This window comes from Rhizobium rhizoryzae (genome assembly GCF_011046895.1).
Taxonomy (GTDB): domain Bacteria; phylum Pseudomonadota; class Alphaproteobacteria; order Rhizobiales; family Rhizobiaceae; genus Neorhizobium; species Neorhizobium rhizoryzae.
Genome location: NZ_CP049249.1, coordinates 287,480 through 748,852 on the forward strand (window position 1 = coordinate 287,480; position 461,373 = coordinate 748,852).

Here is a 461,373-nt window from a genome sequence, read left to right on the forward strand (position 1 = left end):
GTCGGCTGATGGAGGTTGGCCCGACGGAAGAGATGTTCTCCAAACCCCTGCATCCCTATACCGAGGCGCTTTTGGCCGCAGTGCCGCAGCCGGACCCGCGCGGCAATCGCGAGCGCAAGCGTGTGGCATTGAAAGGCGAAATTGCCGATGCGATGAACATTCCAACGGGCTGCCCCTTCCACCCGCGTTGTCCCTATGCGGATGCCAAATGCAAGGCAGAGGTTCCGGCCCTGCGGTCGGTTGCCGGAGGAAGACAGGTTCGTTGTCACTATGCCGAAAGCCTCGATCTGACGGGGGTTGCTGCACAGTGAACGGGCGCGTTGCCACATTGGGTGATCTGGGAAGTCTCCGTGCTGAAGGTGCGGAGACGGAACTCGCCCATGCGCATCGTCCGCTGTTGCGCCTGGATGATGCCGAGCCCTTTCCGCCCTTAGCGGCCGGGTTTGCGATTTATCGCGAGACCGCTCAATCCGTTTCGTCCAAATTCCAGATCGAGCCGGTTGCAGACTGCGTCATCGAATATGCAATCTGGTATGACTGGGATATCCAGCACCTCTACGATCTGGAGCATGTCTGGCTGCATCTCGATGCATACGGCCAAGTCGTGCAGGTAGAGGCGTCGCGCCATGGTTCGCGGCTCGTCATGCAACGACCTGATGGAGTCCTGCCGGTTGAAGCGGGCAGGCCGGTTCTCTTCCTCGAACCTGGTAAGCATGCGCATTGGGCAGATGGTGAGACCATGCGTTTGGAGGCTGGCGAGCGCATAGACGAGATGTGCGGGGCTCTGGCGGGTCAGCGCGGAATTCATTTGTCCAATCGCTTTTCAGATGCGGGTCTTTTTCACGCGACGGAAGAGCAAGACCAGCTCGCGCGCACACAACTTCAGAACTGGCGGTTCGCGCCGAGCTGGAGCTTTACGCGCACCAGTGATGACATTGGTGACTACAGGCTCGTACCGTGGCCTGCACTGGAGGCGTGGGTGCCAACGCGCGTCAAACACCTCATTTCTGAACTTTCGAAACACGGCATAGACAGCCTTTCTTTCCAGCAAAGTCAGGCGGAGACATGAGCATGAACATCAACTCGACCCGCAAACATCAAACGCCGCAAATCGGATTCACCGTCGGGCAGGGTGGCGCAATAACCGCCTGGGCCATGTCATCCATTCGCGCCACCTACTATCCGGGCGAGGTCGCCCTTGCGGAAGATCGGGTGAACTACCGCTTCATCAACGGCTTCGTTGATGTCGGTGATCTACCCTGTCGTATTGCCCTGTGGAAGGAAATCAAGTCTCGCACCGTTGCTTTGCCCGATGTCATCCCGGTCGATGATCTCTACCTTCCCGGCTTCAATCGTCGTGTCGAATTTTCCGGTTTCTGGCATCGTCCCACCAAACTGGAGCGTTGGCTGAAGACGCACATATCGGTTTCCAAGGATGGACCGGCTTCCTTCCGTCTTGCTACCTGCGGCGGCATTCGGATCTGGGTCGACGGTGCGGAAGTCGTGGTCTTCGAGCCCTTCAAACGCAACAAGGAGAGCCAGACGGAGATCACCCTGCCGCTGAAGGCCAGAGGAAGCGAGGTCGTGGTTCTGTGCGAGGAACTGGCAGAGCGCGATGCGCTTTGGTACTTCGAACTCACCTCACTTGGCACGGAGCCTCTGCACGTTGAACTTCCGGTCGATGCCTCCGATGCAACGATTTCCCTGCTGAAGGATCTGGCGACCGAGGTCCGTCCTACTCCCTTTCATTCGAAAGATGGCAAGGTCTCTCTCGTCTTTTCGCATGCGCCGTCGGTTGATGTGCGGGTGCGGGCGCGCATCCTGCCAAGCGTTCACATGCGCGACAAGCCACCGATCCTTGATGTGACCGCGGATCTGAAGGCGGGCGACAGAACGCTCGCTCTCTCGGGCATCGACAAACTGCCGGATGGCTATCATCCGCTGGATCTTACATTTTCGGTCGGGAACGTGTCCGTTTCCCGCCATATCGCCTTTGCGACGATGCGGGACGCTGCACGAGATATGCGGGATCAGTCTCTGGCGGAGTGCAAGCGGGCGGCCCTCACCTTTGCGGCGGACCATGGCGAGCAGCGCGCCGGCAAAGCCATCGCCTATCTCGCTCTCGGTCGCGAGGTCGATGAAACCTTTCGCGAGATCATCGCCAATACACTCGCGGCCATTGACGAGCGGAGGGATTGCTCCGATTTCGTGCTGGTGCCGCTCCTCTGGCTCGCAGGGGCTTATCGGAACCAGATTCCGGCAGTTCTCTGGGAGCAGATCGAAGCCTCCATTCTGAATTATCGCTACTGGGTCGATGAGCCCGGCAATGATGTGATGTGGTTCTGGAGCGAAAACCACGTTCTTTGCTTCCATGTCTCGCAATATCTGGCAGGGCGCCTTTTCACCGAAAAGCGCTTTGCCTGCTCGGGCCGAACCGGCGATCAGCAGGCGGCGCTCGGGGAAGAGCGGCTACTCAAATGGTTCGATTCTGTCGAAACGCATGGGCTCGCAGAATGGAATTCCGCCGCCTATTACCCCATCGATTTCATTGGTCTGCTGGCGCTTGAGCATTTCGGGGACGGAGAAATCAAGCGCCGGTCCAAGCTTTTGCTGGACCGCCTCTTTACCATGATCGCTTTGCACACCTCCGGTGGCGTTCCCGCCGGAAGCATGGGGCGTGCCTATGACAAGGAGTTGCGCGGCGGTCCTTTGACCGAACTTGCTCCCTTTGCGACGGTCGCATTCGGTCAAGGCTTCCTGAACGATGGCGTGGCTGCACTCACCATGTTCTGTGCTGGCACCTACGAGCCGCCTGCACATGTCTTGGATTACGTCGAGCCGAAGCCCGGGGTCGCCGTTCTCGCCCACTACGTCCAGGGTCATGATGAGGCTGCGCGCCTTGCGCTCTACAAGACCGCGCACGTTCAGCTCTCCTCGATGGTGGATGGCAAACCGGGTGGTCGCGGTCACCAGCAGCATGTGATGGACCTTCGCTTTGCTGCTGATCCTTTCGCGCGCGCCTGGGTCAACCACCCTGGAGAAGACGATCCATGGGGGAGCCAGCGTCCCTCCTTCTGGGCCGGAAATGGATCTCTGCCGCGTGCCGCTCAATTGGAAAATGCGAGCCTGATGCTCTACGATCTGGGAGAAAGCCCCCGGATTGGCTTCACGCATGCCTATGTGGAAGCTGCCGCATTCGATCAGGTGGAGTTGGTCGACAACTGGCTTATCCTGACGAGCGGTGGGGGCATTGCAGCACTCACCGCAACGGGCACCATCACACCAGTCACTACCGGTCCGGGTGATGGCATCGAATATCGCGTCGCGGGGAACCGCTGCGGATGGCTCACCATCGTGGCCGACGCGGCAGACGAGGGAGCGCGTAAAGCCTTTGTCTCTCAACTGTCGGACATCCGGATGTCACTCGGCGGCAGCGATCTGACGCTGGCGGTTTCGCTTCCCGGCAAACCTGACCTCGCCCTGTCGTGGCACGATGGGCTGCAGGTGGCTGGCAAGGCCTACGCCTTTCCTAATCGAACAATCGACCCTCTCGTGCGGACCGAAGCCGCATTCTCCTTTTGATCCTTCGCATGCAGGAATCTGATCAATGCTGATGCAGCCCCATATTCTCTCCGAAACCCTTTCGCGCGTGGCCGTCGGTCTGGCGCGCCTCAAGGGTATGAACGATGCCGCCGCAGCGCCGGAAAATGGCTATGAACTCCAGTTCGATGAGTGGGACTGGGAAGTCGGCGTCGGGATCTACGGTCTCATTCGTCATGCTGAAGCCGTCGGCGACAAATCCCTGATGGAGGCGATCGCCCGCTGGTACGACTGGCAGATCGGGCGTGGGCTGCCGCCCCGGCAGGTCAACTCCTCGTCTCCCATGCTTCCCCTGGCCGTACTGATCGACCATGTGGACCGGCCTGATTTCGAGGCACTCGTCAAGGACTGGGCCGATTGGCTGATGACAAAACTTGCGCGCACAGAGGATGGCGGCTTCCAGCATGTTGTCAAGGAGCGCATGAACGATGGCGAGTTGTGGGACGATACGCTGTTCATGACGTGCCTTTTCCTTGCCCGGGCGGGCCAGCGGTTTGGCCGTCAGGACTGGATCGAGGAAGCCTTCTACCAGTTCATGGTTCACGAGCGCTATCTGGCCGATCCCGTGACGGGACTGTGGTATCATGGCTGGACGTTTAATGGACGGCACAACTTTGCCAATGCCTTCTGGGCACGTGGCAATTCCTGGATAACGGTCGCCATTCCCGAACTCTTCAGTCTTGTTAAACAGGTGCCGGAGCATCTGAAGCGTCATTTGACCTATGTCTTGAGCGCGCAGGTTCGCACACTTGCCCAGCATCAGCGACCCAACGGTATGTTCTGCACTCTGGTCTGCGATCCGAATTCGCCGGAAGAGACAAGCGCCACCGCCGGCATCGCCTACGGAATCCTGCGCGGTATCGATCTTGGTATTCTGGACGAAGACCTGAAGCCCGTGGCACGCAGGGCGCTCGCAGCAGTTCTCGAACGGATCGACGAAACAGGCATTGTGCTGGAGGTTTCGGACGGGACGCCGATGGGCCACACGCTGGACTTCTACCGCCAGATCCCCAATGTTCCGGCTCCATACGGTCAGGCGCTCGTCATGCTTCTGCTCGTGCGGGTCATGGCCGAAAAAGACGGGCTGGAAGGGTAAAATGAGGAAGAGCGGTCAAAGCTCCCGGCTCATCACCGTATAGGCGACGCCGCTCTTTTCAAAAACGCCGCCTTGGGCGGCAAACCCGTGCCGAGCGTAAAAGGGCAGGGCGCTGACACGGGCATCGCACCAGATGCGGCGCTCGCCCTTCTTCCGCGACCATTGAATGGCATGGGTCAGGAGCTGCGTTCCAACTCCCTTGTCCTGCCATTCAGGCAGTGTCGCGAATTTGCGGAACCGGATGCCTTCCGGTGTTTCGAACAAGGAGATGACAGCGACAAGCGCGCCGTTGATCGACGCACCGAAATGCGTACCATCGGCATCCTCCGGCAGGACAACATCCGGCTTAGCCTTCTCGGGCCAGAGAACCACATGGCGGATATCAACGGTCTGATCGGCCGATATACGTTCTATTTCCAACAGGCCTTGCTTGGTCATTGTCCTCGTGTTCAAGCTGCGTAGCGGGACGCCGCGAGATCCTTGGTCTCGATCTCAGGTGTACGGCCACTGACGATGTCGGCCAGAACTTTCGCAGAGCCGCAGCTCATGGTCCAGCCCAGCGTGCCATGGCCCGTGTTGAGATAGAGGTTACGCACCTTGGTCGCACCAATGACTGGCGTACCATCGGGTGTCATCGGGCGCAGACCTGACCAGAAGCTCGCCTTCGAAACGTCGCCGCCAGGGAACAGATCCGTCACCGAATGTTCCAGCGTGCGACGACGGGCATGGCCGAGATCATTCGTATAGCCTGAGATTTCCGCCATGCCGCCGACGCGGATGCGGTCGCCAAGCCGAGTGATGGCGATCTTGTAGGTTTCGTCCATCACGGTCGATTCCGGTGCACGACTTTCATTCACGATCGGGATCGTCAAGGAATAGCCCTTTACCGGATAAACGGGCAGGCGAATGCCATGCGGGTTTACCAGCAGTGGCGAATAGCTGCCGAGCGCGACCACAACGGCATCGGAGGATACTAGGCCGCGATCCGTCATCACGCCTTTGACTTCGCCGCCCTGCACGTCAAGCGCCTTGATGTTCACGCCCCATTCGAAGCGGACGCCCATGGATGTGGCCTTGTCCGATAGGATGTTGGTGAATTTGAAGCAGTCGCCCGTCTCATCCTTTGGTGTCAGCAGACCGCCAACAATCTTTTCGCGCACATGGGCAAGTGCAGGCTCGACGCGGATGCAGCCTGCCGGATCCAGAACCTCGAACGGAATGCCATCCGCTGCCAGCGCCTTCACATCCTTGGCGGAGGCATCGAGTTGGGCTTGCGTGCGGAAAAGCTGCAGCGTGCCCTGCATGCGCTGGTCGTAATCGACATTGGTTTCAGCACGAACTTCTGCGAGCGCCAGCCGCGCATAATCAGCAAGGCGCAGCATGCGGCTCTTGTTCAGCGCATAGCGTTCCGAGGTGCAGTTGCGCAGCATCTGCAGCATCCACGAAAGCATCGCCATATCGAGCTTGGGGCGAAGGATGAGCGGCGCATGCTCCATGAAAATCCACTTCAGCGCCTTCTGCGGAATGCCGGGTGCAGCCCAGGGAGAGCAATAGCCGAAGGATACTTCGCCGGCATTTGCAAAGCTGGTTTCCAGCGCCGGACCGGGTTGACGGTCGAGCACGGTAACTTCATGACCGGCTTTGGCGAGATAATAGGCCGATGTGACGCCGATGACGCCCGCGCCAAGAATGGTGACCTTCATGATATTCCCCGTCTGCTGGTCTTTGAATTAGATATATTGTCTGTAGTAGCGGTTGCCGATGGAGGTCAAAATCTCCCAGGAGATTGTGCCTGCCTGCTCGGCAACGTCTTCGAGTGTCTGACTGTCGCCGATGAACTCCACCCGGCTGCCCAGCCTGAGCGCGCCTTCAGGTAGATCCGAAACGTCTATGATCGTGCTGTCCATGGAAACGCGCCCGACCATCGGAAGCCGCACGCCCTGATAGACGAATGCGCCCTTGCTGCTGAGCGAGCGCAGGATACCATCGGCATAGCCGAGCGAAACCGTTGCAAGGCGACGCTCCTCTTGTGCAATGTAGGTTGCGGAATACCCAACTGCTGTTCCTGCCGGAATAGTCCGTGTCTGGACCACGGCACCCTCGATCCTCACAACCGGCTCCATCGGCTGCTCCAGCATATCCGTGGGGCGTCCACCATAAAGCGCGATACCGGGTCGAACCATCGCGCCACGAAACTTCTCGCCCAGGAATGAGCCGCCGGAATTGCCGAAGGAAACCGGTATGCCGGGGAAAATGTCGGCGATACGCCCCATTTGCTCTGCCTGCAGACCATTATGAACATCGTCCGCCTCGTCGGCGCAAGCCAGATGGCTCATGATGTAGCGCACGTCGATGTTTTCCAGAAGCTGCGCATCTGCCGCCAATGCTTCGGCTTCTTCAACGGACATGCCAAGGCGCGACATGCCGGTGTCAAACTGCAACAATGCGGGAAGTCTGCGGCCGCTCAGCGTCGCGGCGGCGCGCCAGCGGGCGACCTGTTCCAGCGAATTCAGCACCGGGATGATGCCGCGAAGAGCGCAGTCCGTTTCGGAGCCCGGCTGAAGCCCGTTCAGCACATAAATTGCGGCATCCTTGGACAGAACAGGGCGAAGCGCCACTGCCTCACCATATTGCGCAACGAAGAAGTCGCGGCAGCCTTCCTGATAGAGCGCGCTCGAAACTTTCTCTGCACCGAGGCCGTAGGCGTCAGCTTTCACCACAGCCGCAGCACGCGCAGGCGAAACAGTGGAAACGATCCGTCTGTAATTTCTCTTCAGCGCCGACAGATCGACCGAGAGATAGCCGGGAGCGCCGGTTTTTTGCCATTCCGTGGATGAGACCATGTCCATCGCTTCTGCGCTCCTCCTGATCTAATGCACCAGATGATAATGCTTCGATCGTGCATGTTGCGCGCGATTATTGCTTGCTTCTTGCGTTTGTGATCAAATCAATCACGAAATCAGCGCTTTTATAGTGGATTCATGAATGAGCCAGTCACTCGATGTCATTGATCGCAATATCATACGTCTGCTGCGGCTGGATGCTCGCATGAGCAGCGCCAAAATGGCGGAGTCTGTTGGGCTCTCGCCCTCTGCCTGTCTGCGCCGGATCAAGCTTCTTGAGGAGAACGGAATCATCCGGGGTTATACGGCGCTGATCGGTTCCGGCGAGGAAGGCAGCACCATCGCGGTCATGATCAACATCACGCTGGATCGCCAGACGGAAGACTTTTTGAACCGCTTTGAGGATGCCGTTCGCAAGCATCCCGAGATCCGTGAATGCTATCTGATGACGGGCGATTGGGATTACTTCCTGCGTGTGGAGGTGGAAAGTCCGCGCGAGTTCGAGACCATTCACACGGATATTCTCTCGAAGCTGCCGGGCGTCACGCGCATCCATTCGAGCTTCTCCATCCGCAACGCCTTAACTGCGCGCGGGCGACGGCGCTAGCCCGAATCAACTGGAAGCCAAGCGTGCTTCTACCTGCGAATAGAGGATCTGCTTCAGCTGACGAACGGTCGAGGCGTCTGTTCTCAGCATTTCGCGTGAAGCGAAACTCAGCTCAACCAGTTGCGCGTCGCCTTCGGTGAACCGAACGGAGCAGGAGGCGTGCAGCTCCGTGGCCCGCAGGCGCTTCAGAAGCTCGGCAGCATTCTGAGGCCGCACACCGGAGCCGGGCATGATGATGATGCGATCTTGAGCCTGATTGATGAGCTGCTCCAGCATCTCCATTCCTTCGTGCGCAGTTGGCTTTCCGCCGGATGTCAGGATTCGCGAGAAGCCGAGGTCGATTGCATCCTCCAGCGCTGCCGCCTTGTCATTCACCATGTCGAATGCACGATGGAGGGTCAGGTCCAGGCCTTTTGCATCGCTACAGAGCCATTTCAGGGTCTCGATATCCAGCGTCCCGTCGGGCCGGTTTGCCCCCAGAACGACGCCTTTGAGATTGGCGGCCCGGGCTGCATCAATGTCGGCCCGCATGATATCGACCTCTTCGTTCGAGAACACGAAGCTGCCTGCGCGCGGCCGGATCATGGCCGTCACCGGCACGGTCTGCTTACCCGCAAGTTCCATAAGTCCGAAGGAGGGCGTCAACCCGCCAACGGACAGGGCGGAACAGAGTTCGATGCGGTCGGCACCACCTTCGATGGCAGCAAAGAGCCCTTCTGCATTGTCGACGCAGATTTCCAGAACGGGCTTTGATGGCTGGATGCCGATCATGATGTCTTCCTTGTTTTGCCGCTTTCCAGAACAAAAAGGAGGATGATGCCGAAGCTGCCGACAATAGCCCCGAGGATGGAGGCGAATGAGTAGTCCCCGATCCGCGTGCCAATTGCGAAGATCCCCGCACTGAGACCGGCGCTGAGGAATATGTTCACCGCAATCAGCGAGCTTCCGAGGCCAGGTCTATCGCTAATCAGATCCTGCAAATAGGTGATGGGAAGGCTGATGATCGCCGCTGCAGCGATTCCGCTGATCACGGTCTGGGCATAAACGTGCCATCGCTCGGTCGCAAGTCCCTGAAGCACGAGATAGAGCGCATAAAGACCGGCTCCCAGCGCAAGTGCCCGTACCGGTTTCATCCAGGTTTCGGCCTTGCCCCAGAAGAGGATGAAGACGATTTCCAGAGCGGCAACGATGCCGACGATGATGCCAAGATCGGCGACCGTGCCGCCTGCCTTGCCCGTGACGATAAGCGGACGGACGGCATCGTTGATATGAAGCATCGAACAGATCAGCGCGATTGCCAGAACCCGCATGGCGACACGAGGATCCAGCACCTCTCCCACTGAGGCCAGAAATCGCGAGCGGGCCTCACCGCCTTCTATTTCAATCTTGGGAGCCGGAGGAAGGAAGAAGGCGCCGAGGATGAAGCAGCAGATCGCCGCCAGTGTCGCAATGAGATAGGCCGGAAGCATGGAACTGGCGCCTGCCAGCATGACCCCGACAACCCCCGGCATCAGAACCCAGGAGAGCGATATCGTCGCCCTGATTGTAGAGTTAACGCCGATCAGCTGGCTGCTCGATAGCCGGGCGGAGTTGGCGCGAACATTGGCGAAAATCAGCGAGTTCAATGCCCCGAAGATCGGCAGAAGCAGGAGCTTTGAAACGACAAAGGCCGGAACATTGGCAAAAGCATAGACGATGCCGAAGCCAAGGACGCCGAAGAGCGACACGTAGAGAATGGAGGTCCGATAATCGCCCATCCGGTCAGCGAGGATACCCATCATGACGCTTGCGGAAACGTTGATGATGGCTGCCGCAAACATCAGCGCCGCATAACCGCTATCGCTCAGACCCAGTTCCTGAATGCCGATCAAGGATTGATAGGGGGATGTTGCCGCGCCGGTCGTTCCGAAGAAGAAGATGGCAAGGGCAGAGGTCCTGAGGCTTTTGTCTGCCCATGTCGTTTTCAGCGCATTGCTCACGGTCGATCAATCCACCGGCTTGAATATCTCGCTTCGGCTGCGAACTCGAAATCCTTCTGGAAGGGATAGCACGGCCTCTGGCGACGCTTGTTGGATATGCGCTCGATGTCCTGATTGATCACGCCATCGGTCAGCGCCATGAGGTTGGGGTTCGCGATAGGGGCAAGCTCGGGAGAGAGATAGCCGGATTTGACGACCAATAGACGCACCGTTGCCGGATCGATGCCGTGACGCGTAAAGTCCGCGATATTGTGATAGGGGCGGCGGCGAGCGGCCAGGATCACGGTAACTTCCGCTATCTTCACCACGGCCTGACGCTCGGGTTCGGAGCCGGGATCGTCGAGGCTTACCACCTGAGCGTCCACTTCGACGCTGGGGCTTGCGGGATCGAGCGAGCCCCCGATCGTGAGCCTCAAAGTAGACCCTGCGCCCGCCTTGAAACAGGCTTCTACTGCGGGCCGATCCGTGATGCCGCCGATGACCGCACCTTCGAAGTTTCTGGCAAGGAGCGCTTTCAGAACATCTGCGCGGTCACCGACGCCGCCACCGGTCGGATTATCACCGGAATCGGCCAGAATAACCGGTTTCGTTTCTGCTTTTTCCGCCAGTTCAAGCACCTCTTCCAGAGGCGCCGTGAAAGGGCCGAACTGAAAATCCTGCCGTGCTTGCCAATAGGATTGCGCGATGCTTTCGGCAGCTGCCTTGGCGGCTGCCTTGTCTGTGGCGGTCACCACCGCGCAGGCTGTCCCGCGCGGTTCGTCGGCCCATACATAGCCGACCATAAGATTGGCATCCCAGATGCCCTCAGCGGCGTCATGATCAGGTAGCTTGGCGTAGAGGCTCTTGGCCGGTTCATCTTCCGTTGATGTCCGCTCGCCGGGCAGCAAAACTGGAACGGGTGCCCAGGCAATACCCGGTTTTTCTCCTGTGGTCAGAGTGCGGATCAGCATCGACCAGGCGCGGACCATTGTCTCCCGAACGTCGATATGCGGTGCTGTCCTGTAACCGGCAAAGATATCGAGCTGATCGATGATCTTCTGGGTCACGTTGCCGTGCAGGTCGTAGCTGGCAGCAATCGGCATGTCCGGCCCAACCACGGCGCGTGCTGCTGAAATCCAGTCGCCTTCTGCATCATCCATTCCATCCACATTCATGGCTCCATGCATGGCCAGATAGAGACCATCCAGCGGAAGGCTGGCTTTCAGTAATTCAAGAAACTCCGCCTTGAATGCCTCATAGGTATGGCGAGCCACCGGGCCGCCGGGCACTGCGCGAGCATGCAGAAGCGGCAGGTGATCGACATCATCCGCATTAAGAAAATTGAAATAGTCTGCGTTCAGAAGCTCCCTGCCACGCAGCACGCGAAAATCCTCCGGCTGCATGAAGACGGGTGAGGAGGTGGAGCATTCGGTATGAATGCCGCCGACGGCAATACGAAGGGTCATCTCGTTTACGTCCTCACAGCTTCGGCATGAGCGGGCTTATCGCAGCAAAGCGAAGCCAGTTCTTGCTGTCTTTCGGCGTCCAGGCCGCTTCCGCGATTGCCCCGAGGCGTGGGAAAACCAGATGGTTGAAGTAGTCGCGATTGAGGAAATGCTCCGACCAGATGCAGGCCTGTACGCCGCGCATGCGAGACGATAGTTCTGCCGGAAACTCGCCAACCGCTTCATAGGTGTAGGTGTGTTTTGGAGGCACGGTGCCTGCCCAGCTTGCCCCTGGTTCCTGGAAGGCTTCGTCCTGCACCATATCGAGGTAATAGGCCTGCCCGGGTGTCATCACCACGTCATAACCCTGACGGGCCAGTTCGACGCCGACCTCCGGCTTCTGCCACGCCATAAGCAGCGTACCCTCCGGGTCAACACCGCCACCGTGGGATACCTCATCCCATCCGGCGAGTCGCCTGCCGCGCTCGGACAGCATGCCCTGAATGCGTTTCATGAAATGGCTCTGGAGCCCGAAGGTGCCTTCAATGCCTTGTTCATTCATCAGCTTTCTGGCGAGCGGTGACGCCATCCAGGTATTGGCCGCCACTTCATCCCCACCGATGTGAATGAGCTTGGAGGGGAATAGCTCCACCATCTCATCGAAGACCTTGCCGAGAAAATCGTAAGTCAGTTCGATTGCCGGATTGAGCGCATTGTTCGGATAGCCCTGCACTGAACGATAACTGTCGGGGGCTTCCTGTCCGTCAACCAGTTCCGGCAAGGCCACAAGCGTCGCGGTACTATGGCCGGGAATATCGATTTCCGGCACAACCTCGACATTAAGACTTGCGGCATGAGCGACAATCGCTTTCACGTCGGCCTGGGAATAGAAGCCACCCACCGGCTCTGCACCATTGCCCAGCTGCGGCAGCATCGGCTCGTCCGGTCCGCGCAATACGCCAAGTGTTGTCAGTTGCGGATAGGCCTTGATCTCCAGCCGCCATGCTTCGTCATCCGTCAGGTGCCAATGGAAGATGTTGAGGCGCATCCAGGCCAGTATGTCGATCAACCGGGTCACATCGGCAACCGGGTAGAACTGGCGGGACACATCCAGATGGCAGCCGCGCCAGCCATAGCGCGGCGCATCCTCGATGATGCCGGATCCCGGGAAGCGGAAGGTTTCCGGCTCGGTCCGCGCGCCATGTAGCAGATGGGCGAGGGCGGTCAGACCATATTGGCATCCGCTATCGGCAGAAAATGCCAAGGTGATCTCATCATCGAAGCTGAGGCGATAGGCTTCCGGCGCAAGGTTCGTGTCTTCTTCGAAATGAATGGCCTTGCCTTCATGGACAGGCGTCAAAGCGAAGGGCTGATGTCCCACCTGAAACAGTCGACGGTATAGTGACCCCAGGCGTAGCATTGCCTGTTTATGGGCCACCGCTGTGCCCTCCGCCGGATAGAGCGCGACTGGCACCACGGACGCTGCGGACAGTTCACAGAACGCTGGCCACGGCAGCATCGAGAATGGCTGGGTAACTTCGCCTTTCGGCATGAGAACAGGTGCAGGCTCGGGCGGACGACCTGCCAGCAGGGTATCGTCAACGCTGACCGGTAGATGCGTTCCGTCGCTCAAGGTCAAATAGGCAGACTTTGCCCCGTCGGTTCGATGGCGGGCCGGCCGCCAAAGTGGCGCGACCGTGAATTGCCAGCTCTCACCCGGCTGCAGCACCAGACCTTCAGTCGGCGCAAACTGATGAAAGTTGGCATTGCGCCGCAGAAAGACCGCGTTGTCGCACCGTGGCACTTCCGAATCCTTGATACGGGTGAGCGACGTATAGGCCAGCTTGAAGCCGCTGAGTGGTGCTTCCGATAGGTTGACGAGATTGAAGACGAAACGACCGCAGGCGTCGCCGTCCACGGGCTCCCAGCTGTTTTCGAGGCGAAAGAGCGGAATGTTCATGATGGTTCCCTTTCCGGATCGCGTCCGGTTCCGGCTCTTGGCTGGCCGGTTTCTGTGTGCGTGGTGGATCAGTAGTGTTCGGATTGAGAAAAGGTGCGCGCCAATTCGGCCTGCCCGGCAGTCAGTCCACAATCGACAGGCAGGCATACTCCCGTGATTGCCGCCGCCTGTTCGCTGGAAAGAAAATACACGGCATTGGCGACATCCTGCGCGGTAGCGATGCGACGCAAGGCGTACCAGCGTTTGGCTTCTTCGAACACTTGCGGATTTGCAGCGGCCCGCGCCTCCCAGGCCTGCGTACGTACGGTTCCCGGCGCAACAGCATTCGATCGGATGCCGAATTTGCCGTATTCGACCGCGACAAGCTTGGTGAAGTGGATGAGCCCAGCCTTTGCCGCGCTGTAGGCCGGATGACCGAAGACCGCCATGCCATTGACCGAGGCGATGTTGACGACCGACCCGCTGGTAGACTTCAGCGCATCTTCGAACGCACGGAACGTGAGAAACGCCGCCTCAAGATTCAGGCTCGCATCCTGCCGCCAGATGTCTGCAGTCGTATCCTGAAGAGATACGGCGCGTGCGGCGCCAGCATTGTTTATCAGCGTCTTGGTTGATCCTAGATCGCCGACCCGTTTTGCCAAAAGAGCGACGTCTGCTTCGTTGGTAATATCACAGACAATCGGTACGAAGTTTTCAGAGCCCTCAAGCGTTTCTTGAGCCACTTCCAGGGCTGCAGCATCAATATCCACAAGAGCGACGAGATCGTGCGCATCCGCCAGTCGATGGGCAATGGCGCGGCCGATATCGCCAGCGGCGCCTGTCACAACTGCGACGGAGCGGGGCATGGCTAATCTCCCAGTATCTGCCGGTCGTCGCCGCCATCGCGGTGCTCGACCAATTGTTGTTTGATGTGGCGCAGCGTGACTGTGGAAAGCTTGCGGTTTCGGTAGGCCACAAGGCTCGCCAGAATGTCGACGACTGCAAGGAAGGCGAAACGCGTTGAGGTCGGTCGATAGATGTTATCGCCCTCGGGCAGGTCTATGCCGATGACCACTTCGGCAGCGTCAGCAACCGGGCTGTCGCTCTGCGTCAGAGCCACCGTGCTGATGCCATTGTCCTGAGCAAGCTTGAAGCAACGCACCAGCTCCTGATTTCGACCGGAGAAAGAAGAGCCGATCAGGACATCATTGCTGTGCGCGGCAGCCGTGAACATCAATTGCATGTTGTGGTCGCTGCTCGCAGTCACGCGTGAGCCCAGGCGGAACAGGCGGTTCTGGATTTCGCTGGCAATCAGCGATGAATTGCCTCCAGATCCGAATGCATAAACCATGTCCGCGCGCGAAAGCCGGTCAGCGGCCTTTTCCAGCATGACAGGATCCAACGTGCGATGGATGAGAAACAGCGCATTTTGCGCCTTGGTGATCACGTCCTCCGCCACATCGGCGGGCTCCGTGCTTTTGGCTTCCGGGTTCAGATAGCGAATGCCGACAAAGGCAGACTTTGCCAGTCTCACCTTGAAATCCGCAAAGCTCTGGCAGCCCAGGCGACGGCAGAAACGCGTGACGGTCGGGGGAGATACTTCCGCTTTTTCAGCAAGCTCGATGATCGAGGCGTTGACCGCGAAATCGAAATCACCCAGCAAGATGTCGGCGATCCGCTGTTCGGAGGCCGAAAACTGGCTGCGTTCTTCCTGAAGAGTAGCGAAAATATCCATTGATTCCATAGCCTCAAACTTTTGGTTTGTAGGCTATGCAGTCGATTTCCACCTTGCAATCAACCATCATGCTGGCCTGTACACAGGCGCGTGCCGGTGGATGCTCGCCGAAATAGCTCTGGTAGATCCGGTTGAAGGTCCAGAAGTCGCGCGGATCGTCCAGCCATACACCACAACGGACAACGTGTTCGACGCTGTAGCCCGCTTCGTGCAGGATGGCGATGACGTTTTCGATCGTCTTGTGTGTCTGCTCCACAATGCCGCCATGGATGATTTCGCCATCCACCATGGCAACCTGACCGGACACGTGAAGCCAGCCGTCTGCTTCTACTGCGCGAGCGAAGGGAAGCCGTTGCCCGCCGGCGCCCGCCTTTTCGGCTCCATAACGTTTGATCGACATGACACTCCATGGAAATTATTTTCTTGGATCGTTGACACTGGACCATATTCGCGGGATTTTGACCAGAGCTTTTCAAGCATTGTGAAAATAATTTAGACGAGAGCACTCTATGCGCGATCCATACCGCAATCCCTTCCCGCAAACGGATACTGCACGCTATTCAATCTGGGAGATGCTGGTCACGCGTGACATAGACGCATTCCTTGCGGCGGACTGGTCCATGGTCGCGGACGATTTCGTGGAGGAAGGCTTCCTTGGAATTTCCGGTAACCGGGATCCGAATCCGGATAACTGGCGTCTGGCATTCCCCAGCCTCTCGGCCTATCGCGACGAGTGGCTGCGGCAAGCGCAGGATTTCGCTCGTCATGAATATGGGGAAGATCCACGCCACGCGATCTTCTCCACGACGCGTCTTGAGGAGATCGAGATCGAAGGTGAGACCGCACTGGTTCGCAAGAAATTCGATGGTGGCATCAAGAAAGCAGATGGTACGCTCGACGTCATGAAATGGCAGACATTGTACTACTGCCGTCTGCATGAAGGGCGCTGGAAAATTTCCGGTTTTACCGGCTACTTGCCTAACCCGATGGGTTGAACCTTTTACCGATCGATTGATGAACGAGAGCAGAGACCACTGTGCGCATCTTTACCGCCGCTCTGGCAACGGAAACCAATACATTCGCCCCGATCTGCATCGATCGACGTGCCTTCGAGGAATCCTTGTATGCGCCTCCGGGGCAGCATCCGGTTACGCCCACGCTCTGCACGGCACCGATTACCGTTGGCCGCAAGGTTTGCGCGCAGAAAGGTTGGACGCTGATCGAGGGAACCGCCGCCTGGGCAGATCCGGCAGGTCTTATCAATCGGCGTGCCTTTGAAAGTCTGCGCGATGAAATCCTGGATCAATTGCGTGATGCAATGCCGGTAGACGCGGTGGTACTCGGCCTGCACGGCGCCATGGTCGCTGATGGCTATCTCGATCCGGAAGGAGACCTGCTTTCACGCATCCGGCAGATGGTCGGGCCGGACGTTCTCCTTTGTGCCGAACTTGATCCGCATAGTCACCTGACGGAAAAGCGCTGTGCGGCGGCCAATTTTTTCGTCGTCTTCAAGGAGTTTCCCCACACGGATTTCGTCGAGCGTGCCGAAGACCTCTGGCGGATAGCCGTCGATACGCTTGAGGGGCGCGTCAGTCCGGTCATGTCCGTGTTCGATTGCCGGATGATCGACGTATTCCCCACCTCACGCGAGCCGATGCGGTCCTTCGTCGACAGGTTGACGGAGATAGAGCAAAGCGATGTAGACGTGCTTTCACTCTCGGTCATTCACGGCTTCATGGCGGGCGATGTGCCGGAAATGGGGACGAAGATGATAGCAGTCACCAACGGCAAGCGGGAAAAGGGCGAGGCGCTGGCACACAAGCTGGGCCTTGAGCTGTTTTCCAGGCGCGGAACGTTCATGATGCCTTGGATCGATGAGAAGGAGGCGGTTGCAAAAGCGCGGGCTAGCGCGGTTGGTCCCGTGGTGATTGCCGATATGTGGGATAATCCGGGCGGCGGCACGGCAGGCGACGCGACCGTTGTTCTGGCCGAACTTCTTTCACAAGGTGTCACGAACGTGGCCGTGGGCATGATCTGGGATCCGATCGCGGTCCAGATCTGCATGGCGGCAGGTGAGGGGGCTGAGATCCCGCTTCGGTTCGGTGCGAAGTCTGCTCCGGGCACCGGCAATCCGATTGACGGATTGGTCACGGTGGTCAAACTTCAGCCGAATGCCGAAATGAGGTTTGGGGATAGCATAGCGCCCTTCGGAGATGCGGCGCATATCCGGCTGAACGGAATTGACATCATCCTGAGTTCGGTTCGTGTGCAGAGCTATGACCCGTCTCTTTTCACGGCGCTCGGCGTGGATCCGTTAACGAAGCATATACTGGTTATCAAATCGACGAACCATTTCTATGCGGCTTTCTCAAAGATTGCCTCCGAGATTCTTTACTGCTCTGCCGGGACGCCCTATCCGAACAATCCCGCGACGAATCCCTATCGCCGCGCGCGACGCGATATCTGGCCGATCATGGCCAATCCGCATTCAATAGAGGCTGCCTGACATGGATTTCGCAAAGCATTCGTCCGCTCAACCTCCAAGGCCGGGCGATCTGCTCTCAACGCTCTCTACCCCGCTGCCGGTCATTGATGAGGATGTACTGGCATCGAATATCGAGCGTGTTCAATCCTACATGGATTCACATGGTCTTGCCTTTCGACCCCATATCAAGACCCACAAGATTCCGAGTCTTGCGCGCCAGCAGGTGGAGGCAGGCGCCAGAGGCATCAACTGTCAGAAGATTACGGAGGCAGAAGTTTTCGCCGATGCAGGTTTTGAAGATATCCTGATTACCTTCAATATTCTGGGCGAACAAAAACTGGCGCGGCTTGCGGCGCTGAATGAACGCATCGCGGATTTGAAGGTCGTTGCGGACAGTATCGTTACCGTTACCGGTCTTGCCGCTTATTTCACGGCACGTAAGCCGCTGACCGTACTGGTCGAATGCGATACCGGCGGTGGGCGCTGCGGCGTCCAGACCCCGGATGAAGCCGCTGCTCTGGCGCGGGGGATCGTTGCGAGCCGCAGCCTGAAGTTCGGCGGACTGATGACCTATCCGAAGGCGAACACGGAAGCTGCGGTCGAGCACTTCTTCATCGCAACCATGGCTTACCTTGCGGTCGACGGGATAGATTGCGCGATCCGTTCGAATGGCGGTACGCCCAGCCTTTTCAACGCCCATCTGGTTCCCACAGCAACCGAACACCGCGCCGGGACCTACATCTATAATGACCGATCCATGGTTCGGGCGGGGCATTGCGCTTTGGAAGATTGTGCGATGCATATTCTCGCGACGGTCGTTTCTCGACCAACGCCGGAGAGGGCCATACTCGATGCAGGGTCGAAGGCGCTGACATCTGATCTGCTGGGCTTTGGCGATTACGGGCTTATTCTGGAATATCCGGATGCCAGGATCGTTGGCTTGTCAGAAGAGCATGCGACGGTCGATCTGTCTCGCGTCGACGGAATTCGCCCGGATATCGGCGAGCGCATAAGGATTGTGCCCAATCACACCTGTGTCGTCTCGAACCTGTTCGACACGATGACATTTCATCGAGAGGGTGTTGTTACACGCGTTGAGGCCGTCGCAGCGCGCGGGCTCGTCTGGTAAAGGAACAGGCCGTCGAAAGACGGCCACTGCTCGTCAGACTTGGGTGCTCATCACAGAAATGGCAGCAACGCCCAGCACAAATGCCATCCAGGCAAAGTTGATTACAGAAATCTTCCAGTTTGATTTCTCGACGCGAAAAGCGGCCATCTTGTCCTCATCTCACCGCGCTCCGACGTTGCTGGGGCGGTTTTCTGTTGTCTGATTTTAGGGAACGTCACGAATACCGGTCCAAAACAGAATATGTATCGGATCGGTTCCGCATCGATCGAATTGCAAGCTGAAATTACGTGAGCGGACGGTTTCGCTTTAGCGATTGAATCCTGAACGGCACATGAATATTTCGGAACAGGAACGTTTTCTTCGCGTTTGGAACATGTGTAAGCGTGAGGTAAATGCGCCATGTTCCTGTCTTCCTCTCTGTCGGTTCCTTCTTTCTTTTCAACTTCCTGCTGGAAGCTACATTCTCTGGCGGCGGAATTGCGCTATTCCCTGTCAGGTCAGTTCGAAGAGGTGGAAATTGCGCAGGATGGCCAACATATCGTTTTGACCGGCTACGTGGCTTCCGAAGACCTTCGCAGGGAGGTTTGCCATATGGCGCATGAACTCGCCGCAGGCGTTCCGGTTCTGTGCATGCTTGCGGTGCTGACTGAAACCAACATGATCCTGGCATAATGATAAGCGGCGCCCGCGAGGGAGGCGGGCGCCGGTGCCTGACGCAGCGTCAACGGTTGGGGGAAGACGCGAACGCGTGTATCAGGCAGCAGTAACTTCCGGCATTTCAAGCTTTTGCCAATCAACATGACGCTCGAACGCAATGCCGTTTGCGTCGAACAGATGGCAATCGGCGGCGCGAATACCAGCTGGCATGGGTTCATCCACCCTGATCGGGGCCGAGCCCGGCAGAAGCGAACAGAAGCCTTCACCGCTGGACAATGATGCGTAGGCCACCGTGTTGACGCCAAGCCTTTCAATCACAGATGGGGTGACCGTAATGCGCAGATCCCCGGAGATGAGGCTGATATGCTCGGGGCGGATGCCGAGGGTCAGCGTCTTGCCAACAATACCGTCACGCGGGGTTACGGGCACCGCAATACGTTGACCTTCGAACGATACGGTAATCCCGCCAGCGTCAACCGCTTCGCAGGTAACAGGCAGGAAGTTCATCTTCGGATTGCCGATGAAGCCCGCCACGAACAGATTTTGCGGCTTGTGATAAAGCTCCAGCGGTGCGCCGACCTGAGCGATATCCCCGGCATTGAGAACAACGATCCGGTCAGCCATTGTCATGGCTTCCACCTGATCATGCGTCACGTAGATCATGGTCGCCTTGAGGTCGCGATGCAGTTTCGAAAGCTCGATGCGCATGTCTGCACGCAGGGCCGCATCAAGGTTTGAAAGCGGCTCATCGAACAGGAAGATCTTTGGCTCGCGAACGATCGCTCGCCCGATTGCGACGCGCTGGCGCTGGCCGCCGGAAAGCATGCCCGGCTTTTGCTGCAGCCGCTTGTCGAGTTGAAGGATCTTCGCGACCGCTCCCACTTTCTCGCGAATCTTTTCCTCCGGCAGTTTTTCGACGCGCAGAGGAAATGCGATGTTTTCAAAAACGGTCATATGCGGATAGAGCGCGTAGGACTGGAAAACCATGGCAATTCCGCGCTGGACCGGCGGCTTGTCATTAACGCGCACGCCATCGATGACGATGTCGCCCGCGCTGGTGGAATCCAGACCAGCAATCATGCGAAGCAGCGTGGACTTTCCACAGCCGGACGGCCCGACGAAGACGACGAATTCGCCATCCTTCACCTCAAGGCCAATGCTTTTCAGTACTTCGAAGTCTCCGTAGAACTTCTGTACTTTGTCGAGATAGAGCTGTCCCAAAACATATTCTCCGTTCGCCGGAACGAGCGGCTTTAGCGGAAAGAGGAAGGGTGGCTGGGCGCGGCGAAAAAGTTGACCGCGCCCTGAACCCGGTTGTTACTTGTACTGCTCCATGTCGGCAGCCGCCTTTTTCAGAGCTGCGGCAGGCTCAGCCTTGCCGGTGACCACCGACTGCACCATCTCGATCACAACGTTCTGGAAGCCCTTGTAATCCTTGAAGAGTGGCTCCGGGCCGCCGTAATTGATGCCCTCGATGAGTGGCTTCCAGAAGGGGTCCTTCTGAACGAATTCATCCACTTTCGGGGAAGGACGAAGTGGCGTCAGACCGGCATCGCCCTGAAGTTCGTACTCACCCTGCGGGCCGGGGGAGGTGATGAATTTGGCAAATTCGGTCGCCTTTTCTTCGACGCCGGTGCCCTTGAAGATGGCAAGGCTATCGGTGATCAGGAGCGTGCCTGGACCCTTGGCGGATGGGCCGGATGGAAGAGTTGAAATGCCCCAGTTGATGCTGGTCTTCTTGAGACGCGATGCGGCGCCCGAACCGGCCTGTATCATGCCGACCTTGCCATCGAGGAAGATGGCGCGAATTTCGTTCTGCTCGTAAGCGGTTGCACCTTCAACGGAGTAGGGCGTGATGTCCTTATAGGCCTGCAGGGCGGCCAGAACTTCCGGGCTGTTGGCCACGACCTTGTCGCCATCGAGCATTTTGCCGTTGTTGGTATAAACCCAGTGCATGAACTGGTGCATCGTGTTGTCGAAGGTCTTGGCTGGCAGGCCGTAACCGGCAATGCCTGTCTTTTCCTTGATCTGCTTGGCGAAAGCGATCTCTTCAGCCCAGGTCTTCGGCGGCGTTTCAGGGTCAAGGCCAGCCTTTTTGAACAGGTCCTTGTTCCAGTAAAGCGCCTTGGTCGAGAAGGCGATCGGTACGCCCCACTGGTTGTTGTCGAAGGTAACGGTGTCAACGATGTTGGGGTAATAGCTCTTCTTTTCGGCGTCCGTCATCGGAACCGGAACGATGAGGTCGTTCTCGGCGAATTCCTTCAGAGTGCGCGAACCGACATAGGCCATGCCAACCGGCGTGCCGGCTGCTGCAAGCGTGGTGGCCTTGTCCTGGCACTGCGCCCAGCCGACGACTTCAGCCTTGATCTTCCAGCCTGCGTTCTTGCCTTCCCATTCCTTGATGTATTTTTCATGGATCGGGTCGATCTTGTCGCCGCAATAGATCCAGGAAATTTCCTTGTCGGCGGCCTGTGCGGCAAGCGTGCCAAGCGCTGTAGACGCGGCCAGCGCCATTGCGTAAAGCCCAGTCTTTACTGTTATGCTCACGGTTAGTCTCCCATTCTCTGGTGGTTGTTTTATTGTTTCACCGCGCCTGCGGTCAGGCCGCTGACGAGATAGCGTTGCAGGAAGAAGATCACGATCATGGCAGGCGCGATGCCGACGAAGCTCGCGGCCATCAACTCGTTCCAGATGACTTCCTGACGGCCGAAATAGGCGTAAAGCCCGACCGGAAGAGGCATGTATTCGCTCTTGGCGTTGAACGTCAGGGCGAAGATGAACTGCTGCGCATAGGAGCCGATGAAGGTGGTGATCGCGACGACCGTGATGCCGGGCATGGCAATCGGCAGGATTACACGGCGCAGCGTGTAGAAATGGCTCGCACCATCAACATAGGCGGCTTCATCCAACTCTTTGGGAATGCGCATCATATAGGTTCGCAGAAGCCAGATCGCCGAGGGGATCAGAAAGGCAACGCCCGGAACGATCATGGCGAAATAGGTGTTCAGAACCCCGAGCGTGCGCATCAGGCGAAACAGTGGAATGAGAAGCACCGCGCCGGAGAACATATTGACGGCGAGGAAGGCGCCCAGAAGCGTGCCGCGCCCCTTGAACTCGAACCGTGCGAAGGCATAGGCCGCGGGCACGACCATGCAAAGCACGACCGCGGTAACGATTGTGGAGATGAAGAACGAGTTGAAGATGTAGCGGCCAAAGCCGGGCACGCTCTCCCACATGGTGACATAGGCGCGGAAGGAGCCGTTCTCCGGAATGAAGCGGTAAGGCGAGGAGAACAACTGGCTCAAGGGCTTCAACGAGACAAGGAACCCCTCGACGAAGGGAGCGAGCACGAAGGTGAGAAACACACCGATGCCGCAATAGATGCCAATGATCTCATACCAGCGATAGCGGTTGATAAGCTGAGGAGGCTCTCTCATTGCTTCTCTCCTGATGCGAGACGGCTGGTGACGCGGAAGTAGCAAAGGCAGAAGATCGACAGGAAGATGCAGATCAGAACCGCGCGTGCAGCGCCTTCGCCATATTTCTTGGAGCCGATTGCGGTCCGGTAGGTGTCGATGATCATGGTCGTCGTTTCGCCGTTCGGCCCACCCTGGGTCAGGATCCAGATGATATCGAACGAGTTGAACGTGGCGATCAGGGAAAGCATCGACATGGTAATCATCGATGGCACCAGGAGCGGCAGGGTGATGCGGCGGAAGCGGTAGAAACGTCCCGCGCCATCGGTCCATGCTGCTTCGTAAAGATCCTGCGGGATCGCCTGCATGGCGGCCAGCATATAGAGGGTGACCATCGGCACACCGATCCACACGTCGGTAATGATCGTTGCCCAGAAGGCTGTCGAACCCTGCGCCAGGAAGGCGATGGGGCCATCCGTCAAGCCGGCACGCTGCAGCATGCCGGAAATCATGCCGAACTGGCCGTTATACATCCAGCCCCACATGAAAATGCCGATTGCCATCGGCACGATCCAAGGCGGCATGGTCAAAACGCGAAACAGCGCGCGGCCGGGCACGGCAGCGTTCAGCATTGTTGCGCCGAAGGTGCCGATGATCATCTTGATCGCGACAGAGAAGAAGGTCCAGACGAAGGTGCGGATGATGACTTCAGCGAAACTCGCGTTGAAAATCTTCTCATAATTCGCCCAGCCAACCCATTCGGTCGTCCGCTTTAGCGATGCATCCGTGAAGGACAGGATGAACGTGTCTACGAGCGGATAGGCGACGATGGTCAGGACGTAGAGCAGTGCCGGAGCGAGCAGCAGCCAGGCAAAGATGACGGCGCTTTTGCGGGCATCCATGGCGACCCCCATCACGCAGACTTTGCCTGGGCTGATCCTGAGCCATGCAGGCAAGCGTCATACTGACGCCATACGGGTGCAAGGTCCACGACCTTGCGTCCGTTGCGCGCTTCATCCATGGCCAGCGCAAGAATGCCCGCCTCGATCGCATCCAGAGCTGAAACGGGAAGCGGCGTGCCTTTGGTGATATGCGCGAACACATCGGCCGCCATCTGCTCATCCGCGCCGTAGTGATGGGAGGTCAGCGAGGGCGCCTGGTAGCGGTTCGCAACACGCTTCTCGCTCGAATGCGCGTCATGCACATCCATGAAGCCGCGAACGAAATCACCTTCGGCCATGCCCTTCGAGCCGATCACGCAGAAACGGCGGAATTCATCCGGCACGTTGAGATTCGTATGGAACGTCATCGAAGCGCCGTTCTCGTATTCGACGATCGCGGTCTGGTAATCGATGATATCGCCGTCGCTGTCGAAGACCTTGTCGGAACCCAGCCAGCCGCTCGGCTTGCGGTGATAGACATGCAAATCGTTGACGCCGGTGTTTTCTGGAGCATTCTCCGGCGTAAAGCTCTTGCGGCCGCCGAAGCTTGCCACGAAACGAGGCCGCGCGCCAACGACGCCGTTGTACAGATCGAGGTCATGGCAGCACTTTTCGAGCATGAAGCTGCCGGCGTAACGGCTGTAGCGTCGCCAGTCGCGCATGAAGAAGGCACCGTGATAGGGCGCAATGTGCTCGGACGCCTCGATGGACACAACATCGCCCAGCAGACCGTCCGCCTGCGCCTGCCTCAGATCCTTATAGAGCGGCGAGTATCGCAGAACGAGACCAACCAGCAGGCGGTCGTGGCCGTGCTTTTGCAGAAGCGCGGCCAAAGCATAGCTCTCTTCGATCGAAACGACGATCGGCTTTTCGGTAAAGACCGTAAGGCCTGCTTCGAGTCCGATGCGGATATGTTCGAGGTGCAAATGGTTTGGAGAACCGATCATCAGGAGATCGAAAGTTTCGCTCTCAATCAATTGCTGCGGCGTTTCATAGGACCGACCAGGCGAAATACCAGCTTCGTTAAGACGTTCCATGCCGGCAGGCGCCGGATCCACATAGCCGACGATTTCGAAATCCGGGTCCATCTGCTTGAAAACCTGGCCAAGATATCCGAGGCGGAAGCCCAGCCCGATGATTGCGACCTTCATGATGGTCAATTCCCCACTGCGTAATTATTTTTCACAGATTGTTTTACGGAAGCGATTTCGTCAACCGAAAATCCGAGAAATATCGTTTTCATGAAATTCATTTTCAGAACTCACCTGTTGCGATATTTCTTGAGGATCGTCCGCCCGGTTCTCCGACAACTGTTCCGCTCATCCAACTTTTTGTTAACATTTAATACCAAAAACAGTCCAATCGTCTAGATGAATCTTTGCTGTTTAAGAATTTTTGCATTTGCTGTAGAAAAAATCATTTAAAAAGAGGGTGATAGGATCGCGACTCCAGTTTCTCTCTTTGCTGCAGATAGAACCAATTGCCTATTTGGAATTTTATTGGTATTGTCCACCCGATTTTCGTGGCGCATCTAACGCGGTCGCAGGCTCTCGCTCTTGCGCGCCGCACCAGGAGGGGTTTTTGAACGAGGTGGCTTTGCCTCTTGAGCAATTGCAGGCAGCAAGCGGCGGGCCGCTCTACGTCAAGCTCAAGAATATGATCGAACAGGCCATGAAGGATGGTCGTTTGAAGCATGGCGATGCCTTGCCGGCCGAGCGTGATATCGCGGATGCAGCGGCGATTTCACGTGTCACTGTGCGCAAGGCCATCGACGATCTCGTTGATCAGGGGCTTCTCGTGCGCAGACGTGGCTCTGGCACCTTCGTCAGCAAGCCGGTTCCTCGCATGCAGCAATCGCTGACGCGACTGACGTCATTCTCGGAAGACATGCGCAGGCGAGGCATGACAGCGGGTTCGCGCTGGCTGGATCGAGGTCTGTTTCATCCGACTCCGGAGGAGACCATGACGCTCGGACTAAGTGGTAACGCCCGTGTTGCGCGCCTGGTGCGCCTGCGTACGGCCAACGACATGCCGATTGCTCTGGAGCGCACAAGTCTTCCGGACGACATTCTCCCGGATCCAGATGCTGTCGAAAACTCGCTATACCAGGCACTGTCCGGGCGCCGCATCCAGCCGGTTCGGGCAAACCAGCGTATTTCGGCGGTACTTCTGAAGGAAGAGGAAACGGAATTGCTGGGCGTACCTACCGGTTCGGCTGCCCTCAGCGTTCAGCGTATCGCTTATCTTGACTCAGGTCGGGTGATGGAAGTCTCGACCGCCCTTTATCGCAGCGACGCTTACGATCTCGTCGCAGAACTTACGATCGGCGCCTGAAGGCGCGCAGGAATTGAAAGGCCAATCATGACATCGATTATGCGACAGGAGATCGATCAGATCCCGGCGGTAGCCGCACGGCTGCTGAGTGAACAGGCTGCCGTTCTGGCAGATGCTGGTAAAGCACTGAGGGTGCGCGATCCTGCGGTGGTTGTCACCATTGCCCGCGGTTCGTCCGACCATGCAGCCCACTTTCTGAAATATGCGATCGAGTTGGAACTCGGTATCCCGGTTGCCTCCGTTGGCCCATCACTGGCCTCCATTTACCAGTCACCTTTGAAGCTGTCGCGTGGCGCCGCAATTGCCGTGTCACAGTCGGGCGCAAGTCCGGATATCGTGGCCTTGACGAAGACGGCGGTTGAAGGGGGCGCATTGACGATTGCCTTGGCCAATACGGTGCCATCCCCACTCAGCCAGGCGGCGACGGTCGCTGTCGATATCGCGGCGGGGCCGGAGCTTGCCGTGGCCGCGACGAAGTCCTTCGTCAACTCCATCGTGGCCGGTCTTGCAATCATCGCCCACTGGAAGAACGATGCCGCACTTATCGACGCGGTGACGGCTCTTCCAGCGCATTTCGAGGCTGCGTTGAAACTGGATTGGAGCGCGATTCTCGATCCTCTCGCATCGGCTGAGTCCCTCTATATGCTGGGTCGCGGCCCCTCGCTTGCCATCGCCTCTGAAGCGGCGTTGAAATGCAAGGAAACGTGCGAATTGCATGCAGAAGCCTATTCGTCTGCGGAAGTTCTGCACGGACCGGTGTCGCTGGTCGCGCCTGCATTTCCCGTGATCGCTTTTGCCGCGCGCGACGCTGCCGAAGCATCGATTGCGGAAACGGCGTCCAAGCTGGTTGCCAAGAATGCGAAGACCTTCGTTACCACACGTCTTGCAAGCGGTGCGGCGCAATTGCCTTTCGTAACCACGGGTAATCACCTGACGGATGCCTTGTGCCTTATTATCCCGTATTACGGCATGGTTGAGCAGCTATCCCGCCAGCGCGGCTTCAACCCGGATAAGCCCGCGGCCCTTCAGAAGGTGACGGAAACCCGATGAAACAGTCGCTTGCCGTCGCCTGCCAGCGTATTTTCGATGGTGAAGCTCTCTTTCACGATCATGCCTTGCTGATCGAGGGCGGAACCGTGACTGACATCGTGCCGCAATCGGATGTGCCGGATGGCTTCGTTTTGCGTCAGGCGGGAGATCGCCTGCTGGCACCGGGATTTGTCGATCTTCAGGTCAATGGCGGCGGCGGCGTGCTTTTCAACAATCAACCGGACGTGGCCGGTATCGAGACCATCTGCAAGGCTCACGCCGCCTATGGCACAACCTCCGTCATGGTCACCCTGATTACCGATACGCCTGAAGTTCGCGATCAGGCTTTGACGGCTGGAAAGGCTGCGTTCGAACAGCAGGTGCCGGGTTATCTCGGCCTTCATCTTGAAGGGCCACATCTCTCACACGCCAGAAAGGGCACCCATGATCCGGCGCTGATCCGCCCCATGCAGCCGGATGATCTGTCCGTACTGGTCGAAGCCCGTGGCGCTTTCGGGCAGGCGATCACAACCATTGCGCCCGAGAGCGTCACCAGCGACCAGGTCCGCTCATTGGTGCAGGCCGGCTACATCGTCAGCCTGGGCCACACAGATGCACAGGCGCATGCGATTGCCCCTTATGTCGAGGCCGGGGCGTCGATGGTTACCCACCTGTTCAACGCCATGAGCCAGATGGGAAATCGTGAGCCAGGACTTGTCGGTATCGCTCTGGACGATGGGCGTTTGTCCTGTGGCCTGATTGCCGACGGATTTCATGTCGACCCGGTCTCGATGCGGGTCGCTATTCGCGGCAAGGGCGGGCCGTCTCACATCTTTCTCGTCACCGATTCCATGTCGACCATCGGCACCGATGATGATGGATTTGAACTCAATGGGCGCCGGATCTATCGCAATGGTGGACGCCTGACACTGGCGGATGGCACGCTGGCAGGAGCGGATATCGATATGCTTTCCTGTGTCCGTTATACGCATCTCACGCTTGGCCTGCCGCTTGTTGAGGCATTGCGCATGGCGGCCCGTTATCCGGCAGAAGCCTTGGGGCTCATCAACAAGGGACAGCTGCGGCCGGGTTTTGACGCGGATTTTGTCATTCTGGATCGTGACCTGGGTTGGCACTCGACGTGGATCGACGGGTCTCTCGTCTCTGGCGGCGCGAATGCAATCGAAGTGGTGGCTCCATGATTGTCTGTTTCGATATCGGAGGGACGGCAATCAAGGGCGCGCTTGCCTTCTCTGCGGAGGATATTCGGCCCGTGCCAAGGCAGGCGACGCCCATCCATGATTTTGATGCCTTCGTAGCCGTTCTCAAGTCCGTCATCGCCCTCAGCGACGAACAGCCTGAGTGCGTTGCGCTCTCCATTGCGGGCATCATTGACCCGGAAACTGGGCGAGCAGTGGTTGCCAACGTGCCTTGTATTCACGGACGCCGCCTGGGACAGGATCTGGAAGCCGCACTCGGCTTGCCGGTTCTTGTTGCCAATGATGCGGATTGTTTCGTGCTGGCGGAAGCGGGCATTGGAGCCGGCAAGGGTCACCGCGTGGTTTTTGGCGTCATTCTCGGCACCGGCGTGGGTGGTGGGCTGGTTGTTGATGGACAGCTGATCAACCGCGAAGGTGGCTTTGCTGGCGAATGGGGCCACGGACCTGTGGCGGCAACGGACGCAGGCAACCCTCCCGTTCATCTGCCCCGATTTGCCTGCGGTTGTGGGCTCAGCGGCTGTATCGATGCGATTTGCAGTGCGCGCGGCATGGAAAAACTGCACAGGCATCTGCATGATGAAGACCTGTCCAGCGAGAGCATTGTCGCGAACTGGCAAGCGCAGCAGGTGCGCGCCTCCCGCACAATCGATGTTTACCTCGATGTGCTGGCAGGGCCGCTGGCGCTTGTCGCCAATGTCACCGGCACGACAATCATCCCGGTAGGCGGCGGTCTGTCGAATTCGATCGCCTTGATCGAAGCTATTGATCGCGCCGTCCGCGCCCGCATCTTGCGAAAGTTTCAGCGTCCGCTTGTCGTTCCCGCACAATGTAAGATCGAACCGGGCCTGATTGGTGCAGCAATTCTTGGCTTGAATTCTGTCAGGGCGCTGGCAACATAGGCGTTACGGCCAATCGTGATATTCCAGACTGGCTGCGGCTGATTGCATGCGGTCGGCGGCCCTCGCTGCATCTCTGAAGGCTGATGGCGACTGGCCGCAACTGTTTTTAAAGAACCTGCTGAAATGCGCAGGATCCTTGAAGTTCAGCGTCGCGGAAATGCTTTGCACCGAGGCGTTTGATCGTTCCAGCCTGATGCGTGCCTCCTGAAACAGTCGTTCATGGATCAAGGCCAGCGGGGAGCGGCGGAGCTCACGTGTGCAGATCGCGTGCAGCCTGTCCGGCGATACACCCAATTGGCCAGCATAGAAACTGACTGGCCTCTGGTGACGGAACTCCTGTTCGACAAGATTTCGAAATCGCTGAAGCAATGCCACAACGCCGGTCTGCTGGATCCCGTTCAGGTCGCCGCCGACTTCGCGCCAGATGGTAACGACGATCAGTTGTAGAAGCGCAGAGATCATGAGCCACGATCCTCCCATCTCCCTGCCCAGTTCCTGCGAGAGTTCCTGGCAGCGACGCGACAGGTTTTCAGCGGCCTGTGTCGAGAGGGAAAGTTGCATCGACTTTTCGAGGCAGGCTCGACAGGCGAGCCCTTCCGGATCAGTCGGAAAAATGTCAACGGCCAGCGACGACGGAATTTTCAGAACGAAGGCGCGGCTTCCGGCGACCAGAGCCAGGCGCGCTCCACGGCCTGCAGAATATATCCAAAGAGCAGGCGCAACAATTTCCTCGTCTTCATCCAGCTCCTGTCTTCTGACGGAGCCGGTTTGAAGCAGCACTAAAGCCACCTGATCTGACCGGTCCTGGCGGTTCACAATCACGACGCGGTTGGAAAGTGCCGGCATCAGAACATCGACCGTGACCTGACCCATATCCATTTTTTCTCCCGGGAGATGCGTATTCGCCAGAAATATACAAGAACTGACCGGAAATTGGTATTCAGTCACCGAATATTCCCCGTAATGTGATGTGAGCCTTTGGGAGGAGGCGGCAATGGCCGAGTATCAGAGCACTGTCGGGGAGCCGCAAAACGCTGCTGAGGCGGTTCGTTTCGTCGCGCCGCTGCTGATTGGTGGCAAGTCGCCGCAGATATCTCCTGATGCCTGTTTCCTTCGCTCGGGTCCGTTATCTGCCGCCCCCGTCACTGCCGCGGCGTCTGCCACGCCTGACGATGTCGAAGCGGCGGCAGTTGCTGCGGCAAGAGCCTTCGGGGATTGGTCCCGGACCGCGTCATCACAACGACGCGACATTCTGCTGGCCGCAGCCGAGCGACTTGTGAGATCGACGGATCCGCTGGCGCAGGTCATGATGGCGGAGACAGGTGCCACCCGCCAGTGGTGCGCATTCAATGTCGAGCTTGCTACCAGAGTTCTTCATGAGGCTGCGGAACTGGCCGGAGAGGTTGATCCTGATCTTCAGCTTCTCTCCCGAGGCGCTGAGACGTCCTTCAGTATCCGGCAGCCGGCTGGCGTTTGCCTCGCGATGGCAGCGTGGAATGCCCCGATCCTGCTGGCAGTGCGTTCTTTTGCCTATGCGCTGGCATGGGGTAACACTGTTATCTTCAAAAGTTCAGAACTTTGCCCGGCGACGCAGCGCATGCTGGGCAGCATCATGCAGGACGCGGGTCTGCCGGATGGCGTTCTCAACATTCTGTCGAATTCACCTGACGAGGCAGCCCGCGTCGTGGAAAGCCTGATTGCGCATCCTGTCGTCCGCCGTATCAATTTCACGGGCTCCACACGCGTGGGGCGGACGATCGCGCAGATCGCGGCCAGATACTTGAAGCGCTGCCTGTTGGAACTGGGTGGCAAGGCTCCCTTGATCGTCCTTGCGGATGCGGACCTGGAAGAAGCTGCGAAGGCAGCAAGCTTTGGCGCCTTCTTTAACCAAGGACAGATCTGCATGTCGACCGAGCGGATCATTGTCGAGGATACGGTCGCGGATGAGCTTGTTGAACGTCTGACGGAGCGTGCAGAACGCTTGCGGGCTGGTGATCCCGTGATGGATCACATGGCATTGGGCTCTCTGATTTCAGCCGAAGCGGGGGTTCGATTGAACGCCCTTGTTGAAGATGCCCGCGCACGGGGAGCAAAGATCCGATGCGGCGGCTTGGCTTACGGCTCCCTGATGGACGCGACGGTAATTGACCACGTCGACAGTTCGATGCGGCTTTACCGAGAAGAAAGCTTCGGTCCGCTTGTCTCGATCATCCGCGTTGCAGACGCTGACGAGGCCGTAAGTGTCGCCAATGATTGCGAATACGGATTGTCGGGTTCCGTGTTCAGTCGCGACATCAAGCGCGCCATGCGGGTCGCAATGCAAGTGGAAACCGGAATTCTGCACATCAACTCGGCTACTGTTGCCGATGATCCTGCAATGCCTTTCGGCGGCATGCGCGGCTCGGGCTATGGCCGCATCGGCGGGAAAAGTGCCGTTGATGAATTCACGGAACTCCGCTGGATCACCGTCAATCAGACGCCGGCACACTATCCCCTTTGAGAAACAGTCATCGGGCGAAAGCCCAAACGCAGGAGGAAAGATCATGCACGCAATTCAACAGATTATCGGCGGCAAGAAGGTAGGAGCGATATCCGGGAAGAGTTTCGACCGTATTGACCCCTTCACCGGACAAGTAGCGAGCAGCGCTCCGGCATCCGGTCTGGATGATGTAAAGGCCGCCATCGCTGCCGCGCAGGCTGCTTTCCCGGCGTGGTCGCGCACGGGCCCGGGCGAGCGCCGCGCGCTTCTTCTGAAGGCTGCCGATATCATGGAAAGCAATGCGCCCCGTTTTATTGAACTGATGATTACGGAAACTGGCGGCACTGCGGGCTGGGGCGGCTTCAACACCATGCTTGCGGCTGGCATCCTGCGGGAAGCTGCCAGCATGACCACACAGATCCAGGGCGAGGTCATTCCCTCCAACAAGCCCGGCACCATATCTATGGCCCTGCGTCAGGCGGCAGGCGTTTGCGTGGGCATCGCGCCCTGGAATGCGCCGGTCATTCTGGGAACCCGTGCCGTCGCCATGGCCATCGCCTGCGGCAACACTGTTATTCTGAAGGCCTCAGAAGCCTGCCCCGGCATGCATGTCTTGATCGGCGAGGTCTTGGTCGAAGCAGGTCTTCCTGATGGTGTTATCAACGTCATTACCAACGCACCGGAAGATGCGGCTCAGGTCGTCGAGGCGTTGATTTCGGCACCGGAGGTCCGTCGCGTCAACTTCACGGGCTCGACCAAGGTTGGGCGGATTATTGGCGAGCTTTGCGGCCGTCATCTAAAGCCAGCACTGCTGGAGCTTGGCGGCAAAGCGCCGATGATCGTTCTGGAAGACGCGGATATCGATGCAGCCGTCAACGCCGCCGTATTTGGCTGCTATATGAATATGGGCCAGATCTGCATGTCGACCGAGCGGCTGATCGTACATGAAAAGGTGGCGGATGAATTCGTCGCCAAGCTTTCCGCCCGCGCATCGCAGCTTCCAGCGGGTGATCCGCGCGGTCATGTTGTGCTGGGGTCGCTGGTCAACCCGGATGCTGCCAAAAAGATGCAAGCCTTCATCGATGACGCTGTCGAAAAGGGTGCAACACTCGCGGCAGGCGGCAAGATCGAGGGCAGCGTGGTTTCCGCAACACTGCTGGACCATGTGAAAGACGGCATGCGCTCCTTCGATGAAGAGAGCTTCGGCCCGGTGAAGCCCGTGATTCGCGTGAGCAGCGAAGAGGAAGCCATCCGTATCGCCAACGAAACGGAATACGGGCTCTCCTCGGCCATCTTCAGCCGCGACATCAAGCGGGCGATGGAACTGGCCTCTCGCCTGGAAGCGGGTATCTGCCATATCAACGGTCCAACGGTGGCAGACGAAGCCCAGATGCCATTCGGCGGCGTGAAAAGCTCCGGCTATGGACGTTTCGGTGGCAAGGCTGCCATTGCCGAGTTCACAGACTTGCGCTGGGTGACCATTGAGGATCCGAACCAGCACTACCCATTCTAATCAAAAATCACACTAAATTACCGATCGGTGGAAAATCGCACCGATCGGTCTTTGGCGTACCGCTGAGGCGTTTCTCAGACTAGTCAGCGGTGCTGGTGACGTGTACGCCTATCTCTCGACCGGAATTTACGGTCGGTTAAAGTCTGCGTGGGGATTGATAGCAGACGCACTTATCCAGGCATGATTATGCCGGATACCTGGGAGCGGGATATAGAGATGAAAATCGGTTCTCCGAAAGAAATTTTTCCGGGCGAAGCCAGGGTCGCAATGACACCTGACAGCGCCCTTCAGCTTCAAAAGCTGGGATATGAATGCCTCATCGAGACGGGCGCGGGTAAAGCCGCCGGCTTTTCCGACGAAGCCTATACGAAGGCAGGGGTGACAGTATTGGAGAGCGCCGCCGCTCTCTATGGCTCGGCGGATTTCATTGCCAAGGTGCGTCCGCCGGAGCAATCCGAAGTGGAGCTTCTGGGGCCTGGCAAAACGCTGATCTCGTTCTTCTATCCCGCCCAGAACAAGGAGCTTCTCGAGGCTGCCAATGCCAAGGGCGCGAACGTCATCGCCATGGACATGGTGCCGCGCATTTCCCGCGCACAGAAGATGGATGCCCTGTCCTCCATGGCAAACATTGCCGGTTACCGCGCGGTGATCGAGGCTGGTAACAATTTCGGCCGCTTCTTCACTGGTCAGGTTACGGCGGCAGGCAAGATCCCGCCCGCCAAGGTGCTGGTGATCGGTGCGGGCGTTGCAGGTCTTGCTGCTGTTGGCACCTCGGTTTCGCTTGGCGCGATCACCTATGCCTTTGACGTTCGTCCGGAAGTGGCCGAGCAGATCGAATCCATGGGCGCAAATTTCGTCTTCCTCGATTTCGCCGGTCCTGCCCAGGATGGCGCCGCAACGGGCGGCTATGCCGCACCGTCCTCGCCAGAATTTCGCGAGGCGCAGCTCAAGAAGTTCCGCGAACTCGCGCCCGACATCGATATCGTCATTACGACCGCCCTCATTCCTGGCCGCGATGCACCAAAGCTTTGGCTGGAGGACATGGTCGCGGCCATGAAGCCGGGCTCGGTGATCGTGGACCTAGCCGCAGAGCGCGGCGGCAACTGCGATCTGACTGTGGCTGACCAGAAGATCGTGTCTTCAAATGGCGTGACCGTCATCGGCTACACGGATTTCCCCAGCCGCATGGCAACGCAGGCTTCTACGCTGTATGCGACGAACATCCGCCACATGATGACGGATCTGACGCCCGCGAAGGATGGTGTGCCCGTCCACAACATGGACGATGACGTGATCCGCGGTGCAACGGTGACGAAGGAGGGTGCCATCACCTATCCGCCACCGCCGCCGAAGATCCAGGCGATTGCCGCGGCCAAGCCGAAGGAAAAGGTGAAAGAACTGACGCCTGAGGAAAAGCGTGCGGCGGAAGCTGCAGCTTTCAAGGCCCAGACCCGTAACCAGTTCACCCTGCTTGCCGTCAGCGGTGCGCTCATTTTGCTGGCCGGGCTCTATGCGCCTGCCAGCTTCATGAGCCACTTCATCGTTTTTGTGCTGTCCTGCTATGTCGGCTTCCAGGTCATCTGGAATGTGTCGCATTCCCTGCATACCCCGCTCATGGCGGTCACGAACGCGATTTCATCGATCATCATCCTGGGCGCACTGATGCAGATCGGTTCGGGCAGCATTCTGGTGATTATCCTGGCCGCACTCTCCGTCTTCATGGCGGGGATCAACATCTTCGGTGGCTTCATGGTCACCCGGCGCATGCTCGCCATGTTCCAGAAGTCTTGAGGGCAGGGGGAGCCACATGGAATACGGATTTACAACAGCCGCCTATGTCGTTGCGGCGGTTCTCTTCATTCAGTCCCTGGGCGGGTTATCCGGCCAGGAAAGCGCCAAGCGCGCGGTCTGGTATGGCATTGTCGGCATGGGGCTTGCCGTTCTGGCCACGCTTTATGGCCCAGGCGCTGGCAACTGGTTCCTTTCGCTGGTCATGATTGCCGCGGGCGGCGCCATTGGCTGGGGCGTGGCGCAACGCGTACAGATGACGGAAATGCCGCAGCTTGTCGCGGCCATGCACTCGCTGGTCGGTCTTGCGGCTGTGTTCATCGGCTTCAATGCGCATATCGAACTTGGCCGTGTTCTGGCCATGGACGAGACGGCGCGCCATTCGCTGGAAGGCTTTGCCGCAATTCTTGCCCATAAAACGCATGTCGAGCAGGTCATCCTGAAGGTCGAAGTCTTCCTCGGCGTGTTTATCGGTGCGGTCACTTTCACTGGTTCGGTCATCGCCTTCGGCAAGCTGGCGGGCAAAGTGGATGGCAAGGCGACCAAGCTTCCCGGCGGTCACCTGCTCAATGCAAGCGCTGCAATCCTGTCTGTCATCCTGCTGTTTCTCTATGTCGGCGGGGCGGGCATCTGGACACTGCTTCTGATGACGCTTCTGGCCTTTTTCATCGGCTATCATCTCATCATGGGAATTGGCGGCGCCGATATGCCGGTTGTCGTATCCATGCTCAACAGCTATTCCGGCTGGGCGGCAGCGGCCATCGGCTTCTCGCTTTCCAACGACCTTCTGATCGTTGTCGGCGCGCTCGTCGGTTCATCTGGTGCCATCCTCTCCTACATCATGTGCAAGGCCATGAACCGTTCGTTCGTATCGGTCATCCTTGGTGGTTTCGGCGGAACGACTGGCCCTGCCATGGAAATCAGCGGCGAGCAGATTGCCATTGATGCGGAAGGCGTGGCCAACGCGCTGAACGATGCCGATAGCGTCATCATTGTTCCGGGTTATGGCATGGCGGTTGCCCAAGCACAGGGTGCGGTTTCCGAATTGACCCGCAAGCTGCGTGCGGCAGGCAAGGAAGTACGCTTCGCAATCCATCCTGTTGCAGGCCGTCTGCCGGGGCATATGAACGTGCTGCTGGCTGAAGCAAAGGTGCCTTATGATATCGTGCTGGAAATGGACGAGATCAACGACGATTTCCCGAACACAGATGTCGTCATCGTCATTGGTTCGAACGACATCGTCAATCCTGCGGCCCAGGAAGATCCGAATTCGCCCATCGCCGGCATGCCGGTTCTGGAAGTTTGGAAAGCCAAGCAGGTCTTCGTATCCAAGCGCGGTCAGGGCACCGGCTATTCCGGCATCGAGAACCCGCTGTTCTTCAAGGAGAACACCCGCATGTTCTACGGTGATGCGAAGAAGTCCGTGAATGAACTGCTGCCGATGATCAAATAAGATCCATCCACCAGGCGCAAATTGGGAGGCGGAGCTGGCAACGGCTCCGCCTCTTTCGCTTGACTTGTGATAAATCTTCGCTTTCCATCTAGATGAAACAAAGGAAAGCGAAGCGAAAATGCTGCTCACCCCCCGTCAGGAAGAGATCGTGGCATTGGCCAAGACGGCAGGCCGTGTTTCCGTGGAGGATCTCGCAGCGCGTTTCTCGGTCACGCCTCAAACCATTCGCAAGGATCTGAACGATCTCTGCGATGCTCGCGCGCTCACACGGGTCCACGGCGGCGCCATTTTTCCGAGCGGCAACGAAAACGTCGAATACGAAGCCCGAAGGGCAATCGCGTCAGGAGCAAAGCAGGATATCGGACGCGCTGCCGCCGCGCTCATTCCGGACAATTCGTCCCTGTTCATCAATATCGGCACTACCACCGAGGCGGTGGGCGAGGCGCTCACCGAACGCAACGGCCTCATGGTCATTACGAATAACATCAATGTCGCCAATCGCTTGCGGATTTTTCCGCAGATCGAGGTAGTCATTGCAGGCGGCGTCGTTCGCGGCTCTGACGGCGGCATTGTGGGCGAGGCCGCGGTTGACTTCATTCGCCAATTCAAGGTCGATTTCGCCGTCATCGGCGTGTCTGCAATCGATGAAGATGGCGCACTTCTCGATTTCGATTTTCGCGAAGTGAAAGTTGCTCAGGCCATCATTGCCAATGCACGTCATGTGATCCTGGTATCGGATGCAACGAAGTTCGAGCGGACAGCGCCGGTGCGCATAGGGCATCTATCCCAGGTTCACACGTTCATAACGGATCAATGTCCGTTGGAGAGAATCCGTACAATCTGCCTGGAGAACGACGTTCGGCTCATTGAAACCACAGGATAAGCAACTTTCGGAACTAGTTCGCTTAATCTTCGTTTGACATTCGTTTTGGATGCGATTTTAATATTGATGTTTTCGCATGTGCGAACAACAAATCTTGGAGACGGGTTGTGAGCGAAGTTCTGGATCTTTTCGTCATCGGTGGTGGCATCAACGGCTGCGGCATTGCACGCGACGCGGCCGGACGCGGCTATTCCGTTGGACTTGCCGAGATGAACGACTTCGCGTCCGGAACTTCCTCTGGCGCAACCAAGCTCATTCACGGCGGTCTGCGTTACCTCGAACATTATGAATTTCGTCTGGTGCGCGAAGCGCTGATGGAGCGGGAAGTCTTGTGGGCCATGGCGCCGCACGTCATCTGGCCCTTGCGTTTCGTGCTGCCCTATCAGAAGGGCGGCGTGCGTCCGGCCTGGCTCATCCGGCTCGGTCTTTTCCTGTATGATCACCTTGGTGGTCGAAAGCTCCTGCCTGCAACGAAGACGCTGGACCTGAAGAAGGATGAGGCCGGCAAGGCGCTGAAGCCGATTTTTGGACGCGCTTTCGAGTATTCCGATGGCTGGGTCGATGATGCCCGGATGGTGGTGCTGAACGCACGCGACGCCGCCAATCGTGGCGCCCGCATCTTCAACCGTGCGAAGGTGGTTTCGGCGCGCCGCGACGGCGGCATCTGGAATGTTACGCTGCGACATGCCGAAACCGGCGAGACCTCATCCATCCAGGCGCGCATGTTGGTCAACGCTGCGGGGCCTTGGGTCGATCAGGTTCTGAACGGTGTAATGGGCAAGAACAATGCGCACAATGTTCGCCTTGTGCAGGGCTCCCACATCATCGTCCGCAAGAAATTCAACCATTCTCGCGCCTACTTCTTCCAGAATCCGGATAATCGCATCTTCTTCGCGATCCCTTACGAGGGCGAGTTCACGCTGATCGGGACGACAGATCGCGACTACAAGGAAGATCCGAAGGACGTTCGTATTAGTGCGGAAGAAATCACGTATCTGTGCAACGCGGCCAGTGAGTATTTCGCCGAGCCGGTCCGTCCATCGGATATCGTCTGGAGCTATTCTGCTGTTCGCCCGCTGTTCGACGATGGCGCATCGAAGGCGCAGGAGGCAACACGCGATTACGTGCTGAAAATCGAGGGCGAAGGTACAGATGCTCCGCTGCTTAACGTCTTCGGCGGCAAGCTAACGACCTATCGACGTCTGGCAGAACATGCACTTGAAAAGATCGGCGAGAAGATCGGACTGAAGGGCCCGGCCTGGACCGCGGGCAGCAGGCTTCCCGGCGCTGATTTTCCGGTCGATGGATACGAAGCGCAGGTTCGGCAGCTTCGCTCCCGCTTTCCGTTCCTGGAGAAGATCCATGCGGAACGTCTGGTTCGATGCTACGGCACCGATGCAGGTAACATTGTTGGTCTTGCCGGTGTGCCGGCTGACCTTGGTCGCCATTTCGGCGGTTCGCTCTATGAATGCGAAGTACGTTGGCTCATCGAAAAGGAATGGGCGCGAACCGCGGAAGACGTTCTGTGGCGGCGCACGAAGCAGGGCCTTTTCCTGACGCCGGAACAGGTTGCGGACCTTGAGACCTACATGATCGAAAAATGCGGCAGACTTCAATAAGGCCGCCGTCTCCGCATTGGGCGGCGCATATCAATCAGCATGCTTGAGTCCTTCATGATTGGTCGCTAAACCGATCCTCCAAACGGGAGACGATCATGAAGGCCATGTATTTCGAAAAGTTCGGGCAAACACCGGAAATCCGTAATGTGCCGGACCCGGAGCCGACATTCGGAGGCGTGGTCTTGCAGGTCGCGGCAACCGGTCTGTGCCGCAGCGACTGGCATGGGTGGAAGGGCCATGACTCCGATATTAACCTGCCGCATGTTCCGGGCCACGAACTGGCGGGTAAGGTCGTGGCGACCGGCAAGGGCGTCATGCGCTTCAAGGTGGGTGACCGCGTGACAGTGCCATTCGTCTCAGGCTGTGGCCATTGCGCGGAATGCCATTCCGGCAATCAGCAGGTTTGCCCAAGCCAGTTCCAGCCCGGTTTTACGCATTGGGGTTCCTTCGCTGAGCTCGTCGGAATCGACTACGCCGATACCAATCTCGTACACCTGCCTGAAGAAGTCGATGATGCAACGGCGGCGAGCCTCGGCTGCCGCTTTGCCACGTCTTTTCGTGCCGTTGTGGATCAGGCCCGCACCGGACCCGGGGACTGGGTTGCCGTCCACGGCTGCGGCGGTGTTGGATTGTCTGCCATCATGATAGCAGCGGCTCTGGGTGCCAACCCGATCGCTATCGATCTCTCGGAAGAAAAGCTGGAAGCAGCGCGCCAGTGCGGCGCTGTTGCCTGCATCAATGCCGCAAATGTACCGGATGTTGTCGAAGCGGTGCGTGAGATCACCAAGGGTGGCGCACATGTGTCCATCGACGCCTTGGGCCATCCAACCACCTGCTTCAATTCCATCAAGAACCTCCGCCGTCGAGGCCGCCACGTTCAGGTTGGTCTCATGGTGGATGATTATGCGACGCCGAAGATCCCCATGGCGCAGGTGATCGGCCACGAGTTGGAGATCTACGGCAGCCATGGCATGCAGGCCTGGCGCTACGATGCGATGATGGCCATGATCCTGTCAGGCAAGGTCAAGCCGCAGCAGATGATTTCGAGACGGATCAGCCTCGAAGAGGCCATTCCGGAACTGATCACGCTCGATCAGGCCAAGGGCACCGGTATCAGTGTCATTACGCGGTTTTGACTGATCTCAGGTTCAACCGCTGAACCAGTTTGAGAAATGCGTCGACAGCCGCCTCCAGATCGCGGCTGTTGTCGATATCGTGAACCGGCAGATGACAGGGGACGCAGAGATCTGAGCCTCGTTTCAAGCGCTGTGCAATCTGCTCGGCATCCTCTCGTCCGCGAGATGCGAGCCGTTGAGCGATCACATCCGGGTCGGCTGTGATGTTGACCACGATTGTATTGGTAAAGCATCCGGCAAATAGAGGCAGGGCGGCGCGAGAACCGTTGACGATAACCGTCTGACCCGCATTGTAGGCTTCCGCGGCGGAGCGCAGAATTCCGTAGGACAGGCCGTGTGCTTGCCAATGGACGGCAAATGCGTCTGCGGCTGAGAGCCTTTCGAACTCGGAAACGGTTACGGCCTCATGGTCTTCACCGCCCGTATCCGCCGGTCTTGTGATCACGCGTCGTACGAAATGAACGCGTGCGTCCGCATGCAAGCGGTCTCGAAGAGCATTGATCAGGCTATCCTTGCCAACGCCACTTGGACCAACGACTGCCAGCAAAGCGCCGGCCGTGTTCGCGCCACTCAAAACCATCAGGCTACCCGCTTTCCTTCACGCCATACAGACCGCACCACCGGTACGCCTTCGTGTCTGCGAACCCGCACGAGGTCTGAACGCAACCCTTCGGCAATTCGACCGCGATCATCAAGCCCAACCGTGCGTGCTGGCGTAGATGTTACCATGGCAAGCGCCTGCGGCAGAGAAATCGTTTCAATTTCATCGGCCAGAATGAACGGGGCGTGAAGCAGGCTGAGCGGTACGTAATCGGAAGACAGAACGTCCAGTACGCCAAGATGCGCCAATTCCTTGGCTGCAATATTGCCGGAATGGGATTTGCCGCGCACGATGTTCGGTGCCCCCATCAACACGCTCATGCCAGCCTTGTGCGATGCTTCGGCTGCCTCAAGGCTGGTCGGAAACTCCGCAAGGCGTACGCCGTGTTCAATTGCCTCGTCCACATGGTCCAGCGTCGTATCGTCGTGGCTCGCAATGGTTATGCCGCGTTCACGGCACTGTTCGACGAGTGCCAGGCGATGCGGCGCTGCGTAACGCTCTGACAGAGCAACCCGTCGCGCCACAAACTCCGCAAACTCCGCATCGGTCAGACCGCGCTTTGATTTGTAATAGAGGATGTATTGATCCATTGACTGGAACTGGCGCTGTCCGGGCGCGTGATCCATCAGCGAGACGAGGCGCACGAAATCGTCTTCTGCAAAATCTGCGAAGTGCTCCAGAACATTGTTGGAGGATACCTCGCAACGCAGGTGAAACAGATGGTCGGCGCGCAGGCGCTCATCTTTCTGGGCCTGCTGAATGGCTGTTGCGAGTTCGCGCATTTCGCCCTGCTCGAAGCCGCCGTCTTCATCGGAGCCCATGCGCAGGCAGTCGAACACGGTCGTAATTCCGGATGTCACCACTTGTGCATCATGCGCCTGAATGGCTGACGTCGTATGCCAGCGAACGCCGGGACGGGGCGAATAATGCGTTTCAAGATGGTCCGTGTGCAGCTCCACTAGGCCGGGGATCAGATAGTCACCTTCCAGATCTTCCCCGATCTGGCTTGGCTGGTCGTCGATTTCAAGGATTTTCCCATCCCGGACGCGAAGAGAGCCGTTCAGGACGCGATCTTCGAGAACGATACGGGCGTTGGTGAAAACGGTTTCAGACATGAATTTGACCTTGCATGGGCTGCTTGCGCAGGGTGATTGCGTGTGGCTCGCTTAATGGCGTGCCGTGCCGATGAGCCGGGATCGCAGCGCGTTCGAGATGCCATCGAAGATGAAAACGACGAGGAGGATGAGAAGCACCATGTAGCAAACGTTCTCCCAGTTGGAGTTCGTGCGCATGGCCTCCCAGAGTTTCAAACCGATCCCGCCTGCGCCGACAGCGCCGATGATGGTGGCCGAGCGTGTGTTCGACTCCCAGAAATACAGCGCTTGCGATGCAAAGATCGGCAGAACCTGCGGCACGACACCATAACGCTGGATGGCGAGCGGTGAGGCACCAACCGACTTCACGCCCTCGCGCTGCTTGTCATCCAGGTTCTCCAGCGCCTCGGCATAGAGTTTCCCGAGCGTGCCCGTATCGGTGAAGAAAATGGCCGAGATACCGGCCAGAGGTCCGGGACCGAAGGCGCGGGTGAAGAACAGCGCCCAGATCAGCATGTCCACCGACCTCAGGAAGTCGAACAGCCGCTTGGTGAACTGGTTCAACGGTCGGTTGCGGGTAATATTTCGGGCCGCGATGAAGGCAAGCGGGAAGGAAAGCAGCGTGGCCAGCACCGTGCCGACAAAAGCCATGACCAGCGTTTGCAGCAGCTTGCTCCACACGTCCAGATGCTGCCAGGACGGGTTATAGAGAATATCGTTCCAGGCGAGCGAAAGGTTGCTTTGGCTCGCATCAATGCGCGGGCCGCTTGTCACAAGGGTAAGGATCTCACCGGGAGACTTGCCGAAGAAGGCGGAGTTGATGTCGAAGAAAAAGTTGGCCCAGCCAAAGAAGCGGTTGTGAATGCGCACACGGTCTGCAGACACTTCCGCCCAGCCGACGAAGCCGAAATAGGCATAGGCGCGACCACCGGCCATCCGCTGCTCCACCCACGTGGGCAGCGGCGCCTGTGCTGTCACTGTGCCGGCGGCATTATCCAGCTTCAGTTCCACGGTTTCGCTGCCGTGCGTCAGAACGACGGTCTGATGATCCACCACGATCTTGGCACTGCGACCAAGGTCGATGCTGGACTTGACGATGGCTGTTTCCGTGACCGGAGCTTTCGCGATGGTCGTGGTGCTGGTTGCTGCTTCGGCCTTTGGCGCGTTTGCCATGAAGTTGAAGGCAGGTACCGCAGGTGCAGGTGCAGGTGCAGGTGCGGGGGCTGATGCGGAAGGAGCCTCCGGCTGCGCACTCGCAACGGGCTGTCGGGTCACGGTTGCCGTTTCGGATTTGATCCAGTCCGGGTTCGGGTTCGGCCCGATGGGATCGAACCGCGAATAGGAGATGGTGATGGCACCATCACGATCTATGTTGAGCTCCGGGCGGATTTCGTAGGAAACCCAGTCCGCGAGATAATTGCCCGCAATGCTGTAGTTGGCACTTCCCAGAACCTTGCCGATGGAGAAAAACCACCAGCAGAACATGAAGTAGACAATCAGGCCCGTGGCAAGCAGCGGCGCACGATAGGTCTTCCAGGTGCTCTGCGTCAGAAGGTGCTCGTGGCGGGCCGCCAGACGTTCGTATTCGGGTGTCGAAAGCAGGGTCATGGCGGTCACGCACTCATCTGGAAAGATTGCTCGCCCACCAGCTTCTTGCGCAGCCAGGCGGAAAACTGGTCCACAGCAATCACGGTGAGGAGAAGAAGAATGATCATGGCGATGGTTTTCGCCGCATCGCCCCGGCTGATCGAAAGTCGCAGAGCCTCACCGATACCACCGCCGCCGACAGCGCCGATGATGGTGGAGGCGCGCACGTTGATCTCGAGGCGAAGAAGAATGTAGCTGGAAAAGTTCGGCATCACCTGCGGAACCATGCCAAACCACAGCCGCTCAAGCCAGCTGCCGCCGACGGCACGCAGACCCTCATCCGGCTTCATGTCAGCGTTTTCGACGACTTCGAAGAACAGCTTGCCCAGGGCACCGATCGTGTGGACGGAGATGGCGACGATGCCCGGAATGGGGCCGATGGAGAAGATCGCCAGAATGAAACCGGCAATAACGACTTCCGGAAATGCACGCAGAACCTCCATGAAACGGCGTACCGGCCAACGCAGCCAGCGGCTTGGCGTCATGTTGCGTGCAGCCAGAAAGCAGAGGCAGAAGCCGCCCAGTGCGCCGATGATGGTGGAGAAGATGGCAATGTTGACCGTCTCCAGCATGCGGTAGAAATATTCCGGAATATAAAAGCTGTCGGTCAGGTAGTGACGGCCATCGGGATAGTCGTATTTCAGGCTTCCGTCATCGTAAGGGGAGGGCAGGTCGAACATGGCGCGGAAGATTTCCATACCGTCGCGAGGAACGAAGACCTGCAGAAAATCGAACAGATGCGGAAGACGATCAAAGAATTTGCCGGAATTGGCATCGTTGGCATACCAGAGCGAACCCGAAAGAGCGAGCAACAGGGCAAGGCTGCCGAGTACCGTATAGGTCCGGCGGCGGCCGTTCAGCTCGCGCCAATGCTGCTCGACGAGCTGACCGCTTTGGGAAAGCACAGGACCGGACATTTTGCTGCTGTTCATGATCTGGCTCATCTTGCGCGAAAAGGGAACGGCGGCCTCGACCAGTGAGGCCGCCGCCTGGTTGGCTGGCTGATCAGCCGCCGATGGTGGCTTTGCGGGCGTCGATGATCGGCTTGTAGAAGTCGACGTTTACTTCGGCATAGCCCTTGAACGCCCCGCCCTGGATGGCGGAGAAGCAGGCTGCGTCCTTCTTCGGCAGGTCCATCATGAAGGCAGTGATCTTCTTCTTCATGTCCGGCGTGATCGAGCTGCGAACAACGATCGGGCCATTCGGGATCAGCGGCGACTTCCAGAGCTCGACGAGGTCATCCATGTTCAGGATGCCCTTTTCCACCATTTTGCGCAGGTTGCCGGAAGTGTAGCCGTCCTTGAAATTGCCAACGCCAGAACCAAAGGTCGTGCCGGCATCGAAATTGCCTTTCAGCACTTCGAGAACTAGGTTTTCATGACCGCCGCCAAAGCCGGTGGAACCCACATACTGCTTCACGGGGACGTTGCCGATGGCAGCAGGCAGTGTGACGGTCGGGATCAGGTAGCCGGAGGTGGAGTCCGGATCGGCAAAGCCCAGCTTCTTGCCCTTGATGTCGGTGACCTTGGTCATGCCGCTATCCTTGCGAGCAACCATGATCGAGTAATAGCCCATCGCACCATCGGTCTGAACCGTCGTGAAGATTGGCTCCACGGCCTTCGGATCTGCGAGATAGGCCTTGGCATAGCCAGCAGCACCAAGCTCTGCATAGTCCAGCGTACCGCCAAGCAGGCCCTGGATGACGCCGTCATAGTCCGCTGCCGGGAAGAGCGAGACCTTCTCGAAACCGAATTCCTTCTTCAGGTGATCGACAAGGCACTGGTTGTTGCGCAGGCGGTCTGCTTCATTCTCGCCGCCGATGAGGCCAATGCGGAATTCCTTCATGTCTGCGGCAGATGCACCACCCACCAGCGAAAGAAGCGCTGCGGCGGCAAGGAGGGTTTTCTTCAACATGGTTCGATCCCCTGTAACGGATGGATTGGTGGGATGTGAAAGCACTTGCCCTTGACGCGGGCCGTCGATCGTTGCGGATTACGCAGTGCCCGTGGCCCAGCGTATCTGCCCCGCAGATGTCTTCGTGCTGCTGCTTGCAGCACCGGGAAGAGAGATGGAGCTCGAGGTCATGGCCTCGTCGATGCCGCCCTGTTCGGAGCCATAGATGCGGCGTACGGCATCGGCATCCAGTTCGTTCGGTGTGCCGTCAAACACGACCTTGCCCTTTGCCATGCCAATGATGCGTTCGCAGTAGTTGCGCGCCGTATCCAGCGTGTGGAGGTTGGTAATGACAGTAATGCCTTCGCGTTCGTTGATTTCGCGCAGGGCATCCATCACGATCTTGGCATTCAGCGGATCGAGTGAGGCGATCGGCTCATCGGCCAGAACCATTTTCGGTGCCTGCATCAGGGCGCGGGCAATGGCAACGCGTTGCTGCTGGCCGCCGGAAAGAGTGCCTGCCGGCTGCAGTGCGGTCTGTTCTATCCCCAACCGCTCAAGCGCCGCAATTGCCATCAATCGCTCTTCACGGGTAAAAAGGCCAAGCACGCTGAGCGCGGTGGAGCGATGGTTCAGTCGACCCAGCAACACATTCGTCAGAACATCCAGACGCGGCACCAGATTGAACTGCTGGAAGATCATGGCGCAGTCGCGATGCCAGCGCCGTAGTGCTGGACCTGTCAACGTGGATACTTCCATTTCGCCGAAGCGGATGCTGCCCTCGGAAGGATCGACCAATCGGTTGATCATGCGCAGCAAGGTGGATTTGCCAGCCCCCGAACGCCCGATGATGCCGACCATCTGGCCCGATGGGATATCCAGGCTAACCCTGTCCACGGCGGTATTGGTGCCGAATTTTCGTGTCAGGTTTTCCAGCTGAAAGCGCATGGTTTGTCCTTCGTCCTTCATTGACGCCAGAGTAACGGATCGAAAAGCGGGAACCGGTTTTCGGGGAATTCGAGCCGTTGCCTCGCTCATTCCCCTGCTCAGCTCGCACCATCCGGTGATCTCGAGCCAAGCCATACTGCGCTAATGTAAAGTGCCGATGTCCGTTTTGTGTAAGAAATGTAAAATCTGCTAACGCGCAGATTTTACTTGCTTTCATGCGTATTTTTGCAGGAATGCGTCAGCTTCCAGACTGCGGAAATCGTCCAAAGCTTCGAACAAGCGGTCATGGCTCCAGTCCCACCAGGCAAGGCGCTCCATCCGCTCCGCTACGTCAGCCGGAAAGCGCTCGCGGATCAGCTTTGCGGGCACGCCGCCGACCACGGTATAGGGGGCCACGTCTTTCGAAATGACCGCGCCTGCGCCAACCACGGCACCATTGCCAATTTTCACGCCAGCCAGCAGCGTTGCACCGTGACCGATCCAGGTGTCGTGGCCAATCACCACCCGGTTAGCGCGGCGCGCAGCGAAGAAATCTTCTTCATCCTCAGCCTGTCCCGGCCAGTAGTTGCCGGCGCGATAGGTGAAGTGGTGGAGTGTAGCCCGCTCCATGGGGTGATGCGTGGCATTCATGCGTACGAAGGCGGCGATATTGGAGAACTTGCCGATCTCCACATTCCAGAGATGGCCGTGCTCCATGATGTAGGAATAATCGCCAATCGCGCAGTCGCGAATGCGGCAGAACTCGGCTACTTCTGTATAGCGACCGAAAGTCGTGTTTTCGACTTTCGCCGTCTCATGAATGCTTGGCGCTTCGCTCAATACGCGGCTCATGCGGCGACCTTTCGGGGCGAAAATTGTGAGACATCCAGAATGCGGTCTGCGACGGCTTCACGCACTTCCTCATCATGGAAGATGCCGAGCAGCGCGACACCCTGATCCTTCTTGGCGCGGATCATATCCACCACGATGGCGCGATTGGCGGCATCCAGCGAAGCCGTCGGCTCATCCAGAAGCAGAACCCGATGATCTGTAATGAAGCCGCGGGCTATGTTGACACGCTGCTGCTCCCCGCCGGAAAAGGTGGCAGGTGGCAGCTGCCAAAGATCCTTTGGCAGGTTCAGGCGAGCGAGCAAAGCTTCCGCCCGTTCGCGGGCTTCCGACACAGATGTGCCACACGCAACCAGCGGTTCAGCCACCACATCAAGAGCGGAGACACGGGGAACCGTGCGCAGAAACTGGCTGACATAGCCCAGTACATCCCGGCGGGTTTGCAGCACCACACGCGGTTCGGCAGAGGCCAGATCGATGATCTGCTCCCCGTTGCGAACGAGGATCTGGCCTGTATCGACCGCATAGTTGCCGTAGAGCATTTTGAGGATTGAGCTTTTGCCGATACCGGACGGGCCGCCCAGCACGACGCATTCACCTGCCGCCAGCGAGAAACTGACATTGGAAACGACCGGCAGGCGCAAGCCGCCACGCAGATGCATGGTGAAGCTTTTCGAAACGTCGGAGACGATGAGGGGAGTGGTCACGACAAAGCTCCTAAACCTGAAGGATCGAAGATACGAGAAGCTGGGTGTAGGGTTCGCGCGGGTCATCCAGCACACGGTCCGTCAGGCCCTGCTCGATCACTCGTCCACCCTTCATCACCATCATGCGATGGGACAGAAGACGGGCTACGGCCAGATCATGCGTCACGACAATGACGGCTAGACCAAGATCGCTGACCAGCCCCCGCACCAGATCGAGCAAACGCGCCTGCACCGATACGTCCAGACCGCCGGTCGGCTCATCCATGAAGACGAGACGTGGCGAGGTCACGAGGTTGCGGGCGATCTGCAACCGCTGGCGCATGCCGCCGGAAAAGGCACGCGGCTGGTCGTCTATGCGGTCTTGTGCGATTTCAACCCGTTCCAGCCAGTCGGTCGCCGTACTGCGGATATTGCCGTAATGACGATTGCCGACAGCCATCAGCCGTTCGCCCACATTGGCACCGGCGGACACCGTCATCCGCAGACCATCTGCCGGGTTCTGGTGTACGAAGCCCCAGTCCGTTCGCATCAGAAAGCGGCGCTCGGCATCGCTCATCTGGTAGAGATCGCGCAGATTGCCGTCCCGCATGCGATACTGCACGCAGCCGGTCGTCGGCATCAATCGCGTTGCGAGGCAATTCAGCAGTGTTGTCTTGCCGGAACCGGATTCTCCGACAATGGCGAGCACTTCGCCGGGCCAGAGATCGAAGCTCACATCCGTGCAGCCGATGCGGCTTCCGTAGAATTTGGAAACGCCACGCACATTCAGAAGAGGTTGATCGCTCATTCCGCTGCCTCCTTCATTTCGGCCAGCATCTCGCCGCGATGGCCCTCTTCCCGGCGGGTTTCGCAAAAATCGGTGTCGGAGCAGACGAACATGCGGCCGCCCCTGTCATCCAGAACCACCTCATCGAGATAGACGTGGCGCGCACCGCAGAGCGCACAGGGCTTTTCGAAGGTTTGCACTTCGAAGGGGTGATCCTCGAAATCGAGGCTCACGACATCGGTATAGGGCGGTACGGCATAGATGCGCTTTTCGCGTCCGGCACCGAACAACTGAAGGGCTGCCGACTGGTTCATCTTCGGATTATCGAATTTCGGCGTCGGCGAGGGGTCCATGACATAGCGTCCGGCAACCTTCACCGGATAAGCATAGGTCGTGGCGATCCGTCCATGGCGGGCGATATCTTCATACAGCTTGACGTGCATCAGGCCGTATTCTTCCAGCGCATGCATCTGCCGTGTTTCGGTTTCGCGCGGCTCGAGAAATCGCAAGGGTTCGGGGATCGGCACCTGATAGACCAGCACCTGGCTCTCGCCGAGGGTTTCCTCCGGAATGCGGTGGCGGGTCTGGATGATCGTTGCTTCCGACGTTTTCGTGGTCACCGCAACATTGGCGACCTTCTGGAAGAAGGCGCGAATGGAGACGGCGTTCGTGGTGTCGTCAGCGCCCTGATCGATGACTTTGAGCACATCATGCGGCCCCAGAATGGCGGCGGTCACCTGCACGCCGCCGGTTCCCCAGCCGTAGGGCATGGGCATTTCGCGGCTTGCGAACGGCACCTGATAGCCGGGAATGGCAATGGCCTTCAGGATGGCCCGACGGATCATCCGCTTGGTCTGCTCATCCAGATAGGCAAAGTTATAGTCTGCCAGCGCAGTCATTCGGCGGCCTCCTGATGATGCTGAGATTGGGCGTGCTTGGTGCGCATACGGCGCACAAGATCCAGTTCGGCCTGGAAATCCACGTAATGCGGCAGTTTCAGGTGCTCCACGAAGCCGGTTGCCTGCACGTTGTCGCAGTGGGAAATGACAAATTCCTCGTCCTGCGCCGGGGCAATAACATCTTCGCCAAACTCTTGCGTTCTGAGCGCCCGGTCCACCAGCGACATGGACATGGCCTTGCGTTCGCTCTGGCCGAAGACGAGGCCATAGCCGCGGGTGAACTGCGGCGGTGCCTTGGCGGAACCCTTGAACTGGTTCACCATCTGGCATTCCGTCACGCGGATTGCACCGAGAGAAACGGCAAAGCCCAGTTCCGGCACATCCAGTTCAACCTCCACCAGACCGATGCGGATTTCCCCGACGAAGGGATGCGTGCGGCCATAACCGCGCTGTGTGGAATAACCCAGAGCCAGCAGAAAGCCCTCGTCACCGCGTGCCAGTGCCTGAAGGCGCAAGTCGCGCGGCATCGGAAATTCCATCGGCTCGCGGGTCAGGTCACCGGCGATGTGCTCTGATGGAAGCTCGCCATCCGCTTCGATCAGACCTTCGCCCGCCAGAATTTCACTGACACGCATGACCGGCTCATCCGCGTCGGACCTGCCAACGGGCGCTTCAACGGGCGTATCGTGAAGCAGATCAGGGTCCAGCAGACGGTGCGTATAGTCAAAAGTTGGCCCCAAAAGCTGGCCGCCCGGCAGATCCTTGTAGGTGGCGGAAACGCGCCGCTCGATCTGCATCCTGGCGGTATTGATCGGCTCTGATGTACCGAAGCGCGGCAGCGTGGTGCGATAGGCCCGCAGCAGAAAGATTGCCTCGATCAGGTCGCCTCGGGATTGCTTCACAGCCAATGCTGCAAGTGAACGGTCATAGAGCGATGCTTCCGCCATGACGCGATCGACCGAGAGCGCCAGCTGCTCGGCAATCTGCTCGATGGTGATGGCTGGAAGATCGCGATTGCCCCGGCGGCGGTCGGCCAGAAGTTGATGGGCGTTGGCGATGGCGGTTTCCCCACCTTTGACGGCAACATACATGGTTCAGACCTCCAGAGCCTTGATCGTGACCGTACGTGGCAGGCCGATCAGACGGTTGCCGCAGGTCAGGATCAGGTCAATGCCGCGTGGAAACAGCGCGCGGTTGGCGCGCCATTGATCGAGAAAAGTGGCAGGCAGTCCGACCGACGAAATCTCGTTCGCGCCCTTGATGCCGGGGCCGGAGAGCGAAAGCCGTGCGCCGCCCTCGAGGCTGGCAACTTCGAGAACAATCGTCGTAGAGCGGTCGGGATAATCCTGCGTGCCCTGAGAAAACTGGCTGAACGCAGGCAGGGGGCTGCTCTTGTCGAAGAAGGCGAAGGCGGAGGTGGATTTGTCACTCGTGACCTTGGCTCCGGCATGAAAGCCGAGCCAGCCGGGAACGGCACCTTGAGCCAGTGCTGCAGACAGATAGACCGGCGTATCATAATCACAGAGCGTCAGCATCAGGGCTGCAGACGCGGCGCTGAGGCCTTTCGGCGGGGTCAGCGGGCAGCCTATTTGCTGGACGGTACTGGGACGCGCCAGTGCATCCATGGCTGCGCGAAAACTGCTTTGGGCGTCGAAAACCGGATCTGCAAATCCGGGAAGAAGAGTTGCTGTTGCGACCATCAGTCTTCGCCTCTCACCATTGTAAAGAATTCGACCTTCGTGGCCGCCGTTTGCTGGCTGCGGGTGCGGGCTTCCGCTTCAGCACGCTGTTCGATCGGGCTCAGAAGCGTGCTCTCGATATGCTGGCGGTACTCGTCGCTTTGCCAAAGAGCGTGCAGAACAGCACCCAGCTCAGCGGCAGCTTTGTCCGTGCCCAGGCGATAGCTATGGCCAACCACGCCTGCAGCCGTCTCGATTGAGGCACGGCAAACGCCTGCCTCGCCCAGATTGAACGGGTCGCCGCCACCGCCGATACGACCCTTGACCATGACGAGGCCAACTTCTGGTCCACGGATTTTTCGGAATTGCGGCTTGGCCGAAAGGCCGTCCCAGACTTGCTTCAAAGTCTGATGGTCGGCGCGGGCCAGCAGCGCCAGAGCGCGCTTGGCATCCAACTGACCGGAGGAATGAGTTTCTGCGGTTTCGATCACAGCGCTTGACTCCACTTGTCTAGTTATCTAGACATCTAGACAACTGATGAGAGTTTTAGAACCTGTGCGTGACACGCATATGACAGGGGTGGGCATGTTGCAGCGTCAGAAGGGGGTCGCCATCTGGCGGCAGATCGCGGATCGTATTCGCACAAACGTCTCTGCAGGCCTTTACGACCAGGCGGGCACTTTGCCGTCTGAAATGCAATTGGCGACGGAATTTGGCGTCAACCGCCACACCGTCCGCGCAGCGATTGCGGCGCTATCAGACGAGGGCTTGTTGCTGGTGGAAAAGGGGAAGGGCACCCGCATTGCCCGCAAAGACCGCTTCGATTTTCCCATTAGTCCGCGCACGCGCTTCACGGCAGGTCTGGCGGATCAGGCACAGCAATTCAGCGGCGAACTCCTGCGGGAATGCATGGAACAAGCGGATGCCGAAGTGGCGACCTATCTCGGCTTATCGGTCGGTGCGGATGTCTGCCGGCTGGAAACGCGTCGTAGCGCTGACGGCCAGGCGGTGGGCCGCGCCATCACGTGGCTTCCAGGTCAGCGTTTCGCTGGCTTTGCTGAAGCTTTCAGGCGCAAACAGTCGATAACCAAAGCATTTTTGGATTTTGGCGTGACAGATTATCTACGCAAATCGACCGAGGTTTCCGCCGTCCATGCCGATCAGGAGGATCTCGATATTCTGGGGCTTACGCCGGGCGCCATCATGCTGGTGACCCGATCCCTGAACACGGATCTCGCCGATCAGCCGATCCAGTATTCCATCACCCGTTTTCCGGCGGATCGTGTTCAGTTCAGCATCCGATTCTGAAAGTCTAGAAACCGGTTACTTCCATTCGTAGATACGCTTGCCGTTATAGGGACGGTCAGCGATCAGCATTTCCGGCGCATCGATGGACTTTGCATAGGCCAGTGCATCAGCTTCGTCGTTGAAGCCGATGAATACCATGACCATGGATTGAGCCTTGGGACTGCCCTTCTTGCGATAGGAAATTCTGACAGCGCAGTGCGGAAACTCGTCACTGAGTCGAAGTGTATCCGAGGCTTTGTCCGTCAGCGCCAGAAACTGGCCAAGCGAGAAAAAGCGGCTCACTGCATTGAAGGCCGTTTCCTTCGAAATCTTCTGGTTCGAAGCGCTGCCCTTGGGGCGACCGTAAAACAGGCTGTCCGTCAAACCTTTGCGCCGCTTGCTTTCATAAACGATCAGGCTTCCAGCAGCCGCCAGTTCGATGTGCACATCAAATGTCTGCAAATCATCCGCTGAAACATCGACTTGCCCCAGCAAAGATTGAAGGTCTGCGATGTAATCGGCGTAGAAGGCAGGTGTCATAGTCCAAGCGGCCCGTTTTGTTCTAGAAGCGAGCCGCTCCTATCATGGCATCCTTCAGCAGGATACGTGAAAATCACATCATGCGCCGTGGCTGCGGTCATAACCGTTGACGGCCGGACTCTTCCATCCGGCTGGTGCCTCGCGTGGGCGGTAGATTTCAACGATCATCGGGTAGCAGGCGGCAGTATCCGACGAATGCTCAGACGAGCAATCGCCTCCGGGACAGGCTGACATGCATCCGAGAAGATCGATCTCTGCAAAAAATTCCAGATAGTCTCCCGGACGAACCGGGCTCGCCTTCATGAAATACTGGCCCGTATCGCGGGTGAAGCCGGTGCACATGAAAACGTTCAGAACGTCATGGACGTGGGGTTCCGCCTCCGGCAGGGTAAGGCCGGTTTTCTGCGCCAGAGCACGCGTCAGGTTGGAATGGCAGCAGTGGTGATACTGCCCGCCGTGGCTGAGCAGATTATGTGTATAAGGGTCGCAACGCGTTCCGATCACATCATGCACGGAACCGCCGAATTCATCGAAGCCATACCAGTCCAGCGTATCGTAGGTAATGGTTGCGATCGGCCGCAGATAGGGGAAGCTTGAGAAAAGCTGATCGCCGACGCCGACATGCGTGCCGTTCAGAGCGCGTGTCTTCCCGCTATAGAATCGCTCGGAAAGATCATGCAGATTGAAAAGGTTGAGATCGCCAACCTGCGGCCCTTCCGTGCATAGCATGCGGCAGAAATGACCGGCCGGAACTTCCCACGTCCGGGCCTCACGCGGGGGGATGACAACCGTTTCAATGAGTTCGAGGTCACCGCGGAGTGCCTGGTAGGCGCTTATATTCGGGCGGGGAAGCGTATCTGTCGGATAGCAGACGACCGGTTTGACCGATTTGCGCTGGAGTGCGTCGGTTGGCGCTGGGTGGGCTGCCTTTGGCTTCACGAATGTCTTCCTCTTGGTCATGGGGATGCGCGGTCGTACGGCGCAGCACGGACGTTTGAGGATACATTAGGCAGCTATCACATCTTCCTGCAAGGCAACTTCTCGTCCATCCTCGATCTGCACACCGTCCAGGTTAGAGACAATGTCCTGGGCGACCTTTGCGCCGATTTCTGCCGAAGACACAATGCCTTGAACGAAAGGCCGGTCATGCATCAAGTAGGGAAGGGCTGCCAGATAGACGCGCTTTCGCAGTGACGACGGCGAGATCAGAGCAAACCGGTCATCGACCTCCGGAATGTCCTGATCATCTTCGACCAGGATTTTTCGCAGGCTTGGAAACTTGAAGTCCTCCGTCCGCAACGCTTTCTGTCCTCGTGCGTCGATAAAGACATTGAACACATGAGAGTCTTCGCCAGAACGAATTGTTGTCGTCGTCTGCGATCGGATCAACTCGTAATCATCATCCAAAGTCACAACATCAAGAATATTCGCTTCCCTCAGGGCAAGCAGGCGCCGGATCGAGGTCGCAGGAACCGCGGCATAATTGTCGCTGAAGACGCGTTTCAAGCCGCGTTCAAAACGTGAGAGATCGCTATCTGGGAAAAACGGCACCAGTTTTTCAACTTGCTCATGCATGCGCAGGATGGCGTATCGCCATTCTATCGTCCGCTTTGCGGCCTTGTTTCGCTCTACCTCTGCCAGATTTTTCCTCGCATAGGCAAATGCGTCTCCTCCCATGCGTTCCGCGAAATAGGCTTCAGGGAAGCTGTCTGCATCGAGATCGGTCAGATTGACCCGCGCTGCATAGGCCGGATCGGCGAGAGTGATCTCCTTGGCGAACAGATCAAAAATGGCATCCAGTACGTTCGGCTTCGACGTACAGGCCATGAGCGAGCATTCTGTCATGATTGTCGTCGAAACATACGGAATTGGACAGTAGAAGTCGGCTTCGGGGAGGATGCCGTTGCGCGACATGAAGCTTACCTTCAGATCTTGTTCGTCGGTACGATAGGTCAATTCTCCCTGATCGCCTTCAACGAACTCTCCGTGCTGTGCAACCACTGCCAGGCAGGCGTCGATTGCGCTGAGCGAGGTGCCCATGATGCCGATACGAGCGGCGGGAACATCTGCCGAAAGCAGGCCGCACCAGGGGTTTGGATAATAGGATGAGCTTGCCTTGTCTTCCCCGAAATCATGCCCGGTCGCCACGATCACCCGGTCGAAACCCTCATCCACGCCACCGTCAGATCTTTCGATCCGGAGGCGACCAGCCTTTTCCGCTATGTCGACGATGGTCGTCTTCTCGTTAAGCCTCACCACATAACCACGCTGTTCTGCCTGCTGCTGCAAGGTCAGGAGTTGGTCGTGATAGTAGCAACCGATGAGCAGGCGCGGCGTGAACAGTCTCTCGTTCAGATCCTCCTGCTCGATTCCGAAATCGGAGAGAATTCGGGGCGGACAGGATTTCAGCCAGTCGAGATAGCTGACCCCATTAAGAACCGGGATCTCGATACTGGCGATGTTTGCCAGCATGAGACGGCTGGCGCCCTGACGCGAATAGGGTGTGCCAGCGCCCGCCCATTCACCTTCGTCATAGATGGTGATGTCCATGGGAGTGTCGGCGTGAACAAGTTCGGAGAATGTGTAAAGTCCAGTCGGTCCAAGGCCAACAATCGCAATTTTCACGGTACACGTCCTGAGCAAGCTGGTTTGTTGCTCAAGAATGCGTTGAAGAGGAAGAAGTTCCGGTGAGGTCAGATCGGGTTGCGCTCGAGTTCGGCTGCAATCGCATCGTCTACGGGTGTTTCATAAGTCATGAGAATGCCGCCCAGCACGATGTAGAAGCCGACTGTCGCAATCAGATCGAAAACCGCCTCCTGACCTATTGTATGCGCCAGTTCGCGCTCGAGTTCAGGAGGGATGTAATGCTGGTCGAATATTGCATCGACCGCGCGCACGATCAGTCCATCCTCTCCGTCGGGCATGGCGGCGATTGCGCGAATCCGCTCATTGGTGAATCCAAGCTGGCGTGCACGGCTGACGTGATGGGCCCATTCATAGTGGGAACCGAGGCGGTGACCCGTGCGAAGAATGACCACTTCTGAACGCTGAGGCCCCAGCGCACTGTCCTTTACCAGATGTTGGCGCAGAGGTGCCCAGGCCCGCAGAAGGGCGGGATTGTGTGCCATGGTTCTGTAGACGTTCAATTGTCCGGCAAAGCCTGAACGCAAGTCTTCAATCGGCTCGGGCCACTGGTCATCGCCAAGTGGTGGACATGGTGAAAGCGTCATCCGTTCCCTCCTCCTTCCTGTGCCAGCCTGCTCAAACGGGCGGCAAAGCGAAGCGTTTCCCTGGGCAATTGCGCCGACGGGAAGCAGCCCCAAAAATCGCAACATCAGCAACTCAAAATGGACTTTACAAATGATATAAAGTGATAACAATAGGGATTAATGAAAAGCCGATCCGTTGGGGATAAGCCCGAATGGGCAATGATGCGGACGGCGCATGAAATGCAGGAGGCCCAAATGGAATTGTCGTCGCTCACCGCTCGTCAACTGTATGAGCAGGCCAAGGCCAACCCTACGCGCAAGCGGTTCGGATTTGGAAAAAAGCCGATGCTGATCAACATAGATCTGCAATGCGCCTATACCAGCCTCGGCGAATTCGTAACGGCCTATGAGACTGATCCCAAGCAGCTGGACTATGTGAATACACTTTCCGGTCTGGCGCGGGAAAAGGGTTTGCCTGTCACCTGGACTTATGTGGCCTATATGGAATCCGGTGAGGATTGCGGCGTGTGGGGCACCCGGACAAATACGCCGGACTCTCTGCAGAACATCAAGGTTGGCTCGCGTCGCGCAGAGTTCGATCCGCGTCTGAAGATCGACCATGTGAAAGACATCATCATCAATAAGCGCATGGCCTCGCCCTTCCATGAAACCAATCTGCAATCGCTGATGGTTTGGCACCAGTGTGACACGGTGGTGCTGACGGGTGGCTCAACATCTGGCTGCGTGCGTGCTTGCGTGGTGGATTCCATTTCCCGTGGCTATCGCGTTATCGTTCCGGAAGAATGCGTGGCCGACAAGCATGAAAGCCCGCACTTCGCCAACCTTTATGATATCGCGATCAAATACGGCGACGTGATCCCGGTAGCGGATGCCATTGCCTGGTACGAGGCCTATCAGCCGGAGGCGCGCTGATATGTCTGCCGAACCGATGAAATCCGATCTTGGCCTCTACGATTATCTTCCGTGGCCAAACCGCCCGAAGATCGTCTGGCCTGGTAACAAAAAGATCGCGGTGTGGATCGCCCCGAACATCGAATTCTACGAGTATAACCCTCCGAACAATCCGACCCGCACGCCGTGGGCGCGACCAAACCCGGATGTGTTGCAGTATTCGCACCGCGACTATGGCAACCGTGCGGGCTGGCAGCGGATGATGGCAGCGATGGATCGCGCTGGTTTCCGCGGGTCCGTTTCTCTGAACGTTGCGCTCTGCGATCACCATCCGGAGATTATCAAGGCCTGCGCCGATCGCGGCTGGGAGTTTTTCTCCCACGGCATCTACAACACCCGCTATGTCTACAATCTCGATATTGAGCAAGAGCGGGAAATCATCCGCGATGCTTTCGATACGGTGCGCAAGCATACGGGGCAGGAACTGGCGGGCTGGCTTTCGCCGGCGCTTTCCAACAATTTCTGGACCATGGATATCCTGTCAGAGGCGGGCATTCAGTACACCTGCGACATGTTCCACGATGACCAGCCGATGCCGGTCAAGGTGAAGTCTGGCAAGTTGATCTCAATGCCCTATTCGCTCGAGATGAATGACGTGATCGTCTATAATACGCAAAAGGTCACGCCGCGCCACTATGGCGAAATCATCAAACGGCAGTTCGACCAGCTTTACAAGGAAGGTGATGAGAGCGGCACCGTCATGTGCATTCCGTTGCATCCTTATCTCGTTGGTCAGCCGCATCGTATCGACGCCTTTGCCGAAGCTATTGAATATATCGCAGGTCACGACGGTGTCTGGCAGACGACGGGTCGCGAGATTGCAGCCGCCTATCACTCCACCGGGGCCTATGACGCGATGAGCGCGGCGATTGCTGCGCATAATAACGGGAAGGAGACACGCTGATGTCGATGCCCGAGGATTATCTGAAATATCCTGAGCGCCACTATGGCATGGATCACGACCGCTACGACTGGAGCGACCTGTTTCAGCGTGCTCCGATCGTTTGGCCAAACGGCGCGCGCATTGCGCTTTCCATCGTCACGCATGTGCAGCACTTTCCACTCGATATGCCCTCGAAGCCGTTCAAGGCTCCGGGCGCACTTTCGATGCCCTATCCGGATTTTCGCTATTACACCAACCGCGATTATGGCAATCGCGTCGGCATCTTCCGCATTCTGAGGCTGCTGGGCGAGAAGGGATTGAAGGCAAGCTTTGCCGTCAATGGCATTATCGCCAATCGCTATCCGGCGCTGCTGGACGCAGTGGTTGAAGGCGGGCACGAGGTGGTCGCCCACGGACTCGATATGGGCAAGGTGCACCATTCCGGTCTGTCCGAAGAGGACGAAAACGCCATCATCGCCGAAGCGCTTGGCCTGTTGCGGCAAGCCAGCGGCCAGAAGGTTGAAGGCTGGCTTTCTCCGGGCCGCGCGCAAGGGTTCAATACGCCGGATCTCCTGGCGAAGAACGGCGTGACCTATGGCCTCGATTGGGCGAACGACGATCTGCCTTACGAGATGCGTACGAAGAACGGCGTGCTGATTGCCATGCCCATGGCCTATGAGACCGACGACCGGGTGGTCGCGGATGAATACTTCCAGTCCGAAGCGGATTGGGTTCAGCAGGTCAAGGATCGCTTTGATGTGCTCTATCGCGAAAGCGCTGATTATGGCGGTCGCGTGATGAGCCTGCCGATCCACAGTTGGGTTTCCGGCATGCCATACCGCGTCGAATATCTGCGGGAAGTGCTTGATTACATTCTTTCGCACGAGGGCGTGTGGAACGCGCCGGCTGGCGAAATCTGTGCCGCTTTCATGAAGGCTGGTCAGCCAGCCTGACCGCTCAGGCGCGGGTGGCAACGCCCAGTCTGGAGCTACGATAAAGAACCGAAAGATCTGAACATGGCGCATATGAATGCACCACGAACAATGCTGGCCAAAATCTGGGATGAGCATGAGATATTGCGTCATCCTTCCGGCCCCTCATTGCTCTATATCGACCGGGACATGATCCATGAAGGCAGCTTTCATGCGTTTGCCGACCTGAAGCGGCGTGGATTGAAGCCGCGCCGACCCAAGCAGATTTTCGGCGTGGCGGATCACTATGTCCCGACGCTTGGCCGCACCTCCAAGGATGCTGCCAGCCCGGCCATTGCGCGTATGATCGATACGTTCGACGAGAACATGGAATGGGGCGGTGTTCGCCATTTCGGTCTCTCCAGCCGGTCCCAGGGTATCGTGCATGTGGTTGCGCCGGAACAGGGCATTACGCTTCCCGGCCTGACCATAGTCTGCTCCGACAGCCATACGTCGACGCAAGGGGCACTGGGTGCGATTGCCTTCGGCATCGGCCAGTCTGAAAACGCGCATGTACTTGCCACACAGGCCATCTGGCAGTTGCGCCCGAAAACCATGCGAGTCACGATCAATGGCACGCTGGGGCAGGGCGTTACCGCAAAGGACGTGATGCTGGCGCTGATTGCCAAGATTGGTGCTGCCGGTGCTGGTGGTCATGCCATAGAATTCGCAGGACAGGTCGTCCGGGACATGTCCATTGAAGGGCGGCTGACGCTCTGCAACATGTCCATCGAGGCGGCAGCCCGCTTCGGCATGGTGGCACCGGATGAGACGACGTTCGCCTATGTGCGGGGCCGAAACTTTGCGCCGAACGAGCAGGAGTGGGACGCAGCAGTCAACCACTGGCGTCAGCTGGTGAGCGATGATGATGCGGTGTTCGATCGGGAAGTGGTGCTCGAAGGCGCTGATATTCCGCCGATGGTGACCTGGGGCACGAGCCCGGAAGATGCGGTTTCCATCGAGGGCCGCGTGCCGGATCCATCCACCTTCGACAATGCGGACAAACGCAAGGCCGCGATCAAGTCTTTGGAATATATGGAGCTTGCGCCGGGAACAGAGCTTTCCGGCCTGAAGCTCGACAAGGTGTTTATCGGCTCCTGCACCAACAGCCGGATCGAGGACCTGCGTGCGGCAGCTGCCATCCTCAAGGGGCGCAAGGCAAAGATTCAGGCGATCGTTGTTCCTGGTTCAACCCAGGTGAAGGAACAGGCTGAGGCAGAGGGCATCGCAGCGATTTTCCGCGAGGCAGGTTTTGAATGGCGCGATTCCGGCTGTTCCATGTGCGCTGCCATGAATGGCGATGTGGTTGGCCCCGGCGAGCGTTGTGCTTCCACCTCTAACCGCAACTTCGTGGGTCGACAGGGACCGGGTGCACGAACGCATCTGGTTAGCCCTGCCATGGCCGCTGCCGCTGCCATTACAGGCTGTCTGACAGACGTTCGGCGGGTGTGAGGAGATGGTGATGAAGGCTTTTGTCAAGGAAACCTCCACCGTTGTCGCCGTCCCCGGCGTGAATTGCGATACGGACCAGATCATCCCCGGCCGTTTTCTGAAAGCAGACCGTGCGCAGGGTTACGGCCAGTTTCTGTTTCACGACATCCGCCGGAATGAGGCAGGTGAGCTTGATCCTGCTTTCCCTTTGAACAGGGAAGGTGCCGAGCGTTCGACCATCCTTCTGGTCGAGGATAATTTCGGCTGCGGATCGTCGAGAGAGGGTGCGGTCTATGCGCTGGTGGACCACGGCATTCGTGCGGTGATTGGACCGAGCTTTGGTGACATCTTCTTCAATAACGCGCTGAAGAACGGGCTTGTGCCGGTTCGCTTGCCCGCGGAACACTGCGATGAACTTGCGGATTATCTCGCGCGCTTTCCTGATGCCGAAGTGACGGTTGATCTTGAGAATTCCGAACTCGTTCTGCCGGGAAATCTGGGCCGTTATCCCATCGTCATCGACGCCTTTGCAAGGGAATGCATTTTGCAGGGTCTCGACGAGATCGAGATGACCTTCACCTACATGGAAAAAATCAAGGCGTTCGAAACAGAACGAATGGCTTCGCATGCCTGGCTGGCCCGTTGACGGGCGGATCAGCAGGTAACTTTCGCCGTCATAAAAAAACTGGGAGCATAAAAAGATGAGCTACAAGATTGATCGCCGCGACCTGTTGAAGGTATCCGGCGCACTGGTTGCAGGCCTTGCCGCACCTTCCATCCTGCGTGCACAAACATCCACCATCAAGGTTGGCGTGATCGAGCCGCTGACGGGTAACCTTGCCTATAACGGCACCCAGAGTGCTGCCGGCGCAAAGTTTGCCGCAGAAGCAATCAACGCTGCCGGCGGTATCAAGAGCATGGGTGGCCGCAAGATCGAATTGGTTGTCGTGGATGCACAGAGCCGTCCGGAAGCCGCAGCCTCCGGCGTCGATACCCTCGTTCAGGCAGGCGCCTGCGCTTTCACCGGTGCAACCGCTTCGGCTCTCGGTCTTGCCTCATCCCAGGCTGCTGCGAAATACAATCTTGCTCAGGTCTTCTCGATCGGTACGGCTGAAACCGTCGTATCTCGCGGCCTACCAAACGTCTTCCGCTTCACGCCGGGTGTGAACAAGTGCACAAGTGTGGCGCTTGAAAACCTGAAGCTGCTCAACCAGGGCGCAGGCAATCCGGTAAAGACTGCAGCCATCGTTCACGAAGATGGACCTTTCGGTTCGAACATGGCGAAGATTCTGGCCGAACAGCTTCCGAAGCAGGGTATCCAGGTTGTCGAAACCATTTCGCACCCAACCCCACAGCGCGATTTCTCCAACATCGCGCTGCGCGTGAAGGCGTCGAAGGCCGATATTCTGATCCCGTCCAACTACTTGAACGAATACACTTTGATGGCGCGTGCGCTGAACCAGCAGCGTGTCGAGCTGAAGGCAATCTATTCGATCCTCGGTGGCGCGGCATCCAACATCAAGTTTGTTCGCGAGAATAATGAAGTCGCCCAATACGTGATGGACTGCAATCACTGGTACGATCCTACTAAGGATGAGTCCAAGGCACTGGCTGCCAAGGTGGCAGAGGCCAAGCTCGACCTGACCTATGACGTCATGGTGTCCTACGCCACCATCCAGGTCATTGCCGATGCACTCGAGCGCGCCGCGACGGATGATCGCCAGAAGATGATCGAAGCACTCGCTGCCTCGACATTCGACAAGTCGATCATGCCTTATGGCCCGACGAAGTTCGTCAACGGCGATAACGTGAACTCGCAGCCGGTCAACACGCAGATCCGCGGCGAGAAGATCGAGCTCGTCTTCCCGAAGCAGTATGCAAGCGCAGAAGCCGTCTTCCCGATCCCGGCGAAGAAGTGATGTGATCCCGCCTCCGGTCAACAGCATTGGCCGGAGGCGTTCTTCCTGAGACGGAGAGGCGAGCCCTGATGTCGAGTCTGATCTTTCCCGCTGTGTTGAGCGGCCTGATGATGGGAGCAGTCTATGCGCTGGTGGCGCTGGGCCTGACCCTCATTTACGGCGTGCTCCACATCATCAATTTTGCGCATGGAAGCCTGCTGATGCTGGCACTCTATGCGGTTTATTTTCTTTGGTATCATCTGGGCATCGATCCCTATTTGGCGATACCGATCGTACTGCCAGCCTTCTTCGCACTGGGCTATGCGCTACAACGTGGATTGATTGCGCCGATGAGCAGCGGCTCCGAGCAGAATGTTCTGCTGATTACGCTCGCCGTTTCGATGATCATCGACAACCTCGCGCTTTACTTCTGGACTTCGAATACGCGTACCGCCGATATCGCCTATGCCTATGACACAGTTGAGATCCTCGGCGCCTTTCTGCCGCTCGGTCGTGTGATCGCTTTCTGTGCAGCGATTGCCGTTGCTCCGCTTCTGTGGTGCTTCATGGCCTACACGAAAACCGGTTCTGCCATTCGCGCGGTTGCCATCGAAAAGCGCGGCGCCGAGCTCGTCGGCATTGATGTGAACCACACCTATGCCATCTGCTTCGGCATTGGCACTGCCTGCGTGGCGCTGGCTGCCTGCCTTCTGCTGCCGACCTTCTACATCACCCCTCAGGTTGGCTATACCTTCGTACTCGTTGCCTTCACCACAGTTGTTCTGGGTGGCATGGGCAGTCTGCCAGGAGCGCTGATTGCAGGTCTGTTGCTGGGTGTTATCGAATCCCTTTGCGGCCTGTTCCTGGGTGAGAGCCTTGGCCAGATCGGCATCTTCCTCGCCTTCATCCTCATCCTTCTGTTCAAACCGTCAGGTCTTCTGGGGAGGGCGCGTTGATGAAATCGCAATCCATCGGCCAGCTGGCGCTTGCCGCCGCCGCTGTCGCCTATCTCATTGGTGTCTATTTTGCCTCATCTCCGGTCTGGATGGGCTTCACCATCAATGCCTTGATCATCGCCGTCGTGGCCATGTCATGGAACATTACCGGCGGTTTCGGAGGTCTTTCCTCCTTCGGTCATGCCGCGCTCTACGGCACGGGTGCCTATGCCTCGGCAATCCTTCAGGTGAAGTATGGCGTGAATGCCTGGGTCGGCTTTGCCGCTGGCATTCTGGCTGGTGCCGCCATGGGTGCCTTCATTGGGGCGCTGGCGTTCCGCTATGGTCTCCGCGGCTCCTATTTCGCACTCGTCACCCTGGCATTCGCTGAAGTGTTGCGTATCTGCGCGTCATCCTTCGAATTTTCCGGCGGTGGCAGTGGCCTTCAGCTGAAGCTCGCCCCCGGTCTTGCCAACCTGCAATTTGCAGATCGCACTGTCGTATACACCGCCTTGCTGGTGGTCGTCGCCGTGGTGATGATATTGACCGCACTCATCAAATATTCCCGCTTTGGCGCCTATCTGATCGCGGTGCGCGAGAATGAAGATGCAGCGCGCGCTCTGGGGATCGATACCTACCGCATCAAGGTTCAGGCCATGGCCATCTCGGGTGCCTTCGGTGGTCTGGCGGGCGTCCTTTACCTTCAGCTCTGGCTCTTCATCGACAGCACCGTTGTCTATGGCAGCGCGGTTTCCGTGGAAGCGCTGATTGGCCCGATCATCGGCGGCGCTGGTACCGTCTGGGGTCCGCTGCTGGGAACGCTTGGTCTGCATCTGCTGGGCGAAGGTGCAAAGCACCTGTTGCCAAACGCACCGGGTCTGAACTTCGTGCTCTATGCTGTGGTGCTGATCTGTGCTTTGCGCTTCCTGCCGCAGGGTCTGGTCGGACTTGCAGGAAAATTTGGTGCCTTCACGAAGAAAAAGGAGGCAGACGATGCTTGAGGTTCGCAATCTCTCGAAGAGCTTCGGCGGCCTGAAGGCCGTCACCGATGCCTCGCTGGATGTTCCGGAAGGTTCGATCGTCGGCCTGCTGGGACCGAACGGTGCTGGCAAGACGACCTGCTTCACCATGATAGCTGGCTTCACCAAGGCCGATGAAGGCACGGTGCGCTTCAAGGGCCAGGATATCACCGGCCTGCCGCCGCACCGCATCTGTGCACTCGGCATGATCCGCACATTCCAGATCGTGCAGCCCTTTGCCGGTTTGACGGTGCAGGAGAACATTGCGGTCGGAGCCTATCTCCACCACCACAATCGCAACGAAGCCATGTCTGTGGCACGCGATGTGGGCAAACGTCTGGGCATGGGCGCGATGCTGGATCGGCCCGCGTCCTCGCTGACCATAGCAGGCCGCAAGCGTCTGGAACTGGCACGCGCGCTGGCGACAGGGTCGAAGCTTCTGCTTCTGGACGAGGTCATGGCAGGGCTCATTCCCTCTGAGATCACCGAGATCGTCGGCATCATCCGTCAGATCCGCGACGAGGGGCATACGTTCCTGATGATTGAACACGTAATGCAGGCAGTGATGAGCCTTGCGGAAACGGCTTACGTGCTGAACCAGGGCAAGATGATTGCCCACGGTCCGCCACGTGAACTGGTGCGAGATCCATCCGTCGTGGAAGCCTATCTCGGCCATGGTGCCGCCGCACGCCTGCAGGAGGAAAATCATGCTTGAGATTTCCGGCATCAAGGCGGGTTATGGCTCGATGTCCGTTCTTCAGGGCATCGACATGCGGGTGGAAGCGGGCGAGATCGTCGCGCTCCTCGGTTCCAACGGTGTCGGCAAGACGACGTTGAACAATGTCATTTCCGGCTTCATTCGCCCGACGGCGGGCAGCGTTTCCTTCAAGGGCGTGACGCTGACCGGCAAGAAACCGCGCGACGTGGTTTCCATGGGCATTGCCCATGTACCGGAAGGCCGCAAGATTTTTCCGAACCTCTCGGTCGCAGAGAACCTGAAGCTCGGTGCATTCCGTCGAGCTTCCGGCAATGTGAAGAAGAATTTCGAGCATATCTGCGCGATCTTCCCACGCCTCAAAGAGCGCCTGGATCAGTTGGCAGGCACGCTTTCCGGTGGTGAGCAGCAGATGCTGGCTATCGGTCGCGGCATGATGTCCGAGCCGGAACTGATCATCCTGGACGAACCGTCACTCGGGCTGTCCCCGCTGATGGTCGAGGAAATGTTCGGGCTGATTACCAAGATCAATGCCGAAGGCGTTGCGGTTTTGCTGGTCGAGCAGAACGTCATGCAATCGCTGACGGTCGCAAAACGTGCCTATGTGATCGAGCAAGGCCGGTTCGTGATGCAGGGGGAGGCCGCCAAACTACTGGCCGATCCGCAACTGCGTCAGGCCTATCTCGGAATGTGAACGGGGTCCCGGCCTCTTAAAGCTTGGCCGGAACCTTCTGATTTTACGGAGAAACGGAGAATACGATGTCTCTTACCCGGACCCAACGCCTGCGACAGGCTCTCGCAGGCGAACGAGCCCTCATGGCTCCTGGCGTGGTCGATGCAATGTATGCACGCCTTGTTGCTGAGGCTGGCTTTCAGGCCATGTATATGACTGGCGCTGGCACGTCTGCCACGCGGCTCGGTTATCCTGATGTCGGTCTGCTGACCATGACCGAAATGGTGGATAACGCTACGCGGATCGCCGATGCTTCAGATGTTCCACTGATTGCCGATGCTGACAACGGTTTTGGCGGTCCCCTGAATGTGCGTCGCGCCATCCAGCTTTACGAGCGTGGCGGCGTGGCAGCCGTACATCTGGAAGATCAGGTGCTGCCGAAACGTTGTGGCCATCTGGCGGGCAAGCAATTGATCTCTGCGGAAGACATGGTCGCCAAGGTGAAGGCTGCCGTCGATGCACGTATTGACGAGAATTTCGTCGTGATTGCCCGCACGGATGCGCTGGCACTTCATGGACGAAACGCCGCCTTTGACCGCGCGGAGATGTACCGCGAGGCCGGAGCCGACGTGATCTTCGTTGAAAGCCCCGGCCCGGAAGATCTTCCGCACATCGCGCCACGCTTCCCAGGTATTCCGCTGCTCTACAACATGGCGACCTCGGGCAAGACGCCGTTCCTGACCCGCTCTGAAATCGAAGCGCTTGGGTTCAAGCTGATCATCTATCCGAACTGGCTTTTGCTTTCGGCCTGCGAAGCGGCCCGCAAGACGCTGGAAGTTCTAAAGACCGAGGAAACGATCGCTTCGATCGCACCTAACGTCATGAACTTCAAGGAGTTCTTTGACATGGCCCGCATGCCGGAAATTCAGGAGCTGGAAGCGCGGTACGGCACACCGGAAGCAAACCGCACGACCTACTGACCAGATGAGCGGAGGAGAATGATCATGGCCGTACTTTCCGCTCAAGGCGTTGAGTTCGCTTTCGAAGTTCCAGTCGTCGTCGTCGGGGCAGGGGCTTGCGGGCTGGTGGCGGCCCTTGCCGCTCATGATGAGGGGCAGGAGGTTCTGGTTCTGGAGCGGGATGAGAACCCGACCGGCTCCACCTCGCTTTCCGCAGGTCTCATTCCGGCACCCTGCACCAGGCTGCAGAAAGAGGCCGGTATCGAGGACAGTCCGGAACTCTTCGCACAGGATCTCGTCGCCAAGACGCATGATCACACGCCTTACGATCAAGCACTGGCGGCAGCCAAGGCGGCGGGGCCGATGATCGACTGGCTGATGGAGAAGCATCAGGTCGAGTTCGAGCTGGTGACAGGCTTTCTCTATCCCGGCCATTCGCGCCTACGCATGCACGGGCCGAAAAGCCGTACAGGTGCGGATCTTGAGCAGAACCTGCTTTCTGCAGTTTCCAATGCGGGCATCGATCTTATCACCGGGGCGTCGGTCGAGGACCTGTATGTGGACGCCGCTGGCCGCGTGGCCGGCGTTCGTTTCCGCAGACCTGACGGCGCGCAGGAAATGCTGGGCTGCAAGGCGCTGGTTCTGGCCTGCTGCGGCTTTGCAGGCGATGCTGAAATGGTTCGCCGATACATTCCAGAGATTGCGGATGCGGAATGCTGCGGTCACCTTTCCAACACCGGGGATGCCGTGAAATGGGGCGAAGCACTCGGTGCGGGACTGGCCGATATGGGCGCCTATCAGGGACACGGCTCTGTGGCGCATCCGCATGGTCTGCCGCTGACCTGGGCTGTCATCACCAAAGGCGGAATCCTGCTCAATCTGGAAGGTCGCCGCTTCTCGAACGAAATGCGCGGCTATTCAGAACATGCGGCGGAAGTGGCATCCCAGCCGGGGAATGTGGCTTGGGATATATACGGTTCCGGCGGCGAGGAGGCCGCCATGGGCTTCCACGACTATCGGGAATTGCGCAAGCTGGGCGTGGTCAAGACCGCCAACAGCCTAGAAGAGCTGGCCACAGTGACGGGCCTTCCCGTCGAGGCGGTCGCGGCTGAGCTGGAGGCGGTTGAACGCGCCGCGCAGACGGGTGAGCCGGATCGCTTCGGGCGGAAATTTTCGCAGGAGCAACTGCTCCAGCCACCTTATTTCGCTGTCAAGGTGAATGGTGCCTTGTTCCACACGCAGGGCGGTCTGGTGATTGATGCCGAGGCCAGAGTGCTGCGCGCGGACGGCACGCCGCTTCCGAACCTGATGGCGGGTGGCGGTGCGGCCCGTGGTGTCTCTGGCGATTCCAACTACGGTTATCTGTCCGGCAACGGCCTGTTGAGTGCGACGGCCTTTGGCCGGCTGGCGGGCATCAGTGCAGCGAGGATTGCAGCAGCAACCGCGTGATCAGTCAAAAAGAACATGAAGTGGAGGAACAGCATATGAAGAAGGTCATGGTCATCGTACCATTCCCGATGGGCGAGGAGGATCTTGCCCGCAGGCAGGCGCAGATGCAGGCGGTGGATCTTGGACCGGGCATCGAATTCCACTACCGTCCGGTTCGTGTTGGCCCGAAAAACTATTCCAGCCAGCACGATATGGCACTGGCCGACTTCTCCATTCTGGATGCCGGGCTGGATGCTGAAAGCCAGGGCTTCGACGCCGTCTGCATCGACACCATGTCCGACAGCGGTATGTCAATGCTGCGCTCGGTGCTGAAAATTCCGGTCATTGCGCCGGGGCGCCACTCCATGCTGGTCGCGCAGATGCTGGGCGACAAGTTCTCCATCCTGATGATGTGGGACCGCTGGAAGATGCTTTACACCAAGACGCTGGGCGAACTCGGCATGGAGCACAAATGCGCCTCCATGCGCTCCATCGGGGTGACACCGGATAACAAGAGCCTGCTATCCGGCAAGGAAGACCAGGTGTTTCCGCTTCTGCTGGATGCAGCGCGCAAATGTGTGGAAGAGGATGGCGCGCAGGTGCTGATCCTCGGCTCAACGACAATGCATGAAGCGCATTCCTGGCTTTCGGAACGCATTGGCGTGCCGGTCATCAATCCGGGACCGCTGACCTACAAGCTGGCTTCCATCGCACTCGATCTGAAGCTGACGCACAGCAAGGCCACATGGCCTGCACCGCTTTCACCAAAGCACGACATGATCCGCGCCATCGGTGCGGCTGGAGCCGACTATCTGGAGGCAAACCCATGACCCGCATTCTGATCATCGTCCCATTCGCGCTCGACGAAGAGGGCGTGAAGAACCGTCAGGCTCAATCGCGCTATGTACCGCTGCCGGCAGACTGGGAATTGACCTATCGCCCCGTCACCTGCGGGCCGACATCCTTCATGTCGCCGCATGACTGGGGTTTGATGGATCTCGCAATTTTCGAAGCAGGGTGTCGCGCGGAAGCGGAAGGCTTCGATGCGGTCTGCATCGATACTATGTCTGATAGCGGCATGGTGATGTTGCGTTCCGTTCTCTCGATCCCCGTGATTGGGGCGGGCAAAGCCTCGATGCTCTACGCCCTGACGCTCGGCGGAAAGTTTTCCGTACTCGCCCAGTGGGAACCGGCATTGCCACGCTATCGCAAGGCCATTCGTGAATATGGTTTCGATCGTCAGTGTGCATCGGTCCGCAGCTTTGATCAGCCGCCGGATTTCGCCAATCTGCTGGATGGCAAGGAAGACAAGGTATTTCCACGCATGCGCGACGTGGCGATGCGCTGCATCGAAGAAGATGGCGCGGAGGTTATCTGCCTCGGTTCAACGACCATGCATCAGGCAGGCGAATATCTGGCGGCGAACCTGCCGGTTCCGGTCGTCAATCCTGGCCCACTGACCTACAAGCTGGTGGAAACCTTCCTTGCGCTGGGTCTGAAACATGGCCGCGATGTGTATCCGGCACCTGTCGAGCCACGGCTTGATATGCTGCATGCCATGATGAAGGCAGGCGCGGCGGTCGAGCAAGCAACGAAGGGTTGAGGATATGGACGACGCTGCCACAGCTCTCGCTTCTGCTGCGGCAGCGACCCGCTTCAAATCTCTGCCGCTGGAGGTCCGTGCGACCTATCGCGACTACGTTCTCGATACTTTGGCGGTCATGGCTGCGGGTGCAGCACACCCGGAACTGATGCGAACGCGCCGTGCATTTTCAGCGAGCGATGGGCAGGGCAAAGCCTCTGTTGTCGGGATGCCGGAAACGGTTCCGGCGGCTGTCGCAGGCTTTCTGAATGGCGCTGCGATGACCGTTCTGCAGCTTCAGGATGGGCATCGCAGAGCGCGCGGTCATCCCATGAGCCATGTGTTGCCAGCGGCACTGGCGATTGCAGAAGAAACCGGAGCCAGCGGGCAAGCGATGTTTGACGCTGTGGTTGCTGGCTACGAGGTTTGCGCCAGAATAGGCGCCTCGCTAGGCGGAATGCAGCCCCTGCTGCATGACACGGGTACATTTGGCTGCATCGGCGCAGCTGTTGCGGCAGCGTGTCTTCTCACGCAGGGCGAAGACGAGAGCGTCCGTGTCGATGTCCTCGAAGCTGCGATAGGCAACGCCGCTGCCGTTGCGCTGTTTCCCTTCCGCGATACGTGCATGGAAGGCGCGACCGGCCATCATCTCTTCGTTGGACTGGGCGTTCAAAACGGCATCGTTGCTGCTCGAAGCAGTTTGGCAGGCCTGAAGCCATCGGAGCGAACCCTCGAACGGTTCTTTGGACCGCGTGCTGGCGAGTGTTTCGATCTCCATCTTCTCACGTCCGGAATCGGCAGGGATGGACAATGGTCGACTTACGAGATTGAGCAAGCCTATCTCAAGTGGCATCCTGTCTGTGCTCATCTCGGGCCGATGCTGGACTGTTTCGAAGCGCTTCGAGCAAAGGTGGAAAGTCGCCCGCTCGCAGATATTACCGATGTGCGGATAGACGTCTATTCGACTGCGCTGCAGTACGATTCATCAGCTCCGAGCAATGATCTGGCGGCGCGGTTCAGCTTCCGTCACGCGGCCGCCATCGCTCTCACATGTGGAGTGGTCCGGCATGATGCGTTTGGGACAAGCGTTTTGAGCGATCCGGACATCCAATCTATGGCGAAGAAGATCCGCATTGAAGCCGACCCAGGTTTCGATGCCCTATATCCGCAAAACCGCCCCTCACGCGTTACGATTTGGTGGAATGATGGCACCCAGGCGAGCGAACAGGTGCTCGTGCCAAGGGGCGATGGCGCGCGCCGACTGAGCAGGGTAGAGGTAGACCAGAAGGCCCTGCGACTGATCGAAGCCGTCTGGCCGCAGGATGCCTTCGATGAGCTTCGCGACCTTGTGGACCAGGTTGTAACCGAAGTACCTGATGCCTTGGCGACACGTTTGGGCGCACTGATGCGTCGCCCTTTCCGCCTCTAATTCCCTAACGAAAAATCCTTGCCGTCCTCTCTTTTGAGAGACACGCGATACTCATACCGGTCTGCGCAATAGAAGATTTCGGCGACGTAGAACGGTTTCAGATCTGCATTGAAGAACAACCGGTTGACGAGCATCAACGGTGCGCCGACAGGAATTTCCAGATGCTTGGCAGCGTAATCGTCGGCAAGGGTCGCAGTCAATGTCTGCTCGACCTGCTCGACTGTCGCGCCCGCCTCTTGCACGAGATCGATCATGTTGGTGGTCGCCAGATCTTGACGCTTCAGCGTCTGGCCGATTTCGGGCAGAAGATAGGCGATGGACAGGGAATAGGGTCGCTTGTCGAGGAAGCGGACACGCACCGCTCGAACCAGCGGGGTTGTTGGCGAAACACCCATTTGCGCGCAGATCCGCGGCGGGGCCTCGCCCAGATCAAGGCTGATAACCTTCAGCCGCGTGCTCTGGCCGACCGCATTGAGATAGCTGAACAGACCATTGATGTTCGACACCACGGCACGGTTGAGCTTGTTTTCTTTCGTGCGGTCGTTGACGAAGGTGCCGCGTCCGCGCGTGCGCGTGACCAGCCCTTCAGCCGTCAACATTTCCATCGCCTTGCGGATTGTGATGCGACTGACCGAAAAACTCTCGGAGAGTTCCGCCTCGCTCGGGACTGCAACATCACTGGGATAATAGCCCTTGATGATCCGCTCACGCATGACGGCATAGATGCGATGGTAGAGCGGCGTTGGCGAATGGATTTCAGCCATCTAGAAAGCGGTCCAGTAAGAATAGAGTTTGAGTATTGGAGCGAGAATTTCGGTCTTCGTAAAGAATGCACTCACAGCCGCTTGCCTTGCAAGGCGCGTTGTACGGAGATAAGCGCCTCGTCTCTTTGCACTTCAAGATCAGCAATTGATCTGCCACGTGCCTCCAGTTCAATTCCATTCACCAATTTTTGCCGCGTTGCCGTGTCGAGACTGGGTGAGCCGAGGTCCTGCCAGCGCTTTTCCTGGCTGGGGCCGAGATGCGCGAGATAGTGTGTTATTCCGCCCGGGCCGCCGCCCAGATGATAGGCCATATGCGCACCGATGACGGACCATCTGAGCCCTGGGCCATAGACAAGTGCCTCATCGATATCTGAAACGTCGGCAATGCCTTTTGATACCATGTTGACAGCCTCGCGCCACAGAGCGGAGGAGAGGCGATTGGCGATGTGCCCGACAGCTTCCCGCTTCATCCTGACGGGATGGCGACCGACGGAGCGATAAAAGTCGGCGGCCGCGTCCAGTCGTTCACTGTCGATGCCAAACAATTCTACGAGTGGCATCAGATGTGGTGGATTGAACGGATGTGCGGTAATGAGCCTTGAAGGATTGGCCATCTCGGCACTCAGATCCGACCAGACGAGGGATGACGTGCTGGATGCGATGGTGACATCCCGGGGAGCGGTCGCTTCAATGTCTGCATAAAGCTTGCGTTTCAGCGGAACCTTCTCCGGCGCGTTCTCCTGGATCCAAACGCAGCCTTCCAGCGCCTCAGCGAGAGTCTGTGTGCATGTCAAAGAACCAGAGTCGACAAGGTCCGGAGACAAGGCCGTGACCTGCTTTCTCAGTTCATCCACGCGCGAGGGAATAGAACCCCGTGCATCTGCCATTGGCTCAAACAGAAGCACATTCCAACCGTAGGCCACGAACAGAGCCGACCAGCTGATGCCAATTAGCCCGCCTCCAATTACCGCTACTGAATCTTTCACAGACCGAGCCATCCCAATGCTTTGCCGAGCGCAAGTTTGATTGGCGGACTGTGTCACAACGGAGCGGAATACGTCAATCCAAAGATTATAACGTTATGTCTTTTATACCTTTAAAACGCGCGGAGGAGCCTCGCCAGGCGGGTCGCGCGAAAATCAGGAACCAGCCAAAAGGTTGCTTCACATTAGTTTGAGCAGAGCTGGTCTAACCGTTGTCGACGGCGGTTCCAAATGAGCCACGTATCTGGCGGGTCCTGTGTCTGGATCCGCGAAATCGGCAATGGGAGACCCACATGCCAGGAAAGGTTCATCTTGAAGTTTCGAGACGCGACCTACTTAAAACATCGGCCGCAACAATCGCGGCGACCGGAGTCGCCGGTGTTGGGGCGGCACAGCCTGCGGAAACCAAAATGAAATCATCTACCACCGTTTCTTTCACCGTTAACGGAAAAGCCGAGAAGCTGGAACTCGACAACCGTACCACGCTGCTGGATGCTCTGCGCGAGCACCTGCATTTAACGGGTACGAAGAAGGGCTGCGATCACGGCCAGTGCGGTGCGTGCACTGTTCTGGTCGATGGACAGCGTATCAATTCCTGTCTCTCGCTCGCCGTGATGCATGAGGGTGACGAGATCACCACAATCGAAGGTCTTGGCCAGCCAGGCGCTCTGCACCCCATGCAGACTGCTTTCGTGAAGCATGACGGCTTCCAGTGCGGTTATTGCACACCGGGGCAGATCTGTTCCTCGGTGGCGGTTCTTGAAGAGATCAAGGCTAACATCCCAAGCCATGTCACCAAGGATATGCAAGCCAAGGTGACTGCGACGCCAGAAGAGATCCGGGAGCGAATGAGCGGCAATATCTGTCGATGCGGCGCCTATTCGAACATCGTTGAAGCGATCACAGACGTCGCAGGGAGCCGCGCATGAAAGCCTTTACTTACGAGCGGGCGACTTCGGTGGAACAGGCTGCGTCGATGGCCGCTTCGAACCCGGACGCGCGGTTCATCGCAGGTGGCACGAACCTCCTCGATCTGATGAAACTTCAGATCGAAACGCCCCTGCATCTCATCGACATTAACCACGTCGGCCTCGACAAGATCGAACCGACGGATGACGGCGGTTTGCGCGTCGGCGCAATGGTGCGCAATACGGCACTCGCAGCCGATGAGCGCGTCAGGCGTGATTACTCGGTTCTAAGCCGAGCGCTTGTCGCAGGTGCTTCCGGTCAATTGCGCAACAAGGCAACGACGGCCGGCAACCTTCTCCAACGCACACGCTGTCCTTACTTTTACGATACGAACCAGCCGTGCAACAAGCGGCAACCAGGTAGTGGCTGTTCCGCCATTGGCGGCTTCTCACGGCAGCATGCAGTCGTTGGGACGAGTGAGGCCTGTATTGCAACGCATCCGAGCGACATGGCAATAGCGATGCGGGCGTTGGATGCAAAGGTTGAAACAGTTAAAGGTGACGGCACCCGCAGGTCGATACCGATTGCCGATTTTCATCGGCTACCGGGTGACACGCCGCACATCGAAACAAATCTCGAGCGCGGTGAATTCATAACAGCGGTTACCTTGCCCGCGCCGATTGGTGGAAAACACGTCTATCGTAAAGTTCGCGATCGCGCGTCCTACGCCTTTGCGCTGGTATCGGTCGCGGCGGTCGTCCAGCCGGATGGAACAGGCCGCTTTGCGATTGGCGGCGTGGCGCACAAGCCATGGCGTGTCGATGAGGCTGATGCACGGCTGAAAGCAGGTGCCAGAGAGGCGGCCAGAGCGGCATTGGCCGATGCGCGACCAACCGAGCAGAACCGTTACAAGCTCGACCTTGTCGAACGTACGCTGGGCGCAGCCCTGGCTGAAGCAAAGGGCTGAACAGATGAAATTCGAGAAACCAGCCGAAATGAACCCGATCGACCGGATGAAGGTCGTTGGTCAGCCGATCCGCCGTATTGACGGTGAGCTGAAGGTCAGTGGTCAGGCGAAGTATGCCTATGAATGGCATGACCCTGCCGGACTATATGCCTACGGGTACCCTGTCGGATCCGCCATCGCCAAGGGGCATATCCTTGCCATCGATAGTGAGGCGGCTCAGCGGGCGCCGGGCGTTCTCAAAGTGGTGACGAGCCTTGATGTCGGTGATCGCGAAAAGGGAAAATTCAATACGGCCAAACTGTTCGGCGGCAGCGAAATCCAGCACTACCATCAGGCGGTCGCAGTGGTGGTGGCGGAAACATTCGAACAGGCCAGAGACGCAGCCGCGCTGTTGAAGATCGAATATGCTGAAGAAGCCGGATGTTTCTCGCTCAAAGAGGCCAAGCCATCAGCCGTGAAGCCGAAAGATGCGGGTGGTTCCGAACCGGATACATCCGTTGGTGATTTCGCCGGTGCCTTCCGTTCGGCGGAAGTAACGCTTGACGAAGAGTATTCGACGCCCGACCAGTCCCACTCGATGATGGAGCCGCACGCTTCGCTTGCTGCCTGGGACGGCGACGAGTTGACGCTCTGGACCTCCAGCCAGATGATCGACTGGTGGCGCGGTGATCTGGCTACAACACTTGGCATAGACAAGGAAAAGATCACGCTCATGTCGCCTTTCATCGGCGGCGGTTTCGGTGGCAAACTTTTCTTGCGCGCTGATGCAGTTCTTGCAGCCTTCGCGGCCAAGGCAATCGGACGTCCGGTCAAGGTGGCGTTGCCGCGTCCCTTGATGGCCAACAATACCACGCATCGTCCGGCCACCATACAGCGCATCCGCATCGGGGCGTCCAAAGACGGCAAGATTTCCGCCATCGGTCATGAAAGCTGGTCAGGCGACCTCGCTGGTGGTCAGCCGGAAGCAGCAGTTATGCAGACACGTCTGCTTTACGCTGGCGAAAACAGAATGACGGCCATGCGGCTTGCCACCCTGAACCTGGCGGAAGGCAATGCCATGCGTGCGCCTGGTGAAGCGCCGGGATTGATGGCCCTTGAGATCGCAATGGATGAAATGGCCGAAAAGCTCGGCATGGATCCCGTTGCTTTCCGAAAGCTGAACGACACCCAGGTGGACCCGGAAAATCGAGAGCGTCCGTTCACGCAGCGCAATCTCAATGGATGTCTCGATCTCGGCGCTGAGCGCTTCGGTTGGCAAAATCGCGGCAAGCCTGGGTCTCGCACGGAGGGCAACGTGCTGATCGGCATGGGTGTTGCTGCCGCCTTCAGGAACAACCTGCTGCTTCCATCTGCTGCACGTGTTCGGCTCGATCAGAGTGGTATCCTGACGGTCGAGACAGACATGACGGACATCGGCACGGGCAGCTATACGATCATAGCGCAAACCGCAGCGGAAATGCTCGGGCTTCCGATCAACCGCGTGGCTGTGCATCTGGGCGACAGCCGTTTCCCGGTATCTGCTGGTTCAGGTGGGCAGTTCGGTGCGAACTGTTCGACCTCCGGCGTTTATGCCGCTTGCGTGAAGTTGCGCGAAGCAATCGCTGCCAAGCTCGGCTTCAATTCGGCAGATGCCGTGTTCGAGGATGGCCAGGTGCGACTCGGAAACCGCGCTGTGCCTTTGGCTGATGCGGTTGGTCCCGAGGGTCTGAACGGCGAGGACGGGGTTGAATGGGGCGATCTCTCGGAGACCCATCAGCAATCGACCTTCGGTGCGCACTTTGTCGAAGTCGGCGTCGACAGGTTTACCGGTGAAACCCGCATTCGCCGCATGCTGGCCGTCTGTGCGGCTGGCCGCATTCTCAATCCGGTCACTGCCCGGAGCCAGGTTATTGGTGCCATGACGATGGGTGTGGGTGGCGCGCTGACGGAAGAGCTTGCTGTCGACGAGCGTCGCGGCTTCTTCGTCAACCACGATCTGGCAGGCTACGAGGTGCCGGTTCACGCCGATATTCCGCATCAGGAAGTCATCTTCATGGAGGAGGCCGATCCCTATTCGTCACCCATGAAGGCGAAGGGTGTGGGCGAGCTCGGTCTTTGCGGCGTGTCTGCAGCGATTGCAAACGCCATCTATAATGCGACAGGCGTACGGTTGCGCCATTATCCGCTGACGCTCGACAAGATGTTGCACCAATTGCCTGAGGTGGCATGACTTAGAGACAATGGCCCGGCCTATCTTGGGACCGGGCCATTGTCTGTGCTGATCTTTCACGATCTCGGGTGTCCACCCGACACAACTGTCAGCTTCGTTTTTGCTCGAACAGGGCTTCAAATTTTTTGAGTTGTGGTTCCCGCAATTCACGCGCCTCATCGCGTGGCACGAACACTTTGAACATGGCGCGCCCCTGGTCGTTCATGAACCAGACGGAACACGAACGACGCCCATGGAAAGGTCGATCCACCAAAGCGATGCCGGAGCAGTTGGCCTTGCGGATATGTCCACCAATCGGGCTATCGCCGTGAATGTTGAACCAGCCATGGCTTTCGCTACCTTGTGGCAAGGGACCGTCAACTTCCAGAACGATATCGGACGTGTGGACGATGAAAAGAACATCGCCCCAAGAGGCAAGGTCTGACCAGACAGCGCCGAACTCTGCTGCCGGTAGCCGGATCACCGAACCAGCGGGAAGGACTGCGAGGACATCTGCAGGGCTGACGCCTGCCTGATCGGCCAGCGCTTCAATAACACCATCCGGTTTCTCGGCAAGCGCGGCACGTGCCCGCGCTAACCTTTCCTCATCAACAAGAGTATTGGCGCTCATGCAGCCTCCGCGCTTTTGCCGCTGCGGTCCTCATGAATAATAACCTCAAAGCCCTCGAAGTGCGGACCGGACAGATATTCCACCTTGCCTCGGTTCTGACCCGCACGCGCATGGGCCGCCCTGAATTGCTCGGATTTGGTCCAGGCAGTGAAATGCTCCGCAGTTTCCCAAACCGTATGGGACACATAGAGCGTGTGATCTTCTTGGCTGGCGCCCTTCAGCATATGAAATTCCATATAGCCGGGCATGGTTGAGAGATGCCGTTCACGCGTGCGCCAGATCTCTTCGAAGGCTTCTTCAAAGCCGGTCACGACACGGAAACGGTTCATGGCGATATACATTCTCGGTCCCTTTTAAGTGGTGTATTGCAGTCAAGATATATGTTGCCACGACGCCTGGGAAGTCCTAATAGTGGATTTTAACAGTCATGTTTAAGCGTGACTCTAAGTAGCAATCCGCACCCGGAGGATGATCGTGCTTCACCCGCGCATCAGCAGATTATTGTTGGCTCTCTTTGCAGTCCTGGCCAGCTTGAATATGACCGCTGCAGGCGCGCAAGAGAAAAAATCATTTCCGGAGGCAAAGCGGATCGTTTCCGTTGGAGGCACGGTCACGGAAATCCTTTATGCGCTGAATGCGCAGGAGCGGATCATCGCCGTTGATGCCACCAGCATCCATCCGCCGCAAGCGAGAGAAAAGGCGGATGTGGGCTATATGCGGGCCCTGTCTCCGGAAGGAATTATCGGGCAGAACCCGGACCTTATCCTGTTGCAGGAGGGTTCAGGCCCGCCGGATGCCATTTCCGTTCTCCGCGCAAGCGGCCTTCCAGTCGTTACAATCGCGTCAAAGCCGAACGCGCAGTCGGTTTCGCAGAAGATCCGAGATGTTGGTGCCGCGGTCGGCTTAGACACTCAGGCATCCGCCATCGCTGACAGGGTAGGCTCGCAGTTATATGCTGCGATTGCCGAAAACGCCAATCGCACCGCTGCAAAAAAGCGTGTCCTGTTCGTACTGTCGCTCGCGAACGGACGTGTGATGGTGGGCGGTAAAGATACGGAGCCCGCCGAACTCATCCGCATGGCAGGCGGCATCAATGCCGCCGAGCAGGTTTCGGGCTACAAGCCGATGACAGATGAGGCGATCATTGCCGCCAAGCCTGACTTCGTGTTGGTCATGGAGACCGGAAATCATCGTTTCACCCCCGAACAAGTATTTGAATTGCCTGCCTTCAAGTCGACGCCCGCCGGAGAGGCACGTGCTCTTCTTGGCATGGACGGGTTATTGTTGACGGGGTTTGGTCCACGCACACCCGATGCGGTTCGCCTGCTGGCCGCGAAACTGTATGGTGGGAGCCAGTAAAGTGGTTGAAGCGGCGCTGCGGCTTCTGAAGCTTCAGGAGACAGGCGATCGGTCTCGCCTTGGCTTCTTTACGCTGGTCGGCCTGACGATCCTGCTGCTTGCAGCCATAGCACTTTCGCTCGCAGTCGGCGCCACGGGTGTCAATCTCTGGCATGTCTGGCAATATGTGAACGGGCAGGGTTCTTCTCTTGCATTGCAGGAGCGCGTCGTGCTGGAAGCCGTCCGTCTGCCGCGAACCGCCCTTGCGATGCTGGTTGGCGCAGGTCTTGCCGTATCCGGCGCCATGATGCAGGGCTTGTTCCGCAATCCTCTTGCGGATCCCGGCGTCGTCGGGGTTACGTCGGGTGCAGCTCTCTTTGCCGTGATGGGTATCGTACTCGGAGGAGGGCCGCTGCTTGCGATATCAAGCGCTCTCGGCAGCCATTTTCTACCGTTCATGGCATTCCTCGGCGGGTTGCTGAACACCTGGCTGCTCTATCGGATCGCCACCAGCGGCGGCCAGACCCAGACGGCGACACTCATTCTTTCCGGGATAGCTGTCGGCGCCATTAGCGCCGCGCTCATGGGGGTGCTGATTTTCGTCGCAGACGATCGACAACTGCGCGACATAACGTTCTGGTCCCTCGGCTCGCTCAGTGGAGCGTCATGGGCGCGCGTTCTCTCTGTTCTGCCCTTTGTCTTCATGGTCGTCGCCATCACGCCGTCAGTTGCGCGCGGGCTCGATGCGCTGGTTCTGGGGGATGCAGCCGCGTTTCACATGGGGATCCGTGTGCAAAGGCTGAAGCGACTTATCGTTCTAGCCGTTGCCGCTGCCTGTGGTGCGACGGTTGCGGTGGCCGGTTCCATCGGCTTCGTGGGGATCATTGTCCCGCATCTTCTGCGAATGATCATCGGGCCGTCGCACCGCTTTCTTCTGCCAGCATCCGCGCTTGGTGGCGCTGTCCTTCTTCTGGTTGCCGATAGCGTTGCCCGTACTGTCGTCGCACCCGCGGAATTACCGCTTGGCATCATCACGGCTCTGTTCGGAGCTCCTGTCTTCCTTATGCTGTTGCTGGCGCGACGCGGCTCGGGGTCTGTCCTATGATCACGGTTCAAGCTTTGTCTGTCGAGCGCGCTTCGCGCTGTCTTCTGCACGACATCACACTGGATCTTCCGCATGGAAGCTTCACCGCTGTCATTGGTCCCAACGGTGCAGGCAAATCCACTCTCCTGAAGGCGATTACGGGCGAAATACCCGTCTCCAGAGGCGCGATCCGATACGGGACCGAAGACCTTGCAAAGCTGGATCCTCGGGCTCTGGCGCAGCGAAGGGCCGTGTTGCCGCAATCCCTCGATATTTCATTTCCATTCACGGTGCTGGAAATCGTCCGGATGGGCGCAGTCGCCTGTGGAGCCATGGAGCCTGATCGCGAAGCGGAAAAGGCCTTGATGAAGGTTGGTCTCGCAGGTTTCCAGCATCGTCTCTACCCGACACTTTCCGGTGGCGAACAGCAGCGCGTGCAGTTTGCGCGCACTCTGGCCCAACTTCCCTCAACCATCTGGCAGGGTGAGCCCAGAGCACTGTTTCTGGATGAACCGACCTCCAGCCTTGATCTGCGCCATCAGATCAGCGTGCTGGAAATCGCCCGTCGTTTTGCCCATGACGGTGGCATCGTAATGGCCATCCTGCACGATCTCAATCTCGTGGCTGAGTTCGCCGATCAAGTCGCTGTCCTGGATAGGGGAAGGCTTGTTTCGCTTGGCGATCGTTCGGCCACATTGACGGATGAGGTTATTGCGCCGGTCTATGGGATGTCGGGGGTTGTTGGGCGACTGCCAAGTGCCGACGTGCCATTTATTCTGCCCCAGGCGCGATATCGCTGAACCGGTGAACAACTGTCTTTTCGGGCATTCGGAGACATTACGAAAGAGCAGGGCGCGGCTCCCTTTCGAGCCGCGCCCCACTTGCTGTTTAGAAGCGCTGCGTCAGCGATATCTTGAAGCTGCGACCGGGTTCTGAATAGAATTCGCGGGCCTGCGTGTTGGCATTGCTGCGCACCGATGCGTAGTCGTAATAGGTCTTGTCGAACACATTGTAGACACCGGCATTGATGCGCAGTCCCTTTGTCTGTTCCGGCTCCCACCAGGCTGTCAGATCTACAAGGCCATAGCCATTCGTCGGGAAGTAGGTTCCGCCCTTACCATCGTCATCGCGGGATGCGCCAACGCCAATCAGGTCGACACCGACGCCCCATGTGGTGGTGTCGTAACCCAAGCTTGCCACCGCCTTCATAGGGGCCACGGAGCGGATGAACGTGTTGTTGTCCAGATCCTTGCTTCCCAAAGCAGCCAGGCTTGCACCAATGCGGAAGCCATTGTCGAATTTCTTCTGGCCGGACATTTCGAGGCCGTAGATTTCCGCGTCCGAGATGTTGCGGTACTGGGTGATTCCGCCTTGGCGATAGTCGGACAGGGAATAGCCAAGCACGGAAGCCTCTGCAGCCGTGAGACTCCGGCTATCGATGAAGTTCTGGTAGCGGTTGTAGAAGAGGCTCAGCCGCCCGCCGAGCCGGTCATCGCCCAGGTTCGCCCCGAGTTCGAAGCCCTGGCTGGTTTCGGATTCCAGTGAGGCATTACCAAGACGAAGATAGGTGCCTGATGCGCCGAAGCGGCTGTAAAGCTCACCGGCGGTCGGCGCCCGGAACCCCATGGCCCATTGCGCATAGAGTTCTGTGGCAGGCGCCAGATCGTAGGAGAGCCTGAGTTTCGGGGAGATGGCCGTGTCATCGAAGGAGCCGGGGAGGGACGGCTTGGACGCATTGCGAGCAAAGGCTGCCGTCATCTGCGGTTCGTAGCTCACCCAATCGAAGCGTACACCCGGTGTCAGGCGGAAACCGGATTGCCCCAGCACGATTTCATCGTCGATGTAAAAGCCGATACGATGACCGTCCACCTTGGGAGTATCAGCCTGGTTGGTGTGCAGGTTGTTGCAGGCGGTGGCAGCGCCCGTATAGACGCCACTGGCTGGCTTTGCCGGGCATGCGTCATAACCTGCCGAATATTGTTCGCTTGTCAGGCGAGCCAGATCGAAGCCGAATGTGAAGCGGTGCTCAAAGCCACCCAGATCGAGGCTCTTTTGAGCGGCCCCGATCAGGCCAAACTCTTTCTGATCCGTCGTATTCTCGCGCCCAATGGCACCAATGATGCTGGTGGAGCGATAGCCCCTATACCCATCCATGATGCCTAGCTTCTGATAGTAGAGCGATGCCCAAGCTGTGTCGACGAAGCTGTCATCGCTTTCGCTCTCGAACTTGTAGTCGATTGAAGCGCGGTCGCGATCATTGTCTTTCTGCGCATCATAGTTGCCGGGGCGGTAATTACCGTTCACCGCCTGCAAAGTGCGCATGTCGGTGTCGCGGTCCTTACGGTAGCGCTCCAGGGTCAATCCAATCGTATGTCCATCGGACATTTCCTGACGCAGTTTGAAGAGGAGGTTGTTTTCACTGAAATCAGACGGATTGGCCTGCGTCCGCGTGGCACCATAGTCATCTACATTGCCCGTCGTTTTCGTTTCATTCCCCTTGCGGTAGCTTCCCTGAAACAGGGCAGAGGTGCCGCCCATGCGGCCTGCGATGGCCGCTGCACCCTGCCAACTCTTGTCCGAACTGTCGTAGGTTGTCTTGGCAAGCCCACCCCAATTGCGACCTTCACCAATCAGATCTTCCGGTTCAAGCGTGCGATAGGCGAGAACGCCACCAAGCGCACCACCTCCGGCACGGCTGGAATCCGCTCCCTTCATGACATCGACCGCAGACAGAGCGCTGAAATTCACAGTGTCACTCCCGCCACTTGCGCCGCCACCAGTCAGGCCACGCGTGACATCGCTCAGGTAAGGCAGTGGAATGCCGTCGATTGTGGTCAGTACCCGACTTCCTTCCAGGCCACGAATGTTTACAGCGCCCGTCGTACGATTGAAATTGACACCGGGTTCGGCGACACGCCCCAGATCGGAAAGGCTGGTGATCTGCCTGGCGTCGAGCGCATCACGCTTCACCTCGCTGGTCAGCGGCGTATCGGTGGCGCTGCCTTTCGGAACTGCCCGCCGATCGCCCTTCACACTGACGCGGTCCAGCACCGTTTCCGCGGCAGGAATGTCCTGGGCGAACGCAGCCGTCATGAGGCTCACGGTGATAACGCTGGTGCACGCGAGCAGGTGGTGGGCGGAGCGGGTAAGCATCATAAACCTCTTCACAGCAATAGGGAGCGCGCACGCAAAAGCGGCCGCGCGAATGGCACGTCGATGTCGAGAAATTCGGGCAGCTATCCGCCGCCTTATTCTCGTCGAATAAAAAACATGAATATGATTGTCAAGTTATTTGTCTCTCGGAGAAGGTTCATCACCGAAGCATGACGATTGCTGCAAACGGTTTCCGGGTGACGGCGTCGATCTCGTGTGAGCGACGCTCCCGACTGGCCCAGGGTTGGGTGCATCAGCGGGATCAACAGAAATCTGTATGACATATCGAAATAACCTATTTGACAAGTTGCGCGATATTCCGCTAAATCTTGCATGACAACGATGGAGAAGCTCTCCACTCACTGCAGGTAGCTTATGATTATCACCGAAGTCTCCGCGCAGGTGTTCCGCACCACGACGCGCCGCCACTCAGATAGCGCCGGTCATGCGCATCCCGGTCCGCCGCATCAAGTCGAGCAGGCGATTTTGACCATACGAACTGAAGACGGGCAGGAGGGTCATTCCTTCACTGCGCCGGAAATCGTTCGTCCGCATGTCATCGACAAGTTCGTCAAGAAGGTTCTGATCGGACAGGATTACAGGGATCGAGAAAAGCTGTGGCAGGAACTGGCCCACTGGCAACGTGGTTCTGCCGCGCAGCTCACGGATCGGACGCTGGCTGTCGTCGATTGTGCACTTTGGGATCTCGCAGGCCGCGCGCTGAACACACCTGTATACAAGTTGATCGGCGCCTATCGTGACAAGGTCCTCGCCTACGGATCGATCATGTGCGGCGATGAACTGGAAGGTGGTCTTGCGACGCCGGAAGACTACGGACGTTTCGCGGAAACCCTCGTCAAGCGCGGTTACAAGGGCATCAAGCTGCATACATGGATGCCTCCGGTCAGTTGGGCTCCGGATGTCAAGATGGACCTCAAGGCCTGCGCCGCTGTGCGTGAAGCTGTCGGTCCGGATATCCGGTTGATGATCGATGCCTTCCACTGGTATTCGCGAACAGACGCCCTCGAACTTGGTCGCGGCCTGGAAAAGCTTGGTTTCGACTGGATCGAGGAGCCTATGGATGAGCAGTCGCTCTCCTCCTACAAATGGCTTGCGGACAATCTGGATATTCCCGTTGTCGGGCCCGAGAGTGCGGCCGGAAAGCATTGGCATCGTGCCGAATGGGTGAAAGCTGGCGCCTGCGATATCCTGCGGACCGGCGTCAACGATGTCGGCGGAATTACACCTGCATTGAAAACGATGCGTATGGCAGAGTGCTTCGGTATGGAATGCGAGGTGCATGGAAATACTGCCATGAACCTGCATGTCGTTGCGGCATCCAAGAACTGCCGCTGGTATGAGCGCGGTCTGCTGCATCCCTTCCTCGAATATGATGACGGGCACGATTACCTGAAATCACTCTCTGACCCGATGGACAGCGACGGCTTCGTTCACGTTCCCGATCGTCCGGGCCTGGGTGAGGACATCGATTTCGATTTTATCGCCAACAATCGCGTTCGCTGAGGTTGGCCATGAAAACAATCCTGGCCTTTGGTGATAGCCTGACCTGGGGTGCAGATCCCGTCAGTGGTTTGCGCCATCCCCCGGAATTCCGCTGGCCGAACGTGCTGCAATCCAAGCTCGGCGCCGGAGTTGAGGTCGTCACCGAAGGACTTGGCGGACGCACTACCTGCTACGATGACCACGCGGGTCCAGCCTGCCGCAATGGCGCCAAGGCGCTTCAAGTGGCACTTGCCAGCCATATGCCGCTGGATCTGGTGATCATCATGCTGGGTACCAACGACATCAAGCCAGCTCATGGAGGGCGGGCAGAAGCAGCCTATTCGGGACTGCGCAGGCTGGTGGAGATCGTCGAGACGTTTCCTTACAAGCCGCGCACGGCAAAGCCGAAGGTGCTGATCGTTTCACCGCCGCCCTGTGTTGCGGGGCCGGGTGGGGTCCCCGCCGGTGGCAGAAGCATCGCAGAGTCCGAGCGCCTGATGCCCCTGCTCCAGCAGGTGGCACGGGAAACCGGGGCGAGCTTCTTTGATGCGGGTTCAGTGATTTCAGCATCCGCTGCAGACGGGGTTCATCTGGATGGCCCGTCTACCGCATGTCTGGGAGCGGCGCTGGCGGATGTCGTCCAGCCACTTTTGTAACTGCTGTCTTTCCCGTGGAGGAACGGGTGGACGGATCGTTTTGACATGGCCCGCAGCGCATGCGGACAATTGGGAGGTAACATGAAACATTTCCTGGCAACTGCGGCGCTTGGTGCGCTTCTGCTCGGTGCGGCTCCGATTGCGGTTCTGGCGGAAACGCCCAAGGACCAATTGGTGGTCGCCACCACCATGAGCAATATTCTGACGCTTGATCCGGCGGCGATCACAGGCCGCGAAACGGTTCAGGTCCTGAACAACGTCTATGACACGCTCGTCATACTGTCGCCCGATGACCGTAGCGTAAAGCCACGGCTTGCAGAGCGCTGGGAGATTGCCGCAGATGGGCGCTCCATCCGGTTTCATCTGCGCAAGGACGCCAAGTTTGCATCCGGCAATCCGGTTACTGCTGCCGATGTTGCCTGGAGCCTCAAGCGTCTTCTCCAACGTAATCTTGCGCAGTCCTCGTTCCTGAAAACGCGCGGTTTCAAGCTGGATCAGGCAGACAAGCTTTTCGTCGTCGAGAACGATCAGACCTTCGTCTTGAACCTGCCGCAGGCGGACGACCCTGAACTGCTGCTGATGATTCTGGCTCAGAACGGCCCTGGCTCCATCATCGACAGCAAGACGGCGTTGAAAAACGAGAAGGACGGGGATCTGGGCGGCGCATGGTTGACGCTGAACTCCGCGGGCTCTGGCCCCTTTACCCTGACGCAGTGGAAGTCGAACGAGTACATTATTCTGACCCGCAACGACGCCTATTGGGGCCAGAAGGCTGCAATGCGCCGCGTTCTCATGCGCCATCTGCCAGAATCGCAGTCCCAGCGTCTGATGCTGGAAAAGGGTGATATCGACGTCGCCTATTCGCTTCAGGCGCCGGATCTTGCGGCACTGGACAAGGACAAGAACATCGTTATCCAGTCCACGCCCGGCTCCGGCTTCTACTACCTTGCCGTATCGATGAAAGATGAGCGGTTCGCCAACCGCAAAGTCCGGGAAGCGCTGCGCTATGTCATCGACTACAAGGGCATCAATGATGCGATCATGCCCTATTACGGTACGCTACATCAGCGCTCCTTGAGCACGGGTGTCATGGGTTCGCTGCCGGATCAGGGTTACACGCTGGACATTCCGAAGGCGAAAGCGCTTCTGGCTGAAGCTGGCTACCCCAACGGCTTCCAGACAACCCTGCGTGTGCTGTCTGAGGACCCGTTCCTGAAGGCCGCAACGGCTATCCAAAACACGCTGGGTCAGGCAGGAATCAAGGCTGATATCATCAGCGGATCCGGTGACCAGATCTACGGCGCCATGCGCGACCGCAAGTTTGAACTGCTGGTCGGTCGTGGCGGTGGTGGCCAACAGCCGCACCCGGACAACAACCTCCGATCCATGGCCTATAACCCCAATAATTCCGACGAAGCCAAGCTGACGAACTATCAAAGCTGGCGCACAAGCTTCTTCGATGAAAAGCTGAACAAGATGATCGAGGGGGCGCTTGTCGAACGGGACAAGGCAAAGCAGGCCAAGCTTTATGAAGAGCTTCAGGTCTATATGGACGAGCTCGTGATGCCGATCCAGCCATTCTCCGAAGTCATCGATACGTCCGCCTATCGCGCTGACGTGAAGGGAATGATTGTCAGCCCCTGGCTCTCGCGCTTCGAGGGTGTCACCAAAGCGAGATAACCCGCCTGTAACCTCCTCCCGGGCGGACATCGAGGGAGCACGTGGTGACACGTGCTCCCTTTCGCGTTCAATATGACCTTCTCTTGCTATAGTCTGTGGCGACCGGAATGGAGACCAGAACCGCATGCCGCATATCCCGATGATCGATTACGCCACTGCACCGGACCACATTCGGGAAGCGCATGATGAGGAAATCAGGCTTCGCGGGCGCATGACCAACATGAAGCGAACGCTTCTCCATTCACCACAGGCACACCGGATTTATGCAGAATGGTTCACCTTGCGGGAGGAGCTTCTGCCAGCGGTGGATGATCGCGCGATACAGGTGTTCTGCAAGGCCATTTCCGAAGAAGTCGGCTCAAAAATAGCCGTCACTTTCTTCCGGCGCGCGCTCATCCAGTCGGGTGCCGATCCCGATGCGCTGGAATTGCGCGAAGAGGATCGCTTACTCAATGACTTCGGGCGGGCAATCGTGCGTAACTCGAAGGACATTCCGCCGGATATCTGGGCCGCTCTCAAGATCCGATACCAGAACAAGACGCTAGTCGACCTTGTTGCGCTGGCTGGCATCATGCTGGCGACGGCTGTCTTCAATAATGTCGTGGAAGTTCCGTTCGATGCCGAACTGGAACCCTTTGCAGCGCCGGATTGAAACGAAATCAGAAGGGCAGGGGCTTAGGCCCGCCCCTCATAGGCAAGGGAGGCCCCAACCAGTTCGCGAGCATAGGGATGGGTTGCGCGATTTTCCGCAATCGCGTCCCGCGGCAGGATTTCCGTCACCTCACCCTTCAGCATGACTGCAAAGCGGTCACACATATGGTCGACGACGGCCAGATCATGCGTGACCATGATGTAGGTAAAGCCGCGTTCCTTCTGCAGACGCTGCAGCAGATTGAGGATTTCTGCCTGCACGGAAACATCCAGCGCCGAGGTCGGCTCATCCAGCAGCAGCAGGGAGGGTTCAAGGATCAGGGCACGCGCAATGGCAACACGTTGCCGCTGGCCGCCCGAGAGTTGATGGGGGAAACGGTCGAGGAACGCGATCGGCAAACCGACATCCGTGATTGCCTTGCGCATGCGCTCTTCACGGTCACCAAGCTTGTGAATGACGAGCGGTTCGTGCAGCACGGTGCGGACCGATTGGCGCGGATGGAGCGACCCGTAGGGATCCTGAAACACCATCTGCAACATGCGGCATCGCTGGATAAGCGGGATATCTCTGACCGATCGACCGTCGATCAGAATCTCACCTTTCCAGAAATCGGTGAGCATGCTGATGCAGCGGAGAACGGTGGATTTTCCAGACCCGGATTCGCCCACAAGGCCGAAACATTCGCCCGGGTTTACGCTGAACGAGACATCCGGCAGAACCTTGACGGCAGCAGGACCATCGCCGAACGAGATCGAAAGATTTTTGACGTCGACAGTAACGGACATCAGGCCTTTTCCTCCAGCCATTCCGGTTTGCGATCAAGCACGGCCAGGGGCTTGCGCGGGCCGCCTATGCGCGGCTGCGCCGCAAGAAGGCCTTGAGTGTAGGGATGTTGCGCGTGCTCAAGTTCACTTGCCTTCAGGCTTTCCACGACACGTCCCGCATACATGATGAGGACGCGATCACAGAAGTTGCGTACGAGATTGAGATCGTGGCTGATCATGATCAGGCCGATGCCTCGGTCGCGTACCAGGCCGTCCAGAATATCGAGAACCTGAAGCCGGACGGTCACGTCCAATGCCGATGTAGGCTCATCGGCAATGACCAGATCAGGATCCGCCAACAACATCATGGCAATCATGACGCGTTGGCCCATGCCGCCGGAAATTTCATGCGGATATTGTTGGAAGACGCGTTCGGCATCCCGGATCTTGACTGCCTCCAGCATCGCGATTGCCTTGTCCCGTGCCTCGCTGCGAGTACACCGAAAATGTCTGAGATAGGTTTCAGCCACCTGATCGCCGACGCGACGGATAGGATTGAGCGAGAACTTCGGATCCTGCAGGATCATCGACATGCGCCGCCCGCGAACCTTGAGCATTTCCTTCTCCGAAAGCTGCAAGAGATCCAGTTCCTCGAAGCGTAAACGGTCGGCCGTGATTGTTGCGCCGGGCAGAAGCCTGAGCAGCGCCCGGCCGACCGTCGATTTGCCCGAGCCGGATTCGCCGACAATGCCAAGCCGCTCTCGTCCGAGCGTGAAGGAAACACCACGTACCGCTTCGGTTTCCGCGCCTGCATAGCGGATCCGCAGATTTTCCACGTCCAATACGGTGTTCATGGATCTATCTCCGGTTCATCTGCTTGGGATCCAGCGCATCGCGCAGCCCATCGCCCAGAAGGTTGAAGGCAAGGCTGACACACAAGATGGCGAGGCCCGGGAAGGTGACGAGCCACCAGTTATCCAGCATGTAGCGACGGCCTGTTGCGATCATGGCGCCCCATTCTGGCATCGGCGGTTGGGCGCCGAGCCCCAGAAAGCCCAGGCCTGCAGCCGTCAGAATGACAGTCGCCATGTTCAGCGTCAGTCGAATAAGCACCGATGGCAGACACATGGGCATGATGGATTTCACGATGATCCTCATAGGCGAGGCACCCTGAAGCCGCGCAGCCGCAATGTAGTCCGCCTTTCGGAAGGTCATCGCTTCAGCGCGGGCAAGACGCGCAATCGGCGGCCATGAGGTCAAGGCAATTGCGATAATGGCATTATTCAAACTTGGGCCAAGCGCTGCGACGAAAGCGAGCGACAGGATAAGGCTCGGGAAAGACAAGAAGATGTCGGTGATCCGCATCATCACGGTGTCGAACTTTCCGCCGAGATAGCCGGAAGCTGCGCCGATAAGCAGGCCGATGGGGCCGACGATGATCGAAACAAGGAAGATGATGGTGAGCGTTATCCGTGCGCCAAAGATGAGGCGGCTGAAGATATCGCGTCCCAGTTCGTCCGTGCCGAACAGATGGCCGTTGCCGGGTGCCTTGAGCGTATTCGCCAGGTTCTGGACATAAGGGTCATGCGTGGCAATGATCGGTGCAAACACCGCGGCTAGGATGAGCACAGATATGACAAACAGACCAAAGGCCGAGGTGGGACTGCGCACCAGGAAGCGCAATATATTTCTGAGCGCATTCAGCCATTCAGGCATACGAAGCGATTGTGTGGAGGCACTCATCAGCGGGTTCTCGGATCAAAGACGCGGTATAGGATATCGGCGAGCAGATTGAGGCCGATGAAGATGACACCGACAATCAGAACGCAGGTCATTACAGCGTTCATGTCGCCAATGATCAGGTTGCTGGTCAGGTATTGGCCGAAGCCCGGCCAGGCGAAGACAGTTTCGATCAGCACAGCGCCTTCCAGTAGCGAACCATAGGCCAGGGCAATGATTGTGACCAATTGAACCCGAATATTCCCGAAGGCATGCAGCCAGATCGTTTGCGCTTGCGAAAGGCCTTTGACGCGCGCCGTAGTGACGTATTCCTGTCCAAGCTGATCCAGCATGAAACTTCGAGTCATGCGGGTGATGTAGGCTGCCGACGAATAACCAAGCAGCGACGCTGGCAGGATGAGATGGTTCAAGGCGGACCAGAAGACATCCATTTCACCGGCAAGCAGACTGTCAATCAGCAGGAAGCCCGTGCGATCCTCGACAAGACCGATGTAGAACTGGTCCATACGACCGCTACCACCGACGAGGCCCAGGTGAGCGTAGAAGATGATCAGCGCAATCATGCCGGTCCAGAAGATGGGCATTGAATGCCCCATCAGGCTCACGACGCGGATTGCATGGTCCGGCCAGCGATCTTTTTTGACTGCCGCGAGAACTCCCATCGGTACACCCAGCGCCGCGCCGATGATGATGGCGAAGGTCGCAAGCTCGATGGTGGCGGGCATCACATGAATGATGTCCTGAATGACCGGCTGACCTGTTCGGATGGAGGTGCCGAAATTGCCGGAAAAGATATCTCTCAGATAATAGATGAACTGCTCCCAAAGCGGCCGGTCAAAACCGAGCGACCGATAGACCTGCTCGTAGGTCTCCCGGGTGGCATCTTCACCGACAATGGCGCGGACTGGATCAGCCGGCATGAGCCGGCCGATGAAAAAGGTCAGCATCAACAGGCCAAGCAGGGTGACTGCAATGCTGCCGATCTGACCCGCAGCGCCGGTAAGGCGCGGGCGATTGAATGACATTCTTCCTCCAGACGGCCTCCGCGCTCCGTCGGGGGCCATATCCTGTCAGACAGGTTTGATTGAACCTGTCACAGGAGGGGCATCATGTCAAGCGAGCCTTAGAGGTCTCGCAAATGTCAGACAGACAGAAAATCGTCGCGCCGCGGGGTGAAGCAATCGATGAGTTCACCTTGCTCAAGACACTGGCATCCGTGTTCAACATTGCCGGGGATGACAAGACTGTCACCCGGATTGAGGAGAATGGCTTCACCGTCACGGAAGAAGCGGAATTTTCCGCTCGCGACATAGGTGGACTGGACATGTGGATGACTGTGCAACTTGCCTTCAGCGCCCTGGTCAAAACGGAACGAGACCACCATCAGTTCAGCGTTTTCGGACAGCACGCGACGCGTGACGCCGGGATCGGGATAGGCAGCTGGAAATACGGGCAGGGACATGGATACCTCAATCAAGTTATGGTCAACTTACCATACATGCCCGTTATCCTGTGTGACAAGCTCTATTGCCGAACCTCGGCGTGCGCACTTGTCTGCGAACGCAGCAGAGCCCGGTATCGTTCAAGACTGCCCTTGAGGTGAGCGCGCATATGAGCCCGCGCTGCTTCAGGGTCGCCCTCGATGATTGCATCGACGATCATTGCATGCTCCTGCTGGAGATGCTGATTGTAATCCTTTGGCCTTGCTCCAGGAGGAGAACCCTGCAAATCGCCACGGGGTATGATTCCCGTACGGATCAATTGAAGGAATTCCGGGAAACGCCTGTTCTGGGTTGCCTGTGCAATCGCCATATGGAAGTTGAAATCGGCATCACGGGTCGGGGCGCCGGAACCCAGGCACTCACCGACAATGCGATGCACCTCCACAATGTCTTCAATCTGCGTAGCGGAGCGTCTGGACGCAGCAAGCGCCGCGGCCTCGACCTCGAAGACTGTGCGCAATTCCAGAAGTTCGATCACCGATGAAATCCGCTCAGTGGTCAGATCGTGGAAGGGTTGTTCAACAACAGGAGCAGCGGCAAGGGCGAAAACTCCGGCACCTTTGCGTGCCTCCACCAAACCATCGGCGCGCAAGATCGCGATAGCTTCGCGTACAACGGTTCGGCTGACAGAATACTCCCGCGTGAGCGTGCTCTCACTTGGGAGACGGTCCCCTGCGCGAAACACGCCGTTCACGAGATCGCGGCGCAGCGCTGAACTGATCCGGAACGCCAGAGATTTGTTCTGCGCTTCCGCAGGCATTGCTTCCAGATCCATCGGCTTCCCCTTCCGGCGCGTACTTGTCAGGCATGTTTACGCGAGGAGGGCACGGCTGCCAAGATGCAGGGCCGGATAAGATGTACGGAGGCGAGGCTTCAGATCGCCGCAAGCTCGCGAAGATGCTCAGCGGTCGTCGTCGGAAAGCCGAAGAATTCGAGATAGGCAGGGATCTGCTCAAACAGCATATCGACCCCGACCTGGAAATCGCAGCCGCGTGCTCGAACGGCGGCCAAGAACGGCGTGATCTCCTGTTTCAGTACAACTTCCCCGACGAAGGCGTCAGGAGAAATTCGCTCGACCTCAAAGGGCAGGGGATCACCATCCTTCATTCCAAGCGGCGTCGCATTCACGACGATATCAAAGCCTGTTGGGTCGTTTGAACCGGTCAAGACTTTCAGTTCTGGATAATGGTGGCGGAGGCGCTCAGCAAGTTCGCGCATCATGGCGGCATGAGTATCGAATATGCAAATCTCTGCCACGCCAGCATGGGCAAGTGAGGCGGCAATAGCGCTGCCGACGCCGCCCGCCCCGGTGATGATGGCGCGTTTTCCTAGGATTTGCCGACCATGGCGCAGAACGCCGCGCACGAAGCCCTCGCCGTCGAACATATCACCAATCAGGCGCCCATCTTCGGCAATCCTGACGGCATTGCAGGCACCGGCCACTTCGACGTTCTTGGACACCTCATCAAGGAGCCCAACCGTCGTGATCTTGTGCGGCATGGTGATGAGCGCGCCGTGGATGTTGGAAAGCCGGAAGACGAGTTTGAGGAACTCAGGATAGTCTTCCGGTCGACATCCCATCGGCACAACAGCAGCGTCGATGCCGCTTGCCTCAAAATAGGGGTTGTAGATCAGCGGCGCCTTGAAGGTATGGGTCGGATAGCCGAGATGCGCGATGAGTTTCGTATTGCCGTTGATCATCGGCGTTCACCTTGAATTCTTGATGTTCAGGTCCTGTGTGATCCTGATCGAGGGTCGAGTTGCATCGCGCCGGAAAACTGGTCCCGACGTCAGTGACTGAGTGGAATGATGGTCCAGATCGTGTCGGTCAGTGACCGAGAATTTCGCCGAGGAATTTCCGCGTTCGCTCGTGTTTTGGATTCGAGAAGAATTCGGCGGGCGGCGCCTCTTCAACGATCGCTCCGCTGGCCATAAAGATGACGCGGTCCGCGACCTGACGGGCAAAGCCCATTTCGTGCGTGACGCAGATCATCGTCATCCCTTCATCAGCGAGCGCAATCATCGTATCCAGAACCTCCTTTACCATCTCGGGGTCGAGGGCGGAGGTCGGCTCATCGAACAGCATCACCTTCGGGCGCATGCAAAGTGCGCGGGCTATGGCCACACGCTGCTGCTGGCCGCCCGAAAGCTGCGCCGGATATTTATCTGCCTGCTCGGCGATCTGAACCCGCGCCAGCAATTGCCGAGCGCGGCTTTCTGCCTCGGATCTGCTGACTTTCAAGGCGCGCATGGGTGCCAGCATGCAGTTTTCCATCACGGTGAGATGCGGAAAAAGATTGAACTGCTGGAAAACCATGCCGACTTCACGGCGCACCGCATCGATACTTTTGGCCTCATGGCCAAGCACCATGCCGCCGACCTTGATCTGGCCTTCCTGATAGGATTCCAGGTGATTGATGCAGCGAATGAGCGTCGACTTTCCACTGCCAGAAGGGCCGCAAAGAACTATCTTCTCCCCCTTGTTGACCGTGATGTTCACGTCCTTCAAGGCCTGGAAAGCGCCATACCATTTCGCAACGCCCGTCATGCTGATCATGGGCACTGTGCCGGTCGTATCGATCAAAGTGTCACTCATGCTGAACTCCGAGAATAGTGAGGCCGCATCACGGCGTGTGTCATCAACGTGCCGAAGCTGCGAACTTGCGTTCCAGATAGGCGCCGTAGATCGTCAACGGACAACACATGATGAAATACAGAATGCCGACGATTCCAAAGACGGTCAGCGGCTGGAAGATCTGGTTGGAGATGATGTTTCCGGCTCGTGTGAGTTCGGTGAAACCCACGATTGATGCCAGCGACGTTCCTTTGATCAACTGAACGAGAAAGCCGATCGTTGCGGGAAGCGAGATGCGCAATGCCTGTGGCAGGATGACATCCTTCATGCGCGAAACATAACCCAATGCGAGCGCTTTGGAGGCCTCGGTCTGGCCGCGTGGAACAGCCTCGATGGCGCCTCGCCAGATTTCTCCAAGATAGGCACTCGCGTGCAGAGTAAGCCCGGCTGCCACCGCCGCCCAGGCATCAATCTTGATGCCAATCAGTGCCAAACCGTAATACACCACGAACAACTGCATCAGCAGTGGCGTGCCCTGAAAGACCGCAATGTAGCCAGCGACTGCCGTTTCCACCAGTCGAATACCACAGGTTCGAGCCAGGGCAATGATGAGCCCGGCCACGCAACCGCACACGAAACCAACCACGGAAAGTGCAAGCGTCCACTTCAGGCCGATCAGCAGAAAGACGAATTCATCGTGACCCATGGTCTTCTCCTTACTTGACCGGATAGGCGAAGTAACGCGCCGAGAAGAATGCGAAGAGCCGCATCATGAGCCACGAGATCACCAGATAGAAAATCGTCACGGTGAAATAGACCTCGAAGCTGCGGAAACTATCGGATTCGATCCGCTGCGATACGGATGTCAGTTCGTAGGCGGAAATTGCCGACGCAATACTCGTGGTGAGTGTCAGGAGAACGAACTGGCTGGTCAGCGACGGAAAGATTGCCCTCAGAGCCGGTTTCAGAATGATGAGCCGAAAGACTTGCGCCTTATGCAGCCCCAGAGCGAGCCCGGCTTCCATCTGTCCCTTGGGGATGGATTGCACTCCGCCACGAATGATTTCAATCGCGTAGGCTCCGCCGTTGATACCCAGCGCGATGATGGCTGTCGGCGTCGGATCGAGACGGATCCCCGCGAGAGGAAGCGCAAAATAGATGAAGAAGATCTGCACCAGAAACGGCGTGTTACGGATGAGTTCGACAAAGCCGATGACAAGCCATCGCACTGGTGCAAACGGTGACTGGCGAAGCGCCACACCACCAATGCCAATAATGGTGGCGAGCAGCATTCCGCAGATGGCGAGCGTGAAGGTGCCAAGACATGCCATCAGCAGATTGGGGAGGCCTTCAATGACCGGTGTGAAATCCAGCGTGTAGTTCATGGGCGATCCTAGGAGGCCTTGCCGATCGCGGCAGGCGCCTGCACCATGCCCGCCATTGCCTCGATTGCGAGTTCATAACCTCTGGCACCAAAACCGATCATGATGCCGGTCGCAACGCGCGATATGAGAGAATTGTGATAAACGCTCTCGCGCGCATGCACATTGGATATATGTAGCTCGATTTTCGGTCCGGCATACATCTTCAGCGCGTCCAGAAGGGCGACCGAGGTGAACGTGTATCCTGCCGGATTGATGATGATCCCGCAGGCCTCCCGTCTGGCGGCGTGGACCGCCTCGATCAGTTCGCCCTCGAAGTTCGTCTGCCGGAAATCGATCTCGAAACCCAAGGGCGCAGCGCGTTCGATACAGGCGCGATGGATATCGGCAAGGGTTGTTGTCCCGTAGATTGCCGGCTCCCGCTCTCCCAGAAGGTTCAGGTTAGGGCCGTTCAGCACGAAAATTGTATTGCTCATAATATGCTCCGCAGGAGACGACAGCGAGCGCGCATCGAAAATCAAGGCAGCGGGCTGCAATTGTCGGCATCGTTCACGGATGCCGACAATGGTGTTTCCAATCGAGGTTCAGGGGCGTTATTTTGCCGCGAACGGAATGCCTTCGATGCTTTCCGGGAACTGCGGAACCGGGACCTTCATCCACTTGTCGTAGATTTTCTGAAGCTCGCCATTAGCCTTGATCTTGTCGATAAAGGTATTCAGCGCTGCATTCAGTTCCTTCTCGCCCAAACGCGTGCATGCACCGTTGTACAGCTTCTGGAACTCAAGCTTGTTTTCAAATTTGCCCGGCGCAGCCTTCTCGACGCGATCCAGGTAGAAGATGTTGCCACCCAGAGCTTCAGCCTGACCGGACACGAGTGCCTGAATGCTTGCCGCATCGCCATCGTAGCGGCGGATGGTGGCAGAAGCCGGCGCGTTCTTCGTAACCTGCGTATCCTGAGCCGCGCCCTTGGCGACCGATATCGTCATGTTCGCCATGTCTTCATTCGTCTTGATAGACTTGTCCTTGGGACCGATCAGAACAATGGCATTGGCATTATAGGGCTTGGAAAACTGAACGGCCTTCGCGCGGTCGGGCAGCATTGCCATGGTCGCGAAAAGAACGTCTACGCGACCCGATGTCAGAGCCGGGATGCGGTTGTTGACTTCAAGCGGTACGAACTCGACCTGAACGCCCAATTCCTTGGCAAACAGAGTCGCCATATCGGCATCGAAGCCATCCTGCTTGCCACCGCTGGTAACGAAGCCCCACGGAGGATTGTCGCCCTGGATGCCAACAACGAGCTTGCCCTTTGCCTTGATCTCCTCGGGCGTGATGGCCGCAGCGGTGCCCGCAAAAGACATGGCGGCCAACAGACCCGCCGCACCCAACAGCGCGCTCCGGCGCTTCAACTTCATCTCAAACATCTTGCTCCTCCTAAGCTGTGCAGGCAGCACTCCCTTGCTGACGGGTAAGGATTGGCATGAGTCACACATCAAATCAACATAGTTTTTTCAAAATCTATGATGAAACATGCTTTCACATTGACATCGAAACGCTAAATATGGATTTCATAAACTCATATCTTGTCCATTCTCGAATTGACGAGCTTGGCTGCAAGCGGGAGGATGCCTTGAAAACCTCGATTGCTACCGTCTCCATAAGCGGAGAACTGCCCGAAAAGCTGGAGGCAATCGCCGCAGCCGGCTTCAACGGTGTTGAAATCTTTGAAAACGACTTCCTTGCATTCGACGGCAGTCCGGCGGAGGTGGGACGCATGGCGCGTGATCTTGGTCTCGAGATCACCCTTTTCCAGCCCTTTCGCGACTTCGAAGGCATGCCGGAATCGCACCGGCAGCGAACTTTCGACCGAGCCGAACGCAAGTTCGACATCATGCAGGAACTCGGAACCGATCTGGTTCTGGTCTGCTCCAATGTGTCACCGGTGTCGCTCGGTGGGATTGATCGGGCTGCTGCTGACTTCTACGAATTGGGCGAAAGAGCCGCGAAGCGTGGTCTAAGGGTCGGCTATGAGGCTCTTGCATGGGGGCGTCACATCAACGACCACCGCGATGCATGGGAAATCGTCCGCCGAGCAGATCACCCGTCCGTTGGGCTCATCCTGGATAGTTTTCACAGTCTGTCGCGGAAGATCGACATCAATTCGATCCGATCCATACCGAAGGAAAAGATATTTATCGTACAGTTGGCGGATGCCCCGCTCATCGATATGGACCTGCTTTACTGGTCGAGGCATTTCAGGAACATGCCGGGTGAGGGCGATCTTCCCGTTACCGCTTTCACGGCAGCCATAGCCGACACTGGCTATGATGGCTATTTCTCCCTCGAAATCTTCAACGATCAGTTCCGAGGTGGGGCAACGAGGCCAATCGCGGCAGACGGTCATCGATCTCTGATATACCTCGGTGACCAGGTGCGGCGCCTGCAACGAAACCAGACCCTCACGACACCGGTCATGCCGGAACGGTCAGATGTTGAAGGTGTCGCCTTTGTCGAGTTTTCTGCCGACGCGCGCGACGCTGCCAACCTCACTCAGATTCTGAAGACAATGGGATTTCGCAAGACCCGGGTTCACCGCAGCAAGCAGGTTTCGCTTTACGAACAAGGTGGGATTCGGCTGCTTGTGAATACAGAAGAGGAGGGTTTTGCCAGCACATCATTCGCTGTTCATGGCACCTCCGCCTATGCGATGGCGTTGTCGGTGAAGAACGCTCAGGATACCTTGCAGCGTGCATTGGCGCTGGGTGCCGAGCAATTCGTACAGCCGGTATCGGCCGGTGAGGTGTCCATTCCCGCGATCCGAGGTGTCGGTGGCGGACTTATCTATCTCATTGACGGACAGAGTGAACTCGGTCGCTTTGCCGAGATCGATTTCATTGCGGTGGAGGAAGAGACCAATGTGCCGGTTACGCCTGCCAATCTGCTGAAGGTCGATCACGTCGCGCAGACCGTCGCTTATGACGAAATGCTGACATGGCTCCTGTTCTACACCTCGATCTTCGACCTTCACAAAACGCCGATGGTCGACATCATAGACCCGGCGGGTGTTGTTCGGAGCCAGGCACTCGAAAATGCGAACGGAAATCTGCGCATCACCCTGAATGGGGCTGAAAATCGCCGGACGCTTGCCGGACACTTCATCGCCGAAAAATTCGGCTCTGGAGTTCAGCATCTGGCTTTCAGCACCAGCGACATCTTTCAGACAGCAGCCGCGTTGCGCCAGAACGGGTTCGAGACCCTCTCCATTTCACCCAATTATTACGGTGATGTCGAGGCGCGGTTCGGACTGGATCCTGACCTCACGGAACGCTTGAAAGCCGAAAACATCCTGTATGATCGCGATGAGCATGGCGAATATTTCCAGATCTACAGTCGGACATTCGGGGAGGGGTTCTTCTTCGAGATCGTGGAGCGTCGGAACTATTGTGGCTACGGCGCACCGAATGCGATTTTTAGAATTGCCGCCTTGAAGCGCCAGATGAGACCTGAAGGCGTCCCGAGAACCTGATGTGGGATTTGGTGCCCTTCAATGAAGCACGCTTGAGAAGCCGCAGTTTTGTGTTATGTAGGATGATCATCAAAATACCAGAGATCTCCCTTGCTTCAGAAAGCCAACCCTGACTCCGTTGCCGAGAGCGGTTACAAGCGTATCCGCACCGATATCATTTTTGGTCGCCTTGCGCCGGCCCAGAAACTGAAGCTTGAGAGCCTGAAAGAGATCTACGGCACAAGTGTCAGCACGTTGCGTGAAATCCTCAACCGATTGACTTCGGAGGGGCTTGTTCTTGCCGAGGGACAGAAAGGCTTTGAGGTCGCGCCTATTTCGGAAGCAGATCTCAGAGAGATTGCAGCACTTCGGCTACTTCTTGAGACACATGCCCTTGAACAATCCTTCGAACACGGTGGTGTGGACTGGGAGGCCAGACTGGTATCTGCTCATTACAAGCTTTCCCGCATGGAAGGGATCATGGCCGCTGGCGATACCACACAGGCAGAAGACTGGAAGCGCTATGACTGGGAGTTCCATCAGGCGTTGATATCTGCTTGCGGATCCAAGTTACTGATGGATACGCACGCTTCTGTCTTCGACAAATATTTGCGCTACCAGATGGTTGCGCTATCCTATCGTGGCGAAATTGCAGCGCTTGAGCATCGAGACCTTCTCAATGCCGCGCTCAAGCGTGACAAAGATACCGCGAAAGCCATCCTGGTGACCCATATCCAGGGCGGCGTCGAGCACGCTCTTGCTCGAAACCGGTTGGAGCGCTGACGATTTCCATTTCTCCACTCCAAGGAAGCGCTCATGCAAAATGCTGACGGCGAGACAATCGATACCATCAGTGACGTGGTTCTGCGCAAAGTTCGTGCCGATATCATTTCAGGAGTGCTGAAACCAGGATCGAAGATCAAGCTGGAGCAGGCGAAAGAGCGCTATTCGATCAGCGTATCGTCGATGCGCGAGATTCTTTGCCGCCTCGCTGCGGAAAACCTCGTGCGAGCCGAAGGTCAGAAAGGTTTCGAGGTCAGTCCTACATCACGTCGCGAGTTGCGCGAGCTGGCCGATTTGCGGATCGTGCTGGAAACCCATGCCATGCAAACCTCACTTCCAGCGGGTGATCTGGAGTGGGAGGGACGCATTGTGGAGGCCTATCACAAGCTTTCTGCCGCAGAAAGGATCCTGCTGTCAGGTGATGTGTCCCGGACTATCGAGTGGGTGCGATATGATTGGGAATTTCATCGCTCAATAGTGTCTGCCTGTGGATCCATCACCCTGATGGCAAACTTGTCATCTGTCTTTGATCGATTCCTTCGATATCATCTTCTGGCAAGAAGCTTTCGCGGAGAAGCGGTGGCGCTGGATCACAAGCAGTTGTTCGACGCTGCCCTTGCCAAGGACGTGGGAGCCGCACGAAAAATCATCTCTCAGCATGTTCTGAACGGCATGCAATCCATCGAACATCTGTTTTGATCATAGCTTGGAAAGGCAAGCTTTCCTATCTCAAGTCCGTGGAACATAATCGAGTCGGTCCACTTTGCAGCCTGATTCGACGTGCAGCCACTCGATCCTGACGATAAACTTCTGAACCTGAGCCAGCTCATGCAGCATGCGGGCATCACGAAGCTCGTTATTCACGCCTGGGAGCGGCGCTATGGTCTCACCCCAGAATGCCGGACAGAATCAAAACGGCGTCTTTACACGTTCGAGCAGGCAGAGCGTTTCCGCCTGTTGAAGAAAGGCAGTGATGCAGGCTACCGCATCGGTAATCTGGTCGGGTACTCGCTGGATGAACTCTATCGCCTCGAGCGGAAAATCAATGCCGAAGCCGGATTGGGCGAAGGCCTCGACCTGCTGATCTCCCGTAGGCTTGGAGAGTTCGAAGCCTGGTTGATCCCGCTTGCCGAACAGCAGAGCGTCGAAAATTTCCTTCTCCACACGGTTCCATACCTCATGCAGGAGGTTGGAAAACTTTGGGCCGGGAAAAAGGTTTCGATTGCCGATGAGCATTTCGTGACAGCGTGCGTCAAACGCATCCTTTTGGGCAAACTTGATTTGCTGTCCCCAGCGGCCGGAGCAGCGCCATGGATCTTGGCGACAACGCCGGAAGGTGAAAGTCATGAACTTGGCGCCCTTTGCTCCGCGATCCTGGCCAGACGAAATGGCTGGAACGTGCTTTACCTTGGACCAGACTTACCTGCCGGGGAGGTTGCCCGTCTAAGCATTCGTTACGCGGCGCGCTACATATGCCTGAGTACAAGCAGCTACTCCCCGACGCGTCTGAACAGTTATCTAAACAAACTGGAGGAATGCATCTGTCCTGACACGGTGATTATCGTCGGTGGGGCGCCAACGCAGACACTCGTAAGTTCACGACGCCGCATTATCCTAAATGCCTTAGAAGATCTGATCGAATATCTTGTTTTTGATTAAACAACCATCTTTCGATAGCTGAGTATAACTTCTTATCCATTAGTTTTCTGGTAAATTTCATGCGTAAACATATACGTTGGGGCGATTGGTTAGTGTATTTTCAATTTTTGTATACTCTAATCCACTCACATAAAGCATCTGTGCTTGAAAATGAGGGGGTAGAAATGGGCGTTGCGTCAGTTTTCAAACTGAAATCAGCAGTCAAGGATTTTGCGCTCGACGCGTTACAGGCTAACGTGATGATTGCCGATGCGGGCTTCAATATTGTCTACATGAATCCTTCAGTCATCGAACTGCTTAAGAAAGCGGAGAGCGATCTGAAGAAGGATCTACCCCGCTTCAGTGTCGATAAACTGATTGGCAGCAACATAGACGTCTTTCACAAGAACCCGTCTCATCAACGGAATATGTTGAACAGTCTCCGTAATCGGCACAGCGCGACCATCCGGGTTGGCGGGCTCATCTTCGATCTTGTCGTTACGCCCTTGATGAACCGGGAGAAGCTGGCGGGCTTTGTGGTCGAGTGGGCCGATGCAAAGGCACGGCTTCTGAATGTCGATTATGCTGCCCAGATCGCAGCCATCAGCCGATCGCAGGCTATCATCGAATTCGATGTCGATGGCAACATCATGGGAGCCAATGAGAACTTTCTCAAACTCATGGGGTACTCCACGGCGGAACTCATTGGCAAAAACCACAGCATTTTCGTCGCGCAGGGCTTTTCTGCCACGGAGGAATACAAGCATTTCTGGAAAGAACTGCGCGAGGGACGCTATCAGGCTGCTGAGTTCAAACGCTGGACCAAAAGCGGGCAGGAAGTGACAATTTCCGCCTCGTACAATCCTATTCTCGATATCCATGGCAAGGTCGTGAAGGTCGTAAAGTTTGCGACCGACGTGACAGCGCGCGTCCAGACCGTGGGTCAACTCGGGGAAGCCTTGAAACGTCTTTGCTCTGGAGATTTCGCCTTCAAGCTCTCCCAGCCTTTCGCTCCGGAATTCGAATTTTTACGGCATGATCTGAACCAGTCGGTGAGCCAGCTGTGCGAGACCTTCCAGAAGATTTCGAGCAGTATCGAGATCATCACCCAGGGCACGCGCGAGATCTCGGAAGGTGTCTCGGCTCTCTCAAGTCGTACCGAAGGGCAGGCGGCGAGCCTGGAAGAAACAGCTGCGGCGCTTGAGGAGATTACATCCAACGTTGGTGCATCGGCTCAACGTGCGCAGGAAGCACGCGACGTTGCAGGGACTGCGAAAACAAGCGCGCAACAATCTGGCGAGGTCGTCGCCAAGGCGGTCGATGCCATGAGCAAGATCGAAGAGTCCTCGTCTAAGATCTCGAGTATAATCGGTGTCATTGATGAAATCGCGTTCCAGACAAACCTGCTGGCATTGAACGCGGGTGTCGAAGCGGCAAGGGCGGGCGAAGCAGGCAGAGGCTTTGCTGTCGTTGCACAGGAAGTGCGTGAGTTGGCGCAGCGCTCGGCCAAGGCTGCACGGGAGATCAAGGACCTTATCCAGAACTCGACCGGCGAAGTCGCCACAGGTGTGAAGCTTGTGCGTGATACGGGCGGAGCGTTGCAGACAATCAGCGATCTCATTGTTCAGATCAACGATCATGTGGTGGCCATCTCCACCGCCGCCAGGGAGCAATCAACGGGACTTTCAGAGGTGAATGGTGCGGTGAACAGTATGGATCAGGCAACTCAACAGAATGCTGCCATGGTTGAAGAAAGCAGCGCCGCTGCAGCCACACTGGAGCATGAGACGCAAACACTCCGCTCAATGATGGCGTCCTTCGATCTCGGCCAGACCACGCGCAACAATGTCAGAACAGGATATCATCGCGCCGCCTAGAGGCGGCATAAGTTCAGTTCGCCTTCATTCCCTGATATCGCGCAGACTGCCTGTGCTGCAGATCGAGACGAGTTTAGATAGGACGTGTCCGATTGCGGCTTTCACACCTTTGCGCTTCCTCGGCCGCGGAGTCGCACTGTTGCCAGTCGAATGGCGGCCTTGAGCGCAGGAGAGGCAAAGCTCCATCAAGTCCTTGCCACTCTGTCAGCGTCGATCAGGTCCATAGTCGCCGACGCACCGTGTCCGGCACATGTGGACCCGATGACCGGAAAAACCTTGAGTGCGAAGCCTGGAATCGAAATCACCCGGCATGCCGTGGTCCGGATCCGTAAGACGCTTTTCCGGACCCCTGAGATGATGGGCAACAAACTTCAGCAGGAATGCTTCCGGCGCGATACAGGAGTGTTGCTTGACGAGGCTATTGTCAACTTTGGCATTATCGCGACCCTCCACGTCGATAAGATTGATCGGAAAATTCCAGAAAGCCCGTATATTCCGGAACAAAGAAGATCTGCAATGACGTCGATTGTGACAGCCGCTGCGGTTTCGAAGAATTTTGGCACCTACCAGGACGCCGCAGTCCGTGAGCCGGTGATCACTACTAAGAACGGCCGGCCGCGCACGGGCCTGATGGACTTCTAAGATTACCTTCGTCTCGTCAAGCGAGATCGGCGGATCGATCTGGCGGCAGCTATCAGTGACGACGAGCTCGCCACGATCGAAGCTTCGACAATGGTGCCTAGCTTGCCGAAGTTGCCCATCCCAAGCCTGCTGCGGGCTTCGACGACATCGTTCGAAAATTCGACCTGCGGGTGCATCAGTTCCTTAGGGCATTTGCCTTCGCCATCAGCTTTGCGATCGCGATGCCGTTGGTAGGTGCCTTGTCGGTGTTGATGATGGTTGGCTTCTCCCGATTCTTGAGGCCATTTAGGGCCTTAGCGAGAAATCGTTTTGCTGCCTTTCTCTGGCGCATAGTTTTGAACGCATTCATAGATCGTCGAATGGCTAACAGGTGCGCCTTTTTCACCCATCGTATGCTCAAGATCGCGGTATCACCCCATAGCGGCAATACCAGCGAACCGCCCATGAAATAATCTCGCCTTAAATAGCGCCACTTAAAATCGCTTCCTAAAACTCTCGCAGAAAACTGTCAGCGCTCTTTCGCCCTTCAATCGAGTTTTTGCAACAGAGCCCGCTGGCGTCTACATCATCAAAGCCACCGTAGATCAGACACCGGCATCCTCCACGGCCAGTTCATCGGGCAGTATGGCCCTGCAGCTTGAATACAGAAGGCGTCATGCCGTACTGGCGCAGGAAGAGTTGGGAAAAGCGGCTCGGGTTGGCGTAGCCAACGGCCAACGCGACCTCTGTGACCGTGCTGTCCTTCTGCGCCAGTATTGCTCGAGCCTCTTCCATCCGCGACTTCTGGAGGAAGCTGTAGACAGGCAAGCCGAACTGCTGGCGGAAGCCTTCCTTCAGACGTTTTTCACTAAGCCCGACCTGTCGGGCAAGATCATGAATCGTCCATGCCTTATCCAGATTGTGCAAGAGAATGGTTTTTGCCTTCAGCAAGGCATTGGTGTCTCGCAGGAATTTCGTTTTCTGGCAGAACAACGGTTCGCGCATGACGGATATGGAGGCTGTCAGCAGGTCAAGACTACGTGCCTCCATTGATAGATCGTCGCGCTTTTGTCCAAGGCCTGATGTCATTAAATGCGAGACGAGAGCCTCGATCGTGGACGTAATCGGGAAGCGGCCGATCCAGATGGCTTTGTTCGTGGCCAGGGTGAGGGGATGACTGTCTCGCGCATTTCGGAATGTCTCGATCACATCGAGCCGTCGAAGAAACGCGTCGGTGGCGCGAATTTCCACGCCGCTAAAGCGTGTGTTCGCCGGAACGTCGTATTGTCCCCCAAGGTCCCGATCAGAGTAGATCATGATCGCGGTGCGCGCGTCATAGTCCAGCCGGATTTCGGCAGCGTTGCCCGCGCAAGGTCTGATCAGGCTTGCTCCAGCCGCGTTCGTGAGGAAAACCATTGTCAGGCCGGCATCGGAAACGACCTTGCGCCTGAAAGGCGCGTTGAGAACCAGATCGTAAATCGAGACTTCCAGACCATCGCGTATACCCAGACGACGGAAATCACCGTCGATCTCCACGTCAGCCAGTTCAGCCTGACTTGCGCGCCGTACCGGCAGCAGGGTTTCAAGCTGGGCTTGCTTTAGCAGGCGCTCCTCGAAGTTTAGCGTCATCTGCCATTTCCTTTCGAGAATTCAAATAACAACTGTCTTGAGGCCGTTGAGGCACCCACGAGAAAATTGACCCGATCAGGACAACAAGCGCCCCGATCATGGTGGCGTTCCGCTCACCGGTCTGTATTTCTTGAGTGAAAATGTCAAGGTTTTAAAGTGTGGTCCGCGCCCCTGCCAGGGCTTGCACTGCATGTTCGTTGGAGTTCGCCCATGTCATCTGTTCATAGCTCTCAAATCCCGACAATTGTCTCCAGCATAGAGTATTGGGCACGGCTGCGCGGGCAGGATATTGCGCTCGATTACCGTGCTGTTGCTGGTGCCGCACCGCAAACCATGAGCTATACACAGCTTTCCGCGACCGCTCGCGGTCTTGCGGCCCGTCTGCTGCAAATCGCCTCACCGCGTGACCGCACACTGATATTGCTGCCGTCGGGGCTGGACTACATGGTTGCCCTTCTCGGTGGCATGTATGCTGGCATGGTCGGTGTGCCTGTAAACCTGCCCGGAACGGCCCGTGTGGCACGCGTCATAGAAAAAATCCGGCTGATTGCCGCCGATTGCCGCCCATCGGTCATCATCACGTCGGCTGAAGTCCTTCGCGATTCAGAAGCTGCCATTTTGACGTTTGGCGAGGAGATCGGTGCCAAGCTCGTTGTCCTTGATCCGCCGCAGGCAGAATGCAACTGGCGGGGAAACATGCCGGACGGGGATGACACCGCCTTCCTGCAATACACATCCGGCTCCACTGGTGATCCGAAGGGAGTCGTCAACGGGCACGCGCCGCTGATGCGTAATCTCGATTTCATCAAAGGCCTGCTTGCGCCGAGAGAACGCCCGGTCGTCGCGAGTTGGTTGCCGCTTTTTCATGACATGGGCCTGATCATGGGTGTTCTGGCTCCGCTTGCTGCGGGCGGACGGGCCATCATGATGTCGCCTGGCTCCTTCGTGGTGGATCCGCTCAACTGGCTGGAGGTTGCCGCACAGGAAAGAGCGGGCATGCTGCCTGGGCCTGCCTTTGCCATGGATGCCTGCGTTGAAAAATACGATGCCGTGCGTTGCCGCGATCTCGATCTCAGCGCGCTGGAAAGCTTCGTTCCGGCGGCGGAACCCGTGCTGCCCCGGCAGATCAAGGCCTTCTATGAAACATTTGCCCCTCACGGGCTGCGCTGGGAGGCAATTCGACCAGCCTATGGCCTGGCGGAAGCAACGCTTCTGGTTACGACCTCTTTCGATATGTCCGGGCCTCGTTTCCAGGCCGTGGATTGCAATGCCCTGGAAGGCGGCAAAGCTGTGGAGGTGCTGGAGAATGCAGCTTCAAGCCGGACCTATGTGTCCAACGGAGCGGAGCGAGACGGGCAGGACGTCAGAATCATAGATCCGCAGAGTCTGGAGCCCCTCAATGAAGGAGAGGTTGGCGAAATCTGGGTGGCGGGGGATCATGTTGCGTGGGGCTACTGGAACAAGGCGCAAGCAACGGCAGAAACCTTCAAGGCAAGGCCAGCGCAACCGGATCAGGCAGACGGCGGATACCTCAGAACCGGCGATCTCGGTTTCGTCCTTGACGGTCATCTTTATGTGACCGGCCGTCTGAAAGACATAATGATCATCCGGGGGCAGTGCCATTATCCGAACGATCTTGAGGCAAGCCTTGCCGGTGCGCATCCCAATATTGTCGGTGGCTCTGCCGCAGCCTTCTCCATCATTGGCGAAGACGTCGCGGAAAAGGTCGTCATCGTACAGGAAGTTCGACGCAACGACACATTCGACGCGGTTGACATCACCGCCGTCATTCGGGATGTCATCGCGCGCGAGCATGGCATTGCTTTGCACGACGTGGTGCTGATCCGCAAGGGCACCTTGAAGCGCACGACCAGCGGGAAAGTTCGCCGTGCGGATATGCGCCGGGCCTATCAGGAGCGCTCGCTGGTTCTGGCTGAAGCAATCGGGCAGGGGGGCAAGGCGGAAGCAGGGGCAAAAACGGCCCTGGATCACCGCGCTCTGTTTCAGGCCGAAGTTCTGCTGATTGTACGCAAGGTTCTCGGACCGGCAGCAGCGCAGTCAATCGATTCGAAGGCGAGCCTTTTCTCACTCGGCTTTGATTCACTGGCAGCTCTGCAGGCGATTGCCGAGCTTGAGCGGCGCTTCGACGTGCGCCTGCCCGAAGGTCTTCTGTTCGAACACCCAAATGTCGACGCTCTGGTCGATTGGTTGATGCGCCGGGACGATGCGTCGCCAACACCAAACATTCGCGATGCGCCTTCCAGAACGCCTGCCGCGGAGCCGCTTGCGATCATTGGGCTTTCCTGCCTGTTTCCCGGCGGCGACGAAGATTTCGCCGATCCGCAACTTTTCTGGAAATGGCTGCTGAAAGGGGGCGACGCCGTTCGGCCCCTGAAAGCAGACCGCTTCGCGCCTGAGCAGGAAATTCCGGGCTTTGGTGCTTGCCTGCAACGCGTGGATGGCTTCGATGCAGCCTTCTTCGGCATCGGCGCGCGTGAGGCGATCAATACTGATCCGCAACAACGCTTGTTGATGGAAGCTACCTGGCATGCGCTGGAGGATGCAGGCATTGTTGCCTCGAACATTCGTGGCACCGATACCGGCGTCTTCATTGGCATCGGGACAGGAGATTACGGTCACATACCCTTTGCGACGGGTGATCGTTCACATCTCGATCCCTATTATGGAACGGGCACCGCGTTTGCTGCCGCGGCCGGAAGGCTCTCCTTCTTCTTCGACTGGCATGGCCCCAGCATGGCCGTCGATACTGCCTGCTCCGCATCGCATGCTGCGGTTCATTATGCATGCCAGTCCCTGCGACTGAACGAGTGCGGCATGGCGATAGCCGGTGGCGTCAAGCTCCAGATGCTACCGGAGATCGATCTGGTTCTGTCGCGCGCAAGCATGTTGGCGCAGGACGGCAAATGCAAAACTTTCGATGCGTCCGCCGATGGATATGTGCGAGGAGAGGGTATCGGCGTTGTGGTGATCAAACGTCTGTCCGATGCCCTGCGGGATGGAGACCCCATCCGAGCGGTCATCAGGGAAAGTGTTCTTGCACAGGATGGAGCGAGTGCGGGCCTTTCTGCTCCCAATGCGCAAGCGCAGCGGCGCATGCTGGAGCGTGCGCTGGATCGCGCTGGCTGGAGTAATCTGGATGTCGATTACATCGAACTTCACGGCACGGGCACACGGCTGGGTGATCCCATCGAGTATCAGGCGCTGCGAGATGTCTTTGCGGGCAGGGCTGACAACGATCCGCTCTATCTCGGATCGGTCAAGACCAATATCGGCCATCTGGAAGCAGGAGCCGGAATAGCCGGTCTGATCAAGACAGTACTGGCGCTTCAGGTGAGTTATCTGCCGCCACACCTGCATCTGAAAGAGGTCAATCCGCAGATCGATCTCAGTCAGATCCCCGCCGTTCTCTCAACCTCCGGCACGGCCTGGCCCAAACGAGGCGAGCGGCGTCGTGCCGGTGTGACATCCTTCGGCTTTGCCGGAACGATCGGCCATATTCTGCTGGAGCAGGCACCGGATCTTTTGCCCGCGGCACAGCCTTCATCTCTTATGCCCGCGCCTCTGCTTGCTTTCTCGGCGCGAAGCCGCGATGCGATCGAGACCTTGCGAGATGACTATATCGCACGGCTTTCGGTCCCCGCTGCCGACGCCAACGCCCTTGCGAACGGTGCGGCATTCCATCGTGAACATTTCCATGAGCACCGGATTGCCGTTGTCGGTGAAGATGCAAACGCATTATGCGCAGAGTTGACACGAGCCGTGGCATCAAACGGCACGCCCTCAACGAAGCGGGTGGCGTTTCTGTTTACAGGGCAGGGCTCACAATTCCCTGGCATGTGCCGTAGCCTTTACGAATGCGAACCTGTATTCCGCGAGGCGTTCGATGCCGCCGACAAGGCGATATCCATCCACCTTGGCCGCTCTCTTGCCCAAGTCGTCTTCCATGGTGACGATGCTCTGCTGCGGAATACCGAATTTGCACAGCCTGCTATCTTTGCGGTCGAGTACGCCCTTGCCAGGTTGTGGCGCAGCTTCGGCATAGAACCGGACGCGATGATCGGCCACTCGATAGGCGAGTTTGCCGCCTTCGTTCACGGCGGCGCGCTTTCGCTGGAAGATGCCGCCCGGATCGTGGTTCTGCGGGGAAAGCTGATGCAGCGGCTGCCGGAACCCGGCGCCATGCTCGCTGTGCGCCTCCCGGAACAGGAGGCCCAGCGTTACGCAGACAGTCACGGCATTTCGCTCGCTGCCGTGAACGGTTCCACAGATGTGGTGCTGGCCGGTTCTGCTGATGCCATCGAAAGGGCAGAGGCGGCTTTCAACTCCAGCGGCGTCAGCGCGCGACGGCTGCATGTATCGCACGCATTTCATAGCAAGCTGATGACCCCGATGCTTGATGCTTTCGAGGTGCTTGCAGGCAGTGCAAACGCGCAGAGGTCGCGCATCGACGTTATTTCCACCGTTGAAGGGCAGGTGCTCGATCGGGGGCCAGACGCGCTTTACTGGCGGCAACATGCAGAACGCCCGGTTCGCTACGCGGATGCCTTGCAGGTGGCCATAGCGAGGGGGTGCGATACGTTCATCGAAATCGGGCCACGTCCGGTTCTGACGATGCTGACCCAACGGGAGGCCCAAAACCTCGGGCTGACGGAGGGTCTTTTCCTGGCAAGTACCGGTCCGGAAGACCGGCTTGGCCTGGCTGTGCGCCGAAACCTGTCCGCGCTTTACCGACAGGGGATGTCCTTTAATACCGAGGCCGTTTTCCGGGGCGAACGAGCGCTTCCGGCAGATCTTCCGCTCTATCCTTTCGCTCATAAGTCCTACTGGCTCGACTATGCTTCAGGAAAATCGGTGAACAGAAGCCTTCCGGCTCCGAACCGCGATAGCGACCAGCCGCTCCCGCTCTACCGAGTCTCATGGGATGCGGTCACCTTGCCAGAAGCAGGAGCGGAGCGCCCGCCGCTGATTTTCATTGGCGGCGCCGATGATACGGTTTCTCTGCTTTCGAAAACGGCGCAACAGGCCGGTTTCGATACTGCCCATATATCGCCTGATCTGAATCCGGGGGGGACGGCGGATCAACAGCAGGCTGTTTGCGTCTGGCTTGATGCGCTCGCCTGCGGCGGTATTCCGGATGACGCGGCCCTCTGGTCTCTGGTTTCCTACTGCAAGGATTGCCAGCAGGCGCAGCGTCGCTCGCGCCTGCTGATTCTGACACAGGGAGCGCAAGGGGAAGAAGCGACTGTGCATCCCCTGCAATCCGCCTTCTGGGGAGCTGTTCGATCGCTGGCTACAGAATGCCCGGACATCAGTCTGCTGCTTGTCGACATCGCTCCCGACGTGCAACCACCCGAAGCATTGGCCGAATTGCTGCCCTGCCTCGATACGCTGTTTGCAGCGCAGGATATGTTACGCAGGGACAAGACCGGCTGGCAATCACCCCGAATCCAGCCCGCCGTTGCACAAGCCGCAACGGAAATGCCGGACGGCTTCACCAGCGATGGGGTTCATCTCGTTTGCGGCGGAACGGGCGCAATCGGTGGCTATCTCATGGACTGGCTCGTTGCCTCCGGGGTGCGCCATCTGGTTGTGACCGGTCGAGGAGAGCCTGGCGCATTGGCTCGCTCAACATTCGAGCGCTACCGCCTCGCTGGTGTCGATCTTCGTTACGAGCGTGTCGATCTTTCCGATATCGCCGCCATGCGGGCGGTCTTCGAAAGGATAGACCAGAGCGGCCTGCCGCTGCGCAGCGTATTTCATTGCGCAGGCGTTGGCTTGTTCGATACGCTGGAAACCATCACGGCCGAAGCGTTCAGCGCCGTCGTACAATCGAAGATCCATGGCGCATGGGTTCTGCACGAACTGACGCGTGAGCGCCCTGATCTCGCGACGTTTGCCCTGTTTTCGTCGATTTCAGGGATCTGGGGGTCGCGCCTGCAGATCCATTATGGTGCCGCCAATGCCTATCAGGATGCGCTGGTGCGCATGCGCCGCGCTCAGGGGCTTCCCGGTCTTGCCATCGCCTGGGGGCCTTGGGGCGGGAAGGGCGGTCTTTCCGATCTGGAGGACGATCTCCTCGATCTGCTGCGCCGTGCGCGCATCAACAAGTTCGAGCCGTCGCGCGGCGTTGCAACGCTGGAACGGCTGCTCAAGACGTCCGCAGGAAACTGGGTGGCGGTCGATGTTGACTGGTCGGCATTCGCGCCGCTTTACCGGGCGTTTGGCCGCAGCAATCTGCTGGAGCATGTCGCCCCCAGCGTCCAGACACAGGAGACAGGGGCTCGCCCTGACTGGAAACGGCTCTCTGCACAGGAACGCGCAGAGATCATCGACCGCTTCGTGACCGAACGGCTGCAACATGTGCTGAAAGTGGATGTATCCTCGCTTTCCGATGCGGTCGACTTGATCGGATTGGGACTCGATTCCATTCTGGTTATGGATTTCGCTCGCATCGTATCACGCGATCTTGGTGTTACCTGCCCGCTCAGGGGCGTTTTTGAAAACGCCACGCCGGGGAAGCTCTCGACCTATTTGTGCAGACTGGTGGGTGAGACGACCGAATTGCTGAATTCGGAACCGGAAGTACAACTTATCGCAGACGTACAAAACCGGCATCTGCCTTTCCCGCTGACAGACCTGCAATACGCCTACTGGATTGGCCGCGATCCCGAACATGTGCTCGGAAACATTGCATGCCACGCCTATCTGGAAACGGAAACCGAATTCCCACTGGATCTGGAGCGGCTTGAAACTGCCTGGAACCTTCTGGTGAAGCGTCACGATGCGCTGAGGCTCATTGTCGATGATACCGGTCATCAGCGCATTCTGCCTGACGTGCCGCCCTATCATTTTGCGACCCAGGACCTGACCGGGGCCGATGAAGACGCGATTGCTTACCATCTGCTTGAGACGCGGGACGAACTGTCTCATCAGGTACTTGACCCCGGCATATGGCCTATGTTCGACATCCGAATTTCCCGTCTGCCCGGCGGGCGCGACCGGCTGCACATTTCAATAGACATGCTGATCAACGATGCCATGAGCAGCCAGATCATCTGGCAGGAATGGCAAAGGCTTTACACATCGGGAAGTCCGCAAGCCGCGGGACTGCAGCCTTTCGAAATCAGCTTCCGCGATTGCGTCATGTCGACGGCTGCACCATCCGAGGCCGCCCGCGCGCAACGGGAGCGAGATCGCGCCTACTGGATGGATCGCATGGCCGATCTTCCGCCAGCGCCGCAGTTGCCTCTTGCGGTGGCACCGGAACGTATCAAGAATCCGCGCTTTGTCCGGCATCAGGCGGGGCTGGAAGCGGCTCGGTGGCAAAGATTGCGCGAGCGTGCGCAAGCGGTGGGAGTAACACCGGCAGGCCTGCTGATCGGTGTGTTTGGCGAAGTGCTTTCCGCCTGGAGCGACCAGGCGCGCTTCTCGCTCAATCTCACGATCTTTGACCGGCTGGCATCGCATGCCGATGTTCCTCGCCTTGTTGGCGACTTTACCTGCCTGACCTTGCTTGCGCTTGATTGCGCGGGGGCCGACCCGCTGCGGGAACGTTTGCGCGATGTGCAGAGCCGTATGTTCGAATCGCTTGAACATCGCTCCTACAGTGCTGTGGATGTGATCCGCGACATCAATCGCGGGCGAACCGATGGCGGCCAGTTGACGGCACCGGTGGTGTTTACAAGCCAGCTCGGCCTGCAAGACCCTACCAAGGGAACCTCCGAAAACGAGGTTTTCGGACGCCACGTCTATGGAATCACCCAGACGCCACAGGTGTGGCTCGATCATCAGGCCGCCGAACAGGATGGCGCCCTGGTGTTCAACTGGGATGTGGTCCAGGGCCTGTTCCCCGCAGGTATGATCGAGGACATGTTCCAGGCCTACCAGACGCTTCTTGAACGACTTGCCGATGAAACGGCACTCTGGGAACAGCCGGTTGGCGATCTGCGCCCCGCAGCACAGAAGGCCGTGCGACTTCAGGTGAATGCTACCGATAGCGATTTGCCGCTCCGCCTGCTCGATCAGCTTTTCTTTGATACGGCAGAACGGTTGCCAGATGCGACCGCACTGATCACGGCCAAGGGCCGTTGGACCTATGCAGCGCTGAAGGATTGGTCCCTGCGTCTGGCGTCCAGACTGAAGGGAGCAGGACTGGAGCGCGGCGAACGCGTATTCATTGCCATGGAAAAGGGGCCAGAGCAGGCGGCAGCCTGCCTTGCGATCCTCTCCCAGGGCGGTGTCTATGTGCCGATTGATCCCGCCATGCCTTCGCCGCGCTTTGCACGAATTGCGGCCGCAAGCAATGCCCGCCTCATGCTGACGCAAGCGCGGCTTGCCGGTCGTCTGCCGGAATTCTCCGGCAAGATCCTGTTCGCGGATGAGGGCGAGCAGGCGGGTGGCGGGGCGGCATTGCCCCTGCCGGACCGCTCGCCGACCGATCATGCCTATGTCATCTATACGTCGGGCTCCACGGGCCAGCCAAAGGGCGTGCTGATCGATCATCGCGGCGCTTGCAATACGGTGCTCGATATCAATCGTCGCTTTGAGGTGACGCAGCAGGATCGTATATTCGGCTTCTCCGCGCTTGGCTTCGACCTCTCCGTCTACGATCTCTTCGGCAGCTTTGCCGCAGGTGCCGCCCTCGTGCTGCCGGATGCGGAGGGTACGCACGATCCGCAGCATTGGGCTGAACTCGTGGCAGAGCACGGGGTCACCGTCTGGAACTCGGTACCGGCGGTCTGCGATCTGCTGCTGGGTGAGGCGTCGCGCAAGCTTTCGAGCCTGCGGCTGGTGCTGCTTTCGGGCGACTGGATACCGCTCAAGCTTCCCGAAAATCTTCGCCAGGCTGTGCCACAGGCGCGTCTGATTGCCATGGGAGGCGCAACGGAGGCATCGATCTGGTCAAACTGGTTCGACGTGAAGGCTGTCGATCCTGCCTGGCGCTCCATTCCCTACGGCTATCCGCTTTCGAACCAGTCCTATCGCGTTCTGGACGGTCGGTTGCGGGATCGGCCGGACTGGGTGATCGGTGATCTTTATATTGGGGGAATGGGTCTTGCGGTCGGCTATGAAAGCGATCCCGAAAGAACGGATGCCGCCTTTATTCACCATCCAGACGGAGAGCGGCTTTACCGGACGGGCGACTTGGCCCGCTATTGGCCTGACGGCACAATCGAATTTCTCGGTAGACGCGATACGCAGGTCAAGATTGCCGGCCATCGCATTGAACTCGGCGAAATCGAGGCTGCTCTGACCGCTCATCCAGCTGTGCGGGAGGCCGTTGTCGGGGTTATCGGTTCAGATGACACCGGTCGCAGGCTGATGGGCTGGCTGCTTCTGGAGGAGGGTGACGCGGCATTTCACAGCATTGAAGTTGCCGTTCCCGAAGAGGCTGAGAGAATTGCAGCCACATTGAGCGAAACCGCCGACCGGTTCATTGCGCCGATCGTCCCAAGCGCTTCTGTGAGCGATTTCGCTGAATGGCAGAAGGATGTTGCAGCCGCTTGCGTTACGGCATTCTTCCATGCGGCGGGGCTGTTCGACGAAGGCGATGCCAGCCTTTCTCGACCTGAGATTGTCGAACAGATTGCCCTTCATTCAGATTATCATGGGCTTTTGCTACGTTGGCTGGCTTTGCTGGAGCAGAGCGGCAAGATCCGCCATGAAAACGGTCGCTGGATCGGTCTCCTAGAGCCAGCCTCCTGGCAGGCTTTGCAGGCACGCGGCCTGTCGCTTGGCATATCCGAAGCCCTTGTAGTCAAGCTGGAGGAAATTGCGCCTCGATTGCTCGAGGTGATACGCGGCGAGACCGATCCGCTGGAGGTCTTCTATGACCGCCAGGGCCTTCTCAGCCCTGAGAAACTGGCGCGCCAGCACCCCTGTGCCATTGCCACACACACGGCCATTGGCAGTGTGATCCAGACCATGGCGGATGCCGCCGGACGTAAGCTGAACATCCTGGAGATCGGGGCGCGTAGCGGCGCTGCCACCCGCGATTGGTTGGCGATGGTTGATGCCGAAGTGGCAAATGTCACCATCTCGGATCCTTCGCCGCTGCTGCTGGATGAGGCGCGCGCCGATGGGCTTGATGATCCCCGCATCGATTGGCAGGTGCTTGACCCGTCGACAGAGCCGCCATCAGCCCTTGAATACCGGTTCGACGTCATTGTCGCCTTCAACTCTCTGCATCGCGGCCAGAATATTGATCACCTGCTCTCAAATTGCCGACACCTGCTGGTGCCCGGCGGCCATCTGATCGCCGTTGAACTGACCACCAACGGTCCGATGATCGATGTCACTGCTGCATTGATCGAACGCGGCTTCGGTGCGCTTGCCGATCTTAGAAGCGATCGTCGCCAGCCGCTGTTAAGTGGCGCGGAATGGTGCGTACATTTGGAGGCTGCCGGCTTTGCGGCTGCCCGCGCAGTCGATCCGGGCATGAACGGCGACCTCCAGGTCCTGATTGCACGCAACAGTGCGTCAGTGGCCAGATTTCAGCCGGAGCGGGTGTCGCGATATCTCGAAGGCATGGTGCCGGGCTATATGGTGCCGCGTCAGTTCATGCCGCTCAAGAGCCTGCCGCTTTCTGCCAATGGCAAGGTGGACCGCAAGCGTCTACCGATGCCGAATGACGACAGGAAAGTGGAAATGGGCCTTGCTGCCCTTGCCACACAGACCGAGCGGGATCTGGCCTCGATATGGTCGGAGCTGCTGGGTCGCAAGGATATCGGCCGTGATGCGAACTTCTTCGCCGCCGGTGGTGATAGTCTGATTGCGGTTCGCATGGCGGAGCGTATCCGTTCGGTGCTTGGCCGCAAGGTGGCGCTGCGCGACATCTTCTCCTTACAGGAGCTAAAGGCGCTGGCCGCCCACATCGATATGATGACAGACAGGAGCGTTAGGGCTGAAACTCCCGCACTGACGGTAAATCTGCACGATCAGTTCAAGCCCTTCCCGATGACTGATGTACAGCAGGCCTATTTCATCGGCCGCCAGCCGCTGTTTCCCCTGGGAGGTGTCTCTACGCATCTGTTTGCGGAAATCGACGTGACGGAGCATTCCCTCGAGGCGTTGAACTGGGCCTGGAACAAGCTGGTTCAACGCCACGGCATGCTGCGCGCAGTGATCGAGGGTGATGGTGCACAACGCATTCTTCCAAGTGTTCCGGTGTTTTCCTTCATGACCTGCGATATCCCGGATGGCGATGAACAGGCACTGGATATGTGGCTGAGACGCCAGCGCCGCGACATGAGCCATCGCGTCTACGATACAGCGCAATGGCCGCTCTTCGACATCAGAGCGGCACAGCTTCCCGGTAGCGTCCGCTTGCTGATCAGCCTGGACAACCTGATCTGCGACGGCCGCAGCATGGTGATGCTGCTCTCGGAATGGGCAGCGCTTGCGCGCAACCGAAATGCGGTGCTGCCCGCGCTGGAACTGTCCTTCCGCGATGTCGTGCTGCATCGGCAGAAGCAGGAGAACACGCCAGCCTTTGCCACCAGCCTCGAATACTGGGTCGAGCGGCTGGCTGACCTTCCCGCCGGTCCGAGCCTGCCATTGGTCCGCTCACCTGAAACGCTAACTCCGCCGCGCTTTTGCCGGTTGGAGGCAAGGCTGGAGGTTGATCGATGGGAGCGCTTCAGGGCGCGGGCTGCCCATAACGGACTATCGGCAAATGCCGCGCTGCTGGCAGCCTATGCCGCAAGTCTGCGGCAGGCAGGCGGCGGAAACTTCTTCAGCCTCAATCTGACGCTTTTCCGGCGCGAAGACATTCATCCGCAGATCGATCTTCTGGTCGGCGATTTCACCTCTCTTTTGCTGGTGCCCTTCGATGCGCGCACAGGCGGCAGCTTCAAGGACGTGGCACAGGCGCTTCAGCACCGGTTGATGTCGGATCTTGAGCATGCGCAGGTCTCTGCCGTGCGGGTGATGCGCGAGGCGGCGCGGCGCGGCGGCAATGCACAGGCTCTGGCCGTGCCGGTCGTGTTCACCAGCGGGGTCGGCGTCGATAACACTGCCTCTGATGGCACGACGACGGATTGGCTGGGTCGCTTTACCGGCGGCATTACCCAGACACCGCAGGTCTGGATCGACCATCAGGTCGTCGAGCGTAATGGCGAGCTGGTGTTCAACTGGGATTATGTTGAGGAATTGTTCGACGCTCAATGGATCGGCGGCGTCTTTTCGCTTTACTGCGAAATGCTGGAACGCCTTTCAGCCGACGACACAACTTGGCAGGAACTGCTGCCGCCGGTCAGCGGCAGGCAACCTGTGCCGGCTGCCGTTGCCCCGCAGGTCAGCGCTGACGCACCCGTCATGACAGAGGGCGCACCCGTCATGACAGAGCAGGAAGCCGATCTTGCTCTGGAGCAGTTCATCACGCAGCTGCTGGGTGCCGAACCAGGACTTGGCACCCTGGACCCGGAACGCAATTTTTTCGAGCTTGGCGCGACGTCGCTGACCTTGATCAGGTTGCACCAAAAGTTGCGGCAGGCGCTGGAACGAGATTTCCCGGTGGTGGCACTGTTCTCCCACGCCAGCATTCGCGCATTGGCAGGATATCTCTCTCCCAACGCGTCTCCAAAACCGGATGAGGGCGACCTGACAATGCGGCATCGCCGAGCCGCACGCCAATTGAATGCGCAGCGCCGTCGCCCGGACGCTCGATAAATTCCACGCTCTTGACTGAATTGGACAGGACGATGCGTTCTTTCGACAATGGTCTGTTTTCTGAAATTTACGGCGATGTGCAGCCCGTCGCCATCATCGGAGCCGGTTGCCGCTTCATGGGAGCGAAGGATCCCTTCACTTTCTGGCGGCGGATTGCCGATGGCGAGCTCCTTTCCCGGCGGGTGACACGGGACGATCTGATCCGTGAGGGACTTGATCCGGCGCTGCTGCAGCGCCCCGATTTCGTGCCAGTAGCCAGCATCGTCGATGGTGCCGAGCATTTCGATGCGGATTGGTTCGGCTATTCTCCAGCCGAAGCCGCGACAATTGACCCCCAGCAGCGGCTGTTTCTGACCTGTGCCTGGGAAGCGCTGGAAATGGCCGGCCCTGCGGGCATCCATTCGGGGCAGCGAGTGGGCGTGTTCGGTGCTGCGCGCATGAGCACGCATTATCTCGCCAGTCGCGACACTGTCTTGCAGGCGGGCCTTTCACGAACATTCCAGCGTCTGATCGGCAATGACAAGGATTATCTTGCAACGCGCGTTGCCTACAAGATGGGGCTGACAGGACCGGCATTGACGGTACAGACCGCTTGCTCCAGCTCGCTTGTGGCGGTGCACATGGCGTGTGAACAGTTGCGCAGCGGCGAATGCGACATGGCGCTTGCTGGCGGTGCTGCCCTGACCTTCCCCATGGCTGCCGGCTATTTTCACCAGCCTGGCATGATCTTTTCACCTGATGGACGTTGCCGCCCCTTTGATGCCGACGCCTCCGGCACCTTCATTGGAAACGGTGTTGCAGTTGTTCTGCTGAAGCCGTTGCGGCGTGCGCTGGAGGATGGAGACGGTGTGCTTGCCGTCATTCGTGGCTCGGCTGTCAATAATGACGGTACCGGCAAGGCCGGTTTCACTGCGCCCTCCTTTGCTGGCCAGAAGGCCGTCATCGAGGAAGCCATGGCGCTTTCGGACGTCTGCGCAGAAAGGATCGGCTTTATCGAGGCGCATGGGACGGCAACCCCGCTTGGCGATCCCATTGAGGTGCAGGCGCTGGCCGAGGCTTTCCGCGCATCCGGCAACGAACGGACGCAGCCCTGCGCGCTTGGTTCGCTCAAGGCAAATACCGGCCATCTTGATACGGCAGCCGGCGTTGCCAGTCTTTTGAAGGCAGCTTTCGCGGTCAAGACCGGGCTAATTCCACCTTGCGTGAATTTCCAGTCCCCCAATCCGGCGCTGGAACTGGCTTCGACGCCGTTCACCGTGCCGCAGTCCTTGAGCCGCTGGGAAAGTGACGAACGTGTTGCCGGTGTCAGTTCCTTCGGTATCGGTGGCACCAATTGCCACGTCATCGTCGAGGCCTTGCCGCCAAGGCTGCGGGCACCTGTCCCGGACAGACAGGGACCGGTCCGGATGAGTATGTCGGCTCGCGATCCTGCTTCTTTGCGCGCGCTGGCGCTTGTGCATGCCGAAGCGCTGCTCGATGGTCAGTTTGATGGTGAACTCGAAGCCTATGCGGCCACGCTCGACCACCATCGAACCCTGATGCCTCACCGTATCGATGTCGTGGGCAATGATGCAGCGGCACTGGCACGCCAACTTCACGATTTCGTGGATCAGGGCAGATCAGCCATCGAGGATCGCCCCTTTCCGGACACGAACCCGCCAAGACGGCGAGCCTTTGCGCCGGTGTGCACCCTGCAGGGTGAACGGCAGGCGAAAGACAAGCCGCCCACCAATAGCTGGGACTTGCTGAACCACCACATGCAGAAGGCGACAGTCGAACGCGCCGCGGAGCATGACTGGTCTGCACTCGAGACAGAAGCCTCCGCCTCTGCGGCGCTGCATGCCATTTACACGGCCCATGCCATGCACAGTCTGGGGCTTTTCGCGGATTCCGCGCCACTTTCGCTTGAACAGGTCATGGAGCTCGGCGGCATACTGCCCGCTTACCGCCAGCTGACGCAAAGGCTGCTTCGCGACCTCGTGAAAGAAGGAGCGTTGATGCAGGAGGGCGAGACCTTCGCTCGATTGATTGTGAGGCCTCTGGAAGACACGCATCCCATTCTGTCGGATATGGCAGCGCGCGGATATCAACGGCTGACGAATATGGCAGCGCGCGTGGGACCGAGACTGGCCGACATGCTGAAAGGTGAGGCCGATCCGGTCTCGATCGTCTTTCCCTCTGCCGAAACAGACGATGCGGAGGAGATGTACGAACGCCAGCGCGATTCAATTTTCCTCAATAGCCTGGCGCGTGATGCCGTTCAGGCCTTTGTCGATGGCCTTCCTGCGGATCGTCCGATCCGCGTTTTCGAGATTGGCGCGGGAACCGGCGGAACCACCAGTTCCGTTCTGCCTATCCTTCCGGCTCATCGCACGACCTATATGTTTACCGATCTTGGGCCGCTTTTCCTCAGCCGTGCGAAGGTGAAGTTTTCAAACTATTCTTTCCTGCGCTATGCGACCTTTGACATAGAGCGCGACCCCGCCGATCAAGGGCATTCTGAAGGCGGATACGACCTCGTGATTGCCGCCAACGTGCTGCATAACGGGCGCGATCTGACGCAGGTTCTCGCGCGTGCGCGCCAGCTGCTTGCACCTGGTGGTCTGCTTGTGCTGCGTGAAATTTCGACGCCCAAGCCGGTATTCGATTTCATCTTCGGGCCGCTGGTGCCAGTTCTCTCCGATATAAGGGAGCGAGGGGGCGAACTCTTTCCTCCGCTGGCGATCTGGGGCGATTTTCTGACGCAAAGCGGCTTTTCGGACTGGACCGCTTACCCCACCGCAGATCAGGCACCGGCAAGGATTGGCGAAAACATCATCCTCGCGCTCAATGGAGAGGCGCGGGAGCCAAAGACAGATGCACCATCCGTGACGGGCCAACGCTTCGAGACGGCTACGCTTGCAGGTCTTGTCGAAGCCTTGGCTTCCCGCTCTGGTCGCGGCTTCTGGCGGCATGAGGGAGTAACCTTCCGCCCGCGAGCCCTGTCTGGTGCCAGCAATTGGGCGCTGGAGCAGGGTGAGCTTGTTCTTCGCGAAGATGTCGCGTCCGCGCCACCACTGATCAGTATAGCTCAAACGGCACAGCGCATGCGGCCAATGCCACTTCTTCCCGAACAGGGCGAGATTGCAGAGGTCTCAGGCCTCAGCGATCTGCTGCATCAGGTACTGGGAGCGCGAACCCAGGCACCCCGGTTTGTCGCATCCGCCATCAGTGGCACGCAAGACCTGCAGTTCCGGGGAAGATGGACTGCGCGAGAAAATGAGGGTGGCGGCTACGATATCACTGTCGTAGACTCGGAAGGCTGGCCTTGCCTCTGGATCGAGAACCTGCGGTCCGTCGATGCGGAAAAGCCGCGACCGCTTCTCTATCGCTGGGAATGGGAGCCTGCCACAGGTCCGTATCAGAGACGACGTATCACGCATTTGATTGCGCCGAAGGGAAAGCTCAATCCGGTTGCGTCCGCAGGTTCCACCACCGCGGATGCGAGGTCAGAGGATTGGGAAATTCCAACCGCGATCGGCTCCGGCGATGTGCTGGCGCTGGATTTGCGCTCTACGCAAAGCCAAGACCCGGTGCGCCTGTATGCGCGTGTGCTACAGACCCTTCAGGCCATGCAGAAAATCGATGCGGCGCTTGTAATCCTGACGCAGGGCGCTCTCGCCGCCACTCCGTGGGACCGGCCATCATCCGGTTTCTTGGGCGGCTTGCGCGGCCTAGTTCGCGTTGCAAAGCGGGAGCTTTCCCAGTTTGATCTGAGATGGCTCGATATTGATCACGCGCAACCGATCGAGCACTTGCCGCTTGCTGGAGCGGATGAGGATATCCTTGCGATGCGCCGTGGCCGCCTTTTCGTGCCGCGTCTTCAGCCGATGGAAACAGGAGTGTCACCGGTTGTAAAATCCGCGCATGGCTTGAGCATCCTGACGGGCGGTCTTTCTCCGTTGGCGCTGACGACAGCGGAATGGCTTGCTCGCGAAGGCATCAAAGACATCTGGCTCGTTGCACGGCGAAAACCAACACCCGCCGAGCGGGTTCGGCTTGCCGGACTGGAAGCTTGCGGGGTGCAGGTAACACTGTGGGACGACGTGGATCTTGGCGACCGCTCATCACTGGAACGGGTTCTGCAGGCGGCGGTGAATGAGGGGCGGGCCATTTCGTCGATCTTCCATTTTGCCGGGCATCTGGAAGACGCGCCACTGGTGCAGACGGATGCGGCTTTGTTGCAGCGCGTGTTTGCGCCCAAGGTTCCGGCTGCACAAACCCTGCTGGATTGGCTGGAACGCCTAAAGCCTGGCAGTCTGGTCTTCGCGTCTTCCGCAGCAACCGTGTTCGGGCAACACGGGCAAACGGCCCATGCGACAGCCAACGCAATTCTGGAGGGACTGGCTGACCAAGCACGCTCCGCCGGTTGGCCGGTTCAGGCGCTGGCCTTGGGATATTGGGACGACGGTCGCGCAGAGCGCAATGATCTCGCCCGCCTCTTTGCCGATCAGGGCATGCTGGGCCTTGATGAGGATGAAGGCCTTGCGCTGCTGCGGCAGGCCCTGTTCCAGTCAGACGCGGTCCTGATGCCGGCGAAAATCGATTGGCCCAAACTGTCTGCTGCGGGCGAGAAAATTCCGCCATCGCTTGCGGTCTGCGCGCCGGAACTCCCTGCCCCCCTCCTGCCAGGCAGGGAAGAAGGCGATGAAGAAGTCTGGCTGCGTCGGATGCTCGCACAACTTCTGGCGCTTGAAGAGGGGGCCATCGCGGCGGATGCGGACCTGCTGCAACTGGGCCTGGACTCGCTGATGATGCTGGAACTGACCCAGTCCATCAAAACACAGTTCGCAATCGACATCCCCGCCGACACCCTGCGGCAGAACGGAACTCTGCAAAAGCTTGCCGCCTATCTCGTGGATGCGAGAGAGGATCGCCGTGGTGCCGGTGTTGATGCAGCGACGATTGTCCGGGCTCATCTGTCCGAACTGTTGTCCATTGCGCCAGAGCAGATATTGCCGGACCGCAAGCTGCTGGAACTCGGTCTGGACTCTCTGCTTTTCCTCGACCTACGTGAGCGCATCGCTTCAAATTTCGGTATCCGCCTTTCCGGTGAAACGGCCGTTTCATTCGATACGGTCGGTGCCTTGATCACAGTAATTGATGCGCAGCTTGGTCACGAAGAAGCGCAGATAAACCCTGTTCGCCGTGTTCTGGCAGAAGCGGCTGGCCAGCAATCCGGTCTCCTGCTGGAGAATGGTGACCTGCGTCCTCGTGCTATGGCCGCCGGTGAAACAGTAGCTTTGTCGTCCCTGCAACGCAGCTGGTGGCGGGGGCGTGACAAGGATCGGCCTCTGGGGGGAACCGCCCGCCATCTGTATGTCGAGTATGACAAGACTCTGGGAGACTTTGATCTCGATGCCTTTGAAAGGGCATGGAACGAGTTCGTGAAACGTCATGCGGCGCTGCGCATGACTGTAGGTGGTGATGGTCGCGCGCGGGTACATTCCCGTGTTCCGGAAAGCGGCATTGCCCGGGACGATTATCGCGCGGGTGGTCCCGCGGACGTGGACCGTCAGCTTCTGGCCACACGTGAGCGCATGAGCCATCAGATGTTCGACCTGTCCCGCTGGCCACATTTCGAATGGCGTGCCTCGCTTCTGCCGGAAGGGCGTCTGCGCCTGCATTTCGACATCGATACCACCCTCATCGACATCGAAAGCTTCCAGGTGATGCTGCGCGAGATCGGTCGCCGGATGCTCCAGTCAGAGCGGGCTCTGCCGGAACTTTCATTTTCGGGCGCGGATTACATGCGCGCCGTTGACATCATGGACGCAACCGGCGCTGCGGAGATTGACCGTGCCAAATGGCGTGAAGAGGGACGCAAGCTGCCGGGCCCGCCGGATCTGCCGCTGCTGCAAAGTCCCGAAAGCCTGCCGCAGCTTCGCTTCGCGATTACCCGCCAGGCCCTGAGCCGCGATGTATGGCTGAAGGCGCGCGATCTTGCTGCGCGGGATGACTTCTCCGGCACGGTGCTTGCGATTTCGGCCTTTGCCGTCGCGCTGGTCCCTTATCTCGGCGGCAGATCCCGGTTCACGTTGCAGCTGGCCTATAGCGACCGTAAGCCGGTTCATGCCGAGGTCATCAACATTGTGTGCGAGGCAACTGCAATCATGCCCGTTTCCTTCGATTTCTCGGATGATCCAAGTTTCATGCAGGTCATGGTGCGCACGGCATCGGCGATCCGAGAGGGGTTGTCGCTTGAGCTTGCAAACAGCATTTGGGCGATGTCCGAGCGGCTTGACGGCGAATACGCGGATATTCCCAATCTGGCGCTGCCAGTCGTCTTCACATCGCTGCTGGGTGTCCGCCAGAGCTATGCGTTGCCGGAAAGCGCCGATCCGGTTCTGGGCATGCCGACCTATGAATATGCTGCCCAACCACAGACCGCGCTGCATTTTCAAGTGCTCGAAGAAGAGCGGGAGCTACTGTTCAATCTCGACGAGATAGAGGGTCTGTTCCCGGCCGGACTCGGTGCTTCGATCCTTGCGACTTTCTCGGAAGTCCTGCGGGGCGGAGCCGACGACTGGGCTCGACCAATCTCCGGCTGGTCACTCACACCGGAATTGGAGGGCGCCGCGATCGGACTTCGCCAGTGGCTGGAGACGCTTCATGGCTGAGCGAAACCTGAATGTCGTGGTTGTCGGCACCTGCTTTGGCGAGCATTACCTCGCGGCCCTTGCCAAGGCTTCGAACGCCTACCGCCTGCGCGGCATCGTGGCGCGCGGCAGCCAGCGCTCCAGCGCGCTCGCTGCGCATCTTGGCGTGCCACTTTACCACCGCGTGGAGGATCTGCCGGAGGGAGAGATCGACCTGGCCTGCGTCGTGGTGCGGACCACGCTTTTCGGAGGGGAGGGAACAAGGCTGGCTACGGCGCTGATCAAGCGTGGCATTCATGTCTTGCAGGAGCATCCGGTTCATCCGGGCGAAGTCGTATCCGTGCGCCGTCTCGCAGCAGAGCGGGGACTGCGCTATCACGTGAATTCCTTCTACCCCCATTTGCCCGCCGTGCGGCACGCGATCGACTATGCGGCTGCGGCCAGACATAGCGAACCTGCAGCCTTTGCAGAAATGACGACAAGTCCCCAGCTTCTCTACTCCACGCTGGATATTCTGGGACGTGCCATCGGCGGCCTTGAGGCTTTTCGCTGCGAGAAATCCTTTGCAGAGAACGGGATGCCCTTCCAGAGTTTTCAGGGCAGTGCGGCAGAAGTCCCCTTCAATCTCCTGCTGCAATCCTACCTCGATCCTTCCGACCCGGATCATCATTCCCTTGTCATGCACCGCATGGCCATTGGTTGGCCGGAAGGCGTCATCAATCTGGTGAACAGTTTCGGTCCGGCGATCTGGACCCATTCTCTTTATGCGCCGGATTACCGCAAGGATGGCGTGGGAAGTTCCTATCTCTTGGCCCCGGATGGCTTTGTGAAAAGCCATTATTTTACCCAGCCAAGTGCGCAGATTTTTGGATCTCCACGCGGGGCACCGTTCTGGGAGGTGGTGCATGAGCAGTTTCCCGCAGCCATTCTGAGGGCCTTGGACGAACTTCGGCAAGCCATAGCGGTTCCAGACAGCGTGCCTTGGCAGACCGATGGCTATCTCGCTGCACTGGGGCAGGCTTGGGTCAGCATCCTGCGGCTGGCGGGAAATGCCAGGGAAAAGTCCTTGCCTCCCCCACCGCCGCCCCGACCGAACCCCATTAAATTTGCAGAAGAAAGAAGAAATACCGATGAATGCGTCGATTGAACGCAACCGTAGCGCCTATCTAACGCTCGCGGATGCCTTTTCCAGGGTTGGCATAGACCGGCAGGCAGCGTTCCTGAACTGGGGGTATGCGCCTGTCGAGGGTCTGCCAGATGAGGTGCCAGGTCCGGAGCCTGCCGCAGGCTCCAATGCACCCTTCGAGCGGCTGGTGTCAGAACTGATCGGTCCATCGCTGCTCGACGGGCTGAGGTTTGCCGATATCGGATGCGGTCGTGGCGGTGCGCTCGCGTTCATTTCCCGTCGTCATAGGCCGCTCTCCCTCACAGGCATTGACCTTAGCGCAGATAACATTGCCGCCGCGCGGGAGCTCCTTGATGGCAGGCGCGTGCGATTGCAGGTGGGCGATGCCTGCGATTTGCCGTTTCCGGACAACAGCCAGGATGTAATCTTCAATCTGGAATCCTCTGGGGCCTATCCCGATATGGCGGCCTTTCTCGGCCATGTCCATCGCGCCCTCGCTCCCGACGGCATATTCCTGCATGGCGATCTTTGGCCAAGGCACATGGTAGCTAACTTCCGGCAGACCATGGAGGACATGGGCTTCACATGCGAGAGCTTCCGAGATGTGACGGCACAGGTCTGCCGCGCGCGTGAACTCATGCCCTCCAGTCTACTCGATCGTCTGGCAACACAGCCGGACATGAAAGAGTTGAGAGATTATTTCGCGGCCCCTGGCTCTGCCATGTGGAACTGCCTCGATCGGGGTGAAATCGTTTATCTGCTGACGCGATGGCAAAAAACCGGCGAGCGGGCGCACGTGATGGACCGCGCTCGATTGAACACGCGCAGCCACGATATCGAAGTCCTCATCGCTGAAGGTCGCGATCTGGCGGAAAAACGCTCGAAATGGTTTCCCTTCGGCGCACCCAGGCGCACCGCCAAAGTGAACATCCTCGCTTTTCCCCATGCAGTTGCCGGTGCTTCCGCATTCAAGGGCTGGCGTCATGTTTTCGCGCCGGACTGGCAGTTTTCTCCCGTACAATTGCCCGGTCGGGAAAGTCGTATCGGTGAACCGCCCTTCACGTCTCTTGCCGAGGCGGTGGAAGACATCCTGCCACTCGTCACGCCTTATCTGGATCGTCCACTGGTGCTTGCCGGTTGGAGCTTGGGTAGCAAGGTTGCGTTCGAACTTGCCCGTCGCATTGAAGAGAAGGGCTACAGAATACCGCAGCTTGTGGTGACGGGCGTGTGCCCCGGTCCTCACGAAAAGCTGCCGGATATCGCCAGCTTCTTCGGCGGCAACGATATTGAAACGAGGCTACGGATTCTGGGCGGAACGCCGCAATCCGTTCTTACCAACGTTGAAATGCTCGGCACCCTCAAATCCGCAATGGAAGGCGATATTGCCATGGCCGCAGGGTATTGGAGCGAGGCGGTTATCCGCGCTCCCATTCTTGCAATTTCGGCCAGCGAGGACGAACTCGTTTCGCGCGAGGTCGTTGAATCCTGGAGAGGGCGTACCTCTGCTGCCTTTGACCATGTGAGGCTTGAAGGCGGACATTTTCTGGCACGTGACGAAGGCGAGAAGGTTGCTCTCGTCATCCGCAAGGCTGTTGAGGCACAGCTTGATGCCATGGGTTTCAAGGAAGGCTTGTGATGCAACATTCATCCTTGTCTTCGCCATGGTTGCCCTATGGTGTGGCAAATCACGCCCGTGCTCAAACCTGCATGGTGCTTTTTCATCATGCGGGGGGAGGGGCAAACTTCTTTCGCAGCTGGCCTGACCACGACGCGCTGAGGGGCATTGATGTCTACAGGATGGAGATGCCCGGTCGTGGCAGCCGCTTTCGTGACCCACCTCAATCAAACGTCGAGGATCTGCTGGCCGGGTTTGCACCAGTTCTGACAAAACTGGCAGATCTCTATGCGAATGTCGTACTGTTCGGGCACAGCCTAGGCTCGCTGCTGGCGTTCGAGGCAGCGCGTCATCTTCAGACAATCAATCGCCAGCCGCAGGCCCTGATCGTTTCGGCGCGCCGCGCGCCTCATCTGCCGACTCCTCAACCCTGGCGTCACCAGATGAACGATCGCGCACTGACGGAGGAACTGCGAGGTCTGGGAGGCACGCAGGAAGAAGTGCTTGCGAATGAGGAATTGCTGCAACTCTTCCTTCCCATGATACGTGCCGATTTTCAGCTGACGGAAACCTATCGTTACGCCCGCGACATGAAGATTCTCAGTCCGGTGTTTGCCCTGCGTGGAAGCGCCGATCGCGAAGTGTCCGACGCGGACATACTGGCTTGGGGAGAAATCGCGGCCGGGCTTTTCGAATCCAAAACCTACGCCGGCGACCATTTCTATCTCAATGAGCCCGCCAATCTGCGTCAGTTGCTGGGCGACATAGTCCGCTTTCTGCCGCGTGCTGCTCCGTCGCTCCCGGTGGGTGGCACAATATGAAAATTGGCCCGGATCGGGGTGGTTGCGGTCCCGATCAAGGTGGCGGCGGGCGAACGGGACCGTTAGGCCCGGATGCGACGCAGGATTGATAAAAATGAACCCAAAGCAAAAGTCGCAGCATGCTTCAAACTTCAAAATGGCCAGTCTCTTTGCCGGTCTCTACGCCGCCCAGGCCATTACTGGCAGTCTGGTGCAGACCGGCTTGCCGACTGTTCTTCGAGAAAGCGGCACGGCGCTGGACAAGCTTGGGCTACTTTCGCTGATTTTCCTCCCGTGGGCCTGCAAATTTCTGTGGGCACCGGTCGTTGATCGCTATGGCGTAACCAGACTTGGGCACCGCCGCTCCTGGCTGCTTGCCTGCCAGGCGCTGATTGCCATCAGTTTCCTCGCCATGGCATGGTTTACTCCGCAGGATCATTTCGAGGCCCTGCTGGCTGTGCTGCTGGCCATCGCCTTTTTTGCGGCCACGCAGGACATCGCAACTGATGCCCTGGCTGTCGAGGCGGTCAACGAGGAGCGTCGAGGGCTGGTGAGTGCTGCCAGCGTCTTTGGCGGCTATTTCGGTTTTCTGCTGGGCGTGGGTGCTTGGTTGCCTGTTTATGCCGCCTTTGGCTGGTCTGCTTCCATGATTTTCATGGCGGCTCTTGTTGTCATCATGACCTTACCGGCAATTGTCGCTGGCCCGACCGAAAGGCTCCTCCAGAAGGATCAGTCTCAGTTGCGCCCGGGATTGCGGGCAGCTTTCGCCAGCGCCAGCCTGCTCCACGGCCTTCTTTTCCTGCTTGTTTATCAGGCGGGGTTGCGTCTGGGCATGAGCCTGATCGGCCCCTATCTCATCGATGCCGGTCTGGATCTGGCGCAGATTGGCTGGTTGAAAGGTGTCGGTGGCGCCCTGGCTGGCCTCGGTGCCGCCGTGCTGGCAAGTGTTTTCCTGCGGCGCCTCGGGGGGCGCGCGCTTGTCGCGGCAGCCCTTCTGAACGGGAGTGTTTTTACCGCTCTGGGGGTTTGTGCCACCTTTGGCTCGGCCTCCAGCCCGGTCATCGGGGCGCTTGTTCTTTTGCAGGCGGCGGCTGCGGCCTTCAGCATGATGGCACTTTACGCCAGCATGATTGGCTGGTGCTCTCCCAATCAGGCCGGAACCGATTTCGCGCTGCTCCAAAGTGTAGACGCCATCCTTGCTATCAGTTTCTCTATCGCCGCCGGCTTCATCAGTCAGGCTGCTGGCCATCATGTGAATTTCGCAATTGCTGCTGCCCTGCTTGGCATTGCAGCCGTGTCGAGCCCGCGTCTTCTGCGCGACATCCTTCTGGCGAACCCTCGTCGCCTCATCCTCAGCAACTAGGATCAACCATGTCCAAAACAAGCCTTTTGAGCGCGACCGCATTTGCGACAATCGCCGCCCTCTCTTCCTCCAGCGCCATCGCACAGGAAAAAGCAAACGACGAGGGTATTACGCTTGAACGTGTGGTGATTACCGCCACGAAGCGTCTGCAGGATGCCTTTAGTACAGCGGGCGAGGTGGCAACGGTGGAGGCGGACGAGCTGGAGCGCCGCGGCTTCACCAGCGTTGACCAACTGGATCGGGTCTTTACCGATATCCATATCCGCCAGCGCTCAAGCCGCGCCTACAGCAACATCACTCTGCGCGGTCAGTCGTCGGTCGACTTCTACAACCCCTCCACTCAGCTCTATGTCGATGGCCTTCCGCAGGATCAAGCGCTGTTCAGCCAGATGCTGCCGGAAACGCTGGAGCGTATTGAAGTGCTCTATGGTCCTCAAGGGACGTTGTATGGCCGTGGTGCCATCGGCGGGGTGGTGAATGTTGTCACGCGCAAACCGGACGACGAATTGCGCGCAGAGGTCAATGGCACATTGACCAATCTGGGCCCCAAGGCCGGATTATATGTAAACACGCCTCTGATTGAAGATACACTCTATGGGGATCTTTCCTTCAGCGCCCTCAACGAGGAGGGCGAGATGGAGGATATGGTTACACGGGCGGAAGTCGGTGAAAGCAAGGATCGCTGGGGCCAGGTCCGCTTGCGCTATGCGCCGACAGACAGCCCGCTGGACGTGATGATCTCGGCCGGACGAACCACCAGATCGTCTGGTGAAGAGCGCTTCGTGATGGAATCCATGCTGGATGACAGAACAGCGCTACCGGTTCCTTCCCATTACAGGTTGACCAGCAACAATTTCGGGCTCACCGCTTCCTATGATCTTGGCGAAGCCACGGTGACATCCCAGACCGGTTATCAAAATCGCAGCTTGGATCGCACCATTTTCGGCAGCTATACGCCGGAATGGCAAAAGACGTTCAGTCAGGAGCTTCGCCTTGCCTCCAATCCCGATGCCGGCAATGCAATAGACTATGTTGTCGGTCTCTACTATCAGGACCTCGATTTCAAGCGGAACGTACCGGCGTCCTTTTTGACCTCGCATCAGGACATTCGTTCTTCTGCTGCCTTTGGCGAAGCCACCTGGCATGCCACGGACAGGCTGGATCTGCTGGCGGGTGTCCGGTTCGATTATGAAGAGGTGAAGGCCGATACAGCGCTGGCTGGAAATGCGCGCAGCAATTCCGACAATTTCTCGGCAGTCTCGCCAAAGGCGGGCGTGAGCTACAAGATTACCGATGAACTTCTGGCCTATGGCCTTTTCAGCACCGGCTTCAAGGCGGGTGGTTTTACGCGCGCCGTCACGCCCGGCAATATCGGCTTCTCCTACGATCCGCAGCATACCTACAATTATGAAGCCGGTTTGAAGGCCTCACTCTTCGACGGAGTTCTCGAGCTCGCCTCGTCCGTCTACTTCACGAGGACGGATGATTACCAGCTTTCGGTCGGTCCTGTGCAGGGTCAATATTTGCAAAACGTGGGTGAGGTGGAAAGCAAGGGTGCCAACCTGACGGCACGCTGGCAGGCAACCGACGCTCTGCAGATCAAGAGCGGCATTGCCTATAACGATACCTATTTCAGTGCGTACCGAAATCCGTCCAATCCCGGCGTAAACCTGACCGGAAACCAGGTCCCGTATGCGCCGCGCGTAACCGCCAATCTCGGAGCCGAATATACATTCGATCTTCCTGACGATCATGGCGAGCTGATTGCGAGGGCCGGTATGACCTACATCGGCAAGACCTATTTCACTGAGGCCAATACGCTGGGGCAGAAAGAATATGCCCTCTTCGATGCCGGGCTGACATGGAAAAAGAACGAGGCGGTCGCTGCCGAATTCTTCATCGACAACATCGCTGACGAAACTTACTCGGTGTACGGCTTCAATGCCGGACCATCCTTCGGAAATGTCTATCAGCTTGGCAAGGGGCGAACCTTCGGTGGTCGCCTGAGCATCCAGTTTTGAACCTGGCGGGGCAGAGCATGCGTGTGCTGATTTCAGGTGCCGGTCCTGCCGGCTTGACGTTGGCCGCGTGCCTGCTGCGCCAGGGAATAACGCCGGTCGTGGTCGAGAAGGCCGAAGCTGTCCGTGAGGCGGGCTACGCGGTCGGCATTCACGTCAACGGCTGGAACGTGGCAGAACGGTTGGGGATCATTGAAAGCCTTCGTGCAAATGCTCTGGATCTAGGCCGGTCAGAGTATCGCAATCTCCATGATACCCCGCTTTTCCGCTATGATTACAAGCATTTTTCCGCTGCAGCCGATGGCAAGATGCTGGCCATCATGCGTGATGCATTGGTGCGGGTTCTGCATGAGCATCTTGATGGACGGCTTGGCGTCCGTTTCGCAACGCAGATCGACGCCATGACCGAGGCGGACAACTGCCTTTCCGTGCGCTTTTCCAATGGTGAGGTCGAGGATTTCGATCTGGTTGTGGCTGCGGATGGCTATCGCAGCCGGGTAAGGCATCTCTGGTTCGGCCCGCATGAGATGTTTTTGCGCCCGCTTGGCTATCGCGCCGCCGCATGGCGGTTGCCGGAGGGCCCAGCCATGGATTCGAGCTTCGTCGGGTTCATGGATGTCGATCGGCAGGCGGGGCTTTACCGCGTCGGTGACGGTACGGCTGCTACCCTTTTCTGCTGGCGCGATGAAGAGACAGGTCGTGTCGCCGCTGAAGATCGCCAGCGCAATCTTCAAGATATATTTGGAAGCTGGCCCAGTATGATTTCCGCGACTCTTGATCAGGAGATCGAGTGGAACAACTGCTTTTTCGATACGATTGCGCAGGTCGAGGTTCCAGACTGGTCGCGAGGCCGTGTCGTGCTTCTGGGTGACGCGGCTCATTGCATGACATTTCTGTCGGGTCAGGGAACGTCGACTGCCATGGCCGGTGCCTATATTCTCGCACAGGAGCTAGCAGCAAAGCCGGTTTCCGAAGCACTTGCCAGTTACGAAGCGCGTCTCAAACCGCTGACACTTGCACTTCAGGCACAATCCAAGAAGATTGGTGGGCACTATGTACCGCGCAGCCGCCTTGGAATTCTTGTCCAGTCATGGCTTATTCCGATCATGATGCGTCCGCCTTTTGTGCGGCTAGCCGTCAAGAAAATGCTGGCCAAGGCGTTGCCGCTGGATGACACGGCTTCATAAGGTTGGGTTTCCGTAATCCAGAACCTTGGTGCAAGGATCATTCATAAGCACTGACGTAATAGGCGCAGGTGGAGATAAGTTGGTTGGCTGAGCATGCCATTCATCGTATCGCCAAACTCGTCTGCTGTCTCGGTTCCGGCCCAATGAATGGGTCCCAATTATGAGGAAATAACTTGCATCTGAATCTCAAGTTATCGGTTGCGTGGTCGCGGGTGCCGATCTAGAAAGGGCACAACGACGGCGACTAACGGATGTTTTGAGTGCCAAATGCCCCTGATGCATTTCCAATGGCGAAAGGTGCTTCATCGAGTAGATGATCTTGCCCTCCCGACAGCTTTGCAACACTCGTGGGGGAGGCAGATGGCTTGCCTACCTTTTTGAACGCGATTTTTACCGCCCACCGGCGCTCCCTTCTCTGGACCGTCATGCGTATAGTGCGCGACCCGCAGACGGCGGAAGACCTGGCGCAGGAGACTTATTTGCGCGCTCACAAGGCGGTTGAAAGCGGACGTGTCGAGCATATCGAAGGCTTTCTCCACCAGACGGCCCGCAATCTGGCGCTGGACCATCTGCGGCGCCGTAGGACACGGGCGGGCGCTGAAGTGCAGGGGCTGGACGCGCATTTGCTTGCTGGGATCTCGGCTGATATCCCCTCTATAGAACAGGCTTTGATCGAGAAGCAGACGTTCGGCGTGTTTCAGACGGCGCTTGCAGCGCTGCCGGAGCGCGCTCAGGCGGTGTTGGTGCTCAGCCGCATCGAAGAGTGGTCAAATGTCCGTATTGCCGAACATCTCGGCATTTCGGAACGCACGGTTTTCAACGACCTGAAACTTGCCATGGCCCATTGCCGGGACGCGATGGCGCGTCTCGACCGGAAATAAGGAACACAATGGCGCGTTTCTTGATCCTCCGACTCCGTCCGGTTGCCGCGACAACGGCTCTGCTTTGCTATCTTCAAGAGAATTTTTCCGGGTTTGTCGTACTCGTGCGTCAAGGTAACAGGACCCTGCAAACACGTTTCGATCGGATTGCCTGAGTGGGACACCAGAACGCACACGACACGGATGGGACGAGCAGCGGATTTACCTCCGCAGATCCGGTAGCGGAACAGGCGCTCGACTGGTTTGTCCGGCTACGAAACAGCGAGCCGGATGCTGCGACGCACGCGGCGTTCCAGGCATGGCTGGCAGAGGATCCCCGGCATGACGCAGAGTTCCGCAGTCTCGAGACCCTGTGGAACTCCAGGTCTTTCAGCGATGCGGTGAAAACGCTGCCGGTCGATCGGCGCGCGCTGTTGCGGCCGAAGACACGTCGCTGGCCGCTGCACGCCGCAGCGCTTGCAGCCTCGGTTCTGATTGCCGTCGGCGTCTGGCAATATCCGGCGCTCACGATTGCCATTCAGGCAGACTTTGAGACTGCAACCGGCCGCCAGACCACGGTTCGTCTGCCGGACGGCTCGATGATGATGCTGAACACCGACACGGCCGTAGCGACAGACTTTGAGGGCGGCCGACGTCACATCCGCCTGCTGCGAGGCGAAGCCTTCTTCGATGTCGTGCATGATCCTGCCCGTCCCTTTACCGTCAGCGGTCATTATGGTGAGGTGCAGGTTCTGGGTACGGCCTTCTCCGTCAGAACCGGTGATGACGAAGATCAGGTGGTGCTGGAGCGCGGCCGTGTTCAGGTTCTCTGTCTGTGTGATGGCAAGGGCATGGGTAAGGCCGAGCTTGTCCCAGGTGAAGCGGTTAGCATCACGGCATCCGCCGTTTCGCCCGTGCGTGCGACCGACCCATCGGCTACACTTGCCTGGCGGGAGGGACGCATCATCTTTGAAAACGCCAGCCTCGGCGCCGTTCTTGAAGAATTGCGCCGCTACCACCGCGGACCCATCGTGGTGGCAGATGAGCGGGTGAATAGACTAGTGGTCACGGGCAATTACCGTCTCGACAATGTCGAGGGCGCGCTGCGGACGCTTGCCGATGCGGCCGGTGTCGGTTTCTACCGGATTCCCGGCGGCATCATAATCCTTCGCTAAATATTCAACTTTTTTTGCCGGTTTACAAACCGTGCTGCGTCCTTGCTGACAGAAGGGCTGGCGCATGACGCGCATCTGTCCTGGGGTCTTGTTGAGAGGGTTTGGACGAGCATGGTTTCGGGGAAAAATTCACGCGTCTACATGGTTGCCTACGAGCGCCGCCGTCAAAGGACAAATGTGCTTCTGGCGTCCAGCATTCTCGCCTGCATCGCGGGACTTCTTCCGGCTGCCGCCCATGCGCAGGCGCGGGTTGTCGCAAGCGCCGCGGAAACCGGCAGCTTCCAGATTCCCGCCCAGCCGCTTTCTGCTGCCATTAACACCTTCATCCGTCAGAGCGGCTGGCAGATCAGCTACTCCTCGGCGCTCGCCGTTGGCAAGACCTCGACCGCCGTCTCCGGCAGCCTCACGCCATCGGCAGCGTTGCAGCGGCTCGTGCAGGGAACCGGCCTCACGGTGCGGATCAGCGGACCGGGCTCGGCCGCTCTCGTCAATCTGCAGGCGGCGGATGCGGGTGGTATTGCGGCTGGCGGAACGACCGTGCTCGATCCGATTCTGGTTACAGGGGAGAGTAACGGCGTGGATACATTCGTCCCCTCCCATTCGATTGGTGCGCTTAAGACCAGCGCTCAGCTGATTGAAGTTCCACAATCGGTATCGGTCGTGGGTCGCAAACAACTTGACGCGCAAAATGCGCAGAGTGTTTCTGAGGCGCTTCGTTATGTTCCGGGTGTCGCCATCGAAACCTACGGACCCGATCCCAAGGGCTATGACTGGATCATGATGCGTGGCTTCAATGCCCAGGCCACGAGTTCCTATCTTGATGGCTTGCGGCAGGTGTCCAGCAGCTACAGCTTTTTCCGGACCGATCCATACGCGCTGGATAGTGTGGAGGTGTTGCGCGGCCCATCCTCGGCGCTTTACGGCCAAAGTGATGCCGGCGGCATCGTCAACAAGACCTCCAAGAAGCCGACGGAGAACAATGTGCGGCAGATCGAGCTTCAGTACGGAAGCCATGACCGCAAGCAGGTAGCCTTCGATATCGGCGGCACGGTCAATGAGGACAAGAGCATTCTTTACCGCGTGATCGGTGTCGCCAGGAACGCCAACACCCAGTTCGAGTATTCCAACGGTGCTGACATCGTCGACGACCGGCTAATGATTCAGCCGGCCGTAACCTGGAAGCCCGACGAGGACACCACGCTGACGGTGACCGGTCAGGCGCTGAAGGATAAGAGCGGCGGCACGATCATGCTCTTCACGCCGACGAACATTCTCCTAGGCGACCCCAATTTCAACCAGAGTACCCAGGAGCAACAGAGCATCGGTTATGAGTTCGAACATCGCTTTGATGAGACCTGGACCTTCCGCCAGAACGCGCGCTACGGACATGTTGACTTCACACTCGACAACCTTTTTTTGTCCGGCCTTGGAGCATCGGGCCTCAGCCGTATAGCGCGACATTTTGACGAAAGCTTCGATACCTTCACGATAGACAATCAGGCCTTGGCCGAATTCGACACGGGAGCGCTCTCACATCAGGCGCTGTTCGGCATCGACTATAGTTGGTCTGATGCTGACGTTCGGCGTTTTCAGGGATCCGCTCCATCGCTGAACCCCTATGCACCGGTCTATGGTGTCACCGTTCCGGCGCCTACAGCACCGATGATCAGCTATACGGAGCGCTACAGCCAGACAGGCATCTACGCCCAGGATCAGATCAAGTTTGGCAATGGCTTCGTCGCAACTCTGGGGGGGCGGTATGACTGGCTTGATCTGGACACCCACAATCGCCTGACAGGTGCAGATACCAAGATTGATGTCGGCCGCTTTTCCGGTCGCGCTGGCCTCAGTTACGTCTCCTCGATTGGTGTCGCCCCCTATGTCAGCTATTCCCAATCCTTCGTGCCGAACAGCGGGGTTGATGAAAAGGGAAATACCTTCGATCCATCCAACGGTCGGCAGTGGGAAGTCGGCGTGAAATATCAGCCTAGCGGCTTCGAGGGGCTCTTCACGATCGCATATTTCGATATCGAGAAGACGAATGTCCTCAACTATCTCTCGAATGGCTTTGCCGTGGCAACGGGCGAGATCGCGTCGCGCGGTCTGGAACTGGAAGGCAAGGTCAGCCTCGGCGGCGGCTGGGATTTTGTCGGTTCCTACACATACACCGATGCGGAGATCACGCGCGATGCGACCGGCAATGTCGGGAAACGCCCGATGCTCGTGCCTGAACAGCAGGCCTCGGCCTGGTTGAACTACACGTTCGAGACGGGGCTTCTGGAAGGCGCATCGATTGGGGCCGGGGTTCGTTATGTCGGCAAGGTCTACGGCAACAATGCTAATACTTTTTCAGTGCCCAGCAGGACGCTGGTAGACCTTGGCGCAAGTTACCGGATCAACGAGCATGCTAAGGTCTCCCTGAATGCGACAAACCTGTTCGACAAGAAGTACTTTTCGACCTGCGAGGCGAGCTACTCCTGCTACCAGGGCGATCGGCGTGCCGTTATCGGCAAGCTGACCGTCGAATTTTGAGATTGAGGAAGGCGCGGCCAAAAGGTCGCGCCTCCACGAATGTCATGATGAACAGACGCGTTTTCATCACCGGCAGCCTTGCCGCTCTTCTGCCTCCTATGCCGGTTCTGGCCGAGGTCGAAAGGCGCATTGCCGCCGTCGATTGGGCTGCCGCCGAGTCTCTTCTTGCCTTGGGGGTCACGCCGCTCGCCGTTGCTGATACAGGCTACTACAACCAACGCATGCCGCAAGTCCTGCCCGGCGCGACCGTCGACATCGGGCCCTTCTGGGAAGTCAACCTGGAACTGCTGGACAGGCTCCGCCCGGACCTCATTCTCATTGGCGTTGCAAGCCTGTTCATGACGCCGCGCCTGAACGAGATCGCGCCTGTCGAGGTCGTCGAAGATATGAGGGGCGAAATTGCCTATGGGCGGGCGGCAGCCATTCTCCGCCAGTGCGGACGTGCTGCGGGCCTTCCGTCCAGTCACGTCGAGGCCATCCTGTCCAACATAGAGCAGCGAATGCAGAGCCTTGCCGCCAGCGTTCAGCGAGTGCGCCCGGTTTGCATTTTGTTGCCGGATCAAAGCGGTAGCCGCGCCATGGTCTACGGCAATGGCAGCATGCCCGGGTCCGTGGTCACCCGTCTGGGTTTACGAAATGCGTGGCAGGGACCAACCAATGCCAATGGTTTCATTCAGGTCGGGCTCGATCAGCTGATGCCGCTGAAAGATTGTGTCTTCATGCAGATCGAGATCCCGTCACTTGCTCCGCAGACGAACAGGGCGCTAAGCGACAGCCAGCTCTGGCATCGGCTTCCCGCGGTTCGTGAAGGACGTGTGGTGCGCATGCAGCAATTCTATCCGTTCGGGGGATGTCTTTCGACGCTTCATCTTGCCGAGGCGCTGGCGCGCGCGCTTCAAGTCCCCTTCGGAGCAGGTACACCATGAGCATCACCCTTGCCGGACGGGGTCCAACGCGTGGCTTCGTCCTGATCTGCCTCCTGGCTTTGTCGGCTCTTGCTCTTGCCGTGCTGGCCATCATCCAGGTCAAAGAACCGGCCATACTCTTCTACGCGACGTTGCCGCGCATTGTTGCCGCGCTGGTTTCCGGCTGCCTCCTGGGGTTGGCAGGCGGCGTGTTCCAGAGAACCTTCGACAATCCGCTTGCCGAACCGTTCCTCCTCGGCATTTCCGGAGGAGCGGCGCTCTTCCTCGCCGCATCGCTGGTCTTCGCCCCGGCTTTATGGTCGCACGGATATCAGATCGTGGCACTCGCCGGAGCGCTGACTGCTGTTGCGATTGCTTTCGCTGTTGCCTGGGGGCCGTACCTTTCGTCCCAGACACTGGTGCTGGCCGGGGTGATGATCAATCTCTTCTGCAACGCTGCCTATGCCGGCCTTGTTCTTTTCAATCATGATTTTCTCAGCAATCTCCTGACTTGGCAGGCCGGTTCGCTGCAGCATGGTGGCTGGGGGCCGTCGCTTCGTCTGGCGGTGCTTGCAGTTCTTTCTCTCGGTCCGCTTCTTCTGCTGGAGCGACCGCTACGGTTGCTTTCCCTCGGTGATGGTGCGGCAGCGAGCCTCGGTCTTTCCGTGCGCACGGTGAAGCTGATCCTGCTTCTCATCGCTTCGCTGCTGGCCGCGTCCGTCACAGCAGAGTTCGGCCAGATCGGTCTCGTGGGGCTGGCCGCCCCGGCGCTTGCGCGCGCGATCTGGCGCGAGGCCCAGGCGGGACTGGTCCGCTGCGGGGTTACGGGAGCCCTTCTTCTGCTGCTGACCGACCAGGTTATGCGTTTGCTCTCCAGTTGGCTGGGCGATCTGCCGGTCGGGGCGGCTGCAGGGCTCCTGGCGGGACCATTGCTAATTTTTCTCGCGCGAAGGGCGCCGCTCAACGCCTCGAAGCCGTTCACGTTCGCATTTGCGGCACGCGGCCATGGGAACGTTAAGCAGCTCATGATCCTGGCCATGCTTCTACTGGCTGCATTTGCGCTCGCGTCATTCCTGGGGCGCGGACCGGAAGGATGGTCACTGGCGGGTCGGGACGATCTGGCTCTGGTCTGGCGTTGGCGTCTTCCGCCGCTCCTGGCCGCAAGCGGCGCCGGCCTATGCCTCGCTGTGGCGGGTTTCATCTTGCAGCGCTTGCTGCGCAATCCCCTTGCCAGCCCCGATCTTCTTGGCATCAGCCACGGCGCAGGCCTTGCTCTTGCCGTCGCCTTCGTCATTCTGCCGACGCTCGGGGTTGCAACGAAACTGGCGATCACCTCTCTAGGCGCCATTGCCGCCCTGTTGGTCGTGACACTGCTCGGGCTTCGAGCGCGCTTTGAACCCACGCGCATGCTGCTGCTCGGCGTCGGCCTCGCAAGTATGGCGAACGCAATGCTCGTGATCGCGCTTGCCGGCGGCGGACAAAGAGGTGCAGCACTCCTCGGATGGTTTTCCGGCATGACCGCAGGCGTGCATCTTGGCACGTCAGTCGCTGCAGGCCTGATGGGCTTTGCGGGGCTTCTCGCATGTCTTTCGCTCCATCGGCAGATAGACCTGATAACGCTGGGTGATGCAGCAGCCACGGGCTTCGGTCTGAGTGTGGCCGTGGTGCGTGCGGCCGGCATCGCTCTAGCCGCGATTCTGACGGCTGCCGGTACCATGGTTGTCGGTCCAATCAGCTTTATCGGCCTGATGGTGCCTCATGCAGCCGCGGCCATGGGTTTTCGGAAGGCAGCAGGGGCAAGCCTTGCCAGCGGTCTCATCGGCGCATTGCTGATGACGCTCGCGGAGTGGCTGAGCCGTAATCTCGTCTGGCCCTGGGCGCTTTCGCCGAGCCTGTTGGCCGCGCTCGTCGCCGGACCCTGGTTCCTCTGGCAACTGCGCCGTCAGCAGAGACACTGAGCAAACAGCCATTGTCGGTGCAAACCATTCCATTCCAGCGATAGCAGGAGACATATTCCCATGCCGCTTCCAGACCCAGTCCCCGCACAGATGGCGCCGAAGTTCTCCTTGCAGGGAGTTTCCTTCAGCGTTACCGGCCGCACGATCCTGCAGCCGCTGGATCTGGACCTTGCGGCGGGCAAAACGATCGGTCTCATCGGACACAACGGGTCAGGCAAATCCACTCTGGTCCGACTGCTGGCCCGGCAGATCAGGCCCAGCACCGGACACATTCTGTTTGATGGACGCCGGCTGGAAACCTGGTCGAACCGCGAATTCGCCAGGCACCTTGCTTACCTCCCACAACAGACGCCGGTGCCCGCGGGAACCAGCGTCCGCGAGCTCGTCAAGTTCGGACGTTATCCCTGGCATGGTCCTCTTGGCGCTTTTGGCAGGCTGGATGAAGAAAAGGTGGAGGAAGCACTCGACCTCACGCAAACGACGACGCTTGCGGAGCGTTCCGTCGAAACGCTGTCCGGGGGCGAACAGCAACGCGCCTGGATCGCCGCACTCATCGCACAGGATACGAAATGTCTCCTGCTCGACGAACCCATTTCGGCACTCGACATTGCGCACCAGATCGCGGTGCTCGATCTCGTCCAGACACTCACCAGGGTGAGGGGGCTCTCCATCGTCATGGTTCTCCACGATATCAACATGGCGAGCCGCTACTGTGATGAGATCATTGCGCTCCGGGAGGGTAGCCTCATCGCCAGAGGATCGCCACGTGAGGTTATGACGCCCGATAACCTCAAGCGCATTTACGGGGTGAATTTCACCATCCACCACCCAACTGAAGGCGGTCGACCGTCAGCACTGCTTTGTTGAACAGTTGGGGGTGCGCGTTCGTAATCGGACATTTATTGCAATAAGCGCACGCTGAATCAGGACGCAGGTGCGGCACTTGTTCGTTCGAATGGCATCGAATTTATCCTTCGTAGGTGGATCCACGGTCTGAGCCATACCGGCCCGCTTCTTGGGACTATACAACCTCACATACGGTCGCCGCTCTTTTGCAGGCCGTTCAGATGATTATCAGGGTGGTCAGTCCGGGCTATGTTCTGTCGGGCTTGATGTCGACCGGCAGTTTCGTCGGTATCCTACTTCTGGTCGGCGTCTTCTTCCGGCCGCTCGACAAGATCACCGCTGTCGTCGAGCCCTATATGCGCGGCAGCGCCGGCTTCCTCCGCCATCTCGAGCAGCTGGCGACCGAATCGGAGATCACCGACAGCCCGGATGCCCGCACCGTCTCGACCTTGCGTAACGAGATCCGTCCCAACGATCTCACCTTTGCCTTCACGCCCGGTCGTCCCCGTGCAGCACGATATCTCCCCGCATGTGCAGCTTTTGTTGGCGAATCCGGTTTCGGCGAATTGACGCTGCTCTCGCTCTAGCCGCGTTTCTACGTGCCGAAACCCGGCACGATCCGCAATACGGACTGGATGGTCGTTATGCAGCAGGGCCGCATGGTCGAGGTCGGAACGCATGCCGAACTGCTGGAGCGTGAAGGCCCTTACGCAAAGCTCGCGGCTTGATGGACCAGGGCAGGCCATCACAGCCGCGAGCTCTACTTCAACTCCAATAGGCCGCCACCATGAATTGACTCTTTGCCAACCTGAGACCAGTCAGATGGCTGCGAGCCTCGCGCGCCCGTTCGGCATCAGCTGCGAACCAGACATAGCCATCTTCCGGTACTGACGCGGATTTGAGCGCCTGAACGAGATCATCGGTTCGGAAGACCCTGCTATCGTTAGCCAACGCGCCGAGATCTTCATCACTGCTCGCCAGGACCGCAGAGACCTTGCCTTCTGCAAGCGCCAGCATGCGGGCGATGGCCGGCTGAGCCGTCTCGTCCCCGTATAGCAGCAGCACTGGCGCTGACGGGCACCAGCCACCCCCTGGACCCATGACGCCGACCGTCTCGCCGACGGGGTTCCTATCCATCCAGTGGCAGGTGGGGCTGCCGTCATGATGGAAGATGTCGAAGTCCAGCCAGTCCTCCTCCTGTGCCGCGACGGTGTAGACAGGCCTGTGGATCTTCTCTTCTGGCCAGATTATGCGGCCTGTGCGGGAGATTCGCGGCCATTCTGGCGTTCTAGGATCACTAGGCAGAAGCAGCCGGAAATGAAGGCTGCCGGTGGCAAACCGAGATGCCTCCTCGCCGGTCAGCCGCACCCGAGTAAAGCCGGGAGAGCGGCGCGTCACGGAATGTACATGCATCAACGAAAGCCCCGGTGCCAATGCGCCTTCGTTGATTTCATCCCAGGTGATGGTAAGGCCATTGTCCTCAAAGATCTCAGCAAGATTGCTCTGTAGCGTCAGCAAGAAGCGTCGATCCGAGCTCTCCAGCTCGACCGTACAATTCTCATTGAGACGACGGAACACTGCGGTGCTGCTCCAGATCGAGAAACGCTTCTCGGTATCATCACCCGCGATTGTAATGCCGAGTCTTTTTGAATGCTGGTCAAGGAGCGCGAAGGCTGGTGTTGTTTGGCCCTTGATCGAGCCGGTCAAACGATGTGTCATGGATATTCCAGATTATAATGCCCTCCAATTCCAATGAAGATGATAATCATAGTCAAGTATAATCGCTCTTCGTGCCTAGCTCCGGCCTTATTTTCCCATCGCGATGAGTCATTGCCGCTGCGAGATCCCCAGTCCACTTGTCATCAATCCCATAAAGCGTCTCAGCTACCGTTGTGCGCCCTGAAGTGAACCGCGCCGGGTTTGCCGGAGGCTCCAACTTCTGAGAGAATGGAGCCGATATGAGCGCCCAGCGAACGAGCGAGTTCAGCTGCGTTGAGAAGACCAGACTGGTGATGTGCCAGTATGGTCCAGAAACGCCTCAGCGTCTCGGCAGGAATCCGTGGCCCGAGAAGCGGAAAATCTCGTTCGAGATAGGTGCGAGTGAAATCTTGTCGCCAGCGCATACCTCCACGGTCGCTGGAAGCGAGGAAACTATTGGGAAAACCACCCCGTAGCCAAAGTCTCTCGAGTGCATCTGCCGGCACTTCCAATCCGTCGACAGGTTGCATTTCAAGATAGGCAATGCGGCCAGCGAGCGTTTCTCCAGATTGTTTGAGGAGATCGATCGAAGCTGAGCCAAGTAGCAGGAACTGGCCGGCGCGCCGTCCGGCGCGGCGGTTGCGATCGATCAAGCCCCGCAGGATCTCGAATACGTTTGGCAGGCGATGCACTTCGTCAAGGATCACCAGCTTGTCTTCATGGCTTGCAAGATAAAGCTCCGGTTCCGACAGTTTGGCCCGATCTGCTTCCGATTCGAGGTCGAGATAAATGGACGGTCGGGTTTCGCCAATGTCGGGTTTCGCCAATATTGAGTGCTAACGTCGTTTTACCGACCTGACGAAAGCCCAATAGCGCAACCGCAGGGTTTTCGTTGACCAAGTTCAAGGGTTCGGCTTCAATTCTTCGCCCAATCCATCCTTTCAATTGTGAAGTAAGGTTCCGGAATTGCAAGGATGATTTTAGCTATGTAATGAGGCTGCTCTGATCCCCAAAAACTGGACCGTTCATAATTGGAGTTTTCCGCTGTAATTTCCCGGCTGGGAAAAGGAGCGGAAGCATGAAGGCATCGAAGTTCTCGGATGCCCAGAAGGCGTTCATTTTGAAGCAGGGCGACGACGGCGTGCCGGTGGCAGAGATTTGCCGGAAGGCGGGGATCAGCCAGGCGACCTATTTCAATTGGCGCAAGAAGTATGCGGGTCTGCTGCCCGACGAGATGCGCCGATTGAAGGCTCTGGAAGATGAGAACTCCAGGCTCAAGAAGATCGTTGCCGCTCTGACGCTGGACCGCGAGATGCTGCAGGACGTGATCCGCCGAAATGTATGGTCCGCCCTGTCATTGCAAGGATCTTTAGCTGCTGACGAATGCAGTTTGCGTAAATGTATCCGGCCTCTCGCGAGTGGACTGCGGTTGCAGTCAGGCCCTGATGAGATCCGCACATCCTGTTTCCAAATAGCTTCTTCGGGCACGAAGCCCTCTTTCAGCCAGGACTTACAGAATGCCGATCAACTGTCTCGTCATCACCTTCGAACCTCGCAATCTGTCTGGCCTTCAGGAGCCAGAATGGCGATGGGCTATGCAGCTGGCTGGCGCATGTAAGTGGCGCCGGGCTTCGTGAGTATCACCCAAACGATACGCGCCAGCTTAGCAGCCAAAGCCACGGTCACCTTGTTCACGTGCATTCTGAGTCGCAATTCATCGATCCAATGGCCAAGCCGATCCTTGTCTCGGTTGAGGTGCATCAAACAGGAGCGGGCACCATGGATGAGCAATCGTCGAATATAATTGTTGCCCCGCTTGCTGATGCCGAGGAGCGTTTGCTTTCCGCCGGTCGAGTACTGACGAGGGACCAGGCCTAACCAGGCTGCAACGTCTCGCGCCTTGGCAAACCGTGAGGGATTGCCGACGGCTGACAGAATAGCTGTAGCTCCAAGTGGGCCGATGCCTGGAATTGTCATGAGGCGCCTCGCGCGCTCGTCGCTGTCTGCAATCTTCTCAATGTCGTCCGATACTTGCCGGATACGTGCCTCCAGCCTGCGGAGATCGTCATGTAGATCGCGAAGAACAGAACGGGCCATTGGCGTCAGATCATTGTCCAGATCTTCAATAACTCGGCAAATATCGAGTTTGAATACGCCAGCCCCTTGTCGCATCGCGACACCATGCTCAAGGCAGTAGGCACGCATCTGACAGATGAGGTTTGTCCGGGCTGACACCAACCGACTCCGAACGCGGTGCATCATCTGCAAATCAACTTGGTCCGGCTGTTTAATACCCACAAACCGCATTGTCGGCCTCGTTGCTGCTTCGGCGATAGCTGCGGCATCAATGGTGTCGTTCTTGTTCGACTTCACATAAGGCTTCACAAACTGCGCGGGAATAATCCGGACTTCGTGTCCCATTGTCTGCAGCTTGCGCGCCAGCCACTGAGACCCGGGACAGGCTTCCATTCCCACGAGCGTACGCGCCGCACGCTCGAAGAATTGCAGCAATGTCTCTCGTCGGAACTTAACTCGCTGAACAATCGCACCTGAACCATCCAGGCCGACGACGTGGAACACGTTCTTCCCAATATCTACTCCAAAAACAGTGCAGTCACGCGGTTGATTGCGATCCATCACTGAGGCCCTCCTTTTTGCCTGCTTCCATTATGCTCTCGGGAGACAGGGCGGACCATCCCATTAGCTCTGAGGCCTGTCCGGAAACGCAAGCTGATCGACGGGATGCTGGTGGACTGGAGCATATCGATTCGACGGGCCTGCAAGGTCCTGAAGTTCGATACATCGACCTACCACTACAAATCCCGCCGTACCGGACAGGCCCCACTCGAACGACGCATCAAGGAGATTTGCGAGACACGTGTGCGGTATGGCTACCGCCGCGTCCATGTGCATTTGCGCCGCGACGGCTGGAAGATCAATATGAAGAAGACACGCAGAATTTACAGCGAGTTAGGGCTTCAGCTGCGCAACAAGCATCCCAAGCGGCGTGTGAAGGCAAAGCTCCGAGATGATCGTCAGGAAGCTGTCGGGCCGAACGATGTCTGGGCGATGGACTTCGTTCATGACCAGCTCGCAACCGGCAAGAAGCTGCGTATCCTGACCGTGGTCGACACGCACTCGCGCTACTGCCCGGCCGCCGACGCTCGCTTCACCTATCGCGGCGAGGATGTCGTCCAGACCCTCGAAGGCATCTGCCGAAAGACCGGCTATCCGAAAACGATCAGGGTGGATAATGGCAGCGAGTTCATCTCCCGTGATCTTGACCTCTGGGCCTATGCCAACAACGTCACCCTGGACTTCTCACGCCCGGGCAAACCGACTGATAACGGCTTCATCGAGGCCTTCAACAGCAAGCTGCGATCGGAATGCCTGAATGCTCATTGGTTCCTGACCCTTGCAGATTCCCGCGAAAAGTTGGAGACTTGGCGTCGATATTACAACGAGGAACGTCCTCACTCGGCGATCGGTTATAACGTCCCGATCGCACTGCATAATCCCGGTGGCGCTACCAGCCAGCCATCGTGATCGAGCCGGAAACTCTAATTCCCGGCGGTCCAAGGTTTGGTCCCAGAGCATGTCAATCGAACCCTTGGCCAAAACATATCGCAGGTCGTCAACGGTTACCGGATCGGCGAAGCGCAGCATTTGCTATCGGAAACTGATCGCTCGATCACGGCTATAATGTTCGATTCCGGATTCTACACAAAATCCAACTTCAATCGGGAGTTTACAAGAATAACGGGCATGACGCCGAGCGACTATCGCCGCTCGGCGGGTCGATCGAATGCCTGACTATCTGCCTAGAATGGCTTCAGTCAAAAATCCGCTCACGCGGTAAGCCACCTCGCGATGAATTGCCTCGCGATTTCGCACTCCGCCGTCCTTGCAAGCCACGCCGTTGCCGGGCTCCTCCTTTTCGATAAGCGCGGCGGCATCCCGCTTACATAAACCCATGAAGCTGAAGTGCATGGCATCTGGAATTTCAACATAGCTGGAAGACGTGTCCGGCATATGATCCGCCAGATATCCGGTTTCAAGCCTCGACGGCAAACCGCCGACGTCTATGCCAGCCGCGATCACGAGAGCTGGTACCTGTAGCACCGCCAAGCTTTCTGGAGTAAATCCTCTCGCAAGTCCGAGATCGAGGGACACAAACGCTCGCACGCGCGGGTCCCTCATATCCTTCTCAAGTTCAGGCCGGCTTAGCCCAAGCTCATTTTTAAGAGCGCAGGCGTGAGGGCTGGTGTTAGATTGGCAGTCCTTTTCGAAGCGCTTCGTATCAAACCGGGCGCCGGCCAGTGCCGTGACGGTCCATCCACCCAAAGAATGTCCTATGGCTGCAATCCGCCCGGCATCGATCTTGCCAGCAAGGGTGGAATCGCCCTCCAGGAGGTCGATCACACGGCTAAGATCATGTGGGCGCTCCCAGAGGCTCTCCGACTGTACAGGGTCCATGTTGAATGTCGTTGTGCCAGGATGGTCAGGGGCTGCAACAATGTAGCCCTGCCTGGCGAGTTCAATGGCCAGCCAGTTCAGGTTTCTCCATGAACCGCTATAACCGTGCGACAGCACGACGAGTGGTCGCTTCATGGACGCTGGTTTGGCATCCCGAATAGCCGGGACTCCCAAAAATGCACGGTTTTCACCGACGACTTCTGTTTTGTCATCGTCGTCGGTCGGATACCACATGCTGATGTGAAGTGGCCGCGTTCCCCCTTGGTCGATTTCGGTTTCGCGAAAGCCAATGGCGTCGGCGGAATGAGCGGCGAGGGCGGTGATCAGCAAGAACCCCGGCGCGAACAACATAGATTTGAACATGGAAGCCTCTCGTTAGAATGAGAACGGCTTCATGCGCCAAAATCAGAGCCCAAAAGACCTAGAACGCGATTGAGTACGCCAAAAACGCAGTCGTGTTTATGGTCTGTTCGACCTTAACGTACGATTTTGCACTTCTCTTGTTCTGACCCCTACTACGTCATCTGCTGGAGCCTGACTCAGGTTGCCAATGTCATCGAGCGACGGATCACCCGCCGCCGCGCCGGAGTATCTCGTGCGGCAGCTGCGACCCTGGCGCCATCCAAAATCCTATCGGAGCAGCCATGACCACGCCCGCATCCACATCTCAACAGGCCCCGGCCATCCGCTTGTCCAGCGTCTACAAAAGCTATGGTGATCACCCTGTTCTGAAAAACATTAATGCCACGGTTGCACGCGGCGAGGTGGTGGTAATCTGCGGCCCGTCCGGTTCGGGAAAATCGACCCTGATCCGCACGATCAACCGTCTTGAAGAGATCAATAGCGGTTCGATCGTCTTCGACGGTCAGGATATTCACGCAGCGATGCCAGCGAAAAAGCTCAATCTTTTGCGCAGCAGCATCGGCTTCGTTTTCCAGAGCTTCAACCTGTTCCCGCATCTCTCGGTCATCGAGAACGTGTCGATATCGCCCATTCGCGTGAAAGGCGTCGCACCGGATCTGGCCCGCGCCAAGGCACTGAAACTGCTTGATCGGGTCGGACTTGCCGAAAAGGCGAACGCCTATCCCGGACAGCTCTCCGGTGGCCAGCAGCAGCGCGTGGCAATTGCCCGGGCACTCGCCATGGAACCGCCGATCATGCTGTTTGACGAGCCGACCAGTGCGCTTGATCCAGAGATGGTCGGAGAGGTTCTTGCGGTGATGAAAAGCCTGGCTGCCGAAGGCATGACCATGTTGTGCGTTACGCATGAAATGGGTTTTGCCCGAGACGTTGCCGACCGCATCTGGTTCATCGACGCGGGCGAAATTCTCGAGACGGCTCCACCGGAGGAGTTCTTCAAGACGCCTCGCCATCCCCGTGCGCAGCGCTTCCTCGCTGACCTGCGCCATTGAAATCCAAAACAAATAAACAAAGGAGAGCAGCAATGAACTGGAAATGCATCACCCTGGCGGCGGCACTTGCCGGTACCGCAGCCATCTCGCCGGCCAAGGCAGACCAACTCGACACCATCATGTCGTCGAAGACGCTGCGTTGCGCAACCTTTGCCGACGTACCTCCCTTCGCCTCGCCGGATCCGAAGACCCGTGAAATGGCAGGCTTCGACGTCGATCTCTGCAATGCGATTGGCAAGGCGCTGGGGGTCAAGGTCGAAATCAAGCCTGTTTCCGTCGAGGCGCGCGTTCCCGAGGTCAAACTCGGTCGCGTCGATATCACTGTTGCGAACCTCGCCTATACGCTGAGCCGCGCCGAGCAGATCCAGTTCAGCGACCCTTATTACCTCGGCAAGGAAATGCTGATCGTTCCGGCAGATGACCCCGGCAAAAGCAAAGGCGATTTCGAAGGCCAGCGCCTGGCATCGACCAAAGGCTCTACATCGGAAATGTCGATAAAGCTCAACAAATCCGATCCGCTGACCTTCCAGGACACAGCTTCAGCCTATCTCGCTGCCCAGCAGGGCAAGGCGCGCGGCATGGTTGCCAATACGATGACCACGACAAAGCTGGTTATGGAATCGAAGACCAAGGGCAAGGAAATGCGGATGATCCCTGAGCCGATGCTCTATCAGCCGATCGGCATCGGCATGGCCAAGGATAATCCGGCTCTTACGGCCAAGATCAACGAGGTCCTGCGCAAGCTCGATACCTCCGGTGAACTGAACCAGATCTGGGACAAGTGGCTTGGCCCGAACACCGATTACAAGATGACGCGGACCGACAAGGTGGTGCCGCTTGCCGAACTGAAATTCGACCCGATCCCATAAGCCGTCCGGCCGGGACCCAACTCAACCAAAAAATCTAAATGCTCATGGCGGTGGAGATGGTTCTGCCGCCAAAGGGTATTTGTGCGAGGAAATCCAAGTGATACACATCAAAGACATCGCAGAACGCCCGTCCAAGGCCGATATCGAGGCGCTTGCAAAGTTCTCTCCTGCAACGATACATGAAGCGCAGGGTCGTCGTGGCGCATTATCGTCGCGATTGAAGCCGGTGGATTATCGCATGAAGCTGTGCGGCCCGGCCTTCACGGTCAAATCCTCGCCGCGTGACAACATCATGCTGCAGCTTGCCATCAATTATGCCAAGCCGGGCGACATCATCGTCGTTTCAGCCGGTGAATACGAAGAGGCCGGATCCTTTGGCGACGTGCTGGCCAATGCCTGCCTCGCCAAAGGCATCGGCGGTCTTGTCACAGATACCGGCGTGCGCGATACGCTGCAGCTTCGCGAACTCGGATTGCCGGTCTTCTCGCTCAGCACCTGCATCAAGGGCACCGTCAAGGAGACCCTCGGCACGACCAACGATTCCATCATCGACGGCGGTGAGATCATCCATCCGGGCGATGTCATTGTCGGAGATGCAGACGGTCTGGTCGTGGTACGCCGCGACGAGGTGGCGGACGTCGCAAAGCTTTCGCAGGCCCGCGAGGATGCCGAAGCAGGCTATATCGCTGCCTACAAGGCTGGAAAGTCAGTCGTGGAAGTCTCCAACCTGGAAGCCGTGCTGAAGGCAAAAGGTCTGGTCGTCGATATCTGATCGGCGGCCACACCGGTCGGCAACCACGGCGCTTTTCCCATGGTGAAAGGTCTGGATGACCTTCGCCCGTTCGCCCTTTCCGGGCAACGCACCTGTGACCGGTTCCTCGCACGCAGACTACCGTGACAGCCTGTCTTCGTCATCGATCAGGACGAGGCGGCTCGGCGTTGCGCTGCCCCACGCCCAAAGAACGAGATTGAGATCATCATCCGTTGCCGCAGGTGCGAAACTCTTCACGAGCAGTCCGCAAAAGCCGAGGGCAGCGAGGTGACGTGCGAATGTTTGTGTGCGCGCTTCGCCCGAAACCCTCATCTGGTCACGCCAGGTAGGATCGCTCAGTGCTGCCGCATCCATTCCCTGCGCCCGAACGGCCGCATCATCACGGCAGTCAAAAACAGGGTCGATATCGGCATCGTAGGAAACCAGCGTCGTCGGTTGGAGAGTGCCGACCTGGTTGGCCTCCTTGAGGGCTGTCATGATTGTCAGAGATGTGTAAAGGGCTGGTACGCCTTTCGGATTGAAGCGTCCGCCGTAGAATTCCGCGCCACGTCCCGACAAAGGCTCACGGGCATAGTCCGGATTCAGCGCCCGATAGAGCTTCCCCTGATAATGCATCGACGAGACTATGCGTGGACGCCGGCGTCGACCGCGTCGATATAGTCAAGCACCTCGTCGGCACGACCGTCGCGGACCAGTTGCATCGCAGTCTGGCCGGAGAAGCCGGAGAGAGGCTCGGAGCGATACCAGGCGTAGGCCATCAATGCCGAGCCAAAACGCCGTTCGACCTTGTTGACGATCTCGACCATCTCGCGCAGCCGTCGCTGCGTCTTGTCCGAGCGAACACGGTCCTTGCGCTGGACTGCGTCCTTTCCGAGTCCCGCCGTACGCGCGATCTCTTCACTGGTCGTGCGAAATGCATCCGCGATCTTGCGGGGTGCAAGCAAGCCATCATCTGCATACTGGGTGAGGCCCATGGTCCACTCCCTCTAGGTAATGCCGCCGAGATAGACGCAAGATAGCGTCAATATCAGCGGCATTCAATGCCTATCAGGATCTAGTTGGATGGAAGCGACAGCGGCGCAAGTTCCGACAGGGATCGTCTGCGCGGGTCGTTTGCCGGAATGCGCTCCTTTGCGAAGACCAGTGCATCGCGCATGACGTGGACGGCACCGTCGTAATCGAGACCTAGAAGCTTGCCATCCCTTGCGATGCACTGACCATCGACGTAGACGGCCTGAACCGCCCGTTCCGCCGCACAATGCAGGAGATTGCGCAGGGGATCGTAGACCGGCTGCATAGCGGAGTGGTTGAGATCGATCAGCGAGAAGTCCGCTTTCGCGCCGACGGCGATGCGGCCGATATCTGTCCGACCGAGTGCCTTTGCGCCCCCCAAAGTGGCCATTTCGAAGATATCGGCAGTTTTTATGTCATGGACGCTTTTGCCAGCAATGCGCGAGCAGATCAGGGCGCGGCGCATCTCCTCCAGCATGTTGTAAGGATAGGTATCGGTTCCGATCCCGACATTGATGCCGTTTCGCCGGTATTTGCCGATCGATTCGAGGATCATCCCGCTTCGGGAGAACGTGACCGGGCAATGGGCAACCGTCGTGCCGCCCCTGGCCAGAAGCTGCATGTCGATCTCTGTCCGCTGCCGCGTCCAGGAATGGCTGTCGAGGAAGATGCAGTGACCGAGGATGAGGCGCTCGTTCAGAATGCCGAGCCTGTCGAGGTATTGCACGGCGGTCAGTCCTGTCCGGCGCAGCAATTCCTCATGCTCCGCCATCGTCTGGGCCGCATGGAGAGTGATTGGAATGTTGCGGCTTCTGGCAGCTGCCATCGCTTCGGTCAGGAGTTCGGGCGAGCAGGTCTCCACCTGCGATGGCGCCAGAATGCCGCCGAGGCGCGTTGACGGATGTGCCTCTGCCTCGTCCACGCAGGCTAGCGCTCGTGCAAAGGCTTCGCGTCCTTTGGCACTGTCCCAATGGTAATCAAGGCGGCGGCTGTCTTCCACATGCCAGCGCGCTTCACGAAAGCCCGGTGCGGCATAGGCTCTAGCACCACTTTTTACGAGCGTCGGAAGCCATTTGTCGTGCGGACCGGCAATATCGACAAGCGTTGTCACGCCGCTACGGATCAGGTCGCCCAGCATGATCGTGAGGGACGCCTCGCGCGCTTCCTCGCTGATCTCGACCAGCGTGGAATATTCATACATCGCCTGACCCCACAGGGCAGGGGTACCCATGTCGTCGAAAATGCCTTTCGACAGCGGTTCCTCGTCCGAATGGCAATGGATGTTGACGAGACCGGGCAGCAGCATTTTGTCCTTGCCATGCTCTTCACGTTCGAACGGTCCGTCGTAATGACCTCCGACATGCAGGATGCTGGCCTCGTCGAAGGCAATATCACCATCTGAGAGATAGGCGTGGCCGCCGGTCTGCGGATCAAAAGCGACGATAGTCTCGATGTTTCGGATGACGTGTATGGGCTTGGTCATTTGTTCAGTCATGAGTTGTCCTGAAATAACGTTCGAGGAAGCGGCTATAGGCTCCCATCAGGGCGCTGAAGGCGAAGTAGACCGCGGCGGCAAAGACATATCCTTCAAGCACGGCGATGCCCTGCCAGACAGGATCACGCATGGCAGAGCGGACGGTATCGAGGAAATCGAGGAGACCGACGATCGTGACCAGCGTCGTGTCCTGGAAAAAGCCGATGAAAAGCGAGACGAGGGGAGGGATGACCTTCTTGATCGCCTGCGGCAGCACGATCTTGAACATGATCGGCCAGTAGCCGAGACCCAGAGAGGCGCCTGCCTCGATCTGTCCCTTTGGAACATCCTGCAAGCCGCCACGCACGATTTCTGCAATATAGGCGGCTGCAAAGATGATGATGGCGACCTGGGCACGCAAAAGTTTGTCGACGGTGACTCCCTCCGGCATGAACAGCGGCAGCATGACGGTTGCCATAAAGAGAATGCTGATCAGCGGTACGCCGCGGACGATTTCGATGAAGCTGGTGGCCAGAACCCGGATGACCGGGAGTTCTGACGCGCGCGACAAGGCAAGCAGGATGCCGAGCGGCAGCGCACAGGCAAGTCCGACGAAGGACAGCATGAAGGAAAGCGGCAAGCCGCCCCACTGGGTTTTCGGCACGGATGGCAGGCCGAACACGCCGCCTGCCATCAGGATATAGAGGACCGGCAGGATGCCGACGAGCCAGACAAGCAAGAGCCGCATGCTCCACAGCCGCGGCACCATGGAGACGATGGCGGCACAGAAGAACCCGAGAAGCGCCAGCATGGGTCGCCACTGTTCTTCATAGGGATAGAAGCCGAATGCCATGTAGCGAAGTTTGGACGTGAGGAATGGCCAACAGGCTCCAGTGGCGACCTTGCAGTCTTCCGGCCTGCCGGAAAAGGTTGCTTCCAGAAACAGCCAACGGATCGCGAACCATCCGATCGCCATGATGGCGACGGCACTGAGCACCGTGACCAGGGCATTGCCGGGCGTACCGAAAAGATCGCGCCAGAGAGCGTGCCGCCGCGGAGGGGGCAAACGGCTGGGCGTGGACGCGCCAAGGACGAGCTGGATTTCCGTCACGATCAACGCTCCTTCAGGGCAACCCGGGTGTTGTACCAGTTCATGAAAAGCGAGATCGCGATGGACAGGCCGAGATAGGCGCCCATGAAGATCGCAATGGTTTCCATGGCCTGCCCGGTCTGGTTCATGACCGTATTCGACACCATCACAAGGTCCGGATAGCCGATGGCGATGGCCAGCGAACTGTTCTTGAAAACGGTGAGATAGGTATTGGTCAAAGGCGGAATGATGAGCCTCAATGCCTGCGGCAGGATGACGAGGCGCATGGTCCGGCGTCTTGGCAGGCCGAGCGCGGTTGCTGCCTCCCATTGGCCCCTGTCGACGGCTTGGATGCCGGCACGCACGATCTCTGCCACGGTGGCCGATACGCTAAGCGTGAGCCCGAACAGCAGGGCAACGAATTCCGGCTTGACCTGCATGCCGCCTGTCAGGCGAAAGCGGCCTTGTTCCGGCAGGTCGAACTTCAGCGAAATCCCGTCCAGAACAATCAGCAGTACGATCGGTGCCGCGATTGCAAGGAGGGCAAGAAGCGTTCCGTGGTTCGGTTTTCCGGTCGTCAGCCGACGGTGCAGTGACAGGCGCCGGATGAGGAATGCGCCAACCAGGCCAATTGCAAGGGCAGCGACAGTCGGCGCAAGACCCCGCACGAATTCGACCGAAGGAATGGCAAGGCCGCTGTTTGACAGGTAGACATGCGGCAGGACAGGCAGTGCCGCACGGACCGGGGGCAGGACATTGATGATGACCGCATACCAGAACAACAGGTACAGCAGCAGCGGCACGTTTCTCAGCGCCTCGACGTAAAGCAGCATCAGCCGTTGCAGAAGCGGATTGCGCGACATGCGGCCAATGCCGACGAGGAGCCCCAGCACTGTTCCGAAAAAGGCCGCGAGGACGGAGACCTTGATGGTATTGGCAAGGCCAACCAAAAGAGCGCGTGAAACAGAATCGGTCGGCTGGTAGGCAATGGTGGTTTCGCTGATGACGAAGCCTGCCTGTCGCGACAGGTAGGAAAACCCGGTCGCAATATCCTGTCTTTCCAGGTTGTGGCTGGCGGTGGCAAACATGGACCACGCGATCAGACCGATGATGCAGATTGTCAGCCCTTGATAGAAGAGCGCGCGGTAGCGCGCATCATGCAGCAGAGCCATTCAAAGCCCTCCGTCCGGAAAACTGCCAGGGATGGCTGCGCCCGCCAGGCGGGCGCCAACCGGTCTCAACGGAAAGGAGGTGCGTAGAGCAGGCCGCCAGCATTCCACGGGGTATTGGGGCCGCGGGTCATGCCAAGGCTGGTCTTTTCGCCCAGTGCGCGATCGAAGACTTCGCCGTAGTTGCCGACCGACTTGATGATGTTGTAGCCCCACTTCTTGTCGAGCTTCAGCATCTCGCCGAGATTGTCAGACGCGCCGAGCATGCGAAGCACTTCCGGGTCCTCGCTCTTCAGCTTCTCATCGACATTGGCCTTGGTGATACCCTTTTCCTCGGCGGCCATCAGCATCCAGACGGACCAGGATACGATATCGCGCCAGTTGGAATCGTTCTGGCGAACGCCAGGCGCCAGGGGTTCCTTCGAGATGGTTTCAGGCAGAACGACATAATCGTCCGGCTTGTTGGAAACGGCACGGATCGAGGCAAGGTCCGAGCGGTCGGACGAAATTGCATCGCAACGGCCGCTGAAGAATGCGGCGCGGTTTTCATCCGGGCTCTCGAACACGACGATCTCGAACTTGGCGCCGAGCTTGCTGAAGAAATCCGTGAGGTTCTGTGCCGTCGTTGTGCCAGGCAGGGTGCAGATCGCGGCGTCCTTCAGTTCGGCAGCACTTTTGACGCCGAGCGACTTGGAAACCATCAAGCCTTGACCGTCATAGAAAACCACGGGTCCGAAATCGATGCCGAGCGACGCTTCACGCGTGAAGGTCACGGTCGTCTGGCGGGACAGGATGTCGATTTCACCCGATTGCAGCGCCTGAAAGCGCGTATTGATATTGGTGGGGATGTATTCGACCTTTTCGCCGTCTCCAAAAACGGCAGCCGCGACGGCACGGCAGATATCGGCGTCGAAGCCTTCCATGCGGCCCTTGTCGTTCGGTGCCGCAAAACCGGGCGATGCGAGCGAGACGCCGCACACCAACTTGCCACGCTTCTTGACGGTATCGAGCGTATCCGCATGCGCGAAACTTGCCCCCATGAAACCGAGAACAGCGGCCACGCAGCCAACCAAAGTCTGTTTTTTCATTCTTTCCTCCCAAAAAGATTGTCTACATTCCCCTTGGCAGCTCCTCCCTGCCAGGCCCATGGCAATGCATACACAATTGTCTACAATGACTCTCTTGTGTTGGCAACGGTTACCCGAAGCCATAGGACATTTATAATATACTTCGTGATATCTCACTACTGCAAGCCCGAGTTGATGGCTTTAGATGACATTCTTCTGATCAAGAATATCGACAAGATGGCCGCCTAACGTGGCGTTCCCGGGGGTGAAGGCGCCCATAGCCTTGGGCATGAAGAGTTGCGGACATTGTCCAGAACCTCCTCGGACAGGATCGCCGCGAGGGGAGAGACTGGTCGCAGGGCACAATGGCAAGGTTCGTTCGCACCGCCTTTTGATAGAGCATGGTGACGCGGAAGCGGCGCCGCTGTTCGCGCAGCGAGCGTCTCTAAAATTCTTTGTCGACCGATATGAGCCAACTTTGACTGCAATAATTGTCAACAATATAATTGACAATGTAAGCCTGTGAAACAATACTCGCGCTGCCTGGGGTTCATGGCCGCGCAGGCTCATACACGACAAACAAAAAGGGGAACCCATGTCCCGTGTGAAAAGCTTTATCCTCGCAGCAATGGCTGCGGCTGCCATCGCCGTCCCAGCCAGCGCAGAAACACTTCGCTGGGGCGGACGTGCCGATCTGTTTTCGCTGGACCCCTATTCGGTTCCGTCCACGTCGAACCTCGCCTTCCTCAATCACGTCTATGAAGGTCTCGTTCGCTATGGGCCCGACTTCAAGATCGAGCCGGCGCTGGCCACCGAGTGGAAGCTGATCGATGGCAAGGCATGGCGTTTCACGCTGCGCAAGGACGTGAAGTTCCACGATGGTGCAGAGTTCACAGCCGATGACGTGGTGGCCTCTTTCAAGCGTGCCTCCGATGCCACATCGCCGCTTCGCGGCAATATTCCGCTCTTTGCAGGCGTGACCAAGGTTGATGACTACACAGTCGACATCGCCGTCTCCGCGCCAACCTCGCTCTTCCTCAACGACATCACCAACATCTTCATCTTCGACGCGGGTTGGCTGAAGGCCAACAACAGCGAGAAGCCGACGGATGTTGCCACGAAGACGGAAGGCTATACCACCATGCACACGAACGGCACGGGTCCGTTCAAGCTGGAAAGCCGCGTGCCGGACAGTAAGACAGTGCTCGTCGTCAACCCTGCCTGGTGGGACCAGAAGAAGCATAATCTCGACCGGATCGAATTCGTCCCCATTGCTTCGGCGGCCACCCGCGTTGCAGCCCTTCTGTCCGGCGAGATCGACCTGATCGACAGCGCCCCGATCCAGGATCTTCCACGACTGGAATCGTCGAACGGCATTACGGTGAAGAAGCGCACCGAACTGCGCACCGTCTTCCTCAACTTCAACCGCAAGGAAAAGCTTGAGGACGGCCGCCCCAACCCGTTCAACGATATCCGCGTCCGTCAGGCCGTGGAAGCGACGATCGACCGCGACCTGATCAACAAGAAGGTCATGCGTGGCCTTGCCCGTCCATCCGGCTCACTGATCGCTCCGGAAATTGCAGGCTATGACAAATCACTCGACACCTTCGCCCCGTCCAATCCGGAGCTTGCCAAGAAGCTTCTGGCGGAAGCTGGTCAGACAAACCTTGCCTTCACCTATACCTGCATGAACGACGAGAGCATCAACGAGGAAGATATCTGCTCGGGCATTGCCAACATGATGAAGCGCGGCGGCTTCAACCCGACAATCGATATCGCGCCACGCGCAGTCCAGACGCCGAAGCGCAGCGCCGGCAAGGCCGACATGTTCAACCTGAGCTGGGCGAACGAGCCGACGCTGGATGCCTATTCGATGCTGGCGCAAATCCTGTCCACCAAGCAGGGCGCCATGGGCGTGTCCAACTATGGCAACTGGTCGTATCCTGAACTGGACAAGCTGGTGGCGGCTGCCGCGCAGGAGCCGGACAATGCCAAGCGGCTGGCGCTTGAAGGCAAGGCGCTGAAGATCGCCAAGGATGAGGTTATTCTCATTCCGCTTCATCAGCAGCCGATAGCCTGGGCCATGCTGGGTTCGGTCAAGAGTGTCGACTTCCGTGCCGACAACAAGCCGCGTCACTGGCTGACGCAGATGGGCAAGTAAGAGGTTGGGCAATGAATGAGGCGCGTGGTTCAGACGCGCCTCGATCATTCACAGGCAGGTCGCAGATGGCCTGCCTCCCCTCGATATGACCGATCAGGCCCTCCGGTCCTTCTCCGAGGGTGGCCGTTTAAGAGGTTCCCATGCTGGTATTTATCATCAAGCGCCTGGGGAATGCGATCCTGGTGATGCTTGCCGTTGCCATGCTTGCCTTTCTGATCTTCCAACTCGCGGGCGATCCTGTCGAACTGATGGTGGGCGAGCAGACATCGCAGGCGGACAAGGATGCGCTGCGCAAGCGTCTTGGCCTGAACGACAGTATGCTGACGCAATATGTCCGTTTCGTTGGCGATGCGGTTCAGGGCAATTTCGGCGTCTCCTACCGGAATGGCCAGCAGGTTCTGCCGCTGATTGCGGAGCGCTTTCCGGCAACGCTCGAACTGGTGCTGGTTGCGACCTTCCTGTCGCTCGTCATCGGTCTGCCCCTTGGGGTCATTACGGCCATCCAGCGCGGCAAATGGTATACGGAGAGCCTGCAGTTTCTCTCCATCATCGGGGTGTCGCTGCCGAGTTTCGTGGTCGGCATCCTGCTCATTCTGGTCTTTGCCGTTATTCTTGGATGGGCGCCTTCCTTCGGGCGCGGCGAAGTGGTGCAGTTTGGCTGGTGGTCCACCGGTCTTTTGACCTCTTCCGGCCGCGCTGCGCTCATTCTGCCATCCATTGCGCTGTCGCTCTACCAGATCACGCTCGTCATGCGGCTGGTGAGAGCCGAGATGCTCGAAGTTCTCAGATCGGACTATGTGAAATTTGCCCGCGCCCGCGGCATTCCGCGCTGGCGCATCTATTTCCGCCATGCGCTCCGCAACTGTCTCATGCCGGTCGTGACGCTGACGGCCATGAATGTCGGATCCCTGATTGCCTTCGCGCTGATCACGGAAACTGTGTTCCAGTGGCCGGGCATGGGGATGCTGTTCATTCAGGCGGTGACATTCCTCGATATGCCGGTGATGGCTGCCTATCTCTGCATCATCTCCTTCATCTTCGTCGTGCTGAACACGTTGGTCGATATCGCCTATGCGGTGATCGATCCGCGTCTGCGCACCGCGCGCTAACCTGGAGATCCGAGTTCGATGACTCTCGTGCAAACGACCAAGAGCGAAACAGAAAGCCGGCCAGCGCGTGCGCCACTTCTGACGCGTATTCGCAACAGCGATATCTGGTGGTCTTTCAGGAACAGCCGCCCCGCGCAGATCAGTGCCTTCGTGCTGATGATCCTGATCCTTGCGGCCATTTTCGCGCCGCTGATTGCCCCGCAAAATCCCTATGATGGCGCATCTCTCGACATGTGGAAGGCGGAGCTGCCGCCCGTCTGGATCGAAGGCGGCGAGTGGCCCTATCTTCTGGGCACCGATACGCAAGGGAGAGACATGCTGTCGGCCATTCTCTACGGCACGCGCATCTCCATCGTCATCGGCGTTGCCTCCGTCGTGCTGTCCCTGATCATCGGCATGACGGCGGGCCTTCTATCCGGTTACTTCGGCGGTTTTATCGACAATCTGCTGATGCGCTTCGGTGATATCACGCTCTCTATTCCCACCATCCTCGTTGCCATTCTGGTCTCGACGGTGGTGCGGCAGATGCTGCCGGAACATTTGCGGGAGGCAGGCGCCTCCGCCGTTCTCGTGCTTGCCATCTCGCTCTCGGCCTGGGTTCAATATGCCCGAACAGTGCGGGCGCAGGCGATTGTCGAAAGCGGCAAGGATTATGTCTCTGCGGCCAAGCTGATCGGTGTTCCCGCACGCCGTATCATGATGATGCACATTCTGCCCAACACGCTGACGCCAATCATGGTCGCCGCAACGCTGAATTTCGGCATGGCGATCCTGACGGAAGCGACGCTCTCGTTTCTGGGCATCGGCATGCCGCCGACCCAGCCATCGCTTGGCACCCTGATCCGCATCGGCAACCAGTTCCTGTTTTCCGGTTCCTGGTGGATCGTCCTCTTCCCCGTCATTCAGCTCTGCCTTCTGGTCGTCACCGTCAATATGCTCGGCGACTGGCTGCGCGATGCCCTTAATCCGAAACTGAGGTAAGCCCCATGCACGACCTTCTTCTGCGCAATGTCCGGCCCATGGCTGGCGAAAGCTGCGACATCCTCATCAGGAACGGCAAGATTGCGGGCTTCGGAACGTTTGAAGCTGACGGCGCAATGCCTGTCGAGGACGGGCAGGGGGCGATCATTGCGCCGGGCCTCATCGACGCCCATACGCATCTCGACAAGACGACCTGGGGCATGCCCTGGCACGTCAACAACCGCGCTGCGATCCTGCGCGGCCGCATCGACTTCGAGCGCGAAAACCGCAAGCAAATCGGCATTGATCCGCATCGGCAATCCATGCGTCACGCCATCGGCCTTGCCGCAAACGGTGCTAGCCATATTCGAAGCCATGTCGATATCGATACGACCCATGGCCTGTCTCTGGTGGAAGGTATCTGGCAGACCCGTGATGCGCTGAAAGGCATCATCGATATCGAGATCGTCGCCTTTCCGCAGTCAGGCGTCATGGTCATGCCGGGAACTGTGGAGCTTCTGGACGAGGCGCTGCGTCAGGGCTGTGAAGTGCTGGGCGGTATCGATCCCTGTGGGATTGATCGCGACCCCAAAGGCCAGTTGGACATTCTCTTTGCGCTGGCGGTGAAGCATGGGGTCGACATCGACATCCATCTTCATGAAACGGGCGATCTGGGCGCCTTCACCATGGAGTTGATCTTCGAGCGCATCCGCGCCAATGGCATGGAAGGTCGTGTTGCCATCAGCCACGCCTTCGCGCTGGGCATGAACGATTACTTACGCGTCGGCAAGCTGATCGACGAGATTGCCCGGCTCGACGTTGCGATCCTGACGACAGGCGCACCCTCGGCGACGGTGCCGTCCATCATGAGGCTGAAGGAAGCGGGTGTGCGGGTTGGCGGCGGCTGCGATGGCATTCAGGATACCTGGGGTCCATGGGGCCAGCCCGACATGCTGGACCGCGCCAAGATCATCGGCATGAAAAACGGACTGCGCTCAGATATTGAACTTGCGCATGTGCTGCATGTCGTTTCGCAAGGCGGAGCCGATGTCATGCGGTTGAAGGATTATGGTCTCGCCATTGGCTGCAACGCCGATTTCACGCTGCTGACCGGTGAGACGCTCGCCCACGCGGTTGTCGATGTCGCGCCGAGGCCCATGGTGGTCAAGGGTGGCCGCGTTGTTGCCCGTCAGGGCAAGGCCATCGTGGAGATGCCGTGATGGACGATCTGTCTCAGGATCTCGGAAGACGTCCCGAAGGTCGTACACTTGTCACCGCAAGCTGGGTCGTCGGTCATGAAGACGGTCGGCACTGCCTGTTGCGCAACGGTGAAGTGGTGTTCGAACACGGAGAAATCCTTTTCGTCGGCCACGACTTTCCGGGCGAAGTGGCGCGCCGCATCGATTATGGCAACGCGCTGATCAGCCCCGGCCTGATCGATCTCGATGCACTGTCCGATCTCGACACGACCATTCTGGGCACAGACCATCACCCTGGCTGGGCGAAGGGTCGCGTGTGGCCGCGCTCCTATGTGGAGGCCGGTCCCTATGAAATGTACACCCCGGAGGAACTGGCGTTCCAGAAACGTTTCGCCTTCAGGCAATTGCTACTGAACGGAATTACGACCGCGGCACCCATCGCATCACTGTTCTACCGGGAGTGGGGCGAGACCGTCGCTGAATTCGATGCTGCCGCCGATGCGGCTGGCGAGCTTGGCCTGCGGGTCTATCTCAGCCCCGCCTATCGCTCGGGTGGCATGGTGCTGGAAGCTCCGGGCCAGATGGTTCCGGTCTTCGATGAGGAGCGCGGTTTTCAGGGACTGAAGGACGCCATTGCCTATATCGAGAGGCAGAACGGTCGCCACGGCGATCTCGTCCGTGGCGTGCTGGCACCGGACCGCGTGGAGACATCGACGCTGGCACTGATAAAGCGTACCGATGCGGCGGCGCGCGATCTCGGCTGCAAGTTCCGTCTGCATATGGCGCAAGGTGCCATGGAAGTGGAAACTGTGCGCAAGCTGCACGGAACGACCGCTCCGGTTTGGCTTGCCAGGGCCGGTTTGTTGAACGAGCGGCTGATTGCGCCGCATGCCACGAATGCGACGGAAGAGGATCTTGCGCTCTACGCGGACCACGGCGTTTCCATCGTTCATTGTCCGCTGGTGTCGGGTCGTGGCGGCAGCATTCTCAATTCCTTCTCCGCCTGCCGCAAGCGCGGCATCAACATTGCCATGGGAACGGATACGACACCGCCGGACATGCTTATGAACCTGCTGGTCGGCCTGATCACCGGTCGCATTGCCGATGGTGCGCCCGACAGGCTTCGCTCTGCAGATCTGTTCGACGCGGCGACCATTGGCGGCGCGCGTGCGCTTGGCCGTGACGATCTCGGTCACCTCTCGGTGGGTGCACGCGCCGATATCGCGGTCTTCGATCTGGACGATGCGATCATGGCACCTTCCATCGATCCGATCACGACGCTGGTGACGGGCGGATCGGGCAAGGTGACCCGTGCAGTCTTCGTCGATGGGCGGGTGTCCATGACATCCCGCAAGGTGGTTGGCATGGACATGCACACAGCCCGCGTTCAAGCTCAAGCGCAATATGATCGCCTGATCGCAAAATATCCGGAGCGTAGCTACGGCAACCCTCCGGTTTCCGACATTTTTCCACCCAGCTACCCGATTGTGGAGAAGGCCCATGGCTGACATGCAGCAGGCGGTCATCAATGTCCGCAATCTGAAAGTGGAATTTCCCGGCCGTCGCGGCACCGTCACCGCTCTTTCCGATGTGAGCCTTTCGATCCGTCCCGGCGAAATCCTTGGCGTGGTCGGCGAATCCGGAGCGGGCAAATCCATGACCGGCCTTGCCATCCAGGGACTGCTGGAGCGGCCCGGACGCATTGCCGGCGGAGAGGTGTGGCTCGGTGAGCGGCGGATCGACACGCTGAAGGATCGGGAGATGGAGAAGATCCGTGGTCGGGAAATCGGCGCTATCTTCCAGGACCCACTGACCTCGCTCAATCCGCTGTTTACAGTGGGCGCGCAGTTGACCGAAACCATCCGCCAGCATCTGCCGCTCGGCCGTGCCGAGGCGCGCGCCCGGGCCATCCAACTGCTCCGTGATGTTGGCATTCCCTCGCCAGACGAGCGTTTCGACCAGTATCCGCACCAGTTTTCCGGCGGCATGCGCCAGCGTGTGGTGATTGCCTTGGCGCTCGCCGCATCGCCGAAACTGATCATCGCGGACGAGCCGACAACGGCGCTTGACGTTTCCATTCAGGCGCAGATCATTTCGCTGCTGCGTCGCCTGTGCAAGGAAAAGCAGACGGCGGTGATGCTCGTGACCCACGACATGGGCGTGATTGCCGAAGCCGCCGACCGGGTGGCTGTGCTGTATGCGGGCAGGCTGATCGAGATCGGCCCTGTCGAGCAGGTGCTGCATTCGCCGCGCCACCCCTATACGCAAGGGCTTATGGCTTCCATCCCGTCTCTTGGCGCCCGCGTTCACAAGTTGAACCAGATCGATGGCGCCATGCCGAGACTGGATGCGATACCGCCCGGATGCGCCTTCAATCCGCGCTGTCGGCAGGCAGGTCCACGCTGTCTTCGCGAACGCCCCGAACTCATTGCCGCGGGTGACGGCGCCAGCGCCTGCTGGCTGAACGCAGGAGGAACCGCATGAACCAGACGGCGAAGAAACCACAGGCGCTGACCGTCAACGGGCTGGTCAAGACATTCGATGTTTCCGCGCCATGGCTCAACCGCGTGATCGAGCGCAAGCCAAGACAGTTCGTGCGGGCGGTGGCCGATATCGATTTTTCCGTTCCGGCAGGCGGATGCCTCAGCATCGTCGGCGAAAGCGGTTGCGGCAAATCGACCGTTGCGCGGCTGGTGACCGGATTGTTTAAGCCCAGCGCCGGTGAAATCCGCTTCGCGCCAGGGCGCAACAATGCCCCCTTGTCAGCACAGATGATCTTTCAGGATCCCTATGCCTCGCTCAATCCGCGCTGGCGGGTGAAGAACATCATTGCCGAGCCGCTGCGCGAACTGAAGCTGCGTAAGACGGCGGCTGAGGTAACAGAACGGGTCGAGGAATTGCTGGGCATCGTGGGCTTGTCAGCGTCCGATGGCGAGAAGTTTCCGCATGAATTCTCGGGCGGTCAGCGTCAACGTATTTCCATTGCGCGAGCGCTCGCCAGCGAACCGGAATTCCTGGTGTGCGACGAGCCGACCTCGGCGCTCGATGTTTCGGTGCAGGCACAGGTTCTCAATCTGATGCGGCGGTTGCAGGATGAACTTGGCCTGACCTACCTCTTCATCAGCCATGACATGAGCGTGGTAAGACACATGTCGGACCGGATCGCGGTCATGTATCTCGGGCGGATCGTGGAGGAAGGGGAAACGGAAGAGCTGTTCGCCAATCCGCGCCATCCCTACACAAAGCTCCTGTTACAGACGATCCCGAATATTGCCGAGCCGAATCGCGACCGTGAACCGGCGGTAGGGGAGGTGCCGAGCCCGCTGAAGCCACCGAGCGGGTGTGCGTTTCATCCCCGCTGCCCGATTGCGACAGCCCGCTGTTCGGCGGAATTGCCTGCCGTGCGGACGCTGGCTACAGGCACACGGGTGGCGTGTCACCTGGTCACGGAGGATGCGGTTCCTGTCTGAACTTCGATGTCAGGCAAGCGCTGCGCGCAGGTCGTGCGAGAGATCACGGATCTCGGTGAGATCGAGCTCCGATTCAACATGGTCGAGATGGTGTGCCATGAGGTGCACCGCCTTCTCGGCATCGTTGGCTGCAATCGCATCCACGATTTCCGCATGCTCGTCCGGACCGCAGTTGAAACGATTGGTGTTGCGGTAGACGGCAGTGATCAGGGAGGAGCGTGCGATGAGATCGCGCATCGTCGTGAACAGGAAATCAGAGCCGACTGTCTCGGCGAGCAAGAGATGGAAACCGCCGGAGAGCTTGATGATATCCGTGGTAATGTCCTGCGCGTTCGCGACCCGCTCCTTTGCGACATGGTCGCGCAACCGCTTCAGATCCGATTTCGAAATCGACTTGCACAAGCGTTCGACAATGCAGCGTTCCACGGTGCGGCGAACGAAGAACACGTCGCGAGCTTCTTCAACCGAGGGTTTGGATACGAAGGCGCCGCGATTGGGAACAATCGTGACAAGACCATCGCGCTCCAGAACCGTCAGCGCCTGCCGGATGCGGGCACGGCTGACGGCGAAGATTCCGGCCAGTTGCTCTTCTTTCAACTGGACGCCGGGACGCAGTCTGCGCTCCGCAATGGAAAGCCAGACTTTCTCGACAATCTGCTGTGTGGAAGGGCCGTTTGCCTCAGTCATCACCTTACTCCCGATCGGGGCTAGAGAAGCGTGATGCGGCGTAAAATGTCAACTGTAACAGGCGGATTTCGATTGCAGAATTGTCGACAATATGAAACGATATTGTATATCATCAGCAGGAACTGAATTATGGAATTCGACTTTACCGTGCTTGAGGCGCAGAGCCGCTACCGTCTGCTGACAAATTTCATCGGCCCGCGTCCGATTGCGCTGGTCACGACCCGCTCTGAGGCCGGACACAACAACGCAGCGCCCATGAGCTTTTTCAACGTATTCTCGCACGATCCGCCCATCGTGGTGCTGGGCATCCAGACACGCCTCTCAGGCGAGGAAAAGGATACGGTTGCCAATATCCGCCGAACGCAGGAATTTGCGATTTCCATGGTGGATATGACGATTGCCCAGCAGATGCTGGTCTGCGGTCTGGGTTTCGATACGGAAGTCGATGAACTGGCCATGGCGGGCCTGACAGCAAAGGACTGCAGCCAGATCGATGTCTGCTATCCCGCGGAGGCTCCTTGCGTATTCGAATGCCGGGTGGAACGCCTGATCGATTACCATCGGCGCACTCTGGTTCTCGGCGAAGTGGTCCATATGCACGTGCGTCCGGAATGCATGGATGCAGAGGGGCGATATGTGGATCCGGAGCATTATCAGCCCATCGCTCGCCTGCATGCCGACAACTACATCACTTCGGACCGCCAGTTCGTTCTGACGGCTCCTCCGATATCCGATTTCATCAAGCCGCAAGACCAGTAAGGTCTTTGAAAGGTTCGACTTCATGCATATTCGCCTGATCAATCCCAACTCGACCGCATCCATGACAGCGCAGGCGCTGGAAAGCGCGTTGCGCGTCAAGCAGCGGGACACGCAGGTCACGGCCGTCAATCCGACGGATACGCCGGTCAGCATTGAAGGGGGCGCGGACGAAGCCATGGCCGTGCCGGGCATGCTGGCGGAAATCCGCAAGGGCGAGAAGCAGGGTGTCGATGCCTATGTGCTTGCCTGTTTTGACGATCCCGGCCTTCATGCGGCACGTGAAGTGGCAAAAGGGCCGGTTATCGGCATCTGTCAGGCGGGCATTCAGGTGGCGATGACCATCAGCCGGCGGTTCTCCATCGTCACGACGCTGCCGCGGTCGATACCGATCATCGAGGATCTGGTCTGTGATTATGGCGCAGATCGTCACTGTCGCCGGGTGCGATCCATCGATTTGCCGGTTCTGGGTCTGGAAGAAGACCCTGCCGCTGCCGAGCGCCTGCTGATCCGCGAAATCGAGGCCGCGAAAAAGGAAGACGGTGCGGAAGCCATCATTCTCGGCTGCGCGGGCATGTCGGCGCTGTGCGAGCGCCTGCAGACGGTAACGGGGGTACCCGTCATCGATGGCGTAACGGCCGCCATCAAGCTTGCGGAAGCGCTGGTTGGGGCAGGCTACACCACCTCAAAAGTCAGCGCCTATGATTATCCCCGCATCAAGCATGCCGGGGTGGCCGCCGTCGCCTGAGGGCGAAAGAGTGTCCGCCTTTTCTCCGCCGGTCTGTGCCGGCGGGGCTTAAATTTCGACAATTGTCCGCAGGAATTTTCCGCAATCGGCCAGGGCAGACCGCGCGGCAGGAACCATGCGCGCCCGTGCGCAGAAGCCGTGCACCATGCCCTCGTATTCGACCACCTCAGCGGTCGTGCCGGATGATGCAATGCGTTCGGCGAGCCAACGGGAATCATCGCGCAGGACATCGAGTTCCGCTATGCCGAGCCAGAGGGGTGGAAAGCCTTTGAGATCGGCCTTCATGGGAACAGCGTAGGGGCTGTTACGCATTTCCGGATCCGGCAGATAATCGGCGAAATAGGTCGCCATGGCATCGCGCGGAAGACCAAATCGCCCGTCGCCGAATTCCCGGTAGCTTGGCGTATCGAGATCATCACCGTAGACGCCATAGAACAGACCCATCGCAACCGGCAACGGCCGACCTTCATCCCGAAGTTTGAGCCATGCGCCAAGAGCCAGGTTTGCGCCAGCGGAGGCACCACTGAGCATCAGCCTGTTGCAGGGCCTCCCCCTGAAAACACCGCCCACCATGGCCCATTCGATGGCGCGGACCACATCCTGCAGAGGTGCGGGGAAGGGATGTTCCGGAGCAAGACGGTAGGATATGGAAAGGACCGGCAGGCCGCTTGCTGCGGCAAGGCCACGGGCCTGCCAGTCGCTGGCGTCGATGGAGCCCTGTTGCCAGCCGCCGCCATGGACAAACAGGATGGCGGCATCACCTTCAGCTTCCGGACGGTACAGACGGGCAGGCAGGGAAGGCTCCCCCGGTATCGTGAGGTCTTCCACATGCGCGATGGCAGGTGCGCCTTCCGCCCAGAAGCGGGCGAGACGGTTCAACTGTGCACGCCTCGAAAGGAGATCGGCAGGCTGACCGCCATCCTCTTCGATCAGCCGTGCATTTTCCTGGATGGCAAGCGCCATGTTCTGTTCGAGTGGCACAGTCTTGCTCCCCGCTTTGTCCTCACTCCGGGCTGACCCGCCCACGCCATCCGGAATATGTTAGTAAAGCATGTTCTCAAGCAAGAGTTTCGAGCCTTCGGGTCTGCCGCGCGATCAGCATTTCGATTTCGGCAATGGCCGCAGCATTCAGGCCAGCACCTGGCCTGCGCTGGGCCGCGCTCCCAATCGCGCCGCGTTTGGCAAGCACATACTTACGGACCGCAAGGCCGATGCCCGGCTGCTGTTCATAGCGCACGAGAGGCAGGTAAGCATCGAATACATCCTGCGCCGCTTCATGCCTGCCTTCATTGCTGAGGCGCACGACGTTCGCCATCATTTCGGGATAGGCAAAGCCCGTCATGGCGCCGTCGGCACCACGACGCATTTCTTCCGGCAGGAAGGCGCCTGCATTTCCGCACAGGATGGAGACACGACGACTGCCTTCCGTCTCGGCCTGACGCAGATCCGAGATCTTCTGCAGTCCCGGCCAGTCCTCGTGCTTCAGCATGACGATGCTGGGATGGGCTTCGAAGATGACGCGCAGCGTCTTCGTGGAAATCTGCACGCCGGTTGAAAGCGGAAAGTCCTGCAGCACCACCGGAACGTCTTTCCCGACGGTCTCCACCACGTTTCGGTAATAGCCGATGATCTGCTCGTCCGTGCGCAGCGATGAGGGCGGCGCAACCATGACGCCAGCGGCACCCAGATCCATCACGGCACCGGTCAATTCGCCAAGGGCGGCGAGACCGGGGGCCGAAACACCCACGACGACGGGCATATTACCAGCACGCGCCAAAGTTCGCCGCGTGACCTCAATCGATTCTGCCTGCGTAAGTTTCGGTGCCTCGCCCATCATTCCCAGAATGGTCAGCCCGTCGGCACCTTTCTCCGCGTAGAAATCGACCATGCGATCGATACTGTCGTGATCGAGCGCACCTGTTTCCAGGAACGGCGTCACGGCAATGACGAAAACGCCTCTGGAGCTTGACGTGATATGTGCCATCGAAAAATTTCCTATTCGAACCAATGGGATTGACCACGGCGCACATAGTGTCCGTCGCCGGGCTGGTTGAGGATGTCTTGTCCGTCGAAGGCGAGTTCGCCTGAGAGATAGGTCCGGCTGACGGTGATGTTGAAGCGACGACCGTCAAACGGGCTCCAGTTCAGGTCATCATGGGCGTTCTGCGCGTTCCAGATCTGTGGCGTCCGGCTGACGACGGTCAGATCCGCATCCGATCCAATCCGGATCGCGCCCTTTTGCGGCCAAAGACCGAAGAACTTTGCTGGCCGCTCACACAGTTGTTCCACGGTCATTGCCGCGGCATCGAAACCGCGTTCATCGGCGGCGGTGTAGAAGGCAGGCAACAGTGTCTCAAGGCCCGGAACGCCTGCACCGGCGTCGAAGATGGAGTCTGTAAACTTGTTGTCGATCGGCCAACTGGAATGGTCCGAACTGACGAAGGCGACGCGGCCAGATACGACTTCCTCCCACAAGGGCTCGATCTGGCCAGGGCGAATGGGCGGATTGACCTTCATGCGGGCACCCAGTTCCTCGCCATCGCGCTCCGGATCGAACCACAAATAGTGAACGCAAAGCTCGCCTGTCGCGCGGAAACCATCTGCCAGATAGTTGTCTACCAGCTGGAAGCCGCGCGCTGTTGTCAGGTGAACAATATGGGCATGGGCACCGGCTGAGGCACCAAGCTCCAGAAACTGCGCCGTCGCCGCAAGCTCGGCGGCGGGAGGGCGGCTGGCGGAATGGGCCTGTATGCCGTTCTGTCCGGCGGCCTTTGCCGCTGCAATATAGGCGCGCACAATCTCCTGATCCTCATTATGGACACCGAGCGGCAGCGGGGTATCGGCGAGGGCGTGGAAAAGACGCAATATCTGATCCGACGATATGCGCGGAAACCGGGTCGGGCTGCTTTCGAAGGTCGAGATCTTGAAGGCAACAACGCCACCGTCGATCAGCGACGCGACATCCTCCATCGATTGGCCGGGCAGAACGGTTCCATAGAGCGCCACATGGGCATGGGCATGCTGCTCGATGGCTTCGACTTTCTCCTTCAGCCTTTGCAGGTCATTGAGAGGTGCCGGATTGTCATAGGGCATGTCGACGATGGTGGTGATGCCGCCGGCGATGGCCGAGCGCGTGGTGGAGCGGATGCCGGGCAGTCCGCCATAGCTGCAGGCATGCGTCTGGCCGTCAATGATGCCGGGCAGGATCAGCTCGTCGCCGCAATCATGGACCTGTGCGTCCGAGGGCGGCTCACTGGTGCCGATGGCTTCAATTTTGCCAGCGGAAATGCCGATCCAGGCATTTTCCAGAGGGCCATCGGGAAGAACCGCGGTTCCACGCAGGATGAGATCGAAACCCATGGGTGTTACCTTTTGTAGGAGAGATCAAGATGGTTAGCCGCAAGCGCCACGCCCGCCTGCACCGGATCGATGACCGGAATGCCGAGCGTTTCCTGCAGCTTCGCGCGGTAGGACCCAAGGCCGGCGCATCCGAGAATGATGACATCAGCCCCGTCCTGGTCCAGCAACAAGCGCGCCGTCCGGGCAACGGTTTCCACGACATCGGTCGCCATCAGCTGGGCGACGGTCATGTCGATCGAGCGGTCTGCGGCCAGACGATGATGCAGGTGCAAGGCCTCCAGATAGCGCAGGTGCCTCGCGATGGAGGACGGCCCCAGCGAAATGATGCCGAAACGGCGACCTAGTGAAAGAGCCGTCAGATAGGCCGATTCCGCAATCCCGAGCACCGGCTTGGTGGTTGCAGCCCGCACGCGATCAATCCCTGGATCCGAAAAGCACGCCAGCACGAAGGCATCGGCGTCGCTGCTGCCGACAGCGTCCAGAATGTTGGGGATGACTTCGGCCACATGGGCGTCGGTTTCGATGCCGGGCGGCGACTTTGCAAGCTCGATGCATTCGATATTGTGGGCTGTTGACGCCTTCAAGGGTGCAAGACAGGCCTGCATGGATTGCGTAACGGAAACAGAACTGTTGGGATTGATGACCAGAATAGTGGACAAGCTTTCACTCCCGCGGCGCACGTCGGATTCTGCATACTAGGTATATCACGTAATATATTACAGATGATTTGGTGTCAAAGCGGATCAATGGACACGCCAGTGGAAATCCGCGGGGTTCTCACCGAGCGCACGAGCCCGAGGTTTTGGCACAGCTCCGGTCAAGCAAAAAACTTCTAATATACTACGTAATATATTTTTATATGCCAAGCCTTTCAGCATGCTCGCATATAGGATTATGATGCAGTGCGGCAGAACGAGATGGACGACGACAGGGTTGAGGGGCAAGTGTGCAAATGACAACGGATGAGATCCGCAGCAGCGTTCTGCTTACACCGCACCAACTCTACGAACGGCAGCGTCGTGACGAGGAGGTGACCGTTCTCGCGGTACAGTCGATCAATCCCTATACCGGACGGCCATCGTTTACGGGCCAGAGAATTCCCGGCGCAATCGATACCGAAGCCTATGAAGATTTCCAGTCGCCTGCGTCTGCGCAGGAGGGGCAGCGCCCCCTGCCCAAGATCGAAGCGCTGCAGGCGCGCGCCAGAGCCTGGGGGCTGCTGGCCGAGCGTCCGGTGGTGATCTATGACGCGGACCGCAGCATGACGGCTGCACGCGCCTGGTGGGTGCTCAAATGGGCCGGGCTACCCGATGTGCGGGTGCTGGATGGTGGCTTTCCTGCCTGGATTTCTGCCGGCTTGCCGACAACGGCGGAGGCCGTCGAGCCTGTCCCTAGCGCCATCGTCCTAAGCGCTGGCCATATGCCGCAATTCGGGCCGGACGATGCCGTGAAACTGGCGCGGGAGGGCGTACTCCTCGATGCGCGCATACGACCAAATTACATTGGCGGGCCAGTGGCCGAAGGTCAGCCGCCGCGCGGGCACATTCCCGGCGCCATCAGTGCGCCAGCCCCTGACAATGTCACCGACTATGGGAACTTCACGGATGCTGCCACCCTCGTGCAGATGTTTGCGGCGCTAGGGGTCGATGGGCAGAGGCCTGTCGGGGTTTACTGCGGGGCGGGAATGTCTGCGGCGCATACGGTGCTGGCGCTTGCCTCTATCGGAATTTCCGCTGCGATGTATCCGGGTTCCTGGTCCGCCTGGGTGAGCGATCCGACACGTCCCGTGGTGGTGGGTGCCTATCCGGATAGCAGGCCAGCATAAATTCTAGGCATATGTCGAGTTTGGTCAAATGCGCGCCATTCGGGCTTTACACGGCTATCAGCTATGATATATTTCGTAATATACTACAGGAGTTCGACGGCCTCTCCGCCGTCAGAGCGTCTGTCCATCGGCGAAACGAAGGGGTGAGCCAATGAAGATCTGGAATGGGATTGTAGTGGCGGCGGCAGTTTTGCCACTGCTCGGTTCGGCGGCTTTCGCGCAAGCCGATGCCAAACTGAAAACGCTTGTCGTGGCGGTGCCTTCGGATCCGGTTGCGCTTGAGCCGGGCACGAACAAGGCAGAGCCGATCGGCAGTGAGATCATTCTCAATGTCTTCGACACGCTGGTTGCCTGGACGGCACCGGACTTCAAGGTTCTCGAGGGGCGCCTTGCCAAAAGCTGGACCGTTTCCGATGACGGCAAGGTCTTCGACTTCAAGCTGCGCGAGGGTGTGAAATTCCAGGATGGAACCGCCTTCGATGCGGCGGCCGTCAAGTTTTCGCTGGAGCGCACAAAGGCCACCAATCCCTACGTGAAGGCCACGTTCGATCTCATCAAGGAGATCACGGTTGTCTCGCCGACGGAACTCAAGATCACGCTGTCTGCCGCCTATCCGGCTTTCCTTTCCATTCTGGCGCAACCGCAAGCGGGCATCGTCAGCCCCGCAGCTGTTGCAAAATACGGCGACAAGTTTGCCTCCAATCCGGTCGGAACCGGCCCCTTTGCCTTCAAGAGCGCACAGGCCGATACCAATGTCGTGCTTGAGGCGAACCCGAACTATTTCCGCGGCGCGCCAAAGCTGTCGCAGATCATCTATCGCGTCATTCCCGATGCCTCCACGCGCCGTCTCGAACTGGAAGGCGGCGGCGTCGATATCGTGCAGCAACAGGGCCAGCTATCGGCCATTGCAGCTCAGGACATCGAGGCGCTGAAGGCCAACAAGGATCTGAAGGTGCTGGAGGCATCCAGCCAGATCATCCGCCAGCTGGAATTCAACAACAGCAAGACCGACGGTCCCTTCTCGAACCTGAAAGCCCGCCAGGCCATCGCCCATGCCATTGATTATGACGGTCTGCTTCAGGGTGTCTTCGGCGGAACGGCAGAGCGGGTCTACGGACCGCTGACATCAAACAGCTGGGCCTTCAATCCCAAGATGAAGGAACTGGCACCGAAATACGATCCCGAGCTTGCCAAGAAGCTGCTTGCAGAGGCAGGCATCAAGGCTTCTTCGCTGAACCTGAAACTCTACAGCTTCCAAGGCCCGCTCTGGGGTGCGGTAGCCACCTTCGTTCAGGCCAATCTGGCTGATATCGGTATCAATGCGACGATCGAGCAGACCGAGTTCCCGGCGCTTCGGACGCTCCAGACCTCTGGCCAGTTCGACGTGGCGCTGGATGGCCGCCAGCCCTGGTACAACGATCCCGATGCGCATATCACCATCGGTTACCTCTCTTCGCTTGCCAACACGGCCATGACGTTCCGCATGCCGCAGGACAAGGCGCTCGACGACCTTATTTTGAAAGCGCAGCAGACGCCGGACATGGAGGCGCGCAAGCAGCTCTATTTCACCATCCAGGAAGAAATCGCCAAGCGCGTTCCCGGTGCCTACCTGTTCAGTCCGAAGCTGATCGTCTTTGCCCGCGCCAATGTCGAGGGACTGGTGGTCAACAGCGCTCCGCCGCTCAACGAATACTGGTCGGTCTCCAAGAAGTAGGATGCTATCGGGCGTCGGCGGCCATCAGGTTGCCGACGCAAACCCTATGCGGCAGCTTAATGCTCCCCAGTCATTATGGCGGCCGGCAGGAAAAGAGTGAGAGCCACATATGGCGAGTTTCATCATCCGCCGCCTGATCGCCCTGATACCGGTCATGTGCATCGTCCTCGTCATCGTCTTTTCGCTGGTGCGGATCATTCCCGGCGATCCCGCAACCACGTTGCTGGGGCCCGGTGCGACGCAGGATCAGATCGAGGCTCTGCGCGCCCAGCTGAACCTCGATCAGCCGGTTCTTCTACAATTCTACCACTATGTCGTCGGCCTCTTCGTTGGTGATTTTGGCTATTCGCTGAAGACCGGCCAGCCCGTCGCTGCGGAGATCCTGCAGCGCCTGCCAGCAACGATCGAGCTCTCGGTTCTGGCTGTCATCGTGGCTGTCATCGTCGGAATCCCGATCGGCGTCCTGTCCGCCGTGCGCCCGAATTCGATGTTCGACCATGTGACCCGCCTTGTTTCTCTCATCGGCGTGTCGATGCCCGCTTTCCTTCTGGCGCTGATCTTGCAGTTGATCTTTGCCACCAGTCTCGGTTGGTTGCCGGTATCCGGACGTGTCAGCCCCTATCTGCCGATCGAACACGTGACAGGCTTCGTCATTCTCGATGGCCTGTTGACAGGCAATGTGCAGGGGGCGCTGAGCGCCATCCAGCATCTCATTCTCCCGACTGCGGTCCTCGCTGCCTTTCTCGCGGCAACGCTCGGTCGCTTCGTGCGCAATACGATGATGGATGTGATGGGCGAGGACTTCATTCGCACGGCCAAGGCCAAGGGGCTGCGCAATCGGCAGGTCGTGCTGAACCATGGTCTGCGGAATTCGCTTCTGCCAGCGGTCACCATCATTGGTCTCAAATTCGCGGAAATGCTGGGCGGGGCGATCCTGACGGAGACGATCTTCGCCTGGCCCGGGATTGGACGTTACATGTTCGAGGCGATCAAGAACCGCGACTATCCGGTCATTCAGGGTACGACGCTGGTCTTCGCGCTGCTGTTCGTGCTGACCTCCATCATCGTCGATGTGCTTTACGGCATTCTCGATCCTCGCATTCGCCGGAAGATGGGGTGAGACGATGAAGGACGTCGTGCTTTTCCTGCGTCGCAATACGCTTGCCGTTGTCGGGCTTGTCATCCTCGTGGCTCTGATCGGCCTCATTACGGTGGGTCCGTCCCTCACGGGCTATTCGCCCACAAAGCTCGATATCCTCCACAAGCTCGCCGCACCGAGTCTCGATCATTGGCTTGGGACGGATGCCTTTGGACGCGATGTTCTGACGCGCATCATGTATGGTGGCCGTGCAACGCTGGCGATCGGCGTCGGCGTCGTGGCAATCGCCTTTGCCGTCGGGGTATTTTTCGGAATGCTTGCAGGTTTTGCCGGGGGCTGGCTGGACAATGTCATCATGCGCATTGTCGACGCCATTCTTGCCTTTCCCGCGCTGGTTCTGGCCATTGCGCTTTCGGCGGCGTTTGGGCCCAGCCTGCAGAACGCCATGCTGGCAGTCGCGATCACGCTTGCTCCGCAGTTTGCCCGCGTGGCGCGCAGTCAGGCGCTGAGCATTTCGGTCAAGCCCTATGTTGAAGCCGCCATATCGCTGGGGCTGCCCAGTCATCGTATTCTGTTGCGCTACATATTCGTCAACGGGCTTGGGCCGCTTCTGGTGCAGTCCACGCTCGCTCTCGGCAGCGCCATTCTTCAGACGGCAAGCCTTGGTTTTCTCGGGCTTGGCGCACAGCCGCCCATGGCAGAGTGGGGCGCCGATGTTTCTGCCAATCTTCAATATGTCCGCGGTGCCGCCTGGGTGGCGCTGGCGCCCGGGATGGCTATCCTGCTCGCCGTTCTATCCTTCAACCTGATCGGCGATTCGCTTGCGGACTGGTTCAACCCGCGCCGCCGCAGTGAACTGGAATAGACCATTACCCATGACAAAACTGCGCATCACGCTCGAGAAGATCGATTTTCTGCCGCCGGATCGCGTGACGGACGATACGAGCGTCCTGACCCTGAAGAATCTGGTGTTCGAGCCGCTTCTTCGCTGGGACAATGGCTTTGTCAGGCCCGCTCTGTTTGAAAGCTGGACGCATTCGCCGGACGGCTGCCACTGGCAGTTCGTGATCCGGGAGGACGCGACCTTTCATGATGGCAAACCCTGCGTCGCTGCCGATATTCTGGAGTTTATCGACGGAATCCTGCAGGCGGTCGATACCTTCGGGATGAAATGGTCCTACGCCCGCTATCTGAAGGACGCCACGATCAGTGCCGCGTCGCCGCGTGTTGTCGAGGTCCGCAATCCCTATCCAATTGCCGATATCCTCGACATCTTCTCCGAATTCTACATCTGCCGACGCGATAGGGCAGGACGTCCGATCCTCGGGACGGGACGCTACCGCGTGGCGGAGTTCGAGCCCGGCAAGACAGCAGTTCTGGAACGCATGCCCCTGGCTCAAGGCCCGGATCAAATCCTGGTCACGGCCTGCAAGAGCGCCGAAGCGCGGCTTGACCTGCTGAAGGCCGGGACTGTCGATGCGGCGCTCAATCTGGAACGGGTGGAACATCGACTGGAGATGGATCCCCGGTTCCAGTGGGGGCAAGCCGTCAACACACTGTCCGTCATGTATTATCTCAACTGCCGGGACGGCATTTTCCGCCACGAGAACGCACGCCTTGCCGTCAATCATGCGGTTGATACGGCAGCCATTGCCACAGACATCTTCCATGGGCTCGCCGTGCCTTCCGCAACCATCGTCAGCCCGTTTCATCTGGGGGCTGCGAAGGCAGGTCTGTCACCAATCGCCTATGATACGGAAAAGGCGCGCCGACTGCTGGATACGGTAGATACCGATGGCATCGTTCATTTACGCACGCCCACCTTCATGCCGGAGCGAGCGCCTGAAATCAGCGGCTTTGTCGCGGCCTCGCTGGAGGCTGTCGGCTTGAAGGTCGAGGTGGAGACGGAGCTGGATCGGCCCGAATATGCCCGCCAGATCGGTCGCAAGGAGATGGGCGATATGGCTATCTTCGATTCCTCGCCGCACAGCACGTACCGCATCCTGAATGACAAGATTTCCAGCGTGCCGCAGGCCGTGTGGTGGCAGGGCTATGACGATGCCGAGACAGAGCAGCTTATCGCTGCCGCCAATCAGGCGGTGGACGATGTGGCGCGCGAAGAGGCCTATGCGCGTTGCCTGACCCGGCTACATCGCAATCCGCCCTGGCTCTACATTGTCCATCCGATCGATGTCTTCGCCGCCAGTCCCGGTGTTGCGGGCCTCGGCATCGATCACAAGGGCACCCTCACTATCCGCTAAGGAGCTTCCATCATGGAAAAGGACTACTCGATCACCTTCTTCTACTATGAGGATATCCATGCCGTCGCGCCGTTCTATGAGAATGTGCTGGGGCTTGAGCTGGTCCTCGATCAGGGTCTTGCCCGCATCTATCGTATTGCCGGAAAATGCTATTTCGGTATCGTCGACGGCAATCGCGGTCACCTGAAGCATCAGGAGAAAAGCGCCGTCCTGCTGACAATCGTGGCGCAGGATGTGGAGGGCTGGCACGCAAAGCTGAAGGCTGCCGGTGTTCCCGGTCTTTCCGAATTGCTGCGCGGACGGTTCTGCGAGCATTTCTTCTTTGAAGATCCAGCCGGTTACGCGATAGAGATCCAGCGGTTTCACAATCCCGATATCGCCAAGCTGTTCTGACGAGGCGAATGGAATGAGCATGTCGCTGGACCGTTTGCGCAAGACCCTTTTCGAGCAGGCCCTTGCCTTTGGCGCGCGCCCGTTGATGGCGCGTCCCGATGGAGACGTTGCGAGCCTTGCAGAAGGCTATATCCCGCTTCTCGTCAAATTCACGGTCGAGGACAAGGCTGCCAAGGGACTGCGCAAATTACGCGAGCAGGCTGAACCGGAGCCTCCGGTCTATTTCTCCGCTCTCGAAATGGTCCGGGATCATGCCGCACTCGTTCTGATAGGTGAAACCGGCAGCGGCAAGACGACATTCGCCCGGCATCTGAGCCTCACGCTCGCACGCGCTGACAAGACGCCGCGCGTGCTGGCGCGCAACGAACTGGGCGTGCGTCAGGCAGAAGTCTGGGATGCTGGCGACGTGCTGCCGCTCTATCTTCAGGCGCAAAAGGATACCGGCCTGAAGGCGCTGGTGGATGCTGCCGCTCCCGGATTGGAGACGCTTCTCGCGTCCGATACCTGGTCTTCATCCTCTGCCACATTGCTGATCATCCTGGATGCGCTGGAGAATGCAGGTTCCAATTCGGCCAAGCTGCTCGAAGAGGCGCTTGACATGCAGGCGGCTTATCCACGCCTGCGAATCCTGGCTCTGGCTGAAAAGGAGGCAAGCGCTGGGCTGGTGCCGCCAGCGCCGTTCGTGCGCTTCATGCTGCTGCCGCTTCTCAAGGCCCAGCGCATTGACGCCGCGCGAACCATTGCAGCGCTCGATGTTGAGGCGAGTGGTATCGCTCTTGGTTCGGCGGCGGCCAATCCGGCGCAGTTCGCCATGGCGCTCAGCGCTTCCGTCCATGGCACGACGGCCGAAGAGATTGCCGATGCGTGGCTGGCGCATGTGGCGAAGGACAAGCAGACTGCGACGCTGCTGTCCGGGCTCGCATCCGATGCCCTTTGCGGAACACTGGATGAGCCCGACCTTATGCCTGTCACCCGTGTGCGGCAATTGCTGGCCGCTCGCCATCTGGCAGATCAGACGCCGAAATCCGCCGTTGCGGCTTTCCGAGTCAATCCGCCGCTGTGGGCTCCGGTTCTGAGGAGCCTCGCCAGACGGCTTTCCGGAACGGCTATCCTTGCTGAACTGGTGGGCGATCTTCTGGAAGGCGAGGGCGATGCTTCGCTGCGAGGGGCTCTGCTGGCATCGGAGCTTTCAACTGACGGCGCATTCCACCTGCCATTGGCCGAAAGACTGCTGAAGATCGTCGAGACCGGGGCTTTGACCCCCGGCGAGCGTGAACAGGCGGGACGGGCGCTTTCAGCCCTGGGCGACCCACGCGATCTGGAAGCGCTGGCCAGCGTGCCCGCTGGCTCCTTTACCTTCGGTTCCGATACGCACCCGAATTCCGCCCCTCCACATGCATTGACTGTTGCCACCTTCCGGATCGGCGTCTACCCGGTGACCAACAGGCGCTATGGCCAATTCGTCCGGGCCACGAACCGGCCCTGGCAAAGCCCGGACGGCTTTTCGCCTGAGCGGCAAAGTGCGCCCGCCACGGATCTCACATGGCGGGATGCCAATGCCTTTTGTGCCTGGTTGACGGATGTCTGGCGACGCGAAGGGCGCCTCACTGAGACCGAAATCGTGCGTCTTCCGACGGAACCGGAATGGGAGCGGGCCGCACGCGGCGATCAGCCTGACCGGGGACAGGCCATCATCTATCCCTGGGGTCATGAATGGCAGGACGATGCCTCCAATTCGGAAGAGGCGGGCTTCAACACCACCTGCACCGTCGGGCTCTTTCCCAAGGGGCGCTCTCCCTATGGCTGCTACGATATGGCGGGCCAGGTCTGGGAATGGTGCACGACGCTGTGGGGAGAAGACATGGCAACACCCAGCTTCCGTTGTCCTTACAAAAATGATGGCCGCGAGGACAGCAATGCCGGGCCTGCCGTTCGCCGTGTGCTGCGTGGCGGCTGCTTTAGCAGCGGCCAGATGAAGGCTTGCTGCACCTATCGTGGCAGTCTGGAGCCGGATGGCTTCTGGCGCGGCAACGGCTTCCGCATCGTCGTCGCACCGGTAATATGACACCGGGACTGACCGAGTGCGCTGTCGGCAGTTCGACGTATGTGAAAGCATATGTTAAGAGCCACCAAGCGACTTGAGGTAGGCGATGATGTCCGCGCGGTCTTGCTCCTTGGACACGCTGATGGTCATGCGGGTTCCACGCACCAGGCGTGTCGGCCCCGCGAGGTAGGTGTCGAGCCTGTCCTCGGTCCAGGTAATGCCGGAATTCGCCAGCGCAGATGAATAGCTATAGCCCTCGACAACCGCTGCTTTCCGGTCGAACACACCGTTCAGAGCTGGCCCTGACTTGTTGTCGCCTTGGATCGAATGACAACCGGAACAGCGGCTGAACAGCCGCTGGCCGTTAGCCGGGTCGCCGGTTCCGGCGGCTGCGGCCTGGTCAGCAATAGCAAGCATGGCCAAAGACGAGATCAAACGTAGTGCTTTTTCCATGGTCACGCCTTCAAGTCCTCCGGATTGATGGGCAAGGTTCGGATGCGCTTGGCCGTCGCCGCAAAGATGGCGTTGGTCACGGCGGGAAAGACGGCGGATGTTGCGGCCTCGCCGATGCCGCCGGGCGCTTCGGCGCTTGGCACGATATGCGTTTCCACATGCGGTGCCTCATCGATGCGGAGCGGCGGATAGGTGTCGAAATTGCCCTGCTCAACGCGGCCTTCTGAAAATGTGATCGCACCATAGAGCGCCGCCGTGAGCCCATAGAGCGCTCCCCCTTCCATCTGGGCCGCGATCGTATCTGGATTGACCGTCAGCCCACAGTCGACCGCCGTGACGATGCGTGTCACGCGAACAGTTCCGTCTTTCGCCACCGATACGTCGGCAACCATGGCCAGATAGGTGCCAAAGGCGAACTGGACCGCCACGCCACGGCCCTGCCGCTCGGGAAGCACGTTGCCCCAGCCCGCCTTTTCGGCAACGAGTTGCAAGACTTTCAATGCGCGCGGGTTCTCCGAGAGGAGCCTTTTGCGATACTCGACCGGATCCATCTTCGCCGCTGCGGCCAGTTCGTCGATGAAACTCTCGACTACGAAGATGTTGTGCGACGGCCCGACACCGCGCCACCAGCTTGTGAGCACGCCCTGCGGCTCAACCTGCTTGAACTCCACGTGGATGGCCGGAAGCTTGTAGGGAAGATGGGACGCCCCTTCGACGCCATCAGGGTCGACACCGTTGCGCATGGCAGCCGGCGCAATGCGAGCAAAGATCGAGGATCCAGAAATGCGGTGGCTCCAGGCGACGGGGTTTCCCGCGCCATCGATGCCGCCGGATAGACGGTCGTAATAATAGGGTCGATAGTAGCCGTGCTGAATGTCTTCCTCGCGGCTCCAGATAACCTTGACCGGGCCCTTGACCTGCTTTCCGATCTTCACCGCATGGACAATGCCATCGACCTCCAGCCGCCGGCCAAAGCCGCCGCCCACGATGTGATTATGGATGATGACTTTCTCCGGCGGCAGGCCTGTCAGCGCCGCCGTGGCCTGCTTGGCGGACGACATGTTCTGTGTCCCAACCCACAATTCGCAGGCATCGTTGCGCACATGAACGGTGCAGTTCATCGGCTCCATCGCCGTATGCGCAAGGAAGGGCAGTTGATAGACGGCATCGATCCGCACTGCAGCGGCGGAAAGTGCTGCTGCCACATCGCCCTCGCTGCGCGCCACGGCGCCCGCCTGCTGCGATTTTTCATCAAGCAGCCGGAGGATATCGACCTGGGACACGGCTCGGTTCGGACCGTCATCCCAGGTGATGGCCGCAGCCTCCAGCCCCTTCTTGGCAGCGCCCGTATGGTCTGCGACCACGGCCACGGAATCGTCCGTGATGACGACCTGCCGCACGCCCTTGATCGCCAAGGCCGCCGTCTGGTTGACGGAGATCGGTTTGCCGCCCAGCACGGGAGATATCGCGATGGCAGCAATTCTGGTTCCGGCCGGAAGGGCGTCGATGCCATATTTCAGCGTGCCGTTGGTTTTCCCGCGCGTGTCAAGACGCTTCCTTGCGGTCCCCAGAAGCTTGAAGTCGGAAGGCTGTTTCAGCGTGATGGCTTCGGCTGGCGGCTGAGGGAGAGAGGCGGCCCTGTCGACAAGTTCGCTATAGGCCCGTCTGGTCCGCCCATCCGGATGCAGTACGAACCCATCCTGCGTGCGACAGGAGGCGACGTCGACATTCCATTCCGTGGCTGCGGCCTGCATCAGCAGCCGTCGCGCCGTCGCACCCGCCACTCGCAGCGGCGTCCAGAACGCGCGGATGGAGGTCGATCCGCCAGTCGTCTGGCGCCGAAGCATGGGATGCCCGTATAGCGCCTCGTTCACGGGTGCAGCCTCTATCCTCAAATCGTCGAGGGACACATCCAGCTCCTCGGCAATCAGCATCGCCTGTGCGGTATAGATGCCTTGCCCCATTTCCACCTGCGGCATGACGAAGGTGACAAGGCCTCTGCGGTCGATGCGGATGAAGGCGTTTGGTGCAAATTCTTGCGCCGCGAGCAGGGAATTTGCCGCAACTCCAAGGTTGACGACAAGACTGCCGCCAAGTGCGGCACTTGCCTTCAGGAAGTTGCGTCGGTTCAGGCGGGGAGCGAAAAAGGTGTTCGACATGATCTCTTCTCCTTTCAGGCGCTGGCGAGCTTGATGGCTGCACGAATGCGTTGATAGGTTCCGCAGCGACAGACGTTCCCGGACATGGCGCTGTCGATGTCGGCATCGGTTGGTTGCGGCGTTTCAGCCAGCAGTGCAGCGGCGGACATGAGCTGGCCCGACTGGCAATAGCCACATTGCGGGACTTCCAGCTCTATCCAGGCGTCCTGCAGCGCCTTCCCGTGCGGCAGGGTTTCCAGGGCTTCGATCGTCGTGATCCGGCTCTCGGCGATGCTGTCAATGGGCGTGACGCAGGATCGGGTCGGAACACCGTCAATATGGATCGTGCAGGCACCACAGAGCGCCTGGCCGCAGCCGAACTTGGTTCCCGTCATGCCGATGACGTCGCGGATGACCCACAGCAGCGGCGTGTCACCATCTACATCGGCTGTATGGGTTTGCCCGTTGATCGTGATGGAAAAAGCCATGCGTATGCTCCGTTAAGGACCTGTCGTCCGGCGGAACATGGCTTGATTATTGGCGCGGATAAACTGCCGTTTCCTGCACTTGTTATATAGCCCAGCTAAACAATGAACCTGGTTGCCGAAGCCGCGGATCAATCGGCTGAGGAGCGTCTAAGCTCAGAACAGGCCTCGATGAAGGCGCGCAGCTTCGGTTGCGTCTGGGCTGCCTTTGTGAAGTAGAGAAACAACCCATCCGTGCCAGGCGAATAGTCGAGCAAAACGGGTTCAAGTTGCCCGGCAGCGACCCGGTGTGACGCATGATAGGTCGAGGAGTAGATCAGGCCCTGACCGCGTGCCGCGAGCCTTTGCATCAACTCGCCATCGTTGACGGTCACGGGACCGCTGGGCTCGATGCTGATGTTTTGTCCATTCTCCAAAAATTCCCAGCGGTAGATATCGCCTTTCTCGGGCCGACGAAACCTGATGCAGTTGTGACTGGCGAGGTCCACGGGGACCCTGGGGCGGCCATGCTTGCGGAAATAGTCGGGAGATCCGAAGACAGCCCAGTGGAAGTGCGGTGACAGCCTCACGGCGATCATATCCTGGGCGATATATGGCCCGATGATGATCCCAGCATCGTAGCCGCCCGCCACGAAATCATGATGCCGGTTGCTGACCGTGATATCGACCTTGACCTTCGGCCATGCCGCACAGAATTCGGGCAGGATCGGCTCGATGACAAACGGCACGGCAAGGCGTTCGACAAGCAGCTTCAAAGTCCCGGAAGGTTCGCTGGACGAGCCCGAGGCTTGATCCAGGCTTGCCTCGATAGCCTGTGCGGCAGGGGCGACCTCGGCAAGCAGCGCTTCCCCGGCCTCGGTCAGCGATATGCGTCGGGTGGTCCGGTGAAACAGCGGCGTGCCAAGTCGCCGCTCGAGCTTCTGCAGTGCCTGACTGATCGCTCCCGGCGTGACCTCGAGATCCAAGGCCGCTTTGCGAACGCTCTTGTTGTTCGCGACCGCGAGGAATTCAGCCAATCCATCAAACGGGTTCTGGCGGGCCATGCTTCCTCATCGACTTCCCGGCGCTGCGATTATTCCGACCATACGATACATGCGATGCAGCAGTATCGGATCGCAAGTGAAATTTGACCTCGTGCAGTTTGCCGCGACGGCACTGACGTCTCGAAGAGGCTGAAAGGCCTTCCGAGCTTCTCTTCCCTGAAATCGATCTGCAGGGACCACATTCTTCCTTTGGCAGGAGTCAGGTCTTAGGCGGGGCCGGGCACAGCGGCAATGTTTGCCGAGCCGATGATGATGGTTGAAGCGCTGGAACAGGAGGATCGCGCCGAAGTGCCAGAAGAAGGCCCAGCATGATCAGGGCGGCACCAGCCCAACCTGATGCTGCGAGAGTCTCGTTGAAAAGAACCAGCGCGAAACCGGATGCAAAGAGTGGGTCACTCGTTTCAATGATCTGGACGCTTCCTGCGTTGCCTTCCTGGACCGCACGCGTCGTGAACCAAAATCCTCCAATGGTTGGAACGATGATGAGCGCCACGATGGGCCAGACTGCGGAGGCAGGCACTGGCGTCAGAGGCTGCTGCGTAAACGGCACCGCAAGATAGAGGCTGCCGAATCCGAACAGCCAGACCAGATGCGGCAGGCCACTGCCCATTTCGAGCTTCTTGGCAAAGAAGATAAACAGTGCGTATCCAAGTCCTCCGGCGAGAGCGAGAAGAATGCCCAATGTAGTGCCCGCGATGCGTCCTTCGAAGATGAAAATGGCACCCACACCGCCCAGGATGGCAAAGAATGCGAGCGTCTTGGCGAGCGTCAGGCGTTCGCCAAGGATCAGTACCGAAAGGATCAAAGTACCGCCACCCGCCGCGTAGGTCAGGAAGGAAACGAGCGGGATACTCGCCTCGGCAAACGCCCAGGTTTCGAAAAAGTAGAGACTGAAGACGCCGAGTGCGCTCAGAAGCGCAAAGGCACGAGCCCGGCGCGCAAGACCGAAAAGGATGCGGCGTTGGGCAGGGTGGAACAGGCACCACAGAAAGAGAACCAGAAAGGCCCCAGAGCATTTGAGGAACGCAACCTCGTGGTGACTGGCGCCGCCCTGAAAGGCGAAGCGGTTCAGCGGTCCGATTGTGCCATTGGCAAGCGCCGCCAGCAGCGCGTAAATCTCTGCCCGGATGTGGAGTTTCATGCAAAGGTCTCAAGCCCTGAGAAGCGGGCATGCTCATCGGAGAATTTATGGGTGTTGATCACATATCCGATCAAGCTGATCCGTGTTGCATCCATTTAGTAATACCTATCAAAAATTGTTCCCTTCTCCCACAACACTGCTTCAATGATACTATCATGGCTTGCATTTTGAATGCGCAGAAAATATCCTTGGTCGCATGGCGATGCTCGCACTGCGAGAGGCTGAATTTTGAGATCATAAATTTTATTGATTATATTCATTGGTTTGCATGAGCGGCTCCTTCCGTTCGATGACACTCGGCAGCAAACACCTGCAACCTTAGATTTTCCGTCCCGGAGATGAAAATGATACCCCCTTCAGAAATCACGGACAGACTTTCAGTGCGCGGATATGATTTTGCGACCGGCGTTCCATGCTCCCTATTGGGTCCGCTCATCAATCAGTTCACGCTTGAGGATAACTGGCGCTACATCAGCGCTGTCAACGAAGGTCTGGCCGTAGGACTTGCTGCCGGTGCCTATATCGGCGGGTGCAAACCGGTCGTCTTCATGCAGAATTCGGGATTGGGAAACGCATTCGACGGGCTGACCTCGTTGATAGCCGTTCAACGCATACCTTTGCTATTGCTGATCAGCTGGCGCGGCGAGCCCGGTACCGGCGACGAACCACAGCATGATTCCATGGGCAGGATCCTGCTGGATACGCTGAAATTGCTCGATATTCCTTTCGAGGTCCTGTCTCGCGACGGCAGCAATGCCGACATGCTGCTGGACAAGGCAGATCATTGCTTTCGCAATGCAAAGAGCTTCGCTATTGTCATCAAGGAAAAGACGTTTTCTCCCCAGCCGCAGAGCAAGGGCCGCATTCGGAACTGCCGAAGTGCCCGGCGAGAGGCCCCGATCGAGATCGCCGAGTCTTCCTTTCCGACCCGTATGTCCGTCATCGACACGGTTCAGAAAAATGCACCCAAAACGGCGGGAATCGTGTCCTCGACCGGCAAGATGAGCCGCGAACTTCTGCTGATCAATGACAGCCCTCGCAATCTCTACGTGGTGGGCTCGATGGGGCTTGCTTCCACCGTTGGCCTTGGCATCTCGCTCACGACAGAGCGCAAGATCGTGGTTCTCGATGGAGACGGTGCGGCGCTGATGCAAATGGGGGCTTTCGCCATGATCGGAAGCTATGCTGGTGATAACCTCATCCATATCGTTCTCGATAATGGTGTGCACGATTCCACCGGCGGGCAGGAGACGGTTGCGAAAAACGTTTCTTTCTCCCAGATCGCTGCCTTTACCGGTTTTCCACGCGTGTTCGAAACCTTCGGCATCACTGATTTTACGGAGGCGTTTGAAGAAGCATTGCAAGCCGGTGAAGGGCCGGTCGCCATCCATGCCCATGTGGCGCCCGGAAGTCCGCCACAATTGCCGAGGCCTTCAGCCACGCCGATGGACAACATGCTGCGTTTTCAGGCTCACATCCAGTCGGGCTGAGCTCGACGGCAAGTTCTACGTGTCGAAACAGCGAAGAATGTCTCCGACCGGGGTGCAGAGCTCCTCGCATTCGGCGGCCCGACCGTATTGCAGGATGGAACTCGCAGCCTGCTTCATGGCCTTATGGGAGGAACGCAGGAGATGGTTTGCATAGATGATGACGTTGACGCCTGCCTGGAAAAGAGTTTCCTCGTTCACGGCGTTGTAGGTGGTGGGAACGGCAACGAGAGGGGCCTTTTCGCCCGAACGCCTGAACTCCTTGCTGAATTCGAGAACCTCAATGGGGTCCTGATGATGGCTGTGGATCATCACGCCGTCCGCACCGGCCCGCAGATAGGCACGGGCGCGCGTGAGGGCATCCTGCATCCCGTTTCCGAGAACCAGGCTTTCGATCCTCGCAATCACCATGAAATCCGAATTGCGCTGCCCGGTTTTTGCGGACTGAAGCTTGGCGCAGAAATCCTCGATCGGCAATTGCAACTGACCCGGCATATTGCCCTTCAACGAGTTCTGTTTCAGACCTCCCTTGTCTTCCACGATCGTGGCAGAGACTCCGGCTCGTTCCAGGCTGCGAACGGTGGAGCGCAGTTGAAGGTGGTTCCCGCCGGTATCGCAATCATAAATGACCGGCAAGGAACAGACGTCCATCAACTCGTGGAGTGAAAGGAGACGTGAGGAGTGGTCAACGACCTCGATGTCCGGTTTGCCACGGATCGCGGAGTCGGAAAGGCTGCTTGACCATACGGCGTCGAACTTGCGGGTTACGGTCGCGGATTTGAACTCCGCCGCCTGGGCGATCAGGCCGCAGAGCGGTGTATGCGCTTCGAGCACGCGTACAAGGCGGTTTGTATCCATGAGATTGCGAAGACCATGCGCCATTTTTTTCTCCCGACATGAGGCTGCGCTGGAAGGACAGGTCTCGGTCCGTGACCGGTGCGAGAACACAGCTGCACAATAGCAATTTATGATTGCTAGTAGAAATGAATTATCGCATAAAGTGCATCATTATTTCGAAGCAACCGAACGGGAGCAGCCCTTGCCCGCGCTTGGCGATCTGATCGAAACGCTTACCGATAGCGGTCTGGGGGAGTTTCTGGCCAGCTTCAGTCCGCTGCATCCCCGTCCGCTCGATTGGCCGCCCTATCGCGATCGCGTACCGGATCGCCTGCGCGTTCTGGTGGATCTGTTTGCATTCGGTGCAGAGATCGACGCGCGGGAGCTTCCGCAGGAGCTGGGCTGGATTTCAGTGGAACTACCGCGCGCGGGCGTTGCTATTTTCGATGGCAGAAACCTTCAGCTCACGGCTGGACTGCGGCTCGTTCCAGTCGCCGGGCGATGGCTGTTCTGTACTCCTCCCGGCGCGGGATTAAGCCACTATCTTGGCGACGACTCGATTGCGTTGATGTTGCGCATTCAGCCAAAGGCAAACGCGACCGTGCTCGATCTCTGTTCGGGAAGCGGGTTGCAGGCACTGCATTGTGCGGGATTTGCACGCCGCATCACGGCGGTCGAGCGCAACAGGGATGCGGTTGAACTTGCCCGGGTCAACGTGACGCTGAACCGGCTTGAGGAAAAGATCGACGTCCTGCAGGGAGACATGTTCGAACCCGTGGACGGTCGACAGTTCGATCTCGTGGTCGCCAACCCGCCGCTATTGCCTGTGCCGGATGGTCTGCCGGATCTTTCTATCGGGCATGGTGGATATGACGGCATGCGCGCGTGCTGCCGTATTCTTGAAGGGCTGCCAACGGCCTTGTCACCTTCGGGGCGGGCGCATCTCATCGCAAGCTGTCTTGCCGATGCGGACAATCACTATCTTCGCGATCTTCTAGCCACCGCCGCGAAGACCCATCATCTCGATATCACTGCGACTGTGGTTTCCATGAAGGAGATGGGCGGAGCGGATGGCTATCTGGAAGCGATGGCGTCTGCCGTTGCGCGTGAAATCGGGCAGGATCCGGACCGTGTTCTTGCCGCCTACCGGGAAGATATGCGGCAGAGAAGGGCCACGCATCTGAGCTTTCTCTTTCTCATGGCGCGCCATGGGTCAGGACGTGTCGAACTGGTTGATATGCGAACGCCCACCAGCCAGGGTGTGTGGCATATCGGCTGACCGCGAGATGATCATCTGTCGTGGGGATCGGGCGTGAACAGTGCCGCAATTTCCTCCCATGCCAGCGAAGGCTCCTGGCCGAATTCGACCTGAACGGCGCGCAACTGTGCCTTGCCAAGCGCATCAAGCAAGGGAGCTTCCCGACCCCGCCGGCTCAGGACGTCGGGAAATGGCAACCAGTCGGCCAAGGGTCTGTCATGCGCAATACTTTGAACAAGCCGTGCGCGTGCCGTTGCAGCATCGATCGGCGTGATGCGCTGACGGATCGTATCCGTGGAGAATTTGGGAAAGATCAGAAGATCCACGTCCATGGAGCAGATATTGACCCGACGACGAAACAGATGGTCGAGTCCCGGAGCGAAGAATTCATATTTGCCATGGGAAAAAACCGGACCATCGCGATAGGCGAAGCCATCCCGGCGCCGTGTGTCGAGGGCATTGTGCAGAAAAACATTGTCCGTGATGGTTTCCGGCGTGATCCTGCAGATGTGAGGTACGGCCTTCGCCTGGAGTTTACCCTGCAGCGTGATGGTGATTTCACCGAAATCACTGCCCAGAAGCTCCGCGCCACGGGCCAGAAAATGCATCGCCAAGGATGTTTTGCCCGCCATCTTGGGGCCGATGATCACCGCTCCGCGTCCGCGATAGAGCAGCATGGCCGAATGGAGATCAAGGAAGCCTTCGCTCCACAAGGCACGCCGCCAGACATATCCGGCGAGGGTCTCGACATGCGGAATGAATGCGTCTTCAGCTTCCGGCCGCACATAGACGAGGAGGCGCTCTTCATTCAGAAGAATAGTCAGGCCGCGAAATGGCTCCCCGTGGCGGACGACGGTCAACTCCTCAGACAGCGCAACAAAAACCGAGGGAAAATCCGGACGCCAGTAGGTTTTCAGGCCGGCCATTTCCCCCTCTGGATCGACCAGGCGTCGATTGGCCCAGCCAGTCCAGATCGCATCGGAGCGTATGACCGCGATCCGCCACGGGGCTGGGGCTGAGGATGAATCGAGTTGCTCTTTCGGCAACTGAACGACTTTCCCCTGGAGATGGAAAAGAAACTGCAGGATCTCGCCTGTGTCTGCTTCGTCGGAACAGAAATCCAGCGGATGGCCGTGCAGCGTGACACGGACATGATGCGCGCAACCGTTGGCGGCCTGCAGAATAGCCTGTCGGTGAAATGAATGAGTATTCAATGATTTATCCTCGTCAATATCCCTGGAACCGCAATAGACAACAACATCTTTTGGCTGTATCAAATGAAAGTTGCATTTTTATAGTGTATTTGCCACGTTTATGTCGCGGAAATTGCGAGCCACGACCCAAGGAACAGATCAGGGAGGAGCGGCACCATGCTTGTGGTGATTGTAGGAACGGACGGAGCCGGAAAAACCTCGCTGAGCAAGGCGCTCGATCAGGCTTTGCGCAACTCCGGAATCTCCACCAGCCGGCTTGACCGGTTCGGCATCCTTGATCGTGCCGAGGCACCGGCGGCGGCCTTCGTTCATGCGAATGTCGATGAACTGCGCCAGTATGCACTCGATATGTCTGCCCCTGCACGGCTTCTGTTCTATCTCTGGTCCATGGCGCTTACGGTCACATCAACCATGGCAAAGCCGGACGCGCCGCAGGTGATCATCTACGACAGTTACTGGATTAAGCATGTGGCCGTCGAAATTGCCTATGGCGCGAAGGAACAACAGGCCGTCTCTGCCGGCCACCTTCTGCCCAAGCCGGATCTCATCATCTATCTCAAGGCATCACCCACCGCACTCTACGAGCGCAAGATTGGTGATCTGGTGCCCTATGAGTGCGGAATGGATCCAGCCTGCGAGCGCGAAAGCTTCATTTCGCATCAAACAAAGCTGGTCGAGCGTCTTGATCGCTGGGCGGAGGAGCAGGGATGGCACATCTTCGATGCGTTGCGGCCAACGCAAGAGCTGGCCGCCGAGGCGGCAGCACTTGTCATCTCCCGGCTTCCAGCACGGCAGGGTGAGGCTGCGGAATGAGGTGAGACTGTGCGTCGATGTGGTTACGAAACCACAATTCGATGTTCAGAAGCATCCAGATGCGCTTGCCGTGCCCATCATAGGCTGATTGACGCGTTGACTGTAACATCCGTTCAATTTGTTGAGTCTTAAAGATCCCGCGTTCTCGCGTCCGGCCGTCGAGCAGAATATCGGCGGCAAAGTCATGCATCGAATGCGCCAGCCAATTGTCCAGCGGAACGGGAAATCCGAGTTTCTTGCGTCGAGAGATCGAGGGTGGCAGCTTTGCGTCCGCCATCCGGCGCAGCAGATATTTCGTCGTATCGAACCTCTCGCTGAACTCGGCAGTCTTGTAGAAGCAGGCCCGAAGCATGCTGAGAGGCGATTTCCAGCGGATCTTGTAGTGTATCGGCATGGCGGTGATGAATTCGACCAGTTCGTGATCGGTGAACGGCACCCGTGCCTCGACCGAGGCCGCCATGCTCTGCATGTCCAGGCGGTCGAGCAGATTGGGAAGATGCGTCGTCTCAAACACATGAAGGATTCGATCATAGGGGCTCAAGTCCTTGAGACGCGCAAACATGTCCACAAAATGCCCGCGCAGGGCGGCATCGCCGTCGATCCGGGCCTTTGCCTCCTCCGTCAGAACGGACTGCTTGTCCTCGAAACTCCACCAGTTGTAGACATGGAAGAAGTGGTCGAGTTCCTGTGTGATCTCAAGCCGCGCCTTGATGTCGGGATCTCGGACGCGGGAAGCGAGACAGGATTTGACGGGACACGGCAGCCGGTGAAACAGGCGCAAACGCGCAAAGTCAAAGGGTGAACCCTGCACGCGGCCATAGCCGCCAAACAGTTCGTCGGCGCCTTCCCCTGACAGGCACACCGTGACATCCTGTTTCAAATCCTTCGACAGGACATTCAGCGCAACCTCGTGCGGAATGGACAGCGGCTGGTCGCGATGCCGGATCTGAGTTTCCAGTTCGTCCCTATAGTCGTCAGCGCTGAGGACCAGATGCCTGTGATCCGTGCCGATATGCCGACTGGCAATCTTGGCGAAAGCGCTTTCGTCATAGCCGTCCGCGTCGAAGCCGATCGAATAGGTCCTGAGTGGCTTGCCTGTAACCTCCCGCATCAGTGCCACCAGGAGACTGGAATCGACGCCGCCACTCAGATAGGCCCCGACCGGCACATCGCTGATCATCTGCCGCGTCACTGCGGCCCGAAGAAGTTCACCTGCTCGCGCGAGATAATAATCCTCGCCATGGTCTTCCCCCGCGACGGGATGCGGCAGGTGCCAGTAGGTTCCTATGCTGATCTCGCCGTTGCGATAGGTAAGACAGCTGCCGGGCGGCAGGCTCTCGATCCCTTCATATACTGTGCTATGGCCAACAACGGTGCGAAAGGCCAGGTAACTCGAGACCGCGGACAGATTTGCCCGACGGATGAAACGCGGATGCGTGGTCAGCGATTTCATCTCGGACGCGAAGACGATTTGCTGGCCCATCCGGGTATAGTAGAGCGGCTTCACCCCCAGGCGATCCCGGATCAGCCATAAGCGCCGCTCGGTCCGATCCAGTACACCATAGGCGAAAATACCGTTGAGCTTCCTGGCGCTGTCAGGCCCCCATTCCACGAAGGCCTGCAAGACGACTTCCGTATCGCTGTTCGTCCTGAACCTGTGACCCCGTTGCCGAAGTTGCTCGCGAACCTCTTCGAAATTGTAGATTTCGCCGTTGTAGGTGATGACGTATCGCCCGCAGAGCGATTGCATCGGCTGATGACCGCCATCAGGGTCTATGATGGCCAGCCTGCGGTGACCGAAAAAGGCATGAGGTTCTATGAAACTACCCCTGCCATCCGGGCCTCGATGTTGCATCAGGTCGGTCAGCGCCTCCAAGACAGGGCGGGGCTCCTGAAGGGGACTGGACGATACGGTTCCAAATATGCCGCACATGGATCATTTCTCCCGGTGTGAGCCCCAGAGCGCGCGCGCGGCGGCAAGATCCGCAGGAAGGTCGATCTCCGACCAACGCAAGCCTGACACGTCGATTGGCTCCACGCGGTGGCCCTGTTCCATGAGGATTTGAATTCCCGCGAGGTAGTAGTCGCGCAACTTGCCGGCGCGCAGGGCTGCTTCGGTCGCAGGCATCAGATGGGACACGGCTGCTGCCGACAGTTTCGTGATGCCGACGAAACGTGCATCGGCGCTCTCTGCCGGAACCGAAGGCCCCACGGCCGCAACAGCGGCGTCTTTCAATGAGACTAGGGCATGCCCCTCTTCGACACGGCTTCGATCGACAACCAAGCCAATATCGGCGGGGGACTGGATGGCCGCCGCCAAAAGCTCCGGATCATAAATCAGATCGCCATAACAGACGAGAAGGTCATCGCCCGTCATCCAGTCACGGGCAAACAGAAAGCTGACGATGTTGTTGCAGTCCCGGTAGAAGGGATTGTAGCGAAAATCGACACGTTCGCCGTATCGGCTTGCGAAAACCTCGTGCCGAAAGCCGGTGGCAAGACAGATCCGCTTCACTCCGAGCGCTGTCATCGTCTCGATCTGGCGATCAAGCAGCGCCTTGCCATTGATCTCGATCAGAGATTTTGGCGTCTCTCCCGCCACGGATTTGAGGCGCGACCCATGACCTGCCACCAAAATCAGTGCTTTCATTGTCTGAACCAATCTCGTACTATGCCTGTGCGTGGAGCCAGACGCGGCGCAACAGGCGGCGACGATCGGGATCGATTGCTGTCGGGTCATCGGTCAGGACATGATCCTCGAAGGCCGTTCGTCCGTGCGCGATCACATGATTGTTGAGCAGCTGGATATCGCCAGCCTGCATCCCGGCCTTGATCGTCAGCTCTCCCGTCCGGTCTTCCAGCAGGCCCTCCAGGAGATGCAAGGCCAGATGCTGCCTCTCGGTCAACGGCGGCACGTTCGGCAATTGCGGCGCCTGCCATATGTATTCGGGCTGCCACCGTAGGCGCAGGCCGTGATCTCCAAGCACTGGATCATAAGAGAAAATTGGCTCGTACAAGGTTGCCGGATTGTCCGTTGAGATCTCGCCGGCCTTCAGGCGCCGGTCGAAAAAGAAAGGCTGGTACAATTCATCCAGCAGGTCGGGAGCGTGTTCGAGGAGGATATTGTGAATTCTGCCCACGCTGATGAACTTGCTGTCCCCGCCAGACAGGGCAGGCCGGACGCACAACAGTCCAACATAGTCTGCGACAGCGGGCATGATGGGGCTATCCGTGTGGATCGAGCCGCCGGTTCCGGTTTCATGATAGCGCGGCCTCTCATGCAAAGGCCGGCCAAGATTTTCCACGCGACCAAAACGAACGAACCCGGATTTCTGGACGACAGGCCTGCCAAGTTCGAGGCAGAGACGCCAGAAAGCGTTTTCCAGCTCTATCTGACGATCTAGTACGTCAGCCAGCCCGGTCACGATCACGAAGCCGGATCCGGTTTGCAGACACTGCCGTTGCAACATAGCCGCTGCCTCGCAAAGGCGAGGAAAGGCGCTGTTCTCCAGAGGAAGGCCTGCAAGCGGAATTTCCTCCTGAAGCAGCGCCCTGTTCGCTTGCAATTCTCCCAGAACCTCGGGGCTGAAGCGCACGGTATGGGATGAAGCTGATCCGTGATCTGCCGCCCAGGCAATATGTGGGGGCAGGAGCCGATCCAGCTTCCGGAATACTGCCAACGGGGCACGGTGATGCGGGAAGGGGAGGGATGTCATCGGCCTCTCTCAAGATATAAAAGACTGTAATTCATATACTTAGGTAGATAGGTCGTGTCGGTGCACACCTGCTGCTCAGGAGCGATACACGTTATTGGAGTGCGCTTTATCCTTAGTATCCTTCTACGCGATTTTCAAATTGACAACAACTAAAAATTGACGCACCGTTTTAATGCAACTGAGCGAATCCCGCTCTCAACTCGAACAAGGAGGCTTTCATGAACAAGGATCATCTCTCGGCTGAAGACGTGACACGTGCCGGTGAAGTTCTGCGCAAGACCAGCACCGGACTGCTGCTGACCGGGCGCATTCGCAATGGCAAGCTTGAGCTGGACAAGGAAACATTGAAGGAAATCGAAAAGCGCTTTCCCGATGCAGACCGCGCTTTCGTTGCCATGAATTCGCCCTTCGACCCCGTCTCGCAGTGCGCCTGACAGGTGTCCGCAATAGGCCTGTTCGCATCGACGAACAGGCCACTTGGGTCAGAGGAGGACGGGCATGACATTGAACAAAAACGATTTGCTGAACTTGAAGCGGGAGAAGGAGCGGGTCTCGTTCATTGCGCAGGTTGCGGTTCATCAATATGGGGGCAGCGATGCCTTTCCACTCTATCGGCAGGCAATTGCGGAAGCGCTGGATAATGAGCCGCCACCCTTCGATACCGAAGGCTATTCGTCCACCTATCGCAATTCCGCCCTCGACCCGCGCTGGTTGGCGACATCGATCCTGACCAATGCCGAGATGGAAGGCGACGGCGCACGACGTCTGTGGTCATTGGCGACCTTCGCAGAGAACGGCGAGGAGCGTGACCTCCTCAAGCAGCATGCCGTGGATGAATCGAGGCATGCTCTCTATTATCTGGCGCTTCTCGACCTCGCTTTTCCGGATGCCATCGAACCTGGCTTTCGCCAGGAACTGAGGCAGCTGTCGCCGGGCTTTTCAATGCACAAGGAGCTCTATCCGATAGAGGGATCGCCTTATGCTCGCCCGCCGACCATCGACGATTATCTGCAAATGAATATCGCCGAGATCCGCACGACGATCCACCACATGATGCAGCGCACCGCGATCCAGGCATATTGTCCGGAAGAAAACCTGCCGCAGGCTCTGAAGGTGCTGGATCAGCTTCTGGACGACGAACTTGCCCATGTTGGCTATACGGCCATGCTGATCGACAGGGTGGCTGCCCGCACCCCGGGGAACCGGGTCGGCGCGCTGTTTCGAAAAAGATTCCGCGATTTCAACCTCATAACCACACAGGAACTGGGCGACAATTCCTTCGGATGCAGTCTTGAATGCTGTGCGAAGCGTGAATGGTGTCGCGCTGGGCCGTCCGCCTCGCCCTTCAGCTACAGCGATGCTCCCTTGCCGGATCTGTCCGCTGAACCGTCCCAGGGAGCGACCCAAGCACCGGCCCCAGCACCGGCCTGCCATTGACGCGGAGATTTGCGTACCGTGAATTCGATGTCATTCGAGAATTATCTGGCGTTCAAGCGCACGTCGAAGACGGCGATACGCGATGCGGCGCGTCTGCTGGCAAACTCGAACGGCGAGGAGATCATTCTGGCCGTGGGCTCGGTGGCAGAAGGTCTGGGCAACAGCAAATCCGATCTGGATTTGCTGTTGCTCCCGAAGGATGACGGTGTGGAGGAGGGGGCGCAAGCCGAGTGTTCCTGGGTGTCCGGCGATTGTATCGTGGATATGCAGATACTCTCGGCTTCGCGTATGCAGGCGCTTATAGCCCGGCTGGAGGCCTGGGCATCAGAGGCTTGGGACGTCAGCAGGCTTGCTCCGTTCACCACTGCCGAACTGCTTCTGCTACATCGCCTGTGCACGGGCGTTCCGCTGTCGGGCGGCAAGGAGGAGCAAACGGCGCGCGGGCTGCTGCCCGATCGCGATCAGGTGGCCCGTCTGAAGTTGCACACCGCACGTCACATGGCGCGAACCGTGCAGGTAGACATGGTAGGCTATCAGCGTCTAGGGGACTGGCATTCGCTTCTCTATGCCTCGCAGGATCTGCTGGGTCATATCAGTGACGGTTTGCTGGCGGCATTTCGCTTCACCAATCCGAATCCGAAATGGCGAAGTCGCCTTCTTCATGGCTTGCCGACAGATTGGGCAGACGGGATCGTAGCAAGGTCCCTGACGTCAGACGCACGAGACACCATCTGGCGCAAGCACTATGCCCCTCCGCATATTGATGTGCATTCGGCGCTTGCCCATGCCGGCGTGACCACCGCGTTCGGACGCGCCGTGTTTGCCCTGGCGGAATGCAGGCTTGTGCACAATCTGGAAACGTCCTGGCAGAAGACGGTATCGCGCAGGCACGGAATTGATCCGCTTCAGATGCACTTACCCAGTCTTGAACTCGATGCCGACTTCGTGATCCTGCCCGACCGCGTGTACATCGCGCGGTTGAACGAGTTCGACACCGCATTGGAAATCGCGTTCGAACATTTCCCGCTGATCTTGCAGCAGGAGATCGCGACCTCGACAGACGTTCGCCAGTAAGCTCTCCTCATCCCAGGCCTGAGACTTCCCTTAAAATCGGTTTCATCATGGATCCATCGCTAGCGATGGAATGGCTAGAGAACCGTGCGCTCTATTTCAACAATGCCCTCAGCCGTGGTGTTGCAAAATCAAGAAACGTTCTGAGTTTCAGCGGCATCAGGCCTTCCGACCTATGGAGGAGATGAACCGGTGACGCGTCACGTTCATACTGCTCCAGCACCGGAACCAGCAAGCCAAGATCAACCGCCCGCTTTGCCTGATAGGCCATGACACGCGTTATGCCAAGACCCGCCGCCGCAGCGTCAACCGCTGCCTCTGCCGTATTCACGGAAAGGCGTGTCCGGATTGGCACCGTGATCTCTTTAGCGCCGTCGCGGAACGACCATATCTCAGTGGAAAGCACTCCATTGAAGGCTATGCAATCGTGGTCCCTGAGGTCGTCAGGATGCAATGGACGCGATTGCCGCTCGAGATAATCCGGGTTGGCATAGGTGGTCGTGCGGATCGAACCGAGACGGCTCGCGATCAGGCTGCTGTCCGAAAGCTCGCTGATGCGCAGAGCAACATCGATGTGGTCGTCGGCAAGACTGATCATCCGGTCACTCATCGTCAGATGAATGTTGATGTCCGGAAATTTCTTCAGGAAATCCGTGATGATGGGCAGCACATGGAGGCGACCGAAGACAATTGGCGCCGTCACGCTCAGGTCTCCCTTGGGCGCCGCATATTCCCCGGTGGCGCGGCGTTCGGCTTCCTCTACCCGCTCCAGGATCTCGCGCGCCGCAGCAACATACTGTTCCCCGGCCTCTGTCAGCAGGATGCGGCGGCTTGTGCGCGTGAACAGGCGAACGCCGAGATAGGCTTCCAGCTCGGCAATCTTGCGGCTGACGGTCGGCAAAGGTGTGTGCAGGGCGCGTGCCGCCGCCGAGAGACTGCCGTGTTTCGCAACAGATAAAAGAAGCGCCATAGCATCCAGTCGATCCATATGTGCCTTCCACTAAACGAGAGGGTAACTACAGAAATCGCACTCTACTCTAAAAATGTGGATGCCACTATTTTTCTCCCATCCCCGGATGATGGTATCCGGACGCCAAGGGAGCCAACCATGAAACTCTACCACTTTCCTCTTTCGGGACACGCCCACCGCGCCCGCCTTTTCCTTTCTCTCCTGAATGCGAAAGCCGAGATCATCGACGTCGATCTGGCAAATGGCGCGCACAAGACGCCTGAATTCCTGAAGCTTAACCCGTTCGGTCAGGTGCCTGTGCTGGAAGATGGAGATGTCGTCGTCAACGATTCCAATGCAATCCTCGTCTATGTCGCCACGAAGCTGGGCGCCAAGGATTGGTTGCCGGATGATCTGGCTTCGATTGCGAAAATCCAGAAGTGGCTTTCGGTGGCGGCCGGAGAAATTGCCTATGGCCCGTGCGCTGCTCGCCTGATCACGGTTTTCGGGGCGGATTTCCGGGCCGATGAAGTGATTGCACGCGCACACCGCATTCTTTCCCTCATTGATGCGGAACTTGGAAAACATCCCTTCATCATCGGCGAAACGCCGACCATCGCGGATGTCGCGCTCTATAGCTACATCGCAGGCGCGCCGGAAGGTAACGTCGATCTGACGCCGCACCCGCAGGTTCGCCAGTGGTTGGCGCGGATCGAGGCTTTGCCCGGTTTTGTGGCACTTCCGAAGACGCCCGTCGGCCTCGCCGCCTGAAACAATCTCGCAATCGCGCTCTCAATTGGGCTCGGGGTCGGGGCTTTTGCCCCGGCCGCTACTTCTCATAGGAGGTTTTGATGCCTGCTGAAAACGTCTCACCCTCATCGCCATGGCATGCCGGAGAACTGCAGTTGCAGCGCCAAGCGGGCGTGGTCGACCAGATGGATCCTGTCGGGCGGAAGGTCTTGCGGACATTCCTGCTCGACCAGCACCGTGAGTTCTACGAGCTGCTGCCCTTCATTGTCATTGGCTCCGTTGATCGCGACGGCATGCCCTGGGCCACGATCCGCTCCGGCCCGCCGGGCTTCCTGCATTCGCCCGATCCGCTGACGCTGAATATCGATGCCGCCAGCGATCCTGACGACCCGGCAGAAGCCGGACTGAACGACGGTGATGCAATCGGTCTGGTGGGCGTCGACCTCCTCACGCGCCGCCGCAACCGGCTGAACGGTACCGTTGTCCGCAAGGGTGCCGACCATTTCTCCGTATCCGTCGGGCAGAGCTTCGGAAATTGTCCGCGCTACATCCAAAACAGGCAGTTCAACTTTGTGCGCGATCCTGCAGAACCCAGGCTCTCGGAAGTGCTGGTTTCAGACCGGCTAGACGCAGATGCACGGCGTATCATCGAGGCTGCCGACACCTTTTTCGTCGCCTCTTACGTGAATCGAACCAGCGAAGAGCGGCAAGTGGATGTCTCCCATCGCGGTGGTCGGCCAGGTTTTGTCCGCATTGATGCCGATGGCGGACTGACCGTGCCGGATTTCAATGGCAACCTGTTCTTCAACACGCTCGGCAATTTCGTCATCAACCCGCGTGCCGGGCTGCTGTTCGTGGATCATGAGACGGGTGACATGTTGCAGATGACCGGCAGGGTCCAAGTCATACTGGATTCGCCCGAAATCGCTGCCTTTGACGGCGCAGAACGTCTCTGGCGCGTCCAGCCGGAAAAGGTGGTTCTGCGCAAGGATGCATTGCCGCTGCGGTGGGGGCTTCTGGAAGGCGGCGTGTCACCAAGCAGCCTAATGACCGGGGAATGGAGTAAAGCCGAAAGCCGCTTGAGGGTTGCCGAAAAGGCCAGGACATGGAGGCGCTTTCGCGTGGAACGGGCCATCCTTGAAAGCTCGACGATCCGTTCGTTGCACCTCGTGCCGGTCGATGGCGAGGCCGTTATCCCGCACCTTGCAGGTCAGCATCTGCCGATCCGCATTCAGGACGATACCTCGACGCTCCGTCGCAGCTATACGATCTCCAGCGCCCCATCGGATGGCGTCTACAGGCTGAGCGTGAAGCGTGAGGGAAGGGCCTCCACCCTCTTGCACGCAATGCAGGAAGGCGACGAGATCGAGGCGCTGGCGCCAGTGGGATCGTTCACCATCGACGCCATGGAACGCAGCCGTCCGGCGGTTCTGCTAGCCGCCGGCATCGGCATCACGCCCTTGCTGTCTATGCTTCACCATCTCGTGCACACCGGCGATAGAACACGCTATCGTCGGCCCGTCTGGTTGTTCCGGTCGTCACGCACTTTCAAAGAGAGAGCCTTTGATCGCGAAATTGGTGAACTGGTGGCTCGCAGCGAGGGGACGCTTCGGGATATCAGAGTGCTCGGAACCCCCGAGGCCGCAGATGACGGCCTTTTCGATGCAGCCGGTCGTATCGACATGGCGCTCCTGAAGGCGCATCTGCCATTTGGCGACTATGATTTCTACCTCTGTGGACCGGCATCCTTCATGCAGTCGATGTATGACGGACTGCGTCGTCTAAACGTTGCCGACGACCGTATCCATGCGGAGGCGTTCGGCCCCTCTGGCCTGAAGCGCGATCATGCTGCTCCCTCATCGCCGCCGCCGCTCAATCCTCCGGCTCTGGCTCCAACCCCCGTTGCGTTCACTCGATCAGGACGGGACGCGCTCTGGAAGCCGGGCGACGGGTCATTGCTGGAGCTCGCGGAACAAAGCGGTCTCAGCCCGCCTTATGGTTGCCGGGCTGGCAATTGCGGCGAATGCCGGACCAGGATTGTTAGCGGCAGGGTGAGATATGCGTCAGAGCCCAGCTACCCCGTAGCGGGTGATGAGGCGCTGATTTGCTGTTCGGTGCCTGCCCAAACAGACGAGAATTTGCAGCTCGACCTGTGAGGCTGCCTGATCCGAGGGGAGCAAGAAGCGACCTGCGTTGTCGACACCACTCGACAGAAGAATTCGATCTATCGGCAACTGGAGCTGGTCGCTATGGATGAGTGAATAGAAAAGGGAAATGAGAATCGCGAGAGCACAGCCATCGCATCAACCCTGATCTCGCCGTTTTGACGAGATCAGGGATTGTCGACTTTAGAGAACGGTTACGTTCTCAGCCTTCGACTTGCCAGTCTTGCGATCCTGACCAACGTCGTAGCTCACCTTCTGACCATCGGTCAGGGAAGCGCCGAAGCCGACAGCCGAGATGTGGACGAACACGTCCGGACCACCATTGTCCGGAGTGATGAAGCCGAAGCCCTTGTCCTGAGCGAAAAACTTTACGGTACCAGTTGCCATCTTATCCTCTTTGAATCGAAGTGCGGACAAGCATTAGCGACTGGGCCGTCACACAGCAAGACAAGTTCTGCACAAGGCCACGTCAGTTCTCTTCAAGAGCATTGAAGCGGATCATGTTCTCGACGTTTCAGACTGTCTTCACGTTCTTCATCATAATCCGCATCGCACGGATCGCCGCCTCAAGATCCTGCGGGTCAACCCCCTGAATCAACGCCTCCTCACGCGCGAGCGCAATGCGGATGATGGTCGCGTGGAGTTCGTAACCTTTGTCGTTTAGCCACCAAGTGCGCTTTCTGGGGTCCTTCTCTGAGGTGACGGATCCCAGGTAGCCCATCTCATCAAGGGTCGCCAGCGCACGGCTGGCCGCTGCCTTGTCCAGGTTGACAACTTCGCAGATTCGGGCGGCGGTGATTTCGGGTTCGATCGCGAGCATGGAGACGGTGCGCCACTCAGTGATACCAATGCCAAACCGATCGCGATAGACAGCAGACGCACCTCGGGAGAGGGCATTGTTGATGCTCGAGAGGAAGAAGGGTATATAATTCGTAATGTCGAGGATCTCGACATCGTCTCTTAGGGTCGTGGAGCGGGAAATTCGTGCCTCGGGGCAGACAGCCTCGCGTTCAGCGGATGGCCGCTTCTTCCGCGTCTCATGTTGATCCATCAGGCAGGTTCTTTCAGCGCCTTTGCCAATTCGACGATGTCAAAATTTCGAGCTGCTAGAATGTCCAGCGACACGCCATCTGGCTGTCGAAGAAGCTTTCTCGCGGCCATATGTTCGCCGGCGGCATTGATTGTTTCCAGCGACAAGAATTTACCCATCTTGAATCGAAAAACAAGTTGTCGCCCGTCTGGGCCCACCACTGAAATGTCCTCGTCCGCTGCCTGACCAAGACCTGCAATCTGCAGCTTCAGGCTTCCCTGGTCGCTCCAGAACCAAGGGACAGCCTCATACACCACACTCTTGCCAATGATCCGCCGGGCGATTGTTCGAGCATGGTCGGTCGCCGCCTGCACTGATTCAAGCCTGATGATGCCTCCTGATGTAGGGCAAGGGAAGGCTGCACAGTCGCCGAGTGCCGAAATCGAAGGATCAGCTGTCAGCAAGGTATTGTCTACGACGACACCGTTTGCAACCTGAAGACCAGCCTCTTCAGCAAGCTCGGTATTGGGGCGGACGCCTGCGGCGAGCAGGATCATGTCCCCCTCGACGCTGCGGCCATCCGAAAGCCGAACCCCGCTTGCAAGACCATCATGACCTACTGTTACCTCAACCACTGACGCACCAAGAAGCAATTCGTTTCCGAGCTTTTCATGAAACTCCCGGAAAGTCTGTGACATCGCCTCCGAAACCACGCGCGCCATCAGCCGTGGTGCCGCTTCGATGACCGTGACCTGGTGACCGGAAGAAACGGCCACCGCAGCAAACTCCAGGCCGATGAAGCCGCCCCCTATGACGATGACCTTGCGAAATGTGGCGAGAGCATCACGCAGCCGGTCGGCATCCACCGTGGTCTTGAGGCTGTAGACGTTTGGGGCTTCCAGGCCCGGTATGAGAGGTACGAAGTTGCGTGCGCCAGTTGCGAGAACGAGATGCTCGTACGGCAGCATCCGGCCCGTCGACGTTTGTACCGTCCTGGCAATCCTATCGATGCCGACGGCCCGCTCCGGTGCAATGAGATCTATCCTGCTTCGCTCGAAGAAGCTTGCAGGACGAAGCTGTACCGCTTCTACTCTTCCGTCTCTCAGATACGCCTTGGAAAGAGGCGGACGCTGGTAGGGCAGACAGTCTTCATCTCCGATCATGGTGATCGGTGACTGGTATCCCTCCTGCCGCAGGCTGGCCGCCAACTGAAAGCCGCCCTGGCCAGTTCCGATAATGACGACGCCGTCGCTCATGTCTGACTTTCCGGCAGATGGATGACCAGCCCATCGAGCTCCGGCCGGATACGGATCTGGCAGGAAAGGCGGCTTGTCGGCTTCACCTCGCAGGCCGCGCTCTCCAGCATGTCTTCTTCCCCATCCGCGCGGGTGCCCACTCGCTCCACCCATGCCTCGTCGACATAACAGTGGCATGTGGCGCACATCATGGAGCCGCCGCATTCGGCGACAATGCCATCCACGTCGTTGGCGAGGGCCGCGCGCATGACGTTGTCTCCGTCAGCGGCGTCGACAGCAGTTTCGTTGCCGTCGTGAGATATAAAGATGATCCAGGTCACGTTGATCCTATCGTGCGATGAAGCGCAGCGGCATGTGGTCGAGGGCGTGGATGGCATTGTTAGGTCGCCATACCGGCTCGCCCGCGAACTCCACACGTTCCACCTTCTCAGCAAGGACTGTCAGGACAGTCTCCAGCTCGAGGCGGGCCAGGTTCTGACCGACGCATCCATGGATTCCTGCCCCGAACGCCATGTGGCCCACAGGCTTCCGCTCGACCCGGAAGACTTCCGGGTCATCCCATTTTTGCGGATCCAGATTTGCCGAAGCTAGAACGCAGAGGATCTTGGTTCCTTCCGCGATATGTCGCCCTGCGACTTGCGTGTCATGATTGGCGGTGCGAGCAAACGTATGGACGGGGGAGGTGAAGCGCAGGACCTCTTCGAAACACGGACGGGCCAAGGAGGGATCTGCTCTCAGTTTCCTGTATTCATCGGGATTGGAGGCGAGGCACCACAAGGCATTCCCGATCCCCGTCACGGTCGTGTCGACGCCAGCGGAGAGGAAGGAGCGAACAAGCATGGCTGCTTCGGCTTCCGTGACTTCGCCATCGTCGGCGGCGCCATAGATCAGGGCACCCAGGCCATCCTTCGTCAGGCGGTCGCGGGCGCAGGCGGCAGTGATCCAGGGCACGATGTCCGGCGCCATCGCCATGGCGTTCCTGCGGAACTTGTTGTCCGGCCCCAAGGCGTTGAATACCATGGCACCGTAGTCGACGAGCCTGCGGCGATCGCTGTCCACCATTCCGACTGCTTTCGGGAAAACAGCCACCGGAAAAGCTTCAGCGAGTTCGGCGACGGCTTCGAAGCTCTCTCGCATGATCAACTGGTCGAGGATCGCCTCTGCAGTCTGTCTAAACTGCTCCTTCAATCCGGCTATCGCCTTCGGCGACAGTGCCCGCGCCATCACCTTGCGTGTCTTCGTGTGATCCGGTGGGTCCACTTCAAGGATGATGGAAGGTGGTCTCCAGGGCTTGCCATACTTGAAATCGTTGAGACCAACGCCGCGAGAGGAAACAAACCTGTTGTGATCGGAGAATATCTCGCGTGTCTCCTCGTATCGGCCTGAAGCCAGAACGGACCACTTCGGGATATAGACGAGCGGTCCTCGCGCCCGCAGTTCTGCATAGTAGGAAGCCGGATCGAGAAGCACTTCTTCCGCGTATGGATCCACATTCCACACAGGGATGTCGGAGGATGGCTCGAACGCCATATGGCCTTCAATCATGTTCATGGATTTTACCTCCTCCTCAGGTCAGGCTTGAGCAACGCCGATATGGCGCTCCAGCAGCTCCGGTTGTTGTTTGAGAGCGTCGGCCCCACCGTCGTAGACGATGGACCCATTGGTGATGACGACGGCGCGGTTTGCAAATTGCAGAGCCGCCGCCGCGTGCTGCTCGACCAGCAACACTGTCCTTTTTCCGTCAGCCGCCAGCGCTTCAAATGCCTGCATCAACTGCTCGCAGATAACCGGGGCAAGACCTTCGAGCGGCTCGTCGAGAAGAACGATCTGCGGTTCCGTCATCAGGGTCCGCGCAATTGCAAGCATCTGCTGCTCGCCACCCGAAAGCTGCGTGCCGCCGTTCTTGCGCCGCTCCTTCAGCCTCGGGAACAGAGCATAGGCTTCATCCAGAGAGGCATCGCCACGCATCACCGACGTGAGATTTTCCTCCACCGTGAGCGAGGGGAAGATGTCGCGGGTTTGGGATACCAGGCCAAGGGCAAGCATCGACCGCTGATGAGGGCGAAGATTTGATATGTCCTGGCTGTGCAGTTTGATCGTGCCTCTATGGAGCCGTGTCAGACCCATGACGGTCGCAAGCAGCGTCGTCTTGCCGGCTCCGTTGCGCCCGATCATCGCGACGCGGTCGCCGCGGTTTATCGTCAGCGTGACATCTTGCAGGATGTGCGTCTGTCCATAGCCTGCGGTGACATTGTTGAGGGATAGTGCAGCCTCAGTCATGCGCGCCTCCGAGGTAAAGCTCACGGACCTTGGGATCCTTGCTGATCTCCTGTGGCGTACCTTCGGTGAGGATACGGCCGCTGACGAGAACCACGATCGAACGGGCCACCCGAAACACCAGATCCATATCGTGCTCGATGATCAGTACCGCCAGTTCGGTCGGCAGCTTCTCGAGGGCTTCGACGATGAGATGACTCTCGCTGGAAGGAACACCTGCGGCTGGCTCGTCGAGAAGCACCACTCGGGGCTTGAGCGCAAGCGTCAGCGCCAACTCGATCAACCGCTGCTGCCCATAAGCAAGCGATTCCACTGGCTTGTCTGCCAGAGACACGAGAGCGAACTGCTCGAGCAGAGCGTCGACCTCCGCTTCAACGGTCTTGGAGCTTGCTGCACGTCCTAACAACTGCCCGCCGCGGCCTAACCGTTCAAGGATGGGGAGGCGGATGTTCTCGCGCACCGTCATTGTCTTGAAGAGCGTCGTGATCTGGAAGGTCTTGGCGATGCCACGCTTGACCCGTGCCGCTTCACCAAGCTTCCCTATATCCTGACCGTCGAAGCGGATGGTGCCGCCACTGGGCGAGAGCTTGCCCGTCACCAGATTGGCAAAGGTTGTCTTTCCGGCACCATTCGGTCCGATCAAGGCCTTTCGCGCTCCCGGAGGCAGATCGAAGTCTATGCCCTCGGCCACTGTCAGACCGCCAAAGGTTTTTCTGAGCCCACGGACTTCAAGACCTTGCATTGTCGCGCCTCCGAAACAGGTCTGAGATGGCTTTGGGGATGCCAAGCACCCCTGACGGCACGAAGAATACGACGCCGAGGATCAGTGCCCCGATGATAAAGAGCCAGTTGAATGGATCGACGGCCGCGGCGACATGGTGAACCGTCATGAAGATCAGGACACCGATCACCGCGCCATACAAACGCCCGGTCCCGCCCAGGATCAGCATGATGAGGGCTTCGGCCGACAGGTTGAAGGCGTATACTTCAAGACTGACAAGCTGCGTCACTTGTGCCGCGAGTGCGCCCGCGACGCCTGCGATGGCACCACCGATGGTATAGACGGTCACGAGCCGCCAATATACCGGGCTGCCGATGGCAACCATGCGGGCGGCGCTGTCCTTGATACCTCGGACCGAAAGTCCGAGTGGCGACAGCGTCACGATCTTGAGAACGGCGTAGCAGACAACGACAACCGCCAGAGCATACCAGTAGCCTGTGCGACCGATGAAGTCGAACTTGAACATGCCGAGCACTGGCTCCATGCGAATGCCACGCAGGCCGTCGGCACCACCGGTGAGATCGCGCGCTTGGTTGGCGATCTCTTGACAGATTAAGGTCACCGCAATCGAGAGCATCAGCAGCGTCAGTCCGTGTGAGCGCATCAGAAGCAGGCCGGAGACGAAGGCGAGCACGGCCCCTGCAATGGCCCCCACCGCAAGACCGGTAAGAGGGTCACCTGAGACATGCACGGCGAACAGTCCGGCGGCATAAGCACCGGTGCCATAGAGAGCCGCGTGACCAAGGGTCGCGATGCCCGCATAGCCGAGGACGAGATCGAGCGACAGCACGAACAGGATCATCACAAGGAAGCGGGTAATGAGGGCGAGGTCGTAGGGGAAGGCATAGAAGGCGGCCACAGCACAGGTCAGCATGGCTGCCTCGGGCAACAATGGCACCCGGACTGCAGTCGTCCAGGAACGGATTTGATCTGGGGATTGGAGATCAGAGGTCATGTCATGCCTTTCCGAGAAGGCCGGCAGGCCGGAATGCGAGAAGCGCCATGACCAGAGCAAAGAACACGATCGTTCCCGCATCAGGGATGAGGTAGCGGGATGCCGTCTCCAGGACGCCGAGGGCAAGTGCCGCCGCGAATGATCCCGTGATCGAGCCCATGCCGCCGACGGAGACGACGATGAGGAACAGCACCATGTAACGAAGCGGATAATAGGCATCGACAGGCAGGAGTTCGGAGCCAAGAATTCCTCCCAGTGCCGCCAGACCTGCGCCAAGACAGAAGGTGGCCGCGTAGATCCTGTCAGTGTTGATGCCAAGCGAGCTTGCAATGTTGCGGTTATCGACCGATGCGCGAAGCCGGGTGCCAAAGCGGCTCCTGTCCAAGGTCAGAACCAGCCCGATGGTGACGGCAATGCCTGCCAGAATGACGACCAGACGATGGGCCGGAAGAACCCGGAAACCCAGATCGAGCGAGTGCTGGAGAGACGCCGGAAGGGGGATAGACAGCAGGCTCGATCCGAGCAACTTGTTGACGGCAGCGATCACCATGAACGTGATCCCTATGGTGGACAGAACCTGCTGCAGCTCTCCCAGTCTGTAGATGCGACGGAAGAGAAGGCGTTCGCTCAGAAACGCCGAACCAATGGTCACGGCGATGGCGAGGGGTACCGCGACATAGTAGCCGAGGCCCCAACGCAAGATGAGCGTATGAGCAACCGCCCCGCCAACCAGCGCGAAGGCGCCATGCGCCAGGTTGATCACCCGCATGAGACCCATGGTCACCGACAGGCCGACGGAGATCATGAACAGGATCATGCCATAGGCGATCCCGTCGACTGCAATGTTCAGCAATAGCGACATTAGCCACTCCAGTGGACGAACGGATTTGTGCCGCCGGCACCTCCAGCGACTGAACAAGACTGGGTAAGGAATTGTGGTCTGGAGCGCTTCCCGTGAACTCGGGATCAACTTTGTTTCACGACTGGCGTCCGCCAGTCGTGAAACCTGAAGGGACTGGCGCTCTAGGATAAGGGCCGAGCTACCTGATTACTGTGACCAGCCCAGATCGCCAACGGTCGCGATCACGCCCTTTTCCCTGTTGACCAGAAGACCGCTCGCGGCATCGCGTTCAACCTCCCGGATATAGACGTTCTGCTTGAGGGTTCGGGTCTGCGGATCCATCTCGACAGGCCCACGTGGACTTTCCCACTTCAGCGCCTTTACGGCCTCGAGCGCCTTTGGCCCATCGCTTCCTGCGGCCTTGACCATCTCGTAGATGAGATGCGTACCGTCGTAGGCCCCAACGGAGGCCCAGTTGGTGATGGCGTTCGGAAATTTTTCTTTGACTGCCTTGTTGAATTCTCGCGCGACATCGCTGTCGTGTGCTGCCGAATAGTGGAACGCAGTGGTCAGTCCGATGGCTGCATCGCCAAGTGCCTGAAGATTTGACTCTTCGGTTTCCGCAGTTCCGAGGAAGCGAATGCCTGACTTGGCGAGCCCGTTCTCGTTGTAGGTCTTGGTGAAGCCGAATGTCGGCGGGCCACCCGGAAGGAACGCGAAGACAGCGTTCGGATTGTGGCTGCGTACCCTTTGTATGAAGGGCGTGAAGTCGGTCGTTGCGACAGGCATTCGGATCGCGTCGACAACCTTGCCGCCCTTCTTCTCGAAGGCCGCCTTGAACGCCTTCTCCGCATCAATGCCCGGCCCGTAGTCAGATACGGCCGTAACCACGGTCTTGATCCCTTGGTCGAAAGCCCAATCCGCTAGCGGAGCAGTCACCTGCGGTAGAGTATAGCTCGTGCGCAGAAAATACTGCGATCCCTTGTTGATCGATGAAGTCGCAGCGTTGAAGATGACGGTAGGGGTTTGGGACTGGTCGATCAGTGGCGCAACAGCAAGTGCGTTCGGTGTGAAGGTGAAGCCGGCAAGGTAATCGACCTGCTCGCGGATCAGCAGTTCCTGCGCCAACGTTTTCGCGACATCAGGATTGGATCCGCCTACGTCCTTGTAGATGAACTCGATTGTGTGCTCGCCAGCCTGCTTCCCGTATTTCGTCACATAGGTCTCGATGGCTTCCCTGTACTGTCTGCCGTACATGGCAAACGGGCCAGAGAACTCGGCAATCACACCAACCTTGATTGTATCAGCCCAGCTCACGCTGGAACAAAGTGCGAGAATTGCTGCCGCAAAGGCAGCACGCTTGACCATAGACATGTGATCCTCCCAAACCACGGTGTAGGCGACCACTCCTCTGGCCACCAAACGAGTTGCGTTTACAACTCGTTCCCGATAATGCTGAAACAAGTTGAGTTGTCAACTGACTTTGCTGGATGTCAGGAATCTAAGATCTTCGGCGGAGAAGACACTTATGGGGACGTCTGTGCTTGGGATTCCACGATCCTTCTACGGCCTTCAGGTCGTGACCGGCGTCGATCTGGATATCGTCGAAGATGGCGGCACGGAGCTCATCGGCCCGATGATGCAGGCAGATCAACCATTTTCAATGGTCTTTCGGGTCTCTATCCGCCGGATGACGGGCGGGTCCTGCTTACCGGGCAGGATCTGACCGGACAAGGCCGGCATATACCGGTCATCAAGCGGACCGGGCTCGACTGAAGATGCGCCAGAGGCGGCGAAGCCAGCGGAATTAAAAGACTTTCCCGATGCCTGATTGTGAGGCGCCTATTGCCGCTCCCATGGGGCTAGGTGCGAATTCCATGCCAATGCAACTCAAGAGGAAAGTGCATGATCTACGAAGGTTACCAACTCGCGGGAAAGCTCTTCATCTTCCGGGGCGCCCCCGAAACCCCCGTGAGGCATGGCTTCGAACACATGCAGCTCGGCCACGGCTCCGACCTGGCACAATGACCTATGTAGGCGCACAGCATTCGAAAGCAGCAGGTCGCGTGTGCCACTCTGAATGAATGTCGGTGGGAATTCCTTGGTGAACCGTCCGAAGAGAGGTGAGATATACGGATGGGCCAGATCGGCGCCGTTGGCATAGAGTAGGTTCGCCGACATCAAGGAGGTTGGAAGATTTACGTCGATCATCTTGTTGGTCTGGAAGCTGTCGCCTGACTCCGTCAGGTCGATTTCAGGCGAAAGCAACACAATCGCGCGGGGCAAATCCTGCCCTTCATCCTGGGCGCGCAGGACGGTTGCCAATGCCAGATTGCCACCAGCAGATCGTCCACCGATGATAATGCGGTCGGCCCCATACGTGTTGACTGCGTGCCGGTATACGCACATGCAGTCGTCAAGCGCAGCAGGAAAGGGGAATTCAGGAGGCATGCGATAGTCAATACCGTAGCACCGGATGCCATGCCGAGATGCGGCGATCCGCGCTCCTTCACGACATGCCTTGCCACCGCCAAATACGAGCGCTCCTCCGTGCAAATCGATGTAGACGCAATCATCTTGCTTAAGATGGGCAGGCGTCGCCAGATACGCCGTGGCTGAGCCGATCGCCTCCGTGGTGATTTCGACATCTCGCGATGAGTCCTGCTCTGCCGCCGCTGCTGCATAGCTCGCATCCACCACGGCTTTAAGCTTTTGCCATGCCTCGCGATCATCGGCTCTGGGCAAAGGATGAAGTGCATTCAGTGGCACCCCGTCACTTCGGACGGCACCGTGAAGTCTTTCTTGCGCTTGCATACTGATGGAGTTTGGAACTGGCACGTGATGCCGATCAACGTTGATCGAGTTGAACCCGAAAACACTTTCCCGATCCGTCATGATGATCCTTATTCCGCTGTTGTGAGTGGCATATGCTGCCAACAGGGTCGGGCCAAATTGGGGCCAGTTCACGGCTAGCTCGTCTGAGGCAACTCGCTTCACGGCTGACGAATAGGGGTGACGACGACCGAGTTCCCTCGCGTTTCTTCTGGGCCTGACTTGGAACTTCGACCCTCGTTTCCTGTTCGCAGCATACTGATTTACCGGCGAGGCTCTCATGCTTTCTATCCCGACCCCGTTCGACCTGTCCCCCGCTATTGGGTGGCCCGTCCACGTCATCGGCATCTTCGCCGTTCTCCTCGCTGCGATCGCCAAAATCCGAGCGACAGGCATCGCATCCTGACAAAAAGAAGGAAATGACAATGAAAGCACTCTGCTGGCACGGAAAAGGCGATATTCGTTGCGATAGCGTTCCCGATCCCCAAATCGAAGACGACCGCGACGTCATCATCAAGATGTCGGCCTGCGCTATCTGTGGATCGGATCTCCATCTGATGGACGGCTATATTCCATTCATGGAAAAAGGCGACATCCTCGGCCATGAGTTCATGGGTGAAGTCGTCGAAGTTGGTCGCGGCAACACAAAGCTCAAGGTCGGAGACCGCGTCGTCGTTCCCTTCACGATCTGCTGTGGGGAGTGCTCGCAATGCCTCAAAGGCAATTGGTCGGTTTGTGAGCGGTCCAATCGCAAGGCCGAGAATGCAACAAAGGCGTTCGGTTATCCAACCGCCGGTCTCTTCGGATATTCGCACCTGACAGGAGCCTATGCGGGCGGTCAGGCGGAATACGTGCGCGTGCCTTATGCGGACGTCTCGCCCATCATTATCCCGAATGGCATTTCGGATGAGCAGGCGCTCTTCCTTGGTGATATCTTTCCGACCGGTTGGATGGCCGCGGCCAATTGCGAGATCGAACCGACCGATATCGTTGCGATCTGGGGATGTGGTCCTGTCGGCCAGTTCTGCATCAAAAGTGCCTTCATGCAGGGCGCCGCGCGTGTGATCGCAATCGACAATGTGCCCGAGCGTCTGGCTCTCGCTGCTGCAGCCGGTGCTGAGATCATCAATTTCGATGAGATCGATGGCACTATTCCTGACCACATCAAGGATATGACCGCGGGTCATGGCGCCGACAAATGCATCGACGCCGTCGGCGCGGAATCCCACGCAACCGCTTCGTTTGACGCGATCGTCGACAAGGTGAAAGCAGCAACCTTGCTGGGAACCGACCGCCCGCATGTTTTGAGAACGGCAATTATGGCCTGCCGCCCCGGCGGCATCGTTTCCGTTCCCGGCGTCTATGGCGGCTTCCTGGACAAGATCCCGTTCGGAGCGGCGATGAACAAAGGGCTGACGATCAGAACCGGCCAGACCCATGTCAATCGTTACTCGCTCGATCTCCTTCGCCGTATCGAAGAGGGTCAGATTGATCCGAGTTTTATCATTACCCATCGCGCAACGCTGGATCAGGGACCGGAACTCTACGAGACGTTCCGCGACAAGAAAGACAACTGCATCAAGGTTGTTTTGACTGCATGAAACTGGACAGACACAAGCTGAAGATTTGAAAACGGCTTGCTGCAGATTTGAACAGCATCATGGCGTTGAGCTCTCTTTCGACGCCGTGGCCGGTCTCATGATACAGCGAATAGCAGTTCAAGAGTTGGAGCTAAACTTCTTCGAGAATGCCACCGGGTCTTCACCCTAATCATTCTCTTTCGATTCAATTCGGTCCAACACGGCTTCTGGAGCGACATCCTTCTTCAGCTCGCTTAGCTCATCGCCAGCCTCGATCGGCACCTCCAGCTTTTTGGCGATCGCTTCCACCATTGCGATCAGGCGGGTGGTTTCGTGCTCGTTCAGCAAATTCACCTGTAGATCGAGATCAGCCCGCACATCGTCTTCGGCGGCCATTCTATTCTGATTGATCAGAACAAAAGTGGAGAGAAAAATGGCTTCAACCGACGCTTCCATAGCGAGAATGACGAGCGATGGATCCCACGGGCGAACTCTTGGCAGCAGGTTTAGATTCGCCAGGATCCATGTCCCGTACAGAAGAAGATGAATGTAGACGAAGATCATCGATCCTGCGAAGCGGCTGATCGCGGCCGCTGCGCGTTCTTGCAACGAAGCCGCATTTGCTGTTTCGCGCCGCCGCTGCATGACTGCATCTATGTTGCGCGCAAGAGCCGGCGTAAGGCCATCAGGTGCGGGTCTTGTCGGACTTTCCGCATTTGCACTGTTCATCGGCATCCCTTTTCCGGCACCGTTTGGCACCCACTAGTTGCAGGTCCCAACAAACGCGAGGCGTTTTGGTGCCGCTTGTTCAACAGATCCGGGGTGGAGCTTCGGCCGCATAGTGCCGCTGAGCGCGGCGACAAAGATAGACCTCCCGTTCGGGATGGGCCTCGATCAGGAAGCCGGAACTGCGCAGCATGGCTTCCATGGCTGCCCTGTTGGGAATGAACCAGTTCGTCGGATCGGATGCGTAGCGCTCCTCCACGAAGAACAGCTTGGGATAATCAGCCCGGTCAAAAAGGGACCACTCGGAGAAGTCGTAATTCTCCTGAAGCTCCGGCAGACGCTCGTCCCCGCGTTGAAGACACTGGAACAACATCTGGTCCGCTACGACATGCTCATAGAGAAGGTCGAGCGCAAGCAGAGGGTGGCGCAGATGGTAGAGCACTCCCATGAAAAGCACGAGGTCGAATTTTTCTCCAAGCTTTCCGACGTCGTATACGGACATCTGGCGAAACTCCACGTCCAGGCCCGTCTGCTCGGCCACAAAACGGGCCTGCCGGAGATAGTGTGGATCTGCGTCGATCCCCAGCACTCGCCCGGCATTGCGCTTCTTCATCTCGAAGGAATAAAAGCCGGCATTGCACCCAACGTCGAGGACGCTGCGCCCTGCCAGATCCTCCGGGACCACCTCCTTGAAACCCTGCCACTTGAACGATGGGTAATCCCCCAGAAAATGGTCGGGGGCGGTGGGCACCCCCTGCACTTCAATGTTGTGGAACCATGGACCAAGTTCGACGAGTCGACGCCTGATGTCATCTTCTGCTTTTCTTGCGACGTCCATTCCCTAGGCTCCGAGTTGCAGCGTATCCGTCAGCCCGGAACGGGGCTTTTCACGAACGGGCGCTTTACGCAGATCAGGCCGGGCAAGAACCGATGCAAAATAGTCAGCTGTCTGCTGCAGCCCTTGCGAAAGCGGCACCTTGGGTTCCCAGCCCAGTAAGTCCTTGGCACGGCCGATATCCGGACGGCGACGCAGCGGATCGTCCTGCGGCAGAGGTCGAAAAACGATTTCGGAGGATGAGGGCACAATCGCCCGGATCATTGTGGCAAGCTCGTTGATGGTGAACTCACCTGGATTACCCAGGTTAACGGGCACGCCCGGATTTGGATCGATATCCATGAGTGCCATCAAACCTTCTACAAGGTCCGTTACGAAACAGAACGACCGAGTTTGCTCGCCGCTACCGTAGATCGTCAACGGGTTCCCCGAGAGCGCCTGGACGAGAAGGTTCGAGATGATGCGTCCGTCATTTGGCTGCATGCGCGGCCCGTAGGTGTTGAAGATGCGCACCACACGTGCATCAGCACGACCGGCCCGCAGCATATCGAAGCAAAGCGCTTCGGCGGCGCGTTTGCCTTCGTCGTAGCAGGCGCGTGGCCCGGTGCAACTGACGTTACCCCGATAATCCTCACGTTGCGGATGTTCTTCCGGATCGCCGTACACTTCGCTGGTTGAAGCCAGCAAGAAGGACGCTTTGTGGCGCTCCGCAAGCGCAAGCAGATTGCCCGTGCCCGTCACGCAGGTCATCATCGTATGAACCGGATCGGCTTGATAAAAGGGTGGAGACGCCGCACAGGCCAGATTGTAGATCTGGTGAACCGGCTCGTCGATGTCGGAGAGACGGCACACATCCTCCTCGATCAGGCGGAACCGGGGATGGTTCTCCAGCGGTCGGACATTGGTTCTCGATCCCGTCAGGAAGCTATCAACGCATATCACTCTGTCCCCCCGCAGCAGCAGGGCGTCGCAGAGATGCGAGCCAACAAAGCCAGCCCCGCCAGCCACGAGGATAGTTCTGGTTTTTCCGTCATGCACTCTTTGCAACATTGCGTTCTCCTCGGTCCTCGTCCTGAAATCTTTGAGATCTTTCGCCCCGTGCGGCCGGATCATCCGCTAGTCGCTCTAGCGCCGACACCAGGTGAAGGGCGCGGGCGTTTCCAGTGTGCAACTCCATGACCCGGGCGCGCGCTGTGGTGCTCATGTCCATTCGCCGTCGCTCATTCATCCCGGTGAGGACGTCAACGACGTCATCAGTACTGCGCGCAATGCAGATCGCCTCGCCCTCTGGAAAAAGCTCGCCAAGCCCACGCCAATCGTCGCTGATGATCGGGGTTCCGCACGCGGCTGCTTCGAACAGCCGCACGCTTGGTGACCAGCCGGCCGCGATCATGTCAGCGCGCGTTACGTTCAAGGTGAAACGTTGTCGGCTGTAGAAGCTCGGATGGCCCTGCGGCGGCAGATGTTCAATCCGCTCCACATTGGCGGGCCAGTCAATCGTATCGGGATACTGCGGACCGGCGACGACGAAGCGCAAATGCGGCAAGGCATGCGCTGGCTCAATCAGCAACTGCTCGAGAGTCGGCTGACGATCAGGGCTGTAGGTTCCGAGATAGCCAAGATCCCATTCGCAGGTTTCTCCCGTGTTCTCGTAACGCTGCGCATCCACGGAACAATAAAGATCGATGGCCCGGCGTGCGCCGTAGTTCTTTTCCAATCGGGTCAGTACTTCTCCACCAGAGAAGGAAAAGTAGGCGTCGAAAACCGGAATCTGCTGAAGCGTCAGATATTCCTCGTCGCCGCGGTCGAGCTTGGCGAGCGTTACCGGTGTATCAATGTCGTAAAAGCACAAGAGCTTGGGCGACAGAGCCGCCACAGCTTCAATGACGGCCACCCCTTCGGGTACATAGGAGCCGATGATCACGGCATCTGCCGACTTGATGACCGTGCCGAAGCTTTCGGATAGCTCCGTGACACTGGAGTAATAGGCCAGATGGCAGAAATCGGGATCGGGCAGGTCTCGCTGGTTGGCATACCAGGGAACATCGCGCTCAAGGAAGAGCACCCGGTGACCGTCAGCAGCCAGTCCACGGATCAGCGACCGAAATGTGGTCGCATGGCCATTGCCCCAGGATGAGGAGAGCGAAAGTCCAATGATGACAATGTCGAGCTTCCGCGTCATTCCGCAGCCTCCATCTGTCGGGCTGCATGGGCGCGGAAGATCGCATCGACGGTCATGGCGCGGCTGGCATGTGTATGGTCTGCCAGCACGCGTTTGAGTGCCCTCTTGCCGATCAGCTGGGCCTGGTCCGCACTCAGCCCTGCAAGAATGTCACTCACATCCTTTCCGTCGCGCGCCACCAGAACTTCTTCATCCGGTTTCAGGAACAATTCGATGCCCTCCCAGAAGTCGGTAATGAGGCAGGCGCCGGCGCCTGCTGCCTCGAACACGCGTGTTGCTGGCGAAAAGCCGTTTTCCGCCATGCTGTCGCGTGACACGTTGAGCACAGCCCTGGGCGTCACGTTGAATGCATTGTGGTCGCGGGTGGGAACATGGCCGATATAATTGACGTTGGCGGACATCGGCTTGTCATGCCAGCCCGAGCCGCCGAGCATGAAGCTCGCGTTGAGAAGCTTTGCGGCCGGCTCCAGGAAGAAGTGTTCGACGCGAGCTTCGCGATCCGGCAGTCGGTTACCGAGGAAACCAAGATCGGCGTTGAAGCGAACGTCTCGGGCGACAGGATGGTGTGTCTGCGGATCAAGCGCATTGTAGATGGGAATGCAATCGCGCGCTCCCATTGCCCGATAGGCATCGACTACCGGATCGCCACCACCATAGGTCAACACCAGGTTTATCTTTGGAAGGGCACGGCGCAGTGGGTGATCCGGCGCTGCACGCAGCTCCCCGAGCGTAGCCGGCGCATCCACATCCCAAAAGATCTTCAAAGCCTGAGGTTTCGCCGCGCGGAGGACTTCGTCCAGCAACAAATCATCCTCGAAGCCGACGCCGCTTGCCTTGATGACCACGTCTGCTTCACCAGCCCGTGCTGCCACATCCTTGAGCGCTTCAATCGTGCCCTCATAAACGACGACCTTGCACCATTCAGGCGGGTCGATATCGCGGTTTTTCTGGCGGTCGTAGACGTCAGGCTCGTAGAAGGTAATGTCGTACCCTTTCTCTGCCAGTGCCCGTAGCAGGCCGCGGTAGTAGGTAGCAGCGCCGTTCCAGTAGGCGGACACAAGGCTGGAACCGTAAAAGGCGATCTTCATTCTGCAGCCTCCTGAGAAACGATCTTGCGGATGACGCGATGGGACCCGCAGTGAGCCAGAATGGTGAGGAGCTCGTCGACCCGGTGGCGACAGGTGTGGCGCGCAAGCACCGTTTCGCGGCCCGAGCTGGCAAGCGATTGAGCGAGGTCCGCGTCAGAGAGAACCTCTCGCAGGCGTGTCGTCATCTCCACGCCATCCCTTACAGTCAGATAATCTTTCCCAGGGCGAAACAGATGTTCCGCATCGTCCCAAGGCGCCGAGATCAACGGTATCCCGCAGGCAAGTGCCTCGAACGGACGAATGGTCGGGATGCCCGGCAGGTTCTGCACATAGGGGCGCCGCGGAATATGCACCGTCACCCGATGTTGGGCGAAGGCAAATGGAACCCTTGCGTTGGCGATCCAGCCGCCGAAGGTGATATTGGCATCCTTCAGTGCCTTCTTCGCATGGTCGGGATAGCGCACTCCATGCACCAGCGTCTTGAGCTGAAGTGCCTTTGCCGGTTCCACCAGAAACTCGACGATCTCTGCGGAGCGTTCATCGTCACCCCAATTGCCGACCCAGATCAAGTCGCCCGTCTTGTGCGCCTCAGGTATCGGCCTGAACAAGGTGTCATCGGCAGCCTCATGCCAGGTAAACACGGTACTGCCCCAGCCGGCTTTCAGATACCGTTGGCGTAGGGTTTCCCCGAAGGCAAGGATGCCGTCGTATTCCGCAAGGTTGAGCGCGGCGATGTCGCCTGCCGAAGACACTGCCCTGTGATGCGTGTCATGGAACAGCAGGGTAAACGCGTTACCGCTGGCACGGATGCGGCCGATTTCGGCCACGATCGCCGGGTCCGTCCATTCGTGCACGATGACCACATCCGCATCGGCAAGAGCTGTCTCATGGCTGAATCCGGCATCATAGATTTCTGCATCAAGTTCCGGAAATTGCGTGGCAAAATCATTCGGTGCTGCTGCGCCCTGGTCCTGCACAAGATTGTTGCGGCTCCAGGATTCGAGAGGCTCAAGTGCCACCGCCTGATGGCCGCGGCGGATCAGATCGCGCATGATGCCCCGCAGGAAATGCGCATTTCCGTGGTTCCAGTCAGATATCAGCGAGTGGGTGTAAAACACGAATTTCATCGTTTACTCCGCAGCAGAAAGCTCAGATTTTTGTCGCAGCAGGGATGTGTAGAAACCCGCCATGGCTTCGGCTTGAGACGAAAGATCGAAGCGTTTCGCACGCTCCGCAGCCTTGTCAGCCAGTTGTGTCCGCAGATCGTTATCCTCGCAGAGGCGATTGATCCCGGCTGCCCAGGCCTCGGGGGCTCCAGGGTCTGCGAAAAGGGCAGCTTCACTCCACAGTTCGCGGTAGGTCGGGATATCTGCCAACACCAGCGCGTTATGGGCGCGAGCCGCTTCAAGCGCCGCGAGCCCGAACGGCTCGTATAGGGATGGTGAGGCGAAGATGGACGAGCGGCCCATCAGCGCCATGACCTGCGCATTTGATAGCGCGCCAAGGTGTTGTGCATGGCGGATCGGCAGCGTCTGGCCGTCTGGACCGGTGTTCGGTCCTGCGATCATGATTGGCCAGGCAGTCAAAGCTGCGGCCTCATCAAGCGTCTGCCCGTTCTTGCCGTCGTCCCACCAGCGGGCAGCGGCACAGACGATCCTGTCCTTTATCTGGGAGGTCTCTTGCGACCGGCTGGCATTATAGACCACATGCAGCCTATCCATTGCGCCATAGGCGTTCTCGAGCATCCTGGCATGGCTTCTGCTCGGCGCAAGCGCGACGTCAGCGCGCATGAGGCCGCAGCGATTGATCTTGTGGTGCCACTGCCAGTCCAGTGGTACCGCCTCGCAACGGACGCCAGCAAACCAGGTGACCACGCAGGAATGCGACATGACGATAACCGGCAACTTCGTCTCGATTGCAGCCGCCTGGGAAGGAAGGTTCAGATGGAGTAAATCGACCGCTTCCGCATGCGCCAGGTTTGCGATGGCAGGCCCGACAAGGGAGAGATCGTCTTCGCTCTTTACCATCCAGTCCAGCGGTGCCTGGAGCCAATGCAAACGTCCAAGCTCTGACGCTTCTTTCTCCTGATGCACAGAAGGTTGGGGGCCGAGCCCGACAAACAGGAACTCATAGCCTTGCGGCCGCAGGCTTGCAGCCAGATCCATCGCATACCGCCAGACGCCGCCCACCGCGTCGATCGTCATGAGGATTCGGATAGGGGACGGGCGCTTCGGCATCATCATGCCGAAACCTTCCGCATTTCCGGCCGGAGCACCGAGCGTCCGCCAAAGCGGGTATCGGCCAGCCACTCTGCGAGGTGCTGGAGGCCCTTGCGCCAGTGAATGCTGGCCTGCCAGCCGAGCCGGCTCTCCAGTGACCGGGTATCTGCCACGAAGAAATATTGGTCGCCAGCGCGCCAGTCGCCGAACTGCGTGTTCAGCGGTTGGCCCGTGAGTTTCTCGATCTCGTGCAATACGCTGAGGACGCTGACCGAATTCCGGGGGCCGCCACCAAGGTTGAACGCCTGTCCCTTGACCTGATGAATCGCAGAGAGCAGCTGGCGATAGGCCGATACGGCATCGTCCACATGCAGAATGTCGCGTACCTGCTTGCCGTCGCCATAGATCGAGATTTCGTCGCCAGCCAGCGCCCGAATGAGGAAATGCGCCACCCAGCCCTGATCTTCCGTACCAAACTGGCGGGGTCCGTAGATGCAGCTCATGCGCAGGACCGCCGTCGGCATGTCATAGGACTTCGCGTAATCCAGCACATATTGATCCGCGACGCCTTTGGAGCAACCATAAGGAGTGCAGAAGTTGATCGGACGGGTTTCACCTATTCCATGTGCACGGATCGCTTCATCGGCAGGAACATACCGGTCGTCCAGTTCCAGCATCTCCACGTCTTCCAAGGCACCGTAAACCTTGTTGGTGCTGGCAAAGATGACCGGCGCGCGCTTGCCCGCCCGGCGAACCGATTCAAGAACGTTGATTGTGCCGCGTGCATTTGCGTCGAAGTCGTTGATCGGATGCACGAGGCTGGTCGTTACCGCCGTCTGCGCTGCCAGATGGAAGACTGCCTTCGCGTCGGTGAAAGCCGCCTCTATGCCTCGCAAGTCGCGAATGTCGGCGAGCACCGGATGAACACGGTCGCCATGGCGCTGTGTGAGCCAACCGAGGTTCTGATCGACGCCCGGACGGCCCAGATTATCCAGGATGACGACATCTTCACCGTCCTTGAGGAAGCTGTCGGCGAGGTTGGACCCGATGAAGCCGCTGCCACCCGTAATCAGGATTGGTGCCGCGCCCGTGGAAAGGTTCGGCGTAGCGAGCCTTGCCACGTCTTCCACACGATGTACGCCACCTTCCAGCAACAGTCGGGCGAGCAATTTCGGCTGATTGTCATAGGTCACTGCACCGAGGTGATAGTGCCGCGGGTCGAACCACAAACCTTCCTGGACAGGCACATCCGGCGCTACATCCTGCCACGAATACCAGTACATCCTGTCTGCCGGAACATTGAGCGCCCTCATGAAGCGGCGCGCCTGTTCCATGTCATCGCTGCGCCAAGTGGAGTAGCCCGTTTCGGTGATCCAGATTTCGGATGAGGGATTGAAGCGGTCCAGGATCCGGCGCATTTCGCCCAGATGCATGTCCCAGCCGCCCCAGGTTCCTTCTTCGCTGTCCCACGTGCCGGGGAAACCATGGAAGCCAACAGCGTCGACGACGTTGAGTACGCCACGCTCACCCATCATGTTCAACCAATAGGGATCGAAGGGGCAAGGTCCACCAAGTACCGGTTTGAAGCCGCGCTGCTTGGCCCAATAGGCGGCGCCTCCGACCATTTCGGAAAACAGCAGGAAATCCGCGTCTTCGCGCCAATCCCAATCCAACAGATTGTTCGGCTCGTTCCACAGTTCCACATGCGTGAAATGCTTGCCGTAGCGCGTCAGCACATGATCCAGAAAGTCTGCATAGGACTTCAGGTCCTGCGGCGGTCCGTTGACCCGACCTGTCCGGGACAGTGACGGCGGGGTATAGTGAAGGCACGGCAGCAGCTCGATCTGGCTGCCAAGCCGTGGCATCAGCCAGTCAAACCATTCCTCGCCGCCGGGAGCAAGGTATTCGGCCCAGGAGAGATGTGTGCGCAGATAACTTGCACCGCTGGCGATGATCTGCGGCAGCAGGCGCTCCGTCCTTTCGTATTCGCCTGGACGGAACCATTCGACAAAACCATACTGGCGAGGCTTCCGGACAGTGGTTGATTGGGGCTCCGTCATGATACGAGCCCCCGCTCTTCCAGTTGCCGCTTCATCTCCGCGCCGCGGTCGATTGCACCGGCGCTGCGAACCCACTCGGCAAACGGCCCGAGCGAATTCTCCAGTCGGTGCTGGGGCTCAAAGCCCAGCAACTCATGCGCTTTCGAAATATCCGCAAAGCAATTGCGGATATCGCCTGAGCGCGCCTTGTTCATGATGTCGGGAGATATCTCCGGCACCCCCATGGCCTCCGCCAGAAAGGCGGCAACCTCGGCAATCGTGTAGGCTTGGCCGCTGCCAATGTTAATGACATGGCCGTTGGCAGCGGGCTTTTCTATGGCGAGACGAAAGCCGCGCGCGACATCGCGCACATGGACAAAATCCCGGCGCTGTCGGCCGTCTTCGAAAATCATCGGTGGTTGCCCGTTGGAAAGCCGTGACGCGAAGTTGGCAAGAACACCGGTATAGGGGTTGGAAAGGGCTTGGCCAGCGCCGAAGACGTTGAAGAGGCGAAGCGCGACGGCTTCCACGCCGTACGCCTGCCCAAAGATCAGCACCTGTTTTTCCTGCGCATATTTCGTCAGGGCATAGATCGAGGCGAGGTCGACAGGCTTTTCCTCGTCGGTCGGAACCGGAACGAGTTCTTCGCCATGGGGACCGGTTGCCGCCCACTGTCCAGCTTTGATCTGGTCAGCACTTCGACGCACCAGATCGAGCGGGCGCCCATCGCGTGTCTGGTAACGCCCCTCGCCATAGACGCTCATGGATGATGCGACGACGATGCGTCTGATCTTTTTGCCAATCATGGTTTCGAGAAGAACGGCGGTGCCGAGATCATTTCCACCGACGTAACGAGCGATCTCGTACATCGACTGGCCGACCCCGACTTCAGCAGCAAGATGGATTACGGCGTCAACGCCCGTGAGAGCCTGCTCTACGACAACCTTGTCTCTCACATCTCCCCGGATCACTTCGGCCTCCGGTGCCACCGCTGCCTCCGCGTCGCCATGCACCTGCTCGATCAAAGCATCCAGGATACGGACCTCGTAGCCCTGATCGAGAAGTTCTTCCGTGACATGCCGACCAATAAAGCCGCATCCGCCGGTCACAAGAATCTTGGCCATGAGGCCTCCCTGGTTCGTAAGCTTGAAATCGGTGCTCGAACCTGAGGGGACAGCGAAAGTTCCTTCATCATTTACATCAGTGACTTCTTCAATGTCATCCGGAACTCCCGATGGGTTGTGAAGTTCGGCACCCGATGTGTTCACGATCGTGGCGGCGCGGCAGTCACGCCTTGGCTTGGGTCGCTGCCTCTCCCCTCTGATCGAGTTTCTTTCGTATTCCAAGGAGTTGACGAATGGATGTGTCCAACCGGGGAGCTGCCGGGCAGCGTTCCGCCGTAATCATTCCCAAAGCAGGCAAGACGCAACTCTTGAACCTGGCACTTGAAGAACCGGGATTTGAACAGGTGCGGGTACGCCTTGAAGGGTGCGGCGTCTGCGCCTCGAACCTAACGCCCTGGGCAGGACCGGAGTGGATGCAATTTCCCACGGAGCCGGGCGGTCTCGGCCACGAAGGCTGGGGACGGATCGATGCGTTGGGTCCGGGTGTCGACGGATTGAGCATCGGCGACCGGGTTGCAGTCCTGAGCTACCATGCTTACGCGACCCACGACTATGCTCCGGCGAGCATGGTGGTCCCGCTTCCCTCCGTGCTGGACGGCATACCATTTCCGGGGGAACCGCTTGGTTGTGCGATGAACATCTTCAAGCGCTCCGGCATCCGTGCCGGAGAGACGGTCGCGATCATCGGGATCGGCTTTCTGGGCGCTTTGCTGACGCAACTCGCGACCAAAGCGGGAGCCCGCGTCATTGCCATCTCCCGGCGCGATGCCTCGCTGCAAACAGCAAAGCGGATGGGTGCTGCCGAAACGATCGTAATGGATGATCATTGGCGCGTCATTGAAGACGTCAAAGCGCTCACGAACGGTCGCTTCTGCGACCGGGTGATAGAGGCGGTCGGTCAGCAATGGCCGCTCGACCTGGCTGGCGAGTTGGCTATGGAGCGTGGACGTCTCATTATTGCTGGCTACCATCAGGACGGTCCCCGTCAGGTCAACATGCAGCTTTGGAACTGGCGCGGCCTTGACGTCGTCAATGCGCATGAGCGGGATCCTGCCATCTACATCCAGGGGATCCGTGAGGCGATCGATGCCGTCGTTGACGGACGTCTTGATCCTTCCTCGCTATACACACACCGCTATCCTTTGGCTCAGCTTGACCAGGCCCTCAATGACACACGCGACCGTCCCGGCAATTTCATCAAGGCACTGGTGATAAACTCATGAATACGATCATGATGAAGAACGATGTGGAGGCCATCGGCCGCCCGGCACGGGTCGGTTACCTGGGAGTTGGCTGGATCGGACGCCATCGCATGGAGGCCATGCTTGCCACGGGACTTGTGGAAGCCGTCGCGATTGTCGACCCCTCTCCTGAAATGCGGGAGGCAGCAATGAAGGCGGCACCTCAGGCCAAGGTGCTGTCCGACTTCAACGAGCTGTTGGCAGAGGACCTCGATGGGGTGGTCATTGCGACACCCAGCGCCCAACATGCGGAACAAACCATTCAAGCCCTCAATGCCGGGGTGGCGGTTTTCTGCCAGAAGCCGTTGGGCCGCACGGCTCGGGAGGTTGGAGCCGTGCTTGAGGCCGCGAGACAGAGAGACCGTCTCATCGGGGTAGACCTCTCCTACCGGCAGACCGAAGCGATGCAACGCATCAAGGCATTGCTGCAGGCACAGCATCTGGGTCAGATCAGCGCTGTAGACCTGACGTTTCACAATGCCTACGGCCCGGACAAGCCGTGGTTCTATGACAAGGCGCTCTCCGGCGGCGGATGTGTCATAGATCTCGGCGTCCACCTGATCGATCTTGCTCTTTGGGCACTCGATTTCCCTCAGGTCATCGACGTGACGAGCAACCTGTTTGCCCAGGGACGGCCCTTATCCAGCACACCGGAAGAGGTGGAGGACTACGCGGTTGCGACACTGGTTCTGGCAACCGGCACAGTCGTCCGGTTGGCCTGCTCCTGGCGTCTGAACGCCGGGCAAGACTGTATCATCGACGCCACCTTCTATGGCACTGCTGGTGGGGCGGCCATGCGGAACGTCGGGGGGTCTTTTTATGACTTTGTCGCCCACCGCTTCTCCGGGACCGTTACAGAGCAGCTTGCCGGTCCACCAGACGAATGGGGAGGACGTGCGGCCACGGCGTGGGCGAGGCAGCTCGTCAGAAACGGGGCATTCGATACTGAGGCCGAAAATCTCGTTTGTGTCGCTGAAGTGATCGACCGGATCTATACCGGCGCCTAAAGCAAGGACATGGGTGGAGAGAAAAAATGCAGGCGTGTGAAACCCGCGGAACTTGTCCACCATCATCTTGGTTCTCGAGCGGCAAACGACGCGAGGCTCCGATGCAGAAGCAAAGGTTTCAACTGGGAAAAAAGACGCCGACGCGAGCGACTGATCTGGTGCTGAGGAGTGGTCTGCCACAGTGGGTTGTCCGGGTCCTGAGGCAAAGTGGCATCAAGAGAATGAGCGTTATTGCCACTCTCTCCGACGAGCAGCTCTTGAAGATTCCCGGCGTTGGTCGCCAGTCGCTCAAACTCATTCGAGACGAAATCAGGCGAACAACGGACTCGAGGAATCAGAGTTCATGAGTGGACAGAGCGTAATCCGCCGGTTGAAACTCTACGTGTCGATGGCGGTGATCCTGTCAGGCACGCGCCAGAAAGGCCTCTGTTGAAAGGATCTCCAGCTGAACCGAGAAACGGTCCCCCAACAATTCAAGGGAGGCATCATGCGTCTGATCAGCACCGCTACATACGCCATCTTTGAGGAGAATGACGTGATAGCCAAGGTCAATCGCTCCCATCGCTGCCGCCAGGACACAAACATCAGTTTCACCCCCGGAAATGGCCACAGCGTCGATACCTTCAGCTCGAAGCACCCGGTCAAGTTCGCCGGTGGTCCAAGGTGAATAGGTCATCTTGTCGAAAATACGCGCTGGTGGAACAAGCACTTTGAGCGACGGAACAAGATCTACCATACTCGGTCCCAGCCGATCCAAGGTCATCATATCCCACTTCCTGTAATAGTCATGCCACATGCCAAGCATGTCGGATGCACGCTTGGGCGGTACGAAACGAGTGAACACCGTTCGATCAGGGCGCCACCGTGCAACTTCCTCGACCTGAGACAAGACTTCCTTCATCCAGGGAACATGCCATGGCGTATCCTCAGCAAACATCCGCTGCATATCGATACATAGATGGATCCAGTTTTTGAAAGTCATTGCGGCCTCCCGAACGCGATCCCTGACAACAATTCGAAGTTCCCCGCATCTGAGTAAGCAGCGAGCGTGGCAGCCATTTTCAAGGGTGCTGCGGCGGAACGACAGGGAGATGTCGCTTGTGAGCACTTGCTGCATAAGTTCGAAGGACAATCGCTTTTGCCGCCTCGCTTATCGGCTTGCCTTCGAGAAAATCATCAATCTCGTCGTAGGATACCCCATAGACCTCTTCATCCGGTCTTAGCGGTGCGTCCGTTTCCAAATCAGCTGTTGGCACCTTGAACACAAGATTTTCTGGCGCCCCCATATGTGTCGCCAATGCCCGTACCCTGCGCTTCGTCAAACCCGAGAGTGGGAGAATGTCTGCCGCCCCATCACCAAATTTCGTGAAGAAACCCATGAGAGCCTCGGCGGCTTGGTCGGTGCCAATCACAAGCCCCTTACTCGCGCCGGCCAGTGCATATTGGGCGATCATCCGCTGGCGAGCCTTTATGTTTCCAAGATGAAAATCCTTTCGCATCGGATCGAATAGCTCATTTGCCTGGTCTGTGACTGCACGCATCATCTGATCTGCGGCAGCTTTGATATCGACGGTCACGGTTCGATCAGGCTTGATGACGTTGAGGGCGCATTGCGCATCTGCTTCGTCAGCCTGTGCTCCGTACGGTAATCGAACTGCAATGAAACGCGCGACTTGTCCTCTGGCGCGAAGAAGCGAAACTGCCGCCTGTGCGAGAAGGCCCGCAGCCAATGAGTCAACTCCGCCGCTGATCCCGAGAACATAAGTTTGGCAAGATGACAGCGACAGATATTGAGCCAGGAACTCTGTGCGGGCGCGTACCTCTGTAGCAACATCAAAATCCGGCGTTACGCCGAGTTCAACTGCGATCATCTGTTGGTCAATGGGCAAAGATTCATTCCTTTTTCAAACGATGAGCGGACGCTATCCCGGCGCTTTCTGATCCCTGAAGCAGGACGTCATTTGTTCAACGTATCTGTCTGCCATTCGTAGTCATTCGTTTGCTGCAGAGGGGACGTCTTCGCCGGTCCAATCCAGGAGTTGACGGTGCGCCAACTGTTGCAAAAGGCACCGGTTCCCTTTCGCCTGAATAACCGTGTCTCGGTACGTATCCGGACGGGTGGAGACATCTGGCCGCATGGAAAACTGGTGTCGGGAAAGGATGTGCCCGGAACTTGCGGGGGTTTTCGATGTTCGTTCCAGCAAGCAAAAGGAGATCTATGATGGGTATCGATTCACCAAAGGACGGGGCACCGGGAACGACGGACCAGTCACCACGTTGGGAAGGCCCACAGGAGAACAGACCGAGAGGCTATCTGCCAGCAAAGGACGATCCGGATACGCACCAGGATGCAGTAGGCGAGACCAACGCCGATCCGGTCAAGCGCAAGGTCACTGACGCGATGAAGACCAAAGGCGATTAGGCGCCGGCCGACAGCCCGTGGCATCAAGGCAGATCAATCCTTGATTGGACGGAACCCACTCGTGATCCCGTAGTTCGGCAGGTCTGACGAAGGAGACTTAACATCATGACAGAAGACCGACGCAGCCTGTTCGTGGCTGGCCTCAAGAATGCTCACGCCATGGAGAATCAGGCTCTCTCCATCATCAAGCCGCAGCTTTCGCGCATCGAGAATTATCCGCAGGTCGCAGCCCGCCTGGAACAGCATCTTCGCGAAACAGAAGCTCAAATCAAACGTATCGAAGATATTCTCGCCGGCCTCAATGAAGACAATTCGACACTGAAGGACTGGATGCTGTCTGCAACCGGCAGCATGGCTGCGTTGGGCCATACGATGGCCGATGATGAAATCTTGAAGAACTCCTTTGCCAATTTTGCCTTCGAGCACTTCGAGATCGCGGCGTATAATGCGCTCTTGGTCATGGCGGAGATGTGTGGGCATCAAAGCAGCATCGCAGGCCTCAAGGAAAACCTTTCCGAAGAAGAGGCAATGGCTCGTTGGCTAAGCAATAATCTGCGCGAGGTGACGTCGGAATTCGTAGTCCGGCGCGAAGCTGGTGAAACGGCCAAAGTTTGACCGGGGTTGAGGGGTAATACCGGACAAGCAGGGCCGAGGATTGGCTAAAGTTTTGAAACTTAAGTATCGTAGCGGATTGGAACGGCCCAAGATGACCTGGGCCTTTTCAGCTTCGGGAGGTGTGACCTCATAGCTTTACAGAAGAGAAAAGAAGCGGCGACTTCATCCAAGGACTGCGTCGCCGCTGGATTTAGTGATGCGTCTGCGTCTTGTTCTTTCCAGAGACAAGGGTGTGCATCTGCTCGATTTCCTTTGCCTGTTCCGAGATGATATGTTCGGCAAGTAGGCGCATCCGGGGATCGTCGCCTGTTTCGAGATAGATGCGAGCCATGTCGACTGCGGCCTGATGATGCGGCACCATCAGAGCAATGAAATCACGTGTCACGTCGCCAGTTACGCTGACGCTGCTGGTATTGGCATGCATGTTGTTCATTTGCTCAATCATCGCTGCAGCTGCGCCGGCGCCTGGTGCGCTGTTTCCTGTGGCATCACCATGGTAATGTTCATTTCCTCGCCAAAACGCACCGGGAGCGGCGCCTGTACTACTGGCAGTCGTTCTTGATTCTGGCCGCAGGAGGTTTGCCAATACGCCGGTAGCGCGATCGTAGATAACGTTATGTAGCCCGGCATATGAGACCATGGTCACCGCCAGCGCAACAGCCAGACCTGCGGGCACGAGTATTGTGGCAAGTTTCCCCTTTGGCGCAATCTCCAGGGCGTCTTCACGCTGAGGGTCCGCAAGTACCACCAGGAGAGATGCAAGAATTGTCGCATGGCCGATCATGTCGACGCGACCGAACGGGTATACAGCAGCAAACATCAGTGCGAAGAGAGCGAGTGCAGACAGCCGGCGAACGAGTGGCGTCCACAGAAGGCCGAAGCCCAGGGTAAACTCGGCGACTCCTGCCATCGTTGTATACTCACGGAACGGGATTCCGAAGGCAAGGAACGGCTTTTCCTCCAGCAGCGGCATGAACCATTGCGGATACATAAACTTCTCCATGCTGGACCAGGTAAGTGCGAGGGCAATCCCCCACCGCAGTACGCCGAAACGACGATCATGCCATTTCCCGTCGGGCATACCGGACAAGAGAAGGTAGCCCGCCAGACCCAAGCCGAGCGCAAGATAGTCGAACAGATGGAACAGATCGTAGTCCCGCAGGGTAAACAGCCACAAGATAACGATCGCAATTGCGGCGATTGGGCGGGTGCGGCGCATGGGGATCAATGCCGCAATTCCGATCTGCGCCCAGGCGACGAGCTCCGACTGCGTCTTCAGATCTGGCGTCAAATACGTCCCGCCAACTGCAAAGAGCGAGACGAAGAATGCAGCAAGTACCCCCAGCAGAAACTGGTCGGCACGTAGCTGTAGTACCGAAGTTACTCGGTCCATTCCCTGCAGTGCCAACCTCCCTGGTTGTGTCTGCTCGAGGACAGTCGTCGCAATGAAGAAAGCCAGCACCAGCAGAAGCGCCACCCAGAAATAGGGAAGTGCAAGTGTGGTCAGGATAGACGTGGGCTTGGCCGCCACCTCATAGGCTTCAAACCACTTTACGTGTGCTGAGGCTGTAGAAGGCGCGAGGACAGCAATTGCCGTCGGCGCAAGACAACGAATCGCGATCGAGCAAACGCCGAACCTGCGATGAGAGTGACTGAACATATTGATATCCTTGAGCGCTTCCTTCAGGCAACGCTGCTTTAGGGGAAGCTCGTATTCCCCGAGATGACTGGAAGAGATGCAGGCGAGGCGTCTTCGCCTCTCTCGGCATCTTCAGGCCCATTCTTGATGAACCCACAACTGACTTTTAGAACTGGATCAGGAACTGAAACTTGACTTTGATCAATTCGAAGAACAATTTCTGAGATGATGCGGCACGCCGCTTGACGTGCAACCGATAAATCAGGCCATTGTGAACTGGAATTTTCCACTTGTGATCCCTGATGGGTAGACGAGGAGAATTCGATGAGAGCCTCGAAGTTTTCGGAAGCGCAGGTCGCGTTCGTTCTGAAGCAGGCTCAGGGATGGAACGCCGATTGGTGAGCCTTGCGGGCGTCAGTCACGGCTAATCCTTGGACGATACGTCTTCGCCGTTCACTCGGCCGCTGCGTCCGCGACTATCCGCTGCAACAGGTCGAGCATAGACGTTTCAACCGATAGCCGAACTCCATAAACAAGTTCGAATGCTTTGCTTGACGTGACTGTCTATGGAAGACTACTGTCAAGCGCTCCATCCTGACGATCTTGAACGAACTGCATTGGCGCTCTGCACATGCAGCTGAGTAAGTGCGGAATTGAGTCTGGAAAAAGCGAGTGAGATACCAGGGAACATATCTCAAGCAACTGTCCCTTTAGAACCAGCACTGGAGAGCTACGGTGAAGAGGAGGCTATTGGCAGTCGCTGCTACGGCTCTTTTGCCTGCTTTGGGCCTGATTGCATATAACGAGATGGCTAATCGCCAACAGCGAACGGCAGAGATCAATGCTCAAGCCCTGCAGGCGTCGAGGCTGGCTGCATCTGAAATCGGGCGAGTACTTGAGGGAACGCGTAGTCTGCTGGTTGCCGTATCAGCTTTGCCTGCTGTTACAGACCTGAAAAGTGCAGACTGTACCGTAGTTTTAAGGCAGGTTGCCGACAGGTTGACCATGACGGGTGCAATCCTCGTGATGGACACGTCCATGAAGCTTGTCTGTGACAGCCAGGGCAACGCCGCTGGCGTGGATTTTTCGGATCGGTCCTATGTCCGGGAAGGTTTGAGCGCTCCCGACATGGTCGTGGGGGAGTACACCGTCAGCAAGTTGACGCAGAGAGCAGTTCTTCCTGTTTCCATGCCGTTGAAGCGTGATGGGCAGGTCGTTGGCGTCATTGCGACCGGAATACGCCTTGACTGGCTTCAGGCGAGGGTAACTGAATGGGGCATATCTGGCGGAAGCGCGATCACGATTGCGGATCGCAAAGGCGTTATTCTGTCCCGGCAGCCGCTTGCCGAACGGTTTGTAGGCACTCGCATTCCTGACGCGTATCAGTATTTGGTAACTGCGCCCGAACCAGGCGTATTCGAGGCAAGAAGCCAGGACGGAACTGAGCGGATTCTCGGATACCATCCGATCTCCTCCGCCAAACCGCTTTATGTCAGTGCCGGTTTGGCGAAAAGCGAAGCATTTTCCGGCGTCAATCGCCTTACTCTTACCAGCATTTCAATGCTGGTTCTGAGCACTCTCTTCGCATTCCTTGCTGCCTCCTTTGTCGGTAATCGTTTCATCCTGAAGCCGATTTATCGCATCGTCGATGTTCTCGAAGACTGGAAGAGAGGCAACACGTCCAGCCGCACGCGCATGTCGGAACATAGCAGTGAGTTGGGCCTGGTCGGTAACTCGATCGACCGTCTTCTGGACGAGCTCGACCAGCGACTTGCGGCGGTGGAGGCAGCCGAGGAGCGGCGTAATCTATTATCTCGTGAAATGAATCACCGGGTGAAAAACACGCTTGCCATCGTAGGCGCCATAGCCCGGCAAACTTTCAAAGGCACTGATGACCGTTTTGCGTCTTTTGCAACTCGTTTGAGTGCATTGGCACGGGCTTACGATCTTCTGCTTGCAAAAGAAGGCAACGGCAGCGACATAGACACCGTTATCTGCAACACTCTGACACCCTACGAAAGCGTTGATCGACAACGGTTTCATATTGATGGACCGTCCATTCCGGTCGATCCTGAGGTTGGTTTGGCCTTGTCGCTGATCATCCATGAGCTTGCCACGAACGCGACAAAATACGGTTCACTTCGGTCAGACGATGGGTATGTAGACATCTGCTGGCGAAGCGAGGCCGGGCGCATCGTGCTGCGATGGACGGAACATGAGGGGCCGCCCGTCGTTGTTCCGGAGAAAGAAGGCTTTGGGTCCAAACTGATCCGACGCGCCTTTCCGGTGACCTATGCACCAGAGGTCTCCGTCACCTATGCTTCAGATGGCCTGCAGTTCCAGCTGTCATTCAAAGATATCGTCAAAGGCTTGGATCAAAGCAAAGCATCTTGATTGACCAAGATGCCAGACCGGTTGTTGCCGTCACTTTGAATCACTCGATGCGCAATAGAACCTGTTGCTCAGTGCTGCGGGTTCTTCTTTATCTCCAGGAAGCTTACCACGTCGCCTACCGTCCTGAAGGCTTCAGCATCACGATCTGCTATCTCGAGACCAAATTTTGCTTCGATTTCCATTACTAGCTGTGTCACCTCAAGGGAATCTGCCGCCAGGTCTTCTATGTAGGTTGCGTTCGTAAGCTGTTCTGGATCAGCGCCGAGCGTTTCCGACAGAAGATGCATTAGGTTCGAACGGATCTCGTCAGATTGCATGACTTTTCCTTCGCGAAGCAGGGCGAGGTTTAGCCGCTGCTGGCGGCGCAGGGAAGTGTCCCAAGATCGAAGTATAGGGTTTAGAGCAAATGGTCTACGGATTTGATGATGTGGGGTATCCGCCTGTCAGACCTGCCGAAGCTTTGATGAAGCTGAGGACAAGTGCTCAGTTGCCGAAGCTGTATGCGCTCAACGTGATGACATCCGCAGATCGTTGAGCAAGAAACGGGCATCAGGAGATCTGCTTGAGAAGCGCCAGTATGTCCGGCGCGATTGGCATTTCGTCAGCCGATTTTAGCTGTATCCGGGAGCGATATTTCTGATCTTCTTGATACCAGGCGATTAAAGATGATGCGACGTCCTGTGCTGCGCTATCGGTGCGGTCTACCCCGTTTTCTTCGCACCATGCTTCCAGGAACTTGTCCAAAACCTCTAAATCGTCCGGCGAAAGCGGCGCCTTTTTCGACGTATCTGGCTGCTGGAACATTTCATCCTCATAAGCTGCGTGATTCAGTTACGGCTGAATGCGTATCTTCTAATATTGCCGACCATGGCTTGCGCAGAGCTAATCACCGAGGATGTAAAATAGGTAGGTTGCTATTTGGTGCCAAAGCTGGTCGGCGGCTTGCTGGCGGGCTTTGCTTTCGCTTCCTGTTCCTCTTGCTCGGGAGTTTTGCTGGTATCAACGCTTTGATTGAAACGGCGCGGCCCCTCCTTCTTGATCATTGGGCTCTCGGCAGTTTCCGGCGTAAGCTTTGTCATGTTGTCTCCTCCAATACCTGTATTTGACTCTTTGCGAACAGAACGTGGTCATACGTTACAGGCTCTGCATGCCGCCGTAGATTACTATCACCCCGACAAAAATTCCCAAGATTGCAACAGCCGCACAGAACCCGATCAAGATGATCGTCCCCTTGGCTGTCCTGCTACCTGTTCGACTTGGCATGTTAGGTGGCTTGCTCTGCTGCATAACGAATGCCTCTCAATGCATCCTCCGCTAACAAAGAAAATCGTCGCCAGTTCCAGCATCTGCCGTGCGATGCATGACAGAGAGAGGCATGCCTATCGCTCCTACGGCGAACTGGATCGTTCGTCGTGGTAGTCGGCCAAGTACCCACTATGAAGTGGATGGAGGCAGTTTTCTAACCTACCCATGGTTGTTGCGATCACTGTCAATCCACTAGAAAAGGCGACGACATGCCGCCGGTTCGAATCCTTTCAAGGCAAGAGTTCAGGACCGAAGTCCTCAAAAGGACGCCAATATGTAGCCGACACTTTAGCCCAACGGGGGACTCATTCGGGCTAACTGGCGGTCGCGGTGCGTTGCGTATAGAACTTCTATATTCACTCCGGCGAAAGTGCATAGCGGGCGCCAGATTGTCAGGGAGCTTGGGAGACAAGCCGATTGAAGGACGATCCATGAAATTCATGTCCTCCCTCAATTCACTGCGCGCGCTTGAGGCGCTTGCGAGATGTGGCGGTATACGAGCGGCCGCGCAGGACCTCGGTGTTGTTCCGGGTGCCGTACGGCAACAACTGACAGCACTCGAGGAAAACTTCGGCGTGCCGCTCATTCAACGCGATGGCGGGCGTGTTACGCTGAACGCAAACGGAAAACGGCTGGCGGATGCGGTAGCGGTAGCGTTCGGTATCATGACGCGCGCCGCTGAAGAGATCACGACAGGGGCTCATCGCTACAGGCTTCGTCTGGGAGTTCCCATGCCCATGGCGAGCGATTGGCTGATGCCACGCATGGCGAGGATGCAACGTCAACTGAGCGCCATTGATATTGATGTCGTTCCGGTTGATGTGCGTCGCTCGCTCTCGGATATGATGGATATCGATGCGTTGATTGTCGGCGGTGAATACCAGCCGTTACCTGATATCGATGCGACCCCGTTCATGGATGATGCATTCGGTCCGGTTCATTCGCCTTCGGTGGTGCCGGACCCGCACCTATCAGATCTGCAGGGTCTGACGGCTCTCATTGCGCGCGATGTCAGTTCCCTTTGGGATGACTGGTTCCATGAAAGCGGGCATGCCCCCGTCCGATTTTCCAAAAGGCTGGAGATTGCCGATTTGACGCTGGCAATCAGTGCGGCTCGCAATGGACTTGGTGTGACCATCGCGCCATTTGCCTCCGTCGCCGTGGATATCGCCCGTGGCGTACTCGTCGCCCCGGAAGGTTTTGTAAATCGCCCTGTCGGCTTCCGTTTTTGCTGTCGCATGGCCGATCGCGATGAAAAGCCGATCGTGAGCCTGCGCCAATGGCTGTGCGAAGAGGGCAGGGTTCATAGCCAAAGTGCAGAAAAACTGCGCGAGTCAGCAGAATAATGTGCCTTTTGCGCTAGCCACTCCGACGCTATTGCCTTGGTTCAGGCGTCTGGAAAAGGAGTGCTAAGCGTATGAGCGAACCCGATGTGTTGACCCGCATTGACTGGGTACGTCAAGGTTGCCGGCTGCTGGCGCACATTGCCGATGAATTTGCCAGAACCAAGCCGTTTGCCGGGCTCAGCATGGCCACGGGCATTCACCTGGAGCCGAAGACGGCTGCACTCCTTATGACATTGAAGGCTGGCGGTGCGCAGATCATCGCGACCGGCAATCTCAACAGCACCCAGCCGGCAACAGTTGATTATCTGCGCAATCAGGGAATTGAGGTGATCGGTGCCCAGACCCGCGATGCAAAAGAACACGGCGCTTTCCTTGACAGCATCATTGCGCGAAGACCTGACCTTATTCTGGATAATGGCGGCGATCTCTTTGCGCGATATGCATCAAGCCCCTATGCCGGGCTTATCGGCGGAACCAAGGAGACAACCTCCGGCCGGACGCGACTTGAACCCATGCGGCCGAAGATCGGGCTACCCGTACTCGTCATCAATGACAGCCCGATCAAGCAGTTTGCGGAAAACCGGCACGCGGTCGGACAAAGCCTGTTCGAGAGCTATCTACGCTTCACCAATCGCTCGACCAATGGCAAGCGCGTCACGGTCTTCGGCTACGGCGCCTGTGGTCGAGGGACGGCGGCCTGCTTCCGCAATGCCTTCAGCGCAGTCAGCGTCGTTGATATCGAGCCGGTAACCGCGCTCGAGGCGCATCTGGATGGCTTCAATACACCGCAGCGTGGCGATGCAATCCGCTCGGCCGATGTCATCATCACGGTAACAGGACACCCTGACATTGTTACCGTTGCAGACCTTCCACTGCTCAAGGACGGCGTCATCCTCATGAACGGCGGGCATTTCCCGCAGGAAATCGCTGTCGATGCCATGCGTACCCATCCGTCGGTCGGGTACGTCGATGGCTATGCGGAGGAGGGCATCGAAACGCTGGTTCTGGACGATGGCCGCCGCGTCCATGTTCTTGGCGCGGGACATATGGCCAATCTTGCCGGGCCGCGTCCGCTCGGCAACACGGTGGAATCGATGGATCTCGGCTTTGCATTGCAGGCGAGATGCCTCGAGCGGGTAGCAAGTCGCACGCTGGACTCCTCGGCCTGTGTCATACCCGTACCGAGGGACATCGACGCGGCGGTTGCCTCAGCTTACCTTGAGATCCACCGGTGAGACATGACCATGCTGAATTGGGCCATTCTCGGAACGAGCTTCATTTCCAACACGGTGGCTGAGGCCCTGCGGGAGAGCAAGGGTTCGCGCGTCGCCTCGGCCTTCGGGCGGGACCCGCAGCGTCTCGCCGCCTTTGCGCAGACCTATGGCATTGAAAAGACATCGACGAAGCTCGACGCCATCCTCGATGATCCGGCGATTGACGTCGTCTATGTGGGCTTGCCGAACCATATCCATGCCGAGGCAGTCTGTGCGGCAGCAGCACGGGGCAAGGCCATACTTTCGGAAAAATCCTTGACCCGGACCGTGGAAGAAGCTGAAGCGCTGATTGCCGCCGTTGACAATGCCGACATCTTCTTTCTCGAGGGACTTATGTATCTCGCCCATCCATTGATGGCGAGAGTAGGCAACATCATTGCCTCCGGGCGGCTTGGCAGGCTGTGTTCCGTCAGCGGCCACTACGCTGCTGCCATCGCACCTTTCGCAAACCCGCTTGGAGGGGGGACCATTTTCAATCTGGGCTGCTACCCGGCCTCGCTTCTCCACTACGTGACAGAGGCCGGCTTCGGCGGCGATGCCTTCAGGCGGTTTCAATGCGTAGCAACGGGAAACATCTCAGCAAGCGACGGCACGGTCTGTGATGCATCGCTGGCGGTGCGGTTCGACAACGGGCTGATCGCGACGCTACAATCGACCGACAGCATTGGCATGGACCATGCTTTCACTGTTCTGGGTGAGAAGGGCAGCCTGCGTTTCATCACCAACCCCTGGCTACCGGTAGCCGGGGACAACGTGATCGAGGTGACGGACTATGGCAACATGCCGGAACGGGTCATCGTGACGTCCGATCGCGATGCCTTCGGTCATCAGGTGGAACTGGTGGAAAAGTGCCTGTCGCAGGGCCTCAAGTCCGCCCCCAGGCCTTCGCCAAGCCCGGCCCATTCCCTCGAAATCATGCGGCTTCTCAGTGAGTGGGAACGTCAGATCCGCGCCAATACGAGGGAACACGAAGGATGACCAAGGAAGAAATGATTGCTCATTTGGACTTTCGGGTCATTTCGAGGGAGGATACTTTCGCGAGACCTTCCGCGCTGTCGAACGTGATCGCATGGTGACCTCGCAAGGCCCGCGAACGACGATGACGTAGATCCTTCCTTCGATCAGCGTGCTGCCGAATAAGGTGCCGCATGACGGTAGCATCGAGGAACCCGACCTGCTGCGATCGAAAATCTGGAGGATTTCCTGCCAGCGCGAGCTCGATGTCATTTGTCTGAGAACTATTTCGGTAATTCTTCAGGACGGACCTTATCTGGACTGAGACGAATCAATTTGGCCGTGTCAGATTTCGTTTGGGATGAACAATCAAGAGGATGCTGCAATGCTTAATCGACCAGTCCTACTGTCTCTCTCCGCCCTCTTTCTATGCTCCCTACCGCTTGTGTCGACATGGGCCTTCGCTGAAACCGTTGATGCAGTCGCCTTGTTCGCGAAAGCCAAGGCCGATGGCCAGGTAGGCCTTGCCCGCAAAACCAAGCCCGTCGATGCACGTGCTGCCCAGCCGGGGGAAATTGTTGTCACCATGATCAAGGGCGAAGGCGTCGAGACGCGCAGCAAGCCTGCGGAGATGGGCGATTTCGTTGTTCGAAATCGATGCCCGGACACTGGAAATGAGGAGTATCTTGTCAAGGCAGCCAAATTTGCGCCTCGATATGCCGATGCAGGCAAGTCGCCGGATTCCCAAGGCTGGAAGGAGTATCTTCCCAAAGGCAAGGACGTTTATTTCTGGACAGTGCCAGCAGCGCGATCCGGGTTTGATTTCGTGGCGCCGTGGGGAGAGGCGATGGTGGCCAAGTCCGGGGATGCGCTTGTGCAATCCATGGACGACGAAAAGGATACCTACCGCGTTGCTGCATCGTCGTTCGGGTGCACTTATGAGGTGATAAAGGCTCCATAATGGCTCATTTCAGGGGCGCTCGTGGAACAAGCGGCCCCATGACTGCGTCGCGCGAAGAGTTGGTGTGATACGAGAATCTTCGGATAAGCCAGATCTATGCCGCGTGCTGGCACGGGAATGTGGGCCTAAGGCATCCCAAGAGGTAGGAATGCCTTGAACGCTCAGGAACGATTGGCAAGTTATCGACCTCACCGGTTTCGACGATCCATACTTTTCCATAAAGCTGATTGGCACCGAGAAAGCTCTTTCCAGCCTGAGCTTCATAGCTTGAGGTGCAGGATGATGCGTTACCGATCACGCAATGTGCGCCGAGAGCTGTTTGAGAGATTTCTCGATACGGCCCGCCGCTCTTTCCAGCGCCTGGCGGGCCGGTTCCTTGTTACGCAAGGCGTCGTGGATTTCCTCGCCCAGGACTTTTTCAATCCGCGTGTATTGAGGGATTTTCGGTCGTTGCCATGTGTGCAGAAGGTTTCGTTTGGCAAGCTGATCGACGAATCGCACAATCGGCGAACTCGCCGCTGCCTCGGGATCGGCGCTGACCGAGAAGCGCGGCGCGACGGGGAAGCCGTTCTTGACATGCGCCTTCATCGCTTCTCGCGACGCCATCCAGGCGATGGCGTCAGCCGCGAGTTCGACCCGTTCTTCGGGCAGGTTGGTCGGGATACAGAACAGGAAGCCACCAATCGGTGTCGCGCGCGTACCCGCCGGACCATAAGCCTGCGGCAGATATTCCACGCGGCGTTTGACGACAGACTGGACATCGTATTCGAAGCGGGCTGCGCGCATGGTCCAGAAATAGCCGAGACTGGCCTTTCCTTTCAGAAAGACCGAGAGCGTCTGGTCCCATGCCATGTCCAGTATGTTCGGCGGTGAAATTTCGAGCAGCCTGCGCATGTATTCAAACGCTGCATAGCCGGCATCTGACAGGATATTGCAGCTTACGTCGTCGAGGTTGATGCCATCGACCGTAAATCCCGAACGCGTTCGCGGCAATGAGATCGGTGGCTGTCCGCAGGCTCCCATGAAGAACAGGAAGCTGGATGCAACGGGCATGCCGCGGGCGCCATCCCACACAACCCCATAGGCTCCCTCATTCGGCGCATGGAACTTGCGGCCTGCGGCAATCACCTCATCAAAGGTCTTTGGGAAAGCCAGTCCCGCATCGGCGAACAGATCCTTGCGCGCGGCAAGAAATTCCACGGTGCAATAGCTCGGAACTCCGTAGTCACGTCCTTCCCAGGTAGCTGCCGTCCAGATGGATGGATGGAAGTCGAGCGGATTGATGCCCGTTTTCTGGATGTACTGGTCGATCGGGCGGATAAAGCCGCGCTCGGCAAATTCGCCGAGCCATGGCATGTTGATGGCAATGACATCGTAATCGGATTGCTCCTTCATCCCGTTTTCAAGCGCGCGGGCATAGAGCTGGGGCAGGGGCAGCAGGTCGAAGTTCTTGCGCGATGCAAGGTTGCTGCGGAAGTCCGCCCACATGTTGCGCATGGCGGAAAAATAATTATCGTCGTTGAGCAGAAAGCGCAGTTCAAGTTGTGCCTCGACCCGCTTCTGCACCAGCCGCATCGGTGGAATGATCTGCGAACCAAGCGGTGTACCACCGAAATAATACTCATCATCGCCTTCGCCAGCGCGCACACCGAGGGTCTGTGCCAGAAGCGATTTCGTCTTGCGGGCATAATCCTTGAACGACGCCAGGAGGCCTTCGCTCGGCTGCAGCACGAAGCTCTTCCCGGTCTGGCCTTTCGCAACCCTCACGATATGACCATTGTCGATCATTCGGTTGATAAGACGCATCGACGTGGCATAGGGCAGGCCGGATTCTTGGCCCAGCGTCGAAATGGAGACGTTCTGGCTCAGGATATGGCTCTTGATCAGATAGGTCACGATCATCCAGACGGCATCGTCGCCCGCTTCATCGATCATGTCGCGAAACGGACGCCTGGTCTTCTCGATGAAGTCTATGACGCGCAGAAGCTCGTATTCGTTCACGCCTGCCTCCCACAGCGGCCTGTGCCGAGCCTTTCGGACACAAGAAGAGATTCGCGTGAAACCCGGGCCTGCCCATGCCCTGGTTCAGCCCGTCTTGCGCGTCCCAATCTTTGGCTCCGTATCGGGTCTCATCTCCGGGGCGATGCCTGCCAGTCGCTCATATTGCTCAAAAAGGACGAAGAAATCCTTTTCCGCAAGTCCTTCGGCGAAGGCGGCCTCATATTGTTGCCGGATCATCGAGGCGAGATACATCGGGACATGGTCAGATTTCGCCGTATCCAGGATGAGATCGAAGTCCTTCATCATCTGCGACACGGAGAAAGCCGGATCGAAGTTCCGCTTCACGAGCAGGTCACGCTTATAGGCGATGAGCGGGGATGCGACGGCACTTTCGCAGATCACGCTCAACATGGTCTCGACCGACAGATTGCCCTTGAGGCCGAGCGTCAGAGCCTCGCCCAGCAGTGCGGCGGTCGCGCCAACCATCGCGTTTACCACGAGCTTGAGATAACGGGCTTCCTCGCCCTGCCCGACATAGAACTGTTTGGCTGAAACGCTCTCAAGCAGCGGAGTTATGCGACGATACGCATCCTCCTGACCGGATACCATCACCGACAGTCCGCCCGAGGCCGCAGTGACCGTGCTTCCCGATACCGGCGCCCGGATGTAGGCAACGCCCTTGGGTTCGAGAACCGCCGCGATCTCGGCGGAGATCTCCGGCGATACCGTGCTCATTTCGACCAGGATCTGCCCGGCCTGCATGACATCGCCCAGGGCGTCCGGCACGAGGGTCAACTGGCGCAGGATCGCGTCATTCGGGATCGTCAGCACGATCACGTCAGAGCTTGCGGCGAGGTCGGCGAGGGAATGCGCGACATTTGCCCCCAGCCCGACGATAAAGGCGCGGTTCTCGGGAAGAGGCTCATAAACGGTCAGGGAATGACCGTGTTCGAGAACGCGCCTGCTCATCGGGGCGCCCATCTTGCCGATACCCGCCCAACCCACTTTCATTGTGTCAGTCATACCCATTCTACCTTCCCTGATGGCGGACCTTGCGAGACCAAGGGCTTGCCCGTCGAAGGGGGCTGCGTGGCCGACATGCGGATGCGTTTCCTGCATCCGGCGCAAACGCGGCGTCCTCCCATGCAAAAGGGTAAGGCGCGGCGTGAGATTGTAAGGCCTGAAAAATATCCATAATGGATAATTATCCATTTGGATCAGGGGTCCGTCCTGTCCTAGCGTCTGCATCGGGACGCACGGCGTTTCCTGTGGGAGGAATGTCTGCCGTTTGTTTTTCAGCTGACTGTGCAAAGCGCTCGCTTGGCACAAACGGATGATGCTTCACGCCATCTGACGGATGGTGCAGAGGAGGATGCATAGTGGACAGACAGACCAGAGCTCGATCTTGCATGCGCGCGGCGGCGTCCGCCAACACCCTCAATTCGACGTGGCAGCACGACAGCGCTTCATGAGCGCGCGTGAATTCCAGCTATGACACTGCGGCATTGCCGCACGCAGGTATGAAAGGCAGGCATGACGATGAAGGCAGTTCGCTATTATTCGAAGAAAGACATTCGCGTCGAGGACGTCGCTCCTCCATCTGGCCCGCTCGGCGATGACATGGTTCTGATCGAGCCCCTGGTGTGCGGCATTTGCGGAACGGATCTGCACGAATACATCGCAGGCCCGATCGTTACGCCAGCCACGCCGCATGTCTATTCCGGCGCAACGCTGCCTCAGATTCTGGGTCATGAATTTTCCGCACGGGTCATAGAGACCGGGCGCAATGTCACGCATGTGAAGCCTGGCTCGCGCGTCTCCATCCAGCCGCTGATTTCACCGCGCGATGATTATTATGGCCGTCGCGGCCTCTTCCACCTCTCAGAGAAGATGGCCTGTGTCGGCCTGTCCTGGGAGTGGGGTGGCATGGGCGAGCGGGCTGTTGTCAATGGCTACAATGTCTTTCCGGTGCCGGATACGGTCTCAGACGTTCAGGCGGCGATGATCGAGCCGGCGGCCGTTGCTCTTTATGGTGTCGATCGCGGTGGCGTCACGAGTGGCAGCAGCGTCCTTGTTTCCGGTGTCGGTCCGATCGGTGCGCTTGTGCTTCTGGCGGTCAAGGCGGCGGGTGCAACGACGATCTTCGTCTCGGAACTCAATCCGAACCGCCGTGCGCTGGCCCAGCAACTGGTGCCGGAGGCAATCGTGTTCGACCCTCGGGAGACCGATGCATTGCAGCTGTTCCGCGACCACACGGAAGAGGGGGTTGGTCTTGATGTCGCGCTTGAATGTGTGGGAGCCGAAGCTTCCCTGAACCTCTGCGCTGAGGCGGTGCGGCGGCGCGGAACCGTGGTGCAGGTCGGACTTCATATGAAACCGGCGGCTGTCGATGCCATGCTCTGGGCGCTGAAGGACATCACGGTTGAGGCGACCTGGTGCTATCCGGTTCAGATCTGGCCACGGGTGGCATCCATGATTGGCGCCGGCATTCTGCCGGTCGAAAAGATTGTCACGGCAACGATCAGGCCGGAAGACGTGGTGGAGCAGGGATTCGAGGCACTGCTCGATCCCAAGGCTTCCCACATGAAGATACTCGTCGACATGAAGGCCTGACCTTCGTCCGGACCCGCCTTCCCATTCTGACGCGTGCGCAGTGGCGGTTTTTGGATCGCCAGCTACGGCGCGGCTCTCGAAAGGATAAACCATGCATTACGTAGTTCACTGTGTTGATCACGAGGGGGCGGTTGAAAAACGTCTTGCCCATTACGACGCCCACAAGGCCTATCTTGCCAGCGCTCCCGTCAAGACGGTTATCTCCGGGCCTCTGCTGGCAGATGATAACGAGACGATGATCGGCTCGATGTTCGTGCTCGAGGCAGACAGCAAGGATGCCGTGATTGCCTTCAATGCTGCCGATCCGTTCCACAAGGCAGGCCTTTGGAAAAGCGTCAGCATACACCCTTTCAACAAGAGGGTGGACAATCGATGAGCGCCCAGTCACCTGCAACGGTCAAGACAGCTCTCGTCGGCCTTGGTTGGTGGGGCCGCAAGATGGCGACCCTCCTCAAGGATGGAAGCGCAGGTCTTACCATTGTGCGCGGCGTCGATGCCAATCCCGATGCTGCAGATTTTGCCCGCGACATGGAAATGGCCTTTTCTGCTGACCTCGGCGAGGCGCTGGCGGATGCCACGGTGGAAGCGGTTATTCTTGCCACGCCGCATTCACTGCACCGCGAACAGATCGCAGCAGCCGTGGCGGCCGGCAAGCATGTCTTCTGCGAAAAGCCGCTTGATCTCACGCGCGCCGGTGCAGAGGCCTCCGTCGCACTGTGCCGCGAAGCGGGGCTGGTGCTCGGCATGGGACATGAACGCCGGTTTGAACCACCCATCGCCGAGATCCTGGCGGCGGCGCAAAGCGGCAAGCTTGGCAGGCTGTTGCAGATCGAGGCGAATTTCAGCCATGACAAGTTTCTGACGCTTGATGAGTCCAATTGGCGGCTGAAAGCAGATCAGGCGCCAGCGGGCGGGATGACGGCGACCGGCATCCATCTGACGGATCTTGCAGTGAAGCTGATGGGCCAGCCTGCCGATGTACGCGTCGTCTGCGAGAACCTGGCCTCGAAGATCCCCCAAGGGGATACGATGAGCGCCCATATCCGCTTCGTCAACGGCGGAACGGCCTATGTGTCCGCAACACTTGCCACCCCCTTCATCTCTCGCTTTGCCGTCTTCGGCACCGAGGGCTGGATCGAAGTACGCGACAAGGCGCATGTCGAGGCACCGGATGGCTGGATCGTGACCGAAGGCTGGAAGAACAAGCCGATCACCGTGCGTGAAGTGGCACCGGCCGAACCTGTCCGCGACAACCTGCGCGCCTTTGCCGAGGCGGTGCGTGGCGTGTCAGCCTATCCCATCAGCGGTGAGGACATGATCAACAACATCGCGTTGCTCGAAGCCATTGTGCGTTCTGCAAAGAGCGGCGAACTCGAGCGCGTTTGAGGAGGAGAACATCATGAAGGCTTTGGTTTTCGAAGCACCCGAGAAACCCGTGATTGCCGACGTGGCCATGCCGGAACTCTCTCCAAACGAGGTTCTGGTCCAGACGAAAGCTGTCGGCATCTGCCACTCTGATTATGAGCTGCTCGCCGGTCGCTACATCATTCCGATCTCCTATCCGGTCACGCCGGGCCACGAATGGAGCGGTGAGATCGTCGAGGTCGGCCGCAACGTGAAGGGCTTCCAGAAAGGGGACCGTGTTGTCGGCGAATGCGTGGTGCGCACGCCGGAACGGCTGCACCATTTCGGCTTTTCCATGAGCGGTGCCGATCGCGAGTTCTTCGCCGTCAATCCCGAGTGGCTGCACAAGCTGCCGGATGCCGTCGATAACAAGAAGGCGGCTCTCATCGAGCCCTTCACCTGCGGCTTCTATGCCGTTCTGCGCTCGGGTGGCACGAATGCAAGCGAAACAGTCGTCGTCTCCGGCGGCGGCACGATCGGGCTCGTCTCGGCAGCCGCTGCAATCGGGATGGGAGCGCGCGTGATCGTTGTTGATCCGCTTGCCTCGCGTCGTGACGTTGCCCTGAAGCTTGGTGCGGATCAGGCGATTGATCCCTCCGATGGCGGTGCCGCTGACAGGATCCGCGAGTTGACCGGTGGCCATGGTGCAGATCTCGTGGTGGAGGCCTCTGGTCACGACGCGTCGCTTGCCGCCGCCTTCGACTACGCCCGCGAGGATGGGCGGATGTCGATGGTGGGCATCAATATCGGTCGCAAGGTGCCGGTAACGATCGGGCAGATCCAGATGAAGAACCTCACCGTACGTGGCTGCATTGGATCGCCAGGAGTCTGGCCTGCCGCAATCCGCTTTCTGGAGCGGACGGGCATCGACCTCTCACCGATCCAGACTCACGACTTCTCGCTGGTCGATGCAGTGGAGGCCTTCTCCTTCGGGCAGGACGCCACCAAGAGCATCAAGATCACTCTTCTGAACGGATAAAGCATGACAAAGCACGCATTGATCGTCGGCGCGACCGGCATTACCGGCAGCAATCTTGCCGAACATCTTCTCGCAAACGGGGGATGGGAGGTTTCCGGCCTGTCCCGCTCGCAAAGCCGGATCGAGGGCGTCAAGACGCTCGCCTGCGACCTCGTTGACGGTGCATCGGTTGAAAAGGCTCTGGCCGGTGTCTCGCCAAGCCATGTCTTCATCACGGCATGGTCTCGGCAGGAAACGGAAGCGCAGAACTGCGAGGTCAATGGCGCAATCGTGCGCAACGTTCTCAATGCGCTGGCCGGTCGCGGCGTGCAGCACGTGGCACTCACCACCGGCACCAAGCACTATCTCGGACCGTTCGAATCCTACGCCAAGTCACAACCGGAGACACCTTTCCGGGAGGAACAGGAGCGGCTTCCGGGTGAGAACTTCTATTATGTTCAGGAAGACGAGGTCTTCGCGGCTGCCGCGCGGGATGGTTTCACCTGGTCGATCCATCGTCCCCACACCCTGATCGGCTATGCGGTGGGCAATGCCATGAACATGGCGGCGACGCTTGGCGCCTATGCCGCCATCTGTAAGGAAACCGGTCGGCCCTTCGTCTTTCCGGGCTCACCGGAGCAGTGGCAGGCGGCAACGGATGTGACCGATGTCCGGCTGCTGGCCCGCCATCTCGCCTGGGCAGCAACCCATTCGCAAGCCGCCAATCTGGCCTTCAACGTCGTCAACGGCGAAATCTTCCGCTGGAAATGGCTCTGGCCGCGTCTTGCATCCTACTTCGGGCTCGATGCAGCCCCTTATCCCGGACAGCCCACCCCGCTGGAGGAGCAGATGGCCGATGCCGCTCCGGTCTGGGACGCGTTGGTGGCAAAGCACGGCCTGGCGCCCAACAGGCTGTCTCAAGTCGCCTCCTTCTGGCATTCCGATGCAGACCTCGGGCGCCAGATCGAGACCTTCAACGACATGGGGCGTAGCCGCAAGCTTGGCTTCCTCGACTACCAGGACACGCTTGCCTCCTTCACGGATGCCTTCGATCGCCTGCGTGCGGATCGCATCATTCCCTGAAACCTGGAAAGGATGCCGCGGATGAGCTCGGACCATCAAGAACAGACAGACGCCACTAGCTACTTCACAGAGGAAAACTCGGTGGATGTGGTTAATGGCCGGACCGGAGCCAATGCCCATCCGCGGCTTGCCACCGTCATGGCAAGTCTCGTGAGGCACCTGCACAGTTTCGCCCGCGAGGTGGAACTGACGCAGGAGGAGTGGGGCACAGCCATCGATTTCCTGACGCGGACGGGCCAGATCTGTTCGGCGGAGCGACAGGAGTTTATCCTCCTCTCCGACACGCTCGGGCTTTCCATGCTGGTCGACGCGATCAACAACCGGCGCCCGCAAGGAGCAACTGAAAACACGGTCTTCGGCCCGTTTCACGTCGAGGGCTGTCCTGTCCGTGCAATGGGAGACCGGATTTCTCTCGATGGGAAAGGCGAAAGCTGCCTGTTTATTGGCCGCGTGCTGAACTTGGAGGGCAATCCCGTTTCAGGCGCACGCATCGATGTCTGGTCGGACAATGCGGATGGATATTACGACGTTCAGCAGCCGGATATTCAGCCGAAGTGGAACAATCGCGGTGTCTTCATCACCGGCGAGGATGGCCGCTACAGCTTCATCGGCATCAAACCGGTTTCCTATCCGATCCCCGACGATGGTCCCGTCGGTCAGATGTTGAAAGGGCTCGATCGCCACCCCTATCGTCCCGCGCACATGCACTACATGATCCGCGCAGAAGGCTTCGAAAAACTGGTGACCCACACCTTCGTCGGCGGCGATACCTATCTCGAATCCGACGCCGTCTTTGGCGTCAAGCGTACCCTGGTCGCGCCCTTTGCCCGGCTGGAGGGTGAAGAGACGCTCTGGCGCTCGGACTTCGATTTTGTGCTCGTCCCGAGCGCGTGAGCATAGGAGGAGCCGCCATGCGCACATTCGTCTATACAGCCAATCCTGCAAGGGTCATTTTTGGCAGCGGCACGATTGCAAGCCTTGGTGACGAGGCAGCGCGCTTAGACGCGCAAAGAGTGCTTGTTCTCTCGACCCCGGAACAAAAAGAACTTGCCGAACACATCGCGGCGAATCTTGGAGAGCGGGCTGCGGGCACTTTTGCCGGTGCAACCATGCACACGCCCGTACAGGTTACGCAAGAGGCGATGACCGTGGCGAGCGACCTCAAGGCTGATGCTGTTCTGTCGGTCGGCGGCGGTTCGACGACCGGCCTCGGAAAGGCCATCGCCTTTCGCACCGACCTGCCTCAGATCGTCGTGCCGACGACCTATGCCGGCTCGGAGGCAACACCCATCCTTGGCGAAACGGAGAATGGTCGCAAGACAACGAAGTCTGATCCGCGCATTCTGCCCGAGGTGATCGTTTACGATGTTGACCTGACCTTGACCCTGCCGGTGTCGCTGTCGGTTACCAGCGGTATCAATGCCATGGCGCATGCCGTGGAAGCGCTCTACGCGACTGAAGCAAATCCGGTCATCTCGCTGATGGCGCGCGACGGCATTGCTGCGCTCGCACGCGCACTTCCCACCATTCACGCCGACCCGCAGGATAGGCAGGCGAGGGGGGATGCGCTGTACGGTGCCTGGATTTGCGGCGTCTGTCTGGGCTCTGTCGGGATGGCGCTTCATCACAAGCTTTGTCATACGCTTGGCGGCATGTTCAACCTGCCGCATGCGCCCATGCACACAGCGGTACTGCCCCATGCCGTTGCCTACAATGCGGCTGCGGCACCGGAAGCGATGCAACAGCTGTCCTTGGCGCTTGGTGTTCCCGATCCCGCAATTGGCCTGTTCGATCTGGCGCGAAACCTCCGTGCCACGATGGCGCTCAGGGATCTTGGCATGCCCGAGAACGGCATCGAGGCGGCGGTGAGCCAGGCAATGTCCAATGCCTATGCCAATCCGAGACCCCTGGAAAGTCAGGCACTTGCAGACCTCCTGACGCGCGCGTTCCGGGGTGAGGCTCCGGCGGGTTCATAGGAGAGGCAGGAGATTGAATGACTGTTTGCCGGAGGCAGTGGTCATGGGATTTTTGCTTGGTGCAGCGCGACGGGGAAAGAAATCCATAACGGATATTTCCGTTGTTTTTTTGAGGATGCCTCCGGTCTAGCATCCTAGAAATGGTAGCCGGAATGATCTCTGGAGGGAGATGCCGGACAACCAGAAGGTGGTGAGGAGAATGATGCCATGCTTGCTATTCGCTTCGCACTGAGCGACCCGGCCAAGGCCGAAGAGCGCAATGCCCTGGTAGATGAACACAAGGCGCATCTGCGTTCAGGTCACGTCAGCATCGTTCAGTCCGGTCCCATCAACGATGCCTCAGGCGTATACTGCGGCGGTGTCGTCGTGGCATCGGTCGGGTCCATGGATGAGATGCGACAGTTCAGCGAGCGGGATCCGTTTGTCATGCACGGCGTCTACAGCAGTGTCAGCATCTACGAATGGCGGCCCACAATCAGCAATCGGGACTGATTTCCCGGCAGACGACGACCGCAAGGATGTTTTTGGGGAGAGAGACATATGTGCCAGACACGCGTCAGATATTCAGTGGACAGATCTCCAATGGTCAGCCGACCGGTAGCCGCCCAATTGGCTCGCTTTTGCCGGGTCTTCGTCAAGGCTTAAAGGCTGCGACTTGCCGCACGGGCATCATTCGTCGCGGCAGGTGAAGACGCCAATTCACGATCAGTTTCAATTGCCCGGCAGGGCAGTCGTGGCGTGCGTAGCCGCGAACCCTCGGCCATGCGCATCGTATCGAGCAGGAAAGACGCAATTTTGATGGCACACGCATCCGCCCCAGCTCCCGGTCATTCCCAGATAATCGCGCAGAAGCCTGCCTTCGCGCGTAGCTTCCTGACAGTTCTTCTGTCGACGATGGTCCTTCTGGTTGCTTGCGCCCTCTACGCCCCGTCAAGTGTCTCCTGGGGTGCCTTGTCCGGTAGTTTGCCTTTCGCGGCCATCATTGCCATCGTCGGTCTCGGCCAACTCCTGGTCGTGCAGCAGGGCGGGTTTGATCTGTCGCTTCCCGGCGCCGTATCGCTGGCGGTTGTGGTGACGACGCATTTCCCGCAGCAGCAGGACGGTCTGCTGCCGGTCGCCATTCTGATCGTCCTCGGCTTCACACTGTCGGCGGGCATTGTGAATGGCGTACTGGTTTCGATTTTCCGGCTGAATTCCATCATTGCGACAATCGGAACCAATGCACTGCTTTACGGAGCCGTGTTTGCAGTATCCGGCGGTGTTCCCTCGATCACCACGCCGCTTCTGGCCGAGATCGCAGGCGGATCGAGCTTTGGTCTGCCCAATGCAGTCTTCTTTGCCCTCGGCGCAATGGGACTCGTCTCGTTCATCCTGAAGAAGACGGTCTTAGGTCGCCGCTTCGAGGCCGTCGGTGCGAACCCTCTCGCCGGTCAGGCGGCAGGTCTGAAGGTGCGACTGTACCGGTCGATGGCCTATGTGCTGGCACAGGTGCTCTATGGGCTCGCCGGAGTGCTGATTGCCGGCATCACCCGCGAGCCGACGGCCTTCCAGGGCGACAGTCTTCTGCTGCCATCGGTCGCTGTCGTCGTGCTTGGCGGAACGTCCCTTCTGGGTGGTCGCGGCTTCCCTGTTTCGACGGTTCTGGCTGCATTCTTTCTCAATCAGCTGAGCCAGTTCGCACTCGCAATCGGCGTGCCGTTTTCGGCCCAGACAATCATCCAGGCGCTGGCCCTTGGGTTCGGCATCGCAGTCTATTCGATCAAGTGGCGACCCGGCGCCAACAAACCGGCAGGTCTCAGAAGAGTGGAGGAGAAGAAATGAGAAATACGATCCTGATCAAGGCGCTGACCGTGTCGGTCACGACAACTCTCGTCTCGCTGTATGGCGTCAATAGTGCCCAGGCGGAAGTGCCGTCATGGTGCGGCCCGAAGAAGGCCACGCTCGCCCTGCTGGATGGCTATGGTGGCAATAGCTGGCGCCAGGTGACGACCGCCTCCGGCAAGCAGACGGTGGAACTTTGCCCCAGCATCACAAAATATGAATATGCTGACGGGCAGGGCGATACGCAGAAATCCATTTCGGATATCAAGAGCATGGCCGCAAAGGGCCTCGATGCGCTGGTCGTGTTCGGCGATACCGGGCCGGCCGTGCTGCCAACCCTGACCAGCGTCTACAAGTCGGGCAAGATCGTCGTGCCTTACCGCGTCAATGTCGGTGGCAAGGAAGGCACCAATTATTCGAAGTTCATCGGATCATCCTTCGAAAATGACGGCGAGACCTGGGGCAAGTGGATCAAGGGGATCCTGCCCAACGGTGGCAACATTCTCTTCCTCAGCGGTCCTGCGGGCAATAGCCAGGGTATTGATGAGTTGAAGGGCATGAAGAAAGTCCTTGGCCCGGAATACAAGTTCGTGAATCCCGAGCCCTTCGCGGTCACCAACTGGGATCCTGCGCTGACGCAGAAGGTCCTGACCGCCGAGATTGCCAAGAATGCCAAGATCGATGTGATTGTTTCGGATTTCGGACCGTCACTGGTCGGTGCGCTGCCGCAGTTCACGAAGCAGGGCAAGTCCATTCCGGCAATTGCCACGTCTGACGGAAACTCTCTCGGCTGCTTCTGGCAGGAAAACCATGCTGCCAATCCGGATTTCAAGCTGTTCACCGTCGCGACCGGAAACGACAATGTGCGTCTTGCCGTCCAGTGGGCAATTGCACTTGCAACCGGGGGACAGAAGCCGTCGGAAGAGATTTTCAAGGCTGCGGCGTTTGAAGATTCCGTATCTGGAAAGCCTAATCCGGTTCAGTGCCGGAAGGATCTGCCGGGATCCATCTACCTGTCCTCGGCCCTTCCGGCCGAAGCACAGGCCAAGGCCGTAGGCCAGTAAGACCACATATCTCGTGACCAGCAATGCCCGGCAGATCTCCTGCCGGGCCAGCCGCCGATCGAATGGAATGGAAGACATGGCAGCCCCCAATGTAGCGATCAAAACCACTGCGTCGACCGCACGCGGCATTACTATTGAGCTGAACGGCATCAGCAAGAACTTCTCTGCCGTTAAAGCCCTTACAGATGTCAGCGTCGCTTTCGAGGTCGGCGAGGTGCACGCCATTCTGGGTGAAAATGGTGCTGGCAAATCCACCCTGATGAACATCATTTCCGGAACGTTTCCACCCAGCGCAGGCGAGATCATCTTCGAAGGCAGGCCCGTGAACCGGATGACGCCGGATCTGGCGGCCTCTCTGGGCATCGCGATCTGCTTCCAGCATCCGGCGATCCTCGGCGATCTGACCGTGCTTGAAAATCTGCGTGTAGCCCTCCCTTCGGCGCTATTCGAAGGACGGCCCGCCCAGGTCATCGCAAAGGAAATGCTCGATCTCGTCGGGCTCGACCTGCCGCTTGGGCTGCGCGGTGACGACCTGACCGTTGCCCAGAAGCACCTTCTGGAAATCGCCAAGGCGCTGGCTCTGAAACCCAAGGTGTTGATCCTCGATGAGCCGACGGCCTCGCTCGATCAAGAATCGACCGATATGCTGTTTGATCGTGTGCGCGAGGTCACCCGGTCCGGCACCTCGGTCATCTACATCACGCACCGTCTGGCAGAGCTTCGCCAGATTGCAGACCGGGTCACCGTTCTGCGCGACGGATGTGTTCGTGGTGCCGCCCGTGTCAGGGAGATCAGCGATGCTGACCTCGTGAAGATGATCATCGGGCGTACTCTTGACGCCGCCTTTCCTCCCAAGGATGCCATCGGTGCGCAGACGGTCGCCTTTTCGGTGGAAGGGCTGCGCGCCGATGGACTGCATGGAGTCAGCTTTGACGTTGCGCGCGGCCAGATCCTCGGCATTGCAGGCGTAGCCGGCAATGGGCAACCGGAGTTGATGCGCGTATTGGCCGGCCTTGATCCTGCCGAGGGGCACATCCGGCTGCAGGGCGGCGCCCTGGATCAGAAAACACTGCTGGAGGCTGCGGCCTTCATGCCGTCCGACCGGCATCTGGAAGGAATTGCCAGCGGACTGACCGTGCGAGAAAATGCGACGTTTTCGGCGCTCGACAAGTTCGCCAGCGCAGGCATCGTCAGCCATCGACGCGAACTCGAAGGCGTCCGGTCGATCTTTTCGGAACTGGCTGTAAAGACCCCGGGCCTTGACGCGCCGATCCTGTCGCTTTCGGGCGGCAATCAACAGAAGGTCGTGATGGCGCGTGCCATGCTGTCGCAGCCGGGATTGATCATCGCCGATGAACCCACGCAAGGCGTGGATGTCGGTGCGCGTTTCGAGATCTACCGTATTCTGCGGTCGGTCGCGGCGTCCGGGACGCCTGTCGTGGTCAACTCATCCGATGCCGTTGAACTCGAGGGGCTGTGCGACAAGGTCATTGTTCTGTCGCGTGGCCATGTCGTTGCAACATTGACCGGCGATGACGTGACGGAGGAGACCATTGTCGCGGCAGCCGTTCAGGCAGATACGCATGGTGGCCACGTCATTTCGGAAAAACCAAGCGGTTTCGGTGGCTTGCGGCAGTTCCTGCAGTCGGATAATGCCCCGGCCGTGCCACTGGCAATCGTCATCGCCCTGCTTGGACTTTACGTCTACGGCCAGAATGAAAACTTTCTGTCGGCCTACAATGTCTACAACATATTGCTGCTTGCGACCGCACTCGGCTTCATCGCGCTCGGCCAGACGATCGCGCTTCTGATGGGCGGGATTGATCTGTCGGTCGGTCCGCTTGCCGGTTTTCTCGTGGTCTGCGCATCCTTCTTTGTCAATGACGGGCAGTCGGCGCCCATGATCATCGCGGGCTTCGCACTCATGCTTTCGGGGGCCGTTGCGGTCGGTTTGGTCAACGGCATCTTGATCCGGTTCGGGAATTTCACGCCGATTGCAGCAACGCTTTCGATGTATATAGCGATCCAGGGATGCAGCTTTCTTCTGCGAGACAATCCGGACGGGTACATCAATACGACCGTTTCCGAATGGATCAACTGGCAATGGGGACCATTCCCGGTCGCTTTTCTCGTTCTGATCACTCTGGCATGCTTTGCTGAATACTGCCTGCGCGCGACACGTGTCGGCTGGCGGCTACGCGCAGTCGGATCGAACGAGGCGACAGCCCGCCGGATCGGCACACCGGTCAACGCGACATTCGTCGGCGGCTACATTGCTTGCTCCTTGTTGACTGCTCTCGGCGCCATCATGCTGATGACACAGATTGGCGTTGGCGATCCGCGGCAGGGCGTCAGCTATACGCTGGCCAGCATCACCGCAGTCGTTCTTGGCGGAACGAGCCTTGCGGGTGGGCGCGGCACATTCATTGGTTCCGTGCTTGGCGCCATTCTGCTGACTGAAGTGTTGAATGCCGTGACATTCCTCGGCCTGTCGCAGACCTACCAGTATCTGTTCCAGGGCATTCTGATCGTGTCAGCCGCCTTGATCTATGCCTTGACGCGACGCCGGTCTCCAGGTTGAAGGCCCGGCAGAGCGTCATCATACGCGCCTCTGTGAGGAGATCTGGATCTTCTGAAGCTTCGGGATTATGGCTCAAGCTGTCCGGAGTCATTTGTGGCCGAGGAGACAGGATGCCTCCGCCATAGGTGATCCATAGAAACCGTATTGCTTAATGTTGGTTAGCCGCTGCCGCTCCGCAGCACTGATGTCACCCATATTGTGGCCATTGAGGGAGCGGGATTAATTTGACAACTGGCTCTAGAAATAGCCTTCTGCCGGTCGGCAACGCTGCTAGATGCAGGAAAGGATCTTCAAGCTCGTTAGGGATGCGAAGAACCAGAACCTGGTCAAATCCGTGCATCTCGACGTTGGTTGCGATCCGAAGGATCCGGTGGGCGAGACGCGATGGCTGCAGGCGATCGCCGATAGGTGCGGCTTTCCTCATGGAATCGTCGGGTATGCGGATTTCCAGCTGATGTGGCCGACTTTCTGGACGGACACATGCAGTTCAAGAACTTCCGCGGCATGCGGCAATCGATGAATTCTCATGCCGACCCCGCAAAGACCTAACTGGACAGACCCAAGGTCAGCCGCACCCCGGAATGGCGCCGCGGTTTTAAGGAACGGTGAAGTACAACCTCTCCTGCGATCTGCAACTCTATTACTGGCAGATGTAAGAGCCTACGAGCTGGCGTGCGATTTCCCCGACACGCAGATCATCCTTAATCACCGGTATGCAGGTCAATGGTCTGGAGCATTTCGAGTTCTGTCGCAAGAGTATGCAAAAGCCTTTTGAGGCGCCGAACGTGGCCTGCAAGATTTACGGATTTGGTGTGCGGGACTTCACCAGGACGACGGGATCAATCCGTCCCTATGAAGAGCGCCCATCGAGATCTTCGGCGTGGATTGCTGCATGTTTGCGTCGAACTTTCCTCTCGACAAACTCTTCTCCTCGTACAACACCATCTTCAATGCTTTCAAGGAGATTACTTGAAGCTATCTGCTAGAGGATCGCATGAAGCTTTTGCAAAACAATATGGAAAAGTTCTAACGGATCTGAACGCTAAATCAGCGGATGACTATAACCTCCCAAGGTCAATTCGACAGGCGGCAACCGTCTGGGGCTGCCTTTCTCTTTTCAGCCGTTCGAGCAGTGGTATGCCGGAAAGCCTTCGTCTAAGGTTCGCGCATGCGTGATCTCAATCTCAAAGCGACCGAATACTTTGAAGCCGTTGCCCGCTTGAGCAGCGTGACCAAGGCGGCCGAAGAACTTGGCATCTCACCCTCGGCGGTGAGCCAACAGCTTTCCCTCCTTGAGGCGCAACTTGGCGTTAAGCTGTTCCGTCGCGAGAAAGGTCGCCTGGTCCTGACGCTCTACGGCGACCGCCTGTTCCAGACTACTACCCAAGCCTTCAGCGCCATACGCAATGCCCGTTCTGCCGTTTCCTCTCAGCGGGACCGGCGCAATTTCGTCGTTCGCGTCAGCCCCAGTTTCGGGGTGCGCTGGCTGGGGCCCCGAGTCGGCGCATTCGCCGCCGAGAATGAAGACTGGAACATCCGCATTGATGCGACACCCGACTTCACGGCGTTTGAAGTCGACGCCTCAGGCGCTTGATGGCGCCGCAATGGCCGGACTTCATTATTCAGCCTCGTCTTAGTTCCATAATAAAGCTTATCCAACTTTTATGTGTAGCCGCAAAGTTAGAATGTCCTGTTTCTGCAAAGTTAAAGTGTCACACTCCCCGCGTTTGATAGCGCAGAGACAAGCGGATGGGGTTGATAGCGATGAGCGAGCGAGATCTGCAGCGGATCGAGGTTTTATCGAAGGTTATCGGCAGTCGGATGACGATGGTGTCGGCGGCACATGTTCTCGGCCTGAGTGAGCGCCAGGTGCGTCGGCTTCTGCAACGGATGCGGACTGGCGGCGCGGCGTCGATCCGGCACAAGGCGATTGGCCAGACGTCGAACAACCGGCTCGGGAATGTTCTGGCCTATATCAAGGAGCAGCAGGACAAGCCGAAGGTGAAGAGCAACAGCGAGAAGAACGGCTACGTTAAACGTGCTCGCGGGCCGGGCCGGCGGAAGGAATTCATGAGCGATCCGGCCGTGATTGCACGGCGGGAGAAAGCGCTGTTGCGGCAACGGGCTGCCGAGTAAGGCGTCTCAAAGCTAAAGCCGAAGAGGTGCGCCCCACCCGCCCCGATCTGATCTTGCAAGCGGATCTGCCGCCCGGATCGGGGCTGAACGGTGTGCTGTATGGCGAGTAGTCGGACATTTCTACTTTGCAAACCAGCGGACATTTCAACTCATCCGCCACATTATGTGTGGCCGGGGTGGGTTCAAGGATGAAGTGCGACTTGCGAATGATACCAATGGGTTGTCACTCGCAAGGAGAATGCAATGGAACGCACCTACTCCCACATTGACCTCGATGAACGTTGCAAGATTGCTCGCTGGAGAACGGCTGGCCTAAGTGTCGAGGTGATTGCCGAGAAGCTTGGTCGACATCGCTCGACGATCTTTCGAGAGATCAAGCGCAACATGTTCGTCGACAAGGTCGTATCTGATCTCAGTGGCTACTACTGCGTGACCGCGCATAGCATGGCTTGCGAAAGACGCACCAAGCTGCGGAAGTTGGTGCGCTTCTCAAATGTCCGGCAGTCCGTTATCGACCGGATCATGCATGGTTGGTCACCCCAGCAGATCGCTGGCCGGATGCGTCTGGAACAGCACCCGATCTCGGTCAGTCACGAAACGATCTACAAGTTCGCCTACTCGGCCGACGGACACGCAATCAAGCTTTGGCGTCACCTGCCAGAGCATCGCGCTCGACGACGCCCACGACATGCAAGACGCAAGCACGGGCAGAGGTTTAGCCCTGAACTGAACATTCTGCGGCGCCCGGATGCTGTTGCTGATCGCAAGCAGTTTGGTCCCTGGGAATGTGACCTGATCCAGTTCCGGAAGAAGTTTGGGAAAGCCAATGTGACCTCGCTTGTCGAACGAGTCAGCCGGTTCGCAATATTCCTGCGCAACAATGATCGGCAATCTCGGCCCGTTATGGACGGTCTTGTGCAAGCGCTCCAGGCGCTGCCCCACCTCGCCCGCCGCTCGATTACGTTCGACCGCGGCACTGAGTTTACAGACTGGCCTTATCTGCAAGCCAGCATTGGCACGCAGACTTGGTTCTGCGACCCGCAATCGCCTTGGCAGAAAGGCACGGTCGAGAACACCAACAGGCGAGCGCGAAAATGGCTTTCGAGAGAGGTCGATCCCTTATCCGTAAGCGACGCGGATCTTGTCGCGATCTGCAATCAGCTCAATGAGACGCCTCGTAAATGCCTGGGATACAGGACACCGGCAGAAGTCTTCCGCAAGAAGCTGCTCGCACAGCTGAGGCATACCAGTTAGCTTCGCCCTGCCCGCGAGTCGCGCTTCACCATGAACTCACACACGGCATATAGACCTCTCGAAGCTACCGTCGGATTCCCAAAGGCCGATCTACCGCGGCTTCGGTTCGGGTGGCAGCTTGTGCTTTGTGGCGTCCTCAGAGCCTGTAATCACGGTAGGTTTTGCGCTGGCAACACCTGACGCCTTTCGATCCGCTTGCGATTTTGCGAATTGTCCGGCGGCGTCCGCCTCGACCTTATCTTTGTCAGCCATAATGATCTCCGGTTGATTTTCTATCGAACCGTCATGGACTTCCAAAGTTCCTCAAGTATGGTCAGCGGACCTGAAGCGCTCACGCCTGGAGACAACATATTCGCGCCAGACGGTGAAGAGCCCTGCTCCAATCACGATGACCGATCCAAGTACTGTATTCCAGCGGAGGATTTCGCCGAAGATCGTTGAGGCGATGACCGCACCCACGACAAGTTGCCAGTAGGAAATCGGCTGGACCAGTACGGCATCGAGATTGTCGTAGGCCTTGATCAGCGAAAAATGGCCAATGATGCCTGTACAGCAAAGTCCGATCATCAGCGCCCAATCCCAGCCGGTGAACGGTACCCAGTAAAATGGACCGAGGAGATTTGCACCGACAAAGCCAACCAGCGTCAGATACAGAAAGCTCGTTGATGGAGGATCTTCCCTGCTGACCAGCCTGGTGAAGAGACCATAGATTGCACCAAAAATGGCACATAATAGCGGCAAGGCGATGTAGACGTTGAACTCACCGCCACTTGGCCAGAGCATGAGGAGAACACCGACGAGACCGATCAGAATGGCGGTCCAACGGCGCCACCCTACCCGCTCCCCAAGGATCGGCATTGATAGCAGCGCCACGAATATGGGGCCGGCAGCGAATATGGCCTGTGATTGTGCAAGTCCTACTTTGGTGAATGCGACGATCGAGAGAAGGATCTGAAGGAAAAGCAGAAGCCCCCGACAGACCTGAAGCACTGGATAGCTGGTTCGGACAGCGCGACGCAGCCCACCCTCCGATTGCATCGCAATGACAATCGCAAAGGCAACGAACGCCCAGTAGCGTACCATTGCGACCTGAATTGGTGAATGGGTCAGCCCAAGATGCTTCGATAGACCGTCCTGAATGGCAAAAACGGAAAACGCAAGAAAGGTAAAGCTATAGCCGAGTGGCGGAGATTTCATGATCGGAATGCGGAGGTTGGCAAGCGGAAGGCTGGCAAAACCAGTCGGCGAACCTTACCCTCGCATCTGGCAACCGTGCGCGCAACGATAATATATCAGAAAGCGCGAACTTTCAGGCGGCACGGCACAGCAAGCCTGAACGAAATCAGGCCGCCCTCTTCCGAGGACGGCCTCTCCTTGGGAGGAAGAGCAATCATGCTTCCTTGAAAACGTCCTCGCGGTTCTTCTGCATTGAAGGGCTGACCGCTATGACAAGCGCAATCACACCGATGGCCAGCAACAGAGCCGACAATGGCGACTGTACGAAGGTAAGCGGATTCCCATCCGAAATGATCAGAGCCTGGCGCAGCTTTTCTTCGAGAAGGCGACCGAGCACGAAGCCCAAAGCCAGAGGGGCGGCCTCAAAGTCCAGCTTGTGCAGCGCGTAACCGACGAAGCCAAATAGTGCTGCGAGCATGACCTGTGCCGGATCGGATGAGATCGAATAAAGCCCTATACAGCAGAAGCAGACGATTGCCGGAAACAGAAGGCGATAGGGTACGCGAAGCAGCTTCACCCAGAGCCCGATCAGCGGCAGGTTGATGATGACAAGCATCAGATTGCCGATCCACATGGATGCCACCAGTCCCCAGAACAGTTCGGGACTGCGCTCGATGACCTGCGGTCCTGGAACGATGCCTTGGATCATCATTGCGCCGACCATCAGTGCCATGACCGCGTTCGGAGGCAGTCCCAGTGTCAAGAGCGGAATGAATGACGTCTGAGCTCCGGCATTGTTGGCCGATTCAGGACCCGCAACTGCGGCAGGCGCGCCATTGCCGAAATCCTGCGGACGCTTCGAAATGCGCTTTTCGACAGCATAGCTTGCGAATGGACCCAGGATCGCACCGTTGCCGGGAAGCACGCCGAGAATAGAGCCAAGCGCGGTACCACGCAGGATGGGCGGCAGATTTTCACGCAATTCCTTGAGTGTGGGCCAGAGGCGACCGATCTTGCTGCGCACGACATCACGTGCCTCCGGATCGGCCAGATTCTTGAAGATTTCGCCAAAACCAAACACGCCCATGGCCAACACGACGAATTCGATCCCGTCCTGTAGCATCTCAAGATCGAAGGTCATGCGTTCGCGGCCAGTCTCCATGTCCGAGCCGACGCAGGACAAAAGAACGCCAACCACAATCATGGAGATTGCCTTGACGAGCGATCCTCGAGCCAGAACAACGGCCAGCACCAACCCCATGATCATCAACGAGAAATATTCCGCAGGGCCAAACAGCAGACCCATCCTGGTCATCGGTCCACCGAGTGCGGCGATGATGATAGTGGCAATCGTTCCAGCAATGAACGAGCCGATGGCTGCAAGTCCTAGCGCAAGTCCTGCCTGACCGTTCTGCGCCATCTTGTGACCATCGATGGCCGTCACGACAGCCGTCGCCTCACCAGGAATATTGACGAGAATTGCAGTCGTAGAGCCACCGTACTGGGCCCCATAATAAATGCCCGCCAGCATGATCAAGGAGCCGGTCGGATCCAGCGACAAGGTGACAGGCAGCAGAATCGCGATGGTCGCGACAGGTCCGACCCCGGGAAGAACGCCGACCAGTGTACCGATCAGGCATCCCAGAAAGCAGAGAGCGACATTCTGGAGCGTGAGCGCGACCGAAAGGCCGAGCCCGAGATTGCTGACGAAGTCGAACATATCAGTATCCTATCAACCAGGGAGCCACGGGCAGCGACAGGCCGAGCGCGTAGCGGAAGAGACCTATGCAGATCGCACTGAGAACGACGGCAAACACAATGAGCTCAAGCGGTTTTGTGTCTTTGGCCGCGAGGCCTGAAACGATGATGGAGAGCGGTGTCGCAACCGCCAGTCCCAGCGCCGGGATCGTCACGGGCCCGAGATGGTAGCCACGGATCGTCACTGCGAAAGCGATGACAGCCAGAACCACGGGGACCATTTCCTTGATGGCCCAATGGCCCGTTGATTCCCCGGGGTTCTTCCAGGAAAGCAGAAGTTGCAGGGCGCCAAGCGCGATGATCAGAAGCGCGAGGATCCGAGGCAATAGCCCAGAGCCCACTCCGCTACTGGTCATAAACGGCAGTTCGGCACCCGCCCAAAGAGCAATTGCTCCGAACACGACCAGGACCAGTCCTGCAACTCTTTCCTTCCCGAGCCCCGAACGGGGCTCGGCGTCAGTTGCGATGTTATTGTCCTGCATCCTACTCGACCTTGATATCCGCAGTTTTCACGACTTCGCCCCAGCGCGCCCGCTCCTGAGCCATGAAGGCGCCGAAAGCATCGCCAGCGACCTTCGAGGGCGTAGCGCCATCGTTTTTCAGCTTCTCAAGGACGGAAGGGTCGCTCAAGGTTTCAGCCGTTGCGGCAGTCAGCTTTGCCTTGACGTCGGCGGGAAGTCCCTTCGGTCCAACCAGGCCATACCACGCAGAGGCCGTGTAGCCGGGAAGACCAGCCTCAATGGCGGTCGGAACGTCTGGCAGCGATTCGAAACGCTTTTCGCCTGTTACGGCCAGCGCGTTGAGTGTCTTGTCCTGAATAAGCCCGATTGCAGACGGAATTGTCGTCACCATAAAATCGATATGGCCACCAACAAGGTCGTTCACCGCCGGACCAGCGCCCTTGTAAGGCACGTGTTTGATATTGATCTTGGCGGTCTGGCCGAACAGCAGCGCGCCCAGATGGCTGGCGGATGCATTGCCAGCTGAGCCGTAGACCAGTTGCTTGGTCTTCGCCAGTTCGATCAGGTCCTTGAGCGTCTTGGCCTGGACGCGTGGTCCGGTGACTACGACCAGTGAGGCATCAGCGATCATCGCGATCGGCTCCAGCTTTTCGGCCGGATCAGCCTTCAGCTTGAAGATGTGCGGGTTCACCGCCATCGGACCCTGGTTGCCGATCAACAGCGTATATCCGTCTGGTGCAGAGTTTGCGACCACTTCCGTGCCCAGGTTTGCTGCTGCACCCGGACGGTTGTCCACGATGACGCGACCGCCCAGAGCTTTTTCAAGCCTTGCGGCGAAAACTCGGGCGATCGCGTCAGTGCCGCCGCCCGCAGCATAGGACACGACAAGAGTGATTGGCTTTGATGGATAGTCCGCCGCAAGCGAAGAACCTGCCATTGACATGGAGAGCAGAGCTCCGCCAAGGGCAAGAGCGGAACGACGTGTAAGTTTCATGGACATGATGTCTCCTCCCACAGAGTAGTGTAGTTAAACAGATGTGTTGCCGTAAACTGAATGTGCATTGTCATGAGCGGCGCGAACGAGTGCCGCGCCTTCGAAAAGTCGTCGCGATGTCCGCATGACGGACACCGTCGGAATGTTGTCACCGGGTGCCATCTCGACGCGGACGCTGAGTTCGCCCGTAGGATGCTCCCAACGCAGCGTTCGGGGCAGACTTGCCTGAAGCAGGTGCTGGGAAATGAGGCTGTTCGGGATCGTCGCACCCAGTCCGAGTGTGACGGCCCCCGTCGTTGCCAAAGCTGCATGGCAGTTGGCAGGGGTGAAGTACCTGACGGCGAGATCGCCGCCATGCTTTGGAGAGCCAATAAGAACCGGCTTGGGCAAGACCGATGCTCTGACATCGCCAAGACCCATCAGCCGACCCGCTTCTATCCGGACCCGTTCCAGAATGTTGAGGAAAGCGTCATCAGCGTCGAATGCGGCTGCAGGCTCTGATCCCGTGAAACCGAAATCTGTAGCTTTCAAGACAACCAGAGGCGTTGCGCCATCAATCAATGTTGTCTCAAATCCGCCGATCAGATCTACTGCATTGCCAGACGGAAGCAGCTTCCCCGTTTTGGCGCCGACTGCGTTGCGGAATGCAAGATAGACGGGAGCTGCGGTTCCAGGAACGCCGTCAATCGAAGCTTCTCCGGAATACACCACGCGTCCGCCCGGCGTGCAAACACGCGCATCAATCAGCTTGCCGGTATTCACATTGTGAACGCGAATGAGCGTTTCGTCTCCGGTCGGCTGAACCAAACCGGCTTCGAGTGCAAAAGGACCTACGGCAGATAGCATGTTGCCGCAATTCGGAGCGGTGTCCACGCTCTGTTCCAGGACCTTAACCTGAGCGAAAAGGTAATCGACATCAGCCTCGGGATGCGTTGAAGGACCGACAATTGCAACCTTGCTGCTCAGCGAGTTTCCGCCGCCAATCCCGTCGATCTGCAGCGGATGTCCTGATCCCATGATTTCAAGCAGCAAAGCATTACGCTTCTCAGGGTCTGACGGTAGATCGCTCGCAAGAAAGAACGGCCCCTTGGAAGTGCCGCCTCGCATGAGGACGCAAGGAATCGATATGAGATCGTTCATGCTTTCGCTTCCGCTAACTTATGTGATATGCGGATTAATAATCCTGTTTATTTCGTTTACAGGAATTGCTATTGATATGTGAAATGCGAAGATTTCGGAGATTGATGCAAAATGAACATTAATTGCGAAATACTGGATTTGCGGTCGTTTCTAGGCGTGGTTGAACTGGGAAGTTTCAACCGGGCGGCTGAGACGCTCAACATTTCACAGCCCGCGCTGAGCAGGCGAATTCAAAAACTTGAACAAGCGGTTGGAGCCCCGCTGCTTGAGCGAACGACACGGCACGTGGCGCCGACCGCGCTGGGTAACCAGTTCATTCCATTGGTGCGCCGCATGCTGGAAGAGTTTGATGGCTCTCTCTTTGCAATCAAGGATCCAGGGGTCAATCGCGGTGGACTGGTCACCATCGCGTGTCTGCCGACGGCAGCATTCTACTTCCTGCCGACAGTCATTCGCCAGTTCAACGAAGAATACCCGAACATTCGATTCCGCATCCTCGATCTTCCGGCAACCGATGGGCTGCAAGCGGTTGCTCGCGGCGAGGTTGAATTTGGAATCAACATCATGGGGAATTCAGATCCGGATCTTACCTTTGATCGAATCGTTGAGGACCCCTTTGTATTGGCTGCCCGCAAGGAGCATCCCCTCGCCTCAATGGAGCGGGTCGGCTGGGGAGATCTGGAACCCTACCATCTCATCACGGTTCACCGATCCAGCGGAAACCGCACGCTTTTGGATGCCGCGCTGGCGCGCTCGAACATCAAGCTGAGATGGTTTTATGAGGTGACCCACCTCTCTACGTCCCTGGGTCTCGTCGAAGCGGGACTTGGAATCTCGGTTCTTCCACGCATGGCAACGCCGCAGGGTGATCATCCCTTCCTGATCACCCGGCCGATCGGGCAACCGGAGATTTCCCGTACGATCGGCGTTGTAAGAAGGCGTGGCGGCGCGCTCTCTCCGGCGGCAGAACGATTCCTCAACATGTTGATGGGCACGTGGGCAGCCTGATTCGACTTCAGTAGATTTCAGGCTCGCCTGCCGAACGGCCAAAACCCGTTTCCAGGAAATCGAAATCGCAACCTTTATCGGCCTGCGTGACATGCTTGAGGAAAATGTGGCCGTAGCCGCGTTCGAACCGGGGCGCAGGCGCGACCCAGGCCGCCCTCCTTCGGGCGAGTTCGCCTTCGTCCACCAGCATATCAAGACGGCGATTGGGAAGATCGAGCCGGACGATATCTCCTGTCTTCAACAGCGCGAGTGGCCCGCCGATATAGCTTTCCGGGGCAACATGGAGAACGCAAGCGCCATAGGATGTACCAGACATTCTGGCATCCGAGATTCTAAGCATGTCGCGATGCCCCTGTTTGATCAGGGCCTTTGGAATCGGCAGCATGCCCCATTCCGGGAAGCCAGGACCACCATGCGGACCGGCGTTTCGCAGCACCATGACATGGTCCGGCGTAATATCCAGGTTCTCGTCGTCCACAGCCTTCTTCATCTCAGGATAGCTATCGAAAACTAGTGCCGGACCCTGGTGAACATGGAATTTGGGATCACATGCAGCAGGCTTGATGACTGCGCCACCCGGGCACAAATTGCCCCGCAGTACGGCGAGCGACCCTTCCTCGTAAACAGGATTGGAGAGCGGTCGGATCACATCCGCATTATAGACCTTTGCACCTTGCAGGTTCTCTCCCATCGTCTTGCCGGTAACGGTGAGCACCGATAGATCGAGGCGATCTTCCATCTGCTTCATGAGCGCTCTCAGCCCACCGGCGTAATAGAAATCCTCCATCAGGTAATCCTTGCCGGATGGCCTCACATTGGCGATGAGTGGGGTTATGCGCCCCAGAGCGTCCAGATCATCCAGCGTGAGATTGATACCTGCACGTCTCGCCATAGCGATGAGATGGACGACGGCATTGGTGGAACAGCCGGTCGCCATGGCGACGACGGCGGCGTTGCGGCAAGCGCCTTCCGTTATGATTTGATCCGGCGTCAGATCCTCCCAGACCATCTCCACGATCCGGCGCCCACACGCTGCCGACATGCGCTGATGCTCAGAATCGACCGCTGGAATCGAGGATGCGCCGGGCAGTGTAAGCCCCATGGCATCGGCTATCGCCGTCATCGTAGAGGCGGTCCCCATCGTCATGCAGGTCCCGGCGGAGCGGGCGATACCGCCCTGAATACCGAGCCATTCCGCATCAGAAATATTGCCTGCACGGCGCTCGTCCCAATATTTCCACGCATCGGAACCGGACCCAAGCGATTTGCCCGCATAGTTGCCACGCAGCATTGGCCCCGCCGGAAGATAGATCATTGGAACGCCAGCAGAAATCGCGCCCATGACCAGACCCGGCGTGGTCTTGTCGCAACCACCCATCAGCACGACGCCATCCAGCGGATGACACCGGATCATCTCCTCGGTCTCTATGGCGAGCAAATTACGATAGAGCATGGAAGTCGGTTTGATGAAGCTTTCATCGACCGAAAGCGATGGCAGTTCGACAGCAAAGGCACCGGCTTGAAGGACGCCGCGCTTCACATCCTGCACACGCTCGCGAAAGTGTGCGTGGCAGGTGTTGAGTTCAGACCATGTGTTCAGAACGCCAATGATCGGGCGATTGGCGAAGTCTTCTTCACCGTAGCCAAGCTGCATCATGCGCGAGCGGTGGCCGAAGCTGCGCAAATCATCTGGCGCAAACCAGCGTGCAGACCTCAAATCTTCCGGCTTCTTCCGTTCCCGCATGGCAAGTCCTCCTGTTTGCGCACGGGAAGAATCCTCCACCCCACCCGTAATTGAACTAATACACTAAAACATCAGTGCATCAAATTCTGTTTCGATCTATAGTCCGGCAGGCGACAGGAGGAGTATGGCAACAATGCGAGACCAGGTGCTGGACAGATCCCGCCAAGTGGCGGTGCAGATCCGCGATATCTTGCGGGAACGCATTCTGTCTCTGGAACTGGAACCGGGACAGCCTGTGTCGAGACACACGCTCCAGAACGAATTCACGGTCAGCCAGACACCTGTTCGAGACGCCTTGCTGCGCCTGAAGGAAGAGGGATTGATCGACATATTCCCGCAGTATGCGACGCGTGTTTCGCGAATCGATATCAGCCACGCGCGGCAGGCCCAGTTTCTGAGACTATCGATCGAAGCCGAAGCCTTGCGGCGTCTGACAGTCGAAAACTCAACGGCAACCGCCGATCAACTGGATGAACTCATTGCGCTTCAGGAGCGATTTGCCGAACCTGAGACATATGGCCGGTTCGAAGACCTGGATCGTGCTTTTCACCGCGTTCTTTACCTGCAAACCGGCATCAGCCGCCTGTGGGATGTTGTGAGGGCGCAATCGGTCCACCTTGATCGTCTGCGGCGTTTGAATCTTCCTATGCCTGGAAAACTGCAGTCTCTGATCGGCGATCACAAAGCAATTGCGCAGGCTGTCAGGCGTTCCGACGTCGAGGGAGCGGTAAGTGCCTTGCGTGAACATCTCTCTGGGACGCTATCGATCGTGCACGAAATACGCACGCGATTTCCAGATTATCTTGTGGACGAGGCCGAACAGGACAGGCACGTTCCCTCTGAAAATGCGGATTCATGAGAGTTAGAAAGGCGTAACATGCGCGCGAACCGGATCAGGCAATTGTGGGCGGCAGATCAACCGGTGCTCAACGGGTGGCTTTCGTTCGCGTGCCCATTCACGGCCGAAGTCATGGCGGCGCAGGGCTATGACAGCCTGACCATAGATATGCAGCACGGCATGGTAGACTTCATGACCAGCCTTGGAATGATGCAGGCCATGAGTGCCTCTGGCGTCGTGCCAATGGCCAGAGTGGCCTGGCTCGACCCTGTCGAAATCATGCGTATTCTCGATGCTGGCGCCTATGGCATCATCTGCCCCATGATCGAAACGCGAGAGGATGCTGAGAGATTGGTTTCCTACGTCCGCTATCCCCCGACAGGCGTGCGCAGCTTCGGCCCTTCACGCGCAGTTTTTTCGGCAGGCACCGATTATGGCGAGCGGGCAGACGAGGAAGTATTGTGCTTCGCCATGATCGAAACCCGCAAGGGCTTCGACAATATGGAAGAAATCGCATCAACGCCGGGACTGGATGGGCTGTACATCGGTCCGGCCGACCTTGCGCTCGCTCTGACGGGGCGGACCTATCGCACCGGTTTCGATCGAACCGAGCCGGAACTGATCGACGCCATCGTGAAAATCCGGGAGGCCGCACATGCCGCCGGAATTCGCGCCGCCTTGCATTGCGGCTCAGCATCCTATGCCGCCCAGGCGACGGGTTGGAAGTTCGATCTGCTGACCGTCAGCAACGACGTGCGGCTTCTCGCTGCGGCGGCACGTGCGAGCGTGGAGGAATTCAGAAAGACGGCAAAGATCTGAGCCGATCAATCAGAAGCGGGCTTCCTGGGCTTTGATCGCTTGGGCTGAAACTCGACCAGAAGCGATTTCAACTCGATCTCGCGAACGCGCCGCGCCGCTTCATCCGGGCTAACCCAGGCAATGCGGCGCTCGCCCTTTTCCTTGAATTGCTCGCGCATCTCCGTCACCTCTATCTGGAAGACATCCACGACACAGGGCACTACATTTCCGTCATCGAGAAGCTTGAGATAGGTATAGCGGCCTATCGGCTTCTTCCTGACATCGCCCCGAACGCCCGCCTCTTCCCATGCTTCGATGGCTGCAGCCTCATGCGGCTTCTTTTTCTTCATTGGCCAGCCCTTGGGGATGACCCAGCGACCGCTGTCACGCGTCGTCACAACGACAATCTCGACGCTCTTGTCATCAGCGGTGCGGCGAAAACAAAGAGCGGCATATTGCTGGCGAAAGGAGCCAGAGAATAACTTGTCCGGCACGCCTGCAAGCTGCTTCAGCAATGATGGTGTTTTGCTCTCCCGCAGCTTGGCGGCTTTTTTGATTGACTTCATTATTTTGGATGAGCGCGAGGATGCGTGAACGGAACAATTGCTCTATCAGGCATTATGACACATTTGTGACAGCCTGTGATCGTTAAAAGGTTTTGAGCCATGATGAGCATTTTCCGTAAATTGATGCCGAGGGAAGACGGGTTCCTCGAAATGTTTAGTGCGCATTCCAGAACTGTTGTTTCCGCGGCCCGCGCTTTGAACGACATGCTACTGGGCCATGACGTTGATGCCAATTGCGCGCGCATCGTCAAGCTTGAAGACGAAGCCGACGAAATTACAAGGCAGGTTCTCCTGGCTGTGCGTCGCAGTTTCATCACACCATTCGACCGTGGCGATATCAAGGATCTCATCCAGTCGATGGATGATGCGATCGATATGATGCACAAGACGGTCAAGACCATCCGGCTTTTCGAACAATCGGGTTTCGACCCACTCATGCAGCAGATGGGCGCGGAAATCGTCAAGGCCGCCGATCTCATCGCGGAGGCAATCCCTTTGCTCGACAAGGTTGGCACCAACGCCCAGAGGCTTTCTGCCATTGCTGAGGAAATCACGCGTGTCGAGGGTCGTTCCGACGAATTGTATGACCAAGGACTGAAGGATCTGTTTCAGCGCCACGGAAAAACCGGCAATGCGATGGCATTCATGATCGGCAGCGAGATCTACAGCGAACTTGAAAAGGTCGTTGATCGCTTCGAAGATGTTGCCAATGAAATCAGCGGCATCGTGATCGAGAACGTGTAATGGACGTTCAACTCGCACTTCCCCTGCTGGGTGGATTGATCGCCATCGCGCTGTTTTTCGACTTCCTGAACGGCCTGCACGATGCCGCCAATTCAATTGCAACGATTGTCTCGACACGCGTCCTGAAACCGCAATATGCGGTCGCCTGGGCCGCATTCTTCAACTTCATCGCATTCATGTTCTTCGGCCTCCATGTTGCCGAAACTTTAGGAACTGGCATCATCGACCCGTCGATTGTCTCGCCGCAGGTCATCTTTGCGGCTCTGATGGGCGCGATTATCTGGAACATCGTGACCTGGGTCTATGGCATTCCGTCCAGTTCCTCCCATGCTCTTGTCGGCGGCCTGGTGGGCGCGGGTCTGGCCAAGGTCGGATTTCAGTCGATTGTCTGGAAGGGACTGCTGAAGACCGTTGGGGCAATCTTCATGTCACCGGCGATTGGCTTCCTCTTGGCTCTTGTGCTCGTACTGATCGTGTCCTGGCTCTTCATCCGCCAGACACCCTTTGCCGTTGATCGTACCTTCCGGATCATGCAGTTCGTATCGGCCTCGCTATACTCGCTCGGTCACGGCGGCAATGACGCGCAGAAAACAATGGGTATTATTGCGGTTCTGCTCTTCAGCCAGGGCCATCTTGGAGACAAGTTCTACGTTCCCTTCTGGGTCGTGATCAGTTGTCAGGCCGCGATGGCGATCGGCACGCTGTTCGGTGGATGGCGGATCGTTCATACCATGGGATCCAAGATTACGCGGCTGAACCCGATGCAAGGATTTTGCGCGGAAACGGGCGGTGCGCTGACGCTGTTCGGTGCAACCTGGCTCGGCATCCCGGTGTCTACGACGCATACGATCACGGGCGCGATCGTTGGTGTGGGAGCCGCTCGGCGCGTCTCCGCCGTGCGTTGGGGCCTCGCCGGCAATATCGTCATTGCCTGGATCGTCACGCTGCCCGCTGCTGCCCTCATTTCAGCAGCGTTCTATCATCTGGCGAACCTGTTTTCTTAAAGTTCAGCTACCCGCGCTCGGCTTCGCCCGGTTCAAATCGGGCGACCAGCGTGTGACGCTCACCCGGATAGGTCAGCCTGACGGCCGTAACCAGACCATCAGAACCCCAGGTACGTCGGCAAATGACAAGACATGCTGTCTGTCTCGCGATTTGCAACATCTTAGCCAGTTCCGCATTGGCGGAGACGGCTTCGATTCGATGCTCGGCCGCGTTCCACGGAACTCGGCTGACCAGCCAGGGGCCAGCTGCCGATCGGGAGAAATCTTCATCGGCGGCTTCCGGAACGCAACTGAGGTTGATCAACCGGTGCTCAAGACAGAAGGGCTTGCCATCCGCCTCATGAAGGCAGGTAAGATCCAGAAGCTCTGTCGCGGGTTCGACTTCGATACGTTGACGATCCGCCTCCGTCGCCGCTCTTCTGCTGCGAGCGAGCAGACGATAGCCGTAGTGTTGTCGTAGCGATTTAACTTCGGCCTCGATGTCGTGAATCTGCAAAACAGCCGCCTGAGCCACAGGCTGCGACACGAAGCTACCGGACTTCTTTCGACGCTCGATCATTCCGGCACGCGCAAGCTGCGTCAGCACCTTGTTCGCGGTCATACGCGAGCAGCCGTACTGCTCCGCCAGATCCACCTCGAATGGCAAACGGTGGCCCGGCGGCCACTCTCCGGACAGAATGCGACGTTCGATATCGCCAAGGATACGATTGTGGAGCGTTCCGTCCTTTTCGGTTTTCATTGGCTCATCAGTTCCTGCATTGCCCGACGGAATCGATTGTCGATGCGGTCGCGATGAATATGGCGCCCCTGCTCGACCATTTTTCGACCGGCGGACCAGACACAATCCACGGTAACAGTTTCAGCAAATATCCAACTATCGAGAATTTGGTCATCTGACAAATGAGGAACAGAGGATACATCCAAAGAGATAAAGTCAGCGTCTGAGCCAGCCTGTATCGAGGCCGCTGTGTTCAATGCGCGTGCACCGCCGCGCACCGCTTCTTCAAAGAGCGCCCTGCCGGTGGAACGACCAGGATCCGTCAGCGCATTGCGGGACCGAAGCCCAAGGCGCTGGGAATATTCAAGCTGGCGAAGTTCCTGAGCGACCGAGATGAGAACGTTTGAATCCGAGCCTACCCCCCATCTGCCTCCAGCAGAACGGAAGCGGACGCCGTCGAAAATGCCGTCACCCAGATTTGCCTCGGTGATCGGGCAGAGACCGGCAATTGCGCCTCGCTTCGCCATCTCTACTGTTTCCGCCTCCAGCATATGCGTTGCGTGGATGAGGCACCAGCGCTCGTCAACCGGCACATTGTGCAGCAGCCATTCCACCGGCCTGGCACCGAGTGACACCTTGCAATCCTCAACTTCTCTCACCTGCTCCGCGACATGAATGTGGATTGGACCCTGCTTTGCAAGGGGCAAAAGAGCTGCGAGTTCATCTGGAGTTGCAGCGCGCAGACTATGGGGCGCTATGCCGAGTTGTCCGTTCGGCAGGCTTTCAATGAGCGTCCGGCACGCCTCCATCTGCCGGTTGAATGCCTCCAGATCATGAATGAAGCGGCGCTGACCTTCGCTCGGCGCTGCGCCACCGAAACCGGAATGCGCATAAAATACTGGCAGCAAGGTCAGTGATATCCCAGCATCCGCGCTTGCAGCGGCGACCCGCTCAGCCATTTCGGCTATATTCGCATAGTGCTGGCCGTCCTTGTCGTGATGCAGATAGTGAAATTCACCGACACGACTAAAGCCCGCTTCAAGCATTTCCATGTAGAGCTGCGCAGCCACCGCCTCGACCTGATCCGGGCTCATCGAGAGCGCGAACCGGTACATCAGGGTGCGCCAGCTCCAGAACGAATCGTCTCCTGGGCCCCTCACCTCTGCAAGCCCGGCCATGGCACGCTGAAACGCATGACTGTGCAGGTTTGGAACCGCAGGCAAAAGCAGAGCGCAAGCTTCCTCCCCACTTTGGGCAGGAATGCCAGAACTTACCGAGTGAACCCTGCCATCCGCCACTTCAATACGCACATCGCTGGCCCAGCCCTGGGGCAAGAGGGCCCTTTTCGCGTGAATGGCAGTGCGCATCTTCAACTCCTCCGGATCAGGTTTTTCATTTTTGTCTCTTGCGAAGAGAATTATCATGTATATACATTATAGGCAATCGGGAAGGTGGAGCCATGACGAGAAACGAGACATCAGGATCGGGGACGGATAAGAAAATCTGGGTGAATGCCCGGATCTCCACCATGGTCCCGCAGGCCGACATGATCGATGAGGGGGTCATTATCGTTCGAAATGGCATGATCGAGTATGTCGGCCCACGCGACAACGCCCCTGCATTTGACAGGACCAATGCCGTAGACTGCGGCGGTCGCTGGATCCTCCCCTCTTTCATCGATTGCCATACCCACCTTATCTATGGCGGCAACCGCGCCCTGGAATTCGAAATGCGGCTGGCGGGCGCAAGCTACGAGGACATTGCCAAGGCTGGCGGCGGGATCATTTCATCCGTTAAGGCTACCCGCGCCCTGAGCGTAGAACAGCTGGCTGATCAGGCTCTGCCGAGGCTGGATACGCTGATCGCAGAAGGCGTTTCGACCATTGAGATCAAATCCGGCTACGCACTCACGATCGAAGGCGAATTGAACATGTTGCGCGCGGCGCGACGGCTGGCGAAGCTTCGCCCGGTCCGTATTCTCACAACATGGCTTGCTGCGCACGCAACCCCACCAGAATACAAGGACCGTAAGGCAGACTACATCAAGGACGTCGTTCTGCCCGGTCTGCGGGCCGCCCATGCCGAAGGTCTTGTGGATGCAGTTGATGGCTTCTGCGAAGGCATTGCCTTCTCGCCGGATGAAATTGCGCTCGTGTTCGATGAGGCAAAGCGTCTGGGCTTAGCCGTCAAGCTGCATGCCGAGCAACTTTCCGATCTGAAGGGTGCGAGGCTGGCTGCCTCATACGGGGCGCTGTCGGCAGATCATCTGGAATATCTTGCGGATGAGGATGCTGCGGCTCTCGCCCGAGCCGGCACTGTTGCCGTCCTGCTGCCCGGAGCCTTCTACACGTTACGAGAAAAGCAGTTGCCGCCGGTCGATGCGCTGAGACAAGCAGGGGCCTCTATCGCACTGGCAACGGACAGCAACCCCGGAACTTCCCCCCTAACCTCATTGCTGATGACCATGAACATGGGCGCGACGCTTTTCGGCATGACCGTCGAGGAATGCTTGGCGGGTGTCACGCGCGAGGCAGCAAAGGCGCTTGGCCTTGCCGATAGAACCGGCACGCTGGGTGTCGGGAAGTCGGCGGATTTCACGATCTGGTCCGTCGAGCGACCGGCCGAGCTGCTCTATCGCATGGGCTTCAATCCAATTCACGCACGCATTTTCAAAGGCGAGACATTTGCTTCATCGCCGACAGGAGCATTCTGATGACGATTACACTTCACCCCGGCAATGTCAGCCTTGCGGATCTTTCGCGCATTTACTGGAATGGCGAGAGCGCAGTATTGGATCGCAGCTTCGATGCTCGTATTGCGAAGGCTGCCGCACGCATTGCGGCAATCGCGGCAGGCAATGAGCCGGTCTACGGGATCAATACCGGTTTCGGCAAACTTGCATCCATCAAGATTGACGCAGCCGATACGGCCACGCTTCAGCGCAACCTCATCCTCTCGCATTGCTGCGGCGTTGGCGCTGCCCTGCCGGAAAACATCGTCCGCCTGATCATGGCGCTGAAGCTGATTTCGTTGGGGCGCGGCGCGTCTGGCGTGCGGCTGGAACTGGTACGCCTGATTGAAGGCATGCTGGAGAAAGGTGTCACGCCGCTGATCCCGGAAAAAGGCTCCGTCGGCGCCTCCGGTGATCTCGCGCCGCTTGCCCATATGGCCGCGGTGATGATGGGCGAAGCAGAGGCCTTCTTCCAGGGTGAGCGCCTTTCCGGCGCGGAAGCACTGAAACGCGCCGGTCTGACGCCGGTCGTTCTCGCCGCCAAGGAAGGTCTGGCGTTGATCAACGGTACGCAGGCTTCGACGGCGCTGGCGCTGACCGGTCTCTTCCGTGCGCATCGCGCTGCACAGGCGGCGCTGATTACGGGCGCCCTTTCCACCGATGCAGCCATGGGTTCCTCCGCACCCTTCACGGAAGATATTCACACTCTGCGGGGCCATAAGGGGCAGATCGATACGGCGGCGGCCCTGCGCGGTCTGCTCGACGGCTCGGTTATTCGCCAGAGCCATCTGGAGGGCGATGAGCGCGTTCAGGATCCCTATTGCATTCGGTGCCAACCGCAAGTCGATGGCGCCTGCCTGGATCTTCTGCGCATGGCTGGCCGCACTCTGGAAATCGAGGCCAATGCCGTAACCGACAACCCGCTCGTGCTGTCTGACGACAGCGTCGTTTCGGGCGGCAATTTTCATGCGGAGCCGGTTGCCTTCGCAGCCGACCAGATTGCAATCGCTATCTGTGAAATAGGCGCAATTGCCCAGCGCCGCATTGCTCTGCTGGTCGATCCTGCCCTGTCTTACGGTCTTCCCGCATTCCTGGCAAAAAAGCCGGGTCTCAATTCCGGTCTTATGATCGCGGAAGTCACCTCAGCTGCGCTGATGAGCGAAAACAAGCAGATGTCTCATCCGGCATCGGTCGATTCCACCCCGACATCAGCCAATCAGGAAGATCACGTTTCCATGGCCTGCCATGGTGCGCGCCGACTGCTGCAGATGACGGACAATCTTTTCTCCATCATCGGCATTGAGGCATTGACGGCAGCCCAAGGGGTCGAGTTCCGCGCTCCGCTCATCACGAGCCCCGAGCTCGTAAAAGCAATTTCCGCCCTGCGCGCTGTCGTTCCGACGCTGGAGGAAGACCGTTATATGGCGCCGGATCTGGAGGCTGCCGGACGGCTTGTCGCCAGCGGCGCTCTGACTGCCAGCGTTTCGAACGGCCTGCTCCCCGGTCTGGAGGGATGAGATGAGCAAAGTCTTCGAAGTCAGGCAAGGTACATCGCCCGTCATTCTGGCCTTTCCTCATACGGGCACGGATGTTCCCTCGAACATCTGGGACAGATTGAATGACAACGGAAAGCTGCTGGCGGACACCGACTGGCACATTCATGAGCTCTATGCCGGACTGTTGCCCGATGCGACCACGGTGCGCGCCACCTTCCACCGCTATGTGATCGATGCCAATCGCGATCCATCGGGCCACAGCCTTTATCCGGGCCAGAACACGACGGATCTGGTGCCTAGTACGGATTTTGATGGCAAGGCGATCTGGAGGCAAGGCGAGGAACCCACAAGCACGGACATCGCCGATCGGCTGGCAGGGTTCCATGCGCCCTATCACGCAGCCCTCGCAGGAGAGATCGAGCGCGTCAAGTCGATCCACGGGGTAGCAGTCCTTTATGATTGCCACTCCATCCGCTCGCTCATCCCTTTCCTGTTCGATGGCACACTGCCCGACTTCAACATCGGCACGGATTCCGGCCGAACCTGCGATGCACGGATCGAAGCGGCCGCCAAGGATGTTGCGGCAGGCGCAGAAGGCTATACCCATGTCTTGAACGGTCGCTTCAAGGGCGGCTGGACGACGCGGCATTACGGGAAACCGGAGCACGGCGTGCACGCCATCCAGATGGAACTGGCGCAGATCACGCATCTGCAAACGGAAGCGCCACCCTTCGCCTATGATGCGCCGAAAGCAGATCGATTGCGCATCCACTTGAAAACCATTCTGACCAAAATCGAAGCCATCGCGCTCGAACTCAAGAACTGAGGGAACACGATCATGAATAACCCGCGTCATAACATTCGCGATGTGCGCGCCGCCACCGGGACAGAACTTTCCGCCAAGAGCTGGATGACGGAGGCGCCGCTACGCATGCTCATGAACAACCTGGATCCGGATGTTGCGGAGCGCCCGCATGATCTGGTCGTCTACGGCGGCATTGGCCGTGCGGCACGCACCTGGAACGATTTCGACAAGATCGTCGAGACATTGAAGACCCTGACGGAAGAAGAAACACTGATCGTTCAGTCCGGCAAGCCGGTCGGCGTATTCCGTACCCATAAGGATGCGCCTCGGGTTCTCATTGCAAACTCCAACCTCGTGCCACACTGGGCCACCTGGGACCATTTCAACGAGCTGGATAAGAAGGGTCTGGCCATGTACGGCCAGATGACCGCCGGCTCGTGGATCTACATCGGCACGCAGGGGATCGTACAGGGCACCTATGAGACCTTCGTGGAAGCCGGTCGCCAGCACTACAACGGCAACCTGAAGGGCAAGTGGATCCTCACCGGCGGCCTCGGCGGAATGGGCGGCGCACAGCCTCTCGCAGCCGTCATGGCCGGTGCCTGCTGCCTTGCGGTGGAGTGCGATGAAACCCGCATCGATTTTCGCCTGCGCACCCGCTATGTCGACGCCAAGGCGCACACGCTGGATGAAGCACTGGCCCTGATCGATCAGTGGACCAAGGCAGGCGAGGCAAAGTCCGTCGGTCTCCTCGGCAACGCCGCGGACATTTTCCCGGAACTCGTGCGCCGGGGTGTGAAGCCGGACATCGTGACCGACCAGACATCAGCGCATGACCCGATCCACGGCTATCTCCCCGCTGGCTGGACGGTTGCCGAATGGCGCGCCAAACAGGAGAGTGATCCGAAGGCCGTCGAGGCAGCCGCCCGCGCTTCGATGAAGGTGCATGTACAGGCCATGGTCGACTTCTGGAACATGGGCATCCCGACACTGGATTATGGCAACAACATCCGTCAGGTTGCGAAGGAAGAAGGTTTCGAGAACGCCTTTGCCTTCCCCGGCTTCGTTCCTGCCTATATCCGCCCGCTGTTTTGCCGCGGCATTGGCCCGTTCCGTTGGGCCGCCCTTTCCGGCGATCCGGAAGATATCTACAAGACCGATGCCAAGGTGAAGGAACTGCTTCCCGACAACAAGCATTTGCACAACTGGCTGGATATGGCGCGTGAGCGTATCGCCTTCCAGGGCCTGCCGGCGCGTATTTGCTGGGTCGGCCTTGGCGACCGCCACAAGCTGGGCCTCGCCTTCAACGAAATGGTGCGCAATGGCGAGTTGAAGGCGCCGGTCGTCATCGGTCGCGATCATCTTGATTCAGGTTCGGTTTCTTCGCCAAACCGCGAGACGGAAGCGATGAAGGACGGGTCTGACGCTGTCTCGGACTGGCCGCTGCTGAACGCTCTACTGAACTGCGCATCCGGTGCGACCTGGGTATCGCTGCATCATGGCGGCGGTGTGGGCATGGGCTTCAGCCAGCATTCCGGCATGGTCATCTGCGCTGACGGCACGGATGATGCCGCCCGCCGGCTGGAGCGGGTGCTCTGGAACGATCCGGCAACCGGCGTCATGCGTCATGCGGATGCGGGCTACGATATCGCGCTCGACTGCGCGGCTGAGAAGGGTCTGCGCCTGCCCGGCATTCTGGGCAACTGAGATGAAGATCTTCAAGGCTGCCGACTACAAGCGCATGCCCTGGAAGAATGGTGGCGGGGAGACGGCGGAAATCGCCGTCTTTCCGAAGGATGCAAGTCTGGCCGATTTTGAATGGCGTATCAGTATTGCAACGGTTGCCAGCGATGGTCCGTTTTCGTCCTTCGCCGAAATCGACCGGACACTGACCATTCTATCCGGCGAGGGCATGGAGCTTGAGATTGCCGGGGAAAGGCTGGCTCTTACTCATGCTTCCCAGCCCCACCACTTTCCGGCGGATGTTGCGACATCGGCAAGATTGCTGGGGGGAACGGTCGTCGATCTTAACGTCATGACGAGACGCTTAAGGTGTACACATCAGGTGGAACGCCTGAAGCTTCCCTTCATCGGGCGGCGCAACGAGGCGACTGTGTTCATCTTCTGCTCTTCCGGAACTGTAGTCGTCGAACTGGAGATTGGTCGCTTCGAACTGCACACTTTCGACTGCGCCGCAATTCCGCTGGAGAGCACACTCCTGTCCGTAAGCGGCTCAGGATCTGCGCTTAAGATAGAGATCCGAACCGTCTAACTGCTACGGCGGTGAAGCAGGGTAAAGCGGGTATCGATCGAAATCTGTGGTTCAGGCTCTTTGCCCGCCATGTGTTCGATGATGAGCCGCGCGGCTTCACGCCCGATCAGATCGCCTGACGGACGGATCGTCGTCAAAGGTGGATTGCATGCAGCGCTGAAGCTCAGATCGCCAAATCCGACGATAGAGAGCCGCTCCGGGACGCTGATCGAGGATCGTTCGCATTCAAACAGCGCGCCGAGCGCAACGTGATCGTTCGAGCAGGCGACACCATCCAGTTGCGGCAAAGCTTGAAGTGCTTCCGATAGAAGCATGCCGCCCACCTCGGCTGATGCGGCGGCGGGATGCTGGACGATATCAACGGTGACGCCCGCGCCTTTTGCCGCCTCGACGAAGCCATCGCAGCGCTGTTTTGCGCGTCTGTCTTCGTGAAGACGTGCACCGAGATAGGCAAGATTTCGTCGGCCCTGCTGAATCAGATGTTTTGCAGCAGCGGCGCCCACCTGATCGTGATGGAACCCGATGGCCGCATCAATCTGCTGCCCTCCCAGTTCCCAGATTTCGATCACGGGAACGCTGACCTTTTGCAGCATGCGCCGGGTCGTATCGCTGTGAGACAGTCCAGTGAGAACGATCGCCGCAGGCGCCCAGGACAGGGCTGTCTTGACCAGCTCCTCCTCTTCCCGCTCATCATACTCAGTATGACCCAGGATCAGCTGCAGCTTTTCCTTGCGCAGTGTGTTCTGCATCGCCGCGACCGTTTCGGCAAAAAAGGCGTTGCGCACCGACGGCACGATGATACTCACGGCACGCGACGATGCGGCTGCCAGTCCTCCGGCCACGAGGTTCGGAACGTAGTTCAGCTTCTCGATCGCGCGTGCTATCGTGCTGCCAGCACTGGCGGACACGGCTTCCGGGCGACGCAGATACAGGGAAACCGTCGACGGAGACACCTGCGCAAACTCTGCGACGTCCATCATGGTGACGCTCTGCATCTTGCGCCGGCGCCGCTGCGGGCGCTCCGTTTGCCCTTTGGCCTGATCCGCCATATCTCCTCCTATACAGCGCTGCGATCAAGGAAATCGCGTTTCAGCAATTCTGTAATCGCCGCTTCAAACTCGCAGCTTATTGCTTGTATTGCAACATTTTTTTCTCATGCATAGTGCGGGAGCATGCATAGTTTATCAACATCCGAAAGAAAAAGTTCGGCGGGCATTGCATTTGTCAATCGTAGCGCTATGATTGGAAAAAATTTGCAGGATGCGGCATCCGTATGATGTCGCCGGGAGGAATACATGGCGTCTGTCAGCCTTCGCAAGCTCGAAAAGAGCTACGGTGCGCTTCGCATCGTCAAGGGTATCGATCTTGAGATTCAGGATGGTGAGTTCGTTGTCTTTGTCGGACCGTCCGGCTGTGGCAAATCAACGACGCTGCGCATGGTCGCGGGCCTGGAATCGATCAGCGATGGTGAGATTCGTATCGGTGAACGGGTGGTCAACAAGCTGGCTCCCCGCGAACGCGACATAGCTATGGTTTTTCAGGACTACGCTCTTTATCCGCATAAGACGGTGCGCGAGAACATGGGCTTCAGCCTGAAGGTTCGCGGTGTCTCGATGAAGGATGCCGAAGGCCGCATCAATGAAGCGGCGGAAATGCTGGGCATTGCCCATCTGCTGGAGCGCCGTCCGGGCCAGCTTTCCGGTGGTCAGCGCCAGCGTGTGGCCATGGGTCGCGCCATCGTGCGCCGTCCACAGGTCTTCCTGTTTGACGAGCCGCTCTCAAACCTCGATGCCAAACTGCGCGGCCAGGTTCGCACCGAAATCAAGCGCCTGCACCAGCAGATCGGCACGACGATCATTTACGTTACGCATGATCAGGTCGAAGCCATGACCCTCGCCGACCGTATCGTAATCCTGAAGGGTGGCGATATCGAGCAGGTGGGTACGCCAGATGAGGTCTACAACAAGCCGCAGAGCGTTTTCGTAGGCGGTTTCGTGGGTTCGCCTGCCATGAATTTTGCAAAGGCGAAGGTTCAGAACGGTGCGTTGGCTTTCGCAAATGGTGATCGCCTTCCGCTGTCTTCGCTCGCTTCAGCAAAGCAGGGGCTTTCCGATGGACGGGATGTGATCGTCGGCATTCGTCCGGAACATTTCGTCACCCATGCCGATCCTGCAATGACGCTGGCGGCGAAGGTACAGGTCGTCGAGCCGCTCGGCTCCGATACGCTGGTGCACTTCGCTATAGGCGGAGAGATGCTGACCGCGCGCATGCCGCCAGAAATGCGCCCTGAAGTGGGCTCCGAGCTACGCCTTGGCCTTGATCCGACCAAGGTTCATCTCTTCGATGCCGTGACCGAACGCGCCATCGCTTGACACTCCTGCGGGGGAGTTTCCAGACCCGCATAGAAAAGTCGTTTGGGAGAGAGAATATGAACATCAAGCCAATCGTCGGCGCGCTTTTGTCCGCCACTGTCCTTGGTTTTTCGGCACCTGCCTTTGCTGATACCGAGCTGAAAGTCTACATTTCCAGCCAGCATCAGCCGCAGGTATGGCGCAAGGTTCTGGACCAGTTCGAAGCGGCGAACCCCGGCACGAAGGTCACGATCGAAACCGGCGGCAATACGTCCGAAGCGCAGGCGCAGTATCTGAACACGATCATGTCCGCGAAGGATTCTTCGCTCGACGTTCTGATCCTCGATGTCATTCGTCCGGCTCAGTTCGCTGCTGCGGGCTGGACCAGCCCATTCGCGGGCAAGGACATGTCCGTCTATCTGCCAGCCTATGCTGAAGCAAACACGGTAGATGGCAAGGTCGTCGCCTTGCCCGCATTTGCCGATTCCATGTTCCTCTATTACCGCAAGGATCTGCTGGAGAAGCATGGCGTACAGCCGCCCAAGACCTGGGATGAGCTGAAGGCCGCTGTAAAGAAGATCAATGGTGCGGAAAACAACCCGGATCTGCAGGGTCTTTCCTTCCAGGGCAAGGCAATCGAGGGTGCTGTCTGCACCTTCCTGTTGCCCTACTGGAGCCAGGGAAAGAACCTGGTCGACAATGGCAAGCTGACCTTCGACAAGGATGCCGCCGTAAAGTCTCTCAAGCTCTGGAAGAGCTTCGTGGATGAGGGCGTCTCCAAGAAGAACATTGCCGAAGTGGCGACGGATGATACTCGCAAGGAGTTCCAGGCGGGCAATGTGGTGTTCGCGGTCAACTGGTCCTACGCATGGGCCCAGTCGCAGAGCAAGGATTCCGCAGTGGCTGGCAAGGTCGGCGTGACCCGCCTCCCCGCAGTGACCGGCGGCGAGTCTGCGACCTGCCTCGGAGGTTGGGAATGGGGCGTTTCCGCCTATTCCAAGAACCAGGATGCCGCGAAAAAGCTGGTTGAATACCTCTCCAGCAAGGATGCTTCCAAGTACATGGCGGCAAACGGTTCGCTGCTCCCGACCTATGCTTCGCTCTACCAGGATGCAGACGTTCTGAAGGCTGCTCCGTGGTTCGCTGACGCCAAGCAGGTTGTCGAGACCGCAAAACCACGCCCGGTTACACCGCGCTACAACGAAGTGAGCGAAGTCATCCGTACGACAGTAAACGCGGTCCTGGCCGGGGTTACGACACCGGAAGATGGCGCTGCACAGATCGAAGCGCGTCTGCGCCGTATCCTTCGCTGATCCACGCATAACATCCGGAGAGGGCAGATTGCCCTGCCCTCTCCTTTGACCCTGCCACGTGATCGCATGGCTGATCCTGCAGGACGACCATTTTTTGCCGATGAAAATCGCAGGAGTTGCCACGGTGACCACTCAAACCATTGCCACGTCTGACCGGATCGAAAAGGCGCAACCCGGCTGGGTGAAGCTCTTGGACATGAGCGATCGCGCACTGGCTGTTCTGCTCCTGACACCCGCCGCGGTTCTTCTGACGCTGATCATCGTCTATCCCGTCTTGCGGCTTGGCTATACGAGCTTTTTCAGCCTCTCGCTGACATCGGGACTGCCTGCAGAATTCGTTGGCTTCGAGAACTATCAGCTGATGTTCACGGATCCGGTTTTCTGGGAAACGACCTGGAATACGGTTCTGATCACGCTGATCACCGTTCCCGGCGCGCTGATTGTCGGCATGGCTCTGGCGCTTCTCGCTAATCTGCCGTTCGGCGTTCAATGGCCGGTTCGCCTGTCCCTGCTCATTCCGTGGGCGCTGCCACTTTCCTTCGCCGGCCTGATCTTCGCCTGGTTTTTCCACTCCGAATACGGCGTGGTGAACGATGTTCTTGCCCGCTTTGGCATCGAGGGTGTGATCTGGTTCAACTCTCCGAACCTCGCCTTTGCTGCCATCTGTCTCACCATTATCTGGAAGACCTCATCCTTCATGGCGCTGATCATTCTGGCAGGCCTGCAAACCATACCGCGCTCGCTCTATGAAGCGGCAGATGTGGACGGTGCCGGACGCATCCGCCAGTTCTTCGAAATCACGCTGCCGCTGCTGAAGCCAGCGATCGTCGTCGCGCTCATCTTCCGTACGATCACAGCGCTGCAAACCTTTGATATCCCCTACATGATGACCGGCGGCGGCCCCGGCACATCTACCTCGACGCTTGCCATGTACATCCACCAGAACACGGTTTCGTTCCTCGATCTGGGTTATGGCTCAGCGCTTGCCGTCGTCATGTTCGCACTCTCCATGTGCGTTACCGCCGTCTATCTCCGCATCATCCGGACCAAGGAGTAAAACCATGAGCCAAGTTGCATCTTCCGGCTCGACATCGTTCTTCTCCGGTAAGCCGTTGCGCTTCATTGCCGCCTCGATCCTTCTCGTCAACGGCATGTTTCCAGCACTCTGGATCCTGTTCACCTCGCTGAAGACGGAGGCGGAACTGACCGTGAAGCCAATCACCTGGCTTCCACATCAGCCGACGCTTGCAAACTACATGCAAGCCTTCTCGGATCAGCCGCTGCACATCTTCCTCTTCAACAGCTTCATGGTGGCACTTCTCTCGACCTGTTTGACGCTGCTGGTATCGGTTCTCGCGGCTTATGCGCTTGCCCGCTTGAACCTGAAGTATCGCGGGCTGATCCTGTCGCTGATCATCGCGGTCTCGACATTCCCGCTCGTCACCCTGCTGGTGCCTCTTTTCGAAATCATGCGGGCCTTGAACCTGCTCAACAGCTGGATCGCGCTGATCCTGCCCTACACGGTTCTGTCGCTGCCGGTCTGCACGCTGATGCTCGTCTCATTCTTCGAAGGCATTCCGCGCGATCTGGAAAACGCTGCCATGATCGACGGCTGCACCCGCATGGGCGCGCTCTTCAAGGTGGTCGTGCCGCTTTGCGCCCCCGGTGTCTTCACGGCTGGCATTCTTGCCTTCGTCAATGCCTGGGATGAATTCCTGCTGGCCTTGTCCTTCAATTCCAATCCGGCGCTTCGTACACTGCCTGTCGGTATTCAACTTTATCAGGGTGAATTCGCCTTCCCTTGGCCGGTTATTTCGGCGGCGCTGGTGGTCGGCATCGTACCCGTGGCGATCCTCATCGTCATCTTCCAGGAACGTGTCGTTTCCGGTCTGACCGCAGGCGGCATCAAGGGATAAACAGATGACCACAAGAAAAGATTTATCCGAACTGCGCAGCCAACGCTGGTTCGCTTCCGATGATATGCGTGGTTTTGCGCACCGTCAGCGGACCCAGCAGATGGGCATGCGTCGCGAAGAGTTCATGGGCCGACCCGTTATCGGCATCATCAACACGTGGAGCGAAATGAGCCCATGCCATTCGCACCTGCGTGACCGCGCCGAAGCGGTTAAGCGCGGCGTCTGGCAGGCTGGCGGCTACCCGGTTGAAATGCCGGCACTTTCGGTGGGCGAGGTTATGGTGAAGCCCACGACCATGCTCTACCGCAATTTCCTTGCCATGGAATGCGAGGAACTGCTGCGCTCGCATCCCATCGATGGGGCTGTGCTACTCGGCGGCTGCGACAAATCCACGCCGGGTTTGCTGATGGGCGCATTCTCGATGGATATTCCGGTGATCTATTGTCCGGCTGGCCCCATGTCCAACGGCCAATGGCGCGGCATCAAGACGGGTGCAGGTACGCACACCAAGAAATACTGGGATGAACTTCGCGCAGGAAATATCACCAAGGATGACTGGGTGGATCTGGAAAGCCGGATGACCCGCTCCGCGGGCACCTGCAACACAATCGGCACGGCCTCCACCATGACATCGATTGCCGATGCCATGGGCATGACGCTTTCGGGCGCCTCCTCCATTCCCGCAACCGATAGCGGCCATCCGCGTATGGCGTCGCTTTGCGGCACGCGCATCGTGGAAATGGTCTGGGAAGATCTGAAACCGTCCGACATTCTCAACAAGGCAAGTTTCGAAAACGGTCTGGTGGCCTATATGGCGCTGGGTGGTTCGACCAATGCTGCCGTTCATCTGGTAGCCATGGCGCGGCGCGCAGGCATAGACCTGACGTTGGATGACATGTCTGCCATGGCGGCAAAGGTTCCAGTTGCGGCAAACGTCTTCCCGTCAGGTGAATATCTGATGGAAGACTTTTACTTCGCAGGCGGCCTGAATGCGCTGCTTAGAAAATTCTCTCATCACCTCGATCTTTCGCGTCCGACCGTCAACGGCAAGACGATTGGCGAAAATATCGCGAATGCAGATTGCTGGAACGACGACGTGATCCGCGACGAAAGCAATCCGGTCGTACCGCTCTCCAAGGGTAAGACACTGGAAGTGCTGCGTGGAAACCTCGCGCCCAACGGCGCGGTGATGAAATCGTCTGCCGCCAACCCGAAGTTCCTCAAGCATGTTGGCCCAGCTATCGTATTTGATGATCCGGCAACCATGAACAAGACGCTGGACCGGGATGATGTCGAGGTAACTGAAGATACCGTCATCATTCTGCGCAACGCAGGGCCTGTCGGCGCGCCCGGCATGCCGGAATGGGGCAATCTTCCAATCCCGAAAAAGCTTCTGAAACAGGGCGTGCGCGACATGGTTCGCATCTGCGACGGGCGCATGAGCGGCACGCATTATGGCACCTGCATTCTGCATGTTTCGCCGGAAGCGGCTGTTGGCGGACCTCTTGCGCTCGTCAAGACCAGCGACCTCATCGAACTGGATGTGGTGGCCGGTACGATCAACATGAAGGTGAGCGACGAAGAACTGGCGGCGCGTCGGGCCGAGTGGAAACCCACGGCCCGCATCTATGAGCGTTCGTTCGCCGCTCTTTACCAGCAACACGTCAGCCAGGCCGATCAGGGCTGCGATTTCGATTTTCTCAGCGGCCCGGCCAAGGTGCCGGATCCGGTCATTTTCTAAAGGACGAGCCTCATGAGCACGCTGAACCCATTCAAATCCTGGCTGTCCGACAAACATCGTGCAACGCCGCTCGGCACCTGGCTGATGGCAGCAGCCCCGGCGAGTGCTGAAGCGCTTGGCTATGCGGGATTTGATTTTCTCGTGGTGGACATGGAACATGTGCCGATCGAGGTGTCCGATCTCGCCCACATTCTGCGCGCTATAGGTTGCACGCCAGCCGACGCCGTTGTCCGTCTGGCCTGGAACGATCAGGTTCTCGTCAAGCGCTGTATGGACGCCGGTGCCCGCACCGTGATGCTGCCCTTCGTGCAGACGGCGGAAGAGGCGAAGGCCGCCGCGTCCTACACGCGCTACCCGCCGCACGGCATTCGTGGCGTTGCTGCCGTTCATCGCGGCTCGAAGTTCGGCACGATCCCGAACTACCTCAAAAACGCCAATGACGATGTCTGCACCATCGTTCAGTTGGAGACGCCGGAAGCCATTGAACGACTGCCGGAAATTGCTGCTGTCGAGGGCATCGATGCGTTGTTCGTCGGTCCGGGCGATCTTTCCGCTGCCATGGGCCACATCGGCAACATCGCGCATCCGGAAGTTCAGGCGCTGATCGAAAAGGCCGCCAAGGATGCGCATGCCGCTGGTAAGCCCGTCGGTATTGTCGGCCCGAACCCGGATATGGTGAAGCGCTTCATCGGCTATGGCTATGATTACGCGGCCATTGCATCCGATATCGCCATGATGACAGGCCGCGCCAATGACTGGCTGGGACAGATGAAGGGCGAAGACAAGCCTCTCGCACCTGCCCCAACGGCGGCCTATTGAGGTGGACCCCGTGACAGCCGGTTTCGACCTCGTTCTGGATGCGAAGACGTCCCTCGGTGAATGCCCGCTGTGGTCAGTCGCCGAGCAGGTGCTCTATTTCGTGGATATCAAGAAGAGCCGCATTCACTGGTTCGACCCTGCGGATAGCTCGCTTGGCACCATCGAATTGCCGGAAGAGGTTGGCTGCATCGGACTGGCTGAGGGCCGCGGCTTTGTCGCAGGCTTGCGCTCCGGCATCTGGCTGATTTCGCATGACGGTCAGCTCATCCGCAAACTGGCGGATAATCCGGAAGACCAGACGATCAGCCGCTTCAACGACGGCATGGTAGATCCAGCAGGTCGCTTCATTGCCGGTACCGTGGACGAAACGCGCGAACGTGGCATTGCCAGCCTCTATCGATACGATCAGCGTGGCCTGGAGAAACTGGCAGCCAACCTGTTTACCTCGAACGGCGTCGCATTTTCGCCGGATGGAACGCGGCTTTATCATTCCGATACGCTACGCTACTCGCTTTACACCTACGATTATGACGTGGCGACAGGCGCTGCGACCAACCGCCAGATGTTTGCCACGTTCGGCTCAGATACCGACAAGGGACGACCAGACGGTGGCGCGGTTGATGCGGAAGGGTGCTATTGGACCGCGCTGTTCGAAGGTGGGCGCGTTCAGCGATACTCTCCAAACGGAGAACTGCTCGCCGAATATCCTGTCCCGGCGAAGTGCCCGACCATGGTCACATTTGGTGGCGCCGATCTTCGTACGCTCTATTGCACCAGCGCCAGCATTGGCCGCCCCGCTGAGGAACTGGCCGAATTTCCGCTTTCCGGCGCATTGTTTGCCATGCGCACCGATGTTCCAGGGCTCGCAAAGCCCCTCTTCAATCCCGACGTTTGAGAATGCACTGACATGTCCGCATCCTACGATACCGTTCTCTATCGCTCCCTTGTAAATCGCCATGTGCTGATCACTGGCGGAGCTTCCGGCATTGGCGAGGAGATGGTGAAAGCCTACCGCGCGCAGGGCGCGCGGGTTTCGTTTATTGATATCGATGAAGCGGCGGGCAAGGCGACTGCCGAGGCGACGGGTTCCAGCTTTTACGCTTGTGATCTCACCGACATTGCGTTTCTACGGGAAACGGTGGCGCGGATCGAGAGCGACCATGGACCCGTCAACGTTCTCCTGAACAATGCAGGCAAGGACGACCGCCACGCGATGGATGAAGTTGAGCCTGAATACTGGCGTCGCGCCCTTTCACTCAACCTTGATCACCAATTCTTCATGACGCAGGCCGTGACGAAGGGCATGACTGAGAACGGCGGTGGCTCCGTCATCATGTTCGGGTCTATATCCTGGATGCGCGGGCGTCCGGGCATGATCGGCTATACCACGTCGAAAGCGGCCATCAATGGCATGACCAAGACGCTGGCGCGCGAACTCGGCCCATCCGGCATCCGCGTCAATTGCCTTGTGCCCGGCGCAATCGTAACAGAACGCCAGTTGAAGCTCTGGACCAGTCCAGAGCAGAACCAGCAGTTCATCGATCTCCAGGCATTGAAATTCCGTCTCGACGCCAGCCATGTGGCTCGCCTCGCACTATTTCTCGGCTCGGATGAAAGCAATGGCTGCACCGGCGCAAACTTCGTCATCGACGCTGGCCTGACCCAGAACTAAGGATACTTGACCATGCAGATCAATCTCATCCCCGGCGGCTTCAGCATCAGCCTGAATGGTCTCGAAATCCTGCGGCACACGGCGGCTTCCCCTGCCCTCTTTGTCGGCCACGGCGAAGAGCGGATGGATATGTATCGCGGCAATTTCGAAATTGACGACTACGTGGTTGAGCGTACACCGCTTGCCCATGCCGTCGTCACCGGAGAGCGGATCGAGTTTTCCGCTGCCGAGGGTCTTCCCGCCCGCTTCGTGATGACGGTTTCTGGCGATCATCTCGCAACCGAAGCCTTGGATCCCACCATCAATCGCGTATGGCTGCGCGTTGCTGCCGAAAAGGACGAACATGTCTGGGGTGGTGGCGAGCAGATGTCGTATTTCGACATGCGCGGCCGCAAGTTCCCGCTCTGGACCTCCGAACCCGGCGTAGGTCGCGACAAATCGACCGAAATTACCTTCAAGGCGGATGTAACCGGCAAGTCCGGCGGTGACTACTACAACACCAATTATCCGCAACCGACCTATATCTCTTCGCGCAAATACGCGCTGCATGTGGAAACGACCGCCTATTCTGTCTTTGATTTCCGTCGTGACGGCTTCCACGAGATTGAGATCTGGGCCGTGCCCGAGCGTCTCGAATTCTTCTCGGGTTCGAGCTTCATCGATCTGGTCGGCCAGCTCTCCAACCGTTTTGGTCGCCAGCCCACACTGCCGGATTGGGTCTATGGCGGTGCTATCCTCGGGCTGAAGGATGGCGAGAACTCCTTTGCTCGCATGGAGAAAATGCGCGAAGCGGGCGTGAAGGTCTCCGGTCTCTGGTGCGAGGATTGGGTTGGTCTTCGTCATACCTCCTTTGGCGCTCGTCTCTTCTGGGATTGGCAGGCTAACGAGGCGCGTTACCCCAGCCTGCGCCAGAAGATTGCCGAACTCAACGATAGCGGCGTTCGCTTCCTTGGCTACGTGAACCCCTATCTTTGCGTTGATGGCCCGCTGTTTCCGGTCGCTGATGCCAAGGGCTACTTTGCCAAGGATGACCAAGGCAAGACGGCGCTCGTGGATTTCGGCGAGTTCGATTGTGGCGTGGTAGACTTCACCAATCCTGACGCTGCCGACTGGTTTGCCGAAGAGGTGATCGGCAAGAACATGCTAGATTTCGGCCTCTCTGGCTGGATGGCCGACTTCGGCGAATACCTGCCAATCGATGTGAAGCTTTCAAACAGTGTCGATGCCAAGCTTATGCACAATGCCTGGCCGACGCTGTGGGCGGAAGTGAACGCGAAAGCAGTGGCAAGCCGTGGCAAGACGGGCGAGGCACTGTTCTTCATGCGCGCAGGGTTTACCGGCGTTCAGGCCCACTGCCCGCTTTTGTGGGGTGGCGATCAGTCTGTTGATTTCACCCGCCATGACGGCTTGGTCACGGTCATCTGCGGCGCGCTTTCGTCCGGGCTGCTAGGAAACGCCTATCATCATTCGGATATCGGCGGTTACACCAGCCTTTTTGGCAATGTTCGTACGCCGGAATTGATCATGCGCTGGGCGGAGATGGCTGCCTTTACGCCTGTCATGCGCAGCCATGAGGGCAACCGCCCGAAGGATAACCTGCAGATCGATCAGGATGCCGAAGTCCTTGCGCATTTCGCCCGGATGACATCGATCTACGTGCATCTTGCGCCCTACCTCAGGGAACTTTCCGATGAGGCGGCCAGCACGGGCCTTCCGGTCCAGCGTCCATTATTCCTGCATCACGAGAATGACCGCAACACCTACGCCATTCAGGATGCGTATCTGTACGGGCGTGATCTGCTGGTTGCCCCGGTCTGGCAGGCAGGTCAGGCAGAGCGTGAAGTCTATCTCCCACAAGGCGAAACCTGGGTTCACGTTTGGAGTGGTGCGGCTCACACCGGTGGCGAGACAGTCACCGTGCCTGCTCCGCTCGGTCAGCCGCCCGTCTTCTACCGGCAAGGTGCTGCGCGCGAAACGCTGTTCCAATCGATCAAGGCAGCCTGACTATGGACCCGCTCAGTCTGGCGGGTCTGCTCGCCATTGCCTTTGTTGCAGCCTACACACAAACGCTGACAGGCTTTGCGCTCGGGCTGATCATGATGGGCGGGGTGGGTCTTACCGGCATCATACCCTTAACGGATGCGGCGGTACTGGTCAGCATTCTGGTGGTGGTGAACGCGCTTCAGGTGCTTCTGAAAGGCTGGCGCGATATCGCCTTCCGCCAGTTCTTTCCTGCGCTCGCAACAAGCGTCCTGTTTCTGGGAGCGGGCTATTGGCTTCTGACACTGATGGCTTCCAACTCCCTGGAAGGGCTCAAGATTCTTTTAGGCACGGTCATCATCGTCTCAAGTATTCAGCTGTCGCTGAAGCCGGAACCGCTCATAAAAATGTCGTCGCCGCTGTCATTCGCAGGTTTCGGCGCCATCGCCGGGGTCATGGGCGGCATGTTTTCAACCTCAGGGCCGCCGCTGATCTATCACTTCTACCGTCAACCGCTGAAGCCCGGGACAATACGAGAGACGCTGGTCGCCATCTTTGCAACCAATGCCCTGCTGAGACTTGGCATCGTCACCGCGAGTGGCCAGATGCCGCGCGCCTCGTTCTGGTGGAGCCTCTGCGCTATCCCGGTCGTCATGCTGGCCACGTGGCTGGCGCGAAAACATCCGCCACCATTATCGCCTGTGGCGATGCGAAAGCTCGCCTTCCTTCTCCTGTTCCTCTCAGGCGTTTCGCTGGCACTGCCGCCAGTCATCCATATGCTGTGACTGCTGCTGTTTTGGGCACCAATGCGCAGCAAAAAGAGGCTTCTGCATTGCTTCCAATATGCTACCAAACCTCCAAGCCAATTGTTTTGACACGATGAACATGGAAATCGACGCATGACTGATTTCATTCTCGCAATCGATCAGGGAACTACCTCAACGCGATCGATCCTGTTTGATCGATCGTACAAGGCGGCTGGCGTCGGACAGATGGAGTTTACGCAGCATTTTCCCCAGTCGGGCTGGGTGGAGCACGAGGCTGAGGATCTCTGGACTACGACGCTGGAAACTGCGCGCACTGCCATTTCCAAGGCTGGCATTTCGTCCGAACAGATTGCGGCGATTGGCATTACCAATCAGCGTGAGACGGCTCTCGTCTGGGACAAGCGCACGGGCAAAGCGATCCATAAAGCCATCGTTTGGCAGGATCGACGGACTGCGGGCCATTGCGCGAGGCTAAGGGACGAAGGTCACGCCGATCTGGTGGCGGAACGCACCGGGTTGCTGATCGATCCCTATTTCTCCGCCACCAAAATCGCCTGGTTGCTCGACAATGTCTCCGGCGCACGTGAAGCAGCGGAAGCCGGACATCTGGCCTTTGGAACAGTCGATAGCTGGCTTGTCTACAAACTGACGGGCGGCAGACGGCATGTGATTGATGTGACGAATGCATCCCGGACAATGCTGTGCAACATCGGCAACGCGACATGGGACGACGATCTGCTGAAGCTGTTCAACATTCCGAGCTCGATGTTGCCGGAAATTCTCTCGAACATTGACGAGTTCGGCACAACGGACCCTGCCCTGTTCGGGTCGCCGATCGCCATTCGCGGTGTGGCGGGTGATCAACAGGCCGCAGTGATCGGTCAGGCCTGCTTCAGGCCGGGCATGATGAAATCCACCTATGGCACTGGTTGCTTTGCACTGTTGAACACGGGCACTGATCGCGTCGCATCGAAGAACCGACTGCTGACGACGATTGCCTACCGTCTTGATGGCGACATTCACTATGCGCTGGAAGGCTCGATCTTCATCGCTGGCGCTGCCGTACAATGGTTGCGCGACGGGTTGAAGATGATCGGCGAAGCATCCGAAACGGCTGAACTGGCAGCAAAGGCCGATCCCGGCCAGCGGGTCTATCTCGTCCCGGCCTTCACCGGAATGGGGGCGCCGTGGTGGGATGCGGAGGCGCGCGGTGCCATGTTTGGTATGACACGCAATACCGGGCCTGCGGAATTTGCCCGTGCCGCGCTCGAATCCGTTTGTTTCCAGACCCGCGACCTTCTGGGTGCCATGCGCAAGGATTGGCCGGGTCAGGCAGATACTCTTCTTCGCGTCGATGGTGGCATGTCTGCGAACGACTGGACGATGCAGCGCCTAGCCGACATTCTGGGTGTTGCTGTGGATCGCTCAACCTCGACCGAAGTAACGGCATTGGGTGCTGCCTGGCTTGCGGGCCATGGTGCAGGCATCTGGCCCGATCAACAGGGCTTTGCCGCCGAATGGCACCGTGACCGCCAATTCACTCCTGCAATGGATGCGTCGAACCGTGACGAATTGCTTGCAGGCTGGGATTCGGCCGTGCGCTGCACTCTAGGGTTCGGGAAATAGCAGTAGCGACTCCCTCCTCTGATATATAAGCTGCACGCAAGTTACGAAATTCGTGATTGCATCGCAGCTTATCGAGGAGGGGCTCATGTATCGCCCGAACGTTCTCAAACAGAGATTACTGGCCGGCGAGGCAGCTTATGGCTGCTGGGTTGCTGGCGGCACCCCAACAGAATGCGAGGTTCTTGGCCATGTCGGCTTCGATTTCATTCTGGCCGACTTCGAACATGGCATAGGGGATACCCGCGACATCGTGGACTCGCTGCGGGCTCTGGAAACGACACCTTCGCCGGCGATGGTGCGTGTGGGTTGGAACGATCATGTTCTGCTGAAGCGTGTTCTTGACGGTGGCGTTCAGTCGGTGATGATCCCCTCCGTGGACACTGTTGAGGCCGCTGAACAGGCCATCCGCGCCTGCTACTACCCACCAGCTGGAATTCGCGGTTATGCCGCCTCAATCGTTCGCGCTTCGACCTATGGCATGGAGCCGGACTATATCCACAAAGCCAATGATAACATGCTGATTGCCATTCAGCTCGAGTCAGTCACGGCGATCGAAAATGCCGCGGGCATCGCCGCTCTTGAAGGCGCCGACATCGTGTTCATCGGCATCAACGATCTGGCGGGCAATATGGGTTTGCTTGGCCAAACGGAGCATCCCGAGGTACAGGCTTTGGCCCGGCAGGCCGAAAAGGCGATACTGGACGCGGGAAAAGTTTTAGGCACGGTGCCAAACGGCGGCGCATCTGTGAACGATCTTCTGGATCGGGGTTATCGCTTCATCGTAGGGCCGCACAACATAGCCCTGCTTCGCGATGCGGCAGCCAGTGCACTCGGCGAATATCAAAGCCTGAAGCAAGCGCGCGAACGCGGCGAGAAGCCCTCCGTCGAAATGAAGGGCAAATCCTATTGATAAACAGTCGCCCGCTCTCCTCGAGCGGGCGACCTCAGCCGATCAGGCAGCTCGTTTACGCCGGTCCTGCTGGACCGTATTCCCAGCATTGATCTGGAAGCGATCTACGAGATTTGCCAGATGTTCGGCACTTTGCGCGAGCGTTGCACTGATCGAGGAGCTTTCCTCCACCATCGACGTGTTCTGCTGCGTCATCTGGTCGATCGATCCGATCGCGGCCTGTATTTCGTTCAAGCCCAGAGACTGTTCGCGGGAAGCCGTGGCGATGGTCTCGACCCGTTCATCGATTGCCGCCACGAACTGGCTGATTTTCTCCAAGGCATGCCCAGTGTCCTCCACCATCGATACGCCTTCTTCGACAGCACGAGTTGAATTGTCGATGAGGTTGGAAATCTCCTTTGCGGCCTTGGCAGACCGCTGTGCGAGTTCACGCACTTCTTGCGCAACCACGGCAAAGCCCTTACCGGCGTCACCGGCTCGTGCGGCTTCAACGCCTGCATTCAAGGCAAGCAGGTTGGTTTGAAACGCGATCTGGTCAATGACGTCGATGATATTGCCGATCTCAGCCGACATGCCCTCGATCCGCTTCATCGCCGCGACAGCGTTCTGCACCACCTGACCGGACGTATCGGTGCAGGTCTTTGCTTCCCTCACCAGATTTCTGGTTTCGATGACGTTTTCGACCGATGAGGAAACCGTGGCAGTAATTTGAGCGAGCGCAGCCGATGTTTCCTCCACCGACGCGGCCTGCTGTTCTGTTCTGCGCGAAAGGTTATCGGCAGCCTCACGCATCTCTTGAGAGGAAGCCAAGACCTGGGTGGTACTGGACATCACCTGTTCAAGTGTTGTTTGAAATGCAGCTATGGAGTTATTGAAATCATTCCGCAGGACTTCGAATTGCGCGACGAACGGCTCGTCGATCGTCATGCGGACATTGAAATCCGCCAGTCGTGCCAGGCCTGCGCCAAGATTATCGACAACCGACTTGAGATTACGGGCCTCCTCGAGCTGAACAATATCCCGCGACAACCTTTCTTCCTCACGGATCTTCCGGGCGCGGTCAGCTTCCGCCTGAAGCTCCATCCGCTCAACGCCATTTTGCTTGAATACTTCCACCGAGCGGGCAAGTTCGCCAATCTCGTCCTTGCGACCAACGTGGGGAATGTCCAGATCCAGCTGCCCATCCGCCACACGAAGCGTTCGTTCGGTGATCCGTCCGAGAGGACGTACAACCCACAGCAGAACGAAGGCAATGGTCAGGCCGCTCATGAAGAGTGCAAAGCCACTGTTAAGCGCCATCATGAGCAACAGCGACTGCTCATTGTCCCGCATGGACTGGACATTTTCAACAAGCTGCGCGTCGCGTTTCGCTTTCAGATTGCTGATTGCCTTTGTTGACGCGTCCATCTCCTTCTGCAGCGCATCGGACGCTTCGTCGAACTCGGGCATCATCTTGTTGCCAAGCTCAGGCCCGCCATCGACATAGGCCTGTGTCATCTTGCGTCCCAGCGCGTAGAAAGCCTCAAACCGTGGCAGAAGAAGTTCTACACTTGAACGAACCTCGGGCAGCTTTGCATCCGAGGCTAGTTTAGCAACATCTGCAACTCTGCGTCTGAGTTCGTCCGCGGACTTGGCCGCCAGATCTGCGCCATCGTCAAGTCCGTCCATCCCTCTCGTTGCCGAGAGATCCGTCAGCGACTCCTGGACGTGGAGCACATCGAGTTCTATGCCTCGCTGGAGCTCGATAAGGGTTTCCAGAATGCTGCCAGCCTTGTTCTGAGACACGGTCAGTTCGCTGACCTCTGTCACCGTGTTCCGCGCGAAGTTGCCAAAGGCGAGTTGCGCACCGAAGTTGACGAGCGCAGCAGTGAGTATCAGCGCCGGAATTGCGATCCGGAGCCGTTGCAATTTTTCAAACAAGATGTCCCCCCGGACCAAAAACTGAGCAACTGCTCCTAGAATTAGCTTTTGGTCCTTAACAGGACGTGAAGAACTGAGATGGGAAATGGAACGCGCAGATACTACTGTATGCTAATTGACATCTATCAATAACGCTGTGTCGGGCGATCCAATACTTTTCGTCCCATGAGGCTTGCTGTTAGATCGACAAGCATGGTTGCGGTGCGACCACGTTCGTCGAGAAACGGATTGAGCTCCACCAGATCGAGGCTAGTCACCAGTTCGCTGTCGTGGAGCATTTCCATGAGGAGATGCGCCTCTCGAAAGGTGGCCCCGCCCGGAACGGTGGTCCCAACGGCAGGACCGATGGAGGGGTCAAGGAAGTCAACGTCGAGGCTGACGTGCAGCATGCCGTGTGCTGCAGAAACGCGCTTCAGAAACTCGCGAAGAAGGAAAGCAACGCCATTCTCGTCTATGGCCCGCATATCGTGCACCAGCACGTCGGTTTGCTGAATGGCACGCCGTTCCGCCGTATCGACGCTTCGAATTCCGATCATGCAGACATTTGCAGCGTCGACTTTTTGTTCAAGTTTCGGAAAATATGGTTCGAACCCCGGTTGACCTGTGAAATAGGCGACGGGAACACCGTGCAGGTTACCGCTATTCGTTGTCTCAAGCGTATGAAAATCGGTATGAGCATCCAACCACAGAACAAAGAAGGGCCTCCCCTCCTCTGCGGCACGTCGCGCCATACCGGAAACGCTTCCGGCAGACAGTGCATGGTCTCCGCCCAGGAAAATCGGCATCGCATCGCGGCTTTCACGGTAGGCTGCTTCAGCGATGACTTCGGTCCACGCAACAATCTCCGCCAGATCATGGATCTTTTCATTCGGATGATCCCGATGCGTCTGTTCCGGGATTGCGAGATTGCCACAATCGGAAACCTGATGGCCCAGATCCATCAGCGCCTGCCGAAGACCCGCGGTCCTCAGCGCGCTGGGTCCCATCTCACAACCGAGTTGTGAAGCACCGCTTTGAAGTGGGATGCCGATGAGTTTGCAGAGCATGAAGCTATTCCTTTCGATTTGGCCCGCAGACAATCACAGGAGACTGCGCATTGAAACTGCAAAAGCTGCACATCTCGCTGCTCGGCTTATGCAAACTGCCAGAACCAAATCACGGAATTCCTATCGTGCGTTTTCATCCTGACATAGAAGCAGAGATGGCAGAACCCAACATGCGCTTTATGAGATCGACAAGATCATGGCAGAGCCTTATCACACACAGATGAGCACGAAGATCGAAGACACGCTGGCGGTAAGAATCAGCAAGGTACTGGCTGAACGCATCATTTCCGGCGAAATTCCTGCTGGCGCCAAGCTGCGCCAAGACCATATTGCAGCCGAATTCGGGGCGAGCCACGTGCCTGTCCGCGAAGCGTTCCGTCGCCTCGAAGCGCAAGGTCTTGCTGCAAGCGAGCCGCGGCGCGGTGTTCGAGTGGCTTCCTTCCAGCTGTCACATGTGAAGGAAGTCGCAGAAATGCGTGCGGCCCTTGAAGTCCTGGCTTTGAGGCACTCGGCGCCGCATCTGACGCCTGCAATCTTGAATGCCGCGGAAGAGGCTATTCGCGCTGGCGATGTTTCCAAGGACGTTCGGAGCTGGGAGGAGGCGAACCGTCTTTTTCACCGAACCATTCTGGCACCATGCGGCATGCCGCGATTGCTCGCGACGATCGATGATCTTCATGCCGCCAGCGCCCGCTTTCTGTTTGCGGCATGGCAATCCAATTGGGAAACCCAGACCGACCACGACCACACGGCAATCCTCTCCGCCCTTCGCCAGGGAAACGTTGACGGCGCATGCTCGATACTCAGCCGCCATGTTCAATGGATCGGTCAACGGCCGACTTTGGCAGGCAATGGCACGGTGCGAAATGCATTTGCAATCATAGGCTAGGAAAGCTTGCCTCCAGGACATTCACGCGGATGTCGCAACGAGACACGCTGCTATGTTCACTGAACGGTATCCTTGGGGCTAAGGCCGCCAGGATCAAGAGAACACATCTTTATGGACCTCAGACAAGACTTTACGGATAGTAACCTGTTGCCACCGCGCCTGATCGACAATTGGTCCATCGAAGTACTTCCGCGCACAGCAGCCAAAGTTCCATCGTTCCTCGATCTCCTACCGACCGGGACTCAAATCTTCCTGGCGCATGTGGATGGCACTCCCCTCCCGAGCCTGGTGGAGACAGCACGCCGCCTGCGCAATGAAGGATTTTCCGTTACGCCGCATTTGCCCGCCAGATCTTTCACTGGACGGCAGGAACTGGAGGATCTTCTTCACCGATACAGGAATGAGGCCGATATAACCCACGCGCTTCTGCTCGCCGGTGGCGCAACATCTGCCCGTGGTGACCTGCTCAGCTCATTCGACCTGATCGAAACGGGTCTTTTTGACAAACTCGGCTTCAAACAGTTGCATATTGCGGGCCACCCGGAAGGTAATCGGGATATAGACCCGGATGGGTCGACGCGTCACGTCGACGCTGCTCTTCTGCGCAAATGCGAATTCGCAAAGCGCACGGATGCCCGTGTTGTCATCACGACCCAGTTTCTGTTCGAGAGCCATTCACTGCTGGATTGGGCAAGACGTATCGAAACCCTTGGTATCGACCTGCCAATTCATGTCGGTCTGGCCGGCCCGGCAAAGCTGCAAACCCTCATCAGATATGCGATGACCTGCGGGGTTGGCCCCTCGATAAAGGTACTTCAGAAGCGGGCCCTCAATTTGAGCAGGCTCCTCTTGCCTTATGAGCCTACAGAAATGGCGCAAACACTTGAGGCCTTCAAATCCGCAAACCCGAGCAGCCGGATTGAGCGCTTTCACATGTTCCCGCTGGGTGGGATCGAACCTGCCGTGCACTGGTGTCGTCAGCAGATGAAGGCCTGACAATCAGGCTGCATTCCTTTGCGCTTTGAGCAAGTTGCGTTCGAACAGCAGAACAATGACTAGCGAAGCCGCGAATGGAATGAGCAGGTAAAGAAGCCGGAAAACGATGAGAGCGGCCAGAACATCCGATGCCGGGACCTCCGGCAGGCTGTTAACAAACAGCAACTCAAGAACACCCAGTCCTCCCGGCGCACTCGATATCAGCGCTGCTGAAAAAGACAGGAGAAACAGGCCGAGAATCGTCAAATAGCCCGGGTTCCCGATGTGCGGAAGGGCGAAATAGATGATCGCCGCAGCGCCGAGCAATTCAAGCGGGCCTATGATCAATTGCAGCATCACGATCCGCAGATTCGGATATTCGATCTTGAGTGGTCCGATCTTGAAGGGCTTTAGCTGCCGCCAACTGCCATAGACGTAGGCGATCACAAGCAGAAGAAGAAATGCGCCAACGCCGCGCGCCAGCTGCGGCGATGTGTGATCAAAAAAACGGATTGCAATCGTCGGATCAAGGATCAGCACGATCCCCGTCAGAATCACCGTCCCAAGCGCAAACGTAAATGAGCAGAACGCTATGAGCTGGCCTATTTCAAGCCCGGTCAGCCCTTTGGAAGAATATGCGCGATACCTGATCAGCGATCCGGAGAGAACTGATGCACCGAGGTTATGAGATAAGGCGTAGGTCGTAAATGAGGTGAGAGTTATGAAAAGCCTGCCGACACGCCGCCCAAGATAGCGCAGGGCGAGTGCATCGTAACCTGCCAACGCCGCATAGGCCACGAGCGCCCCGAGAACTGACAGCGTCCAATGCATAGGTGAGATCGCGGCAAGACTATCTCCGACATCCTCAAGCGAAAGGCCTCTGACTTCGCGATAAAGCAACCAGGCAGAAACGGCCACCACGCAAACGCCTAACACTGACCAACCATATTTCTTGAAAATCGCTTGGTCCCTCCCGACCGATATTTTCATTTAGGCGCGACTGTCCAACATAATCCCTGATATTTCGTGAGCAAGACGCTATCGTGCGAAAATATAAAATGAATTGCATCAAATTGCCCAATGGTCGTTGGTGAAGATCGTTAGTGCGAAATCGACCCAACTTGCATTCCCGTTGCGCATGGTGCATTCGTGCCAGAATTGTAAACAGTTGATCGCCAATCAGCTGACCCCGCCCGACTTGGCTCCCCGTTCGTTCAAGCATGTCGTACGGTGCCGAGCAGTCGACGGGCCATCTGACAGTATCAGAAGGTCTAGAAATGCCGCGAATACCAGCGGAAACAGTTGAACGCCTGAAGGCGCTCGCCGATGCGGGCAATCCCTCTCAGCGTGTCGAAAGCATTCAGTTGGGTAACGACATCTTCTGGGTCAAGCGACCGGAGAAACTGTCGCTGGTCTGGCGATTGCGTAAAGGAGATCCACTCAAGGCGCTTGCACGCGAAGTCGATGGCTACCGGGCACTCAACGAACGCGGCTTGGCAGCGCCGCAGCTGGTTGCGGCAGATACCGGATACTTCATCACTCGCAATGGAGGAACCTCTCTCGTTGCACTCCTGCATGATCCGAAAACCTCTGATGAAGAACGGTCGCAAGCACTTTGCGCGGCGGCAACAGCGCTGCATCAACTCCATGCGGCGGGGATGGCGCACGGTCGTCCAAATCTCAAAGACATTCTCTGGGATGGAAGCAATATCTGCTTCATTGATTTTGAGCTCTTCGGTGTCATTCGCAACATGCGGATGGCGCAGGTTTCAGATCTCCTGATTTTCGCTTTGAGCTGCTATGCAACATCCAGAATGAACGTTGCCGATATCAATAAAGCCTTGGCCCATTACAAAGCTGGCGATCAGCGTGGAATCTGGCGTGGTGCCATGCGGTGGATACGCCATGGTCGTGCTCTAGACTGGTTGATGCGTCCGCTTCTGCGGGGCAACAGGCGGGTTCGAGACTTGCGCGCCCTCTCAGCCCTCATTCAGAACATGATCCTGATTGATCAAACGACAGGCTAAAGCATGCCCGGCGCGTTCATTTCGCAGTTTCGCGAAATAGTCTTGCTGGTGGTCGTTCAAACGTTTGCTTGCCAGACTTGAAGCCCAGGAGAGGCTGCGCGATCGCGCCAAAGGCTTCCAGCCGGTTGGTCGCATCCAGAACAACCAGATCTGCGGCGTTGCCGACCATCACACCGTAATCCGACAGGCCCATCAACCGTGCAGCGCTGTGCGTGATGAGAGAGAGACAAGCGTCAAAGTCATCGGGCGAGAGATGCATGCAGTTCGCATAGAGGTTGGCCATGCGCAACAAGGAGCAATCACCGAACGGTGTAAACGGATTCAGCACATTGTTTGTCGCGATAGAGCACGTAATGCCCTGCTCTGCCAAAAGATGAACGGGCGCAATGCCCCGTGGTGAAAGACTGCCAATGTCCCGCCCATTGAGGTACAGATCTGTCGACGGCAAAGCCGTGACCACGACGCCGCTCGCCTTCAGTCGCGCCACATGTGCTGTGAAGGATGGCTCGGTCATGGCCGCCAGCTTTGTCGCGTGACCCACTGCAACCCTGTTGTGCCATCCGGCTTGATCGGTCAATCGGCAGACCTCATCCAGCAGGCTGCCGGAAGGATCCAGATCAAAATCGAGATGAAGATCCAGATCGACGTCGAAATCCCTTGCTGTCTTGAACAACCAGTTCAGTTGCTCGTAGGGCGCGGTGTCGGTGTAGGGACAACCGCCCAGAAGATCGGCACCATTCGATAATGCCTCAAGTAAGAGCTCCGAAGCTCCGGGATCATTGGTCAAACCTTCCTGCGGAAATACACAGATCTGAAGATCAAGACATGATCTATATTCGCTTTTCAGTTGCTTGATTGCATTGAAGCTTCGCAGGCCTGCGCGTGGATCGACCTCGGTGTGGGCCCGCATATGCATCGTGCCCTGCAGGATTGCCTGCTCCACCACGCGCCGTCCTCTTTCATAAACGTCATCCGCTGTGAATTCCGCCTTCAATTGTGAAACAGCGGCGATGGCACCTTTCAATCCACCCGAGGTATGCTGGCACCTGCAGAGCAGGCAAGCCTTGTCCAGATGGATATGGGAATCGACGAAACCCGGCAGGACCACGCGCCCGCCAAGATCGATCTCCACGGCACCCGCTGCCGGCAGGTCAGCCCCAATGCTTGCGATGCGACCGTCCGAAATTGCAATATCTTCAGGCGTCTCTTTGTCGAGGAGCGCGCCACGCAGGATCAAGTCACAGGTGAACAGGCTCATCGGTCTTTTCACTCTTGTTGCGATGCATACAATTAATATGCAATCATATTAGCCTTCGTTACACAATGGTGGACCATGAACGATCAGGCTACGCTCGCTCTGCAATGCGTCGAGAATTATCTTGCTGCCTCCATGGCAGCCGATCCGGTGAAGGCTGCATATTACACGGCGCCAGACTTCATTTGCAGGTTCACGGGCAATCGCGAATTCCGAACGACTTCAGGTCCAACCGAATTCAATGCAGCCCGCTACAAATGGGTCAAAAAGAGAATTCTGCGTACTGACGTCATCGCAGGCAATGGCGAGACGATCGTCTACAGCCTTGGCTATCTTTACGGCGAATGGCCTGACGGCACCCCTTTCGACCACAATCGCTATGTGGATCGGTTTGTCGTGCGCGATGGGCTGATCGTAGAAACAGATGTATGGAACGACAGCGCGGAATGGATCCTCGATCCATCCTGCCGTCGCGAGCCATGAGTGCTTCGGATGCCAGTTGCCTCTACGTATCAGAGACCTCAGCCAGGAATGGTGACATCCCCCCACCCACTCGCCACGGAGGCCGGAGCGGAGGTCATCAAGGCTGGAGGAACCGCGATCGAAGCTGCGATCGCAATCGGATCTGTTCTGACGGTGGTCACTCCCCATTTCTGCGGACTGGGTGGTGACGCTGTCTGGCTTGTGGCAGATCAGCACGGGAAAAGTCATTGCTTCCTCGGTATCGGACAAGCCGGAGAGGCTACATCAGCGATCCGAAATCAACCGATTCCCCTCCGTGGTCCTGCCTCGATGCTGACAACAGCTTGCGTTGTCGATAGCTGGGATCATGCCCTGACGTTTTCGCGCGAAAACTGGTTTGGCACGAGATCTCTTCCTGCACTTCTCGAGCGTGCGATGGACTTGGCAGCCAATGGATACGAGCCCAGCAAATCACAGGATTTCTGGCTCGATTTCCGGGCTGGCGAAACGACGAACTGGCACGGATTTTCGCAGTATTTCGATCACCGCAACACAACGGGCCTTTTTAAACAGCCAGGGCTCGCAGATAGCTTTGCCGCACTTATGGCGGAAGGTGCACGCAGTTTCTACGAAGGCAAACTCTCAAAAAGGATCGTCGAAGGTTTGAAGGCCGCCGGATCATGCCTTACCGCAGCGGATCTTGCCCGGACCCGTACCCGTGACGTCTCTCCTATGACGCTGGATTATCGGGGCACCATCCTCGTTGCCCCTCCTCCACCGACACAGGGGATGACGACGCTGGCGATCATGGGAATTCTCAACCATATGCGTCTGGCATCTGCTCCGAGTGGATCTGCCGAGCGGTATCATCTTCTTGTCGAGGCCGTGAAACGCGCTTTCATGGACCGAGCGCATGTTTCAGATCCCGCGAGCATGAGCTGGCATCCGAAGGATCTCTTGGCGACCGAACGACTGAGGGCGGCTGCCGACACAATCGATCCCCATCAGGCGCTGGTTTGGCCGCATGAACATCAACACGGTGACACAGTATTTTTCTCAGTAGTAGATAGACAGGGCCGGTGCGCAAGTGTTCTGCAGAGTACCTACTTCGATTGGGGAAGCGGCGTTGTCGTCGGTGACACCGGTATTCTCTGGCAAAACAGGGGTGCTGCGTTCACGACACAACCTGGCCATCCAAACTGTATTGCGCCGGGCAAACTTCCTTTCTACACGCTCAATCCGGGTCTCGCACTGCGGGACGGACGACCGTTCCTCACCTACGGAACGCAAGGCGCAGATGGGCAACCACAAACACTTGCCGTTCTCCTGACCGCCCTGCTCGATGATAAGCTCACGCCAGCGGAAGCACTGGAGAAGCCGCGGTTCCTTTTGGGCAAAACCTTCTCTGACGCCCGGGATAGCCTCAAGGTCGAGGGCATGATGAGCGATGAATGTCTGGAGCAACTTGCCGGTCGTGGACATGACCTGGCGCGGCTCGCAGCATTCTCGCCAATCTTTGGACAGGCCGGCGCCCTTCTCTTCGATACAGATCGAACACCGAGTGCCGCCCATGATCCACGCGGCGAGGGATGCGCATGGATCGAATAAACGATTTCCCGTCTCTCTGAGGTTGGACCTGAAGCAGGTCGGGTGACCCCGTTTCCACCGGATACTCTAAAACGATAGGTTATTAGACAAGTTCAATCGCCATCGCCGTTGCCTCACCACCACCAATGCAAAGCGATGCAATTCCGCGGCGCAAGCCATTTGATCGCAGAGCGTTGAGAAGTGTGACCAGAACGCGGGCACCAGAAGCACCTATCGGATGCCCCAATGCGCAGGCGCCTCCATAAATATTGACCTTGTCATGGGACAGATCCAAAGCTCGCATTGTTGCCATCGTTACGACTGCGAAGGCTTCATTGATTTCATACAGGTCGACTTGCCCCGGCTGCCAATCAAGGACATCACACAGTTTGCGGATCGCGCCAATGGGCGCTGTTGGAAAATCGGCAGGTGCGCCGGCATAGGTGGCATGACCCACAATTCGAGCAAGAGGAGCAAGCTGATGGCGTTCGGCCGCACGCATACTTGTGAGAACAACCGCAGCAGCCCCATCCGATATCGAGGACGCATTCGCAGCCGTTATCGTTCCTCCTTCGCGAAAAGCAGGTCGGAGAGACGGGATCTTGTCTGGTCGCGCCAGTGAAGGCTGTTCATCAACGGAAACGGATCGTGTAGCCCGGTTGTTCTCAACCTCAACGGGGCAGACTTCAGCGATGAACGATCCATTGGCGATTGCCGCCTGAGCCCGGCTTAGCGACGATAACGCAAACTCGTCCTGGGCCTGCCGCGAAAAGCTGTGGGCCTGGGCGCAGTCTTCCGCGAAACTACCCATCAGGCGGCCTTGTTCGTAGGCGTCCTCGAGACCGTCCAAAAACATATGGTCCAGAACACTCTCATGTCCCATGCGCAGACCAGTCCGAGCCTTCTTCAGGAGGTAGGGTGCATTGCTCATACTCTCCATGCCGCCTGCGACAACGACTGCGGCGCTGCCCGCCCGGATCAGATCGCTACCCAGCATGACAGCTTTCATGCCGGAACCACACATCTTATTGATGGTCGTGGCCCCTGCCGATAAGGGGAGCCCAGCCCTGATGGCCGCCTGCCGCGCGGGTGCCTGTCCCTGCCCGGCTGAGAGTACGCACCCCATCAGCACCTCATCCACCAATTCCGGATTGAGCCCCGAGCGATCCACCGCGGCGCGAATTGCCGCCGCTCCCAGGTCGCTGGCCGAAAGAGACGACAAACTGCATTGGAACGCTCCCATTGGCGTGCGTGCGGCTGCCGCGATTACAACCGAGTGATCGATCGTCATGACTGACTCCTCACCGTGGCGCCATGCGAAGAGCACCGTCCAGACGGATAACTTCGCCGTTCAACATGGGATTTTCGATGATATGACTGACCAACATTGCGTATTCCTCCGGTTTACCGAGGCGCTTTGGGAATGGCACGGATGCACCAAGCGCGTCCTGAACCTCCTGTGACATCCCTGCCATCATTGGCGTCTCGAAAATGCCAGGCGCTATCGTCACGACCCTGATGCCGTGTTGGGCCAACTCTCTCGCTGCCGGCAGAGTGAGCGCCGCAACCCCACCTTTGGAAGCGGCGTAGGCAGCCTGACCGATTTGACCGTCATAAGCAGCAATCGAAGCCGTGTTGATAATCACGCCCCGCTGCCCCTCCGGGCCAGGAGTGTTTTCGACCATGGCCTCCGCACAAAGCCTGAGCAGATTGAAACTGCCAACAAGGTTGATCATCAGGGTGCGTGTAAATCTTTCCAGATCATGAGGACCTGACCGGCCGACGATCTTCTCCCCTGGAGCCACTCCAGCGCAATTGACCAGCCCGTCGATGCTGCCGAACCTCTTCACAGCGGCGGCAATCGCATCCTTGACCTGACTTTCGGATATCACATCTGCCTCGAATGTGGCTGCACGAGATCCGATCTCCTTTTCGGCGAAGCTCAGCTTCTGGCCATCGAGATCCAACAGGACGACGTTGGCGCCCTGTGCGGCCAGATGTCGAGCGGTCGCCAAACCGAGTCCGGAACCTGCTCCAGAGATTACATAGGTGCGGTCAGCAGTCATTTGCTCCTCCAAACGAAACCAGATGATGAAATGATGATCCAGTTGTGGCAATCAATGACCAAATCACGCAAAAACGATGTCAAAAATTACCATGACCCAGCATAGGAACTCGCTCATATCGCCATGTTTCGTGGAAGAGGCGCTCAAGCCACTGCTTAGTCGCGGGATTGATCCCGCCCCTCTCCTCAACTCGTGCGGCATCGATGCTACCTTGCAAGAGCCGGTGACAATCCGCAGTTATGGCAAACTTTGGCGGCGAATAGCCGACGTTCTGGATGATGAATTTTTCTGTCTCGGCGCACGACAGATGCCACGGGGCAGCTTTGAATTGCTGTGCCACAGCGTGATCACCAGCCTGACGCTTGAAGAGGCTCTCGTACGTGGCCTGAAATTTCTGTCCATTGTTCTGCATCAACCCAGCGCCCGGCTTCAGGTGGCGAAAGGGCAGGCTATCCTTCAGGTTGTTCAAGAGGTAACGACTGCAAGCGCCTTCACTTACAGAACATTCTGGCTCATCATTCTGGGTGTCTGTTGCTGGCTGATCGCCAAACGCATTCCACTCCTGAAAGTCGAGTTTGCGTGCGAGGCACCGAGAGATATGCCAGATTATTCTGTTTTCTTCGGATGCCAGGTCGAGTACGGCGCCAAAAATACCGCGGTATACTTTGACATAAATCTTTTGACTTTGCCCAACATACGTCGGCCTGCGGATGTGCCCAAATTCCTTCAGATGGCACCTGCAAACCTTTTGATCCGCTATCGTCACGACCAGACATTCACCGATCTTGTTCGCACCATTCTTGAGGTCTCCTCACCGGCGGAATGGCCGAGGTTCGATAGGCTTGCAACCACTGTCGGAACCGCGCCGTCAATCTTGAGACGAAAGCTTAAAAGCGAGGGAACCAGTTACTCCAAAATCAAGGACAGCATGAGAATGAAGCTTTCTCGAGATATACTGGAAACCGGCGATATGACGATTTCAGAACTCGCATTTCACATGGGATACTCGGAACCTAGCGCTTTCTACCGCGCCTTCAAGAAAGCTAATGGTACGAGTCCGCGCAGTCGGAGATAGATGATGCAAGAGAATTGTACTGCCGTAATCATTGGCCCGCGCAGAAGACGAGCCGCGCGACGCGTCCAAAGGACCAACCGATCCGCCCCGTCCTTGATTATCAAATATGGCCTTCTCGTCAATTCTCCTTTGTAGAACCGCCAAGATGAAGACGAGTGTCAGTGTTCTGGTGGAAAGCCAATGAACCGACGTCGCACAGTAACGACAAACATTTTTATCAAAAAAGGGGGCAGCTAGCCCCCTTCTCGTTAGTTTTAAAGTACTGATCTTGATTGCCTGGATTTATGCGCCAGACGATGCACCACCCGCACCGCCCATATTCTGGACCATATCGATGAGCTTCTGAATCATGCTCGTCAACTGCGTCAATACCGATGCGATTTGGGACATCATTTGGTCTTGACCGCCGCCAGCACCTTCGCCCGGCTTGCCAGCGCCTTCGCCGCCGCCCTTGCCCGGACCTTGACCGCCGCCAGCGCCACCGCCCTGTCCGGCACCCTCGCCGCCGCCAGCACCGCCGCCCTGTCCTGCGCCTTCGCCACCGCCCATCTTGGACATCAGGTCTTCAATCTTCTGCAGCAGTTCCTTTACTTGACCCATAAGTTGACCAAGCTCTCCTTGGCCGCCCTTTTCTCCGCCGCCTTTACCTTCGCCACCGCCCATCTTGGACATCAGATCTTCGAGCTTCTGCATGAGCTCCTTGATCTGATTCATCATTTCGCCGATCTGACCCTTCTGGTCGCCGCCTTTACCTTCGCCCTTGCCTGGACCTTCGCCCTTGCCTGGGCCTTCACCTTGCCCTGGGCCGCCGGACTTCCCGCCGTCCAATTTCGCCATCAAATCCTGAAGCTTCTGCATGAGCTCCTTGATCTGGCTCATCAACTGAGCAAGCTCACCCTTGCCGCCAGCGCCTTCACCCTGACCGCCACCTTGCGCACCGCCGCTGCCTTGCGCGCCACCGCCCTGGCCGCCGCCCTGGGCACCACCACCCTGACCGCCACCTTGAGCGCCGCCGCCCTGACCACCGCCTTGGGCACCACCGCCCTGACCGCCACCCTGGGCGCCGCCGCCTTCCCCACCGCCTTGAGCGCCACCGCCAAGCTTCTGCTCCAGAGCCTGGACCAGCTTGCCGATCATGGAGACGAGCTCCTTCAGCGCACTGAGGATTCCGCTCATGCCTTGCCCGCTACCTGCGCCCGCGGTCGAGCTCATGTATTTGGAGTCCAGGCTCGATAACCCGCTGCTACCACCATAGGGGCTCATGCGGTTGGAAGATAGCGAAGAGGACTCACCGCCGCCGGCACCACTTGATGCGCCGAATGACGAAGGGTCAAAACCTCTGCTGGATACGGGTGCGGTGCTCATATCAGTTCCCTCTCAGGTTAACGCAAAAACCCAGTTTCTGTAAGTTTGACGGTAAAATTCTATACTGGAATTAAGCTTAACAAATTTTTGGATCAGTTCAATAATATTATGGTATCAGATCCATATTTTATTAACTCACGGGTTTATATTTAAGTTATTACTTATACCATTTCCGATTGCGCATCTTCTCTGCGGACGAGCGTTATCGGTTCCAACATTTCGCACGAGATGTCGGCCGGTATTTCATCCTCGGAAATCAAAGGAAGGAGTATCCGATGGCGAGACAAATAAAACTGCGTCGCTGACCTGTGCTCGCGTGCAATGAGACCCACCGGCTCGATCCCACTTTCATTCAGTTTCAGAAGCCGATCCGGAAGAGATCGGCACATGGCTTCAAGGTCTGCCTCGGCTTCGAATTTCGATTGTGACGAATAGGAAGCGAAATATCGATCAAGCGCGTCCACCCACTGCGACTCGAAAGGAATGAGCGGAAGAACGCCGCGATAGTCGAGCATGCCATAGGCAACCTGGCTGCCGATGGCCTCACGGGCCGCTTCTGCCAGTTGTTCGGGATTCGAATACAGATCTGTCCGCTCAAGGATGACCTCCAGAACGGCGCGCGGCTGAGATAGCGTTACACCCGAGGTAAGTAGCTGCCGGGCGACTTTTACAAGAACGATCTGCGGCACATTCTCCCGCACTTCTACCGCCAGCCGACCCAGACGCTGCTCGACGCTGGTCAACCATTGCATGACATCTTCGACGCTGAAGGTGGGACCCACATGCCGACGCACGATCCTGCATAGGGAAAATGCCATCAGATCGAGATCTGCATCTGGCTCGATGGTGAGCACGCCGACAGGGACGTTTTCAACCTGAATGTGAACAATGTGGTCAGCGATGCGTGGATCAGGATTGAATGTTGGAACCGTTACCGCGACACCGACAACATGTGCCATGGACGAGATCCGCGCTTCGAGGATGGAGGCGAAATTGGCTCTATCCAGCCGCTGCAGGGTTGCTTCCGAAACCGTCACGACGATAGGGTCGCCGAAACGGGCGCGATCGAGCTCCTTGCGTTCCATGGCTACGGCGCGTGGCTCTGCTCTTGGCGCACCGGCTTTTTTTGGTCGCGCGACCCAGTAGGCGCCAGCTCCAAGCAGGAGGCCGAGCGGCCAAAGCACGAGCGCCGGAAAGCCGGGAACAAAACCCATCGAAAAGGTCATTGCGCCGGCTACGCCCAGAGCGCGCGAATCCTGAGAGAGTTGTCTTCCGATATCCGAACCCAGGCTGACGGCATCTTCGGAAGAAACACGGGTCACAACCGTGCCTGCGGCGATTGCCATGAGCATCGAGGGTATTTGCGATACCAGACCTTCACCGATTGTCAGCAAGGAGTAGTGATGGGCAGACTCGGAGAATGACATGCCGCGTTGGAACATACCGATCGAAAGTCCGCCGATCAGGTTGACAGCAACGACGACCAGCGACGCGATTGCATCTCCCTTGACGAAGCGCAGCGCGCCATCCATCGCGCCGAAAAACTGGCTCTCCAATTCAAGCTGCTCACGGCGCTTCAGCGCCTTCTGCGCCGTAATGTGCCCATTGCGAAGATCGCTGTCGATGGCCAGCTGCTTTCCCGGCATTGCATCGAGCGTAAATCTGGCGCTGACTTCGGCAATGCGCTCCGCACCTTTCGTGACCACGATAAACTGCACAAGTGCCACAATCAGGAAGACGACAAGGCCAACCACCACGTTGCCGGAAACGACGAAATTTCCGAATGCCGTGATGATCTCGCCGGCATAACCTTCGGCGAGGATAAGACGTGTCGTGGAGATCGTAATGGCCAGACGAAATACGGTTCCGATCAGGATCAAGGCTGGAAATGTCGAAATATCCAGCGCTGTGCGAAGGTAAATCGTTGTAATGAGAATGATGAATGCGAAGGAGAGATTGAAGCCGATCATCAGATCGATCAGGAACGTGGGCAGCGGCAAAACCATCATGGCCACAACCACGAGGAAGAACACCGAGAATAAAATCTCGGTTCTCTTCATCAAAGCCTGCGTGATGGTTGTAAGGTTCATGGCTTGCTCACTGCGGCCCGGTTACGATCTGCAAGTCGCAACACGAGAGGATCCGATACGGGCCCCATTGAAATCACGTCCTGCTTGCCATCCCGGGACAGCTTTACGCTGCCAGGCTCGATAGCATCGATCTTCCACTTCTGGGCAAATACATCGCCCTCCTGATAACGCTTGCCGTCTGTTCCGACGACAAACTTGACAGGCTCGAGCGCGGACGCGGCGATCATGCTGTCAAGGCCGGATGTCAGCTTGGTTCGGTCCACAAGCGGCAGGGCGCTTCTCTTGGAAAAGACCGAGATGATGCTGGACAGCCTTTCCTTATCGACAATGTTCAACTCAATCTGCTCATCTCCAATGAGTAGTTCTCCAGCAGATTGATCGAGACGAACATCCAGTTTAAGCCCCGACATCCGAAATGCTTCACGCAGTTCTTTCATCGTCACATTGATGGGTGCCGTCGCCGACACAACCTGCTGGGCCTCCCTCTGCGACGGTTCTGCGGGAATTCCGATGAGTGCAAAGACCATCAGCGCCAAGGCTGCGGATAGAAGAACCGCCGCAGTCATCTTGCGCTTCGCGGTAGCCCCCCTCTCTAAGGAAGACAATCCCTTCAGCGATAGTTGAACATCCCTGATCGCGAACTGGTCGCCCGGCAGCACAGGGAAGAATTCTCCACGCTGCAATCGCCTTGAACCGACTCGCACGCCGTCAACCAATGCTTCTGCGACGGCGGAGACCTCTCCGTCCTCGTTTTGCAGCTCAACCCGAAGGCAAGGCCTGGCTTCGAGCCCCAGGACGATAATGTCTGACGAAACATCTCCGCCGATCGTTTGAGAGCCGCTTTGAAGTTCCACCTCTCCGACACGGCCGTTTTTCGCGATCACCAGCGCTGGAATTTCGCTTGAGCCCACGCCCTTCCGTGCCGCCAAAGCCTGGCGTAGCGACAGCGGTAGCGCGCGCAACCGCTCGATCTGCGGACGTAATGGCTCAATGAAACGCATTTCAGTATATTACCAGGACTGGAGAAACACGAATAAATTATGCTAGAGAAATCATAATATTAAGCCGGGCTTATCTTCTTGATTGCGTTGTAAATACCGTTGATCTCTGTAACTTTTGTTGCCGTCGTCAAGCTTTCGACAGACGATTGCTTCTGGGACGTCTGATATTTACTGATCGCGCCATCCACCTCTGGGCTGGCGCTGCCGCCACTGCTGCTCGATGCGGAAGTTCCACCACTAGAAGCCATATCGAATTCTCCCTTTGGAAAGCTTTAATGACCACAATACTGAGATAGAATGATCCAAAAGTAAAGCCATGTATACTTCGCAAAATGGACAATCATTTCATTTAGTGGCCAAAAAATAATATTATTAAGTAAATCTTCATATAATAATTTTTCAATATACATCTTGTGTGATGCGGCGATCGGAATGGATAATTCACGAAGGTAAATAAACCGCATCCGAATTCCCAATGGATGCAGCTGCCTGTTATTACAAGAGGATAGACTCTGCCCACGAATTCGGCTGTCGCTCTTTTCGAACAGCTCTTTGCATGGCGACGAGTCATAGGATACCGCTCCCATCGGCTGAAAGATATTATCAATCCGGCATCTCCGCACGATCTCCGGGTACCGTGAGACAAGCCAGAGCCTTGAAACAGGGGCCTCGTATCAATTTGGCAGAGATAAAATCATCCCTTGGCGACGCAATCCATTCAGAGCAGAGGAAATACATACTCGGCTATGGACCTTGAGCGACGGCACTTGAAACCCGCCTAAACTCTTTCGGCGTCATTTTTATTAAAATCTTATCTTCGACGTTAACCTTTTTGATTAATCCTGCATCGGATTTTACTGGACATGTTCACTCATTTATTACTTTATATATAGTGTTTGATGATTAGATATATTGATCTTTTCTAATCATCTCTTGGCTTTATTACCATTGCTCGACATACGAGGCAAACATAAGCCGGTAAAGATTTAATGGGATAGATGAGAAACGGAGGTCAATTCATGTATGGCGTTAATGGGCAATCTGGACGAAATGTGAGTGCTTCGGATTATCAAGGGAGCAGTAGTAGCGACTCCGCCTCTTCCGCTGGGGGGTGCGGCGGCGGGAAGGGCACCGATACAAAGCAGTACTCCCCCTTTAGTGACGGCAACTCTGCAGGCGGTGGCGCCAACTCGATGGCGAGCGAAATCACCGGCATGCTTCAGCAATTGGTCCAAGTTCTCTCCAAATTGATCTCGATGCTATCTTCCATGTTTGGCGGCGGTCAGGGCAACGGTGGTGCCGGCGGAGGAAGCGGTAGCGGCGGTGCTGGTGGTGGCCAAGGCAGTGGCGGTGCTGGCGGTGGACATGGCAGCGGTGGTGCCGGTGGTGGCCAAGGCAGTGGCGGTGCCGGTGGTGGCCAGGGCAGTGGCGGTGCTGGCGGTGGACATGGCAGTGGCGGTGCTGGCGGTGGACATGGCAGTGGCGGTGCCGGTGGTGGCCAAGGCAGTGGCGGTGCCGGTGGTGGCCAGGGCAGTGGCGGTGCTGGCGGTGGACATGGCAGCGGCGGTGCTGGCGGTGGACATGGCAGCGGCGGTGCTGGCGGTGGACATGGCAGCGGCGGTGCCGGTGGTGGACATGGCAGCGGCGGTGCCGGTGGTGGCCAGGGCAGCGGTGGTGCCGGTGGTGGCCAGGGCAGCGGTGGTGCCGGTGGTGGCCAGGGCAGCGGTGGCGCCGGTGGTGGCCAGGGCAGCGGCGGTGCCGGTGGTGGCCAGGGCAGCGGTGGCGCCGGTGGTGGCCAGGGCAGCGGCGGTGCCGGTGGATCAACACGCAGCAATGAGCCTGAAGACACGACCAATAAGGGGAAGGTCAACGTCGTCGACAAAACAATCGTTGTCGATGGGACCGAGTTCGACGGAAAGGGCGCAACTTATACGGCCTCTTCAAAGCTCGGGGATGGTGGCCAAGGTGAAGGACAGCAACCGATTTTCATTCTTAAGAATGGTGCGACGCTGAAAAACGTTACCATTGGCGACAATGGAGCAGATGGTATCCATGTGTACGGTGGAGCGACCTTGAAGAACGTCCACTGGAAGGATGTCGGAGAAGACGCACTGACTGTGAAATCACCTGGTGATCTCAATGTCATCGGCGGATCCGCCTCCCAGGCAGCGGACAAGGTCTTCCAGGTCAATGCCGACTCGAACATCTACATCAAGGATTTCAAGGCTGACGGTTTCCAGACCTTCGTTCGCACCAACGGCGGCCAACCAATCACATCGAATGTCACGATCGAAGGCGGTGAATTCACCAACGGAAAAACTCTGTTCCGCACGGACAGCAAGACATCCGAGGTGAACTTCGTCGGTGAAATGAGCGTTCAGGAAGTGGCGACTAAGGTCCGTTATCTGGACCAAAAGGAAGCGTTCTGATTGGTGCATCTTGGGCGGGAGTAGGTCGTGGAGCCAACGCCCGCCCATTGACCCTGATCGGCATGAAACAGCATTAATAGATTGTCGACGAGTTGATGATATGTTTATCCTGAATCTGCGAAGCATTTTCGAATATTATAATTATTCATCTGCAGGATATTAGATGTGATGCAAAGCTGGGTGAGAAGACTGTGTCTGACAGCTTGCCTAGCATTGTTTCCTCTTTTTGCGGTAGAGGCGCGAACCGTACGGTTTGAAGTCAAAAGCCAGCCACTCTCACAGGTCATCGATATTATAGCCGATTTAGCCGGCATTCCCGTACAGAAGCTCGGAGACGTGCCGGGGAGACTGGAAAAATGGAGTGCGCATGGGGAGGGTATCGCTGTTTTCCAGAAGCTGGCTCAAGATGCCAATCTCTTTTTCGCCTATGACGGAACCAAGGCGATCGTCGCGGCGTCCAGCGAGGTGAAGACCACCGTTCTGCCGCTCGGAAATTATGATTGGGTAGCGGCCCAGAACATAATCAAGACGTTGTATCCAATCGTTCCGGAGAGAACGCTCCGCTTCGACAAAGCTACAGGAATGCTGACAATCCGGGGGCCGCAATTGTTCAACGATACAATCGCAGCAGTCTTGGCCAAACCTCAGAATTCAACGATCAAAGTCATCCGCGGCGGCGCACTTCAAGAAATTTCCCCGAAATCGATGCGGTAACTTGGTCGGAATCCCCTGTCGAGGAACTCAGGCATGTCCAAATTCAGGAAGGAATTTGAACTGATCCACAAGATCCGCTCGATCCGCGCAGACCGGGCGGAGCGGAGCATGGCGATTGCAGAAGGCCAGCGCATGCAGGCGGTCATCGCGCATAATGATGCCACAGCTCTCAAAGATGAAGCAAAGCAACGGGTCCGCGATATCGATTCGGACCGTTTCGCGGCTCACAACAGCCAAATCTCCGGCAGAGAGTTGAAGGAGGGGGCAATGGCAGCGCGAGAGGCAAAGGCTCGACTGCAAGATGCAGCCTCCGATGTCATCGTAAAGAATGAACAGCGGGAACAGGCAACCTGGAACGCGACAGTCTGGAAAGAGATTTATAAAGCAAGCCAGAGAAAGGTCATCAAGACTGAAGCCATCCTCGAGCAACTGGCGGATGAGCCTGCAACAGAGAAAGATGCCAGAGTGTAGAAGGGGTCGCGAAAAAGACTTGAACTCACCGAGTCTGTCCCCATCCTACGATAGGATGAAAAGATAAGGCTCGTTGCTTCGGTTCGATGCGAAGACAGCCTTGCGCGGAGCCTCACTTCTTATCGGGTGTTACCTTGGACGGCGGGCCGGATCTGATTTCGGCACCAATGCGATGACGGGCTGACCGGACCTCCGGACTGCCATACATTTCCTTCTGTTCTCGCTTCGCTTCGGTCTTTGTCATCCGATGCTCATGGCGAAACAGCGCCCGCGATATCCTGATGTCGAAACCTGCCGTGACAACCAGAATGATGGCGATGATCACCATCAGCGTATTTGTGACACTTGCAGAAAGACCGAGAGCACATTCAGCAACGCCGCATAAGGGTGCCCAAAATAGTGCATTCATGAAATAAAGTAGTGTGGCCGCTCCTGTAATCAGCATAACGATACACTTAACGAGACCTTTCAGAAACTCAGAGAGGCTCGACAGGGAGAAGATGTTTTTCAGCCCCTGTGCAGGATTCAACTTGCCGAGATTGAAAGCCATGTTTTTCATCGACATGAGCAGCCCTTCCCCATCAATGATCGCAGACACAAGGGCAGCAGCCAGACCCAGGAGCAAGGGAGCCATGATCAGGTTTGAAACCTGATCGGCAGCAGCATAAAGCGTCGCGGCCAATCGGTCTTTCGGCACGATGATGGTATGCTCAGGCAGAATTGTCAGCGGGAAATCGAAGAAGCTGCTTGCACTTTGATAGATCCAGCTATGTGCCAAAATCAGGAAGCCGCTGATCACGATAACGGAGGCAGCGGCTGGCACATCTTTCGAATGAGCAACCTGACCCTCCCGCTTCAGCCTGTTCAGCTTGATCTGGCTGGGCGGTAACTGCTTCTCTTCGGTATCGTCATTTTTCGACAATTTCCACCTGCATTATCTTGATGATCTGGCCGAAACCTTTTGTCCACGTATCTTCAACATAGTGCCCAATGAACACTGTATAGACTGTAAAGACAGCAAGTACTGCTACATTCTTGAAAACTGGAAGTGCATCATTGAGCGGCAGTTGCTTGGCCGCGCGGCCGATATAGGAAAATGACAGTTCGACTGCGAATGCCACGATCATGTAAGGAGACGCGAGAACCGCTCCGACCTTGAACAGCGTAACGAAGATTTCCACCACCACCGTCAGTGGCTCAATCTCTATTTTCGGTGAAACCTCCAGAACCGGCCAGAAGACAAAGGACCGGTAAAAAATCGATATCATATCATAGAGACCGCCTGCACTGACAAAGAGCATCAAAGAGAGGGCCAGGAGCACGGATCCAAGGGTCGTTGTTTCCAAGGCATTGACTTGGTCAAATATGTTCGCCTGGTTGGCACCTCGGTAGACATCCGTCATATCGCCCGCAGCCTGGGCAGCCCAAAAGGGTATGCCGAGCCCAGCTCCCAGCAAGACACCGAAACAGAACTCCTTTGCGGACAGTAACGCTATATCGGCGTAACTGATGGATTCGATCTGCAACTGCGCATGGGTCACGAGGATCACTGGCGCAGAAAGCCCGAGGGCCGCACCAAATCGAACGATCCCGGTGATGTTGAAAAGTGTAAAGATTGGGAAGATCGCGAAAATTCCCAACGCACGCGATCCGCTTAGCAACAGGGCGGTCGCCAAAAGAACCCTTTCGTCGGCCTGCAGAGTCTTATCCTTGCGTTAGCGAACCATATCCGGAAAATCATTCAGGATATGTTCTGCATGTTGAACCAGAGGAGAAACAAGCGCCCCGCCACTTGCAACCAGACCGGCAGATAGAACGAGAATTTTCACGATCTGCGAAATGGTCTGCTCCTGAATCTGCGTCGCCGCCTGAAATACGGCAATCAAGAGCCCGATAATGGCTGCTGCGATCAGCAAGGGACCAGCAAATATGAAGGTCGCCATGGATGCCGCATTGATTTCGCTGATGACGAGGTTCGGATCCATGACTACGAATGACCCCGCAAGCGACTATCGGGGGAATGATCCGAGAAAGCAAAGCCTTCGCCGCTCCAAGGTGTCTCTGGAAGCTGGTGCCGATCAGTTTGCATAGGTCAGCACCAATCCTTCCAGTAGACGCCGCCAGCCATCGATGGATACGAAGAGCAACAGCTTCACAGGGGTGGAAACGACGGTCGGTGACATCATCGACATGCCAAGCGCGACGAGAATGGCCGAAATGGCAAAATCGATCATCAGAAAAGGCAGGTAGATCAGAAAGCCGATCTCGAATGCGCGCGTGAGTTCTGTCACCAGGAAGGCAGGCGCGAGAATTGTCAGATCATCTTCGCTGAAGGTCACACCGGGCGCATCGTTCCAGATGCGACGTGCTGCTTCTATGAAGAAAGTGCGGACTTCCGGATCCGCATACTTCTTCATAAATTGCACAAGCGGTTCGCTGACGTAATTGAAACCAGAAAAAAACGTCGCAGACGACGTAAACAGGGCATTGTGTGTGAGATATTGTTCCCAGGTGGCCTGTAGAACAGGATTCATGATGAATGCGGTAAGAACGATGGCGACAACGAATATCAGCAGATTCGGCGGGGTCTGCTGAATGCCTATGGCATTTCGAACGATCAGCAATACGACTGATATTTTGGTGAAGGAACTTGCAACGACGGCAAGAACCGGCAGCATTGAAACCGCTGTGAGGGCCGCGAGGCTCTGGTAGAGCAGCATATCCTGGTTCATGGGTCTGCCAGCGTGGTGATCTGTACGGCAGTAAGCCCATCAACGGTAATCAACTTGCCCCGGCCGATCAGCACGCCTTGAGCAACGATTTCGATACCGCTTTCTTCCAGTCGTTCCAGTTCGAAAACATGGCCGGGCTCAAGGTTTTCAAGTTCGGAGATCGGCAGGCTCAAACGGCCAGCGTTGAAGGCAATCTTGATCGGAATATCTCCGATATTGCCAGGCGCTCCTTCTTCTTCAGATGCCAGGTTGTCATCCGCGACACTATCCATCATTTGCCTCACTGATTGCTGCGTCCCGACGGTGAGTGGCGCAGTCAATTCAAATCCGTTTTGCCGTTCAATGACGGGCACCTTGATTGTCTCACCTATGACCGCAGTCCAGTCATGTGATCCACCAACCGACAAAACGATACCGTCGCCCAGGCGCAGCGATCGGATTTGGCTGGCGGTCAGAACAGCCCCACCGCGGCGAAATGCAATTTCCAAATTCAGATATTTCGGCTTTTCCCGCGGAAGCGAGAGGGACCAATGCCAGATCCGCTCGAGGATCGAACCACTGAAGCACCCGGCAACGTCGAACTTGATGTCATCCACCTCGATCTCAAAGTAGGCATTGGCTTCAAGAGGTGGTTGCTTTTGAATTTTGCAAAGTCTGATGCTTTGCCGTGTTCGCAGAACAGCCTCGAGGTACCGGACCAGATCCTCGAAAATGAACTCCAAAATCAGCGCGCGCGCACCAGAGGGCACCTCGTCCCATTCAAGAGTGGGTTCGCGCCGAGCAATGAGCAGATCCAGCCCCTGCGCATCCAGATACAGTTCGGTTGTTTCTTCCCCGCCGACGATTTCCACGAGGTAGCGCTTCACTGCGACATCGCCCTGACCTGCTCTGGCTACAGGACGTATGGAATAGGTGGCAATGCCCGTATCAAGCGTGTAGGCCTTCCTTCGCCGCAATGCTCGTTTTAGCGGACCTGCACCCAAATCGTAGGACAGCAGTGAAAGCGCCTGTTGATGCTGCATCAGACCAACTCCTGAAGCGCTCTTACCGTTTCATCGAAGCTTCGGTTCTGGCCCTTTCCGTCGTAAAGCAAAGCGTTGATGGCATCCCGCTTCTGGACGGCTTCATCCACCTCAGGGTCGTTGCCAGCCTTGTACTCGCCGACACGGATCAACAATTCGACGTCGATGTATGTCGACATCAGGGATCGGACTTTGTTCGCAGCATTGGCATGGTCTTTGCTGACGACGGCTCCCATCGTACGGCTCTTGCTTTGGAGAACATCGATCGCGGGATAGCGCCCGCTTCTCGCTATACGCTCCGAGAGGATGATATGGCCGTCCAGAAGCGAACGGGTTTCCTCGGCGATCGGATCGTCAGTATCGTTCCCTTCGACAAGGACCGTGTAAAATGATGTGATCGAACCAGTCGCGGCATTGCCCGTCCGCTCGAATATCTGAGGTAGGGCGGCAAAGACCGATGGTGGGAAACCGCGACGAACAGGTGGCTCACCTGCTGCGAGACCAACTTCACGGAGAGCTCTAGCGACACGCGTCATGCTGTCGATAACGAGCAGAACACGCTTGCCCCGATCACGGAAGTATTCCGCGATGGATGTGGCTGTCAGGACCGCCTTGTAACGCTCCAGGGCAGGCCGATCAGAAGTGGCCGCCACAAGCACCATGCGAGACGGTTTGTCATCCGGAAGATTGTGTTCGACGAATTCGGCGACCTCGCGACCACGTTCACCAATGAGAGCGCAGACGGCAACATCCCATGCGCCTGCCTCAAGAATCCGCGAGATCAATGTCGATTTGCCTGCGCCGGGGGGGCCGAATATCCCTACCCGCTGGCCTTCACCGCATGTCAGCATCGCATCGATGGCCGTCACGCCGGTTTCGAAGGGTCTTGATATGGATCGACGCGACAAGGGATCGACTGGAGCCCCATTCAATGGCTGCAACCGTGAAGACTGGTCTGGCTGCTGCTGAAAGGGTTTACGGATAACCCGCCCGTGCGCATCGATGATCGCCCCGATCATGAAGTCCCCCACAGCCACGCTTGGAGGCCTTCCTGTGGGTATCACTTCAGTCCTGAGCGACAACCCCACTGTATCTCCGTGCAGAGACAACAGCACATTGTCGCTCTCGATGCCCACGACTTCGGCGAGACCAATCAACCCCGTGCCGGGCTCGCGCAATTCGCACAACTCACCCATGCGAACCAGGGGCATCTCCGCCCGAACCATAAGCCCGGAGATACTGCGGATACGCCCGGCGACACGGCGCGTTTCCGTCCGTTCCAAGGCCTGTTCGAGCCTTGAAATCACATCAGCCACGTCGGATCGCCTCCAGCAAATTCGCCAACTGATCCGCCAGTCCTATCTGCTGTCGCGTCCCGTCAACTTCAAGAAGCAGTTCGTTACGTCCGACGTAGGCGTCCGCAACAACGGTCAGGCGAGATTCCAGGTTTCGCAACGCCCCGACAACGAAATCGAACTCGTCGGGGGATACGCGCAGCTTAAAGCCAGTAGCAGCGGTCGATTGTTCAATGGCAGCATGCACGACGCGCCTGACGCGCTCGTTCTCGGGCATATCGCCCAAAATCTTTTCAAGGCCCTGGATAACGATCTTTACAATCCGATCCTCGAAATCGAAAAGCTCACGCTCCGCTCGAGCCATCGTTTCCTTCAACCGAAGTTCCATCTCACGCAGAGCCTGAGTTCGACCCTGCGCGTAACCACGCTCCTGAGCTTCGCGCATCGCAGCAGAGATTACATATTCCAGATCAGCGTTACGCCTCGAAGCCGCTGCCAACAGATCCGACGCGCTTTGCACAAGCCCCATATCCTCGGATCTGATGATGGTCGACGTTGGCGCAGCAGTCATACCTCTGCCTCGCGGTCGACAAGATCGAGCATCGCCTGATTGACGAGTGTTATCGCCTGAGAGCCCGGAATGGATGCTATACCGCTGTTCTCTGTCGCTCCCGGTCTGATCCGCCAACGGGGATCGATGCGATTATGGCGAGCCCAAATTTCCATCATGACCCAGCCATCCGCCTCCATGTGCGCGAAACATTCCTCGAGGTCGTTGTAGTTACGAATCGGGACCTCGACAGTAATGTTGGCATAAGTCAGAATTTTTTTCATGCTTGATTTATGAAAATTCCTCCCAAGGGCATCTATATCAGATCGAGTGAGATGCGTACGGAGGCTAGGCAAGCTTAAAGTTACCCCTAATATTTTAGCTGTTTCTTTAATTTCGTTTTCTGATGTTAATAGGAATGCTTCAACGAGGCGGTTTGCAGGAGGAATCGCGCCGAACTCATCAATAACCTTCCTATACAACCGATTGGTCAGCCGTTGAGTCTTAACAAGTCTTTCCAACACATCCGGCGGAATGGAAGAAAAAAGCGGGTGATTGGACAGAGCTGCGTTTGCCAGGATCTCCCGCCGACGTCTCCCTGCCGCAATCTCCCCCGGTACGGCCATTTCAATGGGCCTGACGCTGCTGTGGCAGAACCAGAATTGCAGCGGCTACAGCGGCAAGCGCGGCGGCAAGTGCAATCAACAGAACCCGACCGAGAGACGAGGGTGCAGAATTGCTGCTACTATCCGTTGCTTCTTCTGGAGCAGCGACCTGCCCTGCAGGACGGAAATTCTCGCGGTCGACAGGAATGACGGGACTGGAAACAACCGAAACATCTTCATAGGAGAGGCCGCGCACACTGTTCACGACCAATGAACGCGTCTTGCTCTCAATTGTCGCCAAGTCCGCCTCATCACGGTATCTGATGAGCACGGAGGCGCGGGATTGCTCGCGCACCAGACCGCGGCCGTTATCCTCGGGAAGCACGACATGAACCCGCGCTTCCGCGACGCCCTCAATTTCGGACAGCGTCTGTGACAATTGTTGCTCAAGAGCGTAACCCATCCTTGCCTTCTGTTCGAAAGGCGTGACCACAAAACCAGTGCCCGGGAATATCTGCGCAACAGAGGCATGTTCATTTCGTGGCAGACCATGGTCCGCCAGGATCGCCAAAATGCGCGCCGAATCTGCTGATGATCCCGTCAAGCTGTAGCGTCCGTCCTCTCCTTTGAGAGTGCTGACCTGAAGCCCGGCACGATCGAGGATGAGTTGTGCATCCAGCATGTCTTTCTGGCTCAACCCGCCAATTACTTCCTTCGAGCAAGCCGTCAAAAGCAGGAGCGACAGGAAGAACGAACTGCGAAGCAACGAACTGCGGATATTCATTCTACTGTCCTTGCGTGAGACGCTTGAACGAAGCGAGCGCCGTCTGCACCAATGCACTTGCAACGCCGAGGCTTGCCGAATTGCGTTGCGCGACCTCGAACTCATCGATGGCAGCATCGACAATATCGCTCCCGTCGGAGCGCTCTACTTCTTCTTCGACCCGAATCTCCACGAGAAGCGGTCCACCCGATCGACCCTGCGCGCCCATCAGTTGCGGCGGCAACTGAGCGAAAAAGGGTGCAAACGTCGATGAACCTGACTTGGCACCATCGGAGCCGACATAGGTTGAGGGCGCAGGGTCCTTGGCCTCGTAAGGCGAAATACGACGGCGTGCGTAGCGATCGAGCGGCGCGGCAGAAGCAGTGAACCGAGCGGGGCCTCCAGGTGATGCTCCGCTGAAGCGCGCAATCAGTTCACCCTTCAATGCCTCAAGCTTCGAATTGCCGCCAGGAGGCCCTCCCAGGGCGTCTGCAAGTTTAGCAACGTCTTCGGCAGTATTCATGGCTTATTACTCCAAACAAGAAGCCATATCGCTATTTCTATTCTTCCTTACCTTCGTCGACCGCCTCCTTGACGGGATCAAAGAGTTTGCGCTGCAACTCGGCGTTCTCCATCATCCCTTGCATCATCATCGAGGTGAATGCCTTGCCGTCCGGGCTGATCTTGCCTGCTCCGGCGCCTGCACTAAAGTCAGTTGTGCCCATTTCGCCAAGGCCGGACGCGGCGGGGGGCGTACTACCTGAAATCTCCATAGCCAAACCTCCGTGCTTGTTTTTGATGCTCGAAGGATACTTTCTAGTAATTCTTTGTCAAATATTTATTGTTAACATATAGTTAAGTTAACCATATACATACCATATTATATTTCACTGATATTTGTTATGAATCATTCTGCTTCATGAAAAGGATAATGCTCGCGCCTTTCAGCCGGAAAACGCAAGATAGCTCCAAATTTAACGAATTTTGTCACCGGCTATAGCATGCCTGTCACCGATGATTGCGACACCGACGGATCTGATCGCTGATCCTGTCGACCGGATTCTCAGGTGAGGACGTCGTAATGCTGCATATAAACACAGACGGATTTACTGCCGGCGCAAGATTATCAACTGGCGACGACCCAGTAATGTTGGAAAAGGCCATGCAGTTGACCGGCGGACGGGTAACCATTCGCCCCAATTGCAATACATTTCGGTTTGATCACCGACAGGCTCAAATAGGCACAACCTCTATCACTGCTTTACGTATCGACGGGGGCTGTACGATATCCCGGCAGGATGCGGCCGATCGGCTGCTGGTGTTTCTTCCGCTACACGGCGCCGCAAAGATTCAAGTGGGAACGCAATGCCTCGACGCGACGCCCGATGTCATAGTCCTGGCTCCGACGCGGCAGGTCTCCGCACTCGACGTTCCGGCCTCACGCGCTCATCTTGTGCTTGAGATACCCCAGGCGGATCTGCGCAGCAAACTAGGTAACCTGGTAGGCCGTACAATACACGAAAGTCTTCAGTTTCAGTTGACGTTGAAGATAGATACAGGCCCTGGACGTCTTTTAAGCTTGATAGGGCGTGCCCTGGCTGAAGGCTTGAACCAGGACATCAACTCCAACGCGTCTACGCTTCAAATCCTGTCAGATGCAGTCGCAAGCTGCCTCGTGGAACTGGTATGGCACAACTATACGCCGTCCGTTGATAGCGCTACCAATCTTCTCACGCCAAAATATATCGAGAACGCCATTGCCTTCATGCAGGCGAATTTGCACAAGCCGCTTACGGTTGACGCCATTGCTGCGGCGGTCAGTGTTAGCCCCCGATCATTACAGCAGGGGTTCAAACAGTTCCGCGAAACAACCCCTATGGCTTACCTGAAAGAGTTGAGACTGCAGGCTGCCCACAGAGAACTTCAATGGGCGCCGCCAGGCGTTTCAGTCAGTGATATTGGACGCAAATGGGGTTTCTCGCATTTGGGACGATTTGCGGCAGAGTATAGGGACAGGTTTGGCCGCGCACCGTCCGGGACGCTCAAGGGCTTTTAAGAGCGCTAACGAAAGAACAGATTTTTCAGGGGCAGAAGGGCGGATCCAATCGCTGCGCCATCCCCGGCGACTTCACTTTGCAAGAGAGAGGGCAAAGCGCGAGGAGCAGGCATTCCTGTCGGTATAAGTTTCCTCGCTATGTCCTGCAGGAGATAGGCGACCAGCGACTGCGGAACGCGCCCGCCGAGAACGATGGCATCAGGATCAAAGATGCCGAAGATGGCCCTGAAGAGGTGCAGGTATGTATTGCTGACGTCATCGATCCATTGGAGGACACCTGGCAGGCTCATGTCGAACCGGTCAAGCAGGCCTTCTACATTGGGGATATCGACGCCGTTTCGTTGAACAAAGGCGTGAAGCCCGCGAAGCGAGACCCGATCCAGTTCCTCCAGGCCGGAGAGTAGGTAGCGATAGTTTCCGGCATTTTCGTGAGATCCCCTAAACAAGGCTCCGTTCGATACGAGTGCGCCGGAAACATCTTTGTCGAGGCTGATGAAGGCGAAGTTTCCGATACGTTTGCCTACGCCAGTCAGGCTCTCCCCGATGGCCGACGCGGCAGCAAGGGTCTCCGAGAAAACAGGCACATTCCACATATCACCAAGTACTTGCGGACAACGCAGGAGATTAAAACCCTCGTCTTCCGAATTGGCCTTGATGTCACTGGCCATGCCAATGCCGCAGAGTTGCTGACGTCGAATGCCCAGTTCACTCAGGACGCTCTCGAGCATCTGAACAAACACGGCCGATGAGCGCTTATCCGTCAAAGTGACCGAGGTCACGCATTTTTCGAGTACCGGAATACCGCTGAAGTTTACCACACTGATGCGCATGCTATCGTCGTCGATGGCTATGCCCAAAGAGTACCGCACGGCATTATTCAATTGCAGCATGGGACTGGGCTTGCCACGGCCATTGGGTTTTCCGCGTTCGGTAACGACCAGGCCATCTGCAATTAGTCCCTCAAGTATCCGGTGGACGGATTGTTGGGTCAGATCTGTCAGATCCGTAATATCCGCTCTGGTGATCGGTTGATGACACCGCAGAACATCCAGCAGCATCCGCTGGTTACTCGTGTATTTTTGCATGCCTGTCGCTCTGCTGATTAAACAACATCAGTCAGCTGAAATAAGACCCTAGAATCACAGCTAATTAAGCATTTAATAACATAAACGACAAAAGAATATTGGTCATCCAGATGACAAAAGGCGCCGGATGTTTCCGACGCCCCTGCCCCGTCAGCCGCGAGCGGCCTTACGAGCAATACGCTGGCGAATAGAGTCAACATCCGCGCGTGGAGTCGCCGCAAACAGCGTTCTGGTGTATTCGTGGCTTGGATTGGAAAACACCTCGTCTCGCGTGCCGTATTCGACTGCTTCTCCGTAGTACATCACCATGACTTCATCTGCGATATACTTCACGACAGACAGATCATGGCTGATGAAAACGTAAGTCAGGCCAAATTCGTCCTGCAGGTCAGCCAGCAGATTGAGAACTTGAGCCTGTACCGAGAGATCGAGCGCCGAAACAGGCTCGTCGAGAACAAGCAGCTTCGGATTAAGCATCAGAGCCCGAGCAATGGCGATACGCTGGCGCTGGCCGCCTGAGAACATATGCGGATAGCGATTGTAGTGCTCTGGTCCAAGCCCGACCTTGATGAGCATTTCCGTTGCGCGATCACGCCGTTCGGCAGCCGACATCTTCGTGTTGATAGCCAGGGGCTCGCCGAGCACATCGCCAATCTTCTGGCGCGGGTTCAAAGAGCCATAGGGGTTCTGGAAAACGATCTGCACCTTCCGGCGCATGTCAGCCGTCAGATGTCCAGGTCTCGTATCAACAAGCTTCCCATCAATGAAAAGCTCACCTGCGGTCGGCTGGTCAATGAAGGTCAGAATACGAGCGAGGGTCGATTTTCCACAACCACTTTCGCCGACAATGGCCAATGTCTTGCCCTTCTCCAGCTTGAACGACACACCTTTCACGGCGTGCACGATCTTCTCCGGCTTGAAGAGGCCTTGAGGAACACGATAGTCCTGCTTGATATTGCGGATCTCGAGCATTGTTTCAGCCTGTTTCAGATCGGAAGGTCTCATCGAACATCTCCCGCAAGTTCAGCCGTGGAAACAAAGTCGGAAACGGTGCTGAGCCGGTCGCCGGTGGCATTCTCCGGCAGAGCGGCCAGAAGCGCGCGGGTGTAGGCGTTCTTCGGAGCCTCGAACAGAGACAGCACATCGGCCTCCTCCATTTTCCGCCCTTTGTACTGCACGATAACCCGGTCCGCTGTTTCTGCGACGACACCCATATCGTGGGTTATCATGATCAGGCCCATGCCATGTTCGGTTTGCAGATTCATGAGGAGATCGAGGATTTGCTTCTGGATGGTGACGTCCAATGCCGTCGTGGGCTCATCTGCAATCAAAAGCTTAGGATTGCAGGCAATGGCCATGGCAATCATCACGCGCTGGCACTGACCACCAGACATCTGATGCGGGAAGTGATTGAGCCGTTCTTCCGGGTTCGGCAGACCAACCAGCTTGAACAACTCGATTGCATGCGCGCGTCGCTGCGCCTTGCCCATGCCCATATGGATCCGCAGAACTTCCTCGATCTGGAAGCCAACGGTAAAGCACGGGTTCAGGCTGGCGATCGGCTCCTGGAAAATCATCGCCATGTCTTTACCGATCAGCTTTCGCCGTTCTGCATCGGGCAGTTTGCTGATGTCGCGACCCTGGAACTCGATCTTGTCAGCCGTGATCTTGGCTGTCCAGGGCAGGAGGCCCATGACAGCAAGCATGGAAACGGATTTTCCGGAACCGCTTTCTCCGACAATCGCAAGAACTTCACCTTCATTGACCGACAGTGAAACACCGTCGACGGCCTTGAACCAGCCGCTAGCGGTTTCGAACTGAACGGTCAGGTTCTGAATATCAAGGAGCGCCATGATCAGGACCTCTTCATCTTGGGATCGAGCGCATCGCGCAGCCCATCACCCATGAGATTGATTGCAAGAACGGTGATCAGGATCGCAAGGCCTGGGAAGGTAACCACCCACCATGCGCGCAGGATGAACTCGCGTGCTTCTGCCAGCATCGTGCCCCATTCCGGCGCCGGGGGCTGGGCTCCCATTCCCAGGAAGCCAAGTGCAGCCGCGTCCAGAATAGCGTTCGAGAAGGATAGCGTTGCCTGTACGATCAGGGGTGCCGTGCAGTTCGGCAGGATGGTCCTGAACATCAACCGGAATGGACCCGCTCCGGAAATCCGGGCAGCGGTTACGTAGTCACGTGTCTTTTCAGCCATGACGGCCGCGCGCGTGAGGCGCACGAAATGCGGCTGCAAGGTCAATGCAATCGCGATCATGCCGTTGGTCAGACTCGGTCCAAGAATTGCGACCAGCACGAGCGCCAGCAGCAATGAGGGAAATGCCAGGATGATATCCATCAGGCGCATGATGACCGTATCGACCCAACCCCGGTAGTAGCCCGCAATAAGGCCCACCAGAATGCCGCCGGTCAGCGAAAGCGTGGTGACGAACAGACCGATGAACAGCGAATATTGGGCGCCGTAGATCAGGCGAGACAGAATGTCTCTACCGACTGCATCAGTGCCGAGCAGGTAGGTCGCACGTCCGCCCTGAAGCCAGGATGGCGGCACCAGAACGGCGTCACGGTACTGCTCGAAGGGCGAATGCGGCGCGATCAGAGGCGCAAACACAGCCACGATGACCAGTGCAATAAACACAACGAGGCCGATGACCGCGCCGCGGTTTTCGGAAAAATAGAACCAGAATTCGCTGAGCATCTGGCGGCGCAAAGCCGCGCTGCTCACTGTTTCTGTCTTGGTCGTTTCTGCCATGGGATTTTCTCCTTCTTAGTGGCGGATACGCGGGTTGACGAGCCCGTAGAGCAGATCAACGATGAGATTGACGATCATGATGATAGCCGCGATCAGAAGCAGCCCACCCTGGATAACCGGATAATCGCGACGGAAAACACTATCCACCATCCACTTGCCGATACCCGGCCAGGAGAAGATCGTTTCCGTGAGAATGGCGCCGGCCAGCATCACACCGATCTGCAAACCGATTGTTGTGATAACGGGGATCATGGCGTTGCGAAGGGCATGCAGGCCCACGACGCGGAAAGGGGAAAGACCCTTGGCGCGCGCAGTGCGAATATAATCCTCGGACAGCACTTCCAGCATTGCCGAGCGCGTCTGACGCGCAATGACGGCGAGAGGAATGGTTGCCAGAACGATGGACGGCAGAATGAGGTGGCTGACTGCCGACGAAAATGCGCCTTTCTGACCGGAAAGCAGGGAGTCGATCAGCATGAAGCCTGTCACCGGCTTGAAATAGAACATCAGCGATATGCGGCCAGAAACCGGAGTCCATTGAAGAATGCCGGAAAACAAAATGATGAGCAGCAGGCCCCACCAGAAGATCGGCATCGAATATCCGACAAGGGCGATGCCCATCATGGATTGGTCGACAGCAGAGCCGCGCTTGATTGCCGCGATGACGCCAGCTGGAATGCCCAGGGCGACGGCAATGATGATCGCACAAAATGACAGCTCCACGGTTGCAGGAAATAGCGCCAGGAACTGCTTCAGAATAGGCGTTTTCGAAACGATCGAGGTGCCGAAGTCGCCCGTGACCACACCGCCGAGATAATCAAGGTATTGGATGACCATAGGCCGATCCAGACCGAGTTGCGCACTGATCTGCGCATGACGCTCGGGCGACATGACGCGTTCGCCCGACAGAAGGGCAACCGGATCACCCGGCAGCAGACGAATGAACGCAAAGGCAATGATCGATACCCCGATAAATGTCGGGATCAAGACGGCAAGCCGTCTCAAAAGAAAGCCAAACATGGATGAAACCTGCTTATTTTTCTTGGGTCTGGCGGTTCCACGGAGTCGGCCGTCGGAAGTGCCAGCCTTCATCTGACGACAATCTGGTCGTCCAGGCTGAGGAAAGGCCGCGGAATGCTCTCATCCCGCGGCCCAGTTTGGGATTACACCGAAAACTTACTCGGTGATGTCGACATTTTCAAATGTGAAATCGCCAAGCGGGCTCTGAACGAAGCCGGTCACATTCTTGCGCATGGGCACGATGGACAAAGAGTGGTCGAGCGTTGCCCAAGGCGCTTCGCGCTTGAACACGACCTGCGCCTCTTCATAGAGCTTCGTGCGTTCTGCCTGGTCGGAGGTGACCTTTGCCTTCTTCACAAGGGCATCGAACTCCTTGTTGCACCACTGAGCGCGATTGTTGCCGCCCACAGCATCGCATCCGAGAAGCGTATCGAGGAAGTTGTCCGGATCGCCATTATCACCGGTCCAGCCCAGCATAGCCGCGCCGTCACGATCCTTGGCCTTCGAACGCTGCAGGTATTCAGCCCACTCGTAGGACACGATCTCGACCTTCACGCCGATCTTTGCAAAATCATCCTGGATGATTTCGGCAGCGCGACGAGCGTTGAGCATGTACGGGCGCGAAACCGGCATAGCCCAGACCTTCATCGAAAGGTTCTTGACGCCTGCATCCGCCAGCATCTTCTTGGCTGCTTCGAGATCGTAGCTGTCGTCCTGGACCTTGTCGTTGTAGGACCACATTGTCGGCGGGATCGGGTTCTTGGCAGGCGTTGCCATGCCCTGGAAGACTGCTTCGACGATCGCCTTCTTGTTGATCGCCTTGTTCAGCGCCTTGCGAACTTCAGGCTTGTCGAACGGCGCCTGTGTCGTGTTGTAGGCGAGGTAGGCGATGTTGAGACCTTCCTGCTCCATAACCTTGAGGTTGCTGTCGGACTTCATCGACGTCACGTCGGCAGCATTCGGATAAGGCATCAGGTGGCATTCGCCAGCCTTGAGCTTCTGATAACGAACAGCGGCGTCCGTGGTGATCGCGAAGACCAGATCGTCGATCTTCGGTGCGCCACCCCAGTAGTCGGCGTTCTTCTGGAAGCGGATGACGGCATCCTGCTGATAACCGATGAAGGTGAACGGACCCGTGCCCACCGGCATCTGGTTCAGCTGCTCCTTCTTGCCAGCCTTGTCCAGGCTGTCGGCATATTCCTTGGACATGATCGAAGCGAATGGCATCGCAAGGTTGGCAAGGAAGGGTGCTTCCGGACGGTTCAGCACCATTTTCACCGTCAGGTCATCGACCTTCTCAACCGACTTGATCAGTTCCGGGAAACCCATGCCAGCGGCATATTCCCAGGAAGCGCCAGCGATATACTGGTTCCACGGATTGCTCTTGTTGATCTGACGGTCGATGGAAAATACCACGTCGTCCGCATTCAGCGTACGGGTGGGCTTGAAGAACTCGGTGGTCTGAAACTTCACGCCGGAACGAAGCTTGAACGTATATTCCTTGCCGTCCTCGGAAACCTTCCAGCTCTCAGCAAGCGCGGCTACCGGCTTCGTCGTGCCAGGCTCGAACTCGAGCAGGCGGCTGTAGACAGGATGAGCAGAGGCATCGAAGGTGGTGCCAGCTGTGTAGAGGCCCGGGTCGAAACCTTCCGGCGAACCCTCGGAGCAGAAAACGAAGGTCTTCGCGCTCGCGGTGGTTGAAAGGAAGGATGCTGCGAGAAGGGCAGCGGCGAAACCAAGTTTATATTTCATGTTCATCTCCCGTCGGCAAAGGCGAGCAGTCACCCTGATGCCGTAGTTTCAAGATCTTTGAAGCGCGAGTCTCATTCAACTTCTTGTTTTTGGCGCCTTTTCGCGAAGCGGTGCATAATGGACAGCTTCAGGACGGATTGTGCCCCGTGGTCCAACATGCCGTGCCCGCTTGTTGCGGCGTTCAACTCTCATATCTATTAGGCGACCCTTGTAAAGAGCCTGAACTCTCAACTTTGCCATCTATCCGATGAATTTATGAGCACCTTTCCAGATTGGAAAGATATATGGCTCTGTGAGAAATAATATTGCGCATTTGTCGCGTCGCAGCAAAATCATCACGCAACCGCGCAAAGATACGAAATCCTGTTTCACACCTCTTCCGTGAACGTAAAAAGCCGGCAAATGCCGGCTTCATCGTTTCAGAATCAATCAGGTCAAGGTTTCAGTCTGAAGACTGATAGCTCTTGTGGGGCCAGGATAGCCTCCCCAAGCACCATTTCGCAGTCCGCTGGTATTGACCATGGGCTATCGCCATAGTTGAATGCGAAACTCAGGTCGCCACGGGTTCGAATTCGGATATGATCCGGCACTTCGACAATGGGAATGTCGGCTTTCGTGGCGACATGCCTCACTGCTGCGGCAAGAAGTTTTTCGTCTGGCCAGCAGGCAAGGTAATGGACACTGCCCTTCTTCGTCAGTGCCGGATCGCCATTAGCGAATGTGGAAAGAACCTCTGCGTCAGTCTGTAGATATTCTCGCCAGCGGATACCGTTCCCTGCTACCGCCCCGGAAACGGGATCTGACAGACCGGGCCGAAGTGTCGACACCTGGATCACCCGATGGCCGGTCATCTCGGAAAGCGAGCCGGGCGGCAAATTGTCCGGGATCCGGAAATTGCGATCGCGAGAGCCTGTCCTAGCACCAATCAGGATTGTTCCGGTCGCGGCCTTGAGCGCCGCATGGGCGGCCTCATCGACCTCCGTCATGCATGGTACGAGAACGAGGTCATAACCCTCGAGAGAAGCACCGGGACGAACGAAGTCGATATCGAGACCGAGACGACGGGCGGCTTCATACCAGCGGAAGCAAAGTTCCTCATAGCGGAAGTCTTTGCCCTGCGGCTGAATGACTGTTGTCCAGTAGCTCTGATAATCAAAGACCAGTGCGACACGTGCCTTCCGGGTATCGGGAAGGACTCCGAGGCTGGCGAGTTCCTGTGCTACGCGCTGAGCTTCAAGCCCACCAGGAGACAACTCATCCAGACCGGCAAGATTGAGGCCGGCATGCATCTGTTCTTGTGCAAAGGTCGCCTGACGCCAGCGGAAATAGCTGACGACTTCGGCACCATGGGCAATGGCTTCCCATGTCCACAGCCGTACCATGCCCGGCTTGGGAACAGGGTTCCATGGAGCCCAGTTCACTGGCCCTGGTTGCTGCTCCATCACCCAGAACCGGCCGTTTCCGACCGCCCTGTAAAGGTCGTGATGGAATGGCGCGATATCGGGATGGGATGTTTCCGCCCAGCGATTTCGTTCTGCTTCCGAAAAAGGAAATTTCTCTACGAAACCGATTGGGTAGCTGTCCCAGGAAGCGAGATCCAGATTATCGCCGACCTTGAAGTGGTCGAAATCCAGGATAAAGCCCATGAAGTTATGCGTGATCCAGCGATCAGGCGAATGCTTGCGAATGATGTCGCATTGCATCTTGTCATAGGCGGCAACCTGGTCGGAATGAAAGCGCCAGAAATCCAGCCGCGTCGCGGGGTTTGGTTCGGTCACCGTAAGGTTCGGAAGCGCTACGTCATCGAAGCTCGTCAGTTCCATCGACCAGAATACGGAACCCCAGGCTTCGTTCAACTGATCCGGCGATTGATAGCGCATGCGCAGCCAACGCTTGAACGCCTTCAGATCCTCCGGCCCCCAGGAAATGATCGTATCGTGGCAGCCATATTCATTGTCTGTCTGCCAACCGACGAGACCCTGGTGATTGCCGTACCGTTCGGCGACAATCTCGACAATGCGCTTGCTCTCCTTCCACCAGGTTTCGGAGGAAAAGGTATAATGCCGACGTGAACCGAAGCCACGCGGCTTTCCGTCCTTATCATAGGGAATGATATCAGGGCATTCATCCACCAACCATTTCGGCGGCGTCGCAGTCGGTGTGCCGAGCACGATCTTCAGTCCGGCACGCGCCAGAATATCCATTGCACGATCAAGCCATTCGAACGCGAACTGGCCGCGCGCAGGCTCCAGTCGGGACCAGGCAAATTCGCCGATACGAACAAAACGGATTCCCAGCTCGACCATGCGCCGGGCGTCGGTTTCCCAACGAGCTTCATCCCAATGTTCAGGGTAATAACAAACGCCCAGCATTATCGTGTGAGATCTCCGTTGATGACCGCATTTCCCTCCGCGTCGAAGAGATGGCAGGCCTTTGCATTGATGCCGAGTTGCAGCGTATCGCCGGGCTTGGCCGAAGCGAGACCATCCGCCTTAACGGCAATTTCGGTGCCGTCGGCGAGCGCCACAAAGAATAGGGTTTCGGAACCGAGATATTCGGCAAGCTTTACAGTCCCGGCAATCGTCGCATCTCCCTGCCCGCCAGCATTGATGTGCTCGGGGCGCAGGCCAAGCGTCATTTGACCGAGACGAATGGCTGCGGTGCCGACATTGATTGCTACCGTCCCACCCGGCAGCCGAATGTTTGCCAGACCGTTCTCGACAGTCTCGATCTCGACTTTCAGAAAGTTCATCTTCGGCGAACCGATGAAGCCCGCCACGAACAGATTGTTCGGGCGATGGTAGAGCTCCAGCGGAGAACCAACCTGCTCGATCCGGCCCGCCGAAAGAACCACAATCTTGTCAGCCATGGTCATGGCCTCGACCTGGTCGTGGGTGACGTAGATCATCGTGGCCTTCAGATCCTGATGCAGCTTGGAGAGTTCAGAGCGCATCTGCACGCGCAGCGCCGCGTCGAGGTTGGAAAGCGGCTCGTCGAACAGGAAGACTTCCGGATTACGAACGATAGCGCGTCCGATGGCGACACGCTGACGCTGACCGCCGGAGAGCTGGCCCGGCTTTCTCTGAAGCAATGGCTCAAGTTGAAGCATCCTGGCCGCCATTGCCGTGCGTTCAGCGATCAAAGCCTTGTCATGCCCGGTCATCTTGAGGCCGAAGCCGATGTTTTCCGCCACCGTCATATGAGGATAGAGCGCGTAGGACTGGAAGACCATGGCAACGCCACGCTCGGAAGGTCCGACACTGGTCATATCCTTGCCACCGATGGAAAGTGCGCCGGAGGTAATTTCTTCAAGGCCAGCAATCATTCGCAGCAGGGTAGATTTGCCACAACCGGATGGGCCGACGAACACGCAGAACTCGCCGTCCTTCACATCGAGGTCGACGCCTTTGATGACGCTGAGCGCGCCAAACTGCTTCTTCACGCCGCGAAGGTTTACGTCAGCCATGGGTCTTGCCTCCCTCTTGTCGTTCTAGTTCAAGCATCAATGCACTTTCGGGTCGCAACATCGGTAGCGGCAAACCGCTCAGGACTGCATTTCGGAGATCAAATGAGATCTCACCTGCCAGCAACCGCCGTTGCCAATCCGACATCCGGATGAAATCGGGTTCGGCCGGAAGATGCTTTCTCATCCTCCACTGGCCCCCAAAGCCTGCAAGCCTTTCTGGCAACCTGAGCGGGGCCGGCTGTTCGCCCACCATTTGTGGCCCTTGCGCAATGAACAACACGATCTTGTGCGCATTGGAGGCGCCCCAAACGTAGCGGCCATCCTGCGGCTCCAGCTGGAAATTTGCGCCGGGCGCATGCAGCAGATCCCGAAGCCGCTTGTATTCCGCGATGTAGACGTTCAACTCGGACTTCTCTTCTTCAGAGAGTTCAAGCGGGTTGAGCTCGACACCCAGATGGTAGGCCATCGCCACCAAAGCCCGGAAGGACAGGCTGTGACGCCGCCCCGTCTGGTGATTGGGTGACGCCGAGATATGACTTCCGAGAATTTCGGGAGGAATGAACAGAGACGCACCGCGCTGGATCTCCAACCGCTCCAACGCATCAGTGCAGTCGGAAGTCCAAACGCGGTGCGTCCGCGCCAGAACGCCGTAATCGATGCGCCCGCCCCCCGACGCGCAACTTTCGATTTCGACGTCTGGATGCGCCTGCCGGATCCGGTCCATCAAGGCGTAGACCGCGCGGGTCTGCGCGGAGATTGCTGCCCTGCCATCACGACCGCCAGCATGGGTCAGGTCACGGTTCATGTCCCATTTGATGTAGGAGACGGCGTGATTGGAGAGCACCGCATCAATCTTCTCGAAGAGATAGTCCCTGGCCTCAGGACGCGTCAGATCAAGGACGAGCTGATTGCGCGACAGCAGATGCGGCCTGCCTTCCACCTGCAGCGCCCAATCCGGATGTGCCTCGAACAGACGAGAAACCGGATTGACCATTTCGGGCTCGAACCAGATGCCAAATTGCATCCCGAGACCCGTGACATGATCGACCAGTGGCTTAAGGCCTTCAGGATATTTGCGCGGATCGATATCCCAGTCGCCAAGGCTCGTGGTGTCGTCGTCCCGTTTGCCAAACCAGCCATCGTCCAGAACGAAGCGCTCGATCCCGATCTGCGCGGCGGCACTGGCCTGATCCTTCAACGATTGAAGGCGATGATCAAAGTAATTGCCTTCCCAGGTGTTCAGGGTCACCGGGCGGGGGCTCATCTTTCCTTCCGGCCAGTTGAGCAGTTCCCACCGCACGAAGGCATGGAAGGCCTCCGGATCCGGGCCTGCATAGGCCCACGGACTTTGATAGCTCTCACCCGGCTTCAGGATCGCCTCCCCGGCTTCGAATAATTCACCGAGGTGAACCAGCCGCTGGCCATCATCCGTTCTATCGATCACGATCTGATGGCCGCCACTCCATCCCAGCGCCACGCCGAACCGCTGGCCTTGGCCTCCCAGGTAGAGCATGGGAAAGCGATCATGCGACGTACGCCCGCGACGACTTTCCTGCGACCAGATACCGGTGCCCAGAGGCTCGCGACGGATCTGGAACTCTCGCCCCCACATGCCGGTGAACGTGCTGATATCGACATCGGGCCACGTCACGGGAAATGTGCCGGCCATGCACCGATCAAGCTGGTAGGCGTCACTTCCCAGATTTGTCAGCGTGGTGCCCATGGCAATGATGCCAGAGGGATAGGCCGACAAGGTGATGGTGAGTGCGAGCTTTGCAACGTCGTCACGCGCGGTCAATGTCGTCGTCTGGCCAGTTGCTTCGACCGCCCAGTTGCCGAACTGCGCAATGAAATCTTGGCCTTGCCTATGGCCGGATATCGCGGGCCAACCGAAATATCCCATTCCGCCCGTTGGCAGCAGGACGCTGGCGGGAACCGCGACATCCATGCCGTTGATCCGGCTGGAGCGATCGATTTCGAACAGGGCATCAGGCTGCAGCCGACCAGCTCCGAAGCTCAGAATTTCCGGCATGCCGAGAGCAGGCAGACGCAAGCTCAGACCGAACTCGGGCGAGCCAATGTTTACGATGGTGGTCATCCCTTGGTCGCTCCGAGCGTCAGGCCTGCAATGAAGTGTTTTTGCATGAGGAAGAACATCGCGACTGGCGGAAGGGCCGCGATGATGGATCCGGCCGAGACAAGATGCCAGGCGGCAACCCATTGACCGTTCAACGAATAGAGCCCGGCCGTGACCGGCATGGCGTGCTGCCCTTGAACCAGCACCGTCGCCCAGAAATAATCATTCCAGACAAAGGTGAACACGAGAACGGACAGAGCGGCGATGGCCGGACGCATCAACGGCAGGACGATGTAGCGAAAGATCCGCCACTCAGAGACACCCTCGACACGGGCAGATTCAATCAGCGCGAATGGAAGCCCCTTGATGAAGTTTCGCATGAATAGCGTGCAGAACCCGGTCTGAAAGGCAACATGGAAGAGAACAAGACCGAGCGTTGTATCGTAAAGCCCTGCCTTCAGCGTCATGTCTCGGACAGGCACCATCAGGATCTGGAACGGAATGAAATTTCCCGCCACGAACATGAAGAAAAGCAGCAAGTTGGCGCGGAACTTGTAGACCGCAAGCGCAAAACCCGTGAGGCATGACAAAGCTACAGCGCCGATAACGGTGGGGATCGTAACCTTGAAGGAATTGAGGATGTAAAGCCCGATAGGCGAGTCCCTGAACACAGCCGTGTAATTCTCGACGCCGCCGAAGCCGGACGGAATGCCGAAATAGTTGCCGGCAGCGAGATCACTCGCAGGGCGCACCGAGGTTATTGCGACCCCGATCAGCGGCAACAGCCAGAGAACCAGCGCCAGAGGAAGCACCACCTTGTAGGCGGTCTGAGCGAACGGAGACGCTTTCTGAATGGGAGTAGGAAACATCAGCTATTCCTTTCCTGCATCAGCATGCGCACGATGAAGAGCGTGATGAAGATCATCATGATCAGGAAGAGAACCACGGCTATCGCAGCCCCATAGCCCATCCGGAACCCATATTCCGACAGCGCCTGCTCGTACATGAAATAGGAGAGAACCTGGCTTGACCCGTAAGGCCCACCGGAGGTCATGATGGAGACCAGGTCGAAGGAGCGCAGGGAGCCGATGACTGTCACGACCATGGCGATGAAGGTTGCAGGTGCGAGCTGGGGCAGGACCACATACCACAGCAGCTTGATGCCCTTGGCGCCGTCCATGCGCGCCGCTTCAACCTGTTCGGGATTGATGTTGTTGAGACCCGTCAAATACAGGATCATGCAATAGGCGGTCTGCGGCCAAAGGCCCGCGACGATGATTCCGTAGGTCACGAAGCGCTCGTCCGCCAGAATGGCGATCTGCTGTCCGGTCAGATTTTCGATCAGCTTCGAGAACAGCCCGAAATCCGGCGCGTAGAACCAGGTGAAGATCAGACCAACGACAACCTGGCTGATGACGAAGGGAAAGAAAAACAGTGACTTGTAGAGCCGGATACCGGTAACCGTCTGGTTCAGGAATAGCGCGACGGCGAGACCGGCCGGAATGGAGAGCAGATAGAGCACCAGCCACAGAACGTTGTTCTTCAGCGAGGTGTAGAAGGAATTGTCGCCCATCAACTCGACATAGTTGCCAAGGCCAATCCAGACCTTATCGCCGAGACCATCCCAGTCATGAAAACTGATCCAGATCGACTCGATGATCGGAAAGAGCACGTAGATAACGAACATCGCCATGCCTGGCGCCAGGAACAGCCAGGGCGCAAGCCTTTGCTGGTTCTTTTTCCAGTAGCCGGTTGACGACGGAACAGCCTCGCTCATGGTCGCGCCTCTGTTGATGACGTTGCGATAGATCGGGCAGCCGCGTCCGATGCACGGTCGCGACTGCCCCAAGTCCGGGAGGAGGACTCTACTTGTGTACGCGCTGACGGATCTTCTCGAGGCGCTCCAGGATGGCGTCAGCCTTGTCCGGCTTGACCATGAATTCCTGGAAACCCTCCATGCCGGCCTTTGCCATTTCGGCGTTCGCATCACGGTCGTAGAACTGCGCGAGTGCATAGGCACCCGAAAGCATTTCAAAGCCTTGCTTCAGGAACACATCCTGCGGCTTTTCGGCCTTGTTGTTGACCGGAAGCTGGCCGAGCGTCGCGTTCATCTTGCTCTGCGCAGCGGGCGATGCGACATAGGCGAGGAATTTCTTCGCGTCTTCCTTGTTCTTGGCCTTGGCCGGAATGTGGAAGGTGTCTGTCGGAGCCTCTTCGGCGACAGGCAGGTTCGGCGTGATCTGCGGGAACTGCAGGAAGCCGATCTGCTCCTCCTTCAGGCCGCCGCTCTTCATCGTCGCGACGGCGAAGTTACCCATCAGGTACATGGCGGCCTTGCCCTGAACCATCTGCGGTACGGCGTCCTGCCAGTCGATGGCAGCATGGTTTGCAACGAAGTAGCCCGGCTTCACCAGTTCTGCCCACTTGGCGAACACGGCCTTTACGCGCGGATCCGTATACGGAACCTTGCCGGAAGTGAGGTCCATGTGGAACTCGTAGCCGTTGACGCGCAGGTTCAGGTAATCGAACCAGCCGCCGGTTGGCCACAAGGCCTTTGTGCCGATTGTGAAAGGCGTGATGCCCGCAGCCTTCAGCTTTTCGCAAGCGGCCAGAAGCTCGGCCCAGGTCTTGGGAGGCGTAATGCCCTGCTTCTCGAAAATGTCCTTACGATAGTAGATGCCCCACTGATAGTAGGTGTAGGGAACACCCCACTTCTTGCCGTCAATCGTCATCGAAGATGCTGCGGACTTGAGCTGGTCATTCAGTCCATTTGCGGTCCAGACATCCGAAACATCGGCAAACAGGCCAGCCTTTACGAAAGGCTCCATGCGGTTGCCAGCATACCATGCCGCCACATCCGGCGCATCGGCAGTCAGAAAGTTGCGGATTGCCGCCTTATAGCCTTCGTGGTCGAAGTTGTTCCACTTCACCTTGATGTCCGGATGCGCCTTCTGGAAATCGGCAATCAGTTCCTCCATCGCCTTCTTCGGCGCCGGATCGGAATGGTCCGAGTTGATCACGATTTCACCCGCGAATGCCGTGGATGAGAATAAGGCAGCAGACAAGGCAAGGGCCTTCAGGCCGTTGAAAAAGGTCATGTTTTCCTCCCGATGACCGTCATTCAGTCGCTAACGCCCGACACCCTGCCGCCAATTCGATGAACGCGGATCCGGGTTTCAAGCATGACAATATCATTTGCTTTAAAACCGTAATGATCTACCGTCATTCTATCGATCTTTTCCGGAATCCTAAGATGGAACGTTTGGCAAAAATCAATAATGACGAATCCGTCCCGGTTCATCCTGACCATGACCCACGACATCCGCTCGTCATATTTGGAGATCATCGGTTCTGTGCGGGAGAATGCCTCGATGTGCAGCGCATGGCCGGGCCGCACATGCATAGCCAGATTGAACTTAATTTCGTCCTTCGTGGACGCATGAGCTACTGGTTCGATGGGCGCGAGTTGACGATTGATGAAAACCGCCTTTGCCTCTTCTGGGGAATGATCCCGCATCAAGTCACGGACCGGGAGGAAGGCACGCAGTTCGTCTGCCTCTATGTGCCGATGTCGGTGCTCCTGGGTTTTCCCAACCTCAGCCGGTTCCGCAACGCCGTCTTCCGCGGCGCTGTGATCGAGGCGATGGAGATGCGCCCCTGGGAAAGCGAGGTCTTCAAGCGCTGGCGGGATGAGTTGCTATCCGGTGATGCCGAACTGATGGAGATCGTTCGCTCTGAACTGACAGCGCGGGTCATGCGCATCGAGCGCGAAGGATGGCGTGATCTGAGGGAGCAAGGTGACGCAATCGCAAGCTTGGGCAAAAGAGATGCGGATTGGGTCATTCATGTCGAGAAAATGCTAAGATTCATTGGAGAAGGCGCCTTGAGCGAAATCTCCGCCGAAGATGTGGGGCGGGCTGCGGGCCTGCATCCCAACTATGCCATGACACTGTTCCGCAAGGCGGTCGGCATGACCATCAATCAGGCCATCATTCGGCACAGACTGGACACGGCACAATCGCTTTTGATCGCAACAGATCTGCCGATCACGGAGGTTGCCTACGAGTCAGGCTTTGGTTCGCTCTCCACGTTTTATGAGGCATTCCAGCGTCGGTTTAAGGAAAAGCCCGTTCTGTATCGCAAACGCCTTCGCCCTTCCGGCTAATCGGAACAACCAAGGATCGGCGGCCGGTTTCCCGGCCACCGCCTTGCCCATCAGCCTGCGTGGTTCAGTTGGAGACGAGAAACGCCGGCGGCGACGTTCAAACCTGTTCCAACCTGAGCACTGACTGGCTGAAGGGCAAAATTCCTGGAGTTTCCGCCAATCAGCGCGTTGGCACCGACGCCGACCCCGGCGGCAGCAGACGCGGAGGCGCCGACATAGCTGCCAGCCAGCGAGCCTTCGCCGATGCGAGACGCAGCAGTGCTGACAACCACCCAGTTGAGGTAGGTTTTTCCCGTCACGCCAATATCGAGACCGAGCTTGCCGATCGAACCGGTGTAACGCTCAACCTTGCCATTCTGCTGACGGAACTGGCACTGCACCTTCTTGCTCGAACCGAGGATCAAGCCCACGCCACCTTCGATTTCGCAACTCAGCGCACCGATACGCTGACCAGGCTCCGCTGCTTGGGCACGGGAAGCTTTTCCGCTTGCCGCAAAGGCGGCCGGAGTTGCTGCGAGAGATGCGATTGTGGCGAGAAGAATGATCTTTTTCATAATGTTCTCTTCCTTCAGAAGCTGATTTAGCTATGGTCCGGGATGACCGCGTCATTAACAGCGATATAGCGAGGCAGATGGAACCGTGGCTGCACGGCGAGGTCGGCCAGAACGCTACGTCCGGTGAAGACTTCAGCGATAGCAATCGCGGTCTCCAGTGTATCGGTGGAGTCCACCTCACCTGTCAGGACAATCCGACCATCCTCGAAGGCACAGGTAATGCTGCTTTTTTCGAGTCCCTGCGCATAGGCAAGGATCGACTGCAAGGCAGCACAAACACTGTGATCCTGGGGGTGTCCGCGCATCTGAGAACGTGCGTGTGCGACAATCATCATACCTGCCTCGCTCACGGGTTGATCCGGAAACTACTTGAGGGCGGACTTCACGGAGTCCTTGGCCTTGCCGACAGCGCTCTGCGCTTCGCCGGCAACCTTGTCGGCCTTGCCCTCGATCTCGAGGTCACGATTGCCCGTTACCTTGCCGACGGCTTCCTTGATCGTACCCTTCGCCTGACGGGCAGCACCTTCGATCCGGTTCTTATCCATGATCCTACTCCTTGTTTCAGTTGGGCCAGCAGCGCTTCATTGCGCTACATGACTGGAGATAGGACCGGAAACGGCGCTGATGCAGAGAAAGAACTACTAATCCTGCTAGTAGGTTTTCACCTTTTTTTGCCTTTCGATGTCTTTTTGGCAGAAGATGCACCGTTCCCGCTGAACCCACGCTCGCGCGCCCATATCACGGCTGCGGCACGCCGATTGACACCGATCTTGTTGTAGAGGGACGCCACATGATTGCGAATGGTATGGCGCGACAGGCAAAGCGCATCGCCCATCTCGGCATCACTCAAACCATCGCAGATCAATCCGAGAATCTCGCTCTCTCGCTCGCTTAGATCTCTGAGTTCCGCGGACGGGCTTTTCCCGGTAGAAGCCTGACGCAAGGTGGCGAGGCGATCCACGACAGTTCTGCTGAACCAGGATGTATCGGCCATGACGCTTTCGATGGCCTCGATGAGTTCCAGTTCCGACCGTCTTCTTTCCGTCACATCCTGCACCGACCACAGCACGCACGCATGGTCATTGATCTCTACCCGTTCTGCAGAGACCAGACATTCAGCCGTATCGCCATTTGCCAACATCATACGCATGGCGACGTCCCTCACAGGCACATTGTCACGCAAATGCTGCTCGATTTCCTTACGGGCCTTCGTGTCTTCCCAAAGCTTCAAATCGGCTGCCGTCTTTCCAATGACAGATTCGATCTTCCTGCCACTCAGCGACGAGAAAGCTTCATTGACTTCCATGAAGACGAAGTCATCCAACCGCGCGATTGCGGCCGGTGCAGGCGACAAGCGGAATGACTTGGAGAACCTCTCTTCACTCTGGCGAAGAGCGTTCTGCGCCTTGCGACGCCCATCGAGATCGGCAAAAGTAAACAGCATGCAGGGCACCTCACCGACAGGGATGGGCTCGCCCGCCACAATGACCAATCGATCTCCACCATCCGGAAGCGGTATCAGGGCCTCGCGCTGACGTATGACCCTGCCTTCCGCCAGCTTGATCATGGCGTCATCACCCGTCTCGCAATTGGAGAACAGTCCGATTTCCTCGACCATCTTGCCCAGCACATCGTCTTGGCTCAGTCCGGTCATTTCCATGAAACCCTGGTTGACGCGGATGAAGCGTTGGTCGTCCAGCCTGCATATGAGTCCCGGCGCGGGATTGGCGTTGAAGGATTTTTCGAAACGCTTTTCTGCCTCATAGCGCGGGGTTTCGTCGCGAATGATCAGCACCAGAACATCAGGCTTGGCACCGGCGTCTTCGAGGATCAGCGTTCGCACGACATGAACCCAGCACGCGTCAGGATCGCTGGTCGGAGAGACTTCGATGGTGACCCCGTCCAATGCTTCCCCGCCCAGTAGCCGTTCAAGCGGGTACTGCCCCTCGTCGAGCGTGTGGTTGTTTCGATACCGAAGAGTGAAGCGGCGGCGGTAATCCGCAACAGTCTCGCCAAGTCCGGCAAGATCTTCCACGCGGTGGCTCTTCAGGGCTGCTTCGTTTGCCCAACCGATCCTGCCATCCAGCTCCACAAGGATAAGACCGTCTGTCAGGCCTGCGATAAGCTGCTGCAGGACGGTGCGGTTTATGCGTGGTGCTTCAGCGGCTTCGTTCATGGAGATCCGGTTCCAATTTGAATGGACCTTAAAGTGTGAACGATCTTGTGCAGGACAAGTGGCATTATCCTGATGTTGAACTCGGTGGAAAAGACGTCTGGCGACTAAAGAAAATAAACAAAGGGTTTACGAGGATCATTTTTTTGCCACGCGCGTTGATGAGGAAATTCACAAGCGTCAGCATTGCTGAGTCGAGAACTGCCGCACCAAACGCATAGAGTAATACCCAAGGAGTAAACCCATGAAGAAAATCCTCGCAGTTGCCATCTCTGCTCTGCCCGTCATTGCAAGCGCTGGCACAGCATTTTCAGCCGACACCATATCCCGCTATGACCGCGCTCCGGTTGCTCAGGAGCAGGACCAGCGCGGTGGCGTGCGCATCGGCTATCTGGATTGCACGATCGGTGGCGGCGTTGGCTACGTGCTCGGTTCTGCGAAGGAAGCTGACTGCGTCTTTACGTCCGCGATGGGTGGTGAGCCGCTCGACCGTTATACGGGCGTTGTGCGCAAGATGGGCGTAGACCTTGGCTTCACGACGAAACAGCGGATGGTCTGGGCCGTTTTCGCTCCGACTGCCGGTTACCACCGCGGTTCACTCGGCGGCCTTTATCAGGGCGCAACGGCTGAGGTAACCGTTGTTGCAGGCGTCGGCGCCAACGTTCTCGTCGGCGGCACGTCCGGATCGATCCACCTTCAGACGGTCAGCGTCCAGGGCCAGCTTGGCCTGAACCTCGCTGCAACCGGAACCTCTGTGACGCTTACTCCTGCAAGCTGAGGTCGGTAGTATCAATGAACATGAAAGCGTCTGCTCCGGCAGGCGCTTTTTTCTTGGCCTTGTCTTTATTCAGATTTACTTGAAAAGACTTGATCTGTGATCGCTGGTTCGATTTGGATCCATCGGCACATGACCAACCCACCGCTTCTATGCCGAACCGGAGTTCCAGATGACCGCACTCGTCGACAATGCCAAGCGATTGGCTGACCGCCTCCTGTCGTCCTACTCGGGTTCTCGACTACTTGCAGGCATGGCCGGAGCACCCGGATCCGGAAAGTCGTCGCTGGCGGATGCAGTAGTGGAAGAGATCAACCACAAGCGGCCGGGCTTTGCCGCGGTCTTCCCAATGGACGGATTTCACTACGACGACGCCGTGCTTCGAGATATGGGTCGCCTTGCCAACAAGGGTGCCATCGATACGTTCGATGCGCATGGTCTGAGACATATGCTGCAAAGGCTGAAGGCCAATGAAGATGATACAATCGCCGTTCCGGTTTTTGATCGATCCATTGAAATTGCCAGGGCTGGGGGTCGCCTCATCCCGCGTGAGACGGGCATCATCGTTTGCGAAGGTAATTATCTGCTGATGCGCAACGAGCCTTGGGACCGGCTGCATCAGATCTTTGACCTCACCGTTCTGGTTGAAGTGCCGGTCGAGGAGTTGCGCCGACGTTTGCGAGAGCGCTGGTTCTTTTACGGTCTCGACGAGGAAGGCATTCGTCGAAAGCTGGACGACAATGACATTCCAAACGGGGTGGCCATCATGGACGGCAGCATCGAACCTGATGTCCGGGTTCCAAATTGAATCCGCGATGCGCTTCAAGGACATGATTGCATGACTTCGGTTACTATGACCTGGCTTATTGCGGGCATGACCGCCTTTGGCGTCGTCGTCCGTCCTTTTCGATGGCCGGAAGCGGTCTGGGCGGTTGCCGGTGCTGCAATGCTCCTCCTCCTCAATATCATCGGTTGGAGCGACGCCGTCAGCGGCGTACTGAAAGGGTTCGACGTCTACCTCTTTCTCATCGGAATGATGTTGCTATCGGAGCTTGCCAGGCGAGAGGGCCTGTTCGACTGGATTGCCGCGATCGCTACCTCCGCTGCGAAAGGATCTCCGCGCCGTCTTTTTTGCCTGGTTTACGCAGTCGGCGTGGTTGTCACGGTCTTTCTGTCAAATGACGCAACAGCGGTTGTCCTGACACCGGCGGTTTATGCCGCCTGTCGTGCAGCGAAGGTAAAGGACCCTCTGCCCTATCTCCTGATCTGCGCATTCATCGCCAACGCCGCGAGCTTCGTCCTGCCCATTTCGAATCCCGCAAACTTGGTCATCTTTGCGGGTGGAGAGATGCCGCCCCTGTCCCGTTGGCTGGCGACATTCCTGCTCCCCTCAATTGCTGCGATCGCCATTACCTTTGTTTGCCTCTACGGGACGCAGCGCAAAGCATTGATGGCAGATGAACTGGCAGAAAACATTCCAACACCGGAATTGACACGAGCGGCAAAAATCTCTGGTATCGGTCTATGCATCACTGCCGCTGTGTTGGTCATAGCTTCTGCCCTGCATCTTGATCTTGGAATCCCCACCTTCATAGCCGGTGTCATCACAACCCTTGGCGTCCTGCTGCTCACCCGCCAGAACCCTCTTGAGGTTTTACGTGGGGTCAGCTGGAGCGTTTTGCCACTGGTCGCAGGTCTTTTCGTCGTTGTGGAAGCCGTGAACAAAACCGGGCTGACATCGCTTCTTGCGCAGCAGCTAGCAACGCTTGCGGCGGAATCAGAAACACAAGCGATAGCGATTGCAGGCACCGGCGTCGCGATTGTTTCAAACCTCGTCAACAACCTGCCAGCAGGTCTGTTCGCCGGAAGCGCGGTGCAGGCCGCGAATGTGTCAGATGCCATCGCGGGCGCTGTACTCATTGGTGTAGACCTTGGCCCGAACCTGTCGGTCACGGGGTCACTTGCCACCATCCTCTGGCTTACAGCATTGCGACGCGAAGGCATTCACATGAGTGCCTTCGCCTTCCTGAAGTTGGGCTTGGTGGTGATGACCCCAGCGCTTGCGGCTGCACTGGGAACTCTCATCCTGCAAAGCTTCTAGGTCATTTCGTACGGAGCATCTCGATGATGCCAGAGAAATCCGTCCCACCATGGCCTGAGGCCTCGAACTCGCGGTAAAGAGCCGCAGCCGCAGCGCCCAGCGGCGTATTCGCTCCGCTGCTGTTTGCCGCATCCTGGGAGAGCAGCAGATCCTTCAGCATCAGGGCTGCTGCGAACCCGGGCTGGTAGTCGCGGTTGGCAGGTGAAGTCGGAACCGGGCCCGGAACCGGGCAGTAGGTATTGACCGACCAGCACTGACCGGACGAGGTGGAAACCACATCGAACAGCGCCTGATGGGTCAGGCCAAGCTTTTCGCCCAGCGCAAAGGCTTCGCAGGCGCCAATCATCGAAATGCCAAGCAGCATGTTGTTGCAGATCTTTGCGGCCTGACCAGCGCCGCCGCCGCCGCAATGGACAATGCGTTTTCCCATGGCCTCGAGGATTGGGCGCGCAGCGTCAAAGGCGGCCTGCGTGCCTCCCGCCATGAAGGTGAGTGTTGCCTGCGCTGCTCCCGAGATACCACCGGACACCGGCGCGTCAAGGGAATGGCAATTGGCCTCGGCTGAAAGTTGATGCGCCTTTCGGGCTGAATCCACATCGATGGTCGAGCAATCGATCAACAGTGTGCCAGATGCAAGCGATGGCTTGAGCTCTGACCAGACGGAGAGCACATGCTCCCCCTTCGGCAGCATGGTGATGATCACGGTTGCGCCCTCGCATGCGTCAGCCAAGGACGAGACCGCCTGCACCCCGGCCTCTCCGGCTGCCTTGCGGCTGTGCTCCGACAGATCGAAACCGCGAACCACGTGGCCAGCCTTCACCAGATTGGCGGCCATTGGTCCGCCCATGTTTCCAAGTCCTACAAATGCAATATTCGCCATAATCAAAGTCCTCCCGATGCCATTATCTATTGTCTTCCAAAATCATCATCGCCGCTTTTTCCGCAATCATGACCGTTGGTGAATTCGTGTTTCCCGACGTGATCGTCGGCATGATGGAGGCATCTGCTATTCGCAGACGTCCAAGAGCCCGCATCCGCAATCGCGGATCGACGACGCTCTCCGGGTCCGGCCCCATGCGGCAGGTGCCGACAGGGTGGAAAATCGTCGTTCCGATCTCTCCAGCGGCTTTGACCAGTTCCTCCTCAGTCTGATAACTCGGACCCGGCTTATATTCCTGCGGATTATAGCGGGCGAAGGAAGGCTTAGAAACGATCTCGCGCGTCAACCGGATAGACTGCGCGGCGACCATCCGGTCACTTTCCGTCGAAAGATAGCGGGGCGCGATAGCAGGCTGTTGCGCAAAATCAGCGCTCTTTGCATGTACAGAACCTCGACTGTCTGGCCGCAGATTACACACGCTTGCTGTAATGGCCGGGAAGGTGTGAACAGGATCGCCAAACTTATCGAGGGAAACGGGCTGCACATGGTACTGCAGGTCCGGCGTTTCCTTCTCGGGTCCGGAACGGGTGAAGATGCCAAGCTGGCTGGGCGCCATCGCCATGGGGCCGGATCGTTTTGCCAGATATTCGAGACCGATCGCCATCTTGCCAAACAGGCTGGACGCCTTCTCATTCAGAGTTGGGACACCGGTCACCTTGAAAGTCAGGCGCAGTTGCAGATGATCCTGAAGATTTTCGCCCACCTGGCCGACTTCCTTGACAAGGTCGATTCCAGCATTTTGCAAAACCTCTCCCCGCCCGACACCCGACAGTTCCAAAAGATGCGGCGAGCCGATCGCTCCAGCCGAAAGCACTGTCTCGCGACGGGCATAGAATCGCTGATCGACGCCCCCGACGGATACCTCGACACCCTTCACCTCTCCCTGTTCGATGATGAGCTTTTTCGCCTGCGCCTTGGTCACGACGCGTAGATTGCCGCGTTTCATTGCGGGCCGAAGAAAGGCCTTGACCGTGTTCCAGCGAATGCCCGAACGCTGATTGACGTCAAAGTAGCCAGACCCTTCGTTGGTGCCTCGGTTGAAATCCGGCGTCTTGGGAATGCCTGCCTCTTCCGCCGCCTGCTGGAAGGCATCGAGAACCGCCCAGCGAACGCGGGCGGTTTCCACGCGCCATTCCCCACCGGCTCCGTGCATGTCATCGCCGCCCTTATGAAAATCCTCGGATTTCCGGAAAAGCGGCAAGACGTCATCCCAACCCCAGCCGGGATTGCCCATCTGTCGCCACTGATCGTAGTCGCGTGCCTGGCCGCGCATATAGATCATGCCGTTGATCGAAGAGCAGCCGCCAAGAACCTTGCCGCGAGGATAGTTCAGCGCGCGGCCGTTGAGACCCTGTTCCTTCTCGGTCTGGAAGCACCAGTCCGTCCGGGGATTGTTGATGCAATAGAGATAGCCGACCGGAATGTGGATCCAATGATAATTGTCGTTTCCGCCAGCCTCCAGAAGCAGAACCGTGTTCTTCCCGTCGGCGGACAGGCGGTTGGCGAGCACGCAGCCAGCAGTCCCTGCACCAATGATAATGTAATCGAAGCTATTCATGACACAGCTCGTGAGATGGGCAAAGGTTGGCATGGGCGCGCTCAATGCGCCCATGCGGAGTTTAAACTAGAAGCTTTGGTGCGATTATCGGGTTAGAGCCAGCGCGCCAGCCCGAATTTTCGGCCGATCCTTGAGGCCGCCAGTTCCCCCACCACGCCACGTCGGAAGACCAGCACGCAGATCATGAACACAGCGCCGGTGATGATCGTGACCGGGAAGCCGGTCGTTGCCAGATAATTGCCCAGCATGACCACAATTGCGGAGCCGAGGATGGGGCCAAGCATGGTGCCGATGCCACCAAGCAGTGTCATCAGGATCACCTCGCCGGAGGTCTGCCAGCCCACATCGGTCAGCGTCGCGAACTGGAACACAAGAGCTTTGGTGCCGCCTGCCAATCCGGCAAGCGCTGCCGACATCACGAAGGCTCCGAGCTTGTAGCGCGCGACGGAATAGCCAAGTGAGATCGCCCGTTGCTCGTTCTCGCGGATGGATTTCAGGATCATGCCGAAGGGCGAATGCACGAAGCGCCAGATGATGAAAACGCCAATCAGGAAGATCGCGGCCACGGTGTAATACATGGCGATCGGCTGGCTGAGATCGATGAAGCCGAAGAGATGCCCACGCGGAACAGACTGGATACCGTCCTCACCATGCGTGAACTTGGCCTGCAGGCAGAAGAAGAAGAACATCTGCGCAAGCGACAGCGTGATCATTGAGAAATAAATGCCCTGTCGCCGGATCGCAAAGAAACCCATGATGAGGCCGAGAGCGGCGCCGCCTGCAGTTCCGATGAGAATGCCGAGTTCAGGCGGCACGCCCCATTCCTTCACGCTGTGCGCGGTGAAATAGGCAGCGCCGCCGAAAAAGGCCGCATGCCCGAAGGAAAGAAGACCGGTATAGCCGATCAGAAGGTTGAAGGCAGCCGCAAAGAGAGCAAAGCAGAGCACCTTCATGATGAAGACCGGGTAGATCAGGAAGGGCGCAACAAGAAGCAGCAACAAGCCTGCAATGAGCGCAAGACGCCTCGCCGTGATCTCGGATTTCGAAACAGAACGGTCATCGAGGGCATCAGACGGGACGGTGGAGGTGTGAATTTCAGCCATGTTCTTACTCCCGTCCAAACAGTCCGGCAGGCCGGACCAGCAGGACTATTGCCATGATGACAAAGATCACTGTGTTGGAGGCTTCCGGATAGAACACCTTGGTCAGGCCTTCGGTAATGCCCAGAACATAGCCCGTTACGATCGCACCAAGGATGGATCCCATTCCGCCCACGACGACCACCGCAAAAACGACGATGATGATGTTGGAGCCCATCAAGGGCGAGACTTGGTAGATTGGCGCTGCCAGCACACCTGCAAAGGCAGCAAGAGCAACACCCAGCCCGTAGGTCAGCGTCAGCAGGATCGGCACGTTGACGCCGAACGCCTGCACAAGCGTGGAATTTTCCGTTGCTGCCCGAAGATAGGCGCCAAGCTTTGTCTTCTCGATCAGCAGCCAGGTTCCGATGCAGACTACCAGCGAGGCGACAACCACCCAACCGCGATAGTTCGGCAGGAACATGAAGCCGAGGTTCGTGCCGCCCGCAAGCGATGGAGGCGTGGCATAGGGCTGACCGGATGCGCCATAGTAGTAGCGGAAAATGCCTTCCAGCATCAGCGCAAGGCCGAAGGTGAAGAGCAGACCGTAGAGCGGATCAAGACCATAGAGCCTTTGCAGGAACAGCCGCTCGATAACGGCGCCGAACACGCCGACGATGATGGGTGTCAGGATGAGCGCCGGCCAGTAGCCAATGCCGGCAAAATGGAGAAGCAGATAAGCCGTGAACGCACCCAGCATATACTGTGCGCCATGCGCAAAGTTGATCATGCGCAGAAGGCCGAAGATGATCGCCAGCCCGAGCGACAACAGGGCATAGAAAGACCCGTTGATCAGACCGATCAGAAGCTGCCCCAGCAGCGCGGGAAGCGGAACTCCGAAAACCATTGTCATGGTTCAGACTCCTAGAACTTTATGGAGTTCATCCATGCGCTCGCCAAGCTGCGCAACGGGAAACTCCGATTGAATATGGCCGTGATCCATGAGGTAGAAGCGGTCGGCAACGCGACTTGCAAACCGGAAATTCTGCTCCACCAGAAGAACCGTTATACCGCGCTGTTTCAGGCGTATGAGCACGTCACCGATCCTTTGCACGATGACCGGCGCAAGCCCCTCCGTTGGTTCATCCAGAAGCAGCATCCGCACACCCGTGCGCAGGATCCGCGCAATAGCCAGCATCTGCTGCTCGCCACCGGAAAGCTTGGTCCCAGGACTGTTTCGACGCTCGTGGAGGTTTGGAAACAGTTCGAAAATCTCGTCAACCGTCATGCCGTTCTTGGCGATCTGCGGCGGCAGCATGAGGTTTTCGATGACACTGAGGCTCGCGAAGATACCCCGCTCTTCCGGTACGAAACCCAAGCCATGCCGCGCCGTCTTGTGCAGCGGTACGGGCATCATGTCCTGATCGTTAAATCGCAGAGTACCCTTGCGCTGGCGGATGATGCCCATGATAGTGCGCAGCGTCGTCGTCTTGCCGACGCCGTTGCGGCCAAGCAGGGTTACCGTCTCGCCTTCACGGATCTGCATGTCGACCCCATGCAGAACGTGGCTTTCGCCATACCATGCGTTGAGGCCGCGAACGTCCAGTAATGCGTTCATCTCAATCCTCCTCGCGGCCCATATAGGCCGTGCGCACCTGTGGATCCTGGCTGACGGTTGCGTAGTCCCCCGCTGCGAGGATTTCGCCACGCTGGAGCACGGTGACCCGGTCGCAGATGTCGGCCACGACCGACAGGTTGTGCTCGACCATCAAGACGGCGCGCGTTTTGGCGACGGAGCGGATGAGCCCGGCAATGGCGGTGATATCCTCCTGCCCCATCCCAGCCAGCGGTTCGTCGAGCAGCAGCACTTTAGGATCGAGAGCGAGTGTCGTTGCAATCTCCAGAACGCGTTTGCGCCCATAGGATAGGTCCGCCGCAAGCGCATCGCGCTCCCGCATGAGCCCGACGGTTGTCAGCAGGGCATCGGCTTTCCCTGTCAGGGTGTCGAGCGCGGACATCGGCCGCCAGAACTGGTGTGCCAGACCGTTCGGTCGCTGCAGGGCTACCCTGACATTGTCCAGCACCGTCAGATGCGGGAAGACCGCCGATATCTGGAATGAGCGCACCAGCCCCATTCGTGCCACGCGGTCCGGGGAAGTGGACGTGATGTCTTCGCCCATAAGGGTAATTTTACCCGCGGTTGGCTGAAGAAACTTGGTCAAAAGATTGAACACCGTCGTCTTCCCGGCGCCATTAGGCCCGATAAGCGCATGGATCTCACCATGGAAGACGTCGATATCAACATTGTTGACCGCCAGAAAACCACCGAAGCGGCGAGAGAGACCACGCGCGGAAAGGACCGCGCGTTGCTCCCCCAGGGACTGTGGGGATGGTGCGTTCATGAAAAGACCCGCTTATTTTACGAGGTCACAGCCGCTCTTGGCCGGATCGATATAGGCTTCCTTGCCAGGAATGGTGGCAAGAACCTTGAAGTAGTCCCAGGGCTTCTTGCTCTCGGACGGCTTCTTGACTTCCAGCAGGTACATGTCCTTGATCATGCGGCCATTCGGGCCAACAGTGCCCTTGCCCGCGAAGACGTCTTCGACCGGCATGGAATGCAACTGCTTGGCAACGGCTTCCGTCTCATCCGTTCCGGCCTTCTGGATGGCCTTCAGGTATTGAAGAACAGCAGAATAGGTGCCCGCCTGGATCATGTTCGGCATTTTGCCAGTGCGCTTCATATAACGCTCGCCGAACTTGCGGCTCTCGTCGTCACGATCCCAGTAGAAACCTTCCGTCAGGGTCAGACCCTGTGCCGCTTCAAGACCGAGGCCGTTGACTTCGGCAAGCGTGAAGAGCAGCGCTGCAAGGCGCTGTCCGCTCTGCGTGATGCCAAATTCCGCTGCCTGCTTGATGGCGTTCTGCGTATCCGCGCCAGCATTCGCGAGACCGACGACATTCGCACCGGATGACTGCGCCTGAAGCAGGAACGACGAGTAGTCTGCGTTGCTGAGCGGATGGCGGACTGCACCCACCACTTCACCACCATTGGCCTTGACGAATTCGCTGGTCTGGCCCTCGAGCGAGTAACCGAATGCGTAGTCAGCCGTCAGGAAGAACCACTTCTTGCCGCCCTGCTTGACGAGCGCGCCGCCGGTGCCAACAGCCAGAGCATGTGTATCGTAGGCCCAATGGAAGCCATAGGGGCTGCACTGCTTGCCCGTCAGTTCTGTCGTCGCAGCACCGGTAACGATGTCGATCTTCTTCTTTTCCTTTGCAATCGCCTGCACCGCGAGAGCGACGGAAGACGTCGTCAATTCCATGATGGCATCGACCTGGTTTGTGTCGAACCACTGGCGTGCGATGTTGGAAGCGATGTCCGGCTTGTTCTGATGGTCAGCGTCAACAATCTCGATGGCGCTATCGAGCACCTTGCCGCCAAAATCTTCAACGGCCATCTTTGCCGCCTCGACAGAGCCCTTGCCGCCGAAATCGGCATAGACACCGGACTGGTCGTTCAGAATGCCGATCTTCACCTTTCCGTCGGAAACGGAAGCAGCAAACGCCATGGATGTGCTGGCAAGAAGCGCCGCAGCCGACGCCAGAATAGTTCCGCGCATATCATTATCCTCCCAGAGATAGTGCGTGGCGCTCATATGAGCCTGTTCAAAAACAGGCTGCTGGCTCTCCTCAAAGCCCGCAGCTCGAGAATTATGTTTCTCTTAAAAATCCGCTTGTGCAAGCGTTTGAACGAACTAATTTCAAACAGCATCTGTTCAAAAATGAACAGATAGGGGAGAAGCTCGTGACCAAAGCGCACTTTACATGGGATGACCTGCAATTCTTTCTTGCTGTGGCGCGTTCAGGCCAGCTCTCGACGGCAGCGAGAAAACTGAGGACAAGTCACGCCACGGTCTCGCGCCGCATCGATCGGCTGGAGTTTACCCTGAAGGTCAAGCTCTTCGAGCGTAACCCGCGCGGCTATGTGCTGACACCAATTGGCCAGCGATTCGTGGAAACGGCAGAGAAGGTCGAACAGGAGACCGAGCGGCTGGAAGCGGAACTGGCCGGTCAGGGGCCTGCTCAGCAAGGTGTCGTGCGCATCTCTGCACCGGAGGGCTTCTCGAACTTCTTTCTCGCCGCCCGTTTCGGAGAACTTTCCGCACGCTATCCAAATCTCGCACTTGAACTTGTGACGATCCAGCAGATCATGGCGCTCTCACGCAAGGAGGCCGATCTTGCCGTCGTCCTCGATCCGCCAAAGGCGGGGCCCTATCATGTCGAGAAACTGACCGACTACGCGCTGCAAATCTATGCAAGCCAGAGCTATCTCGACCGTCGTGGCACGCCGGAAAGCCGAGAGGAACTGCTCAATCACCAATTCATCGGTTATATTCAGGATATGATCTTTGCGCCGGGGCTGGACTATCTGGGAGACATCCATCCGCGCATTCAACCGAGCCTGCAAAGCTCCAGTATCTTCGCGCAATTGACCGCAACCCGAAATGGATTGGGGGTCTGCGTTCTGCCCTTTTTCATCGCCCGCCAATATCCGGAACTTCAGCCAGTGTTGAGCGACGTGAAGCTTGACCGGCACTATTGGCTAGTTTGTCACCAGGATCTCGTGCAGTCCAGCCGTATTCGCGCAATCATTGGCTTTCTTCGGGATATCGTGGCGAAGGACCAGAGCCAGTTTCTGTCAAACGGCGTTGATGAACCGCGCGCAAAGGGCAGAGGCAGACATACGACCGTCTCATCCGGTTGATCGAACAGAGACGCGAACCGATCCGGCAATCGCTTCGCCCGGTCTCAGAACGGTCAAATCTCTTGCCTGCCGCAGCTCGGGGTTCAGGTTCAAGACGCCGGCTGCCGCGCTTACTGGCTCAAGGCAGAGGTAACGTTCTGTTCGATGGACCGCGATGTGCTTGAAGACAGGATCTGCAGTCACGGCCACGTCCCATCCTCTTTTCGAAGAGTAGGATGCCTCGGTCCAGTCGCGGAAGTGCAGCGTATAGCCAACCTCAGCGGGAATCTCCTCCGATTGACGAGCAGCAGGCGCGGCCAGTGTCGGAAGGTTCTGCTTATCCAGCACATAGGCATTCCGGGCATCTGTCCGGGCGGCTGCGGATAGATCAGCGGCGAGATAAGGATGCCAGCCGAAACATCCGGGCATGGGATCATCAGAGCGATTGACAAGCTCCAGGTGGACAGTCAGGCCAAGGTCATCGAGTCCAATCTGCTGGTGCGCGATGAATGCAAATGGCCAGTCGGCATCGGCTTCAAAATCCAATCGCAAGGACACGGACGAACTTGAGGATGACGTGACCTGCCACACCCGCTGGTGGGCAGGACCGTGCATCACATCGCCGCCAAGGGCAGGATGCGGCCGCAAATGACGGAGCACGCCGTCATGATGAAACGCGGCCTGCTTGATCCGATTGTGGAAAGGGAACAGCGGATAGCCACCGGCTTTCGGCCAGTTCAAGGGATCGAATTCCGACGCAGTGATGGGCACGAGAATATCGCCCGCCTCAGCATGGCGAAGGCTGGCAACCCGCCCTCCCCACGCTGGAATGACACGGACCGTAAACTGCCCGTGCGCAATGTCGACCACCTCAAGCGAAGGCATAGGAACCATCAGGACGCTTAGGTACCCGGCGCTGCCAATGCACATAGCCATCTTCCTGCATGGCCTTCTCATCCATTTCGACACCCCAGCCGGGACGATCCGGGCGCAGTTCCAGATAGCCATCCTTCGGCAGATACGGATCGACAACGTAGCGCGTTTCGTCTTCACGCGTCTCGACATCGGTCCCGCCGTAGACATAGCACTGGCCGCGCGGCAGGCGATATTCCAGGATACGGAAGTTCTGGGTCGCCGCGGCGAAGTGAACATTCACCGCCGTGGCAAGCGGACCCATGGGGTTATGCGGTGCCATGCTGACGAAATGGGCTTCAGCCAGAACGGCAATCTTGCGCATTTCAGTGATGCCGCCGACGACGCAGATATCCGGCTGGATCCAGTCTGCACCCTTGACCTGCAACAGACGCAGGAATTCGAAGCGGCTGTAGAGGCTTTCACCTGTCGCGAGCGTGCAGTTGAGACCCTGCTTCAGATCACCCCAGGCCTCGATGTTCTCTGGCCGCAGCGGCTCTTCGAAGAACAACGGATCGTAAGGAGCAAGCGCATTGCCAAGCTGCCGCGCCGCCGCAGGTTCAAAGATCTTTGCATGTGCATCGAACGCGATTTCGTAGTCGGAACGGATCGTCTCACGCAGGGAGCGGAAATATTCCGCCGAAGCGCGAACGACCTCACCCCAGCGATTGGCATGCAGATCGATGCGCCATGGACTTAGCTTGAAGGCGGTAAAGCCCCAGCCTTCGTTCAGGCGATCAAGCTCTTCCTTGGCAGCGGGCGCATCCGGTGCCGTGTAGACACCAGCGTAGACGCGGATCTTGTCACGCACCGCGCCACCCAGGAGCTTGTAGACCGGCACATTTGCAGCCTTCGCCGCCAGATCCCACAAGCAATGGTCAAGCGCTGAAATTGCCGAAAGCCCGAGCGCACCGGGGGGGAAGCGACTTTGCTGGATCAGCAGGTTGACGAGATACTCCACGCGCGTCGGATCCTGCCCGGCGATGAAGCCATAGAGGTAATCCAGTAGCGGCGGCAGCGCGAGGTCGGGGCCGTGATTGTAGCATTCACCCCAGCCGGTCAACCCATCATCAGTGTCCAGAGCGACGATAACGCGGGGACGGTCTTTGTCGCGCGTCACGAAGACGCGCATGCGATCAATTTTCATGGTTATGCCTCATGCAATGTCGGATTTATCGCCCCGCGCTGCCATTCTTTACGGCTGCGGGCTCGATGTAGCGGAAGCGGCGCGAACGGTCGCGGTCGCGTGGATCTGGACGCGGAATGGCGGAAAGCAGCGCCTGCGTGTAGGGATGATCGGGTGCGTTGCAGACCTTCTCTGCCTCACCGACTTCGACGATCTTGCCTCGATACATGACGCCCACGCGGTCGCACATGTAGCGAATGACGCCGATGTCGTGGCTGATGAAGATGTAAGCGAGCCCCAACTGGTCCTGCAGCTTCATCAGGAGATCGAGAACCTGGAAGCGCACCGAAACATCCAGCGCCGATGTCGCTTCGTCTGCGACAATAATGCGTGGGTTCAAGGTGATGGCGCGGGCAATCCCAATGCGCTGGCGCTGGCCACCGGAAAAGGCATGCGGGTAGCGCTCACGGCCACGAGGATCGAGACCGACCTGTTCCATGAGGTGACTGACCCTGTCATCTAGTTCCTTGCCTCTGGCAATGCCGTTGACGAGGAGCGGCTCACCAATAACCTGAGCCACCGTCATGCGCGGGTTAAGGGAGCCAAAAGGATCCTGAAACACCATGCGCAACTCGCGGCGGGCCTTTTTCAGTTCCTCGCCATCGATTTTTGCGAGATCGACCACGGAACCATCTGCCTTGCGGTAGAGCATTTCGCCGGCGGTCGGGTCGTAAAGCCGCATGATGGCGCGGCCCATGGTCGTCTTGCCGGAACCACTTTCGCCGACGATACCAAGAGTTTCGCCCGGCAGCAGTGATATGGAAACGTTATCGAGCGCCTTCACAGTGCCGAACTGCTGCGAAAGATTGCGCACTTCGAGAATGGGCGGCGCAGTCTGGTCCAGCGACGGTCGGGCAAGCCGTATTTCCGCCTTCTGCTCCAGCTTCAGCACGGAGCCGATCAGCATCTTCGTGTAGGGATCCTGCGGCGAATGGAAGATCTGCTCGACCGTTCCATACTCCTTGGCGACGCCGTGATGCATGACGAGCACGTCATCGGCAATCTGCGCAACCACACCCATGTCGTGGGTGATGAACAGAACCGCCATACCGCTTTGCTTCTGCAGGCGAGCGATGAGGTCCAGGATTTCGGCCTGCGTCGTCACATCAAGCGCCGTCGTCGGTTCATCGGCGATCAGGAGCTTTGGACGGCAGGCCAGCGCCATGGCAATCATCGCACGTTGGCGCATGCCGCCGGAATACTGGAACGCGTAGCGGTCGATTGCCAGTTCCGGGTTCGGGATTTCAACCTGCCGCAGCAGATTGATCGCCTCGGCGCGGGCCTCGTCCTTCGTCATCTTCATGTGAAGACGGATGGCTTCCGTGATCTGGTCGCCCACCGTATGCACCGGCGATAGCGAGGACATCGGCTCCTGAAAGATCATTGCAATGTCACGCCCGCGCACGGCACGGATCGCCTTGCTGCGCGGGTGCAATTTCGCCAAATCGATCGAGACGCCATCTGCCGTGTTCAGCATGATGGAGCCGGAGGCGATCTGACCGGGCGCGTCGACAATCTGCAGGATTGAACGGGCGGTCACCGATTTGCCGGAACCACTTTCGCCGACGACACAGAGCGTCTTGCCGGCTTCAATCGAGAATGAGAGATCGTTGACAGCGCGGAATACGCCAGTTCGCAGGGGAAACTCGGTAACGAGATTGCGAACTTCCAGAAGCGGCTTGCGGGCGGGCATGGAGAGAACATCAGACATGGTTCGCCCTCACTTGTTGTAGGGATCGGCTGCATCGCGCAGACCGTCACCCAGAAGGTTGAGCGCCATGACGGCGACGACAACGGCAGCACCGGGCATGAACAGCCACGGAGCGGTTGCGATCGAGCGAATGTTCTGGGCCTCGCGCAGAAGCACGCCCCACGAGATGGTCGGCGGCTGGAGGCCAAGGCCGAGGAAGGAAAGCGACGTTTCGGCCAGAATCATGGCCGGGACCGCAAGCGTGACCGACGCAATGATATGGCTGGAGAAGCTCGGAAGCATGTGGCGGAAGATAATGCGACCTTCCGAGACACCATCGAGGCGGGCGGCGGCGACGAATTCTTCCGTTCTCAGTGACAGGAAGCGGCCACGAACGACGCGGGCAAGCTGCGCCCAGCCGGTCAGCGACAGGATGATCGTAATCATCATGTACTGCATCGTCGCGGGCCAGCCCTGTGGCAGGGCGGCGGCCATGGCAAGCCAGATCGGGATCGTCGGTAGCGAGAGAACGAAATCGATCACCCGCTGCATGAAGAAATCGATGCGCCCACCGTAATATCCCGAAATACCGCCAAGCACGATGCCGAGCACCAGCGAGATGAAGACGCCGACGAGACCAATGGACAACGAGATCTGCGCACCCTGTATAACACGGCTATAGACATCTCGCCCCAGGCGGTCAGCGCCAAACAGAAAGAGCGGGCGCGAAGGGTCACCTGACGCCAGAAGATGGACGTTGCTGTTGAACAGTCCGAGCACGGAATATTCGTAGCCTCTGCCGAAGAACTGGATCGGCACTTTCCTCGTCGTGTCTTCAACGAAGATTGCCGCGAGTGTCTGCGGATCGCGCGTCAGCTTCATGGGGTGAAAGTAAGGCCCAATAGAAAAGCCGTTCGATGTATCGAACAGATGGATCCGCTGCGGCGGCGAAAACGTCGCCCGCGCATTCTGGGCAACAGGATCGTTGATCGCGAAGAAGCCGGGAACAAGCGCCACGATATACATGGCAACCGTGATCCAAAGCGAGATCATTGCAAGTTTGTGGCGCTTGAATGCCCACCAGATAAGCTGCCACTGCGATGCAACGGCGGCGCGATCCGGTTGATAGGTTGAGATAGCTGCATCAACCATGGTCGCCCTCCTATTCGAGACGGATACGGGGATCGACCATGGCCAGCAGGATATCGCTGATCAGGGATCCGATGAGGGTGAGTGCGCAGATGAGAAGCACGAAGGCACCCGCCAGATACATGTCCTGCGCCATGAGCGCCTGGAGCAGAAGCGGCGCTGCCGTCGGCAGGTTCAGGACGATCGCGACCACCACCGAACCGGAGATCAGGTTCGGCAAGAGCCAGGCAATCGTCGAGATGAAAGGGTTGAGCGCGATACGCATCGGGTACTTTGTCAGCAGACGAAACTCGGAAAGTCCCTTGGCGCGTGCGGTCGTGACATAGGGTTTCGGCAGTTCGTCCAGCATGTTGGCGCGCATGACGCGAATGAGGCTGGCCGTAGACGAAACAGCAAGAATGGTCACCGGCAGCCAGATGTGGGTCATGAGATCCACCATCTTGGCGATGCTCCACGGCGCTGTCTCGTATTCCTGCGAGAACAGGCCACCGACGTCGGCTCCGAATTCAACGGCTGCGACATACATCAGCACGAGCGCCAGCAGAAAGGACGGGACAGACAATCCGAAGAAGCTGAAAGCCGTGAAGGCATAGTCGCCAATGGAGTACTTCTTGACGGCTGAGTACACGCCGATGGGCAGAGCGATTGCCCAAGTTGCCAGAAGACTTGCGATGGCGAGAACGAGCGTCAGTGCCATGCGCTCCCAGATCAGGCCTGATACCGGCTGCTGCCATTCGAAGGAGATGCCAAAATCGCCACGGCTCAAGATGCCCCACATCCACTTGCCATACTGGACCAGCATGGGGTCATCGAGGCCGAAACGTTCACGCAATTGCGCAGCCGTGTTCTGGTCAACGACTTCGTTCGAAGCGGCAAGGGTTGCGATATAGGTGGTGACATAGTCGCCCGGTGGCAACTGAATGAGCACGAAAGCTAGAAAGCTGACCGCGAACAGGGATGGTATCATCCAGAGCAGCCGTTTCCCGATAAATTTCAGCATGGCAGGCACTCGTGAGCAAGGTCCGCCGGACGCCAGCAGCGATACTGCGCTGTCGTCCGGGAAACTTCGTGGAATGGAGCGCCGCCCTTAACAAGGCGGCGCCAGCTCTGGTGATCAGGTGTTGAAGGTGAATTGCTGCGGCAAAGCAGGGCCCGGGTTCGGCCAGGACCAGCTGTCAGGCTGCTTCTCCGGGACGTTTCGCAGGTTGTTGCGAATGACGCCAAAGCCGCCAACCGCAAGGCATACGCCGATCGTCTCGAACTCTTCAGCCGTGATGTCGAAGAGTTGCTTCATGATCGCACCGCGCTTTTGCAGGTCCGCCGTGGAACGCGCCTCATCAAACAGCTTGAAGCGCTTCTTCTGGCTTTCCGGCGGCTCTTCGCCCTTCGCACCGTTAGACGTGTACCAGAGCGTCCACGGAATGGCATAACGGGAGCCCTGCGGATGGAACGCAAAGAAGTCGCGCGGATCGAGCATCGGATCCAGACCGCCCGGACCCGGCCAGACTGCCGCATCATGGGCGTTGTCGTCACCGCGTGTATAATAAAGCGCGCGCTCGATAGTGTTGACCTTGATGTCGATGCCAATGCCCGCCCATTGCGTCTTCACCAGTTCCAGCACGTCGACCAGATCCGGGTAAAGCGTCGGGATCACGTCGATGGCAAAAAAGACCGGCTGACCATCTGGCCGCAGACGGATGCCATTGGCATTCTTCTTGCTGTAGCCCGCCTTATCCAGAAGCTCGTTCGCTTTGGCAGCATCGAACTCAGTGAACTGACGCCCGAGCTTTTCATGGTACCACGGATGTGTGGGGCGCGGTCCTGCCTGATAGGGTTCGCTCTGGCCGAAGTAGACGATATCGATGATTTCCTGACGGTTCATGCCGAGAGACAATGCCTGCCGGAAGGACTTGTCGGCGAACATCTTGCGCATCGCCGGATCTTTATGCGTCATGTTCAGGTAGATCTGGCACTGCTGCGAGGCAGAGGGGATCAGCGTCAGCAGGCGGTAATCGCCCTTTTTCATGTTCTCGGAAAGCGTTGGCTTGTTGGCGAGAACGCTGACATGGCGCTCCTGAATATCGATCTTGCCGGAGATGACGTTCAGCATCAGCGATTCGACATCCTGGCTGATGCCGAAGTTGATTTCATCGATATAGGGCAGCTGGTTGCCTTCGGTATCGACCTGCCAGAAGTAAGGGTTACGCGTCATCAGCACGCGTGTTGCACCGCCGGAATAGGCTTCCTTGACAACCCAGGGATCGAGGGTCGGCTTTTCGACATTGCCCCAGCGAGACGGAATTTCGATATCGCCGCACTTTGCACGGAAGAGTTCGGGCCAGCTGTTGACGCCCGCTGCCTTCACATCATCGGCCAGCTTCGGATTGTACTTGGGCAGGAACTTGCTGCAGTAATGTTTTGCAAACAGCGTCGGGTGCTGCCCAAGCGGTGTTGCCAGGTTTTCAAGATAGAGCGCATTCGGTCCGGCAAACTTGAACTTGACCGTGTAGTCATTGACCTTCGTAACTTCGACCGCCTTGCCGGCAACGGAAAGCTGCGCCGGGGTAGCGCTGTAAAGCTCCTTGTTCTTGACGCAGTCTTCGATGGCGAAAACAACGTCGTCGGCAGTAAATGGATTGCCGTCAGACCACTTCACACCCTGCAACAAATAGAAGGTGAACTCTGTCGCGTCCGCGCTGACTTCCCACTTCTCTGCCAGGTTGGGCAGAACCTCGGTGAAGTCCATGTTCCAGCGCACCAGACCCTGGTTGCCGACCATGCGCAAAATGCCATTATGGTCGGATGAGCCACGCAGGCCACGGCGCAGAGAGCCGCCATAGGAACCGATTTTTTCAAACGGCTTCACCACCATCGGCTTCGGCGGAATACGCTCGGCAAGCGGCGGAAGCTTCCCGTCTTTTACCATTGCCGCAAGCTGAGGCGCCTCTTTGCCAGTCGCAGCCGAAGCACCCCGTGGCGCAAGCGACATGGCCGCCGCCGCCCCGATGCCTGCCAGAACCGTACGGCGTGAAACGCCCGGCATCTTGTTATCCCCGTCACCCATCGTCTTCTCCTCCAGAAACTGAATGGCATCCGTGCCGCCGACTCCTCGCAGCACTGATGCGGCCCCTCCAGGCCAGCGGTCGAACCATATGCACGTTTTCAGATGATTACAAGTATTGACAGATTTTTACAGCTTTTATAAATCTGCCGCGATATTGCGAGCCCACGGGGTTCGCCGAGGGGTTTCAAAGGGAGAAGACGAAATGGCAGTCAGCGAAGCGGCGCGTGACAAATTGAAAGCGGTTTCGACCGCAACCTTGACGACTGTCATGCTGAAACGTGGCTTTCGCAATGTCTTCATCGCCGGCATTCACAAGATCAACCATGACGCCCCGCGAATGGTCGGTCCGGCCTACACATTGCGCTACATCCCCGCCCGCGAAGATCTTGATCATCTTGGTGTTTTTGCTGACCGCGGTCATCCGCAGCGTCGCGCTGTGGAGGAATGCCCGGAAGGGGCAGTTCTGGTCATGGACAGCCGCAAGGATCCAAGCGCTGCATCTGCTGGTAGCATTCTGGTAACCCGTCTCTGGAAGCGTGGAGTTGCCGGTGTAGTAACCGATGGAGGGTTCCGGGATACGCCAGATATCGCCGAACTTCCCTTCCCCGCCTATCACGCTGCTCCATCTGCGCCGACCAACCTGATCCGTCACCACGCCCTGGACATTAACCAGCCCATCGGCTGCGGTGATGTTGCAGTTTACCCGGGAGACATTCTGGTCGGAGACAACGAAGGCGTTGTCGTTATCCCTTCCGATATCGCCGAGGACGTGGCAAACGAAGCGTTCGAACAGACGGTTTTCGAGGACTTCGTCGAAGAACAGGTGCGCGCAGGTCGATCGATTTTCGGCATCTATCCGCCAAGCCCGGAAGCCGAAAAAGAATTCGCCGCCTGGCGAAAGGAAAAGGGGCGCTAATGAACAAACCCGAGCTCATTGCGAGCCAGAGACAGGACCCGCGGTTCAGCGACATCATCTACGAGAAGATCGTCGGAATGATTGCTGATGGTCGGTTTCCAGTCAACGAACGACTGCCTTCGGAGACCAACCTCTCGACGATGCTGGGCGCATCACGCCCCGTCGTCCGCGAGGCTCTGGAAAAGCTCCGCGCGGACCAGTTGATCGTATCTCGCAAGGGTTCGGGTTCCTATGTTCGCCAGCGGCCGGATCAGTCTGTCCTCACGGAAGTGCCGGTCGGATCCCTGGCCGACGTACAGCGCTTCTTCGAATTTCGCGCAGGACTGGAAGCGGAAGCCGCCTCCCTGGCGGCGAAAAACTGGCAGATGCAGGACAAATCCCTCATCGAGTCGAGGTTCGACGAGTTAGAAGCCTGTCTGCAGCGAGGGGATCTTGGCGCGAAAGAAGATCAGGCTTTGCACGACGCCATTGCCCTTGCCACGGGCAACCAGTTCCACACGCTGGTCAGGGAATGGTTCAAGCCGCATATCGCCATCGGCATGTCAGTTACCCGTTCACTCAGCCTGAAGAGAACGCCAGCGCATGTTCGTGCCGTGCAGGATGAGCATGCGGAAATCGTCGCGGCCATCTTCGCGCGTGATGAACAGCGCGCCCATGGGGCCATGAAGACACACATTTTGAACGCCCGGGCACGCATGTTCCAGGGCGTATGACCAGCAAGGCACGGCGTGGGGAGACGTCGCTTGTCTTGGGTAAAGCATGCAATTGGAGGAAATTATGCCATCGCCACGCGTGATACATCCAAAGGTGCGCCGTCTCATGGACACGCCTTTGAGAGTCGGGGAGTCGCCGACATGGGACGACCGGACAGGGGATTTGTGGCTGGTGGATGTACTGGCTCCCGCCGTCTACTGTATCCGTGCGGATGGGAGACTTAGCCATTACCCGATGCCCGCATTGATCGGTAGCCTTGCGCTCTGCGAAAGCGGCAAAATCATCGTGGCATTGCAAACCGGTGTCCACGTCATGGACCCTGAGTCCGGCGCGCTGACCTTGTTCTGCAATCCGGATGGTGGGCGTCCTGACAGCCGTTTGAACGATGGCAAGGTGGGCCCCGATGGGCATTTCTGGATCGGGACTCGGGATGAAGCCATTCCACCAACCGCCAATGGGCGTCTCTACCGGGTGGCACCTGACGGAACGTTTCAGACAATCATCGAAGATGGCCTGTTCACTTCCAACGGCCTGGCATGGAGTGCGGATGGAAGAACGATGTTCCATTCCGACAGTAGTGGCCAGTTCCTGCAGAGTTTTGACTTCGACCCTGCTACAGGCTCGCTCGGACCTGCGAGACGGCTGACCAAATTCACCAACGCGGAAGGCCGTCCGGATGGGGGCGCCACCGATGTGGATGGCTTCTACTGGAGTGCCGGGGTTCTGGATGGAAAGCTGAACCGGATAAGCCCGGACGGTGAGATTGTCGAGCTCTATCAACTGCCGTTGAGCGGACCGACCATGCCGTGTTTTGGCGGTCCGGATCTTCGCACCCTTTTCGTCACGACGCTCGTGCGTGAGGTGAATGGCGAAATGGAACACGGAACCGTCATCGCAATCGACGTGGATGTGACCGGCGTGCCGGTTCCCCGTTTCCCTATCTGAATCCGATTCTCCGAAAGGTTTTCCATGTCCATTCAAGCCATCAAGTCGGCCCTCGCCGGCGTGTCCGGTGTGCCGGTCACCGCCTATGATTCTGTCGGAGAAGTGAACCCGGAGGTCACCCGAGAAGTCTATCGTCGCGTCGCGGATGCTGGCATCCACAATATCGTGGCTGCCGGAAATACCGGGGAGTTCTATGCTCTGACGGTCGATGAAATCTACAAGGTTCAGGACGCTGCAGTTGCGGGCGTCAACGGCAAAGCTCCCGTCACCGCTGCAATCGGTCGCTCCCAGCGCGAAGCCCTGCAAATGGCGCGGCGCGCGAAGGAAATCGGCGCAAGTGCCGTCATGTCCCACCAACCGGTTGACCCCTTCGCTGCCCCGCAATCGCAAATCGACTATTTCCGTGGATTGGCAGAGGGAAGCGAACTGCCGCTGGTTGCCTATGTGCGAGCAGATGGCTTCAGCGTGGACGACATGAAGCGGCTTGCTGATCACCCGAACATTGCAGGCATTAAATTCGCAACGACCGATCTCATGCTGCTGTCGCGCGCGATCTCCGCCTCAGACGCGAACGGCGCGCTCTATGTCTGCGGTCTGGCGGAAAGCTGGGCACCTGCCTTTGCCGCCGTGGGTGCTAGAGGCTTCACATCCGGCCTCGTCAATGTCGCCCCGCAACTGTCACTCGAAGTTCACAAGGCGCTGAGCCAGGGTGATTTCGAGACCGCCAGACTCGTCGTCGAGAAGATTGAGTTGTTCGAGCGTCTTCGGACGAAGTTCCGCAACGGTGCGAATGTTACGGTCGTCAAGGAAGCGCTTGAGATTCAGGGACTGCAGGTTGGTCCGGTGCGCGTTCCCGGACTGCCACGCCTGGATGAGGCTGACCGGGAAACACTGCGCCAGTTGATCGAAGGCTGGAACGTCAAATAACCTGATGCTCCCGAATGGAAGCGTTGATCTGGTCACGCCAGTTCCGCGCTTCCTTCAACTGCTCGGGAAAGAGGCCAGGGAGGGCAAAGAACGAAGCTGAGGGATCGTTCGGCTCCATGCCTTGAGCCGCGGCCAGAACTTCGGCACGCCGGGGGTCATCGCAGTCTCCACGCTTGCGCACCGCAGCCATCCAGGTGCCGACAGCATAGGCTGTTGCGTCAGCACGTTCTCCCTGCATCAGGGCATCGATCGCGGGGGCCAGCAGACGTTGCGGCAATTTCTGCGTCGTATCCAGCGAGATTTGTATGTTGCGATGCGCAATCGTCGGATTGGCGAAGCGGGCCAGAAGCTCATCGATATAGGCTGGAAGATCAATTCCTGGCACGGGGTCGAGAGTGCTGACCACTTCCTCCATGTGATTGCGCGCCTTCGCGGCCAGTTCCGGAACCGCCATGACCTCGCGAATATAATCAAGGCCGTTGAGGATGCCGAGATGCGCAAGCAACGTGTGCGAACCGTTCAGCAGGCGGAGCTTCATCTTTTCATACGGCTCGACGTTTTCGGCGAAAATCGCGCCTCCCGCTTCCCACGAAGGACGCCCTTCGACAAACCTGTCTTCGATCACCCATTGCAAGAACGGTTCGGTATCAAGTGCCAGACGATCATCCACGCCGAGAAGAGAGGCAGCACGCCGGCGTGTTTCTTCGGTTGCCGCAGGAACGATCCGATCCACCATCGAGCACGGAAAAGCGCCCTCCCGCTCAATCCATTCTGCCAGACCGGTACCTCTGGTACGGGCCATGTCCAGCACCAGCCGCTGAATGACCCTGCCGTTGGCGGGCAGATTATCGCAGCAGAGAACGGTGAAGGGCTTCAACCCCGCAGCATGGCGAAGGGCCAGACCTTCAACGATGAAGCCAAGAACGCCGCTTGGCTTATGCGGGTTTGCGAGGTCATGCGCTACGGCTGCGTGGTTATGGTCAAGTCCGCCAGTCACCGGATGCAGCCCATAGGCTTTCTCCGAGACAGTCATGGTCACGATCCTGATAGCCGGATCAGCCAGATAATCGAGGACGCGTTGTCCGTCCTTCGCAGCGCAGATCCAGTCGACCGTTGCCCCCAAAACTTCTGAACTATCTCCTGCCTCGCTCCGCACCGTGATGGAATAAAGCCCGTCCTGCGCGGCAAGCGCCTCCACCGGCTCCGGCGAACGAAGGTTTACGGCCACAATCCCCCAGTCGCCAAACTGCGCCTCTAAGGCTCGCTGCGTATAGACCGCCTGGTGAGCGCGATGAAAGGCGCCGAGACCGATGTGCAGGATACCGGGTTTCAGTCTATCCTGATCATATCCGGGGCGACGTATATTGGCTGGCAGGGCTGAACCTTTGGAAAGAAATGTCATTTTTACGCTCCCAGCCCATAGCGCTGGTGTTTCAGCGTCCTTTCAATGCCACGCAATTCCGCCAGCCCCTTGAGACGCCCGATCGCCGGATAGCCCGGTTGCGCGCCGCGTGTCAGGTCGTCCAGAATTTCCTGGCCGTGGTCCGGCCGCATGGGGATCTGGTGGTCTGTGCGCCCTTCCTCCAGGCGCCTCGCCTCTTCCGAGACAAGCGCTGCGATGACGGCAACCATGTCTGTGCCGCCTTCCAGATGCTCGTCCTCGAAGAAAGAACAGGGCACTGTATCCGTATCACGCGTTACATTGCGCAGATGCACGAAATGAATGCGATCGGCGAAACGCGTAGCGATAAAGGGCAGATCATTGTCCGCCCTTGCCCCCAGCGAACCGGTGCAGAGCGTCACGCCGTTGGCGCGGGCATCCACTTGGCCAAGCATGTGGGCATAGTCTGCCTCGGTGGACAGAATGCGCGGAAGACCCAAGAGCGGCCACGGCGGGTCATCTCCGTGAGCGCAGATGTTGATGCCTACCTGTTCTGCTACGGGCGTCACTTCACTCAAGAAATCGATGAGGTTCTGCTGCAACCGCTCTCGGTTAACGCCCTGATAGGTGCGTAGCTTCTCCAGCAATTGATCCAGCGTATAGCCATCCGCCGAACCGGGAAGGCCAGCGCCGATGTTCTTGCCAAGCGCTGCGATCTTGCTATCCGCCATCTCAGAGAAGCGACGATGAGCCTCCTCCCTCAACCATTCCGGATAATCGAGCGCGGCATCCGGTCGTTTCAGGATGTGGACATCAAAGGCGGCAAAATCCGTCAGGTCAAAGCGCATTGCCTTGGCGCCGTGCCGCGTTTCCCAGCGCAAATCCGTGCGCGTCCAGTCCAGCACTGGCATGAAGTTGTAGCACACCGTGCGGATGCCGGACGCGGAAAGACGGTGAAGCGTTTCCTGCCAGTTGGCAATGTGTCGCTTCCAGTCGCCCGTCTGGGTCTTGATGTCTTCCGAAACCGGAACGCTTTCAACGACATCCCAGTAGAGACCACCCGCCTTGATCTCCTGGTGTCGCTTTGCAATCTCGTCCACAGGCCAGACTTCGCCCGTCGCGATATGGTGGAGAGCACTAACAATACCCTCCGCGCCCGCCTGTGCCGCATCCTGCACGCTCACCTTGTCGATCGGGCCGAACCACCGCCACGTATGTCTCATCGTCTTTTCCTTAAAATTCTAGTCCGTCTGCTTGAACGTCAATTGCACCTTGCACGCGACAGTTCTGTCACCGGCCTGCTCGAAGGCGTCGATAGCCTGCTCGAGCGGAAACTCGTGGGAGATGATCGGCCTGACATCGATGGCCCGGCTTGAAATCAGATCAACGGCCTGAGCAAACTCCGCGTGAAAGCGTTGCGATCCCCGCCAGACGATTTCCTTGCCCACCAGGGCATTCAGCGGAATGGTGAGGTCACCCGTCACGCCGACCTGAACGATCGTTCCTCGCGGTTTGATGGCTGCGAAGGCGGATCTGAGAGCAGGACCTGCAGCAGAACAGTCAAACACCACATCGAATTTGCCCTTGTTCTCCTGATAAGGAGCCAACGCCTCCCCATCGCGCGCCACATTGATCGTGACATCCGCTCCCATGGCAGGCGCACGGGCAAGGGCCGCATCGGTCAGGTCCGTCACAACAATTGTGCCAGCACCAGCGTGGTGGGCCGCCGCGACAACCAGCAGACCAATCGGGCCAGCGCCGGTGACGAGCAGCGTCTTTCCTGCCAAGTTACCTGCTTGCGAAACCGCGTGCAGGCAGACAGCCAAAGGTTCGGCACAGGCGGCCTCGCCGGCCGTGACATTGCCGCCAACCGCATGGCATTGTCTGGCGGGCACGACCATTTGATCGCGGAACATTCCGTTTTCGTGTGGCAGGCGCATGGCAGAGCCCATGAACCGCATATTCAGGCAATGAATTGGCTGGTTGATGGCGCAATATTCGCAATGGCCGCAGGGCTGCGAAGGGTTGACCGCCACCAGCTCTCCGATGGCAAGACCGCTGACGCCGGACCCAAGCGCCTTTACGATGCCGGAAGCTTCGTGACCGGCGATGATGGGTTCACGTACCCGCACAGGCCCAAAGCCGCCATCCTGATAGTAATGCAGATCTGATCCGCAAATGCCACCCGCCGCCATGGCAAGCAGAACTTCGCCCTCGCCCGGCATGTGGGTATCCACCTCTTCCACGCGAAGATCGCGTGTCGCGTGGAGACGAGCAACGCGCGTCTTCATGTGTTTCTAGCCTCGATGTTTGGTGGTAGCTCCCGCCACGAGACGCGGGAGCCTTTTGATTAGCGAATGAGGCCCATTTCCCTCGGCAGCCAAAGTGTAATGCCTGGAATGAAGGTGATCAGCAGGAGCGCGAAGAGCAACGGCACCAGCCATGGTACGATCGCCATCGTGGTGCGCTCCACGGAAAGCTTGGCGACACGCGAGAGAACGAACAGGACCATTCCTAACGGCGGATGAAGAAGGCCGATCATCAGGTTCAATGTCATGATCAGGCCGAAATGGACCGGATCGATACCGAACTGCTTCACGAGCGGCAGCAGGATCGGAACGAGAATGGTGATGGCCGCGATGGTATCCAGGAAACATCCGACGAAGAGCATCAGCAGGTTTACGAGAATGAGGAAGACCCACTTGTTGCTCGTGATCGACAGGATTGCATCCGAGAGAAGCTGGGCGGTCTGGCTCACAGTCAGCAACCATGCAAAGACTGAGGCTGCTGCAACGATGAACAGGACAGACGCCGTGGTTTCCACCGTATCCAGTGTCGCCTTGGCAACTGACTTCAACGTCATGGTGCGGTAACGGACCAAGCCCAGGAAAAGCGACCAGAGTACTGCCGCGACAGCTGCTTCTGTGGGCGTGAACCAGCCCATCGTCATGCCGCCAATCAGAATGACGGGTGTCATCAGCGCCATGACGGCAGAGAAGTCAAAATACCAGTCGCATAGCAAAAGCACGATCAAGGCAACGAAGATGGCCCAGTTCAACGAAAGGCCAAGCATCGTCAGGATCCAGATGCCGGTTGGCACAGCCATCACCACGAGGACTTCGAGGGATGCGCCCAGCAAGTTCTTGATGCTGAAAGGCGTATCGGAACCCCAACGCTTGATATAGGCGAAGATCGCGACGGTGATCATCATCAGCACGGTCATGACCACGCCGGGGATGATGCCCGCCATGAAAAGGGCGCCGATGGAGACATTGGCCATCATGCCGTAGATGACAAAGGGCAGCGAAGGCGGGAAGATTGGCCCAAGCGTTGCGGATGCAGCGGTAACGCCGACGGCTGCTTCCACCGGATAACCGTGGTCCTTCATGGCCTTGATTTCGATGGTGCCGATGCCCGCTGCATCGGCGAGCGCCGTGCCCGACATGCCGGAGAACACGACAGAGCCGATGATGTTGACCTGCGCCAGGCCGCCTTTCATCCAGCCGACAAGTGCGACCGCGAATGAGTAGATGCGGCCTGTGACACCGGCAATGTTCATGAGATTGCCAGCCAGAATGAAGAAAGGAACGGCCAGCAGAGGAAAGCTTTCAACGCCCGCGATCAGACGCTGAGCGGCGATGATATCTGGCGCGACATCATAGAACACGATGTAGAGGACCGATGAGACGGCCATGGAAACTGCAACCGGCAGACCCAGCACCATCAACGCCAGAAAGGATCCAATCAGGAGAAGCATATCAATCAATCCTCTGCGTTCTGGAAGGCTTCAGGGCGCTCGAGAACGGAATAGCCGCGGCGCATATTGGCAATGAAAACCTGGATGGAACGGCCCAGCATCAGGACGAAGGCGGCGAGAACCGTATAAAAAACAATGTTCCGGGGCAGTTGGACAGTCACCATTTCCTCGTCGGCGACGATCTCCATGTAGCGCCACATGAGCCAGGAGCCGTAGGCGAAGAAGCCGATGCGGATGATATCCACCGCTGTCGCCATGATGCGCGTCACGCGCGCCGGGAGGTAATGATACAGAACGTCGACCTGGATATGCCGTGACATTCGCACGCACATGACCGACCCCATGAACACAACGCCGATCAGGCAGTTGACGGCGATTTCTTCCGTCCAGGCGTAACTGTCATTCAGCACGTAGCGCGTGAAGAACTGCAGAAACACGCAAGCCGTCATCACCCAGAAGAGACCAAGAGTGAGCCAGTCCTCGAAGGCATAGACCTTTAGGTCGACATGGGCCGGCGCTTCGTCGAAGGTATGCGCCAATTCCTCCGGCGTGACCGGTGTATGGATTTCCTGTGCCGCAGACATCAGCAATTTCCTGTTCAAGAACATAGCTTCGCCGGTCAGGCAGTGGCCTGATTTTTTGAAGAGGCCTGTCGATTGGCGACAAGGCACGGATCGAAGCGGATTGCAGAAGGGGGCGCGGCGTCAGCCGCCGCGCCGAAGGCGTTACTTGATCGCGCGGATGGCGTCCCAATCAGCCTTTTCATAGCCGAAGTCCTCGAGCTTGACCTTCTCGATGACGTTCTTCTCAAAATCAGCCTTATCGACTTCCGTTACCGTGATGCCCTTTTTCTTGAACTCGTCGACGAGTTCCTTCTCGCGGGCCTCGATCTTCTTGGTGCCACGCTCAGCTGCCTGTTGAGCGACTTCCGAGAAGATCTTCTTGTCCTCGTCGGACAGGCTGGTCCAAAGCTTTTTCGAGAAGAGCGTATTCAGGTGGTCGACAATATGGCCGCTCAGGACGATGTTCTTTTGAACTTCGTAGAACTTCTTCGCTTCAATCGTCGTCAGCGGATTTTCCTGCGCATCGACAGTGCCGTTCTGCAGGGCAAGGTAAACTTCAGCGAAGGCAATCGGCGTTGTGTTTGCACCGCATGCACGCGGCATTGCAAGGTAGGCCGGAACGTCAGGCACGCGCATCTTCACGCCCTGCAGATCAGCGCATTTGGAAATCGGCTTGTTGGATGTCGTGTGGCGCGTACCGTAATAGGTGACGGCTGCGATGTGGTTGCCCGTCTTATCCTCGTAGCCCTTGGCCAGACGCTTGAAAACGTCACTCTTGGTGTAAGCGATGAGATGGCTCGGATCACGGAAGATGTAAGGATAGTAGGTAACGCCGATCGGCTTGAAATCGCGCGCAGCAAAGCTGGAGCCCGAGATGATGATATCGACCGTACCCAGCTTGAGGCCCTGATTGATATCAGCTTCCTTGCCAAGCTGTGATGCCGGGAAGACATCGATCTTGTAACGTCCATTCGTCCGCTTGGCGATTTCCTGCGCCGCCCAGACGGATTCCGTGTGGAACGGCTCGGACGTTTCATACACGTGCGCCCATTTGAGCGCCGTCTCGGCATGCGCTGAAAGCGTGGATGCCACGATGACGGCGGCAGCTCCCAGCAATGTCTTGAATCTCAGTTTCATTCTTTCCTCCCAAGTAAAGCAGACTTATCGAACGACTGAACCGGAGCGGCTCAATCATTTCTCTCTCGGTTGCTCCTCCCCGAAGCTTTCCGAGAATCTCTTTTGCGCTAACGTCAGATGGCTGCGCATTGCCTCGCGCGCGGCAGCAGGATCACCCGTCGCCAGCGCATCGCGAATGATATGATGCTCCTCCAGAGCCAGCTTCCAGGTATGCGGGCCCTCGAAATAGCTGGCAAGTTTGGTGAAGTACGGCGACATGCGGGAATCATAGATCAGGCCTGTGAAGTGCTTGAGGGCCGAATTTCCAATCATATCCGCAATGGCCGTATGAAAATCGCGATCGCAGCCCAGCGCCACTTCCGGGTCATCGAGCGAGCGTGCCATCCGCTCGAGCGTGGCATCGATCCGTTGGAGACCAGCTCGCGTGACGCGCCGCGCAGCCTCTTCAGCAATCGCGCTTTCGATAAGGCATCGCGCCTGCAGAATTTCCAGCGGACCTTCTGTGTCTTCCAACTGGCGAAGCTCACCAGACCCTTGAGATTTCTGGCTGATATAGACCCCCGACCCCATGCGGATCTGGATATGGCCTTCGACTTCCAGGACAATCAGCGCTTCACGAACCGTTGGTCGAGATACGGCGAAACGCTCGGCAAGTTCACGCTCCGGCGGCAGACGCGTACCGGGCTTCAATTCGCCGGCCTCTATCAGCGCGCGTATCTGTTCCGCGACCTGCCGATAAAGGCGGCGCGGCTCCAAAGCCACGAACATTGAACCCTCCCCGCGCATCCTCTCCCGATACGCCATCGGTCAGATTGTCTGACCAATTGCTACTATGGGTTAATTCCCGCAGGTGTCAAGCGGGAAAGTTAAGGAGATGCTAAGAAGCAGGAGCATCGATCGGTTTCGGCAATCTGACATCATATTGCTCAGCGAGAGCACTGAATGCTTGAGACGTGGCAGGATCAAGTTGAACGCCTGCGGCTTCGCGCTCGCGCGCGACACGCCATTCGCGATCACCCGGTGCCATGACATCTTCACCGTCCCGCGGGCGCGATCCACGCAACTGTTCAAGATATCTTTGCATGCCTGCGTCGAACGTCGCCCGATCCACGAAGGCTTCCGGCTTCAGTGCCAGCACGAAGGCGCCCATTTCCCGTGGCGTTGCAAAATCCGGCCCGCCCATGGGCGCAATGTCGAACGAAAGGCGCATGCCCGTCAGAACAGCACTGAAGATTTCAGCAACGCCCGCGAGTGCGGCACCCTTGAACCCGAAAGCCGCCCCGAGTGGCGCCAGCATTTCAGTCGCGTTCGCATCCGTCGTATCGACACCATCGGCATCCGACGCGACTGCTGGCGGCAAGGCCAGCCCAAGGCTCCGGTAAAGAAGAACGCGATTGAAGGGAACGGCGCTCGTCGCCATGTCCAGCAACCAGGGAGCATCTCCAGACACAGGAACTGCAACGCTGATCGGGTTCGTGCCATGGAATCGCTCTGCACCATCGTGCAAGCGAACAAAGCTGTCAGAGTTACAGAACGTGATGCCGAGAAAGCCTTTCTCGGCCGCGTGAAGCGAATAGGCACCCGCCGGACCGAAGTGCGATGTATTGCGAATGGCAACGGCCCCGATGCCGAATTGATCGGCGAGGTCTGTTGCAAGGTCCATTGCCTCGTAAGCAGCCAAGGCGCCGTGGGCGTGATCGGCGTCCAGAGAAGCCACTGCGCCAAACCGGTTCGCAACCTTCAAATTCGGCGCCTTATTGACCCGCCCCCCATTCAGAACCTGAACATAGTGGGGAAGCAGCCGTATGCCGTGGCTATCCACGCCAAACCGCGTTCCGTGCATCATTGCACGCGTTGCAGCCTTCGATGTCGGCTGATCGGCACCCGCGGCCAACAGGACGTCGAACGTAAATCGCTCCACTTCAGCCAGCGTCAGTCGCGGTTCAAGGCTCTGGTTCAAGAGATCATCTCTTCCATAAAAACGTCTAATGCACACACTAGACGTTTGAAGTTATATGTGCAATCCCTCATGTCAATTGATCCATGAGAAATCGCTGTCAGGTCATGCACACAAACAACCGCGTCCCAAAACTGTACCGGCAGGCGTATGACGTGCTGGTCCGCGACATCCGTACCGGGGCATATCAACGTGGCATGCGGCTGAGCGAAACACAGATCGCCGAGCGCTTCAGCATAAGCCGGGCTCCGGCGCGGCAGGCACTTCAGGAACTGGAACGTGACGGCCTTGTGCGCAAGGCACAAGGCCGGGGATACGAGATTAGCGACTGTGACCGATTGGGCAATTCTCAGCTTTTAGCACAGCTGCCCCTCGCAGAAGTCGAACCCAGATCAAGCTGGGAACTCATCTATCCGGAAGTCGAGCTGGAAATCGTCTCCCGCACGGCGCTTGCCAGTTGGCGGATCAACGAGGCTATCCTTGCAAGACACTATGGAGTAAGCCGTACCGTAGCGCGGGATGTTGTGGCAAGACTTCAGGAACGCGGCATTGTTCGCAAGGACCAAAGCGCCCGCTGGTATGCGCAGGCCCTGACCCGCGACCACATTGAAGAGCTTTACGAGTTACGCTGGGTGTTGGAGCCGCTTGCCTTGCAAAAAGCGGCTCAACGAGTCCCGTCAGAGCATTTCACGCTATTGAGACGGCATCTTGAGGAAGCGTTGGATGCCCCCCAGGTTCCCAGCGAAACGCTTGACCGGCTGGAGCAGGAACTCCATGTCGATCTCTTATCACACTGCGGCAATCAGGCGCTTTTGCGCGCCGTAAGCCTGCCGCAGGCCCTGCTGGTCGCGCATCATTTTCTCTACCGTCAAACATCAGACATGTTCGCGAGCGAGCCGTTTCTACCTGAGCATCTGACCATCATCCTGAACCTGGAACAGGGTAAACTCGCGATGGCTTGCGATGCGCTCGTCCATCACCTTCAAGTTTCCCGCCAACGAGCCATGCTGCGCATTGAAGCCGTGGCCAACAGCATTACGCCTGCTGCACTGCCTTATCTGGAGCAGCTGTAGCGGTAGCCATTCGATATCCTGGAGGAGGATCCGCAATGAAAATCACTGCCGTCGAACCGTTCATTCTACATTTGCCGCTCACATCGGATTCCATCTCCGACTCCACCCATAGCATCACGCACTGGGGCGTGGTCGGCGCCAAGATCACGACGGCTGACGGGCTGGAAGGCTACGGCTTTACCGGAACACATGCGCATCTGGCCTCGGACAGGCTGATCACCGCTTGCATTCGCGATTGCTATACACCGCTGCTGTTGGGAGAGGATGCGGCGGACCATCAGCGTCTCTGGACGAAACTTGCGCGCTACCCGGCGCTTCAATGGGTTGGGCGCGCGGGCATTACGCATCTGGCACTGGCAGCGGTGGATGTTGCCCTGTGGGATCTGGCCGCCAAGAAGGCGGGTGTTCCTCTCTGGTCACTACTGGGCGGAGCAAGAACTGAAAAGCTGGAGGCCTATAACACCGACATCGGCTGGATTTCCTTCTCGAAGGAAGCGTTGATTGCGGGTTCGGCGCGGGCTGTGGAAGAAGAGGGCTTTACCCGCATCAAGATCAAGGTCGGCCATGATGATCCCAATACAGACATCGAGCGCCTCGCCGCCGTGCGCGCCCGTGTGGGGAACAATGTTCGCGTCGCAATCGACGCGAACGGTCGGTGGGACCTTCCAACCTGCCAGCGCTTCTGCGCACGGGCTGAAGGACTGGATATCTACTGGTTCGAGGAACCCATGTGGTATGACGATATTGCCAGTCACGCAGCGCTTGCCCGCAATACATCGATACCCGTCGCATTGGGCGAACAGCTCTACACCGTGGATGCTTTCCGCAGCTTCATCAATGCGGGAGCGGTTCAGTATGTGCAGCCGGATGTGACCCGGCTCGGCGGCATCACCGAATACATCCAGGTCGCCGATCTGGCACTCGCGAACCGGCTGCCGGTGGTACCCCACGCTGGCGAGATGAGCCAGGTGCATGTGCATCTCAGCTACTGGCACCCGGCCTCAACAATCCTTGAATATATCCCTTGGATCAAGGATCACTTCCACGAGCCTTCTCACGTGAAGGACGGCATTTTCCTGCGTCCGCAACAGCCAGGGGCCAGCACAACACCCTTGGCAGAAAGCGTTGAGCGCTACTGCAAATCTCTTTCCTGATCAATCAGCGGGCGGGGAGCAGCAAATCCCCGCCTTCGGCTTCCTGCATCATCAGCGCAAGAAGTTCGCGCGGAACATCATCCAAACCGGCATATTTCCAGCGCGGATTGCGATCCTTGTCTACGATCACCGCGCGAATGCCCTCGATGAAATCGCCGTGCTCCAGGACGCGGGAAACGAAGCGGTATTCATTGCGAATGCCGATTTCCAGCGTGTCCGCTTCGCGAATGGCTTTTAGCGTTGCCTGAAGCGAGATGGGGGAACCACGGCGAATGGCTTCCAGCGCCTTCACGGCCCATTCGGATGAGAGTGTACTCAGCCTATCGGTAATGTCATGAACGGTTTCGCCGCTGAAGGCGTGATCAATTTCTGACTGTCTCTCCGCGAAAACCGAGGTTGGCGGTGTTGACGAGAATTCAGAGATGACCGTTGCATCGCCAGTTTCTATCAGTCTGGCTTTGAGAGCCGCCAGCTTTTCACGCTCGACATAATGATCCGCAAGTTTGGCGTAGATGGCGTCGGCACCGTTCATGCGCGTGCCGGTCAGTCCCAGATATTCGCCCAGATGACCAGGTGCCTGATGAAGGAGATAGGTGCCGCCGACATCGGTAATCAGGCCGATGCTGCATTCCGGCATGGCGACAACGGAATGCTCCGTCACGATCCTGTGCGAACCATGGGCCGAAAGCCCCACACCACCGCCCATGACGATGCCATCCATGAAGGCAACATAAGGTTTCGGATAGTGCGCGATCATCGCATTCAGCCGATACTCATCCCGCCAGAAAGCATTTCCGGCATCGAACTGACCGGCCCGCCCATGTTCGTACATGGCCGACAGATCGCCACCAGCAGAGAAGGCACGTTCACTATCGGAATCCACCATGACCAGCGAGATAGCGGGGTCATCCGCCCAGCGCGTCATTGCCTCGGTCATACCGTCAACGATGGCTTCATTGACTGCATTCAGCACCTTGGGACGCGTCAGCGTGATATAGCCGACACGGCCTTCGACGCGAATGGTAAGATCGGAATTGCTCATGCCGGATATCCTGTCATGACGGACTTAACTGTGATCCCAGTGGGGTTTACGCTTTTCGAAGAAGGCGGCAATGCCTTCTTTAGCCTCATCCTGCTCCCAGGCATCGGCCAGTGCGCTGATGCTTTCCTCGATCCGGTCAGCGTCGAGTGATCGGGAAAGCGAACGTGCCAGCGCCTTTGCAGACGCAACAGCACCCGGTGCCGTGGAAAGATAAAGTTCCGCTTCCGCGATCGCCTCGCTCATCAAGGCGTCCGCACTGACCACCCGCGACACAATTCCAAGTTCCACGGCTTCCAAGGCCGAGAACCGTTTTGCCGACATGAACACGCGTCGTGCCCGTCCCTCGCCCATGCGCGCCAGCACATAGGGGCCAATAGTTGCCGGAATGATGCCAAGCCGTGTTTCTGTCAGACCGAACAAGGTCTCCGGCGTCGCGAGCGCCACATCGCATATGCAGGCCATGCCCACACCGCCGCCAAAGGCGCTGCCATGGATGGCGCCGATCAACGGCTGAGGCAGGCCGTTCAATGCGCCTAGCATGGTTGCGAGTTTGCGCGCCTCCGCCATGCGCGTTTTCCGATCAGACTGCATTTGCTGGCGCATCCAGTCCAGATCGCCACCGGCACAAAATGTGGCTCCATCACCGGAGAGAATGACGGCCCGCCAGTCCCGCCGCTCCTGTGCGCTTGCCGCAAATTCCGTCAACTCCGCGATCATCTGTGCTGATAGCGCATTGCGCTTGTCAGGCCGGATCAGGCGAAGCTGCACAATACCGCGCGCATCGACCTCCACCTTGATCGTCTCGCTCATGTCCCGCTCCTCAGCGTTTTGGCGAAAGCAGCAGCATCATCAAGCGCATCGAGATCAAGACCGGTCTCGAAACCTGATGCAGCCAGATGCCGCGCCACGGCTTCCGTTGCCACATTGCCCGCCGCCCCCGGCGCATAGGGGCAGCCGCCCAAGCCACCGACAGAGGCATCGAATACCCGCAACCCCTTTTCCAGTGCCACGTCTATATTGCGGAGCGCCCGACCGCCGGTATCATGAAAATGCCCTGCCAGTTTTCGAGCCGGAACGACATCCAGCACAGCTTCCAGCATGGCTGCCACGGCTTGCGGCGTGCCGCGCCCCAGCGTCTCTCCAAGCGAGATTTCTTGGCAACCGAGTGCTGCCAACTTGCCAGCAACACGGGCAACCGGTTCGGGTTCAACACGGCCTTCGAAGGGGCAATCTGTAACGACTGACACATAACCGCGAAGGCGTAGACGAGCTGCCAGCGCTGACTCGGCTACCGGCTTCAAGCGTTCCAGGCTTTCGGCAATCGAGGTATTGAGATTGGCACGGCTGAAGCCTTCCGAGGCCGAAACAAAGATTGCCACCTCATCAGCACCGGCCAGCTTTGCAGCCTCGTATCCCCTCAGGTTCGGTGCAAGCACCGCATAGGACCGACCTTGGCGACGTGGAACACTCGCCATCACCTCTGCCGCATCTGCCATCTGCGGCACCCATCTGGGGCTGACGAAACTGGTGGCCTCGATCCGGCGAAACCCGCAGCGACTGAGCTTTTCGATCAGAGCCAGCTTATCGGCGGTTGGGATGACCCGCTTCTCGTTCTGCAGCCCGTCGCGCGGACCGACCTCATAAAGCTCCACCAATTCAGCCATGCGGCACAGCCTCCGGCTCCAGCTGAACCAGCGGATCGCCCGCAGAAATCTGTGTGCCTTCTGATACGAACACCTCCGCGACACGGCCGGCACGCGCGGCTTTCAGCGTGTGCTCCATCTTCATGGCTTCCAGTACGCACAGCGGCTGACCGGCCTCCACCGTCTCCCCCGCTTGCACAAGCATTGCGCGCACCAGCCCAGGCATGGGGGCAAGCGTAACATCGCCGCCGGGACCAGCCGACTGATCGCGATCCAGCGGATCGTGCAGGCGGAAGCTCAAAAGGTGCCCAGACGAGAAGACGTGGTAACCTTCGGCTTCAACAACCTGCGCATCGGGTTGCCCTTCGAGAGACCAGCCGGAACCGCGGCGAACGGCGGTAAAGACATCGCCTTCAATTGATGCCTGTGCTTGATCGGGGTGAGTGAGTTGAAGCCTCACCTCCAGCATTTCTCCCGCCTCTTCCAGAGCAACACATTGCTCCAATGGAGCCCAGAGAGAAAATCCGGCAAGCGGATCGTTGGGAATTGCCGCAGCATGGAGAGCCGCCAAGCCTGCCATAGCCATCTCCCGCCTACGGCTCTCCGGCTTTGCCGTCAGCGCAGCAAGGTCTCTGGCAATCAAACCCGTATCGACTTCGCCTTTGGCAAATCCTTCATGACGGGAAAGCGCGGCGAGGAAGGTCAGGTTCGTCACCGTCCCAGCCACCTGCGCTTCATCCAAGGCGCGGGAAAGCTTTGAAAGCGCGATGTCCCGCGTCGGCCCATGGGTGATGATCTTGGCGATCATCGGATCGTACCAGGGCGAGATCTCATCGCCGGTACGAACGCCGGTGTCGGCACGGCAGTTGGTGGGGAAAGCCAGATGCGCCAACCTGCCCGTTGAGGGCAAGAAACCGGCATCCACGTCTTCCGCATAAAGCCGGGCCTCGAAAGCATGGCCGTTCAGTCGGATGTCATCCTGGCCAAGCGGCAGGCGCTCGCCGCTCGCCACACGCAATTGCCATTCCACGAGATCGAGCCCGGTGACCGCCTCTGTGACAGGATGCTCTACCTGAAGCCGAGTGTTCATTTCCATGAACCAGAAGCGATCCGGGCGAAGCCCTTCTGACCCATCGACAATGAATTCGATGGTGCCCGCGCCGGAATAGCCGATGGCTTTCGCCGCCTTGACCGCCGCCGACCCCATGGCTCCACGCATCTGGAGCGTCATGCCGGGGGCTGGCGCTTCCTCGATCACCTTTTGATGCCGCCGCTGGAGCGAACAATCTCGCTCGAAAAGGTGCACGGCATCTATGCCATCACCAAAAACCTGCACCTCGATATGACGGGGTGCAGCGACATATTTTTCGATGAGAACGGCGTCATTGCCGAAAGCATTTGCAGCTTCCGCCTTGGCGGAGCGAAGCGCATCGGCAAATTCGCCAGCGCTTTCCACCCGCCGCATTCCCTTGCCACCACCACCGGCGACGGCCTTGATAAGTACCGGATAGCCGATGCGTTCGGCCTGCTGAGCCAAGAATGCACCGTCCTGATTATCCCCGTGATAACCGGGAACGACCGGAACGCCCGCTTTCTCCATCAGCGCCTTGGCCGCATCCTTCAGGCCCATGGCACGAATGGCGTCGGCGGAAGGACCGATGAAGACGAGACCGGCAGCCTTTACCGCATCGACGAGATCCGGGTTTTCCGACAGAAAACCGTAGCCCGGATGGATGGCCTCCACACCCGTTTGAAGCGCAGCAGCGATGATGGCATCACCCCTTAGATAGCTATCCTTGGGAGCTGCGCCGCCGATGCAGACTGCCACATCCGCCAGCTTTACGTGCAACGCATTTCGGTCGGCTTCCGAATAGACGGCAACCGTCGAGACACCCAGCTGGCGTGCTGTCTTGATGATGCGGCAGGCAATCTCACCGCGATTGGCAATCAGGATCTTGCGAAACATTGTTCTCTCCCCTTTTGCCATCACATTCGGAACAGGCCGAACCGGGTTTCCCCGATTGGCGCGTTCAGGCTGGCGGAAAGTGAAAGGGCAAGAACCTCACGCGTCTTGCGCGGATCCACGATGCCATCGTCCCAGAGACGCGCCGAGGCATAAAGCGGGTGGCTTTGCCGCTCGAACATATCCAGTGTCGGGCGCTTGAACTCGGCTTCTTCCTCTGCGCTCCAGCTACCACCCTTGCGCTCTATGCCTTCGCGGCGAACGGTGGCCAGAACACCCGCGGCCTGCTCCCCGCCCATGACCGAAATCCGCGAATTCGGCCATGTCCATAAAAAGCGGGGCGAGAAGGCACGACCCGCCATGCCATAATTTCCCGCCCCGAAAGAGCCGCCCACAAGCATGGTGATTTTCGGTACGGCAGTCGTCGCCACCGCCGTCACCATCTTGGCACCGTGGCGGGCAATACCTTCGTTTTCGTATTTCCTGCCCACCATGAAGCCGGTTATGTTTTGCAGGAACACCAGTGGAATGCCGCGCTGCGAACATAGCTCCACAAAATGTGCGCCCTTCTGCGCACTTTCGGAAAAAAGCACGCCATTGTTGGCGACAATCCCGACGGGGCACCCCATGATATGGGCGAAACCGCAGACCAGCGTTTCGCCGAAGCGCGCCTTGAATTCATCAAAGCGGCTGCCGTCCACTACGCGCGCGATCACCTCACGAATGTCATAGGGCGTGCGCAGGTCGGCAGGTACTACATCCAGCAGTTCTTCCGGATCATAGGCTGGAAGTTCCGGCGCCTGCCATTGAACGGAATGCTGCTTCTGCCGGTTGAGATTGGCAACAGCGCGGCGGGCAAGCGCCAGCGCATGGGCATCGTCTTCCGCCAGATAGTCCGCCACGCCGGAAAGGCGCGTATGAACATCGCCACCACCCAGATCTTCCGCACTGACGACCTCGCCGGTCGCAGCCTTCACCAGCGGTGGACCGGCCAGAAAGATCGTACCCTGATCCCGCACGATGATGGAAACATCCGACATGGCAGGCACGTAAGCACCGCCCGCCGTACAGGACCCCATGACAACCGCGATCTGCGCCATGCCCATGGCGCTCATCTGCGCCTGATTGAAGAAGATGCGGCCAAAATGATCGCGATCCGGGAAGACCTCATCCTGGTTCGGCAGGTTCGCGCCGCCGCTATCCACGAGGTAGATGCAGGGCAGATTGCAAGCCTCGGCAATCTCTTGCGCCCGCAAATGCTTCTTCACCGTCATTGGGTAATAGGTGCCACCCTTCACCGTCGCATCATTGGCGACGACCATGACGTCCTGCCCCTCGACACGGCCGACACCTGCAATCAGGCCAGCCGCAGGTGCAGCACCCTCATACATGTCATGCGCAGCCGTTGCGCCAACCTCCAGAAAGGGCGATCCGATATCCAGAAGGTTGGCCACGCGCTCCCGCGGCAGCATCTTACCGCGACTTGCATGCCGCTTGCGCGCCTCCTCGCCACCCCCTTGCGCAGCAAGTTCCGCAGCCGCGCGAATGGTTTCCAGCATGGCCAGATGCGCAGCACGGTTCTTTTTCGCGCTCTCCGATCCAGCAATATGTTGGGATTTCAATCTCATCGGCTCCTCCAGCCGTTACACCACAGGCAAGCAGGTTCAGGCCATGGCGGCCATCAACTCCCGGCCAATCAGCATGCGGCGAATTTCGGATGTGCCAGCCCCAATTTCCATTAGCTTCGCATCGCGGAACAGACGGCTCACCACGCTATCACTCAAGAAGCCCGCCCCGCCCAGCGCCTGCACGGCCTGATGGGCCTGCACCATGGCCTGCTCACTGGCATAGAGCACGGCGCCTGCCGCATCCTGCCGCGTGACCGTGCCGCGATCGCAAGCCTTGGCGACCTCATAGACATAGGCGCGCGCAGTATTGAGGCTCACATACATATCGGCGATCTTGCCCTGCATGAGCTGGAAATTGCCGATCGGCTGGCCGAACTGCTCTCGGGTTGAGACATAGGGCATGACCTCATCCAGACAGGCCGCCATGATGCCAAGCCCGATGCCGGACAGCACCACACGCTCGTAATCCAACCCAGACATCAGGACACGAACACCGCGGCCTTCTTCGCCAAGTACATTTTCGAAAGGCACTTCCACGCTGTCGAAATTCAGTTCCGCCGTATTTGAGCCGCGCATGCCCAGCTTGTCAAAATGCGGGCTGGTGGAAAAACCCCTCATGCCCTTTTCGATGATGAAGGCGGTGATGCCCTTCGATCCTGCCTCCGGGTCAGTCTTGGCATAAACCACCAGCACATCGGCGTCAGGGCCGTTGGTGATCCAGTATTTGTTGCCCTTCAGAACGTAATGACCGTCGCGCTTTTCGGCCCTGAGCTTCATGGAGACGACATCCGACCCCGCGCCCGGCTCCGACATAGCCAGCGCGCCGACGTGTTCACCGGAAACAAGCTTCGGCAGATACTTCTGTTTCTGAGCTTCAGAACCATTCAGCTTGATCTGGTTGACGCAAAGATTGGAATGGGCACCGTAGGAAAGGCTGATGGAGGCGGAGGCACGCGCAATCTCCTCCACCGCCACCGTGTGCGCCAGATACCCCATGCCCGCACCGCCATAGGCTTCATCCACGGTGATGCCGAGCAAGCCCAGTTCCCCCATCTCCTTCCAGAGTTGGTTCGGGAAACTATTGGAGCGATCCACCTCGGCAGCCAGCGGCTTCACCCGTTCCTGCGCCCAGTCCTGAACGGTTTCGCGCAATGCCGCGACATCCTCTCCCAGATCGAAGCTCATCGTAGCGTGAAACATGAAGTCTCCTCCCTTCCCGTTCACGATACCGCCAATCAGCGGTTCTTGAAATCAGCAGGCCTGCGCGCCACGAAAGCGGCCATGCCTTCGGAGCGATCTTCCAGGGCAAAGGTGGAATGGAACAGGCGGCGCTCGACCAACAGCCCTTCGGCAAGTGTTGTCTCAAAGGCGCGATTGACTGCTTCCTTTGCCATGGCCGCCACCGGTTGAGACATGCCAGCCACAACCGTTGCGACCTTGACCGCCTCTTCCACCAGATCCACCGCCGGGAATACGCGGCTGACGAGACCGCAACGTTCTGCTTCAGCAGCATCCATCATGCGACCTGTCAGAACCATATCCATGGCCTTGGACTTGCCAACGAAGCGCGTCAGCCGCTGCGAACCGCCCATGCCGGGAATAGTGCCGAGCTTGATTTCCGGCTGGCCGAACTTGGCCGTATCCGATGCCAGAATGAAATCGCACATCATGGCAAGTTCGCAGCCACCGCCCAGCGCAAAGCCCGACACGGCAGCAATGATTGGCTTGCGGCGGTTGGTAAACAGCGACCATTCCGAAAACTTGTCGGTGACGGCCACATCCTGAAACGTCAGCGGCTGCATTTCCTTGATATCAGCGCCCGCCGCGAAAGCCTTTTCAGAGCCGGTCAGAACAAGGCACCCGATGCTGTCATCGGCATCCGCCTCGGCCGTAACGGCGATCAATTCCTGCGCGACGGTGGAATTCAAGGCGTTCAGGGCTTCAGGGCGGTTAAGGCGGATCAGAAGCACGCTATCGCGGCGTTCCGTCAGAATGGTTTGGTAGGTCATGGTGTCTCTCCCTTCGGCCCGCTTACGCCTGCGCAATCACAGTGCGCGCCACGATCAGCCGCATGATTTCATTGGTACCTTCCAGAATCTGGTGAACGCGAAGATCGCGCACGATCTTCTCGATCCCGTAGTCTGCCAGGTAGCCATAACCACCGTGCAGTTGCAGCGCACGGTTGGCAACATCAAACCCGGCATCCGTCACATGCTTCTTGGCCATGGCGCAAAGCTGCGTTGCTTCCGGTAGCTTCGCATCGAGTGCTGATGCTGCACGCCACAGAAAGGTGCGAGAAACTTCCAGATCAATCGCCATTTCCGCCAGCGCAAACTGCAAGGCCTGGAACTCGTTCAGCTTCTGGCCGAAGGCCTTGCGCTCATTGGTATAGGTAACAGCCTTATCGAGTGCCGATTGCGCGCCGCCAAGCGAACAGGCGGCGATGGAGGTGCGCCCGCCATCCAGCGCTTCCATGGCCAGTTTGAAGCCGGCTCCTTGCGGCCCCAGCATGGCATCGGCCTTAACGCGCACCTTATCGAGCATGACTGTGCGGGTTGGCTGGGCATTCCAGCCCATTTTCTTCTCGTTGGCTCCAAAGGAGAGACCGGCTGCATCCTTCTCCACCAGAAAGGCAGAAACCCCCTTGGCGCCGGGACCACCGGTGCGCGCCATGACGACATAGAGATCGGTCGCGCCAGCGCCAGAAATGAACATCTTCTGGCCGGTCAGCAGATAGTCATCACCGTCGCGCTCCGCCCGTGTTGTCAACGCAGCCGCATCCGAGCCGCAGGAGGGTTCCGTCAGGCAATAGGAGGCCAACAATTCGCCGGTGCAAAGACGCGGCAGATAGGCGGATTTCTGTACCTCGCTGCCATGCTTGTCGATCATGCTCGCGACCATGTTGTGGATCGAAAGATAGGCGGAGAAAGCCGGGCACCCCTTCGCAAGCGCTTCATAAACGAGCACCGCTTCCACCCGGCCGAGGCCGGAGCCACCATGTGCATCGGAAACCATGATACCGCCGAGCCCGAGCGCCATGGCACTCTTGAGCACATCCACCGGAAAATGCTTGGCCTGATCCCACTCGATCGCTTGCGGTGCGACTTCATCCTGGGCAAAGGCTTCCGCCATTTCGCGAATGGCCGCCTGCTCTTCCGTCAGCGAAAAATCCATGGGTATCCCTCCTCATTCCACATCTAAGCGTGCAGTCCCCTGCCCAATCCGGCCAGTGCGGCCTCCTGCACCGTTTCTCCAAGCGTCGGGTGCGCGTGGATCGTCGCGGCAATATCAGTCAGCGTGGCGCACATCTCCAGCGCAAGCGCGAACTCTCCGGCAAATTCGGAAACTCCAGCACCCACCGCCTGAATGCCAAGAACCAGACCGTCAGATTTTTCATGCACAATGCGCACGAAACCATCCGTGCGCTCCAGCGTCATGGCGCGACCATTGGCCCGCAGCGGATAGGTTGCCACCGCCGCCTCCGCATTGACCGTTCGCGCCTCCTCCGGCAGTTGGCCAACCACAACGATTTCGGGATCGGTGAAGCAGACGGCGGGAATGGCGCGTTTGTCCCAGTCAACTGCTTCCCCCGCAATCACCGCAGCTGCAATCTCCCCTTGCGCCATGGCGCGATGGGCCAGCATGGGTTCGCCGGTCACATCACCTATGGCATAAACGCCGCGCATCGATGTCTGGCACTTGCCGTTGATCTTTATGTAGCGGCCTTGCATATCGAGGCCCAGATCGGCAGCACCGCATTCGGCAACAACAGGGCGCCGGCCGACCGTGACAAGAACCTTCTTGGCGGCGATCTTCAGTTCGCCATCCGCCGTCTTTGCCCGCAGCACCCCGCCTTCATAGCCTTCGGCTTGCGCATTGAGATGCACCTCGACGCCCAAAGCCTTCAGCCGCGTCAGAACAGGCTTTGAAAGTTCGGCGTCATATTGCGGCAGGATCTGAGCCCTGGCTTCCACGATCGTCACCTTCGCCCCGAGTTTTGCGTAAGCCGTGCCGATTTCGAGCCCGATATATCCGCCGCCGACAATCGCCAGCGTTTCCGGTACCTGTTGAAGGGAAAGTGCCTCAGTGGAGGAAAGGATATCGCCACCGAACGGCAGCGATGGCACCTCAATCGGAGCCGAGCCGGTCGCAATCACCAGATGCTCACACGAAATACGGGAGAGACCTTCAGCCGTTTTCAACTCGATGGTCTTGCCATCCAGAATGCGTGCTTCACCGTCAATCTTGCGAACCCCGGCCTTGCGGAGCAGGCCACCGACGCCGCCGGTCAGTTGGCGAACGATTCCATCCTTCCATCCCATGGTTTTCGAAAGAGCGATCTTCGGCGAGGCGGTTGCAATCCCCAGCGGAGAATGGCCGGTTGCCGCCTCCGCGACGGCATGAAATTGCTCTGCGGCATGGATCAAAGCTTTGGAAGGGATACAGCCTACGTTAAGGCACGTTCCGCCGGGAGCAGCCTTTTCCACGATGATCGTATCAAGCCCTGCCTGACCGGCGCGAATGGCGCAGACATAGCCACCCGGACCGGCACCCAGCACCAGCACTTTGCATGAAAGATCGGTCATTCCATCAATCCTTCATGAAAATCAGGGCAGGAGTTTCGAGCAATGTCTTCATCCTCTGAACGAAGACTGCCGCGTCCCATCCGTCAATTATGCGATGGTCGAAGCTGGCTGAAATATTCATCATGGTGCGCGGCACGAAGGCGCTGCCGTTCCAGCTTGGGCGTACTGCCATGCGGTTGACGCCGAGAATGGCAACCTCCGGCTTGTTAATGATCGGTGTCGTGGCAATCGCCCCCAACGGCCCAAGGGATGTGATGGTGATCGTGGAACCGGAAAGCTCTTCCCGCTTCGCCTTGCCCTCCCGGCAGGCGTCCGAAAGCCGGGCTATTTCGCCTGCAAGCTGATAGGGCGAAAGCGCCTGTGCGTTGCGCACCACGGGCACCATGAGCCCTGCTTCCGTCATCGTCGCAATGCCGATATGCACCGCAGTGGAATAATGGACTTCCTCGGCCTCATCGTCGTAACGAGCGAATATTTTCGGGCAGCTTTCCTTGGCTTTGACCAGCGCAGCCGCGATGAGTGGCAAGATAGTGAGCTTCGGCTTGTCGCCGCGCGTCTCATTGAGCTTGATGCGGACTGCCTCGATCTCGGTCACATCTACTTCTTCCACAACAGTGATGTGCGGGATGGTGGCATTTGCCTCGCTCATGCGCTTGGCAATCATGCGGCGCAGGCCGACCACTTTCACAGTTTCCACTGTTTCCGGCCGAGGCGGATTGCGCGGCTGTGCCTGACCAGCGTTCTGGAACAGATGATCCAGATCGGTATGGGTAATGCGGCCTGCCGGCCCGCTGCCTGCAACTTGGCGAAGGTCGATGCCTGCCTCCTTTGCCCTTGCCCGTACGGCAGGGGAAGCAAGTACTGCGACACCTTCTGCACGCGGCGGCGTGGCTGTTGAGGTGAGTGCGCTTGGCCGGGTCTCAACCACCTTCAGCGAAGGTGACGCTTTCAGCGGGCAGCTTTCCGTCTGCGCCGCGGTACTGGATGTCGAAGCTGGAGCAGGCTGAGCCTCAGCAGGAGCGAGCGAGGGAGCGCCATCATCGTCCCCGCCTGCACTTTCATCTTCGATACGGATGAGATCCGAGCCGATGGCCAGCGTCTTGCCGACTTCGCCGCCGATCCAGATGACCTTGCCGCTATAGGCTGAGGTGATTTCGACCGTCGCCTTGTCTGTCATGACGGCTGCGATCGGATCATCCTCTCTCACAAGATCGCCGGGCTTGACGAGAATTTCAGTAACTTCAGCTTCCGTGACACCTTCGCCCACATCCGGCAGGCGGATTGTTCTGATACCCATGATCAAGCCTCCATCACTGCTTGAAGAGCGCGACAGACGCGCTCCTGTCCGGGGAAATAATCCCACTCCAGTGCATGCGGATAAGGGGCATCCCAGCCGGTTACGCGCTGAACCGGCGCTTCAAGATGGTAGAAGCAAGCCTCCTGCACGATGGCGATGATTTCTCCTGCCAGACCGGAGGTCTTTGTGGCTTCATGAAGGACGACACAGCGCCCGGTCTTGCGAACGGATTCCTCGATGGCTTCTAGATCGAGCGGCAGAAGCGAGCGCAGATCGATGATCTCCGCATCGACGCCAAGCGTATTCACCGCAGCTTCCGCAACGAAAACCATCGTCCCGTAGGTGAGGATCGTCACTGCCGAACCTTCCCGGTGAACGCGCGCCTTGCCGATGGGAATCGAATAGTGCCCTTCCGGCACCTCGCCGAGCACATGGTTTTTCCAGCTTTGCGCCGGGGCCTTGTGATCACCGTTGAAGGGGCCGTTATAAAGCCGCTTTGGTTCCAGAAAGATCACCGGATCGGGATCTTCCAAGGCGGAAATCAGCAAACCCTTTGCATCATGCGGCGTGCAGGGCTGCACCACCTTCAGGCCCGCGACATGTGTGAACAAGGCTTCCGGGCTCTGGCTATGGGTCTGGCCCCCAAAGATGCCGCCACCTGTCGGCATGCGGATGACGATGGGACAAGAAAACTGCTCGTTGGAGCGATGGCGAATACGCGCCGCTTCCTGTGTGATCTGGTCATAGGCCGGATAGACATAGTCAGCGAACTGGATTTCCACGCAGGGTTTCATGCCTTGCGCCGCCATGCCGATGCCCAGACCGACAATAGCGCTTTCGTTGATTGGCGTGTCGAACACGCGCTCCTCACCATACTTCTTCTGCAAACCGGAGGTGCAGCGGAAAACGCCGCCGAAATAGCCTACGTCCTCGCCAAAAATGACGATCTGCGGGTCGCGGGCCAACATTACATCCATAGCGTCGCGAAGGGCTTCAATCATCGTCAGTTGCGCCATGGTCAGACCCCTAATTCCTGCCGCTGACGGCGAATGTGTTCCGGCATATCGGCGTAGACACCCTTGAAGATCGTGGCTCCGGGAATGGGCTTCGGATCGATCATCGTGCCGGCCGCCTCAACGCGCTTCTGCACCTCGACAACCGTCGAGAGCACTTCCGCTTCCGCCTGGACGTGGCGCTGCTCGCTCCATTCACCAATGTGGATGAGGTGCTTCTTCAATCGGTCTATGGGGTCGCCGAAGGGCCAGGCCTTGCCCTCGTCTCTCGGTCTGTACGCACTCGGGTCATCGGATGATGAATGCGCCCCGACGCGGTAGGTGTACCATTCGATCAGGATCGGACCGTGGCCAGAACGCACACGCTGCGATGCCCATTCCGAAACTGCAAGCACTGCAAGATAATCATTGCCATCTACGCGGATGGCCGGAATTCCATAACCCAGAGCGCGCGCGGCGTAGGTTCTGCCCTTGCCCTTGGCAACGCCTGTATAGGTCGAGATAGCCCACTGGTTGTTCACGACGTTGAGGATAACCGGCGGGCTGTAGGACGAGGCGGACAAAAGCGCCGTATGGAAATCGTTGGATGCGGTAGAACCATCACCGATCCAGCCGATCGAGATGTTGTCCTTCTGGGTGAGCGCATTGGCCATGGCCCAGCCAACCGCGTGCACATATTGCGTTCCGAGATTGCCGGAAACTGTGAAATATCCATAGTCACGCGCGGAATGCAGCGTTGGCAACTGGCGGCCCTGCAGCGGATCGAATGCGTTGGAATAGAACTGCCCCAGCAACATTTCCAGCGGATAGCCGCCAGCAATCAGCAGTCCCTGTTGGCGATAGGTGGGAAAGTTCATGTCGCCCGGCTTCAGACAGCGCTGGAAGCCACAGGCGATCGCCTCTTCGCCAACGCCCTGAATATAGAACGACATCTTGCCCTGCCGTTGCGCATTCATCATACGCATGTCGATGGTGCGCGACATCATCATGTCGCGCAGCCCAGCGCGAAGCGTATCGACATCGAAGCGGTTCAAGAACTCAGCCCAAGGCCCAACTGCTTCGCCATTCTCATCCATGACGCGAATGAGCGAGTTGGCGTGCTCAACGCAATCCGCAGCCGTCACATCAAGTGGCAGAACAGGCAGCAGGCCGGCCTTCGGAATCTCCACTGAGGAGAAATCAGGCGTCTGGCCCGGTCGGGCGGGCGGGTGCGCAAATGAGAGTTTGCAATGCGAAGTCACGTTCTTCTCCTCCAAAGAAGTGCATTCGTTCAATCTGAAATCCATGTGCGGCAGGGCTCGGAAAACCTCCTCGTCCTCGCTCTACCGGTGGATCTGGTGGCTGTAATACCGCTCCTCTTGCGGCAGGAACGCCCCTGATCTGACGGTAATGGTAGTCTCGACCTGCCCGAAATGTCCTGATTATGTTGAGCGTGACAGCGCATGAGCCGGAAAGGACGAGTGCTAATTTGCGCAATTAAAGTTCGCGGGCTGCCGAGCTCTCGAATCGCCGATCGCCCGTGATGTCCAGCCGAAGAAACGCAAAAGCCGCGCACCTTGCGATGCGCGGCCTGTCAGGCAGTCGAAATGCTTGGGAGGATGCTTAACGACGCTGATTGTAAACGTCGACGCAGACTGCACCGAGCAGAACGAGACCCTTGATCACCTGCTGATAGTCGATGCCGATACCCAGGATGGACATGCCGTTGTTCATGACGCCCATGAGGAAGGCGCCGATAACAGCACCGGTAACCTTGCCAACGCCACCATAGGCAGATGCACCGCCGATGAAGCAGGCAGCGATAACGTCGAGTTCGAAACCTGCGCCAGCCTTCGGTGTCGCGCTGTTCAGGCGTGCTGCAACCACGAGACCACCAAGAGCTGCCAGTACGCCCATGTTGACGAAGGTGCCAAAAACCAGACGCTGCGTCTTGATACCGGAGAGCTCGGCTGCACGGGCATTACCGCCGACTGCGTAGATCTGGCGACCGATGATCGTGCGGTTGGTGAAGAAACCATAAGCCGCAATCAGGATCGCCATGATGATCAGAACGTTTGGCATACCGCGATGGGACGCGATCAAGTAGGCAACATAGCTGATGCTGGCGAGGACAAGGATGTTCTTTGCGACAAAGAAACCAAACGGCTCGGTTTCGACGCCATGCGACATGCGACGCCCGCGGTTCTTGATGTTCTGCCAGACCAGGAAGGCAGCGACTGCAACGCCGAGAACCAGCGATGTCAGGTACAAGCCGCCCTCAGACGAGATGAATTCCGGAATGAAGCCGGATGACAGCCGCTGGAACGTGACATCGAATGGTCCGATCGAGCGACCGCTGAGGACGGCGATCATAAGACCGCGGAAAACAAGCATGCCGGCAAGCGTCACGATGAACGATGGAATCTTCAGATAGGCGACGAAATAGCCCTGTACAGCTCCGATCAATCCGCCGAGGACCAGGCAGATAATGCAGGCCGTGACGAAATCGAAGTTGTATTGCACCATCATCATGGCGGCGACTGCGCCGATGAAACCTGCCACGGACCCGACCGAGAGGTCGATATGGCCGGTCACGATGATCATCAGCATGCCGAGCGCCATGATGACGATATAGCTGTTCTGCAGGATGATGTTCGTGAGGTTCAGCGGCTTCAGAAGAATGCCGCCTGTCGCAAACTGGAAGAAGATGACGATGACGAGAAGCGACATCAGCATCCCGTATTCGCGCAGGTTGTCCTTGATGAAACCGGCGACGCTCTGCGGTGCCGGTGCAGTTGTTTCAGGCGTGCTCATTCGTCTCTCCCCTTGCGGCGCATGATAGCGCGCATGATGTTCTCCTGGGTGGCTTCAGCGCCGGCAACTTCGCCGACGAATTCGCCCTCATGCATGACCAGGATGCGATCGCAAATCCCGATCAGCTCCGGCATTTCCGAGGAGATCACCACGACTGCCTTTCCGGCATCCGCGAGTTCGTTGATAATGGAATAGATTTCGTATTTTGCACCGACGTCGATCCCGCGGGTCGGCTCGTCGAGGATCAGCAGGTCAGGGTTTGTGAACAGCCATTTCGACAGCACGACCTTTTGCTGGTTGCCGCCGGAAAGCTTGCCCGTTTCCTGATAGACATTGTGGCTGCGGATGCGCATGCGCGCGCGAAACTCCTGCGCCACCTTCATTTCTGAGATGTCGTCAATCACACTGCTGCGTGAGACGCCAGGCAGGTTTGCCAGCGAGATGTTCTTGCGAATGTCTTCCGCCAGGATCAACCCGAGATGCTTGCGGTCTTCCGTGACATAGGCTAGACCCGCATCGATCGCCTTGGTAACCGTCGAGACATCGACAGGCTTGCCGTGCATCTTCACAGTGCCGGTGATATTGCGGCCCCAGGAACGGCCGAAGACGCTCATAGCAAACTCGGTGCGGCCCGCACCCATCAAGCCGGAAATACCAACGACTTCGCCCGCGCGAACCTTCAGCGACAGGTTCTTCACGACCTGGCGATGCGTGTGCTGCGGATGATAAACGGACCAGTCATCCACCTCGAAGATCATCTCGCCGATCTTCGGCGTACGCTTCGGGTAGCGGCTTTCCATATCGCGGTCGACCATCTTGCGGATGATCTCGTCTTCCGGCACGACGCCAGCGTGGCAATCCATGGTATCGACAGAGCGGCCATCGCGCAGAACCGTGATGCGGTCGGCGACTTCGGAAATCTCGTTCAGCTTGTGGCTGATCATGATTGAGGTGATGCCCTGGTTCCTGAACTCTTTCAGAAGCTCCAGCAGTGCAGCACTGTCTGTTTCGTTGAGAGATGCAGTCGGCTCGTCAAGAATGAGAAGACGAACGTCCTTTGAAAGAGCCTTGGCGATTTCGACCAACTGCTGCTTGCCGACGCCGAGATTGGTGATCAGCGTATCCGGCTGCTCGTTCAGGCCGACCTTGGCCAGCAAAGCCTTGGTGCGCTCATGAACGGCCGAACGATCAATCACGCCAAAACGCGACGGAGCGTTGGCCAGAAAGATGTTCTCGGCAATGGACAGGAGCGGTATCAGCGCGAGCTCCTGGTGAATAATAATGATGCCCAGCGCTTCAGTATCATTGATATCGCGAAACTGGCGCTCTTCACCTGAAAACAGGATGGAGCCTTCGTAGCTGCCATGCGGATAGACGCCGGACAGAACCTTCATGAGTGTAGATTTACCAGCGCCGTTTTCACCGACGAGCGCGTGAATTTCGCCCTCGCGAACGGTGAACGAGACGTCGGTCAAAGCCTTAACAACACCGAACGACTTAGAAATGCCACGCATTTCGAGAATCGGGGGGCGTTCAGCCGCATTGACGTGTGCGAGCATGCCATCATCTCCGATGGGAAACAAAGAATACGGCGACGCGATTTCAACGCGCCGCCGCACTATCGATACAGGAATTACTTCAGCTGGTCTTCCTTGTAGTAACCGCTGCCAACCAGAACTTCCTTCCAGTTGGTCTTGTCAACAGCAACCGGCTTCAACAGGTAGGAAGGAACAACCTTCTTGCCGTTGTCGTAGGTCTTGGTGTCGTTGACAGTCGGCTCCTTGCCGCTCATCGCAGCATCAACCATGTCGACGGTTACCTTCGCGAGTTCGCGGGTATCCTTGAAGATCGTGGAGTACTGTTCGCCAGCGATGATGGACTTAACAGACGGAACTTCTGCGTCCTGACCGGAAACGAACGGCATTGCAACGCCGCCGGAACCGTAACCTACGCCCTTGAGCGAGGACAGGATGCCGATGGAGATACCGTCATAAGGAGACAGAACAGCGTTGACCTTCTTGTCGGCATAGAATGCAGACAGGATGGCGTCCATACGAGCCTGGGCGGTTGCACCGTCCCAACGCAGCGTGGAAACCTTGTCCATGCCAACCTGGCCCGAACCAACCTTGAGAACGCCCTTGTCGATCAACGGCTGGAGAACGCTCATGGCGCCGTTGTAGAAGAAGAAGGCGTTGTTATCGTCCGGCGAACCGCCGAAGAGTTCGATGTAGAACGGACCCTTTTCCGTATCAGCCTTGAGAGCCTTTACCAGCGTCGTGGCCTGCAGAACGCCGACCTGGAAGTTGTCGAATGTCGCGTAGTAGCTGACATTCGGCGTATCGCGGATCAGGCGGTCATAAGCGATGACCTTGATCTTCTTGTCGGCAGCCTGCTGCAGAACGTCCGAGAGCGTCGTGCCGTCGATCGACGCGATCACGAGTACTTTCGCACCCTTCGTGATCATGTTTTCGATCTGGGAAAGCTGGTTCGGAATGTCGTCTTCTGCGTACTGCAGGTCAACCGAGTAACCGCGTTCCTTCAGAACCTTCACCATGTTGTCGCCGTCAGCGATCCAGCGGGCGGAGGACTTGGTTGGCATGGCAACGCCGACCAGACCCTTGTCAGCAGCGCTGACAGGAGCAGCGAAGGCCATGGCGGCAAACATCGCAGCAGTCGTCAAATACTTCAAAATTTTCATTCTTGCTCTCCTCCTTGGTCGAGCCCCCCATCGAGCTCGCCATTGTTGGCAACAGGAATCAGAGCCTGATTCCTGCCGTTTCTTTTCTATCAGTGATTGTCGCGCGGAATACCTTCCGTCTGAGCAATGCGCTGATATTTCACAGCCGGCTCCAGAACGGCGCCGGTCTCCATCTGCCCGACGATGCCGCGCTGGATTTCCTGCCACGGTGTCTGGTGCTTCGGATACTGATACCCGCCCTTTGCTTCCAGTTCGCGACGGCGCTCTGCAAGCTCTTCTGCGGAAATGAGAATGTCTGCCGTGCCACGACCCACATCGATGCGGACCTTGTCACCGGTCTTGAGCAGCGCCAGACCGCCGCCTGCGGCGGCTTCGGGCGATGCATTGAGGATGGACGGGCTGCCCGATGTGCCGGACTGCCGGCCATCGCCGATGCACGGCAAGGATGTAACGCCCTTGTTCAGCAAGTAGCTGGGAGCGCGCATGTTGACGACTTCGGCCGCACCGGGATAACCGATTGGACCAGCACCACGCATGAACAGAACCGTGTTCTCATCGATACCGAGCGCCGGGTCATCGATGCGATGGTGATAGTCTTCCGGTCCGTCGAACACCACCGCCTTGCCCTCGAATGCATCGGGATCATTCGGATTGGAAAGGTAGCGATCGCGGAACTCCTTGGAGATCACGCTCGTCTTCATGATGGCGGACGAGAAGAGGTTGCCACGCAGGACGCGGAAGCCTGCCCGCTCCTTCAACGGTTGATCGTAAGGACGGATGACCTTCTCGTCTTCGATCACGGCGCCACGGCAGTTTTCGCCGATGGTCTTGCCGTTTACCGTCATGGCATCTTCGTGGATCAGGCCCTGCTGCATCAACTGGTTGACGACTGCCGGTACCCCGCCTGCATGATAGTAATCTTCGCCAAGATATTCGCCAGCAGGCTGCAGATTGACGAGAAGCGGAATTTCTTCGCCGTACTTCTGCCAGTCATCAACCGTCAGTTCGACGCCAAGGTGACGCGCCAGACCATTGAGATGGATCGGTGCATTTGTAGAACCACCGATCGCCGAGTTGACGCGGATCGCGTTGACAAATGCTTCCTTCGTCATGATGTCCGACGGCTTCAGGTCTTCCTTCACCATCTCAACGATACGCAGGCCGGTGAGGTAGGAAATTTCCTGACGGTCACGGTAGGGAGCCGGAATGGCGGCCGAGCCCGGAAGCTGCATGCCGAGAGCTTCCGCCAGCGAGTTCATGGTCGTCGCGGTGCCCATGGTGTTGCAGTAACCGGTCGAAGGAGCGGACGATGCAACCAGCTTGACGAAACCGGCATAATCGATCTCGCCCTTGGCCAGCAGTTCGCGTGCTTTCCAGACGATAGTTCCGGAACCGGTACGTTCGCCACGGAACCAACCGTTCAGCATCGGACCGACAGAAAGAGCGATAGCCGGAATGTTGACGGTGGCCGCAGCCATCAGACAGGCAGGCGTCGTCTTGTCACAGCCGATAGTCAGAACCACACCGTCCAGCGGGTAACCGTACAGGACTTCGACGAGGCCTAGATAGGCGAGGTTACGGTCCAGACCTGCTGTCGGACGCTTGCCTGTTTCCTGGATTGGATGCACCGGAAACTCGATGGCGATACCACCCGCTTCCCGGATACCTTCGCGCAGGCGGTTTGCCAGTTCGAGGTGATGACGGTTGCACGGCGAAAGGTCCGAACCGGTCTGGGCGATGCCGATAATCGGGCGATCGGACTGGAGCTCAGCCTGGCTGAGACCAAAGTTCATGTAACGCTCAAGATAGAGCGCCGTCATGTCGGCGTTGGCAGGATTATCGAACCATGCACGCGAGCGGAGCTTTCCGTTCGGACCGGTTGCAGTTTTGGTGGGCAAATTGTCGTTGCTCATGATCTTCTTCTCACGAGAGGAATAGGTTCAGACGGCGCAAATCAATCTTCGAAAGACTCAACGACATTGCGACGGCCAAGCATAAAGGCATCTGCGACATGTACCAGCGGGGAGAAGTCTGTGTCCGACCGCTTCGATGAGACAAGGTCAACGAAATGCTTATAGAGGCTGCGGTATTCGCGATCCTCCTCAACGATCTGCGCCTCGCCATTAACGATAAGGCGGCTGCCACCGTGTGTGAGAACCACATCGCCTTCCTGTGTGGAAACGCGAATATCCCAGGTCTGCGGCCCCGTCTGGCGCCAGTCGAAGGCTGCCTTGATGGGTGTACCGCTGGCCGTCTGAAATTCCAGATCAGCAGCGATAGGTGCTGCCCGGTTTGCCGGGAAGGAAAGCTCCGAAGAGACCAGATGAAAGCTCTCGGGCATGATGCGGGTGACGATCGACAGGGCATTAATGCCAGGATCGAAGACACCAAGTCCGCCTGGCTCCCAGATCCAGGCTTGCCCCGGATGCCAGTGGCGAACATCTTCCTTCCATTCGACTTCGACAGACTGGATGCGGCGCTCGGCCAGAAGACGACGCGCAGGTTCAACGGCAGCTGCTTCGCGAGAATGCCAGGTCGCGAACAGACTGACACCCTGTTTGCGCGCCAAAGCTTCCAGTGCAAAAACCTCCGCAATCGTAGCGCCCGGCGGCTTTTCAAGCATCACGTGCTTTCCCGCCATCAGCGCTGCGCGTGCCTGCTCAAACCGTCCCTGCGGGGGCGTACAGAGCGAAACCGCGTCAACGTCGACATCGGAGGCCAGAAGAGCATCAATGTCGGGGAAACAGTGGATATTCTCAAGCGAGGCATTGCGGCTGGCAACGGCTACCAGATCAATGCCATCCGTCGCCGCAATAGCACCAAGATGCTGATCGCGTGCGATTTTCCCGAGCCCGACAATGGCAAGACGAATATTCGGCACAGGCATCACCTCAAAGCTTGCGAACAGACACCGGACGCTCGTTCGCAACTGCAAGAGCGTTGCGCAACGGGAGCTTGAACGGTGCTGCTTCAATCTCGAACACGTCACCTGGCTCTGTCTTGATGCCTTCCGAGAACGACAAGGTTGCCGTCCCGAAGAAGTGGACATGAAGGTCGCCCGAACGACGGAACAGATCGTACTTGAAGTTATGATACTCCAGGTTGGCGATCGTATGCGACATATTCGCCTCACCAGACAGGAAGGGCTTTTCGAAGATCACTTCTGTGCCGCGAATGACTTTCGAGGTGCCTTCGACATGATCCGGCAGATCACCGACCAGCAACTCAGGTCCAAGCGCCGCCTCGCGCAGCTTGGAATGCGCCAGCCAAAGATAATTGCCCTTCTCGGTCACATGGTCGGAAAATTCGTTCGCAAGACAGAAGCCGAGACGGAAAGGTGTGCCATCCGCACCGATGAGATAGATGCCAGCAAGTTCCGGCTCTTCTCCACCATCAAGGGCAAAAGCTGGAGATACAAGATCCTCACCCGTTGCCTTCAACTGCGAACCATCACCCTTGTAGAACCATTCAGGCTGGACGCCGACCGCACCAGCCTTAGGCTTGCCGCCCTCGACACCCATGAGGAACATGCGCATGGAATCAGTTGGCTTTTCAGCCGATTGTGCCGCCTTGTGCATCTTGTCACGGCCATCGGCGGAACCCAGATGCGTCAAGCCAGTCCCGGCGACGACAAAGTGTGCAGGATCCGGATGCGACACAGGCAGCAGCAAACGCTTCTCGCGCGCGGCAGCATCAAGATCCACAACCTCACCCAAGGTAGACTGCGAAAGTTGTTCGGCGAACGTGCGGCCAGCGGCAATAGCCTGCTGGGCAAGATCATAGACGGAAGCCACACCTTCCACGATCCGCGCGTCGTCTTCACCATTCCAGGCAACAACACGCGCCTGCCCATTGACCGAAACCTGCAGTAGTCTCAACATCGATATAATTCCGTTTGTGAAGCTACGACTCCCTCGTAGCACCTCCCTGCGCGTCCGCGCCGTCAAAAATATGACTATTAGCACGCACCGGGCTTTGTCAAGCGACCGACTTTTTGGAATACCTCATCGTAGACAGGCACCAATTGCCAAAGTTTAAATCGATTTGCAAGATTTATATCGATTTAAATTGCGACTTCCCGCTCATATTCCAACACAATGGAATAATCACCTTTTCAAAAGTATGATTTTATGATGTTCATTGGCTCATTCGTTTTTTCGGCGGGTCGCTTGGGAGAGCGAAGCCTGTCGGCGTCGGGAGAGGATGAATGATGCGGGCATGCAGTAGCAATGCTGCATCTTACAATGCTTTTGGTTTTGGAAACGCATCGGTTCGTAATTAAGTCGCAAAACGGCGTGCGATTCGCGCGGGTAGGCGCTGGTGCATGTGTTGAGACAGAGTCAGGGAGAGAGACGTGGGCCTTCTGGAATCGGCAATCACGGGCAAAAAGCGGAGCAGCAGCCATGCGCATGTTGTGGCTGAGCTCGGGAGCTCAATCGTATCGGGTCGCATAAAGGTTGGGACGATCCTGCCGGGCGATAACGAATTGACGCAGCGGTTCAACGTCTCGCGAACCGTTCTGCGTGAAGCGATGAAAACTCTTGCCGCCAAGGGGCTGATTGAGCCGAAGGCGAAGGTGGGCACGCGCGTGCTTCCGAGCGACAAATGGAATTTCTTCGATCCGGACGTTCTAGGCTGGCGTTTCGATGCGGGGATCGACCAGACATTTACCGATTACCTGGCGGAAATCCGTTTGGCGCTGGAGCCTGCGGCAGCCGCAGCTGCTGCAATGCGCGCCACGAGCGATGATATAGTCGCACTTTATGCCATTGCCGCCAAATTCGATAATCTATCCCACACCCCGGAAACGATCGCCAAAGTCGACCTTGATTTCCATATTGCGATTGCCCGCATGTCAGGAAATCCCTTCATGCGTTCTGCCACTGCTTTGATCGAGGCGGCATTGGCGATCTCGTTCAGGCTGTCGTCGCCTGCCGCATCGCCTGAGATGATCGACGCAATTGCCGACAATCACCTGCGCATCGCCCACGCAATTGCGTCCCGCGACCCGGAAAAAGCGGTTGCCGCCATGCGCCACGTCATTGATGTCGGACGAAGCCGTATCACCAGATGCCTGACCGAAGACCAAATCCCGATCTCAACAACCTCGGCTTAAGAGCCGGGATCTTCGCCACAACATTTATTCATTTGTAAGCAGTCCGGAAACCGGACTGCTTACAAACACAGTCCATCGCGGACTAAAGGAAGCGCAGCCCCAACTCCTTCAACTCTCGTCTCGCCACTAAGCACTGATGGCTACCGCCTTCGTCCAGCACGAGCTTGACTTCATCAGGCAGCGCCAATCCATTCTCGACCGAAACGCGAGCGCCCGTATCGGAAATATCTCGCAGAACGCCGTTAACGACGCTGTGCCCGTTGTTGAAGACCAACCGTACGCCTTTCAACATGCGCCGCCTCGGTGCCGGTTCAGGGCTCTGTGTCATGCATATCACCTGTCAAATGCTGGTCACGCGCCTGCGCAACTGCCTTCTATTAGATGCCACTACCTTAAGGTTTGCCGAATATAAAACCTTGAAATCTTACCATCCAAATCCTTGAACTTGTTGAGGAGTGATGCATCTAAGCGCGTGTGATGATCCATAAGAAGCATACCTAGAGACAAAAAGCATGAACAGCACGGGCGCTCCCCCATCTCTCTCTGTCCTGGTTCTGGAAGACGACATGCTTCTTGCCATGGACATGGAGGATCACCTCATCAGCCGCGGCTTTCAGGTACACGGGCCCTTTGGACGTGTCGGCGATGCTATGGATTCAATTGGCGATCTCGAGATCGACCTCGCGATCGTTGACCTCAACCTGAACGGCGAATTTTCATTTCCGGTTATCGAATTGCTAAATCAACGTAGCGTGCCAGTCATTGTCTGCAGTGGCTACGTTGAACTACCGGAGGTCAGGACGAGGCTCCAGGGGATACCTCACGTTGGGAAACCATGGATGCCTGAGCGGCTGGACGCCTTAATGCGTGACGTCCTTACCGCTACCCGAGTAGTAGGATGATGTGATGCCATCCGGCAGCGGAGGGGCTGGATCCTGGAGTGGCCAACTGATTTTGCATACCAATCCACTTGGCGAATACTCGGTCGCAACCTTGCCCTGAAGCTCATACTCGATGGTGCGACTGATCAAGGTCGTGCCGAAGCCAGTCCGGGTGGGTTCTTGCGCTGGCGGTCCGCCGACTTCACGCCATTCGAAATTCAGTTGCTTTTCATGATCGTCGGTGACTGACCAGTTGAGCACCACCCTACCGCTGTCGTTGCTCAGCGAACCATACTTCAACGCATTGGTGGCAAGTTCATTCAGCACCATGCTGAAGGCCAACGCGGCCTTGGGGTCAAGCGTGGAAGAAGGACCAACAGTCAGGCTGATACGATCGAGATTGCGAATGTAAGCGCTGATGGTTCTGTAGATCACATCCTGAAGCGCCGCCTCCTTCCAGTTCGTTTCGAACAGGAGCGCATGGGCATCTGCCATGGCTCTGAGGCGCCCCATGAGATTTTCAACATAGTCATCGACACTGACGCTGTTCTTGACGGTGCGACGTACAATGGACATGACCATCGCCATCGTATTTTTCACCCGATGGCTCAACTCTCGAACGAGTAGCTCGCGATGTTGCTCGATCCGCTTTCGCTCGGCACGCTCTCTCGATTCCGACAGAGCCCGCTCGACCGCGCTCGCAAGACGGATCATCCGTTGCTTCAACACGTAGTCCGTTGCACCGCGCCGGAAGCTTTCGATCGCTGCCTCTTCTCCCAAGACACCGGACACGAATATGAAAGGCGTCTCCGGAACCCTGTCATGCGCCATATCGAGCGCCGCCATGCCATCGAAATCCGGCAGGGAAAAATCTGCGAGTATGAGGTCAAACTCAATTTCATCGAGAGCACGGACATAGCCGGCACGATTGAAAGCCCGATGAATCTCAGGTGTCGGCGACAACTGCGCGAGATGTTCACTGATCAGTTCGACATCAAGCAGGCTGTCCTCCAACAGGAGAATACGAGCCGGACGCAAGAGAGGTTCAATATTTTGCATGTCTGGAATATCCCGGCGGGGGCTCGTTGAGGAGTGCCCAGAAGACACCAAGATCCTGAATAGCCTTGAAGAATTCCGTGAATTCAACAGGCTTGACGACAAATGCGTTCACACCCAGTTCGTAGCTGCGAACCAGGTCCTGTTCCTCGCGAGAGGACGTCAGCATCACGATGGGGATATGCCGCAACATATCATCGCTCTTGACCCGCTCCAGAACCTCAAGCCCGTCGACTTTCGGGAGTTTCAGGTCAAGAAGGACTACAGCCGGATCGCCGCTGGGTCGTTGTCGATGGGGGCCGGTCGACAGAAGATAATCAAGAGCCTCTGCGCCATCGCGAGCGATGACGATTTCGTTCGCAAGCTGGCACTTTTCAAGTGCAGCAAGCGTGAGTTCGAGATCTCTGGGACTATCCTCGACCAGAAGGATTGGACGAAGTTCAGGCAAGCGTACGAACCTTTCTACCCTGACTTGGCAAAACGAACGTGAAGCGGGCGCCCTTGTCGACCTCGCCCTCCGCCGTGATGCTTCCACTATGCTTCTCAATTATGCGTCGCACGAAGGCGAGGCCTATACCGGTGCCATCAAAGTCTTCGGCCCGCTGAAGTCGCTGGAAAACGCCGAAGAGCTTTCCGACATAGGCCATATCGAACCCTACCCCGTTGTCACAAACGCTGTAACGCGTGGCATGCTCTTCGGTTTCGCCCGAGATGGATATCCGCGCAGGACTGCGAGGTCGCGTATACTTGACTGCGTTTTCGATGAGGTTGTACCAAACCTGCCGAAGCAGCGTTGCATCCCCCCATGCCTGAGGCAGAGATTCAACTGACCACTCGATTGACCTGTCTCCAAAATCCATCTGAATGCTCTTCATGACTTCGGCGACAAGTTTGTTCATGTCTACCGGCTTTGACATGATCGGGGCACGACCAAGTTGCGAAAAGTTGAGAAGGTCATCAACCAGGCGACCGGCAGAGACCGCCGCATCGGAAATGGTTTGCAGGTAATGGCGTGATTTGTCATCGAGCGATGTCTCTCGCTCCCGCAAAAGCTGGGCGAAACCGACGATATGGCGAAACGGAGCACGAAGATCGTGAGAAACCGAATAGGAAAAGGCCTCCAGCTCCTTGTTGGAGCGCTGCAATTCTCCCGAGAGTTCCGCCAGTTCCTCTGCTTTGCGCAGGACAATGCCGACAATCGCCTGTCGAAGGTTCTTAGCCGCCTCAATTTCCGCCTCGTCCCATGCAGATGACTGAAGTCTGACCTGCTCTCGCCAGGCATCGAACGACCTGCGAGGATGAATGCGTCCGCTTTCCTGCACGGACTTATGGGGATTTCCGCCCCACTTCACCGTCCGTACCAGTTCGGGCCGAAACCAGATCAGCCAGTCGGGCCGCAGTGTGGAAAGTCTGATGGCCAATATACCGCTTGCTGTTTCTGCAAATGCCTCGGCAGCAACGTATTCAGACGCAAGCTGGTTGGTCGCGACCACGTCACGGCTTTTCTGGCTCAACCACTCCACAAGGCCCTTCAATTCAACGGCAGAGGGACATAAACCGACAAGCTGGCTGGCCTCTCCGGCATAAAGAACGGCGCCACCTGCGTTGACCTGGCTCAGCAGGAGTTGTTCGTCACGAACCAGATCCGAGCTCCAGTCGGCGCCCTCCGCCATCTGTCGCAAGAGGGCGGACGTAACCTGTCCAAGCTTGAGACGGCGGGCCACGATTTTAGCGCGATCAAGGGCCTCAATGCGCATGGCCAGCGACTGCGCAACCATATCACACGTCTCCCGAATGGCTTGCGGGACATTGTGCGCCCCAACGCCGTGGCACGAAATCAGGCCCCACAGCTGCCCTTCCACCAGGATGGAGACAGACATGGATGAGCCTGTTCCCATGTTGCGCATATATTCAAGATGAACCGGCGAAACGCTGCGCAGCTGCGCAAAACTCATATCGAGGCGTTCTGCATCAAGAGCATCGTCTGCAGCCAGAATTGGAACAGGAGTATAGCTGGCATCGGGAATGATACGGAGGCGGTTACTTGCGTAGAGGGCTCGAGCCTGCGCCGGAATGTCGGAGCTTGGGAACCGCAGACCAAGATAAGATGGAAGCATCTCATTGCCAGCCTCCGCCACCACATGTCCATTCCACTCAGGATCGAACCTGTAGATGAGTGCCCGATCGAAACCTGTAATCTCGTAAACGAACTGCGCCACCGCGTTCAGTGACTGCGTGATATCTGACTCAGATGCAAGCCTGCGCGTGAAAGACCGAAGCGCACTGAAAACCTCATCAAGAGGCTTGTCGCCCAAAGCTTCAGCCTCGACAATGACCATCTGTTGTGCGCGATGCGCCGTATAAATGTGCTTCGTTGTCGAGCAGGAATACTGAAGCGAGAACTCTGGAGTGGCATGCCAGGCGCGCAAATGCTGTTGCAGGTCATTCATATGCGCTGGCAGCCTCCCACCGAGAGACAATTCGCATCCAAGGAAGTCGCCTGAATTTGCGCTCATTCGCACAATGTTCCAGCCATCGGGGTCCAAGACGATGAGAGCGCCGTGGGGCTGTATGGCTCCCGGCACGTGGATCGGCTCGCGCGCGCAAGCCGCCAGATCATCGTCTGTTGAATTCACCCAGATTTCTCCATGGCTGAAGTTGGATCAGAAGCTTCTGAGCTTTGATCGTACGCAATACAGTGCCGCGCATATGCGGTTGGTGTCTGGCAAGATAGCGATGCAGCCACCATTGTAAACCGCTGTCCGTCCTATTAGCGATCACGAAATTTAAAGTGACTGGAACCACTTACTCTTAGTTTCAGTCAATCAGCCCTCGGCGAATCGCCTCAGCGATTGCTTGCGTGCGGTTTGTGGCTCCAACCTTCTTCGTCGCATTTTTGATGTAGGTATTGACGGTATCCACCTGATATCCGCTCTCACTTGCTATCTGCTCGCTTGTCAGACCGCCGGACGCCAATCGGAGACAAGCCACTTCGCCTTGGGAGAGCTTGAGTTCAGTCGCTGCGAATTTTCGCATCAACGGACCAGTAATTTCGTGATGCGTGGCCTCCGCAATAGCGTTGAGGAAGGCAATTTCGTCAGCGTCAAATGGAACCGAACGCGTGAAACCCACTGACCCATAGACGAGATCGCCTCTCCGGATGGGGAAGACTGTCCTGTTTCTGACATTGAAGGTCTCCAGCAAATAGGCGAGACGCTCATTGCGAGGGGCATCACTCACGGCTTCGGACTCGACCACGACGCGATGCGCCATTTTGCAGGCGATAACAAAAGGATCGGTTAGGTAGAATTTCTCCTCGTAATAGGCTTCCAGAAATGCAGGAGGAAAGTCGGTATCGATTGATTGTGCGGTCCCGAAATGAAAGCCCTCGATATCCAGCCCGCTCACCATGACGTAATCGAATTCAACAGCCTTTCGGAGCCGCGCAATGAAGGCATTGTTGTGGATGAAGCGGTGGCGCGGGACGGAACTGAGATCGACGAAATCGTCCAGGTCGTCCGCACGGCGGAATAGTGGTCGGTTCAACATGAATTCACCTGAGTCTTTGACACATTTCTTGTGCTGCAACTGGTTAATGAATCATAAATCATTCATAGTGACTTGAACGACCCGCATCGTAGCCTGCTCCGGATTGCTTCGAAATAACCAGCCGGATGGATGAAACTGCTCTTAAACAACGAGCGAAAATCGGGTTTTTCATTGGCTATACCGCCACAATATGCTTGCAATATATGGCAAAAATCTCGTTACCGATCCATTCAAGCACTATTTGATGGGGTCGATCCACAACCTGCCCGATGACAAGTTAAAGCCAAGTCGCATTCCATCAATTTCGCGCAAGAATGCAACAGGAGATCGAGAATCCAATTCTCAGTCAACGGAAAATAGTTGCGTCAGGAACAAAATCGGCGCAATGTACGCACAGGTATATGTTTTTTCCGGATCTACAATGGTAAAGAAAACTCCAAATCCGATAGATGTTCATGTCGGCTCTCGTATTCGTCTTCGCCGCACTATGCTCGGGATGAGCCAAGAAAAGCTGGGCGATAGTCTCGGCATTACGTTTCAGCAGGTTCAGAAGTACGAAAAGGGTGCAAATCGCGTCGGCGCAAGCCGTCTCCAGCATATTGCAGAAATACTGAACGTTCCGATCCCGTTCTTCTTCGAAGGAAGCCCGGGCGCGATGGAAGACGATGGCAAGCAGGAATCCGCCGCTGATTTCATGAATTCCAAAGAATGCGTTGCGCTTGCTGCTGCTTTTGCGGCCATTGAAGACAAGCGTGTTCGCCAGTCTATTCTGGGGCTTGTTCGTAGTCTTTCCAAAGAACAGTCTGTACTTGCAGATGTGAGCGATCTGACATTCGCTTCGCACTGAGTACATTATGTCCCTACGGCTGACCACTCTGGGCGGCTGCCAATTGCAGGACGAGGCGGGGCAGACAATTGCCGCGCCTTACCTGTCTCTGGTTTTGCTTGCATACTTGTACTCGTCAGAAACACAGGTTGCGCGCAGGAGCGCTGCCCAACTCATATGGGCGGGCAATCCCGATGCCGCGTCAACAAACCTTCGTTCCGCCCTGCGCAGATTGTCCCAAGCAATTGGCGAGAACAGGGTGCCCGTTATCGAAGCGGACGGCGCCTACCTGACGCTGAATCATCAAGCGCTGACCTGTGACCTGGAATTCGAAACAGCCGAAATCTCTGCCGACAATCTCAACCTTTGCAGCGATGCGGTCGCCAAGGTCTTTCTACCGCTGGAAGGGCGAACGTCTGCGCAACTTTCCATCTGGGTAAAGGATGTCAGACAGCGTCACGTGGCCCTGCTGCGCCAGCAATTCCTGAAGGCGGCCGATAACCCGGAAAAGGTAGCACGCTCAGATCTGAGGCGTGCGGCAGTACTGCTGTTGGAACACGATCCGGGCGATGAAGAGATTCGACGCCGTATCTCCGTATCCGAGGGGCAGGATCAGCAACGCGTCGCCGCTCAGCCGCGAGAAGCACAGCAGATCATGGCACCTCCACCGTCCGGTGATCTTTGGACGGTGCCGCGGATAGCACTTCTTCCGCCAGATACGGCAGTCAGTGCACAGAAAGCTGGCTCAGTCGCAAACGCGCTGATTGAAGATCTGACTATCGGACTTTGCGCCAGCAGGGCGGTTTCTGTCGTGGCGCCCTATACTTCCGAACGAATTCGGAGTTCACGCGACAAGGCGGCCATTCTCGAGCGCCATAAGATTACATACGTTTTGGATACGCAGCGCACCGAGGATGCTCTGTTCGTTCAACTCGTATTCCTGCCGACTGATGAGATCATCTGGGCCACGCGTTTCAAGCTTGACCCCGGTGAAATTGCGGGTCAGCGACAAACCATAACCGATGCAGTCCAGACGTCTCTGGTCAGACAATTGCATTCGACGCAGACCATGGCTTTGGACGTCAGCAGCCAGCCTGAGGCCTACGTTTCCTTTCTCCGGGGATTGCAGGATTTGTCGCACATGTCGCTGCCATCCATAAGACGTGCAAGGCGACACTTCAAAGCCTCGCTTGAGATTGATCGGAACTTTGCTTCATCGCTTGCTGGTCTTTCGCGGACCTTCAGCATGGAATGGATCCTGACAGCACGCGGCGATCAGGACCTGTTGCAACAGGCAGTCAGGCTTGCGGATCAAGCTGTCAACCACAATGGCCAGTCGGCAGGAGCATTCAAGGAAGTCGGTGTCAGTCACTTGTTCATGGGACGGATCGATGAAAGTCTTGAGGCTCTGGAAAAGGCTGAAACTTTAAGCCCGCATTATGCGGATGTGCTGTTCAGTCATGCGGATAGCCTGGTCCATGCCAGCAAACCTGCAGATGCACTCCGGAAAGTCTTGAATTCGATCGAACTGAACCCCCTGCCCCCGGACCCTTATTTCTGGGCCGCTGCGGGAGCTTGTTATTTTCTGGGAGAGTTTGCTCAGGCGCTTGAATTTATCGGACGCATGCGAGACAGCAAACCAGCGGATCGACTAGCAGCGGCTTGCTGGGCCATGCTAGGTGATGCCGCGAAGGCTCGCACTTACAGACTGCGAGTCCTTAGAAACAACCCGGATTTTGATTTGGAGCGCTGGGTTGCGGTGCTGCCACACAAGGAAAAGTGGCAGACGGAAATGTATCGTGAGGGGCTTGTTAAAGCCGGTTTTTAAAGGAGAAAAGCATGGCAAAATTGATTATTCTGAGCGTCGCGGGTGAAAGCCAGCTCTATGCAGCGGATCTTGAGGCGGGGACGGTTGTTCCGGTTACCGGTCAGCCCACCGGCGAGCTTGCTTCTCTGATTACCCTTACGCAATCAGGTGCCGTCGTGACCAAGGGTGTCAAGGCTGCGATCGCGCTTGATTCCTCTTCATCCATCGCTTCGAGCTTCCACGAAAGCTAAGAAGTCGTTGCTTCTTCGTACCTGTTCTGCTGCGGAGACTTATTCAAAAGTAGCCGCTTTCCTTCCCAGACTTGGAATTACGCGTGTCGCACGCCAGACGGATCTCGATCGGCTCGGGATTCCCGTCTGGTGTGCGTTCACGCCGAACGCAAAATCCATCGTCATTGCGAATGGAAAGGGACTCGACGACGACAGCGCGAGAATCTCTGCAATGATGGAAGCGATTGAAAGATCAATCGCTTCCCAGGCAGCATGCGAGACAATGCGCGCTTCTACAGCAGATCTCCGACGAATCGGACAGGATTTCGATCGGCTCGACTGCCTCCTCGCCCCCGGGTCGAATGTGCTTCAAGACGATGAGATCATTGATTGGGCATTGGCCAAGGATCTCCTGACGGGAACATATGTCTGGCTGCCCTATGAGGCGGTCACCATGGACCGAACTATCCTGCGGCCTCGTTATTGGCAAAGTTCAGACGGATTGGCATCCGGCAACACCCAGGCAGAAGCAATACTGCATGGATTGCTGGAACGCGTAGAGCGCGATGCGCTGACCCTGTGGGAAGTAGCCCGTGCTCCCTTCCGCTATAAAGAGCGCATCGATCCTGAAACCGGCGGCTCGGAAATGGTTGGCCTGCTTCGGCGTATTCAACAGGCGCAGATGCAGATCGCGATTTTCGACATTACCAACGATACAGGAATCCCTGTCGCGTGCGCCATGCTCGGACCACAACGGCTTGATGGTCGAGGCTTGCGACATGTCGATATCACGCTCGGCGCAGGGGCGGGACTTTCGCTGGAGGCTGCGGCGATACGCGCCGTGACAGAGGCGGCACAGTCTCGAATGACCTTCATCGCAGGCGCTCGAGATGATCTCTTTCCGGAACTATACCAGCGTCCACTCTCGGATGACCATAAATGCGCATTCGAGAGCCGGTGCAAGACAACGCTATCGGATTCACGGCTTACCGATGTTCACTCTCCGGAACAGGCGCTCGATCTTGTTCTTTCAACCTTGCAGACATCAGGCCAGAAAAAGCTCTATGCCGTCGACCTGACCCCTGGCTGGCTGCCGGTATCAGTCGTTAAAGTTGTGGCGCCGGATCTCGAAAACCCGGAGGGCGAGCGACGAACCCGTTATGGCGCACGGGCTTTGTCGAGGGCTCTGCAATGAAGATCGTCTTTGTAGGCCCTACCCTTCCCGATGCTGCCACGCAAACTGGCAATGGTACCAACGTCATCATCGCACCGCCTGCAAAGCAGGGAGATGTCATGAACGCCGTTTCCGCTGGCGCGACCGTCATCGGCATCGTAGATGGTTATTTCGAATATGTTGCTCCGGTGTGGCATAAGGAAATTCTCTACGCCCTCAGTTCCGGTTGCACGGTATTGGGTGCTGCAAGCATGGGAGCTCTCAGGGCTTGTGAATGCGCCGCCTTTGGCATGCGAGGCATCGGCCGGATCTTTGAGGATTACCGCGAAGGCGTGCGGTTTGATGATGGCGATGTGGCGCTTCTGCACGGCCCCGCCGAGCTGAACTATCCGCCCCTTACCATTCCGCTCGTCAATGTTGATGCAACGCTTGGCAAGGCGCTTGAGCGATCCTTCATCGATGAGCATGAGAGAGACGCTCTGGCTTCGGCCTCGCGCGCCCTCTTTTTCAAAGAGCGAACCTGGAAACGGATTGCACAGGAAAGCGCCTTTCCGACGGACCGGCTACGTGAAATGCTTGCCGACTGCTCTGTCGATCAGAAGCGCGAGGATGCTTTGATGCTCATGCGTGAGCTTCAGCGTTGCGAAGACAGTCGCGGGGCTTCGCCTGGATGGAGCTTCCATACCACGCCAACATGGCGGCGCCTCTATGGAGAAATATGAGCAATTAAAACTTTATTTCAGCAATGCGGAAACGCGTTCGACGTGTGCAACGCTTTTGCAACGCGCCTGCAACGCAAAGCTATGCAATGGTTCCAACAGTTGGAACGAGGCAGGCTCAATGAACGTAGTTTCCATGAATTTCGAAAACAACGAACGTCGCGATGAGTTCTTCGCGCTTATCAACATGATTGGATACGCTGTATCGATCGCGAATACGCTTGGATCACAGACTGCGGCGGAACACATGGATACAGCGCGTGCTGCACTGATCAAACAACTTCAAGACGAGATGTCGAGCAATCTGTCTGCAGACAACATCAATCGTATTGCGACGGTCCGAGCAGGCCATTGCTGAAAAGCGAATTTGCGGGACAGCGTTATTTCAGTTGTAGGGCGACACGCAGGTTCGGCGTCCGCCCGAAAATGGCTGATAGCTATTCGTCGAAACGTCGTAGGACCGGTAGCGAGCAGAACACCATTCGGCATGGGTGGATGAGGCGGTTACCGGATCTCTCGAGTCGTCCATGACAGCACCGGATGCGTAGACCGGCCCTTCTGAGGCATTGGCGGTTTCAGATCCATCATTCCGCAAAGAACACAATCGGCGAGGACCGCCATCGAAAGGCTGATAGGTATTGTCCTCGACTCGATAGGATCGATAACGATTGCTACAGGCGTCAATGCCCGCAATATCGATCTTTGAAGCTACGACCGCTTCCTGAAGAATTTCCGATTGAGCCGGAAGGTGGCGTGACCCAGCCATCAGCTTAGCAGAGTCTTCCGCCGGCTTGACCTCAGCATACTGAACGCCCGGCACTCGTTCATAAGCGGACGTATCATTTACTACTACCGGCTGCGTTGTCCACAACTCTGGTGCGCTCATATCCAGGCTCGAAACTGGCTGGTTTTCCTTCAGGGCCTCATCTGCGATGGCGATCGCGATGCCGAACGGAACAACCGCGAGCGTCAAATTGAGCGCAAGATTCGCTAAAGTTTTCAGGGCCGTTCTCCTGTCGTGAACTCGAATGACAGAATGCGAAAATCGCCGCGCTGTTCCCTAAAAATATGCAATATCCCTAATGCAATTAGACCGAGCAGCCTTGCGGATTGACAGTGGATGACCGGACTGTAGGCTCACTGACACGCATAATGGGGAGTTGGGCATGCACGATCGGGAGTTATTGGCGGCGATGTTTCGGGCAGCGGTTGACGCCGCAGATCCCAGGACCGCCTTGGCGCGTCATCTCCCGGAGCCGCCAACCTCCGGAAGAACGGTGGTGATTGGAGCTGGCAAAGGGGCGGCCCAGATGGCAGCAGCGCTGGAAGAACTATGGCCGAAACCTTTGACCGGCGTCGTCGTGACTCGCTACGGCTATGGATGCAGCACTCGCTTCATCGATATCATTGAGGCTGCTCATCCTGTTCCGGATGCAGCTGGGTTACAGGCGACCCAACGCCTCTTCGACACCATTGTTGATTTGAAAGAAGAAGATCTCGTCATAGCGTTGATTTGCGGCGGCGCTTCTGCGCTCCTGCCCTGCCCGCCCGACGGACTGACGCTGGATGACGAAATTGCCTTGAACGAGGCTCTGCTCGCGTCTGGCGCGCCAATTTCGGCAATGAACACGGTCCGCAAGCATTTCTCCGGTATCAAGGGCGGTCGGCTGGCGGCAGCAACAAAGGCGCGGGTTGCAAGCCTCATCGTGTCCGACATACCCGGTGACAATCCGGCCTTTGTCGGCTCCGGCCCAACCGTTCCCGACTCGACCAGACGCGCCGACGCGCAAGCCATCATCGAACAATACGCAATTTCACTGTCTCCGCGAATGATGGCACATCTCCAATCACCCGGTGCGGATGCTCCTCTTCCAGACGACCCAACGTTCGCGCGCAACTCCATCAGCATCATCGCGTCGGCACGCCTCTCATTGGAGGCCGCAGCTTTGACAGCTTCGCAAGCTGGCATCACGCCCCATATACTGTCGGATTCCATTGAAGGCGAAGCAAGGGACGTCGCGAACGTTCATGCAGCGCTCGCGCGCGAGATCGGTCAACGCGATAGACCATTCAGCAGGCCTTGCGTTCTCATTTCAGGTGGCGAGACGACGGTGACGATCCGGGGACAGGGTGGGCGTGGTGGTCGCAACGGGGAATTTGCACTGGCCGCCGCCTTGGGGCTTCAGGACTTGGAAGCAAGCCTGATCGCTGCGGATACCGACGGCATTGACGGCTCCGAGAGCAATGCCGGCGCTTTTGTTGATGGCACAACCGTGCAGCGCATGCGCGCAGCTGGTATCGATGCCCGGGAACTCCTCAGTCGGAATGACAGCTATTCAGCCTTCGAGGCAGTTGGCGACCTGTTCGTCACTGGACCGACGGGAACGAACGTCAATGATTTCCGCGCAATCATGTTACGTTGATCCAGGCCTTAGATTTTCCTGCCAGGCCTGATACGCTGCAAGAACGGTTTCCATCTGCACTGTGTGCGCGGCGACAAAGGGCGCGCCATAGAGCGTTTCATCGGGATATTCCGTGATCAAGGTCACAGGATAAAGCCCATCATTCCCGACAGTGACCATGCACGGAAACCCGTTCACAAGCGTAAGGCCGTTCGGTCCTGCATGCGTTTCGAAGAGTGCGTGCTGGCGACGGTTCATGGCCATCAGGTCTTTCTGGCTCGCCAACCGGCGCGTCACGTGATCCAGCAACGCCATGGCTTCAGGCCTTGCTTCTTCATGATGCCGCAGGATGAGAAAGAACCCCTTCGGGATCATCCACGCCGGAAAGCCACGCGGAACATAGCCGGTCAAAGGTCTGGTCCATTCATGTGCGGGGTATCCGTGCAGATTAATGTGCAGCCCGGCGCCCGTTTGTCTTCGCGCCTGCATTCGCAAGCGCTTCTCGAAGATGAGCGCCTCGTCAGACACACCGCGATATTCCAGATCGTCTCCGAGCGCAGTGTAGCGTGCGGCATGGCTCATATGAGACGGATTCTCCGCACATAACCGGCCTTGCAAGGCATAGCCGTCAGGATTTTCGCAAGGAATGACGGTGAAATGGGAAGACGCCGAGGTTGAAAGAATCCGGGCCGCGCGTAGCGCTCCTACTATTCCGGATGTCTCATTTGCATGTTGCCCGCCGCTGATCAGCACCGGCGCGTCCGACCCCTGAAGATATCGCGCATGAACCAGGCGACCCGCAACCGTCTCGCAAGTGAGCGTTTCCCCGCGCAGGCTATTCAGTTCGGTCACGATCTGCGCCTCCCCAGCCGCCTGCTGCGCCTCATCAAGAGGCTGGGCCTCACCTCCTCGCGCGCGCCGATCATAAGGCCGGAGTTCTATCGACAGTTCAGGACGCCCAGTCGCGAAGGTGATTTCGGGCACGATCTGTCCCGGCCTGACATTACGATCACCGAGCATCTTGCCGGACTTCAGCGTGAAATATTCGAGGGCGGAGAAATACAGATCCTCATGTAGCGCCTCGCGCAGGCTCATGCTTTCATCCAGAGGCGGCAGTGGCAAATCCATCTGCGGGAGTTGGACAGAGACGTTCAACTCCTCGAAAAACGGGGCATCGCTCTTCCACCCATGGGCGGCGATGATCTTCATCGCGTCTTTGTAAATCTCTTCGAAATCCGTCTCTATCTCTTGATCGAGGCCCCGTTCCGGCACTTTGAGCCAGCCAGTGGGCGACAAGACGTTCTGTCCCGTCAGGTCAACGTACACGCGGTTCGGCGCATAGATCGTGCGGGTATGGATGTCGCTCCCGATGGAAAGATTGACTTCGTAGCACAGATCCTCAACGGGCGCCTTCGGCTGCAACTCAAAGGAACGAGATCCAACAAGGGCCGCCAGAGGATAAGCCTCGAGACGAAAACGTTTCTTGTCCGCGAACGGCGAAACGGGATAGCTGACGCTGACGGCGGTCACGTCCGACAGGTCAATTTCTTCCAGAAATGCATTCACCAGCGGCTTGTAAGCGGAACGTGCGCGTAACGTGATTCCACGGCTTTTGGCTTCGGCTTCCATCTCAAGGCGGGTTGTCCTATCATCGAAGCTCCAGACTTCGGCCACATCGCCTTTCCGAAGCAGGTTCATCACGCGGTCGAACATCCGGTCGTAGGTCTTTTGAAACAGCGTCACCATCCGTTCGTCCTCGTCGTGATCCGATGACTATCTGGCTACCATGCATTTGGTACGGCGGAAATGCATAGCTGAATTACACGTGACGGCGCCAAGGCTTGATGCTATCGATCCGCATCTTTGCTATTACCGATGGAACAACTGACGCATGAAGAAGGCGATGCCGGCAGACAAGGTGGGACAAGCAAGCGAACCTGCCCAAACCTTGGCAGAAAGCATTGCGGACAAAATTCGGGAACGTGTCATTTCGGGCTGGTTGACACCAGGCAGCCATCTCTCGGAAGTTGCGCTGGGTGAGGAACTCGGCGTATCACGCAATACGTTGCGCGAAGTGTTTCGCCTCCTCACGAAGGAAGGCTTGCTTCGCCACGAAGCCAATCGGGGGGTGTTTGTCAGCACGCCAAGCATGGCCACTATCATCGATATCTACAATGTTCGACGCATGATCGAATGTCAGGCGATGGCAGGCGCTCACCCCAGGCATCCGGGTGTTGCAAAAATGCGGGCCGCCGTCGAAGAAGCGGTTCGCTACCGGGAAGCTGGAGAATGGCTGCAAGCCGGAACCGCCGATATCGCCTATCACGCGGCCATTGTCGAGCTGGCGGACAGTCCTCGCCTCAATACGTTTTTCGCACAGGTCGCGCTGGAGCTTCGCCTTGTTTTCGGCCTGCTGCGCGATCCGGAATACCTCCACGCGCGCTACGTGGACAAGAACCTGCTCATCCTGTCAGAACTGGAAGCCGGTCAGACAGCAAAAGCCGCGGACATGTTGCGCGACTATCTGTTCGATGCGGAGCGTTTCATTCTCGGTGCCTATTCACGCCTTGGCTCTTAGCCCATCCAGAAAGATGTCGAGCAACTTAAGCGCCTTGGCTTGCCAATCATTCTCGGGTTGCGCGTAATAGATCCCGATCAGCGTCCGCAGCAGATCCTCCGCAGAGATATCGTCGCGAAGACTCCCCCCGGCTACGGCACGTTGAAGCAACAAGTCCAGCGCTTCGACCATGCGCGCTGTTGACGAAGCTTTCAGTTCGGGATTGCCGTAGACCGCCAGTTGCAGGGCCTGCATCATCCCCTTTTTCGTGGCAACAAGCCTCACATTGGCCTGAAGCCATTGCCTGAGTGCTGCGAAGGCGTCAGTCTCATGACCCAACGTCGAGGCCAAATCGCAAAGCTGGTCAACCTCATGGCGGTAAACTGCCTCAAAGAGTTCTTCCCGTGACGGAAAGTGCCGATAAAGCGTACCGATCCCGACGCCTGCTTTCTTCGCGACCGCCTCAAGACTGGCCTGCGTTCCCCCGACGCTGAAAATTTCCGTCGCGGCCTTGAGCAAGATTTCACGGTTACGCACCGAGTCCGCTCGCGGCTTGCGCCTTGTCTTCTTCGCTTCAGGGACCATTTCCAATTTCTGACTTAAGCCTCTTGCTAAACGGAGGGTGCCTCCGTATATTGAGTATGTAAAGCAGAAGCTGACGCACTGCTTTTTTGGCCACGATGGCAATTCAAAGTTTCATACTGCCGGACATACCGTCAATCGCGGTTCAAATCTCAACATCACTCTTTCTGAATGGGGTACGCATGTCACTCTCCATCAGCCTTACCATAAATGGAGACGCAAGAACGATTGTTCTTGAAGATCCACGCGTGACGCTGCTCGATCTTCTGCGTGAACGCCTGCAACTGACCGGAACCAAGAAGGGTTGCGACCGAGGGCAGTGCGGCGCCTGTACTGTTCTCGTGGACGGTCGCCGGATCAATTCCTGTCTTACGCTTGCAATGACGGTCGACGGGGCTCACGTCACGACGATTGAAGGCCTGGCAACGGGCGATGAACTTCATCCGGTTCAGGCAGCGTTTCTTGATTGTGATGGCCTGCAGTGCGGTTATTGCACGCCGGGGCAGATCATGAGTGCCGTCGGCCTGATCGCCGAAGGGCAAGCGGTGGGTGATCCAGAGCGGGTTCGAGAACTGATGAGCGGTAATATCTGTCGATGCGGTGCCTACAAGGGCATCACGGAAGCCGTCCTTGCCGCGATGGAAAAAGATGCAACAATCTTCAAGGAAAGGGATGCGGCATGAACCTGTTCGACTATGTCCGAGCATCCTCTGTCGATGAAGCTGTTGCCGCAGTTGCGAAGCCCGGCGCGCGCATACTGGCGGGCGGCACAAACCTTCTGGATCTCATGAAGATCGGCGTTGCTGAACCGACGACGCTTGTCGACATAACGCGCCTGGAAGATCTGAAGCGTATCGATTGGCTAACGGATGGCGGTGTGCGCATCGGATCGCTCGTGCGCAATTCAGACTTGGCTTACGAAACCCGCTTCGCCACTGCGTTTCCCATGGTTGCAGAGGCTTTGCTATCCGGTGCCTCTGCTCAGTTGCGCAATGCCGCGACGGCGGGCGGAAATCTTCTTCAGAAGACACGCTGCTCCTACTATCAGGATGTGGCCAGCGCTTGTAACCGACGAAATGCTGGCTCTGGCTGCGATGCACGCCACGGTCTCAATCGCCTGCACGCGGTCCTGGGCTGGAGCGATCACTGCATCGCCACCCATCCTTCCGATTTTTGCGTCCCGCTTGCGGCTCTTGAAGCGATGGTCGAGGTAACTGGCAAGGGAGGTATCCGCGAGATACCGATAGAAAGCTTTCACCTTCTTCCGGGAGATCAGCCGGCCAAGGAAAACGCGCTCGAAGCGGGCGAACTGGTTACGGCAATCCGCATCCCGGCGGACGCATCACGATTTGCAGCGCATAGCCGCTATCTGAAGCTTCGCGAGCGTACCTCCTATGCCTTTGCCCTGGTTTCGGCAGCGGCCGCCATGACGATCGAGGATGGTCGCATTCTAGAGGCTCGCCTGACCCTCGGCGCCATTGCCGCCAAACCGTGGCGTTCGAGAGATGCGGAAGCGGCAATGATCGGACAGATGCCGTCCAAGGACCTCTTCCATCACGCCGCCGGTCTCGCCTTGCAGGGGGCAATCCCCAGCGGGGACAATGCCTTCAAGATCGAGCTTGCTGGCCGCCTTGCCGCCAGAGCCTTGTCTGCTGCCAGTGCCGGAACACCTGCTGCGATGCCAGCACTTCCTGGCTCGCCGCTATCGACATTTTCAGGAGATGCCCATGTCGCTTGACCATTCGTCAGACACTTCGGCAAGACCAACGACCCGTTATGGATCAAACTCGGGGCAGCCCCTGACCCGGCGCGATGGCGTTCTCAAGGTGACCGGGCAGGCAACCTATGCCGCGGACAACCATCCCGCACAACTTGCCTACGCCGTCATGGTTGGCGCAACAATCGCCCGCGGCCGCGTAACGGCCATGGATGTGGAAGCTGCCAGCCGTCATCCCGGCATCATCGAGGTCTTCACGCCGGATAATGCACCCGCTTTCGCGCATGATCCGGATGAAAAGATGCCACCCTTTGGCTTTCGGCTGGAGCTCTTGCAGAACCATTCAGTCCGTTACGCCGGACAGCCAATTGCTCTGGTGGTAGCGGAAACGCTGGAAGCAGCAACGGAAGGCGCGCGCCTGCTTCAACCCGTCTATGAGACGGATGAAGCGCGCACCGGTCGCGACAACGGCGTTCAGTTTGACCCGCAAGCGGTCGGGGTGGGTGGCCCGCCATCGACCTCCCACGGCGATCTCGATGCCGCCTTCGCCGCATCAGAAACGATCGTCGAAGCGGAATATTCAACACCTGCGCAATATCACAATGCCATGGAACCGCATGCCGTTGTCGCAGAGTGGAACGGCGATCACCTCACCCTCGATATGCCCAATCAGGCGCTGGCCATGAGCTGCGCCTCCTATGCGCGCTATTTCGATGTTCCAGTCGAAAATGTCGTCATACGGTCTCCATTTCTGGGTGGCGGCTTCGGTTCGAAGGCAATTCTCAATGGCCCGCAGATTCTGGCGATTGCCGCCGCACGCAAGCTGAAGCGCCCGGTCAGACTGGCACTCACCCGTGCCCAGATGTACGGACCGGTCGGCCATCGTGGACAGACATGGCAAACGCTGCGAATGGGATTGTCGAGTGATGGCAGGTTGAAAGCAATCCATCACCGTTCGATATCTGCCACGTCGAGCTTCGACGATTTTCTGGAACCTGCCGCCAATGCTTCGCTTCCGCTCTACGCGGCAGATGCGCTGCTGGCGGAGCACAAAGGTCTGCGCCTTGACATCGGCACACCAGGGCCGATGCGTGCACCCGGCGAAGCAAGCGGATCCGCTGCGCTTGAAGTTGCCATAGACGAAGCAGCCGAAGCCTGCGGACTGGATCCGCTCGAGTTCCGTCTGCTGAACTACGCCGAGAGTGAGCCCGGCTCCGGCAGACCCTTCTCTTCCAAGGCACTGCGTGAATGCTATGAGCGCGGCGCGGAGGCATTCGGTTGGAAACAGCGCCCGCGCGCAGCGCGCACGATGCGGGACGACAATGGGCTGCTCGTCGGCTGGGGAATGGGTACGGCCGTGTTCCCCTGCCCCATGTTCCCGGCACAGGCAAGAACAACCGTGCGGGCGGATGGCTCCGTTCTCGTGGAAACCGGCGGCGTTGACATGGGCCAGGGCGCATGGACCGCACTGGCGCAGATTGCTGCAGAGGCGCTGGGACTGGAAGCACACGAGATCGAATTCCGATCCGGCGTTTCAACGCTGCCGGATGCCGGGGTCGCCGGGGGATCAGGCCACACCGCCAGTGCTGGCCTCGCCTTGAGCAATTCAGGTCTCGATGCGCTCGCAAAGCTTGCGGAAATTGCCACCAACGATCCCGACTCACCACTGTTCGGTGCTGGCAACATTGGTGTCCTTCCCAGAGGCGGACGATTGGTCCGTCGTGACGACGAAAGCCGCGGTGAACGTTTTGCCGACATCCTGACACGGGCAAAGCAGAGCGAAGTCATCGGCGAAGCGAAGTCGATGCGGGAACCCGGGAATGCGGAAAAGTTCGCCATGTACTCACACGGCGCCGTATTTGCCGAGGTCAAGGTAGATCCTGATCTTGGACAAATCCGCACAACGAGACTGGTGGGCGCCTTCGCCGCAGGACGCGTCATCAATCCCCGGCTGGTCCGCAGTCAGTATTATGGCGGGATGATCTGGGGAACATCGTTCGCCCTGCATGAGGCCGCACTCATTGACCAGCGCACAGGCCGCGTGATGAATGCCGATCTCGCGGAATATCATGTTCCGGTGAACGCAGATGTTCCGTCGTTGGAAGCCATACTGGTTGCAGAGGACGATCCATACGTCAATGCCATCGGCGTCAAGGGCGTCGGCGAAATCGGCATTACTGGAACCGTGGGCGCAATCGCAAATGCCGTCTGGCATGCGACGGGCAGGCGCGTACGACATTTCCCGATCCATATCGAGGACATTCTTGGCCTCTAACATTCGACGACCCAGCCGTTTTGATCGAACGGCTGGGTCGATGATCCGGCGAGGATTGAGATCGTAGTCAACTCAGAACGACCAATAGCGGATTTGCCGATGTTTCTGGATATGAAGAGCTATGGGCCAAGGCCGGAGCCACTGCCGCCCAAACCATCGAAGCCCAACCTCAGCCCAAGGGAGCAAAAAATCCTGGCATGGGTGATCTGCTTCAACATCCTGGTTCTGTTCATCGCGCCGATCGGCGGCGCAACAGTCATCCATAGCCTGCTGGCGTTCATGTTTAAGTAAAACTTGAACCCACCTCCACGACTGAAAGACCTATTCATCGACGCCAATGTGTTTCAGAGCATCCCTCAGCTGGGGTAAATCGAAAGGTTTCTGAAGGACGTGTGCCGAAAGGTATGGCGGTTCGAGACCGGCAGCACCATAGCCGCTGGCGAAAATGAAGGGTATGCCCCGCTCTGTCAGGCGATCTGCCACCGGGAAGGAACGCTTGCCAGCAAGATTGATGTCGAGAATTGCCATATCGATCTCTGCAGTCGCAGCCTTTTCAATGGCCGGTTCAAGCCGCATGACAGGACCAATCGGCTGGTGCCCGAGGTCGACAAGAAGATCCTCAATCAACATGGCGACCAACATTTCGTCCTCAACAACAAGTATACGCATCAGACAGAATCCATGACCGGCTTATCCCGAATTGCCTCCAGAGTTGTATCCAGCGTGAAAATCACGCCGGCTGGATCAAAGCGTAATTGGGCGTCGCCGGATAATTCGTGAGGGAGCACCTGAAGAATGAGCCTTGAGCCAAAGCCGCGCTGTCCGGCGTCGATAACGGCAGGTCCTCCACGCTCTCGCCAGAGAAGGCGAAACGTCTGATCTTCAAGAGACCAGGCAATATCGACATATCCGTCAGGCACGGACAAAGCTCCATATTTGAGCGCATTTGTCGCAAGTTCATGGATCGCAAGGGCGACGGACATTGCGGCGTGCGGCCCGACCCGCAGATCCGGCCCTGATAGAACGAAGCGCCGTTTACCGCCTTCTTGGAAAGCTTCAAGCGCGCTTTCAATCATCATCTTCAGGCTTGCGCCTGACCAGTTCTCGTTTGTCAGGACATTATGGGCTTTCGAGAGCGCCAGAATTCGTCGTGTTATGGCGTTGGATGCAGCCGCAGCCCCCTCGACGTTGCGCAGCGTCTGGCTAACAATGGACTGGATGGAGGCGAGCGTGTTCTTCACCCTGTGGTTCAATTCGTTGATCAGAAGCTTCTGATAATTTTCAGCCCGTACCCGATCCGTGACATCGGATCCCTGAACAAAGATGTGGCTCACAGAGTTGGCCTCATCCCGGATCGGCTGAAAGACGAAGTCCACAAACCGCTCCTCCATTCTCCCACCCTTGGCGCGTCCGATGACAACGCGCTCCGACATGCGGATGACCGGTTCCCCGGTTGCGAAAACCTGATCAAGAAGCGAGATGAAACCTTGATCTGCCATTTCGGGTAGCGCCGACGCAATGGGTTGCCCGAGCACGTCGCGGCTTCCGATCAATTTCTGATATTCGGGATTGATCAGGTCGAAACGATGGTCCTGTCCGCTCAACATCGCCATGAATGTAGGCGCCTGCGAAAACAGGTTCTGCAGCCGCTGGAATTCCTCCTTGTTGCGGCGCTCCGCTAGAACACGCTCGGTGGTTTCAACGACGATCGCAATGACCCCCGCCGGACGACCTTCCTCATCCATCACTGGAGAATAATCGAGATCCATCCACACCTGCTCGGGGTAGCCTTTGCGGTGGAGTGTCAGTTCCTGATCGCGGTAGGCCAAGGTTTTTCCTGACAGGCCGACCTTCATGACATGATCATTGAAATCGGCTATCTCGGCCCATCCTTCCCGCACATTTGAGCCGAACAATGCTGGATGTCGCGCGCCAGCAAAGACCGAATAGGCGTCGTTATAGATCATGACGCCCTCTTCCCCCCATAGCATGACAATTGGAACCGGAGACTGGATCAGCAGCGCAATCGCCGTTTTCAGAGATTGGGGCCAGGTTGACACATCGCCCAAGGGTGTCTGACGCCATTCAAACTTGCGGACGAGTGCAGCCATTTCGCCATCATGGCCAAGGAATTTGAACGGGTCGATCGTTCCGGGCATTGCACTTATCCTGAGCTTGAGTTCACCCCCCAAGGTAGAGGCATTTGAGCATCTGCCAAGAGTTGTAATTGCAGAAACTGATCGATCAACGCATTTGGATCAGAATGTACAAATTTGAATTGGTATCTGCCCCATAAAACCGGTAACGAGGGGCAAGAATTAGATATGCCTCAAATAGTTGGTTTGCTGCCGCTCATTCGCTTGCGAAGCGAGCGCAAGCCAGACTGAGGTGGCAGCTTGCACCATTTAAAGAAGTATTCGCGATGTCAGAGACCCGGCCCAACACACTCAAGGCGGCAGCGTGGATGCTGGCTTCAATCGCCCTATTGCTCCTGATGGCCGTTTCGGGTCGTGCGACGACAAAAGAGCTGAACGTTTTTCAGGTCATGGAAATGCGATCCGTCATCGCATTTTTTATGCTGCTCCCATTCGTGTATCGGGAGGGTGGCTTCCGCGCGATGCGCACGCGCATCCTGTTCAGTCATATCGTCCGCAATGGTGCACATTATGTCGGCCAGTTTTTGTGGCTCATGGGGCTGACCATGATTCCGATGGCGCAGGTGATCGCAATTGAGTTTACCGCGCCAATCTGGACCGCCCTCATGGCGGCAGCCTTTCTCGGTGAAAAGCTGACCTGGAGAAAATCGCTCGCGATTCTGCTGGGCCTCGTCGGCGTTATCATTATTGTCAGGCCCGGTGGTACATCCATCAATCCCGGCCAGCTCGTCGTCCTGGGCGCAGCCTTTGTCTTCGCGGTATCGTTCATCACGACGAAAGCACTCACCAGGCGTGACAGCGCCACCAAGATCATTTTCTGGATGCTGATCATCCAGTCGGTTATCGGTTTTACTCCAGCCCTCAATGTCTGGGTCTGGCCATCGGCTGGTCTGTGGCCGTGGATCTTTCTGATCGCGTTTTCCGGTACATTTGCCCATTTTTGCATGGCAAAAGCACTTTCCTATGCAGATGCCACTGTCGTCATGCCTATGGATTATCTCAGGGTGCCGCTTTCCGCCGTGATTGGATATCTGCTTTATGCAGAAGCGATCGACGTCTTCACAGCCTGCGGCGCAGCCCTGATCCTCACCGGTAACCTTTTCAACCTGCGCAGAAACAAGCCACTTCCTGCGCAGGCTGCCTAATGCCGTTAAAGGGTAGCGCGATCTTTCAGATCCGCTCTCGACGCTTTAACTTTTTGTTTGATCGCATGTCGTTACCGCAAAACCGCAGCACAATTTTTGCTACGACATGCCGTTAGCGATGCATATCGAACAGCAGCGCCCTTCCGTCAGTCACCCATTCAATATCGGGAATTGAACCAGTTCCCAACTGGATACCGTCTCCTGATGAAAGACGCTCACCGTCGACCATTGCCAGACCCTCGATGATATGCACGAAGGTCAACCGTTCGGGCGACGATGGGACAGGAAGCCGTGTCCCCTCAGCGACGTTTGCTAGGAAAAGCCGCGTATCGGAATTCAGCCTCAGAGGCGCCTTCGCATCACCGCCTGCCGCAAGAACTTGCCATCCCCCAGTCATATCGTCTTCAACCGGCAAGGGTGCCTGCTGATATGTGGGCAGGCCATTCCGAACGTCCGGGATCAACCAGATTTGCAGAAAATGAGCAGGTGCGTCAGCTGAAGCATTCATCTCAGAATGGCGCACGCCGCTGCCAGCATACATCAACTGAGCTTCACCGGGCGCAATGGTTGCGACATTGCCCAATGTATCGCGATGTTCCAACTGACCGGAAAGCACGATCGTCAGAATGTCCATGTCAGCGTGACCATGCTCTGAGAAGCCGGAACCCGGCGCGATCCGGTCTTCATTGATCACGCGAAGTGCGCCAAATCCCATACGGGTCGGATCTTGAAAGCCACCGAAGGAAAACGTGTGAAAGCTGTCAAGCCAACCAGTATTCGTACGACCGCGGCTCATATTCTCGTGGATCAGGGTCATCTTCATTTCCTTTCACGTGTGAAGCAAGACAGTGCTTCCGTTGCGTGAAAGATGACATTTGTCAGACGTCTTCATAAGATGAACAATTGCGCCATCACTGTTTTCAATTTAGAGACAGTGATGGCTAAGGCTCAGATGGAAAGACAGAGATACTTGATTTCGAGATAGTCCTCGATGCCGTATTTCGAGCCTTCACGCCCCTGTCCGGATTGTTTGATCCCTCCGAATGGCGCAACTTCGGTGGAGATCAATCCGGTATTGATCCCGACCATTCCATATTCCAAAGCTTCCGCCACGCGGAAGACCTTGGAGAGGTCCTTAGCGTAGAAGTAGGAGGCCAAACCAAACTCCGTATCATTGGCAAGCTCGATCACCTCTTCCTCAGTCTCGAAGCGGAAGAGAGGCGCGACCGGGCCAAAGGTTTCTTCCCGTGCGACCTTCATGGAAGATGTTACATCCGTCAGGACCGTTGGCTGAAAGAAGAGATCGCCTTGGCCGTCGCGTCGCCCACCGGTGGTCACATTCGCCCCCTGAGAAAGAGCATCGGAAATATGCTCCTCAACCTTGGAGAGTGCTTTGGATGAAATGAGCGGGCCTGCCTGAACACCCTCCTCGAAGCCATTGCCAATCTTCAACTGTGCGACACGTTCCGTAAGCCGGGCTGCAAACGCATCATAGATACCGGATTGTACGTATAGCCGGTTTGCGCAAACGCAAGTCTGGCCGTTATTGCGAAATTTGGAGATCATCGCGCCTTCTACTGCGGCATCGAGATCTGCATCATCGAAGACGATGAAAGGTGCGTTGCCACCAAGCTCCAGCCCAAGCTTCAACACCTGATCTGCGCCTTGCCGCATGAGGATCTTGCCGACATTGGTGGACCCGGTGAAAGTCAGTTTGCGAACCTTACTGTTCGCACACATCTCCTGTCCAATGCTGGCTGAATCCGTGGACAGCACGACGTTGAAAAGTCCAGGCGCCAAGCCAGCGCGTAGCGCCAGAACAGCGAGCGCCAGTGCGGAAAGCGGAGTTTCCGCAGCCGGTTTGGAAACCATGGCACAGCCAGCCGCCAGGGCAGGCGCAAGCTTGCGGGCGAGCATCGCATTCGGAAAATTCCACGGCGTGATCGACGCAACGACACCAACGGGTTGCTTCAGAACGATGATGCGTTTGTCTGGCTGATGTCCGGGGATGGTATCGCCATATATGCGCTTTGCCTCTTCGGCAAACCATTCCACATACGAAGCGCCATAAAGAACTTCGCCCTTGGCCTCGGCAAGGGGTTTGCCCATTTCCGAGGTCAGGATGATCGCCAGATCATCAGCATGCGCCACGATCAGATCGTAGAAGTGACGCAGCACACCGGCGCGCTCTTTACCCGTTCTCGCAGCCCATGCTTTTTGCGCCGCATGCGCCGCCTCGATTGCATCTGCCGTTTCCGCTCGCCCCATATCGGGCAATACGGCCAGCACCTCTCCAGTTGCCGGATTGGTGACTTCAAAGGTTTCGCCTGTTTCGCTCCGTCCGACCCAGCGGTCAGCGATCAGCGCGGTATCGACAAGCAAGGACGGATCTTCGAGCCGTGATGCGAGCGTGGAAGAAACCGACATGGATCAAGCCTCCGCCGCGCATTCGCGGAGGGTGGTTTCCAGAATATCCAGCGCTTCCGCGAAGACATCGTCCTGAATGGTGATCGGAGCGAGGAAGCGGATCACATTGCCGTGGACGCCGCAGGTCAGGAGGATCAAGCCCTTTTCCAGCGCCCGAAGTCTCACTTTGTTCGTGAAATCCGGGTTTGGAGTCGTTGAGTGAGGGAGATTGAATTCGACAGCATTCATGAAGCCAGGTCCGCGAATATCCGCGATCTGTGGAACGGCTTCCGTCAGCGAGTGCAATCTCTGCTTGAGCCGCGCGCCAAGCTGGTCTGCCCGTGCGCAAAGCGCCTCTTCCTCGATCACATCGAGCACCGCGTTCCCCGCAGCAATGCCAATCGGGTTACCACCATAAGTGCCCCCCAGTCCTCCCGGTCCAGGCGCATCCATGATGTCGGCGCGACCTGTGACTGCAGCGATAGGGAAACCGCCGCCCAGACCTTTCGCCATGGTGGTCAGATCTGCATGAACGCCATAATGCTCCATGGCGAAAAGCTTGCCGGTGCGGGCAAACCCGGTCTGAACTTCATCTGCAATCAGCAGAATACCGTGCTTGTCTGCGAGCTCGCGGAGCTTTGCCATGAACGCGCGCGGCACTTCGTAAAAGCCGCCCTCGCCCTGAACTGGCTCTACGATGAAGGCAGCAACCCGGTTAGGATCGACATCAGCCTTGAACAGCTTGTCGAGAACGCCCAGCGTATCTTCGACGGTTGTGCCGTGAAGGGCAACCGGAAACGGTACGTGGAAGACATCGGGCATCATGGCACCGAACCCCGTCTTGTAAGGCACCACTTTGCCGGTGAGCGTCATGCCCATGAATGTCCTGCCGTGGAAGGCGCCAGTAAAGGCGATCACCGCCGACCGATTTGTGGCAGCGCGGGCGATTTTTACCGCATTCTCAACCGCTTCCGCACCGGTCGTCACGAAGATCGTCTTCTTGGGAAAGTCGCCCGGGACCGCATCATTGAGACGCTCAGCGAGACGAATATAGTTCTCGTAAGGAATGACCTGATGGCAGGTATGGGTAAAGTGGTCGAGCTGATCACGAACCGCAGCCATGACCTTCGGATGCCGATGCCCCGTGTTGACGACGGCGATGCCCGCGGCGAAATCGATATAGCGACGGCCTTCCACATCCCAGATTTCTGCGTTCTCGGCGCGTTCTGCGTAAACGCTCGTGGTGACACCCACGCCGCGCGAAATTGCGTCGCTGCGGCGAACCGCCAATGCCTGATTATCCATGCTGCGCCCCTCTTTGAAAAAGATCCGGAACGAAAATCGCCCTCTAACGATTTCTTGCATTTTTTCTGTAGTTTTACAATCGGGGTTCCGCACATTATTTCAGCATGGACCGATCAGAAATTCAGAGCAGCGGCAAGGTGGATACAATCCTATTCAAAATTGCGGAGGCGGCGCGCATGGCGGGGGTTTCGCCCTCCACCCTGCGCCTATGGGAAAGCCAGGGGTTGATTGAGCCGATCCGGACGCCCTCCGGGCAGCGCCTGTTTGACAGCTCACACATCGACCGTCTGAAAATGATCAGCTACCTCAGGACCGAAAAAGGACTGAACCCGGCGGCAATCCGTGAGCAGTTGAAGCAAGAATCTGCAGATGCAGACACTGACAGTGCCTCCAACGAGGAAGAGCTTACCTCAGGCTCCAATCTATCGATCGGCCAGAAGATCAGACGTATGCGACGAGAGGCAGCCAAGACTCTCGATGCCGTGGCGCGCGATCTCGATATCCCGATTTCGCTTCTCTCGACATTCGAGAGGACATCGCAGGGGTTGTCGCTCAAAGGAATGCATGATCTGGCCAACTATTTCGGCACGACCATCACGTCCTTGAGCGGACAGGAGGAACCAAGCGGCGCGGAATCACTCATCCGATCCGGTAGATGGTCGACTTGGCCAACGACCTTTTCAGGCGTCACCATCCAGTGTTTGGCGGAGGGACGCAACCAGATGGAATGCCATCGGTTTGTTCTGGCACCCGGCGCCTCAAGTGAAGGAGCCTACAGGCATCCGGGGGAGGAGTTTCTGCATATTCTCAGCGGAAACCTTGAGATTATGCTGGATGGTTCGAACTTCTTTGAGCTTGCGGCAGGCGACAGTTTTTACTTCGAAAGCACACGCCTCCACTCATGGAGAAATATTCACGACGGTGAAACGGTGCTGATCTGGGTCAATACACCGCCCACCTTCTGATGGTTCATCTCACCGTTTCACCCGCATGGTCTGGACGCCAGTGCCAGAGAATGCGCTTCACACCCTCCCGCGCAGCAGTTCAAGCGTTTCTGGGAAACAGCTGCCAATGCTTGGGCCGGAAGTTGATCTGACTCCTCAGGGCAGCCGGGTGATCAACGGGCACATCGACTTCTACCCGGTACTGGCTGCCGCCGAGCTCGAGTTCCAGGCGGCGGGCGCCGGCAAGCCGTCGGCTGCCGACCACGACGCCATCAAAGCAACCGCCACAGCCACTGAGAAATTCAATGTCGTGCGGACGGAAAAACAAGGATGACGGGCCTTCGGCTGCGTCATCGGTCTTCAGGCCGACCGTGCGGTCGTCAAGCCATACCTCACCATTTTCGACACGAACCGGCAGCTCCGATGCCTCACCAATGAAGCGATGTACGAAGGGAGAGCCAGGCTTGTCGTAAACATCATCGGCTGATCCAACTTGCTCAATCTTGCCCTGGCTCATTACCACGACGCGATCCGCGAGTTCCAATGCTTCTTCCTGATCATGGGTAACGAACACGGTCGTATGGCCAGTACGATCATGAAATTCTCGGAGCCATTTGCGCAGTTCCTTGCGAACCTTGGCATCCAGTGCCCCGAATGGCTCATCCAGCAGAAGAACCCGCGGCTCGATTGCCATGGCACGCGCCAAAGCCACACGCTGGCGCTGACCGCCGGACAACTGATTGGGATAGCGCTTTTCCAGACCCGAAAGATGGACCATCTCAAGGAGCTCGGCGACCCGTTTCCAAATCTCATTTTTGGGAGGGCGAGTGGAAGACGGACGAACATTCAATCCGAACGCGATATTATCAGCCACCGTCATATGCCGAAACAGCGCGTAATGCTGGAAGACAAATCCGATGTTGCGCTCCTGAACGCTCTTATGGGAGGCATCCTCTCCACCGAACAGAATCTTCCCGTTCGTAGGCTGATCGAGTCCGGCGATGAGGCGCAGAAGCGTTGTCTTTCCAGAACCTGACGGGCCAAGCAGAGCAATGAGTTCACCGGAACGGATATCGAGAGATACATCGTTGAGGGCCGGAAACCGGGCAAATTCCTTGGTGACGTTTGATACGGTAACTTCCATCATCATGCCCTTAATGTCGTCCGCCAGCATTGCCAGCGCCAAATCGTATTTCAAGAAGCGTTTTAAGCGCGAGTGTCACGAGCGCGAGCGCAGCCAACAGAGACGCAACGGCAAACGCCGCCGCCATATTGTATTCATTGTAGAGAATCTCGACATGAAGGGGCATTGTGTTGGTCAGGCCGCGAATATGGCCGGAGACGACAGACACCGCGCCAAATTCGCCCATCGCGCGGGCATTGCAGAGCAGCACGCCATACAACAGACCCCATTTGATATTGGGCAGTGTTACGTACCAGAAGGTTTGCCAACCGGAAGCTCCAAGAGAAAGTGCCGCTTCCTCATCTCCCGAACCCTGATCCTGCATGAGCGGAATCAGCTCACGCGCGACAAAGGGGAACGTCACGAACACCGTCGCCAGGACGATACCTGGAACCGCAAAGAGGATTTCGATCCCATAGCTCTTTAAGATAGGTCCCAGCACACTGTGGCTTCCAAAGAGAAGCACATAAACCAGACCCGAAATGACCGGTGAGATTGAAAATGGCAGATCGATGAGGGTTATCAGGAAAGCTTTGCCTTTGAACTCGAACTTAGCGATTGCCCAGGCGGCAGCGACGCCAAAGACAAGGTTCAACGGAACCGCAATAGCGGCAACGAGCAATGTCAACCGAATGGCCGCCGCGGCATCTGGTTCAACCAAAGCTTCCCAATAGCTGGCAGCACCGTTGCGGAAGGCTTCGATGAACACGGCCACCAGCGGCAGGAAGAGAAAGAAGGCGAGATACAGGCCACCGATCGATGTCAGGACGATCTTGGTTCCGATCCTCTCGTCGACAGGATTGACGAAGCGAGTTGCACGATCAGCCATTGCCGTACCTCCCCCTGCTCCACGACTGGATCAAATTGATGATCAGAAGCATGGCGAATGAGATAACCAGCATGATCGTCGCAATCGCCGTCGCGCCCGCATAATTGAACTCTTCCAATCGGATGACGATCAACAATGGCGCGATCTCGGAAACGTAAGGAATGTTTCCGGCAATGAAGACGACCGAACCGTATTCGCCGACGCCGCGTGCAAACGCCAGGGCAAAACCCGTCATGATCGCGGGCAGCAGGCTGGGCAGCAAGACCTTGAAGACGGTCTGAAAGCGGTTGGCACCAAGCGTGGCTGCCGCCTCCTCGACCTCACGATCGATCTCCTCCATGACAGGCTGCACAGTGCGGACGACGAACGGGAGCCCGATGAAAATCAGCGCTATGGTGATGCCGATCGGTGTGTAGGCAATACGGATGTCGAAGGGGGTGAACCATGCGCCGATCCATCCTTTCGGAGCATAGAGCGCACTGAGCGCAATGCCTGCGACTGCCGTTGGCAAGGCGAACGGAAGATCCACCATCGCATCGATCAGGCGACGGCCGGGAAAGTCGTAGCGAACCAGAACCCAACAGATCAATACGCCAAAGACACCGTTGATCAGGGCTGCGATCAGCGCAGTTCCGAAGCTGATCTTGAGGGCTGCCAGTGTCCGCTCATCCGTCAGGATGGACAGAAACTCGGATGCCGAGAGCGAACTAGCCCGAACTATGAGACCGGCAAGCGGTATCAGGATGATGAGGCCGAGGTAGGCGAGCGAAAAGCCAAGCGTCAATCCGAAACCTGGGATGATGCTCGGCTCTTTCAATCGCCACCGCATCGAAGCGGTGGTTGATGTCATATCAGGCTCACTCCTCAGCGTGCCGGCTTGTAGATCTGGTCGAAGATACCGCCGTCACCGAAGTGCTCAGGCTGCGCTTTCTTCCAACCACCAAACTGCGGATCATCGATGGTGACTAGCTTGATGTCTGGCAAGGCCTTTAGCAGTTCCGGCTTCACTACCGCACGGTTGGCCGGACGATAGAAGTGTTTCGCTGCGAGGTTTTGGCCTTCATCGGAATACAGGTACTGCAGGTAGGCTTCTGCGACCTTGCGCGTTCCCTTTGCATCGACATTGGCGTCAACGACAGCAACCGGCGGCTCAGCGAGGATTGAAATCGGGGGCACGACGATTTCGAACGCATCCTTGCCGAATTCCTCACCGGCGAGAAAAGCTTCGTTTTCCCAGGCCAGCAAAACATCGCCGATCTGGCGTTGCGCGAAGGTGACCGTCGAGCCGCGGGCACCACTGTCCAGCACCGGGGCACGCTTATAGAGATCTGCAATGTACGCCTTGATCTTGGCCTGATCCCCCTTGAACTCCTCGTTGGCCCAAGCCCATGCCGCCAGATAGTTCCAGCGAGCGCCACCGGAGGTCTTTGGATTCGGGGTCACGATCTTCACGTCACCCTTGACCAGATCGCCCCAGTTCTTGATGCCCTTGGGATTGCCCTTTCGAACAAGGAAAACGATCGTGGAGGTATACGGAGAAGAGTTGTTGCCGAGGCGTGCGCGCCAGTCGGGCTTTATCTTCCCGCCATTCTGTACAATGGCGTCAATGTCGCTTTCCAGTGCAAGCGTCACCACATCGGCTCCAAGACCATCGATAACCGAACGCGCTTGCTTGCCAGAACCGCCATGAGACTGCTGGATCGTAACGGTCTCACCAGCTTGCGCTTTGTAGTGCTTGGCGAAGGCCGCGTTGAAGTCCTTATAAAACTCGCGTGTCGGATCATAAGAGACATTCAACAGTGTCGTGTCGGCATGCACGGCCGGTGCCATTAGAAGCGATGCAAGTACACAGGCCATGGCAAACCTCAGAGTGCGAATATCTTTCGACATGGCAACTTCCCTCCAGTTGATGGCTTAAGACTACCGAACAGGTCGACTTAGTCAACGAAGGTCCGCCCCTAAAGAAATCTGTTTCATTTTCGTGATCAGCGCGGAGAAAGTCTGATCGATATCCAGTTCGTTTCACGCAAAGAATCGCGCGTCTACAGACGGTGATAGGGAATATTCTTGAACGGTCGAGACCGACCCATGCTTCAAAATGCGTTGGATGCTAGCGCTGCGATCACGCAATAGCGCGCAAACTTTGCGATCGTAACGAAGATGAGAAAGCTTGCCAGCGGTTCTCGCAGCACGCCCGCTACGACCGTGATCGGATCGCCAATGATCGGAACCCAACTCGCCAACAGAGACCATCGGCCGTATTTTCCGTACCAGCGGCTTGCTTGATTGAGGCCAGCTTCGGAGACCGGAAACCAGCGCCGGTTGCGAAAACGTTCGATGCCCCGACCGAGCGCCCAGTTCACGACGGATCCTGCGACATTCCCGATGGTGGCAAAAACAACGAGCAGAACAACCGGGTGTTCAGCCTGGACGACGAGATATGCAAGGAGTGCTTCCGATTGTGCTGGCAATAGGGTTGCCGCGACGAAGGCTGTTGCCATCAGCCCGAGATAGGCCATCATGTCCGGTCTGTTCCGCATCCGCCTCAGTCTGGGGGTCTCGTAAACCAAATAGGCTCCCGGGTCAAAGCGCTCTTCGGGTCCCCATTGATCCGTCGGATCAGAGAGGGCGTAGATTGGCACAAAAGAAAGGCTAGACGGAATGAACCCCCATCGTGTGACAGTCTGGTTTGACAGCGGATGTCCGCTTTGCCGTCGCGAAATTGCGCTGATGCGAAAGCTGGACCGCGGCAATGCCATCCGCTTCGTAGACCTTTATGATGCATCGGCCAGTTGCCCGATTGATCGTGCAGAAGCACTGGCGCGGTTTCATGCAGAAGAAAATGGCAAGCTTTATGTCGGTGCACAGGCGTTTGCTGCAATGTGGCGGGCGATTCCCATGTTCCGCCCACTCGGAATTATGGCAGGGTGGGCGCCTTTGACTCCCCTTTTCGACCTACTTTATCGTGGCTTCTTGCGCATCAGGCCACGCCTGCAACGGCTGTTCCAGTAAGCGCTGCTATTCGTCCATCACCGCTTCGACAATATCACAGAGTTGAGATAAACCGCGTGGCAGCGGCGGGCTGCAGCCCGCGATTTGGCGAGAAAGGAAGCAGATGCAGCGCGTTGAAATTCAGGCCGGATTGGATCTCTCACGGATCGTCTATGGCATGTGGCGGCTAGCCGATGATCAGGATGTGTCCGCGGGCAATATCATTGCCAAAGTGGAAGCATGCCTTGAACAGGGTATTACCACCATGGATCATGCGGATATCTATGGCGGCTACACCGTTGAAGAGCATTTCGGCAGAGCATTGAAAGGCGCCGGACTTCGAGACAAGATCGAAATTGTTACCAAATGCGGCATAGTTGCACCCACGGGAGACTACGCCGGGGCACGGCTGAAGCATTATAATACCTCGGCAGAGCACATCAGCGCGTCGATCGACAGATCTCTACGTCTCCTGGGCACAGATTACATCGATCTTTTGCTGATCCACCGCCCCGATCCTTTCATGGATTTTACGGAAACCGGCGGCGCTCTCGATGCCGCCGTGTCATCCGGCAAGGTCAGAGCCGTCGGCGTTTCGAATTTCCGCCCCTGGGATCTCGCGGCGCTTCAGTCGTGCATGCAGACGAAACTCGTGGTCAACCAGATCGAACTGAGCCTTTTGGCGCGGGACCCGTTCACGAATGGTGATCTGAGCTCGATGACACGAGACAAGGTCCGGGCAATGGCATGGTCACCTCTGGGTGGTGGCCGCCTTTTTTCAAATGACACCGACCTTGGCAGGACGCTGGATCGCATCGCAGCCGAACAAGGTGTAGATCGCACAGCCATTGCCGTCGCCTGGCTACTCGCACATCCGGCCCACATTCTGCCCGTCATGGGTACAAACAATGTTGCACGCATTCGACAGATTGGCGATGCGATGAAAGTCAAGCTTTCGCGGGAAGACTGGTTCGAACTCTATTCCACGGCAGAAGGCCGGGACGTTCCATAACGTCTCGGCAATCGGCGGCCTGCAATCAGGCCGCCGGCTTAGAGATCACAGCGTCAGGCTGCCTGATGCAATCGACGGCTGAAAATCGGGCCCTGGCTGTATTTGCGCAAGGATTTCGCCGCTGCAAGCACGGCCAGATCGACCAACGGCTCAATGAGGATAACGCTCATATAGGCCACGCCGAAACTTCCGATGCTCACGAGATTTTCGACCGTGAACCCGTGGCCATAGAGCGCCCAGAAGGCCACCCAGGCAACAATACCACCCTGATAGGCGGTAGACAGTGTAAATGCCTGGCGATAGGTCACATCAACATAGGCCGTGCGGGCCGGAATAAGCTTGGCCGCGAGCTGGCTGATGGCCCAAAGCGGAACGAGCAAGGTCGTTACGTTCATGCCATACTGAGGAAGATCGAACGGCGAGAAGAACAGGCCCTGGATGAGGAGGCCGGCGGCAAGCCCGATGGACGCAGCACCTGCGCCGAACATCAGGAACAGGGTCGACCCAAGAATGAGGTGAACTTCGGAAACGCCGACCGGATGATGCGGCAAGACCTCGAAAAAGCCGAAGACGAGAACGGTCGTAATGGCACTTCGCAACGCGAGCGACGCGACACCACCATCCCGACGAACACTGTCTGTTGCCATTTTGGCTGTCAGCCCCAGCGCGGCCAATGCTGTCGCGTAGCTGAGCACGATTTTTGCGCCGTCAACGACGCCCGGTTCAATATGCATATCTGCCTCCCCGCGCCCACCGCGCGGTCGATTGGTGTGTCATAATCGGACGAATGTCCGCCTCTGATGGCAGGTCTCCTGGCTTGCGATTCGCAGCTTCATCCCCCTTCCCGGCCCTGACGCCAGTGGATAACGGATGTCGCTCCTCGCCTACAGTTGCGGGGGCAGCCGTGGCATTGGCAACTTGCGTTGCATCACCACATTCCCTTTTCACCGGTTGCTTTATGGGCAACCGAGACCATCATCGGGAAGCCTAAGACTGTTTTTGAGCGCAGCGCAATCCCGTTCACGGCGATTTCACGAGAAAACAACTGTGAGACAGAATCACGGGTCAGGAAATACGATGCTCGCATCGAAACGAGACTGGTCGGGCGCCAGCGGCGTGGCCGTCAGTTCCAGTTGCGCGCCCATCTGGGTCGCCAGCCGTTCCACGATGGCGAGCCCCAGACCCGAGCCGGGATGAAGGGAATGGCCGCGCACGAAGCGCTGTCGCAGCTTTTCCGGAGGAAGCAAGGTCTTGGGCGACGTGAGGTTCGATACGCGCAGGCCATCCGGCTTCAGGTGCACGTCGACATGCGTGTCAGGCAAGCGGTAGGCGAGAGCATTTTCGACCAGATTACGGGCAGCAATGGCAAAGGCGTCCGGATCTACCTCGCGAGAAAGGACCATTCTCTCCGGACGATGATAATGAAGAACCGAGCCACTCTGGCTGTTGCGCAAGAATTCTTCCATAACGACGTCAAGGATCGTCGACAGGTCCGAACGAACCGCAGACTTACCGATGCCCGCATCGGCTCGCGCAAGCTGCAACAACTTTTCCGTCAGCACGGAGAGCTTCCTGAGTGCTGCGTCAACCTGCCTGGCGCGATCCCGGGTCTGTCCATCCTCAAGCTCGGAAAGCAGGAGCTGGCTTTGTGCAAGTGCACCTGCAATGGGTGTCCGCAATTCGTGAGCACTGTTGGCGGTCAAGGAACGTTCTGCTTCCAGCGCATCGTCCACCCGCTTGATCAGAAGGTTGACGGATTGCTGGATCGGTTCGAGTTCGATAGGCAGATCCTTGAGATCGATGGGTGCAAGATTCCCGCTGTCGCGCAGGCCGATAACGCGCTTCAAACGATCCACCTCGCTGACGTTGCGACGCACGAACCAACTGACGGCAATCAGACTCGCCGGCAGGAGCAGGAGAAGCGGCAGCAGCAGTGCCGTACCGCCCTCAATTGAGGCCTCCCGCCGATGTTCCAGCGAATCTGCGACTTGTACGAAGATGCTGCCACTGACGGCAGCAACCGTGAATATGCGTTTTTCGCCGCCACTCCAGAAGCCTTCCACCAGCGGCGCTTCGTACGGATCGGCACTGACATTATGCGAATGCAGCAGCACGCGACCGGAGCCATCCCGAACCTGATAGGTCAAATACTCATCTGGCACGTTTTCGCGCAACGCCGTCAGCTTCCGGGGAGCGCTGGTATCCTCTCGAGTGTAAAGGTCATCAATGACCAGAGGTGCCAGGCGTTCTGCTGTCTCCTGAAGAGCGCTGTCGAAAACCTCGCCCATTTCCTCCTGCATGACAGAAAAGGCAAGTCCTGCAGCCAGCAGCCAGAAAGCCAATAGGGTCAATCCGAGCGAAATGCGCAGTTCGCGCGCAATGCTGCGGGGCCTCGGCATACTCATTCAGCCACCCGATAGCCGATACCGCGAACTGTTTCGACAATCTCCTTCCCCAACTTGCGCCGAAGACGGCTCACATAAACCTCAACGGTATTGCTTTCGATTTCGGCACCAAAAGCATAGAGCGCTTCTTCGATCTGGGACTTGGATACGATGGAATTGCGTCGCGCAAGAAGGCATTCAAGCACAGCCCACTCACGCGCGGAAAGGGAAATGCGCTCACCGGTCTTTCCCTCGATGCGATGTTCGGACGGATAGACCTCGAAGCCGGCCAGTTCGACCATCGGAGTCTGACTGGCGCCGTATCGTCTGGAAACCGCATGGATTCGCGCTTCCAGTTCATCCAGGTCGAAGGGCTTGACCAGATAGTCGTCCGCACCTGCATTCAACCCTGCGATCCGGTCAGATACCTGGTCATGCGCGGTCAGAACGATGACCGGTATCATCTGCTTCTTCAGCCGGATGTGCTTGAGAATATCGAGGCCGCTTCCATCGGGCAGGCGAAGATCGAGGAGAACCAGCGCATAATCAACACCAGCGAGACAGGCAAGCGCACTCTCCTTGTCTTCCGCAAGGTCCACTGCATGGTTGTGCCGGGTGACGTGAGTGCGCACCGCATCCGCCAGTGTTGCATCATCTTCTACAAGCAGGATACGCAAGGCAACGTGTCTCCATTTCGACCAAGCAAGTGTCTTATCAAACTGTCACCAAACTGAAATCGACCGCGTTGCGATTCCGTGATGAATTTCTCCTGTTTTCAGGTGGATGTCAGCTAATGAATACAGCGTAACAGGCGAACAATGGCTGGAGCAGATCACATGAAACGTCTCGTCGCTATTGCGATTGCAAGCTGGGCCGTCGGGACGGCAGCCGTTGCAAGCGAACGGTGCAACGTACCGATTGCCGATTGGCAACCACGCAAGGTCTTGCAAGCAAAGCTCGAAAGCGTTGGTTGGAAAGTGAGATCCATCCGAAGCGAAGATGGCTGCTACGAAGCTTTCGCCATCAATGCAGAGGGGGAGAAGGTTGCTGCCTTCTTCAATCCGAAAAGCCTCGAGATCCTCGATACGAAGATCGAACATTAGATCTCAGCCAACGATCACCCGGACCGTCGTATCCAGCATCAGAATTCCCCAGGCGAGAAGCCCGCAGAAAACGGCAAATGAGCCGAGATCTTTCGCATGCCGTCCGGTGGCTGAGAATTCGGGCGAGATACGGTCGATGATCTCTTCGATGGCTGTATTGAGCGCTTCCAGCGCGACGACGATCAGGAAAACACCGATCAGAATCGAAAAGCGCTCAACGCTTGCGCCTATGACGGCAAAGAAGACAAGTGACGCCAGCATTGCGAGACATTCGTGACGAAATGCCGCTTCCTGCCACAACCTTCTGGCGCCTGAAGCGGAATATCGCTGTGCCGCGAAAAGATGCCTTATTCCCGTTACCTTGCGCGGAATCTCATCAGGATTTTGCATTCGATGCCTTGCAGGAACCGTAAATATCGAGCTTCGGATCTTTTACCTTGGTTTCTACATGCATCAAGCCCAGCACGGTATGAAAGAGATTGTCTTGCGAGACGGGCTCTTTTTCCAGCTTATCAATGCATTCCGACTCTATCCCCTGCCTCGCTTCGGCTCCTAGCCACAGAACAAAGGGAATATGCGTCTGTTGTTCCGGTGCAACGAGCCACGGTGCACCATGAAGGAACAGGCCCTTCTCGCCGAGAGATTCCCCGTGATCCGACATGTAGATCATCGATGGCGAAAGGCGATCCTGCTGCGCGCTCAACTTGTCGATGATGCTCGCAAGGACATGGTCCGTGTAGACGATCGTGTTGTCATAGGCGTTGATGATCTCATCGCGATGGCATTTGGAGAATTCCGAAGAGCGGCAATCAGGCTGGAAGATCTTGAACGCGTCGGGGTAGCGGGCGTAGTAGGCCGGACCGTGGCTGCCAAGCTGATGCAGAACCAGAACCGCATCTCCGCTGACAGTTTTCAGCCAGCCGTCCAGACGATCAAGGAGGATGTCATCCCAACATTCGCCGCCATTACAGAAGCGAGCATCTTTGGAGTTGAAGAGATCGCTATAGGGGATACGATCAGCCACGCCCTTGCTGCCAGTATTGTTATCCAGCCACTCGGTCCGCACGCCAGCATGGACCAGAACATCCATCAGGTTTTCTTGCGCAAGAGCTCTCGCATGCGCGTAACCGTTCTGGCCCAGGTTCGAAAACATGCAAGGAACAGAGATGGCGGTTGCTGTTCCGCAGCTCGTGGCTTTGGTGAAGTAGAAGATGTCCCGCTTTGAAAGCTCAGGGTTCGTCGGGCGTTCGTAACCGCCGAGCTGGAAGCTGGAGGCACGCGCCGTTTCGCCGACGACGACAATGGTTACTCGGGGCTTTCTGTGTGAGGCCTTGAGTGCATCTGCCACCTTCGCATCACGGCCAAGCGGCTTTACGACGATGTTCTTTTCGGCAGTGGCCTTGCGGACATAGGTGACCGCGTTGATCATCGGGAAAACAGGATTCAACATCTCGAACCAATCGTGGTTCTGGCGCCGCGCGAAACTGTAAATCCCCGCATGAGACAGCCCGGCAACGGCGAAGATGACAAGAGAGGGAATTATAACCGCCAGGTTGCGCACGACTTTGCTGAAAAAGTTCCGATGGCGGATCTTCACCCAGGCGATCAACAGACTGGGCAAGAGTGCGTAGAGACACATGTGCAGTATGAAGCCTGCAGTGATCAGATGACTGGCTTCTGCAGTGTTCGTCTCCGCTGCATTTCTGATCATATCGTCGTCAATGATGACGCCAAACTGATCCATGAACCAAGCGGACGAAGCAGCCGTCCAGATGAACACGATCAGCAGCGGCTTCATCAGATATTTGACCGAAAAGCTGACGAACAAAGCGATGAATGCAAAGGTGATGCCAACAGCAAAGGCTGCGATGGCCAGGTTCTGCCCGGCCATGATCCCGAATGTCTTTGCCCAGAACGTTCGGTTCAGGAGCAACAGAATATAGACCGAGACGATGATGCTCAGCGGGATGCTTCCCAGGATTGGGCGTTTGAACATCATAGGCTCCGGCTCTGTCATTTTCGGTTCTGGTCGAAAAGGGTCGACCAGTTTCAATGACCAGCACTGATAACCGAAGCTGACAGCAGCCTGAATACGTATATTTTATGACGCACGCCAAGTTGAGCAGCCGACATCCGTCCTGCTCCTCGAGGAAGAGACATTCGCGCGGCGGCATCAGATCCCTTCAATGGATCCCACGCTTACGGTGCTATCCGGCTTGCCTGATGCTTGCAATGTAAGCGCGCCAACCGCCAAGGGCTGTGATCTCCCTGGCGTTCCCAAGCGCGTAAGGCTCGCACAGGAAACCAGAGACCTGGGAGCCATCGTCGAGCGTGACCTTCCCGATACCAAGCGGTGCCGGGATGTTTTGGACAAAACGCCCGAATGCCTGGGGGCTTACCTTCCAGACTTCCACCTCCAGCCCTGGTCCGCAATAACCCGGCTCTCGGATGAGCCCCGGCTTCGGTGGTGTCGTGTTCGGCAAAACGTAAAGCCGGTAGTCAGCTGCCGTCCGGCAGCTTTTGATCAAGCGCCCACCTGAGCCGGTCAGTTCATGGTTCAGCGGCATACCCGTGAGATGCGCTCCGACCACGACGATAGGAACAAACCCATCATCAGGTTCTGTCACCATTGAAGCTTCCGGCAATACAGCGCCGCGGTCCTTGCCCATTCCCGACGCGCAAGCACGATGCAGGGCATCCGCGAAAGGCGCCAGCGCATCGTCGGAGAAGGCTGGGCCGAAAAGGGTCACCCCATTCGGCAGGCCGGTTGCACCGAAACCTCCGGGCACAGCAATCGCTGCGTATCCGAAGAGGTTGGCAAAATTTGTATAGCGGCCAAAGTGGCTGTTCTTGACGATGGGATCAGCTACCATCGCATCTACCGTGTAGGTTGTCGGCGAGGTCGGCAGCATCAATATGTCTACCTTTGCCCATTCCGCATCAGCCCTCTGACGCAGGTGGCCTAGTTTATATTGCCCTTCGAACGCCGCGACGGCATCATAGGCTTTAGCACCTTCGATGATCTGTCTCACGGTTGGGTCGAAATCCTGCGCATTCGTCGCAAGGAAATCTGTGACCGCTGCCAACCGCTCCGCCACCCACGGCCCGTTATAAAGCAGTTCCGCTGCCTGACGGAATGGCGCGTAGTCAAAGGGCACGATTGTTGCGCCAAGCGACAGCGCCCTCTCAATCGCAGTGTCATAGAGAGCTTCTACCTCGTTGTTTCCGAAGAACTCGCGCTCAGAGACGTCAAGCACACCAATGCGCAGACCCTGGTGCGGAAGGGTTGTCGCAATCGCCTTGCGGGAATAGGGATCGGCCGCATCATAGCCCTCCATGACTTTGCGAATGGCGACGCCATCCCCCACAGTCGCTGCAAAGATCGTCACGACGTCGACGCTGCGGCAGGCTGGTACCACGCCCACATTGGGAACGAGCCCTGGAGTTGGCTTGATGCCCACGAGGTTATTGAAGGCTGCGGGAACGCGACCGGAGCCGGCTGTATCTGTTCCCAGCGCAAAACTTGCCAATCCTGCGCCAACGGCTACGGCAGACCCGGAAGACGAACCACCCGAAACATAATCGCGATTGAATACGGAGCGTGGCGCGCCGTAGGGCGAGCGCGTTCCGTTCAATCCGGTTGCAAACTGATCAAGATTCGTCTTCCCAATCACCAAAGCACCCGCAGCCTTCAGGCGCGCGACGACCGTAGCGTCTGCAACGGGTTCGTAAGCGAAGGCCGGACATCCGGCCGTGGTGGGAAGTCCCGCCACATCGATATTGTCCTTGACTGCAAATGGCACCCCCCAGAGCGGCAGGCTGTTCGGCTCCGGTGCTCGTTCCATCAATTCTCTGGCCGCAATACGCAACTGATCTGGAGAGCTTTGCGTAATAAAAATTGCCGGATCCTCGGATGCTTCTCGGCGCGCAATGATCTCATCAATCATCTGTAAGGGCGTCAGACCAGAGGCATAGGCCGCTCTCACGGCTTCGAGATCGAGAATAGTCGGCAGCATTCAAACCTCCGGCACAGGGCTGCGATAATTACCGAAAGTGTATGCAATTTACATGCCATGCAAGAGGTTTTGCATTCCGCCTTTAGCGGCGGCCATTGGCGAACAACGAAGCTCTGGGGAAGCCTTCAGACGATCAAGTGCTTTAAATTTGTGCGTTTGCAATCGGACGATTAAGAGCTACTAGCGAAGCCTTCCCGGCTTCGCCAATATCCGGCATCAGGCGCGTCGCTCGCTTGGAAGCCGAGGCAGCAAGACAGTGAGCAGCCCAAGGAGCGGCATGAACGAGCAGAGGCTATAGACAAACTCGATGCCCTGCCGGTCGGCAAACACGCCGAGCACCGCAGCTCCAATCCCCCCGAACCCGAAGGCAAAGCCAAAGAACAGTCCGGCAATCAATCCTACGCGACCCGGAACCAGTTCCTGCGCGAAGACCACGATTGCTGAAAACGCGGACGAGAAGATGAAGCCGATCAGGATGACCAGTACCGACGTCCAGAACAGATCGGCATAGGGCAGCATCAGTGCAAAAGGAATGACTCCGAGAATTGAGAACCAGATCACGCTTCGAGAACCGAAACGATCGCCGATCGGACCTCCCACGAAGACGCCCGCCGCCGACGCGCCTAAGAACAGGAAGAGCATGAGTTGCGCATCCTGAACGCTGACGTTGAACTTGTGGATCGCATAGAATGTGAAATAGCTCGAAATGCTGGCCAAATAGGCATTTTTCGTCGCGGTCAGGACAATCAGGATCGCAAGTGTCCAAGCCACATGCGAACGTTGCAGCGGCAGAGTCCGGCTTGGATTGGAGCGGCCCGCGTTACTGCGGCGATGGCGCATGTACCAGACGCTGACCCCGGACAGCACACAAAAGCCAAGCAGGGCGATCAGCGAGAACCAGCTCAGAACCGACTGTCCATAGGGGATGACGATGAAAGCGGCGAGAAGAGGTCCGATGGCCGTGCCCGTATTTCCGCCCACCTGAAACATGGATTGAGCCAGTCCGTGACGGCCACCCGATGCCAATCTCGCAACGCGAGACGCTTCCGGGTGAAAAATCGCCGAACCAATGCCAATGAGGCAGGCGCCGATAATCAGCACAACGAAGTGGTGGGCAAAGGCAAGTGTGATCAGACCAGCGCAAGTGGAGAGCATGGCCGTCGGCAACGAAAACGGCATCGGCCAACGGTCGGTGATAACGCCAACGGCAGGCTGCAATAGGGATGCGGTCACCTGAAACGCGAAGGTCAGCAGGCCGATCTGCACGAAATCGAGCGCGTAATTAGCCTTGAGGAGAGGATAAAGCGATGTCAGCAGTGACTGCATGATATCGTTGAGCATGTGGCAAAAACTTGCCGCGAAGATGATGGAAACAGCAGTTTTCTCTGCCGTAGCTCCTGTGGCAGCTATGCTCGCCATGACCGTTCCTCTGTCCTTTTGATATTATGCCTCGGTTGCGTCGAAACACCGCAGAAGTTGGTTTAGCTAGGTTGCAGATGGCCCGCATTTGTGTTTCGGTCTATATATTTCGCGAGTGGGCCAAATGCGTATTGTGGATCATACGTCCGACGATGGACCGGATTATCAGGACCACAACCGTAGCCTTGTCTGGATAGAGCAGACCAATGAGAGGCTGATCGCGCTTGAGCGCGTTTATCCGGCAGGCTTTGAGGTGCCGGTGCATTCCCACAGCCGCACTCAGTTATGGTTTGCGCGCAAAGGTATCGTATTGGTCAATACCGATGGCAGGCGATGGATGATCCCGCCGGGACATGCGCTGGTTATCCCCTCCAACTACCGACACTCGGCGGAGATGATCAGCGAAGTGCACATGCAATCGATCTACTGGGATTTGCCGGAAGGGAGTCCAGCCCATCCGCGGGTCGTGGAAGTTACGCCTCTTGCTCAGAACCTGATCGGCGAACTTGTCAATGTCGAGAAAAGGCCAGAACGATATCATCGGCTAAGCCTTGTGACAGATCTTCTTCTGGACGAATTCGAGCAGTTTCCAGAAAGGCCGCTAGGGCTTCCCTTCCCCAACCATGCAGGCCTGGCAAAACTCTGTCGCCACTTTCTGAGCGCGCCAACAGCAGCCACCAGCATCGATGACTGGGCGAGAGAACTGAAGACGAGCCGCCGCACCTTTACGCGCCGTTTCCGGGAAGAGACCGGCATCAGCTTCACCCAGTGGCGTCAGCAGGCCTGTGTCTTCGCCTCCCTTCCCCGTCTAGCCGAAGGGCAGAGTGTCACCACCGTCGCGCTGGACGCTGGCTACGAGAATATTGCTGCTTTCTCTACAATGTTTCGGCGCATTCTGGGGCGCCCTCCCCGAACTTATCTGAGTTAAGCCCGCACGATTTTCGCGAAGACAATCCATCGTCCCTGCGCCTCGTTGTCAATCACGGCAATTGCGCGTAGTTAGCCGATATTCCTCTGGAGAAAATCGCGACAATGACAGATCAGCAGGACGATGAAATGACCATTAGCAGCCGCAGTGATTTTGCCCAGTGGGCAATCGAGCGGGCGAAGGCTATCGTTGCGGATCAAGGGGCGGACCTCGCGCTTGCGGCTCGCGACGGCACGGATGAAAAGGTCGGAGAAACGGCAAACGCCCTGGGTCAGGCCATTGTCGATGCCATGATGGAAGTCTTCGACGGTCTCATCGGCGAAGAATAGGTTCGACCGGATTTCAGAACATAGTACAAGCTTGTCGCCATGCCTCATCACAATACCATCGCTGTTATCGCCGATATCCATTTCCATGATCTTGACGCAGACTTTGGTTTCCCCGGGATAACAATAGATGGCCGGCGCATGGCTCTGCGCACCTGGTCCGAAACACGCCAATCAACGCGCGTATTCAATGAGAGCGCGCCAGCGCTTCACGCGGCATTGAAGGCAGTCATAGAGCGGGGAATCCGGCACGTTGTCCTGCTGGGCGACTATTCTGATGACGGGCAACGGTCCACCATGCGGCGGCTCCGTGAAATATTGCTGGGCTATGAAAAAGAGTTTGGCCTGAAGTTCTACGCGCTCCCTGGAAATCACGACATCTTCGGACCTGCCGGGCGTCATCAGACGAAGCAATTTATCAGTGCCGATGGATCCGGCGTCCTCATCACCAGCGACAAGACCCTGACGCATGGTGCTGTGATCGTCAGCGACGACATGTATTGCGAAGGTTACCCTGTCGGGCTCCAGCCAATGCGGGAGTTCGGCTATTACCGCCAGCCCTCGTACCTTCATTGGGAAACGCCCTTCGGATTATCGGACCGGGATGAAGACCGGCGATATGAGATCGCATCACCGGACTGCGAGAACGTGTACTCGCTTATGGATGCCTCCTATCTGGTAGAACCGGAACCCGGCCTTTGGCTGTTGATGATCGATGCCAACATCTTTGAGCCGCGGAACGGAAGTTTTGCTCGGGAGGAGGAAGCCGCCTTCATCGACAGCACCGCCGCCGGATGGAATGCGCTTTTGCGATGCAAGCCATTTCTGATCGACTGGATCGCAAGTGTTGCGGCCAGGGCCAATGCTTCCGGAAAGACCCTGCTTGCCTTTTCACATTACCCGGTGCTTGACCCATTCGACGGTACCAGCGCCGCTGAAGCGGCTCTGTTCGGCGAAACCAATGTGGTTCGCAGGACACCGCAACCGGCTGTTGCCGCAAAGCTCATCCAGTCCGGCGTGGAAGTGCATTTCAGCGGCCACCTCCATGTCGAAGGCGTAACACGTGCCGTCATGGAACATGGCGAACTTCGCAATATTGCAGTCCCGTCTCTCGTGGCCTTCCCGCCCGCCTTCAAGACAGTCGCGTTGACCGATAAGGGTGTCATGGTCGACACCATTTCCCTCAACGATATGCCCGTCGAGCAAGCTATCTCGGCTGCCTATAGACTTGAAGCGAACCGTACGGGTGAGACCGAAGATAGTGCCATTGCAGCAAATGATTACCGGACGTTTCTGGTCGACCACCTTCGTTCGCTCATCCAGCATCGCTATTTCAAGAAGGAATGGCCTCAAGCCGTCGTTCAGGACCTGATGGACCAAGACTTTCGGAGCGCTTGTGGCATTCTCGGTTCGGCACTCGATCAGCCGGACCTCCTGCGTCATCTGGCAGAAACGGTCAATTTGCCGGAAGCGGATCTTGGCGACATTCCCCTGATCGACATCATTCTCGATTGGTATTGCCTACGGCAAGCCTCGCAACTGGCTTTCGGCACGATCAGCCAAAGCAGGCTTGATCTTTATGCAGCCTTGGGCGCGCGATGTTTGAAACATACGCCAAGCCCAGCTGAACATGAAACAGAAAGGTTCCTCCGGATCTTCTTCTCCGGATTCAATGGCTTCGTAAAACGGGCCAATCGATCCATAAGCCGGCTGGAAATTACACTCAAATCGCAAAGAGAAGCCGTCGCCTGAGACGCCGCAATCATGGACCGTTCACCCGTGGTCAGCATCACAAGGCTACAGTTGGCGCCGGCGCGAGCATTCTGCAAACCACGCCGGTAGGCAGATAATCGAGCGTGACTTTGCCTTGGAAATCCGAGGCGAGAGCGCGCATGACAAGCTTGGATCCGAAGCCACGTGAACTTGGTTCACTTACTGGCGGGCCACCAGTTTCGCGCCATTCAAACAGCAATCGCTCGCCGACAGGCTGTTCGTCATCGACGCGCCATTCAATGTCAACCCTGCCATCTTCTCCAGATAATGCGCCGTATTTGGTCGCATTCGTGGCCAGTTCATGCACCGACAAGGCGAGAGAGAGCGCCTGCTTGGCGGTCAGATCAAGATCGTCACCTTGAATAGAGCATCGCTCCGGCCGTGGCAGATGCGGTTCCAGAGCCTTCTCGATCACAGCGCGCATTGGTGCGTTCTGCCATGTTTTTGCGGTTATGATCTCATTGGCTTTCGAAAGCGCCTGGATCCTTGTCAGAAATGCCGTTCTGCGATCGCTGATATCTTCGCCTTTCAAGGTCTGGGAGGCTACTGCCGCGACCATGGCGAGGGTGTTCTTAATGCGATGCTGAAGTTCCTGTGCGAGTAACTCGTTTCGGCGCAGGGCGTCGGTAACATCAGTGATGTCTTTTGAGATGGACAGCAGATGGGTGGGATTTCCACCCTCGCCAAATACCGGGATGACCTGAACCTCCCAGAATTTTTGCGTCCCTTTCGCAGTCTTGGCGTCACCGAAGAATTGTGCGGGCTGTCCAGATGCAGCCGTTTCAACAGCCTGACGGGCGGCAACGTTACCGTCTCCAGCCCAGAAATCCGGCCAAGGGCAGCCTTGGAATGCACTAAAGTCATCAACCTCCATCACCCGTTTGCCGCCTTCACTCATGAATTGAAGGCGTCCCTCGAGATCCAGGATCTTGATGCAATCCCCGCAGCCATTTAGCACGGATGCCAACAAGGCCGCGTTCCCGACCAATCTGGAATCCGCAGCCTGAAGCTCGTCATTCATCTTCGCCAGCATTTCTGCCGAAGTCACGGAGAAGGATTTGCTCACGACGTTTTCACTACCTTCTCAATTATTTGGTACACTTACCGGAGGCTGTTGCAGCATCAATTACGGAAGACAGGAATGGTTCCTTGGCACCGACGACAATTCATCCGCGTCAAAAATTGGGCATCGACGCCAACTTCGCTCCGTCGGTTCAGTACACGCAAGTATTGAGAGCCAATAGCATGCAACCTTAGATGAGCACCGCACCGCGCTAGTTTCAACGTTTCTGCAAGAATACTAATAAGTTGAAATTATACTTCCAGCAAGCCGTGTCGTGAGGATCGGTCAAACATACACCAAAACCCGTGCGCCATTCAGTTGCACCTGTGCTCATAGAAAGCCGGATCGCAATTATATCTGCGACCCCGCAAAATCGTAAAAGCTGGTCGAACCACGTCTGGATTTAGAATTCGCTCCAGTTTTCAGAGGCGACTGGCACAGACTGGGTTCCAGCACCGGCTACCTTGCGAACCACTGGCTGGCGCGCCGGCAGGGTGCCCGTCGTGCGGGTGTTCGTGGCCGCGCGCATTGCTTCTCCCGTTGCTCTCAAAGCGGCGGACTGCGCTCCCGCAACCTGGAAGCGGGCAACCAGATTTCTGAGGGTATTGGACTCACCGAGCAGTGCCATGCTGGCCGCAGTTGTTTCCTCAACCATGGCAGCGTTTTGCTGAGTTACCTGATCCATCTGGTTGACGGCCATATTGACCTCCTTGAGGCCAGACGCCTGCTCGCTCGCCGAGACGGAGATCTGGCGGATCAGCCCGTTGATTTGCATCACCTGCTGAGCGATCTTTTCAAGCGATTTTCCAGCTTCGCCGACAAGCGCTACGCCGTCCTGCACCTGTGCTGCGGAGGCGTTGATGAGGGATTTGATCTCCTTGGCCGCATTGGCAGAACGTTGAGCAAGCTCGCGTACTTCCTGCGCAACGACGGCAAATCCCTTGCCCGCCTCGCCTGCACGCGCAGCTTCTACGCCTGCATTCAGCGCAAGGAGATTGGTCTGGAAGGCAATCTCATCGATGACACCGATGATGCGTGATATTTCCTGTGAGGATTGCTCGATACCATGCATCGACGCTACCGCCTTCTGGACGACACCGCCTGATTTTTCCGCGTCCGTGACAGCAATCGAAACGGCGCTGGCAGCGGTCCCGGCATTATCTGCGCTGGCATTGACCTGCTCCGTCAATTCGTTCAGGGCCGCGGCGGTTTGTTCCAGGCTGGCGGCCTGTGTCTCGGTCCGCTTGGCGAGGTCTGCCGCACTCTCGGAAATCTCGCTTGTCCCTGCCGCAATGTTGACCACGCTTCCGTTTACGGAAGCAATCGCCTGCTCCAGACTTTCTACCGCGCTGTTGAAATCGCGCTTGATCGCGGCGTAGTCGCCCGGGAAGTCATCGTTGATCCGGTAAGTCAGGTTGCCTTGCGACAAATGTGCCAACCCAGTTCCGAGCGCGGCCACGATATGTTGCTGGATCGCAGCGGACTGGCTGCGTTCAGCCTCATTGCGTCTCCGCTCGCCTTCCGCGGCACTCCGCTGAGCATCAGCTTCCGCAGCAAGGTTATGACTTTCCGCAAGGCGATGGCGGAAACCTTCGAGCGCCTTGGCAACCATGCCGATTTCATCACCACGGGCCTGGTTCGAAATTTCATTCGAGTAATCGCCGTTCGACATCCGTTCGACATCACCGACCAGACCATGAAGTGGGCGTTGCGCCAGCCCTCTGACCGCCAGGAACAGGGAAATCATGACGGCGCCGAGGACGATCAGACCGCCGAGGATCATCATCTTGGTCTGTTCGGTCACAGGCGCACTGATCGCCGTGCTGGGGATATCGATGATAACCGCCCAGGTCGCGTTTACGCCAGGGACCGCAAAAGGATAGATCAGACGGTCAAAACCTTCCCCTGTATCTGACGTCAGGTTTTCCAGAACAGCGCTCTTGACGCTTGCCAGCGCCGTTTTCAAACTATCCGCGCCTTCGGCCTGATAGGGCTTCATCAGTTGATCATCCTTCGGCGCAACCATCCATTGGCCAGTTTGATCGACGAGAAGGACACGGCCCGTTCCAAACGGCTTCAGCGCTTTCAGTTTTTCGGAGAGCGAACGAAGTGAGATATCAACGCCGCTGACCCCGATCATCTTGCCGCCGGAGATGACCGGGTAAGCTATGGAACTCATGGTCGTAGGGACGTCGGTGCCCTCGGCAAGGTAGGGGGCAGTAATGGCACCTTTGCGACTCTTGGCAGCGAGGGCATACCATTCCGCATCGTACTTGGCAGCGAATGTTGAGTACTGAATTGCGCCGTTTCGATCTTTGGACCAATAGGGCGTGAAGACGCCGTCTTCATTCGCACCGAGATTGGTCTGCCCTTTTACCTCGTCCTTACGTCCATCGATAGCGCGCGGCTCTTCCGCCATCCAGCTTCCGAACGCGAACGGATTCTGCTCGAGATTGGCACGCAGAACATTCGTGATCCCCAGGCGATCGAGCGACTTCCCTTCATGCGCTCGACCTATGACGCCTGCCATCGTCCGGGCGGCACTCGCCAGTTCGCCGACATCGCCAGCGATTTCACGCGCAATAGCTTTGGCTTCCGCATTCGACTGCTCCATCGTCAATGCCTGCACTCGATCTCGTGTCTGCGAGATCAGAACAAGATTGGAGAGGAAGAGAACAAGGCCGATCGATATTCCAGTGACGAAAAGGAGCTTTGCTGCGATGGAACGGGAAAGTAAGGCGAACATGAATGCCTCGAATAGGATGACATAGATGCAGGGACAGTCTTTCCACGACATCATGACGCGGGTTGGGGCGGATAGGCACCACTAATGTAATTAAGACTAATAGTGATAAGTTTAATATGAGATAAACTTGGATGAAACACGTACCCTTTAGATGAGCCAGCGGCACAGCCGTTGCATCGTGTCGGATTTGTGAAGCAGCATTGATTGGCTAACTCTCGTTCTTAAGAGTATGGTAACTATTGCCGGACCAGCAGATCCGATGCATGATCGGCTGGAACCCATTGTTTACATTCGGCGTTTCTCTGAGCGACAGGGAGATAGGCTTAATGACGAATGAAGTGGTAGACGGTCGTAACGCTCCACGGTGGCTGACGCCAGTTTGGGTCCGTTTGAACGACGGATCTCCGGAAGCGGTTCATGGCCCGGCAGAAGCTTTGGAGAAGCTGATGTTCCGTTGGCCGCCACGGCGCGGGCGTCACTACCGGAGTGCACGAACCAGTTGCCTGGCAGCAGTCAACCGCCAAATGGCGCAGGATCTTGCGCGGGAGGCATTCATTCGCGCATCGCTGGAAGCCAAGCTTCTGGATTGATACTTCAGGACTGGACACAGCAACCTGAAAAAGTCGGAACATTACGTTCTTGTAAGTGGCATTTTCTCAAAGTTGTGATTGGGTTATCACGATGATGTCAGACAGCTTCGAGCGGTTTTCAGAACTTCGGAGCATGAGGACTATGCCAACACGACATGAACGGTTGATCGATGAAGTCAGTAACAAAAATGGTTCTGCTCGGCCTCGCGCTTGCTGGAGCAGGGCTTGCCTATGCCGTTCAGCATCCGCATATGCAATCGGTGGCATCGTCTTGGCTTGGAAAAGAGAAGAAAGAGCGTGAAGGCAGCCGGGATCGGTCCATTCCCGTTGTGGCAACGCCAGCTAAACTTGCAGATGTGCCGATTTACGCGACGGGCGTGGGGACGGTACGACCCGCCAATTCTGTCGTCGTGCGTGCGCAGGTCAGCGGTCGCATCACCGAGATCCGCTTTCAGGAAGGGCAGGATATCAAGAAGGGTGAGATTATCGCCCGTCTTGACGACGCGCTCTACAGGGCACAGCTCGATCAGGCTATCGCCAAGAAGGCCCAGGACGAAGCATTGCTGGGCAATGCGGTCGTCGAATTCGAGCGCGTTCAGCGTTTGGCCGGCAATTCTGCTGCAACCCAGCAACAGGTCGATAACCAGCGGGCACTCGTGGCGCAGTACAAAGCCCAGGTCCAATCGGACCAGGCATCGATCGAGGCTGCGCAGGTTCAGCTGGATTACACCACTATCCGCGCGCCTATCGACGGACGGACCGGCATTCGCAATGTCGACGTCGGCAACATCGTTTCCAGTGGCGATTCCAGCGGGATCGTTACACTTTCGCAGATCCGTCCGATCACTGTCGTGTTTTCCGTGCCCCAGCAGGAACTGGCCCGCGTCAACGCAGCAAGCTCCAAAGCACCTCTGAGTGTTGATGCATTTGCGGATGACGGCAAAACGGTGCTCGGACAAGGGCGCCTGACTGTGGTCGACAATCAGGTCGATGCCACGACAGGCACAGTCAAGCTGCGCGCAGAATTTCCCAATGAGAATCTTTCGCTGTGGCCGGGAGCCTTTGTCAATGCGCGCCTTCTGGTCGAAACACGAAAAGACCGGTTGACCGTTCCATCCGCAGCCGTGCAACGAGGGCCGGGTGGCACCTATTCCTATGTTGTCGAGAGTGACGACAAGGTGCGAATGCAGGCGGTCTCGGTGCAGATGCAGGATGATCAGATCGCAGTGATCAGCGACGGCCTGAAGGCGGGTGAGCGCGTTGTGACAACCGGCTTTGCGCGATTGCAGGATGGCGCGCAGGTCAAGGTTTCAACGCCTGAAGAGGCTGATCCTGCCAAGATGGTCGTCCCGCTTTCGGATGACAATCGCGCACAGCGTCGCAAGGGTGGCGGAAACCGAAACAATGGGCAGAACAAACCTCCTGCTGGAGAGCATTCCGGTCAACCGGGTTCAGCCACGCCTCATCCCGAAAATGGAAACGCCGACAAAGGCACGGAAACGCCTTCAGAAAGGCCTCCGGTAGATGGCGGCGCGGTGCCTCCAAAAGAGGGTGCTCAGCCTGATGCGCCGAAGGTTGACGGCCAGAAGTCGGCTGATGCATCGCGATGAGTGTTTCCACGCCCTTTATCTCGCGACCCGTCGCAACTTCGCTTCTTGGAATTGCCACTCTGCTGGGCGGACTGCTCGGGTTTTTCTCGCTTCCGGTCGCACCGCTGCCCCAGGTGGATTTTCCGACGATCCGGGTGACGACACAGCTGCCCGGAGCTGATCCGGACACCATGACGGCCTTGGTCACCGCGCCGCTGGAGCGGCCGCTAGGGCAAATTCCGTCCGTGGCCGCCATGACGTCCTCGAGCGCCTTTGGCATCAGCCAGATCACGCTGCAGTTCAATCTTGATCGAGATATCGATGGAGCGGCTCAGGATGTGCAGGCTGCCATCAATGCAGCAGCCGGGAGCCTTCCCAAGACGCTGCCCTACCCGCCGACCTACGCCAAGGTCAATCCGGCGGACACACCGATCATCACGCTGGCCTTGCATTCGGATACCTATCCCATTCGTGACCTGAGTGATTTTACCGATACCATCATGTCCCAACGCCTGAGCGAAGTCTCGGGCGTGGGTGATGTGCGCGTCGAGGGCGGGGTACGGCCAGCCATCCGCATTCAGGCAGACCTGACACGGCTTGCCTCCTACGGTCTTTCGATGGAGGACCTGCGCACGGCCATCACCAATGCCAATGTGTCGGGAGCGAAAGGTGCCGTGGATGGCACGTTTCAATCTTTCACGCTCTCCGCCAACGACCAGATCCACGAGCCTGAGGTCTATCGACAATCCATCATCGCCTACAAGAACGGCGCGCCGGTCCGTCTGAAGGATGTCGCAGATGTCGTCGAAGGGCTGGAGAACAGCCGTGTCGGCGCATGGTATAACGGTCGTGCCGCCGTTATCGTCGACGTCATGCGCCAACCCGGAGCAAACGTCATACAGACGGTCGAGGATGTGCGCTCGCAACTTCCCCGGCTGAAGGCGACACTCCCGGCGGGCGTCGCGCTTGATATTGTCAATGACCGAACAGAGACGATCCGGGCTTCCATTCACGATGTGCAGTGGACATTGGTGCTGTCGATCGCACTGGTTATCCTCGTCGTCTTTCTTTTCCTGCGAACTCTCACGGCTACCATTATCGCCGGGGTCGCCCTTCCACTCTCGCTGATCGCAACGTTCGGCATCATGTGGTTTGCCGGGTTCAGCCTCGACAACCTTTCGCTGATGGCGCTGACCATCGGAACAGGTTTCGTCGTCGACGATGCCATCGTGATGATTGAAAACATCGCCCGTCACATCGAAGAGGGCGAACATCCGATGAAGGCAGCACTGAAGGGTGCTGGGGAAATCGGCTTCACCATCATCTCGCTGACTGCCTCTCTCATCGCGGTATTCATTCCGCTGCTGTTCATGACGGGTATTGTCGGGCGCATGTTCCGCGAGTTTGCGCTGACACTGACTATTGCCGTTGTGGTATCGGCCATCATTTCGCTGACCCTGACACCAATGATGTGTGCACGCATTCTGCGGGCGCCAAAGGCCAGAAGCACCGGTATTCTGGGTCTCAGCGATCGCTTCATGGACTGGGTCAATCGAGGCTATCATAGAAGTGTTGTCTGGGCAGTCGATCGCGGCTGGCTGATGCTGGGCCTGACAGCAATTACCCTTGGTGTAACAGTCTTTCTGTATCTCATCATCCCGAAGGGATTCCTGCCAGTTCAGGATACGGGCATGATAACCGCTGTCGTGGAGACGGAACCGACGAGCTCCTTCGACGCGATGAAGACGACGCAAAAGGTGATCGGCGACCGTTTGCGGCAGGATCCCGCGGTTGAGAGTGTGGTGGCCGTCATCGGCACGAGCGCGACGAACCTGACGCTGAACACCGCAAGCTACCGCATTGTTCTGAAGCCACAGGACGAACGGGACATATCCTCAACCGACCTGATCGATCGGCTGCGGGAGCGCGTTGCCGGAATTCCCGGAATTCATGCAACATTCCAGAGCGTTCGCGATATTTCGATCAGCACACGGGCCAGCCGCGCGCCCTATCAATACACTCTGACCGGTACGAACGCGGCGACTGTCGCAGACTGGGCGGAGAGGCTCGCGCGTCGCCTTCAACAGGATTCTCTCCTCATTGATGTTACCTCTGAAGTGGAGCTCGGCGGCGGACGGCTGGCGATTCAGGTTAACCGGGAGACGGCGGCTCGGCTCGGCGTATCCATGCAGGCTATCAGCGATACGCTCTACGATGCCTTCGGGCAGCGCCAGATCAGCACGATTTATGGTCAAGCCAACCAGTATCGCGTCATTCTGGAGGCAGCAGAGCGTTTTCAGGGCAATCCGAAGGCGCTGGACCAGCTTTATGTGGCGGGCGCCAATGGCGCCATGATACCGCTTGGCACCGTTGCTACGGTACGCTTCACCACGGCTCCGCTGGTGATCAGCCGCAGCGAACAATTCCCGGCCGTCACCCTGAGCTTCGATCTGGCACGCGGCGCCTCCTTGTCGGACGCTGTGGCCGCGATCAAAAGCGCCGAAGCCGAGATTGGCCTTCCAGCATCTATCCAGCGCCATTACAGCGGCGATACGGAAGAGTTCGATCGATCCCTCGCGGGTGAACCCTGGCTAATACTGGCAGCTATCATCACCATCTACATCGTTCTTGGCCTGCTTTACGAAAGCGCCATCCACCCGATCACGATCCTCTCCACCCTTCCGTCTGCCGGTGTGGGTGCGCTGTTGGCGCTTATGGCATTCGGTCAGGATCTCTCGATCATCGCGCTGATCGGCATCGTCCTCCTGATGGGTATCGTAAAGAAGAACGCCATCATGATGATCGACTTTGCGCTGAGCGCTGAGCGGGAGGACAGGCTCTCTCCGCGTGAAGCCATCATCAAGGCCGCGAGCCTTCGTTTCCGTCCCATCATGATGACGACGCTGGCGGCCCTCTTCGGCGCCCTTCCGCTTGCATTGGCACAAGGCTCCGGCGCGGAACTGCGCATTCCGCTCGGTATTTCTATCATCGGCGGACTGCTGCTCAGCCAGTTGCTGACACTCTATACGACGCCGGTCATCTATCTCGCACTGGATCGACTGCGGATTCGCAAGACGGAACGCCCAAGCGAAACACCTGAAGTGCGCCACGCCGGGGAAACGGCATGAACCTGTCCGCCCCCTTCATCAGGCGTCCAGTTGGCACCACACTTCTTGCGATTGGCCTGATGATATTGGGCATTGTGGCCTATCGCTTCCTGCCTGTTTCCAGCCTGCCAGCGGTGGATCTCCCCACAATTCGTGTGTCCGCCAGTCGTCCGGGTGCCGATCCGGAAAGCATGGCATCAAGCGTTGCCGCTCCACTCGAGCGGCACCTTGGTGCGATTGCCGGATTGACGGAACTGACATCGACCAGCGGGCTGGGCACGACGAACATTTTTTTGCAGTTCGACATTTCCCGCAACGTCGATAGCGCCGCACAGGATGTGCAGGCGGCTATCAATGCTGCCGTGGCCGATTTGCCGAGCGACATGCCGAACCTGCCGTCGATGCGCAAGGCAAACCCTGCCGCAGCACCCATACTGACGCTGGCGCTCACCTCATCCACTCTTCCAGCAAGTGCCATCTTCGATGCCGCGGATACGGTCGTCGTTCAGCGCATCTCACAGGTGGAGGGTGTGGGCGATGTAAATGTCAGCGGCGCGGATCAACCGGCGGTCCGCGTGCGGCTCGATCCGGATCGGCTGGCAGCCATCGGTCTTTCCGCAAACGATGTGCGCAATGCCATCGTCAATGGAAATGCCCTCGCCCCCGTGGGTGCCATCGATGGGCCTAATGCTTTCTATGCACTCTCTCTCAACGCGCAACTCACGAAACCGGAAGATTACGGAGACCTGATCATTCGGTCTGGCGATGGAACCGCGACCCGGCTATCGGACATTGCCAGCGTGGAACCGGGCGTGCGCAATCGGCGGTCCGATGCATGGTTCAACGGCAAGCCGGCCGTTCTGCTCAACATCACCAAGGCAACGGACGCCAATGTGGTTGCAACTGTCGATGCTGTGCGCGCGCTCTTTCCCGAACTCAAGCAGTTGATCCCTGCGGGTATCGAAATCGACGTGCTGAACGACCGCACGACGACCATCAATGCAAGCGTGAAGGACATGCAGTTCACGCTGCTTGCTACGATCAGCCTCGTCATGGCCGTCGTTTTCGTTTTTCTCCGGCGACTGGTGCCGACATTCGCGGCGGGCATCACGGTGCCCTTGTCCTTTGCCGGGGCCTTTGCCGCGATGTGGCTTACGGGCCTTTCCATAGACAATCTCTCATTGATGGCATTGGCGGTCGCCAGCGGCTTCGTCGTCGATGATGCCATCGTCATGATCGAGAATGTCTATGCAAATCTGGAAAAGGGCATGAGCCCACTGCAGGCGGCACTTGAAGGCGCAAGCCAGATCGGCTTCACCGTGATTGCAATCAGTGTCTCACTGATGGCTGCCTTCATTCCGCTGTTCTTCATGGGCGGGATCGTCGGAAAATTCTTCCTAACCTTCTCGCTGACTTTGGCCTTCACCATTCTCGTCTCAACCATCGTCTCGCTCACATTGACGCCGATGATCTGCGGCCACAAGCTGAAGCCGCATGATCTGGAGGCTCGGGCAAACTGGTTCGACCGACTGGTCGAGGGCACCATGGATTCCATGATTGCCTTCTATGACAGAACCCTGAGCAGCCTGCTGCATCACCGTTTTCTGGCCATTGTCACGACGGCCGCCTGCATTGCGCTGACAGGCTATCTCTATGCGAAAGTTCCGAAGGGTTTCATTCCGAGGGACGATACAGGTTTCGTGATGGGCAACAGCCAGGCGGCCAGTGACATCTCATATCCGGCGATGGTTCAGCTTCAGCGGCGTGCGTTGGCGATCGTCGAGAAGGACCCGGCCGTCAAGAACATAGGCGCAAGCGTCGGCGGTGGCTTTCTCGGAACCGCCAATCGCGGGCAGATGCAGATCTCTTTGAAGCCGCGGGCGGAGCGAGATCCCACCGATGTGGTTGTCGAGCGGCTGCGCCGGGCGACAGCGGTCATTCCCGGCCTCGATACCTCCTTTCATTCGCCGAGCGATATTCGCGTCGGTGCCCGATCTTCGGATTCGGAATTTCAGTTCACCCTCTGGAGTGCCGATTATGCCGAACTCATAACCTGGGCGCCGCGAATTCTGGCAAGGCTGAGACAGGAACCGCTGCTGACGGATGTGAACAGCGACCGGCAACCCAATGGATTGCAGGCCAATGTGGTGGTTGATCGGACGGCCGCTTCGCGACTTGGCATACGCATGAGCGCGGTCGATACGGCCCTGAACAATGCCTTTGCGCAGAGACAGGTCACGGTGATCTATGGAGAGCGAAACCAGTACCGCGTCATTCTGGAGGCCTATCCGGAATTCGCGAAAGACCCTGAGCATATCCTGAAAATCTACGTTCCAGCGACAGGCGGCACGCAGGTTCCCCTCAGCGCATTTTCCAAGGTCGAGCGGACCCTGGCGCCGATTGGCGTGAACCATGAGGATCAGTTCCCCTCCGTCACGATCTCCTACAATGTCGGGCCGGACATTACGCTGTCTCAGGCGAACGAGGCCATCAAAGCCGCCGTTGCGGATATGCATCTGCCAGATACGCTTCACGCTGAATTTGCGGGCGACGCTGCCAATGCCAGCGATTCCTCCAGCAACCAGCCGCTGCTGATTCTAGCCGCCCTGCTGGCCGTCTATATCGTGCTTGGCATTCTTTACGAAAGCCTCGTCCACCCGCTGACGATCATCTCGACGCTGCCATCGGCCGGGCTCGGTGCTCTGCTGGCACTGTGGGTGAGCGGTACGGAACTGACACTTGTTGCATTCATCGGCATCATTCTTCTGATCGGGATCGTGAAGAAAAACGGCATCATGCTTGTCGATTTTGCCCTCGATGCAGAACGCCGGCTTGGCATGACGCCTGCCGAGGCCATCCATGAAGCATGCCTCAAGCGGTTTCGCCCCATCATGATGACGACCCTTGCGGCATTCATGGGCGCGCTACCGCTGATCCTGGCAAGCGGCCCGGGTGCCGACCTTCATCGTCCGCTCGGGATCACGATCATTGGCGGCCTGATCGTCTCGCAGGCGCTGACACTCTACACGACGCCGATCATCTATCTGATCTTTTCCCGGTGGTCGGGTTCGCGCAGCAAGAGAGAACTGGAGGCAGCATCAGCCGGACCAGCTTTGAAGCCAAACGCCTAACGCTGACAGACCTGCGCGCGGCTCATCGCGTGAGAAGCCCGGTAACAATTCGGGTCATTTGAGACTTGAGCTCCTTGTCGGAGTGCTTGATGCCGACCATCTCCGACAAAAAATCCTGCGTTGTCGAGAGAAGACCAAGAAGTGAGATTGAGGCAAACACTGCAAGATCATCATCGATCAGTCTCGCCTCTTCTTTGTGGTCATCCAGAAAATGACGCAACTTGGTATGAATAGGCTTGCCAAGTTTTTCCGCGATAAAAGTCTGCCGCTCCCGATCAGGGCTTCCGGCCACTTCCCCTATCATCAGTCGGGCGAAGTGCGGCTTTGAGAAAATCATCTCGACGAGCTGTTCTGCAACGTAATCAACTCTTTGCTCCGCGGGGAGCTTCAAAGCATCCGCAATGAATTTATCGATGTTTTGCAAAGACTCCTCGGCGACCGACGAAACAACGGCAGTCCAAAGCCCGAACTTTGACCCGTGACGGTATGAAATAAGAGCGACATCTACATCCGCTATCGTCGCAATATTTCGAAGCGATGTGTTTTCGAAACCATTTTCAGCAAAGCTCTGAAGGGCAGACTCAAGCAAGGTGTCGGTCCCAGGCTCTGCGCCTTTGCGGGGCCTTCCTCGTCCGGCCCTCGCCTTTTGCGCCTGCTGTGGTTTCGTTCGTGCTTCCATCTTGACAACTCCCATGCTTGCAAGACATATATTCAACATCTGATGAATTATTTCAACCCTGTTATGATCAGGATCACCAATGACGGCAACGTCTACTCCTCCTCCCAAAGGCCTGAAGGCGCCAAAAAGATCCCTTCCCGCCGTTTTCATCGCGATAGCGGCTCTGGCTCTCTCTTCCTGTGACGAGCAGAGCAAGGAACGGGAGCCCTATCTCGCTCATGTCAAAGTCGAATCTGTTCGGCTGACGCCCGACGTCGTGCGTGCCAGCGGCACCGGCGAGGTCAAGGCGCGCATAGAGAGTGAACTCTCGTTCAAGGTCAGCGGTCGCGTCATTTCGCGGGAGGTCAATGTCGGTGATCGCGTGAAGGCAGGCGATCTCCTTGCCAGGCTAGACTCAACTGAGCAGTCGGCTGATCTGGAATCGGCAAAGGCCGCGGTCGCCTCACAAGAGGCAACCCTGCGCATGGCAAGCTCCGTGCTGGCCCGGAGAAAGGCATTGACGCAAACGGGTGCATTGTCGCAGCAGGATCTGGATAGCGCGATTCAACAGTTCCAATCCGCTCAGAACGACCTGGACGCAGCAAAGGCACGTCTGGACGTGGCGACTGATACCTTAAGGCAAACTGAATTGCGCGCTGACGCGGACGGCACGATTACCGTTCGAGGTATCGAAGTTGGTCAGGTCGTCCAGCCTTCGACGTCCGTCTTTACGCTTGCGCATGATGGTGCGCGCGATGCCGCGTTCAACGTTCAGGAGTCGGTCCTCACCGGCAATCGTCAGCCGCTGGCGATGGAAGTCGCCCTGGTATCAGACCCCTCCGTGAGGGCGAAGGCTTCCATCCGGGAGGTCAGCCCCGCGATAGACCGATCACTTGGCACCGTTCGGGTGAAGCTCGCCATTGAGAATCCTCCGCCCGCGATGTCGCTTGGCTCTCCGATTGTCGCAAATGTCGACATGGAGCGTCAGGAACGCATCAACGTGCCGTGGCAGGCTCTCATGTCCAAGGCAGGTCAACCTGCCGTCTGGACAATCGATCCCGAAAAGAAGACCAGTCGACTGAAGCAGGTCGAGATACAACGATACGACTCATCGAAGGTCGTTCTTTCCAGCGGATTGCAAGCCGGAGATCTTGTGGTCATCGAGGGCGCTCAGTTTCTGCGTGAAAACCAGCAGGTCTCTTTCGATGCAGGAGTAGCACGATGAAGCTCTCTATCTCACTGACGCTGCTGGCCGCAGGCCTGGCTCTTACCAGTTGCACCGAAGAACAGGAGCCACCACCGCCGGTTCGACCCGTCCTGTTCACAACAGTCAAGCCGCGCGAACTGACAACACTGGGCTTTACCGGCACGGTTGAAGCAAAGCTGAGCGCCGATCTCGGCTTCCAGGTCCTTGGCCGCATCGTTTCACGCAATATCAATGTCGGGGATGTTGTGCGCAAAGGGCAGGAACTGGCAAAGCTCGATGCCACTGCGCTGCAACTCGCCGTCACGAAAGCAGAAGCGGATCTCGCATCCTCGCGTGCCAAGCTTGATCTGGCCCGTGTCAACGAGCAGCGTCAAAGCACGCTTCTCCAGACAAACGCTACGACCAAGGAACGCGTCGAAGAGGCCGTTCAATCTCGTGCAGCGTCCGAGGCATCGGTTCTCCAACTGGAGGCAGATCTCACAAAAGCCCAGGAGCAACTGGGTTATGCGACCCTGATCGCCCAGACGGACGGAGTGGTGTCGTCGCTTGCCGCTGAAGTCGGACAGGTCGTGGCGGCTGGTCAGACGGTGGCAACGATTGCACGCCTCGACGCCAAGGACGCCGTGATCGACATACCGGAAAGCTATGGTGATCTGACCAGGATTGGAAGCACTTTCCTCGTTTCGCTGCAGGCCGATCCGGAGATCAAGGTGAAGGGACAGGTGCGTGAAGCAGCACCACAGGCAGACGCCGCGACCCGTACACGGCGAACCAAGATTGCGCTGGAAACGGCACCAGAAAGCTACCGACTGGGAAGCACGGTCACTGCGACACCGATGGAAGAGATCAAAGCGGCCCTCTGGTTGCCGTCCCGGGCGGTTGGCGAAAAAGATGGAGCGACCTTCGTATGGGTCATCGATCCACAGGGCAAAAAAGTCGTTCGACGCCCCGTCGGAATCCAGCCTTCCGCAACTGGCGGCGTCAACGTCACGCAGGGCCTGCAGGAAGGTGAACGGGTCGTGACCGCAGGCGTCAATTCCCTCACCGATAATCAACCCGTCCGTTTTGCTGAAGAGCTGCCTCTATGAACAAGAAATTCAATCTTTCCGAATGGGCACTCAAGCACAGGTCGCTCGTCTGGTATTTCATGATCCTTTCGGCAGTGGCCGGATTGCTCTCCTACATCAACCTCGGGCGTGAAGAAGATCCGGACTTCACCATCAAGACCATGCTGATCCAGGCCCAATGGCCGGGCGCCTCGATAAACGAGATGACCAGTCAGGTGACCGACCGGATCGAGAAGAAGCTCCAGGAACTGGAATCGCTCGATTACACAAAGAGCATCAACACTCCCGGTCAAACCACGATCTATGTAAACTTGCGAGAAAACACCAAGGCGGCGGATGTAAAACCGACCTGGGTCAAAGTTCGCAACATGATCAACGATATCGCTCCCACACTTCCACAGGGTGTGCAGGGACCCGCATTCATCGATAGTTTCGGCGATGTGTTCGGCAACATATATGCGTTCACGTCCGATGGGCTGACGCAGCGCGAGTTGCGTGATTATCTGGAAGCGGCGCGGACCGAAATTCTCAGTGTGCCAAATGTCGGCAAGGTAGACCTCATCGGAGCACAGGATGAGGTTATCTACCTGGAGTTCTCCACGCGCCAGATGGCTGCTCTGGGCATTACCCAGAGCCAGATCCTGAACACGCTGCAGCAACAGAACGCGGTTGTTGCTTCCGGCACGATGCGTACCGGGGCCGAAAACATCAACATCAGGGTATCGGGCCAATTCGCAACCGAGGATGCCATCCGCAACATCAATCTTCGGGTCAATGACCGCTTCTTCCGTCTCAGCGACGTGGCAAAGATCACGCGTGGCTATTCGGATCCTGCACAGCCTCTGTTCCGCTACAATGGTCAGCCGGCCATTGGTCTCGCGATCGGCATGAAGCCGGGAGCAAACCTGCTGAACTTCGGTGAAGCCCTGTCGAAGACGATGGATCGCGTCATAGCCGACCTGCCTGTGGGTATTGGCGTGCACCACGTGGCGGATCAGGCCGTCGTCGTCGAGGAAGCCGTCGGCGGCTTCACCAAAGCTCTCTTCGAAGCCATCGCCATCGTTCTTGTGGTCAGCTTTCTCAGCCTTGGGATGCGAGCTGGCCTGGTTGTTGCCGTCTCCATTCCGCTGGTCCTGGCGATCACCTTCGTTTTCATGGAGTATCTGGGCATCTCGCTTCAGCGCATCTCGC

Annotated in this window: 409 protein-coding genes, 8 pseudogenes and 1 riboswitch (2 of these 418 only partly in view); of the genes and pseudogenes, 195 read left to right on the plus strand and 222 right to left on the minus strand. The window is 57.8% G+C overall.

The genetic code is table 11. The features are described 5' to 3' along the window. The 4 genes in view from G6N80_RS02145 to bglB are tightly spaced (at most 25 nt apart) and all read left to right on the plus strand, a layout consistent with a single transcriptional unit that may run on beyond the window. Nucleotides 1–311 carry the 3' portion of an ABC transporter ATP-binding protein gene (locus G6N80_RS02145; RefSeq protein WP_062556737.1) on the plus strand. Its footprint begins 742 nt before the window's first position, so the window shows 311 of its 1,053 coding nt (coding positions 743–1,053); its start codon lies off the left edge, out of view; it ends in the stop codon at nt 309–311. After that, nucleotides 308–1,069 (plus strand): hypothetical protein, encoded by a 762-nt coding sequence (locus tag G6N80_RS02150; protein WP_165130947.1) that lies wholly within the window; start codon nt 308–310, stop codon nt 1,067–1,069. The genes G6N80_RS02145 and G6N80_RS02150 overlap by 4 nt, the downstream gene beginning before the upstream one ends. Nucleotides 1,070–1,071: 2 nt before the next feature. Continuing rightward, a complete protein-coding gene (locus G6N80_RS02155; protein WP_165130949.1) occupies nt 1,072–3,582 on the plus strand; it encodes a hypothetical protein in 2,511 nt (836 codons plus the stop codon). A 25-nt stretch (nt 3,583–3,607) separates the two neighbouring features. Next, nucleotides 3,608–4,696, plus strand: coding sequence for a beta-galactosidase BglB (gene bglB / locus G6N80_RS02160; protein ID WP_165130951.1), 1,089 nt, complete (start codon nt 3,608–3,610; stop codon nt 4,694–4,696). A 15-nt stretch (nt 4,697–4,711) separates the two neighbouring features. Here the strand turns inward: bglB and G6N80_RS02165 are convergent, their stop codons facing one another. Genes G6N80_RS02165 through alr form a run of 3 tightly spaced genes read right to left on the minus strand, consistent with a single transcriptional unit; the run spans nt 4,712 to nt 7,545 of the window. Continuing rightward, complete coding sequence (locus tag G6N80_RS02165; protein WP_165130953.1) at nt 4,712–5,134, minus strand: GNAT family N-acetyltransferase; 423 nt, start codon at nt 5,132–5,134, stop codon at nt 4,712–4,714. 11 nt (nt 5,135–5,145) lie between these two features. Next, the gene (locus G6N80_RS02170; protein ID WP_165130955.1) at nt 5,146–6,399 is read right to left on the minus strand and encodes a D-amino acid dehydrogenase; all 1,254 of its coding nucleotides are present in this window, start codon (nt 6,397–6,399) and stop codon (nt 5,146–5,148) included. 27 nt (nt 6,400–6,426) lie between these two features. Further along, nucleotides 6,427–7,545, minus strand: coding sequence for an alanine racemase (alr, locus tag G6N80_RS02175; protein ID WP_165130957.1), 1,119 nt, complete (start codon nt 7,543–7,545; stop codon nt 6,427–6,429). 136 nt (nt 7,546–7,681) lie between these two features. Here alr and G6N80_RS02180 point away from each other — a divergent pair, with 136 nt between their 5' ends. Then, the gene (locus G6N80_RS02180; RefSeq protein WP_165130959.1) at nt 7,682–8,146 is read left to right on the plus strand and encodes an Lrp/AsnC family transcriptional regulator; all 465 of its coding nucleotides are present in this window, start codon (nt 7,682–7,684) and stop codon (nt 8,144–8,146) included. A gap of 6 nt (nt 8,147–8,152) precedes the next feature. On the opposite strand, the gene G6N80_RS02185 is transcribed toward G6N80_RS02180, so the two are convergent. The 7 genes from G6N80_RS02185 to G6N80_RS02215 all read right to left on the minus strand — a co-directional run bounded on the left by G6N80_RS02185 (nt 8,153) and on the right by G6N80_RS02215 (nt 15,623). Further along, the gene (locus G6N80_RS02185) at nt 8,153–8,917 is read right to left on the minus strand and encodes a copper homeostasis protein CutC (RefSeq protein ID WP_165130961.1); all 765 of its coding nucleotides are present in this window, start codon (nt 8,915–8,917) and stop codon (nt 8,153–8,155) included. Further along, nucleotides 8,914–10,125, minus strand: coding sequence for an MFS transporter (locus G6N80_RS02190; protein ID WP_165130963.1), 1,212 nt, complete (start codon nt 10,123–10,125; stop codon nt 8,914–8,916). The genes G6N80_RS02185 and G6N80_RS02190 overlap by 4 nt, the downstream gene beginning before the upstream one ends. Beyond that, nucleotides 10,122–11,570 carry a M81 family metallopeptidase gene (locus G6N80_RS02195; protein WP_165130965.1) on the minus strand — a complete coding sequence of 483 codons (1,449 nt, stop codon included), beginning with the start codon at nt 11,568–11,570 and terminating at the stop codon, nt 10,122–10,124. The genes G6N80_RS02190 and G6N80_RS02195 overlap by 4 nt, the downstream gene beginning before the upstream one ends. Nucleotides 11,571–11,583: 13 nt before the next feature. Beyond that, nucleotides 11,584–13,509 carry a beta-N-acetylhexosaminidase gene (locus tag G6N80_RS02200; protein WP_165130967.1) on the minus strand — a complete coding sequence of 642 codons (1,926 nt, stop codon included), beginning with the start codon at nt 13,507–13,509 and terminating at the stop codon, nt 11,584–11,586. Nucleotides 13,510–13,577: 68 nt separating this feature from the next. Beyond that, a complete protein-coding gene (locus G6N80_RS02205; RefSeq protein ID WP_165130969.1) occupies nt 13,578–14,354 on the minus strand; it encodes an SDR family oxidoreductase in 777 nt (258 codons plus the stop codon). A 2-nt stretch (nt 14,355–14,356) separates the two neighbouring features. After that, nucleotides 14,357–15,223, minus strand: a complete 867-nt coding sequence (locus G6N80_RS02210) for a MurR/RpiR family transcriptional regulator (RefSeq protein WP_165130971.1) — start codon at nt 15,221–15,223, stop codon at nt 14,357–14,359. Between the two features lie 13 nt (nt 15,224–15,236). Further along, complete coding sequence (locus tag G6N80_RS02215) at nt 15,237–15,623, minus strand: RidA family protein (protein ID WP_062556724.1); 387 nt, start codon at nt 15,621–15,623, stop codon at nt 15,237–15,239. A 109-nt stretch (nt 15,624–15,732) separates the two neighbouring features. Here G6N80_RS02215 and G6N80_RS02220 point away from each other — a divergent pair, with 109 nt between their 5' ends. The 4 genes from G6N80_RS02220 to G6N80_RS02235 all read left to right on the plus strand — a co-directional run bounded on the left by G6N80_RS02220 (nt 15,733) and on the right by G6N80_RS02235 (nt 19,509). Continuing rightward, a complete protein-coding gene (locus G6N80_RS02220) occupies nt 15,733–16,218 on the plus strand; it encodes a hypothetical protein (RefSeq protein ID WP_165130973.1) in 486 nt (161 codons plus the stop codon). Nucleotides 16,219–16,259: 41 nt separating this feature from the next. Beyond that, entirely contained in the window at nt 16,260–17,729 is a 1,470-nt protein-coding gene (locus tag G6N80_RS02225) for a M81 family metallopeptidase (RefSeq protein WP_165130975.1), read from the plus strand. 1 nt (nt 17,730) lies between these two features. Continuing rightward, a complete protein-coding gene (locus G6N80_RS02230; protein WP_165130977.1) occupies nt 17,731–18,837 on the plus strand; it encodes a D-TA family PLP-dependent enzyme in 1,107 nt (368 codons plus the stop codon). A gap of 399 nt (nt 18,838–19,236) precedes the next feature. Next, a complete protein-coding gene (locus G6N80_RS02235; RefSeq protein WP_165130979.1) occupies nt 19,237–19,509 on the plus strand; it encodes a hypothetical protein in 273 nt (90 codons plus the stop codon). Nucleotides 19,510–19,590: 81 nt separating this feature from the next. Here G6N80_RS02235 and G6N80_RS02240 read toward each other — a convergent pair whose 3' ends face one another. The 5 genes from G6N80_RS02240 to G6N80_RS02260 all read right to left on the minus strand — a co-directional run bounded on the left by G6N80_RS02240 (nt 19,591) and on the right by G6N80_RS02260 (nt 25,002). Then, nucleotides 19,591–20,715 (minus strand): ABC transporter ATP-binding protein, encoded by a 1,125-nt coding sequence (locus G6N80_RS02240; RefSeq protein WP_165130981.1) that lies wholly within the window; start codon nt 20,713–20,715, stop codon nt 19,591–19,593. A gap of 96 nt (nt 20,716–20,811) precedes the next feature. After that, nucleotides 20,812–22,008 (minus strand): ABC transporter substrate-binding protein, encoded by a 1,197-nt coding sequence (locus G6N80_RS02245; RefSeq protein WP_183898040.1) that lies wholly within the window; start codon nt 22,006–22,008, stop codon nt 20,812–20,814. Nucleotides 22,009–22,070: 62 nt separating this feature from the next. Next, nucleotides 22,071–22,931, minus strand: coding sequence for a carbohydrate ABC transporter permease (locus G6N80_RS02250; RefSeq protein WP_165130985.1), 861 nt, complete (start codon nt 22,929–22,931; stop codon nt 22,071–22,073). Then, nucleotides 22,928–23,812: a carbohydrate ABC transporter permease gene (locus tag G6N80_RS02255; protein ID WP_062556917.1), complete on the minus strand. Its 885-nt coding sequence runs from the start codon at nt 23,810–23,812 to the stop codon at nt 22,928–22,930. Before G6N80_RS02255 ends, G6N80_RS02250 begins: the two co-directional genes overlap by 4 nt. A gap of 11 nt (nt 23,813–23,823) precedes the next feature. Beyond that, nucleotides 23,824–25,002 carry a Gfo/Idh/MocA family protein gene (locus G6N80_RS02260; RefSeq protein ID WP_062556716.1) on the minus strand — a complete coding sequence of 393 codons (1,179 nt, stop codon included), beginning with the start codon at nt 25,000–25,002 and terminating at the stop codon, nt 23,824–23,826. 430 nt (nt 25,003–25,432) lie between these two features. On the opposite strand from G6N80_RS02260, the gene G6N80_RS02265 reads away from it, so the two are divergent. The 4 genes from G6N80_RS02265 to G6N80_RS02280 are packed head-to-tail and all read left to right on the plus strand — an operon-like array spanning nt 25,433 to nt 29,333. Further along, complete coding sequence (locus G6N80_RS02265; protein WP_165130987.1) at nt 25,433–26,185, plus strand: GntR family transcriptional regulator; 753 nt, start codon at nt 25,433–25,435, stop codon at nt 26,183–26,185. Nucleotides 26,186–26,212: 27 nt separating this feature from the next. Further along, nucleotides 26,213–27,235, plus strand: a complete 1,023-nt coding sequence (locus G6N80_RS02270) for an SIS domain-containing protein (protein ID WP_165130989.1) — start codon at nt 26,213–26,215, stop codon at nt 27,233–27,235. Then, on the plus strand, nt 27,232–28,416 hold the full coding sequence (gene nagA / locus G6N80_RS02275) for an N-acetylglucosamine-6-phosphate deacetylase (protein WP_165130991.1): 1,185 nt from the start codon (nt 27,232–27,234) through the stop codon (nt 28,414–28,416). The genes G6N80_RS02270 and nagA overlap by 4 nt, the downstream gene beginning before the upstream one ends. Then, nucleotides 28,413–29,333, plus strand: a complete 921-nt coding sequence (locus G6N80_RS02280) for an ROK family protein (RefSeq protein WP_165130993.1) — start codon at nt 28,413–28,415, stop codon at nt 29,331–29,333. Before nagA ends, G6N80_RS02280 begins: the two co-directional genes overlap by 4 nt. 3 nt (nt 29,334–29,336) lie before the next feature. Here the strand turns inward: G6N80_RS02280 and G6N80_RS02285 are convergent, their stop codons facing one another. Then, the gene (locus G6N80_RS02285; RefSeq protein WP_165130995.1) at nt 29,337–30,212 is read right to left on the minus strand and encodes a helix-turn-helix domain-containing protein; all 876 of its coding nucleotides are present in this window, start codon (nt 30,210–30,212) and stop codon (nt 29,337–29,339) included. A gap of 115 nt (nt 30,213–30,327) precedes the next feature. Here G6N80_RS02285 and G6N80_RS02290 point away from each other — a divergent pair, with 115 nt between their 5' ends. The 7 genes from G6N80_RS02290 (at nt 30,328) to G6N80_RS02320 (ending at nt 40,204) form a co-directional block, all read left to right on the plus strand. Then, nucleotides 30,328–31,833, plus strand: coding sequence for an aldehyde dehydrogenase (locus G6N80_RS02290; protein ID WP_165130997.1), 1,506 nt, complete (start codon nt 30,328–30,330; stop codon nt 31,831–31,833). 43 nt (nt 31,834–31,876) lie between these two features. After that, complete coding sequence (locus G6N80_RS02295; protein ID WP_165130999.1) at nt 31,877–33,325, plus strand: aldehyde dehydrogenase; 1,449 nt, start codon at nt 31,877–31,879, stop codon at nt 33,323–33,325. A gap of 216 nt (nt 33,326–33,541) precedes the next feature. Continuing rightward, nucleotides 33,542–35,116 carry a Re/Si-specific NAD(P)(+) transhydrogenase subunit alpha gene (locus G6N80_RS02300; protein WP_062556708.1) on the plus strand — a complete coding sequence of 525 codons (1,575 nt, stop codon included), beginning with the start codon at nt 33,542–33,544 and terminating at the stop codon, nt 35,114–35,116. 16 nt (nt 35,117–35,132) lie between these two features. After that, complete coding sequence (locus tag G6N80_RS02305) at nt 35,133–36,566, plus strand: NAD(P)(+) transhydrogenase (Re/Si-specific) subunit beta (RefSeq protein ID WP_165131001.1); 1,434 nt, start codon at nt 35,133–35,135, stop codon at nt 36,564–36,566. Nucleotides 36,567–36,684: 118 nt separating this feature from the next. Then, entirely contained in the window at nt 36,685–37,449 is a 765-nt protein-coding gene (locus tag G6N80_RS02310) for a DeoR/GlpR family DNA-binding transcription regulator (protein ID WP_165131003.1), read from the plus strand. A gap of 107 nt (nt 37,450–37,556) precedes the next feature. After that, nucleotides 37,557–39,068: a glycerol-3-phosphate dehydrogenase gene (gene glpD / locus G6N80_RS02315; RefSeq protein ID WP_165131005.1), complete on the plus strand. Its 1,512-nt coding sequence runs from the start codon at nt 37,557–37,559 to the stop codon at nt 39,066–39,068. Nucleotides 39,069–39,163: 95 nt separating this feature from the next. Continuing rightward, nucleotides 39,164–40,204: a zinc-dependent alcohol dehydrogenase family protein gene (locus tag G6N80_RS02320; RefSeq protein WP_165131007.1), complete on the plus strand. Its 1,041-nt coding sequence runs from the start codon at nt 39,164–39,166 to the stop codon at nt 40,202–40,204. Here the strand turns inward: G6N80_RS02320 and phnN are convergent. From phnN to phnG, 13 genes are all read right to left on the minus strand, one after another. Continuing rightward, the gene (phnN, locus tag G6N80_RS02325) at nt 40,191–40,784 is read right to left on the minus strand and encodes a phosphonate metabolism protein/1,5-bisphosphokinase (PRPP-forming) PhnN (protein WP_165131009.1); all 594 of its coding nucleotides are present in this window, start codon (nt 40,782–40,784) and stop codon (nt 40,191–40,193) included. The genes G6N80_RS02320 and phnN overlap by 14 nt on opposite strands. Next, nucleotides 40,784–41,920: an alpha-D-ribose 1-methylphosphonate 5-triphosphate diphosphatase gene (locus tag G6N80_RS02330; protein ID WP_062556702.1), complete on the minus strand. Its 1,137-nt coding sequence runs from the start codon at nt 41,918–41,920 to the stop codon at nt 40,784–40,786. Before G6N80_RS02330 ends, phnN begins: the two co-directional genes overlap by 1 nt. Nucleotides 41,921–41,971: 51 nt before the next feature. Continuing rightward, on the minus strand, nt 41,972–43,516 hold the full coding sequence (phnE, locus tag G6N80_RS02335) for a phosphonate ABC transporter, permease protein PhnE (RefSeq protein ID WP_425503871.1): 1,545 nt from the start codon (nt 43,514–43,516) through the stop codon (nt 41,972–41,974). Then, nucleotides 43,513–44,478 carry a phosphonate ABC transporter, permease protein PhnE gene (phnE, locus tag G6N80_RS02340; protein WP_062556700.1) on the minus strand — a complete coding sequence of 322 codons (966 nt, stop codon included), beginning with the start codon at nt 44,476–44,478 and terminating at the stop codon, nt 43,513–43,515. Before phnE (G6N80_RS02340) ends, phnE (G6N80_RS02335) begins: the two co-directional genes overlap by 4 nt. A 73-nt stretch (nt 44,479–44,551) precedes the next feature. After that, nucleotides 44,552–45,460 carry a phosphonate ABC transporter substrate-binding protein gene (gene phnD, locus G6N80_RS02345; RefSeq protein WP_062556699.1) on the minus strand — a complete coding sequence of 303 codons (909 nt, stop codon included), beginning with the start codon at nt 45,458–45,460 and terminating at the stop codon, nt 44,552–44,554. A gap of 78 nt (nt 45,461–45,538) precedes the next feature. Further along, nucleotides 45,539–46,387 (minus strand): phosphonate ABC transporter ATP-binding protein, encoded by an 849-nt coding sequence (phnC, locus tag G6N80_RS02350; protein WP_165131011.1) that lies wholly within the window; start codon nt 46,385–46,387, stop codon nt 45,539–45,541. Between the two features lie 213 nt (nt 46,388–46,600). After that, nucleotides 46,601–47,218, minus strand: a complete 618-nt coding sequence (locus G6N80_RS02355; RefSeq protein WP_165131013.1) for a DapH/DapD/GlmU-related protein — start codon at nt 47,216–47,218, stop codon at nt 46,601–46,603. Beyond that, nucleotides 47,215–47,922: a phosphonate C-P lyase system protein PhnL gene (gene phnL, locus G6N80_RS02360; protein WP_165131015.1), complete on the minus strand. Its 708-nt coding sequence runs from the start codon at nt 47,920–47,922 to the stop codon at nt 47,215–47,217. Before phnL ends, G6N80_RS02355 begins: the two co-directional genes overlap by 4 nt. A gap of 10 nt (nt 47,923–47,932) precedes the next feature. Next, entirely contained in the window at nt 47,933–48,709 is a 777-nt protein-coding gene (gene phnK / locus G6N80_RS02365) for a phosphonate C-P lyase system protein PhnK (protein ID WP_062556696.1), read from the minus strand. Beyond that, on the minus strand, nt 48,706–49,587 hold the full coding sequence (locus tag G6N80_RS02370; RefSeq protein WP_165131017.1) for an alpha-D-ribose 1-methylphosphonate 5-phosphate C-P-lyase PhnJ: 882 nt from the start codon (nt 49,585–49,587) through the stop codon (nt 48,706–48,708). Before G6N80_RS02370 ends, phnK begins: the two co-directional genes overlap by 4 nt. Continuing rightward, nucleotides 49,584–50,678, minus strand: a complete 1,095-nt coding sequence (locus G6N80_RS02375; RefSeq protein WP_165131019.1) for a carbon-phosphorus lyase complex subunit — start codon at nt 50,676–50,678, stop codon at nt 49,584–49,586. The genes G6N80_RS02370 and G6N80_RS02375 overlap by 4 nt, the downstream gene beginning before the upstream one ends. A 3-nt stretch (nt 50,679–50,681) precedes the next feature. Beyond that, on the minus strand, nt 50,682–51,287 hold the full coding sequence (gene phnH, locus G6N80_RS02380; protein WP_165131021.1) for a phosphonate C-P lyase system protein PhnH: 606 nt from the start codon (nt 51,285–51,287) through the stop codon (nt 50,682–50,684). After that, nucleotides 51,287–51,757, minus strand: coding sequence for a phosphonate C-P lyase system protein PhnG (gene phnG / locus G6N80_RS02385; protein WP_425503872.1), 471 nt, complete (start codon nt 51,755–51,757; stop codon nt 51,287–51,289). Before phnG ends, phnH begins: the two co-directional genes overlap by 1 nt. 79 nt (nt 51,758–51,836) lie before the next feature. Here phnG and phnF point away from each other — a divergent pair, with 79 nt between their 5' ends. Further along, the gene (phnF, locus tag G6N80_RS02390) at nt 51,837–52,574 is read left to right on the plus strand and encodes a phosphonate metabolism transcriptional regulator PhnF (RefSeq protein ID WP_165132287.1); all 738 of its coding nucleotides are present in this window, start codon (nt 51,837–51,839) and stop codon (nt 52,572–52,574) included. A 15-nt stretch (nt 52,575–52,589) separates the two neighbouring features. On the opposite strand, the gene G6N80_RS02395 is transcribed toward phnF, so the two are convergent. The 4 genes from G6N80_RS02395 to G6N80_RS02410 all read right to left on the minus strand — a co-directional run bounded on the left by G6N80_RS02395 (nt 52,590) and on the right by G6N80_RS02410 (nt 56,323). Next, nucleotides 52,590–53,093 carry a hypothetical protein gene (locus tag G6N80_RS02395; RefSeq protein ID WP_165130613.1) on the minus strand — a complete coding sequence of 168 codons (504 nt, stop codon included), beginning with the start codon at nt 53,091–53,093 and terminating at the stop codon, nt 52,590–52,592. A 78-nt stretch (nt 53,094–53,171) separates the two neighbouring features. Further along, nucleotides 53,172–54,053, minus strand: coding sequence for an urea carboxylase-associated family protein (locus tag G6N80_RS02400; protein WP_082547330.1), 882 nt, complete (start codon nt 54,051–54,053; stop codon nt 53,172–53,174). A gap of 45 nt (nt 54,054–54,098) precedes the next feature. Further along, nucleotides 54,099–55,718 (minus strand): FAD/NAD(P)-binding protein, encoded by a 1,620-nt coding sequence (locus G6N80_RS02405; RefSeq protein WP_165131023.1) that lies wholly within the window; start codon nt 55,716–55,718, stop codon nt 54,099–54,101. Nucleotides 55,719–55,786: 68 nt separating this feature from the next. Beyond that, a complete protein-coding gene (locus G6N80_RS02410; RefSeq protein ID WP_165131025.1) occupies nt 55,787–56,323 on the minus strand; it encodes a carboxymuconolactone decarboxylase family protein in 537 nt (178 codons plus the stop codon). A 234-nt stretch (nt 56,324–56,557) separates the two neighbouring features. Between G6N80_RS02410 and G6N80_RS02415 the strand changes: the two genes are divergently transcribed. The 15 genes from G6N80_RS02415 to G6N80_RS02485 all read left to right on the plus strand — a co-directional run bounded on the left by G6N80_RS02415 (nt 56,558) and on the right by G6N80_RS02485 (nt 71,197). Next, complete coding sequence (locus G6N80_RS02415; protein WP_062556914.1) at nt 56,558–57,235, plus strand: isochorismatase family protein; 678 nt, start codon at nt 56,558–56,560, stop codon at nt 57,233–57,235. A gap of 1 nt (nt 57,236) precedes the next feature. Then, entirely contained in the window at nt 57,237–58,178 is a 942-nt protein-coding gene (locus G6N80_RS02420; protein ID WP_200958478.1) for a polysaccharide deacetylase family protein, read from the plus strand. Continuing rightward, nucleotides 58,178–59,110 (plus strand): polysaccharide deacetylase family protein, encoded by a 933-nt coding sequence (locus G6N80_RS02425; RefSeq protein WP_082547328.1) that lies wholly within the window; start codon nt 58,178–58,180, stop codon nt 59,108–59,110. Before G6N80_RS02420 ends, G6N80_RS02425 begins: the two co-directional genes overlap by 1 nt. Before the next feature lie 63 nt (nt 59,111–59,173). Next, complete coding sequence (gene leuC / locus G6N80_RS02430) at nt 59,174–60,580, plus strand: 3-isopropylmalate dehydratase large subunit (RefSeq protein ID WP_210300857.1); 1,407 nt, start codon at nt 59,174–59,176, stop codon at nt 60,578–60,580. Between the two features lie 10 nt (nt 60,581–60,590). Further along, entirely contained in the window at nt 60,591–61,205 is a 615-nt protein-coding gene (gene leuD / locus G6N80_RS02435) for a 3-isopropylmalate dehydratase small subunit (protein ID WP_165131027.1), read from the plus strand. A 55-nt stretch (nt 61,206–61,260) separates the two neighbouring features. After that, a complete protein-coding gene (locus tag G6N80_RS02440) occupies nt 61,261–62,478 on the plus strand; it encodes an ABC transporter substrate-binding protein (protein WP_062556685.1) in 1,218 nt (405 codons plus the stop codon). A 68-nt stretch (nt 62,479–62,546) separates the two neighbouring features. Beyond that, complete coding sequence (locus G6N80_RS02445) at nt 62,547–63,413, plus strand: branched-chain amino acid ABC transporter permease (protein ID WP_062556684.1); 867 nt, start codon at nt 62,547–62,549, stop codon at nt 63,411–63,413. Then, a complete protein-coding gene (locus G6N80_RS02450; RefSeq protein WP_165131029.1) occupies nt 63,413–64,393 on the plus strand; it encodes a branched-chain amino acid ABC transporter permease in 981 nt (326 codons plus the stop codon). The genes G6N80_RS02445 and G6N80_RS02450 overlap by 1 nt, the downstream gene beginning before the upstream one ends. Then, nucleotides 64,386–65,126, plus strand: coding sequence for an ABC transporter ATP-binding protein (locus G6N80_RS02455; RefSeq protein ID WP_062556682.1), 741 nt, complete (start codon nt 64,386–64,388; stop codon nt 65,124–65,126). Before G6N80_RS02450 ends, G6N80_RS02455 begins: the two co-directional genes overlap by 8 nt. Continuing rightward, entirely contained in the window at nt 65,119–65,820 is a 702-nt protein-coding gene (locus G6N80_RS02460; RefSeq protein WP_062556681.1) for an ABC transporter ATP-binding protein, read from the plus strand. Before G6N80_RS02455 ends, G6N80_RS02460 begins: the two co-directional genes overlap by 8 nt. A 65-nt stretch (nt 65,821–65,885) precedes the next feature. Continuing rightward, nucleotides 65,886–66,779 carry an isocitrate lyase/PEP mutase family protein gene (locus tag G6N80_RS02465; protein ID WP_062556680.1) on the plus strand — a complete coding sequence of 298 codons (894 nt, stop codon included), beginning with the start codon at nt 65,886–65,888 and terminating at the stop codon, nt 66,777–66,779. A 24-nt stretch (nt 66,780–66,803) separates the two neighbouring features. After that, nucleotides 66,804–68,207, plus strand: a complete 1,404-nt coding sequence (locus tag G6N80_RS02470; RefSeq protein ID WP_165131031.1) for an FAD-dependent oxidoreductase — start codon at nt 66,804–66,806, stop codon at nt 68,205–68,207. A 35-nt stretch (nt 68,208–68,242) separates the two neighbouring features. Beyond that, nucleotides 68,243–69,016 (plus strand): aspartate/glutamate racemase family protein, encoded by a 774-nt coding sequence (locus G6N80_RS02475; RefSeq protein WP_062556679.1) that lies wholly within the window; start codon nt 68,243–68,245, stop codon nt 69,014–69,016. Then, entirely contained in the window at nt 69,013–69,789 is a 777-nt protein-coding gene (locus G6N80_RS02480; RefSeq protein ID WP_062556678.1) for an aspartate/glutamate racemase family protein, read from the plus strand. Before G6N80_RS02475 ends, G6N80_RS02480 begins: the two co-directional genes overlap by 4 nt. Nucleotides 69,790–69,793: 4 nt before the next feature. Then, complete coding sequence (locus tag G6N80_RS02485) at nt 69,794–71,197, plus strand: MmgE/PrpD family protein (RefSeq protein ID WP_165131033.1); 1,404 nt, start codon at nt 69,794–69,796, stop codon at nt 71,195–71,197. Here G6N80_RS02485 and G6N80_RS02490 read toward each other — a convergent pair. Then, nucleotides 71,194–71,961 carry a GntR family transcriptional regulator gene (locus G6N80_RS02490; RefSeq protein ID WP_062556676.1) on the minus strand — a complete coding sequence of 256 codons (768 nt, stop codon included), beginning with the start codon at nt 71,959–71,961 and terminating at the stop codon, nt 71,194–71,196. The genes G6N80_RS02485 and G6N80_RS02490 overlap by 4 nt on opposite strands. Nucleotides 71,962–72,032: 71 nt before the next feature. Beyond that, a complete protein-coding gene (locus G6N80_RS02495; protein ID WP_343048681.1) occupies nt 72,033–72,947 on the minus strand; it encodes a 3-hydroxyacyl-CoA dehydrogenase NAD-binding domain-containing protein in 915 nt (304 codons plus the stop codon). A 290-nt stretch (nt 72,948–73,237) separates the two neighbouring features. Between G6N80_RS02495 and paoA the strand changes: the two genes are divergently transcribed. The 3 genes from paoA to paoC are packed head-to-tail and all read left to right on the plus strand — an operon-like array spanning nt 73,238 to nt 77,029. After that, complete coding sequence (paoA, locus tag G6N80_RS02500) at nt 73,238–73,873, plus strand: aldehyde dehydrogenase iron-sulfur subunit PaoA (RefSeq protein WP_062556674.1); 636 nt, start codon at nt 73,238–73,240, stop codon at nt 73,871–73,873. After that, nucleotides 73,870–74,820, plus strand: a complete 951-nt coding sequence (locus G6N80_RS02505; RefSeq protein WP_062556673.1) for an FAD binding domain-containing protein — start codon at nt 73,870–73,872, stop codon at nt 74,818–74,820. The genes paoA and G6N80_RS02505 overlap by 4 nt, the downstream gene beginning before the upstream one ends. Before the next feature lie 4 nt (nt 74,821–74,824). Further along, nucleotides 74,825–77,029: an aldehyde oxidoreductase molybdenum-binding subunit PaoC gene (gene paoC, locus G6N80_RS02510; RefSeq protein ID WP_165131037.1), complete on the plus strand. Its 2,205-nt coding sequence runs from the start codon at nt 74,825–74,827 to the stop codon at nt 77,027–77,029. 88 nt (nt 77,030–77,117) lie between these two features. Here the strand turns inward: paoC and hutX are convergent, their stop codons facing one another. Then, complete coding sequence (gene hutX, locus G6N80_RS02515; protein ID WP_165131039.1) at nt 77,118–77,639, minus strand: heme utilization cystosolic carrier protein HutX; 522 nt, start codon at nt 77,637–77,639, stop codon at nt 77,118–77,120. After that, nucleotides 77,636–77,980, minus strand: a complete 345-nt coding sequence (hmuQ, locus tag G6N80_RS02520; RefSeq protein ID WP_165131041.1) for a heme-degrading protein HmuQ — start codon at nt 77,978–77,980, stop codon at nt 77,636–77,638. Before hmuQ ends, hutX begins: the two co-directional genes overlap by 4 nt. Nucleotides 77,981–78,143: 163 nt before the next feature. Between hmuQ and G6N80_RS02525 the strand changes: the two genes are divergently transcribed. The 3 genes from G6N80_RS02525 to G6N80_RS02535 are packed head-to-tail and all read left to right on the plus strand — an operon-like array spanning nt 78,144 to nt 80,861. Next, the gene (locus tag G6N80_RS02525) at nt 78,144–78,998 is read left to right on the plus strand and encodes a heme/hemin ABC transporter substrate-binding protein (RefSeq protein WP_246251384.1); all 855 of its coding nucleotides are present in this window, start codon (nt 78,144–78,146) and stop codon (nt 78,996–78,998) included. Continuing rightward, nucleotides 78,982–80,082: a FecCD family ABC transporter permease gene (locus G6N80_RS02530; RefSeq protein ID WP_062556668.1), complete on the plus strand. Its 1,101-nt coding sequence runs from the start codon at nt 78,982–78,984 to the stop codon at nt 80,080–80,082. Before G6N80_RS02525 ends, G6N80_RS02530 begins: the two co-directional genes overlap by 17 nt. After that, on the plus strand, nt 80,079–80,861 hold the full coding sequence (locus G6N80_RS02535; protein ID WP_165131045.1) for a heme ABC transporter ATP-binding protein: 783 nt from the start codon (nt 80,079–80,081) through the stop codon (nt 80,859–80,861). Before G6N80_RS02530 ends, G6N80_RS02535 begins: the two co-directional genes overlap by 4 nt. Nucleotides 80,862–80,949: 88 nt before the next feature. On the opposite strand, the gene G6N80_RS02540 is transcribed toward G6N80_RS02535, so the two are convergent. Next, a complete protein-coding gene (locus tag G6N80_RS02540; protein ID WP_343048683.1) occupies nt 80,950–83,217 on the minus strand; it encodes a TonB-dependent hemoglobin/transferrin/lactoferrin family receptor in 2,268 nt (755 codons plus the stop codon). Between the two features lie 372 nt (nt 83,218–83,589). Between G6N80_RS02540 and G6N80_RS02545 the strand changes: the two genes are divergently transcribed. The 4 genes from G6N80_RS02545 to G6N80_RS02560 all read left to right on the plus strand — a co-directional run bounded on the left by G6N80_RS02545 (nt 83,590) and on the right by G6N80_RS02560 (nt 87,705). Beyond that, nucleotides 83,590–84,738, plus strand: a complete 1,149-nt coding sequence (locus G6N80_RS02545) for a mandelate racemase family protein (RefSeq protein ID WP_062556665.1) — start codon at nt 83,590–83,592, stop codon at nt 84,736–84,738. An 8-nt stretch (nt 84,739–84,746) separates the two neighbouring features. Continuing rightward, nucleotides 84,747–85,373: an SGNH/GDSL hydrolase family protein gene (locus tag G6N80_RS02550; RefSeq protein WP_165131047.1), complete on the plus strand. Its 627-nt coding sequence runs from the start codon at nt 84,747–84,749 to the stop codon at nt 85,371–85,373. Nucleotides 85,374–85,454: 81 nt separating this feature from the next. After that, the gene (locus G6N80_RS02555) at nt 85,455–87,053 is read left to right on the plus strand and encodes an ABC transporter substrate-binding protein (RefSeq protein ID WP_062556663.1); all 1,599 of its coding nucleotides are present in this window, start codon (nt 85,455–85,457) and stop codon (nt 87,051–87,053) included. Nucleotides 87,054–87,177: 124 nt separating this feature from the next. Beyond that, the gene (locus tag G6N80_RS02560) at nt 87,178–87,705 is read left to right on the plus strand and encodes a carboxymuconolactone decarboxylase family protein (protein ID WP_165131049.1); all 528 of its coding nucleotides are present in this window, start codon (nt 87,178–87,180) and stop codon (nt 87,703–87,705) included. Between the two features lie 23 nt (nt 87,706–87,728). Here the strand turns inward: G6N80_RS02560 and G6N80_RS02565 are convergent, their stop codons facing one another. From G6N80_RS02565 to G6N80_RS02620, 12 genes are all read right to left on the minus strand, one after another. Continuing rightward, on the minus strand, nt 87,729–88,490 hold the full coding sequence (locus tag G6N80_RS02565; protein WP_165131051.1) for an ABC transporter ATP-binding protein: 762 nt from the start codon (nt 88,488–88,490) through the stop codon (nt 87,729–87,731). Then, a complete protein-coding gene (locus tag G6N80_RS02570) occupies nt 88,490–89,323 on the minus strand; it encodes an ABC transporter ATP-binding protein (RefSeq protein WP_165131053.1) in 834 nt (277 codons plus the stop codon). The genes G6N80_RS02565 and G6N80_RS02570 overlap by 1 nt, the downstream gene beginning before the upstream one ends. 4 nt (nt 89,324–89,327) lie before the next feature. Then, nucleotides 89,328–90,212, minus strand: coding sequence for an ABC transporter permease (locus G6N80_RS02575; protein ID WP_156379324.1), 885 nt, complete (start codon nt 90,210–90,212; stop codon nt 89,328–89,330). Then, nucleotides 90,212–91,234, minus strand: coding sequence for an ABC transporter permease (locus tag G6N80_RS02580; protein ID WP_062556658.1), 1,023 nt, complete (start codon nt 91,232–91,234; stop codon nt 90,212–90,214). The genes G6N80_RS02575 and G6N80_RS02580 overlap by 1 nt, the downstream gene beginning before the upstream one ends. 116 nt (nt 91,235–91,350) lie before the next feature. Then, on the minus strand, nt 91,351–91,671 hold the full coding sequence (locus G6N80_RS02585) for a cupin domain-containing protein (RefSeq protein WP_062556657.1): 321 nt from the start codon (nt 91,669–91,671) through the stop codon (nt 91,351–91,353). A 62-nt stretch (nt 91,672–91,733) separates the two neighbouring features. Further along, nucleotides 91,734–92,486 carry a FadR/GntR family transcriptional regulator gene (locus G6N80_RS02590; RefSeq protein ID WP_062556656.1) on the minus strand — a complete coding sequence of 251 codons (753 nt, stop codon included), beginning with the start codon at nt 92,484–92,486 and terminating at the stop codon, nt 91,734–91,736. A gap of 98 nt (nt 92,487–92,584) precedes the next feature. Then, nucleotides 92,585–93,412: a shikimate dehydrogenase family protein gene (locus G6N80_RS02595; protein WP_165131055.1), complete on the minus strand. Its 828-nt coding sequence runs from the start codon at nt 93,410–93,412 to the stop codon at nt 92,585–92,587. Nucleotides 93,413–93,539: 127 nt separating this feature from the next. Then, nucleotides 93,540–94,268 carry an amino acid ABC transporter ATP-binding protein gene (locus G6N80_RS02600; protein ID WP_165132296.1) on the minus strand — a complete coding sequence of 243 codons (729 nt, stop codon included), beginning with the start codon at nt 94,266–94,268 and terminating at the stop codon, nt 93,540–93,542. A gap of 82 nt (nt 94,269–94,350) precedes the next feature. After that, nucleotides 94,351–94,992 carry an amino acid ABC transporter permease gene (locus tag G6N80_RS02605; protein WP_165131057.1) on the minus strand — a complete coding sequence of 214 codons (642 nt, stop codon included), beginning with the start codon at nt 94,990–94,992 and terminating at the stop codon, nt 94,351–94,353. A gap of 10 nt (nt 94,993–95,002) precedes the next feature. Further along, nucleotides 95,003–95,671, minus strand: a complete 669-nt coding sequence (locus G6N80_RS02610) for an amino acid ABC transporter permease (protein WP_165131059.1) — start codon at nt 95,669–95,671, stop codon at nt 95,003–95,005. 8 nt (nt 95,672–95,679) lie between these two features. Further along, complete coding sequence (gene aroQ / locus G6N80_RS02615) at nt 95,680–96,144, minus strand: type II 3-dehydroquinate dehydratase (protein ID WP_062556909.1); 465 nt, start codon at nt 96,142–96,144, stop codon at nt 95,680–95,682. 117 nt (nt 96,145–96,261) lie between these two features. Continuing rightward, complete coding sequence (locus tag G6N80_RS02620; protein ID WP_165131061.1) at nt 96,262–97,092, minus strand: transporter substrate-binding domain-containing protein; 831 nt, start codon at nt 97,090–97,092, stop codon at nt 96,262–96,264. A gap of 206 nt (nt 97,093–97,298) precedes the next feature. Here G6N80_RS02620 and G6N80_RS02625 point away from each other — a divergent pair, with 206 nt between their 5' ends. The 5 genes from G6N80_RS02625 to G6N80_RS02645 all read left to right on the plus strand — a co-directional run bounded on the left by G6N80_RS02625 (nt 97,299) and on the right by G6N80_RS02645 (nt 103,471). After that, nucleotides 97,299–99,194: a bifunctional sugar phosphate isomerase/epimerase/4-hydroxyphenylpyruvate dioxygenase family protein gene (locus G6N80_RS02625; protein ID WP_165131063.1), complete on the plus strand. Its 1,896-nt coding sequence runs from the start codon at nt 97,299–97,301 to the stop codon at nt 99,192–99,194. 90 nt (nt 99,195–99,284) lie between these two features. Next, a complete protein-coding gene (locus tag G6N80_RS02630; RefSeq protein WP_062556651.1) occupies nt 99,285–99,956 on the plus strand; it encodes a GntR family transcriptional regulator in 672 nt (223 codons plus the stop codon). Nucleotides 99,957–99,989: 33 nt separating this feature from the next. Beyond that, complete coding sequence (locus G6N80_RS02635; RefSeq protein WP_165131065.1) at nt 99,990–100,655, plus strand: GntR family transcriptional regulator; 666 nt, start codon at nt 99,990–99,992, stop codon at nt 100,653–100,655. Between the two features lie 81 nt (nt 100,656–100,736). Then, on the plus strand, nt 100,737–101,615 hold the full coding sequence (locus G6N80_RS02640) for a MerR family transcriptional regulator (RefSeq protein ID WP_165131067.1): 879 nt from the start codon (nt 100,737–100,739) through the stop codon (nt 101,613–101,615). 164 nt (nt 101,616–101,779) lie between these two features. Next, a complete protein-coding gene (locus G6N80_RS02645) occupies nt 101,780–103,471 on the plus strand; it encodes a methyl-accepting chemotaxis protein (protein WP_165131069.1) in 1,692 nt (563 codons plus the stop codon). Between the two features lie 27 nt (nt 103,472–103,498). Here the strand turns inward: G6N80_RS02645 and G6N80_RS23285 are convergent. Next, a pseudogene (locus G6N80_RS23285) lies at nt 103,499–103,864 on the minus strand (integrase); the annotation flags it as partial. A gap of 123 nt (nt 103,865–103,987) precedes the next feature. Here G6N80_RS23285 and G6N80_RS02650 point away from each other — a divergent pair. Further along, nucleotides 103,988–104,227, plus strand: a pseudogene (locus tag G6N80_RS02650) (type II toxin-antitoxin system Phd/YefM family antitoxin); the annotation flags it as partial. A gap of 20 nt (nt 104,228–104,247) precedes the next feature. Here G6N80_RS02650 and G6N80_RS02655 read toward each other — a convergent pair. Together G6N80_RS02655 and G6N80_RS02660 are read right to left on the minus strand one after the other, a co-directional pair. Continuing rightward, nucleotides 104,248–104,569, minus strand: a pseudogene (locus G6N80_RS02655) (DDE-type integrase/transposase/recombinase); the annotation flags it as partial. A 156-nt stretch (nt 104,570–104,725) separates the two neighbouring features. Further along, on the minus strand, nt 104,726–105,721 hold the full coding sequence (locus G6N80_RS02660; RefSeq protein WP_062556647.1) for a helix-turn-helix transcriptional regulator: 996 nt from the start codon (nt 105,719–105,721) through the stop codon (nt 104,726–104,728). A 210-nt stretch (nt 105,722–105,931) separates the two neighbouring features. Here G6N80_RS02660 and G6N80_RS02665 point away from each other — a divergent pair, with 210 nt between their 5' ends. The 16 genes from G6N80_RS02665 (at nt 105,932) to G6N80_RS23450 (ending at nt 142,162) form a co-directional block, all read left to right on the plus strand. Next, complete coding sequence (locus tag G6N80_RS02665) at nt 105,932–118,411, plus strand: non-ribosomal peptide synthetase/type I polyketide synthase (protein WP_165131071.1); 12,480 nt, start codon at nt 105,932–105,934, stop codon at nt 118,409–118,411. A 32-nt stretch (nt 118,412–118,443) separates the two neighbouring features. Continuing rightward, nucleotides 118,444–125,070: an SDR family NAD(P)-dependent oxidoreductase gene (locus tag G6N80_RS02670; RefSeq protein ID WP_165131073.1), complete on the plus strand. Its 6,627-nt coding sequence runs from the start codon at nt 118,444–118,446 to the stop codon at nt 125,068–125,070. After that, nucleotides 125,063–126,196, plus strand: coding sequence for a Gfo/Idh/MocA family oxidoreductase (locus G6N80_RS02675; protein WP_062556644.1), 1,134 nt, complete (start codon nt 125,063–125,065; stop codon nt 126,194–126,196). The genes G6N80_RS02670 and G6N80_RS02675 overlap by 8 nt, the downstream gene beginning before the upstream one ends. After that, complete coding sequence (locus tag G6N80_RS02680) at nt 126,180–127,811, plus strand: alpha/beta fold hydrolase (protein WP_165131075.1); 1,632 nt, start codon at nt 126,180–126,182, stop codon at nt 127,809–127,811. The genes G6N80_RS02675 and G6N80_RS02680 overlap by 17 nt, the downstream gene beginning before the upstream one ends. Further along, complete coding sequence (locus G6N80_RS02685) at nt 127,811–128,611, plus strand: thioesterase II family protein (protein WP_165131077.1); 801 nt, start codon at nt 127,811–127,813, stop codon at nt 128,609–128,611. The genes G6N80_RS02680 and G6N80_RS02685 overlap by 1 nt, the downstream gene beginning before the upstream one ends. 94 nt (nt 128,612–128,705) lie before the next feature. Further along, complete coding sequence (locus G6N80_RS02690; RefSeq protein ID WP_246251385.1) at nt 128,706–129,953, plus strand: MFS transporter; 1,248 nt, start codon at nt 128,706–128,708, stop codon at nt 129,951–129,953. Between the two features lie 8 nt (nt 129,954–129,961). Further along, a complete protein-coding gene (locus tag G6N80_RS02695) occupies nt 129,962–131,974 on the plus strand; it encodes a TonB-dependent receptor (RefSeq protein WP_165131079.1) in 2,013 nt (670 codons plus the stop codon). Nucleotides 131,975–131,991: 17 nt separating this feature from the next. Next, nucleotides 131,992–133,158 carry an FAD-dependent monooxygenase gene (locus G6N80_RS02700; RefSeq protein ID WP_165131081.1) on the plus strand — a complete coding sequence of 389 codons (1,167 nt, stop codon included), beginning with the start codon at nt 131,992–131,994 and terminating at the stop codon, nt 133,156–133,158. A gap of 365 nt (nt 133,159–133,523) precedes the next feature. Then, nucleotides 133,524–134,039, plus strand: coding sequence for an RNA polymerase sigma factor (locus tag G6N80_RS02705; protein ID WP_165131083.1), 516 nt, complete (start codon nt 133,524–133,526; stop codon nt 134,037–134,039). Nucleotides 134,040–134,194: 155 nt separating this feature from the next. Beyond that, nucleotides 134,195–135,193, plus strand: a complete 999-nt coding sequence (locus G6N80_RS02710; protein ID WP_165131093.1) for a FecR family protein — start codon at nt 134,195–134,197, stop codon at nt 135,191–135,193. 111 nt (nt 135,194–135,304) lie between these two features. Then, nucleotides 135,305–137,725, plus strand: a complete 2,421-nt coding sequence (locus G6N80_RS02715) for a TonB-dependent siderophore receptor (protein ID WP_165131095.1) — start codon at nt 135,305–135,307, stop codon at nt 137,723–137,725. A 47-nt stretch (nt 137,726–137,772) separates the two neighbouring features. Then, nucleotides 137,773–138,651 (plus strand): ABC transporter substrate-binding protein, encoded by an 879-nt coding sequence (locus G6N80_RS02720; RefSeq protein ID WP_244484818.1) that lies wholly within the window; start codon nt 137,773–137,775, stop codon nt 138,649–138,651. Then, nucleotides 138,648–140,588: a Fe(3+)-hydroxamate ABC transporter permease FhuB gene (gene fhuB, locus G6N80_RS02725; RefSeq protein WP_165131097.1), complete on the plus strand. Its 1,941-nt coding sequence runs from the start codon at nt 138,648–138,650 to the stop codon at nt 140,586–140,588. Before G6N80_RS02720 ends, fhuB begins: the two co-directional genes overlap by 4 nt. Nucleotides 140,589–140,648: 60 nt before the next feature. Then, a complete protein-coding gene (locus G6N80_RS02730; protein WP_165131099.1) occupies nt 140,649–141,455 on the plus strand; it encodes an ABC transporter ATP-binding protein in 807 nt (268 codons plus the stop codon). Nucleotides 141,456–141,655: 200 nt separating this feature from the next. After that, the gene (locus G6N80_RS02735) at nt 141,656–142,021 is read left to right on the plus strand and encodes an ABC transporter ATP-binding protein (RefSeq protein ID WP_165131101.1); all 366 of its coding nucleotides are present in this window, start codon (nt 141,656–141,658) and stop codon (nt 142,019–142,021) included. A gap of 12 nt (nt 142,022–142,033) precedes the next feature. Beyond that, the gene (locus G6N80_RS23450; protein ID WP_280139221.1) at nt 142,034–142,162 is read left to right on the plus strand and encodes a hypothetical protein; all 129 of its coding nucleotides are present in this window, start codon (nt 142,034–142,036) and stop codon (nt 142,160–142,162) included. Between the two features lie 37 nt (nt 142,163–142,199). Here G6N80_RS23450 and G6N80_RS02740 read toward each other — a convergent pair whose 3' ends face one another. Continuing rightward, the gene (locus G6N80_RS02740) at nt 142,200–143,153 is read right to left on the minus strand and encodes a siderophore-interacting protein (protein WP_062556633.1); all 954 of its coding nucleotides are present in this window, start codon (nt 143,151–143,153) and stop codon (nt 142,200–142,202) included. Between the two features lie 245 nt (nt 143,154–143,398). After that, a pseudogene (locus tag G6N80_RS02745) lies at nt 143,399–144,065 on the minus strand (ATP-binding protein); the annotation flags it as partial. Between the two features lie 145 nt (nt 144,066–144,210). On the opposite strand from G6N80_RS02745, the pseudogene G6N80_RS02750 reads away from it, so the two are divergent. Continuing rightward, nucleotides 144,211–144,468: pseudogene (locus tag G6N80_RS02750) on the plus strand (transposase); the annotation flags it as partial. Nucleotides 144,469–144,725: 257 nt separating this feature from the next. On the opposite strand, the gene G6N80_RS02755 reads toward G6N80_RS02750, so the two are convergent. Then, a complete protein-coding gene (locus G6N80_RS02755; protein WP_210300926.1) occupies nt 144,726–145,769 on the minus strand; it encodes an IS110 family RNA-guided transposase in 1,044 nt (347 codons plus the stop codon). 66 nt (nt 145,770–145,835) lie between these two features. Between G6N80_RS02755 and G6N80_RS02760 the strand changes: the two are divergent. Both G6N80_RS02760 and G6N80_RS02765 read left to right on the plus strand, forming a co-directional pair. Then, a pseudogene (locus G6N80_RS02760) lies at nt 145,836–146,678 on the plus strand (IS3 family transposase); the annotation flags it as partial. 36 nt (nt 146,679–146,714) lie between these two features. After that, entirely contained in the window at nt 146,715–146,945 is a 231-nt protein-coding gene (locus tag G6N80_RS02765) for a helix-turn-helix domain-containing protein (protein ID WP_165131105.1), read from the plus strand. On the opposite strand, the gene G6N80_RS02770 is transcribed toward G6N80_RS02765, so the two are convergent. Beyond that, nucleotides 146,946–147,971 carry an alpha/beta hydrolase family protein gene (locus tag G6N80_RS02770; RefSeq protein WP_165131107.1) on the minus strand — a complete coding sequence of 342 codons (1,026 nt, stop codon included), beginning with the start codon at nt 147,969–147,971 and terminating at the stop codon, nt 146,946–146,948. 281 nt (nt 147,972–148,252) lie between these two features. Here G6N80_RS02770 and G6N80_RS02780 point away from each other — a divergent pair, with 281 nt between their 5' ends. The 3 genes from G6N80_RS02780 (at nt 148,253) to G6N80_RS02790 (ending at nt 150,661) form a co-directional block, all read left to right on the plus strand. Next, nucleotides 148,253–149,020: an amino acid ABC transporter ATP-binding protein gene (locus tag G6N80_RS02780; protein WP_165131109.1), complete on the plus strand. Its 768-nt coding sequence runs from the start codon at nt 148,253–148,255 to the stop codon at nt 149,018–149,020. A gap of 32 nt (nt 149,021–149,052) precedes the next feature. Next, nucleotides 149,053–149,889, plus strand: a complete 837-nt coding sequence (locus G6N80_RS02785) for an ABC transporter substrate-binding protein (RefSeq protein WP_165131111.1) — start codon at nt 149,053–149,055, stop codon at nt 149,887–149,889. Between the two features lie 97 nt (nt 149,890–149,986). Continuing rightward, the gene (locus G6N80_RS02790) at nt 149,987–150,661 is read left to right on the plus strand and encodes a 4-carboxy-4-hydroxy-2-oxoadipate aldolase/oxaloacetate decarboxylase (protein ID WP_165131113.1); all 675 of its coding nucleotides are present in this window, start codon (nt 149,987–149,989) and stop codon (nt 150,659–150,661) included. A 117-nt stretch (nt 150,662–150,778) separates the two neighbouring features. On the opposite strand, the gene G6N80_RS02795 is transcribed toward G6N80_RS02790, so the two are convergent. The 6 genes from G6N80_RS02795 to G6N80_RS02820 form a co-directional block, all read right to left on the minus strand. Next, nucleotides 150,779–151,276, minus strand: a complete 498-nt coding sequence (locus tag G6N80_RS02795) for an RES family NAD+ phosphorylase (RefSeq protein ID WP_165131115.1) — start codon at nt 151,274–151,276, stop codon at nt 150,779–150,781. Nucleotides 151,277–151,284: 8 nt separating this feature from the next. After that, complete coding sequence (locus G6N80_RS02800; protein WP_062556628.1) at nt 151,285–151,635, minus strand: antitoxin Xre/MbcA/ParS toxin-binding domain-containing protein; 351 nt, start codon at nt 151,633–151,635, stop codon at nt 151,285–151,287. 80 nt (nt 151,636–151,715) lie between these two features. Beyond that, nucleotides 151,716–153,167, minus strand: coding sequence for an amidohydrolase family protein (locus G6N80_RS02805; protein ID WP_246251386.1), 1,452 nt, complete (start codon nt 153,165–153,167; stop codon nt 151,716–151,718). Then, a complete protein-coding gene (locus G6N80_RS02810; protein WP_082547351.1) occupies nt 153,160–154,257 on the minus strand; it encodes an amino acid ABC transporter permease in 1,098 nt (365 codons plus the stop codon). The genes G6N80_RS02805 and G6N80_RS02810 overlap by 8 nt, the downstream gene beginning before the upstream one ends. A 2-nt stretch (nt 154,258–154,259) precedes the next feature. Beyond that, nucleotides 154,260–155,408 (minus strand): amino acid ABC transporter permease, encoded by a 1,149-nt coding sequence (locus G6N80_RS02815; protein WP_165131117.1) that lies wholly within the window; start codon nt 155,406–155,408, stop codon nt 154,260–154,262. 65 nt (nt 155,409–155,473) lie between these two features. After that, nucleotides 155,474–156,493, minus strand: a complete 1,020-nt coding sequence (locus G6N80_RS02820) for an amino acid ABC transporter substrate-binding protein (RefSeq protein WP_062556626.1) — start codon at nt 156,491–156,493, stop codon at nt 155,474–155,476. Nucleotides 156,494–157,067: 574 nt separating this feature from the next. Between G6N80_RS02820 and G6N80_RS02825 the strand changes: the two genes are divergently transcribed. The 7 genes from G6N80_RS02825 (at nt 157,068) to G6N80_RS02855 (ending at nt 165,371) form a co-directional block, all read left to right on the plus strand. Beyond that, the gene (locus tag G6N80_RS02825) at nt 157,068–158,633 is read left to right on the plus strand and encodes an ABC transporter substrate-binding protein (RefSeq protein ID WP_165131119.1); all 1,566 of its coding nucleotides are present in this window, start codon (nt 157,068–157,070) and stop codon (nt 158,631–158,633) included. A gap of 140 nt (nt 158,634–158,773) precedes the next feature. Further along, nucleotides 158,774–159,742 (plus strand): ABC transporter permease, encoded by a 969-nt coding sequence (locus G6N80_RS02830; RefSeq protein ID WP_165131121.1) that lies wholly within the window; start codon nt 158,774–158,776, stop codon nt 159,740–159,742. Nucleotides 159,743–159,760: 18 nt separating this feature from the next. Next, nucleotides 159,761–160,723, plus strand: coding sequence for an ABC transporter permease (locus G6N80_RS02835; RefSeq protein WP_165131123.1), 963 nt, complete (start codon nt 159,761–159,763; stop codon nt 160,721–160,723). A gap of 5 nt (nt 160,724–160,728) precedes the next feature. After that, entirely contained in the window at nt 160,729–161,922 is a 1,194-nt protein-coding gene (locus G6N80_RS02840) for an amidohydrolase family protein (protein ID WP_165131125.1), read from the plus strand. Beyond that, nucleotides 161,922–163,409: an amidohydrolase family protein gene (locus G6N80_RS02845; protein WP_165131127.1), complete on the plus strand. Its 1,488-nt coding sequence runs from the start codon at nt 161,922–161,924 to the stop codon at nt 163,407–163,409. The genes G6N80_RS02840 and G6N80_RS02845 overlap by 1 nt, the downstream gene beginning before the upstream one ends. Further along, nucleotides 163,402–164,385, plus strand: coding sequence for an ABC transporter ATP-binding protein (locus tag G6N80_RS02850; protein ID WP_165131129.1), 984 nt, complete (start codon nt 163,402–163,404; stop codon nt 164,383–164,385). Before G6N80_RS02845 ends, G6N80_RS02850 begins: the two co-directional genes overlap by 8 nt. Continuing rightward, complete coding sequence (locus G6N80_RS02855) at nt 164,382–165,371, plus strand: ABC transporter ATP-binding protein (RefSeq protein WP_062556619.1); 990 nt, start codon at nt 164,382–164,384, stop codon at nt 165,369–165,371. Before G6N80_RS02850 ends, G6N80_RS02855 begins: the two co-directional genes overlap by 4 nt. Nucleotides 165,372–165,380: 9 nt before the next feature. On the opposite strand, the gene G6N80_RS02860 is transcribed toward G6N80_RS02855, so the two are convergent. Next, on the minus strand, nt 165,381–166,058 hold the full coding sequence (locus G6N80_RS02860) for a GntR family transcriptional regulator (RefSeq protein ID WP_062556618.1): 678 nt from the start codon (nt 166,056–166,058) through the stop codon (nt 165,381–165,383). 129 nt (nt 166,059–166,187) lie between these two features. Between G6N80_RS02860 and G6N80_RS02865 the strand changes: the two genes are divergently transcribed. Then, entirely contained in the window at nt 166,188–166,817 is a 630-nt protein-coding gene (locus G6N80_RS02865; protein WP_165131131.1) for a flavin reductase family protein, read from the plus strand. A gap of 22 nt (nt 166,818–166,839) precedes the next feature. Beyond that, nucleotides 166,840–167,562: an aspartate/glutamate racemase family protein gene (locus G6N80_RS02870; protein ID WP_165131133.1), complete on the plus strand. Its 723-nt coding sequence runs from the start codon at nt 166,840–166,842 to the stop codon at nt 167,560–167,562. Nucleotides 167,563–167,610: 48 nt separating this feature from the next. Here the strand turns inward: G6N80_RS02870 and G6N80_RS02875 are convergent, their stop codons facing one another. From G6N80_RS02875 to G6N80_RS02890, 4 genes are all read right to left on the minus strand, one after another. Then, nucleotides 167,611–168,543, minus strand: a complete 933-nt coding sequence (locus G6N80_RS02875) for an alpha/beta hydrolase (RefSeq protein WP_165131135.1) — start codon at nt 168,541–168,543, stop codon at nt 167,611–167,613. 76 nt (nt 168,544–168,619) lie between these two features. After that, nucleotides 168,620–169,546: a dihydrodipicolinate synthase family protein gene (locus tag G6N80_RS02880; RefSeq protein ID WP_165131137.1), complete on the minus strand. Its 927-nt coding sequence runs from the start codon at nt 169,544–169,546 to the stop codon at nt 168,620–168,622. A gap of 11 nt (nt 169,547–169,557) precedes the next feature. Next, nucleotides 169,558–170,922 (minus strand): dihydroorotase, encoded by a 1,365-nt coding sequence (locus G6N80_RS02885; RefSeq protein WP_062556613.1) that lies wholly within the window; start codon nt 170,920–170,922, stop codon nt 169,558–169,560. Nucleotides 170,923–170,927: 5 nt separating this feature from the next. Then, complete coding sequence (locus G6N80_RS02890) at nt 170,928–171,581, minus strand: aspartate/glutamate racemase family protein (protein WP_062556902.1); 654 nt, start codon at nt 171,579–171,581, stop codon at nt 170,928–170,930. Between the two features lie 293 nt (nt 171,582–171,874). On the opposite strand from G6N80_RS02890, the gene G6N80_RS02895 reads away from it, so the two are divergent. The 7 genes from G6N80_RS02895 to G6N80_RS02925 all read left to right on the plus strand — a co-directional run bounded on the left by G6N80_RS02895 (nt 171,875) and on the right by G6N80_RS02925 (nt 180,279). Then, nucleotides 171,875–172,747, plus strand: a complete 873-nt coding sequence (locus G6N80_RS02895; RefSeq protein ID WP_165131139.1) for a sulfurtransferase — start codon at nt 171,875–171,877, stop codon at nt 172,745–172,747. Nucleotides 172,748–172,898: 151 nt separating this feature from the next. Further along, a complete protein-coding gene (locus G6N80_RS02900; RefSeq protein WP_062556611.1) occupies nt 172,899–174,461 on the plus strand; it encodes an ABC transporter substrate-binding protein in 1,563 nt (520 codons plus the stop codon). A gap of 109 nt (nt 174,462–174,570) precedes the next feature. Continuing rightward, nucleotides 174,571–175,581, plus strand: coding sequence for an ABC transporter permease (locus tag G6N80_RS02905; RefSeq protein ID WP_165131141.1), 1,011 nt, complete (start codon nt 174,571–174,573; stop codon nt 175,579–175,581). A gap of 4 nt (nt 175,582–175,585) precedes the next feature. Beyond that, nucleotides 175,586–176,425, plus strand: a complete 840-nt coding sequence (locus G6N80_RS02910; protein ID WP_165131143.1) for an ABC transporter permease — start codon at nt 175,586–175,588, stop codon at nt 176,423–176,425. Nucleotides 176,426–176,435: 10 nt separating this feature from the next. Then, the gene (locus tag G6N80_RS02915; RefSeq protein WP_165131146.1) at nt 176,436–177,821 is read left to right on the plus strand and encodes an ABC transporter substrate-binding protein; all 1,386 of its coding nucleotides are present in this window, start codon (nt 176,436–176,438) and stop codon (nt 177,819–177,821) included. A gap of 12 nt (nt 177,822–177,833) precedes the next feature. Then, on the plus strand, nt 177,834–178,214 hold the full coding sequence (locus G6N80_RS02920; RefSeq protein WP_165131148.1) for a VOC family protein: 381 nt from the start codon (nt 177,834–177,836) through the stop codon (nt 178,212–178,214). A gap of 13 nt (nt 178,215–178,227) precedes the next feature. Continuing rightward, complete coding sequence (locus G6N80_RS02925; RefSeq protein ID WP_165131157.1) at nt 178,228–180,279, plus strand: SUMF1/EgtB/PvdO family nonheme iron enzyme; 2,052 nt, start codon at nt 178,228–178,230, stop codon at nt 180,277–180,279. 54 nt (nt 180,280–180,333) lie between these two features. Here the strand turns inward: G6N80_RS02925 and G6N80_RS02930 are convergent, their stop codons facing one another. From G6N80_RS02930 to G6N80_RS02950, 5 genes are all read right to left on the minus strand, one after another. Beyond that, complete coding sequence (locus tag G6N80_RS02930) at nt 180,334–180,711, minus strand: c-type cytochrome (protein WP_165132305.1); 378 nt, start codon at nt 180,709–180,711, stop codon at nt 180,334–180,336. Between the two features lie 2 nt (nt 180,712–180,713). Continuing rightward, entirely contained in the window at nt 180,714–182,870 is a 2,157-nt protein-coding gene (locus G6N80_RS02935) for a xanthine dehydrogenase family protein molybdopterin-binding subunit (protein ID WP_165131159.1), read from the minus strand. Nucleotides 182,871–182,884: 14 nt separating this feature from the next. Then, nucleotides 182,885–183,337, minus strand: coding sequence for a (2Fe-2S)-binding protein (locus tag G6N80_RS02940; RefSeq protein ID WP_062556603.1), 453 nt, complete (start codon nt 183,335–183,337; stop codon nt 182,885–182,887). A 128-nt stretch (nt 183,338–183,465) separates the two neighbouring features. Further along, the gene (locus tag G6N80_RS02945) at nt 183,466–184,377 is read right to left on the minus strand and encodes a LysR family transcriptional regulator (RefSeq protein ID WP_062556602.1); all 912 of its coding nucleotides are present in this window, start codon (nt 184,375–184,377) and stop codon (nt 183,466–183,468) included. Between the two features lie 199 nt (nt 184,378–184,576). Continuing rightward, nucleotides 184,577–185,518 (minus strand): DMT family transporter, encoded by a 942-nt coding sequence (locus tag G6N80_RS02950; RefSeq protein ID WP_165131161.1) that lies wholly within the window; start codon nt 185,516–185,518, stop codon nt 184,577–184,579. A gap of 344 nt (nt 185,519–185,862) precedes the next feature. On the opposite strand from G6N80_RS02950, the gene aepY reads away from it, so the two are divergent. Beyond that, entirely contained in the window at nt 185,863–187,008 is a 1,146-nt protein-coding gene (gene aepY / locus G6N80_RS02955; RefSeq protein WP_165131163.1) for a phosphonopyruvate decarboxylase, read from the plus strand. Nucleotides 187,009–187,023: 15 nt separating this feature from the next. Here aepY and aepX read toward each other — a convergent pair whose 3' ends face one another. Then, complete coding sequence (gene aepX / locus G6N80_RS02960; protein ID WP_165131165.1) at nt 187,024–187,887, minus strand: phosphoenolpyruvate mutase; 864 nt, start codon at nt 187,885–187,887, stop codon at nt 187,024–187,026. A 157-nt stretch (nt 187,888–188,044) separates the two neighbouring features. On the opposite strand from aepX, the gene G6N80_RS02965 reads away from it, so the two are divergent. After that, nucleotides 188,045–189,121, plus strand: a complete 1,077-nt coding sequence (locus tag G6N80_RS02965) for a methyltransferase (protein WP_165131167.1) — start codon at nt 188,045–188,047, stop codon at nt 189,119–189,121. Nucleotides 189,122–189,132: 11 nt separating this feature from the next. Here the strand turns inward: G6N80_RS02965 and G6N80_RS02970 are convergent, their stop codons facing one another. Then, entirely contained in the window at nt 189,133–190,314 is a 1,182-nt protein-coding gene (locus tag G6N80_RS02970; protein ID WP_165131169.1) for a phosphoenolpyruvate carboxykinase (ATP), read from the minus strand. A 156-nt stretch (nt 190,315–190,470) separates the two neighbouring features. Here G6N80_RS02970 and G6N80_RS02975 point away from each other — a divergent pair, with 156 nt between their 5' ends. Then, nucleotides 190,471–191,127: a nucleoside/nucleotide kinase family protein gene (locus tag G6N80_RS02975; RefSeq protein WP_165131171.1), complete on the plus strand. Its 657-nt coding sequence runs from the start codon at nt 190,471–190,473 to the stop codon at nt 191,125–191,127. On the opposite strand, the gene asnB is transcribed toward G6N80_RS02975, so the two are convergent. From asnB to G6N80_RS02990, 3 genes are read right to left on the minus strand one after another with little or no spacing between them, the layout of a single operon-like run. Next, nucleotides 191,084–193,060 (minus strand): asparagine synthase (glutamine-hydrolyzing), encoded by a 1,977-nt coding sequence (gene asnB, locus G6N80_RS02980; protein WP_165131173.1) that lies wholly within the window; start codon nt 193,058–193,060, stop codon nt 191,084–191,086. The two genes, G6N80_RS02975 and asnB, sit on opposite strands and share 44 nt — an antisense overlap. Before the next feature lie 3 nt (nt 193,061–193,063). Continuing rightward, nucleotides 193,064–193,777 carry a phosphocholine cytidylyltransferase family protein gene (locus G6N80_RS02985; RefSeq protein WP_062556595.1) on the minus strand — a complete coding sequence of 238 codons (714 nt, stop codon included), beginning with the start codon at nt 193,775–193,777 and terminating at the stop codon, nt 193,064–193,066. A gap of 19 nt (nt 193,778–193,796) precedes the next feature. Further along, nucleotides 193,797–194,843: a TauD/TfdA family dioxygenase gene (locus G6N80_RS02990; RefSeq protein WP_165131175.1), complete on the minus strand. Its 1,047-nt coding sequence runs from the start codon at nt 194,841–194,843 to the stop codon at nt 193,797–193,799. A 218-nt stretch (nt 194,844–195,061) separates the two neighbouring features. On the opposite strand from G6N80_RS02990, the gene G6N80_RS02995 reads away from it, so the two are divergent. The 3 genes from G6N80_RS02995 (at nt 195,062) to G6N80_RS03005 (ending at nt 197,354) form a co-directional block, all read left to right on the plus strand. After that, on the plus strand, nt 195,062–195,277 hold the full coding sequence (locus G6N80_RS02995) for a hypothetical protein (protein WP_062556593.1): 216 nt from the start codon (nt 195,062–195,064) through the stop codon (nt 195,275–195,277). 64 nt (nt 195,278–195,341) lie between these two features. Next, nucleotides 195,342–196,280, plus strand: coding sequence for a hypothetical protein (locus G6N80_RS03000; protein WP_062556592.1), 939 nt, complete (start codon nt 195,342–195,344; stop codon nt 196,278–196,280). 18 nt (nt 196,281–196,298) lie between these two features. Further along, a complete protein-coding gene (locus G6N80_RS03005) occupies nt 196,299–197,354 on the plus strand; it encodes a hypothetical protein (RefSeq protein WP_165131177.1) in 1,056 nt (351 codons plus the stop codon). Between the two features lie 91 nt (nt 197,355–197,445). Here the strand turns inward: G6N80_RS03005 and G6N80_RS03010 are convergent, their stop codons facing one another. Further along, nucleotides 197,446–198,339, minus strand: a complete 894-nt coding sequence (locus G6N80_RS03010) for a LysR family transcriptional regulator (RefSeq protein WP_165131179.1) — start codon at nt 198,337–198,339, stop codon at nt 197,446–197,448. A 120-nt stretch (nt 198,340–198,459) separates the two neighbouring features. Between G6N80_RS03010 and G6N80_RS03015 the strand changes: the two genes are divergently transcribed. Both G6N80_RS03015 and G6N80_RS03020 read left to right on the plus strand, forming a co-directional pair. After that, nucleotides 198,460–199,071, plus strand: coding sequence for a glutathione S-transferase family protein (locus G6N80_RS03015; RefSeq protein WP_062556589.1), 612 nt, complete (start codon nt 198,460–198,462; stop codon nt 199,069–199,071). 80 nt (nt 199,072–199,151) lie between these two features. After that, nucleotides 199,152–201,206, plus strand: a complete 2,055-nt coding sequence (locus G6N80_RS03020) for a 2Fe-2S iron-sulfur cluster-binding protein (RefSeq protein ID WP_165131181.1) — start codon at nt 199,152–199,154, stop codon at nt 201,204–201,206. Between the two features lie 192 nt (nt 201,207–201,398). Here the strand turns inward: G6N80_RS03020 and G6N80_RS03025 are convergent, their stop codons facing one another. The 10 genes from G6N80_RS03025 to G6N80_RS03070 form a co-directional block, all read right to left on the minus strand. Then, nucleotides 201,399–201,602, minus strand: a complete 204-nt coding sequence (locus tag G6N80_RS03025; RefSeq protein WP_062556587.1) for a cold-shock protein — start codon at nt 201,600–201,602, stop codon at nt 201,399–201,401. A 127-nt stretch (nt 201,603–201,729) separates the two neighbouring features. Further along, complete coding sequence (locus tag G6N80_RS03030; RefSeq protein WP_062556586.1) at nt 201,730–202,266, minus strand: MarR family winged helix-turn-helix transcriptional regulator; 537 nt, start codon at nt 202,264–202,266, stop codon at nt 201,730–201,732. Further along, nucleotides 202,266–203,501, minus strand: a complete 1,236-nt coding sequence (locus tag G6N80_RS03035) for an NAD(P)/FAD-dependent oxidoreductase (RefSeq protein WP_062556585.1) — start codon at nt 203,499–203,501, stop codon at nt 202,266–202,268. The genes G6N80_RS03030 and G6N80_RS03035 overlap by 1 nt, the downstream gene beginning before the upstream one ends. Continuing rightward, complete coding sequence (locus tag G6N80_RS03040) at nt 203,498–203,749, minus strand: 2Fe-2S iron-sulfur cluster-binding protein (protein WP_343048688.1); 252 nt, start codon at nt 203,747–203,749, stop codon at nt 203,498–203,500. The genes G6N80_RS03035 and G6N80_RS03040 overlap by 4 nt, the downstream gene beginning before the upstream one ends. A gap of 79 nt (nt 203,750–203,828) precedes the next feature. After that, nucleotides 203,829–205,052 carry a cytochrome P450 gene (locus G6N80_RS03045; protein WP_165131185.1) on the minus strand — a complete coding sequence of 408 codons (1,224 nt, stop codon included), beginning with the start codon at nt 205,050–205,052 and terminating at the stop codon, nt 203,829–203,831. Nucleotides 205,053–205,073: 21 nt separating this feature from the next. Beyond that, nucleotides 205,074–205,781 (minus strand): ABC transporter ATP-binding protein, encoded by a 708-nt coding sequence (locus G6N80_RS03050; RefSeq protein WP_165131187.1) that lies wholly within the window; start codon nt 205,779–205,781, stop codon nt 205,074–205,076. Next, nucleotides 205,774–206,520: an ABC transporter ATP-binding protein gene (locus G6N80_RS03055; protein ID WP_062556581.1), complete on the minus strand. Its 747-nt coding sequence runs from the start codon at nt 206,518–206,520 to the stop codon at nt 205,774–205,776. Before G6N80_RS03055 ends, G6N80_RS03050 begins: the two co-directional genes overlap by 8 nt. Then, a complete protein-coding gene (locus G6N80_RS03060) occupies nt 206,507–207,514 on the minus strand; it encodes a branched-chain amino acid ABC transporter permease (RefSeq protein ID WP_165131189.1) in 1,008 nt (335 codons plus the stop codon). Before G6N80_RS03060 ends, G6N80_RS03055 begins: the two co-directional genes overlap by 14 nt. 1 nt (nt 207,515) lies before the next feature. Continuing rightward, nucleotides 207,516–208,376, minus strand: coding sequence for a branched-chain amino acid ABC transporter permease (locus tag G6N80_RS03065; protein ID WP_165131191.1), 861 nt, complete (start codon nt 208,374–208,376; stop codon nt 207,516–207,518). 186 nt (nt 208,377–208,562) lie between these two features. Beyond that, the gene (locus G6N80_RS03070; protein WP_246251387.1) at nt 208,563–209,729 is read right to left on the minus strand and encodes an ABC transporter substrate-binding protein; all 1,167 of its coding nucleotides are present in this window, start codon (nt 209,727–209,729) and stop codon (nt 208,563–208,565) included. Between the two features lie 154 nt (nt 209,730–209,883). Between G6N80_RS03070 and G6N80_RS03075 the strand changes: the two genes are divergently transcribed. Continuing rightward, entirely contained in the window at nt 209,884–210,081 is a 198-nt protein-coding gene (locus tag G6N80_RS03075; RefSeq protein ID WP_165131193.1) for a hypothetical protein, read from the plus strand. A 164-nt stretch (nt 210,082–210,245) separates the two neighbouring features. On the opposite strand, the gene G6N80_RS03080 is transcribed toward G6N80_RS03075, so the two are convergent. Continuing rightward, on the minus strand, nt 210,246–211,250 hold the full coding sequence (locus G6N80_RS03080; protein WP_183898035.1) for an alpha/beta hydrolase: 1,005 nt from the start codon (nt 211,248–211,250) through the stop codon (nt 210,246–210,248). Nucleotides 211,251–211,612: 362 nt separating this feature from the next. Here G6N80_RS03080 and G6N80_RS03085 point away from each other — a divergent pair, with 362 nt between their 5' ends. After that, a complete protein-coding gene (locus tag G6N80_RS03085; RefSeq protein ID WP_165131195.1) occupies nt 211,613–212,788 on the plus strand; it encodes a zinc-dependent alcohol dehydrogenase in 1,176 nt (391 codons plus the stop codon). 165 nt (nt 212,789–212,953) lie between these two features. On the opposite strand, the gene G6N80_RS03090 is transcribed toward G6N80_RS03085, so the two are convergent. The 9 genes from G6N80_RS03090 to G6N80_RS03130 form a co-directional block, all read right to left on the minus strand. Continuing rightward, complete coding sequence (locus G6N80_RS03090; RefSeq protein ID WP_165132314.1) at nt 212,954–213,496, minus strand: DUF1003 domain-containing protein; 543 nt, start codon at nt 213,494–213,496, stop codon at nt 212,954–212,956. A 79-nt stretch (nt 213,497–213,575) separates the two neighbouring features. Next, complete coding sequence (locus G6N80_RS03095) at nt 213,576–214,331, minus strand: TIGR04290 family methyltransferase (protein WP_165131197.1); 756 nt, start codon at nt 214,329–214,331, stop codon at nt 213,576–213,578. A 3-nt stretch (nt 214,332–214,334) separates the two neighbouring features. Beyond that, entirely contained in the window at nt 214,335–215,378 is a 1,044-nt protein-coding gene (locus G6N80_RS03100; protein ID WP_165131199.1) for a UDP-glucuronic acid decarboxylase family protein, read from the minus strand. Further along, nucleotides 215,359–216,510, minus strand: coding sequence for a CgeB family protein (locus G6N80_RS03105; RefSeq protein ID WP_082547318.1), 1,152 nt, complete (start codon nt 216,508–216,510; stop codon nt 215,359–215,361). Before G6N80_RS03105 ends, G6N80_RS03100 begins: the two co-directional genes overlap by 20 nt. After that, nucleotides 216,507–217,598: a CgeB family protein gene (locus tag G6N80_RS03110; protein ID WP_165131201.1), complete on the minus strand. Its 1,092-nt coding sequence runs from the start codon at nt 217,596–217,598 to the stop codon at nt 216,507–216,509. The genes G6N80_RS03105 and G6N80_RS03110 overlap by 4 nt, the downstream gene beginning before the upstream one ends. Then, nucleotides 217,595–218,725 (minus strand): CgeB family protein, encoded by a 1,131-nt coding sequence (locus G6N80_RS03115; RefSeq protein WP_165131203.1) that lies wholly within the window; start codon nt 218,723–218,725, stop codon nt 217,595–217,597. Before G6N80_RS03115 ends, G6N80_RS03110 begins: the two co-directional genes overlap by 4 nt. A 3-nt stretch (nt 218,726–218,728) precedes the next feature. Then, nucleotides 218,729–219,841, minus strand: coding sequence for a glycosyltransferase family 4 protein (locus G6N80_RS03120; RefSeq protein ID WP_246251388.1), 1,113 nt, complete (start codon nt 219,839–219,841; stop codon nt 218,729–218,731). After that, a complete protein-coding gene (locus G6N80_RS03125; protein WP_165131205.1) occupies nt 219,838–221,877 on the minus strand; it encodes an NAD-dependent epimerase/dehydratase family protein in 2,040 nt (679 codons plus the stop codon). Before G6N80_RS03125 ends, G6N80_RS03120 begins: the two co-directional genes overlap by 4 nt. Beyond that, complete coding sequence (locus G6N80_RS03130) at nt 221,874–222,980, minus strand: NAD-dependent epimerase/dehydratase family protein (RefSeq protein ID WP_165131207.1); 1,107 nt, start codon at nt 222,978–222,980, stop codon at nt 221,874–221,876. Before G6N80_RS03130 ends, G6N80_RS03125 begins: the two co-directional genes overlap by 4 nt. A gap of 233 nt (nt 222,981–223,213) precedes the next feature. On the opposite strand from G6N80_RS03130, the gene G6N80_RS03135 reads away from it, so the two are divergent. Both G6N80_RS03135 and G6N80_RS03140 read left to right on the plus strand, forming a co-directional pair. Beyond that, on the plus strand, nt 223,214–224,203 hold the full coding sequence (locus G6N80_RS03135; RefSeq protein ID WP_062556568.1) for an MDR/zinc-dependent alcohol dehydrogenase-like family protein: 990 nt from the start codon (nt 223,214–223,216) through the stop codon (nt 224,201–224,203). Then, nucleotides 224,200–225,228 carry a Gfo/Idh/MocA family protein gene (locus tag G6N80_RS03140; protein ID WP_246251389.1) on the plus strand — a complete coding sequence of 343 codons (1,029 nt, stop codon included), beginning with the start codon at nt 224,200–224,202 and terminating at the stop codon, nt 225,226–225,228. Before G6N80_RS03135 ends, G6N80_RS03140 begins: the two co-directional genes overlap by 4 nt. Nucleotides 225,229–225,631: 403 nt before the next feature. Here the strand turns inward: G6N80_RS03140 and G6N80_RS03145 are convergent, their stop codons facing one another. Continuing rightward, entirely contained in the window at nt 225,632–226,210 is a 579-nt protein-coding gene (locus G6N80_RS03145) for a cysteine hydrolase family protein (protein ID WP_165131209.1), read from the minus strand. 79 nt (nt 226,211–226,289) lie between these two features. Continuing rightward, nucleotides 226,290–227,099, minus strand: coding sequence for an ammonia-dependent NAD(+) synthetase (nadE, locus tag G6N80_RS03150; RefSeq protein ID WP_165131211.1), 810 nt, complete (start codon nt 227,097–227,099; stop codon nt 226,290–226,292). Nucleotides 227,100–227,449: 350 nt separating this feature from the next. Between nadE and G6N80_RS03155 the strand changes: the two genes are divergently transcribed. Next, nucleotides 227,450–227,650 carry a hypothetical protein gene (locus G6N80_RS03155; protein ID WP_062556563.1) on the plus strand — a complete coding sequence of 67 codons (201 nt, stop codon included), beginning with the start codon at nt 227,450–227,452 and terminating at the stop codon, nt 227,648–227,650. 105 nt (nt 227,651–227,755) lie between these two features. After that, nucleotides 227,756–228,265, plus strand: coding sequence for a ferritin-like domain-containing protein (locus G6N80_RS03160; protein ID WP_165131213.1), 510 nt, complete (start codon nt 227,756–227,758; stop codon nt 228,263–228,265). 190 nt (nt 228,266–228,455) lie between these two features. Here the strand turns inward: G6N80_RS03160 and G6N80_RS03165 are convergent, their stop codons facing one another. Continuing rightward, nucleotides 228,456–229,925, minus strand: a complete 1,470-nt coding sequence (locus tag G6N80_RS03165; RefSeq protein WP_165131215.1) for a DUF305 domain-containing protein — start codon at nt 229,923–229,925, stop codon at nt 228,456–228,458. A 786-nt stretch (nt 229,926–230,711) separates the two neighbouring features. On the opposite strand from G6N80_RS03165, the gene G6N80_RS03170 reads away from it, so the two are divergent. Next, nucleotides 230,712–232,298 (plus strand): sensor histidine kinase, encoded by a 1,587-nt coding sequence (locus G6N80_RS03170; RefSeq protein WP_165131217.1) that lies wholly within the window; start codon nt 230,712–230,714, stop codon nt 232,296–232,298. Between the two features lie 68 nt (nt 232,299–232,366). On the opposite strand, the gene G6N80_RS03175 is transcribed toward G6N80_RS03170, so the two are convergent. The 3 genes from G6N80_RS03175 to G6N80_RS23455 all read right to left on the minus strand — a co-directional run bounded on the left by G6N80_RS03175 (nt 232,367) and on the right by G6N80_RS23455 (nt 233,341). Further along, complete coding sequence (locus G6N80_RS03175) at nt 232,367–232,615, minus strand: acyl carrier protein (RefSeq protein ID WP_165131219.1); 249 nt, start codon at nt 232,613–232,615, stop codon at nt 232,367–232,369. A 232-nt stretch (nt 232,616–232,847) separates the two neighbouring features. Further along, nucleotides 232,848–233,102 carry a hypothetical protein gene (locus tag G6N80_RS03180; protein WP_165130615.1) on the minus strand — a complete coding sequence of 85 codons (255 nt, stop codon included), beginning with the start codon at nt 233,100–233,102 and terminating at the stop codon, nt 232,848–232,850. Nucleotides 233,103–233,212: 110 nt separating this feature from the next. Continuing rightward, on the minus strand, nt 233,213–233,341 hold the full coding sequence (locus G6N80_RS23455) for a hypothetical protein (protein WP_280139217.1): 129 nt from the start codon (nt 233,339–233,341) through the stop codon (nt 233,213–233,215). Between the two features lie 693 nt (nt 233,342–234,034). On the opposite strand from G6N80_RS23455, the gene G6N80_RS03190 reads away from it, so the two are divergent. From G6N80_RS03190 to G6N80_RS03205, 4 genes are all read left to right on the plus strand, one after another. Continuing rightward, nucleotides 234,035–234,949 (plus strand): LysR substrate-binding domain-containing protein, encoded by a 915-nt coding sequence (locus G6N80_RS03190; RefSeq protein ID WP_062556556.1) that lies wholly within the window; start codon nt 234,035–234,037, stop codon nt 234,947–234,949. Between the two features lie 71 nt (nt 234,950–235,020). Beyond that, nucleotides 235,021–236,184 (plus strand): adenosylhomocysteinase, encoded by a 1,164-nt coding sequence (locus tag G6N80_RS03195; RefSeq protein ID WP_165131223.1) that lies wholly within the window; start codon nt 235,021–235,023, stop codon nt 236,182–236,184. Nucleotides 236,185–236,187: 3 nt separating this feature from the next. Next, the gene (locus G6N80_RS03200) at nt 236,188–237,201 is read left to right on the plus strand and encodes a Gfo/Idh/MocA family protein (protein WP_246251390.1); all 1,014 of its coding nucleotides are present in this window, start codon (nt 236,188–236,190) and stop codon (nt 237,199–237,201) included. A gap of 361 nt (nt 237,202–237,562) precedes the next feature. Further along, nucleotides 237,563–238,138, plus strand: coding sequence for a hypothetical protein (locus G6N80_RS03205; RefSeq protein ID WP_246251391.1), 576 nt, complete (start codon nt 237,563–237,565; stop codon nt 238,136–238,138). 294 nt (nt 238,139–238,432) lie between these two features. Here the strand turns inward: G6N80_RS03205 and G6N80_RS03210 are convergent, their stop codons facing one another. Both G6N80_RS03210 and G6N80_RS03215 read right to left on the minus strand, forming a co-directional pair. Continuing rightward, nucleotides 238,433–240,139 carry an extracellular solute-binding protein gene (locus tag G6N80_RS03210; protein WP_165131225.1) on the minus strand — a complete coding sequence of 569 codons (1,707 nt, stop codon included), beginning with the start codon at nt 240,137–240,139 and terminating at the stop codon, nt 238,433–238,435. Nucleotides 240,140–240,223: 84 nt separating this feature from the next. Beyond that, complete coding sequence (locus G6N80_RS03215; protein ID WP_162249601.1) at nt 240,224–241,168, minus strand: NAD(P)-dependent oxidoreductase; 945 nt, start codon at nt 241,166–241,168, stop codon at nt 240,224–240,226. A gap of 510 nt (nt 241,169–241,678) precedes the next feature. On the opposite strand from G6N80_RS03215, the gene G6N80_RS03220 reads away from it, so the two are divergent. The 15 genes and pseudogenes from G6N80_RS03220 (at nt 241,679) to G6N80_RS03285 (ending at nt 257,029) form a co-directional block, all read left to right on the plus strand. Beyond that, complete coding sequence (locus G6N80_RS03220; protein WP_062556897.1) at nt 241,679–242,752, plus strand: 2,3-butanediol dehydrogenase; 1,074 nt, start codon at nt 241,679–241,681, stop codon at nt 242,750–242,752. A gap of 91 nt (nt 242,753–242,843) precedes the next feature. Next, entirely contained in the window at nt 242,844–243,128 is a 285-nt protein-coding gene (locus G6N80_RS03225; protein ID WP_062556551.1) for a YciI family protein, read from the plus strand. After that, the gene (locus tag G6N80_RS03230) at nt 243,125–244,138 is read left to right on the plus strand and encodes a Gfo/Idh/MocA family protein (protein WP_165131227.1); all 1,014 of its coding nucleotides are present in this window, start codon (nt 243,125–243,127) and stop codon (nt 244,136–244,138) included. Before G6N80_RS03225 ends, G6N80_RS03230 begins: the two co-directional genes overlap by 4 nt. Nucleotides 244,139–244,151: 13 nt before the next feature. Next, on the plus strand, nt 244,152–245,135 hold the full coding sequence (locus G6N80_RS03235; RefSeq protein WP_165131229.1) for a zinc-dependent alcohol dehydrogenase: 984 nt from the start codon (nt 244,152–244,154) through the stop codon (nt 245,133–245,135). Nucleotides 245,136–245,138: 3 nt separating this feature from the next. Beyond that, nucleotides 245,139–246,197 carry an SDR family oxidoreductase gene (locus tag G6N80_RS03240; protein ID WP_062556548.1) on the plus strand — a complete coding sequence of 353 codons (1,059 nt, stop codon included), beginning with the start codon at nt 245,139–245,141 and terminating at the stop codon, nt 246,195–246,197. 21 nt (nt 246,198–246,218) lie between these two features. Next, entirely contained in the window at nt 246,219–247,091 is an 873-nt protein-coding gene (locus G6N80_RS03245; protein ID WP_165131231.1) for an intradiol ring-cleavage dioxygenase, read from the plus strand. 17 nt (nt 247,092–247,108) lie between these two features. Beyond that, the gene (locus G6N80_RS03250; protein WP_165131233.1) at nt 247,109–248,173 is read left to right on the plus strand and encodes a maleylacetate reductase; all 1,065 of its coding nucleotides are present in this window, start codon (nt 247,109–247,111) and stop codon (nt 248,171–248,173) included. 207 nt (nt 248,174–248,380) lie between these two features. Beyond that, nucleotides 248,381–248,665: a YciI family protein gene (locus G6N80_RS03255; RefSeq protein ID WP_165131235.1), complete on the plus strand. Its 285-nt coding sequence runs from the start codon at nt 248,381–248,383 to the stop codon at nt 248,663–248,665. A 306-nt stretch (nt 248,666–248,971) separates the two neighbouring features. Continuing rightward, entirely contained in the window at nt 248,972–249,994 is a 1,023-nt protein-coding gene (locus G6N80_RS03260) for an ABC transporter permease (RefSeq protein ID WP_062556544.1), read from the plus strand. Continuing rightward, on the plus strand, nt 249,991–251,058 hold the full coding sequence (locus tag G6N80_RS03265) for a substrate-binding domain-containing protein (RefSeq protein WP_165131237.1): 1,068 nt from the start codon (nt 249,991–249,993) through the stop codon (nt 251,056–251,058). The genes G6N80_RS03260 and G6N80_RS03265 overlap by 4 nt, the downstream gene beginning before the upstream one ends. A 76-nt stretch (nt 251,059–251,134) precedes the next feature. Next, nucleotides 251,135–253,639, plus strand: coding sequence for an ATP-binding cassette domain-containing protein (locus G6N80_RS03270; RefSeq protein ID WP_165131239.1), 2,505 nt, complete (start codon nt 251,135–251,137; stop codon nt 253,637–253,639). Nucleotides 253,640–253,943: 304 nt separating this feature from the next. Next, nucleotides 253,944–254,609 (plus strand): annotated as a pseudogene (locus G6N80_RS23560) (amidohydrolase family protein); the annotation flags it as partial. Nucleotides 254,610–254,807: 198 nt separating this feature from the next. Beyond that, on the plus strand, nt 254,808–255,233 hold the full coding sequence (locus G6N80_RS03275) for a LysR family transcriptional regulator (protein ID WP_165131241.1): 426 nt from the start codon (nt 254,808–254,810) through the stop codon (nt 255,231–255,233). 155 nt (nt 255,234–255,388) lie between these two features. Beyond that, nucleotides 255,389–255,601 (plus strand): annotated as a pseudogene (locus G6N80_RS03280) (helix-turn-helix domain-containing protein); the annotation flags it as partial. 417 nt (nt 255,602–256,018) lie between these two features. Continuing rightward, complete coding sequence (locus tag G6N80_RS03285) at nt 256,019–257,029, plus strand: IS30 family transposase (protein ID WP_165131243.1); 1,011 nt, start codon at nt 256,019–256,021, stop codon at nt 257,027–257,029. Between the two features lie 90 nt (nt 257,030–257,119). On the opposite strand, the gene G6N80_RS03290 is transcribed toward G6N80_RS03285, so the two are convergent. The 6 genes from G6N80_RS03290 to G6N80_RS03315 form a co-directional block, all read right to left on the minus strand. Then, complete coding sequence (locus G6N80_RS03290) at nt 257,120–257,281, minus strand: hypothetical protein (RefSeq protein ID WP_165131245.1); 162 nt, start codon at nt 257,279–257,281, stop codon at nt 257,120–257,122. Nucleotides 257,282–257,332: 51 nt separating this feature from the next. Then, nucleotides 257,333–258,226 carry a DMT family transporter gene (locus tag G6N80_RS03295; protein ID WP_165131247.1) on the minus strand — a complete coding sequence of 298 codons (894 nt, stop codon included), beginning with the start codon at nt 258,224–258,226 and terminating at the stop codon, nt 257,333–257,335. A gap of 193 nt (nt 258,227–258,419) precedes the next feature. Then, nucleotides 258,420–259,925, minus strand: a complete 1,506-nt coding sequence (locus G6N80_RS03300) for a tripartite tricarboxylate transporter permease (protein ID WP_165131249.1) — start codon at nt 259,923–259,925, stop codon at nt 258,420–258,422. A 1-nt stretch (nt 259,926) separates the two neighbouring features. After that, nucleotides 259,927–260,445, minus strand: a complete 519-nt coding sequence (locus G6N80_RS03305) for a tripartite tricarboxylate transporter TctB family protein (protein WP_165131251.1) — start codon at nt 260,443–260,445, stop codon at nt 259,927–259,929. 1 nt (nt 260,446) lies between these two features. Beyond that, nucleotides 260,447–261,424 carry a Bug family tripartite tricarboxylate transporter substrate binding protein gene (locus G6N80_RS03310; protein ID WP_246251392.1) on the minus strand — a complete coding sequence of 326 codons (978 nt, stop codon included), beginning with the start codon at nt 261,422–261,424 and terminating at the stop codon, nt 260,447–260,449. A 27-nt stretch (nt 261,425–261,451) separates the two neighbouring features. After that, nucleotides 261,452–262,558 (minus strand): 4-oxalomesaconate tautomerase, encoded by a 1,107-nt coding sequence (locus G6N80_RS03315; RefSeq protein WP_062556537.1) that lies wholly within the window; start codon nt 262,556–262,558, stop codon nt 261,452–261,454. A 111-nt stretch (nt 262,559–262,669) separates the two neighbouring features. Between G6N80_RS03315 and G6N80_RS03320 the strand changes: the two genes are divergently transcribed. Then, nucleotides 262,670–263,566 (plus strand): LysR family transcriptional regulator, encoded by an 897-nt coding sequence (locus G6N80_RS03320; protein ID WP_062556536.1) that lies wholly within the window; start codon nt 262,670–262,672, stop codon nt 263,564–263,566. A gap of 7 nt (nt 263,567–263,573) precedes the next feature. Here G6N80_RS03320 and araD (G6N80_RS03325) read toward each other — a convergent pair whose 3' ends face one another. Further along, nucleotides 263,574–265,310 carry an L-arabinonate dehydratase gene (araD, locus tag G6N80_RS03325; RefSeq protein WP_165131253.1) on the minus strand — a complete coding sequence of 579 codons (1,737 nt, stop codon included), beginning with the start codon at nt 265,308–265,310 and terminating at the stop codon, nt 263,574–263,576. 124 nt (nt 265,311–265,434) lie between these two features. Between araD (G6N80_RS03325) and G6N80_RS03330 the strand changes: the two genes are divergently transcribed. Both G6N80_RS03330 and G6N80_RS03335 read left to right on the plus strand, forming a co-directional pair. Next, complete coding sequence (locus G6N80_RS03330; protein ID WP_165131255.1) at nt 265,435–266,169, plus strand: GntR family transcriptional regulator; 735 nt, start codon at nt 265,435–265,437, stop codon at nt 266,167–266,169. Between the two features lie 18 nt (nt 266,170–266,187). After that, nucleotides 266,188–266,967 carry an HpcH/HpaI aldolase family protein gene (locus tag G6N80_RS03335; RefSeq protein WP_062556533.1) on the plus strand — a complete coding sequence of 260 codons (780 nt, stop codon included), beginning with the start codon at nt 266,188–266,190 and terminating at the stop codon, nt 266,965–266,967. Nucleotides 266,968–266,972: 5 nt separating this feature from the next. On the opposite strand, the gene G6N80_RS03340 is transcribed toward G6N80_RS03335, so the two are convergent. Further along, the gene (locus G6N80_RS03340) at nt 266,973–267,512 is read right to left on the minus strand and encodes an NUDIX hydrolase (protein ID WP_062556532.1); all 540 of its coding nucleotides are present in this window, start codon (nt 267,510–267,512) and stop codon (nt 266,973–266,975) included. Between the two features lie 99 nt (nt 267,513–267,611). Between G6N80_RS03340 and G6N80_RS03345 the strand changes: the two genes are divergently transcribed. Together G6N80_RS03345 and G6N80_RS03350 are read left to right on the plus strand one after the other, a co-directional pair. Then, on the plus strand, nt 267,612–268,256 hold the full coding sequence (locus G6N80_RS03345; RefSeq protein ID WP_062556531.1) for a DUF47 domain-containing protein: 645 nt from the start codon (nt 267,612–267,614) through the stop codon (nt 268,254–268,256). Next, entirely contained in the window at nt 268,256–269,260 is a 1,005-nt protein-coding gene (locus G6N80_RS03350; RefSeq protein WP_062556530.1) for an inorganic phosphate transporter, read from the plus strand. Before G6N80_RS03345 ends, G6N80_RS03350 begins: the two co-directional genes overlap by 1 nt. A gap of 7 nt (nt 269,261–269,267) precedes the next feature. Here the strand turns inward: G6N80_RS03350 and hutC are convergent, their stop codons facing one another. Both hutC and G6N80_RS03360 read right to left on the minus strand, forming a co-directional pair. After that, nucleotides 269,268–269,999, minus strand: a complete 732-nt coding sequence (gene hutC, locus G6N80_RS03355; RefSeq protein ID WP_165131257.1) for a histidine utilization transcriptional repressor HutC — start codon at nt 269,997–269,999, stop codon at nt 269,268–269,270. Beyond that, complete coding sequence (locus G6N80_RS03360) at nt 269,996–271,345, minus strand: formimidoylglutamate deiminase (protein ID WP_165131259.1); 1,350 nt, start codon at nt 271,343–271,345, stop codon at nt 269,996–269,998. Before G6N80_RS03360 ends, hutC begins: the two co-directional genes overlap by 4 nt. A gap of 92 nt (nt 271,346–271,437) precedes the next feature. Here G6N80_RS03360 and hutI point away from each other — a divergent pair, with 92 nt between their 5' ends. From hutI to G6N80_RS03385, 5 genes are read left to right on the plus strand one after another with little or no spacing between them, the layout of a single operon-like run. Then, complete coding sequence (gene hutI / locus G6N80_RS03365; RefSeq protein WP_165131261.1) at nt 271,438–272,691, plus strand: imidazolonepropionase; 1,254 nt, start codon at nt 271,438–271,440, stop codon at nt 272,689–272,691. Then, on the plus strand, nt 272,691–274,226 hold the full coding sequence (hutH, locus tag G6N80_RS03370; protein WP_165131263.1) for a histidine ammonia-lyase: 1,536 nt from the start codon (nt 272,691–272,693) through the stop codon (nt 274,224–274,226). Before hutI ends, hutH begins: the two co-directional genes overlap by 1 nt. 1 nt (nt 274,227) lies before the next feature. Continuing rightward, the gene (hutG, locus tag G6N80_RS03375; protein ID WP_165131265.1) at nt 274,228–275,031 is read left to right on the plus strand and encodes an N-formylglutamate deformylase; all 804 of its coding nucleotides are present in this window, start codon (nt 274,228–274,230) and stop codon (nt 275,029–275,031) included. Between the two features lie 12 nt (nt 275,032–275,043). Next, on the plus strand, nt 275,044–276,717 hold the full coding sequence (gene hutU / locus G6N80_RS03380) for a urocanate hydratase (RefSeq protein ID WP_062556524.1): 1,674 nt from the start codon (nt 275,044–275,046) through the stop codon (nt 276,715–276,717). 1 nt (nt 276,718) lies between these two features. Further along, nucleotides 276,719–277,282: a HutD/Ves family protein gene (locus tag G6N80_RS03385; protein ID WP_165131267.1), complete on the plus strand. Its 564-nt coding sequence runs from the start codon at nt 276,719–276,721 to the stop codon at nt 277,280–277,282. On the opposite strand, the gene G6N80_RS03390 is transcribed toward G6N80_RS03385, so the two are convergent. Next, nucleotides 277,279–278,331: a LacI family DNA-binding transcriptional regulator gene (locus tag G6N80_RS03390; RefSeq protein WP_246251393.1), complete on the minus strand. Its 1,053-nt coding sequence runs from the start codon at nt 278,329–278,331 to the stop codon at nt 277,279–277,281. The two genes, G6N80_RS03385 and G6N80_RS03390, sit on opposite strands and share 4 nt — an antisense overlap. Before the next feature lie 246 nt (nt 278,332–278,577). Between G6N80_RS03390 and G6N80_RS03395 the strand changes: the two genes are divergently transcribed. From G6N80_RS03395 to G6N80_RS03450, 12 genes are all read left to right on the plus strand, one after another. Next, nucleotides 278,578–279,654: an ABC transporter ATP-binding protein gene (locus G6N80_RS03395; RefSeq protein ID WP_062556521.1), complete on the plus strand. Its 1,077-nt coding sequence runs from the start codon at nt 278,578–278,580 to the stop codon at nt 279,652–279,654. 56 nt (nt 279,655–279,710) lie between these two features. After that, nucleotides 279,711–280,946, plus strand: coding sequence for an ABC transporter substrate-binding protein (locus G6N80_RS03400; RefSeq protein WP_062556520.1), 1,236 nt, complete (start codon nt 279,711–279,713; stop codon nt 280,944–280,946). Between the two features lie 196 nt (nt 280,947–281,142). Then, nucleotides 281,143–282,003 carry a carbohydrate ABC transporter permease gene (locus G6N80_RS03405; protein ID WP_244484830.1) on the plus strand — a complete coding sequence of 287 codons (861 nt, stop codon included), beginning with the start codon at nt 281,143–281,145 and terminating at the stop codon, nt 282,001–282,003. A 4-nt stretch (nt 282,004–282,007) separates the two neighbouring features. Beyond that, nucleotides 282,008–282,862, plus strand: coding sequence for a carbohydrate ABC transporter permease (locus G6N80_RS03410; RefSeq protein ID WP_062556519.1), 855 nt, complete (start codon nt 282,008–282,010; stop codon nt 282,860–282,862). Nucleotides 282,863–282,866: 4 nt separating this feature from the next. After that, on the plus strand, nt 282,867–284,603 hold the full coding sequence (araD, locus tag G6N80_RS03415) for an L-arabinonate dehydratase (RefSeq protein WP_165131269.1): 1,737 nt from the start codon (nt 282,867–282,869) through the stop codon (nt 284,601–284,603). 12 nt (nt 284,604–284,615) lie between these two features. Continuing rightward, nucleotides 284,616–285,422 (plus strand): HpcH/HpaI aldolase family protein, encoded by an 807-nt coding sequence (locus G6N80_RS03420; RefSeq protein WP_165131271.1) that lies wholly within the window; start codon nt 284,616–284,618, stop codon nt 285,420–285,422. Between the two features lie 10 nt (nt 285,423–285,432). Continuing rightward, a complete protein-coding gene (locus G6N80_RS03425) occupies nt 285,433–286,317 on the plus strand; it encodes an SMP-30/gluconolactonase/LRE family protein (protein ID WP_062556516.1) in 885 nt (294 codons plus the stop codon). Nucleotides 286,318–286,329: 12 nt separating this feature from the next. Beyond that, the gene (locus G6N80_RS03430) at nt 286,330–287,094 is read left to right on the plus strand and encodes an SDR family NAD(P)-dependent oxidoreductase (protein WP_165131273.1); all 765 of its coding nucleotides are present in this window, start codon (nt 286,330–286,332) and stop codon (nt 287,092–287,094) included. A 12-nt stretch (nt 287,095–287,106) separates the two neighbouring features. After that, entirely contained in the window at nt 287,107–289,098 is a 1,992-nt protein-coding gene (locus G6N80_RS03435) for an alpha-glucosidase (RefSeq protein ID WP_165131275.1), read from the plus strand. 2 nt (nt 289,099–289,100) lie between these two features. After that, complete coding sequence (locus G6N80_RS03440; protein WP_165131277.1) at nt 289,101–289,859, plus strand: sulfite exporter TauE/SafE family protein; 759 nt, start codon at nt 289,101–289,103, stop codon at nt 289,857–289,859. 114 nt (nt 289,860–289,973) lie between these two features. Then, a complete protein-coding gene (gene glpK / locus G6N80_RS03445) occupies nt 289,974–291,467 on the plus strand; it encodes a glycerol kinase GlpK (RefSeq protein ID WP_165131279.1) in 1,494 nt (497 codons plus the stop codon). Between the two features lie 85 nt (nt 291,468–291,552). Then, the gene (locus tag G6N80_RS03450; RefSeq protein WP_062556511.1) at nt 291,553–292,377 is read left to right on the plus strand and encodes an HpcH/HpaI aldolase family protein; all 825 of its coding nucleotides are present in this window, start codon (nt 291,553–291,555) and stop codon (nt 292,375–292,377) included. Nucleotides 292,378–292,419: 42 nt separating this feature from the next. Here G6N80_RS03450 and G6N80_RS03455 read toward each other — a convergent pair whose 3' ends face one another. Both G6N80_RS03455 and rocF read right to left on the minus strand, forming a co-directional pair. Further along, nucleotides 292,420–294,297 carry a methyl-accepting chemotaxis protein gene (locus G6N80_RS03455; protein ID WP_165131281.1) on the minus strand — a complete coding sequence of 626 codons (1,878 nt, stop codon included), beginning with the start codon at nt 294,295–294,297 and terminating at the stop codon, nt 292,420–292,422. Between the two features lie 125 nt (nt 294,298–294,422). Continuing rightward, nucleotides 294,423–295,343, minus strand: coding sequence for an arginase (gene rocF / locus G6N80_RS03460; protein ID WP_165131283.1), 921 nt, complete (start codon nt 295,341–295,343; stop codon nt 294,423–294,425). 220 nt (nt 295,344–295,563) lie between these two features. Here rocF and G6N80_RS03465 point away from each other — a divergent pair, with 220 nt between their 5' ends. Together G6N80_RS03465 and G6N80_RS03470 are read left to right on the plus strand one after the other, a co-directional pair. After that, complete coding sequence (locus G6N80_RS03465) at nt 295,564–296,232, plus strand: GntR family transcriptional regulator (RefSeq protein ID WP_062556892.1); 669 nt, start codon at nt 295,564–295,566, stop codon at nt 296,230–296,232. Between the two features lie 111 nt (nt 296,233–296,343). Beyond that, on the plus strand, nt 296,344–297,228 hold the full coding sequence (locus tag G6N80_RS03470) for a methylenetetrahydrofolate reductase (protein WP_165131285.1): 885 nt from the start codon (nt 296,344–296,346) through the stop codon (nt 297,226–297,228). Between the two features lie 3 nt (nt 297,229–297,231). Here G6N80_RS03470 and G6N80_RS03475 read toward each other — a convergent pair whose 3' ends face one another. Further along, nucleotides 297,232–298,197: a lysylphosphatidylglycerol synthase transmembrane domain-containing protein gene (locus tag G6N80_RS03475; RefSeq protein ID WP_165131287.1), complete on the minus strand. Its 966-nt coding sequence runs from the start codon at nt 298,195–298,197 to the stop codon at nt 297,232–297,234. Nucleotides 298,198–298,484: 287 nt separating this feature from the next. Between G6N80_RS03475 and G6N80_RS03480 the strand changes: the two genes are divergently transcribed. Further along, the gene (locus tag G6N80_RS03480) at nt 298,485–299,234 is read left to right on the plus strand and encodes a lipopolysaccharide kinase InaA family protein (protein ID WP_165131290.1); all 750 of its coding nucleotides are present in this window, start codon (nt 298,485–298,487) and stop codon (nt 299,232–299,234) included. A gap of 16 nt (nt 299,235–299,250) precedes the next feature. Here G6N80_RS03480 and G6N80_RS03485 read toward each other — a convergent pair whose 3' ends face one another. Further along, nucleotides 299,251–300,492 (minus strand): amidohydrolase family protein, encoded by a 1,242-nt coding sequence (locus G6N80_RS03485; RefSeq protein WP_165131292.1) that lies wholly within the window; start codon nt 300,490–300,492, stop codon nt 299,251–299,253. A gap of 75 nt (nt 300,493–300,567) precedes the next feature. Here G6N80_RS03485 and G6N80_RS03490 point away from each other — a divergent pair, with 75 nt between their 5' ends. Then, nucleotides 300,568–300,972, plus strand: a complete 405-nt coding sequence (locus G6N80_RS03490; RefSeq protein WP_165131294.1) for a nuclear transport factor 2-like protein — start codon at nt 300,568–300,570, stop codon at nt 300,970–300,972. Nucleotides 300,973–301,020: 48 nt separating this feature from the next. After that, nucleotides 301,021–302,559, plus strand: coding sequence for a gamma-glutamyltransferase family protein (locus G6N80_RS03495; protein WP_165131296.1), 1,539 nt, complete (start codon nt 301,021–301,023; stop codon nt 302,557–302,559). An 82-nt stretch (nt 302,560–302,641) separates the two neighbouring features. Here G6N80_RS03495 and G6N80_RS03500 read toward each other — a convergent pair whose 3' ends face one another. Then, entirely contained in the window at nt 302,642–303,829 is a 1,188-nt protein-coding gene (locus G6N80_RS03500; protein WP_165131298.1) for an acetyl-CoA C-acyltransferase, read from the minus strand. A 10-nt stretch (nt 303,830–303,839) separates the two neighbouring features. After that, on the minus strand, nt 303,840–304,604 hold the full coding sequence (locus G6N80_RS03505) for a 3-hydroxyacyl-CoA dehydrogenase (RefSeq protein WP_165131300.1): 765 nt from the start codon (nt 304,602–304,604) through the stop codon (nt 303,840–303,842). Nucleotides 304,605–304,680: 76 nt separating this feature from the next. Here G6N80_RS03505 and G6N80_RS03510 point away from each other — a divergent pair, with 76 nt between their 5' ends. Further along, nucleotides 304,681–305,679: an AraC family transcriptional regulator gene (locus G6N80_RS03510; RefSeq protein ID WP_165131302.1), complete on the plus strand. Its 999-nt coding sequence runs from the start codon at nt 304,681–304,683 to the stop codon at nt 305,677–305,679. A 282-nt stretch (nt 305,680–305,961) separates the two neighbouring features. Here the strand turns inward: G6N80_RS03510 and G6N80_RS23240 are convergent, their stop codons facing one another. From G6N80_RS23240 to G6N80_RS03535, 4 genes are all read right to left on the minus strand, one after another. Further along, the gene (locus G6N80_RS23240) at nt 305,962–307,044 is read right to left on the minus strand and encodes a hypothetical protein (RefSeq protein ID WP_183898033.1); all 1,083 of its coding nucleotides are present in this window, start codon (nt 307,042–307,044) and stop codon (nt 305,962–305,964) included. Between the two features lie 161 nt (nt 307,045–307,205). Then, nucleotides 307,206–309,134, minus strand: a complete 1,929-nt coding sequence (locus G6N80_RS03525; protein WP_165131304.1) for a flagellar biosynthesis protein FlhA — start codon at nt 309,132–309,134, stop codon at nt 307,206–307,208. Next, nucleotides 309,131–310,135 (minus strand): hypothetical protein, encoded by a 1,005-nt coding sequence (locus G6N80_RS03530; RefSeq protein ID WP_165131306.1) that lies wholly within the window; start codon nt 310,133–310,135, stop codon nt 309,131–309,133. Before G6N80_RS03530 ends, G6N80_RS03525 begins: the two co-directional genes overlap by 4 nt. 59 nt (nt 310,136–310,194) lie before the next feature. Next, nucleotides 310,195–310,383, minus strand: coding sequence for a hypothetical protein (locus G6N80_RS03535; protein ID WP_062556496.1), 189 nt, complete (start codon nt 310,381–310,383; stop codon nt 310,195–310,197). A 945-nt stretch (nt 310,384–311,328) separates the two neighbouring features. Between G6N80_RS03535 and G6N80_RS23300 the strand changes: the two genes are divergently transcribed. The 3 genes from G6N80_RS23300 (at nt 311,329) to G6N80_RS03550 (ending at nt 313,749) form a co-directional block, all read left to right on the plus strand. Continuing rightward, entirely contained in the window at nt 311,329–312,564 is a 1,236-nt protein-coding gene (locus tag G6N80_RS23300; protein WP_246251394.1) for a pectate lyase, read from the plus strand. Between the two features lie 168 nt (nt 312,565–312,732). Further along, the gene (locus G6N80_RS03545; protein ID WP_165131309.1) at nt 312,733–313,278 is read left to right on the plus strand and encodes a hypothetical protein; all 546 of its coding nucleotides are present in this window, start codon (nt 312,733–312,735) and stop codon (nt 313,276–313,278) included. A gap of 33 nt (nt 313,279–313,311) precedes the next feature. Further along, complete coding sequence (locus G6N80_RS03550; protein ID WP_165131312.1) at nt 313,312–313,749, plus strand: hypothetical protein; 438 nt, start codon at nt 313,312–313,314, stop codon at nt 313,747–313,749. A gap of 112 nt (nt 313,750–313,861) precedes the next feature. Here the strand turns inward: G6N80_RS03550 and G6N80_RS03555 are convergent, their stop codons facing one another. The 11 genes from G6N80_RS03555 to G6N80_RS03605 all read right to left on the minus strand — a co-directional run bounded on the left by G6N80_RS03555 (nt 313,862) and on the right by G6N80_RS03605 (nt 321,489). Further along, nucleotides 313,862–314,671, minus strand: coding sequence for an EscU/YscU/HrcU family type III secretion system export apparatus switch protein (locus G6N80_RS03555; RefSeq protein WP_165131315.1), 810 nt, complete (start codon nt 314,669–314,671; stop codon nt 313,862–313,864). Beyond that, nucleotides 314,658–315,425: an EscT/YscT/HrcT family type III secretion system export apparatus protein gene (locus G6N80_RS03560; protein ID WP_246251395.1), complete on the minus strand. Its 768-nt coding sequence runs from the start codon at nt 315,423–315,425 to the stop codon at nt 314,658–314,660. Before G6N80_RS03560 ends, G6N80_RS03555 begins: the two co-directional genes overlap by 14 nt. A gap of 39 nt (nt 315,426–315,464) precedes the next feature. Further along, a complete protein-coding gene (locus tag G6N80_RS03565) occupies nt 315,465–315,734 on the minus strand; it encodes a flagellar biosynthetic protein FliQ (RefSeq protein WP_062556490.1) in 270 nt (89 codons plus the stop codon). 93 nt (nt 315,735–315,827) lie between these two features. Next, nucleotides 315,828–316,481, minus strand: coding sequence for a type III secretion system export apparatus subunit SctR (sctR, locus tag G6N80_RS03570; protein WP_062556489.1), 654 nt, complete (start codon nt 316,479–316,481; stop codon nt 315,828–315,830). Next, on the minus strand, nt 316,478–317,503 hold the full coding sequence (gene sctQ / locus G6N80_RS03575; protein ID WP_062556488.1) for a type III secretion system cytoplasmic ring protein SctQ: 1,026 nt from the start codon (nt 317,501–317,503) through the stop codon (nt 316,478–316,480). Before sctQ ends, sctR begins: the two co-directional genes overlap by 4 nt. Next, nucleotides 317,503–318,819 carry a FliI/YscN family ATPase gene (locus tag G6N80_RS03580; protein ID WP_165131318.1) on the minus strand — a complete coding sequence of 439 codons (1,317 nt, stop codon included), beginning with the start codon at nt 318,817–318,819 and terminating at the stop codon, nt 317,503–317,505. Before G6N80_RS03580 ends, sctQ begins: the two co-directional genes overlap by 1 nt. Further along, nucleotides 318,812–319,369, minus strand: coding sequence for a FliH/SctL family protein (locus G6N80_RS03585; RefSeq protein ID WP_062556486.1), 558 nt, complete (start codon nt 319,367–319,369; stop codon nt 318,812–318,814). Before G6N80_RS03585 ends, G6N80_RS03580 begins: the two co-directional genes overlap by 8 nt. Beyond that, nucleotides 319,366–319,974 (minus strand): hypothetical protein, encoded by a 609-nt coding sequence (locus tag G6N80_RS03590; protein ID WP_165131321.1) that lies wholly within the window; start codon nt 319,972–319,974, stop codon nt 319,366–319,368. The genes G6N80_RS03585 and G6N80_RS03590 overlap by 4 nt, the downstream gene beginning before the upstream one ends. A 1-nt stretch (nt 319,975) precedes the next feature. Then, complete coding sequence (gene sctJ, locus G6N80_RS03595) at nt 319,976–320,737, minus strand: type III secretion system inner membrane ring lipoprotein SctJ (protein WP_062556484.1); 762 nt, start codon at nt 320,735–320,737, stop codon at nt 319,976–319,978. A 1-nt stretch (nt 320,738) separates the two neighbouring features. Further along, the gene (locus tag G6N80_RS03600; RefSeq protein ID WP_165131324.1) at nt 320,739–321,239 is read right to left on the minus strand and encodes a hypothetical protein; all 501 of its coding nucleotides are present in this window, start codon (nt 321,237–321,239) and stop codon (nt 320,739–320,741) included. Between the two features lie 37 nt (nt 321,240–321,276). After that, nucleotides 321,277–321,489, minus strand: a complete 213-nt coding sequence (locus G6N80_RS03605) for a hypothetical protein (RefSeq protein WP_062556482.1) — start codon at nt 321,487–321,489, stop codon at nt 321,277–321,279. Between the two features lie 308 nt (nt 321,490–321,797). Between G6N80_RS03605 and G6N80_RS03610 the strand changes: the two genes are divergently transcribed. Further along, a complete protein-coding gene (locus G6N80_RS03610) occupies nt 321,798–322,772 on the plus strand; it encodes an AraC family transcriptional regulator (protein ID WP_165131326.1) in 975 nt (324 codons plus the stop codon). Between the two features lie 5 nt (nt 322,773–322,777). Here the strand turns inward: G6N80_RS03610 and G6N80_RS03615 are convergent, their stop codons facing one another. The 12 genes from G6N80_RS03615 to G6N80_RS03670 form a co-directional block, all read right to left on the minus strand. Further along, nucleotides 322,778–323,857, minus strand: a complete 1,080-nt coding sequence (locus G6N80_RS03615) for an ROK family transcriptional regulator (RefSeq protein ID WP_165131329.1) — start codon at nt 323,855–323,857, stop codon at nt 322,778–322,780. 150 nt (nt 323,858–324,007) lie between these two features. Then, entirely contained in the window at nt 324,008–324,862 is an 855-nt protein-coding gene (locus tag G6N80_RS03620; protein WP_165131332.1) for a dipeptide ABC transporter ATP-binding protein, read from the minus strand. Continuing rightward, a complete protein-coding gene (locus tag G6N80_RS03625) occupies nt 324,859–325,710 on the minus strand; it encodes an ABC transporter ATP-binding protein (RefSeq protein ID WP_165131335.1) in 852 nt (283 codons plus the stop codon). Before G6N80_RS03625 ends, G6N80_RS03620 begins: the two co-directional genes overlap by 4 nt. Before the next feature lie 2 nt (nt 325,711–325,712). Continuing rightward, the gene (locus G6N80_RS03630) at nt 325,713–326,621 is read right to left on the minus strand and encodes an ABC transporter permease subunit (RefSeq protein ID WP_062556477.1); all 909 of its coding nucleotides are present in this window, start codon (nt 326,619–326,621) and stop codon (nt 325,713–325,715) included. A 15-nt stretch (nt 326,622–326,636) separates the two neighbouring features. Next, the gene (locus G6N80_RS03635; protein WP_062556891.1) at nt 326,637–327,641 is read right to left on the minus strand and encodes an ABC transporter permease subunit; all 1,005 of its coding nucleotides are present in this window, start codon (nt 327,639–327,641) and stop codon (nt 326,637–326,639) included. A gap of 156 nt (nt 327,642–327,797) precedes the next feature. Next, nucleotides 327,798–329,393 (minus strand): ABC transporter substrate-binding protein, encoded by a 1,596-nt coding sequence (locus G6N80_RS03640; protein WP_062556476.1) that lies wholly within the window; start codon nt 329,391–329,393, stop codon nt 327,798–327,800. A gap of 434 nt (nt 329,394–329,827) precedes the next feature. Continuing rightward, the gene (locus tag G6N80_RS03645) at nt 329,828–331,765 is read right to left on the minus strand and encodes a beta-galactosidase (protein ID WP_165131338.1); all 1,938 of its coding nucleotides are present in this window, start codon (nt 331,763–331,765) and stop codon (nt 329,828–329,830) included. Beyond that, entirely contained in the window at nt 331,765–332,859 is a 1,095-nt protein-coding gene (locus G6N80_RS03650; protein WP_165131341.1) for an ABC transporter ATP-binding protein, read from the minus strand. Before G6N80_RS03650 ends, G6N80_RS03645 begins: the two co-directional genes overlap by 1 nt. Next, complete coding sequence (locus tag G6N80_RS03655; RefSeq protein WP_165131344.1) at nt 332,852–334,957, minus strand: alpha-galactosidase; 2,106 nt, start codon at nt 334,955–334,957, stop codon at nt 332,852–332,854. The genes G6N80_RS03650 and G6N80_RS03655 overlap by 8 nt, the downstream gene beginning before the upstream one ends. Beyond that, nucleotides 334,954–335,805 carry a carbohydrate ABC transporter permease gene (locus tag G6N80_RS03660; RefSeq protein WP_062556472.1) on the minus strand — a complete coding sequence of 284 codons (852 nt, stop codon included), beginning with the start codon at nt 335,803–335,805 and terminating at the stop codon, nt 334,954–334,956. The genes G6N80_RS03655 and G6N80_RS03660 overlap by 4 nt, the downstream gene beginning before the upstream one ends. Then, the gene (locus G6N80_RS03665; RefSeq protein ID WP_165131347.1) at nt 335,805–336,713 is read right to left on the minus strand and encodes a carbohydrate ABC transporter permease; all 909 of its coding nucleotides are present in this window, start codon (nt 336,711–336,713) and stop codon (nt 335,805–335,807) included. The genes G6N80_RS03660 and G6N80_RS03665 overlap by 1 nt, the downstream gene beginning before the upstream one ends. Before the next feature lie 88 nt (nt 336,714–336,801). Next, entirely contained in the window at nt 336,802–338,034 is a 1,233-nt protein-coding gene (locus G6N80_RS03670; protein WP_062556470.1) for an ABC transporter substrate-binding protein, read from the minus strand. 155 nt (nt 338,035–338,189) lie between these two features. On the opposite strand from G6N80_RS03670, the gene G6N80_RS03675 reads away from it, so the two are divergent. Next, nucleotides 338,190–339,101 (plus strand): helix-turn-helix domain-containing protein, encoded by a 912-nt coding sequence (locus G6N80_RS03675; protein ID WP_062556890.1) that lies wholly within the window; start codon nt 338,190–338,192, stop codon nt 339,099–339,101. A gap of 50 nt (nt 339,102–339,151) precedes the next feature. Here G6N80_RS03675 and G6N80_RS03680 read toward each other — a convergent pair whose 3' ends face one another. From G6N80_RS03680 to G6N80_RS03695, 4 genes are all read right to left on the minus strand, one after another. Next, nucleotides 339,152–339,655, minus strand: a complete 504-nt coding sequence (locus G6N80_RS03680) for a DUF992 domain-containing protein (RefSeq protein ID WP_165131350.1) — start codon at nt 339,653–339,655, stop codon at nt 339,152–339,154. 26 nt (nt 339,656–339,681) lie between these two features. Then, entirely contained in the window at nt 339,682–340,005 is a 324-nt protein-coding gene (locus G6N80_RS03685; RefSeq protein ID WP_165131353.1) for a BON domain-containing protein, read from the minus strand. A 15-nt stretch (nt 340,006–340,020) separates the two neighbouring features. After that, entirely contained in the window at nt 340,021–340,200 is a 180-nt protein-coding gene (locus G6N80_RS03690; RefSeq protein ID WP_062556467.1) for a CsbD family protein, read from the minus strand. 116 nt (nt 340,201–340,316) lie between these two features. Beyond that, a complete protein-coding gene (locus G6N80_RS03695; protein ID WP_165131356.1) occupies nt 340,317–341,831 on the minus strand; it encodes a helix-turn-helix transcriptional regulator in 1,515 nt (504 codons plus the stop codon). Between the two features lie 241 nt (nt 341,832–342,072). Between G6N80_RS03695 and G6N80_RS03700 the strand changes: the two genes are divergently transcribed. The 3 genes from G6N80_RS03700 to G6N80_RS03710 all read left to right on the plus strand — a co-directional run bounded on the left by G6N80_RS03700 (nt 342,073) and on the right by G6N80_RS03710 (nt 344,704). Further along, nucleotides 342,073–342,606: a DUF992 domain-containing protein gene (locus G6N80_RS03700; RefSeq protein ID WP_062556465.1), complete on the plus strand. Its 534-nt coding sequence runs from the start codon at nt 342,073–342,075 to the stop codon at nt 342,604–342,606. 169 nt (nt 342,607–342,775) lie between these two features. Next, nucleotides 342,776–343,411, plus strand: coding sequence for a nucleoside/nucleotide kinase family protein (locus G6N80_RS03705; RefSeq protein ID WP_165131359.1), 636 nt, complete (start codon nt 342,776–342,778; stop codon nt 343,409–343,411). A gap of 30 nt (nt 343,412–343,441) precedes the next feature. Next, nucleotides 343,442–344,704, plus strand: a complete 1,263-nt coding sequence (locus G6N80_RS03710) for an arsenic transporter (RefSeq protein ID WP_165131362.1) — start codon at nt 343,442–343,444, stop codon at nt 344,702–344,704. 1 nt (nt 344,705) lies between these two features. On the opposite strand, the gene mmsB (G6N80_RS03715) is transcribed toward G6N80_RS03710, so the two are convergent. The 7 genes from mmsB (G6N80_RS03715) to G6N80_RS03745 all read right to left on the minus strand — a co-directional run bounded on the left by mmsB (G6N80_RS03715) (nt 344,706) and on the right by G6N80_RS03745 (nt 351,850). Then, the gene (gene mmsB, locus G6N80_RS03715; protein WP_062556462.1) at nt 344,706–345,584 is read right to left on the minus strand and encodes a 3-hydroxyisobutyrate dehydrogenase; all 879 of its coding nucleotides are present in this window, start codon (nt 345,582–345,584) and stop codon (nt 344,706–344,708) included. Between the two features lie 22 nt (nt 345,585–345,606). Next, a complete protein-coding gene (locus G6N80_RS03720; protein ID WP_165131365.1) occupies nt 345,607–347,202 on the minus strand; it encodes a GMC family oxidoreductase in 1,596 nt (531 codons plus the stop codon). 92 nt (nt 347,203–347,294) lie between these two features. Next, complete coding sequence (locus tag G6N80_RS03725) at nt 347,295–348,305, minus strand: branched-chain amino acid ABC transporter permease (RefSeq protein ID WP_062556460.1); 1,011 nt, start codon at nt 348,303–348,305, stop codon at nt 347,295–347,297. Between the two features lie 4 nt (nt 348,306–348,309). Beyond that, a complete protein-coding gene (locus G6N80_RS03730; RefSeq protein ID WP_062556459.1) occupies nt 348,310–349,194 on the minus strand; it encodes a branched-chain amino acid ABC transporter permease in 885 nt (294 codons plus the stop codon). A 3-nt stretch (nt 349,195–349,197) separates the two neighbouring features. Continuing rightward, nucleotides 349,198–349,899: an ABC transporter ATP-binding protein gene (locus G6N80_RS03735; protein WP_062556458.1), complete on the minus strand. Its 702-nt coding sequence runs from the start codon at nt 349,897–349,899 to the stop codon at nt 349,198–349,200. Between the two features lies 1 nt (nt 349,900). Then, entirely contained in the window at nt 349,901–350,683 is a 783-nt protein-coding gene (locus G6N80_RS03740; RefSeq protein ID WP_062556457.1) for an ABC transporter ATP-binding protein, read from the minus strand. A 12-nt stretch (nt 350,684–350,695) separates the two neighbouring features. Next, entirely contained in the window at nt 350,696–351,850 is a 1,155-nt protein-coding gene (locus G6N80_RS03745) for an ABC transporter substrate-binding protein (RefSeq protein ID WP_376748593.1), read from the minus strand. A gap of 236 nt (nt 351,851–352,086) precedes the next feature. Between G6N80_RS03745 and G6N80_RS03750 the strand changes: the two genes are divergently transcribed. Beyond that, nucleotides 352,087–353,046 (plus strand): LysR family transcriptional regulator, encoded by a 960-nt coding sequence (locus tag G6N80_RS03750; RefSeq protein WP_156379315.1) that lies wholly within the window; start codon nt 352,087–352,089, stop codon nt 353,044–353,046. Here the strand turns inward: G6N80_RS03750 and G6N80_RS03755 are convergent. From G6N80_RS03755 to G6N80_RS03780, 6 genes are all read right to left on the minus strand, one after another. After that, nucleotides 353,035–353,910: an aldose epimerase family protein gene (locus G6N80_RS03755; protein ID WP_165131368.1), complete on the minus strand. Its 876-nt coding sequence runs from the start codon at nt 353,908–353,910 to the stop codon at nt 353,035–353,037. The two genes, G6N80_RS03750 and G6N80_RS03755, sit on opposite strands and share 12 nt — an antisense overlap. Further along, nucleotides 353,897–355,084, minus strand: coding sequence for a galactarate dehydratase (locus tag G6N80_RS03760; RefSeq protein ID WP_165131371.1), 1,188 nt, complete (start codon nt 355,082–355,084; stop codon nt 353,897–353,899). Before G6N80_RS03760 ends, G6N80_RS03755 begins: the two co-directional genes overlap by 14 nt. Nucleotides 355,085–355,109: 25 nt before the next feature. Next, nucleotides 355,110–356,834: an ABC transporter ATP-binding protein gene (locus G6N80_RS03765; protein WP_165131374.1), complete on the minus strand. Its 1,725-nt coding sequence runs from the start codon at nt 356,832–356,834 to the stop codon at nt 355,110–355,112. A gap of 9 nt (nt 356,835–356,843) precedes the next feature. Further along, nucleotides 356,844–357,965 (minus strand): ABC transporter permease, encoded by a 1,122-nt coding sequence (locus tag G6N80_RS03770; protein ID WP_062556453.1) that lies wholly within the window; start codon nt 357,963–357,965, stop codon nt 356,844–356,846. Nucleotides 357,966–357,975: 10 nt separating this feature from the next. Beyond that, nucleotides 357,976–358,962 carry an ABC transporter permease gene (locus G6N80_RS03775; RefSeq protein WP_165131377.1) on the minus strand — a complete coding sequence of 329 codons (987 nt, stop codon included), beginning with the start codon at nt 358,960–358,962 and terminating at the stop codon, nt 357,976–357,978. Between the two features lie 114 nt (nt 358,963–359,076). Beyond that, complete coding sequence (locus G6N80_RS03780; protein WP_062556887.1) at nt 359,077–361,026, minus strand: ABC transporter substrate-binding protein; 1,950 nt, start codon at nt 361,024–361,026, stop codon at nt 359,077–359,079. A gap of 202 nt (nt 361,027–361,228) precedes the next feature. On the opposite strand from G6N80_RS03780, the gene G6N80_RS03785 reads away from it, so the two are divergent. The 4 genes from G6N80_RS03785 (at nt 361,229) to G6N80_RS03800 (ending at nt 364,528) form a co-directional block, all read left to right on the plus strand. Beyond that, entirely contained in the window at nt 361,229–361,942 is a 714-nt protein-coding gene (locus tag G6N80_RS03785) for a ribonuclease activity regulator RraA (protein ID WP_062556451.1), read from the plus strand. Continuing rightward, the gene (locus G6N80_RS03790) at nt 361,942–362,655 is read left to right on the plus strand and encodes a FadR/GntR family transcriptional regulator (protein WP_165131380.1); all 714 of its coding nucleotides are present in this window, start codon (nt 361,942–361,944) and stop codon (nt 362,653–362,655) included. Before G6N80_RS03785 ends, G6N80_RS03790 begins: the two co-directional genes overlap by 1 nt. Nucleotides 362,656–362,719: 64 nt before the next feature. Further along, nucleotides 362,720–363,601 (plus strand): SMP-30/gluconolactonase/LRE family protein, encoded by an 882-nt coding sequence (locus G6N80_RS03795; RefSeq protein ID WP_165131383.1) that lies wholly within the window; start codon nt 362,720–362,722, stop codon nt 363,599–363,601. Between the two features lie 24 nt (nt 363,602–363,625). Continuing rightward, nucleotides 363,626–364,528 (plus strand): dihydrodipicolinate synthase family protein, encoded by a 903-nt coding sequence (locus tag G6N80_RS03800; RefSeq protein ID WP_165131385.1) that lies wholly within the window; start codon nt 363,626–363,628, stop codon nt 364,526–364,528. On the opposite strand, the gene G6N80_RS03805 is transcribed toward G6N80_RS03800, so the two are convergent. The 8 genes from G6N80_RS03805 to G6N80_RS03840 form a co-directional block, all read right to left on the minus strand. Continuing rightward, nucleotides 364,521–365,930: a mannitol dehydrogenase family protein gene (locus G6N80_RS03805; protein WP_165131388.1), complete on the minus strand. Its 1,410-nt coding sequence runs from the start codon at nt 365,928–365,930 to the stop codon at nt 364,521–364,523. The genes G6N80_RS03800 and G6N80_RS03805 overlap by 8 nt on opposite strands. Nucleotides 365,931–365,932: 2 nt before the next feature. Beyond that, on the minus strand, nt 365,933–367,132 hold the full coding sequence (uxuA, locus tag G6N80_RS03810) for a mannonate dehydratase (protein ID WP_165131391.1): 1,200 nt from the start codon (nt 367,130–367,132) through the stop codon (nt 365,933–365,935). 18 nt (nt 367,133–367,150) lie between these two features. After that, the gene (locus G6N80_RS03815; RefSeq protein WP_165131394.1) at nt 367,151–368,200 is read right to left on the minus strand and encodes an L-idonate 5-dehydrogenase; all 1,050 of its coding nucleotides are present in this window, start codon (nt 368,198–368,200) and stop codon (nt 367,151–367,153) included. Between the two features lie 59 nt (nt 368,201–368,259). Beyond that, the gene (locus G6N80_RS03820; protein WP_165131397.1) at nt 368,260–369,666 is read right to left on the minus strand and encodes a TRAP transporter large permease; all 1,407 of its coding nucleotides are present in this window, start codon (nt 369,664–369,666) and stop codon (nt 368,260–368,262) included. Nucleotides 369,667–369,671: 5 nt separating this feature from the next. Further along, entirely contained in the window at nt 369,672–370,250 is a 579-nt protein-coding gene (locus G6N80_RS03825; RefSeq protein ID WP_062556443.1) for a TRAP transporter small permease, read from the minus strand. Between the two features lie 141 nt (nt 370,251–370,391). Next, complete coding sequence (locus G6N80_RS03830; protein ID WP_062556442.1) at nt 370,392–371,366, minus strand: sialic acid TRAP transporter substrate-binding protein SiaP; 975 nt, start codon at nt 371,364–371,366, stop codon at nt 370,392–370,394. A 54-nt stretch (nt 371,367–371,420) separates the two neighbouring features. After that, nucleotides 371,421–372,134, minus strand: coding sequence for a FadR/GntR family transcriptional regulator (locus G6N80_RS03835; protein ID WP_062556441.1), 714 nt, complete (start codon nt 372,132–372,134; stop codon nt 371,421–371,423). A gap of 109 nt (nt 372,135–372,243) precedes the next feature. Continuing rightward, a complete protein-coding gene (locus G6N80_RS03840) occupies nt 372,244–373,326 on the minus strand; it encodes an Ldh family oxidoreductase (protein WP_165131400.1) in 1,083 nt (360 codons plus the stop codon). 104 nt (nt 373,327–373,430) lie between these two features. Between G6N80_RS03840 and G6N80_RS03845 the strand changes: the two genes are divergently transcribed. Both G6N80_RS03845 and G6N80_RS03850 read left to right on the plus strand, forming a co-directional pair. Beyond that, a complete protein-coding gene (locus tag G6N80_RS03845; RefSeq protein WP_206531701.1) occupies nt 373,431–374,396 on the plus strand; it encodes a GntR family transcriptional regulator in 966 nt (321 codons plus the stop codon). Nucleotides 374,397–374,431: 35 nt separating this feature from the next. Further along, on the plus strand, nt 374,432–375,550 hold the full coding sequence (locus G6N80_RS03850) for a mandelate racemase/muconate lactonizing enzyme family protein (protein WP_165131406.1): 1,119 nt from the start codon (nt 374,432–374,434) through the stop codon (nt 375,548–375,550). A 4-nt stretch (nt 375,551–375,554) separates the two neighbouring features. Here the strand turns inward: G6N80_RS03850 and G6N80_RS03855 are convergent, their stop codons facing one another. The 18 genes from G6N80_RS03855 to araD1 all read right to left on the minus strand — a co-directional run bounded on the left by G6N80_RS03855 (nt 375,555) and on the right by araD1 (nt 398,094). Continuing rightward, nucleotides 375,555–376,592, minus strand: a complete 1,038-nt coding sequence (locus G6N80_RS03855) for an enoyl-CoA hydratase/isomerase family protein (protein ID WP_165131409.1) — start codon at nt 376,590–376,592, stop codon at nt 375,555–375,557. Between the two features lie 24 nt (nt 376,593–376,616). Beyond that, entirely contained in the window at nt 376,617–377,402 is a 786-nt protein-coding gene (locus G6N80_RS03860) for a crotonase/enoyl-CoA hydratase family protein (protein ID WP_165131412.1), read from the minus strand. Continuing rightward, nucleotides 377,399–378,256 carry a hydroxymethylglutaryl-CoA lyase gene (locus G6N80_RS03865; protein ID WP_165131415.1) on the minus strand — a complete coding sequence of 286 codons (858 nt, stop codon included), beginning with the start codon at nt 378,254–378,256 and terminating at the stop codon, nt 377,399–377,401. Before G6N80_RS03865 ends, G6N80_RS03860 begins: the two co-directional genes overlap by 4 nt. Continuing rightward, entirely contained in the window at nt 378,249–380,201 is a 1,953-nt protein-coding gene (locus G6N80_RS03870; protein ID WP_165131418.1) for an acetyl/propionyl/methylcrotonyl-CoA carboxylase subunit alpha, read from the minus strand. Before G6N80_RS03870 ends, G6N80_RS03865 begins: the two co-directional genes overlap by 8 nt. A gap of 20 nt (nt 380,202–380,221) precedes the next feature. Beyond that, nucleotides 380,222–381,826, minus strand: a complete 1,605-nt coding sequence (locus G6N80_RS03875; RefSeq protein WP_165131421.1) for a carboxyl transferase domain-containing protein — start codon at nt 381,824–381,826, stop codon at nt 380,222–380,224. A gap of 36 nt (nt 381,827–381,862) precedes the next feature. Continuing rightward, nucleotides 381,863–383,026 carry an isovaleryl-CoA dehydrogenase gene (locus G6N80_RS03880; protein WP_165131424.1) on the minus strand — a complete coding sequence of 388 codons (1,164 nt, stop codon included), beginning with the start codon at nt 383,024–383,026 and terminating at the stop codon, nt 381,863–381,865. A gap of 35 nt (nt 383,027–383,061) precedes the next feature. Beyond that, nucleotides 383,062–383,835 carry an enoyl-CoA hydratase gene (locus G6N80_RS03885; protein ID WP_165131427.1) on the minus strand — a complete coding sequence of 258 codons (774 nt, stop codon included), beginning with the start codon at nt 383,833–383,835 and terminating at the stop codon, nt 383,062–383,064. A 22-nt stretch (nt 383,836–383,857) separates the two neighbouring features. Next, nucleotides 383,858–385,000 (minus strand): acyl-CoA dehydrogenase family protein, encoded by a 1,143-nt coding sequence (locus G6N80_RS03890; protein ID WP_165131430.1) that lies wholly within the window; start codon nt 384,998–385,000, stop codon nt 383,858–383,860. 23 nt (nt 385,001–385,023) lie between these two features. Further along, a complete protein-coding gene (lpdA, locus tag G6N80_RS03895) occupies nt 385,024–386,412 on the minus strand; it encodes a dihydrolipoyl dehydrogenase (RefSeq protein WP_165131432.1) in 1,389 nt (462 codons plus the stop codon). A gap of 4 nt (nt 386,413–386,416) precedes the next feature. Next, nucleotides 386,417–387,709 carry a dihydrolipoamide acetyltransferase family protein gene (locus tag G6N80_RS03900; protein WP_165131434.1) on the minus strand — a complete coding sequence of 431 codons (1,293 nt, stop codon included), beginning with the start codon at nt 387,707–387,709 and terminating at the stop codon, nt 386,417–386,419. Nucleotides 387,710–387,711: 2 nt separating this feature from the next. After that, on the minus strand, nt 387,712–388,725 hold the full coding sequence (locus G6N80_RS03905) for an alpha-ketoacid dehydrogenase subunit beta (protein ID WP_165131436.1): 1,014 nt from the start codon (nt 388,723–388,725) through the stop codon (nt 387,712–387,714). A gap of 2 nt (nt 388,726–388,727) precedes the next feature. Continuing rightward, nucleotides 388,728–390,008, minus strand: a complete 1,281-nt coding sequence (locus G6N80_RS03910; protein ID WP_165131438.1) for a thiamine pyrophosphate-dependent enzyme — start codon at nt 390,006–390,008, stop codon at nt 388,728–388,730. A gap of 316 nt (nt 390,009–390,324) precedes the next feature. Beyond that, complete coding sequence (gene mmsB, locus G6N80_RS03915) at nt 390,325–391,515, minus strand: multiple monosaccharide ABC transporter permease (RefSeq protein ID WP_062556426.1); 1,191 nt, start codon at nt 391,513–391,515, stop codon at nt 390,325–390,327. Next, nucleotides 391,512–393,074, minus strand: a complete 1,563-nt coding sequence (gene mmsA / locus G6N80_RS03920) for a multiple monosaccharide ABC transporter ATP-binding protein (RefSeq protein ID WP_062556425.1) — start codon at nt 393,072–393,074, stop codon at nt 391,512–391,514. The genes mmsB (G6N80_RS03915) and mmsA overlap by 4 nt, the downstream gene beginning before the upstream one ends. 74 nt (nt 393,075–393,148) lie before the next feature. Then, nucleotides 393,149–394,213 carry a multiple monosaccharide ABC transporter substrate-binding protein gene (chvE, locus tag G6N80_RS03925; RefSeq protein WP_062556424.1) on the minus strand — a complete coding sequence of 355 codons (1,065 nt, stop codon included), beginning with the start codon at nt 394,211–394,213 and terminating at the stop codon, nt 393,149–393,151. A gap of 89 nt (nt 394,214–394,302) precedes the next feature. Further along, on the minus strand, nt 394,303–396,126 hold the full coding sequence (locus G6N80_RS03930) for an IlvD/Edd family dehydratase (protein ID WP_165131440.1): 1,824 nt from the start codon (nt 396,124–396,126) through the stop codon (nt 394,303–394,305). A 41-nt stretch (nt 396,127–396,167) separates the two neighbouring features. Then, a complete protein-coding gene (locus G6N80_RS03935) occupies nt 396,168–397,100 on the minus strand; it encodes a Gfo/Idh/MocA family protein (protein WP_062556422.1) in 933 nt (310 codons plus the stop codon). A 4-nt stretch (nt 397,101–397,104) separates the two neighbouring features. Beyond that, complete coding sequence (gene araD1 / locus G6N80_RS03940) at nt 397,105–398,094, minus strand: AraD1 family protein (RefSeq protein WP_165131442.1); 990 nt, start codon at nt 398,092–398,094, stop codon at nt 397,105–397,107. 473 nt (nt 398,095–398,567) lie between these two features. On the opposite strand from araD1, the gene G6N80_RS03945 reads away from it, so the two are divergent. Next, complete coding sequence (locus tag G6N80_RS03945; RefSeq protein WP_062556420.1) at nt 398,568–399,329, plus strand: FadR/GntR family transcriptional regulator; 762 nt, start codon at nt 398,568–398,570, stop codon at nt 399,327–399,329. Nucleotides 399,330–399,411: 82 nt separating this feature from the next. Here G6N80_RS03945 and G6N80_RS03950 read toward each other — a convergent pair whose 3' ends face one another. The 5 genes from G6N80_RS03950 to G6N80_RS03970 all read right to left on the minus strand — a co-directional run bounded on the left by G6N80_RS03950 (nt 399,412) and on the right by G6N80_RS03970 (nt 404,815). Beyond that, nucleotides 399,412–399,657, minus strand: a complete 246-nt coding sequence (locus G6N80_RS03950) for a PilZ domain-containing protein (RefSeq protein ID WP_082547307.1) — start codon at nt 399,655–399,657, stop codon at nt 399,412–399,414. Between the two features lie 532 nt (nt 399,658–400,189). Then, on the minus strand, nt 400,190–401,269 hold the full coding sequence (locus tag G6N80_RS03955) for a sensor histidine kinase (protein WP_246251356.1): 1,080 nt from the start codon (nt 401,267–401,269) through the stop codon (nt 400,190–400,192). Continuing rightward, nucleotides 401,256–401,714, minus strand: coding sequence for a response regulator (locus tag G6N80_RS03960; RefSeq protein WP_062556417.1), 459 nt, complete (start codon nt 401,712–401,714; stop codon nt 401,256–401,258). The genes G6N80_RS03955 and G6N80_RS03960 overlap by 14 nt, the downstream gene beginning before the upstream one ends. Continuing rightward, a complete protein-coding gene (locus tag G6N80_RS03965) occupies nt 401,707–403,902 on the minus strand; it encodes an ATP-binding protein (RefSeq protein WP_246251357.1) in 2,196 nt (731 codons plus the stop codon). The genes G6N80_RS03960 and G6N80_RS03965 overlap by 8 nt, the downstream gene beginning before the upstream one ends. A gap of 181 nt (nt 403,903–404,083) precedes the next feature. Continuing rightward, entirely contained in the window at nt 404,084–404,815 is a 732-nt protein-coding gene (locus tag G6N80_RS03970; protein ID WP_062556415.1) for a helix-turn-helix transcriptional regulator, read from the minus strand. Nucleotides 404,816–405,236: 421 nt separating this feature from the next. On the opposite strand from G6N80_RS03970, the gene G6N80_RS03975 reads away from it, so the two are divergent. The 6 genes from G6N80_RS03975 to G6N80_RS04000 all read left to right on the plus strand — a co-directional run bounded on the left by G6N80_RS03975 (nt 405,237) and on the right by G6N80_RS04000 (nt 409,929). Continuing rightward, a complete protein-coding gene (locus G6N80_RS03975) occupies nt 405,237–405,662 on the plus strand; it encodes a helix-turn-helix domain-containing protein (protein WP_062556885.1) in 426 nt (141 codons plus the stop codon). A 238-nt stretch (nt 405,663–405,900) separates the two neighbouring features. Continuing rightward, nucleotides 405,901–407,469: a hypothetical protein gene (locus tag G6N80_RS03980; protein WP_246251358.1), complete on the plus strand. Its 1,569-nt coding sequence runs from the start codon at nt 405,901–405,903 to the stop codon at nt 407,467–407,469. A gap of 11 nt (nt 407,470–407,480) precedes the next feature. Then, nucleotides 407,481–407,699, plus strand: coding sequence for a hypothetical protein (locus G6N80_RS03985; RefSeq protein ID WP_062556413.1), 219 nt, complete (start codon nt 407,481–407,483; stop codon nt 407,697–407,699). Continuing rightward, the gene (locus G6N80_RS03990; protein ID WP_246251359.1) at nt 407,635–408,873 is read left to right on the plus strand and encodes a YcaO-like family protein; all 1,239 of its coding nucleotides are present in this window, start codon (nt 407,635–407,637) and stop codon (nt 408,871–408,873) included. Before G6N80_RS03985 ends, G6N80_RS03990 begins: the two co-directional genes overlap by 65 nt. Continuing rightward, nucleotides 408,870–409,574: a TfuA-like protein gene (locus G6N80_RS03995; RefSeq protein WP_062556411.1), complete on the plus strand. Its 705-nt coding sequence runs from the start codon at nt 408,870–408,872 to the stop codon at nt 409,572–409,574. Before G6N80_RS03990 ends, G6N80_RS03995 begins: the two co-directional genes overlap by 4 nt. Continuing rightward, complete coding sequence (locus G6N80_RS04000) at nt 409,561–409,929, plus strand: hypothetical protein (protein ID WP_062556410.1); 369 nt, start codon at nt 409,561–409,563, stop codon at nt 409,927–409,929. The genes G6N80_RS03995 and G6N80_RS04000 overlap by 14 nt, the downstream gene beginning before the upstream one ends. 27 nt (nt 409,930–409,956) lie before the next feature. On the opposite strand, the gene G6N80_RS04005 is transcribed toward G6N80_RS04000, so the two are convergent. Then, on the minus strand, nt 409,957–410,544 hold the full coding sequence (locus tag G6N80_RS04005) for a BA14K family protein (RefSeq protein WP_165131451.1): 588 nt from the start codon (nt 410,542–410,544) through the stop codon (nt 409,957–409,959). Between the two features lie 193 nt (nt 410,545–410,737). Here G6N80_RS04005 and G6N80_RS04010 point away from each other — a divergent pair, with 193 nt between their 5' ends. Then, entirely contained in the window at nt 410,738–411,994 is a 1,257-nt protein-coding gene (locus G6N80_RS04010) for a glycerate kinase type-2 family protein (RefSeq protein WP_165131454.1), read from the plus strand. On the opposite strand, the gene G6N80_RS04015 is transcribed toward G6N80_RS04010, so the two are convergent. Beyond that, on the minus strand, nt 411,986–413,719 hold the full coding sequence (locus G6N80_RS04015) for a M14 family metallopeptidase (protein WP_165131457.1): 1,734 nt from the start codon (nt 413,717–413,719) through the stop codon (nt 411,986–411,988). The genes G6N80_RS04010 and G6N80_RS04015 overlap by 9 nt on opposite strands. Nucleotides 413,720–413,864: 145 nt before the next feature. Between G6N80_RS04015 and G6N80_RS04020 the strand changes: the two genes are divergently transcribed. Then, entirely contained in the window at nt 413,865–414,551 is a 687-nt protein-coding gene (locus G6N80_RS04020) for a GntR family transcriptional regulator (protein WP_062556406.1), read from the plus strand. Here the strand turns inward: G6N80_RS04020 and G6N80_RS04025 are convergent. Next, complete coding sequence (locus tag G6N80_RS04025) at nt 414,534–415,115, minus strand: TetR/AcrR family transcriptional regulator (protein ID WP_062556405.1); 582 nt, start codon at nt 415,113–415,115, stop codon at nt 414,534–414,536. The two genes, G6N80_RS04020 and G6N80_RS04025, sit on opposite strands and share 18 nt — an antisense overlap. Nucleotides 415,116–415,294: 179 nt before the next feature. Here G6N80_RS04025 and G6N80_RS04030 point away from each other — a divergent pair, with 179 nt between their 5' ends. The 4 genes from G6N80_RS04030 (at nt 415,295) to G6N80_RS04045 (ending at nt 419,395) form a co-directional block, all read left to right on the plus strand. Beyond that, a complete protein-coding gene (locus tag G6N80_RS04030) occupies nt 415,295–415,795 on the plus strand; it encodes a (2Fe-2S)-binding protein (RefSeq protein WP_165131460.1) in 501 nt (166 codons plus the stop codon). Beyond that, nucleotides 415,792–416,850 carry an FAD binding domain-containing protein gene (locus G6N80_RS04035; RefSeq protein ID WP_165131463.1) on the plus strand — a complete coding sequence of 353 codons (1,059 nt, stop codon included), beginning with the start codon at nt 415,792–415,794 and terminating at the stop codon, nt 416,848–416,850. The genes G6N80_RS04030 and G6N80_RS04035 overlap by 4 nt, the downstream gene beginning before the upstream one ends. Further along, nucleotides 416,840–419,104 (plus strand): xanthine dehydrogenase family protein molybdopterin-binding subunit, encoded by a 2,265-nt coding sequence (locus G6N80_RS04040; RefSeq protein WP_165131466.1) that lies wholly within the window; start codon nt 416,840–416,842, stop codon nt 419,102–419,104. Before G6N80_RS04035 ends, G6N80_RS04040 begins: the two co-directional genes overlap by 11 nt. 99 nt (nt 419,105–419,203) lie before the next feature. Beyond that, on the plus strand, nt 419,204–419,395 hold the full coding sequence (locus G6N80_RS04045) for a hypothetical protein (RefSeq protein ID WP_062556401.1): 192 nt from the start codon (nt 419,204–419,206) through the stop codon (nt 419,393–419,395). A gap of 30 nt (nt 419,396–419,425) precedes the next feature. Here the strand turns inward: G6N80_RS04045 and G6N80_RS04050 are convergent, their stop codons facing one another. After that, entirely contained in the window at nt 419,426–419,773 is a 348-nt protein-coding gene (locus G6N80_RS04050; protein WP_062556400.1) for a response regulator, read from the minus strand. Beyond that, the gene (locus G6N80_RS04055) at nt 419,773–421,263 is read right to left on the minus strand and encodes a sensor histidine kinase (RefSeq protein ID WP_062556399.1); all 1,491 of its coding nucleotides are present in this window, start codon (nt 421,261–421,263) and stop codon (nt 419,773–419,775) included. The genes G6N80_RS04050 and G6N80_RS04055 overlap by 1 nt, the downstream gene beginning before the upstream one ends. Nucleotides 421,264–421,526: 263 nt before the next feature. On the opposite strand from G6N80_RS04055, the gene G6N80_RS04060 reads away from it, so the two are divergent. Beyond that, entirely contained in the window at nt 421,527–422,405 is an 879-nt protein-coding gene (locus G6N80_RS04060; protein ID WP_165131469.1) for a DMT family transporter, read from the plus strand. 112 nt (nt 422,406–422,517) lie between these two features. Here G6N80_RS04060 and G6N80_RS04065 read toward each other — a convergent pair whose 3' ends face one another. From G6N80_RS04065 to G6N80_RS04075, 3 genes are all read right to left on the minus strand, one after another. Beyond that, nucleotides 422,518–423,222, minus strand: coding sequence for a pirin family protein (locus tag G6N80_RS04065; RefSeq protein WP_200958475.1), 705 nt, complete (start codon nt 423,220–423,222; stop codon nt 422,518–422,520). A gap of 131 nt (nt 423,223–423,353) precedes the next feature. Further along, nucleotides 423,354–424,832 (minus strand): NAD-dependent succinate-semialdehyde dehydrogenase, encoded by a 1,479-nt coding sequence (locus G6N80_RS04070; protein WP_165131472.1) that lies wholly within the window; start codon nt 424,830–424,832, stop codon nt 423,354–423,356. A gap of 3 nt (nt 424,833–424,835) precedes the next feature. Further along, the gene (locus G6N80_RS04075; protein ID WP_062556395.1) at nt 424,836–426,116 is read right to left on the minus strand and encodes a 4-aminobutyrate--2-oxoglutarate transaminase; all 1,281 of its coding nucleotides are present in this window, start codon (nt 426,114–426,116) and stop codon (nt 424,836–424,838) included. Nucleotides 426,117–426,220: 104 nt separating this feature from the next. Between G6N80_RS04075 and G6N80_RS04080 the strand changes: the two genes are divergently transcribed. Continuing rightward, the gene (locus tag G6N80_RS04080; protein ID WP_165131475.1) at nt 426,221–427,081 is read left to right on the plus strand and encodes a MerR family transcriptional regulator; all 861 of its coding nucleotides are present in this window, start codon (nt 426,221–426,223) and stop codon (nt 427,079–427,081) included. A gap of 79 nt (nt 427,082–427,160) precedes the next feature. Here G6N80_RS04080 and G6N80_RS04085 read toward each other — a convergent pair whose 3' ends face one another. The 5 genes from G6N80_RS04085 to G6N80_RS04105 form a co-directional block, all read right to left on the minus strand. Next, nucleotides 427,161–428,204 (minus strand): sulfate/molybdate ABC transporter ATP-binding protein, encoded by a 1,044-nt coding sequence (locus tag G6N80_RS04085; RefSeq protein WP_165132347.1) that lies wholly within the window; start codon nt 428,202–428,204, stop codon nt 427,161–427,163. Between the two features lie 10 nt (nt 428,205–428,214). After that, the gene (gene cysW / locus G6N80_RS04090) at nt 428,215–429,072 is read right to left on the minus strand and encodes a sulfate ABC transporter permease subunit CysW (RefSeq protein WP_062556393.1); all 858 of its coding nucleotides are present in this window, start codon (nt 429,070–429,072) and stop codon (nt 428,215–428,217) included. Further along, on the minus strand, nt 429,065–429,922 hold the full coding sequence (gene cysT, locus G6N80_RS04095; RefSeq protein WP_062556392.1) for a sulfate ABC transporter permease subunit CysT: 858 nt from the start codon (nt 429,920–429,922) through the stop codon (nt 429,065–429,067). The genes cysW and cysT overlap by 8 nt, the downstream gene beginning before the upstream one ends. 14 nt (nt 429,923–429,936) lie before the next feature. Then, the gene (locus tag G6N80_RS04100) at nt 429,937–430,929 is read right to left on the minus strand and encodes a sulfate ABC transporter substrate-binding protein (protein WP_244484829.1); all 993 of its coding nucleotides are present in this window, start codon (nt 430,927–430,929) and stop codon (nt 429,937–429,939) included. A gap of 236 nt (nt 430,930–431,165) precedes the next feature. Next, on the minus strand, nt 431,166–431,594 hold the full coding sequence (locus tag G6N80_RS04105) for a YqaA family protein (RefSeq protein WP_165132350.1): 429 nt from the start codon (nt 431,592–431,594) through the stop codon (nt 431,166–431,168). Nucleotides 431,595–431,733: 139 nt separating this feature from the next. On the opposite strand from G6N80_RS04105, the gene G6N80_RS04110 reads away from it, so the two are divergent. Both G6N80_RS04110 and G6N80_RS04115 read left to right on the plus strand, forming a co-directional pair. After that, nucleotides 431,734–432,084: a thiol-disulfide oxidoreductase DCC family protein gene (locus G6N80_RS04110; RefSeq protein ID WP_165131478.1), complete on the plus strand. Its 351-nt coding sequence runs from the start codon at nt 431,734–431,736 to the stop codon at nt 432,082–432,084. Nucleotides 432,085–432,187: 103 nt separating this feature from the next. Next, nucleotides 432,188–433,075, plus strand: coding sequence for an aldo/keto reductase (locus G6N80_RS04115; RefSeq protein ID WP_165131481.1), 888 nt, complete (start codon nt 432,188–432,190; stop codon nt 433,073–433,075). Nucleotides 433,076–433,128: 53 nt separating this feature from the next. On the opposite strand, the gene G6N80_RS04120 is transcribed toward G6N80_RS04115, so the two are convergent. The 3 genes from G6N80_RS04120 to G6N80_RS04130 all read right to left on the minus strand — a co-directional run bounded on the left by G6N80_RS04120 (nt 433,129) and on the right by G6N80_RS04130 (nt 436,136). Next, the gene (locus G6N80_RS04120) at nt 433,129–433,809 is read right to left on the minus strand and encodes an energy-coupling factor ABC transporter permease (protein ID WP_062556387.1); all 681 of its coding nucleotides are present in this window, start codon (nt 433,807–433,809) and stop codon (nt 433,129–433,131) included. Nucleotides 433,810–433,860: 51 nt separating this feature from the next. Beyond that, nucleotides 433,861–434,067: riboswitch (cobalamin riboswitch) on the minus strand. 66 nt (nt 434,068–434,133) lie between these two features. Further along, nucleotides 434,134–435,480: a histidine kinase dimerization/phospho-acceptor domain-containing protein gene (locus tag G6N80_RS04125; RefSeq protein WP_062556386.1), complete on the minus strand. Its 1,347-nt coding sequence runs from the start codon at nt 435,478–435,480 to the stop codon at nt 434,134–434,136. Further along, a complete protein-coding gene (locus G6N80_RS04130) occupies nt 435,477–436,136 on the minus strand; it encodes a response regulator transcription factor (RefSeq protein ID WP_062556385.1) in 660 nt (219 codons plus the stop codon). Before G6N80_RS04130 ends, G6N80_RS04125 begins: the two co-directional genes overlap by 4 nt. A gap of 159 nt (nt 436,137–436,295) precedes the next feature. On the opposite strand from G6N80_RS04130, the gene G6N80_RS04135 reads away from it, so the two are divergent. Beyond that, complete coding sequence (locus tag G6N80_RS04135; RefSeq protein ID WP_062556883.1) at nt 436,296–436,562, plus strand: PepSY domain-containing protein; 267 nt, start codon at nt 436,296–436,298, stop codon at nt 436,560–436,562. A 3-nt stretch (nt 436,563–436,565) separates the two neighbouring features. Here the strand turns inward: G6N80_RS04135 and G6N80_RS04140 are convergent, their stop codons facing one another. The 4 genes from G6N80_RS04140 to G6N80_RS04155 form a co-directional block, all read right to left on the minus strand. Continuing rightward, the gene (locus G6N80_RS04140) at nt 436,566–436,952 is read right to left on the minus strand and encodes a diacylglycerol kinase (protein WP_165131484.1); all 387 of its coding nucleotides are present in this window, start codon (nt 436,950–436,952) and stop codon (nt 436,566–436,568) included. Beyond that, the gene (locus G6N80_RS04145; RefSeq protein ID WP_165131487.1) at nt 436,939–438,558 is read right to left on the minus strand and encodes a phosphoethanolamine transferase; all 1,620 of its coding nucleotides are present in this window, start codon (nt 438,556–438,558) and stop codon (nt 436,939–436,941) included. Before G6N80_RS04145 ends, G6N80_RS04140 begins: the two co-directional genes overlap by 14 nt. A gap of 211 nt (nt 438,559–438,769) precedes the next feature. Continuing rightward, the gene (gene atzF / locus G6N80_RS04150; RefSeq protein ID WP_062556382.1) at nt 438,770–440,578 is read right to left on the minus strand and encodes an allophanate hydrolase; all 1,809 of its coding nucleotides are present in this window, start codon (nt 440,576–440,578) and stop codon (nt 438,770–438,772) included. A 216-nt stretch (nt 440,579–440,794) separates the two neighbouring features. Further along, complete coding sequence (locus G6N80_RS04155; protein ID WP_165131490.1) at nt 440,795–441,997, minus strand: MFS transporter; 1,203 nt, start codon at nt 441,995–441,997, stop codon at nt 440,795–440,797. Nucleotides 441,998–442,121: 124 nt separating this feature from the next. Here G6N80_RS04155 and G6N80_RS04160 point away from each other — a divergent pair, with 124 nt between their 5' ends. The 3 genes from G6N80_RS04160 to G6N80_RS04170 all read left to right on the plus strand — a co-directional run bounded on the left by G6N80_RS04160 (nt 442,122) and on the right by G6N80_RS04170 (nt 445,003). Further along, nucleotides 442,122–442,925 (plus strand): AraC family transcriptional regulator, encoded by an 804-nt coding sequence (locus tag G6N80_RS04160; protein WP_165131493.1) that lies wholly within the window; start codon nt 442,122–442,124, stop codon nt 442,923–442,925. A gap of 104 nt (nt 442,926–443,029) precedes the next feature. After that, nucleotides 443,030–443,254: a hypothetical protein gene (locus G6N80_RS04165; protein ID WP_062556379.1), complete on the plus strand. Its 225-nt coding sequence runs from the start codon at nt 443,030–443,032 to the stop codon at nt 443,252–443,254. A 39-nt stretch (nt 443,255–443,293) separates the two neighbouring features. After that, nucleotides 443,294–445,003 (plus strand): metallophosphoesterase family protein, encoded by a 1,710-nt coding sequence (locus G6N80_RS04170; RefSeq protein ID WP_165131496.1) that lies wholly within the window; start codon nt 443,294–443,296, stop codon nt 445,001–445,003. A gap of 37 nt (nt 445,004–445,040) precedes the next feature. Here G6N80_RS04170 and G6N80_RS04175 read toward each other — a convergent pair whose 3' ends face one another. Together G6N80_RS04175 and G6N80_RS04180 are read right to left on the minus strand one after the other, a co-directional pair. After that, on the minus strand, nt 445,041–445,922 hold the full coding sequence (locus G6N80_RS04175) for a sensor histidine kinase (RefSeq protein WP_246251360.1): 882 nt from the start codon (nt 445,920–445,922) through the stop codon (nt 445,041–445,043). 568 nt (nt 445,923–446,490) lie between these two features. Next, nucleotides 446,491–448,833: a methyl-accepting chemotaxis protein gene (locus G6N80_RS04180; protein WP_062556882.1), complete on the minus strand. Its 2,343-nt coding sequence runs from the start codon at nt 448,831–448,833 to the stop codon at nt 446,491–446,493. 326 nt (nt 448,834–449,159) lie between these two features. Between G6N80_RS04180 and G6N80_RS04185 the strand changes: the two genes are divergently transcribed. The 4 genes from G6N80_RS04185 to G6N80_RS04200 all read left to right on the plus strand — a co-directional run bounded on the left by G6N80_RS04185 (nt 449,160) and on the right by G6N80_RS04200 (nt 457,250). Beyond that, nucleotides 449,160–449,423 (plus strand): DUF982 domain-containing protein, encoded by a 264-nt coding sequence (locus G6N80_RS04185; RefSeq protein ID WP_062556376.1) that lies wholly within the window; start codon nt 449,160–449,162, stop codon nt 449,421–449,423. 170 nt (nt 449,424–449,593) lie between these two features. Then, nucleotides 449,594–451,033 (plus strand): efflux RND transporter periplasmic adaptor subunit, encoded by a 1,440-nt coding sequence (locus tag G6N80_RS04190; RefSeq protein ID WP_165131499.1) that lies wholly within the window; start codon nt 449,594–449,596, stop codon nt 451,031–451,033. Next, the gene (locus G6N80_RS04195; RefSeq protein ID WP_165131502.1) at nt 451,030–454,140 is read left to right on the plus strand and encodes an efflux RND transporter permease subunit; all 3,111 of its coding nucleotides are present in this window, start codon (nt 451,030–451,032) and stop codon (nt 454,138–454,140) included. Before G6N80_RS04190 ends, G6N80_RS04195 begins: the two co-directional genes overlap by 4 nt. Next, entirely contained in the window at nt 454,137–457,250 is a 3,114-nt protein-coding gene (locus tag G6N80_RS04200; RefSeq protein WP_165131505.1) for an efflux RND transporter permease subunit, read from the plus strand. Before G6N80_RS04195 ends, G6N80_RS04200 begins: the two co-directional genes overlap by 4 nt. 22 nt (nt 457,251–457,272) lie before the next feature. Here G6N80_RS04200 and G6N80_RS04205 read toward each other — a convergent pair whose 3' ends face one another. Next, the gene (locus tag G6N80_RS04205; protein ID WP_162249597.1) at nt 457,273–457,929 is read right to left on the minus strand and encodes a TetR/AcrR family transcriptional regulator; all 657 of its coding nucleotides are present in this window, start codon (nt 457,927–457,929) and stop codon (nt 457,273–457,275) included. Nucleotides 457,930–458,008: 79 nt separating this feature from the next. On the opposite strand from G6N80_RS04205, the gene G6N80_RS04210 reads away from it, so the two are divergent. The 3 genes in view from G6N80_RS04210 to G6N80_RS04220 are tightly spaced (each overlapping or abutting the next) and all read left to right on the plus strand, a layout consistent with a single transcriptional unit that may run on beyond the window. Then, complete coding sequence (locus G6N80_RS04210) at nt 458,009–459,133, plus strand: efflux RND transporter periplasmic adaptor subunit (protein ID WP_165131508.1); 1,125 nt, start codon at nt 458,009–458,011, stop codon at nt 459,131–459,133. Further along, entirely contained in the window at nt 459,130–460,203 is a 1,074-nt protein-coding gene (locus G6N80_RS04215) for an efflux RND transporter periplasmic adaptor subunit (protein ID WP_062556370.1), read from the plus strand. Before G6N80_RS04210 ends, G6N80_RS04215 begins: the two co-directional genes overlap by 4 nt. Then, nucleotides 460,200–461,373 carry the beginning of an efflux RND transporter permease subunit gene (locus G6N80_RS04220; RefSeq protein ID WP_062556369.1) on the plus strand. Its footprint extends 1,913 nt past the window's final position, so 1,174 of the gene's 3,087 nt are visible here — the first part of the coding sequence; it begins with the start codon at nt 460,200–460,202; the stop codon falls past the right edge of the window. The genes G6N80_RS04215 and G6N80_RS04220 overlap by 4 nt, the downstream gene beginning before the upstream one ends.

Bases quoted from the DNA above. Each gene is read 5' to 3' on its own strand.
- G6N80_RS02505 (WP_062556673.1), top strand. From the start codon at position 73,870: ATGAAAGCCTTTACTTACGAGCGGGCGACTTCGGTGGAACAGGCTGCG.
- G6N80_RS03480 (WP_165131290.1), top strand. From the start codon at position 298,485: ATGCCGCGAATACCAGCGGAAACAGTTGAACGCCTGAAGGCGCTCGCC.
- phnD (WP_062556699.1), bottom strand. From the start codon at position 45,460: ATGTTGAAGAAAACCCTCCTTGCCGCCGCAGCGCTTCTTTCGCTGGTG.
- G6N80_RS03290 (WP_165131245.1), bottom strand. From the start codon at position 257,281: ATGGCTGACAAAGATAAGGTCGAGGCGGACGCCGCCGGACAATTCGCA.
- G6N80_RS03165 (WP_165131215.1), bottom strand. From the start codon at position 229,925: ATGTTCAGTCACTCTCATCGCAGGTTCGGCGTTTGCTCGATCGCGATT.
- G6N80_RS03615 (WP_165131329.1), bottom strand. From the start codon at position 323,857: ATGCAAAAATACACGAGTAACCAGCGGATGCTGCTGGATGTTCTGCGG.
- G6N80_RS03900 (WP_165131434.1), bottom strand. From the start codon at position 387,709: ATGGGTATCAGAACAATCCGCCTGCCGGATGTGGGCGAAGGTGTCACG.
- G6N80_RS02895 (WP_165131139.1), top strand. From the start codon at position 171,875: ATGACAACGGATGAGATCCGCAGCAGCGTTCTGCTTACACCGCACCAA.
- G6N80_RS02185 (WP_165130961.1), bottom strand. From the start codon at position 8,917: ATGATCGGCATCCAGCCATCAAAGCCCGTTCTGGAAATCTGCGTCGAC.
- cysT (WP_062556392.1), bottom strand. From the start codon at position 429,922: ATGACATCAACCACCGCTTCGATGCGGTGGCGATTGAAAGAGCCGAGC.
- G6N80_RS03255 (WP_165131235.1), top strand. From the start codon at position 248,381: ATGCTTGCTATTCGCTTCGCACTGAGCGACCCGGCCAAGGCCGAAGAG.
- G6N80_RS03470 (WP_165131285.1), top strand. From the start codon at position 296,344: ATGGACCTCAGACAAGACTTTACGGATAGTAACCTGTTGCCACCGCGC.
- G6N80_RS04015 (WP_165131457.1), bottom strand. From the start codon at position 413,719: ATGGTGACGCTGTTTCAAAAGACCTACGACCGGATGTTCGACCGCGTG.
- G6N80_RS03690 (WP_062556467.1), bottom strand. From the start codon at position 340,200: ATGGATAAGAACCGGATCGAAGGTGCTGCCCGTCAGGCGAAGGGTACG.
- G6N80_RS04065 (WP_200958475.1), bottom strand. From the start codon at position 423,222: ATGACCCTGATCCACGAGAATATGAGCCGCGGTCGTACGAATACTGGT.
- G6N80_RS02440 (WP_062556685.1), top strand. From the start codon at position 61,261: ATGAGCTACAAGATTGATCGCCGCGACCTGTTGAAGGTATCCGGCGCA.
- G6N80_RS03190 (WP_062556556.1), top strand. From the start codon at position 234,035: ATGAAATTCATGTCCTCCCTCAATTCACTGCGCGCGCTTGAGGCGCTT.
- G6N80_RS03525 (WP_165131304.1), bottom strand. From the start codon at position 309,134: ATGAACCTTACAACCATCACGCAGGCTTTGATGAAGAGAACCGAGATT.
- G6N80_RS03015 (WP_062556589.1), top strand. From the start codon at position 198,460: ATGAAACTCTACCACTTTCCTCTTTCGGGACACGCCCACCGCGCCCGC.
- G6N80_RS02900 (WP_062556611.1), top strand. From the start codon at position 172,899: ATGAAGATCTGGAATGGGATTGTAGTGGCGGCGGCAGTTTTGCCACTG.
- araD (WP_165131269.1), top strand. From the start codon at position 282,867: ATGACCACAAGAAAAGATTTATCCGAACTGCGCAGCCAACGCTGGTTC.
- G6N80_RS03735 (WP_062556458.1), bottom strand. From the start codon at position 349,899: ATGAACGCATTACTGGACGTTCGCGGCCTCAACGCATGGTATGGCGAA.
- G6N80_RS03090 (WP_165132314.1), bottom strand. From the start codon at position 213,496: ATGAACAGTGCAAATGCGGAAAGTCCGACAAGACCCGCACCTGATGGC.
- G6N80_RS04020 (WP_062556406.1), top strand. From the start codon at position 413,865: ATGAAGAAGGCGATGCCGGCAGACAAGGTGGGACAAGCAAGCGAACCT.
- G6N80_RS02975 (WP_165131171.1), top strand. From the start codon at position 190,471: ATGCTTGTGGTGATTGTAGGAACGGACGGAGCCGGAAAAACCTCGCTG.
- G6N80_RS02530 (WP_062556668.1), top strand. From the start codon at position 78,982: ATGGTGGGAGCCAGTAAAGTGGTTGAAGCGGCGCTGCGGCTTCTGAAG.
- G6N80_RS02220 (WP_165130973.1), top strand. From the start codon at position 15,733: ATGCGCGATCCATACCGCAATCCCTTCCCGCAAACGGATACTGCACGC.
- phnK (WP_062556696.1), bottom strand. From the start codon at position 48,709: ATGAGCGATCAACCTCTTCTGAATGTGCGTGGCGTTTCCAAATTCTAC.
- G6N80_RS02480 (WP_062556678.1), top strand. From the start codon at position 69,013: ATGACCCGCATTCTGATCATCGTCCCATTCGCGCTCGACGAAGAGGGC.
- G6N80_RS03505 (WP_165131300.1), bottom strand. From the start codon at position 304,604: ATGACTGCTGACCGCACCTATGTAATCTCTGGAGCAGGTTCCGGACTC.
- G6N80_RS04170 (WP_165131496.1), top strand. From the start codon at position 443,294: ATGCCTCATCACAATACCATCGCTGTTATCGCCGATATCCATTTCCAT.
- G6N80_RS04050 (WP_062556400.1), bottom strand. From the start codon at position 419,773: ATGCGTATACTTGTTGTTGAGGACGAAATGTTGGTCGCCATGTTGATT.
- G6N80_RS02540 (WP_343048683.1), bottom strand. From the start codon at position 83,217: ATGATGCTTACCCGCTCCGCCCACCACCTGCTCGCGTGCACCAGCGTT.
- G6N80_RS03200 (WP_246251390.1), top strand. From the start codon at position 236,188: ATGACCATGCTGAATTGGGCCATTCTCGGAACGAGCTTCATTTCCAAC.
- G6N80_RS03625 (WP_165131335.1), bottom strand. From the start codon at position 325,710: ATGGCGCTCCTTGATATTCAGAACCTGACCGTTCAGTTCGAAACCGCT.
- G6N80_RS02835 (WP_165131123.1), top strand. From the start codon at position 159,761: ATGACTCTCGTGCAAACGACCAAGAGCGAAACAGAAAGCCGGCCAGCG.
- G6N80_RS03305 (WP_165131251.1), bottom strand. From the start codon at position 260,445: ATGCAGGACAATAACATCGCAACTGACGCCGAGCCCCGTTCGGGGCTC.
- G6N80_RS03335 (WP_062556533.1), top strand. From the start codon at position 266,188: ATGCGCGCGAACCGGATCAGGCAATTGTGGGCGGCAGATCAACCGGTG.
- G6N80_RS02395 (WP_165130613.1), bottom strand. From the start codon at position 53,093: ATGACACCTGCCTTCTACGCCGATTACATCGCAGACCTTCAATCTTTG.
- G6N80_RS03530 (WP_165131306.1), bottom strand. From the start codon at position 310,135: ATGCGTTTCATTGAGCCATTACGTCCGCAGATCGAGCGGTTGCGCGCG.
- G6N80_RS03420 (WP_165131271.1), top strand. From the start codon at position 284,616: ATGAGCACGCTGAACCCATTCAAATCCTGGCTGTCCGACAAACATCGT.
- fhuB (WP_165131097.1), top strand. From the start codon at position 138,648: ATGAGCATCACCCTTGCCGGACGGGGTCCAACGCGTGGCTTCGTCCTG.
- G6N80_RS03795 (WP_165131383.1), top strand. From the start codon at position 362,720: ATGCCATCGCCACGCGTGATACATCCAAAGGTGCGCCGTCTCATGGAC.
- G6N80_RS03010 (WP_165131179.1), bottom strand. From the start codon at position 198,339: ATGGATCGACTGGATGCTATGGCGCTTCTTTTATCTGTTGCGAAACAC.
- G6N80_RS04040 (WP_165131466.1), top strand. From the start codon at position 416,840: ATGTCGCTTGACCATTCGTCAGACACTTCGGCAAGACCAACGACCCGT.
- G6N80_RS03760 (WP_165131371.1), bottom strand. From the start codon at position 355,084: ATGAAAATTGATCGCATGCGCGTCTTCGTGACGCGCGACAAAGACCGT.
- G6N80_RS02580 (WP_062556658.1), bottom strand. From the start codon at position 91,234: ATGTCATTCAATCGCCCGCGCCTTACCGGCGCTGCGGGTCAGATCGGC.
- G6N80_RS03230 (WP_165131227.1), top strand. From the start codon at position 243,125: ATGAGCGCCCAGTCACCTGCAACGGTCAAGACAGCTCTCGTCGGCCTT.
- G6N80_RS03295 (WP_165131247.1), bottom strand. From the start codon at position 258,226: ATGAAATCTCCGCCACTCGGCTATAGCTTTACCTTTCTTGCGTTTTCC.
- G6N80_RS02605 (WP_165131057.1), bottom strand. From the start codon at position 94,992: ATGGGTCACGATGAATTCGTCTTTCTGCTGATCGGCCTGAAGTGGACG.
- G6N80_RS02740 (WP_062556633.1), bottom strand. From the start codon at position 143,153: ATGACACATCGTTTGACCGGCTCGATCAAGGGCCAAACAACACCAGCC.
- G6N80_RS03765 (WP_165131374.1), bottom strand. From the start codon at position 356,834: ATGTCTGATGTTCTCTCCATGCCCGCCCGCAAGCCGCTTCTGGAAGTT.
- glpK (WP_165131279.1), top strand. From the start codon at position 289,974: ATGACTGATTTCATTCTCGCAATCGATCAGGGAACTACCTCAACGCGA.
- G6N80_RS03175 (WP_165131219.1), bottom strand. From the start codon at position 232,615: ATGCAATCTGACGAGATCCGTTCGAACCTAATGCATCTTCTGTCGGAA.
- G6N80_RS02690 (WP_246251385.1), top strand. From the start codon at position 128,706: ATGAACCCAAAGCAAAAGTCGCAGCATGCTTCAAACTTCAAAATGGCC.
- hmuQ (WP_165131041.1), bottom strand. From the start codon at position 77,980: ATGTATATCGCCATGAACCGTTTCCGTGTCGTGACCGGCTTTGAAGAA.
- G6N80_RS02680 (WP_165131075.1), top strand. From the start codon at position 126,180: ATGAATGCGTCGATTGAACGCAACCGTAGCGCCTATCTAACGCTCGCG.
- G6N80_RS03740 (WP_062556457.1), bottom strand. From the start codon at position 350,683: ATGAACGCACCATCCCCACAGTCCCTGGGGGAGCAACGCGCGGTCCTT.
- leuD (WP_165131027.1), top strand. From the start codon at position 60,591: ATGAAGGCTTTTGTCAAGGAAACCTCCACCGTTGTCGCCGTCCCCGGC.
- G6N80_RS03585 (WP_062556486.1), bottom strand. From the start codon at position 319,369: ATGACTGCTGCGCCAACGTCGACCATCATCAGATCCGAGGATATGGGG.
- G6N80_RS03220 (WP_062556897.1), top strand. From the start codon at position 241,679: ATGAAGGCAGTTCGCTATTATTCGAAGAAAGACATTCGCGTCGAGGAC.
- G6N80_RS02305 (WP_165131001.1), top strand. From the start codon at position 35,133: ATGGAATACGGATTTACAACAGCCGCCTATGTCGTTGCGGCGGTTCTC.
- G6N80_RS02410 (WP_165131025.1), bottom strand. From the start codon at position 56,323: ATGACGCTTTCACCATGTCCACCACTTGGCGATGACCAGTGGCCCGAG.
- G6N80_RS03120 (WP_246251388.1), bottom strand. From the start codon at position 219,841: ATGATGATGCCGAAGCGCCCGTCCCCTATCCGAATCCTCATGACGATC.
- G6N80_RS03490 (WP_165131294.1), top strand. From the start codon at position 300,568: ATGAACGATCAGGCTACGCTCGCTCTGCAATGCGTCGAGAATTATCTT.
- G6N80_RS04025 (WP_062556405.1), bottom strand. From the start codon at position 415,115: ATGGTCCCTGAAGCGAAGAAGACAAGGCGCAAGCCGCGAGCGGACTCG.
- nagA (WP_165130991.1), top strand. From the start codon at position 27,232: ATGAAACAGTCGCTTGCCGTCGCCTGCCAGCGTATTTTCGATGGTGAA.
- G6N80_RS02885 (WP_062556613.1), bottom strand. From the start codon at position 170,922: ATGGGTTTCGATCTCATCCTGCGTGGAACCGCGGTTCTTCCCGATGGC.
- G6N80_RS03440 (WP_165131277.1), top strand. From the start codon at position 289,101: ATGGACCCGCTCAGTCTGGCGGGTCTGCTCGCCATTGCCTTTGTTGCA.
- araD (WP_165131253.1), bottom strand. From the start codon at position 265,310: ATGCGGGAACGGAAGAAGCCGGAAGATTTGAGGTCTGCACGCTGGTTT.
- G6N80_RS03645 (WP_165131338.1), bottom strand. From the start codon at position 331,765: ATGCTGGGCGTTTGTTATTACCCTGAACATTGGGATGAAGCTCGTTGG.
- G6N80_RS04135 (WP_062556883.1), top strand. From the start codon at position 436,296: ATGAAACGTCTCGTCGCTATTGCGATTGCAAGCTGGGCCGTCGGGACG.
- G6N80_RS02450 (WP_165131029.1), top strand. From the start codon at position 63,413: ATGAAATCGCAATCCATCGGCCAGCTGGCGCTTGCCGCCGCCGCTGTC.
- G6N80_RS03785 (WP_062556451.1), top strand. From the start codon at position 361,229: ATGGCAGTCAGCGAAGCGGCGCGTGACAAATTGAAAGCGGTTTCGACC.
- G6N80_RS02620 (WP_165131061.1), bottom strand. From the start codon at position 97,092: ATGTTTGAGATGAAGTTGAAGCGCCGGAGCGCGCTGTTGGGTGCGGCG.
- G6N80_RS03430 (WP_165131273.1), top strand. From the start codon at position 286,330: ATGTCCGCATCCTACGATACCGTTCTCTATCGCTCCCTTGTAAATCGC.
- G6N80_RS03065 (WP_165131191.1), bottom strand. From the start codon at position 208,376: ATGTCGCTATTGCTGAACATTGCAGTCGACGGGATCGCCTATGGCATG.
- G6N80_RS03880 (WP_165131424.1), bottom strand. From the start codon at position 383,026: ATGTTTCACGCTACGATGAGCTTCGATCTGGGAGAGGATGTCGCGGCA.
- G6N80_RS04180 (WP_062556882.1), bottom strand. From the start codon at position 448,833: ATGTTCGCCTTACTTTCCCGTTCCATCGCAGCAAAGCTCCTTTTCGTC.
- G6N80_RS02460 (WP_062556681.1), top strand. From the start codon at position 65,119: ATGCTTGAGATTTCCGGCATCAAGGCGGGTTATGGCTCGATGTCCGTT.
- G6N80_RS03855 (WP_165131409.1), bottom strand. From the start codon at position 376,592: ATGAGCAATTCCGATCTTACCATTCGCGTCGAAGGCCGTGTCGGCTAT.
- G6N80_RS02490 (WP_062556676.1), bottom strand. From the start codon at position 71,961: ATGGCTGAAATCCATTCGCCAACGCCGCTCTACCATCGCATCTATGCC.
- G6N80_RS03050 (WP_165131187.1), bottom strand. From the start codon at position 205,781: ATGACTGAGGCTGCACTATCCCTCAACAATGTCACCGCAGGCTATGGA.
- G6N80_RS03535 (WP_062556496.1), bottom strand. From the start codon at position 310,383: ATGGCTTCTAGTGGTGGAACTTCCGCATCGAGCAGCAGTGGCGGCAGC.
- G6N80_RS02370 (WP_165131017.1), bottom strand. From the start codon at position 49,587: ATGACTGCGCTGGCAGACTATAACTTTGCCTATCTGGATGAGCAGACC.
- G6N80_RS02880 (WP_165131137.1), bottom strand. From the start codon at position 169,546: ATGGCACATATCACGTCAAGCTCCAGAGGCGTTTTCGTCATTGCCGTG.
- G6N80_RS03975 (WP_062556885.1), top strand. From the start codon at position 405,237: ATGGTAAAGAAAACTCCAAATCCGATAGATGTTCATGTCGGCTCTCGT.
- G6N80_RS02205 (WP_165130969.1), bottom strand. From the start codon at position 14,354: ATGCCCCGCTCCGTCGCAGTTGTGACAGGCGCCGCTGGCGATATCGGC.
- G6N80_RS02170 (WP_165130955.1), bottom strand. From the start codon at position 6,399: ATGAAGGTCACCATTCTTGGCGCGGGCGTCATCGGCGTCACATCGGCC.
- G6N80_RS03340 (WP_062556532.1), bottom strand. From the start codon at position 267,512: ATGAAGTCAATCAAAAAAGCCGCCAAGCTGCGGGAGAGCAAAACACCA.
- G6N80_RS04165 (WP_062556379.1), top strand. From the start codon at position 443,030: ATGACAGATCAGCAGGACGATGAAATGACCATTAGCAGCCGCAGTGAT.
- G6N80_RS02915 (WP_165131146.1), top strand. From the start codon at position 176,436: ATGACAAAACTGCGCATCACGCTCGAGAAGATCGATTTTCTGCCGCCG.
- G6N80_RS02560 (WP_165131049.1), top strand. From the start codon at position 87,178: ATGCCGCATATCCCGATGATCGATTACGCCACTGCACCGGACCACATT.
- G6N80_RS03720 (WP_165131365.1), bottom strand. From the start codon at position 347,202: ATGAATAGCTTCGATTACATTATCATTGGTGCAGGGACTGCTGGCTGC.
- G6N80_RS02590 (WP_062556656.1), bottom strand. From the start codon at position 92,486: ATGGATCTGGAAGCAATGCCTGCGGAAGCGCAGAACAAATCTCTGGCG.
- G6N80_RS03885 (WP_165131427.1), bottom strand. From the start codon at position 383,835: ATGACCTACCAAACCATTCTGACGGAACGCCGCGATAGCGTGCTTCTG.
- G6N80_RS03565 (WP_062556490.1), bottom strand. From the start codon at position 315,734: ATGGATCCGAACCTCGTCATCAGCGAAATCAATGCGGCATCCATGGCG.
- G6N80_RS03360 (WP_165131259.1), bottom strand. From the start codon at position 271,345: ATGCGCACTGCCATTCACGCGAAAAGGGCCCTCTTGCCCCAGGGCTGG.
- G6N80_RS03545 (WP_165131309.1), top strand. From the start codon at position 312,733: ATGCAAAGCTGGGTGAGAAGACTGTGTCTGACAGCTTGCCTAGCATTG.
- G6N80_RS03350 (WP_062556530.1), top strand. From the start codon at position 268,256: ATGGACGTTCAACTCGCACTTCCCCTGCTGGGTGGATTGATCGCCATC.
- G6N80_RS03890 (WP_165131430.1), bottom strand. From the start codon at position 385,000: ATGGATTTTTCGCTGACGGAAGAGCAGGCGGCCATTCGCGAAATGGCG.
- G6N80_RS03835 (WP_062556441.1), bottom strand. From the start codon at position 372,134: ATGTTCGTGGCTTTGGAGCCGCGCCGCCTTTATCGGCAGGTCGCGGAA.
- G6N80_RS02910 (WP_165131143.1), top strand. From the start codon at position 175,586: ATGAAGGACGTCGTGCTTTTCCTGCGTCGCAATACGCTTGCCGTTGTC.
- G6N80_RS04200 (WP_165131505.1), top strand. From the start codon at position 454,137: ATGAACCTGTCCGCCCCCTTCATCAGGCGTCCAGTTGGCACCACACTT.
- G6N80_RS02280 (WP_165130993.1), top strand. From the start codon at position 28,413: ATGATTGTCTGTTTCGATATCGGAGGGACGGCAATCAAGGGCGCGCTT.
- phnC (WP_165131011.1), bottom strand. From the start codon at position 46,387: ATGCGCTTTCAGCTGGAAAACCTGACACGAAAATTCGGCACCAATACC.
- G6N80_RS04205 (WP_162249597.1), bottom strand. From the start codon at position 457,929: ATGGAAGCACGAACGAAACCACAGCAGGCGCAAAAGGCGAGGGCCGGA.
- G6N80_RS04030 (WP_165131460.1), top strand. From the start codon at position 415,295: ATGTCACTCTCCATCAGCCTTACCATAAATGGAGACGCAAGAACGATT.
- G6N80_RS02420 (WP_200958478.1), top strand. From the start codon at position 57,237: ATGTCTGCCGAACCGATGAAATCCGATCTTGGCCTCTACGATTATCTT.
- G6N80_RS03345 (WP_062556531.1), top strand. From the start codon at position 267,612: ATGATGAGCATTTTCCGTAAATTGATGCCGAGGGAAGACGGGTTCCTC.
- G6N80_RS02595 (WP_165131055.1), bottom strand. From the start codon at position 93,412: ATGATCAACGGCAATACGAAACTCATCGCGCATCTCGGCTATCCGACC.
- hutU (WP_062556524.1), top strand. From the start codon at position 275,044: ATGAATAACCCGCGTCATAACATTCGCGATGTGCGCGCCGCCACCGGG.
- G6N80_RS02865 (WP_165131131.1), top strand. From the start codon at position 166,188: ATGGAATTCGACTTTACCGTGCTTGAGGCGCAGAGCCGCTACCGTCTG.
- G6N80_RS04105 (WP_165132350.1), bottom strand. From the start codon at position 431,594: ATGATGGCCTATCTCGGGCTGATGGCAACAGCCTTCGTCGCGGCAACC.
- G6N80_RS03800 (WP_165131385.1), top strand. From the start codon at position 363,626: ATGTCCATTCAAGCCATCAAGTCGGCCCTCGCCGGCGTGTCCGGTGTG.
- leuC (WP_210300857.1), top strand. From the start codon at position 59,174: ATGGCGCATATGAATGCACCACGAACAATGCTGGCCAAAATCTGGGAT.
- phnN (WP_165131009.1), bottom strand. From the start codon at position 40,784: ATGGTTTTGAGTGGCGCGAACACGGCCGGCGCTTTGCTGGCAGTCGTT.
- G6N80_RS04195 (WP_165131502.1), top strand. From the start codon at position 451,030: ATGAGTGTTTCCACGCCCTTTATCTCGCGACCCGTCGCAACTTCGCTT.
- sctJ (WP_062556484.1), bottom strand. From the start codon at position 320,737: ATGAATATCCGCAGTTCGTTGCTTCGCAGTTCGTTCTTCCTGTCGCTC.
- G6N80_RS03865 (WP_165131415.1), bottom strand. From the start codon at position 378,256: ATGGCTGAATTGGTGGAGCTTTATGAGGTCGGTCCGCGCGACGGGCTG.
- G6N80_RS02800 (WP_062556628.1), bottom strand. From the start codon at position 151,635: ATGGGCCTCACCCAGTATGCAGATGATGGCTTGCTTGCACCCCGCAAG.
- G6N80_RS03970 (WP_062556415.1), bottom strand. From the start codon at position 404,815: ATGTTGAACCGACCACTATTCCGCCGTGCGGACGACCTGGACGATTTC.
- G6N80_RS02550 (WP_165131047.1), top strand. From the start codon at position 84,747: ATGAAAACAATCCTGGCCTTTGGTGATAGCCTGACCTGGGGTGCAGAT.
- G6N80_RS02180 (WP_165130959.1), top strand. From the start codon at position 7,682: ATGAGCCAGTCACTCGATGTCATTGATCGCAATATCATACGTCTGCTG.
- aepY (WP_165131163.1), top strand. From the start codon at position 185,863: ATGATACCCCCTTCAGAAATCACGGACAGACTTTCAGTGCGCGGATAT.
- G6N80_RS03485 (WP_165131292.1), bottom strand. From the start codon at position 300,492: ATGAGCCTGTTCACCTGTGACTTGATCCTGCGTGGCGCGCTCCTCGAC.
- G6N80_RS02825 (WP_165131119.1), top strand. From the start codon at position 157,068: ATGTCCCGTGTGAAAAGCTTTATCCTCGCAGCAATGGCTGCGGCTGCC.
- G6N80_RS02860 (WP_062556618.1), bottom strand. From the start codon at position 166,058: ATGACTGAGGCAAACGGCCCTTCCACACAGCAGATTGTCGAGAAAGTC.
- sctR (WP_062556489.1), bottom strand. From the start codon at position 316,481: ATGAACCAGGATATGCTGCTCTACCAGAGCCTCGCGGCCCTCACAGCG.
- G6N80_RS04070 (WP_165131472.1), bottom strand. From the start codon at position 424,832: ATGTCGGTTTCTTCCACGCTCGCATCACGGCTCGAAGATCCGTCCTTG.
- G6N80_RS02995 (WP_062556593.1), top strand. From the start codon at position 195,062: ATGAACAAGGATCATCTCTCGGCTGAAGACGTGACACGTGCCGGTGAA.
- G6N80_RS02555 (WP_062556663.1), top strand. From the start codon at position 85,455: ATGAAACATTTCCTGGCAACTGCGGCGCTTGGTGCGCTTCTGCTCGGT.
- G6N80_RS04140 (WP_165131484.1), bottom strand. From the start codon at position 436,952: ATGCAAAATCCTGATGAGATTCCGCGCAAGGTAACGGGAATAAGGCAT.
- G6N80_RS02545 (WP_062556665.1), top strand. From the start codon at position 83,590: ATGATTATCACCGAAGTCTCCGCGCAGGTGTTCCGCACCACGACGCGC.
- G6N80_RS03665 (WP_165131347.1), bottom strand. From the start codon at position 336,713: ATGAGCGAGGCTGTTCCGTCGTCAACCGGCTACTGGAAAAAGAACCAG.
- G6N80_RS04000 (WP_062556410.1), top strand. From the start codon at position 409,561: ATGGAGAAATATGAGCAATTAAAACTTTATTTCAGCAATGCGGAAACG.
- G6N80_RS02600 (WP_165132296.1), bottom strand. From the start codon at position 94,268: ATGATCAGCATGACGGGCGTTGCGAAATGGTATGGCGCTTTCCAGGCC.
- G6N80_RS03270 (WP_165131239.1), top strand. From the start codon at position 251,135: ATGGCAGCCCCCAATGTAGCGATCAAAACCACTGCGTCGACCGCACGC.
- G6N80_RS02795 (WP_165131115.1), bottom strand. From the start codon at position 151,276: ATGCATTATCAGGGGAAGCTCTATCGGGCGCTGAATCCGGACTATGCC.
- G6N80_RS03650 (WP_165131341.1), bottom strand. From the start codon at position 332,859: ATGGCTGACGTAAACCTTCGCGGCGTGAAGAAGCAGTTTGGCGCGCTC.
- G6N80_RS02850 (WP_165131129.1), top strand. From the start codon at position 163,402: ATGGCTGACATGCAGCAGGCGGTCATCAATGTCCGCAATCTGAAAGTG.
- G6N80_RS04100 (WP_244484829.1), bottom strand. From the start codon at position 430,929: ATGGCCTGTGTACTTGCATCGCTTCTAATGGCACCGGCCGTGCATGCC.
- G6N80_RS03755 (WP_165131368.1), bottom strand. From the start codon at position 353,910: ATGCCTTCGCTTGAGGTGGTCGACATTGCGCACGGGCAGTTTACGGTC.
- G6N80_RS02300 (WP_062556708.1), top strand. From the start codon at position 33,542: ATGAAAATCGGTTCTCCGAAAGAAATTTTTCCGGGCGAAGCCAGGGTC.
- G6N80_RS03860 (WP_165131412.1), bottom strand. From the start codon at position 377,402: ATGAGCGAGACGATCAAGGTGGAGGTCGATGCGCGCGGTATTGTGCAG.
- G6N80_RS02535 (WP_165131045.1), top strand. From the start codon at position 80,079: ATGATCACGGTTCAAGCTTTGTCTGTCGAGCGCGCTTCGCGCTGTCTT.
- G6N80_RS04155 (WP_165131490.1), bottom strand. From the start codon at position 441,997: ATGGCGAGCATAGCTGCCACAGGAGCTACGGCAGAGAAAACTGCTGTT.
- G6N80_RS02570 (WP_165131053.1), bottom strand. From the start codon at position 89,323: ATGAACACCGTATTGGACGTGGAAAATCTGCGGATCCGCTATGCAGGC.
- G6N80_RS02565 (WP_165131051.1), bottom strand. From the start codon at position 88,490: ATGTCCGTTACTGTCGACGTCAAAAATCTTTCGATCTCGTTCGGCGAT.
- G6N80_RS02215 (WP_062556724.1), bottom strand. From the start codon at position 15,623: ATGTCGATCAAACGTTATGGAGCCGAAAAGGCGGGCGCCGGCGGGCAA.
- G6N80_RS03080 (WP_183898035.1), bottom strand. From the start codon at position 211,250: ATGACGGATCGGGAAAGTGTTTTCGGGTTCAACTCGATCAACGTTGAT.
- G6N80_RS02905 (WP_165131141.1), top strand. From the start codon at position 174,571: ATGGCGAGTTTCATCATCCGCCGCCTGATCGCCCTGATACCGGTCATG.
- G6N80_RS02945 (WP_062556602.1), bottom strand. From the start codon at position 184,377: ATGGCCCGCCAGAACCCGTTTGATGGATTGGCTGAATTCCTCGCGGTC.
- paoA (WP_062556674.1), top strand. From the start codon at position 73,238: ATGCCAGGAAAGGTTCATCTTGAAGTTTCGAGACGCGACCTACTTAAA.
- G6N80_RS03225 (WP_062556551.1), top strand. From the start codon at position 242,844: ATGCATTACGTAGTTCACTGTGTTGATCACGAGGGGGCGGTTGAAAAA.
- G6N80_RS02250 (WP_165130985.1), bottom strand. From the start codon at position 22,931: ATGAGAGAGCCTCCTCAGCTTATCAACCGCTATCGCTGGTATGAGATC.
- hutH (WP_165131263.1), top strand. From the start codon at position 272,691: ATGACGATTACACTTCACCCCGGCAATGTCAGCCTTGCGGATCTTTCG.
- G6N80_RS02755 (WP_210300926.1), bottom strand. From the start codon at position 145,769: ATGGATCGCAATCAACCGCGTGACTGCACTGTTTTTGGAGTAGATATT.
- G6N80_RS03030 (WP_062556586.1), bottom strand. From the start codon at position 202,266: ATGGATCAACATGAGACGCGGAAGAAGCGGCCATCCGCTGAACGCGAG.
- G6N80_RS02165 (WP_165130953.1), bottom strand. From the start codon at position 5,134: ATGACCAAGCAAGGCCTGTTGGAAATAGAACGTATATCGGCCGATCAG.
- G6N80_RS03035 (WP_062556585.1), bottom strand. From the start codon at position 203,501: ATGAGCGACGGCGTCGTCATTATCGGAACTGGCCAGGGCGGCTTTCAG.
- G6N80_RS03870 (WP_165131418.1), bottom strand. From the start codon at position 380,201: ATGTTTCGCAAGATCCTGATTGCCAATCGCGGTGAGATTGCCTGCCGC.
- G6N80_RS03395 (WP_062556521.1), top strand. From the start codon at position 278,578: ATGGCGTCTGTCAGCCTTCGCAAGCTCGAAAAGAGCTACGGTGCGCTT.
- G6N80_RS03160 (WP_165131213.1), top strand. From the start codon at position 227,756: ATGACAGAAGACCGACGCAGCCTGTTCGTGGCTGGCCTCAAGAATGCT.
- G6N80_RS03300 (WP_165131249.1), bottom strand. From the start codon at position 259,925: ATGTTCGACTTCGTCAGCAATCTCGGGCTCGGCCTTTCGGTCGCGCTC.
- G6N80_RS02675 (WP_062556644.1), top strand. From the start codon at position 125,063: ATGGCTGAGCGAAACCTGAATGTCGTGGTTGTCGGCACCTGCTTTGGC.
- chvE (WP_062556424.1), bottom strand. From the start codon at position 394,213: ATGAAAATTTTGAAGTATTTGACGACTGCTGCGATGTTTGCCGCCATG.
- G6N80_RS03605 (WP_062556482.1), bottom strand. From the start codon at position 321,489: ATGGAGATTTCAGGTAGTACGCCCCCCGCCGCGTCCGGCCTTGGCGAA.
- G6N80_RS02485 (WP_165131033.1), top strand. From the start codon at position 69,794: ATGGACGACGCTGCCACAGCTCTCGCTTCTGCTGCGGCAGCGACCCGC.
- G6N80_RS03465 (WP_062556892.1), top strand. From the start codon at position 295,564: ATGAGCACGAAGATCGAAGACACGCTGGCGGTAAGAATCAGCAAGGTA.
- G6N80_RS03045 (WP_165131185.1), bottom strand. From the start codon at position 205,052: ATGAACATGATTGAAGGCCATATGGCGTTCGAGCCATCCTCCGACATC.
- G6N80_RS02950 (WP_165131161.1), bottom strand. From the start codon at position 185,518: ATGAAACTCCACATCCGGGCAGAGATTTACGCGCTGCTGGCGGCGCTT.
- G6N80_RS02735 (WP_165131101.1), top strand. From the start codon at position 141,656: ATGATTATCAGGGTGGTCAGTCCGGGCTATGTTCTGTCGGGCTTGATG.
- G6N80_RS03040 (WP_343048688.1), bottom strand. From the start codon at position 203,749: ATGCGCGCGGCCCTCGCCAACGACGTGGATGGCATTGTCGCCGAATGC.
- G6N80_RS03775 (WP_165131377.1), bottom strand. From the start codon at position 358,962: ATGCTGAAATTTATCGGGAAACGGCTGCTCTGGATGATACCATCCCTG.
- G6N80_RS03170 (WP_165131217.1), top strand. From the start codon at position 230,712: ATGGCTAATCGCCAACAGCGAACGGCAGAGATCAATGCTCAAGCCCTG.
- G6N80_RS03085 (WP_165131195.1), top strand. From the start codon at position 211,613: ATGAAAGCACTCTGCTGGCACGGAAAAGGCGATATTCGTTGCGATAGC.
- G6N80_RS04145 (WP_165131487.1), bottom strand. From the start codon at position 438,558: ATGTTCAAACGCCCAATCCTGGGAAGCATCCCGCTGAGCATCATCGTC.
- G6N80_RS02660 (WP_062556647.1), bottom strand. From the start codon at position 105,721: ATGACGCTAAACTTCGAGGAGCGCCTGCTAAAGCAAGCCCAGCTTGAA.
- atzF (WP_062556382.1), bottom strand. From the start codon at position 440,578: ATGCTGCCGACTATTCTCGATCTCGAAGCCGTGAGAGCGGCCTATGCC.
- phnF (WP_165132287.1), top strand. From the start codon at position 51,837: ATGACAGGGGTGGGCATGTTGCAGCGTCAGAAGGGGGTCGCCATCTGG.
- araD1 (WP_165131442.1), bottom strand. From the start codon at position 398,094: ATGTTGAGACTACTGCAGGTTTCGGTCAATGGGCAGGCGCGTGTTGTT.
- G6N80_RS03815 (WP_165131394.1), bottom strand. From the start codon at position 368,200: ATGAAGACGCGCGTTGCTCGTCTCCACGCGACACGCGATCTTCGCGTG.
- G6N80_RS03905 (WP_165131436.1), bottom strand. From the start codon at position 388,725: ATGGCGCAACTGACGATGATTGAAGCCCTTCGCGACGCTATGGATGTA.
- G6N80_RS02830 (WP_165131121.1), top strand. From the start codon at position 158,774: ATGCTGGTATTTATCATCAAGCGCCTGGGGAATGCGATCCTGGTGATG.
- G6N80_RS03405 (WP_244484830.1), top strand. From the start codon at position 281,143: ATGAGCGATCGCGCACTGGCTGTTCTGCTCCTGACACCCGCCGCGGTT.
- G6N80_RS02415 (WP_062556914.1), top strand. From the start codon at position 56,558: ATGGAATTGTCGTCGCTCACCGCTCGTCAACTGTATGAGCAGGCCAAG.
- G6N80_RS03985 (WP_062556413.1), top strand. From the start codon at position 407,481: ATGGCAAAATTGATTATTCTGAGCGTCGCGGGTGAAAGCCAGCTCTAT.
- G6N80_RS02720 (WP_244484818.1), top strand. From the start codon at position 137,773: ATGAACAGACGCGTTTTCATCACCGGCAGCCTTGCCGCTCTTCTGCCT.
- G6N80_RS02270 (WP_165130989.1), top strand. From the start codon at position 26,213: ATGACATCGATTATGCGACAGGAGATCGATCAGATCCCGGCGGTAGCC.
- G6N80_RS02425 (WP_082547328.1), top strand. From the start codon at position 58,178: ATGTCGATGCCCGAGGATTATCTGAAATATCCTGAGCGCCACTATGGC.
- sctQ (WP_062556488.1), bottom strand. From the start codon at position 317,503: ATGCAGCATCAACAGGCGCTTTCACTGCTGTCCTACGATTTGGGTGCA.
- G6N80_RS03135 (WP_062556568.1), top strand. From the start codon at position 223,214: ATGGATGTGTCCAACCGGGGAGCTGCCGGGCAGCGTTCCGCCGTAATC.
- G6N80_RS03700 (WP_062556465.1), top strand. From the start codon at position 342,073: ATGAAGAAAATCCTCGCAGTTGCCATCTCTGCTCTGCCCGTCATTGCA.
- G6N80_RS02400 (WP_082547330.1), bottom strand. From the start codon at position 54,053: ATGACCAAGAGGAAGACATTCGTGAAGCCAAAGGCAGCCCACCCAGCG.
- G6N80_RS03600 (WP_165131324.1), bottom strand. From the start codon at position 321,239: ATGAATACTGCCGAAGACGTTGCTAAACTTGCAGACGCCCTGGGAGGG.
- G6N80_RS03780 (WP_062556887.1), bottom strand. From the start codon at position 361,026: ATGGGTGACGGGGATAACAAGATGCCGGGCGTTTCACGCCGTACGGTT.
- G6N80_RS02845 (WP_165131127.1), top strand. From the start codon at position 161,922: ATGGACGATCTGTCTCAGGATCTCGGAAGACGTCCCGAAGGTCGTACA.
- G6N80_RS03410 (WP_062556519.1), top strand. From the start codon at position 282,008: ATGAGCCAAGTTGCATCTTCCGGCTCGACATCGTTCTTCTCCGGTAAG.
- G6N80_RS03705 (WP_165131359.1), top strand. From the start codon at position 342,776: ATGACCGCACTCGTCGACAATGCCAAGCGATTGGCTGACCGCCTCCTG.
- G6N80_RS02855 (WP_062556619.1), top strand. From the start codon at position 164,382: ATGAACCAGACGGCGAAGAAACCACAGGCGCTGACCGTCAACGGGCTG.
- G6N80_RS03850 (WP_165131406.1), top strand. From the start codon at position 374,432: ATGAAAATCACTGCCGTCGAACCGTTCATTCTACATTTGCCGCTCACA.
- cysW (WP_062556393.1), bottom strand. From the start codon at position 429,072: ATGGCTGATCGTGCAACTCGCTTCGTCAATCCTGTCGACGAGAGGATC.
- aepX (WP_165131165.1), bottom strand. From the start codon at position 187,887: ATGGCGCATGGTCTTCGCAATCTCATGGATACAAACCGCCTTGTACGC.
- G6N80_RS02930 (WP_165132305.1), bottom strand. From the start codon at position 180,711: ATGGAAAAAGCACTACGTTTGATCTCGTCTTTGGCCATGCTTGCTATT.
- G6N80_RS02635 (WP_165131065.1), top strand. From the start codon at position 99,990: ATGCAAAATGCTGACGGCGAGACAATCGATACCATCAGTGACGTGGTT.
- G6N80_RS02935 (WP_165131159.1), bottom strand. From the start codon at position 182,870: ATGTCGAACACCTTTTTCGCTCCCCGCCTGAACCGACGCAACTTCCTG.
- G6N80_RS23455 (WP_280139217.1), bottom strand. From the start codon at position 233,341: ATGATCAAGAAGGAGGGGCCGCGCCGTTTCAATCAAAGCGTTGATACC.
- G6N80_RS02330 (WP_062556702.1), bottom strand. From the start codon at position 41,920: ATGTCTGAAACCGTTTTCACCAACGCCCGTATCGTTCTCGAAGATCGC.
- G6N80_RS02665 (WP_165131071.1), top strand. From the start codon at position 105,932: ATGTCATCTGTTCATAGCTCTCAAATCCCGACAATTGTCTCCAGCATA.
- G6N80_RS03620 (WP_165131332.1), bottom strand. From the start codon at position 324,862: ATGAGACCTTCCGATCTGAAACAGGCTGAAACAATGCTCGAGATCCGC.
- hutX (WP_165131039.1), bottom strand. From the start codon at position 77,639: ATGAGCGCCAATACTCTTGTTGATGAGGAAAGGTTAGCGCGGGCACGT.
- G6N80_RS04185 (WP_062556376.1), top strand. From the start codon at position 449,160: ATGACGAATGAAGTGGTAGACGGTCGTAACGCTCCACGGTGGCTGACG.
- aroQ (WP_062556909.1), bottom strand. From the start codon at position 96,144: ATGAGCAATACAATTTTCGTGCTGAACGGCCCTAACCTGAACCTTCTG.
- G6N80_RS03020 (WP_165131181.1), top strand. From the start codon at position 199,152: ATGCCTGCTGAAAACGTCTCACCCTCATCGCCATGGCATGCCGGAGAA.
- G6N80_RS03830 (WP_062556442.1), bottom strand. From the start codon at position 371,366: ATGAAACTGAGATTCAAGACATTGCTGGGAGCTGCCGCCGTCATCGTG.
- G6N80_RS03710 (WP_165131362.1), top strand. From the start codon at position 343,442: ATGACTTCGGTTACTATGACCTGGCTTATTGCGGGCATGACCGCCTTT.
- G6N80_RS03680 (WP_165131350.1), bottom strand. From the start codon at position 339,655: ATGAAAAAGATCATTCTTCTCGCCACAATCGCATCTCTCGCAGCAACT.
- G6N80_RS04115 (WP_165131481.1), top strand. From the start codon at position 432,188: ATGCAGCGCGTTGAAATTCAGGCCGGATTGGATCTCTCACGGATCGTC.
- G6N80_RS03950 (WP_082547307.1), bottom strand. From the start codon at position 399,657: ATGACACAGAGCCCTGAACCGGCACCGAGGCGGCGCATGTTGAAAGGC.
- G6N80_RS03100 (WP_165131199.1), bottom strand. From the start codon at position 215,378: ATGTTGCAAAGAGTGCATGACGGAAAAACCAGAACTATCCTCGTGGCT.
- G6N80_RS03435 (WP_165131275.1), top strand. From the start codon at position 287,107: ATGCAGATCAATCTCATCCCCGGCGGCTTCAGCATCAGCCTGAATGGT.
- G6N80_RS02200 (WP_165130967.1), bottom strand. From the start codon at position 13,509: ATGAACATTCCGCTCTTTCGCCTCGAAAACAGCTGGGAGCCCGTGGAC.
- G6N80_RS03400 (WP_062556520.1), top strand. From the start codon at position 279,711: ATGAACATCAAGCCAATCGTCGGCGCGCTTTTGTCCGCCACTGTCCTT.
- G6N80_RS03495 (WP_165131296.1), top strand. From the start codon at position 301,021: ATGGTGACATCCCCCCACCCACTCGCCACGGAGGCCGGAGCGGAGGTC.
- G6N80_RS03145 (WP_165131209.1), bottom strand. From the start codon at position 226,210: ATGACTTTCAAAAACTGGATCCATCTATGTATCGATATGCAGCGGATG.
- G6N80_RS04125 (WP_062556386.1), bottom strand. From the start codon at position 435,480: ATGAGTATGCCGAGGCCCCGCAGCATTGCGCGCGAACTGCGCATTTCG.
- G6N80_RS04110 (WP_165131478.1), top strand. From the start codon at position 431,734: ATGAACCCCCATCGTGTGACAGTCTGGTTTGACAGCGGATGTCCGCTT.
- G6N80_RS02470 (WP_165131031.1), top strand. From the start codon at position 66,804: ATGGCCGTACTTTCCGCTCAAGGCGTTGAGTTCGCTTTCGAAGTTCCA.
- G6N80_RS03235 (WP_165131229.1), top strand. From the start codon at position 244,152: ATGAAGGCTTTGGTTTTCGAAGCACCCGAGAAACCCGTGATTGCCGAC.
- G6N80_RS02465 (WP_062556680.1), top strand. From the start codon at position 65,886: ATGTCTCTTACCCGGACCCAACGCCTGCGACAGGCTCTCGCAGGCGAA.
- asnB (WP_165131173.1), bottom strand. From the start codon at position 193,060: ATGTGCGGCATATTTGGAACCGTATCGTCCAGTCCCCTTCAGGAGCCC.
- G6N80_RS03095 (WP_165131197.1), bottom strand. From the start codon at position 214,331: ATGGACGTCGCAAGAAAAGCAGAAGATGACATCAGGCGTCGACTCGTC.
- G6N80_RS03590 (WP_165131321.1), bottom strand. From the start codon at position 319,974: ATGGCCGTACCGGGGGAGATTGCGGCAGGGAGACGTCGGCGGGAGATC.
- G6N80_RS03500 (WP_165131298.1), bottom strand. From the start codon at position 303,829: ATGACGATCGATCACTCGGTTGTAATCGCGGCAGCCGCACGCACGCCA.
- mmsB (WP_062556426.1), bottom strand. From the start codon at position 391,515: ATGAGCACGCCTGAAACAACTGCACCGGCACCGCAGAGCGTCGCCGGT.
- G6N80_RS03930 (WP_165131440.1), bottom strand. From the start codon at position 396,126: ATGAGCAACGACAATTTGCCCACCAAAACTGCAACCGGTCCGAACGGA.
- G6N80_RS02255 (WP_062556917.1), bottom strand. From the start codon at position 23,812: ATGGATGCCCGCAAAAGCGCCGTCATCTTTGCCTGGCTGCTGCTCGCT.
- G6N80_RS03140 (WP_246251389.1), top strand. From the start codon at position 224,200: ATGAATACGATCATGATGAAGAACGATGTGGAGGCCATCGGCCGCCCG.
- G6N80_RS03450 (WP_062556511.1), top strand. From the start codon at position 291,553: ATGTATCGCCCGAACGTTCTCAAACAGAGATTACTGGCCGGCGAGGCA.
- hutC (WP_165131257.1), bottom strand. From the start codon at position 269,999: ATGAAAACCGAAAAGGACGGAACGCTCCACAATCGTATCCTTGGCGAT.
- G6N80_RS02940 (WP_062556603.1), bottom strand. From the start codon at position 183,337: ATGGCTTTTTCCATCACGATCAACGGGCAAACCCATACAGCCGATGTA.
- G6N80_RS03670 (WP_062556470.1), bottom strand. From the start codon at position 338,034: ATGACCTTTTTCAACGGCCTGAAGGCCCTTGCCTTGTCTGCTGCCTTA.
- G6N80_RS03130 (WP_165131207.1), bottom strand. From the start codon at position 222,980: ATGGCCAAGATTCTTGTGACCGGCGGATGCGGCTTTATTGGTCGGCAT.
- G6N80_RS03275 (WP_165131241.1), top strand. From the start codon at position 254,808: ATGCGTGATCTCAATCTCAAAGCGACCGAATACTTTGAAGCCGTTGCC.
- G6N80_RS04085 (WP_165132347.1), bottom strand. From the start codon at position 428,204: ATGGAAGTTACCGTATCAAACGTCACCAAGGAATTTGCCCGGTTTCCG.
- G6N80_RS03310 (WP_246251392.1), bottom strand. From the start codon at position 261,424: ATGTCCATGAAACTTACACGTCGTTCCGCTCTTGCCCTTGGCGGAGCT.
- G6N80_RS04215 (WP_062556370.1), top strand. From the start codon at position 459,130: ATGAAGCTCTCTATCTCACTGACGCTGCTGGCCGCAGGCCTGGCTCTT.
- G6N80_RS04010 (WP_165131454.1), top strand. From the start codon at position 410,738: ATGCACGATCGGGAGTTATTGGCGGCGATGTTTCGGGCAGCGGTTGAC.
- G6N80_RS03195 (WP_165131223.1), top strand. From the start codon at position 235,021: ATGAGCGAACCCGATGTGTTGACCCGCATTGACTGGGTACGTCAAGGT.
- G6N80_RS02985 (WP_062556595.1), bottom strand. From the start codon at position 193,777: ATGAAAGCACTGATTTTGGTGGCAGGTCATGGGTCGCGCCTCAAATCC.
- alr (WP_165130957.1), bottom strand. From the start codon at position 7,545: ATGGACATGGTCTCATCCACGGAATGGCAAAAAACCGGCGCTCCCGGC.
- G6N80_RS04075 (WP_062556395.1), bottom strand. From the start codon at position 426,116: ATGGATAATCAGGCATTGGCGGTTCGCCGCAGCGACGCAATTTCGCGC.
- G6N80_RS04045 (WP_062556401.1), top strand. From the start codon at position 419,204: ATGTTTCTGGATATGAAGAGCTATGGGCCAAGGCCGGAGCCACTGCCG.
- G6N80_RS04175 (WP_246251360.1), bottom strand. From the start codon at position 445,922: ATGAGTGAAGGCGGCAAACGGGTGATGGAGGTTGATGACTTTAGTGCA.
- G6N80_RS03875 (WP_165131421.1), bottom strand. From the start codon at position 381,826: ATGAGATTGAAATCCCAACATATTGCTGGATCGGAGAGCGCGAAAAAG.
- G6N80_RS02695 (WP_165131079.1), top strand. From the start codon at position 129,962: ATGTCCAAAACAAGCCTTTTGAGCGCGACCGCATTTGCGACAATCGCC.
- G6N80_RS02235 (WP_165130979.1), top strand. From the start codon at position 19,237: ATGTTCCTGTCTTCCTCTCTGTCGGTTCCTTCTTTCTTTTCAACTTCC.
- G6N80_RS03285 (WP_165131243.1), top strand. From the start codon at position 256,019: ATGGAACGCACCTACTCCCACATTGACCTCGATGAACGTTGCAAGATT.
- hutI (WP_165131261.1), top strand. From the start codon at position 271,438: ATGACGAGAAACGAGACATCAGGATCGGGGACGGATAAGAAAATCTGG.
- G6N80_RS03205 (WP_246251391.1), top strand. From the start codon at position 237,563: ATGCTTAATCGACCAGTCCTACTGTCTCTCTCCGCCCTCTTTCTATGC.
- G6N80_RS03315 (WP_062556537.1), bottom strand. From the start codon at position 262,558: ATGAACGATCTCATATCGATTCCTTGCGTCCTCATGCGAGGCGGCACT.
- hutG (WP_165131265.1), top strand. From the start codon at position 274,228: ATGAGCAAAGTCTTCGAAGTCAGGCAAGGTACATCGCCCGTCATTCTG.
- G6N80_RS03390 (WP_246251393.1), bottom strand. From the start codon at position 278,331: ATGGCGGATCAGGCCAAAGGGCAAACGGAGCGCCCGCAGCGGCGCCGG.
- G6N80_RS03385 (WP_165131267.1), top strand. From the start codon at position 276,719: ATGAAGATCTTCAAGGCTGCCGACTACAAGCGCATGCCCTGGAAGAAT.
- G6N80_RS03260 (WP_062556544.1), top strand. From the start codon at position 248,972: ATGGCACACGCATCCGCCCCAGCTCCCGGTCATTCCCAGATAATCGCG.
- G6N80_RS02260 (WP_062556716.1), bottom strand. From the start codon at position 25,002: ATGAAGGTCGCAATCATCGGGCTGGGCTTCCGCCTCGGATATCTTGGC.
- G6N80_RS02295 (WP_165130999.1), top strand. From the start codon at position 31,877: ATGCACGCAATTCAACAGATTATCGGCGGCAAGAAGGTAGGAGCGATA.
- G6N80_RS03075 (WP_165131193.1), top strand. From the start codon at position 209,884: ATGGGGACGTCTGTGCTTGGGATTCCACGATCCTTCTACGGCCTTCAG.
- G6N80_RS02375 (WP_165131019.1), bottom strand. From the start codon at position 50,678: ATGTATGTTGCCGTCAAAGGTGGGGAAACCGCCATCGCCAACGCCCAT.
- G6N80_RS02730 (WP_165131099.1), top strand. From the start codon at position 140,649: ATGCCGCTTCCAGACCCAGTCCCCGCACAGATGGCGCCGAAGTTCTCC.
- G6N80_RS23240 (WP_183898033.1), bottom strand. From the start codon at position 307,044: ATGAGCACCGCACCCGTATCCAGCAGAGGTTTTGACCCTTCGTCATTC.
- G6N80_RS02355 (WP_165131013.1), bottom strand. From the start codon at position 47,218: ATGAGCCGCGTATTGAGCGAAGCGCCAAGCATTCATGAGACGGCGAAA.
- G6N80_RS03245 (WP_165131231.1), top strand. From the start codon at position 246,219: ATGAGCTCGGACCATCAAGAACAGACAGACGCCACTAGCTACTTCACA.
- G6N80_RS02320 (WP_165131007.1), top strand. From the start codon at position 39,164: ATGAAGGCCATGTATTTCGAAAAGTTCGGGCAAACACCGGAAATCCGT.
- rocF (WP_165131283.1), bottom strand. From the start codon at position 295,343: ATGCTCTGCAAACTCATCGGCATCCCACTTCAAAGCGGTGCTTCACAA.
- G6N80_RS02155 (WP_165130949.1), top strand. From the start codon at position 1,072: ATGAACATCAACTCGACCCGCAAACATCAAACGCCGCAAATCGGATTC.
- G6N80_RS02310 (WP_165131003.1), top strand. From the start codon at position 36,685: ATGCTGCTCACCCCCCGTCAGGAAGAGATCGTGGCATTGGCCAAGACG.
- G6N80_RS04060 (WP_165131469.1), top strand. From the start codon at position 421,527: ATGTCAGAGACCCGGCCCAACACACTCAAGGCGGCAGCGTGGATGCTG.
- G6N80_RS03635 (WP_062556891.1), bottom strand. From the start codon at position 327,641: ATGTTTGGCTTTCTTTTGAGACGGCTTGCCGTCTTGATCCCGACATTT.
- G6N80_RS04055 (WP_062556399.1), bottom strand. From the start codon at position 421,263: ATGCCCGGAACGATCGACCCGTTCAAATTCCTTGGCCATGATGGCGAA.
- mmsA (WP_062556425.1), bottom strand. From the start codon at position 393,074: ATGCTCGCACACGTCAATGCGGCTGAACGCCCCCCGATTCTCGAAATG.
- G6N80_RS02670 (WP_165131073.1), top strand. From the start codon at position 118,444: ATGCGTTCTTTCGACAATGGTCTGTTTTCTGAAATTTACGGCGATGTG.
- G6N80_RS03180 (WP_165130615.1), bottom strand. From the start codon at position 233,102: ATGTTCCAGCAGCCAGATACGTCGAAAAAGGCGCCGCTTTCGCCGGAC.
- G6N80_RS02990 (WP_165131175.1), bottom strand. From the start codon at position 194,843: ATGACATCCCTCCCCTTCCCGCATCACCGTGCCCCGTTGGCAGTATTC.
- G6N80_RS02870 (WP_165131133.1), top strand. From the start codon at position 166,840: ATGCATATTCGCCTGATCAATCCCAACTCGACCGCATCCATGACAGCG.
- G6N80_RS03910 (WP_165131438.1), bottom strand. From the start codon at position 390,008: ATGGATTTCAGATTGAACGAATGCACTTCTTTGGAGGAGAAGAACGTG.
- G6N80_RS02195 (WP_165130965.1), bottom strand. From the start codon at position 11,570: ATGACCCTTCGTATTGCCGTCGGCGGCATTCATACCGAATGCTCCACC.
- G6N80_RS03845 (WP_206531701.1), top strand. From the start codon at position 373,431: ATGCACACAAACAACCGCGTCCCAAAACTGTACCGGCAGGCGTATGAC.
- G6N80_RS03240 (WP_062556548.1), top strand. From the start codon at position 245,139: ATGACAAAGCACGCATTGATCGTCGGCGCGACCGGCATTACCGGCAGC.
- G6N80_RS03660 (WP_062556472.1), bottom strand. From the start codon at position 335,805: ATGTTTCCTACTCCCATTCAGAAAGCGTCTCCGTTCGCTCAGACCGCC.
- G6N80_RS02285 (WP_165130995.1), bottom strand. From the start codon at position 30,212: ATGGATATGGGTCAGGTCACGGTCGATGTTCTGATGCCGGCACTTTCC.
- G6N80_RS03250 (WP_165131233.1), top strand. From the start codon at position 247,109: ATGCGCACATTCGTCTATACAGCCAATCCTGCAAGGGTCATTTTTGGC.
- G6N80_RS03995 (WP_062556411.1), top strand. From the start codon at position 408,870: ATGAAGATCGTCTTTGTAGGCCCTACCCTTCCCGATGCTGCCACGCAA.
- G6N80_RS03105 (WP_082547318.1), bottom strand. From the start codon at position 216,510: ATGACGCGGAAGCTCGACATTGTCATCATTGGACTTTCGCTCTCCTCA.
- phnH (WP_165131021.1), bottom strand. From the start codon at position 51,287: ATGGTCGCAACAGCAACTCTTCTTCCCGGATTTGCAGATCCGGTTTTC.
- G6N80_RS03055 (WP_062556581.1), bottom strand. From the start codon at position 206,520: ATGCAAGGTCTTGAAGTCCGTGGGCTCAGAAAAACCTTTGGCGGTCTG.
- G6N80_RS02840 (WP_165131125.1), top strand. From the start codon at position 160,729: ATGCACGACCTTCTTCTGCGCAATGTCCGGCCCATGGCTGGCGAAAGC.
- G6N80_RS02920 (WP_165131148.1), top strand. From the start codon at position 177,834: ATGGAAAAGGACTACTCGATCACCTTCTTCTACTATGAGGATATCCAT.
- G6N80_RS02685 (WP_165131077.1), top strand. From the start codon at position 127,811: ATGCAACATTCATCCTTGTCTTCGCCATGGTTGCCCTATGGTGTGGCA.
- G6N80_RS04120 (WP_062556387.1), bottom strand. From the start codon at position 433,809: ATGCATATTGAACCGGGCGTCGTTGACGGCGCAAAAATCGTGCTCAGC.
- G6N80_RS02770 (WP_165131107.1), bottom strand. From the start codon at position 147,971: ATGTTCAAATCTATGTTGTTCGCGCCGGGGTTCTTGCTGATCACCGCC.
- G6N80_RS23300 (WP_246251394.1), top strand. From the start codon at position 311,329: ATGGCGAGCGAAATCACCGGCATGCTTCAGCAATTGGTCCAAGTTCTC.
- G6N80_RS02925 (WP_165131157.1), top strand. From the start codon at position 178,228: ATGAGCATGTCGCTGGACCGTTTGCGCAAGACCCTTTTCGAGCAGGCC.
- G6N80_RS02475 (WP_062556679.1), top strand. From the start codon at position 68,243: ATGAAGAAGGTCATGGTCATCGTACCATTCCCGATGGGCGAGGAGGAT.
- uxuA (WP_165131391.1), bottom strand. From the start codon at position 367,132: ATGAGACATACGTGGCGGTGGTTCGGCCCGATCGACAAGGTGAGCGTG.
- G6N80_RS04210 (WP_165131508.1), top strand. From the start codon at position 458,009: ATGACGGCAACGTCTACTCCTCCTCCCAAAGGCCTGAAGGCGCCAAAA.
- G6N80_RS02715 (WP_165131095.1), top strand. From the start codon at position 135,305: ATGGTTTCGGGGAAAAATTCACGCGTCTACATGGTTGCCTACGAGCGC.
- G6N80_RS03025 (WP_062556587.1), bottom strand. From the start codon at position 201,602: ATGGCAACTGGTACCGTAAAGTTTTTCGCTCAGGACAAGGGCTTCGGC.
- G6N80_RS03115 (WP_165131203.1), bottom strand. From the start codon at position 218,725: ATGAAATTCGTGTTTTACACCCACTCGCTGATATCTGACTGGAACCAC.
- G6N80_RS03155 (WP_062556563.1), top strand. From the start codon at position 227,450: ATGGGTATCGATTCACCAAAGGACGGGGCACCGGGAACGACGGACCAG.
- G6N80_RS03475 (WP_165131287.1), bottom strand. From the start codon at position 298,197: ATGAAAATATCGGTCGGGAGGGACCAAGCGATTTTCAAGAAATATGGT.
- G6N80_RS03060 (WP_165131189.1), bottom strand. From the start codon at position 207,514: ATGACCTCTGATCTCCAATCCCCAGATCAAATCCGTTCCTGGACGACT.
- G6N80_RS04035 (WP_165131463.1), top strand. From the start codon at position 415,792: ATGAACCTGTTCGACTATGTCCGAGCATCCTCTGTCGATGAAGCTGTT.
- G6N80_RS02780 (WP_165131109.1), top strand. From the start codon at position 148,253: ATGACCACGCCCGCATCCACATCTCAACAGGCCCCGGCCATCCGCTTG.
- G6N80_RS03110 (WP_165131201.1), bottom strand. From the start codon at position 217,598: ATGAAGATCGCCTTTTACGGTTCCAGCCTTGTGTCCGCCTACTGGAAC.
- G6N80_RS03550 (WP_165131312.1), top strand. From the start codon at position 313,312: ATGTCCAAATTCAGGAAGGAATTTGAACTGATCCACAAGATCCGCTCG.
- G6N80_RS02245 (WP_183898040.1), bottom strand. From the start codon at position 22,008: ATGGCGCTGGCCGCGTCTACAGCGCTTGGCACGCTTGCCGCACAGGCC.
- G6N80_RS02290 (WP_165130997.1), top strand. From the start codon at position 30,328: ATGGCCGAGTATCAGAGCACTGTCGGGGAGCCGCAAAACGCTGCTGAG.
- G6N80_RS02585 (WP_062556657.1), bottom strand. From the start codon at position 91,671: ATGTCCCTGCCCGTATTTCCAGCTGCCTATCCCGATCCCGGCGTCACG.
- G6N80_RS03320 (WP_062556536.1), top strand. From the start codon at position 262,670: ATGAACATTAATTGCGAAATACTGGATTTGCGGTCGTTTCTAGGCGTG.
- lpdA (WP_165131432.1), bottom strand. From the start codon at position 386,412: ATGACCGATCTTTCATGCAAAGTGCTGGTGCTGGGTGCCGGTCCGGGT.
- G6N80_RS03935 (WP_062556422.1), bottom strand. From the start codon at position 397,100: ATGCCTGTGCCGAATATTCGTCTTGCCATTGTCGGGCTCGGGAAAATC.
- G6N80_RS02785 (WP_165131111.1), top strand. From the start codon at position 149,053: ATGAACTGGAAATGCATCACCCTGGCGGCGGCACTTGCCGGTACCGCA.
- G6N80_RS03610 (WP_165131326.1), top strand. From the start codon at position 321,798: ATGCTGCATATAAACACAGACGGATTTACTGCCGGCGCAAGATTATCA.
- G6N80_RS03730 (WP_062556459.1), bottom strand. From the start codon at position 349,194: ATGACAATGGTTTTCGGAGTTCCGCTTCCCGCGCTGCTGGGGCAGCTT.
- G6N80_RS02445 (WP_062556684.1), top strand. From the start codon at position 62,547: ATGTCGAGTCTGATCTTTCCCGCTGTGTTGAGCGGCCTGATGATGGGA.
- G6N80_RS03510 (WP_165131302.1), top strand. From the start codon at position 304,681: ATGTCAAAAATTACCATGACCCAGCATAGGAACTCGCTCATATCGCCA.
- G6N80_RS03000 (WP_062556592.1), top strand. From the start codon at position 195,342: ATGACATTGAACAAAAACGATTTGCTGAACTTGAAGCGGGAGAAGGAG.
- G6N80_RS03790 (WP_165131380.1), top strand. From the start codon at position 361,942: ATGAACAAACCCGAGCTCATTGCGAGCCAGAGACAGGACCCGCGGTTC.
- G6N80_RS03770 (WP_062556453.1), bottom strand. From the start codon at position 357,965: ATGGTTGATGCAGCTATCTCAACCTATCAACCGGATCGCGCCGCCGTT.
- G6N80_RS03630 (WP_062556477.1), bottom strand. From the start codon at position 326,621: ATGGCAGAAACGACCAAGACAGAAACAGTGAGCAGCGCGGCTTTGCGC.
- G6N80_RS02815 (WP_165131117.1), bottom strand. From the start codon at position 155,408: ATGGCTCTGCTGCATGATGCGCGCTACCGCGCGCTCTTCTATCAAGGG.
- G6N80_RS04190 (WP_165131499.1), top strand. From the start codon at position 449,594: ATGAAGTCAGTAACAAAAATGGTTCTGCTCGGCCTCGCGCTTGCTGGA.
- paoC (WP_165131037.1), top strand. From the start codon at position 74,825: ATGAAATTCGAGAAACCAGCCGAAATGAACCCGATCGACCGGATGAAG.
- G6N80_RS03820 (WP_165131397.1), bottom strand. From the start codon at position 369,666: ATGCTTCTCCTGATTGGATCCTTTCTGGCGTTGATGGTGCTGGGTCTG.
- G6N80_RS03125 (WP_165131205.1), bottom strand. From the start codon at position 221,877: ATGACGGAGCCCCAATCAACCACTGTCCGGAAGCCTCGCCAGTATGGT.
- G6N80_RS02210 (WP_165130971.1), bottom strand. From the start codon at position 15,223: ATGGATATTTTCGCTACTCTTCAGGAAGAACGCAGCCAGTTTTCGGCC.
- G6N80_RS03655 (WP_165131344.1), bottom strand. From the start codon at position 334,957: ATGACCACCATCGTAAACATTGGCTCGCCCGAGTTCGGTCTGAGCTTG.
- G6N80_RS03725 (WP_062556460.1), bottom strand. From the start codon at position 348,305: ATGGCTGAAATTCACACCTCCACCGTCCCGTCTGATGCCCTCGATGAC.
- G6N80_RS02645 (WP_165131069.1), top strand. From the start codon at position 101,780: ATGGGCGTTGCGTCAGTTTTCAAACTGAAATCAGCAGTCAAGGATTTT.
- G6N80_RS02700 (WP_165131081.1), top strand. From the start codon at position 131,992: ATGCGTGTGCTGATTTCAGGTGCCGGTCCTGCCGGCTTGACGTTGGCC.
- G6N80_RS03745 (WP_376748593.1), bottom strand. From the start codon at position 351,850: ATGGCGTTTGCTGCTTCCGTTTCCGACGGAAAGGTGAAGATCGGCATT.
- G6N80_RS02230 (WP_165130977.1), top strand. From the start codon at position 17,731: ATGGATTTCGCAAAGCATTCGTCCGCTCAACCTCCAAGGCCGGGCGAT.
- G6N80_RS02805 (WP_246251386.1), bottom strand. From the start codon at position 153,167: ATGACTGAACAAATGACCAAGCCCATACACGTCATCCGAAACATCGAG.
- G6N80_RS03695 (WP_165131356.1), bottom strand. From the start codon at position 341,831: ATGAACGAAGCCGCTGAAGCACCACGCATAAACCGCACCGTCCTGCAG.
- G6N80_RS03265 (WP_165131237.1), top strand. From the start codon at position 249,991: ATGAGAAATACGATCCTGATCAAGGCGCTGACCGTGTCGGTCACGACA.
- G6N80_RS03640 (WP_062556476.1), bottom strand. From the start codon at position 329,393: ATGAAATATAAACTTGGTTTCGCCGCTGCCCTTCTCGCAGCATCCTTC.
- G6N80_RS02820 (WP_062556626.1), bottom strand. From the start codon at position 156,493: ATGAAAAAACAGACTTTGGTTGGCTGCGTGGCCGCTGTTCTCGGTTTC.
- nadE (WP_165131211.1), bottom strand. From the start codon at position 227,099: ATGATCGCAGTTGAACTCGGCGTAACGCCGGATTTTGATGTTGCTACA.
- G6N80_RS03805 (WP_165131388.1), bottom strand. From the start codon at position 365,930: ATGACATTTCTTTCCAAAGGTTCAGCCCTGCCAGCCAATATACGTCGC.
- G6N80_RS04160 (WP_165131493.1), top strand. From the start codon at position 442,122: ATGCGTATTGTGGATCATACGTCCGACGATGGACCGGATTATCAGGAC.
- G6N80_RS02610 (WP_165131059.1), bottom strand. From the start codon at position 95,671: ATGAACTACACGCTGGATTTCACACCGGTCATTGAAGGCCTCCCCAAT.
- G6N80_RS02455 (WP_062556682.1), top strand. From the start codon at position 64,386: ATGCTTGAGGTTCGCAATCTCTCGAAGAGCTTCGGCGGCCTGAAGGCC.
- G6N80_RS03825 (WP_062556443.1), bottom strand. From the start codon at position 370,250: ATGTCTGCGGCACAGGAAATCCATACACCGGTCACGCCGGAGGAATTG.
- G6N80_RS03675 (WP_062556890.1), top strand. From the start codon at position 338,190: ATGGAACGTTTGGCAAAAATCAATAATGACGAATCCGTCCCGGTTCAT.
- G6N80_RS03330 (WP_165131255.1), top strand. From the start codon at position 265,435: ATGGCAACAATGCGAGACCAGGTGCTGGACAGATCCCGCCAAGTGGCG.
- G6N80_RS02575 (WP_156379324.1), bottom strand. From the start codon at position 90,212: ATGAGTGCCTCCACACAATCGCTTCGTATGCCTGAATGGCTGAATGCG.
- G6N80_RS04080 (WP_165131475.1), top strand. From the start codon at position 426,221: ATGGACCGATCAGAAATTCAGAGCAGCGGCAAGGTGGATACAATCCTA.
- mmsB (WP_062556462.1), bottom strand. From the start codon at position 345,584: ATGGCGAATATTGCATTTGTAGGACTTGGAAACATGGGCGGACCAATG.
- phnE (WP_062556700.1), bottom strand. From the start codon at position 44,478: ATGAACAGCAGCAAAATGTCCGGTCCTGTGCTTTCCCAAAGCGGTCAG.
- G6N80_RS03955 (WP_246251356.1), bottom strand. From the start codon at position 401,269: ATGCAAAATATTGAACCTCTCTTGCGTCCGGCTCGTATTCTCCTGTTG.
- bglB (WP_165130951.1), top strand. From the start codon at position 3,608: ATGCTGATGCAGCCCCATATTCTCTCCGAAACCCTTTCGCGCGTGGCC.
- G6N80_RS03070 (WP_246251387.1), bottom strand. From the start codon at position 209,729: ATGTCTATGGTCAAGCGTGCTGCCTTTGCGGCAGCAATTCTCGCACTT.
- G6N80_RS03215 (WP_162249601.1), bottom strand. From the start codon at position 241,168: ATGGGTATGACTGACACAATGAAAGTGGGTTGGGCGGGTATCGGCAAG.